Genomic DNA, 461,373 nt, shown 5'->3' with positions numbered 1-461,373 from the left:
ACTGGCGCAGTACATCGCCGATACCCTCGCCGAACAATCCCCGGGGGACACACTGACGGTACGCGCCTACGAGGGTATCGGTAAGGGCGCTGTGGCCCAGTCACGGCGCTGAACCCGTGAACCTTATATTGCTCGAGCCCGGCGACTTTCTATCATCGGACAGCGCACCGGACATCGCACCGGATACAGTACGCATCAGCGGCCGCCGCTATCAGCATATTATTGAAGTGCACCGCGCCGAGGTCGGCGACACCCTCAGGGTGGGACTGCTCAACGGCCTCATCGGCGACGGGGAAGTGATCGAACACCGCGAGGGGCATATCGCTCTGCAGGTATCCCTGAAGCGGGAATCCCCCGCACCGCTGCCTCTGACCCTGATTCTCGCCCTGCCCCGGCCAAAGATGCTGAAACGCACACTGCAGAACGCAACTGCGCTGGGGGCGAAGAAGATCTACCTGATCAACGCCTACCGGGTGGAGAAATCCTACTGGCAAAGTCCGTGGCTCGCCGCCAGCAAATTGCGCGAGCAATGCGTACTCGGGCTGGAGCAGGCAGTCGATACCCAGATGCCAGAGATCCAGTTGCGCAAACGCTTCAAACCCTTCGTGGAAGACGAGTTGCCAACCATTGCCGCGGACTCGCGCAAACTGGTGGCGCATCCCGTTACCGAACAGCCCTGCCCGGTGGATATCCGCCAGCAGACCACCCTCGCCATTGGCCCAGAGGGCGGCTTTATTCCCTATGAAGTGGAAAAGCTACAGGAGGCCGGTTTCGAATCGGTACACCTGGGGCCGCGTATATTGCGCGTGGAGACTGCGCTGCCCGTGCTTCTGAGCCGGCTTTTTCCAAGCAACTAACCGCCCAAGCATCCCCTACCAAAGCCCTAAGCGGCACACCTGTTCAACAAATTTTTCCCATAAAAAAGCCGCGCTAAAAAGCGCGGCCAAAGTGACAGTTTAAGACACTGCCGGGTCTCACAGAGCGGGGCGTGGGGGCGCCCCGAGAAGAAAACTCTTCCAACTCTCAACGGCCGCTTATGTGCGGCCTGGCGGAAATCAGGCGGCTACGCCGGAATCCACCGCGGATTTCTGCAGGGCCAGTTTCGGGTCGACGTATTCGTAACCCAGTACATCGGCCACCGCCTTGTAAGTCACCATACCGGCGTGCACGTTCAGGCCTTCCATCAGGTTGGCGTCGTCCAGCAGCGCCTGTTTGGCACCCTTGTTGGCGAGCGCCACCGCAAACGGCAGGGTCGCATTGTTCAGCGCCATGGTAGAGGTACGCGCAACACCGCCGGGCATATTGGCGACACAGTAGTGCACCACGCCGTCTACCACATAAGTGGGTTCCTGGTGGGTAGTGGCTTTGGAGGTCTCGAAACAACCGCCCTGGTCAATGGCCACGTCTGCAACCACCGCGCCTTTCTTCATGCGGCTGATAATGTCGCGGGTCAGGAGCTTCGGTGCCGCAGCACCCGGAATCAGTACCGCACCGACAACCAGGTCCGCTTCCAGCGCGTGAGATTCAATCGCATCGTTGGTGGAGTACTCGGTGCGCACAGCGCCGCCGAAGATATCGTCCAGCTGACGCAGGCGCGGCAGAGAGCGATCCAGGATGGTCACATCAGCACCCATACCCAGCGCCATCTTGGCTGCGTTGGTACCAACCACACCGCCACCGATAATCAATACTTTGGCCGGAGCGACACCGGGCACACCGCCGAGCAATACGCCGAGGCCACCCTGGGCTTTTTCCAGGTGGTGCGCACCGCACTGTACGGACATACGGCCGGCAACTTCAGACATGGGCGCCAGCAGCGGCAGGCCACCGAGGCGGTCGGTGACGGTTTCATAAGCAATACAGGTCGCACCGGATTTCACCAGCAGTTCAGTCTGCTTGGGATCGGGCGCCAGGTGCAGGTAGGTGTACAGCAGCTGACCCGGGCGCAGCATTTCGCACTCGTGCGGCTGCGGCTCTTTCACCTTCACGATCATATCGGCAGTAGCGAAGATTTCTTCCGCACTGTCGATAATCTTGGCGCCAGCCTGTTCGTACATTTCGTCAGTAAAGCCAATCGCAGAACCGCCATCTTTTTGCACGATTACTTCGTGACCGTGGCCGATCAGCTCGCGGACACTGGCCGGAGTCAGGCCAATGCGGTACTCGTGGTTCTTAATCTCTTTTGGGACACCGATCAACATAACGTCTTCTCCTCAATACTCTGTCGGTACTCTGTTTGTCAGTACTTGTTTGTCAGTACTCGGTAAGCACAGTGTGAGCGCACGTGTGTGCGCCCCTTCTTTTGTTGGATTCCCGCAGTATAGGCATGCTCTTTGAGTGGATTTCTGTAAACTTTTCAATATCATTAGTGGAATCCACTGCTTAAGAGGCGGGAAGGACGCTTTTTAGCCAAACGAGACCATTACTTGCGCCACAGACAAGTCAAGTCCCCGTATTTCACGCTGCTCTCCGAGACCACCTCCCACCCGGTCACAAGTGCAGAACAAACGGGAATCAAATCAGGAGATCAGAGTGAAAAGACGCGCCAGCGAACTCAGCACCATCGACCGCAACATCCTGCGGGTACTACAGAAGAACGGCCGCACCAGTTATGCGGAGCTGGCGCGCCAGGTAGGCCTGACCGCCACACCGTGTGTGGAGAGGGTGAAAAAGATGGAGTCCGACGGTGTGATTCAGGGCTACACCACCCTGATCAACCCGGAGTATCTGGATGCGGCACTGGTGGTGTTTGTGCAGATCCGCCTGAACCGCTCGGCCCAGGATGCATTTGAGGACTTCCGCACGGCGGTATCCGCACTACCGGAAGTACAGGAATGCTATCTCGTCTCTGGTAATTTCGATTACCTGATCAAGGCGCGGGTCGCCGATATGAGCGCCTACCGGAAATTCTACGGCGAGACCCTGCTCACCCTGCCGGAAGTGCAGGAGTGCACCAGCTACGTGGTCATGGAACAGGTAAAAGAAACGCTGGAAGTACCGGTGCACTACAACCGGTAGGCAGAGATGAAAACCCCGGGAGGATCCCGGGGTCTTTCCGGAGCGATCAGTATTTGATGCCCAGCTTGCGGTACAGGAAGCCAATCACCCACGCAGGGCCGATCAGCAGGAATTGCAGGTCTTTGAAGAAAGATGGCTTCTTGCCTTCGATATGGTGCCCCACAAACTGGAAAATCCACATCACCACAAACAGGCCAACGGACCACCAGAGCACACTCTGCCCGGCCGCCTCCAGCGCACTACAGGCCCAAAGACACAGCGCCGCCAACCCGACCATGCCGAGAGCAAGGGGCAGAGACATCAACAGGTAGAACAGCATCGTGGGAATCAGAGCCACTACCGCCCAGTTCAACCATGTAATCTGTGCCATCCAGTCGGGTTGGGGAATAGACCAGAAAAGTCCCACGACCGTCGCGTAGATCAGGGGAACAGCCACCCAGTGAATAGCCTTGTTGGTGGGGTTCTGGTGACTCTCGCCGTATTCGCTGAACCATTGCTCTGCAGTGCGCATATTTCATCCTCGCCTTCGATTGTTATTGGGTTTTTGGCAAAGATTCATGGTACAGCAGAACCAGACGAGACCAAACGGTCACAACCTGAAGGGCTACCAGGGCCCGCAGGGCTTCCGGCGGGTAAATAAAAACCCCGGCATCTGGCACATTACAGCCAGTTGCCGGGGCTCAAACTGGACAAGCAATCCTCAGCGGCGCACAACTGCATCCAGCTGCAACCGGTACAGCTCCGCCATGTCGTCATCAAAGCAACAGAAAACCACATGGCGCGGGCTGCCCTCCCGGTCGAGGTGCTGTTGCACTTCTTCAACAGCAATTTCCACGGCCTGGTCCCGAGGGTAATCGTAAATGCCACAACTGATCGCCGGGAACGCGATTGAGTGGACATTATCGCGACGGGCCATTGCCAGACACTGACGGTAGCAGGCGGCGAGCAACTCGGGTTCGCCGAGGTTGCCACCCCGCCAGACTGGGCCCACGGTGTGGTAGATTCGTTTTACCGGCAGGCGGAATCCCGGGGTAGTTCGCACATCGCCAACGGGGCATCCGCCGATCTGGCGGCAGGCTTCCAGTAATTCAGGGCCCGCCGCGCGGTGAATGGCTCCATCGACGCCGCCGCCGCCGAGAAGCCTCTGGTTGGCTGCATTCACGATTACATCCACGTGCAACCGAGTGATATCACCGAGGTGTACTTCGATCACTCCCTATACTCCAACCACAGGCACCATCGGCTACTGGCGCGAATAAACGCGTGGTACTGTGATCAGGTTACCGCTTTTGCCCTAGTAACTGACGATGGCGCGTTGATATTTCTTCGGGGCAATGCGTCACAGCACTAACTAAAACAATAGCAGCTGATGACAGTACAAAGCCTGGTAACAGCTCGTATAGGTCGAACACGCCACCGGAAAGCTGCTTCCAGATCACTACGGTGATACCGCCCACCACCACGCCGGCAATGGCTCCGGCACCACTCATCCGTGACCAGTAGAGGCTGATCAGAATCGTCGGCCCAAAGGCCGCGCCGAGGCCCGCCCAGGCGTAGGCCACCACATCCAACACCTTCGAGTCGGGATCCATGGCGACACCGACAGCGATCAACGACAGCGCGACCACCGCCCAACGGCCTACTTTCACAACACTTTCAGACGTCGCTTGCTTGCCAAACCACACGTGATAAAGATCTTCCGCAAGCGCCGCAGATGACACCAGCAGTTGCGAGTCTGCCGTACTCATGATCGCCGACAGAATCGCGGCCAGTAAAATTCCCGCGACCAGTGGATGGAACAGCGCCTCCACCAGTGCCATGAAAATCCTCTCGCCATCCGGCAGGGTCTGACTTAACTCCAGGTGGCCGAACAGCCCCACACACATGGCCCCCAGGAAGCCCGCCAGTGACCACACCGCCGCTACCGTAGCCGCCGCCGGCATATCATCCGGATGCCGCAATGCTTTGAAACGCGCCAGAATATGCGGTTGCCCGAAATACCCGAGTCCCCAGGCCAGGGAACTCAAAATTGCAGCCATGCCCAATGAGGCACCGGTGTTATCCGTCATCCAGTGCATCAGCTCGGGATGCTGTTGTTGCATGGCCCCCCAGGCACTGCCCCATCCTCCCTCATCGGAAATAATGATCACCGGAACAATGACCAGTGCCAGACTCATCAACAAGCCCTGAAACACATCCGTCCAGGACACCGCCAGAAAACCGCCGAACAGCGTGTAGGAAATGACCGCAATCGCGCCAATCACCACCGCCCACTGGTAGTCCCACCCGAATACGGTCTCAAAAAGTTTCCCCCCGGCAATCAGCCCCGAGGCCACATAAAACAGGAAGAACAGCAGAATAAAAATCGCGCAGATGGTGCGCAGGTAGGGGTGCCCCATATTGAATCGGCGATGTAGATACGCCGGCAAGGTCAACGAATCCTCAAGATCGTAGCTGTAGATGCGCAGCCGGCGAGCCATGGTGGTCCAGCTCAGCACAATACCGCTGAATAAACCAATCGCAATCCAGGCCGATGATAGGCCTGTGGCATAGGCTGCACCAGGTAGGCCGAGCAGCAGCCAGCCACTCATATCCGAAGCACCCGCACTCAGCGCCGCCACCGCCGGCGGCAGAGAGCGGCCACCGAGAAAATAATCACTGGCGTTTTTTGTACGCTGGTACGCGTAGACACCGATTACCAGAATCAATGCCAGGTAGGCAATAAATGTGAGGGCTACAAGCCACTGTCCGGACATAAGGGACTCCCCGTCAGAATTGGCAGATAAAGCCCTTTCTGGCGAAAGAATAGGCTGAATCCGTCGTTATCGGTCTTTATTGCGCGTAAATCTACCCATTTGCTGGCGTTTGCTCAATCCGCAAACTAAACCAAGGGAAGAGTACTGCGTTTACCAACACTACTGAAAATGACCACGGAATGGCACTTCAAACGGAGCGGTGAGGGATCACCTAACACACTATGGGTATTTGTTTAGACGAACTGCGGTTACTGGTAGTTCGTCCCACCTTGAAGCAACTGCGTGCCTGGTCGCCGGGGATGGAAGCCCTGTTGCTCGGCACAGCTGCGCAGGAATCCGAGCTCGGCTTCCACCTCAAACTGGGCCGTCGCCACGGCATGGGGATTTTTCAAATCCTCCCCAGCACTCACCGACAGATCTGGGATAAATACCTGATCAACTTCCCCGCCCTGGCCTCCAAAGTGCGCGGGCTCGCCAGCCAGCGCGACTTCCTGCAGCACCCCCACGCCGAACTCACCACCAACCTGCGTTACGCCACAGCGATTGCCTGGCTGATCTATCGCGCCGCAGGTGTGGAGAAAGTGGAAAGCGAAGATCTGCCGAGAATGGCCAAGCTGTGGAAAAAACACTTCCACCACGGGCCCAGCGCCAAACTGCGCGACTTTGTCGACAGCTATTGCCGCCTGATCAAACCACCGTCCCCCCAAAACAGAACAGCCGCGGCGGACGCCGAGGTTGTGAAAAAAACGGATACCCTACTGATCGAGAGCGACGAAATCGATCAGGCTGAAGTTGATCGGACTAAAGGTTGCGCGCCTCAATATACATCGGCTGCGTCGACTCAACCGACTCCTCGCGGGCATCTTCGGGAACCCAGGAATCCACAGACTGCTCGATCGAACGCGCGTCCACCTCAGGCGCGGGTTTAGAGCGATCCAGCTCCAGGCTCTCAAAATCATACAGATCCCGATCCGCCAGCTGTGACGGGGACACCCGCGTCAGCGCCGCGAAAATATTATCGCTGCGCCCCGGGGTCTTCTTGTCCCAATCCACCAGCATCTGCTTGATCGCCTGCCGCTGCAGGTTTTCCTGACTGCCGCACAGATTGCACGGAATGATCGGAAAATTCTTGTGCTCGGCAAACGCCACCAGATCCGACTCGCGGCAATATGCCAGCGGGCGAATCACAATATTGCGCCCGTCATCTGCCCGCAACTTGGGCGGCATCGCCTTCAGGCGACCACCGTAAAACATATTCAGGAACAGCGTCTCGACGATATCGTCCTTGTGATGCCCCAGCGCCACCTTGGTCGCCCCGATCTCCTCCGCAAACCCGTACAGAGTCCCACGACGCAGGCGCGAGCAGAGGCCACAAGTCGTCTTCCCCTCCGGCACCACCTCCTTCACCACACTGTACGTGTCTTTATTCACAATGTGATAAGGCACCCCCACCGACTGCAGATACTCCGGCAGAATGTGCTCCGGGAAGCCCGGCTGCTTCTGATCCATATTCACCGCCACCAGCTCAAAGTGCACCGGTGCCGTCTTCTGCAGGTTCATCAGGATTTCCAGCATCGCATAGGAATCCTTACCGCCAGACAGGCACACCATCACCTTGTCGCCCTCTTCAATCATATTGAAGTCAGCGATCGCCTTGCCCACATTGCGGCGCAGGCGCTTTTGCAGCTTGTTGAATTCCAGCCGCCCGCGGCGGTTTTCCAGATCAGACATGGGTAAATCTCAAATACAAAACAGCAATTTGTTGGGCCCGAAGTTGGGCGCATCTTAGGCCTTCCCCACCTTACGTTGAATGAACGCCAATCGCAGATGCGAAGGCGCTGACACCGGGGAAGCCATCGCGGGACCGTCTGTGGCCATGGATGGCCACAGCCGAGCGTTCATGGATGAACTCGTAGCGTGTCCCGCGATGGCTTCACCGGTGGCAGGGCCGCCACAGGCCCGAGCTACGACGTCACACAGAGGGCCAGAAAAATCAGGGCGCGATTGTACGCTTTCCGATCAGGAAGTGCACAGGCTATCGGACCGGGTGTTCTCATTGCCTTTCAGTATGGTTTCGAGGCAGGGCCACACGTGCTCCAGCAGCGCCGGCTGCGCCTTCGCCGTCGGATGAATCCCATCGGTCTGCATCGCCCCCTCCTCCAGCGCCACCGGCTCCAGGAAAAACGGAATCAACGGCACCTGCTCCGCCGCCGCCACCTTCGGATACACCGCCGCAAACGCCTTCGTATACGCCTTGCCGTAATTCGGCGGCATCTGCATCCCCAGCAACAACACCTCAGCGCCACCGGCCCGGGCCAACTTCACCATCCGCTGCAGATTCTGCTGCAACGCCCGCGGCGGATACCCCCGCAGGCCGTCGTTGCCGCCAAGTTCCAGCACCAGCCAACTCGGCGAATGCTCCGACAACAGCCGCGGCAACCGCGCCACACCGCCGGAAGACGTCTCCCCACTCACACTCGCATTGACCACCTGCACTCGAAGGCCGTTCTCCGCCAAACGCTTACGCAGCAACTGCACCCAACCCTCGCGCTCATCCAGGCCGTAGGCCGCACTGATACTATCCCCCAGCACCAGCAACGTCTTCTGCTTCTCTGACGCTGTATCTCCCTCGGCCTGAGTATCCACTTGCCCATCCGCCCGCAGAGAACCGGCGTACAAAGACGTGACCAGCGCGACGAAAAGCAGCCAGCGCGGGACAGAATCGCCACCGAAAGACCGGAAAAAAACTGCCGCCATGTCATACTCTCCACTTCAAACTTGTTACGCATTTTGCAGGAAAACCAGGGACTTGCCATGTCGATAATGCTAAAAGCCGAACACCTTCACCACGGCGTCAGCACCAGTGAAGGTCCACTTACCCTGCTCAACGACATCTCCCTGCAACTCCCCCACGGCCAGAGCCTGGCCATTACCGGCGCCTCCGGCTCCGGCAAATCCACCCTGCTGGGCCTCCTCGCCGGTCTCGACCGTCCTACCGAAGGCAAGATCTGGCTCGCCGGTGAAGATATCACCGCCATGGACGAAGAACAGCGCGCCGCACTGCGCGCCCGCTGTGTGGGCTTTGTATTCCAGACCTTCCAGTTGCTCCCCGGCCTCACCGCACAGGAAAACGTGATGCTGCCAAGCGAACTCCGCGGCGAACGCAGTGCCGGCAAACGGGCTGAAGAGTTTCTCGAGCGGGTCGGCCTCGGCCACCGACTGCACCACTACCCGCGCCAGTTGTCCGGTGGCGAGCAACAGCGTGTCGCCATCGCACGGGCGTTCTGCAGCATAGCCAACAACGGTTCGACCACCGACAGCGGCATTCTGTTCGCCGACGAACCCACCGGCAGCCTCGATGCCAACAACGGCGACAAAGTCATCGACCTGCTGTTCAGCCTCAACGCGGAAACCGGCACCACCCTGGTGTTGGTCACCCACGAACAACGCCTTGCCGAGCGCTGCGGCGCCCACCTGCGCATGGCTGCCGGAGAAATCTCCAGCGCCGAAAACCCCGGATCCTCTTTCGATGGTGAAGCGGAGGTATCTGCCTGATGCTGCCGCTGCGATTATTGAGCCGTGACTGGCGCGGCGGCGAGCTGGCCCTGATCGCCACCGCCCTGGTACTAGCGGTGAGCTGCGTCACCGCCATCGCCCACTTCTCCGACCGCCTCACCCGCGCCATGCATATCCAATCCCAGAGCTTTCTGGCCGCAGAGCGCGTGCTGAAAAGCAGCAAGGAAGTCCCCCAGGAATGGCTGGACAAAGCCGACGCCCTGGGCTTGCAACGGGCCAAAACCGTCACCTTTGCCTCGATGCTCTCCGCCGGTGATGAATTCCAGTTTGCCTCCGTCAAGGCCGTCAGCGACGGCTACCCCCTGGTGGGCCACCTGGAAATGCGCGCTCAGGCTGACGCCCCGTCAAAAACCGTCCAGCAGGGCCCTGAACCGGGCAATGTGTGGCTGGAAGCGCGCCTGCTGCCATTGATGCAACTGGATATTGGCGAACAGCTGCAACTGGGTGATCGCAGCTTCAACATAAGCGGTATCATCGACCACGAACCGGACCGCGGCGCCAACCTGTTCTCGATGGGGGCGCGGGTGATGATGCACACCGACGACCTCGCCGCCACCAACATCCTGCAGCCCGGCAGCCGCGTGAACTACCGCTACCTGCTGGCCGGCGACGACGCTGCGCTGGATAACTACCTCAAATGGCTGCGGCCAAAATTGACCCTGCACGAACACATTACCGATCTGAAAGAAGGCCAGCCCCGTGTCGCCAAGGCACTGGATCGCGCCGAAAGCTTTCTCTATCTGGCCGCCAGCCTCGCGGTGCTGCTCGCCAGCGTCGCCGTCGGTCTCGCCGCCCGTCGCTACGGCCTGCGCCACGCCAACTATGTGGCGGTCATGAAAAGCCTCGGCGCGGGCAAAAACAAAATCCTCGGCATCTACATCGGCCAGATGGCCGCGCTCGCGATCATCGCCACCGTTGCCGGCCTCGCCATTGGCTCCTTCGTGCAATCCCAGGCCGTGAACCTGCTCTCCGGCTTCTTCCCGGTCACGCCCCCGCCCAGCGGCTGGCAGCCATTGCTGGTGGGCATCGCCACCGGCCTCGCCTGTGTGATCGGCTTCGCCCTGCCACCGCTGTTCCGCCTCGCCCAGACAGACCCGATGCAGACCCTACGTCAGGACTGGAGCAACCCGGATAAACGGGAGTGGTTCGGCCTGATCCCCGGCCCGCTGTCCATGCTGCTGCTGATCTGGTGGCTCTCCGGCAGCCTCGCCACCACCGTCGCGCTGCTTGCCGGCCTCGGCCTATTGGTGGCCGGCGCCGCACTGATCAACCGCGTACTGGTGCGCGGCAAGCTCGCCGCACTCGGTGGCAGCTGGCGCATCGCGCTGGGCAGCCTGCAGCGCCGCGCCGGCTTCAACACCCTGCTGATCGCCGCCTTCGGCACCGGCCTTCTGGCCATGCTCGCCATGTTCTACGCGCGTACCGCGTTGATCGACGAGTGGAAAATGCAGCTACCGGAAAACGCCCCCAACCACTTCCTCGTCAACATCGCCCCCTATGAACTGGACGGCGTAAAACAGAAAATTGAAGGCAAAAACCTCGAAGGCACCGAGTTCTATCCCATGGTGCGCGGCCGCCTCATCGCAGTAAACGGCACCCCGGTTACCGAGCGTGAAAACAAAGATGGCGCCATCCGCCGCGAACTCAACTTAAGCTGGACCGACACCCTCCCCGCCGACAACAAAATCGTCGCCGGTGAATGGTGGAGCAACGACCTTCAGGAAGGCGACTCTTCCCAAGGCGTTTCTGTAGAAGTCGAAGTCGCCGCCCGCCTGGGCCTCAAACTGGGCGACGTATTGCGCTTCTCCATCGGCGGTTTAGAGACCGAATCCACCGTCACCAGCCTGCGCACCCTCGACTGGAACAGCATGCGCCCCAACTTCTTCATGCTGTTCGCCCCCGGCAGCCTCGACGACTTCCCGGCCACCTACATCCAGAGCTTCTACCTGCCACCGGAAGACAAACTCTTCGTCAACGAACTGGTAAAAAACTTCCCCAGTGTCAGCATCATCGAACTGGATAAAATCCTGGAAAACATCCGCGAAACCATCGGTCAGGTCGCCATCGCCATCGAATCCGTCCTCGCCCTCATGCTCATCGCCGGGGTCCTGGTCCTGATCGCCGGCGTGCGCGCCAGCATCGCCGAACGCTTGCAGGAAGCCGCTGTCATCCGCACACTGGGCGGCCGCCGGCAACTGCTCATCCGCAGCCTGATGATCGAGTTTGGATTGCTGGGCATCGCCGCCGGATTGCTCGCTGCTTTTGGTACCGAAGCGACACTGGCGGTGCTCTCACAGCGGGTGTTTGAATTGCCATTCAACTTCCACCCCGGGCTGTGGATACTCGGCCCGCTGGTGGGCGCGTTGCTGGTCGGCACTGCCGGCACCCTGGCTTGCCGCAGTGCGGTCAGTCAGCCGCCATTGAAAGTTTTGCGAGAGCTGGCTTAGTTTATGGCTTAGTTCCCGACTTCGTAGCGCTGGATTACGGCCTTCGCCGGAATGACGGTATAAAACCTTCTTACGAAGTAGCAAAGCCCAACGCGAAGGTGAAGTACCGGGGATCTGTTTTCAAAAGCGTCGGCGACAGGGACGTCGCCGCCGCAGCGTACAGGGATGTATATACAGCGGTTTTGAAAACAGATACCCGGTGCTTCGCCGCCACCTAACCTGCTAAAAAACACACCCACAGAACCACGAAGCATGATGGATTTAGAGTTCGACAAAAACCATATCTGGCACCCCTACTCCTCCCTGATCAATCCGCCCCCGGTTTATCCCATCGAAAGAGCAGAGGGCGTACGCATTTATCTGGAAGACGGCCGCGGACTGATCGACGGTATGAGCTCCTGGTGGAGTACCCTGCACGGCTACAACGTTCCCGAACTGAACGCCGCCATGCAAGCGCAGATGGAAAAAATGAGCCACGTCATGTTCGGCGGCCTCACCCACGAACCCGCCATCGAACTCAGCAAAAAACTCGTCGCATTAACCCCCGAGCCACTACAGAAAGTCTTCCTCGCCGACTCCGGCTCCGTCTCCGTTGAAGTCGCCATCAAAATGGCCCTGCAATACTGGCAATCCCAGAGCAAACCGGAAAAAAACCGCCTGCTGGCCCTGCGCAACGGCTACCACGGCGACACCTTCGGCGCCATGGCCACCTGCGACCCCGTGAATGGCATGCACCACCTGTTCGCCAGCCAGCTCACCCAGCACCTGTTCGCGCCCGCACCACAGCCCTCATTCGATGAACCGTGCACCGACCACGACATCGCCGAACTGCAACAAATCATCGAACAGAACCATCAACAGCTCGCCGCCGTTATCCTGGAACCCATCGTCCAGGGCGCCGGCGGCATGCGTTTTTATTCCCCGGAATATTTACGCAAAGTGCGCACACTATGCGACCAATACGACCTGCTGCTGATCGCCGACGAGATCGCCACCGGCTTCGGCCGCAGCGGCAAAATGTTTGCCTGTGAACACGCGGGCATTTCTCCGGATATTCTCTCTGTGGGGAAAGCCCTGACCGGCGGCACCATGACTATGGCGGCCACCCTGTGTACGGACAAGGTCGCCAACGGAATCTGTAACGGCGAAGCCGGTGTATTCATGCACGGCCCCACATTTATGGGCAACCCGATGGCATGCGCGGTAGCAAATGCGAGTATCGAATTATTACTGCAGCGGGACTGGCAGCGGCAGGTACAGAGCATTGAAGCGCAGATGAAAGAAGAACTGGCACTACTAAAAAATGCCGCTGGCGTGGCGGATGTTCGCGTACTTGGCGCCATCGGCGTCGTCGAAATGCAACAACCCGTGGACAACCGCACACTGCAGGAAAGCCTGATCGAACGCGGTGTATGGCTGCGTCCATTTGGCAAGCTGGTTTACACCATGCCCCCCTATATAATCGCCCCATCAGATCTGACAAATCTGACAAGTGCCATGAACGAAACGCTTTCCACGCTTTGAATGTCGTAATACATCACAAAATGTAAACACTGGCGGAAAAACCTTTCCATAACTAAATCGCAATACGTCCTTCTTGTGCGGGTTCACAGGCTCGCCGGGCAATCCATCTGCCCGAGAACAATAATTCACAAGAAGGAATTCCCACAATGCGATTGATCAGAGCCAAAAAGACGCTCAGTGCCGCCATCGCGGCGGTGCTGACTGGTTCCGCCCTATTCTCTACCGCCACCCTCGCTGCCAACTATGGCGAAGCGCTGCAGAAGTCCATTTATTTCTACGAGGCCCAGCAATCAGGCCCAATCCCCGGCTGGAACCGCAATGAGTGGCGCGGTGACTCCGGCATGACGGATGGTGCGGATCAGAATGTGGATCTCACCGGGGGCTGGTACGACGCCGGTGACCATGTGAAATTCGGCTTCCCGATGGCCGCCAGTGCCACCATGCTGGCCTGGGGTGTGGTGGAAAACCGCGAGGCCTACGCGCAGACCGGGCAGCTGGAACATATCCAGAACAATCTGCGCTTTGTAGCGGATTACTTTGTCAAAGCGCACACCGCGCCCAACGAGCTCTGGGGTCAGGTAGGCAATGGCGGTGCCGACCATGCCTGGTGGGGCTCAGCGGAAGTGATGCCAATGGCGCGGCCCTCCTACAAGGTGGATGCCAGCTGCCCGGGATCGGACCTGGCCGGTGAAACCGCGGCGGCACTGGCGTCGATTGCGATGGTGTTTGAATCCACCGACGCGGCCTATGCGAACAATCTGTTGAGCCACGCAGAGCAACTGTACAGCTTTGCCGACAATTACCGCGGCGCCTACAGCGACTGCATTACCGATGCCACCAGTTATTACAACTCCTGGAGCGGCTACAACGATGAGCTGGTATGGGGGGCCGCGTGGCTGTATCGCGCCACCGGCGACCAGTCTTATCTCGACAAGGCCAACAGCTATTACGCCAATCTGTCTACCGAGCCCCAGTCCACCATCAAATCCTACAAGTGGACCCACGCCTGGGATGACAAAAGCTACGGCAGTTATGTGCTGATGTCACAGCTCACCGACAATCCCCAGTACCGCTCGGATGCGGAGCGCTGGCTGGATTTCTGGACCAGCGGCCACAACGGCGACCGGGTTTCCTACACCCCCGGCGGTCTCGCACATCTGGACCAGTGGGGCGCGGCCCGCTACACCTCCAACACCTCGTTTATCGCGCTGGTGTACGCGGACTATCTGAACAGTGCCGATCCGGGCAACCCGCGCGCGCAGACCTATTACGACTTCGCCGTGAGCCAGATGGAATATCTGCTGGGGGACAACCCCATGAACATGAGTTACCAGATCGGCTACGGTCCGGTTTATCCCACCTCCCCCCACCACCGCACCGCGCACGGCTCCTGGAACGACAGTCTTTCCGACCCGGTGGACAACCGTCACACTCTGGTTGGCGCACTGGTCGGCGGCCCGGATACCAGTGACAACTTTGAGAATGACCGCGGCGATTACGTGCTGAATGAAGTGGCCACCGACTATAACGCCGGCTTTACCGGCGCACTGGCGCGCCTGTGGCTAGACTTCGGTGGCAATCCGATTCCGGAAGCGAATTTCCCCGCGCCTGAACAGCGCGATACAGAGTTCTTTATCGACGCCAAACTGAATTCCAGTGGCCCCCGCCACACGGAAATCAGCGCACGCCCCCACAACCGCAGCGCCTGGCCGGCGCGACTGACCGACAACCTGAGCCTGCGTTACTGGATCGACATCTCCGAGCTGGTGGACGCGGGTTATTCCGCCAGTGACCTGCAACTCTCCAGCGCCTACAGTCAGGCCAGTGGCTTCAGCGGCCCGCACCCGTGGGGGGATCCCGCGGACAATCTCTACTACGTAGAAGTCTCATTTGCCGGTGTCGACATCTATCCCGGCGGCCAGTCCGAGAGCAAAAAGGAAACCCAGTTCCGCGTGGCGGTACCTGAAGGGTTACCCTGGGATCCAAACAACGACCCGTCCTGGGACAACTACGGCAGCAGCCGCGAACAGGCGCCACTGATCGCACTGTATGACGACGGTGCACTGATCTGGGGCCAGGAACCCGGTGAAGGCTGCGGTGGCGATTCCGGTATCAATTGCGCGCCCACCGCAAACGATGTGAGTGTACAGACCGGTTTTGAATCCCAGGTAATGGTCACCCTCAGCGGCACCGACGCCGACGGCAGCATCACCGCCTATACCGTGGAAAGTGATCCCGCCAATGGCAGTCTGAGCGGCACGGGTGCGGAACTGCTGTACACACCGGATGCAGGCTTCTTCGGCAGCGACAGCTTCACCTACAGCGTCACCGACAACGGCGGTGCCATATCCTCACCGGCCACGGTCACCATCGACGTGGAGTCTCCACCGGTACCCGCAGTGAGCATCACCTCGCCGTCCAATGGCAGCACCTTCACCGAAGGCGACGACATTACCGTGCAGTACACCCTGCAGTATGCGGACGGGGTCAACCTGTACTTCGACGGCCTGCTCACCGACAGCGCCAGCGGCACAACGGATCTGGTGATCCCGGCACCGGCAGTGGGTGACCACCAGATCGAGGTGCGCGCGGTAGATGACGGCGCGGAGCTTGCTGCCACAGACAGTGTATCGGTTACTGTGGAAGCCGAATCCACCGGTGGCGATGGCATCACCTGCGAGGCCCTGAGTGCGGACACCTGGAACAACGGCTTTGTCTTCAACAATGTCACCGTGACCAACGACGGCAGTGACGCGGTACAGAGCTGGGAAATCACCCTCACCTTTGCCGAACCGATTACGCTGGTCAACGGCTGGAGCGGCGAGTTCAGCCTGTCGAGCGATGGCCGCGCACTCACCGTATCCAACGTCGAATGGAATGGCGGACTGCAGCCCGGTGGTTCTACGGTGTTCGGGTTCCAGGGCGGCTATAGCGGCAACTTCAGCCTGCCCACTTGCAGTGCCAATTAATCTTTTTCACTTCTGATAAATCCCCGGCTTAGGCCGGGGATCTCGCTTCAATTCGCAAAATATATTGATAAGAATAATGAGGAATCCATGAAGAAATTGACAGTACTCGCGCTCACCAGCGCGTTGGCACTCGCCATTAGCACCAATGCACCGGCACAATCCCCGTCATCATCACAGTCACCATCCCTGCCACCTTCAGATGACGACTGGCTGCACGTGGAAGGCAACCAGATTGTCGACCAACAGGGCAATCCGGTATGGCTCACTGGCGCCAACTGGTTTGGCTTCAATACCAGTGAACGGGTATTCCACGGCCTGTGGGCAGTGAATCTCGAAGAGGCCATGGCAGACCTTTCCGGCCGTGGCATCAATATTCTGCGGATCCCCATCTCCACCGAGCTGATTTATGAATGGCAAAGCGGGCTCGCCGCCGTGCCGAGCATCAATGATTATGTAAATCCGGAACTGGAAGGCAAAACGTCCCTGGAGATATTCGATGCAGTGGTCGCCCAGGCGAAAAAGTACGGGGTCAAAATTCTGATCGATGTGCACAGTGCCAAAGCAGACAACTCAGGCCACTTCGAGCCAATGTGGTACAACGAGGAACTGACATCCGAAATTTTCTACCAGACCTGGGAGTGGATGGCGGAACGCTACAAGTACGACGACACTATCCTCGCTTTCGATATCGAAAACGAACCCCACGGCAAACCCTGGGCAGACTCCCCCTTTGCCAAATGGGACAGCTCCACCGACGAGAGCAACTGGAAGCACGCCTGTGAGACCGCATCAAAACGGGTCCTCGCCATCAACCCCAACCTGCTGGTGCTGTGTGAAGGTATCGAGTCTTACCCCAAAGACGGGGTGACCTGGAACAGTGATTCCAGCAAAGACTTCCACAACTACTGGTGGGGCGGCAACCTGCGCGGTGTCTCCGATCACCCGATTGATCTCGGTCCAGACCAGGACCAGCTGGTGTACTCCCCCCATATTTACGGTCCCTCGGTATACCAGCAACCCTGGTTCGAGCCGGATTTTACTTATGAATCCCTGATTGAAGATGCTTGGCGGGACAACTGGTTCTATTTATACGAAGAGGGAACCTCACCGCTGCTGTTTGGTGAATGGGGTGGTCATATGGACGGCGGCCAGAACGAAAAATGGATGGGCTATGCGCGGGATCTGATCGTCGAGCACAAGCTGCATCACACTTTCTGGTGCCTGAACCCCAACTCCGGCGACACCGGCGGCCTGTGGGGATACGACTGGAAAACCTGGGACGAAGACAAGTACGCACTGCTGAAAAGCGCGTTATGGCGGGATACCGATGGCAAATTCGTAGGTCTTGATCACCAGGTACCCCTCGGCAACAGCCGCACCGGTATCACCGTGAGTGAGTTCTATGGTACAGACAGCCCGGTACTGGATATCGTCACGCCATCACAAGGCAGCGAGTACCTGCCGGAAGAAACCATCACCATCACATTCAATCAACGTAAAAGCAGTGGCGCCAATATCTATATCGATGGCGGCCTGGTTACCAGTGCAAGCAGTAGCCCCACAACCATCACCGCACCGGCAGAAATCGGTAGCTATCAACTGCAACTGATCGCCCTGGACAGCGACAGCATCGAACTCCCGGCCACAGATACCGTCGGCATTCAGGTGGTTGAAGAAGTGATTCCGGACCCCGAACCCGAGTCAACAATCAGCTGTGAACCGGGGGAGGCAGACACCTGGTCGGATGGGTTTGTGCTCAACACCATCACTGTCACCAACACTGGTGACAGCGCAGTAAATGACTGGGAAGTAGAACTGAACTTCAGCGCCGACAACACTTTCGACAGCGGCTGGGGAGGCGTATTTTCCGCGTCTGATGACGGTCAACAGGTAACCGTGCGTAACCTGGAGTGGAACGACAGTCTGCAGCCCGGGGCAAGTGCCAGCTTCGGATTGCAGGGGTCACACGGTGGCCAGTTTGTGACTCCCGATTGTGTCGCAGATTAAAGGGTTTTAAGGAGGAAGTATTGTGTCGAAGAATCAACGAAGAGGCATTCAACTCCTGACAATACTGTGCTTGCCGGCATTGTCAGGCTGTCTTGATTTCCCTTTCATAGACCCCGTTGAAGCTGCGAACTCCGAAAGCAGCCTGAAAACCCTGAAAAATATGAGTGCAGGCGCGACGGGATGTCTCCCTACGGACATTGAAGTGCAAGTAGTCTAGCTCGCGCAACATGGGAGTCTGGAAGGCCGACTGTCAGGGAAAAACCTACATCTGCTCGTTCACCGCCCTCAATGTCGACAAAGGAATCACTTCCAACTGCAGTCCCGAAGCCAGGTAAGTGAAAGCAGCTGTAGGGTGGATAAGCGCTGCGCTTATCCTCCCTACAGAAGCTGGCGACGAAGTCGACGCCAGGTTTTGTTGAACGATGGATATCTACCCTCAACCCTTCGGCGGGATAAACCTGAAATCTTTTACATCGATATAGTTTTCCGCATTCACCAGTTCGGAATTATCGGTGCGAACAAACAAGCCAACCTTGGCACCGACCCAGCGTCCGCGACGGGACTGGAACAGTTCGCCCAAAGCGCGGAAGCGGCCATTTTCTTTCTGGTAACTGAGTACCGTCTGCCCGCCTTGACTGACTGTCATACGCAAAGTCAGTTCACCGGCTTTGACTCGGGTGTGCGGCTCGAAGTTTTCGGTGCAGTCCTTGCGTACATCGCGACAACTGACCTCGCCGACTTCCACCTCACCGGTGCCCGGCAGGTTGCGGAAACCGATCCAGGCGTAGTCTTCACCAAACATCAGCAGCCCGCCTTCCGCTTCACCGAGCGTTTCGGGAATCTCCAGCGTGGTCTGCACGATAAATTCCGGCGCCGGCAGTTTCTGCAACAACAGTGAAGGCTGCAACCACAGGTTATCGCTTTGCGGGTCTACGTTCTGTTGCGCGAACAGACGCAGGTAGCCTTCACGCGCGTCCAGGCTATACCAGTCTTCATCAAAATTGGCATTCCACTGCCACTGTAGCGCCAGCTCGTTGCCAGAGAAATCGTCGGCGAACGGTAGGGTTTTCACCGGGCTCGGTTTGCTGACTTCCGGCTTACGGTAACTGGTCACCGGATTGCCCACCCCATCGCCGTCTTCGTCCACCCCGATTACCGGCCAACCATCTTTCCACTGCATGGGCTGCATATGCACGATACGGCCGTAGGGACCGCGCGCCTGGAAATGGATAAACCAGTCTTCACCGGCCGCGGTGTGCACCCAGGAGCCCTGATGCGGGCCGTTGGTGATGCTGTCGCCCTGCTCCATCACGATACGGTCTTCATAAGGGCCGTAGATGTTTTTGGAGCGGAATACCGACTGCCAGCCCACGGGCACGCCACCGGCGGGGGCGAACACGTAATAATATTCACCGCGCTTGTAAAACTTCGGCCCTTCCAAAGTGCGGTAGCCTTCCAGCTCGTGGCCGTTGATGATCACCTCGCCTTCCGCTTCCACTTCGGTACCATCCGCAGACATTTTGCGTAAAGTCAGGATATTGTTTTTACCTGCGCGGCTTTTTGCCCAGCCGTGCAACAGGTAGGCCTGGCCGTCGTCATCCCACATCGGTGTGGGATCGATAATCCCTTCACCCGGCAGAATCAATTTCGGTTCGCTCCAACCCTGTTTGGGGTCGGCGGTGTTGGTCATGTAGATGCCGTGGTCGGGATCGGGAAAGAAGATCCACAGTTTGTCGTCGTGATAGCGGATATTCGGCGCCCAGATGCCATTGCCGTGCTGGGGCTTGGCAAACCGCTCCTCGGGTACATTTTTATCCACCACGTAATCGATCAGTTCCCAGTTCACCAGGTCAGTGGAGTGCAGCAGCGGCAGGCCCGGGGAGGCGTTGAAGCTGGATGCGGTCATGTAAAAATCATCGCCCACCGCAACCACGTCCGGATCGGAATAATCTGCGTACAGGATCGGGTTCTGGTAGTGGCCATTGCCCAGGTCCGCCCGCCACAGGGCAGTATTTTTTGCCGGATCTTTCGCTACCTTTTCCAGCTGATGACTTTCGGCCACCGGCTGTTCGCACCCGGTCATACTGGCACTGACGCCCAATGCCATGAGGCTTGCACACCACTTGAATGGGGTATTCCTTAGATTTTTCATCCGTCTCTCTCCGTTTCTTTTGGTTTTATTTTTCCAGCTCCAGGCTGGCGAGGATAAAAGGCCCCACACCTTTCGGGTCGTTATCCCGCACCGGTTCACTGATGTAGTACTCGAAGGAGCCATCCCGGTATGGGTTACCTCCAAGACCGGCAACGGCGCAGTTCTTCATCAGGTGTACTTCATGATCGTCCGCATCTATCCGTACCAGCTGATCCACCAGGCCGGTAAAGCTTTGTTCTGCCAGTTCCCGATAGCGCGGCGGCAGGTATCCACGGTTGGCCCCCTTGGCCATGGCATACACGAACATCACGCTGCCGGTAGCCTCCAGATAATTGCCCTCACGACCGCCCTGATCGGTGACCTGGTACCAGAGGTTGGACTCTGCATCCCGGTACCTGAGCGTCGCATCCAGCACCTGTTGCAGGTACCCGGAGAGTACCTCTCGGCCTGCGTGGTCTTCGGGGAAATACTCGATCGCATCGACCAGGGCCATCACATACCAGCCGATGGAGCGGGACCAGAAGTTCGGCGAAACGCCACTCTCCGGGTCGGCCCATTTCTGCTCGCGACTCTCGTCCCAGGCGTGGTAAGGGAGACCGGTTTGCGGGTCGATCTGGTGCTGCATCACCAGATCAAACTGATGCTGCACGTCGTCAAACGCGGACGCTTCTGCGCCGGTGCGGTTCAGGTACTGGGCATAGAAAGGCGCCCCCATATACAGGCCGTCCAGCCACATCTGGTGCGGATAGCGCTTCTTGTGCCAGAAGCCGCCGTCGCTGGTACGGGGTTGGCCTTCCAACTGGGTGGTCAGGGTCTGCAGCGCTTTTTGGTAGCGGGGTTTTGGGCTGTACTGCTCGAGAAACAGCAGCATCCGCCCTGGGGTCAGGTGATCGATGTTGTAGTTACTGAGCTTGTAGGTGTCGATGCTGCCGTCGGCATCGATCATGGTATCCGCGTAGTCCTGAATATGATCGGCGTAGCGCTTGTCGCCGGTCTCTTCATACAGCCGCTGGTAGGCGGTCATCATCAAGCCGTGGGTGTAATTCCACTTTGGCGTCGTACGGAAATCGATTTGCCACGGCTCCGGATTGCGCTGCATATCCGACAGCGCCATACGCTCTGCCCAGCTGGTGTCGGAGGGAACGATTGCGGAAGCACTGAACGCAGCCAGGGCGAGCACCGCACCTGACATTGTGCTTACGACTCCTCTTCCCGCTCTGCTTCCCACTCCTCTTGCCACAGCACTCACCGGTGCTGCCGCCATGGCCCTTATGGTCAAAATGAAAACGTTTACATTTTTAATCATACTTCTGCGCCTTACCTTTATTTTTTTGATCCAACGGGATTTCTCTGAGGACTGCCTGTTGCCGGTTCCACTGCAGTAAATCGGTCGACGTGTACCGGGCCATATTGTCAAATTGACAATATTGTCAGGCTATTCAGCTCATTCATCGGTCGATCAATATATTTGGCCTGACCACAAATGTAAACCGGTTGACCACCAACTTTCAGCGGAGAGGATAAAGGTAAGCGTAGGAAGGTAGTCTGTAGAAAACACGACCATTGGAGACAGAAACGGCGGCGCCGGACAAAGAAGCATCCAGCGCAGCGGCAACGTAATTGCTAGAGGCATCGGGCTTTACCGTGAACAGGTAGGCAACATCCCGAGGTTGGTCAGGTGTTCGATGGGAAGGCGCAGGGCGGTAAATGATCGGCCCCCGCGCCTTCGTCTTCAGCTGCCTTTCACACCCTTTTCGATACGGTCGCCAATATCCTTGTCTACATTGCGCCAGTACTCAAAGGCGCGCTTCAGAACTTCATCCGATACGCCCGCCTTGAGGTGCCCAACCACATTGGATACCAATCGCTCCCGCTCTGCATCGTCCATCACCTCGCGTACCAGTATGCCCGGTTGCACGAAGTCGCCATCTTCCTTGTGCGATGTATAGGCTGCGTGCACAAACTCACCGCTGGCTTCCCACTTTTCGGTGAACGAGTGATCTGCTTTGGGACCACCTTTGGAATTCGGGGCATACACCGGGTCAGACACATTCTCTACCCGCATGGCGCCGTCTTTGCTGTAACTGTGCACCGGACACTTGGGACGATTTACCGGAATCTGTTTGTAGTTCACGCCCATACGTGCGCGGTGGGCGTCGGCGTAAGAGAATACTCGCGCCTGTAACATCTTGTCCGGGCTGAAACCGATGCCCGGTACCAGATTGTTCGGCTCGAACGCCGCCTGCTCGATTTCGCTGTGGAAATCGGTGGGGTTGCGATCCAGCACCAGCTTGCCCACTTCCTGCAATGGGTAGTCACCGTGCGGCCAGACCTTGGTCAGGTCGAAGGGATTGAAGCGATAATTCTTCGCCTCCTCATAGGGCATGATCTGTACGTTCAGAGTCCAGCTGGGATAATCCCCATTGGCGATCGCGTTAAACAGATCCCGGCGGTGCGCGTCGGAATCCTCCCCTGCAATACGGTCCGCTTCTTCCTGGGTCAGGCTTTCCACGCCCTGATCAGACTTGAAATGGTACTTCACCCAGAAACGCTCTCCCTTGGCGTTCACCCACATATAGGTGTGGCTCGAATAGCCATTCATATGGCGATAGGTCTTGGGTATACCCCGGTCTCCCATCAGCCAGGTCACCTGGTGCGCAGACTCCGGTGACAGGGTCCAGAAATCCCACTGCATATCGTGATCGCGCAGCCCCGAATCCGCACGGCGCTTCTGCGAGCGGATAAAATGCTGAAATTTCATCGGGTCGCGAATGAAGAATACCGGGGTATTATTTCCCACCAGATCGTAATTCCCTTCACTGGTATAGAACTTGAGCGCAAAGCCGCGCGGGTCACGCCAGGTATCCGGGCTGCCCTTTTCCCCCGCCACCGTGGAAAAGCGAATCAGAGTGTCGGTTTTGGTGCCGGGCTGGAACACTGCTGCCTTGGTGTAGGCACTCATGTCGTTGGTCACTTCAAAATAACCGAAGGCGCCCGAGCCCTTGGCATGGGGCTGCCGCTCGGGGATATGTTCGCGGTTGAAGTTCGCCATCTGCTCAATCAGGTAGTGATCCTGCAGGATGATGGGGCCATCCGGGCCTACTGTCAGAGAGTATTCGTCGCTGGCAACCGGAATACCGCCATCTGTCGTAGTGCGGTGGGTTTTATCCTTACTCACGTTCGGGATTCCTCTTCATGTGGTCTGAAACGCCTCCCGGATCAACCGGGTATAAACAGTAGAAAACATAGTGCAGAGTTCCCCCCCGTGGATTAAATTCCCCGCCAACCACTGATAATATTCAGGTCTCAAATCCCGCCACTCTCGCTCAAATCCATAAGGCCGCCATGTCCACTAATGCCCCCACAGCCTCCGCCCAGCCCGTTCGCCTCACCCAGTACAGCCATGGCGCCGGTTGTGGCTGTAAGATTGCGCCGGCGGTGCTCGACAGAATCCTTGCGGACAGTGGTGCCCCACTCCCCGATCCGGACCTGTGGGTGGGGAACGCCTCCCGCGACGATGCCGCAGTGTATGCACTGGACGAAAAGCGCGGCGTGGTGTCGACCACCGATTTCTTTATGCCGATCGTGGATGATCCGTACGACTTCGGCCGTATCGCCGCTACCAATGCCATCAGCGACATCTACGCCATGGGCGCGGACCCGCTGATGGCAATTGCCATTCTTGGCTGGCCGGTGAATGTGCTGCCCCCGGAAGTGGCGCGGGAAGTCATTCGCGGCGGCCGCGCGGTGTGTGCAGCGGCGGGAATCCCGCTGGCGGGCGGCCACTCCATCGATGCCCCGGAACCCATCTTCGGTCTGGCAGTGACCGGCGTCGTGGAAAAAAGCCTGCTGAAACGCAATGACACCGCCACCGCCGGCAGCAAACTCTACCTGACCAAACCCCTCGGTATTGGGGTGCTCACCACGGCAGAAAAACAGAACAGACTGCGCGAGGAAGATATCGGCGTGGCACGGGATCTAATGTGTACTCTCAACCGACCCGGCAGCCAGTTTGCCCGGCTTGCCGGTGTCACCGCGATGACCGATGTCACCGGTTTCGGACTGCTCGGGCATCTGGTGGAAATGGCGGATGGCAGCGGCCTCTGCGCCGAACTGGACTATGGCGCCGTACCCCGTATTGCCAGCGTGCCCCACTACCTCGAACAGGGGTGTATCCCCGGCGGCACTGGACGTAACTTTGAGAGCTATGGCCACCGTGTTCGCCTGAGCGCGGATAGCCAACACCAGCTACTTTGCGACCCCCAGACCAGCGGCGGACTGCTGGTCGCGGTAACCCCGGAAGGCGAAGCAGATTTCCTTGCGGTGACGAAAGAGCAGGGGCTGCAACTCGCGCCCATCGGTGAACTGATCGCCAGAGACGACACCGATCACCGGGTTGCGGTGATCGTTCGATGAGCTCGGATACACCCGCATGCACCGACAGCGCGGACTATCGGGAAATTTTTCTGCACGATGTACCGATGATCGATACGCGCGCACCGGTGGAGTTCAACAGAGGCTCTTTCCCCACCGCCGTCAATCTGCCGCTGATGACGGATGACGAACGTCAGAAAGTGGGTACCTGCTACAAACAACACGGACAGCAGGCAGCCATCGCCCTGGGCCACGACTTGGTCAGCGGTGCTACCAAAGAAGCCCGAGTAACCGCCTGGGCGGAATTCGCTCACACGCACCCGGAAGGCTACCTGTTCTGTTTTCGTGGCGGCCTACGTTCACAGATCAGCCAACAGTGGCTGGCAGAAGCCGGAGTTCGCTACCCGCGGATTACCGGCGGTTACAAGGCAATGCGCACTTTCCTGATCGAAGAAACTGAAAGCGCAGTGCGCGACTGCGGCTTTACCCTGGTCGGCGGCATGACCGGTACCGGCAAAACGGAAGTGCTGATTCAACTGGACAACGCCGTGGATCTCGAGGGCCACGCCAACCATCGAGGCTCCAGCTTCGGCAAGCGGGCAACGGCACAACCAACACAAATCACATTTGAAAATGCCCTGGCCATCGACTTCCTCAAACGCCGCGCCGCCGGTCAATCCCGATTCGTGCTGGAAGATGAGAGCCGCCTGATCGGCCGCTGTTCCGTTCCGCTATCGCTCCATCAGGGAATGCGCGACTACCCGTTGGTATGGCTGGAGGATACTCTGGACAGTCGTGTCGAGCGGATTTTGAGAGATTATGTAGTCGACCTGTGTGCAGAGTTTGTCGCGCTGCACGGTGCTGAAAAAGGCCCGATGGCATTTGCGCAGGCACTACGACAAAACCTGGCCAACATCCGAAAGCGTCTCGGTGGTCAACGCCACACAGAGCTGGATATCATCATGCAGGACGCTTTGCAGCAACAAATTGCAGACGGTACGGTAGAACGGCACCGAGATTGGATTGCCGCGCTGATACGGGATTACTATGACCCCATGTATGCCCACCAAGCTGAAAAGAAAGCAGTGCGTATTGTATTTCGCGGCAACCAACAGGAAGTCATCGAGTACCTTCGGGCACAGGCAAAGTAATTTAATCAGACTCTTCCGACAATCCGTCAATCGCCGTTTGTTTTACGTGGATTTCCAGCAGGTTTAACGCAATAGAGTGGGACTGGTGTTTTCGAAGCCCCGAACATGAGGCTTCTGATTGAGATTGGGAAACGGCGCTTCTACTGCAGTGCGTAGATATAGCCATCGATCGTGCCGACATACAGGCGGTCGGCGTACACGGTAATACTGGTGACCGTATCGCTCAGTGTCTCGGACCGCCAGAGTAGCTCGCCGCTGTCCGGTTGCAGTGCACAGATCTGTTTGCCGCAGGCGGCGTAGATCCGCTCGGCGGTGGCGGCGACGGAGCGGAAGATCCGCTCGCCAAAGGTCCAGCGAAGTTCGCCACTTTTCTCGTCCACCACATGCAGCGGCCCAAGGCCGCTGATATAGACCTGGCTGTGGGCCACGGCGGGCGGGTGATCAACCCGCATACCGGCATCGAAGGACCAGTTGATCTCGCCGCTCGTGGTGTCGATGGCCGACAGTTTCTGCCCCCAGCCGCCCACGAAGACCTGGCCGTCGTGTACCGCCGGGGCGGTGGTCAGCCACTGGCCCCCGCCTGCGGGAACCTGCCACAGTACTTTTCCGGTTTCCCGGTGCAGGGCGTAAAGGCGGCCATCGAAGGCGGCGACATAAACGGTGTCGTCCACGAGGGTGACACCAGCCCCTACCGACTGCTTGGCCGCGAACTCCCATACCGGTGTGCCGGTAGCCGCGTCCAGGGCGCGTACCTTTTTATCGAAACCACCGAAGTACACTCGCCCGTTTCTGACAGCGGCCGCTCCCTGCGGAGTCTTATCGAAACGCGAGCTCCAGAGCTTTTCGCCGGTGGCGCGATCCAGGGTATAAAAGTTATTGTCTTCGCTGGCCACATAGACCCGGTCTCGATCCACGGCGACGCTGTCACGGATATTGCCAAAGGCCTTGAAGCGCCAGCGCCGCTTTCCCGTGTGCAGGTCCAGTGCGTAGACGGACTCATCGGTGGTGCCGACAAACAGGGTATCGCCAGCGATCACCGGTGTTTCGGTGAGGACGCCGAGGGTGAGAAAGCGCCACAACTCTTGCGGCTTTTCAGCCGGCCCTTCGCCCGCAAACAGCCCGGTGCGCTCGGCATTGCCGCGGTATACCACTGCCGGGCTGTCGTTCGCCGCCGGCCCGCAGCCCGCGATTGCGAACACCATTGCCGCCAGGCGGGCGCCGTACCTGAAGTGCGCCATCATCGTTTTTTTATCTCTTCGCTGTCATCGATCGAGCGCACGTAGGTGCCGTTATCATATTCTTCGGCCATATAGCGCTCTCCGTAGGAAAGGAAGTACTCTGAGAGTCCGTGGCGCTTGCCATTGCGGAAGCGTTCGACCTCCACCAGCGCACCGTTGCTGTACGCTTCACGCTTTCCGTGTTTCTTACCGTCCTTGTAGGGAATGACTTCCCGCAGTGAGCCATTGCGGGCGAAGACGTAGCTTTTGCCGACGGGGTCGCCGTGCTCGAAGCGAAATCGGGCCATTTCATAGCCCTCGTCGGAATAGGCGAGCCAGGGGCCGTGTCTTTTTCCGTCGACGTATTCACCCTCGAAGAGACCTTTAACGAATTCGTCGTATTCGCGCCAGCGGCCGGTTTTCTCGCCGTGGCGATATTCGCCACGACTGACCAGGCTGCCGTCCTTTTTCCTCTTGACCTGCTCTCCGTGCAGCTCGCCGGCGACGTAGTGCTCTCGTAGCGATCCGCCGTCAGTGGCCTCTTCGCGCCGTTCCCCCTGCAGGCGTCCTTCGTTGTCGTAGGATTCATAGACAGTGCGGCCGTACTCACTGATTACCCAGTCGCCGACTTTTTCACCATTCCGGTACTGACCGTTGGACAGCACATTGCCATCCTTGTCGATCTCTCGGTAATCACCGACTGGTACGCCGTGCTCGTAGCGGGTAATCTCGGTGGCATCAGCCCGCACGTAGGAGGGGCGGATCTGGAGGCCGTGTGGCTCGTGATCAACGGTTTCGCGACGATAGATAACCTCTTCGCCGTCGTCTGCGTATCTCTCTTCCATAATCCAGCGACGGTCATCGCTGTAGATAGTGCGCCGGGACAGACTGCCGTCGTCGTTATACTGCTCTTTGCGCTCCGCCGGGCCGTAGGCACTATCCTCGACGACAAGGAGCCTGGTCAGAGCGCCCTTCCGGTCGTAGCTGCGCCGCTCGGTCAACTTGCCGTTATCGTCGCGGTGCTCGTAACTTTCGCGCGAGCCATCCCGATAGAAGTAGCGGGCATCCCCGCGCTTACGGCCGTCGACATAGTGGACTTCCTCCTCCAGTACCCCATTTCTCCAGCGCTTGGCCACGCCGTGCCGCTTCCCTGCCCGGTAGTGTGTTTCCTCGCTGAGCTTTCCTTTTCGCCACGCCTTGACCAGACCGTGTCTCTCGCCATCGACGTAGGGGGCCTCGAGCACTTTTTCGCCATCGCTGGTGAAGCGCTGAAACAGACCGTCCATCTGGCCGTGCTTGTAGTGCGTGCGCTTGAACACAACACCATCGCGGGAGTGCTCGTGCACACCGTGCTTCTCGCCGTCCACGATCGTGTAGCGCTCTTTCACCGCCCCGTTTTTGTCGTAGCGGATGCGCTCGCCGTCGGCTTTCTCCCCGTCGACATAGTGCTGCTCGCTTTCCAGCTGGCCATTGGCGTAGAAGTGTCGTTCGCTGCCGTGACGCACGCCGTTGCGCAGTTGGGTGACGGTGTAGTGGCCGTTCTTCCGGTAGCGGGTGAACTCGCCGTGCCACTTGCCATTTTCGTTGCGGGTACCGCGAAGTTTTACACTGCCGTCTTCGTAGTAGTGGATCTCCTCGCCGACCATATGTGCGCTGGCGAGGTCCGGGCCATCCAGCTGTGTTTTGAGCGCCGGTACGGCCTCGCCGTCGCTGCTGTCCTTGTAATAGAGCGTGAGCTTCCAGCGATCGCCGTCGCGCACTGCCGGTGCATGGTAGTAGACGGCCTTATCGCTGCCGGCCTCCACCGGCTGCAGGTTGTAGTCCAGCCATTGCCGCGGTTGCTCCGCCGCCCACAAGGCCGAAGGCAGGAGCGCCAGTAAAATCCAGAGTGCTTTCATTTTTTCATCTCCTTATGGCAGCGGTTGGAAGCTTGCGGACCAGCTTCGTTCTTCGGGCTCGCCGGTAAATACCAGCTGTTCGATCCGCTGTACTTTGCCGGCCAGTCTCAGCCGGCCGCCCTGTGTTAAATAGTCGCCGACCGTGGCGGTATTGAGGGAGACCCCGCTGTTCGGAGGAACGGGGGCCAGCGCCCGCCCCTGCTCGCCGATAAAGCGATAGCGCCGCAGGAAACCGGCAATGGATTGCTCCGGGTCGATCTCTCCCGGCAGCTGCGCCAGATCGACCAGCCAGGGCCGGTCTCCCAGGGAGCCAGGAACCGCCTGCCATTTTGCCTGCCCCTCACAACGCACGGCGTTTTCAACCTGGATGTCGTAGAAGTAACTGCGCACTCCATCCTCGGTGCCGATTTGCCAGTACTGGGTAGTGCTGAGTCGGGTATTGTCCGTAGCCTCCGCGGTTTGCCGGAGCCAGACAAGCTGATGGCCGTTGATCTGCGGCGCTTCGAGCACGACGGGTTTACAGGCTTCCGCCAGGGAGCCGGGCAGCTCCAGGGACAGTTGGTTGCGCTGCGGCTGTGGTAGTTCCAGTTCGTCCAACGCCACCTCGCCGGCGGTATTGCCGGATCCATCGCCGTAGAGCAGGACCTCGCCGGTCGGTGGGAGGTTCAGATCGTTACGCAGGGCCTCCTCGGTAACAAAGCGCAGTTGATAGTCGAAGGGTTCGCTGTCGGTATCGCTGAGGAGATAGAGCGTCAGGGCCTCCGGTATCTCGCGTTCGAAAACCAGGCGGGTATCCCCGGCGGCGTAGCGGCCCAACGCCACCAGCCGCAGTATCTCCCGCTCTTCTGCACTGAGCCATTCGCCGTCGGACACGTACCCGCGGGCGCCGGTCAGGTCGTGAATCCGGGGACTGAAGCGGTGTGTTTCGGTGTTGTGAAAACGAAGCCGGAACTCACGTGGATTGCCCGTCGGTATAACCTCGGCGCGAGCACCGCGCGATGCTACCGCCGTCGCCTTTTCCGGATTCAGCGGCAGGGTCAGGGCTTCGGCCTTCAGTGGCCGGTAGTGCCCGGTCGCGGTGATCTGCTGGACCTTGTGTAATTGTTCACGCGTGTCGTCCCACCCCAGCGGAATGAACTGCGCTATGGTGTGGTGCTGTTCGGTCTCGGGGTTGATGTAGGTGTAGCGCGACGAGCGGAAGAAATTGAGGGGCAGAGGGTTGCCGGCGGCGTCCCGCAGCGTCAAGTCTTTCAGTTCGAAGTCGCCAGACAGAGCGTTGTTGTCGAGACCGAGGGCGATGCTCAGGTGCAACTGGTCGCCAAAGGCAGTGAAGCTGCCCACGGGGGAAGAGACTACCTGCTCTTCTGCGGTGGTATCGACCAGTTCGCCCGGTGCCGGAGCTGGCGGGAAGGGACGGCCTTCGTCCCCGCCGAGGTTTATATCCAACAGCCAGTCGCCCAGTGAAGAGGGCGCCCCCTCCGGCAGCATTACCAGCTTCTGGTGGCTGGTCCCTTTGATGCCATGCCGTTCAATTTCGGTTTCACTGACCAGTGCCAAGCGCTTCAACCAGCCGTTGCCCCGCTCCAGCACCATGGTACCCTGCAGGCGAACCTTATCCCCCTGCGCCTCCAGTGTGGTGACCACTTCCTCGTCCGTCACCCGCTCGGTAGTCAACTGCAGTTTGCCGATACCGCGGAAGTCCGGCAGTGTGACCGTTTCCCCCTCGTTCAGAGGAATGGCCGGCTGTGGGAACCCCGGCGGAGTCATCTGCTTTTTCAGGTTATCTACCACTGGATCGGGGCCGTCTTCCAGTACTGTCTGCCAGAGATCTTCGTTGCGGTTGACGAAGCGCTCAATGCTGCCGGTGTCAGAATCGATATCGACCTCGAAGCCGGCGGACATCAGTTCACGCAGCACCGTGGTGCCGCGTTGACCGTCGGAGTTGGTACTGGAAAAGCTCTTGCGGCCGTCGAGGGAAAACCGGGTGTAGGGGACCTCTATCCCCAGCTTCAGTGTGTGGCCGGTATCGAGCACTTCATAGCGCAGCACGGCATCGTTCTCCATCCGCATGGAGCGTTCGCGAGAGGAATCGCCCACGCGAATATGAGTATGACTGTTAACCTGATAACTGCGCACCTCGCCCGCCGATGGAGAGAATACAATCGCGCCCGGAGGAGCGTCGGGTTCCCGAGAGCAGGCAGTGAGGAGAACAATGGCGGCCAGTATGCCGGAAAATAAGTAGCTACAGCTTTTCATGGAAGTCCCTGTCTTTTGCTCAAACGCCGGAAGCCACGGCCTCACTCTGTTCGCGAAGTGCTGTGGTGACACGATACAGGGCGTTGCGGAGAGTTGACTGATTTGTTACAGGCTATGGCGTTACCGCGGCCACACTGAAATATGGTGAAGAGGGCTACAACAATTAAGAGGGTAACAGCTAGTCGGGATAGATATTCCGGCAACTGACATAACCGGCGGCGAAGTGTACCACTGCCGAAGAGTGGTGAGTAGGCAGGGGCAAAATCCGTGCCCCCCTAATCAACAACGCTGTACTTCAAACTTGATACTAAGTCTTTGCTATGAGATACGAACCTGCGCCAACCATAAACCCACCAGCAGTGACTTTAACAGCGCCTTGTGCCTTGAACCCTCTAGCCAAAGATATGATTCTGCTCGCGGAATATGCATAACCCAATTTAACGCCGCCGACGGAAACCACGGTCAAAAGCATAATCGTTGCAACGTCCGAAGTCTTGATGGTGGCCAGATCGACAAAAGCAGGAAACAAGCTTGCATAGAATAAAATGGCTTTCACATCACCAAGGGTAACAACCAAGCCAGAAAGGAGACTTGTAGATAAGGTTGATACTGAGCGGCCAGCCGGAACTCGCACAGCGGCCTTCGACCTCAAAAGGCTTATCCCGAACCAGATCAGATACACTCCCGCCACATACCTGAAAATCAGAAAAAAGCCGCTCATCGCTTCGGCCAACGCGGCCATTCCCAGAACGGCTAGAAACACAAAAACGAGGTCACCAATTACGACACCGGCTGCAACAGCCGCACCGTTCAGGAACCCACCTGCCGAAGATCGAGCGACAACCAAGGCTACGCTAGCACTCGGCACGAGCGCCAAAACCGCCATTACGACAAAGAGAACAACTATTTCAAGTAGGCTCATCGTGCCCCCTAGCCGGATCCTAACGCCGCCGAGGCGGCCTTGTTAAATTTTTACAGGGCCATATGCAACAACGGATAAGCCTTACCCTGCCCATCGACTGGTGAGCGACCTGTCACCTGAAAACCAATATGCTGGTAAAAACCAAGCGCTTGCACATTCTGCTCATTGACATCAACCTTTAACGCACCCTGCTCATCAATAGCATGAGCAGCTAACATGGCACCAACCCCTTTTCCTCGCGCATCAGGTGCAATGAACAGCATTTCAATATTACCGTCATGAACGCCACAGAAACCCAGTATTTCACCATGGCCATTCTTAGCACACCTTAGATCAACGGCGTCAAAATACTGCTCCAGAATTAACGGTTTCAATTCTTGCAGATCATCCTCCGCCAGAAAATCATGGGTTGCCCTGACCGAGGCTTCCCAAATTTCTATCAGCTTAAGGTGGTCTGCTTTTTCTACGACCTCAATAATCATCACTAAATCCAATTAAAAACTTAAGCCAACCGATCGACCTTTCACAAAACTGATCTGACCGCGCTTGTCACGTGTATTACTTGGTTATGCATCTTCCTCTCAACGGGAGTTCTTTACCTTCAAAAACTCCCAGCTTATTCGTCAGCATAACCATTTAGAATATTTTCCAGTATTCCCTTGGCTTCAAACGCCGCATTAAGATTTCCCTGAACATGAGCCATTGAGATAGCCCCTTCCTTAAGCAGCACCGTCAGGTTTGTGATCTCTTCTGTTCTGCCCTCTGACAGCGACAATTCGTCAACATGCCTTCGAATCAATGCCATCATACCCGCCTTGTGCTCGGCACAGGCCCGATGGATAGCATTGTCTCGGTCACCAAACTCAGCGCTGGCATTGATAAAAAAGCAGCCATTGAAATGGCCAATATCCGGTACCCGACTGTGAAACCAGTCACTTAAGGCATTAAACAGTTCCAGCAATGCGGGCCTGCCAGCAGGAACATGCTCCAGTCTCGAAATAAGCCACGCCCGGTAACTACAGTCACGATAACGGATCGCCGCCTCTACAAGATGCTCCTTGCTGGGGAAATGGTGATAAAGCGTTTTTTTAGCTATGCCGGACTCTGCTAACACCAGATTCACACCCACGGCGTGGATGCCGCGTGTGTAGAACAATTTAAAGGCGGTACGAACCAGCAACTCTTGCTTATCCATCGCTATACCCACATCAGATCAGATACTCGAATCTTGACATTAGTAGACAAGCCTGTCTACCCTACGTAGACCGATCTGTCTACTTTTGAGGTTTTACCTATGCGCCATCGTCTGACCACTTCACGCTATTTTGTCTGTTTGCTAGCGGGCCTGGGAGCCATGCTGTGTATCACCACGCTGAGCAGCCTGGGTAGCGCAGTTCAGTCCTCCATCTGGTTGATGGCTCCCTTTGGCGCGACCATGGTAATCCTTTTCGGATTGCCGGAAAGCCCGCTTGCACAGCCCAGGAACATCATCGTGGGACACATGTTAACGACCGCCATCGGCCTTTCTGTGGCAGCTTTCGCAGGTGTTACCCCCTGGTCTATGGGGTTGGCAGTCGGATTAGCGGTAAGCTTGATGCTGTTGACCAACACCACTCACCCACCAGCAGGAGCCAATCCTCTAGTGGTTATGCTCGCTGGTGAACACTGGGATTTCCTGTTGATGCCGGTGGCGGCAGGAGCCGCTCTGATTGTCGCGTTCGGGGTGCTATACCACCGGCTTATTTCCGGGCAGCAGTATCCGAAGCGGTGGTTGTGAATGGTACCCTTAGGCAAAACTGAACAGCTGGAGCGACGGTAATGCCGGGGGCTTGCTCATTTGTACAACACAAAGCACAGAGGCGCGAGTTTACAAGCGCCCTGCCGCTGCTCGCGACAGCGAATGGTTGAGTCTGGTTATGCACACAGGATACACCCTATTAAACCAGAAATTCCTATTACCGACCCGCACACGAGGGACGCCATACTGCTTTCAGTAGTAGGCGTAAATTGTTGATAGTCTTTGAGATATACGAAATAAACAACATAGCTACCAATAATTATTGCAAACAAAAGATAGCTAATGCCAAGTGCGGCTACGGCAGAATAACCCAGGACAAGTGCCAGACCAGTGGAAGATAGCCAAGTGCCATGAGAGAGGTTATCGGTGCTCCAGTAGTAGAGCGCAGTCAAACCGCCGGCCATCAGCGTGCCAAGGATTAGAATGGCTAAGTGGATCTCATGCATTCTGTATTCTCCATGCATAACAAGCGGAAGTTTGATCCATCTGGCGCCGTTTATTCATGGTAGCGGTCCACGATTCGATTTAAATACTGGCACGCCGTAACCCGATATGAACGCTTTTGGCCGTGACAAAGCGATTACCGGAATTGGTTTCAAGTTTGACGGTAGTGTAGCCGCCTTCCCTTTTCACCACCGAAACAGCCAATATAGTTGGGCTGCCCTCAAATGGCATTTCCTCAACCACGTGTGAATGATAACCGCAAAATGTAATTGCCTTGGCAGTGAAAATGTTCTGGCTCCAGTCTTCAGGATACCGGACGTTATAGACCAGCTCATCCGTAGCCGGGGTCTCTATGACTGACTCAATCTCTGAGTCATGCCAATGGATCTCGTTTATATTTTCCATGCTGGCCTCGCCATTGATCTTACCCACGAGCAGTGCCCAAAGTAAGCAGTCCGGTGGAGCCCCGCAGGGCCGGAAAGAACTGCCTCGAATTGTTATAGCTTTCAGAACCGCTTGAAACTCCGTGACCTTAGCATAGTGATTGTATACATTAATCATTGCCGATATCCGGATTCCATTTTTTAGGAAAGAAAACTACTGTGCCTTCATAGACTACTGTGGGTTTTCCTTTGCTATTTTCTTCAAAATAGTGTTTCCGACCCTGCACTTCACGCAAAAACAAAAGGGTTTTATAGACCTCAGATGATGGAGTATGACTTTCGCTACCAGGATAAATCTCTTTCCTTAAAATGATATAGGGCGACTCGACTCCTTTAAGGACATCTATGATTTTGTATTTTGTTAATGTTTCTTTGGGATTTTTAGAGGGAAAATTTCCAACAGCCTCAGCGTAAGCCACAAATGAAGAATCAGAAAACATTTCTTTCAATGGCTTATTAGGCGCAGATGGCCAAGAAGCTGATGCAAATGCAGAGTTTAGCAAGAAGCATAGAACAACTATTCGCATGAGTAACCTGGGCTCATAAAGTAAACTGTCCCTCAGCAGCGCCTGGTTATGCTCATAGTTCCGATTTGTCTACGAGACCTGCCATTTCTCCGGGTAAATATACATACCCACCCTCATATAGTTTGGCCACGAACCACTTGAGATATGCTTGAAAATCTGAATGCTTAACATCACGTGACGGACGTTCATGCCACCATTCTACGATTTCGCCACTACTACCGGACTCTACATATAGAATATCGCCGCCAGGAGATAACAGTAGAGGTATGCGGGCAACATTTGAATCAGAATCATCTTGGAGCTTATGAAATTCTACTTTCATTTCGCCGAGTGAAAGCCACCGCCAAAGCCCAAATAGGCCATCAGAATCTGTTTTTTCGCCGTTATGAATTAGGTAGGCTTCTCTGACTTTTTCAGGTATTACTATTTTCAATTCTGATTCGATGCGTGAAATGTCAGCTTCACTTGCAGCGTCGTTGAGATTTTTCTTAATAGAACTAGCGTTCTTCTCAAGCCAGCTCCTTATAGCTTGGAAGTAACCTGAGACAGAATCCTCTATCGACGGCGCCTTATTGAAGAATTTTTCAAAGAAATTTTTCATATTTACTCGATGGCTCAAAAAGAGCATAACGTTGCCAGCTGGGGCGGCCTACGCTGTTTATGCGCGGAGCGCCGGAGCGTATAGCCTGGCCTTGTATGGTTAAATATTCATGTCAACCGCTATTCCATGCGACTGAAAAGAGATAAGTTGGAGCCCGTAATCTGGCTGCAACCAGTTACCGGAAAGGCAGTCCGATGCATGCCAGGTACTCGATACCGTTAACAAGCCTGGACGCCTTTCCGACCCGAATTAAACTCGAACAGTCGAATGGGCTCCGAGCCCGAATTTAGCAAGTAAGGGCTATTATGACAATCAATAATGAGAACACGGGTGTTAACGTCGGTATAGATGTAGGTAAGTTTCAGCTAGATATCCACATCTGGGAAAGAGATAGACACTTTACAGTTGAGAATGATGAGGCTGGTATCCGTGAGGCGCTGAAGATCCTTAAGCGTTATCGTATCGAGCGTATTACCATGGAGGCGACAGGCCGCTATGAAATGGCGTTCGCATATCTGGCATTTGAAATGGGCATACCTGTCGCAATCGTCAGGCCAATCCTTGCCCGCCAGTTTGCCAAAGCTGCCGATCAGCTGGCTAAAACAGACAAGATTGATGCAAAAATAATTGCTCGCTTCTCCGCGGTAATGCAACCGCGGTTGACTGCACAAAGAAGCAAAAATCTTCAGTTAATCAAGGACTTAGTGACACGCCGAAGACAGTTAATTAATATGAGAACGCAGGAAAGTAATCGAGAAAAAGTCTCCGGCAAAGAGGTCGCTCGATCCTGTAACCGCCTGATAAAGGCAATCAACAAAGACATTGAATGGACAGAGAAAAAACTGGCCAAAGCAGTAAATGATGAACCGGCATGGAGCGAGCGAAAGCAACTTCTAGACAGCGTACCAGGTGTTGGTAATGCACTCGTGTGGACGCTACTAAGCGAGATGCCGGAGCTCGGAACGCTCAACAACAAAGAGATAGCAGCGTTAGCCGGCCTAGCTCCCATTAACCGTGATAGCGGTAAAACCAAAGGTAAGCGGCGTATACTGGGAGGGCGCCACAATGTCCGCACAACTCTGTATATGGCCACATTGAGCGCAACCCAGTGCAACCCTGTCATTGGCGGGTTCTATAAACACCTGGTAGGTCAGGGAAAGCACAAGAAAGTGGCGCTGACAGCCGCAATGAGGAAGCTCCTCACCATCCTGAATGCAATGGTTCGAGAAGGGCAAGCCTGGGCGCACTAGGAATTTTTTACACTGAGGTTGAACCACAGTCGCTTGTTATGTGTTTTTCTGACGGACCAGCAAAAAAACCCCTATTGCAGTACTCAAATGACCTATGGCCAAGCTAGCTTGCAAGACGCCAAATAGCAATGCTCTCATTTTCAGAAAACTCTCTTCTGCAAACTCTGCTCCAGCAGGAAAGCTAGGAATACCAAACTTAATCATTGTGTACCCCACGACTGTAATAATTGCGCCCGAGAGTATAAAAATTGATCCAGCATTTCCAAACCTCTTAACGGCAAAAATCCCGGCTACGAACATAATAATTAGACCGAGATACAGAGATATATTGGCTGCGATTACAAGTACATTGCTCATAATTTGCTACTACACATAACGCTTGCAGCACACGCGCCCTTGGAATGGAGCCGAAGGCGCAATGGAAAGGGCGTCGTTGTGCCTGCACTGGTTATGTTCACGGCTGTTCAGCCTTTGCAACACGGATTAATTCTGGAAGGCATTCCTCCAGCACTGCCCTTATTTCATTTGCCAGCACAAAACGCCATTCAGCCATTTCTCGTTCAGAGTCTAAGTCCGGCTTACTATCATCGTCGATCTGGAACATGACCCTGTGGACCTTAGAATTGGCGTTCTTCAAAACTTCATGGAATTTCTCTGAGAAAATAAGAGAACCAGTCGCGCTATATTTTGCGAGACTTCTCAGCGAACCATCTAGGTCACCTTCATTGCCAATGGTAGGCTCGCAGCAGTGAGATGCGCGCACCTGTTCTGACCAGTGAATAATTTCTTCGATTGACTCGATGACTTCTTTGTAGGCGGCCCTCCGCTCATCCCAAACCTTCTCTTTCTTGAACTTTTTAAGGGCAAGCGATGAAGCAAAATAAGCCGATATCAGGCCTACAACTATTGGTGTAAACCACTTAAAAAACTCTGCCGTGCTCAAGAGCGGCTCCCAAAAACATAACGCCCAGCGCAGGCGCAGCCAGCGCGGAGCGCCTTTTGTGTTAATGTTTGAGCGCCAGCGAGTAACACAAAAGGTGCGTAGCGTTGGCTGTCGCTCTGCCGCTGATTGTTATGCATTACTTGGCACTCTCTATTTTTTCGCCTTCCAGGGGAAACACAGCGGAGAAATCTTTATTCTCCGACAAGTATATTTCGTGATCATTTTCAGTTGCGTAAAGGATCACAGAAACGTAAGCAACTTCATCGCCATTCTCGAAATACAGATACATGCGGCTTGATGGAACTTCCAATTTTCTTTCAATTGACTCTAATGTAGTCTCCACCCCGTTTAAGAAAATGCTGTCTCGAATGATAGCTATCTTGAAATTTTCTTCAGCAAAACAGAACTGTGATAAAAAAAATATTCCAGATGCTAGTAAAAAGCGTCTCATTTTTGAGCTATGCATAACGCCCAGCGCAGGCGCAGCCAGCTCGGAGCACTTTTTGTGTTAATGTTTGAGCGCCAGCGAGTAACACAAAAAGTGCGTAGCGTTGGCTGTCGCTCTGCCGCTGTTTGTTACATATTTCGTAGTTTGGTGTAGGCACTGCCCACTACTCTACTGCCGAGTATCAGGCAAACCCCGAGAAAGAGGGTAGAAATTAAGGTTACATTATTTTCCAACCATAGTTCTGGCTTGTCGTAACCGAGCCTACTCATAAATTTTGTTTTTGAATACAAATTACTAAGCTCCGGTAGAGATTTAACCAAAAGCCATAACCCGAGTAAAAAAGTACCCGCTCTAACGATACCTATTTCACTTGCGGACAAGTCATTCTCAACTCCGCCAGTAATCAGATGGGCTAGCAAGCGAGACTTTGCAAAGAATACCACGGCCAAAAATAGCGGAAATACAACTTGTAGTAGAAGAGTCAAAATGGCTACTTCTGGATCATAGTTTCCTGTAATAGCCATATGTAGGACATAAGCAATGTTCGGGATCGCTATGACAACCAGCACTACTGCGATGGCCCTACAAAATAAAACTCCGAGATCTTTGGTCATTGCCTACCTATATGTAACGCCGCGCTCAGCCGCAGCTTACTTTGGGCGCTTTATTGCGCGAAAATAGGAGCGTAGCGACTGCGCAATAAAGTGCCCAAAGTAAGATGTCGGTTGCAGCGCCTGGTTATGGCTGACGCGCCCCGTAATGCCTACTGGCACCGATGGCTCCCGGCTTATTAAAGACACGGAAAGAATGCAAAATTTCCGCATCTACTCATTATCTTACTGGCACTCCACATTACTGCAGAGGACTTTCCGCGATTCCTATGAACTTAAACGAAAGCACTAGGAACGAAACTGCTTGATCTTATCATGGCAAATAGCCACATGCTGCGGGCCAAAACAGTGTTCAAAATTACACGCTGGCACAAGCAACAAATTTTACGGCCCGGCACCATAACGCCCACGGCAGGGGCGGCTTACCTTATGCGCGATTTGCGCAAAAATGGGAGCGTAGCGACCGCGCAAAACGTGCATAAGGTAAGCCGTCCCGCGGAGGCCCGAAGGGCCGGAGCTTCACTGCCCGTGATTGTTAAGTCTTTGACTTGGTGTAGAGCCCAGTGTAACCCTGATAGAAAGAAAGGCCACTTAAAAACACCAAGACTAAAAACATGAACATAAATAACGTTGGGTTCTCGGACTCGTGAATAAATCCCTCTCTACCCGGTAAGTAAATTGTGCGATCAAATATAGCCACCACAATCAGTCCAAATAAGAAAATAGAGCCACCAAGCTTTCCCTTTAGAAGGCGCCGCTGTTTTTCCTCACATTCAGATTTTCCTATATCGCTCAAATTCACCTCATTAATCGTGCTTGTGTGACTGATCTTACCCACGAGAAGTAGACAGTTTTTCAGGCGCAATTTTCAAAATATGCTCCCTCAAATTCGTTCGGACTGACCTGATCATTAGCCGAATGTCTACGCACCGTGTTATAAAACATTTCTATATATTCAAACACACAGGAAAGAGCTTCTTGCTTATTGGCCAGCTCTTCCGCGAAGATAGACTCGACCTTCATCCTGCCGAAGAATGACTCCATTGCTGCATTGTCCCAGCAGTTACCTTTTCGGCTCATGCTTGGTTGAATACCCTCATTGAGGAGCAAGCTTTGGTACTCTCCTGACCGGTATTGAACGCCCCGATCCGAATGATCTTGCCCCGATAAAACGGACACACCATTTTTCATGCTGCTATTCGTTCATATTCCATCGGAGATTGATAATCTAGCGCAGAATGCAGCCGCTTACGGTTATAGAAATCATTAATATACCGAGCCAAAGCATACTTTAAATCGCTCGCTTTGTGGAAGATTGTACCTCGAATTAGCTCGGCTTTGAGGCTATGGAAGAACGACTCCATATGAGCATTGTCAGTACACTTACCTGGCCGACTCAAGCTATGCTGAATACCGTATCGTTTCAGGTCCTTTTGGTATTCAGACCCTCGGTACTCAACGCCCCTATCTGTATGCAGCATCAATCCTGGTGGCGCACCTCTTTTCCTTACAGCATTTGCCAGCGTTCTTCTAGTAAGCTCGGTTGTTCTCTTCGTATCTAAGCTCCACCCGACAACTCGACGAGAGTGTAAATCCATGATGGCTGATAAGTAATGCCATTGGCCCTTAACTTTTAGATACGTTACGTCAGCAACCCAAACCTGGTTCATGCTACTTGGCACTGCTCCGTCCGATCGAAGATTGTCGCCAGAAGCCAGGAAACGCTTCACACCCGGCGCTCTTCGTGTTACGCGAGTTACCCTACCTATTAGCCCCATCTCCTGCATCAAACGGGCTACACGCTTACGACTAACCTCATAACCTTGGTTCTGCAGTGCTTTCCAGATTCGCGGACTACCATAGCGCCCTGCAGATTCATCAAATATTTGCTGAATCTGTGTTTTCAGGTCTTCATCTTCGCACTTTCTACCTGATAGCGGCCTTTTCACCCAGTCATAGTAGCCACTGCGTGACACGCCCAGCCACTCACATGTTTTTCGTATACCTAGCTCTTGTCCAAATCTCTGGATGAATCGATACCTTGCTGATGTTCCTCCGCAAGAAACCGTTGCCACTTTTTTAGCAGATCGACCTCCTGTTTGAGCTTCCGATTCTCCGCTTCTAAGCGCTTTACTTTCGACAGCTCTTTCTCATGCTTGGACACTACCCCGGTCAACTTCTTTCTTTTATCAGCCACTATCTTTCCATCCCTATACTCTTTTCGCCATCGTGACAGCATGAACGGATGAATGTCGAGTGTAGCGGCCACCTCTTTTACTCGAACACCGTCAATTAAGCTGAGCAATACTGCTTTTACTTTGAATTCGTTTGAATACTTCCAGGTTTTTTTGGGGTTGTTGCATTTCGGCATCAGACACCTCGTCAGTTTGACTTTGGTGTCCGCTAAAGCGGGGGAAGATCACCGTCGGCCTGCAGCGCCTTGTTAGTGTTTTGGGTTTCTACCGAGCGTTTTCCTGGAAAATTATCTGATGCCACCACCCAAGAGAACGAACGGGAAACTCCTTTTATAAAACTTTATACCTTCCACAGTGCCTTTCCGCACACACAATACTTCTGAAAGTTTCTACCTGACAACTAAAGCCAAATGGTGGGACCACGTTTTCAGCAATGAATTTGAGAAATCCACACTTCGAGCCACCACCGGAATTTTTACATTACTATCTACGAAGCCGATTTTTCTCAAATACTCTTAAAACACTAACGCCCAGCGCAGGCGCAGCCAGCGCGGAGCGCCTTTTGTGTTAATGTTTGAGCGCCAGCGAGTAACACAAAAGGTGCATAGCGTTGGCTGTCGCTCTGCCGCTGTTTGTTAGCTGTTTCGTAGCACGACCTTTTTGAATGCATTGATGAACCCGCCAAGACAAGTTTGATCTGTTTTGAACTCAAATGACATATTTTGCGAGTGGTCGCTATACTCGATAAAAGTACCGCTAACGATCACATGCCCCATACTATTTACTTCAAGTTTTATAAAGTGATCATTGTAATCTTCTTTCAGCTCAGCCGATCCGATAAAATCTGTAGCGGCCATTTCAAGATCATTAATAAATGAAACGCCATTATCAAAATAGGCGTCCCCTGTATAAGCGAAGCCGCGAGAACTTAATGTGACTCGGCACTTGAAAGCTCCATTGCCGAATAGCTCAAAACTAGAAAGTTGAAGCAATTTATTTTCATCATTTGTTTGAAGATCCACCACTTCTTCAACTTTCTCTTTATGCTTCATACTTCCTCTTACAGCTAACGCCCAGCGCAGGCGCAGCCAGCGCGGAGCGCTTTTTGTGTTAATGTTTGAGCGCCAGCGAGTAACACAAAAGGCGCGTAGTGTTGGCTGTCGCTCTGCCGCTACTTGTTATACGCTGAACTTTGCAATAGCGTGCTCATATATGGGCCTGTATTTACTAAAAATTGGTAGCGCATGATTTACAGCCTCTTTTTCTGCTTGCTTATGCCAGCCAAAGTAATCTTCAGCGATGTATAGCTCTTGGCGCTCTTCTTCGGACAAATCCAAATCAAGATCGAAAAGTATGCGTGCTACAGCATCATACAATGACAATTTTTCTTTTGAATATTCACTGGCAACTTCACCAGCAAGAAATTCTTGGCTTGGCTCTCCGTGCACTCGGAACCCGTTGCTTATCAATTCTAGAACCTCAGAAATATCAGATGCCAAAGATGTTTTCTCAACAAATGGATCAACTCCCTCATCCGTGTATTGGGAGTATGCCCATTCGACAACTTTCTCGTAAGAAATAGCATTCTTCTTCAAGAGATAGCTCAGAACATTGTATTCGTCGGCACTATGTTTCATGTTGGTTGCGTATAACGCCCAGCGCAGGCGCAGCCAGCGCGGAGCACTTTTTGTGTTAATGTTTGAGCGCCAGCGAGTAACACAAAAGGTGCGTAGCGTTGGCTGTCGCTCTGCCGCTGTTTGTTATGTGGAGTTACTGGCACTTTACCTTCCCTTCGTGTTTCCGCAATGAAAAAACCACGGAGACCACTAAGAATATAACCGCGATACTAGTTTGAACTACTCCCTTAGCTATAAAACCCGTCGAACATTCTCCAGATGGATCAGATGGAATGCCAATACGATAGAACGGAAAAAGACCAAACTCTTCCTTGTGGCCACAGAGACCATCCCACTCCTCATAAGCAACACCGAATAGAACTGACAGCGCAACTAGAACTACAATTGAAACTGTGATCGGTACGGCTCTATTTTTCATTTTTCCGTAGGACACATAACGCCCAGCGCAGGCGCAGCCAGCGCGGAGCGCATTTTGTGTTAATGTTTGAGCGCCAGCGAGTAACACAAAAGGTGCGTAGCGTTGGCTGTCGCTCTGCCGCTGTTTGTTATGCATTTTCTTGGTTTGCAGCATGTATATGCTTGAGACCTTCCTTCCTAAAAATATGACCTATAAGGAAAGATAACCCAATAAAACCAACGAGCAGTAAGTACGTACCATTATCCATTGTGAAGAAAGCTTGAACCATAGTATCTGTAGATTCTGGGCCATCAAAGATACTTTTAAGAATTGCTGTAATCGGGATGATGGTGAACAGTAGGATAATCCCCTTAAAAACGGCCATGCCGATATCAACGAGAGTTTTGCCAAAAGCTTCTCTAGCTTCTTTGTTGTATTCACTCGGTTTCATGAGATCTCCTTATCTAGATGCATAACGCCGCGCTCAGCCGCAGCTTACTTTGGGCGCTTTTTTGCGCGAAAATAGGAGCGTAGCGACCGCGCAACAAAGTGCCCAAATTAAGATGTCGGTTGCAGCGCCTGGTTATGGCTGACGCACTCCGAAGTACCTACGGGCACCGAATGCGCCGAAGCTCCTTAAAAACGAGGAAATAACTTCCAGCTTTCCCCAACCAATTATTCTCTTATTGGCACTCCACGTTACTGCAGCGGAGTTGCCGCTATCCCAATGAACTTAAACGAAAGCACTAGGAAAGAAACTGCTTAATTTTACCATGGCAAAAAGCCAAATGCTGCGCGCCAAATTAGTGCTCTAAATTACACGCTGGCACAGACAACCATTTTTACGGCCCGGCACCATAACGTTGCCAGCAGAGGCGGCCTACGCTGTTTATGCGCGCAGCGCATAGCGTAGGCCGTCCTGCGGAGGCGCGCAGCGCCGGAGCGTACTGCCTGGCCTGGTTATAAATCATCCACCCCAATAGCAGGCATGTAGCCCACCCTTACCACCAACTGAAACAATCTTATCAGTTCTATTTTCTACTTCTAGAATGAGTGTGCATGTAGCACCATCTCTTGTTCCCCAGTCAATTTCATGCTGCCTATTGCCGTTTGGTAGCTTGTATCCAGTATCAGGAGTAGTTTCATACCTACCACCCTGAGCCAGATATTCTTTTACCTCGGTAAAATCTTTACCTTTATAGTTGTGTTCAACGTTGGTCATGAACTGCTCCCAAGGGTTTCCTGTTATACAGCCTGAGAGCAATACGAGTAACAGCAGAGGAAAAAGTGCTTTCATGGGTAACTTGGATTTATAACGCCGCCAACAGGGGCAGCTTACTTTGGGCGCTTTATTGCGCAATAATGGGAGCGCAGCGACCGCGCAATAAAGTGCCCAAAGTGAGCTGTCCCGCGGAGGGCCGAAGGCCCGGAGCGAACTGCTTGGCCTTGTTAGTTGCCACTTGCTTGCAGCCCCCTTTTTAATGTGAACCAAGCGCTAAGAGAGCTAGCAGCCCCAATAGAACAAATTATAGCCATGCGGCTAATTGTGCCCCATTTCTCTTCGGGTGAGTATGGATCGATGCCATGAGCATGTATTTGATTTAAGCCATGCTGCAATAACAGCGGAACTACTATACCGGCGACTAGAAAACTAATACAGGAAATAGATAGTGAACATTTCTTGAAGATTGGTTTTAGTGGAAATAGAAGGATGCTCGCGAATAACAGCCCCAACAAGCCATATAGAAAAATACCCAGCAACCCCGCAAACATGAATGAAAACCCATCGCTGAAGAATATGAGTTCATTCAATGCAAGATACAACCCGCCGACCACTCCGGCGGTGAGGGATGCTATGTATGGTGCACTCGTATTCTCATTCATGGATAGCAACTAACGCCGCGCTCAGGGGCGGCTTACCTTATGCGCATTTTTGCGCAAAATAGAGCGAAGCGACTGCGCAAAAAGGTGCATAAGGTAAGCCGTCCCTCTGCAGCACTTTGTTAAGCGTTGCCCTCGCTCTGTGCGTGTTCAAAACCCCTAAATCGGCCGCCTAATTTTAACCGAAGGTTGAACTCCGCTACTATAAAACAACCGAAATTCTTCTCCAAATTTAGCTTCCTTCCACTTTATTTTTGTTTTATTTATTGGCATTTCCAGTTTAAGAGAATGTATTAATTTACCGCCCTTGCGATAGGAAAGATCAACACTACAGACCGAGCCCTGGTATGAATGGGCTACTGCGAACTCACCTCCATCCGTAGAGGGAAATACATTAAGCTTTTCCACCTCAAGAACCTGAAACCCACATTGGCATACTATGTATTCGCCTTGGTAGATAACGAAATTTGTGACGATTACTGGTTCTTCATTCATGACGCTTAACGCCGCGCTCAGGGGCGGCTTACGCTGTGCGCATTTTGCGCGAAAATGGGAGCGTAGCGACCGCGCAAAAGGTGCACAGCGTAAGACGTCCCCTGCAGCGCTTTGTTAGCGCGATGACGCAATGACAAACTTCGCTACATGTGCGAACTGGCCGCAACCACTTAACCCAACCGAATTACGCAGCGGGCCCAGCTTGGAATGCAAGCTTTCCGCAACCGCCGCACCGAACCTGGCAATGACTCTCAGAGCCGCTTCCAGAAAATGCTTTTAGAATCTATACCACCGAATTCTAAACGAACACATTTTGTACCAGCGTTTCAGCGATTTTACTTTGAAGCGCTGAACTTTCTGATCATTGCCGACCGCTCATTTTCTTTTTTAAAAGCGGCGACACTCATAAAAAACGCTAACGCCGCGCTCAGCCGCAGCTTACTTTGGGCGCTTTGTTGCGCGAAAATAGGAGCGCAGCGACCGCGCAACAAAGTGCCCAAAGTAAGATGTCGGCTGCAGCGCTTGGTTATGGCTGACGCTCTCCGAGGTACCTACTGGCAGCTACGGTGCCGCAGCCCATTAAAATCGAGGAAAGAACTCTGAACTTTCCCCAACCAATTATTCTCTTACTGGCACTCCACGTTACTACAGCGGAGTTGCCGAGATTCCTTTGGACTTAAACGAAAGCACTAGGAACGAATCTGTTGAATTTTATCATGGCAAAAAGCCAAATACTGCGTGCCAAAATAGTGCTCAAAATTACACGCTGGCACAGACAACTAATTTTACGGCCCGGCACCATAACGTTGCCAGCTGGGGCGGCCTGCGCTGTTTATGCGCGTAGCGCATAGCGTAAGCCGTCCCGCGGAGGCGCGCAGCGCCGGAGCGTACAGCCTGGCCTTGTTAAAAATAATTATCTTCTGAGCTATTTCAAAGGCCATATTTTGACTCCAACACATACCAATGCTGCCACAAGCACCCCTTGGAGCGCGGCTATTAGGGGGACCAGGGCCAAGAGCAAGATGAGAGGTTTCCCTAGCTCTGGACCAAAAAAGTATCCAAGTAAAACAGCTATGAAAGCCAGAATACTTACGCTAGTAAACCAACCGCGCCAAATAATTTTGAAGAGATATCCTGTGTTCATAGACCGATTTTTAACGCCGCGCTCAGCCGCAGCTTACTTTGGGCGCTTTGTTGCGCGAAAATAGGAGCGTAGCGACTGCGCAACAAAGTGCCCAAAGTAAGATGTCGGTTGCAGCGACTGGTTATGGCTGACGCGCTCCGAAATACCTACGGGCACCGAATGCGCCGAAGCTCCTTAAAAACGAGGAAAGAACTTCCAGCTTTCCCCAACCAATTATTCTCTTATTGGCACTCCACGTCACTGTAGCGGATTTACCGCGATTCCTACGAACTTGAACGAAAGCACCAGGAACGAAACTGCTTGATTTTATCACGGCAGAAAACCGGATGCTGCGTGCCAAAACAGAGCTGTAAATTACACGTTGGCACAGACAACCATTTTTACGGCCCGGCACCATAACGCCCGCAGCAGGGGCGACCAATGCTATGCACATTTTGTGCGAAATTGGGAGCGCAGCGACCCGCACAAAATGTGCATAGCGTTGGGCGTCCCGCGGAGGCCCGAAGGGCCGGAGCATACTGCCTGCGATTGTTATGGATTACTTGCCTCGCACTAACTGAGACCAACGGAATTTTTTACCTCAAGTATGAGTTTGGCAACGGCTAAATCATGCTCTTTAGCTTCCGACAACCCCATATACTCAGTTGAAATTTTGGTCAAATAATTAGCTATTTCCTTTGCTGAGCCATTTTCAATTGCCATTTTAAATACTCTAGGCAAGTATGATTGATACTCATCTCTGGCCCAATCACCATTAGAAATACCAATCGGATCCCATTTATAGAAAAGAATTTCATCAATTCTCTTGTATAGCTCCAGCTGATCTTGAGGTAACTTACTACCCATGGTGTTTACGATCCATAACGCCCGCAACAGGGGCGACCAATGCTATGCACGTCTTGTGCGAAACTGGGAGCGCAGCGACCCGCACAAAATGTGCATAGCGTTGGGCGTCCCGCGGAGGCCCGAAGGGCCGTAGCATACTGCTTGCGTTTGTTATGTGTTTTTCTGACGGACCAGCAAAAAAACCCCTATTGCAATACTCAAATGACCTAGGGCCAAGCTAGCTTGCAAGACACCAAATAGCAATGCTCTCATTTTAAGAAAACTATCTTCTGCAAACTCTACTCCACCAGGAAAGCTAGGGATGCCAAGCTTTATCATTGTGTATCCCACGACTGTAATAATTGCGCCCAAGAGTATAAAAATTGACCCGGAATTCCGGAGCCTCTTAACGGCAAAAATCCCGGCTACGAACATGATAATTAGACCGAGATAAAGAAATATATTGGCTGCGATTACAAGTACATTGCTCATAATTTTCTACTACACATAACGCCGCCAGCAGGGGCGGCCTACTTTGCGCGCTTTGTTGCGCGATAATGGGAGCGCAGCGACTCGCGCAACAAAGTGCGCAAAGTAGGACGTCCCGCGGAGGGCCGAAGGCCCGGAGCATCCTGCCTGGCTTTGTTAAAGCTCATGGGCCCGATACACCACGATTTTCTGTACGGAGTTTCGTACTTCCACAACATAATGTTGCCAACAGCCTCTGCAAACTGAAGCATTCTCAATAGACGAGCCACGCTGCCCTTTTTCAGTCACCGCTACAACGGGATACCCACAATCACCACAAGCGAAAGCCAGACTCTCTCCGAATGGATCGGCTTTTAACTCTGATCCGTTTCCGGAAATGACTATATAATCAGTTATTTCTGCCATAAATATGAATCACAGTGCTTGTGAGCTTTAACGCCCAGCGCAGGCGCAGCCAGCGCGGAGCACTTTTTGTGTTAATGTTTGAGCGCCAGCGAGTAACACAAAAGGTGCGTAGCGTTGGCTGTCGCTCTGCCGCTGTTTGTTATGTGGAGTTACTGGCACTTTACCTTCCCTTCGTGTTTCCGCAATGAAAAAACCACGGAGACCACTAAGAATATAACCGCGATACTAGTTTGAACTACTCCCTTAGCTATAAAACCCGTCGAACATTCTCCAGATGGATCAGATGGAATGCCAATACGATAGAACGGAAAAAGACCAAACTCTTCCTTGTGGCCACAGTGTAGTGGCACACTGAATTTGGCCACCTGACTTTGAGTGATATTATCATGCTCAACGAGATCAGGTGAATTAATGACCAAGTCAAAAAAGAAGCGATTTGACCCCGAGTTCAGGCTCGAGGCAGCCCAGCTGGTAGTCGACCAGAACTACACCGTGAAAGAGGCTTGCGAAGCCATGGGAGTCAGTAAATCCACGATGGAGTCGTGGATACGGAAGCTCCGGGCAGAGCGAGGCGGCAAGGCGCCGGAGGGCGTGGCTATTACTCCAGATCAGATCCGCATCCAAGAGCTAGAACGGAAGCTTAAGCGAGTCGAAGAGGAGAAAGAAATCCTAAAAAAGGCTACAGCTCTCTTGATGTCGGACTCGCTGAACAGTTCAAAATAATCGAGCGATTGCAGGGGAGCTATGCCGTTCAGCGGTTGTGCGACGTATTTGATGTACACCGGAGCAGCTATCGGAGCTGGCGTGACAGGTCGTCCGAGCCAAAGCCAGAAGAGGTGCGACTACAGGCGTTAGTGAAGGCAGCTCATAAAGTTAGCAACGGTTCTGCAGGGGCAAGAACCATCTCGAAGATCGTAACACAGGGCGGTACACCGCTCAGCCGGTACCGCGCTGCAAAGCGAATGAAGCTACTCGGTTTGGAGAGCACCCAGCTTCCAAATCATCGGTACAAGAAGGCTGAGCAACCACACGTTGATGTTCCGAATCATCTGGATCGGGAGTTTAACGTTGCTGCACCAAACAAGGCTTGGGCCGGCGATATCACGTATATCTGGACAGGTGCCCGGTGGGCGTATCTGGCGGTAGTTATAGATTTCTTTGCGCGTAAGCCGGTTGGTTGGGCGCTATCGTTATCGCCTGACACCGCCCTGGTTAAAAAGGCGCTTACGATGGCCTACGAATCACGAGGGCAACCGGAAGGCATCATGTTCCACTCGGACCAGGGATGTCAGTACACAAGCCTCGCGTTCCGACAACAACTGTGGCGCTACAGAATGACGCAGAGCCTGAGCCGTCGCGGCAACTGCTGGGACAACGCACCGACAGAGCGCTTTTTCCGGAGTCTCAAAACAGAGTGGGTTCCGGAAACCGGCTACAAGTCCTTCCCTGCGGCTAAACAGGGAATCACGAGTTACATCATTGGCTACTACAGCCAAATACGCCCCCATCAGAAAAATGATGGAATGCCGCCGAATGTGGCGGAAGAGAAATATTGGAATGCTCAGAGTTCGGTGGCCAAAAAGAGTTGACCACTACACAGAGACCATCCCACTCCTCATAAGCAACACCGAATAGAACTGACAGCGCAACTAGAACTACAATTGAAACTGTGATCGGTACCGCTCTATTTTTCATTTTTCCGTAGGACACATAACGCCGCCAGCAGGGGCAGCCTACCTTGTGCGCGTTTTGCGCAATAATGGGAGCGCAGCGACCGCGCAAAACGTGCATAAGGTAGGCTGTCCCGCGTAGGGCCGAAGGCCCGGAGCGAACTGCCTGGCTTGTTATGCATTTTCAGGCGCGGTGCTGAGTAGTATTTGAACTGGCCGATAAGTTTCTGAGCCACCTTGAGCTTTGTAGCTTTTGCAAAGTTTTGCAGGAACGATGTTTACGAAGCCCCTTTTAAGAATTGAGTCCACTTCTTCCTTTGAGGAAGACTCAGGAAACCTTAAAGTGCTACAGAACACTTCACTACCCGACTTACTCAAAATTGGAAATGGCGATGTAATCGTTAATTCAGGCCCCTCAGGCGGATAGCTGACCACTACCTGCTGTTGTGACCAAGTAAGAGTTATTTTTTTATCCTTTACCTGTTCCCACTTACTTTTATTTCTGTACAAATATTGCCCTAGATCTGTATTCATTAACTACACCTTTATTGCATAACAGTTTTATTCATACGCCTAGGGCTTCTGTTGCTCTGGCTTTTGTTTATCGGCGCAAAAAACATCCGACATAAAGAAAACCATTTGAAATCAATGTGTTACAGCCAGCAACGCTATTGAAGTCCTAGGCAAAAGAAGCCTGGGGCTTTTGTTTACTAAATCTGAATGGCTCGATTGATCCAATCAATTTATTTTAAAATCAATAAGTTAGCCTATCTCACACCTTGCACACAAGCCATAGGCTTCTGATCTCGGTAACCTTGTGGAAAGATTGAACCTAAAGTCACTATAGTCATGCGCACTATTTGAGTATTCTCCTGCCCCCTGTGCTGGTCCCCTGAAGCCGATTGGAAAATACCTTCCATATCTGGCAGCCATAAAAAAAGCTGCCCGAGGGCAGCTTTTTTTATGCGTGAAAGTACTCGCTGATTACCAGCCAGTTACTTCCTTCAGTGCATCACCGATCTGCGCCAGGGAGCGGACGGTTTTAACACCGGCATCTTCCAGTGCTGCGAACTTCTCGTCTGCAGTGCCTTTACCACCGGAGATGATCGCACCGGCGTGGCCCATGCGCTTTCCGGGAGGTGCGGTTACACCAGCGATGTAGGAAACCACCGGCTTGGTGACGTTTTCCTTGATGTAAGCCGCCGCTTCTTCTTCAGCGGTACCGCCGATTTCGCCGATCATTACGATGGCTTCGGTCTGCGGGTCGTTCTGGAACATTTCCAGAATGTCGATGAAGTTGGAGCCCGGGATGGGGTCACCACCAATGCCCACACAGGTGGACTGGCCGAAGCCGTGGTCGGTAGTCTGCTTTACGGCTTCGTAAGTCAGAGTACCGGAGCGGGAAACGATGCCCACTTTGCCCGGCTTGTGGATGTGGCCCGGCATGATGCCGATTTTGCATTCACCCGGAGTGATCACGCCCGGGCAGTTCGGGCCGATCAGACGTACACCCAGCTCGTCGCACTTAACCTTGGCGTCCAGCATGTCCATGGTAGGAATGCCTTCGGTGATGCACACGATCAGCTTGATGCCGCCGTTGGCCGCTTCCAGGATGGAATCCTTACAGAAAGGCGCCGGCACGTAGATAACGGATGCTTCTGCACCGGTGGCTTCGACCGCTTCTTTAACGGTGTCGAATACCGGCAGGCCGAGATGAGTCTGGCCGCCTTTGCCCGGGGTTACACCGCCGACCATTTTTGTACCGTACTCGATCGCCTGCTCGGAGTGGAAAGTACCCTGAGAGCCGGTGAAGCCCTGACAGATTACTTTAGTGTCTTTGTTAATCAGTACTGACATGATTATTTACCCTCCGCAGCTTTAACCACTTGCTGAGCCGCATCGGTCAGGCTGGTGGCAGCGATAATGTTCAGGCCGCTTTCGCTCAGGACCTTGGCGCCCAGCTCTGCGTTGTTACCTTCCAGACGAACAACAACCGGTACTTTTACGCCGACTTCTTTCACTGCGCCAATGACGCCTTCTGCGATCATGTCGCAACGAACGATGCCGCCAAAGATGTTGATCAGAACTGCCTTCACGTTGTCGTCAGACAGGATGATCTTGAATGCTTCAACCACGCGCTCTTTGGTCGCGCCGCCGCCAACGTCCAGGAAGTTGGCCGGGCTGCCGCCGTGCAGGTTGACGATGTCCATGGTACCCATGGCCAGGCCGGCACCGTTTACCATGCAGCCGATGTTGCCATCGAGCGCTACGTAGTTGAGGTCCCACTTGGCTGCGTGTGCTTCGCGCTCGTCTTCCTGAGACGGGTCGTGCATTTCACGCAGGTCCGGGTGACGGTACAGGGCGTTGCCATCGATCACTACTTTGGCGTCCAGGCAGTGCAGGTTGCCTTCCGGAGTGATGACCAGCGGGTTGATTTCCAGCAGGGCCAGATCCTTCTCTTCGAACATCTTGGCCAGACCCAGGAAAATCTGGGTGAACTGCTTGATCTGAACGCCTTTCAGGCCCAGCTTGAACGCCAGCTCACGCGCCTGGTAAGGCTGCGCGCCTACCAGCGGATCAACAGTGGCTTTCAGGATTTTTTCCGGAGTTTCTTCCGCAACTTTTTCGATCTCAACACCGCCTTCGGTGGAGGCCATGAATACGATGCGACGGGTGGAACGGTCAACTACCGCGCCCAGGTACAGTTCCTGGTCGATGTCGGTGCAGCTTTCCACGAGGATGCGGGAAACCGGCTGGCCGTTTTCATCTGTCTGGTAAGTTACCAGGTTGTTACCCAGCCATTTCTTGGCAAATTCTTCAATTTCCGCTTTGGAGTCCACCAGCTTTACGCCGCCCGCTTTACCGCGGCCACCAGCGTGTACCTGGGCCTTAACAACCCACTTGTCTCCGCCGATTTCGTCTGCTGCCGCTGCTGCCGCTGCCGGGGTTTCCGCTGCAATGCCTTTGGAAACCGGCAATCCGTATTCTGCAAACAGTTGTTTGCCCTGATACTCATGCAAGTTCATAGTAAATACCAATTCACATTAAAAATGTGTTTATCAATTTGCAGATTGCTCTGCACCGAAAGACAAAATCCTGCATCTGCTTCGTTACAAACTCAGGATTTTGAAATGAATAGGCGGGCTTAGAGCCCGCCCTGCGTGGAGGCTGAAGCCTCCCGATTACTTACGCTTTTTACGGTTGGCGATATGGATCGCGTGCCCGTTGGCTGCAAGCGCCGCTTCCTTCACCGCTTCAGACAGGGTCGGGTGACCGAATACGGTCATGCCGATGTCTTCTGCACTGGAGCCGAATTCCATGGCAATCGCTACCTGCTGCACCAGATCCGCGGCGGACGGGCCAACAATGTGGGCGCCCAGTACACGATCGGTTTCCGCGTGCGCGATCAGCTTCACCATACCGGAGGTCTCGTTGGCAGCAACGGCGCGACCGGAAGCAACGAACGGGAATACACCCACGTTGTACGGCTCACCATCGGCTTTCACCTGCTCTTCGGTACGGCCGACTGCGGCGATTTCCGGGTGGGTATAGATCACGTTCGGGATCACGTCATAGTTCATCATCGGCTTCTGGCCTGCGATGCGCTCTGCAACCACAACCCCTTCTTCAGACGCCTTGTGTGCCAGCATCGGGCCGCGTACTACGTCACCCACTGCCCATACGCCCGGAGCGGAAGTCATACACAGGTCGTTGACGTAGACAAAGCCACGCTCATCCAGCTTCACGCCAGCGTCTTCAGACAGCAGACCTTCGGTGTACGGACGACGGCCCACACAAACGATCAGCTTGTCGTAAGTTTCCTGATGCTCTTTTCCGTCTTTGTCTTCATAAGTGACGACAACTTCCTTGCCTTTCACTTCGGTGCCGGTTACGCGGCAGGACAGGCGGATATCCAGACCCTGCTTTTTGAGGATTTTCTGGGATTCTTTGGCGATCTGCTGATCCATGATGGACAGGAAGTTATCCAGCGCTTCCAGTACCACAACATCGGACCCCAGGCGATTCCAGACGGAGCCCAGTTCCAGGCCGATAACGCCGGCACCAATCACACCCAGACGTTTGGGTACGGAGGTAAATTCCAGAGCGCCGGTGGAGTCGACGATCACCTTGTTGTCCACCGGTGCCGGCGGAATGTTTACCGGTACGGAGCCAGAAGCCAGGATGACGTTTTCCGCTTCGTAGGTAGTGGTTTTGCCATCGTGATCGGTGACTTCGACCTTTTTACCAGCCAGCAGTTTGCCGGTGCCTCCGATGGAGGTGACCTTGTTGGCCATAAACAGGCCGGCAATACCGCCGGACATCTGCTTCACAACACCGTCTTTACGCTCGATCATTTTCTTGACGTCGATCTTTACCTTGCCGGTATCGATGCCGTGTACGTCGAGAGAATCCTGCGCTTCGTGGAATTTCCAGGAGCTGTCCAGCAGTGCCTTGGAGGGGATACAACCCACGTTCAGGCAGGTACCACCGTTGACAACTTTGCCTTCTTTGCTGGTCCATTTTTCGACACAGGCAGTTTTCAGACCCAGCTGTGCTGCGCGGATTGCGGCTACATAACCACCGGGGCCGGAGCCGATTACGATTACGTCAAATTTTTCTGACATGGTCTGTTCCAAAATTGTGTGGATTCAACGCATGCGGATTATCTACCGCATGGCCGGGCGATCCCGGCTTTCCCTGAAACGGTCTTACCGCCGTTGACGCCAGCTCGAACGGCTGGCTCATTTGTCCGGCGGCTGGAAAGTACTGCAAAGCACTTAAAGGCCCAGCCGCCGTATCTCCAAATACAATCTGCTTATACTTCCAGCAGGATACGCGCAGGATCTTCGATCATTTCCTTAATCGCAACCAGGAAGCCAACCGCTTCCTTACCGTCGATCAGGCGGTGATCGTAAGACAGCGCCAGGTACATCATCGGCAGGATTTCAACCTTGCCGTCTACCGCCATCGGGCGCTCCTGAATCTTGTGCATACCCAGGATCGCAGTCTGCGGCGGGTTCAGGATCGGGGTGGACAGCAGCGAACCGAATACACCACCGTTGGTGATGGTGAAGGTACCGCCGGTCATTTCCTCGATGGACAGTTTGCCGTCACGAGCGCGCAGGCCCAGATCACGGATATTGTTTTCCATGTCCGCCAGGCCCATGTTTTCTGCGTTGCGCAGAATCGGAACTACCAGGCCTTTCGGGGAAGAAACAGCAACACCAATGTCCTGGTAACCGTGGTAGACGATGTCGTTGCCGTCGATGGATGCGTTGACTGCGGTGTAACGCTTCAGCGCTTCTACCGCAGCTTTTACGAAGAAGCCCATGAAGCCCAGACGAGTGCCGTTGTGCGTCTTCTCGAACAGATCTTTGTAGTTTTTACGCAGATCCATGATCGGCTTCATGTTCACTTCGTTGAAAGTAGTGAGCATGGCGGTGGACTGGGAGGCGTCCAGCAGACGCTCGGCGATGCGCTTGCGCATACGGGTCATCGGTACACGCTTTTCAACGCGCTCGCCCGGTGCCGTCGCAACTTCTGCCGCCGCACCCGGCGCAGCCGCTGCTGCCGGCGCGGAGCCCGCTTTCATCACGTCTTCTTTCAGTACGCGACCGCCTTTACCGGAACCTTCGACGCCGCCGAGGTCCACGTTCTTTTCCGCCGCCATTTTCTTGGCGGACGGCATGGCGATTTTCTCGTCACCACCTGCAGCCGGGGCCGGCGCTTCGGATTTCTCTTCCGCCTTGGCTTCGTCGCCGCCAGAGGCGTCAGCGCTGCCGCCGGCACCTTCTTCAAATTTGGCGATAACTTCATTGGAGAGAACGGTATCGCCCTCGCCCTTGATGATTTCAGTGAGGGCGCCGTCAGCCGGAGCTACAACTTCCAGTACGACTTTGTCGGTTTCGATATCCACGATCAGTTCATCGCGGGACACGGCTTCACCCGGTTGTTTGTGCCAGGTGGCGATGGAGCCATCCTGAACGGATTCCGGGAAAGTTGGCGCTTTAATCTCGATGGTCATTGTTCCTGTTTCCTGAGATTGCTCTTGGGTGCCGGATTTCACAGCACCCTGCTCTTCGTTGTACTGCTGCCTTATTTGACAGTCAGCGCCTCATTGATGAACTTGTTCTGTTCTTCCAGGTGCGTGGACATATAACCCGCCGCCGGTGCAGCAGAGGCTGCGCGGCCGACATATTCCAGCTCCAGTTTTGGATGTGCTTCTTTCAACAGACGACGCAGGTGGTGCTGGCTGGAGTACCAGGCCCCCTGGTTCATCGGTTCTTCCTGACACCAGGCCACACTCTTGATGTTCTTGAATGCAGAAACCGCTGCCAGGAATTCGTCGTCCGGGAACGGATACAGCTGTTCGATACGTACCAGTGCCACATCTTCCTGTTCGCGCTCCATACGCGCTTCCAGCAGATGGTAGTAGACCTTACCGGAACACAGGATCAGTCGCTTCACCTTGGCGGGATCTACAGCCTCGTCCTGAATTACATTGTGGAACTTGCCATTGGCCAGCTCGTCCAGGCTGGAGGTAGCCAGCTTGTGACGCAGGATCCACTTCGGGCTCATGATCACCAGCGGACGGCGCATCGGGCGAATCGCCTGACGGCGCAACAGATGGAAAATCTGTGCCGGGGTGGTGGCGTTACACACCTGGATATTGTGCTCGGCACACAGCTGCATGAAACGCTCGAGACGCGCGGAGGAGTGCTCCGGTCCCTGTCCTTCATAACCGTGCGGCAGCAGCATCACCAGGCCACACATGCGGCCCCACTTGTGCTCACCGGAAGTGATGAACTGGTCGATCACCACCTGGGCGCCGTTGGCGAAGTCACCGAACTGTGCTTCCCACACCACCAGGGATTTCGGGGTGGTGGTGGCGTAACCGTATTCGAATGCCAGCACTGCTTCTTCCGACAGCAGCGAGTCGTAGATATCGAAACGCGGCTGGCCCTCATACATATGCTGTAGCGGTACGTAACTCTGGCCGTCTTTCTGGCTGTGAACAACCGCGTGGCGGTGCGAGAAAGTACCGCGCCCAACATCCTCACCGGTGAAGCGGACCATAAAGCCCTGTTCCAGCAAAGTACCGTAGGCCAGGGTCTCCGCCATGCCCCAGTTCAGCGGCAGCGCGCCACCGGCCATTTTACGGCGGTCATCATAGATTTTGGACACCTGGCGCTGCATGACGATGCCGTCGGGCACGGTCGTCATACGGTTGGCCACATCTTTCAGCTTGGTCAGCGGGAAGCTGGTATCGCCTTCGGCGGTCCACTCGTGATTGAGATACGGGCGCCAGTCGACAAACATGGACTCGTCGGGCTCGTGTACCAAGCCGGTGGCCACATCTTCGCCGCGATCCAGTTTGTCGCGATAGTCGTTCGCCAGCTTGTCTGCCGCGGCCTTGTCCAGCACCCCTTCTGCAACCAGCTTTTCCGCGTACAGGGTACGGGTAGTCTTGTGCTTGCGGATGGTTTTGTACATCAACGGCTGGGTGCCGGAAGGATCATCGGTCTCGTTGTGACCGCGACGACGGTAGCACACCAGATCGATGACGATGTCCTTCTTGAATTCGTAGCGGTAATCCACCGCCAGCAGGCCCGCAAGAACCACCGCTTCGGGATCGTCCCCATTTACGTGCAATACCGGAGCGTCGATCATCTTCGCCACATCGGTACAGTACTCGGTGGAGCGTGCATCTTCCTGCTTGCTGGTGGTAAAGCCCACCTGGTTGTTCAGTACCAGGTGGATGCTGCCACCGGTATAGTAACCGCGGGTCTGGGACATCTGCAGGGTTTCCTGCACCACGCCCTGGCCGGCAAAGGCGGCGTCACCGTGGATATTGATCGGCATCACCTTTTCACCGGCGCTGTCGCCGCGACGGTCCTGACGGGCGCGCACGGAACCCACAACCACCGGCGCACAGATTTCCAGGTGTGAAGGGTTAAAGGCCAGCGCCAGGTGCACTTCACCACCCGGGGTCATCACGTTGGATGAGAAGCCCTGGTGGTACTTCACGTCACCGGAGGTATCCAGGGTTTTCTTACCTTCGAACTCTTCGAACAGATCCGACGGATTCTTGCCCAGAATATTGACCAGGGTGTTCAGACGGCCACGGTGGGCCATGCCGATCACGATTTCTTTGACGTTATAGGTACCGGAACGACGGATCAGAGAGTCCATCAGCGGGATCAGGCTCTCGCCACCTTCCACACCGAAACGTTTGGTACCCGGATACTTGGAATCCAGATGACGCTCAAGACCTTCTGCCGCGGACAAGCGCTGCAGGATCTCGGTACGGACATCGTTACCAAAACTGGGCTTGGACTGGCTGCGCTCCAGGCGCTGCTGGAACCACTGCTGCTCATCCAGGTTGGACAAGTGCATGATTTCCGCACCGAGATTGCCGCAATAGGTGTTTTCCAACCCTTGTACGATTTCACGCAGGGTGGCTTCGCCATTACCGAAGAACAGGTCGCCGGTCTGGAACGTGGTGTCGAAGTCGCCTTCAGTCAGGCCGTGATAATTCAATTGCAGATCTGGCACCTGTTCACGGGCCATGATGCCCAACGGGTCCAACGTGGCCTTTTTGTGGCCGCGGTGGCGATAGGAGCTGATCAGTTGCAGAACTTTGATTTGTTTGCGCTCGTGCTCAATATTGACTGAGCCGGCGCCGGGGGCGGATAGGGGGCGGGTGCGGTTTTTGGCCAGCAACTCAAAGTGCTGGCGAATGGCCGCGTGAGAAACATCACCTCCGTTTACACGGGGCAAGCTGTCAAAGTAATTGCGCCACTCTTCCGGTACACCACTGGGGTCGTGAAGATAAGTCTCGTACAGCTCCTCAACATACCCGGCGTTACCGCCAGAGATATGCGAAGTACGCCAGAGCTCCTCCATTGTGCTTTCGTGCATTTAATGCCTACCTCAATTACCGGCGCTCACCCGATACGCCGCTCTTTCCTGTCTTTCACTCACAAAAGGGGAGGCGCTGAAAAGACACCTCCCCTTTTTCGTATAAGCCTGACACCTGCGCTGCTGTCGGCTTAATTGTGATTATTTTTTGGTAGCAAACCCGCGAGCCCCATTGGGCCTTTTGCTATACGCCGCGAGTTATCAGCATATTGCGGATATGCCCGATGGCCCGAGTGGGGTTCAACCCTTTGGGACATACGTTTACGCAGTTCTGAATACCGTGGCAGCGGAAGACGCTGAACGGGTCATCCAGATTGCTGAGTCGCTCATCAGTCGCTTCATCACGGCTGTCTGCCAGGAAGCGGTAGGCCTGCAGCAGGCCTGCCGGACCGATGAACTTGTCCGGATTCCACCAGAAGGACGGACAAGCGGTAGAGCAACAGGCACAGAGAATACACTCGTACAGGCCGTCCAGCTTCTCGCGGTCTTCCGGTGACTGCAGTCGCTCGATAGCCGGCGCGGGCGTATCGTTCTGCAGGTACGGTTCAATCTTTTTGTACTGGGTATAGAACTGCTCCATATCCACTACCAGGTCGCGGATCACCGGCAGGCCCGGCAGCGGGCGCAGCACCAGCTTCTTGCCCTTCGGCGCCGCTTCAGAGATCGGCATGATACAGGCAAGACCGTTCTTGCCGGAAATGTTCATGCCGTCGGAGCCGCACACACCTTCACGACAGGAGCGACGGTACGCCAGAGTCGGATCCTGAGCCTTGAGCAGTTCCAGTACGTCCAGCACCATCAGGTCCTTACCTTCGGTGTCCAGCTCGTAATCCTGCATGTAAGGTGCGGAATCGGTTTCCGGGTTGTAACGGTAAATGCTTACTTTCAACATGTTGCTTCCGCTCCCGAATTAATAAGTACGCGTTTTCGGCTCGAAGGTATCGACAGTCGTGGGGGCGAAGTTGACCGCACGCTTGCCGACACGTTTCTCGCTCGGATAGAACATGGAGTGACACAGCCAGTTCTCGTCGTCACGCTCCTGGAAATCCTCACGGGCATGAGCGCCGCGGCTCTCGGTGCGCACTTCTGCCGCGATTGCAGTGGCTTCCGCCACTTCCAGCAAGTTCTGCAGTTCCAGGGCCTCGATACGCGCAGTATTGAAGGCGCGGGACTTGTCGTCCAGGCGCACATTACCAATGCGCTCGCGCAGCTCTTCCAGCTTCTTCACGCCCTCGGCCATGTAGTCACCGCGACGGAATACACCGAAGTGATTCTGCATCACATTCTGCAGCTCGGTACGCAGTTTTGCCGCACCTTCACCATTGTTGGTGGTCTCCAGGCTGTTCAGACGCGACATCGCCGACTCGATATCGGACTCGGACGCTTCGCGATTCTCGACACCTTCACGCAGGGACTGCTCGATAAACAGACCGGAAGCGCGACCGAATACCACCAGGTCCAGCAGGGAATTGCCGCCCAGGCGGTTGGCACCGTGTACCGATACACAGGCGACTTCACCGCAGGCGTACAGACCATCGATGACCTGGTCATTGCCGGACGCATCCTGGGTCAGGGCCTGGCCGTGCACATTGGTGGGAATCCCGCCCATCATGTAGTGACAGGTCGGCACCACCGGAATCGGGGTGTGAACCGGGTCTACGTGGGCGAAGGTCTTCGCCAGCTCACAGATACCGGGCAGGCGGCTGTGCAGCAACTCTTCGCCCAGATGATCCAGCTTCAGGAACACGTGGTCGCCATTGGGACCGGCACCGCGACCATCGAGAATCTCGAGTACCATGGAGCGGGCGACCACATCGCGCCCGGCCAGGTCTTTGGCGTTGGGGGCATAGCGCTCCATGAAGCGCTCACCGTCTTTATTGATCAGGTAGCCGCCTTCACCGCGACACCCTTCTGTGACCAGAGTCCCGGCACCGTAAATCCCGGTGGGGTGGAACTGCCACATTTCCATATCCTGCACCGGCACACCGGCGCGCAGGGCCATACCGACACCGTCACCGGTATTGATATGGGCGTTGGTCGTGGAAGCAAAAATCCGGCCGGCACCGCCGGTGGCCAGTACCGTGGCCTTGGATTTGATGAACACCACTTCGCCGTCTTCAATGCAGATAGCGATGACACCGACGACAGCGCCGTCCTGGTTCTTCACCAGGTCCACCGCGAACCACTCGTTCAGGAATACGGTGTTGTTTTTGACGTTGTTCTGGTACAGCGTGTGCAGCAGAGCGTGACCGGTACGGTCTGCTGCCGCACAGGTGCGTGCCGCCTGGCCGCCGCGGCCGAAGTCCTTGGACTGGCCACCGAACGGGCGCTGATAGATACGCCCCTCTTCTGTACGGGAGAAAGGCAAGCCCATGTGCTCCAGCTCGAATACCGCTTCCGGGCCCACAGAGCACATATACTCGATGGCGTCCTGGTCACCGATATAGTCGGAACCTTTCACAGTGTCGTACATGTGCCAACGCCAATCGTCATTGGGATCATCACTGGCAATGGCACAGGTGATACCGCCCTGGGCGGAAACCGTGTGCGAGCGGGTCGGGAATACTTTGGTGATTACCGCAGTTTTGAAGCCGGACTGCGCCATCTGCAGTGCCGCGCGCATACCCGCGCCGCCACCGCCAATTACGATACCGTCAAAGGTTATTGTTCGCATATTCGACATGACTTACACACCCCACAGAATTTCAATGCCCCAAACCGCGTAGAACACGGCAACAGCGCCCAACAACACCTCGACGACAATACGCAGAATCGTAGCTTTGCCACCCATCATGCGATTGGTGAGGTAATCGGTAATGACGGACCAGAGACCGATCCAGGCGTGAACGATCGTGGAGATCAGGGCCACCAGGCTGAATACGCGCACCCAGCGCTGCTCGAACAGCGCCGACCAGCTCGCATAGCCGAAATCTTTAGAGAGAAAGATAAAGCCCACTATAAAGAGGGTGTAAGCCACCAGCACAACTGCGCTGACACGCTGAATAAACCAGTCGTACAGACCGCTACGACCGAAACCCGTTACTGCCTTTACCATATCAGTACCCCCGCAAGCAGAATGAGAACGACTGAAAGCACGAGTACTATCACCGCGCCGCGGCGACCACCTTCAAGGCTCTCACCGAGGCCCGCATCCATCAGCAGGTGACGTACACCGGCGATGAGGTGGTAGATCAGCGCAGCCAGTGATGCCCACAGGATGAGCTTGGCCGGCACACTATTGAGTACGTCTGCTACCTTTTGGAAACCCTGTTCGGATTCCAGACTGGAATCCAGCATGCACAATAGAAGTGCAACCACAGCGAAGAGCACTACACCGGAAATACGGTGAAGAATAGAGACCAACGCTGGCACGGGGAGCTTGATAGTAGAAATGTCTAGATTGACAGGTCTGTTTTTGTTCACAGGAAAAACACCTTTTTGCCCTGAAAGACGGGGCGCCCGTTAGTTTTCTTGGTACCGGGCGGGCTCGCTGATCACTTAGCGCGCAACCTGTAGAGGTCTTGTACAAAGTGGCCTTACCACGGCGCAAGCCGCGCGGATTATAGGCATTCAGATTTCAAAACACAACGAACCTCAGGCCCATGGCGGTCGCTTTCTAGTAGTTGCAATCCACGCCACGCCCTATTAAGCAGGTCCCGGCGAAGTCCAGACCAGGGTACGAAGCACGCATTTCGTTCCACCCGGATTTCCGCGCCGGTTTGCCTTCCGACACAGGCAAAATTCCTGCCACCCGCCGCAAACACGGAAGATCCTGCGGGCATAGAACCCCCCAGCCAGTCCGATTTGGTTTGACAATTTGAGGCGCGGCACTTAAGTTTGGCCGCGCTTAAAAGCCCGCTAGCCCCATGTCCGCGTCCGGATGCAGCCAACGAAGGCACTCCGAGCCCGCAGAATCCGGCACTTTCCGGGTTGTGCGTGAGCAAATTCGCAGCTTTACCCAGTAGAAGGTGATCACAAAAAGAGCGCGGAACGAGTCGCACCCGGCCCAAAACCCCCAGCAGTAATTCAGGGGTTTGTGTGGAAGAAAAAGCTGGCAAAAGAATAGTTTTTAGGAGTCCACAATGTCCGACAAGAAAGCTCAACTCACGGTCGACGGTATCGACGCTCCCTACGACCTGCCGGTCTATTCCGGAACTGCTGGACCCGACGTTGTCGACGTCAGCAGCCTGGCCGGCAAAGGCCTGTTCACCTACGACCCGGGCTTCATGTCCACCGCCTCCTGCGAATCCAAGATCACCTATATCGATGGTGCCAATGGCGTGCTACTGCACCGTGGCTATCCCATTGAACAGCTGGCGGAGAAGTCAGACTATCTGGAAACCTGCTACCTGCTGATGAACGGCGAACTGCCGTCTGCCCAGCAGAAGAAGGAATATGTCAACAGCATCATGAACCACACCATGGTGCACGAGTCACTGGTCAACTTCTTCAAGGGCTTCCGCTACGACGCCCACCCGATGGCCATGATGTGTGGCGTTGTCGGCGCCCTCGCCTCCTTCTACCACGACTCCCTGGACATCACCGATCCGGAACACCGCAAGATCTCTGCGGACCGCCTGATCGCCAAGATGCCGACCCTGGCCGCCATGTGCTACAAGCACAGCAAGGGCCAGCCGTTCATGTATCCGGACAACAGCCTCAGCTACTCCGAGAACTTCCTGCACATGATGTTCGGCAACCCCTGTGAGCCGAGCAAGATCGATCCGGTTGTGGCCAAGGCCATGGACGTGATCTTCCTGCTGCACGCCGATCACGAGCAGAACGCCTCCACTTCTACTGTGCGTCTCGCCGGCTCTTCCGGTGCCAACCCCTTCGCCTGTATCTCCTCCGGTATTGCCACCCTGTGGGGCCCGGCACACGGCGGCGCCAACGAAGCGGTACTGAACATGCTGCAGGAGATCGGCGACGAGAGCCGTATCGACGAGTACGTTGCCAAGGCCAAAGACAAGAACGATCCGTTCCGCCTGATGGGCTTCGGCCACCGTGTGTACAAGAACTTCGACCCGCGCTCCCGCGTCATGCAGGGCATCTGCGACGAAGTACTGGGCGCCATGGGTGCCGAGAACGATCCGCTGCTGCGCATCGCCAAGAAACTGGAAAAGATCGCACTGGAAGACGAGTACTTCGTCGAGAAGAAACTCTACCCGAACGTGGACTTCTACTCCGGCATCATCATGAAGGCCATCGGTATTCCTACCGACATGTTCACCGTGATCTTCGCCACCGGCCGTACCGCAGGCTGGATTGCACACTGGAACGAGATGATCTCCAACCCATACAAGATCGGCCGTCCGCGTCAGCTATACACTGGCTACACGCCGCGCGACTACGTATCCCTGAACGACCGCTAAGCGATTTTTCAGGATCGGAAAAACCCGGCTTTTGTCGGGTTTTTTTATGTCCGGACATTACCGGAACCGCACCGTCAGGCACACCAAGCCCCCGTACCACGAATGGTGCGGAGGGCTGAAGCGGATCTATTGGAACGGAAAGTACTTACGGCAGGTTATGCACGTGACTACCCACCGGCCCGGAGAAGATGCCACCGTCGTGCATATCCCAGTTGATCGACCAGGTCATGACACCGTTGAAGGTCGGATACGCCTGGGACGGCGTCAGGGTGTCGCAGTTCAATTGCTGGGTCAGGCAGTCCAGCGCGCGGTTGATGTCCGCGGTGGTCGCGAAGCCGCTACCGGCGGCACTGGGGCCCGATGGCAGCGCCAGGCCCACCTGATCCGGGCGCAGGCCCTCAAAGAACCCGGCATCGCCATACCCCAGCGGGAAGCCTTCGATCAGCATCAGTGCGGAAGACACCATCATATCCACAGAACCTGCCGGATAGGCCGGTCCGCGATACGGGGTGGCGAGGCCGCCATTGTTGTACAGCTGCACGTGCAGCAGATCCAGCTCGTCGCGCAACTGGTCGATCATCGGCAGGTAGGCGCCCCAGATACCGGTATAAGACACGTAACCGCCTTGCACATAGGGATGCTCCGGCGCCATGGACAGGTACATGTTCGGGTACTGCTGCTTCAGTTGCTTGACCGCATCCACCATGTTCTCGATCACCGGTGCCCCGTGCATCACGCCCGCGCCGGATTCCAGATCGATATCGATCCCGTCAAAGCCGTACTCATCGATGATGGCCGCGGTGCTGTTGACAAAGTTGCTGACGTTTTCTTCGGAGTTCAAGGTAACGGTACCCTTCTCACCCCCAAACGAGAGAATCACGATCTTGCCGTCGGCACGCTTGGCCGCCACATCGTCGATAAACTGCTGCTTGTCCAGACCGGGATCCAGGTTGAACGCGACACTGCCGTTGCCGGCATCATCGGCAAAGGCCACCACGATCACGTCCCACACATCGGACACTTCGCTGATACGGTACAGACCGGAGCCGTTGTCGAAGTTGTGCCAGTAACCCACCAGCGCATGCTTCGGCAGCAGGCCGCTGTTGCCGCCCGACGAGCTGCCGCCGGAAGAACTGGAGGAGCCAGAACCAGAGGAGCTGGATCCACCACTGGATGAACTGCTGGAAGAACCACTGCCGCAATCCCCCACCTGACTCCAGGCATCTTCCCAATGCGCGCCCACGCCGGGCTCATAGGCCCAGGCCGCATCGGATGAACACCAGCCGGCGATATTGCACTGAAATTCAAACCCCGCGTTCTGAACAACATCACCCGCGGCATAGGCATTGCCCGCAACGTACTGTGCAGATGTGCAACTGCCACCACCTGAACTGCCACCAGAGCTCGATGAGGAGCTGGAAGAAGAGCTCGATGAGGAAGATGAACTCGAGGAGGAGGAGCTGGAAGAACTGGAGCCTCCGGAAGATGAGCTGCCATCACAGGCGCCATCGTACTCCCACACGTCCCAGGTACCCGAGTGGGTGGTAGGGTCCTCGTTCTGGGTCCACCAGTTTGCGGTGTAGGCATTGCCGAGATGCGCCACCGCATCCCCTTCCACATAAATTGCACTGCTTTCCCAGTCCGCGCGCGCACTGCAATCCACCGCAGCGACATTGACCGAGAAAAGCGCGAGGGCAAGTGCGCCCATTAAACGACTTTTCATGCTGTGTTCCTTTTATTGATTATCCGAATACAACGCAAAGAACAGAGGGCGCAAAAGCGCCCTCTGAATACTGCAAACTGCTTATCGACAGCAAACTGAACGGGTGACTGAAAAGAGACAGGACGCCCCTTTTCAGTGCCCGTGGCTCAGCTTTAGTTGCAGGTGGCGGGACCGATTTCTTCCCAGTCGGAAGAAGTGTCCGGCTCCTGCCCCTGAGTCCACCACTTGGCGCGGTAGCGCAGGCCTTCAAAGTTCACTTCATCGCCACCGTTGTAAGCAGTAGCAGCATTCCACGGCACTTCGATATCGCTGATGAGCTTCCAGTCGGCTGCGTCCAGTGCCGGCTCCTGTTGCGTCCAGTACTTCGCTTCCCAGACCAGATCTTCATGGCTGACCTGATCACCGCCGAGGTAAGTGCCGGACTGCCACGCGGGGTAATCAGCGGCATTCGGATCGGTGGCATCGCAGCTACCGTCATCGTCTTCGTTGGTCACAAAAACGGCGACAGTTGCGCTGGCGGTTGCCAGGCCGTCGTTAACGGTGACGGTGAGTTCAAACTCGGTATCCGCCTCTACCTGCGGTGCGGAGATGGTGATGGTGTCGCCGGTACCGGAGGCCATCCCTTCCCAGATGTAGCTCAGGGTATCGCCATCGGCATCGGTACCGGTTGCAGTGATGGTGGTACTTTCACCCTCGACCAGGGTCACGCTTTCCGGCGCGGAAACTACCGGCGCGGTGTTGCTGTCTTCCGGCAGCAGGAAGATGCTGACCTGATCGCTATCGGAAAGCTCGCCATCGTTGACCGTAAGCTCAAACACCAGTTCTTCTTCCGTACTGACTGTGTCGGCAGAGAACGTCGGGCTGACAGCGCTGCTGTCGCTCAGGGATACAGAGGTTCCGGATGCCTGGCTCCAGCTATAGGTCAACGTATCGTTTTCCGGGTCAGTTGAGGCTGCACCGCTCAGGGTGACAACCGCTGGAGTTTCCACCATCTGGTCGGCACCGGCGTCGGCACTGGGGGCCTGATTTGCCTGTTCCGCTTCAACGGTGATACGCACTTCGTCACTATCACTGACGGTGCCATCATTGACGGTCAGCGTGAAAGTGAGCACTTCATCACTGGTAACACTAGGTGCAGTGAATGAGGCGACGGCACTGTCAGCATTTTGCAGCGATACATCGGTGCCCGCGGTCTGAACCCAGCTGTAGGTCAGCGGATCATTGTCCAGGTCACTGGAGTTGCCGCCGTCAAGAGAGACAGAAGCACCGCTCGCGACAGTCTGATCACCACCGGCACGGGCAGTGGGCGCACGGTTACCGGGACCATCGCCGTGGCCGAGGCTCTCGTGCATGGCGTTGAGGATGTCGCCATTGTCCGCGTCGATTTCCCAGGAGAACAGGCCCGCCATACCTTTGGACTGTGCGTACGCACCCTTGGCCAGCACTGAACGATGGTTGTCGTAGGTGATCAGATCACCGGTGCCCGGCTTGAAGATGTACGCCGCCTCTGCAGTTTCGTCGTAGTATTCTTCCCACTCACCGGTAGCAATGCGGCTGACGATATCGCGGTAATCCACCACACCGTCTTCCCAGGTGCCGTCTACCATGCCAGTCGCGGTGCCGGTCATATGGTCGTTACCGGTCCAGCCGTTGACGCCGGTCCAGCCGCGACCGTACATGGCAGCACCAATCACCATTTTTCCCGGTTCCATACCCTGCTCGAGCAGCGCTTGAATACCGTTGTCGGTGGTGTAATCAGTGTCGGGGCGCCAGGTCGGCGCATAGAGCGCAGTCTGGTGCCCCAGTACCTCATTGCTCCAACCGCCGTAATAGTCGTAAGTCATCACGAAGAAGTAATCCATGTACTGCTGTACAGCCTGGTAGTCCACGTCTTCGATTTTGTCACGGCCGGCACCGATGGCAGACGTCAGCTCGTATTCGCGACCGGTTTCCTGCTCGAGACCGTCCAGCATTGCGCGCAGGTCACGCATCAACAGACGGTAGGTTTCACCGTCGATGGCGGGGTCGCCCAGATCCGGGTTGGCGCCGGAACCGCCCGGATATTCCCAGTCGATGTCGACACCGTCAAAGAATTTCCAGGTACGCATAAACTCCTCTACGGAGTCGACAAAAGTCTGGCGCTTGGCCGCATCGTCAAAGAAATAGAACGGGTCGGACAAAGTCCAACCGCCGATGGAAGGCAGGATTTTCAGATCCGGATAGGCCTGTTTCAGAGCCATCAGCTGGCCGAAGTTACCTTTATAGGGATCAGAGAAAGTCTGGTCTGCCTGGGCCTTCTGCAAGGCGGCAAACGGATCGTGCAGGGATACCTTGAAGTCTTCACGCCCGGAACAGGAACGCTGCAGGGCGGCAAAGCTACCTTCAATTTCTTTCAGGCTGTCGTTGATGCCATCGCCACCACAGATGGGAATAAACCCGTAAATGATATGGGTGAGATTGTAAGCCGGTATCATGTCGACAGAGAATTTACGCCCGTATACGCCCCACTCCACAAAGTAGGTACCGACCACGGAATCCGTGGTGTTGGTGTAGGGTTGATTGTTTTCGCCGGCAGTCAGGGTAATCGGATCAAGGTGGCTGCCATCGGTATCCGCTACCACAATTTCCATTGCTTCAGAGGTTGCACAACCGTCATCGTTACACAGTGCCACCTGCAACGCATACTGGCCGCCTTTGTCGACCTGTAGCGTGGCTGAACCGGTCTGGGTGGCACCGCCACTGACAGACTGCTCCAGCACCACTTCGCCATTCAGCAGATACTGGGCTGTGGTTGCGCCATCGCCAGACCACTTGGACCAGGCAACGGGTACTTCCGCGTAGTCATTGATGGTTACCAGCTGCTCGTAGGCCGTGGCCGCTTCATCCACCTCTATGATGGCAAAGCTGGTTTCCATCCAGTCAATGGTGGGCGCGCCGGGCGCCGCGAGTGCTGAAGAGCTGGCGAGGCCGAGTGCAAGGAGTGCACGGCGCCAGTGATTGGGAGTGAGCCCTTTCATGAATTGTCACCTTGTTCATTATCTTTTATTAGGTAACGAGGGCGTGGAGCGACTTTGCCATACCTCAGCGGGCACCACTGCCCCCGATCATCGGAACCGGCATTCAACTGCTGATGCCGGTACTGCTTCAGGTACCTCTGGGGTCCGGGGAAAGCGACTTCAGGATGCACTTAACCGGACTGAATGACATCGCTGTCATTTTCATCAAAAACATGACAGCGATGTCATTACATTTTCACAATACCCCGGTACGGTTTAACTTGACCAGCCCCCTAAGACAGCCATGAGAGGTTAGTCACAAACAATTTCCCATTCTGGCGCGTTAAATTTCGAATACCCCGGCGGAATTTCCCGGCCACAAATGAAAAGCGGCCGAACTCTGTCGACCGCTCTGCCCCTTTACCCAATCAAGCTGGCTGCTACTTCCCGCTCTTTCACTCGCTGAAATCAATCAATTTCAGATCAGTGGTCACCCGCTGTGGGCATATTTACGGTCATGTTCAGCCTCGTTACGGTCCGCTTGTTGTTGGCACTCCACACCGATTTGCGTCAGTGAGAGTCTTCCCGGGATGCTTCCAGTATAGGGTCCTGCAGCGTGGCTCCAAATACGATCGCTCTCAACCAGACGTCGCGGTTCCAGACGGTCTGCAGCTGGTGCTGAAGCACCTTACAACACCCTACACTGCGATCAAAATGACCCACGCCGAGGAAGAACTCATGCCCTATGACAATCGCAGTGATCTACCGGACGCCGTTAAAAATTCGCTGCCCCCACACGCCCAGTCGATCTACAAAGAAGCCTTCAACAGTGCCTGGGATCAATACAAAGACCCAGAGGACCGCCGCGAAGATCGCAGCCGGGAAGAGACTGCCCATGCGGTGGCCTGGTCGGCAGTGAAGGAGGAGTACGAGAAGAGCGACGACGGTAACTGGAAAAGAAAGCACTGATCCCGAACTTCAGCAATATCAGGGGTAGTCAGCACCCCCTCAACGCTTAAGGGGTTTGATCAACCCTTCCAGTCCCTCGATCTTGATTTCCAGCGTCATCGCCATCAGCTGCCCCAGCCGCCCGCTCGGAAACCCTTGCTTCGCAAACCAGAGCAGATATTCCTCTGGCAAATCGATCAGCATCCGGCCGGCATACTTGCCAAAAGGCATCCGGGTACGGGCAATATCCACCAGGTCCTGCTTTTCCATCATCGTGGTACAACTTTTTTCATTGACAAAAAATGGGAGGTCGTCATTCGCCACCATACACTGCATCGGCAACTTCCGAGCAGATGAACAATCCGGAGTATTGTATGCAATTTCAGACACTCAAACGCGCGGGACTGGCTTCCGCACTGACATTCACTCTGGCAACAACCGGTTGCGCCAACATGAGCGATACCGATCGGCGCGTAGGCACGGGTATCGGTATCGGTGCAGTGACCGGGGCACTGGTAACTGGCGGTGATATCGGTGGTGCGGCAGTCGGCTCTGTACTGGGTGGTGTCGGTGGCTGGCTGTACGACCGTGAAAAGAAAAAGCGCTACTACTACGACAGCCGCGGCCGCCGCGTGTATGAACGTTAACGATCTCGGGTAGCCCTTAAACAGGGTTCCCCCCTTTAATAGCGACTTCTATATTGCTGCTACCTCAGCACTTGGCGCAGCGCCTTCCTACTGGGCCACTAACGGGCCACTAGCGGGGGCGCTGCGCATTCTTGCGTATGCCGACCACTCCCGCCCAGCCAGATGAAGTATTGTTTTCGCTTCTTGCGAACTATGAGAGTATTTCGGCACAGGATCGCCGCCGTGCGGCCGACCACTATTTCAACGCTCCAGTAATTTCCACAAATATAACCCTCAAATAAGAAGGATTTATCGTGACCTACACCAACTTTCCCCGAGTTCTGGGATTGTCTATGGCTGTTGCCATGCTGGCCGCCTGCGGCAAGCCGGCTGAGAACACTCAAAACACCGACACTGAAGACACCACCGCAAAGCCTGCGCAATCTGCCGCCAACACCAATGTCTCCAACAACGTATCCACCGAGGGCATGTGGATGCCCCGCCAGCTGCCGGAACTGGGCGACAAGTTGAAAAGCCTGGGGCTGGAGCTGGACCCGGAAACCATGACAGACCTGACCAAGTTCCCCATGAATGCGGTCGTCAGTCTCGGCGGCTGCTCCGCGTCTTTCGTCTCCCCCAAGGGACTGGTGGCCACCAACCACCACTGCGCCTACGGCTCCATTTCCTACAACTCCACGGAAGACAACGACCTGCTGGCCAATGGCTTTCTCGCCAAAACCTTGGAGGAAGAACTGCCCGCGGTGCCCGGCTCCCGCGTTTACGTCACCGTGGACATGCAGGAAGTCACCGACAAGGTGAAAGGCAAGCTCAGCGACGACATGGACGGTGCCACCCGCTTCAAGGCCATTGAAGATGCGGAAAAGGCGCTGGTCGCCGAGTGTGAATCCGACCCCGGCCACCGCTGCGAGGTCTACAGCTACTACGGCGGTGCCAGCTACTACCTGATCAAACAGCTGGCGATCCGCGACGTGCGCCTGGTGCACGCCCCCGCCTCTTCCATCGGCAAGTTCGGTGGCGATATCGACAACTGGATGTGGCCGCGCCACACCGGCGACTACTCTTTCCTGCGCGCCTATGTGGGCCCGGATGGCAAACCCGCCGACTTCTCTGAAGACAATGTGCCCTACGAGCCCAAGCACCACCTGAAAGTGGCAACTCAAGGACCGGAAGAGGGTGATTACGTGATGGTCGCCGGCTACCCCGGCAGCACCAACCGCTACCGCACCGCGGAAGAAGTGAGCAACAACTTCACCTGGTACTACCCCACCATGCAGAAAGTGCTGGCGGAATGGTCTGAGGTCATCGGTAACGCCACCGAAGACAACAAGGATGCCGCACTCAAATATGCAAGCCTGGTGGCCGGCCTCAACAACTATGCCAAAAACTTTACCGGCATGATGGAGGGCTATAACCGCAGCGACCTGCTTCAGCGTAAGCAACAGCTGGAACAAGATCTGCAGGCGTGGATTGAAGCCAACCCGGAAGCCAGCAAAAAGTACGCTTCCGTCATCAGTGATCTGCAGAAACTGATAACCGAAAAGCAGTCCACCCAGGAGCGCGACCTGCTGCTGGGCTATATGAACCGCTCGTCCATGCTGAGCGCCGCCCAGCGCCTGTACCGCCTCAGCCTGGAAAAGCAGAAGCCGAACATGGAGCGCGAGCCCGGCTATCAGGAGCGCGACATGACCCGTTTCACCGAAAGCATGAAGCGTATCGAGCGCAACTTCGAGCCGTCGGTAGACCAGGCCATCTGGACCTACTTTATCGAGCGCTACAATGCACTGCCGGAAGACCAGCACCTGGAGAGCTTCGACAGCTTCTTCGAGGGCGAGCTGAGTGGCGACGCCCTGCAGCAAAAACTCGCCACCATGTACAAAGGCACCGGCCTCACCGAGACTGAAACCCGCCTCGATTGGATGGAGAAATCGCCGGAAGATTTCCGCAACAGTAACGATCCATTCATCCAGCTGGCGGTGGCCACCTATGACGATCGCTATGCCATCGAGCAGCGCCAGAAAGCCATGGGCGGCGAATTCGCCGAACTGCGTCCGCAGTATATGGACCTGCTGATTGCCTACTACAACGAACAGGGTAAGCCCGTGTACCCGGATGCCAACAGCTCCCTGCGCCTGACCTACGGACTGGTAAAAGGCTACACCCCGCCCGCCGGCACCATCAAAGGTCCCGCCGATGGTAATGACGGCAAAGACAGCTTTGTGCCCTTCACCACCCTGCGTGGTATTGAAGCCAAGTACACCGGTGAAGATCCGTTCGATGCGCCCCAGGCCCTACTGGATGCCATTGAGAACGAGGACTACGGTCGCTTCCATGATGAAGAGCTGGACTCAGTGCCAGTCAACTTCCTCACTACCGTCGATATCACCGGTGGCAACTCCGGCTCCGCCACCATGAACGGCAAAGGTGAGTTGGTTGGTCTGGTGTTCGACGGCACTTACGACAGCATCAACGCGGACTGGGATTTCAACGACAATACCCGGGCCATTCACGTGGATGTGGAATATATGCTGTGGGTGATGGAAAACGTGGACCACGCGGATAACCTACTGGAAGAAATGGGCGTTGCGGCTCCGACAGAGGAAAGCACCCAGTAACTTTTCCTTCCCCCCACCCTTAACCTCCCCTTAATCTCCCGGGTGGAGGCGCACAGCGCCGAAACCCGGGATCTTCCCTGGCCGCATAGAGAGCATCTGGTGTCCAAAGTTTGTCTGGCCAATTTCCCCAGCTGCTGGTAGAATCCGCGACCTTCTTACACCAATCCCAGAAAACAACCCCAGACTGTATTGTGATTACCGTGAGCCTGACTCCGCCCTAAGTTCCCCCCCCTCTCTGGATGCAGCCCTGCCTGCATATACCGATCGTGCCAGATGCGCGACCGTTTTATCTGCCTGCGTGTTCAATGTCCTGCGCCCTCTGCTGCGCAATGGGTATGTATTGCCGGGCGCTCCTATTTTGTCGTTATTCAGGATCCCCATAGATGTTGCGATCTCTTAAACTGAATTGGTTCAGTAATATCAAGAACGATTCTCTGGCTGGTGCGGTCGTCGCGCTGGCACTGATTCCCGAAGCCATTGCCTTCTCCATCATTGCCGGTGTCGACCCCAAGGTCGGCCTTTACGCCTCCTTCTGTATCTGCGTCATCAGCGCCTTTACCGGCGGCCGCCCAGCGATGATCTCGGCGGCCACCGGCGCCATGGCGCTGCTGATGGTAGGACTGGTGAAAGAACACGGGCTGCAATACCTGCTGGCCGCGACCATCCTGACCGGCTTCCTGCAAATTCTTGCCGGCTTCCTCAAACTGGGGAACCTGATGCGGTTTGTTTCCCGGTCCGTGGTCACCGGATTCGTCAACGCCCTGGCCATCCTGATCTTCCTGGCGCAGCTACCGGAGCTCAGCGGTGTCACCTGGCATGTTTACGCCATGGTCGCCGTCGGTCTCGGCATCATTTACCTGTTGCCACTGGTCACCAAGGCCGTTCCGTCGCCGCTGGTCTGTATCGTGGTGATCACCGCATTTACCATGTACATGGGCATCGAGGTACCGACTGTTGGCGACAAGGGGGCACTGCCCGACAGCCTGCCGGTGTTCCTGCTGCCCGATATCCCGCTGAACCTGGAAACCCTGAAAATCATCTTCCCGGTGGCCTTTACCATGATGGTCGTTGGCCTGCTGGAATCCATGATGACCGCCACTATCGTCGATGACCTCACCGACACCACCAGCGACCGCAATCGCGAATGCAAGGGCCAGGGCCTGTCCAATATCGTTTCCGGCTTCTTTGGCGGTATGGCGGGATGCGCCATGATCGGTCAGTCGGTAATCAACGTGAAATCCGGTGGCCGTACCCGCCTTTCCACACTGGTCGCGGGTACTCTCCTGCTGATCATGGTGGTATTTCTCGGCAAGTGGGTTTCACAAATCCCGATGGCTGCTCTGGTTGCCGTCATGATCATGGTATCGATCGGTACCTTCAGTTGGGATTCCATCACCAACATGGCCAAACACCCGCCGAGCAGCAGTATCGTCATGCTGGCCACTGTCGTGGTTACTGTTTACACCCACAACCTTGCGTTGGGCGTCGGCATCGGCGTCATTCTCAGCGCCCTGTTCTATGCCGATAAAGTGGGCCGCGTATTCTATGTGCGCTCGGAGCTGGCCGAAGACAATGCCAGCCACCGCCAGTATGAAGTGGTCGGCCAGGTGTTCTTTACCTCGGCGGAGCAGTTCATCGCATCATTTGACTTCAAGGAAGCATTGGACAAAGTGACGATCGACGTCCACCGCTCCCACTTCTGGGATATTACCGCCATCGGTGCGCTGGACAAGGTCGTTGTCAAATTCCGTCGCGAGGGCACCGAGGTGGAACTGATCGGGCTGAACGAAGCCAGCGAAACACTGGTGGATAAATTTGCCGTGCACAACAAACCCGATGCGGTAGAAAAACTCATGGGCGGCCATTGATAGGAGAAAGACAATGAGTGATGTAATAGCCTGTATTGATGGTTCACCTGCTGCCACCCGCGTGTGCGATTACGCATCCTGGGCCGCCAAACAACTGGATGCCCCGCTGACCTTCCTGCATGTACTGGATCACTCGCGCTATCCGGTGGAATCCAACCTCAGTGGCAACCTGCTTCTGGGCGGGCGGGAAACCCTGTTGACGGAGCTGTCCGAGCTCGACGCCAAGCGCAATAAGCTGGCGCTTGAACAAGGGCGCCTGTTGCTGGAATCTGTGGTACAGCGCGCCACAGATGCCGGCGTTGAAACCCCGAAGCAGTCCCAACGCCATGGCAACCTGGTGGAAACTCTGGGTGAATTGCAGACGCAGACCCGCCTTCTCGTCATCGGAAAAATGGGGGAAGAGCATGCGGGGGAGGCTGCACAGATCGGCGACCACGTTGAGCTGGTGCTGCGCGCCATGCACAAACCGGTACTCGTCGTACCGTCGGATTTCACCCCGCCGAAAAGTTTCATGATTGCCTTTGATGGCAGCCCCACCTGTCGGGATGGTGTGGCAATGCTGGCCTCCAGTCCTCTGGTAGCTGGCCTGCCTTGCCACCTGGTGGCAGTCGGTGGCGATGAACAGGTACAGGAGGAAATGGCCCGGGCGGAAAGTGTGCTGACTGAAGCCGGTCACCAGGTACAGTCAGTACAACTGGAAGGCGAGGTGGAACCCACGCTGCATCACTACCGGCAGGAAAATGGTATTGATCTCGTGGTAATGGGAGCCTATGGCCATTCGCGAATTCGGGAATTCCTTGTCGGCAGCACCACCCGCAAAATGATTACCAACGCCAAGGTACCGCATTTCGTTCTGCGGTAAGCAGTTACCTTTCGAGGAGAAACGGACCAGAACGAGTTTCAGCCTCCGTCAGATATATTCAGGGTCTTTGAAACTATCTGACGGAGTACCGCTTTCCTTTCCCTTGCGGCCTACACCAGTTTAGTTTTGGTTTTCCCGCAACGCTGACAGCGATACTCGGTAACCAGCTTTCCCTGCTTTACGTCGAACTTTCGCTCAGTGACCACCACCCATTTATGGAATCCGTCTCGGCACAGACTCTTGCCCTTGTGCTTTTCCCAGGCGGTCTTTTTCTTGAATGGCAGCACGTCGCCCATAACGTTTCCCTTTGAATTTCAGCGCTTACACTTCAGCGCCAGCTGCATGGGCGGATGCCCAGGCCCACTGAAAATTGAAACCGCCCAACCAACCGGTGACATCCAGTACTTCGCCAATAAAATACAGCCCGGGCTGCTTCTGGCTTTCCATGCTGCGCGACGATATCTCATTCGTGTCCACGCCCCCCAGGGTCACCTCCGCGGTACGGTAACCCTCCGTGCCCTCGGGGGTTAACGTCCAGGTTTGCAGTTTCTCCGCCACCTCCCGCAGGGCACTTTCGTGATACTGCTTCAGTGGTTTGCTTTCCAGACCGTTCAACTGCAGGAAGAACTGTACCAGCTTCCTGCTCCAGAGCTCGGCCAGTGCCGTGTGCAGATGACTCTCCGGCTTCTGCGCCTTCTGTTCGCTCAGCCAGTTGCAGAGATCCATCCCCGGGGCCAGGTCGAACACCACTGATTCACCCTCCCGCCAGTGACTGGAGATCTGTAACACGGCCGGCCCGCTCAACCCCTTGTGGGTAAACAGCATCTGCTCGTGGAAGCTCCCCTCCCCACAACTGGCAGTGACAGCCAGTGAGGTGCCGGGCAAATCCGCCTGACGTTTCAGTGCGCGTTTGTTCAGGGTAAACGGTACCAGCGCTGCGCGGGTGGGAATGATGTGATGGCCAAACTGACGGGCAACGTCATAGCCGAAACCGGTGGCGCCCATGGTGGGAATGGAGAGGCCGCCACAGGCAATTACCAGGGATTCGCAGACCACTTTGCCGAGGGAAGTGTGCACCTCAAATCCCTTGCGCTCACCTTCACCTTCGCCTTCACCTTCGCCCTCCAGTGGCTCGATGCGCTGTATCTCACAGCGGGTGCGGATCTGGGCCTTGGCCTCGCGGCATTCCGCCAGCAGCAGATCGACAATATCCCGGGACTTGTTGTCGCAGAACAGCTGGCCGAGGGTCTTCTCGTGGTAAGGGATACCGTGCTTTTCCACCAAGGCAATAAAGTCCCACTGGGTATAGCGGGCCAGGGCGGATTTACAGAAGTGGGGGTTTTCGCTGTAGAAATTGTCCGGCGCCGTGTACAGGTTGGTGAAATTGCAGCGGCCGCCGCCGGACATCAGGATTTTCTTGCCGACCTTGTTGGCGTGGTCCAGCACCAGCACACTGCGGCCGCGCTTGCCCGCCACCGCCGCACACATCAGGCCGGCGGCGCCGGCGCCGATGATCAGTACATCGGCCTGGGCGGGAAAGTCGCTCATAAGTGACTCGACAAAGTTCGATCAGGAAGGTTCGATCAGGTCTGCGGCAGGGTCACACCGCGCTGGCCCTGATATTTACCGCCACGGTCTTTGTAGGACACTTCGCAGATCTCGTCGGATTCGAAGAACAGCATCTGCGCCACCCCTTCATTGGCGTAAATCTTTGCCGGCAGGTTGGTGGTGTTGGAGAATTCCAGGGTCACATGCCCTTCCCACTCCGGCTCCAGCGGAGTCACATTGACGATGATGCCACAACGGGCATAGGTGGACTTGCCCAGACAGATGGTCAGTACCGAACGCGGGATACGGAAGTACTCAACGGTGCGCGCCAGGGCGAAGGAGTTGGGCGGAATCACACAGTAGTCGCCCTGCACATCCACAAAGCTGTCCTGGTCGAATGCCTTCGGATCCACAGTAGCGGAGTGCACGTTGGTGAAGATCTTGAACTCATTGGCGCAGCGCACGTCGTAACCGTAGCTGGAAGTGCCATAAGAGATCAGCCGCTCACCGCCCTCGCCGTGGCGCACCTGGCCCGGCTCAAAGGGCTCGATCATGCCCTCATTCTCAGCCATACGGCGAATCCACTTATCGGATTTGATGCTCACCCTGCCCCCTCGCTTTATACAAATATCTGGTCACAAAAAAGAGGCGGAATAATAGCCGGTTTGCCCTGTTCAAAAAAGTGCCAATCACGCGGAGCCCCCCTTGTCGCCCCTGGGCAACTACTGTATAAATTGCCAGCAGATACTGTATACACATACAGTCAAACCACTTTGAACAGCCCGTGCGGAGTAAGCCAACCGTGAACAGCGCCGAAAACTTCATGCAGAACAAGCAGTTAAGTGAACAGGCCGAGCATCAGCCGTCGGCCCGGTCTCCCGGCCAGCCACCACACCAACCACTGCAACAGTTGCTGACCCGGCCGGATATCTGGCAGCTGGCCAACCGCCAGCGTCAATCCCGCACCGGCATCACTACCGGCTATCGTGGTCTGGACGCACTGCTCGCCAACCGCGGCTGGCCCCGCGGAGCCACCAGTGAGTTACTGGTAGATAAAGCCGGCATCGGCGAGATCAGCCTGATCCTGCCTGCCCTGGCAGAAATGACCCGTCAGAACCGCATAGTGATACTCATCAATCCCCCGCATATTCCCTACGCCCCGGCTCTGGTACAGGCCGGCGTGCAGCTGGAAAAGCTGTTGATCCTGCATCCCCATGGGCAGCGGGACCAGTTGTGGGCCGCAGAGCAGAGCCTGCAGTCCGGCGCCTGCGGTGCGCTGGTCAGCTGGCAGGGGCGGGAAATACCGGCAGACAAAGACCTGCGCCGCCTGCAAATCGCCGCCCGCGAGGGCGACAGTCTGCACTTCCATTTCCGCCCCGGTTCCAGTGCCAACAGCCCCTCCCCCGCAGCACTGCGCCTGCAACTGAAAAGTGATGGAGAACAGCTGGCCCTGCAACTGGTGAAACAACTGAACGGCAAATCCGGCCAGCGTATCCACCTGGCCCGCAGCCCCAAACTGACCCGGCGCGACCAGCCTTTGCACTGACCAAAACAACCCGACAGCAGTACCAACCGAGGTTACCAACACAGTATCAACGGAACTCCAATCATGCTCTGGCTATGCATCCAACTCCCCAAACTCCCCCTGGAAGCCCTCGCCCGTGCCCACCGCGCCGGCGACAGCACGCCATTGGCCATCAGCCAGAACAACCTCATTATCGAGGCCAACGGCGCCGCTCGCGGCCATAGCATCGAGCCCGGTCTGAGTATCGCCACCGCCTGTGCTTACTGCGCCGAATTACAAATGCTGGAGCGGGACCGGGAGCGGGAAGAACAACTACTGCAACAACTGGCCCAGTGGGCCTACGGCTTTACCCCGGTGGTATCCCCCCGCAGCGCCGAACAGAGCAAGGGGCAACACGACAGCAACCCCGCCTGCCTGTACCTGGAACTGAGCGGCAGCCTCAAGGCCCTCGGTGGCCTCGCGCCCCTGCTGCAACAGCTGAACAAAGAGCTGCACAAGATGCGCATCACCCATGTAATGGGGCTCGGCCACAGCCCCAGCGCCGCGCACCTGCTCAGCCAGCTGCCGGAACACCGCCAGTGGCTTGCACAAACCAAGTCCGCCCCCACTCCACAGCAGTGGCGGCAGTGGATCAGCTTCGCCCCCAGCAAACTGCTCGACTGCAGCAACAAAGCCATCGCCAAGCTCTATGCCAGCGGTATCAAACGGGTCAGCCAGTTGCTGGCCATTCCCCTGTCGGAAGTGGGCAACCGTTTCGGGCGCAACTTTATCGATTACCTGGCACGCCTGAACGGCACCCGCCCGGATCCGGTTCCCAGTTACGAACCACCACCGGAATTTCACAGCGAACTGTTTTTCCCCAGCCCGCTGGATAACAGCGAGCAACTGCTATTCCCCGCCGGCCGGCTGGTGCGTGAACTCTGCCGCCAGTTACAACGGCGCCAGCTGTACAGCACACAGCTGTGCTGGGTACTGGATTTTGGCAGCCGCGGTTCCCGGGAGGTGAAGGTCGAGCTCTCGCGCCCACTGTTTGATCCACAGCGCCTGATCGCACTCACCAAGCTGCAGCTGGAACGGGTCGAGCTGCAAGAACCGGTTCAGGCTCTCACCCTCAACTGTCACCAACTGCGCCCACTGGAAGCACAGACCCTGCGGGAAGATTTCTTCGATGAAGGCAGCAAACTGCACGAGGGCTATCAGCTGATCGACAAGTTAAAAGCCCGCCTGGGGCACGAGGCCCTCTCCGGTGTCACCCTCAAAGAAAGCTATCTGCCAGAGCAAGCCTGGGCCAGTGCCGACAGTCTCACCCTGCAGAGCAAAGCCCAGGGACACCAGCTGAACCCGGTCAACGCCCCCCGCCCCAGCTGGCTACTCCCGCGCCCCCACCCTATCCAGCAACGGAACCACAAACTGTTTTATGACGGCGAAATGCAACTGCTACAGGGCCCGGAACGCATCGACGGCTACTGGTGGCAACACCATCGCCACGCCCGCGATTACTACATCGCCCGGGGTGGCCAGGGGAGTTTGTACTGGGTGTTTCAGGATCTGACTTCGGAGAGTTGGTATCTGCATGGGGTGTATGGATGACTGCCTCAAGTACAGGAAGTAAACGATCACACGATAAACAGGAAATTAAAGAGCAAGAGAATGCTCTGACAATGGCACGCTGGAAGGAATACCAGCGTACGGGAAAGAGTATTCCCAATGAAGCAGTCATGAAGTGGTTGGATACCTGGGGAATCGATCAGAAAACAACGATAGGCACATGCAGTACGCCGAACTCTTCTGTCAAAGTAACTTCTCCTTTCTCCAGGGTGCCTCACACCCACAGGAGCTGATTGCTACCGCCCATGCCCTCGGCTATCGCGCCCTCGCGATTACCGACGAGTGCTCCATGGCCGGTGTAGTGCGCGCATTTAGCGAGCTGAAAAAGCACAAACACCAAGGCAACCCACTCAAACTGATCTGCGGCAGCTTTTTCCGCTTACAGGAAGACAACCAACAGCTGGTGCTGCTCGCCCCCAATAAAACCGCCTACAGCGAAATCTGCCAGCTGATCTCCACCTCACGCCTGCGTGCAGAAAAAGGCGAATATAAAACCTACCTGCAGGACGTGATCGACACCTGTCACCAGGCCACTTGTCTGTGGCTGCCCAATAGCGCGACACTGGAAATTCCGGCAACCCTAAAAACCCACTTCAAAGAACGGCTCTACATCGCCCTCAACAACCGCCTGCAGCCAGAACAGAATCTGCAACACCAGCAGATCACCGAGTTCGCCCACGCACAACAGCTCCCCCTGGTCGCCACCAATGCGGTACTGATGCACAACCGCAGCCGCAAACCCTTACAGGATGTCCTCAACGCAAACTTCCACAACTGCACTCTGGACCAGCTGGGTTACCGCCTGGAACAGAACGCCGAGCGCTACCTACGCCCATTACCAGAGATAAAAGACCTGTATCCACAACAGGCAATCGCCAACACCCTCCACATCGCCGAGCAGTGCACCTTCTGCCTGTCGGAACTGCGCTACCAGTATCCCTCTGAAGTTCTGCCGCGCGGCAGAAATGCCAGTGACTATCTGCGGGAACTGGTAGAGGAAGGCATCAGAATCCGTTGGCCCAATGGCCCCAAAGCGCACATACAACAACAGATCGAATTCGAACTGGAGCTGATTGCGGAGCTGGCATACGAGCACTACTTCCTCACCATTCACGATATCGTCCGCTACGCCCGCAGCCAGCATATTCTCTACCAGGGCCGCGGCTCCGCCGCCAACTCGGTGGTGTGCTACTGCCTGCTGATTACCGAAATCGATCCCCACAGAATCGGCCTGCTGTTCGAGCGTTTTATTTCCCGTGAGCGCAACGAACCGCCGGATATCGATGTGGATTTCGAACACGAGCGGCGCGAGGAAATCATTCAGTACATCTATAGAAAGTACGGCCGCGACCGCGCCGGTCTCGCCGCCACCAAAATCACCTACCGCTTCAAAAGCGCCCTGCGGGATATCGGCAAGGCACTGGGCCTGGGCGCTGCCACCATCGAGCGGCTACAGGCCGAACGTACCTGGTGGGATTCCATGGAAGATTTCCCGGCGCAGATGCAGAAAGCCGGCATCGCCCCGGACAGTACCACCGGCAAAATGTTGCCCTTGCTGCTGCAACAGATTCACGGTTTCCCCAGACACCTGTCCCAGCATGTGGGCGGCTTCGTGATTACCCAGCAACCCCTCAGCCAACTGGTGCCACTGGAAAACGCCGCCATGGAAGACCGCACCATCATCCAGTGGGACAAGGAAGATATCGAAGACCTGAAACTGATGAAGGTGGACGTCCTAGCCCTCGGCATGCTCACCGCCCTGCGCAAGTCCCTTTCTTATATGGCGCTGTACGGCAAAAGAATGCGCCTGCAGGACATACCAGCGGACTGCGGGAAAACCTATGAAATGATGTGCCGCGCCGACACCATCGGCGTGTTCCAGATCGAATCCCGCGCCCAGATGAGCATGCTGCCGCGCCTGCAACCGCGGAATTTTTACGAACTGGTGATCGAGATCGCCATCGTCCGCCCCGGCCCCATCCAGGGCGGCATGGTGCATCCCTACCTGCGGCGCAAACAGAAACTGGAACCGATACGCTACCCCCACACAGACCTGGAACCGGTGCTGGAACGCACGCTCGGCGTACCAATTTTTCAGGAACAGGTGATCAAGCTCTCCATGATCGCCGCCGGCTTCAGCGGTGGTGAAGCCGACGAACTGCGCCGCGCCATGGCCAGCTGGGGCAAAAACGGCAACCTGCTAAAATTCCGTGAAAAACTGGTCAACGGCATGCTCGCCAATGGCTATGAACGCGGGCTGGCGGAGCAACTGTTCGAACAGATGAAAGGCTTCGGCGCCTACGGCTTCCCCGAGTCTCACTCCGCCAGCTTCGCCCTCCTCGCCTACTTCTCCGCCTGGATCAAATGCCACCACCCGGCAGCCTTCTACTGCGGCCTGCTCAACAGCTACCCCATGGGCTTCTACGCCCCCGCACAACTGGTCTACGACGCCCAGCGTCACAACGTCAAAGTGCTACCTATCAACGTCCAACACAGCCACTGGCACCACACCCTGGAACTACCAAAGCCGGGACCGTGGAGCTCCAGCTCTGCAACACCAACCCTGCGCCTGGGCATGCGCCTGATCAAATCCCTGAAGGAACCAATCGCAGAAAAAATCATCAACGCCCGTGAACAATCCCCCTTCACCACCATGGAAGACTTCCACCAACGCGTCACCATCAACACCGAACAACGCGCCGCCCTCGCCAGCGCCAACAGTTTCCAGAGCCTGGCAAAAAACCGCTTCCACACCACCTGGGACGCCCTCAGCAGCCAACTGGAACAACTGGAAACCCACACCCACCAGCCCGAAAACAACCTGGAAGACCACACCTACAGTGACTACGCCAGCACCGGCCTCACCCTGCGCGAGCACCCCATCGCCCTGCTGCGCCGCCAACACCAGTACCGCCACCTGCCCAAAGCCTGTGATCTGATCAACTACAAAGACGGCCAACCCGTAAAAATCCTCGGCCTCACCACCTGCCGCCAACGCCCCGGCAGCGCCTCCGGCGTCATGTTCCTGACCCTGGAAGACGACACCGGCACCGTCAACGTAGTGCTATGGGAACAGGTACAGCGCCGCTATCGGTCGGAGATCAAGGGCGGGAATATATTGTTGGTGGAGGGACGCTTGCAGGTTAGTGATGAGGCGGGAGGGAGTGTTTATTCCGTGATTCATCTGGTGGGACAAAAACTACAGTGCCTGAGCTGGGATGATATACAAAACGTTCGAAGCTTCCACTGACAAGTGATCAACGCGGATCACCCGGGATATCAAATCTGCGCTCATGTACAGTTTTAGGCAGCGAAACTCCCAGAATCTGGATATAGGACAGCAGAGCTGCTCCTCCCTAGATTGGGCCCGAAACGATCGAAAATCAGTGTATCCACGCCATCACTGCCCATATCCCCCCCAAACCAGCCTTCACTATTGGTAGAGAACTCCGCACTCCCCAGTCTCACTCTTTAACCCCTAGGTAAGTAATACTACTCACGAGAAACCGGATCTCCATCTAGTTCTGTCTTACCGTGCTCAAGAAACCAGAAACGCTCTCATCACACCCCGCAATTGGTACAAACGTGCAAACCATGCGTTTTTTTGCGAAACAAACCAAGTTTCTTGACCTCCGATTTTGCGTTTCTGGTGAAGTATTTGTATAAAGGCGAAAAATGTAAAAGTAGTATAGGCACACCGCCCCTGAAGCCACATAAACCTTCAAGTAGTAATAAGGAATACCTGTAACATGGAATTGTTATAATTCTCTTTCTGCCACCTATAACCTAGCCAGACAAAGCCTCTCAACACACAAGTTACAAGCTAACCCAAAGCTCCAGACTTGCCGAAAATCTCGGACAGTTCACCATTGTAACCCTTTCGCCGATGCCCCTCAGGATCCACCAAATGGGTATAAGGAGTAGGCATATAAAGTTTCGATTTAACACACCCCTCATGCATTAAAATGACATAACGATTTCTCTGAGCATTTTAACTGAATACCGTAAGCCAAGGAAAAGGAAGATTATGGCATCGCTAAACACCATACTTAAACATACCGCCATACTAATTTTAGTTACCGCAATATCCGCTTGTAGCGGCGGAGGTAGCAATTCCACTCCGAAAACGGAGCCTCCAACAAAAGAACAGCCTGACGATAATCCAGGAGACGATCCCGGCGAGAACCCCGGAGAGAATCCCGGGGACGAGCCAGACGATCCCCCCGAAGAAGAGCCAGGAGAAGAACCCGGTGGTGAGCCGGGTGAAAAAGCGGACACAACACCAGATGCTTTCTCATTCGAGCGATCAGGGAACACTGGTACCGACGTACTTGTCTACTCCAATATAGTGGAAATCTCCGGAATCAACCAACCGGCCGAAGTCAAAATCAAGAATGGACAATACAGTATTGAAGGAAGCGAATTCACTACAGATCCTGGCACAATTGAAAGCGGCCAAACCATTCAAGTACGACATCAATCCGCTAAAACCAATAGCGCCACCACGAAAACCAGCCTAACCATAGGTGGTGTAAGCTCAGACTTCATTTCCAGCACCTCCGCTTTTACCGGGCAGCTAGCTGTCGCCTCGGATGGGCTTGACCTGATACTACTGGGCTTCGACGCCGACGGACAAGTGTACGAGCGGAGTCGTGCGAGTATCCCGGCATTGGAGGATTACAATAAAAATCACCAGATCTTCAGTATTACAAAGCACCCGTCGAAAGCGCTTCTATTTGTCACATCAATGAACGAATGTGAAACAGTCCCTGTAGGGTTTGAATATAACTGCGCAGGCAACGCCAGGATCGACCGCTTTACGTATGACCAGAATGCAATAGTCTACGACGGCCTGGCATATCTAGCACAACCGCCACTGCGCCTGAGTAAACCTACCGTTGAATCTGCAGAAACTTACAAATCAGTCAGCTTTTCAGTAACAAATCAATCTACATCTGCAATCGAAATTTCAGCAGTCGTTCCAGAGTATAATCGTACAACAGAACTCAGCACAGACTGCGCCGGCAACACCCTGGAAATTCGCCAAAGCTGCAATGTAACGCTGAAACGCGAAGGGCAGCACAACAACCCTAGTGCAGTAATCCACTTAAATACTTCTCAGGGAAATTTTAATACCTTTCTTATCGACATTCCCTATGTGCTAGCCGAGCATAGAGTAGGTTATTTCACCCCAAGCTTGATGAGTGATCACGACGTGGGCCTGCCGCTCTGCGCACTGACTGGCTACTACGATGAATATGCAGAATGGTCAGATAACGGCACACTCATCAACCCACCCAGCTGGAATGATATCGGCGGTAAGAACAACAAGGCCGGCGCCTGCATGCTTTCCGGCATAACGTTCAACAGCGATGGCAGCCGTGCTTATGTTACTGAAGCCATGGGCCGTTCGGTTTTGACCTTTGATGTTAATGACTCCGGCGAAATGACATTTATTACTGATAGCGGCCCTATTGAAATCGACCCTGAGTCTAAAATCGCCCTAAACGCGGAAGACACAACCCTATACAGCGGCGCCAATGCTTACACGATAGTAAATGAAGCTTTGCAGCCTTCCGCGAATAACGATCGAACATTGCGAGGCCGAGTAACCAAACTGACTACCGGGCCAAATTATGAGAGCCTGCTGACTTCCATCATCGGCTCATCTGAATTAGAGATTTACCAACTGGATACTGATCCGCTGGCGCCGACTCAGGTCACATCAGTACAGCATGAAAATAGACTGGCCGATTACGACTATTCTGAAGATCTCAGTATATTTACGACTATTGAAATTTTGGGAAGCGAAGAAAACAACACTCCTCCCCAGATCACGTCATACAGTTTTGATGGCGAAACGCTTTCAATGTCAACCAGCCAAGAAATCGATCTATCATTCGATATATGTGAAGCATGTGAACAGCCCTATGATTATACGGCCCACCCCAGTACCGTTCAGATGAACACTAGTGGCTCCCGCGCATATAGTGCCACATATATCAATGCCTACGATGATTACACACGGGAGGGAGCACCATGGCTGGGAGCCATCCTCTCTTACGAAGTCGACACGGAGGCCGGTGAGATAAGCGAGCTGTCACGCATGCGACTGGACGGCAATAGTCGCGCGATGATCCTGGTAGATACACCGGAAACAAATTAACTGGCAATCAACGGGGGTTTGTTGCAGCTACTGCTTACGGTAGCTGCTCCCACCTCCCCCTCTTCCCGTGGCTCACCTGACGAGGCAGCGGTAGGAGGGGAGGGCGGTTCAGAGAATCAACGAGTAACCCCAAAAACAGACGACGTTCCGTAACTGATAGCCGGGGTAGCACCGTCACCCAGCAAGATGTAATTCAGACTATTGGGAGAAAGCACACCCGGCACAGTCGGTGACTCCATCACCGTCTCCAAGGAAAAGGGATCCATCAACACAAGTTTGCTTAACCCCTCATCCAAACCGGGCAATTCCAGACCGACCAGAATATTTTTCCTGCCCTGCCCGTAATTCTCAACACTCACTGAAGTAAAGCGTTGGTTTTTCACTTCGAGCGATGAAAGTGCCTGAAGCCTATGATCCAACACCTGGATCGTTGAGTACTCCCGGCTGTGCGAGACAACGACGACTTCCGACAAGCCATCGCCATCCATATCAGCCGCTTCCACATCCACGATGTCCTCATCCTTGGTTTCCAACCAACCGGTATTTGAATACTGTTGAACATACTGACCGGATTCCAGGGAAAAGGCATATAGCCCCTTCTTGCTCGCCGCCAGGATATCCAGACTGCTGTCACCATCGAGGTCGGCGACTGCAATGTCTTTCCCTTCATCACTGAAGCTCCCGATGTCTCCCCCATCGGACACCTGGAAAACGGTGGATTGGGCAACATCGTATGCTCGTACCGCGCCATCCCGGAAGGTAGCAACCAGCTCCGGCATCAAATCCCCGGTCAGATCCGCGGCAGTAATCGCATTCGCCTCATAAGATAGGTTGGAATCAATCACTTCCAACGCACTGGATGCGGGGTCATATATCCCAACATGACGCGCCCAGTCCTTGTCACTGCGATGAGAAGGATAGCCACCAATGTAGAACTCATCGCTTCCATCCGCATTCACGTCCGCCGGCACATAAACAAACGAATGCGAGTTCAACAGCAGGTCCGGACTGTTACTAACAACCTCTGTGTCCATATCCAGGGCCAGAAATACAGGCCCGGACACTTTGGAATCTGTCGAATTACTGGCAAAAAGAACCCGCTCATCCCCACCGCCCCGCACCACAGTGCCGCCAACAAACTCACCATCCAGCTGGCTCGGAGCGCGTTTCTGCCAGACTATTTCAGCAGGCCCCTCGCTGGCTTTTCTAGCAATACCAAGGCTGGCGTAATCTCTGGATCCCTGTCCGCCCCACACGAGATCTCGCGCACTATTACCGGAGAGATCCAGGAACTTCACCACATGATTGGTGTAGACACCCCCGTCCATACTCCAGAGTTCCACCATTTTTCCATCCTTCAATCCGAGTGCCCGTATATCTTCGGTGGAACTGGCATAATGGCTAACAATCACAATCTCTTCACCGGGATCGCTGTCAATATCCCCCACTGCCAGGCTGTAGTACCGGCCACCGATATCATAGGTCGCTACCCGGGATTGCGACGTAGCGTCAAAGATGGCCACACCTGCGTCGGCAGAATTTCCGGTGGAAATAATTTCATCAATGCCATCGTCATCCACGTCTCCAGCGTGTACCTTCCCACCGAAGCCACCATCCAGAAACCACTTGTTTACATAGCCGGCACCATTAAAGCCGAACACATAACCACTGGAAACAATCAGATCCGGGAAGCCGTCATTGGTCACGTCCCCTAATGCAACAGACGCGGTGCGCCCCAGATCTGCACTGCGCCATACAAGGTTCAGGTTGAGATCTCTGACCTCCAGAGTGCTCTGTGCCTGATTGGATTCACTGACCAGCAGTACCAGCTCATCACTGCCATCATTATTCACATCCCCCACACGTATTGCCGAAACCCCGCCGGCATCAACCTCCAGCACTTGTTGCACATCGCGGTTTTCGCCACCTATGACCACCAGCTTCGACATTTCACCACGGAAACTCTGATTCGCCATGCCCACGAGAACTTCATCAATACCATCGCCATCCAGATCTGCAGCCGCAACCGCCGAGATATACTCCCGGCTACCTGAAAGCGCAAACGGGTAGCTCCAATTCTGTACATAGCCGCCGGCCTCCTGCTCCAGGGTATAAACTGATTGCTCCCCGTCTGTCAGCAACAATGCAAACTTTCCGTCGCCATCAAAATCACCCGCAGACACCCCCTCACCATGTTCCGCAACCAGAGCGCCAGCCCTGCTGAATGGATACTGTCTTTCCGAATCCATAACTGTGATAAGTGTTCCGGCCTCGCTGACAGCCTCATCCGTTACCGCTGCCAGCGTCCAGTTAAACCCGGTTTCACGTGAAAACAGGGGACCGGTGGGCGTCCAGGTAACATTGCCCTCGTCATCCACCGTCATACCATTCGGGCGCGCCATAAAATGAAGCAGGAATGCATCCCCATCCGCATCGACCACCGGAACATGAAAACGCAAAAGCTGACCATAAACAGCAGTTTTGGGAACGCTGCTGGTATCAATGACCGGCGGGCTGTCTAGTACCACAACGTTCACAGTTTCACTAACGTCCTCATCACCGTCAGAGAGAGAAACCGTTACCGCGACCACATCGCCTTTGACAAAATGGACACCGTCCAGACTGCTTTCGGTTTCATCCGCCACCTCTTCACCGTTTACAAACCACTGGTAGCTGGTGGTAAACGGATCGTCTTCCAAGTCTCTCGCTTCGAGCTGAACCTGAATCACGCTATCGGTATATACCTCCTCGGGCAGCAACGACAGTGATTCAATTCTGGGAGGGTAGCCCTCCCCTCCACCGGATGAACCAGAAGAAGACCCGCCACCGGAAGAGCCCGATCCCCCAGCGTCACCGCCGCCGGAAGAACCGCCGCCACAGGCAGAGAGCACTAGCGTAAAAGCAGCAATGATCAGAGAGCAGAACGTTATTATTTTTTGCTTATGCATCCTGCATTCCTTGTGGTCAGACGTGATAGCCACCAGCGAAGAGACAAATCGTTGGCGCCGAAAATATCAATAGCATACGGTATGCTCAGATGTCATTAATACAAGCAAGAGAGGGATTGGCGTCAAATTCTACCTTTGCGCCAGTATTCAGAATAATGAATCCGAATGGACAGCCGGAGTATTCCGTTTTGGTTGGACTGCGGAGAACGCGCCGTTTCTGGATGACACCAGGCGCCCCTTGATCCTGCTTTCTCATGGTACCGGCGGCAGCGTCTCACAACTTTCCTGGCACCCTGTAGCCTTCGCGGAAAGGTTCTTGTGCGCCATCTACGCAAAGACAAACCAGATACAGATCGGGCCAGGATTCATCTCGAGATCGCATCCGATGCAGCAAGCTTTTTCACCGAAAATCTTGATCTCAGGTAGAGAATGTTTCAGAAGGAATGCCAGAGATCATTTGTTGATCAGCGGACGCCATTGCGACGCCGGTTACTCCGTAAGCGGTAATTCTCTCACACCTTAAAACCTCGCCCAGTCAGCGTCTGCAGGTCCTCCCTCTCAGAAACGCGCCTCTTGACCCGCCGCACCGCCTGAGATACCGCACTGTGATGCACACCACCAAACAACTGACCAATCTCCGGGAACGTCATCCCGGCATGGTCCTGACACAACCCGAGACGGTAGAGGCCATTGAGACGTTGCTACCGTGACACGTTGGGGCTGTTGCGCTATCGGACAGCAATGCTTGTGTCGAGGATGGGGAAGACTGATCGCTTACATTACTCATTCTCTTGTCGACCTTAATCGGGATACCCGATGACAAGTCAAGTGACCGGTCCGCAATATGTCTGCTGACACGAGGGGATTCTAGCGAACTGGACGAAATCGGACGAATCGAAATTGTTACTTCGACCATGCTCTCATTGAAGCTCGCTCAAAAAAACGGGAGCCCCGCCAGAACAATAAAGTGTTGATTCCGAGTGTTTTTTTCACCTGAAAAACTGCTATCAGGTTCTGCAGAATAATAGCCAGAGAGGTCGCCACTGCACCACCTACCGCCCCCCATAACGGAACCAATGTAAAAGCCGCCAACATAGCAACAGGTGCCGAAATCAATACAGACCGGCCAAGCTCTCGCTCGTGTCCAGACATGGTAAGAAGATAGCCAACTGACCCGGTAGCCACATTCACAAACTGCCCTATTGCCAAAATTTGCAAGAGATACCTCCCCTCCTCAAACCCTGCCCCGAATAGCTCCATCAGAGCTGTAGGGAAAACCAACATGACAGCCAAGGCCGGAAGCGAGCAAAACAGCATTAACCGCACAGAAGCAAGAGCAAGGCTTTCCATGTCCTGCAGAGCCCCCTGCTTATACATGGCGGCAAAGCGTGGAGCAACCACAAGATTCACGACAGTCAAGATAAAGCTTATCAACATCGCCGTGCGCTGTGCCGCCGCGAGCTGCGCCACAGCCTCCGCATTTAGCAAGCCGCCAGCAACAAACTGCCCCGAAAACTGAATGAGTTGCGACATTAACGTCACCAACCAAAGTGGTAAACAACTATGGAAAATATCACTCCAGCTAGGAGCCCTCCCCTCTTTCCCCAGAGCGCCAATCAAAACCCAGAATCCAGCAAACAACGATATACAAGCAGATACGGTATACACCCAAGCAGATTGCTCTGCTGATGAAACACCCAAAAACAACAGCCCAGCCAAAAGAAGAAAATTTATGACAATATTGGAGAAAAAAACGGACGCTATCAAACGACGCAAACCCTGAAATGCGACCCCAATAATAGCGAGCAAAGATACCGATACAATGCCCGGCGCCATGATTCCGAGCATGGGCGCCAACTCCGGCTTAAAGAAAACCGATCCAGCCAAAAATTCACGAAAAAAATACAGCGCAGACGAGATAACACTACTCGTAATACACACGATTAATACCGCTCTGACCAAAACTCCGCGGACCACCGCCCAATCTTTCTCGGCGAATGCGGAACCCGTAAAACGCAGAACAGTATTATCCAACCCCAAACGAGAAAAGACCGCCAAAAACGTCAATACATTAAACGCGAGGAAAAAATAGCCGGACTCCGTAACGCCAAGAACACGACCAATCACTACACTCATCAGAAAAGATAGTCCTACAGCCAAGGCCCGAGCAAAAAATCCTAAAATAGAGCTAAAAATAAGATCATTATTCTTGAAGATATTCATGTAATATCGTTTCCAGGATGGCGAGTTACAAAATCACTTTCCATAAGAAACTCATCACGCGAAAGTGCACCCTCATGGTTGATCGCAAGTAAGGCTGATAAAGTAGCCCAATTAACTGCAGATAAAATCATCAATTGCCAATAACAACTCTTCAGGTGCGTGAACGGAGAGGGTGCTGGAAACGATTCCCCATGGATTATCCAGATAGCGAAACAGGTCAATCTCATCCCAGGCAATACGACATCCATCAAACTCTGACAGCTTATTACACGTCGCAACTTGATGATCGTTTCTATGCTCATTGAGATCTGCCCGCCTAGGGAAAACTAGGCATGGCTTTGCCATTACCAAACTGTCAATGATAGTCCCCATCCCGGCGTGACTCACGATGAGCTCGGCTGAGGTCATATTCTTCTCGAAATCAACGGGGTGCAAATACCGACACCAACCGAAATTCTTAGGAATGTAGGTCCCGCTACCTACTTGCGCAAAAACTTCAACACCCAGGTTATTAGATGCCCACTTATCAACAGCCGCAACAAGCCGATTGAAACCAAATTGAGTACCTACTGTCAGAAAAATCATATCACTCGCCCCTTGTACATAGGCCCTTCAGAACGCACCAATTCTGGCCATTGTGTCAGCCAGAGGTCAGCCCACCTCTTGGCGATCTTGCCCGAAAAAGATAGTTGTTCAGGGTTTGCAACACTATCAATCCATATAGTTCTACAACCAAATACCCGCCCCCAGAAAATGGTAACCAGGCCCGGCCCTGCACCGGTTGAAATAACCACGTCCGGCCTGACGACAAAAACAACTCGCAGAGTAGTAAAGAAAAGGCAGAACATTCGGATAACACTTTTCCTGCTAGCATCGGGAACGCGAAAATATGTATATCCAGAACCCTCTCTGAATGGGTAATCCACAGTGCTGACGTAGGTCGTATCATACTTTCCGAAAACTGGAGCAAGGCGAAGCAGCTGTTTCCAGTGCCCGCCAAAAGAAGCAACAGCCAATACTTTTCTCATAGCCACCGACCCCAACTAAAAATAATTTAGAGACACCCTTCAACAACATTCATATACATACGCCTATCTGAGGAGCTAAACCTAAACTGGCGTTCGAATTCCACAGGTGACATAAAATCGTAAACTCTACCCTGCCCAACTTCTTCAAAGTTTTTCCCCTTCCAATCTTCATTCTCCGATATGATATTTTTAAGATTCCTCGTAGGAATAGTTATAGAACATTCCAGATCCAACTTTTTACAAATTTTTTCTAGGTAACTTCGATAATTGGACACAAATTCTTCGTAACTTACGAAAGTATGGACACCGCGCCTAGGCAAAAAGTTATAGTGAAGTCTCAAATCATGAGACCACCTCCTAACGCAGCAGGCTAGTGATCGTTTGCCACCCCAATGCCCCGGATATTCATTTGCAGCAAAATACAATGATCTAACATTTTCATATCGTGAACGAATCACATGCAAAAAAACCAAATCAAAATCAACGGGGCAAGCCTTTTCAATAGAGCGAATATGCGCTAGGTGTGCCGGCGTCTTTTCTACAAAAATAAACTTTCCAAGGCTGTCAAGCCGGTCCCTAACGACATCAAAGAAAGCTCCAGGTAGGTCACGCATATTGACTTTAAAATCGTCTCTCGGAGAAAGTCTACAAAGAACATCTCTGCATATTACTTCTTTGGAATAGAACCTTGATCTTAAAAAATTCCTATAGTTCAAATTTGAAAAAAAATGTGTTTCAAAGTGTGAATCTACCTCAGCCAGCGAGAACAGCGCTTGCTGCGCAAGAGTTGTTCCCGATCTCGGGGTCCCAACCACAAATATAGCCCTATATTTCAAAGCAAGCTCCCGGAGCCGAAAAAATCATAGAAAACCCCACCACTCCACGCCGCACGCAAACACCATAAGCGAAAAACCACTCCATAGAAAAATATTAATCACATAAAATTTACATAAGAAGTTAAACAATTGAACGACATAAATTTCTAGCACGTCAAAAATCAACGCATACTATGCAGAACATTTACCTAGAGCGTTCACCATCAGAAAATACAGATTCAAACTGGCGATGCCAGCGACTTTGATAAAACTCTCGAACATCACCTAGATACATCTGCCAGTACTCCTTTCTCGCATCCAGCCTCTCAATTGCAGAGACTATAGAGCACACGGAATGGTCAACTGCAAGCTCTTTACCAGAATACAAACCATTTAGAACTGGCGTATTCGAGTGCAAGAGCAACTTTGAAAATCCGAGCGCCTCATTTGATGCACACATTTGTACTGAATCATCATTTGTTAAGCAGAGAACAACATCAGAGGATGCCAGCAAGTGCCGATATTTCTCCTTAGGTAAGAAACCTGTAAAATTTGCAAGTCCGAAAGCATGTTTAAAACCCTCCCTCTTGCGAATCTTGTTATAATCCCCTGTCACAATTAGATTAAATTTCTTAGCTGCAAAAACGCAAAGATCTAAAATTAGCTCAACAGGCTCATCAATGGAAAAAGAACAAGGAACTAAAACGTTCAATTTAATTTTAGAAACGTGTGAACTGGAAACCTCTCCTTCAGTATCATGGGCAGCAGGTAGCGGGTCTGTCAAAACTCTAGAATTAACACCAAAAAAAACGTCAATTTCATCTTTAACTTTTCCGTTATGGGACAAGACGAGATCGGCCTCTCTAATACATCTCTTCAACCCCGGAAGGGCAGCCCATGGGTATCGCAAAACACCGTTGTGGAAATCACAGGTTACTCTCGTTTCGGAAAGAAAGCACTTTATTATTGGAATCGCGTAAAAAATAAAAGTTGGAGGACCAACCAACACTAACTCCCTAGGGCGACTGACCAAGATTTTCCAAAGAGACCTGAGAAAAGCCACAATATAATTAATTAATTTCAAATACTTTAATTTAAAAGTTGGCCTAACATGGAAATCGTCAAAACCAAGAACTTTCGCTAGGGAAGTTGATCTCGTAATATTGTTGCCCCACGAGACCACCATCCCGCTACACTTATTTCTTTTAAAATACTTTCCACACATCACGAAAAAATCTTATAAAAACTTTGAGTGAACAGCTTCAAAGCAAAAGCGCACCTTAAAAGCTCAACACCTCCGAAACTCTTAAGCCATTCATACTAGTTGCCCTACAATAGGAACCGCATAAGCGGAACCCTACAAATCCACGTCAAAATACTACTCGTGTACTATTCCGCCCTCGTGAAAGGTTAAAAACTAATCAGACTATACCGATCTCAGGTATTATCCACAATATAGAAAAAGCATTATCATGGGCTGATCTAGCTTCCGGCCAAAGAGTTGATTTCGCACTCCAAGGTCACCACCAGCGACAAGTTGAATCGACCCCTATATGATTGAGCAAGTAAAAGCAAGCTGGGGCCACCGCCGCCAAAGTGGCCTCGCCGCCCTCTATCGCCTCATCGACGGAGGCGCCATTTTCATATCTCTTTTGTTCTGGTGTCGTTTTTTTGACCATGAACCGGCTGCGCATTGGTTAACTATCGGTCTCCTTGCCACGGCACTCTTTATATTCTTCGCTGAGTCGGTGGAACTGTACAGGTCTTGGCGTATTGACACCTACTCCCACATGCTAGGCCTGACCCTGTTTGCCTGGATTTCCGTCTGCACCACCTTACTCTTGATTGGCTATTTCAGTAAAACAGGTCAGATTTATTCTCGACTAATCGTAGGTAGTTGGTTCCTTTCTACAGCAGCCGTATTGGCATTTTGGCGCTACGGGTTCCGATTGACGTTATTTTATGTTCGCTCAAATGATCATAATACCCGCACTGCAGCGATCGTAGGGATAACTCCAAACGGGTTACAGTTGGCGAGGAACTTTGCTGCGGAGCCGCATTTGGGTATTCGTATACGTGGCTTCTATAGCGTTCCAGAGTCAGAGAACTGCCAACAGCAGCTTCTAAGCACAATCCCCTACAAGCTACTAGGGGATGTATCCGATGCACTAGCAGCTGCAAAATCCGGCTCTGTGGAGCAGATCTATATAGCACTACCCATGCGGGAAGAACAGAAAATCGAACAGATATTGCGTGCGCTTGCCGATACCACAGCCAACGTACACATACTGCCTGACCTGTTCTTTCATAAACTCCTGCACTCCCGATGGTATCAGGTAGGAGAGAGTCATGTTCTAAGCGTATACGATACTCCAATCGTAGGCATAAACAGTTGGGTGAAGCGCTTGGAAGACCTAGTGATCAGCGTTGTACTACTTATAGCCACCCTCCCGCTCTTACTATTAATAGCCATTTGTATAAAACTCACATCCAAAGGACCTATAATATTCAAACAGCTTCGCTATGGACTGGACGGGCGTCCTATCGAAGTCTGGAAATTTCGTACCATGAACACACTAGAAAATGGCGATACTGTAGTGCAAGCACGTCGCAACGACCCGCGAGTGACACCTATCGGCCGCTTGCTACGACGCGCATCACTAGACGAGCTGCCTCAACTGATCAATGTGTTGCAGGGACAGATGTCAATTGTTGGCCCGAGACCCCATGCTGTCGCACACAATGAAGAGTACCGAAAGCTAGTCAGCGGTTACATGCTTAGGCATAAAGTTAAACCTGGTATTACCGGCTGGGCTCAAGTCAACGGCTGGCGGGGCGAAACAGATACACTGGAAAAAATTTCAAAGCGCGTAGAGCACGACCTGCACTATATTCGGCACTGGTCAATTTGGCTTGACTTACAAATTGTGATCATGACCCCATTTAAAGGGATAGCGGGGGAAAACGCATACTAGAAACAGCGCCCTCTCGCAAAAGATCTTGTTGGCTGCGCAATCAGCTTACTGCCAGTTGAGCCACAAATGTCTTGTGCATTGCTAATATATCGTCCCTCGAAACTGCTCACCCTCCGCCCAAAATCGTGGCGCTCGGAATTCATTGGGATCAAAACTCTGCTGCACAAAATAGGCACTACAAAGTGTCACATACAGTAGCAGTATAACTGTAACACCAACCCAGCATGTCAAGATGGACGCAACATCAATAACTGTAGTACGAGAAATAGTACGCCCATCAAGATTCAAACCTTGATTGCCACTTTGAAGAGCTTTTCCCCACAGCATGCCCAAAAAGAAAAACAGCAAAGTTTGCGGTATTGGCATCACTACAATACCACTAAAAAGCGAATAGATAATGGCGGAAACAACGGCAGTTAAAATCGCCGCAGAGATATCTCGTTCTTGCCCAATAATATTGGGGCCACATATCGCCCTCCACGATAAAAGCAATATCAAAAGCAAGAGAGAAAACATGGCGATAGTGGCAACCCCCCCCCATTCGAAGATTAATTGCAGTAAGCTATTGTGAGGGTGACCTTCTTTTCGACCGAGAGAGTGGTAAGAGTAAGCGCCGGAGCCCTCGCCAATGAAAAAATGGGCCGGACTTAGCGCATCTATTAGCCCCCGCCAAATAATGGAGCGGCCCGAAGTATGTGCCCGAAATACATCTGAACCGTGTCCCGCATCAACAATCAAAGCCAAAATCAAATAAACAAAAAAAGCTAACACCCCGATCACCGCCGCTGTTAATATCTGCGGACGCCAAGGCTTCATCAGTAGGTAGGCCAAAAAGGTAGCCGCGATCAAGCCAACCAACAGCCCCCTCGCTCCACCACAAAAGGCCAATAAAATATTTATAAAGAGGAAAAAATAGGCAAATTTCCTGAAATCTGTTCGCGCTGCCCAAAGAAAAAGCAGTGGCACAACAAATACTTGCACTTGGTTAAAGAAACGGTGGTGCTCGACACTTGGGTACAGCATCTCCGCGCGTAATGAGCCGCCTACAGCCACTTCATACCCAAGAAAAAGTAACGCTTTAAGGACAACCAGGCCATGTAATACCAATAGCCCTAGGAGCAGCAACCTGGAGAGTCCCATACATGCCACATATATGCCACAACAGAATATACTTGCCAGTAATAGCCAATGAAGACTCTCAATGAGAGAGTGATATATATTTGCAGAAAAAACCGTACTAAGAAACACCAGCAGCAATGACAGCACCCAAGCCGTCAGTAACAATTTATTCTGAGGCACTCTAGGAAGAGCCACACGGTATGCCCGAATACAGACTAACAGGGTAAATATGCATATTAAAATCAGCTGCATAATACGCTTATTGTTGTATTGACCAACTGGAAGGCCAATATCAAGCGGATTAAGGCTTAGAAAAAACCAACACCAAAAAGTCACAAGAATAAATATTGCCAGCGGACTCCTTTTACTTACTACTCCAATTTCCACTTGCTTACCTAAATGAAAATCAACAACGGGGGCTATCTGAGCAAGCGCGCTTTTCACTAGGACGACTTAACAAGCTCAACACCCACAAAAAAGGCGGGCAGAGCCCGCCTTTCCCTATCAAGATGCCATCAGGTACCACGACACTCTGATGGGAAGAACTTGGAAATATTGGCATTACTCACAGCACAATTCCAACGAACCGGTCCATTGTACGCGGCAGTAATAGTAGATGACCCATCTGACTGAACGGGAGTCATTATAACGCTACCATTATCGAGATCGTTATCGTCAGTACCTTGGATCGCTACGGTAATTACGCCGCCGCTGCCAACAGTTACAGACTCAACGTATGTGGATTTAATATTGGCCGCAGCATCCATACCTGCTGCAGTATTATCACCAGGCAGAGAGCCGGTAGCCTGATAGGTTTCGGCAACTGCTGACTTGGCCTGAGCAGCAAAGCCCAGCGCCTCACTCATCTTGGCACGTTTGGTGTAATCGGAGTAAGCCGGCAGCGCTACTGCAGCTAGAATGCCGATGATCGCCACTACGATCATCAATTCAATAAGAGTAAAACCCTGTTGTTTCTTCATTGTAACCGTCTCCATACAGACTGTTGTTTTAAGGTGAGATCCCGTGAGGAAGTCGGCAGTTACAATACCGGTAATGTGGCAAAACGCGCAAGTGTGGAAATTGCCCTAAACTGCCAGTTTGGGAGGAAAGTCATGTGGAGAGCGATCACTTATTGGGCGCAAGTTACATTTTTTGATCAGCGATTAGAACCTGGTGACACAATTTGTCAGATCACCTAGCTAGAGCTCTGCGATTTTTTCTACTTCTCCCGCGAGCCTGAGGGTGCAGTACTGGATCCCGGATCGAGTCCGGGATGACAGGGCGGTGTGAGCGCAATGGAGTGTGAAGCTATCCAGTTCACAGCTTTAGTCCATCGCTCGCCGGGATCATTGGCGGGGTCTCGGTTATTCGTTATATTGGGGTGCCTACTGGAAGGTAAATCCTTTACATTACCGGTACTTAAAACCAATGTTTAAACAAAGATAACATCTCGACACACCGAGAATTTACTATAAGCGGTTCCCCATGAGCAGCACTCCACTGAGCGGCCTGGCCAAGCGGCTGGTTTCTGACAATGCCATTGACGAGGCAACGGCCCAATCTGCCATCAAAGCGGCCAAGCGTGAGGGGCAGAGCTTTGCCCAGCATGCGGTTGAAACCAAGCTAATCAAAAGCCGAGAGCTCGCCAACATAGCTGCCAATGCGTTTGGTACTCCGCTGTTTGACCTATCCAGCTATAACTTCGACCTGCTCCCTAAGGACATTGTTGCTGAGAAACTGATCAGCAAGCATTTTGCCCTCCCCTTGTATAAGCGCGGGAATCGGCTGTTTGTTGCGGTCGCAGACCCGACCAATCTCGCGGGCCTTGATGAATTCAACTTCAATACCGGGCTGAACACTGACCCGATTCTCGTTGAAGCGGACAAGTTAGCCAAGGCAATCGAGAGTTATCTGGCCAATAGTGGAGACATTGGCGGCGGTCTGGAAGGACTGGACGACGAAGATCTGGACAGCCTCGATGTAGAAGGCGGTGATAGTCGGCCTGAGGAAGACGGTGAGCCCGGTGGCGATGAAGCACCGGTAGTGCGTTTTGTAAACAAGGTATTACTGGATGCGATCCGTACCGGCGCTTCAGATGTCCATTTCGAACCCTACGAAAAGATCTATCGGGTACGGATGCGCACCGATGGCGTGCTGCATGAAGTAGCGCGCCCTCCCATTCAGCTGGCCACCCGAATTTCCGCCCGCCTCAAGGTAATGTCCAAAATGGATATTTCCGAAAGGCGTGTGCCCCAAGACGGCCGTATCAAAATGAAGCTGTCCAAGACCAAGGCCATTGATTTTCGGGTTAACAGTCTACCTACTCTATGGGGAGAAAAGATTGTACTTCGTATTCTTGACCCTTCTTCAGCCAAAATGGGGATCGATGCCCTGGGCTATGAAGAAGAGCAAAAGAAGGTTTATATGGATGCTCTGGCTCAACCCCAGGGTATGATCTTGGTTACCGGACCTACCGGGTCTGGTAAAACTGTATCTCTATATACAGGCCTGAATATTCTCAATACTCCAGAACGCAATATCTCAACCGCGGAAGATCCAGTAGAGATCAACTTGGAGGGGATCAATCAGGTAAACGTCTCCAACAAGGTGGGGTTGAACTTTGCCGAAGCATTGCGCTCCTTTCTCCGTCAGGATCCAGATATCGTAATGGTGGGGGAGATCCGGGACCTGGAGACCGCAGAGATTGCGATCAAAGCTGCACAAACCGGCCACTTGGTACTGTCTACACTGCACACCAACTCAGCACCGGAAACCCTAACCCGATTAATGAATATGGGGGTTCCCACGTTCAATATTGCCACCTCGGTTAGTGTAATTATTGCACAGCGCTTGGCACGACGTCTATGTGGTGAATGTAAACAACCTGCTCAGCTTCCGGATGAAGTGTTGGCAGAAGAAGGCTTTGATACCGTCACCATTCCCAAAAGTGAATGGAAAATCTACCAACCTGTAGGCTGTGAGCACTGCTCTAAAGGTTACAAGGGGCGCGTGGGTGTGTATGAAGTGGTTCGCATCACTGATGGGATTTCGCGCATTATAATGGAGGGAGGCAACTCTATTCAGATTGCAGACCAAGCGAAAAAGGAAGGATTCAATAACCTGCGGGTGTCGGCGCTTCGCAAGGTAGTGATGGGGGTTACCAGCCTGGAGGAGGCAAACCGGGTGACCAATGACTAATCGTTAACTAAGCCCCCAAGTGCTGGATTCCGGGTCAAGCTCGGAAAGACGATGAATGAACAGTAGAGCGTGAATGTGTATTGGAGGTAACTAAACCTCCGAGTTACTGACCAACAGGAATAACAAGATGGCCAACGCCGCAATTGCAACCACATACGTATATAAGGGTGTGGATACCAAGGGCAATAAAGTTGAAGGGGAGCTAAGCGGCACAAGCCCTGCATTGATTAAAGCCCAGCTGCGCCGCCAGGGTATTATCGCCAACAAAGTCCAGAAAAAACCCAAGCCCCTTCTCGGTGGTAAGAAAAGGATCAAGCCAGGCGATATTGCAATTTTCACCCGCCAAATGGCGACTATGATGAAAGCGGGCGTGCCTCTGGTTCAAAGCTTTGAGATTGTTGCTGACGGTCTGGATAATCCTGCCCTGAAAGAACTAATCTTCAAGATTCGAGACGATGTTGCTTCGGGTACCGCTTTTGCCGATGCGTTGCGTCGACAGCCACTCTATTTTGATGATCTCTTTTGTAATCTGGTTGCGTCAGGTGAGCAATCTGGTGCACTGGAGACAATGCTTGACCGGATTGCCACCTACAAGGAGAAGACCGAGTCGCTGAAAGCGAAAATCAAAAAGGCAATGACCTACCCTATTGCGGTAGTTGTGGTCGCAGTTGTTGTTACCGCGATTTTGCTGGTGAAGGTGGTCCCCCAGTTCGCGGAAACTTTCTCCAGTTTTGGGGCTGAACTGCCGGCATTTACTCTGTTTGTTCTTAGTATCTCAGAGTGGATGCAGGACAACTGGTTTTTTGCTTTCATCGCTCTCGTCATTGGTATCGGTGGTACATTGGAAGTTAAGAAACGCAACAAGAATGTGGCGAACTTCTTCGATAAGCTCATGTTGAAGCTGCCCATTATCGGTCAAATCACATACAACTCAATTGCCGCCCGTTTTGCCCGTACGCTATCCACCACCTTTGCCGCCGGTGTTCCTCTTATTGATGCACTCAAGTCTGTGGCCGGCGCTACCGGCAATGTCGTGTATGAGGAAGCAACACTCAAGATTCGCGACTCCGTGGCAACCGGTATCCCACTCAATGGCGCCATGCGCACCTCAGGCCTTTATCCAACCATGCTGGTACAGATGGCCGCGATCGGCGAGGAGTCAGGCGCACTGGATGAAATGCTGGCTAAAGCTGCAGACTTCTATGAAGAGGCCGTCGATAACATGGTCGACAATCTGACCACCCTGATGGAACCCATGATCATGGCGGTACTCGGCATTTTGGTGGGAGGCCTGATGATCGCCATGTACCTCCCAATTTTCCAGCTCGGTCAGGTTATGTGAGTCACAATTGCAAATGACAGATCAAATTCTATCTCACCAAGCGCTGCTAATAAGCAGCGCTTTTATTTTAGGCCTGCTAATCGGCAGCTTCCTCAACGTGGTTATCCACCGCCTCCCCATCATGATGGAGCGGGAGTACCAGCGGGATTTCTACAGCTATTTTGAAAAGGCACCGCCTACAGAAGAACAGAAGCAGCTGGGCGAGACCTTCAACCTGGTTCTCCCCCACTCCCACTGCCCCAAGTGCAATAGGGTGATCAAGCCCTGGCAGAATATTCCCATCATCAGCTACCTGCTGCTACGGGGTAAGTGCGGGCACTGTAAAACGCCAATCTCCAAGCGCTACCCGCTGGTTGAGCTGGTTACCGGTATCCTCACTGCGGTGGTGGTGTGGCAGCTGGGCTTTACCTGGCAGGCGCTGGCGGGGGTATTTTTTACCTGGGCGCTGGTGGCGTTGACGGGGATTGATTTTGACAAGCAGTTGCTGCCAGACAATATCACCCTGCCGCTGTTGTGGGGCGGGTTGCTGATCAATATCTGGGGGGTGTTTGTGCCCCTGCAGGATGCGGTGGTCGGGGCGATTGTTGGCTACCTGTCCCTGTGGGCTGTGTTCCACCTGTTCAAGCTGGTGACCGGTAAGGAAGGCATGGGCGCGGGGGATTTCAAGATTCTTGCGGCGATTGGCGCCTGGTTTGGGTGGCAGTCGGTGTTGTTGGTGATTCCGTTATCTGCGGCGGTTGGTGCGCTGGTGGGGATCATCTGGACGCTGATCTCCGGGCGAGATAAGAATCTGCCGATTGCGTTCGGGCCCTACCTGGCCGGGGCGGCGTGGATTGCGATGTTATGGGGTGAGCAGATTATTGGGTGGTATTTTCGGGTTTCTGGGTTGAGCGGTTGATTTGTTGCCGAGACCCAGCTCAGCATGTTGAGGCGAGCGTATCTAGAGAATGTTCATATGTTTACGGTGGGTTTGACGGGCGGTATTGGCAGCGGTAAGTCTGCAGCAGCGGCGCGGTTTCGACACCATGGGGTGAATGTGGTGGATGCGGATCGGGCGGCGCGTACGGTGGTTGAGCCGGGGCGGCCGGCGTTGGTGGCGATTGCGGAGCATTTTGGCGCTGAGGTATTGCTGGCGGACGGGAACCTGGACCGGGCGGCGTTGCGCAAGCGGGTGTTTGATGACCCGGCAGAACGGCGCTGGCTGGAGGAGTTGACCCATCCGTTGATCCGCGAAGAGATTGTTACTGCGTTGGCGGCAAGCCCACAGACCCACTCGGCTCCGTATGCCATTCTGGAGTCACCGCTGTTGATTGAGTCTGGCCAGTCAGCGCTGGTGCAGCGGATCTGTGTGGTGGATCTGCCGGAGCTGACGCAGCTTGAGCGCGCCAGTATGCGCGATGGCAATGATCCGGAGCAGATCCGCAAGATCATGGCTGCGCAAATGCCGCGAGCGGAGCGGTGTGCAAAGGCAGACGATATTCTGGATAATGACGCTTCGCTGGCTGAGCTGGAAGCGCAGGTAGACAAGTTGCATGCGCGCTACGTGGTGCTGGCCTCCCAATATCAATCGTTGTAAAGATAGCTGTTATGTCTGATCGCCCTACCCTCAATTGCCCTACCTGCCAGAAGATTATCGAGTGGAGCCCGGAGAACCGTTTCCGGCCGTTCTGCAGTGAGCGGTGCAAGCTGATTGACCTGGGAGAGTGGGCCAGTGAGGGGCACAAGATTCCCGGGCAGGCGGTGTTTGATGATGTGATGAGTGAGGAGTTGGAGGCTTCTAAGACTCGGCACTGAGTGCTCTTACCGTTTGCCGAGCTTGGGCTCGGCGTTCCCGGGGCGTCGTCATCCCGGCACCGGATCGTTTTGTCATGCCGGACTTGATCCGGTGCCGGCATGACAAAACGATCCGGGAGCCAGTGTTGGATGCGCTGCGCTTATCCTCCCTACAGCTGCAATGTTTCGCCCGCACTCTTCCCCTACTCCGAATCCGCCCGATCCAACTCCGGGGTATCTTGATCTGTTTGTCGCGCACCGAATTTGCTTCTGTACCTTTTGGTCAAATATTTTATCTGATTCCAGGTTCCTGTGTAGTAGATGTCTCGAGCGCCCGGCAAGGATGACACCACAACCCGGAATAGATACCATGCTGGCAAAACGGCAGCATAAAGCAGGGCAATATTGGCGTCCCAAAGTAATACATCAACTGCGCCATAATATGCGGCAATAATCAGGTGAATTCTCAATTTGTAAGCTACTACGGCAAGAATTCCCCAAAAGGTTCCGAAATGATGGTCGATACCTGCCACACCAATCAATAAGACACTTACCCCAAAAACTTCCCAAGTAAACAACCAGAACTTTAGTGAATATTCTTTCATAATTTTTGCAGTGTCTTTAATCTTGAAAGTCAATAGATCAATGATTACCCGTTCTGGGAAAGTTTTGGGGCGTCCGCCTGGGGGGATGGCGTAGGGCCTGATTCGTTGTCGGATAAAAATGCCTGCCCGATGGCCAGACAGCCGGGCAGCGGCCGGGGTTGAACGCGCTGGTAGATAAATGCGGCCACGTCTTCCTTGGGGGCGCGGTGGTCTCCACCTTGCTTGGGTTGGGTTCTATCGGTATAACCAGCCCCACTCCACATGTAGAGGGTGTGCTTGGCCTCCTTTACCAGCTGCTCGGTGCAGTGGGGCAAGGGATAGTCACCATCCGCGTTGTGGATATTGGACTTCTCGATACTGGCGGCTTCGGAAAGTTCCACTGTCATGGAATCCATGATGTTTTCCATCAGCTGGCGATAGTTGTCCAGTGGTGACCGTTGTTCGCGGTAGGGGTTGCCAGCGTTTGGGATGGAGCGTTCGACCAAAAAGCGCACGCGCAGGCAGCGCTGGTGGCCAATGGAGTGTAGCCAATAAAAACTATCTCCGTGCTGGTGCAAGGGTTGAGCCTCGAAATAAAGCCATTCGCCACCATTACGATCCAGCCACTGGCTATTGATGGGGCCGAGGTAATCGGGCCACCGGTATTGAGTAAGGTCAAAGGGATTGCGGTCTTCGGCGTGCCCTTTGTGGTAGGAGCCCAGATAGTCATCGGTACAATAATCTTGGGCGAGCCGGGCAAGTTCGCGGCGCTGGAGTAGGCTACTATTTACTGGCTGATCTCGTGCTTCCACCAAATCGATTTGCATCAATAGTCGACCAAGGCTTTCTCCGTCGAGCAAAGGGCGACCGGTAAAATTCCATCCGCTGGTCCAGATTTCCACCTCGTGGCTGATACGCTTGGCACCGTCCCGACTTTCCTGTTCGTGGGGAAGCCATATTTCCGAGCTGTCCAGATCAAAGCTGTCCGCTTGATTTTCCATCGGCCCCTGACCATAGATTGGCGGGCGGTAAGGTGGCGCGACAAAACTGACCCTGGTACTGGAAAGGTCCTTTTCAATCCTACGCGACTTGCGCCAACTGGGCCCCTTGGGGTTCTTTTCATTGCCAAATAACATAGTGAAGTCCCGTATCGCGGCTGGATCAGCGCTTGGCGCGGTTATTGATCATTTGCCGCAGCTGGTCGCCGGTACTTTTGAAATAGTGATCCCTGGCGCCGGGCAGCGAGGATATAAGCATTGGGGTCGCCTTGTGCAGCGCCTTCACTACCGCCAATGCCAGTGCGGCGTTTCCTCCGGTTGCAACGGCGAGCCCCGCTGCCGTCCCGGCTGTTCCCCATTTTTTTACCAGATAATCACCGAGTTCCCAGCAGATTTTGACGGTTTGACCCAACCGCTCCCCTCGCGGTGTATGGTGAATCAGCTCATTGCCTTCACTCAATAGTGGAGCAAGGCCGAAGTTGCGACCTCCGATTTCCTGCGGTAGGCCTTCAGCGGCACTGAGCCATTTTTCATCGCTGATATCCATATTGAGAGCACGGCGGTAGCGGTCCGCTTCAAACTGGCTGCGGGTATGGTCACTCAAAAAAATCTTCTGCCGCTGGTCCAGGTCGATATTTTGCTGTTTCAGGTGCTGCATGGCTTCTATCAACACCCAGGCGCCCTCGCCCTGGCTCGTCCATTCTACATGCAGGCCCTGCTGGTGAGCCTCAAACATATGTGCCGCTACCATATGCGCCGCCAGTCGCTGCTGCTCACTGCCGCTGTTGCCGAGGGACTTCAAGGTACGCCAGCCCGCGGCCCAGGCGCTATTTTCCGGCGGTACGTACACCAGTTGAAAACCACTTTTCTTCAGGTCCGCATGCTTTTTACTATCACCGCGGCTGATGTGCTCGCCTACAACTTGTAGAGAGTCGCGAAGGCTTTCACTTTGGCCATTGATTCCCAGCTTGAGTGGAGCCTTGGCGCTACCGATCAGGGTCTCGGTTCTTGTGAGTTTGGGTGTTGGCTCACTACCTCTTACCCATCCCTGCCGTTTGTGTTTAACCTTCCATAGCGCTGGCCGTCGCCCAGCATTTGCGTCATCTCCCAGCAACCGGATATCCACAATCTGCACATCCGTCTGGCAATCCCCATAGTAACTGTTCAGTTCATACTCAATCTCAAAACCCCCTGCCACCAATAAACGCCGGGTGGGGTGATTCGGTTTGAGCATGCTGTTGACGGGGCTGGCGGGACCGCGAAGGCTGTCTACGGCTTTGACGAGGGCTTGTGCGTGAAAGCCTTCGCTGCTCTGCTGGGCACTTAATTGGCGGAAGTTATCCAGCAGTTGTCGGTGACTGCCGTTTGCGAAGATGGCGCGGCCGGATTCGCGGCTGCCCCAACTTTGGAGTGCATTGGATGGCTGGGTATTAGGCTGAATGGACGGCGGCTGTCCCATGGCAATTTCCTTCTGCGAACGAGGTTGTTCCTTGAGCCGGATCGGTCAATCCGGTAAGCGCGAAAGACTACCAAATACGCAAAAACACAGGCAAAAATAGTTGGGGTACGGTAGTGCCAAGTTGGTGGCGACAGCCCTGCTCCAGATTCCTGGATACCGGATCTAGTGTGGTGTAACGATGTCATGCAGGATAGATAAGCCCCACAGTCACAGGACGAGCCCCGAGCAAAAATTGACCAATAGCGTTATAACGCTATAATGCCAAAAGTATCTCTATAGTCCCGGGAGAGCCCTTGTGAGCAACCTTTCCAAACGTTCCACGGTCTATTTTGACCCCGCCATTCACCAGGCTTTGAAACTGCGCGCGGCCACTTCCCACACTTCGCTCTCTGAGTTGGTGGATGAGGCGGTGCGGTTGTTGATGCGTGAAGATCAGGAAGATCTGGAAGCGATCCGCTCACGGGTGGAAGAGCCCGAGATGACCTATGAGGCCCTGCTGGATGATCTGAAGCAGCATGGCAAAATATAAGATTGCGTTTAAGAAATCCGTTGCGAAGGATTTACGTGCTATCCCCAAAAGGGATGTTGCGCGGATTCTCAAGCGTATTGAGCAGCTGGCTGAAGATCCCCGCGGGGAGGGTTGTATCAAGCTGACCGGATCGGAGCATTACCGGGTGCGGCAGGGTTCTTATCGTATTGTTTACGAGATTATTGATGATCGGTTGGTGGTGACGGTGATTCGGGTTGGACACCGGTCGGGGGTTTATCGGTAGCGCTATTTGGGGCGGGCGTTGCCCGCCTGCGGAGCTGGAGCTCCGCGGTCCCGGGGAGGAAGCCTTGTCGGGTGCGCGAAGCTCCAGCTCCGCATTTTACGGGCGGGTCACACTATTTTACCGCAAAGCAACAAGGTTCTGGAAAAACTGCTAAAAGCCGGTGAATTGGTAGAGGTAGAACTCGATGAGTGACATTCTTAAGGCCCTACATGAGACTGCGGAAGGTCTGCACAAAGCTGGTGGCTTGAAACAGGCCACTATGCGCGAAATTGATGCACTCTGCCTGCCTGAGATCAAGGATTACAGTGCGGTACAAATCAAACGCATACGTACCCGTAACAAAGCCAGCCAGGCCGTATTCGTCGCGTATCTGAATACCAGTCTTTCAACCATCCAGAAGTGGGAAACCGGGCAAAAGCATCCGAATGGCCCGTCGCTGAAGCTTTTGAACATCGTAAACCGGAAAGGGATTGAGGCTCTAGCCTAAGACGCGATGTGCCGAATCGTTTGTCATGCCGGTACCGGATCGGGTCCGGCATATTAAATAAAAATTGACCCGACATTACCCGTCGATAGCTTTCACTTCGTGCTTGTGACTTTCCGCTTCTGTATCTGCCGCAAATGCCGGCCCGATGGCCAGGCAGCCGGGTAGCGGCTGGGGTTGGATGCGCTGATCGATAAATGCGGCCACGTCTTCCTTGGGGGCGCGGTGGTCTCCGCCTTGTTTGGGTTGGGATTGATCGGTGTAGCCAGCCCCGCTCCACATGTAGAGGGTGTGCTTGGCTTCCTTTACCAGCTGCTCGGTGCAGTGGGGCAAGGGATAGTCACCGTCGGCGTTGTGGATATTGGACTTCTCGATACTGGCGGCTTCGGCAAGTTCCACTGTCATGGAATCCATGATGTTTTCCATCAGGTGACGGTAGTTGTCCAGCGGAGATCGCTGCTCGCGGTAGGGGTTGCCGGCGTTTGGGATACAGCGCTCAGCCATAAAACGTACACGCAGGCAGCGTTGATGACCAATGGGCAGTAGCCAATAGAACCTGTCTACATCATGGTGCAGCGGCTGCATTTCAAAATAAAGCCATTCACTCCCGTTGCGATCCAACCACTGACTATTGATGGGGAGAAGGTTATCTGGCCACCGATATTGAGTGAGATCAAAGGGATTGCGGTCTTCGGCGCGCCCCTTGTGGTAGCTACCTAGGTGCCCGTCGGTACAGTAGCTCTGGGCGAATCGGGCGAGTTCGCCGCGCTGGAACAGGCTGCTGTTTACCGGCAAATCTCGCACTTCCACCAGTTCAAATTGCATCACCAAGTTGCCAACACTTTCACCATCGAGCAGGGGCCGGCCGGTAAAATTCCAGCCGCAGGTCCAGATCTCCACCTCGTGACTGATACGCTTGGTACCGTCCCGACTTTCCTGTTCGTGGGGAAGCCATATTTCCGGGCTGTTCAGATCAAAGCTGTCCGCTTGATTTTCCATCGGCCCCTGACCATAGATTGGCGGGCGGTAAGGTGGCGCGACAAAACTGACCCTGGTACTGGAAAGGTCCTTTTCAATCCTACGCGACTTGCGCCAACTGGGCCCCTTGGGGTTCTTTTCATTGCCAAATAACATAGTGAAGTCCCGTATCGCGGCTGGATAAGCGCTTGGCGCGGTTATTGATCATTTGCCGCAGCTGGTCACCGGTACTTTTGAAATAATGGTCCCCGGCGCCGGGCAGTGAGGGGCGCAAAATCCCCGGGTAGCCAGTTTTTGATGATGTGATGAGTTGGATCCTACCAAAACCCTACATTGAAGAGTGGGGCAACCCCCACCCTACCGGTTGCTAGCAATCGCTGCAGACTCAGGTTGATTATTCGAGGCTTCCTTCTCGACAAAAGCAGGGCCAATTGCCATGCAACCCGGTAAGGGACGGGGCTGGATGCGCTGGTCGATAAATGCGGCCACATCTTCCTTGGGGGCGCGGTGGTCTCCGCCTTGTTTGGGCTGAGACTTATCGGTGTACCCTTTTCCACTCCACATGTACGAGGTGTGTTTCGCCTGGGCTACCATTTGCTCGGTAATATTCGGCAGAGGATATTCATCTTCTGGGTTACAGATACTTTTCTGTTCTGTACCGGCATTACCCGACAACTCAATACTAATGGTATCCATTATACGCTCCATCAGCTGGCGGTAATTGGCAGTCGAGCTCCGATCTGCCTGCCGGTATGGATTGCCGGCATTTCTCAACCAGTGCGTGATCATAAAGTGACCTACTACACAGTGCTGATGTCCAATAGGAGTTAACCAGAAAAAATCCAGCGCGCCAGTCCATAATGGTTGGGTTTCAAAATACAGCCACTCGCTTCCATTGCGGCTCAACCACTGGCTGTTTATCGGTGTTAGGTAATTCGGCCAGCGGTATTGGGTGAGGTCAAATGGGTTCCTGTCCTCTGTGTGCCCCTTGTGGGAGCCCCCAATATCCGTACTTTCGTGCAGGCGATTGACCAAATCTCTCATTGCTGAGCGCTGAAACAGGCTTTGGTTAACCGGCAGGTCTTTTACATTCAGTACACTCAGCCGCAGTACCAGGTCGCCAACAGTTTCTGCGTCCAGAATGGGCGACCGGTAAAGTTTCACCCGCTAAGCCAGATTCGCACGTCCTGTATGTCATTTTCACTGCCGGAGCTTTCATAAGGCTTGTAGATTGAGGAGTCACCAAGGTCGAACGTATCGGGCTGCTCCTCCAGATCACTGCGCCCGCGTAAAGGCAACCGCAACATTGGTGCAGAAAATCGAATCCACGTGCCGGAAACATTCTTCTCCATACTCTGAAGGCGACGCCAAGCCGGCCCTTTTGGGTTTTTCTCATTGCCAAAAAACATGTAAATGCCTGCTTAGTTACGTTTGCGGTGCCGGAAATAGACAGGACTTTAGTACCTGCCGAATCAAACAAAGATCATTGCTACCTCTGACCGCCCTACGTCCCATCGCCTAATACTCAATTGCCCTATCTGCCAAAAAATTACCGAGTGGAGCCCGGAGAACCGGTTCCGCCCGTTCTGTAGTGAGCGCTGCAAACTGATTGACCTGGGGGGAGTGGGCCAGTGAGGGACACAAGATCCCCGGGCAGCCGGTATTTGATGACGTGATGAGTGAGGAGTTGGAGGCTTCCAAGACTCGGCACTGAGTGTTTTTACCGTTTGCCGAGCTGGGGCTCGGCGTTCCCGGGGCACTACGGTTCTGGCGCAGATGGTGGATGCGCTGCGCTTATCCTCCCTACAGCTGCAATGTTTCGCCCGCACTCTTCCCCTACTCCGAATCCGCCCGATCCAACTCCGGGGTATCTCGATCTATTTGTCGCGCACCGAATTTGCTTCTGTACCTTTTGGTCAAATATTTTATCTGATTCCAGGTTCCTGTGTAGTAGATGTCTCGAGCGCCCGGCAAGGATGACACCACAACCCGGAATAGATACCATGCTGGCAAAACGGCAGCATAAAGCAGGGCAATATTGGCGTCCCAAAGTAATACATCAACTGCGCCATAATATGCGGCAATAATCAGGTGAATTCTCAATTTGTAAGCTACTACAGCAAGAATTCCCCAAAAGGTTCCAAAATGGTGGTCAATACCTGCAACACCAATCAATAAGACACTTACCCCAAAAACTTCCCAAGTAAACAGCCAGAACTTTAGTAAATATTCTTTCATAATTTTTGCTGCGTCTTTAATGATCTAGAAATTCAATGAATCGGGTGTTACCCATTCGGTAAAACTTTTGAGGCGTCCATCTGGGGTGATGGCATAGGATCTGATTCGTTACTGGATAAAAATGCCGGCCCGATGGCCAGGCAGCCGGGCAACGGCCGGGGTTTGATGCGCCGGTCGATAAATGCGGCCACGTCTTCTTTGGGGGCACGGTGGTCTCCGCCTTGTTTGGGTTGAGACTTATCGGTGTAGCCAGCCCCACTCCACATATAGAGGGTATGCTTGGCTTCTTTTACCAGCTGCTCGGTGCAGTGGGGCAAGGGATAGTCACCATCGGCATTGTGGATATTGGACTTCTCGATATTGGCGGCTTCGGTAAGTTCCACTGCCATGGAATCCATGATGTTTTCCATCAGCTGGCGGTAGTTATCCAGTCGCGATCGTTGTTCGCGGTAAGGGTTTCCGGCATTGCGTAACTTTCTTGTTGCCATAAAGCGCACACGCAGGCAGCGCTGGTGGCCGACTGGAAACAGCCAATAAAACCTGTCCGCAATATGCTGCAGTGGTTGCATTTCGAAGTAGAGCCATTCACTACCGTTACGATCCAGCCACTGACAGTTGATCGGAAGAAGATTGTCTGGCCATTGGTACTGGGTGAGGTCGAAAGGATTACGGTCTTCGGCGCGCCCCTTGTGGTAGCGCCCCAGGTGCCCATCAGTACAGTAACTCTGGGCGAATCGGGCGAGTTCGCCACGCTGGAACAGGCTGCTGTTTACCGGCAGATCTCGTACTTCCACCAGCTCAATTTGCATCACCAGGTTGCCGACACTTTTACCATCAAGCAGAGGGCGGCCAGTAAAGTTCCAACCACAGGTCCAGACTTCCACCACGTGACTGATATGAGTGGTGCCATCCCGGCCCTCCCGCTCGCGAATTGTCCAGACTTCCGAGTCATCTAGGTCAAAGGCGTTGGCCTGATCTTCCATCGATTCCTGACCATAGATAGGCGGGCGGAAAGATGGCGCAGCAAAACTGACCCTGATACCGGAAAGATCCTTTTCAATCCTGCGCGCTTTGCGCCAGCTGGGCCCCTTGGGGTTCTTTTCATTGCCAAATAACATAGTGAAATCCCGTATAGCGCCTGGGTCAGCGCTTCGCGCGGTTATTGATCATTTGCCGTAGCTGGTCGCCTGTACTCTTGAAATAGTGGTCCTTGGCGCCGGGCAGCGAGGATATAAGCATTGGGGTGGCCTTGTGCAGCGCCTTCACTACCGTCAGTGCCAGTGCGGCGTTTCCTCCAGTTGCAGCAGCTAGCCCCGCTGCTGTCCCGGCTGTTCCCCATTTTTTTACCAAGTAGTCACCGAGTTCCCAGCAGATTTTGACGGTATGGCCCAACCGCTCCCCTCGCGGTGTATGGTGAATCAGCTCGTTGCCTTCACTCAGCAGTGGGGCAAGGCCGAAGTTGCGACCTCCGACTTCCTGAGTCAGGCCTCCAACGGCGCTGAGCCATTTTTCATCGCTGATATCCATATTGAGAGCACGGCGGTAGCGGTCCGCTTCAAACTGGCTGCGGGTATGGTCACTCAAAAAAATCTTCTGCCGCTGCTTCAGGTCGATATTTTTCTGTTTCAGGTGCCGCATGGCTTCTATCAACACCCAGGCGCCCTCGCCCTGGCTGGTCCAATCCACATGCAGCCCCTGCTGGTGGGCCTCGTACATATGCGACGCCACCAAGCGCGCCGCCAGCCTCTGTTGCCCGCTACCGCTGTTACCCAGGGACTTCAAGGTGCGCCAGCCCGCGGCCCAGGCGCTGCTCTCCGGCGGCACATACACCATCTGGTAGCCGCTTTTTTCCAGATCCGCACGCTTTTTACTATCACCGCGGTTAATGTGCTCGGCTACAACTTCTAAAGAATCACGAAGATCTTCACACTGGCCATTGATTCCCAACTTGAGTGGGGCCTGGGCACTGCCGGCCTGGGTCGCAGTTGCCGTCAGCTTGGGCTTGGACGCGCCATCAGTACGCCACTCCTCCTCGTGCTTTGCTCGCCATAGTGCTGGCCGTCGCCCAGCATTTGCGTCATCTCCCAGCAACCGGATATCCACAATCTGCACATCCGTCTGGCAATCCCCATAGTAACTGTTCAGTTCATACTCAACCTCAAAACCCCCTGCCACCAATAAACGCCGGGTGGGGTGATTCGGTTTGAGCATGCTGTTGACGGGGCTGGCGGGACCGCGAAGGCTGTCTACGGCTTTGACGAGGGCTTGTGCGTGAAAGCCTTCGCTGCTCTGCTGGGCACTTAATTGGCGGAAGTTATCCAGCAGTTGTCGGTGACTGCCGTTTGCGAAGATGGCGCGGCCAGATTCGCGGCTGCCCCAACTTTGGAGTGCATTGGATGGCTAGGTATTAGGCTGAATGGACGGCGGCTGTCCCATGGCAATTTCCTTCTGCGAACGAGGTTGTTCCTTGAGCCGGATCGGTCAATCAGGTAAGCGCGAAAGACTACCAAATACGCAAAAACACAGGCAAAAATAGTTGGGGTACGGTAGTGCCAAGTTGGAGCGCAGCGCTCCGTTTCAAAGTTCTGGAACCGGATCAAGTCCGATATGACGAGAGCGGCGGCATGACGGGGTCAGTCCGCCATCCAAAGCCTTACCAGCATCCCCCATTTGGACGTCAGGCCTGAGGTTACCCAACTTACTTTTCCTTCCCTATCCACAATCAATACCGTCGGTGTGACCTGCAGGCCCCAGCTGTTGCTGAGTTGGCCGGAGGGGTCGTTGAGGGTGGTGAAGTTGAGGTTATGCTGTTGCTGGTAAGCGGCCACTTCGTCTGCGTTGCCGGATTGCAGGGCGACGGTGATGACCTGGTGATCGCGGGCGATGTCTGACACTGCGGGGGAGACGACGCGGCAGTAGCCGCACCAGGTGGCCCAGAAGTAGATCAGCACGGGGCCGTTTTCGGCCATGGTGTGCAGGTCGATTGGATCGCCGGCGATGCTTTTTGTCAGCAGCTGCGGGACCTCACCGCGGGGAATATTGCGGCTCTGGTACCAGGATACGGCGGAAACAATGATCACCGCGAAAAAGACGAACTTGAGTGCGGAATACGCGCGCCGTTTCACAAGGTGCTCTCCCGCTCGAGTGCTTCCAGTCCGATCACCTCTATGTGCTCCCCACTTTTCCCTTCACCGCCCTCTCCTTCCGTATACCGCCACTGCAGGTTAAAGCCACACAGGGCCATGCCGTAGATACGTTCCGGGTCCGGCTTCTGGTACGCCGGTTTGGGGTCCTGGGCGAGTACTTGCTGAATCAGTCTGGGCAGGTCGGTGCCCCACTCATCCCGATACGCCTGGGCTTTGCTGAGGATATCCTCCGGGATATGCACTCTGGCCGCAGGTGGTGCCTGTTCGGCAAGCTCACTGGTTGCGGTGGTAAGGGCGTCGGCGTAGGGAATGTAGGGTTTGATATCCAGTACCGGGGTGCCGTCCACCAGGTCGGCGCCGCCGATGATGAGTTCGACTTTGGGGCTGGTGCGCACTTCAATCAGGCGCACGGCGGAGAGACCGATGTTGTTAGGCCTGAACGGCGAGCGGGTGGCGAAGACGCCGAGCTTTTTATTGCCGCCGAGACGCGGCGGGCGCACTTTGGCGGACCACTGGCCGGCGACCTGGTGGAACTGGAAGGTGATCCACAGGTGGGAGTGTTGCTCGAGGCCGGCAACGGCGTCCGGGGTGTTGTACGGGGGCAGCAGTTCGATGCTGGCACGGCTGGCATCCGCCAGCTGAGGCTGGCGGGGGATGCCGAATTTTTCGCCGTAGCAGGAGTGGGTGGTGGCGATCGGGGTGATGTTCAACGGTGCGTTCAAATGCCACCCATACAGAGGTATTTGATCTCCAGGTAATCATCGATGCCATACTTGGAGCCTTCGCGGCCGCTGCCGGATTCTTTGATGCCGCCGAAGGGGGCCATTTCGTTGGAGATGATGCCTTCGTTGATGCCGACCATGCCGTACTCCAACCCCTCGGCGACGCGCCAGACGCGGCCGATATCGCGGGAGTAGAAATAGGAGGCGAGACCGAATTCGGTGTCGTTGGCCATGCGGATGGCTTCTTCATCCGTACTGAATTTATACAGCGGCGCGACCGGGCCGAAGATCTCTTCCTTGAACAGTTTCATGGTGTCATCCACGCCGGTCAATACCGTCGGGGTATAGAAGCACTCACCCATGTCGCTGGGGCCACCGTCATTAAGGTTTTTGGCACCTTTGCTGGTGGCGTCTTCCACCAGGGCCTTCACATCCTCGACTGCGGCCGCGTTGATCATGGGGCCGACTTCCACGCCCTCTTCCGTGCCGTTGCCCATTTTCAGTTCACTGACGGCGGCGGCGAATTTTTTCGCGAACTCGTCGTAGATGCCTTCCTGCACAAGGATACGGTTGGCGCACACACAGGTCTGACCGGCATTGCGGTATTTGCACACGATGGCGCCTTTGACGGCTTCGTCGATATCCGCATCGTCGAACACGATAAACGGCGCGTTGCCGCCGAGCTCCATGGAGGTTTTCTTGATGGTCTCTGCACACTGGGCCTGCAGCTGTTTGCCCACGGCGGTGGAGCCGGTAAAGGTGAACTTGCGCACCAGCGGGTTGCCGGTCATTTCTTTGCCGATTTCCCGCGAGCTTTTACCCACCACGACGTTGAACACGCCTTTGGGTACGCCGGCCTCTTCCGCCAGGACCGCCATGGCAAGTGCCGAGAGCGGGGTTTCCGAGGCGGGCTTGGCAATGAAGGGACAGCCTGCCGCCAGTGCCGGGGCGACCTTGCGCGCGATCATGGCGCTGGGGAAATTCCACGGGGTAATGGAGGCGGTAACGCCGACGGGCTGCTTGATGACGACGATGCGCTTGTCGTTGGATGGCGGTGCGATGACGTCGCCGTAGGCCCGTTTGGCTTCTTCGGCAAACCACTCGAGATAGTTGGCACCGTAGACGATTTCGGTTCTGGCTTCCTTGAGCGGTTTGCCCTGTTCGGCGGTGAGGATGGCGGCGAGGTCATCGGCGTTGTCGATGATGAGGTTGTACCAATCGCGCAGGATTTTCGAGCGCTCTTTGACGGTGAGGTCGCGCCAGGCGGGCCAGGCTTCGTTGGCGGCTTCAATGGCGCGACGGGTTTCATCGGCCCCACAGCTTGCGATGGTGGCGACGGTTTCGCCGGTAGCGGGGTTGGTGACATCGAGGGTGTTGCCGCTGTCGGCATCGACCCACTGGCCGTTGATGTAGGACTGTTTGCGCAGCAGATCGGGATTTTTGAGGTTTAGCATGGTTTTCTGTCCTTGTAGTAGCCAGCGGGTGCAGTGGCGGCGCAGCTAGCTGGTGAAACTTTGCCAGACACGCCGTGAACCCATCCATGGGGGCTCTTCTAAAACATCCCTGTTTTAGAAGGTCTGGCAAAGTTTCACCAGCCATCTGCGCCTTAGCGTCAAACTTTCGTTGTCCGCAATTCTAGCCTTACGCAGATTTTTCTGCCCTTACCTAAAGGGTATTGCGACGCCCCGTGCCAATTTCAACCAGGCTCAAGCGCGCGGTTATTTTTTCTTCTTCACAAACTTCATCAGGCGGCGTTTTTTTGCTTTCTGACGATCAGAGAGTTTGTTTTTCTTGCCGGCGTAAGGATTGTCACCGCTGCGGAACTCGATCTTGACCGGGGTGCCGTGCAGTTCCAGAGCCTTGCGGAAGGTTTTTTCCAGGTAACGCACGTAATGGCTCGGTACCTGGTCGGTCTGGTTGCCGTGAATCACGATTACCGGCGGGTTCTGACCGCCGGCGTGGGCGTAGCGCAGTTTGATGCGGTGGCCGTTGACCAGCGGCGGTTGGTGCTCGCTCACCGCCCACTGCAGAATCCGCGTGAGGTGATTGGTGGAGAGTTTGTCGGTGGCCGACTGATACGCATCTTCGATGGACTTGTACAGGTTGCCGACGCCGGTGCCGTGCAGGGCGGAGATAAAGTGGATATCGGCGAAGTCGACAAAGCGCAGGCGGCGTTCGAGTTCGGTTTTTACGAAGTCGCGGTGATCCGGGTCGAGGCCGTCCCATTTGTTCAGGGCCACCACCAATGCGCGGCCGGCCTGGATAACGCTGCCCATAAGGTGCAAGTCCTGGTCCACCAGGCCTTCGCTGGCGTCGATCACCAGTACCACCACATTGGCATCTTCCACCGCCTGCAGGGTTTTGACGATGGAGAACTTCTCCACGGATTCGCGGACGTTTTTGCGACGGCGGACGCCGGCGGTGTCGATAATGGTGTAGGGCTTTTCGTCGCGGGTATAGTTGATATACACACTGTCGCGGGTAGTGCCGGGCTGATCGTAGACCACCACGCGCTCTTCCCCCAGCAGGCGGTTCACCAGGGTGGATTTGCCCACGTTGGGACGGCCGACGATGCCGATTTTGATGCCGGTGGCTTCGTCCTGCTCTTCCTCTTCAACCGGCGGCAGGCCTTCTACCAGGCGCTCCATCAGGGAACGCACGCCGCGACCATGGGTGGCGGTGGTGGGAAATAACTCGCCAATACCCAACTCATAGAACGGAGCCAAGGCGATATCCGGGTTTACCCCGTCCACTTTATTCGCCACCAGCAGGGTCGGCTTGGAACGGGTGCGCAGGTTTGTCGCGATCATTTCATCCGCCGGGGTAAGCCCCGCGCGGCAATCCACCAGGAACAGGACAAAATCTGCTTCTTCAATGGCCTGCATGGATTGCTGTGCCATGGCTGCGTCGATGCCGGCTTCGTCACCGCTGATCCCGCCGGTGTCCACCAGGATCATTTTGCGGCCATCGAACTCCGCTTCACCGTATTTGCGGTCACGGGTCAGGCCGGCGTAGTTGGCCACAAGGGCGTCGCGGCTCTTGGTGAGTCGATTGAAGAGGGTGGATTTACCCACATTAGGGCGCCCTACCAGGGCAATTACAGGCAACATAATCTGACAATACTCTAAAACTGGCGGTTCGCCAGAAAAACAAACGCCCGCGTAGTTGCGGGCGATGGTTTAAAACCGGTCGGGTTTTGTTTCTGTCATCCCGGTACCGGATCGAGTCCGGCATGACGTGTTCGCTTCAGCGCTCCAGGCGCAGGGCCACCAGCTCGCCGTCGTCCGACAGGGCAAACAGCAGGTCGCCATCGGCGAGCAGCGGGATGCGGATCGGGTCGCGGTCGACACGGGTGCGGCCGACGAACTGGCCTGTGGTCGGATCCATCGCGTGCAGATAACCCTCCAGGTCACCCACAACCACTACATCACCAAAATAGGCCGGGGCGCTCAATTCGCGTCGCAGCAGCTGATTGTTGTTCCACTGAATCTGCCCATTACCCACATTGTAGGCGTGTACCGCGCCGTCGGCGCCGCTCAGGAAGACCGCACCGGCACCCACCGCCACATTGTGGTAGGTGGAGGCGTCACGGGCCCAGAGGCCGCGACCATCTTCCCGGGATAGCGCAACCACGCGCCCCTGATAACTGGCGGCAAATACCAGTTCACCGCGCACCACTGGTGCACCGTCGATATCCACTACCCGCTCCAGTTCCGCAGAACCCTGGGGCATGGCTACACGCTGCTCCCAACGGGACAGGCCATCGCTGGCGCTCAAGGCAATCAGCTTGCCGTTGTCCAGACCGGCATACACGACGCCGGCGGTAATGACCGGGCTGGAAGTACCCCGCAGGGTCAGCACCGGCAGTACCGTTTTATGGCGCCACTGTTGTTCACCGGAATTTGCATCCAGCCCCAGCAGTTTGCCGTCTACCGTCTGGATCACCACCATGCCGGAACCCACTGCCGGGGTGGCGACTACTTCGCCGCCCAGTTGGGTCTGCCAACGCTGGCTGCCGTCCACCAGATTCAGGGCAACCACGCGCCCGCGATAGTCTGCAACCACGGCGAGACCGTTGCCGACACCGACACCGCCACTGATGGACTGATCGAGTTCGGTTTCCCACAGGCGTTTACCGGTTGCGCGGTCAAAGGCGAATACCTCACCTTCACTGTTAGCGGCAATTACCTTGCCGTCGATAATGGCCGGCTTGAGCATGGCGTAACGCAGGGCGTCGATATCGCCGATATTGCGCGACCAGACTTCCCGCAATTTTACGCTCTCGGTGATTTCCACCAGCTCAACCGGGTCGGTATCTTCCTTCTCGTCATTGGAGGCACAGGCACCCAGGCCGAGGGCAAATGCCGATACCATGGCCAGGTGTGCAATCCGGTTTAACGCCTGTTGGCTAAAAATCATTGCGCGTCCTTCTGATTAGATGATGCTTCTTCCGCTGAGGGCTGTTCTACCTCCGCTGAGGATTCTTCTACCTCCGCTGAGGGCTCTGCTTCACCGAGGCTTTCCAGCTTCAGCTCCAGCAGGCGGCCATTGGATGCCTGCTCCGGCAGCAGCTGTGCGCGGGCTTCCTGGTAGGCGGCGCGGGCGGCGTCTTTGTCGCCCTGCTGTACCAGAATGTCACCGCGGGTTTCTGCATAGAGCGCGGCGAAGGCCTGGGGAACGTCCCCCTCCAGCAGCGCCAGCGCCGCTTTGCTTTCTCCGCGGGCGGCTTTTACGGCCGCTAGACGGCGCTTGGCGACGTATTTGATCGCGTCTTCGCCGGTATTATCCACAGCCCACTGCAATTCTTTCGCGGCGGTCTCCAGATCGTTCTTTTCTGCTGCCAGTGCTGCCAGTTGCAGCGCTGCCTGGCTGGCATAAATACGCTTGGCGTAGTCTTCTTTCAGATCCCGCGCCAGGGAATTGGCGGTGGTGAGCTGTTTGTTGTCCGGCTTGCCTTCATTGGCAGAAACCGCTTCTACAAAGCCCTGATACAGGTTAGAGGCCGCTTCTGCATCGCTGCGCTCCTTGCCCTGCCACCACTGCCAGCCAAAATAGCCGGCCAGCGCCAGTACGATACCGGTGACGATGCCGGTACCATTTTCTTTCCACCAACGCTTGATCGATTCGATCTGTTCTTCTTCGGTCAAATGGTCAGCCATTTTTTATTCGCCTTATTCTCTTAAATCAGAAACTCGAAAATCTTTTCAGCCGCAGGCCACTCAAGCCTGCAGCACTTTTGCCAGTTCAGACAGGGCGACCGTCTGCTGCTCGGCATCGGCGCGCAGGGATTTGACCGTCACCTGCCCCGCCGCTGCTTCATCTTCCCCGATGATCAATGCGTAATCGGCATTGCTCTTGTCGGCTTTTTTCATCTGGCTCTTGAAGCTGCCACCCCCGCAGTGGGTCTGCAGCCGCAACCAAGGCAACTCACTGCGCAGCTGCTCTGCCGCTGCCAGGGCGGCCGATTGTACATCACCCACGGCCACCAGATAGGCGTCTACCTGTTGATTGAGGGTTTCCGGCAGCACCTCAAGGGTTTCCAGCAGCAACACCAGGCGCTCTACACCGAGACCGAAGCCCACCGCCGGGGTGGATTTGCCGCCCATCTGTTCCACGAGGCCATCGTAACGGCCGCCGGCACACACGGTGCCCTGGGCGCCGAGGCTGTCGGTCACCCACTCGAAGACGGTTTTGCCGTAGTAGTCGAGACCGCGTACCAGGCGCGGATTGATCTCGTAAGCCACGCCCGCCGCATCCAGGAATGCCTTCAGCTGCTCGAAGTGTGTTTTGGATTCCTCATCGAGGAAGTCCAGTAGACAGGGCGCACCGGTCAGCAGTTCCTGAGTCTGGGCATTTTTACTGTCGAGAATACGCAGCGGGTTGCGCTCCAGGCGGCGCTGGCTGTCTTCATCCAGCTGGTCTTTACGCGCAGTCAGGTATTCCACCAGCGCGTCGCGATAGGCGGCGCGGCTCTCACTGTTGCCCAGGGAGTTCAGCTGCAGGGTGACGTGCTCGGCCACGCCCAGCTCTCGCCACAGGCGCGCGGTCATCATCAGGATCTCGGCGTCGATGTCGGGGCCTTCAATGCCGAAGACCTCCACCCCAAACTGGTGGAACTGGCGCAGGCGTCCCTTCTGCGGGCGCTCGTAGCGGAACATGGGGCCGAAGTACCACAAGCGCTGGGGCTGGATCAGCAGATTGTTCTGGATCGCCGCACGCACGGTGCCAGCGGTGCCTTCGGGGCGCAGGGTGACGCTGTCGCCGCTCTTGTCGTCGAAGGTGTACATTTCCTTCTCGACGATGTCGGTCGCCTCACCCACCGCGCGGGCAAACAGCTGGGTGGCCTCCAGCAAAGGGGTGCGGACTTCACTGTAGCCGTAGCGGGCGAAGAGTTCGGAGAGAGTGCTTTCCACATACTGCCACACCGGAGACTGGGTGGGCTGCAGGTCGTTCATGCCGCGGATGGCGCGAAGTTGTTTCAACGGTAATCCTTAACGTCTGTTCTATCGTCATGCTGGATCCCGGATCAAGTCCGGGATGACGGAATATCTAAAATTTTACGGTGTCGTCATGCCGGGCTCGATCTGGTACCGGGATGACGAGGCTTATTGGATTGGCATACCGACGCACGCACGTCGACATCCCTAAATTAATCAATGGTTTCTTTGGCGATGATCTGCGCTTCCTGGGCCTCTTTGGCTGCGGCTTTTTCGCGAATCAGCTGTTCCAGATCATTCACCAGATTGTCGTTATTGAATTTGCGGTCCGGCTGGCCATCTACATAGATTGCGTGGCTCGGCGTACCGCCGGCGAGGCCGACGTCCGCTTCTTTTGCCTCACCCGGGCCGTTGACGATACAGCCAATCACGGCCACATCCAGCGGGGTGGTGACGTCTTCCAGGCGGGTTTCCAGCTCGTTCATGGTTTTCACCACGTCGAAGTTCTGGCGCGAGCAACTGGGGCAGGCAATAAAGTTGATGCCCTTGGTGCGCAGGCGCAGGCTCTTTAGCAGATCCCAGCCCACCTTCACTTCTTCCACCGGGTCGGCGGCGAGGGACACCCGCAGGGTATCGCCGATACCGTCCAGCAGCAGCGCGCCGAGACCGATGGCGGATTTTACCGTGCCCGAGCGCAGACCACCGGCTTCGGTGATGCCCAGGTGCAGGGGCTGCTCGATCTGAGTGGCCAGCTTGCGATAGGCGGCGGTGGCCATAAAAATATCAGAGGCTTTTACACTCACCTTGAAGTCCTGGAAGTTGAGGCTGTCCAGGATATCCACATGACGCAGGGCGGATTCCACCAGTGCATCCGGGGTGGGCTCGCCGTATTTCTTTTGCAGATCTTTTTCCAGGGAGCCGGCGTTGACGCCGATCCGGATGGGGATATTCAGATCGCGGGCCTTGTCGACCACCGCGCGGATACGCTTCTCGCGGCCGATATTGCCGGGGTTGATGCGCAGGCAGTCCACACCCAGGTCCGCCACCCGCAGAGCGATGCGGTAATCGAAGTGGATATCCGCTACCAGCGGCACATTCACCTGCTTCTTGATCTCGCCGAAAGCCTCGGCGGCGTCCATGGAGGGCACGGAAACCCGCACGATATCGGCACCGGCCTGCTCCAGGCGGAGAATCTGGGCGACGGTGGCATCCACATCACAGGTTTCGGTATTGGTCATACTCTGCACCGAGATCGGCGCACCGCCGCCAACCGGCACATTGCCCACCATGATCTGGCGCGATACGCGGCGAACTATGGGTGACTCAAATTGCATAGCGTAAACCTTGCGACTGTCTGGCCTGACGGGTCGATGGGCGCCGTCACGGACCGGATAAAAGGTGATGAAAAACGGGTGGGATTATAGAGAGATTGGGCGCAAACCTACAGAGGCTGCGCCCTTTGGAGACGATCTAAGGTAAAAAACCGGGCAGAGCCGCCGATCAACCACCCACGGTGAGCTTGCGGGTGCGGCGATTGCCACGCGGGGCGCTATCGACCACTTCACCCTGATAGCTGACCGTAGTACCGGCGGCGTTACCCAGCATCAGGCTGAATGGCGCCTCGCCGGACAACTCGACACGGGAGCCCGCTGGCTGCAGCTTCGCCAGCAGCTTGTCGCCTCGGGCATCGCTCACCTCGACCCAGGATTCCTCGGAAAATACCAGCGTCAGCTCCGCGCCACCCATAACTGGTGCTGATTCTTCTGGCGCTGGCGCCTCTGACTCTTCAGGTGCGGCCACTTGCGAATCCACAACCGGTACGACCGGCGCGCTAGCGACCGCATCGGCGACCGCCTCACTGCCCCCCTCTTCCGGCGCCGAGGCGGGATCAACGGCCAATTCGGGTTCGGGCGACAGCGCCTCGCTATCCGGATTTGTGTCCTCGACAGCGACAGAGGCTTCCGCTGCGGTACTGAATGGTTCGACTGACGCGACGGGCTCTTGTGCCATCGCCACCTCTTCTGCCATCACTGGCTCTGCAGACGACGTCGATGCAAACTGCTGCGTGCCCGACTGCCCCTGGGCGAACCACCAGTAGCCGCCACCGACGGTAATCAGTGCCACCAGCGCCACCGGGGCAAACCGGATTCCGCCGGTGCCACCGCCAGCGCCGACGACCGGGCCTTTGGCGGGCGCGACCAGCGGCTCGCTTTCCGCAGGCAGGCGCTGCTCAAATGCGGCCAGTACCGGCGCAGGATCGAGTTTCAGCTCTTTGCACACATTGCGGATATACCCCTTCGCATAGGTCGCACCGGAGAGTCGCTCGTAGTCGTCCTGTTCGAGGTGATCGAGCTTGGTAGCCGTCATGCACAGGCGCGCTGCCAACTCTTCCTGGTTCAGGCCTGCCGCTTCACGGGCCCGAATCAGCTGTTGGCCGGGACTCAGGTCCGCGCCGCTTTCGGTGGCTTCAGAGAGGTTTGCGGGAGAAGTGTTGGATTCATTACTGCGCATTTTCGGCCACCATCTTCTGATACTTCAGCGTTTCCGCCGAATAGGGAAAGAGGTTCTTCAGCGCCAGCGCGTAACTCCGCTCCTTGTCGCGATTGCCGAATATCTTTTCGATACGGATTCCCAGCCATAGCGACTTCGGATTCTGGCGACTCTCTGCGTTGTAGCGGTCCAGATAGTGCTTGGCCTGGGGATAGTCCCGCCCGTCGAACTTCAGCTCGGCCAGCTCCAACAACGCCACAGGCAGATCAGGATTCAGCGACAGCGCACGTTTGAACGCATCCTCGGCTGCCTGGGTGTTACCCATCCGCAACTCTGCACGGCCCAGGTTGGCCAGCGCATAGGAACGGCGGTTATAGCGCAGGTCTTCCGAGGCTTCCTCAAACTGTTCGCGGGCATCCTCATAGCGCTCCTGCTGATACAGGAACACGCCGTAGTTCACCCGCGCCATGGAAAAATCGTCGTCGTAGCGCAGGGCCTTGCGAAAATGGTCTTCTGCGACAGAGGTTTCGCCATCGGCCTGATACAACAGCGCGAGGCCGTGGTGGGCTTCGGGATCTCTCTTGCCGAGCTTGAGGGCTTCGAGGAAGTGATGGCGGGCCATCTCGCGGTTTTCATCACCGCTTTGCAGATAGCGCAACCCCAGCTGGATGTGGGTCTTGCGGGCCTTATCGATATTGACTTCGGTACCGCCGGGGCCGGTTGTTACACAACCTGCCAGCAGCAGAGACAGTAGTAGTCCGGCGATGAGGGCCGGACCGGGAATTCTTGCTAACACGAGCATCACCTTGTTGTTATCGGGTGCGTACAGCGATCGCACGCCGCATCCATTCGGCGAAGCCCGGAGCGCCTGCTCTCGTGACCCGATTCAGGTCAGGCCTGGCCGACGATGCGCACAGGGCGCTCGGCATTGGCATTGCGGTAGCGCTCGGAACGTCGGGTGCGGTCGTTTACCTGACCGGCCAGCTGACCACAGGCCGCGGCGATATCATCACCCCGGGTGGTACGCACGGTTACGGTATAGCCTTTGTCCAACAAAATCTGTTGAAAACGTCGCAAAGCGTTGTTGCTGACCCGCTGATAATCGGACAGCTCGAACGGATTGAAGGGTATCAGATTTATCTTCACCGGCACATCGCGCAGCAGTTCAGCCAACTGTTCCGCATGCTCCGGGCGATCGTTCATCTCCCGGATCATGGTGTACTCGATGGTCATCTTGCGATGAGTATCCGGCATGCTCTCGATATAGCGTTTGGCGCTGTCGAGCAGCATGGCGATGGGGTATTTCTTGTTGATCGGTACCAGCACATTGCGCAGCTCATCGTTGGGCGCATGCAGGGAGATGGCCAGGCTCACATCGGTCACCTCAGCGAGGCGATCCAGCGCCGGCACCACACCGGAAGTGCTCAAGGTAACCCTGCGCTTGGAGATGCCGTAGGCATTGTCTTCCATCATCAGGTTCATGGCATCGACCACATTGTCGAAGTTGAGCAGGGGCTCACCCATACCCATCATTACCACGTTGGTCACCTTGCGCGGGCCGTTCGGCTGCAATTGGCCGAAAGATTTACACGCAATCCACACCTGGCCGATGATCTCCGCCGCGTTCAGGTCGCGGTTGAAGCCCTGCTTACCAGTGGCGCAGAAGCTGCAATCCAGCGAGCAGCCCACTTGGGAAGACACACACAGGGTGCCGCGCTCGCCATCGGGGATATAGACAGTCTCGATCACATTGCCGCCGGCGACCTCGATCAGCCACTTGCGGGTACCGTCGGTAGAGTCCATCTGCTTCAGGACTTTGGGGGCACGGACCTCGGCAATCTCCGCCAGCTTGGCACGCATGGCCTTACTGACATTGGTCATCTGCTCGAAATCGTCCACGCCATTCTGGTGAATCCACTTCAGCACCTGCACTGCACGGAAGCGCTTCTCACCCAGACCGGCAAAGAAATCCGTCAGCTTGTCGACGGACAGGCCCAGCAGATTCACTTTTTCCGTTTGTGCGGTTTGTACTTCAGTCATGGATTCACCTTGCACCTAGCTCGATGCGGATATTCGGAATTTCGTCATCCCGGACTTGATCCGGCATCCAGCAAACTGGATCCCGGCCTTCGCCGGGATGACGATATCAGGGGCCGGAAGCCCCGGAAATTAACGTGCGCAGATTTCTTCCGCAGAGAAGAAGTAGCTCACTTCACGCTCGGCAGATTCCGGAGAGTCGGAACCGTGTACCGCGTTGGCGTCGATGCTCTCGGCAAAGTCTGCACGGATAGTGCCAGCTTCGGCTTCTTTCGGGTTGGTCGCGCCCATCAGGTCACGGTTGGCCTTGATGGCGTTCTCGCCTTCCAGCACCTGAACCACAACCGGACCGGAAGTCATGAAGCCAACCAGATCTTTGAAGAAAGGACGCTCTTTGTGCTCGGCGTAGAAACCTTCAGCTTTCTCCTGAGACAGCTGAACCATCTTCATCGCAACGATGCGCAGGCCCGCTTTCTCGAAACGGCTCTCGATTTCACCGATGACGTTCTTGGCGACGGCGTCAGGCTTGATGATGGACAGGGTACGTTCCACGGCCATGGTTTTCTCCATTTTCTAGGTTTTGTGAAAAATTTATCTTGAATCAGATACGAAAAGAGCAACTTTCGTTGCTCTTCCCTGAATTCTCTTAATGCACAGACTGGCGATTAATTAACCAGCCAAGCCTGCGGAGCGCGGATTATACGCGCTGTGGGGCCAAGTTTGTACTCTATTCGATAACACCCTGCAGAACGGTTGATGTGAAGGCAGCCCCCTGCAGCGGTGCCGCCACCAAATCAACTTAAAACCTACCTGCTCTCTTCGATCCATGCCGCCTGAATGGCTTCCAGGATCTTCTCGCCACAGCGGTCGGGATCGTCATCAAATTCCGGCAGCTCTACCACCCACTTGCGCAGGTCCACAAAATTGACCGACAGCGGGTCCACATCCGGATGGGTATCGCACAGTTCGATGGCAATATCGTGAATATCCGTCCACTTCATACTCGCAATCCTCAGTGTTTTTCCGAAACCTGGTTAATGGTGTACTTGGGGATCTCCACCACCAGATCTTCCTCATCCACCAATGCCTGACAGGACAGCCGCGATTCCGGCTCCAGGCCCCACGCCTTGTCCAGCAGATCCTCTTCCAGCTCGTCCGGCTCCCCCAGGGAGTCAAACCCCTCGCGCACAATCACGTGACAGGTAGTGCAGGCGCAGGCCTTTTCACAGGCGTGCTCGATCTCCACACCATTCTTCAGCGCCGCATCACACACGCTGATCCCCGGCTCCACTTCGATCACTTTCCCCTCCGGGCAAAGTTCTTCATGGGGTAAAAATACGATCTTCGGCATGGTTAAAAACCCTGTTCAACTAATTCTCACATTGACCACTGCTTACCGGTCAAACGGCTTACTGATCAAACTCATCCAGCTTGTGCCCCTGCATGGCGCGCTTGATGGACTTATCCATGCGGCGCGCGGCATAGGGCTCAGAGAGCGTATTCAGTTCCTCGATACGGCGGTGAACCTCATCCGCGGTACCGCCATTGTGCGCCAGGCGCAACGCCTCCATGGCCCGCTCCAGTTCGTTCAGCTCATCTTCGCTCAGCAGTTCCGCGCCGTCTTCCTGCAGCGCCACGAGCATGGCCTCCAGGGTGCGCTCCGCTTCCACCTGTGCCTCGCGCAGGGCACGGGCAGTCACATCCTGCTCGGCATTGGCGTAGGAGTCCTGCAACATGCGGGTGATATCGGTATCGTCAAGGCCGTAGGACGGCTTCACGGTAATCTCCGCCTGTACCCCACTGCTCTTTTCCATCGCAGTGACAGACAGCAGGCCGTCCGCATCCACCTGGAAGGTCACGCGGATGTGCGCTGCGCCGGCCACCATCGGCGGAATGCCGCGCAGCTCGAAACGGGCCAGGGAGCGGCAGTCGCTCACCAGTTCGCGCTCGCCCTGCACCACGTGAATCGCCATCGCGGTCTGGCCGTCTTTGAAGGTGGTGAACTCCTGGGCCTTGGCCACCGGGATGGTGGTGTTGCGGTGAATCAGTTTTTCCGTCAACCCACCCATGGTTTCAATGCCCAGGGACAGGGGAATCACATCCAGCAGCAACAGATCTTCGCGGGACTTGTTGCCCACCAGCACGTCCGCCTGCAGCGCCGCACCGATGGCCACTACCTGGTCCGGGTCAATATCCGCGTGGGGTTTGCGACCGAAAAAGTCTTCTACCTGCTCACGTACCCGCAGGGTTCTGGTAGAACCACCCACCAGTACCACTTCGGCGATTTCTGCTGCATCCAGGTCTGCGTCGCGCAGCGCGCGCTTGCAGGCGCGCAGGGTTTTGTTGATCAGCGGGTCCAGCAGCTCGGCAAGTTTTTCGCGGCTCAGTTCACCAGACCAGTCGCCGTAATGGACGGCGACCGATGCCTGTGCCGCCAGCGCTTCTTTCGCCGCACAGGCCACATCCAGCAGTTTGCGCTGGGCCGACACATCGTGATCGGTGCCGAGGCCGGCCTCCACGGCAATCCACTCCGCCACCACGCGGTCGAAGTCGTCACCGCCAAGGGCGCTGTCGCCACCGGTGGAGAGCACTTCGAACACACCTTTGGACAGGCGCAGGATAGAAATATCAAAGGTCCCGCCACCGAGGTCGTACACGGCGATGGTCTTGTCCGCCACATCGCTACCGTCGTCGGCTTTGTCCAGGCCATAGGCCACGGCCGCAGCGGTAGGCTCGTTCAACAGGCGCAGTACATTCAGACCCGCAAGTTTGGCGGCGTCTTTAGTGGCCTGGCGCTGGGCCTCATCAAAGTAGGCCGGCACTGTGATTACCGCACCGTCGAGATCGCCACCAAGGGAGTCCGCACCGCGCTTGGCCAGCCGCTTGAGAATTTCCGCAGACACCTGCACCGGGTTGACCGCGCCGGCGACGGTTTCAATGGACGGCATGCCGCCAGTATCTTCGGCGAAGGTATAAGGCAGTTGGTCACCGAAGCTTTTGATATCTGCAAGACCACGCCCCATAAAACGCTTGATCGAAATCAGCGTGTTGTACGGGTCCTCACCGGCGGCATCGCGGGCCACTTTGCCCACCTCGATGCCCCCCTCGGTGTAGCGCACCGCGGATGGCAGGATCACGCTGCCGTCTTCCGCCGACAGTGCCTCGGCACTGCCGCTGCGCACCGTGGCCACCAGGGAGTTGGTGGTACCCAGGTCGATACCCACCGCGCGCTTGCGCTGATGTGGTTCCGGGGTCTGGCCGGGTTCGGAGATCTGTAGTAATGCCATAGGTCTCTATCAGTCCAGTAAATCTTCTTCGAGCTGTTCGATTTGACGCTGCAGTTTGGCGAGAAACTGCAGCTTGAGGAGGGCGCTTTTGGCCTCGTCCAGCGCGTTGGCGGTGAGCGCGTCGGCGAAAATACGCTGCTGGGTATTGAACAGGTCCGCGCTTTCGCTGTTCAGTGCATCGAGCTCCGACTCCGGGTCGGCGGCATCGCGCACCTCTTCGAGACGTTCGCGCAGTATCATCTGCTGCATCAGGAATTCGCCATCGGCAGTGGTCTGCTCAGGGTTGATTTCCACTCCGGCCAACTTCAACAGGTAAGCCGCGCGCGCCACCGGGTCCTTGAGGGTATTGTTGGCCTCATTGATCTGCGCCGCATACTGCATGGAGAGGCGCTGCTCGCGCTCGGACTTGGCGGCAAAGCGGTCCGGGTGAAATTCCTGCTGCAACTCGCGGTAACGGGCCGCCAGTGCTTTGCGGTCCACCTCGTAGGAAACGGGCAGGCCGAAGATTTCAAAGTGATTCTGTTGCAGTTCCATATCAGAGTCCCAGATAACAAAAAGGCCGGTATGCACCTGCGCACCCGGCCTTCTGCTGCCAGAAAGAATCCCGTTTATACGTGGAAGCTTTCGCCACAGCCGCACTCATTCTTGACGTTGGGGTTTTTGAAGGCAAAACCTTCGTTCAACCCCTCTTTGACAAAGTCCAGCTCGGTGCCGTCGAGGTAGGCCAGGCTTTTCGGATCCACCACCAGCTTTACCGGGCCGGCGTCAAACACCGTATCTTCCGCTTCCGCGTGATCCACGAACTCCAGTACATAGGCCATACCGGAACAGCCCGCGGTTCTCACACCGACGCGAATACCGATGCCACTGCCACGGCTGACCAGTTGCTTCTCAACGTGGGCCCGTGCCGCTTCTGTCATGGTGATTGCCATAACCGTTGACTACTCCTTACCGCTCAATTGCCGTTTTGATCAGCCCGCGGCTTCTTCAACCTTGTCACCGCGCTTTTCGCGGATATTGCTCACCGCCGCCTTGATGGCGTCTTCCGCCAGCACGGAGCAGTGAATTTTTACCGGCGGCAACGCCAGCTCTTCGGCGATCTCGGTGTTTTTGATTTGCGCCGCCTCATCCAGGCTCTTGCCTTTTACCCATTCGGTCAGCAGGGAGCTGGAAGCAATCGCGGAACCACAGCCATAGGTTTTGAACTTGGCGTCTTCGATGATGCCCTGATCATTCACCTGGATCTGCAGGCGCATTACGTCACCACAGGCCGGTGCGCCGACCATGCCGGTACCCACATTCTCCGCTTTGTCGTCCATACGGCCAACGTTGCGGGGATGCTCATAGTGGTCAATTACTTTATCGCTATAGGCCATGACTATACCCTCTCAAAATTCGTTTCCGTTGCTGCAAAACTGCAGCTTAGTGTGCCGCCCACTCGATGGTGCTGAGATCAACACCATCCTTATACATGTCCCAGAGTGGCGACAGCTCGCGCAGCTTTTCAACTGCCTTCCTTACTTCTTTGGCCGCAGTATCCACATCCTGTTCCGTGGTAAAGCGCCCAAAACTGAAGCGCAGGGAACTGTGAGCCAGCTCGTCATTCACGCCCAGCGCGCGCAGCACATAGCTGGGCTCGAGACTGGCGGAAGTGCACGCAGAACCGGAGGAGATCGCCAGGTCCCGCAAGGACATGATCAGGCTTTCCCCTTCTACAAACGCGAAACTCACGTTCAGATTGCCCGGCACTCGCTGCTCGATGGAGCCATTGATGTGCACCTCTTCCATATCCTTGATCTGATTCCAGAAGCGGTCACGCAGGGAAACCATGCGCTTGGACTCTTCCGCCATTTCCTCTTTGGCAATGCGAAAGGCTTCGCCCATACCCACGATCTGATGGGTAGGCAGGGTACCGGAACGCATACCGCGCTCATGACCACCGCCGTGCATCTGGGCCTCAATACGTACACGCGGCTTGCGGCGTACATACAAGGCACCAATACCTTTGGGACCGTAGACTTTGTGCGCAGAGAAGGACATCAGGTCCACCTTCAGCTCGCCCAGGTCGATATCGATTTTGCCCGCACTCTGGGCCGCATCCACATGGAAAATGATCTTACGCTCGCGGCACAGCTCGCCAATTGCAGCGATATCGTTGACCACGCCAATCTCGTTATTGACGTGCATCAGACTGACCAGGATGGTGTCTTCACGCAGGGCTTCCGCTACCTGCTCCGGGTAGACGATGCCGTCTTCCTTCGGATTCAGGTAGGTGACCTCAAAGCCTTCACGCTCCAGTTGGCGACAGGTATCCAGTACCGCCTTGTGTTCAATTTTGGAGGTAATGATGTGCTTGCCGCGGCCCTGATAGAAGTGCGCAGCGCCCTTGATCGCCAGATTGTCGGACTCGGTCGCACCGCTGGTCCAGACGATTTCACGGGGATCGGCATTGACCAGCTCTGCCACCTGACGGCGGGCTTCTTCCACCGCCTCTTCCGCCTTCCAGCCAAACAGGTGGGAACGGGAGGCCGGATTACCGAAGTTACCTTCCATGGTCAGCTGCTCCGCCATAATCTTGGCGACGCGCGGATCCACTGGGCAGGTAGCCGAATAATCCAGGTAAATGGGAAGCTTCATAGTCATCTATCTCCAATCGCTGACAGCCTGCCAGCGCCTACTTCAAATTTCCGTTCGTCAACTTACTGGACATCAACAGCCAGTTTCAGCAGCGCCCGCCTTCAACAGGGCGGCAGCACCTTACTGCAAGCTACCGAGCACCGCCACTCTCTCCTCAACACTCTCTTTACCGCGCTGAGCCTGGCGTCGGGCAACTTCCTTGACCTCGGCGCGCTGCACCAGATCCGCGAGACTGATTCCATCGAGAAAGCTGTGAATCTGCTGACTGAGGTCTGTCCACAGATAATGGGTCAAACACTGTTCGCCGCCGGAGCAATCACTATTGCCGCCACAACTGGTGGCATCTACGGACTCGTTGACTGCGTCGATGATTTCCGCCACACAGATATCTTCACCTCTGCGAGCCAGGCGGTAGCCGCCACCAGGACCGCGTACACTGGAAACCAGACCGGACTGCCGCAGACGGGAGAACAGCTGCTCCAGATAGGAGAGCGAGATATCCTGGCGCTTGGAAATGTCCGCCAGACTAATCGGGCCGCCTTCTGCGTGCAACGCCAGGTCCAGCATGGCTGTGACCGCATACCGCCCCTTGGTTGTCAAACGCATAACTGCCCTCCTCTGTACCCCTCACCCTGCAGGCTTCATTGCACTACTTGCATTGTTGTGCGGGGTGATTCGGGGCGCGAGTATGGAATAACCCACCACTTCAGTCAAGTATATAGCCGAGTAGAACGGTCGGGTATTTGACAGTTTTTTAGACTGCCTGATTATCCAGAGAGCGCAGAAAATTATGAAAACAATCGATAATGAGAAACTTTCTCATAAAGTGTGCCGCCGACCGCTTCACTTTACTCTGGCCGCCCCTGGTCCGGGCGACCCTGACCACCGGTCCGGTGGATATGATTCTGAATTGCGGTGAGCATGCCCCGCAGGATACCGAGCTCCATATCATCCGGCCGCACCCGGCTGAACAGTCTCCGCAGCCGGGTCATGGTCTGGCGGGGGTTGTCGGGATCCAGGAACCCCAGCTCCCCCAATGCCAATTGCAGATGCTCGTAGTACATCTCCATATCGGAGGCTTTCGCCGGCGGGCGATCCCAGTCGGCATAACTGAGGGCCCGGCCCCGCTCGGCCTCCAGCGCCGCCATGCGGGCCTCATAGGCCAGCACCTGTACTGCCGTGGCCAGATTCAGGGAGCTGTACTCCGGGTTTGCGGGGATATGCACATGGAAATTGCAGGCCTGCAGTTCCTCATTGGTCAACCCGCGGTCCTCGCGGCCGAACACCAGCGCCACCGGATGGCTTTTGGCTTCGGCCACCGCGCGCTCGCCGCACTCCCGCGGCGTCAGCAGGGGCCAGGGGATACGGCGCTCGCGCGCGCTGGTAGCGACCACCAGGCCACAATCCGCCACCGCCTCTTCCAGCGTCTCTACCACTACCGCACTATCCAGCAGCTCTGCGGCACCGGCGGCGCGCCACACCGCATTGGCAGCGGGAAACTCTCGCGGTTGCACCAGATACAGCTGACTCAGCCCCATATTCTTCAGTGCCCGTGCGGCACCACCAATATTGCCGGGGTGCGCACTGTTCACCAGCACCACGCGGATATTGTCCAGCGCAGCGAGCGCGGAGGGGGAAGCAGACTGGGATACGGATTCGGAGGGGGAGGTTGCCATGAGGATTACCGGGTTAACGTGGCTACACTTGCCTGTTATAAAACGGGCGCGGAGTGTAGCAAAATTGCACTGGAATCCCTACAATCGCGACCGACCGGCTTGCCCGGCGCTGCTTTTTTAGAATCAACTGACCGCGGAATCGATATGGAACCCATGCTGAATATTGCCCTGCGCGCTGCGCGCAAGGCCGGTGAACTGATTGAACGCGCCTGGGAGCGCGGCGACCTGATGACCTTTGAAGAAAAAGGTCGCAATGATTTTGTCACCGAAGTAGACCGCGCCAGTGAGCAGGAGATCATCTATCACCTGCGCAAAGCCTACCCCAAACACAGTATCCGCGCCGAAGAAAGCGGCGTTCAGGAAGGTGCCGAGCCGGATTACGAGTGGATCATCGACCCGCTGGACGGCACCACCAACTTCATTCACGGCTGCCCCCACTTCGCCGTCTCCATTGCCTGTAAATACCGCGGCCAGATCGAGCACGCCGTGGTACTGGACCCGATCAAGCGCGAAGAATTCACCGCCAGTCGCGGCCGCGGTGCGGCCCTGAACGGCCGCCGTATCCGGGTTTCCAACCGCCAGGGCATGAAAGGCGCACTTATCGGCACCGGTATTCCGTTCAACGGTGAACCCCTGGACAATATCGACGGCTACCTGGCGATCATGAAAGACGTAGCGGGCCAGACCGCGGGTATCCGCCGCCCAGGAGCCGCAGCGCTGGACCTGGCCTATGTGGCCGCGGGACGTTTCGATGGGTTCTGGGAAATGTACCTGAACAGTTGGGATATCGCCGCGGGCACCCTGCTGGTCAAAGAGGCCGGCGGCCTGATCAGTGATTTCCGCGGCGGTCACGACTACCTGGACTCCGGCAACGTGGTCTGCGCCACCCCCAAGACTTTCAAGCCACTGTTGCAGATCGTGGGCAAGCACCTGGGGCATATTCGCCAGTAATACTTGTTCGCAATTAATACCTGGCAGACTTGGCGGCAAGGCTGCCAGGTCTACCTACTCCAGCTCCAGCCGCACCTCCGCTGCGTCGTTACCAGCCTCGCGCACTCGGCCCTCTTCCTGCTTCTGTCGATGAATTTCCTTCACGCTCTCAAGCACACTGGCAGCACGGCCGAGATTGCGCTGCAGCAACTCATCCAGGGCAATCGGACGACCGATATAGTACCCCTGCACCAGATCCACACCGATTGTCCGCAGCCGTTCCGCGGTCGCCGCGTCTTCCACAAACTCGGCAATGGTCTGGGCTCTCAGGCGATGGGCCACCTGGTTGATGGACTCGACAATCATCAGGTCCACAAAGTTTGACTCCACCTCACGCACAAAGCTGCCGTCAATCTTTACGTAATCAATGGCGAACTGCTTGAGATAGCCAAACGAGCTGAGACCATTGCCAAAATCATCCAAAGCAACCTTGCAGCCCATTGAGCGCAGATCAGAGACAAACTGACTCGCGCTTTCCATCTGGTTGATCATCGCTGTTTCGGTAATCTCTATTCCGAGATGCTCTGCGGGCAGGGTGGATTCTTTCAGTGAATCCACCAGCTCTTGCTGAAACGCTTTATCTCCCAGCGCATCCGCAGAGATATTCAGGGCAAAACTGAGACCGCTCGCCGCAATGCGCTCAGAGCGCCGCTCTAGAAGCTCTTTGGCCACCCAGCGATCCAACAACAACATCAAGCCATAGCGCTCCGCGGCAGGAATAAAAGCGCCGGGCATGATCATATTGCCCCGCTCATCCACCATGCGCACCAGTATCTCGTAATGGCTCACCTGCGCCAGGTTACCGGCTACGGCAATTGGCTGCGCATAAAGCCGCAGGCGGTTTTGCTCCAGTGCTTCGCGGATGGTGGAGGCCATATAGATTTCACGGTGCTGCGCCGCTGCCTCACTGCTGTCCACCTCATACAGCATTACCGCCCCGCGACCGGCGTGCTTGGCAGAGTAGCAGGCCACGTCCGCCTGACTCATGAGCTCTACCACACGATTATTGCGTCGGTGAATTTCGGTAAGGCCGACGCTGGCGCCCACATCAAACAGTCGGTTGTGCCAGGGGAATCGCAGGGCGCCGATCTTGCGCACAAGCTGCTCACACCGCAGTCGCGCCTGCTCTTTATCGCACTCCTTGAGCAGCAAACCGAATTCATCTCCGCCCAGCCGGGCAACACAGTCGGAAGGGCGCAGATGATCGCGTAATAATTTGGCAACGTTCTTCAGCAGTGCATCACCGGCCTGGTGACCGGCGCTGTCATTGATCACCTTGAAGCGGTCGAGATCGATGTACGCCAGCGCATGGACACCATCACTCCCTTTGACACTGTCCACCGCATTGTACAGTTCCCGCTTGAACGCATCCCGGTTGGGCAGATGTGTGAGGTCGTCATGATTGGCTTTATAGGTCAGCTGCTTGATCAGCTGGCGGGTCTCGGTAATATCCTGGAAAACCAGCACCGCACCCAACAGCTGTCCACCGGCGCTCTTGAGCGGCGAAGCAGAACATTTGACGTTGTAAGCCTCGCCAGTGCGACTGTGTAGCACCGTGTTATCTGCTGACTGCACTGCATTGCCGGACTCTATACACCCACTGACCGGACAGGTTAACGTGTCACCTTCCGCTCCGGGGGAAATATCTAAGATCTCACGGATGCCCTCTCCGCGCACATCCTGCAACCGGTATCCGGTCATATGCTCTGCAACCGGATTCATGAAAGTGATGCGCTGGCGGATATCCACAGAGATCACAGCATCGGTAATGGCGCTCAGCGTTACCTGAAGGTGTTCCTTTTCCTCCGCCAGCGAATTCGCCATCTGCTTGCTCTCGGTAATATCCTTCAGGATGCCGATAATGCGCTGCGGCGCCTCACCGTCATACTCCATCACCCGGGCAACCTCATGAATCCAACGGTAATCACCACTGTCGGTTCGCACTCGGTACTGACAGTCAATGGCCTCGCTTTCCCCCCGGAGATGGGCCCGCTGCGCCTTTTCTAAAGCGACACGGTCCTGCTCAAATATTTTCTGCAACCAGTCCGCTCGACTTGTCAGTGAATTCCGATCAATTTCTACGCCTTTACTCAACCATTCAGAAAAAAAGGTCTTGCCTGTACCAACATCCCAGTCAAAAACACCCTGCCCGGTGACGGCAAGGGAGAATTTCCAACGCTCTTCAGCCTGCGCCAACTGACGTGCACTGCGCTTACGCCAATCAATATCCTCCACCTGCACCACGGCATAGAGCGGCTCATTGCGTGAGCCACGCGCCAGATTACTGGACAGGTGCCCCCATACCAGAACACCGCCTTTACATCGAAACTGCCATTCGCCATCCAGCGTCTGCGTACCTTCAAAATCAATGAGACCGCGCTCGCCCACCAGCCGCGCCGCATCCCCGGGGCTCAGGACATCGCGTAAAGACTGCCCCCGCAACGCTGCGGACGGATAGCCGATAAAATGACAGAAACTTTCATTGGCCTGGACGATGCGGTTATCCAGCGACACCAGCAGCATACCGATGCGGGATGACTCCATGGCTGCACGGAAACTGCTTTCCACTTCTACAATGCGCTGATTGCGCCGACGTTCGATCGCAGCGCTCACTGCAACCACATAGCCAGGAATAATGGCGGCGTACAAAGGGAGCAACTTCAGCGGGCCATCAGGCTGTCTGACCGGAGGCCACACATCGACAGGAAGCAGGCCGTGTCCACTCACTGCCACCCACAGCAACCATACCGCGGCCAAAAAAATAACCAGTAGGGCCTGAGACAATTCCAGCCTGGATGCTGCCCAGATAAGCGGTAATGACACGAATACATATGGCTGTGGCAGAAAGGCCAGAATCAGAGAAATGGTGGACAGGGTAATCACGACGGCTACCGCCAGAGACCGGTATTGCCGCCAAGCCAATAGCGCCGACAGAGACTCTCTCTTCACCAGCTGCATCAACGGTAGAAATATACAAATACCGGCGACATCCGCCACATACCAGTTAATGAAAACCTGAGTAAACGGGGCGCGATCAAAAAATTCGGCGATACCGGCCCCTAGCGCAGCCCCGGCCACGGCCGGTACCAGGGCGCCCAAGAAGATAAATCGCACCCAGCGAGACATACTGCTGAAAAACTGCGTATCGGGGCAGAACACCAGCAGCAGGCACGCTGCCAACAAGGACTCAACCGCGCCGACAGCGGCATAAAGAAATGAGAAGACCAGCTCCAGGCCACTGATTGCCGCGGCCAGCGTATTACCGCCAATGGCGCCCACCAGTAGTACAGGCCAGCTACTGAGCGGGGAGCGATACAGGAAAGCAATGGTCACAGCCTCTGCAAACCAGATCGCGGCAACGTCATTGCTGTCTACGAGGGTACTTTTACAGAAACAGGCGAGCACAAAAGTACAGACCATCAGCAACAGTGCGGACTGTGCACCAGTATGCGAGCCCTGTGACGAAGACTGGAACCGGGCCAGTGCAGACATCAGACTAACTTCCTCTGTTTTCATTCCTGTTTTTTGCCGGTGCGGTCTTGTAACCACCGCATCCACTGCCGTCACTCCCTGCGGCACTCGCCCGACGCAATCCGGCGTGCAGGCACTCAGCCAAATCCCCCAGGTCATAATCTGTCAGCAACTGGACGGCCTGAGTCTCAATGTCCCGATCTCCGATAACCACCTGCGGAATTGCAGCGGTCGAAGCATCTCCCGCGAGGACCGCGGCAAAATCCGATGCGGAAATTCCGGCGATATCGCTGTCGTATATCACCATATCCGGTGTGCTTATGCGAGCGGCGAAGATTCCCTTCATGGCATCGGTAACAGACTGCACTTCAATTTGCGGGTACCGCGACAGCAGGGACTTGAGCCGCTCTGCGGCAGACTTTCGCGCACTGACATACAGCAATTTACAGGCCGGGAGGTTGCTTGCGTAATCCGGGCGCGCTGCCAGTTGCATGACCTCCTGTGGCGCGTCGATCATCAGGAATTCGATCCAGAATATAGACCCCTGCCCTTCTTCACTGTCGAATCCGATTCTGCCCCCCATGGCCTCCGTCAGCTGCCGGGCAATCGCCAAACCGACACCGGTTCCTTCAATCTGCCCTTTCTCGGCCCCCAGGCGATTGAACGGTTCAAATGCCTCCGCCTGTTTCTCTGCGGGAATGCCGCGCCCGGTGTCAAGAATCGACAACCGCAGCCACCCTTCCGCCTGGGGTGCAAAATTCACTACAACGCGCCCACCTTCGCGATTGTATTTGATCGCATTGCCCACCAGATTCAGCACCACCTGCTTGAAGCGCACCTGGTCGGCGAGGATATACGCCTGCTCCCACCCCAGGGGTTCAAAGATAAGATTGACCTTGCGGGTGCTGGCCAGGGGTTCCAGCAGCTGGTTGCAGTCGGCCACCAGTTCGGCAGGCCTTAGCGCCGAGATCGATGGCGCGAGATGATGGCTGTCAATCCGCGCCAGATCCATGACGTCTCCAATCAACTGCAACAGGTGCTGGCCGGCTTTGCGGATTTCGGTAAGGCGGTGACGCTGGTCCGGGTTGAGGCTGTGGTCCAACTCCACCAGCTGGGTGTAGCCCAGTATTGCGTTGAGGGGGGTTCGCAGCTCGTGGCTCAGGCTGGATAGCAGGCCTGCGCGATCTCCACTCTCCCGGCGCAACTGCTGTAGCTCCTCCTCCAGGCGCTGGGTGCGATTGCGTGTTTCGGTGATATCCTGCAGCGTACCCACCACCCGCAGGGGCTGGCCGGCGCTGTTGGTCTGCATGCTGCCGCGACAGCGCACCCAGACCAGGCTGCCCTCCACATGACGCACGCGAAATTCCACATCCAGGGGCAGGCGATCCCGTACATGATCGTCCATGGCCTGATCCAGCCGGGGAAAATCTTCTGGATGAATATGTCGCCTCCAGCGCCCCAGGGCAGCGCGAGCATCAACTTCCCGATTGGTCGAGGTATAGCCGAGTATTTTCCAGCAACTGCGATCAAGAACGATCTCGTCTACCCGCAGATCCCATTCCCACAGTCCATCACCAACGGCCTCCAGCGCCGCGTGAAAACGATCACCACCGAAAAAAGACTGGGATCTGGGTAACTGGGATTCACTGTAATCGACACAGCCACCAACAAAGAAACGCCGCCCCCGCGCATCCCGGTGGGCGCGCGCCCACAGTCGCAACCAAATAGGCTGGCGGTCACGGGTGTAGGCGCGAATGGAGAGATCGAGAAAACTGCCCTGTAGACGCAGGCGGTCGCGCAAGGTCAACAGGCCGTCTCGCTCGTCGGGGTGCACCAGGTTGAGATCTCCGGTCCAGATACCGGACAACGCCTGTTCAGGTTCACCGTGAATACGCTGCCAGATATCCCCCGCGGCCCGCTGAGCACCGGTGTCAGGGTGCCACTCCCACAAACCGCGGTGCGGCCCCGACAACAGGCCGTGAAGATACCCAACCTGATGCTGTAAGAGCTCGGGCGAGAGTGCGTCCAGCTCATCGGGCATGGCCAGATGGAGGTCGGCTACAGAATGAGGGGGATCGGAATGGGACACCGCGTCGACGACCTGCTACGGAATTCTTGAATTGTTTTCCCGTAGTGAATCACTTATCAGCAGATAAAAAAAGGCCCCGCAATGCGGGGCCCAAAATAGCGATGATGAGAGAAAACGGGAAGTCACGCATTATTAACATTTGCCATAACCCGTGATGGTTTCCCGGAGCGCGGGCCAATTGGCCCACGCTAAATATGTAGCAACCGCCGTGCCAACTTTGAAAATCTCAATGAAATAATGCATTCTGATCAATATTCACACAGATCCATGCTGCCCACAGTGAGAGCGACCTACTAAGGAATAATACATGTCAGCAAAATGACAACGCTTGCCCCAGAGATGAACGCAAAAATTCACTCCCGCACCAAAATAATGCACCAAGCATGCTTAACGGACGAAACTGACTAAACATGATCAACTTGAGATCCGTGTCCTTAATTGCGGATGCCTGCCAGTCCCTTCTGAGGTAGGATTCCGGGTTTGGTCCGCAATGGAAACTTGCGGAAAACAGACTGTTAAGTCATCTCCCGGGCGCGCCGGATAATGACTGATACTATTATCCAGGTAGATGACAGGCAGGCGAGTGCCACAGCGCCCGAATCAGATTCCAACAAGGTTGTAACGTATGAAAGCTGTCCCCGAACACACGCCGCAGGAGGCGCCCCGCATCTGGCTGACGACGATCCTCTTCGCCAGTACTGCGCTCGCGGCCATCGTCCTGGTCCCCCTCTACGGCATCATGGTGGGCTTCCACTGGTATCAGTGGTTGGCCTTCGCTGTACTCGGCGCATTTTGCGGCGTCTCTATTACCGCGGGCTACCACCGCCTGTGGTCTCACCGCACCTATGAAGCCCACTGGTCCCTGCGCCTGTTCTATGCCCTGTTTGGTGCCGCCGCGCTTCAGAACAGTGCACTGATCTGGTGTTCCGGCCATCGCCGCCACCACCGTCACTGCGATGACAATGATCACGACCCCTATTCCGCCAAGCGTGGCTTCTGGTTCTCCCATATCGGTTGGATGCTGCGGGAATACCCCAGCGGCGAAGTCGATTTCGACAACGCCAAAGACCTGCAGCGCGACAAAATCGTGATGTGGCAGCACAACCACTATGTGCCCATTACCGTGGCCATGAACATCGGCGTTCCGCTGGTGCTCGGTCTGCTGACCGGTGACGTGATCGGTATGATGCTCCTGGCTGGCGTGTTGCGTATCGTGGTGAACCACCACACCACTTTCTTTATCAATTCCCTCGCCCACATCTGGGGCCGCCGCCCGTACACCGATGAAAATACCGCGCGGGACAACGGCCTGCTGGCGTTTTTCACCTTCGGCGAGGGCTACCACAACTATCACCATATCTTTCAGACCGACTACCGCAACGGCATCCGCTGGTACCAGTGGGATCCCACCAAGTGGCTGATCAAGACTTCCAGCTGGCTGGGCCTGGCACGCAACCTCAAAACCGTGCCGGATATGCGCATCCAGCGCGCAATGCTGGCGATGCAGTTCAAGCGCGCGGAGCAAAAGCTGGCCAACTCCCAGCACAAGGAAAGCTGGCGCGAACTGTTGGAGCGCGAAGCACACGATTTCTCTGCCTCGCTGGCGGAATGGAAAGAGCTGCAGCAAAAGCGCTATCTGAACGCCCGCGAGCAACTGGTCAGCAAATGGGAAAACGCCGCCATCCGCACCCGCGTCAAAGAGCTGGAATACAGCCTCAAAATGCAGCGCAAGCGCCTGCAGATCATGATGGAGCAATTCCACATGGCGCCTGCTGCCGCCGTCTGACTTCCTTCCCCTATCGCCACAGTGGTTTTTAATACCCACTGTGGCGAGCCTTCTGAACACCCCCTCCCACCAAGCGTTTTGCCCCACACTCCCCCAGCGGTATAATTCCGCCCCTTTTCTTATTCATTGCCCCCGGACACACAGTGACCGGGCGGCCAGGCCAGACCAACAAGGCATTCCCCCGCGCATGGACAAGACATACCAGCCCAACGCCATCGAACAACAGTGGTACAAAACCTGGGAAGAGAGCGGCTACTTCAAGCCCTCCGGCGACACCCAGGCCGATCCCTACAGCATCATGATCCCGCCGCCCAACGTCACCGGCAGCCTGCACATGGGCCACGGCTTCCAGGAATCCATCATGGACGCCCTGATCCGCTACCACCGCATGAAAGGCGACAACACCCTGTGGCAGGTCGGTACCGACCACGCCGGTATCGCCACCCAGATGGTCGTCGAGCGCCTGCTGAGTGCCGAAGGTAAATCCCGCCACGAACTGGGCCGCGACAAGTTCATCGAGAAAGTGTGGGAATGGAAGGAAGAATCCGGCGGTAACATCACCCGCCAGCTGCGCCGTCTCGGCGCCAGCCCGGACTGGTCCCGCGAGCGCTTCACCATGGACGACGGTTTCTACAAAGCCGTGCAGGAAGTCTTTATCCGCCTGTATGAAGACGACCTGATCTACCGCGGTAAGCGCCTGGTGAACTGGGACCCGAAACTACACACCGCGATTTCCGACCTGGAAGTACTGAACGAGGAAGAACAGGGACACCTGTGGCACTTCCGCTATCCGCTGTCCGACGGCTCCGGCCACCTCGTGGTCGCCACCACCCGCCCGGAAACCATGCTCGGGGATACCGCCGTGGCGGTGCACCCGGAAGACGAGCGCTACAAAGATCTGATCGGCAAAACCATCAAGCTGCCGCTGGCGGACCGCGAAATCCCGATCATCGCCGACGACTATGTCGATCTCGAGTTCGGTACCGGCTGCGTGAAGATCACCCCGGCCCACGATTTCAACGACTACGAAATGGGTCAGCGCCACGATCTGGAGATGATCAACATTCTGGATCAGGACGCCAACCTGAACGACAACGTGCCGGAGAAATACCGCGGTATGGAGCGCTTCGCCGCGCGCCAGCAGGTTGTGGACGATCTCGAAGCGCTGGGTCTGCTGGAAAAAATCGAACCGCACACCCTGAAAGTCCCCCGCGGCGACCGCTCCGGTGTCGTTATCGAGCCGTGGCTTACCGACCAGTGGTACGTGAAAACCCAGCCACTGGCCGAAGAAGCCATCAAGGTGGTAGAAGATGGCCAGGTCAATTTCGTGCCGAAAAACTACGAGAACATGTACTTCTCCTGGATGCGCGATATCCAAGACTGGTGTATTTCCCGTCAGCTGTGGTGGGGCCACCGCATTCCGGCGTGGTACGACAACGACGGCAACGTCTACGTCGGCCGCAGTGAAGAAGAGGTCCGCGACAAGCACAACCTCGGCAATATCGAGCTGAAACAGGACGACGATGTACTCGACACCTGGTTCTCCTCCGGCCTGTGGACCTTCGGCACCCTGGGCTGGCCAGAAGAAACCCCGGAACTGGCGACATTCCACCCCACCAGCGTGCTGGTCACCGGTTTCGACATTATCTTCTTCTGGGTCGCACGCATGATGATGCTGACCCTGTACTTCAAGAAGGAAGTGCCGTTCGAGACGGTCTACGTGCACGGCCTGGTGCGCGACAGCCACGGGCAGAAAATGTCCAAATCCAAGGGCAATGTGCTCGACCCCATCGACCTGATCGACGGGATCGACCTCGAGAGCCTGGTCGAAAAACGTACCTCCGGCATGATGGTGCCGCACCTGCGCGAAAAAATTGAGAAGCAGACCCGCAAGGAATTCCCGGAGGGTCTCGCGTCTTACGGCACCGATGCGCTGCGTTACACCTACTATTCGCTGGCCTCCACCGGCCGTGATATCAAGTTCGACGTGGGTCGTATCGAAGGCTTCCGTAATTTCTGCAACAAGATCTGGAACGCCTCCCGTTATGTGCTGCAGAACTGTGAAGGCCACGACTGCGGTCAGGACGGCAGTGACGACTTCGAACTCTCCATTGCCGATCGCTGGATCATTTCCCTGCTGCAACGCACCGAACTGACCGTGAAGCAAGCCATCGACAGCTACCGCTTCGACCTCGCCTCCCAGGCCCTGTACGATTTTATCTGGGGCGAGTACTGCAGCTGGTACCTGGAACTGTCCAAGCCGGTACTGTGGGACGACAACGCTTCTGCCGCAGTGAAAAAAGGTACCCGCCGCACCCTGATCCGTGTGCTGGAAACCATCCTGCGCCTGCTGCACCCGCTGATGCCTTATATCACCGAAGAGATCTGGCAGCGCGTGCACGATCTTGCGGGCAAGGCCGGCGATACCATCATGCTGCAGCCGTACCCGGAAGCCGACCAAAACCGCATCGACGAAAATGCCGAGGCGGCCATTGCCTGGCTGAAGGGGGTGATTGAGGGCGCGCGTAATATTCGTGGTGAGATGAATATCTCCCCGGCGAAGAAGATTCCGCTGATCCTGCGCAATGGTTCCGAGCAGGACGAAAACCTGCTGAACCAGACCCGCAGCTTATTGACCAAGCTGGCGAGCCTGGAGTCCATCGACTGGCTGGAAAAAGGCGCCGAGGCGCCGGCTTCATCCACTGCACTGGTTGGGGATCTGGAACTGCTGGTGCCGATGGCTGGCCTGATTGACGTTGCCGCGGAGAGCACACGCCTGCAAAAAGAAATCGACAAATTGGGTAAAGAGCTGCAACGCGTCGAGGGCAAGCTCAACAACCCGAAGTTTGTCGACAAGGCGCCCGAAGCCGTGGTCAACAAGGAGAAGGACAAGCTGGCCGATATGCAAAGTGCCCGCGGCCGACTTCAGCAGCAACTGGACGAAATCAGTCAGCTGAAGTAATCGGTTAGCTTGTCAGGGTCGGATAGCGGGATCTTCCCGCTATCCGTTTTGGCCAGCTGACTTCTGTTCCACAGCTCTTTCTCACTTCCACTTTTTACGCCCTCCTTTTACTCCATCGCCCACATCTGATTACGCCAGGCTTTCCCGGGTTACCTTTCCCCGGCTAGTTCCCCCCATTTCAAAGCGTCCGGGCGCGCCCTTCCTCTCAATACGTATTCGCCTTGATTCCATAGACTATCCTGAGGACAGCCCTCTTTCCGCAGCCACTCAGAACAACGGGCAAAGTCTATGCACAACGCGAAATCATCAGAAGATACGTCAAAGGCCACTGCCGAAGAAGCCAAGCTTAAACCGCTGGTGTTTTACAGCTCTGTCATCGGGATAACCCTGTTTTCTCTGTGGGCCATGTTCTTCACCGAACAAGCCGGCACTGTCATTTACGGCGTGCTCGGGTGGATATCCGGGAGCTTCGGCTGGTTCTACTTTCTGGCGGTCGTAGCCTTCCTGGTGTTTGTAATCGTCATTGCCGTTTCCAAATACGGTGATATCAAGCTCGGACCTGATCATGCAGAACCGGAATTCAATATAGTGACCTGGGCCGCGATGCTGTTTGCTGCAGGCATCGGCATCGATTTAATTTTTTACTGTATCGTCGAGCCGCTGACCCAGTTCATGACACCGCCAACTGGTGAAGGCGGTACCGTGGAGGCCGCCCGTCGGGCAATGGCCCTGACCTTCCTGCACTGGGGGCTGTCGGGATGGGGCATTTATACCCTGGTGGGGATGGCGCTCGCTTTCTTCAGCTACCGCCACGGCCTGCCGCTGACCATCCGCTCCGCACTGTACCCATTGTTTGGTAAGCGGATCTATGGCCCCATCGGCAATACCGTGGATATTGCCGCGGTGCTGGGCACTGTGTTTGGTGTTGCTACCAGCCTGGGCATCGGCATCATTCAGCTCAACTTCGGGCTGAATTATATGTTCGGTATACCGGAAGGAACGGCAACCCAGGCGGTACTGGCAGTATTAATTGTGGTCTTCGCGGCGGTGTCCGCGGCTACCGGCGTCGAGCGGGGAATTCGACGGCTTTCCGAGTTCAATATGCTGCTCGCCATCGCCCTGATGCTGTTTGTCCTTTTCAGCGGTAAAACCCGCTTTCTGCTGGACGCCTTTGTCACCAACCTCGGGGATTATATCCAGCACTTTGTCGAGCTATCGTTTAACACCTTTGCCTTTGACCCGCCACAGGACTGGCTCAACGCCTGGACCATCTTCTTCTGGGCGTGGTGGATCGCCTGGGGTCCATTTGTGGGGCTATTTCTGGCGCGTATCTCCCGCGGTCGAACCATCCGCGCCTTTGTCGCCGGCACACTGATACTGCCATTTGTATTCATGGCAGCGTGGATGGCCATTATGGGTAATGCCGCCATCGACATGGTGCTTGGTGGAGCGGTGGAGTTCGGCGAAAAAGCAACAGGAAACCCTGGTTCAGCCATATACCTGTTCCTGGAGGAGATGCCATGGACCACCCTGAGCACTATCGCGGTGACCATCCTCTCTATCGTATTTTTCGTCACCTCGGGGGACTCAGGTTCACTGGTGTTATCCAACCTCACTTGCAGGCTGGAGAACCCCAACCATGATGCGCCCCCATGGATGCGCATTCTGTGGGCTGCCATTATCGGCATTGTCACCCTCGCGCTGCTGATGACAGACGGCCTGGCAGCGTTGCAAAGCGCAGTAGTGATCATGGGCCTCCCTTTCGCGTTCGTGCTGATACTGATGATGCTCGGCCTGTCGAAGGCCTTGCGTATGGAAGGTCTCAAAACCGCAAGCATGCAGGACTCACTGTCCGGCCATCTGTCGGGACGCACTACGTCACGGGAAGGACACAGCAACTGGAGCCAACGGCTTTCCCGCGCAATCAGTTTTCCCACTTTGAAACAGGTGGAACAATTCATCGAACGCACCGCACACCCCGCCCTTGAAGCCGTAAAAGAGGAGCTGTCGGAAAAATCGTATCCAGTCACCCTGTCTGAAGGCAAGGGGGACGACCTGCACCTGAAACTCTACGTGGAGCTCGGTGAAGAAGTCGATTTCACTTATGAGATCTGGCCGCGTCAATGTTCCATGCCGGCCTTTACACTCAGGGCGGAGAAGCCGCGGTCCAGCTATTATCGTCTGGAGCCGCACCTGCGCGAGGGTGGGCTGACCTACGATCTGATGGGATATACCCGTGAACAGTTGATCGGGGATGTCGTCGATCACTTCGAAGCGCACCTCCAATATCTGCACATGCGACGTGAACTCAGCAGCCGTACACCCGGGGAGGAAGGCGAGCCAGGTCCCGCCTGATTATTTATGAATCAAGATAACTTCGACCAGACCTTTGACTACATCGTGGTAGGCGCCGGCTCCGCCGGTGCCATTGTCGCCAGTCGCCTCTCCGAAGATCGCGACACCAGGGTGCTGCTGCTGGAGTACGGCGGCAAGGACAACTCCATATTCATACGCATGCCCACCGCGTTGTCGATTCCGCTCAATATGCCCAAGTACGATTGGGAGTTTTACACCGAGCCAGAGCCGGGACTGAAGGGACGCCGTATCCACCAAGCGCGCGGTAAGGTGATCGGCGGATCATCCTCTATCAATGGCATGGCGTTCGTGCGCGGTTGTAAAGGGGACTATGAAGAGTGGGCAAAAATGGGCGCGACTGGTTGGGCCTACGCCGACGTATTGCCATACTTCAAACGTTCGGAAACCTGTGTTTACGGCGAGGATGCCTACCGCGGTGGCGACGGTCCGATAACCGCATGCAACGGTAACAATATGCAGAACCCGCTTTACCGCGCTTTTATTGAAGCGGGTAAGCAGGCAGGGTACGGCTTCACCGAAGACTACAATGGTTATCGCCAGGAGGGGTTTGGACGCATGGATATGTCCGTGCGTGACGGCGTCCGCTGCTCAACCGCCCTGGCCTATCTCAAGCCCGCGTTAGGTCGCAGTAATCTCGAGCTTAAAATGCACGCTCTCACCACCCGCGTGGTCATGGAAGGCAAAAGGGCGGTGGGTGTCGAGTACGAGCAGCACGGGAAAAAATTCCGTGCACGGGCAACACGCGAGGTCATTCTCTCCGCCAGCGCTTTCAACTCACCGAAGCTGCTGATGCTGTCCGGTATTGGCCCCTCAGCACATCTCAAAGAACACGGTATCGACGTGGTGCATGATCTGCCGGGCGTTGGCCAGAATCTGCACGACCACCTGGAAGTGTGGGTACAGCAGGAGTGTACTCAGGATATCACCTTGAACGGCGTGCTCGGTCCCCTTTCCAAGGCCTGGATCGGCCTCCAGTGGTTGCTGTTCAAACGCGGCCTTGGCGCTTCCAATCATTTCGAATCCAACGGCTATATCCGCAGTCGCGCGGGTCTCGAGTGGCCCGATATCCAGTATCACTTTCTCGCCGGTGCGATTGCTTACGACGGTTCCAGTGCCGTCAAAGGCCACGGGTTTCAGGCGCATCTGGGATGTAACAAACCACTCAGTCGCGGCTGGGTAAAGCTGAAGTCCACCGATCCGCGACAGCAGCCCGAGATGTTTTTCAATTATCTGGACCGGGAAGAGGACAAACAGGCCTTCCGCGCCGGCTTGCAGTTCACCCGGGAAATATTCGCCCAAGCGGCCATGGACCCATACCGGGGCCGTGAAATTGAACCCGGCAAGGATGTCCAGAGCAACGACGAGATAGACAACTGGGTAGCGGAGACCGCAGAGACCGCCTATCACCCTGCCGGTAGCTGTCGTATGGGAACGGATGGGATGGCCGTGGTGGATCCAGAGTGTCGGGTACACGGCGTGGAGAACCTGCGCGTAGTCGATTCTTCCATCATGCCGACCGTCACCAATGGCAACCTGAATGCACCGACAATCATGATCGGGGAAAAGGGGGCCGACCATATTCGCGGCAAAGGCATGCTGAAGCCTTCCGATGCCGACAGCGCTACTGCCGATAACTGGCAACACAGCCAGCGTGAGCACCCCCCGGAAAGATCCCGGTAAAATAATCCGGGGAAAACCAGCAGAACAATCAATATAACTGATCAGTAAGGTGCGTCGACATCGCCCTCTGCGACATACACGGTTTTAAGCCGGGTGTAGTGCTCAAACGCCCGGCGGCTGTTTTCTTTGCCGATGCCCGATTGTTTGAAGCCGCCAAACGGCATTTCTACCGGGGTCAGGTTGTATTGATTAATCCAGACAATACCCGCATCCATTTTTTCTGCAACACGGTGGGCGCGCTGGATATCTTTGGTAAACACCCCTCCGGCGAGACCGAACTCACTGGCATTGGCCCGCTCCAGAACTTCCTGCTCACTGGAGAATGCAAGTAGGGACAGCACCGGACCAAAAATCTCCTCGCGTACGATGGTCATTGTGTCATCAAGGTTATCGAAAATCGTCGGCTCGACAAAATTTCCATTCTCCAATCCGGGATTGGTGGCACGTCCACCGCCGGTCAGTACCTTACCGCCTTCCTGCTTGCCTTTATCGATGTAGCCAAGTACACCGGCCATATGATCGGCACTCACCATAGGGCCTACATCGGTATCGGGGCTCAGAGGATCGCCCAATTTCAGCTTTTGTGTGCGGGCTACGAGCTTTTGCACAAAAGCCTCGCGAATCGACTCGTGCACAAATACACGCGTGCTGTTGGTACAAATCTGTCCCTGGGTGTAGAAGTTGCCCAGCATCGCGGCACTCACCGCGTTATCCAGATCTGCATCGTCAAAGATAATCAGCGGTGACTTGCCTCCCAGCTCCAGGGTGACGCTCTTCAGGGAATCCGCCGCGGCGCGCATCACCGCCTTGCCGGTACCCACTTCTCCGGTGAGCGATATCTTCGCAATCCCCGGATGGGCCGTGAGCATCTTCCCGGTATCCGCCATACCCTGGATTACATTGAATACACCGTCTGGCAATCCCGCCTGTTGGTACAGCTCCGCGAGTTTCAGGGCCGTCAACGGGGTCAACTCCGCAGGTTTGAACAACATCGCATTCCCCGCCGCCAGCGCCGGCGCCGATTTCCAGGCCGCAATCTGAATGGGATAGTTCCACGCACCGATGCCAGCGCAGATCCCTACCGGTTCCGGCCGGGTATAGAAAAAGCCGCCGGGAACAGATTGATATTCGCCGTGAAGGGAAGCTGCCTGGCCACCAAAAAACTCCAGGCAGTCGGCTGCGGAGCCCACATCGGCCTCAGGGGTTTCCGCAATGGGCTTGCCGCCGTCCAGGGACTCCAGGCGCGCAAGCGCATCGCAGTGCTCCCGCAACAACTGGGCGGTTTTGACCAGGACCCGCCCGCGTTCCGCACCGCTCATTGCGGCCCACTCTGCCTGTCCCTTGCTGGCGGACGCCACCGCCTTATCGACATCCGACTGTCCCGCTTCCGCGACACGGCAGATCTTCTCCCCGGTTGCCGGGTTGAAGGTATCAAAATACTGACCTTGATCAGGCGCAACATAGGTGCCGTGGATCCAAAGCAGTTGATCATCCATATCAGCCATCACTTTCTCCAAGCTACTTAAAGCGTTGATGTTCTCTGGAAAACGTATGGATCACTAGAAACTGCGCGTCACACCAAATACCACTTCACCATCCGCCAGGTTCGGGTTCGCCAGAAAAGGATCTATGCCATCGGTATCATACCAACGCAACCCGAGGTTCCAATCGTCTATCGTGTAATCCACACCAATGTCCCAATAGGTGAATTCCAGGTTGTCGTAGCCGGAACCAAAGGTCTGCTCGCCCACGCGCAATGAGGGAGTCAATCCCGGACATACCTCATAGCCAAAGGTGACTTCATACGCGAGCGCTGAAACGCCATCCAGAAAGTCTTTACCAAAGTAATTGTGGGTCCACCAGACACTCGGGCTGGCCGAGAATTTTCCTTTGGAATAATTCAGGTAGGTGTATACCTCTCCGTAATCCAGGCTGGATTTCGATCCGGGGTAGTTATAGCTCCAATAGCCGATATCAAAATTGAAGTCGCTCTCACCAATATCCCGAGTGAACCCCACATAGGGATCAATCTCCATGCTGTTGCCGACGCCACCAAAATCGGTATTAGATGCCCACAGCCCCGCGTAAAGGCCACTTTCGTGAGACCAGTTGAAATCCCCTTGTACCGCAGGCCGAAGATTGGAGTTTGAAATACTGCGGAACATGTAATCACTGGCAATCAGAAGACTGCCTCCGAAAGTCCCGAATCCGTCACTTTTCTCTTCTTCCTGTGCGGTAACCTGGCAGGCCACCCCCAATACTGAAAGGAAGAAAAACAGCGTTTGCAGCGAAATAATTCTGTGACGCCTGTAAGCTTCCATGCTTATTCACCTTGTAATCAGACTTTTATGCACCTCAACTGTAGGAGATGTTGGCCACAGTTCAAGCGCCCCTGACGAAGTGACAGGCAAGCACGCATCACCGCAGGGTTCACCAGGCACTACACTGTCCGAAACATCTGTGTGATCTGAAGCTCAATGCCACTACTGAGTACTGCGGACTTTTGGCCCCTTCTTGTCTACGCCCTGGCGGTGATCGGACTGATCACCCTGATGCTGGGTCTTTCCCACGCACTCGGCGCAAAACGCAACGATCACGCCACTCACGAACCTTACGAGTCCGGCATTGTTCCCACTGGCAATGCCCATATCCGGATTTCAGTGGGCTACTACCTCGTCGCCATTCTTTTCATCATTTTCGACCTGGAAGCGGTGTATTTATTCGCTTGGGCTATCTCCGTGCGCGAAGCCGGTTTGCCGGGGCTCATTGAGGCGTCTATTTTTATTGGCGTACTCCTCGTAGGGCTCGTTTACGTGGGGCGCCTCGGTGCACTCGACTGGGGACCGCGACCACAGAAAAACCTGCGAGAACGACAGTGATAAAACCAGCGATCAAACTCACTCTCTGCTGTACCTGAAGACAGGTACAGCCAACGCGAATACTCACCATGCGATGGCAGCTCACCCGCGCCGGCTATAAGCCGGATGGCGACAACCTGATTTCAAGCGATGCCCCCAGTGACACTCTTAGTAGCGCCAGCACCTTCGAAGAAGAGCTACAAAAGAATGTACTGCTCACCAAACTCGAAGATCTCATGGCGTGGGGGCGGGCAAACTCCCTGTGGCCATTCAACTTCGGCCTTTCCTGCTGCTATGTAGAAATGGCCACCGCGTTTACCAGCCGTCACGATCTGGCGCGTTTCGGCTCGGAAGTGATCCGCGCGACACCGCGCCAGGCGGATCTGATTGTGATTTCGGGCACGGTATTTATCAAAATGGCGCCGGTAATTCAGCGGCTCTACGAACAGATGGTGGAACCCCGCTGGGTCATTTCCATGGGCTCCTGCGCCAATTCCGGTGGCATGTACGATATCTACAGTGTGGTGCAGGGCGTGGACCGCTTTCTGCCGGTGGATGTGTATGTACCCGGCTGCCCACCACGGCCAGAGGCGCTGATGCAGGGACTGACACTGTTACAGGATTCCATCGCCAGCGAACGACGCTCACTAAGCTGGCTGGTGAGTGAGAATGGGGTGGAGAGAATTCCACGCAATACCCTGGGCAAACCCAGTCAGCGCGATCTGCACCGCGAGCAGCGTATGCGCGCAGACAAACTCCGCTCACCGGACGACGTGTGAGGTCACTGTGATCGGGGTAAAAGCGGAAAACCGAATTCAGCCGAACGCCTATCGCGCCGCGGCGGAAAGCTTTGTCAGAGATCTGGCGCAACAGGCGGGTGTGCGGCCGGATCTACACTACTGGCTGCAACCGGATACCCCGGATCTGCCAACCCTGTGGATAGGCAAACACCAGCTGCTGCCGTTCCTGCGCTGGCTGAAGTGTGACATCTCCCAGCCCTTCCCCACGCTCTACGATCTCACCGCCATCGACGAGCGTATGCGGCTATATCGCGGTGAGCGGGAAGCGGCACAGCCGGAGAGCGATTTCACCGTCGTTTACCATCTGCTGTCTTTTGAGCGGGACCTGTTTATCCGGGTCAAGGTGCCACTTTCTCAGGACAACCTGAACCTGCCATCGATTACCCCGGTATGGCGCGCGGCGAATTGGTATGAACGCGAAGCCTGGGACCTGTTTGGTATCGACTTTATCGGCCACCCCCATCTCACCCGCATCATGATGCCCCAGAGCTGGGAGGGGCATCCGCTGCGCAAAGATCACCACGCCCGCGCCACAGAAGTGGACCCTTTCACCCTCTCCCCGCATAAACAACAGGTGGAGCAGGAGGCGCTGCGCTTCAAGCCGGAAGACTGGGGCATGGCCCGCGCCGGCGAGACCTCTGAGTATCTGTTCCTGAACCTGGGCCCCAACCACCCCAGTGTGCACGGCGTATTCCGCGTGGCATTGCAGTTGGACGGCGAGCGCATCGTGGATGCGGTGCCGGATATCGGCTACCACCATCGCGGCGCGGAAAAAATGGCCGAGCGCCAGGCCTGGCACAGTTACCTTCCTTACACGGACCGGGTGGATTATCTCGGCGGGGTGATGAACAACCTGCCCTATGTGTTGACACTGGAACAGCTGGCGGGCATTGCGGTGCCGGAACGGGCGCAGACCATCCGCGTCATGCTGTGCGAATTTTTCCGTATCGCCAGCCATCTGGTTTTCTATGGCACTTTTGCCCAGGACCTGGGGCAGATGTCGCCGGTGTTTTACATGTTCGAAGACCGGGAAAAGCTGTTCGGCGTGATCGAGGCGATTACCGGCGGACGTATGCATCCCTCCTGGTTTCGTATCGGCGGCGTGGCCCAGGATCTACCCAACGGCTGGGATCGGCTGGTGCGGGATTTTATCGACTACTTGCCCGCACGCCTGAAGGAATACGACGGCATGGTGGTGCGCAATGCCATTGTCAAAAATCGCTGTCGCGGCATCGGTGTATACAGTACCGAGCAGGCCATGGAGTGGGGAGCTACCGGCCCCGGTCTCCGGGCCACGGGGTTCGAATGGGATCTGCGCAAACAGCGTCCCTACAGTGGCTATGACAACTTCGAGTTCGACATTCCCACCTTCGATGGCGGCGACAGTTACGACCGCTGCCGGGTGCGGGTGGAGGAGATGCATCAGAGCCTGCGCATCATTCGCCAGTGCCTGGACAATATGCCCACCGGTGAATACAAGTCCGATCACCCGTTGACCACTCCGCCGCGCAAGCCGCGCACCATGGAAGATATCGAGACTCTGATCCAGCACTTTCTCAACAACAGCTGGGGGCCGGTCATGCCTGCGGGGGAAGCCTGCGTACCGGTGGAGGCCACCAAAGGCCTGAACAGCTACCAGATCATCAGTGACGGCAATACCAACGCTTACCGTAACCGCATCCGCACCCCGTCTTTTCCACATCTGCAGATGATCCCGCAACTGTGTCGCAACCTGAGCGTTTCCGATCTGATCGCCATCATTGCCAGTATCGATTTCGTGATGGCCGATGTGGATCGCTGAAAGAGGCAGACGAAGACCATGGAGACCATTACCCCAAGCCTGAGCCCCGAAGAAATCCTCGAAATAGAGCAGGAGGCAGCCCACTACGCGCACAAAAGTGCCGTGGCACTGGAGGCCCTCAGGATCGTACAACACCACCGCGGCTGGGTTTCCGATGGCAGCCTGCAGGCGCTGGCCGACTACCTCGATTATCCGATCGTCGAGCTGGAGGCGTTGGCCACCTACTACCAGCTGATATTTCGCCAGCCCGTCGGGCGCCATGTGATTTATTGCTGCAACAGCGCCAGTTGCTGGATGCTGGGTGGCGGCGCGCTACAACAGCACCTGCAGGAAACCCTGAATATCCGCCCCGGTGAAACTACCGCCGACGAAGTATTTACCCTGCTGGAAACCCCCTGCCTGGGTGACTGTGACAAGGCGCCGGTAATGATGGTCGGCACACAAATGCAGCGCAACCTGACCCGGGACAAGCTGGATACATTGCTCGCTTCGCTCAGATTATCTCCGGGAGGCGAAGATGCCCGGTGAATCCACCCCGCTGGACCGCAATCTGCGCACGCCCCTGACACGGAATATTCACGGTGACGCCGCGGTATCCCTGGAAGCCTATCGCAACAACGGCGGCTACCTCGGATTGCAGCGAGCACTGGATATGGTGCCAGAAAATATCACCGCGCTGGTCCAGGAAGCGGGGCTGCGCGGGCGTGGCGGGGCGGGCTTCAATACCGGGCTCAAGTGGAGTTTTGTCCCGGGCAACGACCAGTACAGCGGTCCCCGTTACCTGATCTGCAATGCGGATGAGATGGAACCAGGCGCCTTCAAGGATCGCTATCTGCTGGAGCGTGATCCGCACCTGTTAATCGAAGGGATGCTCATCGCCGCGTCAGCGATCAATGCCTCTACGGCCTATATCTTTATTCGCGGCGAGTACCATCTCGCCGCACAGCGACTTTCCCATGCACTGGAAGAGGCACACCGCGCCGGTCTACTTGGCAAACGAATACTGGGGCGCGATTTTTCCCTGCAAATCCATGTTCATCGAAGTTCCGGCAACTATATCTGTGGTGAGGAAACCGCGCTGTTAAATGCCCTGGAGGGACGTCGCGCGATCCCGAGAACCAAACCGCCCTTCCCCCAGGTCAGCGGGCTGTGGGGAAAGCCGACCGTCGTCAACAATGTGGAAACTCTGTGTAACCTGCCCTGCCTGTTGGCCCTGGGTGCAGACTGGTACCGGCAGTTGGGACGGGAGGACGATGCTGGCAGCAAACTGTTTGGTGTGAGCGGGCGGGTTAACAACCCCGGGGTGTGGGAACTGCCCATGGGGACCCCGGTACGGGAGATTATTGAAAATCACGCCAGAGGAATGCAGCCCGGGTTCCGCTTGCGGGGCTTTCTGCCCGGTGGAGGTTCTACCGATTTTCTCGCGCCCCGTCACCTGGACCTCCCGATGGACTACGATGTGATAGGCAAAGCCGGCAGTCGCATGGGTACTGGCACGCTAATGATTCTGGACGACCACACCTGCCCGGTGGGACTGGTGCTGAATTTGCAGCGCTTTTTCGCGCGCGAATCCTGTGGCTGGTGCACGCCCTGTCGGGATGGGCTGCCCTGGGTGGTGGAGATACTGGAACGTATCGAGGCCGGTCGCGGAGAAAAACAGGACCTGATCCTGCTGCGGCAGTTGGCACGGCGGATGGCACCGGGTACGACGTTCTGTGCCCTGGCACCGGGTGCTGCGGAGCCACTGCAAAGCAGCCTGAAGCTGTTTCTGAGCGATTACCTGGCGCACATTGTGCAAAGAGGTTGTCCCTACGGACATAGTGCCCGACCGCAATCTGAGCCTGCGTGTGCACACTGACTGCCTGCGCCAAAAATTGCGAAGCGCTCTGAACTAGATAGCGAAAAATCATAACGGGTAAATCAATTCAACGAGCGGCCGCGTATTGATGGCCACATGATTCTGGCAGGGATTGCCAACACCATGGCGACAATAACAATAGATGACCAACATTATGACGTAGACGATGGGCAGAATCTGCTCAGCGCCTGCCTGAGCCTGAAAAAAAACCTGCCCTACTTCTGCTGGCACCCGGCCATGGGCTCTGTGGGCGCCTGCCGTCAGTGTGCCGTTATTCAGTACAAGGATGCAGAGGACCGCAGCGGCAAGCTGGTCATGAGCTGTATGACGCCGGTAAACGATGGCGACATCTTCGCGCTGGAGGACCCGCGCGCGCAGGAATTTCGCGCCGGTATCATCGAGAACCTGATGATCAATCACCCCCATGATTGCCCGGTCTGTGAAGAGGGTGGGGAATGTCACCTGCAGGATATGACCATCATGAGTGGACATACCCTACGTCGCTTTCAGGGGCTGAAGCGCACCCACCACAATCAGTTTCTCGGGCCATTTATCAAGCATGAAATGAACCGCTGTATCGCCTGCTATCGATGTGTACGCTTTTACCGGGACTATGCCGGCGGCACCGACCTGCAGGCACTGGGAAGAAATCATCAGGTGTATTTCGGCCGTCAGGAGGACGGAGTATTGGACAATGGATTCAGCGGCAACCTGGTAGAAGTCTGCCCTACCGGCGTTTTTACCGATAAAACCTTCAGCCGTCACTACGTCAGGAAATGGGACCTGCAGACTGCGCCGTCCGTCTGCGAGCACTGTGCCGTCGGCTGCAATACCGCGCCGGGCGCGCGGCGCGACGGCAAGGGAGCCCCGGCACAGTTGCGCCGGGTAACCAATCTCTTTCACCGCCAGATCAACGGCTACTTTCTATGCGACCGGGGCCGCTTCGGCTATGAATACGTCAATAGCCGCCAGCGTATTTACCGTCCACTGGTCGCGGATACGCAAACCCTGATCCACAGCACCGCAGGAAATAAAAAAGTCCAGCACCCGATGGCGCCCGGCGACGCGGTGGCGAAACTGGCTGATACCCTGGACGCAGCGCGCGCCGGCAAACAGCGCCTGCTCGGCATCGGCTCCAGTCGCAGCGCGCTGGAAAACAACTTCGCCCTGCAATCCACAGTAGGTAAAGAAAACTTCTATGCCGGTATGGACGCCCGCAACCTCGCACTGCTACAGCGCGTAGACCGAATCCAGCGCGACCCGCGTATTCACACGCCGGGCACACCGGATATGGAACAGGCGGATATGCTGCTCGTTCTTGGGGAGGACATCGCCAACACCGCCCCCCGCATTGCCCTGGCATTGCGTCAGGCGGCCCGCAGCCGCCAACGACAGGCCGCGGAAGCGTTGGGTATTCCCCAGTGGCAGGACGATTCCATCCGCCAGCTCACCGGAGAAAAAACCCCGGTGTTGATCACCGCGGTCGAACGCAGTGACCTGGATGACATTGCCACCTGCCGCTTGCACACAACGCCGGAAAAAATTGCAGACCTGGCGCGCGCCCTCACGCAAGCAATAGGGGGGGAATACTCCCTCCCCGAGATCCCCGGGCTTACTGATGACGCATTCTCTGAACTGGTTGCGCAGCTGAAAAAAGCCCGGCGGCCATTGATCGTATCCGGGTGCGGGCTGCAATCCGAAGCGTTACTCCAGGCCGTATCGGAACTGGCTATTGCCATTGCAGAACGAGAACCTTCTGAGCGAGCGCAGTGTCAGCTGTATCTCGCCTGCCCGGACGCCAACAGTCTCGGGCTGGCACAGCTGTGTGATGCGGATAAGCATCTCGACCAACTGAACCAGGAACTTCAGCACCGTCTAAGCGAGAACCGGAAGGACGGGATAAAAACCAGTCTGCTGGTAATGGAAACCGACCTGTACCGCCAGCTGCCACCCTCCACGGCAGAGCAGATACTGGACAGCGTGGATGAAGTGATCCAGCTGGAAGTCATCCACAACCGCACCAGTGCCCGTGCGGATCTCGTCATGCCCGCAGCAGCAATACCGGAATACGAAGGCACGCTGGTCAATAGCAGTGGACTGGCGCAGCGGCATTACGCGGTTTACGAAGGTTCAGGCTGGATTCAGGCCAGCTGGCGCTGGCTGGCAAATGCCGCGGCGGCATGTGCGGCACGGGCTGGCAGTCCGGAGAAAACCGGCCGCCTGCAGGAGTTGGCCCAGTGGCAACACGTCACGCAACTGAGCTGCGCACTGGCCGACAGCTATCCCACACTGGCACCACTGGCGGAGCTGGGGCCGGACTGGGACCAGACCATTGAAGGGCAAAAGACCGCGCGTCAGCCCCACCGCTACAGTGGGCGTACCGCACTGGAGGCGGAGATTCAGGTGGCCGAAGAAAAACCACTACCGGACGCAGACGCACCGCTGTCGTTTTCCATGGAGGGGATTCACTTTGCCAGTCAGTCACCGCTTCAGGTGAACAACTGGGCCCCCGGATGGAACTCCAATCAAGCGATCCACCGCTACCAACCCCGGCCCGGTATGGAGCGCCTTGGCAAGAGCAGTGGCCAGCCCCTCGCTCGCTCCCCGGAAGCCATCGAGACCGGTTTAGCCGAGCGCACAGCGCCCCTGTCGGAAAAAAATGCGATCAAGGAAAACGGGCGACTCCGCGTACTCCCAATCTACCGCATGTTCGGGTCCGGAGAACTGAGCAATCGCGCCGCCGCCATTGCCAGCGTGATCGGTGAGCCTTTCGCGATCATTTCTCCCGAAACACTCAATGCGCTCGGGATTCAGCCAGGCAGCACCATCGAAATACAGCACGGCTCAGATCAATGGCAACTACAGGTGCAGGTTTCCCGGCAATTGGCGCAGGGATACATTGGCATCTGCGCCGGTTTTGAGCATGTTGCGCCGATGTCGGCAAGGTATCTCTCCCCCGCCCAGATTTCCGTGGTGGAAACCGGGAGTGCGTAGTGTCTGAGGCCATCACCCATCATTCACATACCGCCATGACATTGCTGAATATTTTCGGTGTGTTGATCACTGTGGTGCTGCTGGCGGCACTGCTGACCTGGGGAGAACGCCGGCTGTTGGGCTTCTGGCAGGACAGGCCCGGCCCCAACCGGGTCGGCCCTTTTGGCGTACTGCAGGTAGTCGCGGACATGATCAAACTCTTTTTCAAGGAAGACTTCATTCCCCGCTTTGCCGATAAACCGGTGTTTGTACTCGCTCCCACCATTGTCATGGCGACAGCACTGCTCGCGTTTGCAGTGATTCCCTTCAGTCCGGCCGCCGGCGTCATGGACCTGCATATCGGGCTGCTGTTCTTTTTTGCCATGAGCGCCATGGCGGTCTACAGCGTGGTGCTGGGCGCTTATGCGTCCGGCAACAAGTATGCATTGCTGGGGGGACTGAGGGCGGCCGCACAGACCGTCAGCTATGAAGTGTTTATGGGGCTGTCTCTGATGGGGGTGGTGATGCTGGCGGGCAGTTTCGATCTGCGGGAAATCGTCGCCGCGCAGCAGCAAGGCTGGTTCCTGCTGCCACAGATGCTCGGGTTTGCGATTTTCCTGATTGCCGGCGTTGCCGAAAGTCACAGACTACCATTTGATTTACCCGAAGCAGAGCACGAGCTCACCGCGGGTTATCACACCGAGTATTCCGGCATGAAGTTTGGCTTATTCTTTGTCGGCGAGTACCTGTCTGTCATCCTGATATCAGCGCTGATTACCACGCTGTTTCTCGGCGGCTGGCTGGGTCCCTGGCTGCCACCGCTCGTGTGGTTTCTATTAAAAACCATGCTGCTGGTGGCGCTGTTCATTCTTTTGCGCGCTGCCCTGCCACGCCCGCGCTACGATCAACTGATGGCGTTCGGCTGGAAAGTCATGCTGCCTCTGGCGCTACTGAACTTACTGGTAACCGGCGGGGTGCTTGTATGGCGGGTCTGATGAGCATCCTACGCAGCCTGTGGCTGGTGTTTCGCCATCTGTTCCGGCGCCGGGTCACGGTGGAATATCCAGACGAACAACCCTACCTCGCCCCGCGTTACCGCGGCCGTATCGTTCTCACCCGAGACCCCGATGGCGATGAACGCTGTGTGGCCTGTAATCTGTGCGCCGTGGCCTGTCCGCCGGATTGTATCTCGCTGCAAAAAACCGAGGATGAAGATGGCCGCTGGCGCCCGGCCTTTTTCCGGATCAATTTTTCCCGCTGCATTATGTGCGGTCTGTGTGAAGATGCCTGCCCCACCTATGCCATTCAACTGACACCGGATTTCGAGATGAGCGAATACGATCGTCAGAACATGGTGTACGAGAAAGAAGATTTGCTGATCAACGGACCGGGCAAGTATCACGACTACAGTTTCTATCGGCACGCAGGCAAAAGCATTGCCGGCAAGCCCAAAGGCGATTCCGAGCACGAACAGCAACCCGTGAATATCAAAAGCCTGAACCTGTGAACAATCAAACACACTTTCAAATTTCCGAGAACTCTGAATCAAAATGAGCGAAGTTTTCTTTTATATCACAGCGGGTATCGCACTGATCGCTACAGGTATGGTAATTGTCAGTCGCAACGCGGTGCACGCACTGTTGGAACTCATCGTGTCGTTACTGGCAGTCGCCATTATTTTTTATCTGCTGGGGGCCGCCTTTGCTGCCGCACTACAGGTAATCGTGTATGCCGGTGCGATCATGGTTCTGATGGTATTTGTCATCATGATGCTCAATCAGGGGGCGCGCACCACGGCGCAGGAACAACAGTGGTTACAGGGCCAGAACTGGTGGCTCCCCGCTGTGCTCGCGAGCGTACTCCTGATTCAGTTACTGTACCTGATGTGGGGAACTGACTCCGGTCAGGGGAGCAAGGCGCCGGTTACCCCGAAAAGCGTGGGAATCGCACTATTCAGCGAATATTTGCTCGCGGTCGAGCTGGCTTCGCTGGTTCTGCTCGCCGGACTGGTGGGCGCCTTTCATCTGGCCGCGGGTACAGGAGGCACTTTTTCAGATGCCCCCTGAAACCGCCAGTACCCTTCAACAGATTCCACTGGTTCACGGCCTGATATTTGCCGCAATACTGTTCTGTGTCGGTATTGTCGGTCTGTTGGTTCGACGCAACATTCTGTTTACGTTGATGAGCCTGGAGATCTGTACGAACGCGGCCGCGCTCGCTTTCGTTTTGGCTGGCGCACACTGGGGCAGTGCCGATGGTCAGGCGATGTACGTCCTGATCATCACGATTGCCGCGGCGGAAATTGCTATTGCGCTGGCGCTGGTGCTGCAATTGTATCGGCACCACTACACACTCGACATCGATCAAATCAAGGCTATGCGGGGGTGAAATGGAACTTCCAATCCCGCTGCTGGCCATACTCATTCCGCTGTGTCCATTGCTGGGCTTCATACTTTTTGTCACTGCGCCGATTCTGTTCCGTCGACCTCTTAAGGAGGCCACAGTAGCCGTCATTGGCATAGGATCGGTGGGCATCGCCGCACTTACCTGTGGAGGTATAAGCGCGCAGTTTATTGCGCAAGAGCTCTCCTACGTCCAGGTGCCATTGTGGCAATGGACTGCGACGGCGCCACTTACGCTGGATTTTGCCTTTTATCTGGATGCCCTCACCCTGACGATGCTGGCGGTCATTACCGGTGTTGGCCTGTTAATCCATATTTACGCTGCCGGCTACATGCATGGTGATGATGGTTACCAGCGTTTCTTTGCTTATCTCAACCTGTTTGTCTTCGCGATGACGGTACTGGTGCTGGCAGATAGTCTCCTACTGCTGTACCTGGGTTGGGAAGCCGTCGGGCTGTGCAGTTTTCTGTTGATCGGTTTCTGGTACCGCAACGCCGACAACGGTCGCGCTGCCAGTAAGGCCTTTCTGGTCACCCGAGTCGGCGATACTGCTTTACTCGTGGGTCTTATCGTTTTGTACTGGCAGTTCGGCACGCTGCGTATTCAGCCGCTGATGGAAGCGGTTCGGACACCGGGTGTTTCCGAGCCGATTTTCACACTCTGCGCACTGCTGTTGCTTGCAGGCGCAGCGGGAAAATCGGCTCAGGTACCCTTGCAAACCTGGCTGCCGGATGCGATGGCCGGGCCCACCCCCGTGAGCGCACTGATTCACGCGGCGACGATGGTCACCGCCGGCGTCTACCTGATCGCACGCTGTCACGAACTGTTTCTGCGCTCCGAGTTCGCGCTGCTGGCGGTGGCCACCATTGGCGCCGTTACCCTGCTGATTGCCGGTTGCAGTGCACTGGTGCAATCCGATATCAAGCGGGTGCTCGCCTATTCCACCATCAGCCAACTCGGGTATATGTTTGTCGCCCTGGGTACCGGCGCATTTTCCGCGGCGATATTCCACCTGGTCACCCACGCGTTCTTCAAGGCATTGCTGTTCCTTGCCGCAGGCATGGTGATACTCCATGTCCACCACCGCCAGTCACTCGCTGCCATGGGTGGCCTGCGCAGATCCCTGCCATTACTGTGTATCAGTTTCGCCATTGGCTGTGCGAGTCTTGCCGCGCTGCCACTCACTGCGGGCTATTTCAGCAAAGAGGAGATCCTCGCCAATGTCTGGCACGCCGGTCCGCATTGGCTGTGGTGGATGTCCATCAGCGGTGCCATCATCACCGGGATGTATAGTTTTCGGCTGTTTTTCCGGGTGTTCTGCGGACCAGCACCGTCCGAGCACAGTACCGACGCTGGGGTTACCCCCCACACTTTGGCAACGGCACTACAGAACCGGCTGATGGGCACTGCTATTGTGGTGCTTTCGCTGTTGGCGTTATTTGGTGGGTTTATATCGCTTCCGCTGGAATCTGTATTCGGTGACGCCCAACACCCGCAGGTGTCCCATTGGATAAGCGCAGCAGGAAGCCTGGCGCCGCTGCTCGGTGTTGTGATCGGTTGGTTCCTGGTTCGGCAGCACCCCGATCACTCCGGTGCAACCGCACAGTCCCGTTTCGGACAATTTCTGTTGGATGGCTGGGGCTTTGATCGGCTGTATCAATGGCTGTTGGTAAACCCCTTTCTCTGGCTCAGTCGTATCAATCGCAGTGACTTTATCAACTGCCTGTATCAATGGGTCGCCAACACGAGCCTGAAAATAAATGCCCAGCTGTCCCGCAGCCAGAATGGCGTCCTGCGCTGGTACCTGACCACGCTGGTCACCGCCATCATACTGATGCTGCTGGTCGCCATTATTTTCTCGGCGAGGGCACCATGACGCTGGTAGCGATCGTGAGCCTGTTGTTTGTGGGTGGCCTGTTGGCCTGTTTCGCAGAGTACCTGCGTGCCGGGGCCGCACGCTGGCTGGCAGTGATCAGCGTGTTGTCAGCACTGCTGTTACTGGGGCGCTACCTGCCTAATGCGATGCAAGTACTTCACGGTGAAACGCCCCGTGCAGATCAGGTATGGGACCACCTCCAGGTGTTGTGGATTCCCCGGTTTGGCATCCACTTTGCTGTCGCCATCGACGGCCTCAGCTTTCTCATGTTATCGCTGACATTGATTGCCGGGCTATTTGGTCTCTGGATGTGCTGGCGCGAGCGGCGGTTCGGTGAGGGGTTCTACTACGCCAATTATCTGTGGGTACTGGCGGGCGTGGTCGGGGTTTTCTGTGCGCGCGACCTGTTCCTCTTTTTCTGTTTCTGGGAAGTCATGCTGGTTCCGATGTCACTGCTGATTGCGCTGTGGGGACATGGACAAAAAAACCGTGCGGCTATACAGTTTTTTATCTTTACACAGGCCAGCAGTCTCTTTTTATTGATCGCGATCATTGGCGTGGTACTGACACATTTCCGACAAACGGGAGAAGTCAGTTTCTTACCCGCTGAATTGTCACAAACCCTGCTGTCGAGTTTTTCCAGCAGCAACACTGCATTCTGGCTGATGCTGGGTTTCTTTGTTGCGTTCGCGGTAAAGCTCCCGATCATTCCCTTTCACCCATGGCTGCCAGACGCGCACACTCAGGCACCCACCGCAGGTAGTGTGTTGCTTGCCGCCATCCTGTTGAAGACCGGTGCCTATGGATTGATCCGTTTTACCCTGCCGCTGTTTCCGGAAGCCAGTTTGACCTTCGCGCCAATGGCTGCGGGCCTTGGGGTTGCGGGGATCTTGTACGGCGCGTTGATGGCCTTTGCCCAGACCGATGTAAAGCGGCTAGTGGCCTATTCCAGTATCAGCCATATGGGTTTTGTGTTGCTGGGCATCTACAGCTTTACTGCTATTGGACTGCAGGGCGCAGTGGCACAGATGGTGGCCCACGGTCTCAGTACGGCGGCGCTGTTCGGGCTCGCTGGAGTACTGCAGGCCCGGTTTCACACGCGGGACATGCTGGTACTCGGTGGCCTCTCGGTGCAGATGCCGCGGTGGGCGGCAATGCTGCTGTTCTTTACGGTGGCGGCCATGGGATTGCCCGGGCTGGCAAACTTCGTGGGTGAATTACTCGCGCTGATGGGCAGTTTCAAACTTCACCCCTGGATGACGGTGCTGGCCACCGGTGGGTTGATTGGGTCCGCCCTCTACGGCCTGAAACTGATTCGGCAGTTACTTTTTGGAACACCGCGAGCACAGCATCCGACACCCCCGCAGTCCCTGATCAATAATGATCTACTGCGACATGAAATGCTCGCCCTGGCGTTACCGCTACTGCTGTTGATCGGACTCGGTCTGTCCCCGCAACTGATGCTCCGACAGTCCGCCGCGTGGACGGAAATAATCGTGGAACGCGTCAACTTGAGCAGCGAACAGGATACAGATCGGAAGCCCCATACCGATCAGGGCCGGAGACAACTTGAACAGGCTGACTCTCGGGGAGGCAGGCAATGACCCTTGCACAATTCTCTGCGCTGCTTTTACCTCTGTCGCCCATTCTGATTCTCGCCGCGGGAACACTCGTACTATTGTTGCAGATTGCATTTATCCGACACCACGGTGCCGCGTTGACCACCGCGTTAATGACAATGATGATCGCCGCCATCGATTGCCTGTTCCGCCTGAACGCGGAAAGCACGCTTCCCACGCCCGTCACTTCCCTGGTCCGCATAGACCACTATGCGTTGTTCTTTTTTCTGCTATTCCTATTTATCGCCACGATAGTTGCACTGTTGGGTTACCACCATCTCAAGGCGAGATGTTCGGCTCCCGCCTACTCCGCCCCCCCCCGAAACGGCACACGCCGAGGCCCGGCGGAGTTCTATGTATTACTGCTGCTGGCAACACTGGGGGCGTGTATCCTAGTGTGTGCACATCACTTTGCCAGCTTTATCCTCGCGCTTGAACTGCTGGGAATGGCATTGTATCCACTACTTGGGTTCACGATTCCTTTTGTCATTTCATATGCACCACCGCAAGTGAAGTCACAACCCGATCGGGTTCCACAAGATGGTTCCTCCTCCACCAGCCACCGCTCTCACTGTCCTGCCATCCCCCTGCGCGAGCAATCCTATGCCCTGGAATCCGCGCTCAAGTACCTGGTGCAATCGGCGCTGGCGACCGCACTGGCATTGTTCGGTATAGCGATGATTTACGCTGCTACGGGCAGCCTGACATTCACGCCCGGTCCGCTAGAAATACTACAGAATAACAATCAGGACTTTCTGATATTTACCGGGGGATATGCCCTTTTATTGTGTGGCGTCGGCTTCAAGCTTTCTCTGGTGCCTTTTCATATCTGGACCGCCGATGTGTATGAGGGAGCCCCCACACCGGTTACCGCGCTGTTGGCAACACTTGCAAAAGTTTCACTGCTGGCCCTGCTGTTTCGGCTGTTTCACAGCGCATCTCCAGAGTATCTGTCTCTTTATCAGTCACCCGCGCTGATCGCCATGCTGTCGCTATTCGCAATAGCCAGCATGCTGGTGGGCAATCTGCTGGCCTTGCGACAGAACAACATCAAACGTCTGCTCGCCTACAGCTCCATCGCGCATATGGGATATCTTTTGGTGGCTTTTCTCGTGGCCGGGGCAACCATTGCCAAAGAGGCAATGGTGTACTACCTCATTGCCTATACCATCACCACTCTGACTGCTTTTGCCGTGGTAAGTCTGGTCTGTGATACAGCGCTGCCTCACACACCCGGCGGAAGCCAACCGCTCCCCGCGACATTGGATCCGATGCAACGGGCCTTTTACCGTGGCCTGATGTGGCGAGCGCCGGTCACCGCGACCTGCTTCGCCATTGCGCTGCTATCACTCGCTGGCATTCCGCTGACTATCGGGTTTGTGGGGAAGTTTTACCTGATCGCCGCCGGCGTCGAGGGGGAGCGGTGGTGGCTGCTGTATATCCTGGTCGCGGGCAGTGCTTTGGGCCTTTTCTACTACCTCAAGCTACTGCTCACCCTCGTACAGCCAGAGAAAGAAGGCTCAGACCTCCGAGAAACATTGCGGGCGCCACTGCTTTTAACCGGGCAACCACTCATTTCCCGCTCCGGTGTGGCAATTTTGTTGCTGCTCACCGGGCTACTATTGATTTTCGGTATTTACCCGCAACCCTTGATCAATGGAATAAATGCACTATAAACAGTAGTAGACGTAAAAATACATGACACACATTCCTCGGCCACTCCAATCGGGAAAACTATAATCAAAGTGATTAACAAGTAGGCGCAACGATGAAGACATTCAAACAGGCTCACGAAGTGCTCAAAGATGCCCAACAGTTTCATCTGGATATGGCTGGAATCTATCAACAGCTACTGGACAACGCGGAAGATAAACGCACTCAACTGCTACTGAAGCATCTGCACGAGCACGAACTCCGCATGGCCAACAACCTGAAGAATTACGGCGCCATTGCAGAGCAGGAAGTCATGAAAACCTGGTTGCAATATACCCATGAGGAGTCGGCCAAGGATCTGGTTAAAAACCTCTATCTCAGCGATAAACCCAGTATCGAGGAAATCAACAAGCTCGGCCAGGAAGTGGACAGCTACTTCTCGGACCTGTACCACGGTGTTTACGAATGCATCGAGTCTGAGGAAGTCAAAAAAGTATTTGAAAACCTCAAACAGATTCAGGATCAGGAGCGCGTCACCCTATCCAAGGCCACCAATTCACTCTGGGACATGTAGCAGTCTATAACCTGGCTGGCGGGAGGCTTTGCAGGTAGCTGCACTCGTCTGCGCCAGCGGAAATGATCAGGAAAAGTAACTTAAACCTTACAGATACGATAATTCAGTGCGGTCACCCGCCCCCTCCGCGCCTTCGGTACCCCGCTATCACCCCCGTTCGCGAACAGCTATCTCACAGTCAGGACGTGAAGTAAGCCGCAGCTCAGGGAAAAACCGCGCGAAAGTGGCGTCAATATCACCAATTATTGCGATTTGATGAATCCTCCTGTTGCCTTGCTCATTCCTCATTGATATTTTTGACAGCGATGTCATTTGAGTGGCGCCGCAGTATCGCGTCGTAAATCTATAAGAATAATCTGCCGCAAGGTGATCAAAATATGTTCAACAACAAGCTGACGCTGGGTGTTATCGCCGCAGCCATGCTATCTGCGGGGCACGCCTATGCCGCCGTGGACTGCACCAACCTCCCCGAGTGGAATACCTCCAGCGCCTATAGTGGCGGCGCACAGGTTAAACACGCCGGCGATGCCTATGAAGCCAACTGGTGGACTCAGGGCCAGGCCCCATCCCAGCACTCCGGCCAGTATCAGGAATGGCGCTTCATCGACAACTGCGGTTCCACCGTTGACCCGGTACCACCGACGGGTTCAATCACAGCCCCCAGTGACGGTTCTTCTGTGACCGAAAATGACAACGTTGTCATATCCGTTTCTGCGAACGACTCGGATGGCCAGGTCACATCCGTGGCGTTCTATGTGGACGGCACCCTGATCGACACCGACACCAGCGCGCCCTGGGAAGCCAACTGGAGCGCGGAGCCCGGAAGCCCAAGCTTCACCGCCGTAGTCACCGACAGCGACGATCTCCAGACCACCACTGCCGCAGTCTCCATCACCGTTGAACCGGAGCAACAGGGTCCACAGCCACCAAGCGTCGACATTACCGCGCCCGCAGACGGCTCCAGTCATACCACCGGCAGCACCCTGACCATCAGCGCCAGCGCATCCGACAGCGACGGCAGTGTGGAACAGGTGGCGTTCTATGTGGACGGCTCCCTGATCGCCACAGACACCAGTGCGCCCTACAGCGTCGACTGGACCGCGATCCTCGGCGATCACGTGCTCTCCGCGGTCGCCACAGACAACGACGGCCTGAATGCCAGTGCGGAAAGCGGCATCACCGTCGAAGATGAACCGGTGGTGATTACTGAACATCCCTGCCGTCCCGACGGTCTCTACACCTCCCCCGGCACTGCGCCCAACTACTGCGATATTTATGATCAGGATGGCCGCGAAGTGATGGGCGCCGATCACCCGCGCCGCATCATCGGCTACTTCACCAGTTGGCGGAACGGTGCCAACGGTCAGCCCAGCTATCTGGTAAAAGACATTCCCTGGGACAAGATCACCCATATCAACTACGCCTTTGCCCACGTGGGCAGTGACTATTCTGTCTCCGTCGGCAACACCGACAACCCGGACAACCCTGCCACCGGTATGGAATGGCCCGGCGTTGCCGGCGCGGAAACCGATCCGGACTACCCCTACAAAGGCCACTTCAACCAGCTTTCCAAATACAAGGAACAGCACCCCGAAGTGAAAACCCTGGTCTCTGTCGGCGGTTGGGCGGAAACCGGCGGCCACTTCAATGACAACGGTGATCGCGTGGCCGATGGTGGCTTCTACACCATGACCACCAATGCCGATGGCAGTATCAACCATCAGGGTATTGAAGCCTTCGCCAACTCCTCCGTGGACTTTATCCGCGAGTACGGTTTTGACGGGGTAGATATCGATTACGAATACCCCACCACCATGAACGACGCCGGCAACCCGCTGGATTTCGGTATTGCCAATCCCCTGCGCGGCTCACTGATGGAATCCTACGTGGAACTGATGCGGGTACTGCGCGAGAAGCTGGACCAGGCCGGTGAAGAAGACGGCACGCACTACATGCTGACCATCGCCTCGCCCTCTTCCGGATACCTGCTGCGCGGTATGGAAACCATGCCGATCACTCAGTATCTGGATTACGTCAACATCATGACCTACGACCTGCACGGGGCGTGGAATGAATACGTCGGGCACAACTCCGCCCTGTTCGACAACGGCGAAGACCCGGAACTGGCGGCGGCCAGCGTGTACAGCACGTCACAGTACGGCGGCATCGGTTACCTGAACATTGATTGGGCAGTGAAGTATTTCCGCGGCTCCATGCCCGCGGGCCGGATCAATATCGGCATTCCCTACTACACCCGCGGCTGGCAGGGCGTCTCCGGTGGCAACAACGGTCTCGGCGGCACTGCCGCATTACCGTCACAGTCCGAGTGTCCGGAAGGCACCGGCGGTGCGGCGGACTGCGGTAACGGTGCCATCGGCATCGACAATATGTGGCACGACAAGAACAGCATGGGCGAAGAAATGGGCGCAGGCTCCAATCCCATGTGGCATGCCAAAAACCTGGAAGAAGGGATCCTCGGCAGCTATGTCACCGATTACGGGCTCGACCCGGTCAATGATCCTGACGATGCACTGACAGGTACCTACATACGCCACTACGACAGTGTTTCCGAAGCACCGTGGCTGTGGAACGCGGACAAAAATGTGTTCATTTCCACCGAGGACGAAGAGTCCATGGATGCCAAGGTGCAGTATGTGATCGACCAAGGCGTTGGCGGCATCATGTTCTGGGAGTTGGCTGGCGACTACGACTGGGACGCAGCCAATGGCGAGTATTTCATGGGCGACACCCTGACCACGCTCGCCTACGACAAGTTCGCCAATGCCAGCGATTACCGTCACCTGCGCACCGACCGCGATGTGCCGCAGGAAGCACTGGATATCGACATCGAGATCACCGGATTCAAACTGGGTGACCAGAACTATCCGCTGAACCCGAAACTGTATATCACCAACAATACCGGCGCCCCGCTACCCGGCGGCACCGTATTCGAGTTCGATATGCCCACTTCTACGTCCAACATCATCACCGACCAGAGCGGTGCCGGTCTGGAAGTGATCGAAGATGGCGCCAACAGCGGTGGCGGCAACGTCGGCGGCCTGGAAAATGAATTCCACCGCGTGCGTTTCAGCCTGCCGGAGTGGCAGGAACTGGCGGACGGCGAATCCTGGGACATGACGCTGAACTACTACCTGCCAGTGTCGGGGCCGCAGGCCTATACCGTGACCGTCGACGGCACCGACTATGCACTGGCGTTTGAGTACCCCGACCTGCCACTGGCGGAACTGAGCAGCGGTGGCGGCAGTTCCAGCGGCGGTAGCAGTGGCGGCGGCAGCGGCCAGAGCTGCGGCGATGCCGGTGTCAGCACCGCAGGCCTGGTGACCTATCCAGAGTGGCCCAACGGCAACCACGCTGCCGGCGGCGACCGCATTATCCACAACGGCAGCGTCTTTGAAGCCAACTGGTGGACGCAATCGGAACCGAGCGCCGCCGATGGTAGCTGGGATCTGCTGTGCGATATCTGACTGTTAACTCTGATGGTTAACAATGAACCCAAAGGCCGGTTTAAAAGACTGGCCGCCTCTCACAGGATGAATAAATAAAGTTCTCTCTGCGTTGTGACCGATAGGAAATGCTCCTATTTTTCGCCCCGGTTCCGGCCGGGGCTTTTTTTGTTTTTAATCGGCAAGGAAATCTCCATGAACTATTTTTTCCCACATCTGAAACAGCCAGTTGCCAGTATCCTCAGTGGGCTCGCAATCGGAGCATTTGCGCTCGGAGGCTGCAGTAAGGAGGAAGTCACAGTAGCCGAGACTGGCGCAATCAGTGAAAAGATATTTTTTGACGATTTCTCTTACCAGTCTCTGCAAGAGATGCGTGAAAATCAGTGGAAAGTACGTACCGAGAGCGGTCACCCCGGCGTCGCCAACGCCCGCTGGTCTGCAGACGGTATCAGTTTCCTCAAGGAGAGGGATTCCGAAAACACACTGCTGCGCATGACTTCATCTACCGATGGCAGTGGCGAGAACACACAGCACACCCAGTTCTGCCATCAGCGTAAATACCTGTCCGGCACCTACGCCGCGCGGGTCTTCTTCCGCGATGAGCCTGTCTCCGGTCCCGACGGCGATCAGATTATTGAAACCTTCTACACCATCAGCCCGCTCAAGGCGCCGATGGACCCGGACTACAGTGAAATGGACTTCGAGTATCTCGCCAATGGTGGCTGGGGAGAGCCCGACAACGCCCTGTTCGCGACCAGCTGGGAAACCTTCAAGTTAGACCCGTTTGTAAAGGACAACGAATACACAACCAAACCCGGCAGTTTCGCAGGCTGGCACACACTGGTGCTACAGGTGGCGGACGACAAGCTTCGTTACTACGTCGATGGCGAGCAATTTGCCGAGCACAGTGAACATGTTTACCCGGAAGAACCCATGTCGATCAACTTCAACCTGTGGTTTACCCAGGAGGGACTGATCGACTCTGACGAAGTCCGGACTTATCAGCAGGAGGTGGACTGGGTGTATCACATTGCCGACGAAGTCCTGAGTCCCGCTGAGGTCGAGCACAAGGTCAGCGCACTGCGCGCAGATCAGGTAGCATTTACCGATAGTGTGCCCGACTGGGAGCCCAAATTGCCGTCACCTTGTGGCCTGTAAACAACATTAACCCGATGTGCGGAGCCCCGCTCCGCAGTCCCATGACTGAATATTGAAGTAGTTATTATGGTCAGCAAAAAACAACGCCTCGCATCGGTAGACGCCCTGCGCGGTTTCGACATGTTCTGGATCATCGGCGGCGAGGCACTATTTCTGCCCTTGTTCGCGTTAACCGGCTGGTCTGTTTTCCACTTTGGCCATGGCCAGATGCAGCACACTCAATGGCACGGGTTCAGTTTCTACGATCTGATATTCCCGCTGTTCATCTTCCTCTCCGGCGTCACCCTGGGACTCGCCAACAAATCGCTCCGCGGCCTCCCGGTGAGCGATCGGGCACCGGTGTACCGCAAAGCAGTAAAGCGTCTGTTCCTGTTGATTCTGTTGGGGGTTGTCTACAACCATGGTTGGGGAAGCGGTATTCCCGCTGATCTCGGCGAAGTCCGCTACGCGAGCGTATTGGCCCGCATCGGTTTTGCGTGGTTTTTCGCCGCGATGATTGTATGGCACTGTACCCTGCGCACGCAGTCTGTGATTGCCGTGACGATTTTGCTTGGTTACTGGCTGTTACAAACACTCTTCGGCAACCTCACGCCAGAAGGCTCTGTGAATGCGTGGGTGGATCAGCATGTTCTGCCCGGTATCACATACCAGAATCGCGCCTATGATCCAGAGGGCGTTCTCTCTACGATACCCGCGATCGCCAATGCCCTGGGTGGTGTATTCGCCGGCCGCTGGCTTGCGCATCACAGTGGCGATCACAAGGCAATCCTCAAGGGGCTGTTCATGGCTGCGACGGTCAGCCTGCTGGCTGGATTCCTGTGGCACTGGGTGTACCCGGTCAACAAGGAGCTGTGGACCAGCTCGTTTGTACTGATCACCTGTGGTTGCTGCCTGTTGTTACTGGGGATTTTCTATCTGGTGGTGGATGTGTGGCACTGGAAGCGGTTCACCTACATCTTCTCAGTGATTGGTTGCAATGCCATTCTTGTTTACTTGGGAACCAGCCTGGTGAACTGGCAGTACAGCAGTAAAAGCCTGTTTGGTGGGATTGCGGCGGCGCTACCACAACAGGCTGCGGGTACCTTCTTGATTGCCTGTGGTGTGATTCTTTTGCAATGGCTGGTACTGCGCTTTCTGTACAAGCGAGGCATCTTTATCAGCCCCTGAATGGCTCCGGGACAACCGTTGGGTGGAAGTCGATTGCGGATATAGGCGCAGCGCATCCACCCAACGGATTACGAACCCAGTTTTGCCTGCACCGCCTCGACAATTGGCTGATTGGCATCGGGAAAATGGTAATCCGCAAGCGCTGAGGCACTGACCCAGGCCAACTGTTGCCCTTCCACACCGGCCGGTTCACCGGAAAATTCCGTCACACACCAGGTATCCAGAAACACCTGCTTGTCCCCGTAATCGTGGCGCACCTCAATCAGCTTTTCCATCGACACCACATCAATCGCCAGCTCCTCGCGCAGCTCCCGCGACATCGCCTGCTGGATGGTCTCCTCGGGTTCGACCTTGCCCCCGGGAAACTCCCAGCGCCCGCCCATATGCAAATGGTCTGGACGCTTGGCGAGCAGAATCCGGCTGTCGGCGCCGAGAATCACACCAACGGCGACATGTACGTGCTTTTTCTGTCCTTCCGCCATCAGGTCCGATACTCCGCATTGATGGTCACATACTCGTGGGAGAAATCGCAGGTCCAGATATGCTCGCAGGCATCGCCGCGCTGCAGATCCACCGTGATGGTGAACTCGCCCTGATCAAATACTTTCTGCCCAGCGTCTTCGGTATAAGCCTCCGCACGGCCGCCGGCGTCAACGATCTGAACGTCATCAAGGAAAATGCCCACCTTGCTGACATCCAGGTTGTCGATACCCGCATTGCCCACCGCCATCACCAGCCGCCCCCAGTTGGGATCAGAGGCGTACAAAGCAGTTTTCACCAGCGGGGACTCACCGATTTCAAACGCCACCCGCAAAGCTTCCGCCGGGCTCTTGGCGTTGTTGACTTGAATGGTGACAAACTTGGTCGCACCTTCACCGTCGCGCACAATGGCCTGGGCCAGTTCGATATGCACGTCTGTTATTGCCGCTTTCAGCTGCGCATAGGCTTCGCTGTTGGTATCGGCGATGGGCGCGCCGGTGGCGCCACTTGCGATCAGGACACAAGCGTCATTGGTCGAGGTATCGCCGTCGACACTGATGCGGTTGAACGACGCCGCCACCGCCTCTTTCACCAGCTGATCCAGCATCGGTTGCGGTACCGCCGCATCCGTCGCCACATAGGCCAGCATGGTGGCCATATTGGGCTGGATCATGCCGGCGCCCTTGGCCATGCCGGTCACCACAATCTGTTCACCGGCGATCTCCACGCTGCGGGACGCGGTTTTAGGGCGCGTGTCCGTAGTCATGATCGCGCGGGATGCTGCATCCCAGGCATCGATACCAAGTGCCGCTGCCGCCTTGGGAATCCCATCAAGCAGCTTTTGCAACGGCAGGTGCTCTCCAATCACACCGGTACTGAACGGCAACACCTGGCGTGCTTCAATGTTCATTGCCTCGGCCACAGCCTCACAACAGCGACGCGCATCTGCGAGACCGCGCTCGCCGGTGGCGGCATTGGCGTTGCCGGCATTGATCAGCAACGCACGGATATCGCCCTGGGCAATGTGCTCTCTGGCAACAATCACCGGTGCTGCACAGAAGGCGTTCTGGGTAAACGTGGCTGAGACACTGCCGCCTTTGGCAATCTCGATCAGCAGTAAATCGTCCCGCTGCCAGTTCTTGATCTGTGCCGGCACCGCACCGAGACGGACACCGGGAACCTGTGACAATGACTGCACCATGGTTTTTGCCTTGTGATAAACAGTTGAATCAATAATTGAATGGCCCGGATTATATAAACGGCCCTCAGATTTTACTAACGAGGCCAAACAAAAAGGCCCGCAGCAATGGCTGCGGGCCTTTTTTTTCACATGAGGTTTACCGGGTCAGGGTGACGCCGGTCGCCCTTCTATCAGGAAGGGGTGGACGAAGTCAGCTTGCCGTGACACTGCTTGTACTTCTTGCCGGATCCACACGGGCAGGGATCGTTGCGTCCAACGCGTGGCCCTCGACGCGCGGGCGCCTGGGTGGCCGACTCGGGAGCTGGCTCCGCTTCCGGAATGGCAGAGGCTTCTGCGTGTTGCAGCTCCAGCTGTTGGCGACGCTGCATTTCCAGGCGGCGGCGCTCTTCCTCTTCCATCTGCTCGCGGGTGATCGGCTCCACATGGGCCAGTACGCGCACCACTTCGTGCTTGAGGCTCTCGAGCATGCTCTGGAACAGGTGGAAGGATTCGCGCTTGAATTCCTGCTTCGGGTTCTTGTTGGCATATGCCCGCAAGCCAATACCTGCCCGCAGGTGATCCATGCTGGACAGATGCTCTTTCCACAGCTGATCCAGCACCTGCAGCATCACCTGACGCTCGATGGTAGGCATCAGGTTCTCATCACCGGTGCTCTCGGCGATACGCGCCAGTTTGTCCTGATAGGCCTGCTGCGCTTCGGTGACGATTTTCTCCCGCAGGCTTTCTTCGTGCAGGGTACGATCTTCATCCAACCATTGACGTACCGGCAGCTGCAGCCCAAGCTCGCCCGCCAGCTGCTGCTCGAGCCCGGGAATATCCCACTGCTCTTCCACGCTCTGGGGCGGTACGTAGCTGGAAATCAGCTCATTGACCACGTCATCGCGGATTGCGGTGATGGTATCGCTGATGTTCTCCGCTTCCAGCAGTTCATTGCGCTGGGAGTAAATGACCTGGCGCTGGTCATTGGCAACATCATCGTATTCCAGCAGCTGCTTACGGATATCGAAGTTGCGCCCTTCCACGCGACGCTGGGCCTTTTCAATGGCATTGGAAACCATGCGATGCTCGATGGCTTCGCCGCGCTCCATCCCCAACATCTGCATAAAGTTCTTCACCCGATCCGAGGCAAAGATCCGCATCAGGCTGTCTTCCAGTGACAGGTAAAAACGGGTCACCCCCGGGTCGCCCTGACGGCCCGCACGGCCGCGCAGCTGGTTGTCGATACGGCGGGATTCGTGACGCTCGGTACCGATGATGTGCAGGCCGCCGGCCTCGATCACGGTATCGTGACGCTGTTTCCAATCGGCCTTGATTGCAGCAATCTCTTCTGCCGTCGCTTCGCGGCCTTCTTTTTCCTGCAGCTCCTCAACTTCCGCTTCCCAGTTACCACCGAGCACGATATCGGTACCGCGGCCCGCCATATTGGTGGCAATGGTGACCGTACCCGGACGCCCGGCCTGGGCGATGATCTGGGCTTCTTTCTCGTGGAACTTGGCGTTCAGAACCTGGTGTTCGATCTTCGCCTTCTGCAGCAGGCGGGACATCTCCTCCGAGGTCTCGATAGAAGCGGTACCCACCAGAACCGGTGCTTTCTTCTCGCGACAGTAGTTGATGTCTTCGATGATCGCTTCGAGCTTCTCATCCTTGGTGAGGTACACCAGGTCGTTGAGATCGTCCCGCTGTTTGGGCTTATTGGTGGGGATCACCACCACATCGAGGCCGTAAATCTGGCGGAATTCAAACGCCTCGGTATCCGCCGTACCGGTCATACCGGACAGCTTGGGGTAGAAACGGAACAGGTTCTGGAAGGTGGTAGAGGCCAGGGTCTGGCTCTCGCTCTGGATCTGCACATTCTCTTTGGCTTCCAGGGCCTGGTGCAGGCCCTCGGACAGGCGGCGGCCGGGCATGGTACGGCCGGTGTGCTCATCGATCAGGACCACCTGACCATTCTGTACGATATAGTCCACATCTTTGTGGAACAGCACCAGCGCGCGCAGTGCGGCATTGACGTGATGCAACAGTCCCAGGTTACCCGGGGCGTAGAGGGATTCGTTTTCGTTCAGCAGGCCGTTACGGGAAAGCAGATCCTCGATCAGCTGGTGACCTTCTTCGGTCATTTCCACCTGACGGGTCTTCTCGTCCACCGTGTAGTGGCCCTCGCCATCTTCTTCCGCACGCTGCAGCTGGGGCACCAGCTTGTTCATCGCCATATACAGGTGAGAAGAGTCTTCCGCCGCACCGGAGATAATCAGCGGGGTACGGGCCTCGTCGATCAGGATCGAATCCACCTCGTCCACAATGGCGAAGTTCTGCGGGCGCTGAACCCGGTCTTCCTTGCGCAGCACCATGTTGTCACGCAGGTAGTCGAAACCGAATTCATTGTTGGTGCCGTAAGTAATATCCGCCGCGTAGGCTGCCTTTTTTTCTTCTGGTGGCTGCTGGGAGACCACCACACCCACGGTCAGGCCGAGGAACTCATACACCGGGCGCATCCAGTTGGCGTCCCGGGAGGCGAGGTAGTCGTTAACGGTAACAATATGCACGCCCTTGCCTTCCAGCGCATTCAGGTAAGCCGGGAGCGTCGCCACCAGGGTTTTACCCTCACCGGTACGCATCTCGGCGATATGCCCTTCGTGCAGGGTCATGCCACCGATCATCTGTACGTCAAAGTGACGCATCCCCAGCGCGCGGCCACTGGCCTCGCGCACGGCGGAAAAAGCCTCGGGCAGTATCTGATTCAGGGTCTCGCCTTTTTCCAGGCGCTGCCGGAATTCATCCGTTTTGGCTTTCAGTGCGGCGTCGTCCAGCGCCTTGTATTCCTCTTCCAGCGCGGCAATCTTTGCCACTGCCTTGCGCATACGCTTGAGTTCGCGGTCATTTTTTGAACCGAAGACCGTCTTTATCAGTTTGCCAATCATTATTCAGAAACCACATTGAAGCATTAGAGCTGAGAATGTCTCACAGGACCGGGCATTACTCATGGTTGCGACACGGCGCTGCGAAAGGATGCAAGTAAACAGGAAGGCGCCAACCACCGCAACCATCTCCACTTTAAGGGCAGGGTTGCGGGCGCCTGTTACAGCTACTGCAAGGATAGAGGATAGTTGCTATCTGCCGGTTCGGCGGATGTAGGTAGCGGGATCAACCGGGCGGTTGTTTTTATAGACTTCGAAGTGCACATGGGGCCCCGTGGAGCGGCCGCTGGAGCCCATCAGTGCGATGACCTGGCCCTTCTTGACGATATCCCCGGGCTTGACCTTCAGCTCACTGTTGTGGCCGTAGCGGGTGGTGTAGCCATTGCCGTGGTTGATTTCCACCAGCTGGCCGTAACCGTAGCGGTCTTCTGCCCAGGTAACGACACCGGCGGCCACGGAAACCACATCTGATCCATTCTTACCGGCAAAGTCCACCCCCTTGTGCCAGGAGCGGCGCCCGGAAAAAGGATCGGTCCGATAGCCGTAGCGTGAAGACATCCAGCCCTTGGTGATCGGGCGGCCGGCGATGAACTGCTCATCCTGCAGTTTGCGACGGGCCATCAGCGATTCGAGGGTGGAGAGCTGCATCTGGCGGTCTTCGATCTGGTCCGCCAGATCTCCGATCACATCGAGGAATTCGGGGGGCTGGTACGGCAGGTCAGAAACACCACTGATACCGGGGTCTTCAGGGCCGCCCACTGCGGGATTGACTCCGAACTGGAACTCGCCTTCGTCGAGTTTGGCGATACTGGTAAGGCGCTCTCCGAGCGCATCCAGGCGGGTCAGGCGCGCCTGCATTTCCGCCAGTTTCACGGTAAGCGCTGTCAGCTGCTCACGGGCGTCGCGCTCGGCGTCGCCAATCTGCTCCTGCTGTTTGCGCAGGGCCTTGTTCCACGCCTTTACCGCGCGGCCATCCAGCACATCGGACTCCGCAACCGGCAGAGCCGTCGCCAGCCAAAAGGCGCCCACGGGCAGCCCCAACAGGCAGAGACCAAGCAGGGCTTTGCTCAGTCCACCAAAGTTGAAACTGCGGGAGGTTCCCCCGCGCTCATTGACAAGGATTACTTTCATATCAGGCGTACGAATATGCGACAAAATTTGTTGTATTTATCTGCACCGATCAAACGGTGCGGGACTGCCGCATCCTGCTATGCCCCCGCCAACCCTGCTCCCTGGCTGGCACTGCCACTGTAACACCCAGTGGCGACAAAGAATCTTTACTACTACTCAGTTTCCGGTCAGCTTCTGTTCGCTCAGCTTCTATTGGCTCTCAACGCCGCTCAGGCAGCGGGAATCCTGTTTGCGATACCTTGAATGTAAAAAGCCGGCTACTCAGGTGCCGGCTTTCTGTACTGACGCGCTTCGCTTACACCGCCAAAATCGGTTTGACGTAAGAGATCGGTGCTTCCTGTTCGTCCTCGAAGGTCACCATTTCCCAGGCGTCTTCCTGCGCCATCAGAGTACGCAGTGACTTGTTATTCAGGGCGTGGCCAGATTTATAGGCCTTGAACTCACCGATCACGCTGGTACCCAGCAGGTACAGGTCACCAATGGCATCGAGTATCTTGTGCTTTACAAACTCATCTTCGTAACGCAGCCCGCCTTCATTCAGAATGCGGTACTGGTCGATCACAATCGCGTTGTCTACGCTCCCCCCCTGCACCAGGCCCTTGGAGCGCAGGTATTCGATTTCATGCATGAAACCGAAGGTGCGCGCACGGCTCACTTCCTTGACGAAAGAGGTGCTGGAGAAATCCACCGCGGAACTCAGGTTGCGCCCCTGGAAGACCGGGTGGTCAAAATCGATGGTGAAAGACACCTTGAATCCATTGAACGGCAGGAAGCTGGCTACTTTATCACCCTCTTCCACTGTCACCGGCTTCTTGATCCGCAGGAATTTCTTGGGCGCGGACTGCTCCTGAATACCGGCGGACTGGATCAGGAACACAAAGGGACCGGCACTGCCGTCCATGATCGGCACTTCCTGGGCAGAAAGCTCGATAATCGCATTATCGATACCCAGCCCCGCCATCGCGGAAAGCAGGTGCTCGACGGTCGCCACACGTACATCGCCCTTCACCAGCGTGGTGGACAACAGCGTATCGCCAACATTCTCAGCACGCGCTTCAATCTCAACAACCGGATCCAGATCGATCCGTCGGAAAACGATACCGCTGTTTACCGGCGCCGGCTTGAGGGTCAGAACGACCTTCTTGCCGGTGTGCAGACCGACACCCGTAGCACGGATAGCATTTTTGAGAGTGCGCTGTTTGATCATCTATGTTCAGGTTCCCATTCAATCGTTGGGTCGCAGTACCACGTACCACGGAATTACGCCCGCAGGGTTGTACCGCGTACAATCCGCGGCGAGCCGGCAATAGTAACAAAATTTAAATGCCAATACCATATGAATCCCATCGGTCATATGGGCATTCTGGCCCGTCATCTTGTTCAGCATAGCCCAGCATAACGACTAATGCGCCAAACCAGCGCACAAGTCAGAGTAAATTGTACTCTGGCTGTGGTGGGTCTGCGGTTAATAAGTGTTAACCAACGACCGGAGAACTCTGTGGTCACCAGCTTCTCAGTCACCGATGGCGGTCAACCACATTTGCGCACAGGGGCACTTTCGTCCCCCGCCCACGAAGAACCGGAATACCCGTTTCTTCGCCTGTCTTTCCTGAATTGCTTCCCTGCATCGTTACCTCACTCCCTGACCTTCCGCCTGTTCCCAGAGCGGGCAGAGGCCCGACCAACCGGCCGGGCGGGGACATGAGCAGATTCTCTGCCCCACTCCGGGGCGAGATCAGTCCGCCTGCCGGCGGAGGAACGCGGGAATATCCAGGTATTCCATATCCTGATCCGCCGGATTGACGGACGGCATGGCACGCTTCGGACGCTCGCTATCCACCCGGTTACGCACCTCCTGGGCTTCGCGATGGGACTCACGATGCGCATCGCGGGTCACTTCCGGAGCCGCCGGACGGCTGGCGGTTTCGCGGGCTTCCTGACGGCGGGTATTGTCGACCACCTTGGTCGGGCGTGCGACCTGGGAGTTGGCATCGCCGAGACCGGCAGCTACCACGGTTACCCGCATCTCATCGCCGAGTTTGTCGTCTACCGCGGTACCGATCACCACGGTGGCATCGTCGGAAGCAATCTCCTGTACGATGGCACCCACTTCAGAGTACTCGCCCAGAGTCAGCTCCTGACAGCCGCCCTCTTCACTGCCGGTGATGATATTCACCAGAATACCGCGGGCACCCTGCAGGTTGACGTTGTCCAGCAGCGGGCTGCGCACCGCCTTTTCCGCCGCTTCACGGGCGCGATTTTCACCCACGGCAGCACCGGAGCCCATCATCGCCATCCCCATCTCTGACATGACGGTGCGTACGTCGGCAAAGTCCACGTTCATGATGCCCGGGCGGATCATCAGGTCGGCAATACCCTGCACCGCACCCAACAGCACGTTGTCCGCTTCTTTGTATGCGGACTTCATGGTGATCTTGTTGCCGAGTACTTCCAGCAGACGGTCGTTGGGAATGGTGATCAGGGAATCCACTTTGTCGCGCAGTTCGAGGATGCCATCCTCTGCAACGACGGCGCGCTTGCGTCCCTCGATCATGAACGGACGGGTCACTACCGCGACCGTAAGGATGCCCAGATCCTTGGCGATTTCCGCCACAATCGGTGCACCACCGGTGCCTGTACCGCCGCCCATACCCGCGGTGATGAAGACCATGTCCGCACCGTCGAGTACTTCGGCGATACGATCGCGATCTTCCAGTGCAGACTGACGTCCCACATCCGGGTTGGCGCCGGCACCCAGACCGCGGGTAATGGTATTACCCAGCTGGATGATGGTGTGCGCTTCTACATCTTTGAGCGCCTGCGCATCCGTGTTGGCACAGATGAAATCCACACCGTTAATTTCGCTGGCAATCATGTGCTTGACGGCGTTACCACCACCGCCGCCGACACCGACTACTTTAATGACAGGTTTATCCTGTACGCTATCTACGAGTTCGAACATTGCTGTTCCCCTTTTTTGCTCATGTCCAACTTTTAAATTCTCAATACTGCTCGTATCTCACGGTTCACAGGTTGCCCCGGAACCAATGCTTCACCTTGTCCCACCAGGCGTTTTCCGATTGCACTGCGGCATTCTGGCTACCGCGGTTTTCCTCTGAGCGCAGGGCATACATCAACAGCCCTACACCCGTGGAATAAATGGGGTTGCTGACGATATCGGTCAACCCGTGCACCCCTTGTGGAATGGCGAGTCGCACCGGCATATGGAAAATTTCTTCCGCCAGCTCTACCGCGCCTTCCATTTTTGAGGAGCCGCCGGTAAGCACGATGCCCGCCGCACACAGATCCTCGAAACCACTGCGACGCAATTCTGCCTGCACCAGGGTAAACAGCTCGTCGTAGCGCGGCTCAACCACTTCCGCCAATGCCTGACGGGAAAGGTCCCGCGGCGCGCGATCACCGACACTCGGCACCTTGATGGTCTCGCCTTCGCGGGCGAGTTTTGCCAGTGCGCAGGCGTATTTGATTTTCAGGTCTTCTGCATGTGGCGTCGGCGTGCGCAGTGCCATAGCAATATCATTGGTCACCTGATCGCCGGCGATCGGGATTACCCCGGTGTGGCGAATGGAACCACCGGTGAACACCGCAATGTCCGTGGTTCCGCCACCGATATCCACCATGCAGACGCCCAGCTCTTTCTCATCATCGGTGAGCACTGCATAGCTCGAGGCCAGCTGCTCCAGAATGATATCTTCCACTTCAAGTCCGCAGCGACGAATGCACTTTTCAATATTCTGTGCCGCATTCACCGCACCACTGACCAGGTGAACCTTCGCTTCCAGGCGCACCCCGGACATCCCCAACGGCTCTTTGACACCTTCCTGGCTGTCAATCAGATATTCCTGCGGCAACGTGTGCAGAATCTTCTGATCCGCTGGAATTGCCACGGCGCGGGCAGCGTCGATGACCCGGTCCAGATCCTGCTGGGTCACTTCACGATCCTTGATCGCGACAATGCCATGAGAATTCAGGCTGCGGATATGGCTGCCGGCGATGCCCGCATACACTGAATGGATTTCACAACCGGCCATCAGCTCGGCCTCTTCCACCGCGCGCTGAATCGACTGCACCGTGGATTCAATATTCACCACCACACCACGCTTCATCCCCGTGGAACGGTGAGAGCCGATACCGACAATATTCAGGTCGCCATCCCCGGACATTTCACCAACGATGGCAACCACCTTGGAGGTACCGATATCGAGGCCCACAACCATGCGGGGATCTGTTGACTGACTCATCTGTTTTCAACCTCGTTGAGCGTTCACTCCGACCCTCATCTGGCATGTAGGATCAGGGGAGCCGCCCAGCTTTTTTTAATACTGCTTTTGTTTACTTTTTAGTGGCCTTGCTATCTTTCCATTGCACCGCAACTGCATTGTTATAGCGGGTATCCACCCCCGCCACTTTTTGCAGATGCGGCGCCAGTACACCGCGAGTCAGACTGAGGAAGCGATCCACCCGTTCAAGTAGTTCGTCGTGCCCCAGCTGCAATCGGATTCCGCTGACCAGCTCCAACTGCCAACCTGCCAGGTCATCAAATGACAGGCGCCTCACTTCCATATCCTTCGTGGTCAGCAGGCCGGCAAGCGCCTGATACTGCGCCATAATCCGTTCTACCAGCTGCGCATCGCCCGCCAGCTCCGGCAGACGTACTGACTGCATTTGCGGTGGTCGCGGCAACAACTCACCGGTGGCAATCAGCAACTGATCCTCTCCCCAGATCGCGAGCGGCTGCTCCTCCTCGACCTCAACCAGAATACCGTTGGGCCAACGCCTGCTGACGGAAGCCTGCTCAATCCATGGATGACGCAGCAATGCCGCGCGCACCGCATCAATATCGAGGGAGAAAAACCCGCGGCTCAAAAATGGCAGCAGGATGTCTTCCACTTCTTTTTGTGTGACCGCGCGGAAAGCTCCCTTAACCCGGACATTTTCCAGTGCATCCACCCGGCTCAACGCTTCAACTGTCGGCGCCTGTTGCCACAACCAGCGGGCGCCGTAACCGAGCCCCACGGCTACCAGCCCCAACAGGCTGCAAAGTAACACCAGGCGGAATACGCCGGCAGATTGCCGCTCCGGGGAAGGCAGTGCCCGCGCGCCACGTACCGTTTTCTTACGGCTGCGCTTTATATCTGCCTTTTTATCCCGAGCCACCGCGACTTAATCCTTTGTCGTCCGCTAGTTATTTGTTCCGGGCAGATCGATCGCCCAATCGCCATTCAGCCAGCTGCTGCGCGAGACCGCCGACATTACCGGCACCCTGCGTCAACACGATATCGCCGGGTTCTAACAGGTCCGCCAATAGCGGAGGAACCTGCTCGACCTTTTCTACGAATACCGGATCCACCTGACCGCGATTGCGCAGACTGCGCGCGAGTGTGCGGCCATCGGCGCCGGGAATCGGCGCCTCACCGGCGCTATATACATCCAACAGGATCAGTTTGTCGACCTGTGAAAGCACCTGAACGAAATCTTCAAACAAATCCCGCGTGCGCGTATAGCGATGCGGCTGATATACCATCACCAGCCGTCGATCCGGCCAGCCGGCGCGCACGGTTTTGATGGTCGCGTCCACTTCGCGTGGATGATGGCCGTAATCGTCCACCAGCATTACCGGCTCTGCACTCTTGTCGTCGCTTACCGGGTAATCCCCATAAATCTGGAAGCGACGCCCCACGCCCTGGAACCCCTTCAACCCTTCGCGAATAGCTTCATCGCTGACAGCCTCTTCCGTGGCCACAGCAATCGCCGCGGTGGCATTCAGCACGTTGTGGATACCCGGCACGTTGACGCAGACATCCAGCGCGCTGCCGTCGGGACGATGCACGGTAAAGAAACTCCGCAATGGCTCCTGCTTTACGTTATCGATGCGGAAGTCATTGCCCGCGTCAAAACCGTAAGTGGTGACCGGACGCGCGAATTTCGGAATCACTTCCTGCACATTGGCATCATCACCGCACACCACGGCCAGCCCGTAAAACGGCAGGTTGTGAACAAAGTCGATAAAGATCTGTTTGACCTTCTCGAAATCACCGCCATAAGTCTCCATATGATCGGCATCGATATTGGTCACTACCGTGACCATCGGCTGCAGGTGCAGGAAAGATGCATCGCTCTCGTCCGCTTCCGCAATCAGGTAACGGCTCTCTCCGAGCGCAGCGTTGGCTCCGGCACTGTTGACAAGGCCGCCGATCACAAAGGTCGGGTCTTTCTTGTCCGCAGCAAAAATCGACGCAATCAAGCTGGTTGTCGTGGTTTTGCCGTGGGTACCAGCGACGGCAATGCCATAGCGATAACGCATCAACTCACCGAGCATTTCCGCACGACGCACAATGGGAATACGGTTATCGCGGGCGGCAATCAGCTCCGGGTTATCACCGTATATGGCCGAAGAGTTCACGACCACATCCACATCGCTGACATTTTCAGCCCTGTGTCCGATCTGAACTTTCACCCCCAATCCACGCAGGCGCCCGGTGACTTTACTCTCGCGCAGGTCGGAACCGGATACCTCGTATCCCTGGTTTTGCAGCACCTCTGCAATACCGCTCATCCCGGCACCGCCCACACCAATGAAATGGATGCGTCGGATACGTCGCATGGCCGGCACGTGGTAGCGGTTTTCCGTAGTCACCGCTGTACTCTTTGAATCCTGCAGAGACATATCAACACCCCATCTCTTCCCGACACACCGCCAGTACCTGGTCGGTGGCATCGGGTTTGGCTACCTGGCGGGCCGCTTCGGCCATCGCCAACAATTTTTTCGGATCGGCAAACAGTTCGCGAAGGATCTGCGCCAGCAATTCTGGCTTGAGATCATCCTGCTGAATCACCTGCGCCGCCCCGGCTTCAGCCAACCACTCGCCATTTTTGGTCTGGTGATCATCGATGGCGAAGGGAAAGGGCACCATGATTGCACCCAGCCCCGCCGCCGCGATCTCCGATACGGTCAGCGCCCCGGAACGGCAGATAACCAGGTCTGCATTTTCATAGGCAGTAGCCATATCGGCGATGAACGGCACAACTTCAGCTTTTACACCCGCGCGCTCGTAGGCTTTCTGTGCCAGCTCCAGGTGGCGCTGTCCCGCCTGATGCACGATTTGCGGGCGAACCGCTTGTTCCAATCTGGCGATTGCCTGTGGCACCAGCTCGTTAATCGCCACCGCGCCCAGGCTGCCGCCCAGCACCAACAACCGCATCGGTTGCTGCTTGCCCACACGCGCCGATGGTGACGGCAACTGTGCGATTTCAGGGCGCACTGGATTACCCACCTGACGGGCGCCAGGCAAGCCACTGGGAAATGCTTCCAGTACCCGGCTCGCGATCCGCGCCAGCAGCCGGTTTGTCGTCCCCGCTACGGCATTTTGCTCGTGAATGATGAGCGGAATACCGCTCATCCGTGCGGCAACACCACCGGGACCGGTAGCAAAACCACCAAAACCCAGTACCGCATCTGGACCTACCGCCTTCACCACTTTGCGCGCTTGCAGGATAGCCCTGCTGATCTGCAGCGGCGCCTTTAACAGCGCTCCACGGCCGCGCCCACGTACGCCCTCGACGGTAATACAGTGCAGGGGAATATCCGCCGCGGGAATCAGCTGTGATTCAATACCGCGCGCAGTCCCCAGCCACTCAACCTCTGCGCCCTGTTCTCGAAGCGCATTGGCCACCGCCAGCGCCGGGAATACGTGACCGCCGGTACCGCCGGCCATCACCAGAAATTTCTTGCCAACAAATGGCTGCCTGGAAGCTGCACTACCACTCATTACGCCGCCTCCTCTGTGTTTCTGTCGCCGAGTTGCAACGGATTGAAAATCGGCAGTTGGCTGATCCGATCGGTAATCGCCAACGCTCCCTGATGTCGGCCACACAATTCACTCTGCACCCGCCAGGCCACTGCAAACAGGGCACAGCAGATAATCAGGCTGCTGCCACCGGAGCTGACAAAAGGCAACGTCAGGCCCTTGGTCGGCAGCAGGCCGGAGGCGACCCCCATGTTTACAAACGCCTGTCCGGCGATCAGTACCGCGATGCCGAAAGTCAGCAACGCGGCAAAAAAAGCCTTTTGCGCGAGCGCCATACTCACCAGCCGCAGCAACGACCAGGTCAATACCGCATAGAGGCCAATCACCAGCAAACCGCCGAACAACCCCCACTCTTCTGCGAGGATCGCGAAAACAAAATCCGTATGGGCTTCCGGCAGGTAAAACAGTTTCTGCACACTGTTACCAAGCCCCACTCCAAACCACTCGCCGCGCCCAAACGCAATAAGGGATTGCGTCAACTGATAGCCACCGCCGAACTGTTCTCCCCAAGGGTCGAGAAACGTGGTCAATCGCTGTAAGCGATAGGGACTGATCAGTGCCATCAAGACCAATCCACAAGCGGCAAGCCCAACCAGCAAAAACGTGTGCGGCAGGCGGGCACCGGCGAGGAATACCATCGCCAGCGCGGTACCGGAAATCACAACGACGGAACCGAAATCCGGCTCCAGCAACAGTAACGCTGCGACGAAACCCAGCACCGTGATCGGCACCATAAAACTGCTCCAGTGACGGAGCTTCTCGTGGCGCCGGGTCAAAAAGCTGGCGAAGAAAATCAGGCAACAGAATTTGGCAACTTCCGCCGGCTGTACCGTAATCGGCCCGAGGGCTATCCAGCGCATACTGCCGTTCACACTGCGGCCGACTCCGGGCACCAGTACCAACACCAACAAGCCACAGGCAAATGCCAACAACGGCCACGACAATCGGGACCAGATACCCAGCGGTATCCGGCTGACAATCAGTGCCACCACGCCGCCCACGAGCAGAAACATCACGTGCCGCTTGAGGAAATACCACGGATCACCGTAGGTATCTGCCGCAAATGCGATGGAGGCCGACGCGACCATGACCACGCCGATACTGGCCAGCGCCAGAACGCAGAAAGGCAGCACCCAGTTGAAGCGCTCGCGCTGCTCTGTATTGGCCGCCTGATTCAGGTCTACCGGGCTCATGATTGCCCTCCCGAATCTGCAATCGCCGCCTGCACTGCGCGGCGGAAGTCTTCGCCGCGCGCCTCAAAATTCCGGTACATGTCAAAACTCGCACAAGCCGGAGACAGGAGCACAAAATCTCCCGGCTGCGCCATACTCCGCGCTTTCGCAACCGCAGCATCCATATCTTCTGCGGTGTGCTGCTCGGTTTTTCCCTGCAGGACCGCGGCGATCCTGTCGCCATCCACGCCGATGGTCACCAGGCCCCGCAAGGTATGCGCGGCGTCTGCCAGAGGGGAGAAATCCGCGCCTTTGCCATCGCCACCGGCTATCAGCACGATTTTGCGATCCCCTTCCGCGAGGCCGTCCAGTGCAGCGCGGGTAGCGCCGACATTGGTACCCTTGGAATCGTTCACAAACGTCACACCGCCGGCATCGGCAACGCGCTCGCAGCGATGCGTGAGGCCGGTAAAGCTTCGCAACGTATCCAGCATTGCCGACATCGGCAGGCCAACCGCACTTCCCAGTGCAAGCGCGGCAAGTGCATTGGCCACGTTGTGGCTACCCACCATGGCCATGTCCGCCGCTGGTATCAGTTTTTCTGTTCCTCGCGCCAGCCAGGCAACACCATCGACCAGCGTCACCCCGAACTGATTCAGGTCCGGCCGGTCGAGACCGAAACTCCACTCCTGGCAATCCTGTGCCAGCGGGCCACGGGTCAAGGGATCCGCACGGTTGATCACCAGCTGCTGCGCATTGCGATAAATACGCTGTTTGGCCTGGTGGTAGGCACCGAGGGTCGGGTAGCGATCCATATGATCGGCACTGATATTCAGAATCGTGGCCACGTCAGGCGCCAGCGAATATGTGGTTTCCAACTGGAAGCTGGAAAGTTCCAGTACGAACAATTCCGGCAACTCGCGCTCAGCCAGCAGATCCAGCACCGGCACACCGATATTACCGCCGACCTTGACGGCAACTCCGGCGTGCTCGGCCATCTGTCCCAACAGGGTAGTGACCGTGCTCTTGCCGTTGGACCCGGTAATCGCAATCACTTTCGGCGGCCGCGCGCACTTGGCCAGCTCGCGGGCGAACAGTTCGATATCCCCCACCACCGGAATATCAGCGGCCACGGCTTCGGCGATCGCGGGCTCGGCCAGGGCAATGCCCGGACTGACGATAATTTCACTCGCCGCCAGCAAGGTGCCGCGGTTCAGGGCGCCACACTCCACCGGTACATCCGGATATGCCGCACGAAACTGGTCCAGTGCCGGCGGTTGCGCCCGGCTGTCGACCACCACCGGCGCAGAACCCTGGCGCAGCAGAAAGCGCACTACCGATTGCCCGGTAGCGCCCAGTCCGATAACCACTTTTCTGTCCGATGTCGCGATGAGTGTCATAGTCGCTGTGATCGACCTTTGTTTATCTTCGTTACGGTTGTTGCCGTCAGTTCTTGCTGTTTATGGGTTTTCAGCCCCGCTAACGGAGCTTGAGGGTCGCCAGACCCGCCAGTACCAGGATCACGGTAATAATCCAGAAGCGCACGATTACCCGGGGCTCCGGCCAGCCCTTCAATTCAAAATGATGGTGCAGTGGCGCCATGCGGAAAATCCGCTTGCCGGTCAGCTTGAAAGAAGCCACCTGCAGGATCACCGAGACGGTTTCCATCACGAAAACCCCACCCATGATGAACAATACGATTTCATGCCGGGTAATCACCGCAATGATGCCCAGTGCCGCACCCAGGGCCAGTGCACCCACATCGCCCATGAACACTTGCGCGGGATAGGTGTTGAACCATAAAAAGCCCAGCCCGGCACCACCCAGTGCAGCGCAGAAAACTGCGAGCTCGCCCGCACCGGAGATAGAGGGAATATGCAGATAAGTGGCAAATTCCACGTGGCCGACCAGGTAAGCAATAACACCCAGGGCCCCGCCCACCATGACCGAGGGCATGATTGCGAGACCGTCGAGACCATCGGTCAGGTTCACCGCATTACTGGACCCGACCACCACGAAATAGGTCAGCAGGATGAACGCCACCGGGCCAAGATCCAGGGCAATATCCTTGAAAAACGGCACAAACAACTGGGTTTCTGCCGGCGATGTCGCACTCATATAGAGATAAATCGCAGCGCCGAGACCGCCGACGGATTGCCAGAAATATTTCCAGCGTGCGATCAATCCGCGGGAGTTTTTCTCCACTACCTTTTTGTAATCATCGACAAAGCCCACGGTACCGAATACGAAAGTTACCAGCAGGGTCACCCAGACATAGCGGTTACTGAGATCCGACCACAACAGCGCGGCGGAAAAAATTGCCGCCAGAATCAGCGTTCCGCCCATGGTAGGCGTACCGGATTTACTCAGGTGCGTCTGCGGCCCATCGTCGCGAACGGCCTGCCCTACCTGCAGCCGATTGAGCCAGGTAATCATGCGCGGCCCCACCAGCAGGGAAATGCCGAGTGCCGTCAACGCACTGAGAATCGCGCGCATCGTCAGGTAGTCAAAGACCGCAAAGCCTTTCACGTACTGTTGTAAAAAATCCGCCAGCCAAAGCAGCATTCTTGAGCCCTTTTATTGATTCCCGGGCATCTCTAAAAATCGTAGCGAGCGGGTGGCTGGTGATGGCCGCCGGAGCACAGGAAGCGGAGTGTATTTGGCATACATGAGCATTCCGACCGGGCTGGCGCACCAGCACCGCCGCGCACGCAGTAGATTTATAGAGGTGCCCTCCCGTTGGTCAGTGCTTGCACAACCAGTTCCATTCGCGCACTGCGGGAACCTTTCACCAGCACAGTGGTGTTTCCATCCAGCTCCGGCGCCAGCGCTTTGATCAGCGATTCGCGCTCGGAAAAATTCCTTAAAATATGTGGCCGGCCTGCGGCAAAAGCCGTACCGGCAGCAGCACTCAAGGTGCCGAGTGTAAACAGCTGATCGAGACCGCGTTCGCGCGCCAGTGCACCCATCTCGCGATGCGCCTTGTCGGCCTCCGGCCCCAGTTCTGCCATATCTCCCAGTACCAGGATTTTTTTACCCGCGCGCTGAGCCAGCAATTCGATGGCCGCGCTGACAGAACCCGGGTTAGCGTTGTAACTGTCGTCGATCACGGTAGCGCCGCTACTGGCAGTAAAAGACTGCATACGCCCGCCCACACCGCTCAGCACGGACAACCCTTCGGCAATCTCCTTGACCGGAATATCCGCCGCATAGGCGCAACCCGCGGCAACCAGCGCGTTGTGCACATTGTGCTCGCCCAGAACCTGCAGCTGTACCCGATGGCTGACGCCTTCGATCACCAGATCGAAGGCCGCACGTCCCTGGCCGTCCAGCTCGATATTGTCGGGATGCACCGCACATTGATGACCAAAGCCAACCTCCAGATTGCGTACACCTTCCGGCATTCCACCGCGCCAGTAATCCGCATAGTTGTCGTCGGCATTGATCACGGCAACGCCTCCGGGGGCGAGGCTGGTATAAATCTGGCCTTTGGCAGTGGCGATGCCATCCACCGAACCAAAGCCTTCCACATGCGCCGGCATCACATTGTTTACCGCAGTAATCTCCGGCTTCGCGATGCTGCACAAGTAACCGATTTCATTCGGGCCACTGGCCCCCATCTCCACAACCAGAACCTCATGCTCCGGCTGCAGTGAAAGTAATGTCGTAGGCACACCGAAATGATTGTTCAGGTTGCCCTGAGTGACGCACACCTGATGGCGCTGCCCAAAAATGGCGGCGAGCATTTCTTTGACCGTGGTTTTGCCGCAAGAGCCGGTGATACCAATCACCGGCCCATTAAATTGCTCACGACACAGGCGACCGATATGGCCAAACGCCACATTGGTATCGGCCACCACCCACTGCGGCATCCGCGACCCTGACAGCGCGCGCTCCGTCACTACGCCAAGTACTTTGCCGTCGACATCGCCAAGAAACTCATGCGCGTCGAAGTTTTCCCCTTTCAACGCCACAAACAGCGCTCCGGCATCAAGCTTGCGTGTATCTGTACACACCGCATCAAATGTCACGGAGCCATTAACCAGCTCACCGCCAAAACGCTGCTGTAGTTCTTGCAGGGAAAGTGCGCCAATCATTTACTGGCACCCTCCACATCAGCCTGGCGTGCACGCGTCTGCAGCGCTGCTGCGGCCTGCTCGCGGTCGCAGAAGTGCGACTTCTGCTCTCCAATGATCTGATAGTCTTCGTGCCCTTTACCGGCAATCAAAACCGTATCGCCCGCGGCGGCGTTTTCGATCGCAAAGCGAATGGCTTCGGCGCGATCAATCTTCACTTCACACTTGCCGCCATCAATTCCGTCAACGATGTCGTCAACAATTTGCTGAGGGTCTTCCGTGCGCGGGTTATCGCTGGTCACCACCGCGCAGTCAGACAGTTCTGCGGCTATACGCCCCATCGGTGCACGCTTTCCGCTATCCCTATCGCCGCCACAGCCAAAAACGCACCAGAGTTTGCCGCGGCAATACGGCCGTGCGGCTTCCAGTGCTGCGCGCAGTGCATCCGGTGTATGGGCATAATCCACCAGTACGGACACATCATCGGCAACGGCTTCAGTCGCTGAAACCCGCTCCATGCGACCCGGCACCGGCTGTATATTCGGGAATGCGGCGAGAATATCCTCCAACGGCATACCGGCAGCAGCCACTGCAGCGACTACGGCCAGCGCATTGTGGATATTGAAATCGCCGATCAGAGGCGCGCGCAGCTCGCCTTCCCCCCACGGTGTAAGGAGGTGTGCGGTGAAGCCGGTGTCGAGACGCTTCAGGTTTCGCACCTGCAGATCGCCATTCTGCAGTCCATAGGTGATCAGTTTCAGGCCGCGCAATTTGCAGCGTTCCACCATCTGTGCACCAAATGGGTCATCGATATTGATCACGCCGCGCTTCAGCTTTGGCAGCCCGAACAGCTTTTCTTTGGCGGCGCCGTAGGCCGCCATATTGCCGTGATAATCGAGATGATCCCGGGTCAGGTTGGTGAAGACCGCGGTATCAAAAACCAGGCCGTGTACCCGCCCCTGAGACAGCGAATGGGAAGATACTTCCATGGCGGCAGCCCGCGCGCCGCGCGCGGAAAATTCCGCGTAATCGGCCTGCAGGCGTACCGGGTCCGGCGTGGTCAGCCCGGTGTCCACCAGTCCGATCTCGCCGTCCTGCCACACACCGTTACCGATGGTGCCCATCACTGCGGCACTGCCAAAATGCTGCGCGAGCAGCTGGGAGGCCAGATACGCACAGGTGGACTTGCCATTGGTGCCGGTGACTCCGACCAGATACATGGACTCGGTCGGATGCCCGTAAAAGCGCGCAGCGATCTCACCCACACGGGCGGCCAGCCCGGGAACGGTAATGACTTCCACCCCGTCTCGGGCTGCAGTGCTGAGGGTTTCGCCATCCGCGAGTACAACCGCAGCCCCGGCACTGATCGCCGCGTCAATATATTCGCGACCATCCACCTGAGTGCCGCGCAGGGCCATGAAAACATCGCCCGACTTTACCTGGCGACTATCCAGGGCCACACCGCTCACCGGTGTCTGTGGAATACCGGCATAACCCGGAACCAGTTCTGCCAGTGCCATGGTGCGCGGCGCCACTTGGGAACCTGTATCTCGATGTTGATTTGTATCTTTGCGCAGAGTCACGATGTGGTACCTCTCTCGTCCAACTGCGTTGCCAGCTGCTGATCAGCGGGCGTTACTTCTTCCGGCGGCACCTGCAACAGGCGCATGGCGCCCGCCATTACCTTGCCGAACACGGGCGCGGCCACTTCACCGCCGTAATATTTGGCGTGGGTAGGGTCGTCAATCACCACGACGGCCGCAAGACGCGGATTCTCTGCGGGAATAAAACCGGCAAAAACCGAGCGGTAGCGATTGTCTGCATAGCCTTCGCTTCCGACTTTGTGCACGGTGCCGGTCTTTCCGGCGACCCGGTAGCCATCCACCGCGGCCCGCTTACCGGTACCCTGGGGACCGATGACGGTTTCCAGCATCGCCACCACATTCTGCGCCAAGGGCGCTTGAACCACCCGCTCGGCGTGGGCACTTGTTTTTCCTTCCGTCTTAATCAGCGAAACCGGGCGTTTGAGCCCGGCATTTGCCACCACACTGTAGGCCTGAGCCAGTTGCACTGCGTTCACTGTTAAACCGTAGCCAAAGGCAAAGTTAGCCAGTTCAATGGGGTGCCATCGGGCCCTGGTGGGCAGAACCCCCGGCGCTTCGCCGGGAAATCCACTGCCAACCGCCTCTCCGAGCCCAAGGCGATAGAAAAGTTCACGCAGTGACTCGGGCTCCAGGTCCAGGGCAACCTTGGTAATGCCGACCTGACTGGACTTGGTAATGACACCGGTCAGATCAATCACACCTCTATTGACCGGATCCAACAGTGTTTTACCCGGCAGGCGGATATACCCCGGATTGGTGTCAATCGGGGTATCCGGCTGGTAGCGCCCGGTTTCCAGCGCCGCCAGCGCTGTCAGGGGCTTGATGGTGGAACCGGGCTCAAACTGATCAATCAGCGCGCGGTTGCGCATTGCGGCCGCGGTCACACCCTGGCGATTGTTAGGGTTGAACGACGGCTGATTGGCCATCGCCAGCACATCGCCACTGCGGGTATCGAGAATGACCATAAATCCGGACGCCGCACCATTGTCGGTTACGGCTTTTTTCAGCTCCCGGTAGGCCAGATACTGCAGGCGCATATCGATCGTCAGGCGCAGGTCCCGCCCGGGACGCGCTTCCTGCTTGACAGCGAGGTCCTGCACCCGGCGCCCTTTCAGGTCTTTCATGACCTGGCGCTTGCCCGGCTCACCACTCAACGACTGGTCATAGGCCAGCTCGAGTCCCTCCTGACCGCGATCGTCGATATTAGTAAAGCCCAGCAATTGCGCCACGACTTCGCCCGCGGGATAAAAACGGCGGTATTCCTTTTTACTGAACACCCCTGGCAAATCCAACGTCAGCACCTGATGCGCCTCTTCCGGCGACATATGCCGATGCAGGTACATAAATTCTTTGTTGCGATATTTTTCCAGGCGGCGGGCCAGTTCGGCGGGCCTGGTATCCAGTGCCCCGGCCAGCCGGCGCAGCTCTTGCTCGCTCGCTTCCCGCAGCAGCCTGGGGTTCGCCCACAGGGTTTGCACTGGTGTACTGACCGCCAGCAGCTCGCCATTGCGATCCAGAATGGCGCCGCGGTAGGCGGCGATTTCTTCGGTGCGAATGGTGCGGGCGCGCCCCTGATCCTGCAGGAAACGGTAGCCGTGATCCTGCGCTGGCAACACCTGCAACCCGGCGATATGGACGATCAGTGATACAGCGAGCGCGCACAGCAGCCCCGCCACCAGCGCGAAGCGCCAGCGGGCGATACCCGGCTGAGTCTGTTGCTTTTTCACTGCACCCATTTGTCACACCATCCCAAACGTTTTATCTCTGCTTTCTCACTGTCTTTCGTTTTTTGATGCTGCTTGGCGCTACCTGCGCGCCGGCACCAGAACTCGCTCATCCTGAGTCGGTGCATGCATTTTCAGTTCTTTCTGTGCCACCTCTTCAATGCGGGAGTAGGCCGACCAGGCACCGCGCTCCAACAACAACCGCTCCTGCTCATAGCGCAGTTCGTCCCGGTGGCGCTGCGCCTGCTCCAATTTGGCTGTCAGTTCGCGGCTCTCCTGGGTGGTATACACGACACCCAGCGCTGAAATCATCAGCAACAGCCACACCGAGCCCAACAGCCATTTACTACCTGGTGTGTCACGTTGTTTTCCACCTTGCGCGCCAGCCAAGCCTGTTCTCCTGCCTTCTGGCTTACTCGCCCAGCTTTTCCGCAATCCGCATCACCGCACTGCGGGAGCGGGTGTTATCGTCCACTTCACTGGCCTCGGCCCTTACGGGTTTGCCTACGGAGCGCAACGTCTTTTGAATCTGGCTCTCCATCACCGGCAACCCACGGGGCAACTGAGGGCCGCGCTCCTGTTCGCGGATAAACCGTTTCACGATCCGGTCTTCCAGTGAGTGGAAGCTGATAATCACCAGCCGGCCACCGGGCTTCAGCAATGCGAGTGATTTCTTCAACGCCAGCTGCAGGTCTTCCAGCTCGCCGTTGACATGAATCCGGATAGCCTGAAATACCCGGGTAGCCGGGTGCTTGCCTTTCTCCCAGGCCGGATTGGCGGCCTTGACGACTTCGGCCAGGTCCAGCGTGCGCGAGAAGGGCTTGTCCTGGCGTCGCCGCGCGATGGCCCCTGCCATTCGGCGCGCAAAACGCTCCTCACCATATTCCTTGAACACCCGTGCCATCTCGGCTTCGGATTCGCTATTCACCCAGTCCGCGGCGCTGATGCCGCGACTGGTGTCCATACGCATATCCAGGGGGCCATCCTGCCTGAAACTGAAACCGCGCTCCGCCTGATCCAGCTGCGGGGACGAAACGCCGAGATCCAGCAGAATGCCTGTAGCCACTGCTTCCGACTGCCCAGCCACTTCCTCCGCCGCGCGATCCATATCGGCGAACGAGCCGTGCCATATTGCAAAGCGCGACTCGTTAGCGAAGCGCTCCCGGGCGTAATCGATCGCCTGTGGATCCTTATCCACAGCCACCAGTTTCCCCCGGTCACTCAGGCGCTCGACAATCAGACGACTATGCCCACCGCGCCCGAAGGTGCCATCGATATAAAAACCGTCGGGATCCACCACCAGGGCATCGACGGCTTCGCTTAACAACACACTGCGATGCAGATCCTGAGACACCCGGTTTCTCCTGGGGTAAATTCAATGGGTCAATGGCAACACACCATTGGTCGAAACATCGGTGCGAAACACTGGTAAGAAACATCGACGCGAAATACCGATACGAAACATCAAAGGGACAGGGAAGCCATCTCTTCCGGCATCTCGCCATCGCCTTCGCTGTCATCCAGCCATTCCATCCAGCGGTCTTCACTCCAGAGCTCAAGCTTCTTGCCCTGCCCTACCAGCATCAGTTTCTTTTCCAGGCCCGCGTATTCACGCAGGGTGGGCGGAATCAGCACACGACCGTTGCCATCCACCTGCAGCTCACAGGCGTAACCGATCAACAGGCGCTGGGCGCGTCGGGCGACCTTGTTGAAACTCGACAGCGCCTCGATCTTGGGCAGGATTTCCTGCCACTGGGCCTCCGGGTATACCAGCAAACAGCGCTCTTCGGTGTGCGCGGTCACTACCAGCCGGCCACCACAATCTTCCAACAGCGAGTCCCTGACCCGTGCCGGAATGGCCAGACGCCCCTTGGCGTCCATATTGATTGCGTGACTTCCCAGATACACGGTGCTTTCTCAGTGCTCCCCGACTCAGGGTATCCCTGAAGCCTGTTGCCAAACCGCCTGCATTTATCCCGTCGAGGGCTGAAAAGTATTCAGTGACACCTCAGCGCTCGAAAACGGTGAAAATTTGCGCGTTTTTCAGCGAAGGGACGTGATCAACCACTCACAACCACAATAAATCCACTTCAACCCACAAATCTCCACTTTTCACCACTCTGAACACTATAAATCTGAGCCGCATAAAGTCAAGAAATTCCCGGCCGGGAAGAGGCACAGATCCCAGTAATTTCGCGGCCTGCAGGCGAAGTGTTCACATTTCAACCAGAAAAAATGGAAAATAATTGCACAACAGGGCAAGTACTTACTCACATCAACTGAGAAGTTACTTTAACTTTCACTGAGAGCGCACTGATAACCAAGGAGTCACGGAAAAGTAAGCGGGCACTAACGGGCAGGCTTCACCGAAGAACAAAAATAACGTCAGACAGCGCAGAATAGCAGGCGCTGGACCAGCCGCCCGCAGACTTATCCAAGAAGATAAAGGAGTGAGTCGAGCGCCAGACGTACACGCTGCCGAGCAGCTTAGAACATCGCGACATATAAAAATCAGCTTTTATTATTTTTCACCCGATCAAACTCACTGTAGCTTTACCGTATTCAATTATTGAGCGGGATCTACCCATGGGCTTATCGGCAGGACTGGGCAAACAGGCATTTTCAGCGACCGGGGAGCGGACTTTTTATCAGGGCGCCGATCTGGCCCCTCTCAACCAGCGCTTCAAGGATGCCCGTCCCAGTGAAATCATGCAGTTCACTGTGAGCGAAGCGGTCAACCCGGTGGTATTCACCAACTTCCGCCCTCTGGCGGTGGCTTTTCTGCACCTGATCACCAATGCCAAGCCGGATATCCCGGTAATCTGGGTCGACCACGGGTACAACACCCCGGAGACTTACCGCCATATTGAGCGCGTGATCAAGCTGCTCGACCTGAATCTTTACACCTTCTCTCCCAAGATGTCGGCAGCGCACTACAACGCCGTCTACGGCGGCATTCCAGAGCTGGACACGCCGGAGCACGACTTTTTCTCGCGCACGGTAAAACTGGAGCCGTTCAATCGCGCAATGCAGGAGTTGAAGCCGGATGTGTGGCTGAATGGTATTCGTCACGACCAGAATGCACACCGCAAGGGCCTAGACATTTTTACCCCGGGTAACCACGGCACCATCCGCGTCGCACCCATGTTCCACCTCAAAGAGATCGACGTGGAAGAGTATGTGTACGAGCACGACCTGCCAGACAACGACGTCTACTTTGACCCCACCAAAGGGGAAGAACACCGCGAGTGCGGCCTGCTGCTGCAAAAATAAACCGCAGCAAGGCTCCAGACAGCAAAGAATTGGATAACCGGAAGATACACGGACGTACTGCCAGGGAAGGCAATTAAAACCCGGCTGGCGGCCCATGCGGAAAGTTGAACCACAGTTCCCATGGACCACTAACCAGTGGCGCAAGCGTCGCACTGGCCAGACGTTGGAATTAGGCGAGTCAGCCGATAAGCCGGGTTCTGTCGCGGACAATCATTCATCTGGGATGCGTGTCGCCACACACCTCAAGCGACCTACCCGCCCCCAGTGCGGGTCACACCTGCTAGCTTTCGCTAAAGGGGGCCTATTTGGTCTTGCTCCGAACGGGGTTTACCGTGCCGCGAACTGTTGCCAGTCGCGCGGTGCGCTCTTACCGCACCCTTTCACCCTTACCTGTGCCCCGAAAGGCCATCGGCGGTCTACTCTCTGCTGCACTTTCCGTAGGCTCGCGCCCCCCAGGCGTTACCTGGCGTTCCACCCTATGGAGCCCGGACTTTCCTCCACACCACCACCCGAAAGCAGTGACACAGCGATTGCCTGGCTGACTCGGCGCGAAGATTAATCAGCCCCCTCTGTGAATGCAAGAAGAAAAAGGGAGCAGCCTCTTCGCTACCCTTCCTTCTCTGTCAGTGACCAGTTATACAACACCTTCTTGTTAACCCCGGTAATCTCCGCCGCCAGCGCCGCCGCGCGTTTCGGTGGCAGCTCCGCCATCAGGATCTGCATCACGCGACGGGATTCCTCATCCAGCTCTGAGTCCTTGCCGGTTTCTGCGCCCCGCACCAGGAGTACGATCTCTCCCCGCTGCTGATTACGGTCGGCGCGCACCCAGTCAACCAGCGCCGCCAGCGGCATCAGGCGGATGGTCTCAAAGGCCTTGCTCAGCTCTCGCGCAATAACGGCCTCCCGCTCGCTACCGAAAACACCGCGCATGGCCTCCAGCGTATCCACCACCCGGTGCGGGGCCTCATAGAAGATCATGGTGCGCTCTTCCGCTGCGAGCTTGGCCAACGCCTTCTCTCTTGCCTGCGACTTGGCGGGCAGGAACCCCTCAAAACTGAACCGATCACTGGGCAGACCCGCCGCGCTCAGTGCGGCCACGAAGGCACAGGCACCCGGTATCGGCACCACCTGGAATCCCCGCTCGCGCGCCTCCCGCACCAGTCGGTATCCGGGGTCAGAGATCAGCGGCGTACCGGCATCGGAGATCAGAGCCACCGTCTGCCCGGCTTCCAGCTTCTCCAGAAGCCTTGCGGTACGCTGGTCATCCGAGTGGTCATGGTAGGCCACCAGCGGCGTGTCGATATCGAAATGGGAGAAAAGTCGCTGACTGTGACGGGTGTCTTCCGCGGCCACCAGATCAGCGCACTGTAGAATTTCCACCGCTCGCGGTACCATATCCGCCAGATTCCCGATGGGCGTCGCGACGACATAAAGCACCGCTTTATCCAGCCCCATAGTTCACTCCAGAATAAGTTTTGTGGGAGAAGAATATGCCCGCCCTCATCCGGCGCACACCCCTGATTCACGGCGTCGCCGCCAGCCTGCTGACTTTGGCGCTGGCCGGCTGCCAGACCCAGAGCACCCAGCCCGGCGTGCAGAGTACGACCCAGGCCGGCACAGCGGTCGCCAGCCGCCAGAACGCCGTCGCCCTGCTGAGCAGCGCGCGCGAGGCGCAGTCTCCGCAAAAAGACCAGCTGCAACTGCAGGCGGCGGACATTCTATACACATTGGGAGATAAAACGACGGCCAAACAGGCCGCCACCGCGATCGACCCGGAGCAGTTGACCGATACCGAGTATGCCCGTTACGCCCATGTCTATGGCGAACTGTTGAGCGAAGAGGACGAATTCTTTCAGGCGCTGGACCTTGTCAGTGCCCCACGCCTTGAGCAAACCTGGTACCAGCTGCCGGTTGAAACCGCGCTTCCCCTGCGCAACCTGCGCGCCGACCTCTGGAGCCTGCTGGGCGATATCGACAGTGGTATCGCCGAGCGCCGGCGCATTGCCGCCATCGCCGAAGACGAAGCGACCATCACCGCCAACAATAACGGTTTCTGGCAGTTGCTCACTCAGTTACCGTCGAAGGAACTGCGCCAGCGCGCGGAGGAGTCGCAAGATCCCCAACTGCAGGCCTGGTACCAGCTGGCCCTGCTGGGCCGCAATACCCAGACCGACATCAGCACCCAGCTCACCGCGCTGAGCCGCTGGCGCCAGCAGTGGCCGGGCCATTCCGCAGTCAGCCATCCGCCACAGGCACTGCAGCTGTTGGAGCAGCTGGCAAACCAGAGAGCGCAAAATGTCGCCCTGTTGCTGCCGCTGTCCGGCTCCCTGGGCGCCGCTGGTCGCGCTATTCGCGACGGTTTTATGGCCGCCTATTACAGCAGCCTGGATGCCGGCGCGCCCACCCCTCAGGTACAGGTGTACGATACCGGCACTGATCAATCGTTTGAGCAGGTGTACCAGACTGCAGTAAACAACGGTGCCCAGGCCATCGTGGGGCCACTGGACAAAAATAAAGTGGCCAACCTGCTCGCCACCGAACAACTGCCGATCCCGACGCTGGCCTTGAACTATGCCGGCGAATGGGGAGATGACTCCGGTCGCCTCACCCATGACCTGGTGCAGTTTGGCCTCGCGATTGAGGATGAGGCGCGTCAAGTGGCCCAGCAGGCATATCATCTGGGCCATCGCCAGGCGATGATCCTGTCCCCGGAATCCAGCTGGGGGCAGCGCGGCGTCAAGGCATTTACCGAGGAGTGGAATCGCCTCGGTGGCCACATCAGCGTCAGTCGGAATTACCGCGACAACAGCAATTTTTCCCAGCTGATCAGCGATGTACTGCTGGTCAATGAAAGCAAAAATCGCGAACGCGCACTGCGCAGCAAGCTGCTATCACCACTGAAGTTCACCCCGCGCCGGCGCGGCGACGTGGATATGCTGTTTGTGCTCGCCCAGCCTCAGGAAGCACGCCAGATTACGCCCATGCTGTCATACTTCTATGCCAGCGACTTGCCAGTATTCTCAACCTCACAGGTCTTCTCCGGCACCGTCAACCCGCGACGGGACCGGGACCTCAACGGGGTGCGCTTTACTGCATTGCCATGGCTGTTCGAAGAGGACAACCAGACACGACAGAACATCGTGCAACAGGCGGCTCCGGCTCCGGCGTTTGCCCGCCTGTACGCGCTGGGTGCAGACGCTTTCCGTCTATACCCGCGCTTGCCTATGCTGCGCCAGTTCCCCGATCAGAAGGTTTACGGCCTTACCGGCGCGCTGAGCCTGACAGTAGACGGGCGTATCGTGCGGGAACAGATCTGGGCCAAGATGGAGAAGGGCACCCCGGTACCCATCACATCCACCACAACACCGGCACAAGGAGAGGCGAACCTGGACGCAGCCAACCACTGATTTTTCCCGTATTACCCGAGACAGTCATCGGGCAGTGCACAACGTAAACCATGGAAAAGGATTTCTTATGGATACCACCGAAATTGGCAATCAAATGGAAGATACCGCTGCACAGCACCTGTGTGCAGCGGGCCTGACCATTGTCGAACGCAACTTCAGCAGTCGTTTCGGCGAAATCGATCTTATCGCCCGGGATGGCAACACGCTGGTTTTTGTGGAAGTACGCTTTCGCCGCAGCAACCGGTTTGGTGGGGCCGGCATCAGCGTGGACCAGCGCAAACAACGCAAACTACTGGCTACGGCCAACAGTTACCTGCAATATCGCAAGCTCGACTGCCCCTGCCGCTTTGATGTCATTGCCATTGAGCAACTGGGGCAAGCGCAAGAAAATCTTCACATACAGTGGATTGCCAACGCATTCGGGCAATGAACACGGCCAAGAGGAAACTGCATTACCGATGGAACAGAGAGTCGTAACCCTCTTCCACCACAGCATCGAAGCCACCATGAACGCCGGTGAACTTTTGGCACCATTGATTGCCGAAGCCAGCGAAATGATCGTGCATACTCTGCTCGCGGAAAACAAACTATTGATCTGTGGCAACGGCTTGAGTGGCGGCCTCGCGCAAAGTTTTTGTGCGCAACTGCTGGGCGGTTACGAACGCGAACGCCCCGGCTTGCCGGCAATGGCGCTGAACGGCGACGGAATCTCCACCGGCACGGTGGCCCGCAATCACGGCCGCGCCGAATCGTTTGCCCGTCAGATCCGCGCCCTGGGGCAGCCTGGCGATCTACTGGTCATCATCAGCACAGATGGCAGTGATTCCAATCTGGTGCAGGCCATCCGCGCTGCCCACGATCGCGATATGGGGGTCCTAGCCCTGACGGGAGGCGAAGGCGACAGCGACTGCACCGCACTGCTCGACGTACACGATATTGAATTGCTGGTGCCTTCGACGGTTGCGCCAGAAGTCCACCAGGTGCACCTGCTGACCATTTTCTGTCTGTGCGACCTGATCGACAGCAGCCTGTTTGGCGGATACGAGGAATAAATTCACTATGCAAAACCGCAACAAAATGACACAGAACCAGAACAATCATCGCGCACCTCTTCGCCGGGCACTTCGCATCGGCCTGGCCGGCAGCCTGATTGCGCTTTTCACTGGCTGCGCAACAGTTCTCGATGCCACCCACGATGGCCCGATTCAACCTGATCCGGGTGAGCGCTCCTTTGGCACCTACATTGATGACCAGAAGCTGGAAACCATCACCACCGTCAATATAGGCAAAGCCCATCCGGGATTGAAAGCCGCCAACATCGACGTTGTCGCATTCAATGGCGTCATCCTGCTAACGGGCCAGGTGCCAGACAGCGAACTGCGCAACCTCGCCGGTCGCACCGCGCAACAAGTACACTCCGTACGTCAGGTCTACAACGAGATTCAGGTGCGAGGCAACACATCGGTACTTGCCCGTACCAGCGATACCTGGCTCACCACCAAGGTAAAAAGTGTGTTGCTGGCGGATAAAGAGGTCGACAGCAGCCGCATCAAGGTGGTGACCGAGAACGGTGTTGTTTACCTGATGGGACTGCTGACCCGGCAGGAAGCGGAGAACGCGGCAGAAGTTGCCCGCGGTGTGGGGGGAGTACAGAAGGTAGTGAAGGCCGTCGAATACATTGACTGACCGATCACCGCGCTCCTTTGATCGGCGCTAACCTGTGCCGAAAAAGAGGATAGGCCAATAGCGAACACACCAATAGAGAGTACACCAATAAAAAACGGAAGCTCAGGCTTCCGTTTTTTATTGCGGGAATAAAGCCCTAAACGCGTTCGATGGCGATCGCCGTCGCTTCACCACCGCCAATACACAGGCTCGCTACGCCTTTCTTGAGATCGCGGTTTTCCAAAGCGGCCAGCAATGTCACGATCACCCGCGCACCGCTCGCTCCCAACGGGTGTCCAAGGGCACAGGCACCACCGTTAACATTCACTTTGTCGTGCGGCAGGTTCAGCTCGCGCATACCCGCCATGGTTACCACGGCGAAGGCTTCGTTGATCTCGAACAGATCCACCTCCTCGGCACTCCAGCCGGCTTTTTCCAGCACACTCTTCATCGCTGAAACCGGTGCAGTAGTAAACCACTCCGGCTGTTGCGCATACTGGGTCTGGCCACGCAGCACAGCCAGCACCTTGAGGCCACGCTGCCTGGCTTCACTCTCGCGCATCAGGACCAGTGCGGCGGCGCCGTCGGAAATGGAGCTGGCGTTGGCCGCTGTAACGGTACCGTCTTTGCGGAAAGCCGGCTTCAGTTGCGGAATCTTGTCCGGGCGCGCGCTGCCGGGGCCCTCGTCCACAGTCACTTCCACTTCGCCCTTGCGACTACAGATAGTCACTGGGGAGATCTCGCGCTCAAATTTGCCCTGCTCAATCGCCGCACTGGCACGCGCCAGGGACTCCAGCGCAAAGGCGTCCTGCTCTTCGCGAGTAAATCCGTATTTGTCCGCTGTACTTTCGGCAAAATTACCCATCAACTGGCCATCATAGGCATTCTCAAGGCCATCGGTGAACATATGATCCTGCACCTCGCCGTGGCCCAGGCGCATGCCAGAGCGGGCTTTGGGGAGCAGATAAGGTGCATTACTCATGCTTTCCATACCGCCAGCCACCACAACTTTGGCATCCCCCGCCAACAGGGCATCGCGCGCCATCATCACGGTCTTCATTCCAGAGCCGCACACTTTATTGACGGTGGTAGTCGGTACGCCCTCGGGAATACCGGCCCCCAACGCGGCCTGACGTGCCGGCGCCTGACCGAGCCCTGCCGGCAACACGCAACCCATCAGCACCTCACTGACATCTGCGGGCACAACCCCGGCATCGTTCAAGGCACCGCGAATCGCTGCAGCGCCCAGCTCCGGGGCGCTCAGTGCAGACAATGCGCCCTGCATGGCGCCCATCGGGGTGCGCGAAATACCAACAATGACCACTGGGTCCCGGTTTTGATCGCTCATAGTGTGATTGCTCCGAATTCTGTGGGTGGGCGACGTCGCCTACAGCCTACTGGGTCTCGCCCGATCGATTTGTCGCCGCGGATTATACCTGATGCCCACACCCGGGCGGCTACCCGTCTTTGGTCGCAACAAGGTATTGCGTTTTCGCGCAAATCCCCCATGTGAATAACGAGGGGCAATCTCCCATTTTTTGCTTACAGGACGCCAGGCCTTCAGCGATGCCGTGATGACCTGCAACATTTACCCACAGCGCTTGCCTCCAGTGCTGTTCACCGGTCTCTTCGGTCACCGCAACAAAGGCAAAATAGAAATCAGGGAGTCAGCGCTGTACCGGGTGTTGATACATGCAATTGAGGGAGGCAGAACGTGACAGTGGCCCAGTCAGCACAGACAGGCTGAAAAGATGCTCGGCGCTTGTTGTTGGCCGCCGTGGTACGCGCTGAGATTACCCAGCCCCTAGAGGTCGAGCAGCCACGCGCCATCGCAGACAGGCTCGACGGCCCAAGGTCGGTAATTTCAACGTCCAGTGGGATCACTGCCCGTGGAATCGGCTGAACCGGGCCAGTGGTGGTCAATAGTTGTGCTGATATACCGGACCAACGCCCATACTCCACAAGATCACAGAGCAGATCATCATGGTAACCATCCCCACCAGCCCGATGGTAAGAACCGCGCTCGCGTAAAGAAATGCACGCTCCTTACTCATATTCATCAGGATCGGAATGCCTTCATATAGGAGATAAACCGAATAGATGGCAGCCAATCCCATAACCGTCACTACCAGCCAGAGGTGGGGGTACAGAAGAACGATTCCAGCGAGTAATACCGGAGTGGTAACAAAAACCGCCAATGCAGTACCCTCATAGTGACGGGTAGACTCATCCCCTTCGACACCGTAGGCTTTGGCCATCCAGTTGATAAACTCACCCACCAGATAGATGCCCACCAGCAGGGAGATATAGGTGATCAGCGCCAACGTCCCCGCGCTGGCAGGCGTCAACTTCGAATGATGCCCCCCCAGCTCAAACCCGAACTGGGTTACGCCGATATACCCCGCAATACAGGGGACCAGCGCCAGAATCGGCACATGACTCAAGAATACCTGCAGGAAAGAGTGCCTGTCCGAGCGGATCGCCTGCCACTCTTTGTCCGGGTTGGTAAAGATACCGATGGTATGGCTGAGTAAACGCACTGAGATCCCTCCTGAATACAGTCTGTTTGCAGTATCGGAAGATTCGCAGGAATTAACCAACCCAGAACAGGATTCAGGCGACATTTTTACGCCAGCGAGGATAGCGTCAGGCCGGTGGACTGGCGGCAAGACACTATCGGGCGGGAAAGGAGAGAGCGAGACAAGAATCAATCAGAAGCCCGATGGAGCCAGGCCTCTGATCGCGCTTTTCCCTTTTACTTGACCACGCGCAATGCGGGTTTTTTGGCCGGTTTTTTCAGCGTGGTAGGCGGCGTGGGCTCCGGGGGTTCCGGCGTTTCTTCCGGCTCAAACACCATGCCCTGTCCGTTTTCCCGCGCGTAGATTCCAACCACAGCACCTACCGGCACCTGAATATCCGTCGGCACCCCGCCAAAACGCGCATTGAAACGTATGGCGTAGTTGTCCATGGTCAAACCAAGTACCGCGGTCTCCGACACATTGAGAACGATCTGACCGTCCTCATTCACGTGTTGCTGCGGCACCAGTACACCCGGGAGGTGGGTATCCACCAACAAGTAAGGCGTGCACTTGTTATCGGTTATCCACTCGTAAAACGCCCGCAACAGATACGGGCGATTGGAGGTCATAGACGGCTTGTTCAATCAGCACCTCACGAGCGCATTTCGCGCTCAAATTCGGTCAGACTCTGCTGGAATGCCTCGCGGGCAAACAGGCGATCCATGTAATCCAGCAGCGGTTTGGCCTGCTTGGTTTTTGGCAGCGCGATTTCGAACTGTTCCAGGCGCCACAACAGTGGTGCCATGCAGCAATCGACCAGCGAGAACTCTTCATTGAAGAAGTACGGCAGATCGGTAAACATCGGCGCGATACCTACCAGACTGTCACGCAACTCCTTGCGGGCTGCAGCCACGTCTTTGCCACCGGAGAGAATCTTCTCTACCAGCGGACACCAGTCACGCTCAATACGATACATGATCTGGCGACTCTGGGCACGGGCAACCGGATACACCGGCAGCAGCGGTGGGTGCGGGAAACGCTCGTCCAGGTACTCCATCATGACTTTGGTTTCAAACAGCACCAGGTCGCGGTCTACCAGGGTTGGCAGGGAGTTATAGGGGTTGAGGTCTGCGAGTTCCGCAGGCTTGTCTTCGGGATCGACATCAATAATGTCGACAGATACGCCCTTTTCCGCGAGCACGATACGTACCCGGTGGCTTAAGTGGCAACGACCATCAGAAAAGAAGGTCATGGAGGAGCGCTTGTTGGTGGGCACACCCATTGTGGAACTACCTCGATCTAGTTGCCGGCATCATTACCGGCCATCACTCAAAATACAAAACGGGCGGCAGGACAGGAACCGGTAGCACCGGCAGTCCTCCACCCGATTATTTAACCCCAGGCCGCTCAGTGGTGTACGTCTTTCCAGTACTCGCGGTTCAACAGCCAGGCAAAAACAAAGAATACCAGGATGAACGCCAGCACATAGAAACCGACCCGCTTACGGGTTTCAGCCATGGGCTCGGCGATATACTCCATGAAGTTAACCAGATCATAAACTGCCTGATCATACTCCACATCCGTCATGGAGCCCTTTACCTTGTCGACCTTCAGGCTGCCGCAATTGGCATCCATGATCGGATTGCCCATTTCATCACGCACGATGTGGCCGTGGTCACGCTTGGGCCCCGGCGCACACTCCGGCAACCCCTGCAGCTCCATCAGTACGTGAGGCATACCGACGTTGGGGAAGACCTTGTTGTTCACACCGGTAGGACGGCTGTCGTCCTTGTAGAAGCTGCGCAGATAAGTGTACAGCCACTCGGGAGAACGGGCCCGGGCTACCAGTGTCAGATCCGGCGGTGTGGTACCAAACCAGACCTTGGAATCGTCCGGACGCATGGAGATCTGCATCAAATTGCCGATCTTGTCGTCCCCCAGTACCAGATTGTCCAGCATCAGCTCGGAAGGAATATCCAGATCCGTCGCCACGCGCCCCCAGCGGGAGAAGTTGGCACTGTGACAGCCCATACAGTAGTTGACGAAGTACTTGGCGCCACGCTGCAGAGAAGGCTTATCCTGCAGGTCGGTATTGATATAGTCCAGCTGGACGCTGCTTTCAGCACCTACCGCCTTGATCGGCACAAACGCCATCAGGAACACCGCAATGAAGCCACCCACCAACAGGATGAAGCTCTTGCTACCAGACGGGCTGGTCACACGGCTCGGCTCCGGGTGAACGGTATCGCGATCCGTCAGCCACGGCAGCGCCGCAAACAGGGCGGTGAATACCAGTCCCAACACGGTAACGAACAGGCTTGCCTTCCAGTTCACCACCGCCATCCACAGGAACAGCACCGCGAATACGCCACTGACAATCCAGGACACCAGCCCCTTGCGCGACTGCGGGTTGGACCAGATGGGCATGGTCACGAAGAACGCGAAGTAGAACAGCGTCGCGACCTGCGCGAGGAAGTTACGTCCCGGTGTCGGCGATTTCACACCCAGATAGCCCAGGATGATAAAGATCGCCGCAAACGCCAGCAGCAGTACCTTCGGCAGCACACCCTTGTAACGGATCGACCGTACCGGGCTTTTGTCGAGCCAGGGCAGGACAAACAGTACTGCAATCGCCGCACCCATGGCCACGAGACCCAGGAACTTGGCCGTCAGCGGACCGATATCTATAGTCACCGCACGCAGTACCGCATAGAAGGGGGTGAAGTACCAGACCGGCGCGATGTGCTCTGGCGTCTTCAGCGGGTTCGCCTCTTCGAAGTTGGCGTACTCCAGGAAGAAGCCGCCCATCTCGGGGAAGAAGAACACGACCACACAGAATGCGAACAGGAAGACCGCTACACCCACCAGATCGTGCACAGTGTAGTACGGGTGGAAAGGTACACCATCTTTCGGAATACCATTCTCATCTTTGTTCTTCTTGATCTCAATGCCATCCGGGTTATTGGAGCCCACTTCGTGCAACGCCAGGATATGCAGCACGACCAGCAGAACGAGTACCAGCGGCAGCGCAATCACGTGCAGAGAGAAAAAGCGGGTCAGGGTGATCCCGGAGATCAGGTAGTCACCGCGAATCCACTGCACCAGGTCTTCACCAATCGCCGGTATCGCCCCGAACAGGGATACGATCACCTGTGCTCCCCAGTAGGACATCTGCCCCCAGGGCAGTACATACCCCATGAACGCCTCGGCCATCAGCACCAGGTAGATGCACATACCGAAGATCCACACCAGCTCGCGCGGCGGCTTGTAGGAGCCATACATCAGACCGCGGAACATATGCAGATACACCACCACAAAGAAGGCCGACGCGCCGGTGGAGTGTAGATATCGAATGATCCACCCCATTTCCACATCACGCATGATGTATTCAACAGAGGCAAAAGCACCTTCTGCGGATGGGTTGTAGCTCATTACCAGCCAGATGCCGGTCAGCAGCTGGTTGACAAGTACCAGCATCGACAGCACGCCGAAGAAGTACCAGAAATTGAAGTTCTTGGGCGCGTAGTACTTGCCCATGTGGGTGTCCCAGGCGCGGTAAATCGGCAATCGCTGATCAACCCAGTCCCCCAATGCGGTTAGCCAGTTCATGCGCTGCCCTCCTGATCTACGCCGATTAGAATGACGTCATCGCCCTCATAGGAGTAAGGCGGAACATCCAGATTGGTCGGCGCGGGTACGCCTTTATAAACGCGGCCCGCCATATCGTATTTGGAGCCGTGACAGGGACAGAAGAACCCGCCCATCCAGTCATCACCGCCCAGGTCCGCAGCGCCGACTTCAGGGCGATACATGGGCGCGCAGCCCAAGTGGGTGCAGAGGCCGACCAGCACCAGGGTCTGCGGTTTGATCGCGCGATTTTCCGGATTGACGTACGCCGGCTGCTTGGACTCTTCTGATTTGGGATCGCGCAATAGCGGATCCACTTTGGAGAGATTATCCAGCGACTCTTGCGTACGGCGTACAACGTACACAGGCTTGCCCCGCCATTCGACGGTAACCATCTGGCCCGGTTCAAGCTTGCTGATATTATATTTGACCGGAGCGCCGGCAGCCTTGGCCTTGGCACTCGGATTCCAGGAGGCGACAAAAGGTACTGCGACACCAACCGCACCTGCACCACCTACTACAGAGGTGGCAGCGGTCAGGAACCGGCGACGCCCCACATTTACACCGTCATCACTCATGACGTATTTCTCCCATCACAGCGTCCCAAAGCCCAAACCCCGGAACTTGCTGGCCCAAACCCAAAAATTGGAAATCTTGTTCAAATCTACACAACGCCGCAACGGTGGCACTTCAGGGCTTCCACGCCAGGCAACGCTGCCACGGCCACCCCGGTAAGCCTGAGCCGAAAGCCAGACAAAACAGAGGAACCGCACGACAGAAAGCAGACTTCTGCCGCAAAATCAGAGACTTAAAACAGAAACTCCCCTACAACTGGCCCGCTCGCCTGACCATAGAACAAAGTGGCCAAACCCCAAGTACGAGCGGATAGAAATTCGCGCAATGTTAAAGAAAATGCCAAATTGATACAAGGCGGAGCCGAAGCGAACGTCGGCAACCCCATCGCCAATGGGCAACAGGCACCTCAACAGCAACCATTTTCGATACAGGCGCGAACAGCTGACAAAAAAAAGCCCGGCTGTTGCCGGGCCAGAAATATAAGCAAAAATTAACGCTTGGAGAATTGCGGCTTCTTACGCGCTTTGCGCAGACCGACTTTCTTCCGTTCAACGGCACGCGCGTCGCGAGTCACGTAACCAGCAGCGCGCAGCGGCTGACGCAGAGACTCGTCGTACTGCATCAGGGCGCGGGTCAGGCCGTGACGGATCGCACCCGCCTGACCGAAAGAACCACCACCTTTCACAGTGACGTTAATGTCAAATTTATCCACCATGTCGGTCAGCTCCAGCGGCTGACGCACGATCATGCGAGCCACTTCACGACCAAAGAATTCGTCCAGAGTACGACCGTTGACGCTGATTTTGCCCTCACCCTGCTGGATAAATACGCGAGCAGTGGAGGTCTTGCGACGGCCGGTACCGTAATATTGAGTAGTTGCCATGAGAATGCTTTCCGTTTAGATCGACAGTTCAATCGGCTGCTGAGCCGTGTGAGGATGCTCGCTACCCTTGTACACCTTCAATTTCTTGAACATGGCGCGGCCCAGCGGACCTTTAGGGAGCATGCCTTTAACCGCACTTTGGATAGTGCGCTCAGGCGCCTTGTCGATCAGCTTCTCAAAGCTGATGGATTTAAGACCACCGGGGTAGCCGGAGTGGCTGTGGTAGATCTTGTCTTTGGCCTTATTGCCGGTCACGCGAACCTTCTCGGCGTTGATCACTACGATGTAGTCACCGGTGTCCACGTGGGGCGTATATTCAGGCTTGTGCTTGCCACGCAGGCGGTGAGCAATCTCGGCGGAAATACGGCCGAGAGTCTTGTCCGCAGCGTCAACAATATACCAGTCGCGAGTGACCGCTTCCGGCTTGGCACTGTAAGTCTTCATGTTATAAAACACCTGTATATGGCCCCGGGAATGGAGCCGTCCCACGAAAAGAGCGCGAATACTACATAAGCACCCGGGCCTTTTCAAGAGAAAAGTTGCTCAACAACTGACCAGAGCTTCCCATACTCCGGGCACCCACAGCCCTCACTCGGGCCGGTGCTCGCGGGCAAGATACTCCCGGGACTGCATCTCCTGCAGGCGACTGACCGTGCGCTCGAACTCAAATGTCAAATGGCGACCGGCATACAACTCCCCCACCGGGGCCGCTGCTGAAATCACCATCTTCACGCAGCGGTCGTAGAACTCATCCACCAGATTGATAAAACGGCGCGCCTGACTCTCCGAGCGCTCGTTAAACTGCGGCACATTGGCGACCAATACCGTCTGGAATTCCCGCGCCAACTCAATGTAATCATTTTGTGACCGAGGGCCATCACACAGTTCTGAAAACTCGAACCAGGCCAGATCGTCGGCAACCTTCTCGGCGACAATAGGTCGCCCCTCGATATCCAGCGTCACCAGCTCGCGCACCTCACAGCCCTCTACCATCAGGCTGTGAAAACTGCTTTCGAGGCTCTGCTGTGCGGCCTCATCCAGCGGGCTGTGGTAGAGCTCCGCCATTTCCAGTGCGCGCAGACGATAATCCACCCCGTTGTCCACGTTGATGACTTTCGTGTGACGCAACAGGAGATCAATGGCCGGCAGAAAGCGTGCCCGCTGCAAACCATCCTTATACAGACCCTGCGGTTGGATATTGGAAGTCGCTACCAGGGTAACGCCACGCGCGAACAGGGCCTCCAGCAGATTGGCAAGAATCATGGCGTCGGTGATATCGGAGACGAAGAACTCGTCAAAACACAACACCTGAGCCCGATCGGCGACGCGATCTGCCACTTTTTCCAGAGGGTTTTTCTCGCCCGCCAGCGCCTTCAATTGACGATGCACATCGCGCATGAAACGGTGGAAGTGCGTGCGCTGTTTGCGCGCAAACGGCAATGCCTCGAAAAATGCATCCATCAGGTAGGTCTTGCCACGGCCGACGCCACCCCAGAAATAAAGCCCCGTTTCAGGGGGCTCGACACCGCGCAATCTCGCCCGCAGCCCCGACAGAAACCCTTTGCGCCCCCTGCTCTCACTGCGCTCAACGAGGCGTAGATACAGGTCCTGAAGCTCCTCTACCGCCGCGCGCTGCGCGGGGTCAGCAACAAAGTCCGGGCGCTGCAGATCCCGCTCGTAGCGCTGCATCGGCGTGAGTGGACCGTCCGTATTCGCGACCATAAAAGCAACCACCTTATAAAGGACAGGGCGTACCCCAGGAGCGTAAAGGCGCGCACTTTAGCAAATCCGCCGCAACTTGGCACAAAACTCCGTGGTCGAATATCACCGCGAAGCGCGAGGATTCGCGTATAATAAGGCAACGTCATGGATGGTCGGTGCCACCACTTATTTGAGGAGGAAGTAGCTGTGCACTCAACGTCGGTTTTGATTCTGGTAGGTGTTCTCGGGCTGGTCCTGGGCGCCCTGCTGGCATTTCTCGCCACTCGCAATCGCCAAAATGCGGTTGATCGCACCCAGGAACTGGAGCTCCGCCTCAAAGAGGCCAACACCAAGCTGGAGGACTTCCAGCAACAGGTCAACGAGCACTTCGACCAGACATCGCAACTGGTCAACAACCTGACTCACAGTTATCGCGAAGTGCACGAGTACCTGGCCAACAGCGCCATGCGCCTGTCCAGTCAGGACATCGGCCGCCAGATGCTGGAAGCCGGAAGCGGGCAGCTGAGTGAAAACGATGACAACCTGAGCGTCCTCCCCCCGCGGGACTGGGCCCCGAAGGAGCCTGGCACCACTGGCACACTCTCGGAAGAGTTTGGCCTCGACAAAGAGCCCGCTTCTATTGGCGACACCGAGCAGGTGGTCAATCGCTAAACGCTGCACGTTCACACAGCCTGCAGGCAGCTCACAAACTGCAGGCACAAAAAAAGGCGGGTCACCCCGCCTTTTTTTGTGCCTGAGATTCATATCTCAGGCTTATCACCGATTCTGGCATCACAGGCTCTGATAGTAATCCATCAGAATCTGCGCCACTTCCGGACGAGAGAACTCCGGGGGCGGTGCCACACCGTTACCCAGCATCTCGCGCACTTTGGTGCCAGACAGCAGGATGAAGTCCTCTTTGGTGTGATCCGGCACATCGCGCATCATCACTACCTTGTTCAGCTTCTTGGAGTAGGCGGTGTGGTCGGCGCGGAAGATTTCAATCTCCAGTGCCCCTTCCGGTACCTTCTCATCGAAAATGGTCTGGGCGTCGAAGGCGCCGTAGTAATCACCCACGCCGGCGTGGTCGCGACCGACGATCAGGTGGCTACAGCCACAATTCTGGCGGAATACCGCGTGCAGCACCGCTTCGCGAGGGCCCGCATACAGCATATCGAAACCGTAACCGGTCACCATGACGGAATTTTTCGGGAAGTAAACCTCCACCATCTTGCGGATGGATGCATCGCGCACCGGAGCGGGAATATCACCGGCTTTCAGCTTACCCAGCAGCATGTGGATCAGCACGCCATCGGCACCTACTCCTTCCAGCGCCATTTTGCACAGTTCTTCGTGCGCACGGTGCATTGGGTTGCGGGTCTGGAAGGCAACTACCTTGCTCCAACCGTGTTCGGCAAACTCGTTGCGAATCTCGACGGCAGTGCGAAAAGTGTCCGGAAAGTCAGTCTGGAAGTAGCTGAAATTCAGCACTTCGATCGGACCCGAAATAACCTGGCGGCCAGCGCTCTTGAACGCCGCAACACCGGGGTGCTTGTCGTCCTGGGTGCCGTATACCTGCTCGACGATGGTACTCATTTGCGCGTCGTCGATGGTCTCGATGGCTTCCACATCCATCACCGCAATGACCGGATTGCCTTCGACGTTCGGGTCGCGCAGGGCGATGCGCTTGGCACCAGCGATGGCGGAAGCATCTTCAACCACATTCACTACTGGTACCGGCCAGAACAGACCGTCCGCGGTGTGCAGGGACTCCGCCACACTCAGGGCATCCGCCAGGTTCATGTAGCCCTGCAGCGGGTTGAAGTAGCCGGCACCCAGCATTACGGCATTGGCCGCCGCCGCAGAACTGACCACGATGGACGGCAGGGACTCCGCCTCGTGCATCAACTGTTGGTGGCGCTCGCTGTCGTAGACAAACCGGGGTTGCAGCTCTTCACTGCCGTGTGGACGAACCAGGGACATTCGGGACTCCTGCTGAAAAGTATACCTAAATCACATTTCTTTGAGCGCCACATTATACGGATTACCGGCGCACCACCAAGCGCTATACGCCAACCGCCTGAGAACAACTGGTGCTATGGATATACCGGGAATTGCCTCCAGGGTGTCCTTTCACGGCAACAGAATGCGTATAATGAGGGCAAATGAAGGAGCTGCCGGTGCAAATACAACGATTTCTGCAAGACTGGGCCATTCCGGCTGTTATAGGATTGGCCGTCGCAGGAGCCTTGCTGATACTTTTCCCCCACTTGCGCGGCCAGACCGCGGCCCCCACCCCGAGTGAAGCACGGGCCCCGCTATCCTATGCCAGCGCGGTCAACCTGGCCGGGCCGGCAGTGGTCAATATCTATACCAATCAACGCCTGCCCCAGCGCCGTCACCCGATGGCCAACCATCCCATGTACCGGCGCCTGCTGGACCAACTGAACATCCCTCAGCAGGAACGCCTGCAGTCCAATCTCGGCTCGGGTGTTATCGTCAATGATGAGGGCTACATTCTCACCAACCACCACCTGATTTACGGTGCCGAGGCAATCAAGGTACTGCTGGCAGACGGACGGGAAGCACCGGTCAAATTCGTCGGTTCAGATGCAGACTTTGACCTGGCGGTGTTGAAGATCGACATGTCGGCACTCACCACCATCGAGGTGGGTGATCCGGAAAACGCTCAGGTAGGGGATGTGGTGCTGGCGATCGGCAACCCCTTCGGCCTCGGGCAAACCGTCACACAAGGTATTATCAGCGCCACCGGGCGGGACCTGAACGGGGTTCAGAGCTTTATTCAGACAGACGCGGCGGTGAACCCCGGCAACTCCGGTGGCGCACTGGTCGATGCCCGGGGCAAGCTGCTGGGCATCAACACTTCGATTCTGAACCAGTCCGACTCCGCCGGCGGGATCAGCTTCGCCATTCCCGCCAATATCGCCCTGAAAATCATGCAGGACATTATCGAGTTCGGGCGCGTGGTGCCGGGCTGGCTGGGGATCGAGGCACAAACACTGAACCCGCTGCTGGCGCGCTCCTTCAACCTGGCCTCCACCAATGGCGTGATTGTGACATCAATTTACAACGACGGGCCGGCGCACCTGGCCGGACTGCAACCCGGAGATGTGATCACCCATATCAATGACACCCCGATCAACGACGGCAAACACGGTGTCGCGGCGATGGCCACCTTGCGCCCGGGGGAGACCGTGACCATCACCTTTATCCGCGATCAGGAAGTCCACACCACCAAAGCCACCGTATCGGAGCGACCTGAACCTCAGAAGAGAAGCTGAGCGGGTGCCCGGACGCAGCGCGTTTTTCAGTAAGCCAGTAGTCTGTCGACAGCAATCAATCCTCGGCGACCCGGTATTCCGCCGAACGCGCATGCGCATCCAGCCCCTCTCCTCTGGCGAGGGTACTGGCGATCCGCCCCAGTTTGTCCGCACCTTCCGGGGAGCAGAAGATAATGGAGCTACGTTTCTGGAAGTCGTAGACCCCGAGTGGTGAGGAGAACCGCGCAGTACCGCTGGTTGGCAGAACGTGGTTGGGCCCCGCACAGTAATCCCCCAGAGCTTCTGCGGTGTGGCGGCCGAGGAAGATAGCGCCCGCGTGGCGAATCTGGGGGAGATACTGCTCCGGCGCATCGACCGAAACTTCCAGGTGCTCCGGCGCAATGCGGTTAGAGACTTCGATCGCCTGCGCAATATCCGACACCTGGATCAGGGCACCGCGCTCGCGAATGGACTGCGCCGCAATTTCCCGACGCGGCAGTTCTGCCAACAGCTTTTCCAGCGACACCGCAACCGCATCGAGAAATGCGGCATTGGGGCTCAACAGAATCGATTGCGCCTGCTCGTCGTGCTCCGCCTGGGACAACAGATCCATGGCAATCCAATCCGGATCGGTTTTTCCATCGCAAATCACCAGAATCTCTGACGGGCCCGCAATCATATCGATAGCGACCTGCCCGAAAACCGCCCGCTTGGCTGCGGCAACAAAAATGTTGCCGGGGCCCACGATCTTGTCGACACGGCCAATCGACTCACTGCCGTAAGCCAGTGCCGCCACCGCCTGGGCGCCGCCAATGGTAAACACTTCGTCTACACCGGCAATCGCGGCCGCCGCCAACACCAGGTCATTGAGCTGGTCGTCCGGCGCTGGCACCACCATGGACACGCAGTCCACCCCCGCCACTTTGGCGGGAATCGCGTTCATCAACACGGAAGATGGGTAACTCGCCTTGCCGCCGGGCACGTAGATCCCCACTCGCTCCATGGGCGAAATCTGCTGCCCGAGCACGGTGCCGTCCTCCTCCTGATACTGCCAGGAAGCCTGCAGCTGATGCTCGTGATAGCTGCGCACCCGGTCTGCGGCAGACTGCAGGGCCTGCCGCGACTCAGCGGGAATCCGCTCCAGTGCCGCGGTTAGTGCCGACTTATCAAGGCAGAACTCCCGCGCCGTTGTCAGTTGGCGGCGATCGAACCGATTGGTGTACTCGATGACCGCGGCATCGCCGCGAGCGCGCACCTGTTGAAGAATCTCCGCTACCGTGGCCTCAACGGCAGAATCCGCCACAGACTCCCAGGCCAGAAGTGCGTCGAGTTGTGTGGAAAAATCCCGACTGGAGGCGTCCAGTCGACGAATGGTTTTGCTCATCATATCCGTATCTGTCCGGGGCGGCCTCGCCAATCGAGGCGCCGCACATGCGAAAGCAGAATCACCAAGGCCTGGTGAAGCTGCCATTTTATCCTTACTGGAATCCGCTGATCAGAGGTCCTGCGCGCTTCTCGCGGCCACTGCCGCAGACAGTCGCTCGATCAACTCGCTGATAGGCGCATATTTCATCTTCATGGACGCTTTATTGACGATCAGTCGACTGCTGATCTCGGCAATACTGTCGCGCGCTTCCAATCCATTGGCCTTGAGGGTATTGCCGGTATCCACGATATCGACAATTTCGTCGGCCAGATCCATCAGCGGCGCCAACTCCATGGCGCCATAGAGTTTGATGATATCCGCCTGACGCCCCTGCGCCGCGTAAAACTGTTTCGCGGACTGCACGAACTTGGTCGCCACCTTGATACGTCCCTGAGGCAGGGATGCGCCTTTGATACCCGCTGTCATCAATCGGCAACGGGCAATATTGAGATCCAGGGGCTCGTAAATATTGCTGTCGTCGTGCTCCAGCAGATTATCCTTGCCGGCAACCCCGATATCCGCCGCGCCATGCTGAACGTAAGTGGGTACGTCGGACCCGCGCAGGATCAGCAACCGCACGTGCGGCTGGTTGGTAGGAAAAATCAGCTTGCGGCTGGTAGAGATATCCTCGGCGGGCTCCAGCCCGGCCTCCGCCAACAACGGCAAGGTTTCCTTGAGGATCCGGCCCTTGGTCAGAGCGATTGTGATCTGCATAGCGTTATATTTGGTCAGTTGGCGACTACTTGGTCAGGTGCGGCACTTTTAATCGGATGGCAACGCCCTGCCGCTTATTCCCTCCACTGCCAGCAGCCCCCCGCCGACAGTGGTGTCTCATCTTGTCGTCGGGTCACCCGGGGACACGACGAATATTCGCGCCCAGCTGGCGCAACTTTTCTTCAATACACTCATAGCCACGGTCGATATGGTAAATCCGGTCCACCGTAGTGGTCCCTTCCGCAATCATCCCCGCAATCACCAGGCTGGCAGATGCTCGCAGGTCCGACGCCATCACCGGCGCTCCCTTGAGCTTCTCCACCCCGGAGACAATCGCCGTGTTCCCCTCGAGAACGATATTCGCCCCCATGCGGTTCAGCTCATGTACCTGAATCAGGCGATTTTCAAAGATAGTCTCAACTACCGTGCCTTTGCCCTCGGCCACGGCATTCATTGCCATAAACTGCGACTGCATGTCGGTGGGAAAGGCGGGATAGGGCGCGGTGCGGAAACTGACGGCCTTGGGCCGATTGCCCTTCATGTCCAGTTCAATCCAGTTGTCACCGATACTGAGGTTGGCGCCAGCCTCCTCAAACTTGGCCAGCACGGCATCCAGTGTGTCTGCGCGGGCGTGCGTCAGGCGCACCTTACCACGGGCCGCCGCGGCGGCGGCAAGAAAGGTACCCGTCTCAATCCGATCCGGCATGACCGCGTAAGTGCAGGGGTGCAGGCGATCCACGCCATTGACACGAATGGTGTCGGTGCCGGCGCCTTCAATGTCCGCACCCATGGCGATCAGGAACTCCGCCAGGTCAACAATCTCCGGCTCACGCGCGGCATTGTGTAAAAGCGTGGTCCCCTCAGCGAGCACAGCTGCCATCAGCAGGTTCTCGGTGCCGCCAACGGTGACTTTCTCCATCACGATATTGGCGCCCTTGAGGCGGCCATTACTGCGCGCGCGGATAAACCCTTCATCGATGGTGATTTCCGCCCCCATGGCCTCCAGCCCCTTGAGGTGAATATCTACCGGACGACTGCCGATAGCACAGCCACCGGGAAACGACACATTGGCCACCCCGTGGCGGGCCAGCAACGGCCCTAGCACCAGAATCGAGGCGCGCATGGTTTTCACCAGCTCGTAGGGTGCTGTGAGCTCATTGACGGAACGGGGATCGATCTCTACCCCCAGGTTTTCGTCGACAGTAACCTCGGTTCCCATGCACCGCAGCAGGGTGATCATGGTGGTGATGTCATTGAGATGGGGCAGGTTCTGGATCCGTACCGGCCCATCCGGCAACAGCGCCGCTGCCAGAATGGGCAGCGCGGAATTCTTGGCTCCGGAAATTTTCAGCGTTCCGGAGATGGGGCTGCCCCCTTCGATAATCAGTTTATCCATGCGGTCCGAGGTCCAATTGCTAGGTCCAATTGATAGACCCAATTCTGAGCGCGGCTTACTGTCCGGCTTCTTCGGGGGTCAGGGTTTTCATCTGTACGGCGTGCAGTGTGCCGTCAGCAATTTTCTCGGAAAGCGCGCCGTAGACCATCTGTTGCTTTTTCAGGCGGCTGAGGCCGGAGAATGCGGCGCTTACAACGGTCAATTGCAGGTGGCTGCCTTCAAAGGCAACATCGACCTGGCTTCCGGGAATCTGCCCTTCGATCAGGGCTTTAATCTGTTCTGGTTGCATAGGCGGGAATAAAGGCTCGGTTGGAAATCAGCGCGCAAGTGTACTGGAATAAGACCGGCTTCGCAGCCGGCCCTCGTTATCAACCAGCAATCAGCCCACTTCGCCAGCAACTTTGTCAGCCGCCGACCAACTGGCAATTACCTTGTCTATATCGCCGCCGTTAGCCTGCATTGACTGGGCAAACTGGCCGCGGAAGGTTTTACCCAGATTGACACCATTGAGGATCACATTGATCAGCTTCCACTGGCCACTGCGATTGCGCACCAGGGTATAGGAGACCTTGGTCAACCCCTCATTGCTACGCACTTCCTGCAATACATTGACGCGATTGCCGCTGGGCGCCGAGCCCGGGTTAACCACCTTCACGTCCAGGTCACCAAACGTCGCCACACCACGGGCAAAAGTAGCTACCAGATCGCGACGGAAAGCCTTGGCAAAGCGCGCGCGCTGATCCGGGGTCGCCTGCTTGGCGTAGCGCCCCATCACACCGCGGGCGATAAAATTGAAGTCCACCACCGGTTCCAGCACCCGATCCACTGCACTGTAATAGCGCTGCGGGTTGGATTTCAGATGCTGCCCATTCGAACGGATAACGCCCAGCAGATCGCTGGAAACCCCTTCAATCATCGAATAAGGGTTCTGTGCCGCACTGGCCACTGGCCCCCAACTACAGAACAGGAAAACGGCAATCACTGCCTGAAACAGGCGAGCAGAAACGGATGAAACTGGCAAAATACGTGCGCTCACAAAATATCTCCCATGTGGCAAGTCGTCCCTTGGATGCGCGAGGCGCGAAAAAGTGTCATGGAGGCGCTGATTTTTTCGCGAACACGCCGTTCGCGCTCAATCAGACGCCGCGGCTGACAATAGCGGCGGCAAACTATACCATGGCGGCGCTCCGGACAAGCAGGACTCGGTCACTGATTGGATCCGAATGGCGGGGCGCGACTCATTTTCATTGCCAAACCACTGGAGCCTGCTAAAAGGTTAGCATGTCAACCAGAGTGCGGCGCCTGAGTGCGCGACCACAGCCTCGGCCTCCGACACCGGGCCACAGCGTATATCGCGAGCAATACTACCCCGCGGAAGTCTCTTAACTGAAGAACAGTCCGCCCCTACCAAAGAAGCCAGAAGCAGACAGAGTTACCCATGGCTACAGAACTGACCATAGAGGCCGGCCGCCGCACCATACGTATGGAAACCGCCGCGGTCGCAGCACTGGAACAGCGTATCGATAGTGATTTTCACCGAGCGTGCGAACTGATCCTGCAATGCAAGGGACGCGTGATTGTTTCCGGCATGGGTAAATCGGGGCATATTGGCCGCAAGATTGCCGCTACCCTCGCCAGCACCGGCACACCCAGCTTTTTTGTCCACCCTGGTGAAGCCAGCCACGGGGACCTGGGCATGATCACCCGCCAGGACCTGGTGATTGCGATCTCCAACTCCGGCAGCTCCGGCGAGGTACTGACCCTACTGCCGCTACTCAAACGTCTGGGTATCCCCTTGGTGAGCATGACAGGAAAAGCGGATTCACCGCTGGCCCAATCTGCAGATGTCAACCTGAACATTGCGGTGGATACCGAGGCCTGCCCACTCAATCTGGCCCCCACCTCCTCGACCACCGTCACCCTGGTAATGGGCGACGCTCTGGCAGTAGCACTGCTCGAAGCCCGCGGCTTTACCGCTGAAGACTTCGCCTTTTCTCATCCAGGCGGTGCACTGGGACGACAGCTGCTGCTCAAGGTGGATGATGTGATGCACAAGGGAGACGAGCTCCCCCAGGTCAGCCCCGACACCCTCCTGTCCACAGCGCTGCTGGAAATGACCAGCAAGGGGTTCGGCATGACCACCATCGTAGATACCGCCGGCCAGCTGCTGGGAGTCTTCACCGACGGCGACCTGCGTCGGGTCATCGACCAGCAGATTGAGCTGGGTACCGCCACTATGGATCAGGTGATGAGCCGGCATCCGAAAACTGTGTCAGCGCAAACCCTGGCAGCACAGGCCCTGCGGATAATGGAAGACAACAAGATCACCGCGCTGGTTGTCGAAGATCCCGAGAATCACCCTGTAGGCCTGCTGCATATGCACGACATTTTGCGCGCGGGCGTTATCTGAACCCAACCAATAGCTGAACAAACTTCCCGTAGCTTGCACCACACTGTACCTGCAGCGGGCAGGCGACGGATAACGCGAAAACTGAAAGTGCGGCAGATAAGTGCGGCAAACACCTGAAACCACTAAGGAACACACGTGATCCCGGAAGAGATCCTGCAACAGAAGCTCGCCAAAGTACGCCACCTTGTCCTCGACGTCGATGGTGTCCTTACCGACGGCAAACTGTATTTCGACAACAGCGGCAACGAACTGAAAACTTTTCACACCCTGGACGGTCACGGTATTAAGATGCTGCAACAATCCGGTGTGGCGGTTGCCATTATCACCGGCCGCCGCAGTGGCCTGGTGGAGAAACGCGCGCACGATCTGGGGATCACCCGCTTGATCCAGGGCCGCGAAGACAAATATACCGCCTTCAAAGAGCTCTTCGCCGGAGAAAGCTACGACCTGGACAACATCGCCTATATTGGCGATGACTATCCGGATCTTCAGGTCATGACCCGGATCGGTTGCCCGATTGCAGTCCCCAATGCCGCGCCGCCAGTGCTGGAGCGCGCAATCTGGGTAACCACCCGGCAGGGCGGCGAAGGCGCCGTACGCGAGGTATGCGACCGCATCATGCAGGCCCAGGGCACATTTGATGCCGCCCTCGCCCCCTATATTGCGGAATAAGCAGTCACTGAACAGACAGTCACTGCACAAACAACCCCACGGCAATCCGCCCGTTTAACGGAAACAAGACTCAGGAAACAAGCCTACATGCGCACCTGGCTGCCACTGGTCATTGTGGTCTCACTGATTACCCTCGGACTCTGGTTTGTCGAGAGCCCGAGCCAGCCCCTGCTCGGCAAACGCCCGACTCAGCAGCAGCACAACAAGGCCCCGGACCTGGTTATCCGCGATGCCCGCACCCGCCATTACGGTGTAGAAGGCACCCTCGCCTATCAGGTGGACGCGGACCGCATCACTTTTTTCCAGTTTGCCCGCCGCGACCGCGCCGAACTGACGGAGCCCCGCATGATGTTCTATCAGGGAGAGGACTCCCGCTGGCGCACGGAATCCCGCACCGGTACCGCCATCAACAACGGACAGCGCGTAATCCTGAAAGGCAAGGTTGTGGTCAGCGAAATGCCACAGCCAGGCATCACCCTGCGCACGGATGAAATTGTACTCAAGCCCCGGGATGAATTCGCCGAAACGGACAAAGTTGTTACCATTAGTGACGGCGTCAACCGCACCACCGGCAAGGGCATGCGGGCTGACCTCAAACAAGACAAGGTAGAAATTCTGGCCAATGTGGAAAGCCGCTATGAAACCCATTGAATCCGCCCTCCCTCTGAAGCTGGCGCTGGGCACTGCCCTGCTGGTCTCTGCTCTACTCGGCAACCCCGCGCTGGCGCTACCTGGCGACCGCCAACAGCCGGTCAAGGTGTCGGCGGATAAACTCGAAGCCAATCGCAGTCAAAACCTGTCGGTCTATATCGGCAATGTGGTCATCACCCAGGGCTCCATGCAGATTCGCGCGGACCGGGTGGAAGTGCACGGCAACCCGGAAGGAGAGATCAACAAGGTAATCGCCACCGGCAAGCCAGCCCACTTCCAGCAGCAAGTGAAAGAGAGCACCAGCCCGGTAAAAGCCCGCGCACAGAAAATTGAATTCATGGTGGGCAAGGATTCCCTACTACTGACCGGCCAGGCCCATGTGGATCGCGATGGCAACACCCTGACCGCTGAACGGATCGATTATGACCTCAACAGTGAACAGATGCAGGCCCAGGGACGCTCGGAAAAAGAGCGGGTAGAAATGATCTGGAAACCGGAGTCCAAGCCGCAACCAGACAACAATCAATAAGTCCCTGATCAGTACCCCCTGACAGCAGCCCTCACCCCGCCGGACAGACTGCCCGGCGGATGCCACTGCAGCTCGCGGCGCCACTGGTACAGAGCCACTCCATCAGTCATGATTTAACCGCGGCGATAGCAGCCCCGGGAATTGCGGAAAATATTATGCCAACGCTGAGAGCGTTACATCTCGCCAAACAGTACAAGAAGCGCAAAGTCGTACAGGACGTGTCCGTCAGCGTCACCAGCGGTCAGGTCGTTGGTCTTCTGGGACCGAATGGCGCCGGCAAAACCACCTGCTTCTACATGATTGCCGGGCTGGTCCAGGCCGACGCCGGACAGGTTCTGATTGACGGCGAAGACATTACCAGCCTGTCCATGCACGGACGCGCACGCAAGGGTATCGGCTACCTGCCCCAGGAAGCCTCGGTTTTCCGCCGCCTGTCCGTACAGGACAATATTCTGGCCATCCTGGAAACCCGCAAGGACCTGAACCGCAGCCAGCGGCAGGAACAGCTGGAAGCCCTACTGAAGGAGTTCACCATTACCCATATCCGGGCAAGCCTGGGTATGGCCCTCTCCGGTGGTGAGCGCCGCCGGGTGGAAATCGCACGCGCACTGGCCACCAACCCCGCGTTTGTACTGCTGGACGAACCCTTCGCCGGGGTCGACCCCATCTCGGTGGGAGATATCAAGCAGATCATCCGACACTTGCGAGACCGGGGTATCGGCGTTCTGATCACCGATCACAACGTGCGCGAAACCCTGGATATCTGCGAAACCGCCTATATCGTCAGCGAGGGTCACATCATCGCCTCCGGCGCCCCCGCCGATGTACTGGCCAACAAGCAGGTACGCGATGTCTACCTGGGACACGAGTTCACAATTTGAGCGACTTTCGCATCAGTCATCCTCAACTTTGCCAGTCAGGTTGACGCTCATCACACTAATCACTTTTTCCTACCAGCACTGCTGATATTTTCGGCACACTTTTTGCTTGTGTTCCGTTTTTCTCCGGGGTAGTCTGCAGAAATCGAGTAATACGCCGCCCACTGTTCGGCGAAATCGCCTTTTGCCAGCATTTTCTGCGAATACAACCCTATGAAGCAGTCACTCCAGTTAAAACTCGGCACCCAGCTGACCATGACGCCCCAGCTGCAACAGGCCATTCGCCTGCTGCAGCTGTCGACGCTGGATCTACAACAGGAGATCCAGTCCGCGCTCGACAGCAATCCGCTCCTGGAATCCGAACAGGATGATCACGGCAGTGAAGCCGAACCCCAGCAACAGAACCAGCAGCAGGCCGAACCCCAGAACAACGGACAGGACAGCGCCGGCGAACGCAGCGAATCCACTGCCGATAGCGCCAATGGTACCGATGGTGCCGACGGCGACTGGAGCAGCGAAATTCCCGATGACCTGCCGGTGGACACCCACTGGGACGACATCTACACCAGCAGTTCCAGCTACACCGGTGAAGGCGACGAACTGTCACTGGACCAGCGCAATGCGGTCTCGGAGAGCCTGCGGGACCACCTCCAATGGCAACTGAACCTCACCGCACTGTCCGATGCCGACAAACAGATCGGTGAGTTGCTGATCGACGCCATCTCAACCAGCGGCTTTCTGGAGATCCCGACCGAAGAACTGGCCGCCGCCCAACAGGTGGACGAGGATGAAGTTCTCGCGGTCCTGAAAACCATTCAGCAATTCGAACCGGTCGGCTGTGGCGCCCGCGACCTGCGCGAAAGCCTGTTATTACAGCTGCAACAACTGCCGGATCACACCCCCTGGTTGCCCCAGGCGTTGATCGTAGTGGAGCAATACCTGGATCTGCTGGGCAAGCGCGACTTCCGCCAGCTGAGCCGGCGTACCCGCCTGAGCGAAGCGCAACTGGGCGAGGTCATGCGCCTGATCCAGACCCTGACCCCTTATCCCGGTGAGGCCTTTGGTGGCGAGGAGCCACATTACGTGGTGCCGGACGTAATCGTCAGCCGTAAACAGCAGCGCTGGGTAGTGGAACTGAACCCTGAAACCACCCCCAAGCTGCGTATCAATGACACCTATGCTGCGCTGATCAAACGCGCTGACAACTCCAGCGAGAACAATTACCTGCGTGACAATCTGCAGGAGGCGCGCTGGTTTCTGAAAAGCCTGCAGAGCCGCCACGAGACCCTGCTCAAAGTGGCCAGCTGCATTGTAGAAAAACAACAGGGCTTTTTTGAACAGGGACCGGAAGCAATGAAACCCATGGTGCTGGCCAATGTGGCAGAAACCATCGGCATGCACGAATCCACCATTTCCCGGGTCACCACCCAGAAGTACATGCTCACTCCCCGGGGGGTGTTTGAGCTCAAGTACTTCTTTTCCAGCCACGTAAGTACCGACTCCGGCGAGGACGCCTCCTCCACCGCCATTCGCGCACTGATCCGCAAGCTCATCGATGCCGAACCGCCGCGCAAACCCCTGTCGGACAACAAGATCACCCAGGAGCTGGACACCCAGGGCATCAAGGTCGCTCGCCGCACCGTGGCCAAGTATCGGGAGTCCATGGGCATTCCTTCCTCCAGCGACAGAAAACGGCTGGTTTAGCGACTACCCTGAGAGTGACTCTCTCCCCCAAATCGGTTCTTAGCGCGCCAATCTGCACGACCAATGACCACTGGGCGAGTGTATCCTTCCATTCTGGCGAACTTCCTAGTAGGGTTGCCGCCCTGACAGGGGGTGCCGCCGTTTGTGTTGTACCCGAAGAGGAGAAATCCATGCAGATCAATATCAGTGGCCACCATGTGGAAGTCACACCGGCCATTCGCGATTACTGCCTGAACAAACTGGACAAACTCTCCCGCCACCACGATCTGATCACCAATACCGAGGTGATTCTGTCTGTTGAGAAACTTATCCAGAAAGCCGAGGCCCGTGTACACGTGAACGGCAAGGATGTGTTTGCAGACTCGGAGTCAGAAGACATGTACGCTGCGATCGATGGCCTCACCGATAAACTGGACCGACAGCTTCTCAGACACAAAGAAAAGTTACGCAGTCACCGTTAGATACCAGTAACCGCTAAGTTATGACATTGGAAGCATTACTCTCTCCCCGCCTGAGCCTGTGCCATTTGGCGGGGAGCAGCAAAAAAAAGCTGCTCCTCAATATCGCCCAGGCGATTTCAGAGCAATACCCGGAACTGGACTCCGATACCGTATTCAACCAGCTCGTGGCCCGAGAGCGCCTGGGCTCCACGGGCATCGGTGACGGCGTGGCCATTCCCCACTGCCGTCTGCCGGGCTGCGAAAAGCCGATCGGGGTGCTGTGCACCACATCCCCGGCGGTTGATTTTGATGCCATCGACCGCCAGCCGGTAGACCTGCTGTTTGCCTTGCTGGTACCAGAAGATTCCGAACAGGAACACCTGGATACCCTGGCAGAGATCGCCGCCCTGTTCAGTGACAGTCGCGTGCGCGAAAAGCTGCGTGAGGCGGATTCCAGCGATGCACTCTATGCACTGGCCATCAACAGCGCCGCCGCGGCATAATTAGCAGAATCTTCATTGACAACGCCCGGGCAACCGGGCACTGGGTGGGCAAAACACCAGTAATCCCCACAACCAGCAAGGAGTGCTCGATTCATGCGTCTGGTCATAATCAGTGGTCGCTCGGGCTCCGGTAAAAGCTCAGCCCTGCAACTGCTGGAAGATGTCGGCTTCAATTGTATCGACAACCTTCCCGCCAGCCTGCTGCCGGAACTGGTCAGGCGTGTCTCCGAGGAGCCGCAGCAGGAAAACCGGGAAATCCAGCTCGCGCTCGGTATCGATGCCCGCAACCTGTGGCACGATGTCAACAAGGCCCCCAAGGTCATCCGCGAACTTCGTGAAAGTGGCGTCGACTGCGACGTAGTGTATCTGGACGCCCGCTCCCCGGTGCTGGTACAGCGTTTCAGCGAAACCCGCCGCAAACACCCACTGTCAGACAGCCGCACCCATTTGCTGGAAGCCCTCAACCGCGAGAAAGAGATGCTGGCACCGCTGGCGTCCATGGCCGACCTGGTAGTAGATACCAGCAGCCTCAGCCTGCACCAGCTGCGCGACCAGATAAAATCCCGGGTGGTGGGTAAAGACTCCCCCGGCATGGCCATTCTGTTCCAGTCGTTTGGCTTCAAACACGGCGTGCCGGTAGACGCAGACCTGGTGTTCGATCTGCGCTGCCTGCCCAACCCCTACTGGGTAGAGGAGCTGCGCAACAAAACCGGTATGGACCCGGAGGTAGCGGAGTTTCTGCGCTCCCACGAAGAGACCGAAGCCATGCAACGGGATATCACCCATTTTCTGGAGCGCTGGCTGCCGTCATACCAGCAGAGCAATCGCAGTTACACCTGCGTCGCCATCGGCTGCACCGGCGGCCGGCATCGCTCGGTCTATATGGTGGAGCAGCTCGCGAAGACCTTTGCCAGCCAGTTCAAAAACATACAGATTCGCCACCGCGAGCAACAGAAATAGCCCGGCCCCGGCCAGTAACAGTCACTACAGATCCGTCCATGCAAAAAAGCCGCATCACCATCATCAATAAACTCGGTCTGCACGCCCGCGCCGCAAGCAAACTGGCACAGACCAGCGCACGCTTCTCCTCTGAAGTGAAAGTGTTATGCCAGGGGAAGTCCGTGGACGGCAAAAGCGTGATGGCACTGATGCTGCTGGCGGCCGGAAAAGGCGTCGAGCTGGAACTGGAGATCGATGGCCGCGATGAAGAAGCCGCGCACGAGGCAATCTGCACGCTGATCAACGACCGCTTTGGCGAGGGTGAGTAACCGCCTTCCCGGCGATTTCGCCCCTGAGCCTGTCCCCCGCCTGCGGCAATATCTCCCCGCGCCGCTGGCGGCTATAATCACCCCATTTCGAATCAACGGTTCCGCAGGTATTCCGTGCCCAACAACGCTCCCACCGACATCGAGTTCCGCACCCAGAGCCAACTGGGGGAACTCTATGCGGCCCTGGACAGCGGCACCGGACGTGAAGTGCAGCGCATGCTGCACACCCTGTCCCCGCAGAATATCGCCGAGTTGCTGGAAAGTTCACCGCCACGTATTCGCCAGCTACTGTGGAAGCTGATCGATAGCGACGTTGAGGGGGAAGTACTCCAGGAGCTGCCGGACGAAGTACAGGCACAGATCCTCGCCACCATGGACACCGATGAAATGGTGGCGGTGATGGAAGGGCTCGACGCCGACGACGTGGCAGACCTGCTGCAGCAGCTGCCCGAGCGGGTGATGGGCGAAGTGCTCTCCGCCATGAGCGAAAACGACCGCCAGCGAGTAGAGCGCGTCCTGCCTTACGATGAAGAGACCGCTGGCGGCCTGATGGACACGGATACCGTATCCGTGCGACCCAATCTGCCGCTGGAAGTGGTACTGCGCTATCTGCGCCGCCACGAGCGGCTTCCGGAATCCACCGACAGCCTGTTTGTGGTCAACCGGCGCGATCAGTTTATCGGCCTGCTGCCCCTGACCAAACTGCTCACCTCCTCACCCAATGCCACGGTGCGCGAAGTGATGACCACGGATGTAAAGCCGATCCCCGCAGATATGCCGGATGCGGAAGTGGCACAGCTGTTTGCCAAGTACGACTGGATCACCGCGCCGGTGGTAGACGGTGAAGACCGGCTGCTGGGACGGATCACCATTGATGACGTGGTGGACGTCATCCGCGAAGATGCGGATCACTCGCTGATGAGTCTAGCTGGCCTCGACGAGGAAGAAGACACCTTTGCGCCGATCATCCGCACAGCGCCACGGCGCGCTGTCTGGCTCGGCATCAACCTGCTTACGGCACTGCTCGCGTCCTGGGTCATCAACCTGTTCCAGGGCACCATCGACAAGGTGGTGGCGCTGGCGGTGCTGATGCCGATTGTAGCCAGTATGGGGGGCGTAGCAGGCAGCCAGACCCTGACGGTGGTGATCCGCGGTATGGCTCTGGGGCAGATCGGGCGCAGCAATCTGCGCTGGCTGCTGTCCCGGGAGCTGGGGACCGGTGCCCTGAACGGTATCCTGTGGTCTGCGGTTATGGGGGGCATTGCCGCGCTGTGGTTTGGGGATTGGCGCATTGCGGTGATTATCATTGCCGCGATGCTGATCAATCTGATTACCGCGGCGGTGGCCGGCGCGATACTACCGGTAGTATTGCGCGCGCTGCGCATTGATCCGGCCCTGGCCGGCGGGGTCGCGCTAACCACGGTGACCGATGTAGTGGGCTTTCTGTCCTTTCTCGGCCTGGCGACCTGGTTTTTTGCCTGACCCGAGATTGATCGCCGCAGAGAACAGAGTTAGTGGCGGCGGTGCTGCCGGGGATAGCTTTGTGAGACACGCCGTGAACCCATCCCTGGGGGCTCGGCTGCGGCCGTCCTGGCCGCAGACGGTCTCACAAAGCTATCCCCGGCAGCACCACCTTCCCGGCAAGCTTCTGTGCATTTCAGTAGCCAAAGCAGCCACCAGAATTTAAATTGTTTTAGAGAACTTTCATGCGCCATTCTGACAACGTTGACGACTACGATGAATTTGACGGGGACGAGCCCAAGAGCAAAACCCAGGTCAAACAGGAAATGCACGAGCTGCAGGATCTGGGCAAACAACTGACCGAGCTGAACCCCGTCCAACTGGCGGAAATACCGCTGGATGACGATCTGCGCGAGGCCATCGAGACCATGCGCCGGATCAAATCCAATGAGGCACGCCGCCGGCAGTTGCAGTACATCGGCAAGCTGATGCGCAAGGTGGATACGGATCCGATTGAGGCGGTGCTGCAAAAGCGCAAGGAGATGGATCAACAACACCTGCGTTTTGATCGCATGGCGGAAGACTGGCGCGGGCGGTTACTGGAACAGGGCAATGAGGCCCAGAGTGCATTTTTTGATGCCTACCCCAACGCAGATCACCAGCAGTTGCGCTCTTTGATTCGCGAAGCGAAAAAGGAAATTTCCCACAACAAACCGCCTTCCAGCCAGCGCAAGCTGTTCCGTTATCTGCGGGACTTTTTTATGCAGGAGGCGTAACGCCTTTCATGCTTTGGCGCTTCGAAATTCGCATCGTGGCGGCGATGCTGCCGGAGATAGGTTTGTGAGACACGCCGTGAACCCATCCCTGGGGGCTCTGCAAAAACATCCCTGTTTTTGAAGGTCTCACAAACCTATCTCCGGCATCACCGCCTTCGCATTTGCCACCTGCGTCATAAACGCCTTTAAACACTAACGGCGTTTTCCCAGAAAATTGAATGTGAAGGTGACAGTACCCAGTAGCGCCACCACCCAAACTATCTACGAAACACGCCAAGAAAGATTACTCAGCGCTGGTCTCAGCCTGCCATTCAAACAGGTTCATCTCGATAAAGAAGAAGGCCACCAGCCACAGGAAGGCGTCCCAGAAATCCAGGAAACTGCCGTTGATGCCCCAGTAAATCGCACACAGCAGCAGGGTGAAGTACAGCAACCCTTTGATCACAGAGGAATAGCGCATCACCGCGTCGGAGAGCTGGTGGCGCAGCTGCAGCCAGACGTCAAAGGCGAGGATGGCCACCACCAACAACCAGGCGCCAGCATTGATCACATCCACCCAGGCCAGCCACTGGATCTCCCGCCAGATCGCCGCATCCCCCACAATCTGGGTATCCGCAAGGCGCAGCAGCTGACTGTCCGCCAGGCCGCCACAGTTGGCCGCGGTCAGCGCGGTATATTCATCCTGCTCCAGCACCATGGACCAGCCGCCCTGCCCCGCCAGGTCACAGGCAGAAGCACTGGCCGGCAACAGGTGGGTCAGAGAAACCATCTCGGAGAAGTAACCGTAGAAGGAGTAGGCAATAATCACGTAACAGGTGGCGGAGGTGATATTGAGTAGCCATTTGATCCCCCCCTTGATCCGCTCGTCCGACAGGGTCCAGGTTTCGAGCTCGAAAACCAGCAACAATACCACCCACGCCAGGGTATCGATGGTGTCGTTATAGGCTTCGATTATCTTGCCCAGACTGAGCCCGTCGGCAAACACGGTGCTGGCGGCAGCGTGATTTTCGAGAAAGAAGGCATACACGTTGTATGCCAGTAGACAATAAACCGCGTATTTGAACAGGCGGAACAGCCCATAGCGGGTCACGGAAATTCCGGCCAAAGAGACCACCTCGGACATCGGCGCACACCTCAGACTTCTATTATTGTTGATTTTGATCTTGTAAACGCCAATATCGAACAATTATTCAGTTTTTTCAACCAGCGGCAGGATTTATTGCGGCTGTTTGCAGTGTAAATGTGCTGCTTATCAAGTAATGGCGGGAAAGTCTCACCCAGTCAATCCCGCAAATACTCAATCAGCCCGCGCCCACCGGCGAAGTGTATTCCATCACCGGGGGGGGATCTGCCGGCTGTACGCTCGGTCCTGAAGCGGCGTCTGCGCGCTGCTCAGGCACCGGCGCGTCATCTGGGGATGGGTTTGGGGATAGGTTTTGCGCCTCTTCACGCCGACGGGCACTTTCGGCCACCGCACTGGCGCCTTCCCGCCCCGCAGCGCCGTCGTCAAACATCCGGTCGAAGCGCACTTTCGGATCCACCCACTCTCCACTGATGCGATAACTCACACTGGCGACCCGATCCACCTGTTTTTTGAATACCTTACTGATCAGGTAGACACCTGCCGCTGCCGGCAGGCCGCCGGCAAGGGCCGCGACAAAGGCGAGGTTGTTGCCAACCGGGAGGGTTGCCACCAGTGTCAGGTTGAGATCTTCACGCTGAAGGTTCACCCGCCCCGCCATCTGCAGTTCACTGGTCGGCCCCTCCACCTGAATCGGCACCGCAATCAGCAACTCGCCATCGCCTTCGAAATATACCTCGCCGTGTACACGGTCAAAGGTCAGCCCGCTCTGAACCAGATCGGAGAAATCCAGCCGCAGACGCCGCGCCCAGGTATCGAAGTTGAACAGAGACAGCAAACGCAGCAGTGACGTGCCTGCGTTGTCGCTGGCACGCAGGAAGCGTCCGCTGCGGATATCGATGCCTATCTCACCGGTGAGGTCGTTGATGCTGGCCATGGCGGGAGAGCCATCCCAGCGCAGTGCGGTGTCAAATTTCGCACTCCGGCTCTCGATGGCTGCCTCCTGCCCCCAGGACTGGAGTACATTCCCCAGGTCGCCACCGCTCAGGCGGCCAATAAACTGTGAGAATTCGCGCCCCTCTTCACCACGCACCCACATCAGCTGTGCACCGAGGCCACCGCCTCTCTCACCGCGCCCTTCGATCTGCACTCCGCGGAAACTGCCCTGGATTTCACTGACGACCAGGCGATCGGCAGAGGGCCGCAGTCGGAACGACCAGGGACCATGCTGCTCATCCCCCACCTGCAGTTGCCTGGTGGAGAAGTCCACCATCGGCAATGCGGAAAAATCGAATGCGGCCAGAGGATCTACTTTATCCACAACCTCACCGACCGAGGCGGCTTGTGGCGACTCAGCAGCGGGATCTCCCACCTCTTCAGACGCTTTTTCCAACCCGGGCAAGCGCAGATGCTTCAGTGTCAACTGCAATGGCGTAGCCGCGTTCAGCACGCCACTGACTGCACCGGTCGCCATTTCGCTGTCGAACTGCAGCTGCCAGTCCTGGCCCAGTCCGCGGCCCCCTACATGAATATTGTCAATCTGGACCTTGTCCGACAGGCGCAATTGATCCGTGCTCAGGTCCAACCGTACCGGAATGGGCGCTTCACTGGCGAGCACTGCCGGGGGATAGCCCTCTGGATCCTGTGCGCGCTCTACGGCTGCCTGGCTGGAGGAAGCGGGCGGAGGGGAGGATTCCGCGGTGCCCGCCGACATTGCTTCTTTATCACGCGCTTCGTTGCCGTATATGGCCAACGCCTCGCGCCAGGGTTGCAAATCCACCACAGACAGGTCACCGACAATGGATATTTCCTGCGTCGACGGCAGTCTCGCCTCGGCATTGAGTGCTATGGCGGCGCGGTCCAGGGCGCCGTCCACCTGCCAGATCTGCCCTTCAAGATGCTCACCGTAACTCAGGTGATAGAGATTTCCCTGCTCACCAATAGGGACCCGGAGTACAAAACGGCTCTTCTCTCCAGCAGGCTTGCCCAGCGGAGCGGGCAGGTTCACCGCCACCTGCTCCAGATCGGAATTGAGTTCCAGAACGGCAGAGTAGGGTTTCTCCCGCGCTCGGGCGGGGATAGTAACCCGGGCGTTGTATTCGAGGTCCCCCGTAAGCCATTCCAGCTCCGGACGTCGGCTCCAGCGCGCGATCGCGTCGGTGCCGGCTTCGCCCTCAATCACCACCTGGGTATCGCGCATCCCCTGGTCGTCCACATGCTGAATATGCGCGCGCAATGGCCGTTGCCACAATTGCCCGTTGAGGTCGGTACCCTCGAGGCCGGTTTCCGTGTCGTAATGTACGGCGCCGCTCAATGCCTCGAATTCCAGGTTGAGATTCTGCATCGCCAGCTGGCCATCACTCAGAGAAAGCGACACCGACTGGTGGGGACTGCCACCGGCACCACCCAGCGGTTGCGAGAGTTTCAGCTGGCCTTGCAGCCCGCCCTGTAACGTCCACGCATCAAACGCCGTCCCCAGTTGTTCACGCAGCGGCGACTCCTGCAGCAACCGCAGCCCATCGGCAGCCGGGCCGGATGCATCCGCGCTCACCTGCAGCAGCGAACCATGCTCCGCGGGGGTCACCATCACCTGTACATTTTTTGCCGACAACCGCCACAATCGGGCGCTCGGTGCTTCCACTGTCACTGTGCGGTCATTGATTTCCAGGTGCCCATTGATATCTTCGGCTGTTGGCCAGCCATCGGCAAACTCGAGCGCGCTATCCCGAATATCCGCCTGAAGCTGTACCGTCTGGCGCGCTTCGTGCTCCCCCAGGGCGAGTAATGCGGCATCTTCACCACTGCGGTAGTTGTATCCGCGATAGATAATTCCGGCGCGGGGAATAACGCCGCTGTTTTGCTTACCGACACCGCGATTCAACCAACTGCGCAGATCATCACTGACGGTAAAGGGCACCAGATCGCGCTGGCGGCTGACGGGAACATCTTTCAGCCCCAGCGCCAGTGTAAAATCTGCCGCGCGGCTGAACGGCACTTTGGGCAGCTGCAATAGAAACTGACCGCTGTATACGCCGTCGTCGTTTTGCAGCGACAGAGGGCCGGAGTACACCGCAACCGCGTTGTCGGTACTGTCTATCTCCCAGGCAACGGTACCGCTGGCGCGGGTGAACACGAACGGCTGGTCGTACAGTTTCGGAAAGTGCGCACTGAAGCCCTGGTCACTGGCGAGCTCAACGCGGCCCCCATGGCTGTCCAGGGTCAGGTAGCCGTTGACCCCGGTAACCGCGGGGGCCCCCCGGTGAGCGCCGGCAGAGACGTTCAACAGGTTGGCAGCGAGCTGCAGCTCACCATCCTCGGCACGGGAAAAGCGCAGATTCTTCAGTTGCCCGCCGGGTGCCAGCGCGGTGAGCCACTCGTCGGCTTTTTCCGGCAACAGCTCCATCTGACGCAACAGATGATGCCAGGCCTGCAACTCGATCTGATCCAACGCCAGCTGCAGCCCCTCGCCGTCGTTACCGCTGGCCTGCAGGTTGATTTTCGGAACCTCCAGCTGTGCCCAGTTGAGAGTCAGCTGCTGGAGTACCAGCTCCCAGGAGTGTCCCGGCTGCCAGTGGCCGGAGATATTACTGGACAGCGCCTCCAGGGGGTTAAGCCCGCCGCCCGGCTCCGTATCAGATTGCGCTTCAGTGGCCGCGGCATCGCCGGCATCCTCACCGCTGGCGCCGTCTCCCATCTGTGACAGATTCAGGCTTCCACTGACGCTATAACCGTCTTCCGGGTTGGAAGCCAGCCACAACCGTCCGCCGGCGAGCTTGCGGCCGGACCAGCGCAGCTTGTCAGGTAGCGGAGACAGACGGAACAGCAGATCCACCAGATCGCGATCTACCAGCAATTCGTTGAGCTGCACATATCCCTTGAGCGAGAAATCGTCTTCACGGCGCGGATCGCCATAGCCTTCCAGTACCAGACGCAGACTTTCCTCGCCGTAATGCAGGCTCTCCATGGCACCAGAGACAAATGCCCGCGCCACCAGGCGGTGAAATCCACCCGCATTTTCCAGCTGAACCTCAGGCAGCTCCAGCTCCGCCGTCTGGCCATCCGCCAACGTGAGGTCGAAGTGCGCATCGCGAATCAGTACCTTGGGGCTCAGCTGAAAGATCCGCGCCGGATCTCCCAATACGCGTCGGGATTTTCCATTGGCGTCGCCAGCGCTCGCTGCGCGGGGAAACCCGTATACCTGCCAGCCAGTGCCTCCCTGCTCGAGGCGTGCGCTAAAGCCATCCACCTCCAGGTTTTTCCAGATCAGTTCGCGGTTCCACAGGCTGGCCAACAGATCCAGATGAAACAGGCCACGCTCCAGCGCCACCTGACCTTCGCCACCGATCTTGAGACCGTCGATTTGAAGTGCCACCTCCAGAGCCTGCCAGCGCAACGCGATGTGCTCCACGGTGACCGGCGCACCAAGGCGCTGGGAAAACCAGTCACCGATCTCGCCGCTGTATTCTCCTACCCGGGGCGACAGCAGGCGTCCGGTCTGCACCAGAATCGCCAGCGCTACCACCAGCGCCACCACCAGTAACCAGAACTTTCGCGCAAACCAGCGCAACCAGGTCATCGAAGCGCTCCTCCGATGACCTGCGGCCACCGCGCACACAAGAAGCTGTGCGCAGGCGCGTGTAAAGGTTTACACCAGTACAATGTCGTACTGCTCCTGGTTATAAATGGGTTCCACCTGAAACTGGATCGGTCGGGCAATAAACTCTTCCAGGTCCGCTACATTGGCGGACTCTTCATCCAACAGCAGATCGATCACCACTTGCCCTGCCAGCACCATGATCTTGTCGCTGTCGTAGGCCCGCGCTTCGCGGATAATTTCGCGGAAAATCTCGTAGCACACAGTTTCCGGGGTCTTGAGCGTACCGCGCCCCTCACACACGGGGCACGCCTCACACAATACCTGCCCCAGGGATTCCCGGGTGCGCTTGCGTGTCATTTCTACCAGCCCCAACTCGGACACACCGGTAATACTGCTTTTGGCGTGATCCCGTTCGAGTGATTTTTCCAGTGTGCGCAACACCTGACGCTGATGCTCGGCATCCTGCATATCGATAAAATCGATAATGATGATGCCACCCAGATTGCGCAGCCGCAGCTGCCGGGCAATGGCGGTCGCAGCCTCCAGGTTGGTCTTGAAAATGGTTTCTTCAAGATTGCGGTGGCCGACAAACGCACCGGTGTTCACATCGATGGTGCTCATGGCCTCGGTCTGCTCCACAATCAGGTAACCGCCGGATTTGAGCGTGACCTTGTTCTCCAGCGCCTTGCGGATCTCCTCTTCGACCCCATACAGGTCGAACAGTGGCCGCTCCCCCGGATAGTGTTCGATGCGCCCGGCGATTTCCGGAGCGTATTTACCGGAGAATTTTGCCGCGCGGGCGTGGGCCTCGCGGGAGTCAATACGGATTTTCTCGGTATGCGGGCGCGCCAGATCCCGCAGTGCGCGCATAAACAGCGGCAGATCTTCGTAGATGATCGCGGGTTCTTTCTCAGATTTGATGCGCTGCTCGAGTTCGTTCCAGAGCTTGTACAGAAAGGGAATATCCCGCAACAGCTCCTCTTCACTCACGCCTTCGGCCACGGTGCGCAGGATAAAACCGCCGTTGCCGGTGTGGCCCTCTTCCTTGAGGCGCGCCGATGCCACATCCACCAGCTCGCGCAATCGCTCGCGCTCTGACTCATCTTCGATTCGGTTGGATATACCCACGTGACGGGTCTGGGGCATATACACCAGATAGCGTGCAGAAACAGAGAGATGGGTGGTCAGTCGCGCGCCCTTGCTACTGATGGGGTCTTTGACCACCTGTACCACCAACGATTGGCCTTCGCGCACCAGAGCGCGGATATCCGCGACCTCACCGTCACGGGATTCCATGCCCTCGTCGTCCAGGGGGGCGATATCGGAGGCGTGAATGAATCCGGCGCGTTCGAGACCGATATCCACAAACGCCGCCTGCATGCCCGGCAACACCCGCACTACCTTGCCCTTGTAGATGTTGCCGACAATGCCCCGACGCGCGCTGCGCTCCAGGTACACTTCCTGCAGCACGCCGTTTTCAACCAGCGCGACGCGGGTTTCCATGGGCGCCACATTGATCAGTAATTCTTCACTCACGGCCGGACCTCCTGTCTAAAGCGCACGGGATGGGGTGTGGGGTGGTGTACGTGGTGGCATGGAGGATGACGCGCGTTTATCAAACTGCCAGTAGGCAATACCCACCTGTTCCAGCAGCGGTGCCAGGGTTTCCACAGGCAACCCCACCACATTGCTATAGCTACCACTGATGGATTCAACCAACAGCGCGCCCATCCCCTGAATGCCATAGCCACCGGCCTTGTCCAGAGGCTCACCGGTTTCCCAGTAGGATTCGATCAGGCGCCGGTCGAGACGACGAAAACGCACCCGGGTCTCCACCAGGCGACGGTGTACCTCACCGGCACTACACAGGCAGATCGCGGTCAGCACAGAGTGCTCTCTGCCTGACAACAGACGCATCATGCGGGAAAAATCGGTGAAATCCCGCGGTTTCTCCAGGATCTCCCCATCGACCACCCCCAGTGTGTCGGCACCCAGCGCCCACAATCCGGGCTCTCCATCGGCAATCGCGAGCCCCGCACGCGCCTTCTCCTCCGCCAAACGCTGACCATAATCTGTGGGGGATTCACCAATACCGCGCACCTCTTCCACATTGGTGGCAGCCGATGAAAAGGGAACGCCGATCTGGATCAATAGCTGGGCGCGCCGGGGCGAGGCGGACGCAAGGAGCAGACGATTGCGAGAGACAGTTTCAGGCACAGGCACTACTTATATTGTTGTGTTATCAGAGGTTTCAGAGGGCTGATTATAGCGGCATCGGCTGAAATTTGATCGCCCTTTGCAGGGGATTTACACGGCTTTACACCCGGCACTTCAAAAATAACCGGCGATATGACCGGATGGATCACTTGCTGAGTCTCAGCGCACCTGTAACCGGTAGGTCATCCGCTGCAGCCACGGCGTCACCAGAGGCCACAACAGCGCAGTGGTCAGAGCCGGCCACAGGAAAACCAGCCCCGGCACCGGCCTGCCGGCCAGACTGTGCACCCAGTTACCGAGTAACTGGTTGATACCGACCAAAACAAACACCCACATCAGCTGCTGACCGGGATTGAATGCCCGGGTCCGCTGGTAAGTCAGCAGGCTGAAATAGGCCAGAACACTCAGGGCCAGTGCGTGGGCGCCCAGCGTGGCGCCGGTGACGACATCTTCCGTCAGCCCAACCAACCAGGCAAACCCGACCCCAAGTTCCTGAGGCATGCGTGTGGTCCAGAAAATGACCAGCAACGCACAGAAGGAGGGCCTGAACCACAGCCACTCTTGCGGCAGCGGCATCACCGCCAGCAGAAGGGCGATGACGAAAGTAAGCAGAATGAACCAGCGGTTGTGAGCGCCCATCACGATTATTCCTGACCGATGACGGCCAGCACGAAGCGGCTGCGGTTCATCCGTCCCCGTGGCTGGACATCCACTTCGGCAAACGCGCGCCCGGGATCCCGCTGAACCGCAATAACCTCGCCCACGGGGTAACCCGCCGGGAAGCGCCCGCCGAGACCGGAGCTCAACAACAGATCACCCTCGCGGATATCACTGGTATTGGCCAGGTGGCGCAGTTTCAGGCGATACAGGTCGCCAGTACCCTCCGCCACCGCGCGCACACTGTTGCGCAGCACCTGAACCGGCAGCGCGTGATTGGCGTCGGTGATCAACAATACCCGACTGGAGGAACCGCCGGCCTCGATCACCTGCCCCAGCAGCCCGCTGGCATCCATGATCGCGGTGCCCTGACGGACCCCGTCATTGCGACCTTTATCAATAATCAGGACATGCTCCAGGGGATCCGGGGAAACGCCGATGACCTGGGCCACCAACACCCGCTCATCGACACTCTCGGCGGAATTCATCAACTCCTTGAGCTGGGTGTTCTCGGCCTTCGCCGATGCCAGCTGCTGCGCCTGTTGCTCCAGAAGCAACACCTGGCGCTTGAGTCGACCGTTCTCTTCCAGCAGCTCTTCGCGCGTGCGCAACTGCTCGCCGGCCCAGTCCCCCACGCGGGATGGGGTATCGGTAATCCAGTAGAAAGGGGCCGCCAGGCTGGCTACCCGCTCGCGAACCGGGTCCAGCCAATCGGTATAGATACTGATGACAATCAGCGCAGCCGCGGCCAACCCCAGCACGATGATGCGGGATTCCGGCGACGGGCCTCGGGTGAATAGCGGTTTAATGGGCAGCTCCCATTAACAGGTCAGATTTCGTTTTAATTATGCGAAACGGGCCGCCGCAGCGACCCGTCCACTTTATCCACAGGTGTGCGATCAGTTGGACACCAGATACAGACGGCTCTTGTCCATCATATCCAGCGCCTTGCCACCACCGCGGGCAACACAGGTCAGAGGATCGTCGGCAACGATCACCGGCAGGCCGGACTCCTCCATCAGCAGGCGATCCAGATCCCGCAGCAGTGCACCACCACCGGTCAGCACCATGCCCCGTTCGGCAATATCGGAAGCCAGTTCGGGGGGAGATTGCTCGAGGGCGCTTTTAACCGCCTGCACGATGCCGGACAGCGGCTCCTGCAGCGCCTCGAGGATTTCGTCACTATTCAGGGTAAAGCTGCGCGGCACCCCTTCCGCCAGATTGCGGCCGCGCACGTCGATCTCGCGCACCTCACTACCGGCATAGGCACAGCCGATCTCTTCCTTGATGCGCTCGGCAGTAGCATCACCGATCACGCTACCGTAATTGCGGCGCACATAATTGACGATGGCCTCGTCAAAGCGGTCGCCGCCTATACGGACAGAATCGGAGTACACCACCCCGTTCAGGGAGATAATGGCGATCTCGGTCGTACCACCGCCGATATCCACCACCATGGAACCACTGGCTTCTTCCACCTTGATGCCGGCACCAATAGCCGCCGCCATGGGTTCCTCAATCAGCCACACCTCGCGTGCACCGGCGCCGAGGGCGGACTCGCGAATCGCACGGCGCTCCACCTCGGTAGACTGGCAGGGCACACACACCAGCACCCGCGGGCTCGGCCGCATCCAACTGTTCTCATGCACCTTCTTGATAAAGTGCTGGAGCATTTTTTCCGTCACCTGGAAATCGGCAATAACGCCGTCCTTCATCGGTCGGATGGCAGTGATGTTGCCCGGTGTACGGCCCAGCATACGCTTGGCCTCCACACCGACGGCTTCCACAATCTTGGTGCCGTTGTAGTGACGAATGGCGACCACAGAGGGCTCATCGAGAACTACGCCGCGATCGCGCACGTAGATCAGCGTATTGGCAGTACCCAGGTCAATGGAAAGATCACTGGAGAACATGCCCCGCAAACGTTTAAACATGGAATTCGGTTACCTTAATCTGAAATACAACACCCGTGCCTGAAATCAGGTGCCGCTGAGCGCTGACTGATTGTTTCGCAACGCTCCCGGCTGGAAAGCGCTACAGGGTAGTTAGTCCGCGCAAATAATTCTGTGTTCCGGGCAGCGTTTTCGCCCGCTCATCAGCGCCCGTGGCGAACGCCGATTGCTGAGGGTATGGCCAGACTCGGTAAGACTGTGGCCAGAATCGGCAAACTCTAACAACGGCGGGGGTTCAGGGCAAGGTGGAATGTTGAGCATATTGCTGCCCGTCCACCTGATAAAGCCCCAGAATACTAACCAAAGCCGACGCGAAGGTGCCGATACCGGGTGTAACCTTGTGAGACCTTCTAAAACAGGGACGTTTTAGAAGAGCCCCCATGGATGGGTTCACGGCGTGTCTCGCAAGGTTACACCCGGTAGCGGCACCGCCACCAAAGCCGCTACCAGGACATCGGGGTATTCTCCTCGCCCTTCAACCCAACTCGGGAGATTCTCCCGCAGATATGCTAAATTTGCGCCCTTCAATTTCCACCCGCGCCGCGCCCGTCAAGGCGCGGCCGTTAAATAGCCAATGAGAAGCTGGAGTCTCTATCCCCATGGCCGTGGACGCGCAAACCGTAGAAAAGCTGGCCGAACTGGCCCGCATCGCCATTTCCGAAGAAACCATAGACGAAGTCAGCAGCCGTCTGGGTGACGTACTGCAACTGGTAGACCAGCTGCAATCCGTCAACACCGAAGGCGTCGAGCCCATGGCCCACCCCATGGACGAGATCCAGGTACTGCGCGCCGACCGGGTGACCGAACCCAACCGTCGCGAGGAATTCCTCGCCCTGGCACCGCAGACCGAAGCGGGACTCTACCTGGTACCCAAGGTCATCGATTAAAAGGTCATCGATTAACCAGACAACCATTTACTGGACTTCGACTGACTCGCCGCCCCATGCAGCGCCAGAGCACTAAGCTGCGCCAGAGCGCTAAACAGGTGCGATAACAGAATAGACAAGAAACCGGATATCCCAATGCATCAACTGACCATCGCCGAGATCATCCGCGGCCTGCGCGACAGGCAGTTCTCCAGCGTCGAGATCACCAGCCATCTGCTGGAGCGTATCCAGCAGCTGGACGGCCACTACAACAGCTTCATCACCGTCACCGGCGAACAGGCCCTCGAGCAGGCCGCCGCCGCCGACGCGCGCCTGGCAGAGGGCAACGCCCCCGCCCTGTGTGGCGTGCCCATCGCCCACAAAGACATCTTCTGTACCCATGGCGTGCGCACTAGCTGCGGCTCCAAGATGCTCGACAACTTCGTACCGCCCTACGACGCCACCGTGGTGGACAACTTCCTGCAGGCAGGCGCTGTCAGTCTGGGCAAAACCAATATGGACGAGTTCGCCATGGGCTCCTCCAATGAATCCAGCTTCTACGGCGCGGTGAAAAACCCCTGGGATATCGAGCGCATTCCCGGCGGCTCCTCCGGCGGCTCCGCAGCAGCCGTTGCCGCACAACTCGTGCCCGGCACCACGGCTACCGATACCGGTGGTTCCATCCGCCAGCCCGCGGCCATGACCGGCACCACCGGCCTGAAACCCACCTACGGTCGCGTGTCCCGCTGGGGCATGATCGCGTTCGCCTCCAGCCTGGACCAGGGCGGCCCCATCACCCGTACCGCGGAAGACGCCGCGCTGATGCTGTCTGTGATGGCGAGCCCGGACAACAAGGATTCCACCTGCCTGGACCGCCCATCGCAGGACTACACCGCCAACCTCAACGACAGTATTCAGGGCCTGAAAATCGGTGTGCCCTCCGAATACCTGGGTGAAGGCCTCGACACCCAAGTGCGCGAGCGGGTTCAGGAAGCGCTGAAAGAGTACGAAAAGCTCGGTGCCGAACTGGTGGAAATCAACCTGCCCCACAGCAAGCTCGCCGTGCCCTCCTATTACGTGATCGCTCCGGCGGAGGCCTCCGCCAACCTGTCCCGCTTTGACGGCGTGCGCTACGGCTACCGCTGTGAAAACCCGGCGGATCTGCGCGACCTGTACATGCGCTCCCGCGGCGAAGGCTTCGGCGAGGAAGTGAAGCGCCGCATTCTCGTCGGCAGCTACGCGCTGTCCGCCGGCTACTACGACGCTTACTACAACAAGGCCCAGCAGGTACGTCGCCTGATCAAACAGGATTTTGTCGACGCCTTCGACAAGGTGGACGTGATCATGGGCCCCACCGCGCCCAACCCCGCGTTCAAGCTTGGCGAGAAAAATGCGGATCCGGTGGCCATGTATCTGGAAGACATTTACACCATCGCCACCAACCTGGCCGGCCTGCCCGGCATGTCCATTCCCTGTGGTTTCGCCCGCGGCATGCCCGTGGGCCTGCAGATCATTGGCAACTACCTGGACGAAGCGCGCATGCTCAATGTGGCGCACCAGTTCCAACAGGCCACTGACTGGCACCAGCAAACCGCCCCGGCAGCAGAATAAGGAGACACAACGTGGAATGGGAAGTCGTTATCGGGTTGGAAGTACACGTACAGCTCTCCACCCAATCTAAAATTTTCTCCGGCGCCAGCACAGCATTCGGTGCCGAGCCGAACACCCAGGCCTGCGCCATTGATCTGGCCATGCCGGGCACTTTACCGGTACCCAACGAAGAGGCCTTCCGGTTTGCCGTCATGTTCGGCCTCGCGATGAATGCGGAAATCGGCCAGCGCTCAGTGTTCGAACGCAAGAACTATTTTTATCCGGACCTGCCCAAGGGCTACCAGACCACTCAGTTGGAAAAGCCCATCGTCGGTGCCGGCCAGATCGAAATTCACCTGGAAGACGGCAGTAGCAAAACCGTGCGCTTACACCACGCGCACCTGGAAGAGGATGCGGGCAAGTCCCTGCATGAAGCTGTGTTTGATTCCGGTCACGGCATGTCCGGCATCGACCTCAACCGTGCCGGCACCCCGCTGATCGAAATCGTATCCGAACCGGATATGCGCAGTGCGGCGGAAGCCGTGGCGTATCTGAAAAAGATCCACAGCATCGTCACCTATCTGGGCATCTCCGACGGCGATATGTCCCAGGGTTCCCTGCGCTGCGATGCCAACGTCTCAGTGCGCCTGAAAGGCGAGGAAGAGCTGGGTACGCGCGCGGAGATCAAGAATCTGAACTCGTTCCGCTTTATCGAGAAAGCAATCAAGGTGGAAGCCCAGCGTCAGATCGACCTGATCGAGGACGGCGGCAAGGTCGTGCAGGAAACCCGTCTGTACGATGCCGACAAAAACGAAACCCGCTCCATGCGCAGCAAGGAAGTGGCCAACGATTACCGTTACTTCCCCTGCCCGGACTTGCTGCCGGTGGTACTCTCCGACGAGTATGTGGAGCAGGTACGCGGCGAGTTGCCGGAACTGCCTGACGCCAAGTGCGCGCGCTTTGAGAAAGAGTACGGCCTGTCTGCCTACGATGCGGATCAGCTGACCCAGGAACGCGCCAGCGCGGACTATTTTGAGCAGGTAGCGGCGAAGTCCGGCGAGCCGAAACTGGCGGCGAACTGGATGATGGGTGAGTTGGCGGCGCTGTTAAATCGCGAGGAAAAACCCATTGAGGATTCGCCGGTTTCTGCTGCACACCTGGCGGGTTTGATTGCACGGATCAAGGACAACACGATCTCCAGTAAAATCGCCAAGCAGGTGTTTGAGGCGATGGCGAATGGGGAAGGTGATGCGGATGCGGTGATCGAGGCCAAGGGGCTGAAGCAGGTAACCGACACCGGCGCTATTGAGAAGATGGTGGACGATGTGATCGCGGCGTCTGACAAGCAGGTAGAAAACTACCGCAATGCGGATCCGGACAAACGGCCGAAAATGATGGGCTTCTTTGTCGGCCAGATCATGAAGGCCTCCAAGGGGCAGGCTAATCCGCAGATGATCAACAAGATTCTCAAAGAGAAACTGGACGCATTGTTGTAGGCCTCTGGCGTAGTAGGTTCGCCGTTACTTCGGGGCCCCTACTAGCCACCCCCAGTGGCGGCCGAGCACCGGGTGAAGCTTTTCGAAACCGCTGTGAATACATCCCTGTACGCTGCGGCGGCGACGTGGCCCGGCCGCTCCAGGTATTCACGGCGCCTTCGGCCCCTGTCGCCGACGCTTTCGAAAAGCTTCCCCCGGCACTCGGCCTTCAATTCAAACAACTGTACTTCGCATCAGCTCATTGAAAGCGTAGAACACACAGAACCCCGATGCGAAGGTGGTGCGGCCGGGACCTGTTTGCGAAACCTTCAAAAACAGGATGTTTTTGCAGAGCCCCCATGGATGGGTTCACGACGTGTTTCGCAAACAAATACCGGCGGCAGCGCCGCCACCGAACCACCCAAGTAGGGTCAGAAGTGGCACTTGTACAAAAGTTAAAACAGACTACGAAAGGAATTAGCAAGTGAGCCTGAAAAAAGACAAACAAAAAGTCCTCGGTGAAGTCTTCGATGACGAGCGTATCGCTGGATTTCTGGTGGGTGACGCGCCGGAAGGATTCAATCGGGATTTCTATCTGCTGGAGCGCGCCTACCGCGGTATGAAAGCAGAGAATTTTGAAACCTTCGTACGCATGTTCAAACAACAGGGGCTGGACCTGAACAGCCAGAGCCCCGAAGGCCAGACACTGCTGGCCCGCATTGAAGAACATACGCAAAGTAAAGAATACGCAGACATACTGCGACAAGCCGGAGCCCAGTAAGCCATGACCTCCAACCCGGCACACGGCGTCAACGCACTGATCCGGGGGGCGCAACTGCTTACCCGTAAAGAGTTGCGCCCGTTTATCATCATCCCCCTGCTCATCAACCTGGTGCTGTTTATCGCCCTCGGTGCACTGATGATCAGCCAGCTGGACGACCTCGGCCGCTATATCGGCAGCCTGCTGTCCAACACCCCCGTCGACACTTCCGACATGTCCTGGTGGCGCGCCATCCTCGCCAAAGGTGCCGACTGGGCCGCCAGTGTATTTCACTGGCTCGCCTGGCTGATCGCCATCGCCGTGATACTCTTATTCTTCCTCGCCTACGGCTACCTGTTCGGCATCATCACCAACATCATCGCCGCGCCGTTTAACGGCTTCCTGGCAGAAAAAGTCGAAGAACTCCTCACCGGCCACCCGCCGCCCCCGGAATCCATCGGCAGCATGGTATTCCGCACACTGGGCAGGGAACTGCGCAAGCTGATGTACTTTCTCGGCTGGGGCATCGTGATCTTCATCATCGCCCTGCTCACCAGCTGGACCGTTTTTATCCCCGCCATCCTCGGCGCACTCTGGGGCGCCTGGTGCATGGCGATCCAGTACGTGGACTACCCGCTGGACAACCACCAGCGCAGCTTCGATGAACTGAAAAGTGTGCTGATGCGCAAGAAGTTCACTACGCTCGGCTTTGGCGGTGCGGTAATGCTGGCGAAAATGGTACCGATCCTGAACATCTTTGTGATGCCGGCAGCGGTGGCCGGCGGAACCGCACTGTGGGTAGAAAGAATCTGGACCGAAGGCGACCCCGGCAAGGGGCCCAATGGCATGAATCCGCTCGGCGCATCAAAAAGAATTGAAAACTCGAATCAATAGATATCCGTATCAAGAAACAAAAAACGCGGGATAAAACCCGCGTTTTTTATTGCTTACGAAGCACATCTGTCGATGCGAAGGCAAAGTACCGGGTATCGGTTTTCAGAAGCGTCGCAAACAGGGACGTTTGCGACGCAGCTTACCTGGACGTATTTATAGCGGTTCTGAAAACCGATACCCGGTGCTTTGCCGCCACCAATCCTAAACAAAAACAGGACTCAGCGGCGTGAACGCCCACCGCCTCCACGACGACCACCGCCGCGGTTGCCACCCCGGTTATCGCGATCACCGCCACTGCTGCGCTTTACATGCACCTTCGGCGGCTGTTCCAGCAGCTCTTCCGGTGGCACCTGGCAGGTCAATTTGCTGCCCAGTAGTTTCTCGATCGGCTCCAGGCGCATCGCATCATCTTCACAGGCGAAACTGATCGAGGTACCACTCTTGCCCGCGCGCCCGGTACGACCGATACGGTGTACGTAATCTTCCGGCTCCTCCGGCAGGGTGTAGTTCACCACATGACTGATACCGTCGATATGAATACCGCGGCCGGCAACGTCAGTGGCTACCAGCACCCTGGATTTACCGCTCTTGAAATCGTCCAGTGTACGCACCCGTTTGTTCTGTGCCACTTCACCGGACAACAGGCCCGCATTGATACCGTGCGCCTGCAGATTTTCGTGCAGACGGCGACACTGATCGCGACGGTTGGCGAACACGATCAGGCTTTCCACATCCTCCTGTTTGAGGATGTTGAACAGCAGCGGATATTTTTCATCCCCGGAAACCAGGTACACATGCTGGGTCACCGAGTCCGTCGCCACACGCTCCGGCTGGATTTCCACAATCGTCGGGTCCAGTGTCCACTGTTCCACCAGATCGTCGACTTCCGGTGTGAAAGTGGCCGAGAAGAACATGGTCTGGCGGTGCGTCTTGCGCGGCGTCTGACGCACGATGCGACGCACCTGGGGGATAAAGCCCATATCCAGCATGCGGTCCGCTTCATCGATCACCAGGATTTCCGTCTGGTCCAGGAAGCAATCGCGATTGCTGACAAAGTCCAGCAGGCGGCCCGGTGTCGCTACCAGGATATCCACAAAGCGTTCGTTCAACGCCTTCTGCTGTTTCTGGTAATCCATACCGCCGACCAGGGTGTGGATTTCCAGGTCGGTGTATTTGCACAGGCCCTTGGCATCATCGGCGATCTGCATTACCAGCTCGCGAGTGGGCGCGATGATCAGCGAGCGGGCCTCACCGGCATAACGCTCGCCCTCAAAGGGGTGCTTCAGCAGGTCATCAATGACGGTGATCAGAAACGCAGCGGTTTTACCGGTACCGGTCTGCGCCTTGCCCACCAGATCGTGACCATTGAGAGTATGGGGAAGGGACTGCCCCTGAATGGGCGAGGCGTACTGGAAGCCCAGATCCGCGATGGCATGCATCAGTTCCAGTGGCAGATTCAGGTCGTGGAACCGAACTTTGCCCTCTGCCTCCGGCACCTGGAACTGATCCAGGCTCCAGGGCTGCTGGGGCTTTTTCGGCGCAGGCGCAGTACCGCTACCGCCATTATTGCCACCGCGACGGCGCTGATTGCTGCGACGGCGATTACCGGTCTTGCCGCCGTCTCCAGACCTGGTATCAGCAGACTTGTTGGCGCCCTCGGCGGAGGGGTTCTTCTCACGCTTTTCGGACCCCGGGGACTTCTGGGATGAATGGCTCTCGGGTTTGTCTGAGGAACGTCGGAAAAACTTGCCTATCAAAAGATTACTCGCTTCATTGGTTACAGCCCTTCCGGCTGAGGGCCGCCAGGCCACGCGTGACGCGCGCTCCGGGCGATAGAGGTTAAATTATCGGCGAGTATATCATCTATACGCGCCGGGTATCCCCCCGGCGGATCAGCAGCCCTACCACTAGATCAACCTGCGCCAGCGTGCAATCCAGTAGTCCAGGCTCACGTAGCGCCCCGCGCCGCCAAACAGCAGCGCCATTAGCATTACGAAATAAGTCGCGGCGAACTCGATACCATTCTTGAGCACAGTGAAATTGCCCGCTTCGGTAAGCCAGTCGTAATTGCCGTGGGCCTTCAGCAGCTCGACCGCTTTTTCCTTGCGGACCGCCGCCTCCTCGATCAGATCCACCCGCCACTCCCAGGGCATGGTGAGGGTCTGCTCCGGCAGGGCGTGCCAGCCGTACTGCCAGTGCGCGGCGACCGCGGCCACTGCCATAGTGAACATCAGCGGAATCGCCATCAGCCGCACCCCCAGGCCTAGCAGCAGAGCGAGACCACCAAAAAATTCCGTCAGCGCCGCGAGCCAGGCCATCCAGAGCGGCGCCGGCAATCCCAGGCCCCAGTCCGGATTGCCGAACCAGGCCGCCACATCACTGATACTGCCAATTTTGTTCAGCCCCGCGAGGATAAATATCGGCCCCAGAAACAATCGCAGCGCCAACGGCCCGAGACCGTCCAGCGGCCGCAGCAGCCCCAGAAAACAGCGATAAACATGATTGAACCCGCGACTGTCCCCATCCATAATCCACATCCTGTTTATCTGTCCAGGTGTTCAGGTTCCCCCTCTTCCGGGACGAAGCCTGGACGTTTACCCTATCTTTTCCCCGCCAACGCTACTTATAGTCTAGGCATTTGCGTTTACAGCTACCGAAGTACTCATGTTCAAGATTTATCCCCGCGCCACCGCGACCGAACTGCGGCACCTGACCAGCCTCGGCGGGCCGCTGGTGGTGAGCAACCTCGCCGTGGTCAGCATGGGCGTGACGGACACCATCGTCGCCGGCCGCTCCGGTGAAACCGACCTGGCGGGGCTGGCGCTGGGCTCCAGTATCTGGGCGGTATGCGCGGTAGTCATGATCGGCATGCTGGCGGCGGTATCCCCGGTAGTGGCCCATCTACGCGGTGCGCGGCGGGAGGAAGACTGCGCGCTGCAGCTGCACCAGTCATTCTGGATCGCTCTGGTCGGCGGGCTGCTGGTGATGGCGATCCTGCTGGCCTCCATCTGGTGGAGCCACTGGATCCAGGCAGAGGTGCCGGTGCGCCAGGTTATGGTCCACTACCTGGTGGCACTGGCGGTCGGCACCCTACCGTTTGCCGTCGGCAGCGCCCTGCGGGGCTACTGCGAAGGCATGGCCCAGGTGCGCCCGGTGATGCGTATTTATCTCGCCGCCGCGGTACTGAATATCCCCCTCGACATCCTGTTCGTATTCGGCTGGGGACCCATCCCCGCCATGGGCGGTGCCGGCTGTGGCTGGGCCACCAGCATCTCCTGCTGGTGTATCGCCATCGCCCTTTACTGGCATGCGGGGCGCGATCCCGCTTACCGCGCGCTGGATCTGAAGCTGCTGCCCCCACGCCCCCACTGGCCCACCCTGCGCCACCTGCTGGCGGTGGGGATGCCGATCTGTATCGGCGCCGGCAGTGAAGTGACCTTTTTTGCCAGCATGGCCCTGTTGCTGGCCTCCTACGGTGCCACCATCGTGGCCGCACACCAGATCGGTATGTCGATTGGTTCTGTGTGCTATCTGGTGGCACTGGCCCTGGCCCAGGCGGTGAGCATCCGCACCGCCCAGGTACTGGGACAGGGTCGCCCCAAACGCGCGCGTTTTGTCAGCACTGTGGGGATCGGCAGCGGGCTGGTGTACGCGCTGTTTACCGGCGTGATCCTGATTGCGGGCCGCAACCTGCTGGTGCTGGCTTACACCAGCAATCCGGACATCATTGCCGTGGCCAGCAATCTGTTGATCCTCGCCGCCGCCTACCAGCTGGTGGATGTCACCCAGGCCATGGCCTGGGGGGCACTGCGGGGCTACAAAGACACCCGGGTGCCCATGTACCTGCAGCTGTTTTCCTACTGGCTGGTGGGGCTCACCAGTGCCTGGTGGCTGGGGGAAAACTTATGGGGCGTATACGGCTACTGGACGGGCATCTGTATCGGTCTCGGTACCGCCGCGGCTTTGTTGCTGGTGCGCCTGTATCACACCAGTAACAAAGCCTTGACCCGACGCTGAATTTCCACCCCATTCAAATCGCCGCGGTTTCACCAAACCACCAACTATCGCGCAATTCCATCATCGGCAATTGGCTATACTCGCGCACGCGCGGAACTCCTGATGAACACCGCCGTCACCTGATACCAATAAAACCGCCTTCATTAAACCGGAGCAATGCATGTTCTCCCGCTCACTGAGCTTGTCCTTCCTGTTGTTTATCGCCAGCCACAGCCCACTGCTGCTGGCAGAGGAATCGCCGACCGAACCCGATGTGGAAACAGAGGCCACACAGGCTGCTGCCGATGAGGCACAGCCCGAAAAACCGCCTGAAGCCGAAAAACCGGACAGCGAACAAGACGATGCCCCCATGCCCCAGGCGAAAAGCATCGAGCTGGATAAGCCCGTCAGTGAAAAAGAACTGGCCACACCGTCCAAGGAAGATTCGGAAGCCCCCGCGCCGGTAGCAAAGGCACCAGCACCGGAAGCTGCCAAAGAACCCGAGCAGCCCCCGGAAGGTCGCACCCTGCGTTTGTTGGGCTCGGAAGTCCCTCCGGCCACCTCGACCCGACTGGCCTGGTCCCCGCGCCAGCATTTCGAAGGCATCTACAGCGCCACCCCGGTACTGGTGGTCAACGGCGCCGAATCCGGCCCGACCCTGTGCCTGACCGCGGCGATTCACGGCGACGAATTAAACGGCATCGAAACCGTGCGCCGGGTGATGTACAACCTCGACCCGGAAACCTTGAAAGGCGCAGTGATCGGAGTACCCATCGTCAACCTGCAGGGCTTCCATCGCAGTTCCCGCTACCTGACCGATCGCCGTGACCTCAACCGTCACTTCCCGGGTACTCAGGGTGGCTCCTCCGCCTCGCGGATTGCGCGCTCGTTTTTCGACAAGGTGGTAGTGCACTGCAACGCGATCGTCGACCTGCACACCGGCTCTTTCTACCGCACCAACCTGCCACAGCTGCGCGGCGACCTGCGGGACCCGAAAGTGGTGAAAATGACCAAGGGCTTCGGCTCCACCGTGGTCCTGCACAGCGACGGCGCCAAGGGCACCCTGCGCCGCGCGGCGGTAGAAGCGGGCATTCCCACCGTCACCCTGGAAGCCGGCGCGCCCATGGTGCTGGACGAGACTTCCGTCAGCCACAGCGTCAAGGGCATCCGTACCTTGTTGAACCAGCTGGGCATGGTGAGCAAGTTCCGCCTGTGGGGCGACCCCGAACCGGTGTATTACAACTCCACCTGGCAGCGGGCCACCAACGGCGGGATCATTTTCAGTGAGGTAAAACTGGGGCAGTTTGTGCGCAAGGGCGATGTGCTGGGCACGGTCACCAACCCGATCACCAATGTGCGCAAGGAAATCCGCTCCGAGCACAACGGACGGGTACTGGGCATGGCGATGAACCAGGTGGTACAGCCGGGCTTTGCCGCGTATCACATTGGCATTCAGGCCCCGGAAGAACAGATCAGTCCGCCGGAGGAAGTCACTGCGGAACAGGAAACACCCGCGACTAAAGAGCAGAAGTCGACAATGGAAGAACCTGCCGGTAACAGTGGCAGCGAGGGAAGCTCGAAAGAAGACACGGAAGAAAATTCACAAGAAAGTTTAGAAGAAAGCGCGGACGAATCCCTGGATGAAACCCAGCCGGCGCTGGTGCCTCACGATGAGGAGAGTGAGGAGGACTAAACCATCGAATCACTCAACCCCTGCCACCACTAAACACCTACGGTGGCGGTGCCGCTACCGGGTAAAGCCTTGCGAGACACGCCGTGAACCCATCCATGGGGGCTCTTCTAAAACGTCCCTGTTTTAGAAGGTCTCGCAAGGCTTTACCCGGCATCGACACCTTCGCAGAAACTTATTTACTTCGGGATTCAGTCCGGGGCATCAGGCTTACTCACCCGATCAATAATCGGCGTAGGATCCACATGTAACGGCTCCGGTTGCAGGGTGATATGGTCGATATCAAACCGCTTGATCAGTGTTTCTCGCAACCGCCCGAGCACTCCGGGCCACGCTTCTAAATCGTCCACCACAATATGCGCCGACAGAGAAATCATCCGCGAGTCCAGGCGCCAGATATGCAGGTCGTGCACCGAGCGCACGCCCTCCACTGCCGCCAGCGCCTCCCCCACCACCGGCAGGCTCAGCTCCCGCGGCACACGCTCCATCAGTACATCCACCGCATCGCGCAACAGTTTCAGGCTGGAAAACAGGATCAGCACACAGATCAACAGCGACAGAATCGGGTCGATGGGCGTCCAACCGGTAAAGTAAATCACCCCACCCGCCAGCAGTGCCGCCACCGATCCCAACAGGTCCCCCATCACATGCAGCAGCGCACCGCGGATATTCAGCGTCTGCTCGCCGCGATGCAGCACCCATGCCACGCCAATATTCACCAACAGGCCAATGGCCGCGATCAGCATTACCATACCGCCCTGCACCGGTTGCGGCTCCCGCAGACGACCGACGGCGGCGATGGCGATACCGATGATGATCAACAGCATGAACACGGCATTGACGATGGCGGCCAGGACTTCGGCGCGCCCCCAGCCAAAAGACATTTCCCGGCTGGCGGGCTTTTGCGCCAGGAGTGCCGCAACGGCGCCGAGCGCGAGGGAGATGGAATCGGTGGCCATATGGCCGGCATCCCCCAACAGCGCCAGGGAACCGGAAACCCAGCCGCCGATGGCTTCCACCACCGCAAACGCGAGCGTGATCACCAACCCCCACACCAGAGGCTTGAGAGAATTACTACCGTGATGATGGTGGCTGTGATCGTGCATGCGTTACTTTTTCCCCAGCTGGCGGCGGCGGTACCGGGTACGGCATCGACGCCTTCGCCCATGACTGCGCCAAGTAGTCCAGATTAGTGCTATCCAGGCGTTTAATCTGCCTGAAACCGCCCCATGGTCAAACGTTCCCGCCCGGCATAGTCAAGCCGGGTTTCCACCGCGGTGTAACCGCAACCGGAAAACAATTCGCGTACCCCTTTACCCTGATCCCAGCCGTGCTCCACCAGCAGCCAGCCGCCATCATTCAGATGTGCACGGGCACCGTCGGCGATCATGCGGATATCCGCCAGGCCGCGCTCTTCCGCCACCAGGGCAGACAGCGGCTCGAAGCGCACGTCGCCCTCGCGCAAGTGGGGATCCTTGGGATCAATATAGGGAGGATTGCTCACGATCAGGTTGAAACGCTCGCCACGCAGGGCTTCGAACCAGTCGCTTTGCAGTATATGGACACCGTCGAAGCCCAGGGCGGCACGGTTCTCCTCCGCCAGGGCGACGGCAGCGGGCATTCTGTCCACAGCGGTGATCTGCCAGTGAGGCTGCTCACTGGCGAGCGCCAGGGCGATGGCTCCGGTGCCAGTGCCGAGATCGAGGACAGAAAAGCCCTGTTTCTGCGGCCCCGCGGACGACTCGCCCAGTGCGAGCGCCACTTCCACCAACACCTCGGTGTCGGGGCGCGGGATCAGGGTGGTGCGATTGACTTTGAGCGGCAGCGACCAGAATTCCCGGCTGCCGGTGAGATGGGCCACGGGCTCGCCCTGCAGACGGCGTTTGAACAGGGCGTCAAACCGGGCCTGCTGGTCGGGATTCACTTCGTGTTCGGGCCAGGTATAGAGCCAGGCGCGGGACTTGCCGAGTATGTGGCACAACAGCACTTCCAGATCCAGGCGGGGACTGTCGCTGTGTTGGAGTTCCACCGCCCGCAGCAGGTTGTCCTTTACTGTGGCCATCTGGGTTACTGCTGCCCCAGTGCCGCCAGCTGATCCGCCTGGTATTCGGTGCGCAGCGGCCCGATCACTTCTTCCAGCGCCCCCTGCATCACTTCATCCAGTTTGTAGAGGGTGAGGCCGATGCGGTGGTCGGTAACCCGGCCCTGGGGGAAGTTGTAGGTGCGGATGCGCTCGGAACGGTCGCCACTGCCCACCAGATTTCTGCGCGCATCAGAGATTTCCTGGGCGGCGGCGGATTCCTGGGCGCTGTTGAGACGGGCCTGCAGCAGCGCCATGGCCTTGGCGCGGTTCTTGTGCTGGGAGCGCTCGTCCTGACACTCCACCACGATGCCGGTGGGCACATGGGTCAGGCGCACGGCGGAGTCTGTTTTGTTTACGTGCTGGCCACCGGCGCCGGAGGCGCGATAGGTGTCGATGCGCAGATCCGCCTTGCTGATCTCGATGGCATCGCGCTCATCCGGTTCCGGCATCACCGCCACGGTACAGGCGGAGGTGTGGATACGCCCCTGGGACTCGGTTTCCGGGACCCGCTGTACGCGGTGGGCGCCGGATTCGAACTTGAGCCGTGCGTAGACTTCATCCCCGGCCACGCGGGTGATGATTTCTTTGTAACCGCCGTGCTCGCCGGGGTTTTCACTGATGACTTCAATGCGCCACCCCTGCTTTTCCGCGTAGCGGGAATACATGCGGAACAGGTCGCCGGAGAAGATCGCCGCCTCGTCACCACCGGTGCCGGCACGGATTTCCAGATAGACGTTCTTGCGGTCGTTGGGATCGCGGGGCAGCAGCAGGGTCTGGAGTTCTTTTTCCAGCGGCGCCACCTGCTGCTCCGCTTCATTCAGCTCTTCCTGCGCCATCTCGCGCATTTCCGCATCGCTCTCATCGAGCATTTCACGTGCGGCGGCCATATCCTCCTGCAGGGTTCTGTAACGCTGGTAGCACTTGACCACCTCTTCCAGCTCGGCATATTCCCGCGACAGATCGCGGAATTTATCCTGATCGTTAATGGTTTCTGCATCGCCCAGTAGTGCGGACACTTCCTCGTGACGCTCTACCAGGTTTTCGAGTTTCTGCTGTACCGATTCTTTCATTTAGTCCTGCTTGTTTCCTGCCGGCCCTTTTCCCGAACCAGTGCCCTTTGTATTGCCGCTGTTGCGGTCTTCCAGCGCTTGCGGGGCCAGGCCGACAACTTCCCGAGCGATCCGCAACCGCTCCAGGTCGCCTTCGGCGGTGGCGCGACGCAGGCTGACTGTGGGCGCGTGAATCAATTTATTGGTGAGAGAACGCGCCATCTGTTCCATCAGCTGCTCCGGGTCGCCCCCGGCACGCAATTGCACCAGCGCCTTTTCCAACTCTTCTCTACTGATGCCCTGGGCCTGCTGCCGATAGCTGCGGATGGAATCCACCGCCTGCAGAGAGCGCCGCTCGCGCATAAAACTGTGAGCGGCTTTCTCGACAATCAGGTGCGCCGCCTCTGCGGCCTTTTCCCGCAGCCTCTTGCCCTCGTCGATCACCCCGCGCAGATCGTCCACGGTATAGAGGTAGACATCATCCAGTTTGCCTACCTGCGGCTCGATATCCCGCGGCACAGCAATATCCACCATAAACATGGGGCTGTGCCGGCGCTGCTTGAGTGCCGTTTCCACAGCGCCCTTGCCGAGAATCGGCAACTGGCTGGCGGTGGAACTGATCACAATATCTGCCCGCGGCAGATACTCGGGGATATCCGCCAGCAGGATCGCCTCGGCACCAAAGTCTTCTGCCAGGGACTGGGCCCGGTTAAGGGTCCGATTGGCAACGATCAGCTTTTTGACCCCCTTGTCCAGCAAATGGCGGGCCACCAGTTCAATAGTTTCACCGGCGCCGATCAACATCGCCGTCTGCTGGCCGAGGTCGGTAAAGATCCGCGACGCCAGAGAGACCGCGGCGAAAGCAACGGAAACCGGATTCTCGCCAATGGCGGTCTCGGTGCGCACTTTTTTCGCCACCGCGAAAACCTGCTGGAACACATTGTGCAGGGTGCTGCCAACACTGCCGGACTCTCTGGCCACCGCATAGGCGGATTTCATCTGCCCGAGGATCTGCGGCTCCCCGAGTACCAGCGAATCCAGCCCACAGGCCACGCTCATGATATGGCGTACCGCGGATTCATCCAGATAGTGATAGTGACAGGCAGCGAGCTGATCCAGGGGCACCTGATGATAATCGGCAATCCACTGCAACACCGCCTCCGGCGCCACATCGCCGTAGATCTCGGTGCGGTTGCAGGTGGAAAGGATGGCAAGCTCCGGGCACGATAGCGCCCTCCGTGCCTCTTCCAGCGCACTGGGCATCACTTCCGGGGCAAACGCGACCCGCTCACGCACCTCTAGCGGCGCGCTGTCGTGATTGATTCCCAGGGCAAGGATTGACATAAGTACCCGTCAGTCAAAAATCTGTTTGGCGACACAAATCGACACACTGCCCGAGGCCGCCGGCAAAAAGGTCGCATATTGTCCGGGGCGGGCGCCCCCTGTGCAAGCAGGGAAATTCTATCTACCCCATTGCCCCAGTGCTGAAACCGGCGCAAAGACAACGGTGTAAATAGATGCTGACTTTTCCTTTGCAGCCCCTTTCACCCGAACGGCCGCACAAATCACAACTAGAATTATACGGCGATAACCCGGAAAAATACGCCATCACGCGCCGCAGACCACCATTGCCCTCGGGCATGCGCCCTGACAGTGGCCTGGATCGACCTGGCCACGGGCGCGAACGTACGGACACGTTTCTATGCACGCAAAACCCTTCCGCAAGCAGCCGCTTGCCGCCACGATGTCTCGCCTCTCTGCCGCACTGCCTCTGGCGCTGCTGTGCCTGCTTGGCGCCTGTACCCAGCAATCGGCACAGCAGCCACCTGAGGAGGAGAACCGACAGACCTCCGCGATACCCCCGGCGCAAATGACAGCGCAAACCGGCCGCGAAACCAGCGCTTCCCCCCGGGCAAATGTCGCCAACCCGGCAGAACAACCGCCAGCCCCCGCTAAGGAAAAGGCCAAACCGTTCCCGATTGAAACCTTCTACACCCTGCTGGTGGCCGAAGTGGCGGGCAACCGCGAGCACTACGATCTCGCTCTGGCCAACTATTACTTCCAGGCCGAACGCACCCAGGATGCCGGTGTGGCGGCGCGCGCTACTCGCATCGCGCGCTTCCTGAACGCCCGTCGCGCCGCCCTGCGCTCAGCGAAACTGTGGGTAGAGCTGGAGCCGGAAAGCCGCGAGGCACAGCTCGCCGCCACCGCGGAGCTGACCCTGGCAGGGGAACTGGACGATGCGCTCAAGCACGCGGAACTGGCCCTCGCCCTGGGCGGCGACGCGCCCCTGCAGTCCGTAGCCGCCACCGCAGTGTCCAACGAGGAACTCGCAGTGCGGGTACTGCCGGAATTTCGTCGCCTGTCGAACAAGTACCCCCACAATCACGAGGCCTCTCTCGCCCTGGCAATGGTATTACGCGCCAATGACAAAGATGCGGAGGCACTGAAGATTACCCGGCTGGTTCAGGAGCAGGATCCATCACTACTGGATGCACCGCTGCTGGAATCTCATATCCTGATCGATATGGGGCGCCAGAAAGAAGCCCGCTCACTGCTGGAAAACCTGGTAGACCTCTACCCCAAAGAAAGCCGACTGCGCCTGCAATACGCACGCATGTTGATTCGCGAAGACCTCGAGCTCGCACAGCAGCAGTTTGAAGAGCTGGTAGCGCAACGCCCCGATGATGCCAACCTGATTCTCTCCCTGGCGTTGATCCAGTATGAAACGCAACAGTACGAAGCCTCCGAACCGCTTCTGAGACGATTGCTCGCACTGAAAGAACATGAATCTGCCGCGCACTTTTACCTGGCCGGGATTGCTGAACAGCAGGGAGATCTGGACGGTGCAGTAACCCACTACCGCATGGTCCGCCCCGGTGGCGATTACGTGCAGGCCATCAGCCGCGGTACCAGCCTGCTCACCGCCGCCGGCCGCACCGAGGAAGCACAAGCCTGGTTTGCGGAATTGCGCCAGCGACACCCGGATCAACAGAAACAGTTTTACCTGTTGCAAGCAGAGTTATTGAGCAAACACGATCGCTTACGGGAGGCGCAAACGGTTTTGAGTGAGGGCGTCGATAAACACAGCGACAGCAGCCGGCTGATATTTGCCCACGCCATGGCCAGCGAACAGCTGGGAGATGTAGAGAAATTTGAACTGGGTATTCGCAAACTGTTGTCCCGCGACCCGGATAATGCGAACCTTCTGAACACACTCGGCTACAAGCTGTTGTCCTTCGATGACCGGCTGAATGAAGCCTTGGTGCTGATATCCCGGGCACTGGAATTGAGCCCTGAAGACCCTGCAATTATCGACAGTATGGGCTGGGCCCATTTCCGTTTGGGCAACCACAGCGAGGCAGTGAAGTATCTGCAGAAAGCCATGACCCTGATGGACGACCATGAAATTGCCGCGCATCTGGGCGAGGCTCTGTGGGCATTGGGTGAGCGCCAACAGGCGATGCAGGTATGGGAACGCGGCCTGAAGATAAACCCCGAGAGCGAAATTATTCCAGAAGCCATGCAACGGCTACAGGATCAACAACGACTGGAACAGCATGTTACGGAAAACTGAATTTCTTAACCCTGGTAATTACGGCGACGACAATCAAACCCTGAACACCGCCAGTGCGGCCCGTCGGGCACGGTACTTTCTGGCTGCGCTGGCACTGACCCTCGTCGCCACAGGCTGTAGCAGCCAGAAACCGCAGCCGCCGCAGACCACCACCCCGCAATCCGCACAGCCTCAATCTGCGGCCCAACTGCAACGCTGGGAAGCCAGCGGGAAAATGGGCGTGCGCTCACCGCGGGAAAATGGCAGCGCCAACCTGACGTGGCTGCAGGCCGGCGATAACTATCGCATTCACCTGAGTGGCCCACTGGGTGCGGGAGCGACCGTCATCAGCGGCTCTTCCGCCGGTGTCAGCCTGCAGCGCGGCAGCGATCCGGCAGTATTTGCCGCAAACCCGGCACAGCTCACCGAGCAAGTGATGGGCTGGCCACTGCCGGTGGCGGAAATGTTTTACTGGGTACGCGGCCTGCCTGCCCCCGGTGCCGTTTCCGACCAGCAGAAAAACGCACAAGGCAACCTGCAAAGCCTGCAGCAGGCGGGCTGGCAACTGAGCTTTGGCGAATATACCAAGGCCGGCCCCTATACCCTACCTACCCGTATCAAGGCCTCCAGCAACAATGTCGCGGGCCCGGTCAGCGTCACTGTCGTGATCAAAGACTGGCAGCCGAAATAATCCCGCCAAGCTGATAAACTGCGCGGACTTTTCATTGCAATGCGAAGTCCGCCGATGTCCAGCCTGCCCTCTACGCAACCTACACAATCCCTGCGACTGTCCGCCCCTGCCAAACTGAACCTCACCCTGCGCATTCTCGGTCGCAGAGCAGATGGCTATCACGAGCTGGAAACCGTTTTTCAGTTGCTGGACTTTGGCGACCAGCTGACGTTCCACACCCGTGCCGATAACACCATTGCCGTGCACTGCCCGGGCCTGGATATCCCCCCGGAACAGAATCTTGTCTATCGCGCCGCAGATCTCCTGCGGCACAGTGTCGGTAAAAATGCCGGCAAGGAAGCCGTGGGGGCAGATATCAACCTGCAGAAAAACCTGCCCGCCGGCGGTGGCATAGGCGGCGGTAGCAGTGATGCAGCGACGACATTGCTTGCACTCAATCACCTGTGGCGATGCAATCTCGACCTGGAGCAACTGGCAGGACTTGGCCGACAGCTGGGCGCAGATATCCCGGTGTTTGTGCACGGCCACTCCGCCTGGGCAGAGGGTGTCGGGGAAAGACTGACCCCGATCGCCGTCGAGCCAATGTGGTATCTGGTGCTGACGCCTGATTGCCACGTAAGCACCGGGGAATTATTTTCCCATCCGCGTTTGACAAGAGATTCTGCCGCAATTACATTAGCGGCCCTTCGCGACAGGCGGCTGACAAAACAGTGGCTGGCACAATATGCCGGCAACGATTTTCAGCCTCTTGTTGAAGCACTCTACCCCGAAGTGCGCAATGCCAGAGCGTGGCTTGCCCAGTTCGGAGCGGCACAACTGACGGGAAGCGGCGCCTGCGTTTTTGCAGCGTTCGACTCGGAAGAAGCAGCACAGAATGTGCTGAAAAAACGGCCAGAAGGTTTAGAGGGCTTTGTTGCCGCAGGTATTGATCAATCACCTGCACACGAGCAACTCGCGAAATTTGCAGCGATCGTCTAAATTGACTAGCTGCAACATTGCTGGGGTGTAGCCAAGCGGTAAGGCAGCGGGTTTTGATCCCGTCATGCGAAGGTTCGAATCCTTCCACCCCAGCCATTTCCTTATTTGATACGACTCCCATCATCCCGAGTCGTTGACGGAGCCTCCGGCCAGTCCGGAACAACCTGGCAGACAGCCACACCGTAAAACTTGCACCTATGGTCGCCCAATGACACGGCATCACACTACCCTGCAAGCAGTTCAAGCTCCGAAAATCACCTGAATTTCACTACTATCTTCTACTCCCAACGAAAAAGGTACTCGCAGTGGCTGACTTGATGGTCTTCACCGGCAACGCAAACCCGGAACTGGCGCAAAAGATTGTTAAGCATATGGCGATACCGCTGGGTGAGGCGGTGGTCAAACGCTTCTCCGATGGTGAGATTGCGGTAGAAATCACGGACAACGTCCGCGGCCGCGATGTGTTCGTGGTCCAATCCACCTGCCAGCCCACCAATCGCAACCTGATGGAACTGATCCTGCTGGTAGACGGCCTGCGCCGTGCCTCTGCAGGCCGTATCACTGCGGTTGTGCCCTACTTCGGTTACGCCCGCCAGGATCGCCGGGTGCGCTCCCAGCGGGTACCAATTTCCGCCAAGGTTGTGGCAGACATGATGGTGAGCGTGGGTATCGACCGCGTTCTGACCGTCGACCTGCACGCAGAACAGATCCAGGGCTTCTTCGACGTGCCAGTGGACAATGTTTACGGCTCTTCCGTGCTGCTGGACGATATTGAACGCCAGAATTACGAGGACCTGGTGGTGGTATCCCCGGATATCGGTGGCGTAGTGCGCGCGCGCGCGGTGGCGAAGAGCCTGGAGTGCGACCTGGCCATCATCGACAAACGTCGTCCGGCAGCCAATGTGGCAGAGGTGATGAACATCATCGGCGAGGTTAACGGCCGCACCTGCCTGCTGGTGGATGACATGGTGGATACCGCAGGCACCCTGTGCAATGCCGCCAATGCATTGAAGGAACACGGCGCCAAGAAGGTGATCGCCTACTGTACCCACCCGGTACTGTCCGGCAAGGCGATCGACAACCTGAACAATTCGGTTCTGGATGAACTGGTAGTCACCGACTCCATTCCACTGGGTGACAAGCCCGCCCATGCGCCGAAGATCCGCCAGCTGACGCTTTCCGCGATGCTCGCAGAGTCCATGCGCCGCATCAGCAACGAAGAATCCCTGTCCGCGATGTTCCGCTAAAAGAGCACCCTCTTAACAGAGCCGGTGGCGGCGGAGCACCGGGTATTCGGTTTCAGAACCGCTGTGAATACATCCCTGTACACTGCGTCGGCGACGTCCCTGTCGCCGACGCTTCTGAAACCGAATCCCCGGCACTCCACCTTCAACCCACCCATTGAACCACTTCGCAGCGAAACGCGGAGTGGATAAGCACTGCGCATCCACCAACGGCAAAGCCGCAATTCCACTGGCAATCCCCCCGACTTCCCCGTAGAATACGCGCCCGCCCGGCCCTGCCGGGTGTTTACTATTGGGCGCGCCAATCTGATCCGCCCGATTTATTACAACACCAGAGGGTTCCGGTCGCAGGGCCTTCTGGACAGACAACCTGAGGTTTCACCCATGTCTGATTTTACTCTGAATGCCAACGTCCGCAGCGACGAAGGGAAAGGTGCGAGCCGCCGCCTGCGTCGTGAGGAAGGCAAGCTTCCGGCCATCATTTACGGTGGCGAAGCCGAGCCGCAAGCGATTTCTCTGCTGGCAAAAGACGTATTCAAGGCGCTGGAAAGCGAAGCTTTCTTCTCTTCCGTTCTGACCCTGGACGTTGAAGGCAAGAAAGAGACCGTGATCCTGCGTGACCTGCAGCGTCACCCGGCCAAGCAGATCCTGCTGCACGCTGACTTCCAGCGCGTTTCCGCAAACACCAAAGTACACATCAAGGTACCGCTGCACTTCCTGAACGAAGAGAGCTGCAAAGGTGTTAAGGCTGGCGGTATCGTGTCTCACACCCTGACCGAGCTGGACATTACTGCACCGGCTTCCAAGCTGCCTGAGTACATCGAAGTTGACCTGGCAGATCTGGAGCTGGACGCGACTGTCCACATCTCCGACATCAAACTGCCGGCCGGTGTAGAGTCTGTAGACCTGGCCCACGGCGAAGACCACGACCTGGTTGTTGCCTCCGTGCACAAGCCCCGTGGCGCCGTAGAAGCTGACGCAGAAGCCGAAGAAGGCGAAGAGTCCGGCGAGTAATTCTCCGGCTAGTTCAGGTACCCCTGATAAAAGGTAAGTGACCTTGAGCAAGGCTCCCGAAACGCCCATCCAGTTGATCGTCGGCCTGGGCAACCCAGGCCCCGAGTATGACCGGACACGTCATAACGCGGGAGCCGATTTTGTCTCCGAGCTGGCCCGTATCCACGGTGCCCAGCTCGCGCCAGACAGCAAATATCACGGCCTCTCCGGCCGTGTCCGGATCGGCGGGCAGGATATCCGCCTGCTGATTCCCACCACCTATATGAATCGCAGCGGCCAGGCAGTCGGCCCGCTGGCGAACTTCTTCAAGATTCCCGTTCAGGCCATTCTGGTCGCTCACGACGAGCTGGACCTCCCCCCCGGTACTGCGCGCCTGAAAGGCGGCGGCGGCCACGGTGGACACAACGGCCTGCGCGATATCATTGCCGCACTGGGCAACAACCGCGACTTTATGCGCCTGCGCCTCGGCGTCGGCCATCCGGGCAATGCCCGCGATGTGGTGAATTATGTCCTGCAGCGGGCGCCCCGCGTGGAGCAGGACCAATTGGCCGAAGCCATCGACCGCGCCGTCGATGTGCTGCCCACCGCCGCCAGCGGCGACTGGGGCGCAGCCATGAAAACGCTTCACACCAACTCCAAAGCCAAATAGAACGCCTGATAGATAGCCGCGGACGCGCTCCGCGCCTATCAATAACCTCAGCAACAGATCAGCAATCTCAGCAACAGGATTCAGACCATGGGTTTTACTTGCGGCATCGTCGGCCTGCCCAACGTGGGCAAATCCACTCTGTTCAATGCCCTGACCAAAGCGGGTATCGATGCAGAAAACTTTCCCTTCTGCACCATTGAGCCGAACGCCGGCATCGTGCCGGTACCCGACCCGCGCCTCGACAAGCTGGCGGAAATCGTCAAACCGCAAAAGGTGATTCCCACCACCATGGAGTTCACCGATATCGCGGGCCTGGTAGCGGGCGCCTCCAAAGGCGAGGGCCTGGGCAACAAGTTTCTTGCCAATATCCGCGAAACCGACGCCATCGCCCACGTAGTGCGCTGTTTCGAAAACGACAACGTCATTCATGTGGCCAACCAGGTTGACCCGGTGGCGGATATCGAGGTGATCAACACCGAACTGGCCCTCGCTGACCTGGACACTGTGGAAAAAGCGCTGCAGCGCTATACCCGCGCCGCCAAGGGGCAGGACAAGCACGCGATCAAGATGAAAGCGCTGCTGGAGAAGATCCAGCCACACCTGGACGAAGCCAAGCCACTGCGCTCCTTCGGCCTCAGCGAGGACGAACTGGCAGACCTGCGCGAGCTGAGCCTGCTCACCGTCAAACCCACCATGTATATCGCCAACGTGGATGAAGACGGCTTCGAAAACAATCCGCACCTGGACGCCGTATCCGCCATCGCCGCGGAAGAAAACGCGGTGCTGGTGCCCATCTGTAACAAGCTGGAATCGGAAATTGCCGAACTGGATGACGATGAAAAGCAGGAGTTCCTGGAAGAACTGGGCATGGAAGAACCAGGCCTGAACCGGGTAATTCGCGCCGGTTACAATCTGCTGAGCCTGCACACCTACTTCACCGCTGGCGTCAAAGAAGTGCGCGCCTGGACCATTCCCCTGGAAGCCACCGCACCCCAGGCCGCGGGTAAAATCCACACCGATTTCGAAAAGGGCTTCATCCGCGCAGAAGTGGTGAGCTATACGGATTTTGTGGACCACAACGGCGAAGCTGGCGCAAAAGAAGCCGGCAAGTGGCGCCTGGAGGGCAAGGATTACGTGGTCGCCGACGGCGACGTTGTCCACTTCCGCTTCAACGTCTGATTGGGCGCTTACGAAGCATCTCAGGTATCTGCCACCAGCTATCCATCAGCGTCTGCTGATACTGCCCCCGAAGTGCCACAAGCACACCGGGGGCAGCTTCCTTCCCGGGCCACGATCATTGGTCCTCACAACACCGAAGGTTGTCATGTACCCATCCAACTGGAGAGTCGGCCTGCCGCTGGCACTGATCACCGCGTTCCTCTGGGCCCTGCTGCCCATCGCCATGAAGGGCCTGCTGGCGGAAATGGATTCCACCACCGTCACCTGGTATCGCTTCTTCGGGGCGGCACTGTTTGCCGGCAGCTACTATGGCTGGGGACGCAAACTGGACTTGCCGCAACTCTTTCGCGGCAGACTGCTGCCTTTCACCCTGCTCGCGGTGGCCGGCCTGCTGGGGAACTACATATCCTACGCCTGGGGGCTCAATTACGTCACTGCAGGCGCCCTGCAGGTGCTGATTCAGCTGGCGCCGCTATTACTGCTGATATTCAGTGTCATCTGGCTGGGAGAGCATTTCTCACCCCGCCAGTGGCTGGGTGTGGCAATGGTGACTGTGGGCCTGCCGCTGTTTTTCAATCAACGGCTGCAGGAGTTACTCAGCGGCAGTAATCCGGAGTACTTGCTGGGCGTCGGGCTGGTGTTTATCGCCGCCACTTCGTGGGCGATCTACGGCCTGTTCCAGAAAAAGATCGTGGCGGAGTCCAACCCCCAGAACCTGCTGGTTTTAATCTATATTGCCGGCTCACTGTGTTTCCTACCGGTGGCCAAACCCGCGCTGGCCTTATCACTTTCCCCACTGGGCTGGGGGCTGCTACTGTTCCTTACCGCCAATACGCTGATCGCCTACGGCGCCTTTGCCAAGGCGATGGCCGCCTGGGAAGCCTCCCGGGTAAGCGCGGTACTGGCGCTGGTGCCGCTGATGACCCTGGCACTCAGCACACTGATCGGTGCCCTGTGGCCAGACTATATCGAGGTGGAACCCATGAACTGGATCAGCTGGCTCGGCGCCTTTGCGGTTGTTTTTGGTTCGCTGACCGCTGCGATCGGGCGCGGCCGCTGAATCCGGGCCAGATCCCGAGCGCTCGGAGGGAGACCGACGCTAACCCACTGATTAATTTACTAAAAAGTGTTGACACCTCCGGCACATCCCCCGATAATTCGCGCCCTCGGTTAGCCGAGAACGTCTGTGGCAAGGTAGCTCAGCTGGTTAGAGCGCAGCACTCATAATGCTGAGGTCGGGAGTTCAAGTCTCCCCCTTGCTACCATTTTCTTATGTGAGTACCAGCCTCACAGCACCTTTACTGGGGTGTAGCCAAGCGGTAAGGCAGCGGGTTTTGATCCCGTCATGCGAAGGTTCGAATCCTTCCACCCCAGCCATATACATAAAAAGGCGACTTCATCAGAAGTCGCCTTTTTTGTTGCCGCTGTCCCGCCCGGAAAAAGCCCAGGATCAACTGGCAGCGGCCACCGTGCCTTCGCCTGCCGCCAACTCAGCGCCCTGCGCGCGGTTGCGCACCCGACGGATACCGAGCATTCTGAGCACCTCAAAGCCGCCCAGGCACGCCAGAACCGCAAGCAATGCCATTGCCATACCGGACATACCAAGCGTGGCCCACTCGGTGTAACAAGCCCACACAAACTGCACGACGCATAGCAGCGCCACCACAAGAAGCGTGGGGCGACGCCCGATAAGGCCAACCACAAACACGCCCAGCGGCGCTCCCAACGCCACCACAGGCGCTGCCGCCAGCCAATTGCCGAGAACACCCGGCTGCCAGTCCCCGGAAATACTTTTCACTGCAACACCCACCAGTGATGAAAACGCCATGATCACCACAGAAGTGGGAATCGCCACCTTCAGGTCCACCCGGCTCAGCAGTACAAGCGCTGCGTAGATCACCATATCAATACCAACCCCGGTCACAGAAACGGCCGAAAAACCCGCCACTGCACCAAAGACCAGACCGACACGGAAATCCGCCGGACAACGGGGATCCCCAAGGTGATCGTGGCCCGTTATCTCGCTCAGGCGGTATAGATGCAGGATACCGAAACCGCCCCAGATCACCGCAAATGACAACTTGACCCACAGCTCAGACACCAGCGGGGCGAAGAACAGGATCCCCAGCGGGGTCGCCAGCAGGCTGCCGATCAGGGCTCCGCGCAGCATGGCCCACGCCAGCGGCTGTCGGCGGCAGAAAATAAAGATACTGGCACTGACCATGCCAATGGACTGCACCGCAAAGCTGAAATCACGCCCGAGACTGGCGGGCATATCAAAGAGCAGGACGAGCACGGGGAAGCCGACAGTGCCGCCCCCCATCGGAGTGGAGCCCGCGGCGTAACTGCCAATGGCCATGGAGAGCGCCATCGGCCAGTGCTCTGTGACCAGCGGCCACAGCCCCTGACCAAATACCAGTAAAGCCCAGAGCCCATAAAAAGCACCGAGGAAAATCAACCAGCCAGCATAGCGTTGAAAAAACATAGTCGAGGGAGCAGTAGCAGCCTCACGATGGAACCCGCGAGGCTTTGCGTAACCAGGGGCGCTACCGGGAGTGGAGTACCCCCGGGCAAGATCAGGCTTCAGATTGCATCTTGGCCAAACGGGAGAACTGGTGCATGGAACCCAGCTGCGCGTACAGCGGGGGCAGGAAACCACGCTTGCGGAAATCCGCGAAGTCTTCCTCACTCATCTCGCCCAGCTTCTTCTCATCCACCATGTAGATACCGGTGAGGTTGATCTTTTCACCACCCGCATTCACGGAAACATTCTGGGTGGTCAGCAGGTCTTTCTCAGCCAGGACGGAGATAAAGGCTTTGGTCATCTGGTCGCTTTCGAGGTAGCCCACCAGCGCCTCTTTCTTGGCTTTCAGGTACTCGGACTCTTCGCCGGACTCGTTGAACAGCGCGTTACCCTCTTCTTCACCGACAATCGGGCTGTTCTCAATCAGGCCAACTACCAGCTGCTCTTTGTTGTCACCGGCAGGCGCCAGAACGAAAGGATGATTGCGCACAGCGCCCGGAACGAAAACGCCCTTCCAGTTATCGCCGTCAGCGAACAGGTTTTCGCCTACTTTCAGGCTTAAGAGTGCAACAGACTGAAACTGGTCCGTATCGGAATTCTTGACAAAAACGATCGGGTATTCAGCACCCAAACGGGAAAACTCGTGGGCAGTTACCGGAACCATGTGCGCCTTTGCAACGTGCTCGAAGGTCCCCAGCTCACGGACTTTCAGCTTACCGTGCGCGTCACTGCGCAGGGGAACAATCTTGGGGGCTTCTACAGTGGCCATACAACACCTTAAAAATTCTAATTTGAAGTTATTCTGACATTCAGTGGAGTATATTTTTTACACTCCCAAAGGGAAGCAAAAAGTTACACCAGACGGGCAGAAGATACCAGCGGGAAGTTACCGAGTGTTGACCATTGATCAACCACTGCACAATTCACCCGGGAATAGAAGATCATTCGTGACTGACGAAGATATTGGCCGTCAATCGCCCGCGGGTAGCACTGGCACTGATACTGTGATCCCCCAGGATATTCGCACTGTGTAGTACGCACCCGCGATAAATCACCAGACGATTGTATTTGGCCGGCACAAACCCGACCTTGGTAAACAGATCGTCCGATTCATTACAGTACTTCATCGGCCTGCGATACTTGTTGAACTCAATAAAACAACGGTCCAGGTAGTGTTCAACACGATCCGGCGTAATCGACTCGTAGCCGGTGCTCCGGTGACGATAGAATCCGGTACCGCCGTGCGAGTCATCACACAGGTAAAGCAGGATTGCAAACAGGTTTGGGGCGCTGGTATCGAAGTGCGGCGCCCGCTGCAGCGGGCCGAGCTCCGGCTCCGGTACTGTCATCAGGTTTAGCGTTTCCTGCTGCAGTTTCAACGTTTCGACGCTGCCGATACCAAATTCCGAACGCAATACTGGAGCCAGCCGATCCAGAACCTCCAACCCCAGGGCTTCCGGGGCGGACGTCCTGACGCCTGGATACCCTTTGCGCTCTGCCAGCATTGGCCAAGGCGCAAACTCCGACTGCGCCGCAAACTGCACCAGAGTTTCCGGGTGCGCATGAAAATCATCAAGAACAATCGCCTTGTTCTTCTCGTCTCCAAAACTCAGTACTTGCATAATGAATACAACCACCTGCCTCATCGCGAAACACTTGTTCAGTACGGGACAGCCACGCAAAAAAAAAGCCCAGCTGAAAGCTGGGCTTTTCGCGGCTCAGGTTCTGATTAGAACTTGTAGCTAGCACCCAACTGGTACACAGCCTCACCCTGGAAGGACCATGCCGGGAAACCTTCCTGCAGTGGGCCCTTCATGCCGGTGGATGTGGTCGATGCATCCGCAGCACCGTACTGGATATCATCCTCTTCGAGAACGTTGATCGCCTCAAAGGTAACATCCAGATTATCGGTAGCATACCAGTAGAAGCTCAGGTCCAGAGAACCGAAGTCGTCGTGCATACGGTTACCGTACCAGTAACCACCATCACGGATCAGGTACTCAGAGCGGAAGTTGTACGCCGCACGAGCAGAGAACGTATCGTTTTCCCAGTAGCCCACCAGGTTATAGGCGTGCTCGGACGACTCAGTGAAGATTGGCAACTGGTCCATAAACGCATCTTTCGGCGCTTCCGCGTCGGTGTAGGTGTAGTTGGCCGCTACACCAAAGCCGTTATCGAACGCGTGCTGAATCTGCAACTCAATACCCTGGATATCAGCACCGCCGGCATTCTCGAGAGTTTCCACTGCCCAGCTATCGCCGCCAGCCGGATCCTCCAGACCAATCTGCTGATCAACCAGAATCTGGGAAGTCACGAAGTCGTCGATGGACTTAACAAAGTAAGTCGCGGACATCAGATTACCATCGCCGTAGTAGTACTCCAGAGCAATATCCGCACTGGTGGCCTTCATCGGCTTCAGACCTTCGCTACCGAAACGCTGGGTCTGGTTGTCCGCACGGTCGTCGGCAAAACCACTGTATGTCACCAGCATGTCGTCGTAGGTGGGACGGCTGATAGTCTGGGAAGCAGACGCACGCACTACCCAGTCTTCAGAAAGCTCGTAGCGTACAGTAGCACTCGGGAGCACATCGCTGTAATCGGAGCTGTAGGTGGACAGGGAATAGGCGTAACCAATGTTCGCGGCAATCTCACCTTCCTGAGGCTCGGTGCCGTCCAGATCATACTGAGTACGGGAAGCATCCGTAGAGATGTAACGCAAACCGAAGTTACCGCTCAGGGCACCAGTCTCAAAGTTGAACATACCGTAGAGCGCGGTATTTTCTTCGTTCAGGTCGGAATAACCTGCACGCTCCTCAACCCACTGGCCAAGACTTGCCCGAGTCAGAGCAACCATGGCATCCAGATCCGGTTTCGGCGCGGTAAAACCGTCCTGCCCAATTTCATAGGTGCCATCGTACAGGGAAGACGTGTCGGCAATTTCCGGGTCTGCTACCAACTCGCCATCTTCATTTTCAACTGTTTTGAACACGCCACGATATTTACGACGATTTACGTCGTGATCGGTCCAACGTACACCAGTCTTGAACGAAGTCAGAATGCCAACGTTCAGATCAAACTCCACATCGAGTTGCGCGTAGCTCTCTTCGTCTTCTACCGGACCACTGGCTACCGCCCAGCCCTGCGGAGACATGGAGGACGGGAAGTTAGCCAGGCTCTGGCTGGGATCCTTGGTGGTCGTGATATCAATTTCTTTGCCCGAGGCATCGATGGACCCCTCCCAAGCCGGCTGGCCCGCACCAATATCCTGGAAGTTGGTGGTGAAATCGGTGCCCCCATCGGCCATTGTGGACCCAATGCTACCGCTCACGCGGAAACCGTCACCTTCATATTCGGAGCTCAAATCGAAAGTATCAGAGCTCATGGAGGACTTGCGGCCCCAGGTCTGGTTGAAGGTGTTGGTGGCGATCTCGCTGCCGGGTTCACCGCGGGAGTCCGGTGCACCTGAGGTGGTGCTGGAAGTACACAGACCGGCTGCGTTAGTGTTGTGGCACTCGGTATAGCCACCGTCCAGGCCTTCACCAGTCAGGGTGAACAGGTACAGACTGTTGTTGGTGTTGTCCGCCTGCAGGTCCAGAGACATGGCGTGCAGGGTGAAAGACAGAGCATCGGTCGGCGCGTACTGCAGGGTTACGTCCAGCGCTTTACGCTCCTGATCCTGCAGGAAGGTAGTAGGCGCAACATCTCCGGACCAGCGATAATCAGATTCGGTACCCCGTCGCACGTATTCGCGGTCTTCAGCCGCTGCGGAAAGCAGCACACCAAAGGTTTCTGCGTCGTTCTTCCAGCTGTACAAACCGGAGACTTCCGGAGCCAGCTCATCACTGATGGTACCGACACGACCAGTGGTGCCGACCCACGCAGTATTCGCTTCCAGATCCAGAGGCTTGCGAGTGTTGACAATAACCGTGCCGCCAATACCCCCTTCGTTCAGGTCCGCACGGGAAGACTTGTATACCTCGATGCCACCAATCAGTTCCGCCGGCAGCAGGGAGTAGTTGAAACTACGATCCACTGGAATGTTGTCAAACCAGCCAGTGGAGGCAACGTTCTGACCGTTCAACTGGGTCAGGGTCATAGTCGGGGCTGCACCGCGAATGGAGACGGACGCCCCCTGGCCAAATGAGCGGCCCACGGTGATACCGGGGATACGCCCGAGTGCTTCACCTACGTCTGAATCCGGAAATTTACCAACATCTTCCGCGGACACGGCATCGACCAGATCGGTCGCATCGCGCTTGATGTTTACGGCATCTTGCAGGGCTCCACGAATACCAGTAACGGTAATTTCTTCCAGAGCTGCATCCTGAGCAACCGCCAATGGAGCCACCAGGCTGCCACCAAGAACGGCTGTACTGATCGAGAGAGCGAGTTTGTTGCGCTTAAGCATCGATTTCCCCTTCCTTTTTTATAGATATAAAGGTTTGGTTAGAAATTTTTATTCACCTTGTACCGCCAAATGATAGCGCTGTCATTCGTTTTTATGATAGCGCTGTCATTCTCAAGATCGACAATACACAGAAACTTTTAAAAAAGCTACAACCCCCGGGGGAAATTCTCCGGCTTATTCGTCGCTTTTCGTATCAACAAGCTGTCTTAACTGACACTCTTGAGACTTATCTCACTGCCGCAGCGCAGGATTGAACAATTTTCAAACAACACGAATAAAATCCGCAGGAAATATCAACGAGAAAGAAAGAATCAGCAGCAGGATAGGAAGATGTCGCAACCATCCAGCACAAAACACTGGACAGAGAGACATGGGAAGTCCCCGACCAATGACGGATCGGGGACGACACCGAGGTTACTCGATTTCTTTGATCCGCATGGAGCTGGTACCACCACCCATATTCAGGCGTTCGCCTTGGGTGATCAGCACGCGCTGGCCTTTCTTCAGGTCAATGCGAGCGCCCAGCACTTCGATAATCGCATCGGTCAGATGCCCCAGCGGTACCGAGGCCGGATCAAACTCTACCGGCTCAACACCGCGCAGCAGCACCAACTGACGCGCCACCTGGGGATGACGGGTCAGAGCAAAGATCGGCAACTGGGTAGTGGCCCGAGACATGATACGCGGGGTGCGGCCGGATTCGGTCAGTGCCGCCACAGCGCACAAGTTCTCTACCCGCGCGGCAGACTCAATGGCGGCCTGGGCAATCACGGTATCGATACTTTCAGAGCCGGATCGTGCAATGTTTGCGCGCTTGGTGCTGCCGAGATACTGCTCTGCACCAACCACGATCTCTGCCATGGATTCCACCGCCGCAACCGGGAAGTCGCCCGCGGCGGTTTCGGCTGACAGCATTACCGCATCGGTACCGTCCAGTACCGCGTTTGCCACGTCCATCACTTCCGCGCGGGTCGGCGTCGGATTGGTAATCATGGACTCCATCATCTGGGTGGCCGTGATCACGCCACGGTTCAGGGCGTTGGCGCGGTCGATCAGTTTCTTCTGCACACCTACCAGCGCCGCATCACCAATCTCCACACCCAGGTCGCCGCGGGCAACCATGATCACGTCAGATGCGAGAATGATCCCATCCATCTGCGCTTCGTCACTGACCGCCTCGGCGCGCTCGACTTTTGCCACGATCGCGGCATTGCTGCCCTCTTCGCGCATGGCTTTACGGGCGATCTCCAGATCTTCGCCGCTGCGCGGGAAGCTTACTGCCAGGAAATCCACATCCAGCTCGGCAGCGAGTTTGATGTCCTGATAATCTTTTTCTGTCAGCGCCGGCGCCGACAGACCGCCGCCCAACAGATTGATGCCTTTATTGTTGGACAGCTTGCCGCCCTGCAATACGCGACAGAACAGCTTGCTTTTGGTACCGCCGGTTACTTCCAGACGAATCTTGCCATCATCCAGTAACAGAATATTGCCGGGCTCGCAGTCGGTAATCAGGGACGGGTAATCAACACCCACGCGCTCCTGGTTGCCGCCCTCCTTCGGGCAATCTGCATCGAGCGTAAACTCGGCATTGTTTTCAAGAAAGATGCCGCCGTCCGCAAAACGGGCGATACGGATTTTCGGCCCTTGCAGGTCACCGAGAACCGCAACCATTTTACTTTGTGCGGCGGCTGCACGGCGTACTTCCTCCACGCGCTTGCGGTGGTCGTCTGCACTACCGTGGGAAAAATTCAGGCGAACGACGTTGACGCCGGCGCGGATTATCTCGTCAATAACGCGCGGCTTGTCAGTCCCCGGGCCGAGCGTGGCAACAATTTTGGTATGGCGATTCATAGTAGGCGGTATTCGTTGTATCGATTGGATGAGAGGCGAATATTGTTCTGGTTTTACGCAGTCGACGATGACGCTAAAAACAGAGCCGGAGCGCGCATTGCGCCCGCTCCGGCTGGGTCACACACGGGGCGATCAGGCAGTTTCAGCAACTGCTTTTTGCAGTTCCAGCGCTTCTGCCATCGCCAGGCTGGTGTCGAGCATACGGTGGGAGAAACCCCACTCGTTGTCGTACCAGGCCATAACTTTCACCAGATTACCGTTGACACGGGTGTGGTTGGAGTCGAAGTGGCTGGACGCACTGGTGTGGTTGAAATCCACAGAAACCAGCGGCTGCGCGCAGAACGACAGTACACCGCCTTTCATGGAGTCGGATGCTTCCTGCATGATCTGATTGATTTCTTCCACGGTAGTTTCGCGGCTGGCGATAAACTGACAATCCACCAGGGAAACATTGTTCACCGGTACACGTACCGCCATGCCGTCCAGTTTGCCCTGCAGTTCCGGGAGTACCAGACCAACTGCCGCAGCCGCACCGGTTTTGGTCGGAATCATGTTGTCGGCCGCAGCGCGCGCGCGGTAGATATCTTTGTGTACAGCGTCCTGGGTATTCTGATCATTGGTATAGGCATGCACGGTGGTCATGAAGCCACGTTCGATACCGATAGAACGATGCAGCGCCTGGGCTACCGGTGCCAGACAGTTGGTGGTACAGGACGCGTTGGAAACCACTTTGTGATCCGCGGTAAGCTTGTCGTCGTTCACGCCGTAAACCACGGTCAGGTCGGCATCTTTGGACGGTGCGGAAATCAGTACGGCTTTGGCACCGGCCTGCATGTGCGCAGACGCCGCTTCTTTACCGGTAAAGAGGCCGGTGCACTCCAGTACCAGATCCACTTCCAGCTCGCCCCAGGGCAGTTCCGCAGGATTGCGTACCTGGCACACTTTCACGGTGTCGCCACCGATCACCAGGTTTTCACCGTCAACAGCAACTTCCGTATTGAATCGGCCGTGTACGGTATCGAAGCGGGTCAGATGCGCGTTGGCGTCTACCGGTGCCAAGTCATTGATCGCAACCAGTTGGATACGATCGTTGTAACCGGATTCATAGATTGCACGCGTTACATTGCGGCCGATACGTCCATAACCATTGATAGCAATTCTGAGTTTCATATCGCTACACCCTCTGTGAGTTTTAATTTATCGGAATTCTTGGCTGTCGCCATCAGTGGAGCGTTAAGCGCCACTTTGTTATTCAGTCGGTCTGTCCATCAACCTTTCAGCGCGGAGGCTTCCTTTGCCAGGCGGGTAATTTCCGCCCAGTTCTTTTCCGCAACCAGCTTCGGTGATGCCATCCAGGAACCACCGACACACACAACATTTTTCAGTGCCAGGTAATCCTGTGCATTGCCGGGGCTGACACCGCCGGTGGGGCAGAACTTGACCTGTCCCAACGGGCCGCCAATGGACTTCAGCATCGGCACACCCCCGGCCGCTTCCGCCGGGAAGAATTTCTGGTAGGAATAACCGCGTTCCAGCAGGCGCATCACTTCAGACGGGTTGGCGGCACCCGGCAACATGGGTACAGAGCCAGCTTCTACCGCGTCCAGCAGCGCATCGGTGGTACCGGGGCTGACCATAAATGTCGCGCCAGCATCGGTACTGCGGCGAACGTCATCAGCAGTGAGTACGGTTCCGGTGCCCACATGTGCATCCGGCAGGTGTTTGGCGATTTCCTCCACCGCACCCAGTGCCGCTTCGGTACGCAGAGTCACTTCGAGAACATTCAGGCCGCCCTCTACCAGTGCTTGCGCCAGCGGCAAAGCATCGGCGACCTGATCAATGACCAGTACCGGCACTACGCCAGCCTGCTCCAAGACCTGTGCAAGGTTTTTTTGCATCACTACTTCCACTCTCTCTCGTTCAATATTTTTCGGTTTTTAATCAGGGCGCCCAGTAAACCGTGACCGGTTTCAACCCCTGCTTCAGGATGCTCCGCACCGGCATTTCCTGCTCGTCATCTCCCAACAGCGCCTGGCGATAGACTTTGAGCTTGTCTTCGCCGGTAATCAGCAGTTTGATTTCTTTTGCCTGCAGAATGGCAGACAGGGTCAGGGTCATGCGCTCGGTATGTGCGCCGGTCACCGCGCTCTGCTTGGCGGTAATCGCTTTGCACAACTGCTCAGACTCGCTATCCAGCGCCTCGTCGAGGCCCTCGGCATAGGGGAAAAACGATGCGGTGTGGCCATCGTTCCCCATGCCCAGAATGCAGATATCGTAGGGCGCAGGCAGCTCGCGATAATCGCGCTCACAGGCTTCCTCGCCAGCTGCCGGGTTTTCAGCCGCGTTTTTCATGCCCAGGAACGGCGCCTGCGCGGCATCGTTCTGCAGCAGGCTGTTGCTGATGAAAGTCTGGTTGCTGCCACTTTCTCCCGGCTCGACCCAGCGCTCATCCACCAGCGCTACATTGATCTGTTGCCAGGGCAGTGGACGCTTGGACAGTGCACGATAAACCGGTTCCGGCGTGCTGCCGCCGGATACCAGGAAAGTCGCCTGACCGTTGGCTTTGATGCCTGACTGCAAAAGCTGCGCGCACTCGCTTGTCAGTGCCTGGGTCAGCCTCTCTCTGTCTGCAAAAAATTTTTCTTCGACCATTTTTGAAACCGTTCTGTTTTAGGACCGGCGGTAAGCGATTGCTCGCCGATCAGGGGTTAAACCAGTGATGCCCGCTTTCTGCCAGTAACTCATTGGAAGCTTGCGGCCCCCAGGTACCGGCGCGGTACAGCTGCGGCTGGTTGCTGGTCTCACGCCAGCGATCGATGATTGGATCCACCCACGCCCACGCAGCAGCCACTTCATCACGGTGAATGAACAGTGCGGAGTTATTGGCGGCGGCATCCAGCATAAGACGCTTGTAGGCGTCGCTTTTGAAACTGTCATAGGTCTCGGACAGTGAAAGGTTCAGCTCTACCGGTTGCAGCTCCATGGTGAGGCTGTCCATCTTCTTCGCCATCAACACCATTTTGATACTTTCTTCCGGCTGCAGACGGATCACCAGGCGGTTCGGCAATACCTCACCCGCTTCGGGCTGGTAAACACTGTGGGATACTTTCTTGTACTGGATAACGATTTCCGCACAGCGCTTTTCCATGCGCTTGCCGGTGCGCAGGTAAAACGGCACACCGGTCCAACGCCAGTTGTCAATGTGCGCGCGAATCGCAACAAAGGTTTCGGTGGTACTGTTGGCGGCTTTGAGCTCTTCCAGATAACCCGGCACCAGCTCTTTGCCCAGGCCGCCCGCCACGTATTGGCCACGCACGATATTTTCGTCCACTTTCTCGTCGGTAAGCGGACGCAGGGCTTCCAATACTTTGATTTTTTCCGAGCGGATATTGCGCGCAGACATGCTGTTGGGCGACTCCATCGCGATCAGGCACAGCAGCTGCAGAAGGTGGTTCTGAACCATATCCCGCAGTGCGCCAGTGTCATCGTAGAAGCCCGCACGCCCTTCCAGGCCCACGGTTTCTGAAATACTGATCTGGATATGATCGATGGTCTTGGCATCCCACAGGTGTTCGAACAGCACATTGCTGAAACGTAATGCCAGCAGATTCTGGACGGTTTCCTTACCCAGGTAGTGGTCGATGCGGAAAATATTCTCTTCGGGAAAAAACTCCGCAATCTTGCTGTTGATTTCGTCCGCCGTCTTGGCGTTGTAGCCCAGCGGCTTTTCGACAACTACGCGGGAGTTTTCGTGAATCAGACCTTTGACGGATAGGTTTTCACAGCAAGGGCCGAATACCGCGGGCGGAATGGCCAGGTAAAACAGGCGTACACGCTTGGGGTCATTACCCAGCAGGTCTGCCAGCACATCCCACTTCTCGTCGGGCTTGGAGATATCCAGCGCCACTCCGCGCAGCAGGGGGCTGAATGCTTTCCAGCTTTTCTCGTCGTACTCGCCATCGCGCAGGTGTGTCTTGAGCGCCTGCTGGGCCGTTTTCAGGTAAGCGTCGGCATCTTCCTGTTTGCGGCAAACCGGCAAAATCCGGGTGTCCTTGTTCAGGCCACCCTCTTTGTATGCGCGGTAGAGCGCCGGAATCAGTTTGCGCAGCGACAGGTCGCCGCCGCCACCAAACAACACCATATCGAATGCTTTAGCCATTTTGTCTGCTCTTCATTCTGTGTGCAGGCCATTTTCGCCCTGCACAAAATTCCTTGAACCTTCGGGTAAATACGTCTTCCCGATTAAAAAAGAATGCTGCCACCGGTTTCTGCACCGCTCGCGAGAGCCCGCATATTGGTGAACAGGTCGCGGCCCATGCCGATGGCATTGCCGGACAAATCACATTCTGCCAGTGGGCGCGCTGCCAGCTCTTCATCACTGACATGCACCTGGAGTACACCGGCATCCGCATCCAGCTCGATGATGTCGCCGTCCTGTACTTTGGCAATGGCTCCGCCTTCCAGTGCTTCCGGAGACAGGTGAATGGCCGCGGGGACTTTGCCGGAGGCGCCGGACATACGTCCGTCGGTGATCAGCGCCACCTTGAATCCGCGGTCCTGCAATACCCCCAGAGACGGGGTCAGCTTATGCAGTTCGGGCATGCCGTTGGCCTGCGGGCCCTGGAAGCGCACAACCGCGACAAAGTCCTTATCCAGCTCACCGGCTTTAAACTTCGCCAGCAGGTCATCCTGGCTGTTGAAAACTACTGCCGGAGCTTTGATTTTCAGCTGCGGCGCTTTCAGTGCCGAGACCTTGATTACGCTGTTGCCCAGGTTGCCCTTGAGCAATTGCAGGCCACCGTGGCCGGAGAAAGGATCGCTGACCGGGCGGATGATATCGGGGTTGCCGGACTCTTCAGCCGTCGGGCGCCACACCACGCCATCCTTGTCTTCGTTCAGGAACGGGTCATAGGTGTAGGGCTCCATGCCGGAATCCCCCAGTACCGTGCTCACATCCCCGTGCAACATGCCAGCGCTCAGCAGTTCGCGAATCAGGAACTGCATACCGCCAGCCGCGGCAAAGTGGTTGATGTCTGCGGTGCCGTTCGGGTAAACGTGACACATCAGCGGCACGACTTCAGAAAGCTCCGCCATGTCCTGCCAGGTAATCTGGATACCGGCGGCGCGGGCCATGGCAATCAGGTGCATGGTGTGGTTGGTAGAACCACCGGTCGCATGCAGGCCGACGATGCCATTGACGAATGCTTTCTCACTCAGGATCTTGGCAATCGGTGTGTAATTGCTGGGCTCGGAGTTCTGTACCAGCTGCTTGACTGCTTCCGCCGTCATGGCGTCGCGCAGTTCAGTACCGGGATTGATGAAAGAACTGCCCGGCAGTTGCAGCCCCATGATTTCCACCAGCATCTGGTTGCTGTTGGCGGTACCGTAGAAGGTGCAGGTACCGGCGCTGTGATAGGAAGCGCTCTCCGCTTCCAGCAATTCTTTGCGGCCGACTTTACCCTCGGCGTACAGCTGGCGAATACGCACTTTTTCCGCGTTTGCCAGACCGGTGGGCATGGGGCCAGCCGGGACGAAAACCGCAGGCAGATGGCCAAAAGACAGGGCGCCGATGACCAGTCCGGGAACAATCTTGTCGCAGATGCCCAGGTACATACCGCCGTCAAACATATCGTGCGAGAGGGAGATGGCGGTCGCCATCGCGATCACATCGCGCGAGAACAGAGACAACTCCATACCCGGCTGCCCCTGGGTCACGCCGTCACACATGGCGGGCACACCGCCGGCGACCTGTGCGGTAGCGCCGTTGCGCAGCGCTTCGGCCTTGAGCATTTCCGGGTAGGTGCCATAGGGCTGGTGCGCGGAGAGCATATCGTTATATGCGGTGACAATGGCTAGGTTGGGACCCTGACCGGAGGCGATCAGGTTTTTATCCTGATCACTGGAGGCTGCCATGGCATGGGCCAGGTTACCGCAAGAGAGCTTGTGTCGTGCGCGCCCCTTACCCTGAGCCTGCTCCACCTGTGCCAGATAGCGCGCGCGGGTTTCCTCGCTGCGCTCGATGATGCGATCGGTAACGGCCTGTACTCGACTGTTTACCACGTTTCTGTTTGCCATTTGTCGACTCTTCTCATTTTTTATCAGCTCACTGATCGCCGGCACTGGAACATCTCACAGATCATCCTCTGCAGTGCCGACCCCGATGTCGCTGCGCCGGTCTACTGCCGGCGGAAAACTGATGCCTTTCAAGTGCAACTGAAGCGCTCCGACACTAACGGAGAGCCGTTGCTTTAAGAGTATGGTGCTACCGGACTTTCCACCCGTGCGTACATGGAACGGGCGAGTCTTCTTATTTCTTCTTGTCTTGTTTTACCTATCCACCTGTCCCGACAGCCTCGAAATCTTGAGGATTCACCGGACCCAGGGCCTGACGCGCCTGCCACTCATGTTCTTCTACAGGCTGTCGAGACGACATTATGTAGTAAAACTACAAGACCTTTCAAGCGCTGCCGCTCTCCCTGTCGCCGGGGAATACTCCAACAACACATTCGCCGCCACACCTGTAGTTACGCGACGCAAGCCGATATTTAGGAGTGACGCAACCACCCTTATTCCCGGGCGATTGATAGCGCTATCATATAGATCTGTTCAGATATCCCTCAGATGCACCTCTCCCCTACCCCACGCAAAAACGGTCCCCGAAACTGTAGTTTTATTTCATATCCGCAGTGAGGCCGGTCAAGGGGACCACTAAACTGGCGAAAATAACGTCAAGATCGGCGAACCTGCTCGCCCGAGAACATGAATGACCACAAAGCCATCGTCCCTCTGCGTGTAACCGGGTAAACTGTCCGGCTAGCAAGGACAAGGAATCAGCGCCTAGCAATGAAAAGCACAATCAATGATGTGGCCGCACAAGCCGGAGTCTCGATAAAGACTGTCTCGCGGGTCATCAACAACGAACCCTCGGTAAGACCCGCCACACGCAAAAAAGTGATGGATGCGGTCGCCGCGCTCAATTACCAGCCCAACCTGGCTGCCCGCAATCTTGCGGGCACCCGCAGCTACACCATTGCGCTGATCTACGACAACCCCAACGCCTATTACGTGATCGACATGCAGAACGGCATCCTCGAAACTTGTAAGGCGCGGGGCTATGAACTGCTGATCCACCCGAGCAACGCCAAGTCCGACTCAGTCAATGATGAGCTGCGCGGCCTGGTAGAAAACTCCAAAGTGGCCGGGGTTGTGCTGACTCCCCCCTTCTCCGAAACACAATCCGTGATTGACGAAGTCAAACGGCTTGGTCTGGACTATGTGCGCATTGTTTCCAGCGACGCCGCCCACGGGGATGAGGACAACTGCATCCAGATTGATGATGGTGCTGCTGCCTACGACATCACCAAACATCTGATTGAACACGGTCATCGCCGAATCGGGTTTCTCTGTGGTGGCGAGGAGCACGTTTCCACACACGGACGTCTCGACGGCTACACCCGCGCCCTGCAGCAGGCAGGTATTGAAGTAGACCCCACCCTGATCATTCCCGGCGAGTACTCCTTCGACTCCGGCGTTTCCGGGGCCAAAGCGCTACTGGCAGCAGAGCAGCCCCCCACCGCCATCTTTGCCAGTAACGATGAAATGGCAGCCGGCGCACTGTTCGCCTCGCGACTGATGCATGTAGCCATTCCCGAGCAGCTGTCAATTGTCGGGTTTGAAGACAGCCCCTTCTCTCGCCAGACTTGGCCCAAGCTGACCACCGCCCACCAGCCCAATATCGAAATCGCCCGCTGTGCTGCCGCCCTGGTGCTGAACAAGGCACGCAGCAAAAGCGCCTCTGAGAGCGCATCGGCCAACAAGGACGCGGGGATCATGAAGAACTTTGTACCGGAACTCGTGGTACGCGACTCCACCGGCCAGGCGCCCGGCACCTGACAGGCACTCAACGATTTATTTGCGCGATGACACGGTCGCAATTTCCAGGCAAAAAAATGCCCTCACAAAGAGGGCAAAGATGACGAGAACCAAAGAGAGAAACATAAAAACCGGCAACCAAAAAACAATTCCTTCCACTTCTCGGTTACTACCCCGGCGAACCGAGGTCTGTGCCGGCGCCTGGCCGGCACGGCGACTTTTCCTTAAGCCGCCAATCCACTAAATCCTAACTGACAATAAGTATTTTCTGACGGAGTGAATGCGCTTACTTCCAGCTGCGCATTTTGTGCCCTTTGAGCGCGTAAAACAGAATGAACAGGTAAGCCGGGAAAGAGATCATGTACGCCATCTGGCCATCACCGGTGTCGGCAAAGTGTCCGTACACGGGCGGCAATACCGCACCGCCGGAGATACCCATGATCAACAGGGCTGCACCCTTGGAGGTGAACTTACCCAGGCCTTCCAGCGCCAGCGGCCAGATTGCCGGCCAGCACATGGCATTGGCCAGGCCCAACAGGGCAACAAAGAATACGGCGTTGGGGACTTCCGGCAGGCCGAACAGGGACAGGCTCGCCGCAGAGAGCGCCGTGCTTTCCAGAGAACCGGTCATGACCAGACCAGTGAAAATCATGCCCATCACCGCGGACATCAACAGCGCGGTCTGCTGGCTGATAAAGCGGGGAATGGCGATAATCCCGGCGATATATCCAATCACCATAAAAGTCATGGTATAGGCAGTCAGCTGGGAGGCGGTTGACGCGTCCACACCCGCCTGCTTGCCCAGCAGACCGATCGCATCACCGGCAATCACCTCAACCCCGACATAACAGAACAGGGCGATGGAACCGAGAATCAGCTGCGGGAACTTCAGCAGTACTGGCAGGGTTACCGCGACCTCCTCCTGACCTTCGATCACTTCGTCTTCAATATCCGGCAGCGGCACAAACAGCATCGCTACTGCGAGGATAAAGCCGAGGATAGCCATGCCGATGTAGGGGGAAACCAGCTGTCCAGCCAATTCCGCCAACTTGGCTTCTTTTGCGGCGGCACTCATTGCAGCCAGTTCCGCTTCGGAAATACCGGTAATACCGGAGAGTACCAGCGCAGTGAACACCAGCGGCGCCACGATACCGGCAGCCTTGTTCAACAGCCCCATGATACTGATGCGCACCGCAGCAGTTTCCGGGTTACCCAGCTTGACCACATAGGGGTTGGAAGCGGTCTGCAGAATCGTGAGGCCGGAGCCAACCACGAACTGTGCCAGCAGGAAGATGCCGAACATGCGGGTATAGGCCGCCGGGATAAAAATCAGCGCGCCGACGCCTACTAACGCCAGGCCGAGCGCCATGCCGTTTTTGTAGCCCGTGCGCTCGATGATGGCCGCCATCGGCAACGCCATCACGGTATAGGCAATATAAAAAGCGGAGGCCACCAGCATCGCCTGAAACGCTGTCAGATCACAGATCGTCTGCAGGAACGGGATCAATGCGCCGTTCAGCCAGGTGACAAAACCGAAAATAAAGAACAGTAGGCCAATAATGACCATGGGCAAAACGCTGTTGCGCGTTTCACTCTGAGCAACGGCTGCGGTATTCATAGACTCACCTTTTATTATCGTTCTGCCAGTTGTTGGCTCACTGTGACTCAATGCATTTGAGTCATCGTTATCGAACAAAAACCTTCACATGGCTACTGCATATACCAGCGCAAATTCAGGCCGTGAACACTTCCTGTCCGTTAATCCAGGTTTTTTGAACCTGAAGTTCGTCATCCAATAAAATCAAATCCGCCTGAGCGCCTTCGCCGATTCGACCGGCCTCGGTACCGAGGAATTGCGCCGGATACAACCCGGCCATGCGCAGCGCTTCGGTCAGCTCAACCCCACACCAGTTGTGGGTATTGCGCACCGCCCCGATCATATCCAGATGCGAGCCGGCGAGCTCGCCGGTGGTGGAGGTCAACTTGTCCCCCTGCCGTGTCACGATGCGATCGAACAGCGGAAAACTTTTCTCTTCACTACCCACCAGTGACATGGCATCGGTCACCAGCATGATCTTGCCGCGCGGCTTGGCTTTGATCGCCAGTGTCATCGCTTCCGGGCTCACATGGTGGCCATCGGCAATCAACCCGCACCAACAGCCGTCACTGATGAGCGCCGTGCCCACCATGCCCGGATCCCGGGAATGCAGCGGCGACATGGCGTTGTACAGATGGGTAAAGCCCGTCGCGCCAGCGGCGACCGCTGCGGCCGCGGTTTTGCCGTCGGCATTGGAGTGCCCAAGGCAGACCTTGACGTCCAGCGACACCAGTTTTTCAATATCCTCCGGCGCTACATTTTCAGGCGCCAGGGTGACCATCTTCAGCCCCAGATCTTCGCGGGCAAAAATGGCCAGTTCTTCTTCGCTCAGCGGGCGAATAAACTTTTCTTCGTGGGTGCCTTTCTTCGGCACACTCAAATGCGGCCCTTCAAAGTGCACGCCGATCACACCGGGCACACCCTCTTTCAACGCGGCCGCCACGGCATCCGCTGCTTTCTGCATTACCGCCACTTCGTCAGTAATCAGTGTCGGCATAAAACCAGTGGTGCCAAAGCGCGCGTGGGCGGAAGACATCTTGCCCAGGGCGTTTACGCTGGGGTCATTGTTAAACAGTGCCCCACCGCCACCATTGACCTGCACATCGATCAGCCCCGGCGCAAGCAGTCCGCAAAGGCGCACAGCATTAGCCGCAGGCTCACCACCAAGAGCGACAACCTTGCCCCCATCGATGGTCAGCGCCACATTGCGGTGGAGTTGTTCGCCGTCGAATAACTGTTCTGCGATAAACGCCTGCGCCACTGGACTACTCCAATCTCAATCAAAAAGCCTCAATCAAACACTCAGACAGTCTGGGTGACTTTCTTAAGTCCTGCCGGCTCGTCCGGATTGATCCCCCGGCTTACTGCCACATGGGCCACGTCGATATAAAAACGCTGCAGCAACGCCAGCGGTGCCACGCGTGGATGCACGCCCTTGCTCGGCACATGCAGGTTGATCAGGGTACCGCCGCGACGGATGATGTCGGCGATCTGTTCACTGTGCGCCTGATAGGATTCATCTTCGATCGGCACATTGACCACGGTAAGCTTCTGCTCCACCAGCGTGACCGGGCCGTGCAGGAATTCCGCGCTGGAGAAAGACTCCGCATGAATGTTGCAGACCTCTTTCATCTTCAACGCCAACTCGCGGGTGATGCCGTAACCGGGACCGCGCCCCAGCACCACCAGATTCTTCACTGCGGCCACATCTTCCGGCCGTAGTTGCACGTCGGAATTAACCGCTTCACTGAGGGTTTCGGGCAGTGCTTCTACCGCGCTTTTCAGTTCCGCGTTTTCGGTCCAGTTGGCCACCAGCTGCAGCACGGCGGAGAGCGTCGCGAGATAACTTTTGGTCGCGGCGACGGCCATCTCCGGCCCCGCTTTCAGCGGCACCATCTGGTCGACGATATCTTTGATCGGTGCAGACTCATCATTCACCAGCGCTACGGTGTAGGCACCGGCGTCCTTGGCCATCTGTGCCTGGGCCAGGATGTCCGGGCTGCGACCAGACTGGGAAATAACGATGACCAGCGCGTCTTCCAGCTTCAGTTTTTTGCCGTACACACTGGAAACCGACGGCGCCGCGGCAAAAGTCGGAGTACCGGTCTCGATTTCAATCAGGTACTTGGCGAAAACACCAGCGTGATCGGAAGAGCCTCGCCCTACGATCATCACGAAGCGCGGCGGCTTTGCGCGCAGGCGCTCACCCAGCGCAGCCATGATGCCGGCATTGCTCTCGAGCTGCTCGGCAATACGATTCGGGGCCTCACGGGCCTCGGTTTCCATCACTGTCATCGCCATAGATGCATCCACCTTGTTCGGGTCTATTGCCCCCGTGGGCGTCACTGCGCTCATAAAACTCTGTCCGTATCGTCAATCTGAATGTTGTATCGGTATTGCGCGCTTATCCAAAGAGCGCTTTTGCATCGACTTCTTCCGCCGACTGGGCACCGCTCTTGGCCTGTGCCGCCAGGGAATGCTGGGCGAAGTACACACAGCCGAGCTCCGGCGGATCCAGCGGGTCGGAAACCCTCTCCGCCACATGGGGCTTCAACCACGGCTTGAGACGCGGCGCCAGCCCGCCAATCATGGCCAGTCTCGGCGGCTTCCCTTCCATCAACTTGTCAGCAAGATCACTGATGTATGCTGCACCATCACGCATGATAGCGACGGCGACCGGATCGTCCGCCTCAGCGCACTCCACCACCGGCACGGCCAACTTGGCGTACTGACTGGATGGCTTGCCGGCCATCAACTCGATGACGTCGTAGGGATCCTCTGTATCCAGCACCTTCTGCAGCTCGGCTTTGAGCTGCGAGTCTTGCGCCAGCCCTTCCATCGCCATCAGCAGGTATTTGACCGCTTCCATCCCCAGCCAGGCACCACTGCCTTTATCGCCGTGAGGGAAGCCGTGGCCACCAACGATTTCACTGCGACCGTTGACATAGGAGTAACCCACAGAGCCAGTGCCGGCGATAATCACCGCGCCATCGCCGCCGCGATGGGCGCCAAGGCAGGCAGAGTGCTGATCTGTAGTCAGAAACATCTGTTTGAAGGGGTGCACCCAGGCACTCATTTCATTGTAGAGCCGGGGCATGTTGACGCCCGCAAGACCGACGCCAGCCACCAGCTGACCCATGGTTTCTGCCGGCAAGCCGGCATCCGCCACAGCCAGGGCTGCAGAGCGCACGATAGAATCGATGGTTTGAGCGTAACCATGAAGGGGGTTTGCTGGTCCGGATACACCGGTACCCAACAGGCGGCGGTCTGCGTCGAAGATCGAGGCCCGGCATTTGCTGCCACCTCCGTCGACGCCAACGTAAAGAATTTCCCTGCTGTCTCTCAAAGCAACCATCAGTACCGGCCCCTAAGATTTTCTATTGTTATGTGTCCTCACCGGATTCCCCACAGCAGACGCTGTTCCCCAGGGCGATCCGACCCGGCGCGCACGGCGCCAATGTCAATATGGGAGTGATACTACAAGACAAATGACAGCGTTGTCATGCCATTTTTGAAATTTTTTTTGGCCTCGATGTATCGGGGCGTCATTTTTTTCTTGTACGCCCGCACATCACTTCACCTTCTCCGTACTTCCGCGTCACCTTCTCCACGTTTCCACCTGCGGGCCGCGAATGCAGCACTCCCCAGCCGTAACTTGAGCCAGTACCACCTGTTTGCAATAACCCCGTCACACTTTTCTGCGATAAAGCGCGCGCCTGAAACGGTCGGTTACGACCCGCGGGCCGACCGGAAACTGCAACGAGGATGTACAGGGGGTAAGCAAGAATGGAAAACAAGCATGCGCTACTGGGTGGCCTGCTGCTGGCGGTGATCACGGCCTTGCCGTGGCTGGAGACCAATGCCGCTCCAGCGAGAATGGAAACCAGCAACACCCCTGTCACCCTGTTCCGGATGACCGGCTCCAATACCATCGGCGCCGACCTCGCCCCCGCCCTGGTCAAATCCTGGCTGGAGACTCGCGGCGCTACCCGTATTCGACAGCGCACCCGTGATGAACGCCACTGGATCACGGCAGACTTGAATGGCACTGCCGTCGAAATCCCGATTATCGCTCTCGGATCCAGCACCGGGTTCAAAGCGCTGGACCAGGACACCGCCGACATCGCCATGGCGTCCCGTCGCATAAAAGACAGCGAAGTGAACATGCTGTCCCGCTTTGGCAACCTCACCAGTGCCGATGCAGAGCATGTGATCGGCCTCGACGCGCTGGTGATTGCGGTGCACAAAGACAACCCCGTCCAACAGCTCACCCTTGAGCAACTCGGTGGTATCTACCGCGGCGAGATCCGTAACTGGCAACAACTGGGCGGTAGAAACCTGCCGATACAGCCGCTGCACCGGGACCGCGAATCCGGTACCCGCGCCACGTTCGACAAAGAAGTGTTCGGCAGCAATGCCCCCGCTCGCTCGCCCGCCGATGAGGTCGCCGGCAACCACGAAACCCGCGAGCGAGTCCTGAACACCCCCGGTGCAATCGGCTACGTCCCTTTCGCAGACGCAGAAGGTTTGCATAAAGTCGCGATCAAGGCGGGACAGCTCGCCGCAGTGGTGCCGGATGCCGGCATCATTGCCACCGAAGACTTTCCCCTGACCCGGCGCCTGTACCTCTACCGCAACCCCGCCACTCACCACACAGACGCGGCGGACTTTCTGCACTTTGCAGAATCCCAACGCGGCCAATCGCTGGTTGCCGATACCGGCTTTATCAACCTGACCCCGGTCCCCCTGAAAATGACCCCGTTTGCCAATGCGCCGGAGGGCTATCGCGCCCTGATGGAGAACGGCGCCCGCCTGAGCATTTCCTTTCGCTTTGCCGATGGCAGCACCGAGCTGGACAATCGCGCTCTGCGGGATCTCCAGCGCCTGCAGGACTATATGGCAAAAGCAGAGAACCGCGACCTTTCGCTGACCTTGGTGGGCTTTTCAGACAACAGAGCCAACAGCAATATCGCCGACCTGATTTCCCGCTTTCGCGCCCTCAAGGTTCAGGGATCCCTGCTGCGGGATCACCGACTGGGCGACAGCAACATCCTCGCCCTCGGCGCATTCGCCCCCCTCACAGCAGACAGTGAACAGGCGCCGGTGAAAAACAGCCGCGTAGAGGTGTGGATAAACTGATACCCACAAAAATTCGCAAAACGTTTTTCACAACACGCTTTTCACAACACGGTGGCGGCAAACAGCAACTATATTTATCGCCATGACTGCCACCACCTTTCCACAGCCTGCCACCTTCCGTTTCTCGCGTATGCTGCCGCTCGCGCTGGCGCTGCTGTTGATGCTATCGGGCTGCTCCAGTGTGCGCCTGGTCTACGGGCACCTGGATTGGTGGATGGAACGCAACATCAACAAGTACCTGGACCTCGGTGGCACGCAGGAAGACCTGTTGGAACTGCGCATCGACGAGTTTCATCGCTGGCATCGCCAGACACAACTGCCCCGCTACGCCGATTTTTTCGAACAGCTTGCCGGACAGGTAGATATCAACGCCGCCCCCACCCCAACGGAACTGGATACCCTACTGACACAGGCCGAAACCCGGGTGGACGGGCTGTGGCACAATGCCGTGGTGATGCTCAGTGACCTTATCCTGCCTCTGGTGATTCAGCTGGATCCTGCGCAGATCGATCAACTGGAGGAGAATATCCGTAAGGAGCAGGAGGAATCCCGCAAAAAATGGGAGAAAACCGAGCGCAAGCGTATCAAGGAATTCCGCAAACAGGCGGACCGCTGGCTAGGTGATGTCACCGATGAACAGCAGGCGATCATCGATCGCCACGTAGCCACTACCCAGTTCGATCCGAAACTGCGCGACGCCCAGCGCCAGCGCTGGGCGCAGACTTTTCTCCAGGTGTTGCGGGAGAAACCGGAAGGGTACCGGCAGCAGTTGCGCACGATGCTGATTGATCCACAAAGCCTGTGGCCTGCGGACTACCAGAAGATGCGCCAGCAACTCAGGACACAGGCGCGCCAGCTGGCCAGTGAGCTTCTTCTCTCCGCCACCCCGGAGCAACGCCAGCACCTGAAACACACCCTGAGGGAATACGCAGAAGACTTCCGCCATCTGGCGGCCCAGAAGCACTGAGCCGTACTCTCTCCTACCGCAAGGACCATTCGGCAACCCCGGATCATTCAATAACCTTGGGCCATCCCACGGTTGAGGAGTATCCCGCACATCCGGCAACCGGTTTCATGTGCAACAAAAAACTCTGCTAAATGGCCATTCTCAAGGCCTTTTCTGCGAAAAACCGTCAGAAAACATGACGCAATCCGCCCGCTTGCGATAAGCTCCCTGCCTCGCAGGCTTGCGCCTGTAACCCGCCAAAACGTCAACCCGCCAAGAGAGGAATATCCGTGCGTATCGACAACGCCCAACGCGACCAGCTGCAACAGTGGCAACAGGAACTGGAGCAGCAATACCAGCGCATCTGCCAGCACAACCTGAGCCTGGACCTGACCCGCGGCAAACCGTCTGCGGACCAGCTCGGCCTGTCGGACGGACTCGATGGCATCCTGAATGGCGACTATCGCGCTCCCGACGGTGCCGATACCCGTAACTACGGCGGCCTCGACGGCATCGCCGCGGCCCGTGAACTGGGTGCAGATGTGCTACAAGTGCCGTTCGACGAAGTACTCGCCGGCGGCAACAGCTCCCTGACCCTGATGTACCACGCGGTCCTCACCGGCTACCTGTTCGGCTTTGCCGGCAATCAGCCTTGGAAAGACATGAGTGCGCCCAAATTCCTGTGCCCGGTACCCGGCTACGACCGCCACTTTGCCATCTGTGAGCAGCTGGGTATCGCCATGGAAACCGTACCGATGACCGCCACCGGTCCGGATATGGATGTGCTGGAACAGAAGATCCGGGAAGACGACCAGGTCATCGGCCTGTGGTGCGTGCCCAAGTTCTCCAACCCCACCGGCGTCACCTACGATGCGGACACCGTGGATCGGCTGGCGCAACTGGCCAAGATCGCCAACCCCGGCTTCCGTATCTTCTGGGACAACGCCTACGCGATCCACGACCTGGACCACCAGGTCAAACTGCCCAATATCCGCGAAGCGGCACTGGGCAATGAGACCGCGGATTCCGTGATCCAGTTTGCCTCCACCTCCAAGGTAACCCACGCCGGCGCCGGTGTGGCATTCGTCAGTGCCAGCCCGGCAAACCTGGCCTCCCTGAAGCAGCAGATGTCGGCGATGACCATCGGTCCAGACAAGGTAAACCAGCTGCGCCACGCGCGCCTGTTCCCTGAGCTGACCCAGCTGAAAGAACACATGCAGAAGCACGCGGAAATCCTGCGCCCCAAGTTTGCCTGTGTACTGGAACATCTGGAAAAGAACTTCGCCGATTCTGACCTGGGCGAATGGGAAAGCCCGAAAGGCGGTTACTTCGTATCTTTCAATACCCGCCCGGACGTGGCATCAGAAGTGATCCGCCTCTCTGCGGAGGCCGGAGTAAAACTCACTCCCGCCGGCGCCACCTTCCCCTACGGCAAGGACCCGGAAAACACCAATATCCGCATTGCCCCCAGCTTCCCGCCGCTGGAAGAGCTGGATACCGCCATGTCGGTATTTGTGCTGTGTGTGAAGTTGGCCAGTGTGCGCAAGGCGCTGGAAGCGGCCTGATTTTTACCGCTCCCAAACGAAAAAACCGGCAGTTTTGCCGGTTTTTTTAATTCAGACCTGATTGCGTCGCGTCTGCCAGGTAACCGGCCGCGCGTATTCGTCGACCTTGTCTTCCACCCCCAGCAGCATCGCAAACAACGCCATCCGCACCAGCAAGCCATTGTCCGTCTGACGGAAAATCGCCAGGCTCGGGTGCTCGTTCAGATCCGGGTCCAGCTCATTGGCCTCTGCACGGGAATCCCGCGGCAGCGGATGCATGATCACCGTATTCGGCTCCGCATGGCGTGTGAAGATGTCGCGGTTCAGGCGGAAACGCCCGCGGTAGCGGTCCGCCTCCTCCTGAGATTCAAAACGCTCTTCCTGAATCCGTGTGGAGTACACGATATCCACATGTTTGATCGACTGCTCCAGTTGATCGGAAATCGTCACCTCGTGACCCGCCTCGCGCAAGCGCTCAATCACCGCCTCCGGCATCGCCAGCTCGGACGGCGAAACAAATACCAGCTGTACCTTCTCAAACAGACACAACAGCTTGCACAGCGAATGCACGGTACGGCCATATTTCAGGTCGCCGATCATCGCGATACGGAAATTGTCCAGAGAGCGGCCCTTGCCTTCCAGTTCCTTGCGGATGGTGTACAAGTCCAACAATGCCTGGGTCGGGTGCTCATTGGCACCATCGCCGCCATTGACCACCGGTACCCGGCTGGCCTGGGCAAACTCGGCCACCGAGCCCGACTGCGGGTGACGCATGCAGATGATGTCGGAATAGCCCGACAACACGCGCGCGGTGTCGTACAGGGATTCCCCCTTGGCCAGGGCGCTGGCGGAGATACCCACAGTCTCACGCACAGTGCCGCCGAGCAGGTTGAACGCGCAGCCGAAGCTCACCCGGGTGCGGGTGCTGGGCTCGAGAAACATGTTGCCGAGGATGGCGCCCTCAAGAACCCGGGTGATTTTTTCCCGACGGGCGTAGGGGACCATGGTGTCGGCCACAGAGAAAATACGATCGATGTCGCCGCGATCAAACTGGCTGACAGAAAGGATATTGGAACCGATAAAGTCCATTGCTGCTCCACTAAATGCACACTGCGGCCGGGATCACCGGCTGCTTTACCGGGCGGGTATTCTACGCGGGCGGCGGTCTCTGGAACAGAGAGACATGAAAACCTCCGCCTGGTGGGTGCACATCCACCAGAAAATCAACCCAGCAACGCGTCGCCCCAGGCTTCCAGCTGATCCAGCAGGTCACTCCGGTCCGGGAACTCTTCCCGCAACCGCGCAATCTCCTCGAAATAGGCCTCCAGGGTAATACTGCCGCCAAACCCCGGGTCCGTCAGACGCTGGAAACGCCACTCCTCCCAGCGCCCCTGTTCTTCATCATTCAGGGTCTCCGGGTAATTGCGCGCCCGTAGGCGAAAGAGTAGTTCCGGCAGGCGTGAATCGGAAAATGGGACCTCTCCGGCCAGCGCCTCAGGCCCACGGCTGGCGAGCCCATTGTGCAGCTGGCGGCACAGGTCGCGGTCCGCGTCGTTCAGGAAGCCGTCGTAGAGGCGCCCTTCCACGTCCTTCGGCGGGAACTCGCTGTCGAGGAAAACCCGGTGCAGCTTGTCCGTCAGGTCGAGCCCCTGCAGGGTCCGCCAGTTGGCTTCACAGGCAGCCTTGTCGATGTTCAGTTCCGCGGCACGTTGGTCACTCAACATGTTCGCCGGTGCCAGTACCGGGCAGCGATTCATATGAATCAGCTTGAGCCCCGCGGGCAGCTCTCCCTCGCCCAACTTGTCGCGAGCCGTGTAGAGCCGTTCGCGCAGGGTATCCGCGTCCAGGTCCAGAATCGGTTGCGGATCCATGGCCAGATTCGCGCAGATCACCGCATTGCGGTTTACCGGATGCATCGCCAGGGGCTGCACATAGGTCAGGTGCCCGTGCTGGGCGGGAACCTTGCCGGAGATGTGTAACAGGGGTTTGCGATCCCGCGGATTCAACAGCTTCGCTACTTCCTGTTTACGCCGCAGGTTGTAGACGTATTCGTAGAGTTTGGGCTGCCTGTCGCGGATCAGACGCGCCATATCGATGGTGGCATGCACGTCCGACAGCGCATCGTGGGCGCCCTCGTGGCTGATGCCGTTGGCCGCAGTAAGCTCTTCGAGGCGGAAAGACGGCACCGTCTGTCCATCCGCGGCTTCTCGCTGTGGCCACTGGATACCCTCGGGGCGCAACGCATAGGTGAGGCGCACCATATCGATGATGTCCCAGCGGCTGTTGCCGGAGCGCCATTCGCGCTCGTAGGGATCCAGCAGGTTGCGATACAGGGTGTGGCGGGTGACCTCATCGTCGAAGCGCAGGCTGTTGTAACCCACCCCGCAAGTACCAGGTGCACCCAGCTCTTCGAGAATACAGCGGATAAAGTCGATTTCCGGCATCCCCTCCGCCAATGCCTTCTGCGGAGCGAGCCCGGTCACCAGCGCCGCCATCGGCTGGGGCAGGCAGTCGCTCGCCGGCTTCGCGTAGATCATCAGGGGCTCGCCGACGATATTGAGGTCTTCATCGGTGCGGATACCGGCGAACTGGGAGGGCTTGTCGGCTCCCGGATCAGTCCCCCAGGTTTCGTAATCGTGCCAGTAAAGTGTGGTGCCCATAGATCAACGCCCATCTGTCCAATTCGAGAAAACCGCCATGTTAACGCAAATGGTGCAGTTTCTGTCTGGACAGTCCCACGCAGCAGCAGGCTTCCATCGGTGGTCGGAAGAAAAACTGACACAACGCACTTCAGAATTTTCCTGACGCGCTACAACGGAAGTAGCGCGCACACAACCAGCCGCTCCCGTCTCACCGCGCATGAGAGCCCATCACGCGGTACCGATCACCAACTCCATCTGTCCGAACGGCGTTTCCAGGCTGAACGATTGCACATTGAGAAATCCGGCCTCTGCCGCCGCGGCGCGAACACAACCCCGTTCGACAGACAGGGGGCCGGATTTCAACTCGGCGTGCAACCGCCCCAATACGTGAAACTCGGGTGCAGTGCGGTCATCGTTGAGCTCTTCGTGAAAACTGATCAGCACCCCACCCGGTCGCAGCGCCCGGCGTATCCGCCCCATGACAGACGTCAGGTCGCGGGCGTAGTAAAAAACCATGGAAGCCCAGATCAGGTCATAGCCGGTCCCCAGATCATCGCAGTTCATGTCCCCCCCACGCAGCTTTATCCGAGCGTCGTCGGCAATCCGCCGCTTGAGATTGTCCACTACCCCGGGCAGGTCGAATATTACAGTGTCGATATCCGGCCTCGCGGCGCAGATATCCTGCGCCAGGCTCTCCGATCCGGCACCCAGATCGAGTAATTTTTTGACATCCGGCCAACAGGGCAACCCACTCAAGATATCCATCACAATCGGGTTTCTTATCGAGTGGTGAAAGGAACGCAGTCCACGCACTGCCCGGGACCAATATTCCGGACGGACCATTTCCGGCCCCGTCTGCACCTGCTGTTTGTCGCGAAGGAGCGCGATGATGTTGTCGGCACTCACGTGCCGGACTTCCCCCAGATAGGTCAGCAGACTGGACATGGAAACATCGGAAGTGGATGTCAGCAGTGGAGCAAAACCGCCGTCGACACAATAGCCCCCCTCTTGTTTACCGACTACGCCGAGCGACACCAGCGCATTGAGCAGCAGTTCGGTTCCCTCGCCGTCGAGTACATACTGCTGCGCGAGTTCACCCGCGGTGCGCGGGGTTGCCAGGTCATCGAAAATACCCAACTCCAGCGCAACAGCCAGCACTTCCCAGCGCAGCGGAGCGGTCAATAGATCGAAGAGGCGATACTGGGCATCGCTGCCGTAACGGGCAGCCGGGGCAACGGCGATAGCCATAGGGCGCTAGATCCTGTATCCAATTGAGAAAGCGAGCGTGCGCGGTCGGCTGTCTTCCACCAGCACGCCGGCCGTCGTCCGCAACGCGCGGCTATAAACAACTTCGTCGAAAATATTGCCAATGGAGACGGCACCGTGAATATCCCCGAGAGCATAGCGCAAACGGAGATTTACCACGGTGTATTCCGGCTGCTCCAGGGTATTCTGTCGATCGAAATAAAAACCACTGGAATGGTGCGCAGATATTTCCGCCGTCCACGCAGCGGAATAGCGGTAATCCAGCAGCAGGGACGAGGTGTACTCGGGCGTGTAGGTCATACGATCGCCCTCGATTTCCGAGTGCTGGTAACCGAGGTTTGCCTGCAGTGTCAGGCGATCACTCAGCGGCGCATTCAGGTTGTACTCAACGCCGTGTATATCCGCCACACCGGCATTGGAAATCGTCTGTAAACCGCCGGGCAGAAAATCCACCAGCTGTTTGTTCCGGAAGCGGGTGTAAAACAGCGCGATAGTATGGTCCATCTCCCCGCCCCAAAGCGCACCGCGGTACCCCGCCTCCGCGCTGCGACTTTTTTCCGGGCCGTAGGAAAATGTTTCCGGACCGCTGGCGGCAGCATAATTGTAGCCCCCGGGTAAATAGCCATGGTAATAACTCGCGTAGACAGATTCATTCTCCCGCCAGTGGTACACCGCAGAGAGGCTGGGTAAGGTCGCGGTGTACCCCTCGTCCATGGTGTAACCGCCATCGACTGGTCCCGCAAGTATCTGCCTGCCCGACTGGCGGCTGTGCTCGATGCGCCCCCCTACCCCCAGCTCCAGCGAGTCGAGCGGAAAAAAATTCACTCGCCCCAGCACCGCTGCATTTTCGTTTTCCAGAGAAGTTTGTCGCTGTAACCGCTGCGGACCTATCGTCATATCCACGTCGGTATCCTCGCGGGATAGGTAAGTACCCAGTGACCACGCCCAGGCGGCGTCTGCCCCGTCGGACATCAGTTGCAACTCCTGCGACACCATGCGGTCCTCCAGGGAAGACAGCGTCGGTGGCGTGTTCATCGGTCCGGCATCCAGGTCCATGACAAAATCCTGCCGATAACCGGTGACACCGGTGGTCGACGCCAGCTGCAGCCCGTCGAGGTCGCGCTCCAATCGCAGGGAATGAACCGTCTTTTTCTGCGCATCGCGGGTTTTTGTGTCGTAATTGACCGAAAAGCGCTCCGTGGCCAAAGGCCCTTCCAGATAGCGCATGGTGGCACGGCCGCGCTCCTCTTGTTCCCAGTGGCTGTCTAAGCGGATGTCGGTCTGATTGTTAATGCGATAGGACCAGGCCACATGAGCGGTGTCCGTTTCCGCGCGCCACTGGGGTTTGCGCGCAGCCATCAGATTGTCAAACGGTGGATTACCGTCCAGGTGCCTGAGTGCAACGGCCAGTGCCATGGGTTCCGACACGGGGCCTCCGGCAGATACCTGCAGAGCCCGCGATGGTTCCCGACCCGCCGCGCCTTCGCGCCATAGGTGGGAGTAACCGGTACCGGCGGCAAGTGCGTCGCTGGGAAGACGCGATTCAACCCGGATGCTTCCCGCCGGCGCATTGCCACTACGCTGGTTTTTCTCACCGCCCTTTTCCACCTGTATCGCCTCCACATTCAGGCGATAGGGCGCCTGTGTGGCGCCCAGTGGCAGGGAAACCCCATCGAGCACATAGCCCACCGGGTCCCGCAACCCCGCCTCGATCGACGACATACCTCGTATCACCACACGGGTTTTCACCGAGGATTCCTCGACCGCCACATTGGCAATGCGCGCCTCCAGTGCGCTGAGATCAGCCCCTGCGACGTGCGCCGGGTGCAGCGCCACAACGCCGCGTGCCGGTTGCGCCTGTGCGGCCTCTGTTTCCGCATCAGCCGAAACTTCCACTTGTTCCAAAGCGCCGCGACCATCGTCCTGCGCGAACGCCACGCCAGCGCCAGTAAACTGAATAATGGCCGCAAACCACACGCAGAGTCGCCGTACTTTCATTGTGCCTTCCTGAAGTTATACGCGGCGGACGATGATAGGAAGTTGGCACCAAGGAACCTACAAACTGCAGAGCGCTGCACTTTCACGGCAAGAACGCTATTGGCAACGCTTCGCTATGGGTGTTCGCAAAATGACAATTGAGCGCGCAACACTTGATAGCGCCAAGGAAACAAAGCCGGTTTGATGGCGCAAAATCTGACGAAGAAAGGCGACATCATGAAAATCCCCCCTCTTGTCGAGGCCGATGCGGCGTTGAGCAACCGGGAACTCGAACGCTACAGCCGACACCTGCTACTCCCCGATATCGGTTTACCGGGGCAGAAACGCCTCAAAAACAGCCGTGTGCTGGTAGTCGGCGCCGGTGGACTCGGCTCCCCGGCGCTGCTCTATCTGGCCGCCGCCGGTGTCGGCACACTTGGCATTGTGGAATTTGATCGAGTGGATGTTTCTAACCTGCAACGCCAGGTGATCCACGGCGAGTCCGACGTCGGCCGTAAGAAATCGGAAAGTGCGCGGGATACGCTGTGTGAAATCAATCCGTTTGTTACCGTCGAGATCCACGATCAGCGCCTCGAAGTGGACAATGCCGAAGATATCATCTCCCGTTATGACCTGGTGGTTGACGGCACTGACAATTTCGCCACGCGCTATCTGGTCAACGACGCCTGTGTGCTGGCAGGAAAACCCTACGTGTGGGGTTCCATATTCCGCTTTGAGGGCCAGGCATCTGTGTTCTGGGAAAACGCCCCGGACGGCCTCGGCCTCAACTATCGCGACCTCTACCCGGAACCGCCACCACCGGAACATGCCCCATCATGCTCCGAGGGCGGTGTGCTGGGTATCCTGTGCGCCTCAATCGGGTCCATCATGGCGACCGAAGCCATCAAACTCCTCACCGGTATCGGCACCCCGTTGCTGGGTCGCCTGATGGTGTATGACGCGCTGGATATGAGCTACCGCACACTCCCCATCCGCCGCAATCCGGAGCGCCGCGCCATCACCCGGCTGGAAGATTACGAGTTTTTCTGTGGACTCCATCGCGAGCCGGAAGCGACGCCAGAAGTGCCCGGCATCAGCGTGCAAGCGTTTAAGCAACTGCGCCACGAAGGACATCCGCACCTTCTGGTAGACGTGCGCGAACAGCGCGAGCGGGAAATCTGTCAAATTGAAGGTTCAATATCGATTCCCCTGGCGGAGCTGCTTGCCGGACGCGGTCTTGAACGGATCGACAAGGAAACTCCGCTAATACTGCACTGCAAGGCGGGAGGGCGCTCGCGCCAGGCACTGCTCGCTCTGCAGGAAAAGGGGTTTACCAAACTGCATAACCTGGAGGGTGGCATCCTGTCCTGGATACGGGAAGTCGATTCCGAGTTAGCCGCGTACTGACCTAGCTCACACTTAGGACACCGTTATGTTGAAGATTCAGGAATCCCATGTTCAGGCCATCCTCGAACACGCATACCGCGAGCACCCGCTGGAAGCCTGCGGCATTATCGCCGCTGGGCGCGACGGCAGCCAACACCGCCTGATCCAAATGGACAATGCCGCGCGCTCGGAAACCTTCTTCCAGTTCGACCCCCGACAACAGCTTCGCGTCTGGCAGGAAATGGAAGACCGCGAGGAAACCCCGCTGGCGTTCTACCACTCCCACACGCACAGTAGGGCATTTCCGAGCCGCGAAGACATCCAGCATGCGTGGGATCCCCAGGTCCACTACCTGCTGGTATCCACGGCCACACAGAGCCGCGGCGAAGTGCGCAGTTACCGCATCATCAACGGGCGCGTCAGTGAGGAAGCCACTCGCGTACTTAGCGACAGGTGAACAAGGCAGTCGTCACAAACGCGTATTTACTCGCAGCGTTTTATCGCAACGCACACTGAAAAAAGGAAACAAGCATGACCATTAAAGTCAAAATCCCAACACTTCTGCGCGCGCTTACCGGAGAACAGAAAGAAGTGGAAACGACGGGCGGAACCATCGGGGAGGTCATTGAAAACCTCGAGCAACAATACCCCGGAATCAGGGAGCGCCTGATGAGCGGCGAAGAGGTCCACAAATTCATGAATATTTATGTCAATGAAGATGATATTCGTTTTCAGGAAAAACTCTCCACCGCCGTCTCCCCCAGTGATACCATCACCATTCTACCGGCGGTTGCCGGCGGTTGAGTGTCCCGCGGGGCAGGTCTGCCCCGCAGCCTTTCTCATCTCTCTTCCCTTTCGCCCCTCACACACCTCCCTCCCCTATCTCCCACTCTCCAGAAGTGCAATCCATAAAACGAATATTCAATTCGGCAACCACCCGTGTTCGCGACTTGCCATAGTGGAAAGCTCACCAAATGACATTTTTCCGTTGAGGAAATGAAAGCAAAGGAACGCCTTTCCAGCGTACTTTCTTTCACAACGATTCAAACGGCTTCAGTCATTGTGGACATCAATAATTTTTTCTCCAATTGCGCGATCGTCGGCAACTTTCAGCACGCCTCACCGGCACTGCAGCCGGTGGTCAACGCACTGCTCTTCCAATGCCGGGCGCTGGGCATCCAGGTGGAGAACCACTCCCTGATGGATGCCAGCACCAACCTGCCCCTTACTTTTATCACACCGGATTTTGAATCGGTCGAATGCCGGTTCAGCTTCTGGTCCGATTCGGAACAGCGCGCCGGTTGTGAAACTACCCTGCAGGCGGCTACCGGACTGATGTCGGTGCACGGCCGGGCAACAGGTAAGGCTCAGCCGATTCCACTGCCCTACCTGTCTACCGTCTCCGCAACGCTGGCACTCCAGGCCTGCCTCGCAACGGCTCTGGCACGCCGCCGCGGCCTGGGCATTTCCCGCAGCCGGGTATCCATGGCGTCCGCCGGGTTGCTCTGCGCCGGTCAGTACCTCGCCGGTGCGACCACCGGGGAAGATGCGGAGGAAATCCTGCCCGGGCACCACGACGCGGGGCTGCGGCCGCCGTTCCGATCCGCGGACGGCGTGCGCTTCGAGCTGGAAACGCTTTCCGCCGATCCCTGGCGCCGGCTGTGCGACGCGCTGGGACTGGAACCGGTGGAAGCAGGCAGAGGCTGGCAGTCCTTCCTGCAGCGCTATGCCAAAGGTATCTGTCCGCTGCCCGAACGCCTGCACAAGCGTCTGGCGAAACTGAGCTTCGCCCAGGTCACTCGCATCTGCAGTGAGGCCGGTGTCGCCCTGTGCCGACAGCGCACCATTGAGGAGCGCGCGCGCGACAGCGACGTCGAGGAACTGCTGCAATCAGGCCCCTGGCAGTTGCATCCGGCAACGCCGACCGATACACCACTGCCGCCGCCCCGCGGGCAGGATCTGCCCCTGAGCGGACTGACGGTGGTGGAATCCTGCCGCCGTATTCAGGGCCCGATGGCAGGACACCTGCTGAGCCTGCTCGGCGCGCGGGTCATCCGCATAGAGCCACCCGGCGGGGATCCATTGCGGGGTATGCCGCCACTGGTGGCGGATTGCTCCGCGCGCTTCGACGCCCTCAATCACCACAAAGAAGTGATTGAGATCGACATCAAGAGCGCAGCCGGGCGCGCGCAACTGGTGGAGCTGGTTTCTGATGCGCAGGTGTTCCTGCACAACTGGGCCCCGGGCAAAGCAGAAGAATTGGGGCTGGATTACCGGCAGCTGGCCGCGGCCAGTCCCGGCCTTGTGTACACCCACGCCGGGGCCTGGGGACAGCTGGACGGTGCGCTGGATATCCCCGGCACAGATTTCACGGTGCAGGCCTACTCTGGCCTGGCCGACCTGATCGGTCGCACCGGAGGCCACGGCGGCGGCACCCTGTTCACCGCGTTGGATCTGCTCGGCGGCATCCTCGCAGCCCAGGGCGTGCTGCTGGGCTTGTTGAGCAGGAGTTTCTGTCACCGCGGCGGTGAGGCAAACACCTCGCTGTTGGGCGCAGCCACACTGCTTGGCCAGCCCCACCTGCACGCCTGCCGTATGGACACGCCACTGCTGGAACCGCCACTAGCAGAGGCATACGGGAACCTTGTCATCGAAAATCTGCGCGATCTGCCGCAGCAATCGCACTTTAACGGCGACTTGCATACGGATTCTTACACTCGTGTCACCCCACCCTGGAGATTCTCATGAACCACACCGGCCTTTTGGATCTCGTTCCCGCTACCCTTCGGGAAGAATGGAAAAAAGCGGGCTACTACCCTAACCGCAGTGTGTATCAAATGTTCTGCAGCAAAGCGGGAGACCTACCGGATACCCCGGCGGTGCTGGAGCCCGACGGCATTACCAGCTACGCGCAGTTGCGGGAGGCAGCAGAAAGGATTGCCGGCAGTTTCAAGGAGCTCGGTATCGTCAACGGCGATGTCGTTGTCTACCAGATGGCCAACAGCTGGCGGTCGTGCGCGATCGATCTGGCGTGCGCGGCCCTCGGTGCCATTGCCTGCCCTATGCCCGCGGGTCGCGGTCGGCTGGATATGGAATCGGTACTGAAACGCACCGACGCCCGTGCCGTGATCGTGGACCGGCGTCACCGGGACATCGACTACTGTGAGATTGTCGACGACGTGCGCCGCGTGGCGCTCTCCCTGCGGGTACTGGTGGTACACGGCGAAAATCCGGATTCAGGCCCCTGGCGCAGCTTCGATGATCTGCTGCAGGCTGCCCCCCTCACCGAACCTGAAGCGGTCAATGCGGACGCCCCGGCGCGCTTCCTCATTTCATCCGGCACCGAATCCGAGCCCAAATTGGTGGCGTATTCCCACAACGCCCTGCTGGGAGGACGCGGCCGCTTCCTGGAGCGGATGAAAATGCCGGAACAGGAATTTCGCGCCCTATACCTGATGCCCCTGGGCACCGCGTTTGGCTCCAGCGCCACCTGTGGAGTGCTCGCATGGCTGGGCGGCTCCATTGTGGTGCTGCCGGAATTCAGCGCGGAAGCGGCCATCGACGCCATTGCACAGCACAAACCTACCCATATCCTCGGCGTACCCACCATGTTTCAGCGCATGGCCGTCGCGCCGGAACTTCAGCAGCTGGACCTGTCGTGCCTCACCGCGCTGGTAAGCGGAGGCGCGGCCATGGATACCGCCACCCGCGACCGCTGCGTGCGCGCTTTCGGCTGCCCACTGATCGGCCTTTATGGCTCCGCCGACGGAATCAACTGTCATCACACCCTGGACGACTCGCCGGAAACACTGAGTGCGTCTATCGGCAAACCCAACCCCAGTGTCTGTGACATCCGCATCGTTGATGACGAGCGCCAGCCCCTGCCCCGGGGCGAAATCGGCGAGATCGCCGGCCGTGGCCCACTCTCTCCAATGCAATACGTGAACGCACCGGAACTGGACCGCAGTCACCGCGACGAACAGGGCTGGGTGTATACCGGCGATCTCGGTCGCATCGACGATGCGGGCAATCTGGTCCTGTTGGGACGCAAAAAGGACGTCATCATCCGCGGAGGCTCCAATATCAGCCCGCTGCAGATCGAGCAGACTGCCACCGCGCATCCCGACGTCGTCAGCGTCGCCTGCGTACCGGTGCCGGACGCGGAAATGGGGCAGCGCGTGTGTATCTGCCTGACCCTGCGCGAGGGGGCAGAGCGCATGTCACTGCGCGAGCTGGGCGAGTTCCTCAAATCCCGCGGACTGGAAGTCAACAAGCTTCCTGAGTACCTGCAGTTCCATCGCCAATTACCGATGACGCCGGCAGGCAAGGTGGACAAACGCGCGCTGGCGGCGGGCGCCGCCTCCCTCGGCGACACTGCCGGCGAACCCCTGCCGCTGGCCATCTGATACCACGCGGAGAAGTGAGGAATACACTATGCCCCCATCGCCATCGCCGTCGGCCCGGGCGGAGTCACCGGCACCAAGGCCCGTAAAGGGGCTTGCGATGTCCGCCACTGGTACAGTACTACTGCTGGCCATGGCCCTGCCGATGCTGATTCTCTACGCTACCGGCAGTCTCGGCGCCTACGTGTCCGCGGATCTCGGTGTTGCAGTCGAATCTCTCGGTTATCTGGTGCTGGCCTCGTTTGGGCTCGCCGCACTGCTATCGCTGTTTGCGGGAAGCATTGTCGACCGGCTCGGACTCAGGGTCAGCTTCGCACTGCATTTCTTTGCCGTGGCACTGTCTTTTCTGTTGATAAGCAGGGCCGACTCACTGCCATTGCTCGTCGCCAGCGTAGCGATCTGCGGCCTCTCCCAGGCCACCGCCAATCCAGTCACCAACCAGTTGATCGCCCTGCGGATCCCCCCGGCAAAGCGGGCGGGCATGGTGGGACTGAAGCAGTCCGGCGTGCAACTGGCAGCCCTGTTCGCGGGGCTGGTGCTGCCGGTCATTGCCGCCGGCTGGAGTTGGCGGGCGGCCTTTCTGTCCCTGGTGCCCGCAGCACTGCTGGGTGCACTGGCGGCGGCCGCACTCGCCCCACCGCGCGTCGCGCACCGCGCACAACTGAGTCTGGCGCCGCCCAATCGGCCGCTGGTGCTGTTGATGCTCGCCCAGGGTTGTATCGGTGCGGTGCTATCAGCCTATGTGACCGCCGTGCCGGCGTTCGGCATCAGTCTGGGGTTGGGCCCGCGGGAGGCGGCGCAGCTCGTTACTTTGTTCGGGGTGACAGGCATGTTGTCCCGCATTGCTCTGACTCCCATCGCCGCCCGCTTCGATAACCAGGCGCTGTGCCTGCTCACTCTGGTCGCCGTCGCAGTCGCAGCGGTCTGCGTCACCGCCTCCGTCGCAGCGGATCATCTGTGGTTGCTCTACACCGGCGTGGCGGGCATCGGTCTCAGCATCGTTGCCAGCAACGCCATCGCCATGGGCATGCTGGTGAAGGGCCCGGAATTCGGCTCCGTCACCCAGGCCTCCGGGATGGTGTCCGCGGCCTTTTTCTCCGGCCTCGCGTGCGGTTCTCTGCTGTTCGGACAACTGGCTGCCAACTCCGGCTATCTCAGCGGCTGGCTCGGGCTGGTGGTCCTCCTCGTGCTCAGCGGCCTGCTTTGTGGCTTGCTGGCTGAGTATCTGCGCCGAAACCTGCCCGGGGAGGCGCAGCCGCAATGACCACTTCCGCGCAAGCCACCGTCGCCAAACCCGCCACCGCGCCCCGCTCATGCGCCCGCGCCATCGGGCGCTACCTGTCGCGCCTGGCGGAGGACTGTGGCGACGCGGTGCCGCTGTTCCGCGAGCAGCACAATCCGCAGTGGCAACTGTCTGCCGGCGGCTCCTGGATGGGCGGTTTCTGGAGCGGATGCTGGTGGCTGCAGGCACACCTGAGCGGGCGCGCCGCTGACCGCGCACGGGCGCTGTCCATCTGCAGACAACTAGCCGCCAAACTGCACCAGGACACCCAGTTTCGCAGCATGATCTTCTGGTATGCGACGGCGCCCGGTATCGCCCTGTTCAACCATCCATCGTGTCGGGAACTGGCCGCCGCCGCGGCCCGCGCCCTGGCCCAGAGTTTCAATGAACGGCTGTCCTTTTACCCTCTCGGAAGCGCGCTTGGCGGCGGGCCGAACGGCCCCCGAACACTCAACGTCGACGCCTTCGCCGCTCTTCTGCGCCTGCTCCAGTACGGCGACGAGAACACGCGCGACAGCGCGCGCCGCCATGCCCGCAGTGTCACCCAGCACCTGTTGGCGGATGACGGCAATTTTTACACCAATGCCAGCATCGACACGGCCGGCGCACGCCCCCTGGGGCGCGCCGGCCAGTGGGCGCGGGGGAACAGTTGGGGACTGCTGGGCCTGGCCTCCGCGGCGCGGCTGTGGGATTCGCAGTACCGCGACCTGGCCGAGCGCCACTGCGATCTCTGGTGGCAGCGCCACGGGCAGGACTTTCCTCCCAGCCAGCAAGACGGCGATCCGGTAATACCGGACCCATCCGCCACACTGATTACCGCCATCGCGATGTACAAACTCGATGGGGGCGACAACCACTGGCGCGATCGCGCCACCCGACTTTTGCAACAGTTGCTCGATTCCCCTTTCTTCTCCTGGAATACATCCAGCGGCGAAGCCCGCTTTTTCGGTTGCAGCTTTCGCGGAACCGCCGGCGGGGAAACGCTGGGTGAGACCGCGTGGGGATATTTTTTTCTGTTGCAGGCGCTGTTAATTGCCGCTGGCGCCATTGATCCAGACACTATCTAACGAACGGTCACAAGGGAAATTATGAACAGGACCGAAAACCACGAAATCGGAATTTGTGTAGTCTCGGACAAATTGCTATTGCGCGAAGACCTGGATCAGGTGATGACGTTTCTGCACGCCATCCAGGATTCGGGTGAAACGGTTGGTGTTTCATCGACGGGCGAGGTCGCAGAAGTGCGCGCGCAATACACCGTGAACGCGAATGCCGGTTACAGCAACTGCAGCCAGGCAGAATTATTCTCCGCGACCAGCCACCAGGCCCGGCAGTTTTTCTCGCACACTGGCAGAAAAAACCGCTTCACGTTTTCCCTGCGGCAGTACACCAGCCTGGACGATGCCGTGTGCACGCTTACCGCCAACCCGGCGACATTCGATATTTTCTTTGTAGATACCGAATGCGTGCCCTTCCCCCATACCCATCGCGACGACGCGCCGGATCCCTTCACCGTCCTCAGTCGTCACTGCCGCGTCAGCCGCCTGTCACCCCACTCGAAAAACCTGCTGATTCCCATGCGCGAACTGGATGATGCGCTGGGCTATGTGGACGGCAGTATCAAGCTGCGGGTTCATCGGAATATGCCGGAAACGGACCGCGCCGGCCTGCTCAAACTGCTGTTGGATCATCTGGATTTCTGCTATCTGAATAAGATACTGGCGCGCGCGTTGAAAGCCGCTGATGATCCCGTAGCGCTCGCCACCGGTATCTATGGCTTTATGCAGACAAACTGGCCGGCGCACTGGGATTTCCACTATTACACCGGCTCCATGGTGGCCAACTTCATCCGCTCTATGCACCGCCTCAGCAGTGACGACACCACTACACAGGCACCCCGCTGTCTGACCGGCAACAATGAACACAGCCTCGCCGCAGGCGCACTGGCGGGATGGCAGCTATACCAAAGGGCCTACGTCATCACGGTGACCTCAGGCATGATCGATGAGTTTCGCGGCACTCTCTCCAATCTCCACAGAGCCCGCGCACCGGGACTGATCATCTGCGCCGACAGCCCCGAACAGTCCTGGTACGCCTTCCAGGGTACGCTCGATCCCGAGACGGACGGACGCCAGGTAATCGCAGCGCGCGGTATTCCCCATTTCTATATCCACGAGCGCAAAGACATCCCCGCGCAACTGGGGCGCGCCCTGGCCCGGCTGCGGGACGAGCCGGGGCCGGTATTCATTTTTGCCACACCCGGCGTACTCGAAAGCAAGGAGCATGTGGCGCTGGAAATACCCGCTCCGCGCATCGCCGCTGTAGCAGATGCGGCCGGCAACTCACAACGGGAAGCACAGATCGATGCGGCGGTAGAAATCATCAACCACTCGCGCACCCGCCTGCTGTGGTACTGCGGCCCACTCTCCGCCGCACAGCGAAAACAGGTTTACCAGATCGCGGAGCGCGCGGGGATCGGTCTGGCAGATGCACTGACGCACCCGGGCTCGGTCTCTCCCTACGAAGACGGCACCCCCAATCCAAACTATCTGGGCGCCTGTGGCGTCTACGCCTTCAGCCGCAGGCTCTATCACTTTCTGCACCAGAACGGAAAGCTGCACGACGTCGAATCCCAGTGTCTCTTTTTCCTGAAAAGCAAAATAGATCAGGCAGCCACGCCATTTTCCGACAGCAAACTAGCGCGCAACCTGCGGATTGTGCAGGTCAATAAAAACACCGCGCATATATCGCCTTTCACCGATATTGCGCTGTCACTTTCCCTCAACGAATTTCTCGATACCGTGCTGCAGCGGCTGGACGTGGACCCACAAGTGTTGGCGCTCCGTCGAGAGGCACTGCACAAGGTCCAGCAAATGGAAGAGGGGGTGCCGGTGGACTACCTCGACACCCTGCCCATGTCTGCCAGCTATTTCACCATGCACATGGGAAAACTGGTTCACCGCCTGATACAAGAGGAAAACTATCGCTACACCGGCGTATATGACGTGGGGCGCGGCGGCCTTTCCGCACTGCGAAATATTCCGCGCACGGATCCCGGGTTTTCCGGCTGGTACGGGCGCGCGCTGATGGGCGATGCACTGTCCGCGCTGCCCTACATCGCCCGCACCAGCCGACACAATGTACTTGCGTTCATCGGCGACGGCGCCCGCGCCCTGGTCCCTGACATCCACCACCGGCTGGCAGAGGCGCTGGCTAACAATCCGCGACGCGACCACATCAGCGTGAACCTCTTTTATCTGTGTAATGGCGTTCTGTCGATGATTCGAACCTATCTGGACGCGCGCAGTTCGAGCAAAGACGGCAGCCAGGTGGTGGTGCCCGCGCGACTGGACACCGGTGATTTCGTGCAATCCAGTGGCGATGTACCGGTATACCACCATCGCTTCAATACCTGCGACACACAGCATCTACACACCATGATCACACGGCGCGGCGCGGTGAATATCGCCGAAGTGCTGATCGCGCACGATTCAGATGGAGACGGTCTCAGCCTGCTATCGGAATCCGCCTGGCACCGAGCCGAGTGCGGATAAAACGGCCCACAACAGTTCCACAACCGGGAAGCAACATGAAATTCGGATTTATCGCCCACCCCACGTCGGTGGGTCTCAAACGCCACGCCAAATTGATCGACCTGACCGAGCGCAGTTTTCGCGAACAGGACCGGGGTTTTTCTCCGGAGCTGTGGCAGTGGCGCAACCTTGTTCCCTTCTTCGCACTGGATGAAGTGGTGAGCAGCACCGGCGCCCGCTGCAGTGGCATCGTCGACTACATGCCGCTGACTGCCGAGGAAATGCTGGCCGACCCCCGCGCCGTGGCGCGGCGCGTGGAGGCGGGAATCGAAGACCTGAAAGCGCGCGGGGCGGAGATCGTCGGTCTGGGTGGTTTTACCGGCATTGTCGGCAACCGCGGGGTAAATACTGCGGAAAAAGTAAAGATCCCGGTAACCACCGGTAATTCCCTCACCGCCTACGCCGCCTACCGGAACCTGTTGCAGGCCATGGAAAAGCTCGGCGTTTCTCCGGCGGACGCGGAAGTGGCAGTAGTCGGGTTTCCGGGCTCTATCGCGCTGGCAATTGCCCTGCTCCTTCTCGAACAGGGTTGTCGCCTGACGCTGGTACACCGGGGGGGAGCTGAAAAACGCGAACAACTTCTCGGCTATATCCCGCAGGCGTTTCACTCCATCATCCGGCTGAGCAATCGCATGGAAGATTGCTACGACACCCACCGTTTCTACGTCGCCGCCACCTCCACCGGGGGAGTGATCGACCCGGCCAAATTGCAATCGGGCAGTGTGGTGGTGGATGCGGCCCTGCCGCGGGATGTGCTACCGGTGCAGAGCGTCCGCAGCGATATCCTGCTGATCGACGGTGGCCTGATATCCGCGGGGCCGGAAGTCAGTTTCGGTGAGGCTGCCGGCAACTTCGCCCCGAAAATGTTTATGAACGGTTGCCTGGCGGAAACCCTGATCCTGTCCCTGGAAGGTCGCCGCGACAACTATTCCCTCGGCCGGGTTCTGCCACCGGAAAAGGTGCTGGAAATCGGCGCACTCGCGCAGAAACACGGATTTACCACCGGTCCCATGGCCAGTGGCGGCGAACGCATCGGCGACGAACACTACCGCGAGCTGCAGCCACACCACCGCAGCGGTAACCAAAGTGCCATGGCGTTGAACCATGGGGAGCAACGCGAAGCAAGCCTGGCGCGCTTCCGCCGCCACATCAATCCGCTACTTGCCGAGTTCTACCAGTTCAACCACTGCGAGCGCGTCTTCCAGTCCGGCAGTGGCTGCACGTTGACGGATCTGGACGGCACCCGCTACCTGGATTTCGTTGCCGGCTACGGCTGCCTGAATACCGGCCACAATCACCCCCAGGTCACCGCGGCCATCCAGGCATACCTGACAGCGGGACACCCGACGTTCGTGCAGTATGTCTCCGTGCCCTACCACACCACCCTGCTGGCGGAGCGTCTGAGCCAGCTGGCTCCCGGCGACCTGTCGCGGGTATTTTTCAGCAACTCGGGCACCGAGGCCGTGGAGGCCGCCATCAAACTCGCACTGGCGGCCACCGACGGCGGGCGCCTGCTGTACTGCGAGAACGGCTACCACGGCAAGACCCTCGGCGCGCTCTCGGTAACCGGACGCCAGCGGCACCGCAATGCCTTCGAGCCACTGCTGCCCCAGTGCAGCGAAATTCCGTTCGGTTGTCTCGAATCTCTCGAAACCGAACTGCGCAGAGGCGATGTGCGGGCGCTGGTGATCGAACCCATTCAGGGGGAAGGCGGGGCTATTGTTCCGGCCGACGGTTACCTGAGTGAGGTGCGCAGGCTGTGCACACACTACGGCGCCCTGCTGATTCTCGACGAAGTGCAAACGGGCCTGGGGCGCACCGGCAAACTGTTCTGCTGCGAATGGGAAAACGTTGTACCGGATATTCTGGTGCTGTCGAAATCCCTGTCCGGCGGCGCCATTCCCATCGGCGCAACGCTGTGTTCGCCAACGCTCTGGGACACGGCCTACGGCAGTATCGACCGCTGTATTCTGCACACCTCCACCTTTGGTGGCGGCAATCTGGCAGCGGCAACGGCACTGGCGACACTGGATGTTATCGAGGAGGAAAACCTCGCGGAAAATGCGCGGCTTGTCGGCGCCCGGTTGCTCGACGCGCTGCGTGAAATTGCCGCCCAGTACCCCTTCATACACGCGGTGCGCGGACGCGGGCTGATGCTGGCCATCGAATTCTGCCAGTCTTTCGAGGGCAGTATCGAATCCACGGTACAGGAACTCGCCCACCGTCTTCCCTGGACCCCCCGCAGCAGCTACCGCATGCTACCGGACAGTGCCAAGCGTCACCTGGACAAGGCCATTGCGGAACTGGAATCCAGTATGCAGGACATGTTCGTACTGCGCTTCGTCAGCAAGCTGTCCCAAGAGCATGGCATCCTCACCTTCCTGACGGCCAACAGCAACCGCATCATGCGTATCCAGCCACCGTTGGTGCTGACCGAAGCGGAGGCCTCCCAGTTCATTCTCGCTTTCGACAATGTCTGTAGAGACATGTCGACGTTTCTGGATTAATTGAACGGAGCAAATCTCAGTGAATCCCATCAGCCAATCGCAGCGGGAACTGGTCGAACGGGCACGCCTGTTTGTCAAAAAAGAACTCCTGCCACTGGAAGCAGGCCTTGAAACGGAGCGCGGGTTATCGCTTGGCGTCTCAAACACCATTGTGGAAAAAGCCCGTGTCGCGGGCTTGTTTGCCGGCAATATCGGCAAACAGTTTGGCGGCCAGGGGTTTTCCACGGTGGAAAACATATTGCTGCAAGAGCAACTGGGAGCCACCAAGGAAATTCTCGCCCGCCGCGCAGGAGGAAATGTTTACGAGTGCCTGGCGTCGGGAAGCGGGGAACAGATCGAACGCTACCTGCTTCCCAGTGTCCGCGGCGAACGTTTCTGCGGCCTCGCGGTATCGGAACCGGAAGCGGGCTCCGATGCCGCTGCCATCCGCACCCGCGTCGAGAAAACCACCAATGGCTGGCGCCTCTCCGGCACAAAGCATTTCACCAGTGATGCGGAATTCTGCGATTTCTTTATCGTCGCGGCGGTCACCGAGCCCGGCCTGGGGGCCCGCGGCATTTCCCTGTTTCTGGTCGACAGGGATCTACCCGGGTTCGAGCTGGGAAAAACGTTCCACATGATGGGTTTCCGCGGGACCAGCCACCGGGAGTTGCTGTTTCACGATATCGAACTGCCCCCTGGAGCCCTGCTCGGAGAACTGAACAACGGTTTCAGGATGCTCGGCGATACACTGGGAAAAGCGCGTCTGGCCAAGGTCGGCGCACGTGCGGTGGGCAAGTGCCAGCGGCTGTTGCACCTGATGAAACAACATGCGACAAACCGCCGGCAGTTCGGCAAAACCATCGGAGAGTTTGGCCCGGTGCGACAGATGATCGCCGACAGCGCCATCGAAATCGCCGCGGCGCGCGCGCTGTTGATGCAAACAGCCGTAAACATAGATGCCGCTGCGGGCGCAACAGACCGGGCAATCCGCGCGGATATCTCCGCGGTGAAGGTATTTACTACAGAAACCCTGGGACGGGTCGCCGATCGCGCATTGCAGATATTCGGCGGCAGCGGCTGCCACGAGGACAGCCTGGTGGAGAGTTTCTACCGGGATGCGCGTCTGTATCGCATCATTGACGGCACCTCCGAAATCCACCGCGATATTGTGGCGCAGAACGTTTACAAATCAGATCTGCCCTGCCCCGTCGCATTCCAGTAGAGTGCCCGCCTTCTCGGGGTAGGAGCCCCAGAAGGCAAGCAGCACCATGACCAGTGCCAGCACTATTCCCAACACAAACGGCGCCGACACAGAAAACTGGTGCAGCGCTGCGCCGCTCACCGGCCCCAGCGCCAGGCCCAACCCCTTGCTCACGCCGTTGACACCGGCAATGCGCCCCTGGGCATTCGCGCCCACCGCCAGGCTCAGGAGAGCGAGATTACCCGGGAACACCAACCCCATCGCGCCCCCCACCAAAACCATGCTTATCAGCAACTGACCGTAACCGTTGCTGAATGTGGCCAACATCAGCGCCAGTACCAACAAGCTGCAACCCCATCGCAGCACGCGCACCGCCGGCCAGTCAAAGAAGCGCAGGAACCCAAGTTGCACAATCACCATCACCGCCATGGTCAACATCATCGCGATTCCGGTTGCGCGCAGCGCCTCGGCGCTGCTGTAGCCGAACTGATCCTGCAGGCGCAACCCGATCACCTGTTGCAACATGCCGTATATCAACAGCGCGCAAAATGTCAGCAACAGCATGGGCCACAGCGTTGCGTAGGGCAGCGCACCCCGCTCCGCCATGCGACCCGGCACGGGTTGCCGGATTTCCGGCAGACGGCGACACAGCCCCCACCATACCAGCAGCAACAGTACTCCCAGCCCCAGTAGCCCCGGTACGGCCACCCACTGACCGAGTATCGCCGCCGCAGCCCCTCCGAGAATGGTTCCGGCCCCGAAAGCCGCCCCCATCAAGCCCATTCCACGTGTCCGCGCTGCGCGCCCGGTGGCATCCGCCACGTAGGCCTGGGAAGCCGGCATCACACCGCCAACACCAACCGCTTGTAGCAGACGCAAACCGAACAGCAGGCAAAAGGTGAGCGGCAGCGTGAGCAGCAGGCTCTGGCGCAGAAATACCACCCCGGCAACCGCCAACAGGAAAATCCCGCTCGCGAGAATACCGGCCGCCACCACCGCGCGCCGCCCGGCCCGTTCGCTGTAGCGCCCCCAGGAGGGCGCGGCAAGCATCATGACGACGGCGGAAACGGTGAGGATCACGCCGGTCTGCACGTCGGCCAGACCCAGTTGACGGCCGATAATCGGCATCGCAATGACAAATACACTGTGGGCGACACCATTGGCCACCAGGATGGCGAGCAACAGGCCCAGCCCGACTTTCTGCGCCGGGCGCTCAGCGGGTTCCATATTCACAATAGACTTCCTGCAATTTGCGGCTGCTGCGGAATTCCACCGGTGTGCAGCCATAACACTGTTTGAACGATTGGGAAAAATGACTGGCACTACTGAAACCGCATTGAAAGGCGATATCCGTAATACTGCGGTGACCGTCTTTCAATGCTGCGCGCGCGCGCGCGAGGCGATAGTCCCGCAGCCAGCTGAACACGGTTTTGCCAAACGCGCGCTTGAAGGCGCGATTCAGTCGGGTGTGGCTCATCCCCAGAACCCGGGACAGTTCTTCCAGAGAAGGGGTTGCCGCGAGATCCCTTGTGAGCAGGCGGATGGCCTGCTCCAGGTGCGGGTCCCCTTCGATACCCGGGGCTACACGGGCCTCATCCACCGTATCGGTCAGCGGCCGCAGCCAGCGCGCCAGCACATCCAGGGCCCGGGCTTCCGCCCGCAGACAGTCCAGTGAGGAGGTAAAGCCGTTGTTCAGCAGATCGGATATCCAGGAGTCGTTGGACTCCTGATAGCCCAGCCGCACAATCCACGGGCGGTCACCGCGAAGCACGGCCCGCGTCTGTTGCGGGAACACGAAGCCGATTCGGCGGGTGGCATACTTGATCACCACCATTTCACTCAGGTCGTGCGCCGGTGTGTAACGGTACAGAGCCTCGCCTCCGGTATTGACCATCCAGACGTCGCCGGGCCTGACCACGTGGGAGAGATCGTCCTCGGAAAAGCCAATGGCGCTACGCCCCCGGAAGCCGAAAACCAGCAGGGTGGTGTCCATCGGGTAACACACGCGAGACAGGAAGGGACTGACAAAGGTGCAGAGACTGCGTGTAAGCGAGATATCCTCACAGATACGGCAGGTGATAAATTCCGTCGCCCCCTTTTCCGGCGGCAATGACACCCGGTGCCACTTTCCCTGTTCACTTCCCCTTTCCATCAGATAGTGATCTGCAACACTGAACGGTGCGCAGTCAACGGGCTCGAGACCTGACAAATCCATTTTTTGATCCTTAGCCTTAATGATAACCATTATCATTAATAATTATTGTACAGCACGAACCTCTATTATCAAGACAAATCTGACCCCAGCATGACCGTGGCAGTATTTTCATCCCATTTTTGCCGACGCATCACCATCTCCACCCCCGCGCGCGAACCGCTATCCGGACACCGCCGGTTGCAAAGCCGCCCCCGCACATTAAAATCCCGCCTTCCCCTTATTCATTGCCTCTGAATTTCCACCTGGACCCACCGTTTCCTATGAATATTCGCCAGCAGCTCAACGACATCTTCCAGACCGCCATGACCGCCGCGGGTATCCCAGCCGAATGCAGCCCGTCAGTGGCACCAGCAAAGAAAGCGGGCTTCGGGGACTACCAGGCCAATGGCGCCATGGCCGCCGCCAAGAAAGTGGGCACCAACCCCCGCGAGCTGGCGGCGAAGATTGTGGAAAACCTGGATAAAGGAGACATGATCGAGAAGGTGGAAATTGCCGGTCCCGGTTTCATCAATATCCACCTGAGTGACACCTGGCTGGGCAAGGCCCTGGCCGCAGCCCACGCTGATGAACACCTGAATATCGCCAGCGTCGAAGAACCCCAGACCATCGTACTGGACTATTCCGCCCCCAACCTCGCCAAAGAAATGCACGTGGGCCACCTGCGCTCCACCATTATCGGTGACGCCCTGGCCCGCCTGCTGGAATTCCAGGGGCACAGGGTCATCCGCCAGAACCATATGGGCGACTGGGGTACCCAGTTCGGCATGCTACTGGCGCACCTGTCGGACCAGATTCAGAAAGAAGACGCGGCCGTCGCGTTGGCGGACCTCGAAGTGTTCTACCGCGAAGCCAAAGTCCGCTTCGACGAAGAGGAAGGCTTTGCCGACCGCGCTCGGGAGTATGTGGTCAAGCTCCAGGGCGGCGACCCCGAGTGCTTGAAACTGTGGCAGCAGTTTATCGATATCTCCATCAGCCACAGCGAAGAGATCTACGACAAGCTGAACGTTACCCTGAAGCGGGAAGACGTTTACGGCGAGAGCCGTTACAACGACGACCTCCCGGTACTGGTGCAGGAACTGCTGGATCGCGGTATCGCCGTAGAAGACCAGGGCGCGATCGTGGTCTTTCTGGAGGAGATGGCGGACAAGGAAGGCAACCCCAGCCCGATGATCATCCGCAAGAAAGGCGGTGGCTATCTCTACGCCACCACCGACCTGGCCGGTATCCGCTACCGCGCCAATCAATTGAAAGCGGACCGCATCGTGATTGTGGTGGATGCGCGTCAGTCCCTGCACCTGCAGCAGGCCTTTACCACCGCGCGCAAAGCCGGCTTCCTGCCGGAATCGGTCACTCTGGAACACTGCGCGTTCGGCACCATGATGGGTGAAGACGGCAAGCCTTTCAAAACCCGCACCGGAGGCACTGTGAAGCTGGCGGCCCTGCTGGATGAAGCGGTAGAGCGCGCCACTGCACTGGTCGCGGAAAAGAACCCCGACCTGAGCCAGGAAGAGCGCGAGCTGATCGGCCGCGTGGTGGGCATCGGTGCCGTGAAGTATGCCGATCTCAGCAAAACCCGCACCAACGATTACGTGTTCAACTGGGACTCAATGCTGGCGTTCGAGGGCAACACTGCTCCCTATCTGCAGTACGCTTACACCCGGGTACGCAGTATTTTCCGTCGCGCCGGTGTGGATCCTTCAGACCTGAAAAGCGAGATTATTCTCGGTACCGATGCCGAGCGCACGTTGGCGATCAAGCTGAACCAGTTCAGCGAAGTGCTGGAGCAGGTGGCCAGAGATACCTTCCCGCACGTGCTGTGTACTTACCTGTACGATCTGGCGAGTGCCTACATGGCCTTTTACGAGGCCTGTCCGGTATTAAAAGAAGGGGTAAGCGAAGAAGAGAAACTGAGCCGTCTGCAATTGTGTGATCTGGTGGCACGTACGCTGGCCACTGGCCTCGACTTGCTGGGTATTGAAGTACTGGAACAGATGTAACGCGGCTGCTGTTTATACCAATGCTTAAACCGAAGGACGTTCGAACATAAGAGCGATCGAGGTTACCGGGGGCGCGTCAGGCACTGTCTGCCAGCGCTTCCTGTAATAACTCCCGCGCATTGGCCAATTCCGAATCCCGTATCAGCCAGAGTTCGGAGCACCAGTCCAGGCTGTTCAGCCCGGACTCTGTAGAGGATTCCGTACGGGTGTGCTGAGTCAGCACCGAATACCCGGCAGACTCCAGAAGGTTGCGCAGATAACTGCCCAGCAGCTCATCTCGGGTGGTGTAGATTTTACTCGCCATGTTGCAGTTGGACTTCCTATCCTGTTACCGGCTTGTGGCCGGTGTTTTCCTTTTCTGTCGAGCCCTTTCTGTCGCATTTTTTGCTGTTCAGCCCATTCCTGCGCGACGTTTCCGGGTGGGGTATTCCGGAACCAATATCCATCTATCGATTTGATACAGGGCTATAAAAAGAATAGACCAGCCAACCGCTCCCCGAAGCCAGCGGCATTGAAAGAGGAAGGGGATGACGCCAATTAGCGCGGCTGAGCGCTGATAAGTTCCAGTGTAGTGGCGGACGCGGCGCCTTTTTTCGAGGGCACGTCAGAGAGCGTTGGCAGGCCCGGGGAATACAGCTGATATTTATTTTTGCCGTTGCGCTTGGCGTGATACATCGCCATATCCGCCTTCTGCAGCAGGGATTCCAGTGTCTCGCTCTGGTTTTCTATCGCCACCACGCCCACGCTCATGGTGACTTCCACCATATTGCCCACCAGTTTTACCGGTTTGGCAACCGCCTCCAACATCTTCTCCGCCAGCGCGCGGTGGGTGTCCGCATCGGAAAGATGCCGCACGAAGACACAAAACTCATCGCCACCAAGACGCGCCACCACATCGCCACAGCGCATCACACTCAACAATCGCTTGGCGATGATGCACAACAGCTCATCCCCACTGTGGTGCCCCAGGCAATCATTCACCTGTTTAAAGTCATCGAGATCGATAAAGAACAGGTACCCTTGCTCCGCGGGACCCGTTAAATTCTCATTGCCGGATTCGTCCCGCTGGAATTGAGACAGATAGTTCTCCAATTGTTCCAGCAGACTGTAGCGGTTATCCAGCCCGGTAAGACTGTCGTGCATGGCGATCTGTTCCAGCTGCGCAGTTTTGCGACCGACCATTTCATTCATGTCTTCCAGCTGATCGCACATCGTCAGACCGGTGTTATCCAGCACATCGAGTTCATCGAACCGGTCCAGATTTTTCTGCACAGGTTGAATCAAACGCCGGGCTTCATCAAAGCGCCCGTTGGTCAATAGTGGCAGTGCCTGGGCCAGGCGGCGCAGGCGCACGATGGGATTCCACAGGGTGCCGGCTACCGCAGCGCTGAAGATCAGGGCGCCCAGTACCGAGAACAGCAGTAGTAATTGCAGGGATTCGCGAATGTGCAGCACCTGACCAGACACATCGTCCACAAATACAAATTGCGCGCCGCCCATACTGGCGTTGATCCCCATGGTTTTGACGTCGTAATCACGGTTGTTCAGCTGGTAAATACGCGAGTCTTCCAGCCGGGGCAGATCCGCGCTTTCGCGCGAAACCTGGTACAGCAGCGGCAGCAGTCGGTCCCGGGACGTCAGCGCCAGCACTTCTCTGCCCCAGGACTTGAGATAACTGCCCTCCCCCGCAACCCTCCCTTCCCGGCGCACATCGGAGAGAATGCCGATATCGGACCCGGTCATATCACGGAATTTCTGCAGCTGGTGGGACATGGCGCGATCCAGCTGCAATACATAATCACCACCGCGTGCGCGCACCGGCACCGCCAGGCTCTGAACACAGATATGCGTGCAGTGGATCTGTTCCAGGGAATTGCCGTGCAGCAGCACCTGTTCCACCTGCTTGCTGGAGAGGTGTTCTCCCGGGGCCCCCCAGGTCAGCGGTGCCGTTGCGGCGCGACTGTATACTTTGATGGATTGCAACTTCCAACTGTACTCCAGCAGGCTCCACTGTCTGTCCATGGCGCTGCGGATTTCCTCACGGCTGGCTACCCTGCCCTGATCGTTGAGGGCAATCAGCTCCGCCAGCTGCACAACCTCCTGACGGGACTGCTCCATCAGTCCGGCCACCTGAAACTGAAAGTTGTAGTAGCGGTTTTCGCGATTTTTCTCCAGCAACAGCTGCAGGCTCCCGTTACCCAGGAGAATAAAGAACAGGCACATGGCCACTACGAGCAAGAGGGAAATAAGGCAGGCTTTTAAGCGCAGGCTAGTGTGGTGTCTCATACTAGTCAGGTTGGCCGGTGGTAGCACAGCTGAGCCCCCGAAATCCGCATCCAGTAATCCGGTAACGTCCGCGGCCAATGTGCGGTGCACATATGAATGCCGGGCACAGTGACGGACAACCATCATTATTGTATTCAACTATTATGGTTAATCCTCCGGGCTGCGCCTCCCCAGGCGTGCCCATAGCAGTATAAAATAACGCCAACCGTGCCAAAACAGGATATTCGTCACAATTCACTCCCAGTCCCAGCATATTTCCAACCACAAGCGTACTCAATTGCCCGTCTTGCGGCCCATTGCTAAGATGCGCGCCCTACCGGGTGCTCCGAGACCGGACGTCCAGCACTTTGCTATTTTTTACCGGTACTGATTTTTACCGTTACAGACTTCAGCAATTAAAAACGCCAGAAACTGCACTCCAGTAACAATACCCCGGCAATCAATACCGGCAATCCACTGAGTGTTAACAGGAATTCATCCACTATGACCCAGCCCTCGCTCAAGCAGTTGGAACAACACGACGCCTTTATTCGCCGCCATATCGGCCCCGACGACGCCCAGACCCAGTCCATGCTGGATACCCTCGGTGTGGCGTCTCTCGACGAGCTGATCGAAAAGACCGTGCCCGCCGCCATTCGCAAACAGGGTGATCTGGATCTGGCAGAGGCGGTGGATGAGCAAGAGGCTCTGGCTGAGCTGAAGGCCCTGGCCGGCCGCAACAAGATCTACCGCACCTTTATCGGTATGGGCTACCACGACACCATCACCCCCAACGTGATCCTGCGCAATGTGCTGGAAAACCCGGGCTGGTACACCGCCTACACCCCCTACCAGCCGGAAATTGCCCAAGGCCGCCTGGAAGGCCTGCTGAACTTCCAGCAGATGATCATGGATCTCACCGGCATGGAACTGGCCAACGCCTCCATGCTGGACGAAGGCACCGCCGCGGCGGAAGCCATGGCCATGTGCAAACGCCAGGTGAAGCGCAACAAATCCAACGTCTTCTTTGTGGACGAAGACTGCCACCCGCAGACCATTGCGGTGGTGAAAACCCGCGCCGAGCACTTCGGCTTCGAGGTGCTGGTAGGCAACCCTGAAAGTGACCTGCCGGCAGAACTGTTCGGCGCCCTGTTCCAGTACCCCGGTTCCACCGGTGTGGTGCGCGACCTCACTGACCTGATCACCAAGGTGCACGATGCCGGCGCCCTGGTCACCGTGGCCGCAGACCTGATGAGCCTGGTGGCGCTGAAAGCCCCGGGGGAAATGGGCGCAGACGTGGTGGTAGGCTGTAACCAGCGCTTTGGTATCCCCATGGGCTACGGCGGTCCACACGCCGGCTTCTTCGCCTTCCGGGAAGCCTACAAACGCTCCGCCCCCGGCCGCATCATCGGTGTGTCCGTAGACAGCAAGGGCAAACGTGCCCTGCGCATGGCGATGCAGACCCGCGAGCAGCATATCCGCCGCGAGAAGGCCAACTCCAACATCTGCACCTCCCAGGTACTGCTGGCGGTAATGAGCGCCTTCTACGCGGTCTATCACGGCCCTGAAGGTCTCAAAACCATCGCCGCACGCATCCAGCGCCTCACTGATATCCTCGCCGCAGGCCTGAAAGAAAAAGGCCTGAGCCTGACCCACGACAGCTGGTTCGACACCCTCACCGTCTTCGTGGGTGGCAAGCAGTCCGATATTTTTGATCGCGCCATCGCTGCAGAGATCAACCTGCGCAAGGTCGGCGATGACGCTCTGGGTATCAGCCTGAACGAAACCACCAAACTGGCGGACGTGTCTGAGCTGCTCGACATTTTCACGGGCAGCGCCAGCGATCATGAGCATGGCCTGGACCTGGAAAAGATCGACAGCGAGCTGGCAGCCAAGGGCCCCGCCGGCGTTCCGGCAAACCTGAAGCGCGAAAGTGAATTCCTGACCCATCCGGTATTCAACACGCATCACTCGGAAACCGAGATGCTGCGCTACCTGAAGACCCTGGAGTCCAAGGATATCGCGCTGAACCACTCCATGATTCCCCTCGGCTCCTGCACCATGAAGCTGAATGCCACCGCGGAAATGATCCCGGTGACCTGGCCGGAATTCGGCAAGCTGCACCCATTCGCCCCCGCAGACCAGACCGAGGGCTACCGCGAAATGTTCAGGCAGCTGGAACAGATGCTCGCCGCCTGTACCGGTTACGACGCCGTGAGCCTGCAGCCCAACGCCGGCTCCCAGGGCGAATACGCCGGCCTGGTCGCGATCAAGAAATACCTGGAAGCCAAGGGCGAAAGCCAGCGCGATATCTGCCTGATCCCCGCCTCCGCCCACGGCACCAACCCCGCTTCCGCGATGATGGTGAGCATGAAGGTGGTCGTGGTTGCCTGCGACAAAAAAGGCAACGTGGATGTTGAAGACCTGAAGGCGAAGGTAGCGGAGCACGGCGACCGCATCGCCGCGCTGATGGTCACCTACCCATCCACCCACGGGGTATTCGAGGAAGGCATCCGCGAGATCTGCGAACTGATCCACGATGCCGGTGGCCAGGTCTATATCGACGGCGCCAACATGAATGCCCTGATCGGCGTGGCAGCCCCGGGCAAGTTCGGTGGCGACGTATCCCACCTGAACCTGCACAAGACCTTCTGTATCCCCCACGGTGGCGGCGGCCCCGGCATGGGCCCGATCGCCGTGGGCGAACACCTGAAGCCCTACCTGGCCGGTCACCCGGTCACCGAAGTACCCGGCAACGACCCGGTCAACGGCACTATTTCCGCCGCTCCCTGGGGGTCCGCCAGCATCCTGCCGATCAGCTGGATGTATATCCGTATGATGGGCAAGCAGGGCATGAAACTCGCCACCGAGACCGCGATCCTGAATGCCAACTACATGGCGAAAAAACTGAGCGAGCACTACCCGCTATTGTACAAAGGCAGCAACGGCTTTATTGCCCACGAATGCCTGATCGACCTGCGCCCTCTGAAGGAAGCCAGTGGCATTACCGAGGAAGACATAGCCAAGCGCCTGATGGACTTCGGTTTCCACGCGCCCACCATGTCCTTCCCGGTAGCCGGCACCCTGATGATCGAGCCCACCGAAAGTGAGGCCCAGGAAGAGCTGGACCGCTTTGTACAGGCCATGACCACCATCCGCCAGGAAGCGGACGACGTTGCCAACGGCAAGTACACCGCGGAAGACAACCCCCTGCACAACGCCCCGCATACCCAGGATGACGTGATGACCGACGAGTGGGACCACGCCTACAGCCGTGAAGTGGCCGCCCGTCCGGCAGCGTGGTTGAAACACCACAAGGTGTGGCCGGCGTCCAACCGTATCGACAATGTGTACGGGGACCGCAACCTGATCTGTTCCTGCCCGCCGATCGAGAGCTATATGGACTGACTCATGTCAGCCTGAAACAAAAAAGCCGGAGCACTGCTCCGGCTTTTTATTTTCGCCCCACCCTCAAGTATTGGGGGGAAGAGAGCGAAGAGAAATCAGGCCGAGCTGGCCACCGCAAGCGGCCAGCCGGAATTGTCAGATTGCGAGCTCTTCCCGCTGACGGCGACGGTGACTACCGATCGCCAGGGTCAGCAACAGCAGGCTGACGGTAACCGCAAAAATACTGATACCCAGATATTCGCCACCCAGTGCACCGGCGAACCAACTTTCCGGCACCACATTGGTATGCTCGTAGCGGGCTGCTGCCATACCGGTATAGTGCATACCGCACACCGCAGCACCCATTAAAATGGAGCTTCCCAGCACCTGCAGCTTGCCGCGCATATGAAAAGCCATCCACAGCGCCGCACAGGACGCGAGCACACCAATGATTACGGAAAGAATCAGGATGTTCAGGTTATAACTGACCTCCATCGGCATCAGCATGGCCGCCATGCCCATATAGTGCATACCCGCTACACCACAGCCCATGAAAATACCTGCGGGCAATAACTTATCAAAAGTAAAAAGGCCAATACCCGCAACTGCCAGCCCCACCGAGCAGGCGGCCATGGCGACCACCGCAGACAGTACGGTCAGAAACACATCGTAGGTAACAGACATGCCCATGTCGTATGCCAGCATCGCAATAAAGTGCATGGTCCAGATAGCACCACCACCCATAGCAACACCGGCCTTGATAATGGCATTTCTCTTTTCAACACCATCACTGGCCTGCGGAATCGCAACAGCCAATTGCAGAGCCGTATAAGAACCGAGTACCGAGACGATAAACGAAAGTGCAACCAGCACAGGATTATATTCAGCTTCCATAATTCATCCCCACTATAGTTATTCCGTATTACCCTTTTATAAACAGACTCACCGAGTATTCCCGGTGACCCTCATCTGAAATCAATCCGCCACTTCAAAAACACATTCCTGTGCACCCTCGCTGCGGCACTGAACCTCTCGCACTACCACCCGGCTACTTGCACCAGCTTCGTGTAAGAGTCCCTGTAGAAAACCACAAAAGAAGTCTCCATTGCGGCATTGGGTTCCGGGGAGACAGAAAGGATTGTTCTTGATGTATATCGCAAAATCTCTGGTTTCGGTCGGAAGCAGTGAGCGCATTGCAGGCAAGGCGATCTGACGCATTGCGCTTTTTAGATCCAATTGTCCACCCAAAGCGTAATCTCTTTTGTACACCCAAGCCCCGACACGCACACCGATAAACTTGAGACTTGGGCCCCACTGATCTTCATGGACCTGATCCTGCAAATCCAGCAATTGCGGGAATATTTTTGGGTAACTTTTTGCCAGCCTCGGCAACACGGGTTCAATAATGTCGATCGCGGGAGCCGCAGAGGAAGGTCTGCGCCTGGGGCGCGCTGTGGGTGCGGCAGGCCGGCGACCGGCTGCGGTGGTACTGGGCACAGGTCTTGCCGGCCTGGGGGGCTGAGTACTATCGGTCAATAAATGGTTCGCCTCGAATCCATTCACTAACGGATGGGAGCTCAGTCGGTCTTCCAACTCCAGTAACCGCCCCTGTTCTCCGCTCAGCTTCAACCAGAGCTCTACGCCGTTAGGGGAAGACATCATCCGCTGGCGGTGCAATGTAAAACCACATTCGATCACCACAACGCCCATTTCCCGCAGCAGGCCGTCTTTCTTATCGGAAAATACGGTAACTTCAACGTCCATAAGTGACCCTTGTTTTCTTTATCACGTAGAACTAAATCACGTAGAGCTAACTGTCTGTTGTTATATTTTTCTAATACCCGATCAGGTGTATTTCCACCTATCCGTTATTCATGAACAAGCATCCTGCCGCCCAGATTGCGAAAGCGATCACAGATCTCTCCCCAACTCCAGGAAAAGGTTTTCTTATTTTTAGCTGCCAGCGGCTGAATCGTCAAATTGGAGGAGATGCGCGCCATTGATCAATATGAACCCACAGTCAAACGCATGCGACCAAGTTGAATTGCGTGACTTTAGTGCAAACAAAACTTGTTAATTACGTTCAAACACACAACAAAGCGAGCAAAAATGATCCAGATCAAGACAGGAGGCGGGAAGCTACGATTAGCAAAAATTTAACACTAAAGTCTCTTAAATGGACAAAAACATCCCAACTATAAATATATACACGCAAAATAAAACTGGATAAGGTATTCAAAAAGGCTTAGGCAATCAGGCTGATAGGGTGACGCTATGGCAGAAAACGATCATTCTGCGCAAAAGGTGAAGTTGGTACGAATGTCCAGGGCACCCCTGAAAGCCCTTGCCGGCGGGACGTGAACGCACTGCAGGCTCACTCAAAGTTTCCCTGGAATACAAATTGATACAAAAATCAGATTAACGCTCGACGCCCTCCCGACACTCGCCACGCACCTCCCCCCCGAGCCGGGAGACCACCCGATCAATCACAAAGAAACCATCGCGACAGAAACCGGATTCTCGCAACTTGAGATTCAACGCGTGATCAATATCCACCCCAGATCTGCCGTTACCTCGGCGACGGTTTGCCCCCATCGTCATATCGCCGCGCCTGGTCGGTTGCTGCGTATAGGGGCCACGCAATTGCGGTGCGGCCATTTCCAGAGAATACGTAAAACGCTTGGAGCCGTTTGCCGAAATCTCGGTATGAAAAGACTCTTTCAGCCCCGGGTTGGGTGCTTTGGGACCACTGGCGCACCCCCCCAGTGAAAGCAGCAGAACAGCTGCGAGCGAAGTCTGCAAAGGTAGATAGTTAGACATGCATTTCCCCGATGCTTTCTATGATTCCTGAATTTTTGAGCACTAATTATTTAAATACTACGGTGCGGTTCCCGTGAATGAATACCCGTTCTTCCAGTACCAGCTGCAAGGCACGGCTCAGCACCTGCTTTTCCACATCGCGCCCGGCGCTGGACATGGCTTCCGCCGAGTATCCGTGATCCACATGGATTACGTCCTGCTCGATGATCGGACCTTCATCGAGATCATCGGTCACAAAGTGTGCCGTCGCGCCGATGATCTTTACTCCTCGCTCAAATGCCTGTTGATAGGGCTTGGCACCGATAAAAGCGGGCAGGAAGGAATGATGGATATTGATGATGCGCTTTTGATAATGCGCGACAAACTCCGGATTCAACACCCGCATATATTTCGCCAGAATCAGGTAGTCCGGCGCATAGCGGTCCACCAGTTCAATCACCTGCTCCTCGTGCTGCGCTCGCTCAAGGTTATCCGCCGGTACCCAATGGAAAGGGATATCAAACTTTTCCACCAGAGGCTGCAGATTATTGTGGTTGCCAATGACCGCGGCGATCTCCACATCCAGTGCGCCGGAATAACACTTCATCAGAATATCGCCGAGGCAATGCGCTTCTTTGGTGACCATCAAAACGACCCGCTTGCGGCCGCTGGGCACCAGCTTGCGTTCGGCGCCTTCTGGCAGCGCCAGGTCGAGGTCTTCGAGCAGCGTGGTATCGTTGAAGTTCCCCTCCAGCGCAGTGCGCATGAAGAAGCGCCCCTGAGCGCGATCCACAAACTCATCGTTCTTGGTAACGTTCAGCTGGTGCTTGTAACAGATGTTGGTGATCTTGGCGATCAGGCCTTTTGCGTCCGGGCAATCGGTCAGCAGTATCTTCTTTTCCATGGCTAAAAAACAGACTAATTATTCAGAGTGCTGACTATACACTATGCGCAAGCGTGTACCTGTCACGCAGGCGATTTATTGATCAAATAACACGCACTCGAACACCCTTTTCCAACGCAAACTAGGGGCTTTATGGACAAGCAACTTTTCAGCGAACACCTGGCCACCCTGCGCGAACGCTACGATGAGATCCTCGAGCAGTGCGGCTTTGAAACCCTGAATGTCTTCAGCGGTGCACCCTCGGTACAGTTTCTGGACGACAACTACTATCCGTTCAGGGTCAACCCACAGTTCAAGGCGCTGGTGCCGGTCACAGACAACCCCCACAGTTGGGTGATCTACCGTCGCGGGCAGAAGCCCAAGCTGCTGTTCTATCGCCCGGTGGATTTCTGGCACTACGTGCCGCCGGCACCCCAGACCTTCTGGAGCGATGCATTCGATATCGAACTGCTGGCCAAACCGGATGAGGCGAAAGCCTTCCTGTCCGGTGAAGACGCAGCCTTTATCGGTGAGACCGCGAAGCTGGACGGCTGGGAAATTGGCGAGCGCAACCCGCAGCACCTGATCGACCGCCTGCATTGGGCGCGGGCCTACAAAACCCCTTACGAGTTTGAATGTCTGCGGGAAGCCAACCGTATCGCCGTACGTGCCCATAAAGCCGCAGAAGAAGCCTTCCGCGCGGGAGCCAGTGAATTCGAAATCAACCTAGCCTATCTGAAAGCGGCCGGCCAGGGTGAAAACCAGATGCCCTATGGCAACATCGTCGGCCTTAATGAGCACGGCGCAATCCTGCACTACACCCACCTCTCGACCGAGCAACTGCCGGAGAGTGAACGCCGCAGCTTCCTGATCGATGCCGGTGCCGATTGCCACGGTTACTGTGCAGACATCACCCGCAGCTACGCCTACCGCGATGGTGAATTCGCCGAGCTGGTGGCAGCGATGCACCAGAAAGAAAAGGAACTGGTTGCGGGTCTGAAGCCGGGCACCGCTTACCCGGACCTGCACCGGGACTGTCACCACAAAATTGGCGAGCTGTTACAACAGTTCGGTGTCATCAAAACCTCGCCGGAAAGCGCGGTGGAATCCGGCCTCACCGGCACCTTCATGCCCCACGGTCTGGGGCACTTCCTCGGCCTGCAGGTACACGATGTCGGTGGCCACCAGAGTGGCCCGGAAGGCGGCACCACAAAACCGCCGGCACAGTTCCCGTTCCTGCGCACTACACGCACGGTGGAGGAGAATCAGGTATTCACTATCGAGCCCGGCCTGTACTTTATTGAAAGCCTGCTGGCGGAGCGCAAGGAGTCCACCCTCGCGGATGAAGTGAACTGGGACAAGGTGGAAAAACTGCGTCCATTCGGTGGCGTGCGGATTGAAGACAATGTCATCGTGCACGCGGATCGCGTCGAGAATATGACGCGGGATTGTTACGCATAGTCGCAAAGGATTCCGAAAGTAGGCCCAGGAGGAAACTCCAATCCTCCCGGGACCTCACTTTAGCAAGTGGGCGCAAGGCCCGCCATAGAAGGTCACTCAGGCAAGGTTACCGGAGTGAAAAAGTAGGGATTACTCTGAGGCACATTCACAAGCGGACCGATCGGTTCATGGACTGATCGCAATGATCATCGTCCGACGCCCTTGTCTCCATCAGGTGGACGGGTGCTGCATGGCCACGTTTTGAGTTTGTGCCCTTTGAGTGCGTAAAAAAGAATAAACAGATAGCAGGGGAGTGCGATCCAGTAACCAGCAATCACCGTCCCTGAAAGTGCCGCGAGCTTGCCAAATATCAGAGGAATCACCGCACCGCCCGCAATCCCCATTATCAGTAGCGCCGATGCCTGAGCGGTAAACTTTCCCACCCCGCTCAACGCCAATGGCCAGATCGTAGGCCACACCAATGCGTGGGCCAGCCCCATCAAGGCAACAAAAAAGACGCTGTTGGGTACTACCGGGAAGCCGGTCCAGCCCCACAGTCCGGTTGCCAGGGCACTGGTTTCCTGCGAGCCGAATATGACACCGAGGACACATAAGCCACCGGCAACCGCGGACCCCACAAGCGCCTGCTGCTGGCTGATCCAGCGAGGAATACAGACAATACCGAGCACATATCCAAATACCATAAACACCATGGTGTAGGAGGTAAGAGAAGAAAAATTGGAAAGCCCCAGCTCTTCACCGTAAAGACCAATAGTATCACCGGCAATCACCTCGACACCGATGTAGGCAAACAGAGCCAGCGCACCGAGAACTACCTGGGGGAACTGCCAAACTCCGGTGTACTGCCCAGCAGTTTCCATTACCTCCTCCTCCTCGATTTCCGGAAGGCGGGAATATTTAACCAGACCTACGAGCAGGAACAACAGGCCTGCCATGTAGATGTAGGGCATCACCAGACGGTTGGCAACCTCATCCAGCCTGGCACTACGCGTCGATTCATCCAGACTGGCAATCGCTTGAGAGTTAAAGTCGGCCAGCCCGGAGAACACCAACGCCGTAAACACCAGCGGCGCCAGGACTCCGGCACTCTTGTTGATAATCCCCATCACGGCAATTCGGGTAGCTGCACTTTCAGCGGGACCGACTCTCACCACGTAGGGGTTAGATGCAGTCTGCAGAATCGTCAAACCGGCACCGAGGCCGAATAGCGCCAACAGGAATACAGGATAACTACCCAGTTGTGCTGCGGGAATAAACACCAGCGACGCCATCGCCATTATCCCGAGGCCAATGGCCATGCCGTCTCTGTAGCCGGTTCGGCGCAGAATCATCGACATCGGTAGCGCCATAACGGTATAGGCGATGTAAAACGCAAAAGTTACAAACAACGCCTGGAACTCGTTTAGTTCGCAAAGGATTCGAAGAAACGGAATCAACGACCCATTCAGCCAGGTCACAAACCCGAAAATAAAAAACAACATTCCAATAATCGCCATTGGAAAGAAGCTGCTGCGCGCACCTGGCGCGTCTTGTTGAACAGTTGCTGTACTCACATGAATATCCGGGAATAGAGAGAAAAGCCCGGTTATTGACAAAACCGGGCGCAAAGGAGGAAGTTAGAAGTTGGCATTGACACCCAGGTTGAACAGGCGACCGAAGCGCTCCAGACCAGCAACCTGATCGGGCCTTGCAATATAGCTCCAGCTGCGTTCATTGGTCAGGTTGTTGATGCTGAACTGAAAGTTCACGTTGTCATTCCAATCGTAAGCGGCGCTCAAGTCATACTGGCCGTAGTCGGCATCCCAGCTGGGACCACCCCAGGCTTCCGCGTTGGTCATCACCTTGCCGCGCCAGTTGTAAGCCAGGCGCGCCTGAATTCCCGAGCGCTCATAGTACACTACGGCGTTATAGGAATTCTTCGGCATACCCGCAAATGGCAAGCCCAACTGGCGGCGCTCCGCACTCTCATACTCGCTGTCCACATAGGTGTAGTTCAGCTGTACGCCCAGGCCATCCCAAATACCTGGCAACAGGTCCGTGAATGCCTGCTGGTAAGCCAGCTCAGCACCACGTACTTTCGCACCATCGTCACCGTTGATGGAGCTGTATACATCAAACTCGTAACCATCGATGGTGCGAGTGCCATTGCGCCCGTATTCGGTAAAGGACTCGATATCCTTGAAGAACAGCGCGCCGGTAAGGGCACCGTAATCAGAGAAATACCATTCCAATGCGGTGTCCAACTGATTCGCGCGCATTGGCTCAAGCCCCGGATTGGAAGCGTAGAGTTCGTACTCTCGCAGGTTTACATAGCTGTAAGCCTTGAGTGAATCAATGCTCGGGCGAGTGATGACCTTAGCCGCACTCAAGCGGTATACCAGATCTTCGCGCAGATCCCATTTAAAGTTCATGCTCGGCAGTACATCGGTATAACGGTCATCGAAGTCCATTTCGTATTGATAGTCCGCCAGCTCGCCAACATACTGAAGTTCTTGCGCGGAATCTGGGTCCGTATTGGGTTCAAACCGAACCGCGTCCGGATCCAGGGAGAAACCGCTACTGGTAGCGGTAGTCTCGATGGCCCGCACACCGAGATTCAGGGTATAAGGCAGTCCCAGCAAGTTGCTTTCAAAATCGGTCTGCAAGTAAACCGCCAGAGTTTCCTCTCCCACTTCGTATGAGTCGTTAGGGCGGAACTGCGCAGCGATCAAATCATTCGCCGCCCCGGGGCTGATACTCTCGTAGAAGGCAAACAGCTTGTCGTAGTCGAAACTGGCCCAAGGCGCAGGATGATTACCGGGTTCTCCATCCAGGAAATCATCGAAGCGCGGTGCCACCAGAATATCCGCCGGCAGGCGGAACAGATCAAAGCCGCCGATGTTTTCCGCCGCAGACATATCGGGGTCATATTCCGGGTAGAATTCGAATTGCGCCCCCGCGTTACTGAAAATAGATGCATTTGGAGAGCTGTATGCTTTCCGGTCTTTCGCCTGTTCACCGAAGTTAAGGCCGAAATTCACCGAGGAAACGAGTTCCACTTCCGGGTTCCAGGTACCGTCAAAGCGGAACTCGGAAACCTTGTCCGCAATCTCATCGCCCGAGTTATAGCTATAGTGCGCCCCGAATGGAGAGGTGTGGGAGAGCGCCGGCGTCATGGTGATATCCGGCAGTAGATTTCCGCCAGACTGATCGATATTGATTTCGTCGACAAACCCGCGGGCAACGATATAGCGATTGTCACCATCGTTCGCGTTGGTGGACTGGGAGTGTGAAAGGTCAAAAGCCAGTGTGAGAGTATCATTCACATCCCAGGCAACATTAGTACCAACCTGATAGGTTTCTGTCTCGCGAGGCAGCGAGGTGTTCAGCAGTTCAGCCATCGCGCCATTGGTCAGAGTCAGAGAGTTCACCAGTCCTTCATCGTTAAACCCCAGGTCTGTCACATCCGGGATGCCCGGCGTCCAGTCTTCATCGTAAGTAACGAATGAAATCTGGTACTCCTCACCATTGGTGTTGTATGAAGAGTAAATACTGTCGAGATTTACTTCGATGTCATCACGAGGGCGCCACTGCAAGGCCAGGCTGGCACCAATCCGCTCACGGGTATCCTGCCAGTTGGTATAGCGCACGTAGCCGGGAATAATCGTTCCGTACTCGCCATCAACCGTCGGATCAAATTCGCCATCCCCGTTCATATCCTGACGTACGGTGATCCAGTCTTCATCGGTTTCGTTGTAGAAGCCTTCCCCTTCATAGCCGTCGGTACGCAGTGTCCGCTCGGAGTAAACCGCGGTCAGCAGCGCGCCGAACCTGCCATCGAAAAACGTGTTACTGACCAGGAACGACGCCTGCGGATTGATATCCTGGGTACGGTCCTCGTAAATGCCTTTCGCGGAAGCCTGGAAAACGGCGCCGGGGAAATCCATCGGGCGACGGGTGCGAATATTGATGACGGAGCCGATACCACCTTCCTGGGTTTTAGCGACCGGCGACTTGTACACCTCAACGCCCTTCAGCAGCTCTGCTGCAATCAGATCGTAGTTAAAGTCGCGGCTGCTGTGCTCGGAAGCCATGCGACGACCGTTGATCGTGGTTACGTTATAGTCTCCGCCAAGACCGCGTACAGTCACCTTCTGCCCTTCACCAGCATTACGGGTAATCGTAATACCACTCATGCGTTGAAGCGCCTCAGCAATGTTTTGATCGGGGAACTTGCCAATATCTTCAGCAACAATGGAGTCCATCACATTGATGGAGTCCCGTTTCATCTCCAGTGAGGTTTTGATACTACTGCGAATGCCGGTGACTTGAATCTCTTCCACTTCGGTGTAGGTCGAGGATTCTTTTTCATCTTTACGTTCTTCGGTGTCAGTTTCCTGAGCGAACGCCTGCGATACCATGACCAGCGCACCGATGACCAGGCTAAGAGTGTTTCTTTTCTTGTTGATCATATCCATATACCCAAAATTATTGTTATGTGTAGTTTTAATCAGCCGCAGCGCACAAACTGCAGGCGTACAACGGCCCCTTCACCTTTAATCAGGCAAATAACGGTTTTCTAAAAAGAGCACCGGCCGGTTCAGCCGGTTAAATCAGGTCGAGCGGGGAGCTGGCCGGGTATCAGCTCACAACACCAAGCGGTATGCCGGTTTCCCACCCACCTCGGGTGAAGTCTGGGAAGTCCTTGCTGTTTCCCCGGTCCTTGACGGACACTTCGGACAGCGGCGTTACCGCGGACCAGGCGGCTGCATCGTATACATCCTGATCCAGCGGCTGACCATTGCGCAGGCAATACACCATGCGCCAGAACATCAGGAAATCCATACCGCCGTGACCACCATTACGTTCGGCTTCTTTACCCATCCGACTCCACAGCGGGTGGTCGTACTTTTCGTACCAGTAGTCCATATCGTAATCCCACTCGTGGTAGCTCTTGCGGCCACCCTCTTCCAGGGCAATACGATTCGGGAAACCGGCGAGCACGCCATTGGTACCCTGAATATGGTTATGACGGGTATAGGGACGAGGTGTGGTGGTATCGTGCTGGACCATAATGGTCCGCCCTTTCACGGTTTTGATCAGGCTGGTATTGATATCACCCGCGATATATTCCACCCGGTTGCGCAGGTGCTCTGCCGGGAACTCTTTTTTCGCGTAGGCGGCGCGGCCTAGTGCGGGGCTGCTCATGGATGAGAGGTAGTCGAAACGGTCACCGCGGTTGATATTCATATACTGAGCGATGGGACCCAGGCCATGGGTCGGGTAGAGGTTGGCATCGCGCAGCGAATGCCATTTGGTCCGCCAGGAGCCGGTCTTGCGATGCACCTCCTTCATCTGCCAGCGCAACTCATGAATGTAAGAAGCTTCACCGTGCAGCAGGTCACCGAACAGCCCCATGCGCACCATATTCAGAGCCATCAACTCGTCACGCCCGTAACAGACGTTCTCAAGCATCATGCAGTTTTTCTGCGTTTTCTCTGCGGTATTTACCAGCTGCCAACACTCTTCCAGCGTCGTGGCCGCCGGCACTTCCACCATGGCGTGCTTGCCGCTCAACATGGTGTCCACTGCCATTGGCGTATGCCAGCGCCAGGGCGTTGAGATGATGACGATATCGATGTCGTTCTGTGCCAGCATGTCACGGTAGGCATGTTCGTGCTTGCCGTAGGCGGCGGGCTTGGGCAGCCCCTTTTCCACCACCAGATTGAGTGAGCGATCCAGCACTTGCTGATCGGTGTCACAGATTGCCTTGATCTCCACACCGTCGATATTGCAGAAATGCTTTACCGCGCCCACACCACGCTCGCCAACACCGATAAAACCAACTCTTACCGTCTCCATCGGCGGGACTACGAGGCCCATCACAGATTTCTGCCCCTTTGCCCGGAGCATGGCGCCAGAGCCTTGGGAGGTGGCACATCCGGCAGCCGCAGTGGCTGCAACGGCGGTCACGCCGGCTTTCAGAAACTTTCGACGATCTATTTCATTCATTATTTTTTACCTCAGCTCCAGTAAGCGGTGTTCACTGGGTTTGACAATAACCAACCGAAACCAGCGGTTCAACAAAAAAAAGCTTCAAAAACTTTCACTATCATTCAGAAAGACCGGCATTCAGATCTATTTTCCAAACATAAGTTACTGTTTTAAATGGAATTAAATGAAATGAAAGGATCTGAAAATAAACTTTCGATTGAAAGCAAATGAAAGTTGCGTAGAATGACAGGAAACCTAGTGAAAGCAGCACCATGACAACGAACACCATTGAACGCAGACACGACATCGTCCAGAAAACCATTGATGCAGGACGCGTCATGGTACCGGAACTCGCGAAAACCTACGGCGTATCGACGGTGACCATTCGTGGCGACCTCAACTACCTCCATCAAAAGGGCTTGCTGGTACGCACCCGCGGTGGCGCAGTGGCGAGCAATCGTGTCAGTCCGGAACTCTCGGTGCGGGAGAAAGTGACCGAACACCTCGACATCAAACGCCATCTGGCAGCCACGGCAGCAAAGGAAATTCAGGAGCAGGACACCATCATCCTCGACTCCGGCACTACCACCGCAGAAATCGCCAGCCAGCTGCACGACTTCCGTCGTCTGGTAGTGATGACCAACGGCCTTAATGTGGCACAACAGCTGGTAGACGCCGACGGCGTGGAAGTGCTGATGACAGGGGGGACACTGCGCAAAAAATCTTTATCGTTCTACGGCAGGGCCGCAGAAGACACCTTGCAGTGCTATCACTTCGACAAAGTATTTCTCGGTGTGGATGGTATCGACTTCCAGGGCGGTATCACCACCCACTTCGAACACGAAGCCAATCTGAACCGCCTGATGTGCAAAGTAGCCCGCCGGGTAATTGCGGTGACGGACTCTTCGAAATTCAAACGCTCCGGCGTACACAAGATCTGTGAATTCAGTGATATCGACACCCTGATTACTGACAGCGGCATTCCGGAAGCCTTTCACGAAGTGCTCTCCGAAGCCGGCGTCAGGGTCATTATCGTCGACTGACTCCCATGCCAAAGAGTGACCAACAAAAGGATTCAACATGTTGCAACAATTGATCAGGACCAACCTCCAGGGCGCGCCGCGGGGCATTTATGCCATCTGCTCCGCGCACGGTCTGGTTCTGGAGGCCGCAATGGAACAGGCAAAGGCAGACGGCACCCCGCTCCTGATCGAGGCCACCGCCAACCAGGTCAATCAGTTTGGCGGTTACACCGGTATGCGGCCGGCAGATTTTTACGACTACGTCATGACACTGGCGGCACAGATCGGACTGGATAACGCTGGGATCATACTCGGCGGCGACCACCTTGGCCCGGTGTGCTGGCAGACCGAGCCCGCCGCCGATGCCATGACCAAGGCGATTGAACTGGTGGACGCCTACGTGTCCGCCGGCTTCAGCAAAATTCACCTGGATTGCAGCATGCCCTGCGCCGACGACACCCTGCCGTTGGCCGACGAAATTATTGCCGAGCGCGCAGCAGACCTGTGTCGCGCCGCCGAAGAGGCCGCCGCGCGCCACGGCAAAACGGGTAAAGTGTTTTACGTCATCGGCACAGAGGTCCCGCCACCCGGTGGCGCGAAGGAGGAAATTACCGAGCTCGAAGTCACCGAGCCCGCCCATGCGCGCCATACCATCGAGCTGCATCGCAGTGCCTTCGCGCAACGCAACCTGGAAGATGCCTGGGCCCGTGTCATCGCCCTTGTAGTACAGCCCGGAGTGGAGTTCGACCACACCTCCGTGATCGACTACCAGCCGCGCAAGGCCACAAAATTAAAAGCGCTTGTCCAGGAAACCGACGGCATTGCCTTCGAGGCTCACTCCACCGACTACCAGACCCAGCGCAATTATAACCAGTTGGTGCGCGATCACTTTGCGATACTCAAAGTTGGGCCACAACTGACCTTTGCCCTGCGCGAAGCCCTGTTCGCCCTCAGCTATATCGAAGACGAGCTGCCGACTATCCCGAAAAAATCCGCATTGCGGACAGTATGCGACCAACGCATGCAAGCGGAGCCCCGCTACTGGCAGAGCTTTTACGAAGTCGCGCCGGATCGCCAGCCACTGTACCGACGCTACAGTTACAGTGATCGCATTCGCTATTACTGGCCCGATAAGGACGTCAACGGCGCGGTGGACCAACTGCTGGACAACCTCTCGTCCGCCTCCATTCCGCTGCCGCTACTCAGTCAGTTTTTCCCCGAGGAGTATCGACAGGTCCGTGAGGGACAGCTTGCAAACGATCCCCGCTCGCTCATCAAGGCGCGCATTCGCCAGGTGACCTCGACCTACGCCAACGCCTGCTGGAAGCAGTAATACAGGACAACAATGATGTATAAAATTCTGAATAGCGATGCTGCCGAACTGCGTGAGTACAACGGTCTACATACCGCGCAGGAGATCACGCAGCAACCGGAAACCTGGGAGCAAACCTCGGCAATTATTGACGCGCAACGTCAGCAAATCGCGGCCTGGCTTCAGCCCGTGCTGCAGCGCAGCGACCTGCGTATTATTCTTACCGGCGCCGGCACGTCGGCTTATATCGGTGAGACCCTGGCCCCCTACCTAACCCGCTGCCTGGAGCGCCGGGTTGAAGCCATCAGTACCACCGATCTGGTGAGCCACCCTCAGGACTACCTACTGCGCCAGGTCCCCACCCTGCTGATTTCCTACGCCCGCTCCGGGAACAGCCCGGAAAGCGTTGGCGCTTATGATCTCGCCAACCAGTGCGTGGATGAGTGTTTTCACCTGGTGATTACCTGCAATCGCGACGGGAAACTGGCTGCCCGGGCCCAGAACAGCAACAACAGCTACTCGCTGCTGATGCCGGAGGCAACACTCGATCAGAGTTTTGCCATGACCAGCAGTTTCACTGCCATGTTGCTGACGACCCTGGGTATTTTTGTCCCGCAATCAGCACAACTGCCGAAACTATTGGCCGCTACCCGCACGTTACTATCGTCACAACTCGAGGCGATTCATACATTGGCACAGCATGACTTCAAGCGTGTGGTCTTCCTCGGTGCCGGCGGACTAAAAGGTATCGCCACCGAGGCCGCGCTGAAAATGCTCGAACTCACCGCCGGCCAGGTGGACTGCCACGCGGAGAGCCCCCTCGGTTTCCGTCACGGCCCCAAGTCAATGCTGGACGACAAAACCCTGGTGGTACTTTTCCAGAGTAACGATCCATACTGTCGCCGCTATGATGACGACCTACTCTCGGAACTGCAGCGCGACGGTACCGCCGCGTGGATAGAATCCCCGGCGGCACTCGCCGATAGCAGCGCCCTTGAGGATGCCTGGCTATCGCTCTACTACATTGTGTTTGCCCAGACCCTAGCCTTCTACAAGTCGTTGCAGTTGGGTATTACCCCGGACAACCCCTGCCCCACCGGCGAGGTCAATCGCGTGGTGCAAGGTGTAGCCCTTTACCCTTTTGATGGGGATAGCAAACGTTGATTTACGGTCTGGACATCGGCGGCACCAAGATCGAGTTCACCTGCTTCGATACTGCACTGCACCTTCAGTACAGTGAGCGTATTGCCACGCCCACTGAGGATTACCCGGCATTCATTGATGCGCTGGTATCGCTGGTGGAGGCCGCCGATGTGCGCCATGGCGAGCCGGGCGCCCTCGGGGTGGGCATGCCCGGCCTGATCGACGCAGAGGGAAAATCCCTTTCCGCCAATATCCCCTGCGCCACCGGTAAACAGGTAGCGGCATCTCTCGGCGAGCGCCTGCAGCGCCCGGTGGCAATAGAAAACGACTGCCGCCTGTTTGCACTCTCTGAAGCCCACGACGGTGCCGGTAAAGGCCACGCCCATGTCTATGGTGCAGTGCTGGGGACCGGTGCAGCCGGCGGGCTGGTCATAAATGGACGACTTTATCGAAGTCGACAGGGTATCGCTGGGGAGTACGGTCATCATCCACTCCCGGCCCACCTGCGCAAAAAGTACCAACTCCCCGTTCTCCGTTGCGGCTGCGGCTTGACGGGTTGTCTCGAGCCCTATATTGCCGGTCCGGGCCTCACCAACCTGCACCATTATCTGTGCGGGGAATCCCTGACGGTCCCCCAAATCGTACAACACTGGCGAAACGGCGATGCAAATGCCATCGTCACCCGGGAAACTCATAAGGATCTGCTGGGCGCGGCTTTCGCCAATCTGGTCATGGCCCACGATCCGGACATTATTGTCATCGGCGGAGGCCTTTCCCGCATCGAGGAAATGTATCGCGATTTACCCGAGGCAATCGAGGCGCATCTATTTGCCGGGTTTCAGTCACCACCAATCACCCCGCCCAAATTTGGCGACGCCAGTGGCGCACGCGGTGCCGCGTTACTCGCGCGGCAAATGATGGAAAGACAATCATGAAGACATCAGATTATTACCTGCGTCCGAAAATAACCCTCACCGAATCAGCCGAATTGGAAGACCACTTTCTGCATATTGCAAACGGAAGAGTGGCTGCCATTACCGATGTAATGAATAATGATTTGCCGCTGATCGAACTGCCGGACACCACGCTGGTTCCCGGATTGATCGACCTGCATATTCACGGCCGCGACGGCTGTGACGTAATGGACGCGACCCCCGATGCCATCGAAACCATCTCCCGCTCCCTCGCCCGGCACGGTGTCACAGGATTTCTTGCCACCACAGTGACCAGCAGTTGGGAGGAAACCCTCGCCGCAATGGATAATCTGGGACGCGCCGCACAAACCGTGCAGCCCGGCGCGCAAGTATTGGGCGGCTATAGCGAAGGCCTGTTTTTCGCCAGTGAACACAAAGGTGCACACAACGATCACTACTTTCTCGCCCCCACCCGAGAGCGCATGGATGCTCTGATTGAAGCCTCACACGGACAACTGAAGGTGGTCGCGCTGGCACCCGAAGTGGACGGCGCCATGGAAATTATTCCCTACCTGCATGAACACGGCATCAAGGTGATGCTCGGCCATACCGATGCAACCTACGACAAGACACGCGCAGCGCTGGACGCAGGCGCATGTGGCGGTGTACACGTATTCAACGGCATGCGCGGTATTCACCACCGGGAGCCGGGCTGTACCGGTGCGGTGCTGGTGCATGAGGCCAACGTGGAAGTGATTGCCGATGGGGTACACTTGCACCCGGCCATTCTGCAGATGATCTGTAAACTGAAAGACCCTTCCCGAATTACACTGATCAGCGACTGCATCAACGCTGGAGGTCTGTCTGACGGACGCTACAAGCTGGGAAAAATGGAGATCAACCTGGAAGCCGGGGTCGCGAGAACGGATAGCGGCTCGCTGGCCGGCAGCACCCTGACGCTGGAACGCGCAGCAGCCAACCTGCATCAGTTGGCGGGTATCGAGTTTCGCGATGCGATTCATATGGCCAGTCTGTCGCCGGCAAAATTCCTCGGTATTGACCACTACACCGGCTCCATTGCGGAGGGCAAGAGTGCGGACTTTGCCGCACTCAATGAACAGGGAGCAGTCGAGGCGACATTCGTGGCAGGGCGGCCGATATTCTGGTCAGAAAAACTGGAGCCCAGCCTGGTGGATTTTGCTTGAGTTACCCGCGAGTTCTACTGCTTTTCCCGTTCCAGATTTGTTCTCCCATCACTGGGCTCCTGCCTGCGCAGGAGCCCGGATTACTTTGATCAAGCCACTTCCGCACGCACGGTGCGTGTCGCTTCTACCATATTCAGCAACGCCGCCCCCACCTCAGACCAGTTGCGGGTTTTCAGGCCGCAGTCCGGGTTTACCCAGAGTTTTTCCAACGGAATCACTTCAAGCAATTGCTGCAAACGCGTCACCAGCTCGGCACGATCCGGCACATTGGGGGAGTGGATGTCGTAAATACCCGGGCCGATTTCATTGGGGTAACCGCCTTCGTCGCCGGCAAATGCCTGCAGCAGGCGCAGGTCGGAGCGCGCGGACTCAATGGTGATGACATCCGCGTCCAACGCCACAATCGCATCCATAATGGTGTTGAAGTTGGAATAACACATGTGGGTATGGATCTGGGTTTCCGCTTGCACTTCACTGCAGGTGTAGCGGAAGCAGCCCACTGCCCAGGCAAAGTAATCATCGTGGCCGGAAGCCCGCAGGGGCACCCCTTCACGCAGTGCCGGCTCGTCGATCTGGATGATGCCAATACCGGCAGATTCCAGATCCAGCACCTCTTCCCGCAGTGCCTTGGCAATCTGCAGGCAACTGACAGCACGGGGGACATCTTCACGCGGAAAGGACCAGTTCAGAATCGTCACCGGGCCGGTCAACATCCCTTTTACCGGTTTTTTGCTCAGACTCTGGGCGTACTTGCTCCACTCCACGGTCATCGCATTCGGGCGGGAGATATCCCCGGCGATAATCGGCGGCTTCACACAGCGAGAGCCGTAGCTCTGCACCCAGCCGTTGCCGGTGTGGACAAATCCGTCCAGCTGCTCACCAAAATACTCCACCATGTCGTTGCGCTCGGCTTCGCCATGGACCAGCACATCCAGACCGAGAATTTCCTGACGGCGAACGGCCTCGGCAATTTCCGCGCGCAGGTGCTGGTTATAGTCCTGCTCGGAGATCTCGCCATTGCGGAACTGGCGACGTACCTGACGCAACACATCGGTCTGCGGGAAAGAACCAATGGTGGTAGTCGGCAGCAATGGCAGCTGCCAGCGCTCGCGCTGCACCTCGGCGCGCTGTGGATATTTCTGCGCCCGCCAGGTGCTATCAAGCTCTGCACGCACTTCCGCTTCACTGCGGCTTTCGGTTTTGGTAAATGCCGGTAATGCGTCAGCGCCGGGTTTCAGAGCCTGCTGCAGAGTGTTCAGTTCATCCAGTTTCTGGCGGCTGTAGGCCAGTTTCTGCTTGTGCGCATCAGCGAGCCCGGTCTCGGTTTCCAGGTCTACAGGACAGTGCAACAGCGAACAGCTCGCTGAAACCCACAGGCGGTCGCCGAACTTTTCCGCGAGCGGCTGCAGTTCTTTTTGCCAGCGGGCCAGATCGGTACGCCAGACGTTGCGGCCGTTGATCACACCGACTGACAGCACCTGCTCGTCATTCAACAGCTTTGCAGCAGGCGCCACGTCTTGCGGCGCGCGCACAGCGTCAATGTGTACCCCATCCACCGGCAGCCCGAATGCCAGTGGCAGATTTTCCTCCAGCGCGGAAAAGTAAGTGGCCAGCAACAGCTTGCTACCGCTGGCTTTGCCCAGGGTCGCGTAAGTCGCGGCAAATGCATCGCGCCATTCGGCAGGCAAATCCAGGCCGAGGATGGGCTCGTCAATCTGTACCCATTGGGCGGCGACATCTGCCAATTCGACCAGCAACTGCTGGTAGCAGGGCAACAGCTTTGGCAGCAGGTCCAGAGCGTTATCCACACCTCGGCCCAGCCACAGATAGGTTAGCGGACCGATGACGACGGGTTTGACGTTGTGGCCCAGTTGCTGTGCTTCCTCCACTTCCGCCAGCAGCCATTCAGCATCCAGTTCAAAATTCTGGTCGGCGCTGAACTCCGGCACCAGGTAGTGGTAGTTGGTGTCGAACCACTTTGTCATCGCATTGGCCGCCACCGGCTCGCCGGAGGGCGCGCGGCCGCGGGCGAGGCGGAAGTACTGGTCGAGTTTGTTGTCGGCGGCCCCGTCGGCAAAGCGTTCCGGCACCACACCGAACATCAGCGAGTGGTTCAGCACCTGGTCGTACCACGCGAAGTCCCCCACTGTAGTGAGCGCCAACCCCGCGCTCTGCTGCGCCTGCCAGTTTTTGCTGCGCACTTGAGAACCTGCCGCCAATAGGGCTTTCTGATCGATGTCGCCTTTCCAGTAGGCTTCCTGCGCACGCTTCAGTTCACGCTGTGCGCCGATGCGTGGGTAGCCGAGGATATGTGTCTGTGCCATGTCTGTTCCCTGTCTCTTCTGGATACCGGCTTCCGCCGGTATGACGAGTGATGGTTAATTCAGGGTTGATTCTGAGGGCGCAGTGATATTCAATCAATTTCATATTTTTTGCCCACAACTTGAATTTACCTAAAGTAGATTGATCGATGATCGAATTCAGACACCTGAAGGCCCTCGCGACACTGCGGGAAACCGGCAGCATGGTGCGCGCTGCCGAGCGGCTGCACCTCACCCAATCTGCCCTCTCCCACCTGTTCCGGGAGCTTGAAGACCGCCACGAGCAGACCCTGTTTGTGCGCAAGTCCCGCCCGTTGCGCTTTACCAGCGCCGGACTACGGCTGCTGCAACTGGCGGATGAGGTATTGCCGAGAGTCGCCGTGGCTCAGCGGGATCTGGCACGGCTGGCATCCGGGAATGCGGGGCGGTTGAATATCGCCATCGAATGTCACAGCTGCTATCAATGGCTGATGCCAACGCTGGACGCCTACCGCGACGACTGGCCGGAAGTGGAGCTGGATCTCTCCAGTGGCTTCAATTTTGCACCGCTGCCAGCACTGGTGCGGGGAGACCTGGACCTGGTGGTAACCAGCAACCCGGACGAGTCCCTGAAGGGCATTCACTACGAGCCCCTGTTCAGCTTTGAGATGTGTCTTGCCATCAGCCGCAAACATCCGCTGGCTGAGAAGAAGTGGGTAGCGCCGGAAGACCTGGCCGAGGAGGTACAGATCACCTATCCCGTAGAGCGGGAACGGCTGGATATTTTTCAGCACTTCCTCGACCCCGCGGATGTGGAGCCCGCGTCCGTGCGCACCGCGGAACTGACGGTGATGATGGTGCAACTGGTCGTCAGCGGGCGCGGTGTGTGTGCACTTCCTAACTGGGCGCTTTACGAATACTTACAGAAAGGATTGGTTGCTTCGCTTAGACTGGGGAAAAATGGACTTTGGAGTACACTCTACGCAGCGGTGCGGGAGGAGATGCTGGAGCAGGCATTTTTACAGGACTTCTTCACCACCGCGCGGAATACCTGTTTTGCCAATCTCAACGGCGTACGCAGTGCATAAACTGCAGTTAATAAAAACGTAATAATCACAAGGAGAACCCTATGGCATCCACACCCAACAGCTGGAGCAAGTCCATCAAAACCCTGCACTGGCTGATTGCCTTCTTTATTCTGTTTGCGTGGGGCTCGGTCGAGCTGCATGAGTTTTACGAGAAGGACGACCCCATGCGCGGCTGGTGGATGGTGCTGCACTTCTCCCTGGGCTTCTCTGTGCTGCTTCTCGGCCTGTTCCGCCTCTACTGGCGTGCCACCCACGGCCGCCCCACTCTTCACGGCAGCGCCTTCCAGAAGCCAGTCTCGCTACTGGTACAGAGCCTGATGTACATCATCATGCTGGGCATGCCCCTGACAGGCCTGTTGATGCGCCAGTTTGCGGGGCGGGATACCACTCTATTCTGGCTGTTCGACCTGCCGAGCTTTGTCACCAAGAATATCGACCTGGCCAAGCAGCTGGCATTTTTACATAAAGAGTTTTTGTGGAATGCGTTGCTGGTATTACTGGTGCTGCATATCGGTGGTGCGCTCTGGCATCACCTGATCATCAAAGACAATACGTTGCGGCAGATGTTGCCGTTTGGGAAAACCAAATAAGTTAAGTACACAGAAACAAGAAAGGGCACCAAATAGGTGCCCTTTCTGTTTTACGCGCCGGTATGCGAAAAACCGTTAGTCGCGCGGTTTCTTCGGCTTGCGCTTTTTCGCGGCGAACGGCGGCTTGCCGCCTTTGCCGCCACCGCCTTGCTCGGTGAACTTGGCAATATTCATCGGTCGGCCGTTTACCCGTACCTTTTTCAGGTGATTGAAAATTTCCTTGGGCATGCCTTCCGGCAGGTCCACGGTGGTGTAATCGGGGTAGATTTCGATACGGCCAATGTGCGAGCTGTCGAGATCCACTTCGTTGGCGATGGCACCCACGACGCTACCCGGACGCACGCCGTGTTCGCGGCCTACTTCAATACGGAAGCGCTCTTTGCCTTCGTCCGGCGGGCCAACGTGCTTCTGCTTATCGAAGCCTTTCTTGTCGCGCTTGTTGCGTTTGCGATCATCAAAGTCGCGGTCGCCGCGGTCATTGAAGTCGCGCTGTTTCGGCTCACGCTCGTCCAGCAGTAGCGGCTGGTCGCCCTGGGCCATGGAGGCCAGTGCGGCGGCTACGTCCAACGGATCCACTTCGTTTTCTGACAGATACTGGTCTACCAGATCGCGGAACGGGGCCAGGTCTTCGCGACCATCCAGCGTCTCGGTAATACGCTGACGAAATTTTTCCATGCGCGAGGCATTCACGGCCTTGGCGGTGGGCAACTCCAGACGCTCGATCGGCTTCTTGGTGGCACGCTCGATCACGCGCAGCATACGGCGCTCACGGGGCGCTACGAACAGGATGGCATCGCCTTCGCGACCGGCGCGGCCGGTTCGACCGATACGGTGGATGTACGCTTCGGTATCGTAGGGAATGTCGTAGTTGATCACGTGGCTGATGCGCTTCACATCCAGACCGCGGGCGGCCACGTCGGTGGCGACCACGATATCCAGTTTGCCTTTTTTCAGCTTGTCGATCACCTGCTCGCGCAGGTTCTGTGCCATATCACCGTTCAGGGCAGCACTGGCAAAACCGCGGGCGGCAAGCTTATCGGCCAGCTCTACGGTGGTGTTCTTGGTGCGCACGAAGATGATGGTGCCGTCCACCGGCTCTGCTTCCAGAATCCGGGTCAGCGCGTCCAGCTTGTGCAGGCCGCCCACCGGCCAGTAGCGCTGGCGGATGGTATCGGCGGTCTCAGTTTTGACCTTGATTTTCACGTCCACCGGGTCGTTCAGGTGTTCGCGCGCGATGCGGGCGATTTCCTTCGGCATGGTGGCGGAGAACAGCGCGATCTGGCGCTCATCGGGAATCTGTTCCAGTACCCACTCCACGTCGTCGATAAAGCCCATGCGCAGCATTTCGTCGGCTTCGTCGAGTACCAGGGTTTTCAGGCCGGACAGGTCCAGGGTGCCCTTGCGCATGTGGTCCATCACCCGGCCCGGGGTGCCCACAACCAGTTGCACACCGCGCTTCAACTGCTGGATCTGGCCGCGGTAGTCGGCACCACCATAGATGGGCGCAACATGGAAACCTTTGAGGTTGGCCGCGTAAGACTGGCAAGCCTCGGCCACCTGGATGGCCAGCTCGCGGGTGGGTGCCAGTACCAGGGCCTGGGGACGCTTGCTTTTCAGATCCAGGTTCGCCAGCAAAGGCAATGCGAAAGCGGCGGTTTTACCGGTACCGGTCTGGGCCTGGCCCAGTACATCGCGCCCGTTCAACAGTGACGGGATGGTCTTTTCCTGGATGGGAGACGGGGTTTCGTAACCCAGTTTGGTAACGGCTTCGAGAAGTTGCGTAGGCAGGCCCAGCTGGTCAAAACCAGCAGGTGCGGAGTTGTCGGTCATATTGAGTTCACTTGAATATACATAGGAGCCGAGTCGGCGCTTACCCCATGGGGATAACCATAGCGCACGACTGAAGATTGCTGGGCAAGGCGAAGAAGCCCATTAATAGCACCGGCTATTGCAAGCTCATTCAACTCAGAGACAGGGGCCTGTGGCGAGGAGGTCTGTTACCCATTTGACTAATGTCCCGCTCGGGGGCCCGTTGCAGGCGCGTGGCCGTTTTTGGGCGTGTGGGGACAAGAGGCTGCGCAGTCTACCAGTTTGACGGAAGAGTGCCAGTTTAATTTTTGATCGATCCGGGAATTGTGTCATGCCCGCCCCGGATCGAGTCCGGGGTGACGTTTGATCCGGGGCCGGGATGACGGTGTCTTGAGCGGGATGACCGGGGTGAACTACCGTCAGGCCGCGACGTATTCTTTCTCTTCTTCCGCCTGTGGCACAGGCTCGAGATCGGAAGCCAGTACCGGCGCCATACGCAACCAGGCCTGCTCTACCGCATAGTCCATATCTTTGACAAAGCTGCCATCCAGCTGGGTGCGCTCGTATAGATAGGTGCGGAAGCGCTGGAAGAACTGAGGATCTACCGGATCAGCGGCCTGCCAGAAAGTGCTCAGCGCGCCCTGATGGGTGAGCCCCGGCAAATCGTACAATGCACGGCCGAGCGCGATGGTCGGCGTCTTATGCAACAGCCCGGAAATACCGACCGTGCTGTTGATCGAAATCAACCCTTTGGCGTGCGCGAGCAAGGTAGGCAGGTGCAGATCGTGGCAGTAGACCACACGGCCATCCAACTGATGCTCCCGTACCAGCCGTTGGATCACCCCCCCATAATGGCAAAAACCCCGGTCCATCGGGTGGTGCTTGATGACCAGCAGTTCATGCTCCGCAGCACCTTCAGAAAAGGAGCGAATCACCTCGACAATAGAATCGTCGATGCTGTCGTAATCCGAGTGTTCGCGGATCTGGAAATCGTCCTGGGTCTGCAGGGCAAACAGGTAAAACTCACCGCTGTGACGTTCCACCAGAGACGCGAGGTATTTGCGCTGGCTGATTTTGTACCAACACTTACGTACCAGGCTCTTCAGCCAACAGCCCCCCTCCTGCAGCCAGGTGCGTGGGCGATGATGGCGGTAACCGGGAAACTCACGGCAGAAAAAGCGCGCCACCAGATAATACGCAATCGCAAACCTGGCCCGCTGCCAGAAGGTCTGGCCAACACGCACGCTGTGAGTGCGGCCGTGCGGGCGATACGAGTCGACCGCTTCCGCCGACCAGTCGACACCGGAAAAGCCGTTCACGCCCCCCTGCTCCAGGGTGACAAAGTCCGGTCTCAGGTAGCCTTCTTCAAAGGCCCAGAAGGAAATGCCCTGCGCTTCGCACACGGCGCGCGCTTCGCGGTGGTAATAGCGACAGTCGCCATACACGATGACGGCATGGATATCGTGCTGACGCAGATAGCCGGCGAGATACTCTGGCCAGCCCGCGGGCCCACCGGTGTAGTCCACCTGATGGTCGGCCCAGCCGTACAGGCGGTCCCCACCGTTAAAGTTGATCTTATGTGTTTGCAGCCCGCGCTCGGAGTAATACCGGGCGCAACGCGCAAAGAAAGGACCATGCGGTCCTTGCAAGAATACGACCCCTGACATTATTCCCCACTAGGCTCCACAGCAAATTTTTGCTGCCCCATGGAGCATCCCTCATTATTATGTGTGGATAAAGCCCACACCTTGTTCAAATCCTAAACGTGCCAGACTATACAGAAACGGCACTGGAGTGTCTTGGGCTAAACGGGCCAAAGCCAGCGCAAAAGCGGTTCAGCGGGAAAATCTTCCTGCGAAATTGCGCTGCTCGCCACTCGCCAGCTTCGCGCGGTCCAGCTTTGTCAGCACTTTCGACCACCCCCACTCAAATGCGCTTGCGGTCGCTTTCGGCCACGGGGTAAACAGCGGGTTGAACGGGTTGTCCCGCGCCTGCATCCAGACCGTCATACGGTGCGACGGTTCCGAAGCCTCCCCACGACTGTGGAAACCATACACATTCGCCACCACCAGGGTATTGGCGGGCACCCGGAAAGCCCTGGGCTCAAAGCCCATCACCTCAAGGTCCGCCGCACTTACCCGAAAAGAACCATCCCAATATCGGCCCGGGTCGCGCCGCGCCCCTTGCTTACAGGCCTCCAGGCTCTGGCGATACTCCCACTTCAGCCGCCGCCAGCTCAGGCGGTGGGAACCCGGCACATAAATAAACGGCCCGTTGCTCTCGCTCGTGGCGTCAATATATAACCAGCCTTTTACACATGGATGAAAAGTATCCGCGTGTAAATCCCGCTGCGGGTCTGGCCGCGGTGCCACATTGGCGTGGTTACACAGGTTTTCCACGTAGTACAGTGGCCGCCGATTCTTGGACGAGCAATACCGCATCAGCCGGTCTAAACCGGGGTTCTCCACCAGCGCCCCCATGGCAGGCATCTGCGCGCGCTCCCGGGCAGTAATGAACACCCGCTGGGTCAGTGTGGTGCCCTCCACAAACTCCCGGACCTGGCCCGTATAGCTCTGCAATTCGCGCGCCAACTGGTTGAAATCGCCCTCCGGCAGAAAGTTGTGCTTGAGGATAAAACCGTGCTGGCGAAAATGACGCCGATCTTCAGCCGACACCAGAGGAGACAGCAGTAATAGCCGGAAGCGGAAAAGTCCATGAGCGATCACTATTCGCACGACGTGTAAGCCGCAGCGGTTCAGCCAATAGCTGCCGATTATCGGGTTATTTTTGAAGCTTTTGCCCCACGACAGCAGCTCCAGTAGCCATTTCGGCAATAAATAGAATTTCTTGAAGAATCGGACGTTCACGTGATACCCAGTCGTGATTATCGTTTCTATGGGATGGCGTTCGGTGCGGCCCGTTTAGCGTCTAAAAAACCGATTGCGCACCTTGCGGTAAATAGACTGCCGCCACCCACCATCATTCGCGGCCGACCTTTGCGCCTGCAGTATCTGCACCGCCGTCTCTACATCCACAATATCTCCACTGTGCGGATCCACATACGAGGGATACAGAATCAAGGTTGCCGCCACCAGCTCATCCAGGGTCAGCGTGCGGCCGCGGGCTCTCTGGCAACGGCGCACAGCGGCCAGCTCCTCCAGCCCGCCCTGTTGCGGGCTCAGTAACCGGTCCTCGGTCAACCCCCAGCCGGCATAGAACGGCAGCCCATAGGTGACAACCCTGACTCCTCGCAGTAGCGCCTCAAAGCCACTCAGCGAGCTCAGCGTGTGCACCGCATCCACTTGTGCCAGCAGCGCCGGCATGGGCGCATCGGTTACCAGTTGATCATAAAGATCACCATCAGGCACCCCCAACTCTCCCACGCGGCCACCAGCCGTTACATCCGGGTGCGGTTTGTAGACAATGTACGCATCGGGATTTGCACGGCGCACCTGCGCCAGCAACTGACGGTTGGATTTCAACCATGGGGAGCCATGGGCAATCGAGGCATCCGTCTCAACCTGACCGGGTACCAAAATGGTGACACGGTCAGAGGGAAACCCGAAGTCGGTCGCCGTATTTTCGGCCCCCACGTTGTATTTACTCAACTGCCGGGTGACCAGGAGCTCGCGCAGGTTTGCCGCCCGGGTGCGTAGTTCCCCGGTGAACACCGTCTCCCTCAGCAGGGTCTCCAGCGCCGATGGCTGCGAGGCATCGTAGTAAATACCCTGCTGATCCAGCACCAGGGATAAAGGCCGCACCAGGTCAGAGCCGAGCCCCACCGAGCGCAAGAAACCGTCTTCCAGGCGCCACAGGCCCAGACCGCGCTTACCGCATTTGGAGACAAGACCTTCAGGCAAACTGCTGGCCCAGGCCGCAATCCGGGTACCTGGCGACAGCGCACCCAGCGCATCAAACTCACGGCGCACAAAGCGTAGGCGCGTTGGCCGCGCAAGAAAATCCGGCACAAAGCCGCGCTTCCAGGGCGAAAACCCCAGTGCCAACCACGGCCCGCGCAGGCGCTCGGCCTGACGCTTCTGTTCAGCAATCAGGCGGATGGTCTCCTCCAGGGTACAGCGCCGGCCGGTATACGGGTTGATATAGCGACAGTAGCGCAAATAAGCAGCGGTAAAAACCTGCTCCAGCGAGCGCGGCGCGCCCCGGCGCGAGCAGGATTGAGTATCTTCCGTCAGCCCCCATCCGGCATAAAACGGCACACCGAAACAGCGTACCGGCACCCCGGCAAGTAGCGCATCAAACCCATACTGACTGGTGACCACATACACCTTTTCCACCGCATTCAGCAGTGCCCAGGGGTTGATGTCTTCCGACCACAGCCGACAACCGCGCCGTTCTGCCGCCTGCACCAGGTAACCGCGCTTTTTCCCGACAATGACATCCGGGTGCACTTTGACGACAATCTCAGCATCCGGATTTTCCGCAATCGCGGCATCCAGCATGGCGATGAAGCTATCGGCATCGGCGCCACCATAAGTCACCGCCGCATCATCAAAAGTCTGATCCACCACCAGAACCCGCGGTCGCTCGTCCGGCCAGGTGACGGGGTAATCCGGTGCAGTGTTGTACTTGGACAGACGATTCTGGCGCAGCAAATCCATGCACCGGCGCGCGCGGGTCAGTTCGTCATGCGCAAATGCCGCATCCAGAATCAACGATTCCAGATCGCTCGGCTGCGTGGCGTCGTAATAAATCCCGGAGTGATCCACCACCAGACTGTGCAGCGGCGCGCCATCCACCCCGAGACCGAACGAGCGCAGAAATCCATCTTCAAGACTTACATAGGGCAACCCCGACTGCGCAGCAATTTTGCGCGCGCGCGCCGCCGTGGGCTTGCGCCCCCAGCCCGCAATATGGGTGAGCTCCCGCGGCGGGCGCGACACAAAATAGCGGCTGCGGGCTTCCAACAACGCATCGAGGTAGGGAATCCGCTTCGGGCCACGCACGCAATAACCAATTACAGACATCCGCGGGCCTCGCTCAACATCCGCGCCCGCATCGGCGCGTTCTCGGCCAGCTGCAGAATGCCATCTACCCAGGCATCCTGTTCCATCGGCAACAACAATCCATTCTCCTTATGGCGGACCACACCGCCGTACACCGTCCCCGCCGCATAAATACCCACGGCACCGGCCAGGGTGATATCCAGGAATTTGGTATGGGAACGGGCGCGGTTAAACGGACTGTCCAATAACGGGGCCAGCCCGATAGTCCGCCCCGGTTGCTGCAGCAGCGACTGATACGCATCCCACTTCATCGGGTGCACGACATGCACCCGGGGCAGCCCACGGAACAGGCGATTGACGCGGGCGTTGCCGATCACCTCAAACACAATCCGCGCATCCGCCGCCAGCACCCGTGCAATCACCGGACGCAACCACTTGAGATCTGCGCCGTGAGAGGCGGAGCCGTGATAAAAAAGCGTGACCGACCCGGAGCCCTCGCCCTGAAAGTCCGTTCGCTGCGCCAGAGGCGCGAGCGCCGCCGGTACCTGCGGCGCCAGCAACTGCGGCTGCCACTGCGCATACCGCGCCTGCAGATACGGCGTAGATACCAGCAGCTTCGCGTCCATATCACGCAACCAGCCCTGGTGCCGCCAGCTCAGGCGCAGCAGCTTCCACTGGTAACGCAGGGGCATACGGGAGAAGGAGGACCAGCTGAACAGGTCGTCATCCATAAAGAAGTGCACACCTGCGAGCTTGTCGCGGTTAGACGCAATCAGACGGCGCCAGGCCGGGGGGATATAGCGGACGAAGAGTATATGGGCCCCGCGCAGTGTACCGGGCTCCGGCACGTCAGCAAAACGGTGGCGCTCTACGGTGTGGCCCTGTGCATGCAGATAGGGCAGCACGAAGTAGTCGGAGGATGGATTGGCGTTTTCCTCAACCACCATCCAGTGCCCTTCAGATTTGGCACACGTGGCAGATGTGGGAGAGGCGGCAACTATCAACGCATTATCACTTTCTATCAAATTGATAATTCTTCTGGTCAGGCGCAAATGGGTGCCGATTATGCCAAAACTGGCCCCGATGTGCCCGCCAACACGTACTACATCTCTCTCTGCGGTGAATACCCACTTATGCCACAAGCGCTCACCGCGGAACAATCACACTCCCCGCCAGCTCCTCCCGCTCAATTTCGGCCTTCAGTGCCGCCTTGGCCCGATCATCCCCGTGCACCACCCGCACGCACTGTGGGCGTTTTTTCATTTTGCGGATAAAACCCAGCAGGTCATTTTTATCCGCGTGGGCGGAGTAGCCGCTGATGGTCTCCACGCCCGCCGCTATCCGGTAACGCTGCCCGTCCAGATCCACATAGCCATTGCGCGGCCCGTAGACTTGAATATCCCGCCCCGGCGTGCCCCGCGCCTGGTAGCCCACAAACAGAATGTTGTGGCGTTTGTCTTCCAGCATCGCCTTCAGGTAGTTCACCACCCTGCCACCACTGCACATACCGCTGGCCGCAATCACAATGGCCGGGCGCCGGCTGCTGGCAAGCTCCGCCACCACCTTGCGGTGCGCCTCGTGGTCGTCCACCGTAATCAGTTGCTCAAAACTCAGCGGGTGGCGGCCGCGGCGGAGTAACTGCCGGGCCTCCGCATCCCAGAATGGGCGCAAGCGCCGGTAAACATCGGTAAAACGGCTGGCCAATGGTGAATCCACAATCACCGGCAGATCCCGCCAGGGATTGTCCGCGCGATTGTCATGACCCTGGCTGTGGATAACCCCTTCCAGCTCATACAACAGCTCCTGCGTGCGACCGATACTGAACGCCGGGATCAGCACACTGCCGCCATCTGCCAACGCCTCCTCAATCGCACGCTGCAAAATACGCACCCGCTCCTTGCGGTTCTGGTGCAGCCTGTCACCGTAGGTGCTCTCGATCACCAGCTCATCGCAGCCCCAGGGCGCCTTCGGCGCGTACAACAGCGGAGTATTCGGCGCCCCCAGATCACCGGAGAATATGATGCGGCGTTTCCCGCCCCGGGACCGCGGAGCTGTTTTGAAGCTGAAGGCTCCAGCTCCGCAATCCAACTCGCACTCTACATAGGCAGAACCCAGAATATGCCCCGCGCGCTGGAGCCTTACACTAAGACTAAGACTACAATCCGAATCCTCTATCACCGGCTGCCAACAGTTATAGGGCAAAGGCCGCAACTGCTTCTGGACATAGCCGATGAATTTCTCGATCAGCGCCCTGTCCCGGGTAAAGCCAATTTTGAGCGCATCTTCCAGCACCAACGGCAACAGCTCGGCAGAGGGCTCGGAACAGTAAATGGGCCCGCGGAACCCCGCTGCAATCAGGTAGGGAATCCGACCCACGTGATCAATATGCACATGGGTCACCACCAGCGCACGCACTGTGGTGATATCGAATTCAATTTCCAGGCTATTCTGCCCACGGCCACCGGGCGACGTCTCTGCGCCCTGGAACAGGCCGCAGTCGATCAGGATGGAATTATTGTCGTCTGCGAACAGCTGGTGGCAGGAGCCTGTGACACCGTTTACCGCACCGTGGTGGGTGATGTGGCCCGGGTGGAGTGTGGGAGCCCGACCCCTCTCCTCGTGGCTTGAGGTTTGCGGGCGAGATGAGATTGTGGTTTCTGACATGGCCAAATCCTTTTGGTCCCTTTTGTTTGCGTAATTTGACCGCTACCGGAACAGCGGAATATCCCGCTTCTCATTCAGCCCCAGCGAGAAATCCTCTGCTACGTGAGTAAGAAAGGGGCTGTAATAGGGGTCCCGCCCGGGATTATCGAGGTATTCCGCCCAGGCCTTGCGCAAATATCTGGATTCGCGATCAAACCTGGCCCGCTTTTCCCGCGTGTTGTCGATACCACGGCTGATGGACTCGTGGTGATACAACCTCGCGTGGGGCGTCCAGATATTGCGGTAGCCGGCTTTCCGCACTTTCAGGCAGAAGTCTACATCGTTGAATGCTACCTGCAGATGGCGCTCGTTCAGCCCGCCTACCGCCTCGAACGTCGCTTTGCGCACTAACAAACAGGCTGCAGTGACAGCAGAGAAGGCCTGGGTAGACTGCAGGCGGTTCATGTACCCGGCCGCATCCGCTGGCAGAAACTTGTGCACATGGCCCGCGAGGCCGCCGAGGCCCACAACCACGCCGGCGTGCTGGATACGGCCATCCCCGTAAAACAGCTTTGCCCCCACACAGCCAACCTGCGGGCGGCGCGCATGGCCGACCATTTCACTCAACCACTCCGGGTTGATCACCTCAATATCATTGTTTACCAGCCCGACTATTTCGCCGCGCGCATGTTCCACGCCGAAATTATTGATCGCCGAGTAATTGAAGGGCGCGTCGTATTGCAGGATACGGACGTTGGGCAACGCCGACAGCGCCTCGAAATACGCCAGCGTCTCAGGCTCCACACTCTGATTATCGAGCACCAGAATCTCGTAATTGCGATAGGTGGTTTTCGCCAGGATGCTATCCACGCACAGCTTCAATACCGGCAACATATCCCGGGTGGGAATCAGCAGGCTGACCAGCGGCTCCTCAGCCCCCACCGGCCAGTGCACTGAGGGAAGACCGCTCTCCGACTCGCTCTCCACAGTCACGCCCTCACAGCCCGACGCCTCAAAATGCGCGGCAAGCAGTGCCAGGTACCGCTCAGCGCACAGCGTTTTCTGAGATTGCTCCACAAATCGATGGAAGATCATCCGCGGAATATGCACCACAGGCGCCTCGCCCGGCTCCGCCAGCCGCTCGATCTGCAACAGCAGATCCAGGCTCCAGGCCGGGTCGGTAAAATCGATCGCGCGCAACGCGGGCAGCGTACTGGCAGTCAGCAACAGGCAGTCGCCAATATAATTCCGGGTATAGAGCAGATCCGGATTCCAGCCGGGTTTGAACTTCGGCGCAGCACGGCGCCCCGCCTCGCTGATGGAATCCTCGTCGGTATAGATCAAACGCGCCGAAGGCACGTGCGGCAATACCTCGGCAAAACAGTGCAGCGCCTGCTCGGATAACACCCCGATTGGGGGGCAGAGAAGCACCGCATCTGTTTCGGGGAACTGTTCCGAGAGCACCACACTCTCTGACGCTTCCACCACAGAAACCCGGGAGCGACGTTCGGCCAGATCGTTCACTGCCGCGCGGCTGGCGCCATCCAAATCAGCAGATATCAACAAGTAAACCGAAACACGACCTTTGCCGATATGCCGCTGGGCCGCAACGGACTCCAACGTTCGGGGAAGCCTGTGGACATCGCTCTTGGTAACGACTGGCATAACCACAGCAAAGCGAACAGAATGAGCGGCCGACGTGCGCCGCGGCCATAACGCCGGCTCGATACGGCGAACCCACTCGCCATAGGAGACGCGGGCACCATTGGGGTGGAAGGTATGATCGTAGGCCACCCAGCGTTTTACCAGTTGAGACGGAACCGGCAGGTAGCGACGGGACAACCGGGAACCCATGCGGTTGAGGGCGAAAGGGAGTGAGACGCGCACCAGGGAGAGTTTGCGGATGGTGATGGCACCACTACAGCACATGGGGGAAAATCGCAGCTCTTCGTCACCGTGGCGGAGCCAGATCAATCGTTTGGCCAAGCGGCCGCTACGCAGTGGTAACCGCATAGTACGCGACCGCCCCGTACTAACACGGGTCAACTTAAAACCACCATCCATAAAACTCTGGTCAGATTCGACCTCGACTTCGGCCATATACCAGCCGCGGGTCAGTTTTTGACCGGGAACTTCGAATTCTGGATGACCAGGCTTTTCAGGGAGAACCCCCACGCTACCATCGGATTCATAAACCAGCGTATCTGAAGCAGAACAGCTTCTAACAACCGGACGCAGGTCAACCCGGGAAAAATGAGGAATGCCTCTACCCAACCGCTTTACCTGCCCCAAAAGTTGTACCTCGTCGCTGCCGTAAAAAATCTTGATGCGCTCGAAAAATAGCCGCCGATTGTACCAAATTTACAAGGCTTTACCTGCCTAATAATGCGAATGGCACCCTAATTCTGCTCAACATGTAAACAAGCCACCGTTAGGAAAACAGGCTACATATCGGAGAAAATTAGAACAAATCAGACTTTCGTCGTTAGTAGGCACGAAAATACCGACGGTATATCGAAATTCAGACAACCATCGGGCAAAGAACAAGCAGCTTGATGCTTTTTTCGGAGGTCTTTCAACTGCGTATCCGAGAGTAAATCCAACTTGGCATCCATCTCGGCTTCCAGGTCATAAGTCACAACCGGCGCCCGGACAACAAACCGGCCATTTGTCTGCGCCAGGACATATTCGGGCTTCTCTATCTCCAACAGACCGGCATCAATGCTACCTGCAGAGTGCACAAAAATCAGAGTGGAAAAAATACGAGCCGCATAGTTGAAAAACGAATAACTGGAAGAAGAACCAAAGATCACACATTTGGTATTCAGTAGTGCACCTTCATTGAGGAACACAATCACCCGGCCCAAATTTGGCAGATGATTGTCGTACACCACCCACTTCTGGTAACGCACTTTCGTTAAAAGCCATTCAGGCGCTCGGCGAGGAGGGTATAGTTTATTTCCCAGATCCCCACCGCGCACAGACTCTTGATACACATCCGACTCGAAAACTCGATCAACGGCTTCCATATCCAGTCCGAGGGCTTCGAGAGCAGCCTTGAACCCGACCAAAGCACCCTTGGGAGACCAGTGTGTATCGCATTTTCTGAACGGCTGCTCCTGCATTGCACGCATTTGTGAGACCGGATATACCAATTTATGTTCCGGCTTCGACAGTCCCGCCACTTGTTCAACCGGCGAAGTCCTGCCTTTTTCGTGTGGATAGAACTCCGGCAGCACCATCTCTTTTGATGGCGCGATCAACAGCGTGTGCCTGATATTCTGCTCAAGCGCCAGCGAAGTAAATGCGCTCAAATAGCTTTTCCATTCCTTCAGCGCGTTTTTATCCAGCAACAAGTTACCCTGGTATTGTTCAACACTTTCATTCGTGTCGTTGTCCAGATAAAGCCACCCTTCGTCACCTTCCAGAATTCTCAGGCTGCCTTCAATACGATAGGAAGCTGCATCAAAGTCTGTGCCGCCCACCTCAAAGCCGAAGACTCCGGAATCCTGCTTTAACGCAAAGGTATGCCGAAACCCACAGGTTAACTGAGCGTGCCCATCCGCAGATTCTCCGAGCACCTTTGTTATCACATCTGCCCGCTGGCAGTTTAACGGAAGGTAGTGTTTTTCTCCGTTCAGCTTCAGATACGGAACCGCCTCGGCTCCGTCTTTCACCAAAACCCATCCCTGAAAAACCAGGCCATCAGAAAGGGAATCGACCGTACACGCCTGCCCCTGGCGGGGAAAATCCAGGCACCAGCGAGACACCTCGGAAGTATTCATTGAATGCTGAACAATGGAAATCTGATACATACAACGCTTCAGCCGAAAAAACGGCACCGTTTTGTTTAATTCTCTATACAGAAGGCGCTAGAGATTTAGCGCGCTCCAATACCGCAGCAAGTTGACGCTGCATTATCTCTTCGCTGAAATGTTCGCGCACCCGCCGCTGGCCGGCTCTGCCTAGCACTTCCCGTAGCTTTTGGCTTGCCGCCAATTCAGCGATCCGGTCGACAACGGCGTTAACATCCCCAAATGGCACAAGGTAACCGGTTTCCCCGTCGAGAATGACTTCCGGCAGCGCTCCCCATTGGTAGCCGATTACCGGACGGGCAGCAGCCATAGCTTCGAGCGCGGTCCGTCCGAACGACTCCTGAAACTGCGACAGGTTTACAACGATATCTACCTCAGCCAGTACCGCTTCCGGATCTTCGGCATACCCGTAAAATACGAGATTCTTGAGTAGTGGCGAAACACGCTGTCGTTCTCGCAAATTTGCAATGTGCATATTTTCTGGGCCAACCAGAAAACACCTTACTTCAGGTATTCGCGTTGCGAGCAGCTCAACCAAGGCGACAAAGTCGTTCAGGCCCTTTTTCGGCAAATTGCTGCTCAACATGGCAACCCGAACCGGCTGCTCCACCCGACGCGGGCCGGCTTCAGCCTGAATCCGCGTGATTTTACCGCGTCGAATGATATTGGGAACCAACACTGCCTCAGGTACCGAAATCGACCGTTTTACGATGTCAGAATTGACCATCACAATATCCGCCAGACTCCGGACTTTTGCCGCAACGGCGTCAGCATCCGCTCCCAGAATCTGACACAAGGAGGTGTCTGCCTGAGGTATCTCCCGCACATGCACCAGAGAGGGGATGCCCATTTCCCTCGCTGCCAGCAACGGCTCCTCCAGAACCGATGTATTCGCCAAAACCGCTTGAATATTGTACTGCGTTAGCAGGTCAGCAAAGTGGCGTTTAGTCTCAGTGCAAGGGGCTCGAGTTCCAAACCACCACCCATACGGCAATACCACTACGGTATGTGCACTTGACCTGACTGCCTCAAGGTACTCGCTATTCACCGCGCTGGGCAACGTCACTACCACCTCGACACCCAACTGGCTCAACGCATCCAGCACGTCCAGCAAACTGCGCTCGGCCCCGTATAACTGGGTACCCGCCTGGTGTGCACAAACCAGCAGGCGAAAACCACCAAAGGGCTTAACGCAGTCACCGGAGAATATCGGGTGAGCCTGATACCCAAGGTCTTTTCCGACGCTGAGATAATGATAAAGGGGGTTCAGGCCTGAACTGTACACCTCCGGGTACTTGCGCAAATAACCAGACACACTGAAACCCGGCCCGGGGTCGCGCCCTTCTGCCAACCCCGTTTCCCAGAAATGTTCAAAAAGATCCACAGGGCAGTCACATACATCCGGGTACTGGCGCAAGTACCAGGCGCTATTGAACAGGCCGGATTGCTGTACCTGGTCCCGCGGGTCCAGGTCAACGACCGGTTTGTCTTCCCGGCACATTTTCGCCGGCGCCAAAAATGGGCGGCTATCGGGATTCTCGGCCAGGTACAAATCGGACGCCTGAATCGCACGCGCATGCCACCGCCGCGCTGCATCCTCGTAGTCCTTGCGCAGCCCCCCGTAGCGCGTGACCAGATGCGTATCGCTACGCCGGCTCAATGAACCGCTGTCAATCCGGCCGAATGCCAGAGGAATTCCCTCGCACACTTCCGTAATCGCGCCTTCACCAAATACAGAGAGGATACGATAGTAGTACTCAGTATCCGCATTGACCGACACCCGGTCCCAGTATCCCAGCGTATCCACAACTGAGCGCCGCACCATCAGCGAAGAAACGTTTCGGTAAACCCAGCTGTCGTCAATGTGCCAGGCACCAAACTCGAGTGACTCGGTGGCCCGCACCCAGTGGCTGACGGAAGCGACTTTATCGGGGGCCTCCAGTAGCGCCCGTACCTGCAATTCAATTTTTTGCGGGTGAGACCAGTCGTCGCTGTCGTGTGTGGTGATGAAATCGCCTGTAGCGGCTACCAACGCCGTGTTACGCGCCGCATATGCGCCGTGATTTACCGAGTGAGAAAGCAGGCGGATGTTTAGCCCCGCGCGAACCCCAGTTTCGCTCACGAACGCATCCAGCACCTGTTGTGAGCCATCCGTACTGGCATCGTTAACCACCAGTATTTCCAGATTACGCCAGGTCTGCTGGCAAAGTGCGCGCAATGCCGTCTCGATCGTGCGCTCGGCATTGAACACCGGCACCACCACAGATACCCGCGGGGCGTCCACACTCCCTGCCGCGGTTAAATCACTACCCGCACGCAGGTTATCCAGTACCAGAGGCTCCGCAAGGGTGCACCCGATCGACACAAGATTCCGGGACTCAAACAGTTGATTGATTGCCGCCAGCTTTTGCTGGTCTGCCGCCTGCCGCTCCCCACTGTCTGCAGAAGCGCTGAACATATTTGCTCTTGCGAGAAACAGTGCCGGGTGCCCGGGAAAGCGCGCCTCCAGCGCACCGAACGCCCGTCGAGCAATCTCCACGCGGCCGCATTGCAAGGCCGCATACAACATCAAGTAATACGGGCCAGCATGAACGGGATAAGGTGCAGTGGAATCGAGGAATACGAGAAGGTAATTGACGGCACCACGCCAGTCATCTCTGGCAGCGCACCAGCGCGCCAGGCTCCAGGCGGCGTAGTAACGCTCCTGATCAGATGCCTCTCGGGAACGAGTCAGTGCCTCCAGTCGAGGTAGCATCAGCGACTCGCCCCCGCGCATCAGATGATATTCCCAGGCTATTGCCCGGTTGCGAGCCGGGAGGCGCCCCTCGTGGCGGCCGTGATTGACATAGTGCGACCATGGGTCAATACCCGCCTGCGCAACATCCGGATAGGCCTCCAAATACCAATCAGCGTCAAAGGGCTCGCCACCTGCGCGGTTGCTATGCCCGAAGATAACCGGAAGACGTTGACTGGCCCAACGCCAGAGGCGTTTCAGGCCCATTTAACTTGCAATCTATTCATGCCTTAATACCTACACGCTTTACCGCTCAATACGGCATCGGCATGCGGCCTTCCTGTTTTCCTTTCATCAAATAATGTAGCAAGGGATTCATCCCACTGGCCTTCACTTCCACGTTGCTATCGAGATACCACTGGCTATCAAACCCGAAGCTGGGATTACGCCCTTCAAAACCGCCAAATTTAAGATAATGTAGCGATGGATGTCTCGCCGCCTTCACATCGTCAGCAACATCCAGATAGGTACGGAGATACCAGTCCGCATCAAACAGCCCAGAGGCTTCAATCACTTTCAAAGCATGCCGATGTTTGCGCAAATCTTTGGCATACTTTCCAAGAAAAAATTTGCTCGACAACCCAGCTCCCTTAATGGGAATAAAACGTCCAATTCCGCCGAGTGCGCCCCAATACTTTTTCTTTCGCTGCGAACGTTCGTTCTCTGTCCTCTGATCCTCCAGCAACTTCTCCTTCTTCAGCAATTCGCGGGAGCATTCCGCGAGAGAACGTCTGGTACTTACAAGGCTGGACTGCAAAGTTTGCACCTTCCGGCACATCAAAAATCGATCTGCTTTCAGCCTTTCGTTCTCTTGCCCCAGGCTGTCCCTCTCCTTCTCCACAAGAGTCAGACGTTTTTCCAACGACTGGTAATCTGGCGTCTGCTTAAACTCCTGACCGGTATCGAGTGCTTGTTGCAACTGAATTTTTACGGCTCCCAGTACCCCCTCAAGCTGCTCGATTCGGGTAAATGCATCCTGCAACGAAAACTCACCCTCTGCTATATTCTGGCCATTCCCTTCAAATGAAGCAGCCAGTGTTTCCCGCCCAAAATTGGGGCCGCCGAGGAGGCTGTGCTGTACATTTTGCGCTTGCTCGGAGCTCCGACCGGGAGACTCGCTCCCGTCGCACTCTCGCTCGCCATACTCTGAATGACTCTTCATTTCTCCCAAGCCTTTATCCAATTCCCCAGCACAAATTTACACCGGGCGCAGCCAATAAAACTATCTAGACCGCCATTTCAACACCCAACTCTTCGAGCTTACTCAAAAGAACCACGTGACTTAAATTACGATGGCGCTTGCCCGATTTTCTCCAGTCCGAAGAACGTCCGAGAACGCCAAGGCTTCGAGAAGAAAAATAATCTCCCACAAGCTCAGAACTTTTCGCATACTCCAGTTCTGCGTGCAAAAGCTCATCAACCGAACCTTTTTCATCCCCACCCCATGGATATGCCACCAATTCTGGCGATTCGCCAAAGAAAACTTTCACTTCTTCATTCTCTGGCCACTCGGGCTTCCATTGTGAGATATGGGATCGCATTCGCTCGACATCTTCAACGGGAAATGACTTCCAATCCTCATCAAAAGGTACACTAAGGATTTCCGGATCAAGCAACATATAGTAAGCAAGATGCAGGTATCGCCTGGAACGGGCAACAGGTGACAACTCTGCGTACTCACGTAGTAAATCTGAAGAGATCAAAGGGGTGATCAGACACGCCTCGTTGGACTTATACCAATTACGCCCAACGTGGAAACGGCATCGAAAATCCAGGTAGTGATCGCCGGCAGAAAGATAACCGGCACTTTCCAGGCAAGATCTATAGTTATCCTTGATGGAAGAGAATAAACATTGATCTCGGAAAAATTTATTGTACTTGTCGATATATGGAAGAAATTCACCACCATAATAATCTCGTAACAGCCCACCACCGCCCCCATGCAGCCGAAAAGTCTTTGGGCGATAGCGAAACCTAGAAAAATAGGTTTTATGATAAGCGCCAAGGCTGCCGTACAAGTACAGCTCAACCTGCTCAAAAGCTGAAAGGCGCTCAACATTGGCCTGCCTGTTCATAGCTGGCGCCAATGAAAAACCATACTTTTTTGCCAGCTGGCCAGCGATCCGATAATCATTTCCAAGAGAGGGGTTTGATAGGAAATTGATACCGGAAATATCGACGCCCGAACTCAGAAGCAGCGCCAACAGCAGCCTTGAATCAGCCCCCCCTGAAATCTCAACACTAAAATCGTAAGAGTGGTTATCAGCCAGGCCACGCAACCGCGCCTGCCACTTGACTATATTTCTCTGCAGTACATTTAAATTGGGCATCTCCCTGTTTGAGCGATATTTCTTATCGAAAGAAGGATACCGAGATTCAACAGAGAAAACACCGTCAACAATACGCAACTGCGCATTACGTGGCAGCACCTTGATCTGCTGCACTACGCTGTTATGAGAGATCAAAGTCTCGCCGAAACCTCCAGGAAGGAAGAACGACGCGGCCGAACCTGGATTCAAATGCAATTTAACGTCGTGAGCAGTCAAGTGCTCGACTAAAGCCAAGAAACTATTACTAAAAGCCCAAATATTATCGACATGATAGTAAAAGATCACCTCCTGGCCACAGTCATCCGCACAAACTTTATATGTATTGTTTTTCCTATATAGCAGCCAAAACCGCCCCTCGCTCAAATCATCCAGACTATACAAGGAATTTTTTGAAAGAAAATCAGCCAGGCCAGCTTGCCCTACCCCGATCGAATCATGAGTATAGAAAATTCCATCGAAATACAGATCAGGAATACTATCTGAAAAGGTCGAATAGACCCTGATACCTGGATATCTTGCGTAACTCATGTGTAACCTTCGAGGAGATTCAGCCTACCAATATTAAAGGTGCCAGAACCGATTAACGGCCACCATCCACGGGTAAACCATACGAGCCTCCCAACGGTTATCAAGAAAATCGCCAAGTAGATAGTGACTTCGATAGTACCCAACTAGCCGGTCAGTATGGGGTGGGTGTACGCCCTTCCTGCCGCCCCATACTAACGTAATGCACCAAAGGGTTTATACCGCTGTCTTTAACGTCGGGGTTGCTATCCAGATACCACTGACTATCAAAACCAGGTGAAGGATTGCGTCCCTCATAACCACCAAACTTCAGATAGTGTAACGAAGGATTGCTAGCTGACTGCGCGTCCTCCGCTACATCAGGATAGGTACGGAGATACCAATCCGCATCAAATAAACCGGATTGTTCAATTTGCGCCAAGGCCTTCCTTGTTTTACGCAGCTTCCGAGTTCTTTTACCCACTGGCAGGCCAATGGATCTGAACGACCTGTCTTTGATTGCAAGTTTACTGTGCGTGGCGCGCTCCAGCTCGGCTCTGACCGAAAGCAACTCCGCATCCCGCTCTTCGAGCAACTGAGTAAGCAGGGCCAGCTCCTGGAAGCGCACCTCTACCTCAGACTTTGCCGCGGCCAGTTCAGATTCCAGAGACCTGGCCCGAGCCTCCGAACGCAACTGTTCCTGCGTGATGGTGTGATGGGCCTGCTTTTCTTTTTTCAGCTGATGTTCCAGGGCCTGTGCCCGGGACGATAACTGTGCAAGATAGTGTTTGGTTTCCTGCTCACGGTCACTGTACTCGGCAATACTTTTTTCCGCCGCACGGAGTGCTTCGGTAAGGCCTTCCGCTTGTTTTTGCACTCCTTTGTGGATCGCGGCTTGCGCTGACAATTCGTCGGTAAGCCGGTCAATTATTGCCTGCTGGGCACTCGTCGCCTGCTGCTTATCCCGGTCGCTCGCGTCAAGTTGTGCCTTAAGATCCGTGACCTGCCTTTCGAGATCCCGGATACGCTGGTTTGCCTGCGCTTCCTTTATGGAAAAAGCCTGTGCTTGCGCTTCGCCCTGCGGCCCACCTTTTTCAAGTAGCTCCGTCATTACCGCAATTTCACCGTAGCGCTCATCTAGAACAGACTGGCTCTCAGCAAGATTACCTTCCAGTTGTTGAACACGCTCCTCCAGCAAGCGGACATGTTGCGCTTCTTCCTGTGCTTGAGCGCGCTGCACCTCCTCAAGCCGGGTCGCCGCTTCGCTTACTGCCGCTTCCTGCTTCTCCAGCTCACTTTTGAGCCGCTGGACCTCAGCCTCGGCACTCGCCAACTCTTGACTGCGAGCATCCTGATGGTGATGGGCACCAGCAGAATCATGCAACTGACCCGCAGAGGACACTTGCAATTGAATCAGCTGCTGATTTCGCTCATTAACCTGCAGGTATTGCTCATCCAGGCGCTGGCGAAGCTGTGCCACTTCGCCCTTGAGTTCATCACGAAACTCCTGCAGCAAACTAACCCGCTCAGCCAGCCGATCACGCTCAAGCGCGTGGCGCTCAGTGGCCAGCTCCATACGCTGCTCAAACCCGGCTACCTCCAGCTGTTTAGCCTCTAGCTCAGAGCGACTGGACTCGTAGCGGGTATTGAGCTGATCCAGTTCGCGCTTGTGCTCGACAAGGCTTGCCTCAAGCGCTTCAGCCTTGTGCAAGTACTCCTGCGCCTGTACTGCATCCTTACAAGTGCGCCCCAAGCGGGCAAATACATCGCGCACAACCTGATGCGCGGAAGCGGATTCGCCCTGGTTGACTAAGCCGGCAAGCAACGGCGCCTGTTCGGAACCGACAAAAATGGCACCCAGCCCCTCTCCATGATGGAAAACAAACGTAGGGAATCGTTTAGACAGCGCCTCGAAAGCCCTAAACGTCTCGCAGCTTGGGTCCCGCCTGGAAATGCCGCGCACCAGTACAACGCTCCGAGAAGACAGTTTGAAGTGCCACCGCGCAAACAGACTTTCAAGGTCTTCTTCCGCGGTAGGATTCAGTAACAACAAATCCACACTGGCATCTTCAAACCGGCTCGCTGCCTGTACCGTTGGACTCCTCATCAGTGATGAAAAGCTATCGAAGTGCGCATCGTGATAGGAAGAAACAGAATCATCATCTACGGCTTCGTCACCACCCTGCCCATTAAAAGTCGCATAGCAGCGTGTGTTCAGCCCAAGCCGCTGAACCGCCTGACACAGTGCAAAATGGGAAACACCAGACTCTAACCCCAATGTTACCGCCGCCTTCGGCTGAAGCGCCTCTACCAGCCAGAACAGAAATGGCACCTGCTCCAGCCAGGATGAGGGGCGCAAGTAATCTGGCTTCCAGAACATGGAGCTCTGGGCAAGAGAGTTAATTGCTGGTTTTATCGCCAGGTCGGCTTGGATTTTTGTGAGTTCTTTTGTCGACATGTATTACTGCTCGAAATCTTTCAGGATAACAATATGGTCTTATGTTGCGCTATAGCCACTATACGGATCTGCGGGTCAGGCGATCCAAGCTCTTCTCATAATTCAGATATTCCAGGTCGAAGCCGTACTGTTTGAACCAGGCTTCGCCGACATCCCGCTCTTCCCGGCAAATGGTATCATCCATCCACACCTGAGCAGAGCTACTGGCGGAGGCCACTGTCTTACGGCAGCACCACCTCTGCTCCGATAAACGAGACCCGACGCTTGTGCTCATCCTGCACAAAGCAGCGCACTTCATAGCGCCCCGGCCCGGGCAGTGAGATCTCGCGCTGCGGCTCCGGCCGATACATGAACTTCTCGACGACTTCACCATCGCGGAAAAGGTACCAGGCGAAGCTCAGGGTTTCAGGCCGCTCACAGCGGTGCCCAAGAACCAGCAGGTCTGGCCGTTGGCGGGCGACATCCAGCCCCCGCAGACGCAACTCCAGAAACTCACTTCGTGGAACCGGGGCCCGAGGATCAGCCTTGTGGGCCTCGACTACCAAACGGTAAAAACCCAAGAGGTGCAGGTGTGCTTTATTCGGATTGAAGAGCTGTTGGGTGATACGCCGCCCGAACAGCCCCAGCCGCCGGCGGTTCCGAGCCGAAGTCATCAGCGTATCCAGATCCCGCTCCACGGCACCAGCTGAGTAGCCGTCCGCCTTGTCACCGACGCCGCCGAAGTTGGTGTACACTGCTTGCTGCCAGGTATCGGGGGCCACGAGGCCGCTATAGCCCTTGCTGCCCAGAGCGATGGCCGGCACACCACAACTCATGGCCTCCAACGCACAGCGTCCGGGGACAATCACCGCGTCGCTCTGTTGATAGGCATCCCGTAGCGCCTCCCCCTCCAGCCAGCCGGTAAAGCTAACGCTGTTGTCGCCGCGCAGCTGTTCCACACATTGCGTCAATTCCTCCTGCAGCGTGCCCTGCCCCACTACCTGCCAGTGAATACGACCAGAGTAGCGTTCAGCAGCATGTGCCACGGCTTTGTAGAATATCTCCAGCATAAAGGCCTTATCATGATCAAGCCGGGTGACGAGAGAAATAGTGACTTTGCGCCCTGCCTTAGCGGAGCGCCGAGCTGGCTTGAAGAGCTGAACATCCGGCGTATTAGGTATCACATGCAACTTTTCCGGTGCTGCAACGCCGCCTTCCTGAATCAGGTACTGGCGAATACCTTCGGAAACCGTGAACACCCCATCGAGTTGGCCTATGGTGTCCGGCAACGCATCAACATACTTACCGTGCATGGTGACCACACAGGGCAAACCGAGGACTTGCGCAGCCATCATGCCCAGCTGACGAGAAGCAAAGGGATGGGCGTGCACCAGATCGATGGGGTGCTCGGCGTGCAGGGCTTTAATAGCGAAAAACACACTGGAGAACGAAGGCAGAGAAAAATCAGCTTCAATCACCCCAATGCCTTCAGCCAGCAACCGATCCCCAAAGGGCCCAGACTTGCACACTACGGTAACTCGATGCTTTTTCGAGACCATGAAACGAGAGCTAGAGATCACATTCTCATGCAGACCGCCGAGTGGCGCATTAAAATAGACAGGAATGAGTATGTGCATTTTTCCACTTGCTATTCATAGTCGACATTTCGCTAAGGCAAACTTATCAGACATTAAACTTCAAATTGTAAGGACTCTGCCACGACAAGACTTTATATTTACACAGCCACAGCTAAAGAATCTAACTCGACTCAAAAACCCCACTTTAGACACCTGACAGGCGGCGCAAGAGGCATTTTATATAGTAATTGATTCTATAGATTCGTTTCTCCACCAAGCGCAACTGAAAAAAACTATAAAGTTCCGAATAAACAAATACACCTACTGGTACTCACTTACCACTCCCAGCACCTCACTTAAACCTCAAGAAAGAACGCGTTGCCTACTTTAATTTACTAAACTCAACACTACACATCGAAGCAAAACATTCAGCCAATAAAAAAATTCTTCGCATTCTACTTTTTAGATGAAAAACAGCTCTCACCAATCTATAAAATAACTAACCTCGACTCAAAGCCCAGAGATTTTCTCGATTGCTTTAAGATTTAACTTTACTAAATAGCGATTTCAAAACAAGACCTCGAAGCGCCCACGACATTTACCGAAATAATAAACCAGCCCGAAAAAACTCTTCCCAACGAACATCTCATCTCAAATTAGCCGCCGTAATTAATATTTCCCATAAGAGATTTTCTAACTAAACGGATCTCGAGCGAACAACCTGCTCAAGCGTCCCCAACAAAAACCCCTGAAAATAATTTGCCAAAGCTCCGTGATCATCATACTCCGCCAAATCTAATTCATATGAAGCACCCTGTGCGTCAAGCGCGTGCATTAATGGCTTGACATGACCTTCATAATGATGATCCCCACGTCCGACGTGAATATATATTTCCGGGAAAGAAATTTTATTTTCAATCTGATCAAAAATAAGGCGATTCAAGTACTCCACACTTTCCTCACCAGAATCACCCGCAATAAACTCAATAAGGGCACGCGTAAAACTAGAAACACTACTTAAATAATTTCCCATAAAGGTTTGAGGGCCACCGCTGATAACAGCACCAAAACTATACTTTATTCCGTAATATAACGCCGCATACCCCCCCTTACTTGAACCACATAAAATCACATTCTCCATTGGAATACCACGCTCATTCGCAATTGAAACAATCAACGCAACCACTGAGGATTCAAGTGAAAAATCACGATTCTTTCCGGTGTAATAACAGACACTTCCTTCACAATCATCAAGTATGAAAATCTTATTATGCTTACAACCACCGAGCGTATTTATATAGTTGTAAGTTGGCGGCTTCCCCTCAGACTCTTTACCATGAAAGGCTGAGAAAACTACGACAAGAAAACTACTATTCTCATTAGATTCTTGAAAAACATACTTAACAGGCCTCGTTAACTGAAAAACTTTTTCTCCAGGAAAAGACATACAACCCCTTAATTTGGCCACAAAATTTTAGACCAGGAAATCAATATTAATTTAAAAAGTTCTGCTGGGAGTCTCTCTAAAAATTTTGCCTTGAACTGCTCCCAGCAACACTCACAAGCCTCTCTCCTCAGAAGTCAACATACGCTTGAGCAAAACCATCAGAAATAACTTGAGTTTGCTTCCCATTCAAAAAGAAATCATCATCCACCTTCCACGTATGAGCCCCACCACTCCCGCGATACTGAATAAAATTGAAGGGATCTGCAGCATATATTTTATAACCAGCACTTTTTAAATTCTTGATAAATGTACTATCCTCACCAGTATTTCTGGACTCAAATTTAATCTTATCAAACACAGACTTCTTGATAACAAACGTCGGCCCGGCTACAAAGTCTACTTCACGATGCTTCATACTTGGGAAACGTTTAATAAGCTTATTAGAACCGGACAAATACATGTAGAGCTCTTGCTTACCGACCATACCATAATTTCCAAATTTAAAAGGAATCAACATGTCAGAGAGGTAATTCTCGAAGTAGAAATCATCATCATCCATCTTCGCGATATACTCACCCTTGGCATAAGTAGCGGCATGATTGAATCGCTCCCCAAGAGTAATGTCCTGACTATCATTCACAATGACTTCAATTCGCTTCAGGTTAGATGACTTAGCCTTTAACTTTCCAAGAAGATCATCCTTTTGCGCACTGCTGAAGTCCTGAAGCACCAGTATCAGCTCGCAGTTTGAGTGATTCTGCCTCGTCATGTTCTCGACAATACGATCGATCATATTCGGGCGACGGGTACAGGTAATGATACTCACCAAGGGCTCTTCATCTTCAGCTTCATAACCTAGTGCCTGTTTGATGGACTGTAGACGATGGACATAGGTGTGCCTAGTCATTACTTCACGGTAGCCAAGGTGAGATGTACGTTCCCAATAATGCTCATCTGTTAGAAGCCTCTCAATAATCTTGTTTGCTTCCTGAGCATCATTCGCCATATGTACAATGCCAGAAAACTGCTCTTCAATAGCTTTTGAGGGAGTCGATACTACGGGGGTACCACAGGCGAGGAGCTCGTACACCCTGCGCGACATCATCGTAGGTGAGTCCACAATAGTATTGACGTTGAGAAAGACCTTAAAGCGCTTGTAAAGCTTCACCACCTCATGGAATGGCACTGCATCCCTGATAAACGGCTGGAATTTTTCTGGGAACTTGTATCTATCGCTATCAATTTTTGAGAAACGGTCATAAATCGCTCCATTGAAGTCAAGAATAGACGGTAGCAGCGCATCCATCTGCCGCTTCCGCTCATCGTGGCCTACTCCATAGTAGGAACCGGCGAAACAAACGGTCTCAGGCTCAGTGCGGAATCGATCTGATGGGTTACAGATTTGTTGCTGCGCAGCGAACGGCACCGCATACACATCAGCGCTGGGCACGTCCTGTTCGTACGAACTGACTTTATTACTATCTGTTGTGAAGATAATATCGGCTTGCTTGGCAATAGGTAGATAGCGCTCATAGTGCATTGGATCTTCCTTGTTCCAGAAGACCACAGGCATTTTCTCTTTGACCCGAGGTATTAAGTCAAGCAGCGCCTGCGCATTGGCATGTTTCAACCCTGGAGAGGTAAAGGCATATTCCCAAGCACCGCCATTACCTTTCCAGCAGCTTTCCAAGAAGGCAAATGTAGCGGTAGAAGACTTTACTTGACTCTTATAGTTTTTTCTATCAACACGGAAGCTATTGAATTCGTACTTCCAACATTCTTCGGATATTTCATCCATGATAGAAATAGCTTTGAAGTCTTTCGGCGCTTTTTTAAGTTTTTTTTGAGGAGCCGCGATCGGTAGTTCTTTGGTAGTTGGAACTTTAGCCTCCGGTAGTGCTACGTTGCACTCAGTGACTACCGAGCTTTCACCAGGCAACGCCCATGCCAGACTGTTGATACTGTCCTGCATCAGCAACGCCGTGGAGGCACTTGGGGCTGCTGTACTCAGCACCTTTTGGATGCTAAAGGCTAGGCTATCGGCTCTACCCGCATCAAACGTAACCACACCTTCATGCTTGGCGGCAATTCCCCCTAACGCTGCGACATCCGACACCACCAGTCGTTTGCCATAGGCCAGCGCTTCAGCTGCCTTCATCGGGGGCACCAGCTCACACACGGGCAGCTTCTTGCGCGGTATCACGACTATATCTATCAGCGCATAGTAGTCCGCTACCTGCTCGTGGGGCACGCGGCCGACCTGAATCAGCCAAGGTTTGTCGACAAGAGTCTTACTGGAGCCAGACACTTTGGTCACTGGCTGGCCATCTCCCACCCACAGAAGCTTGATTTTTTCTCCCTGGTTGACCAGTTCAGCGCAGGCATCGAGCAGCACATCCAGTCCTTCGTATGGGGTGAAGCTACCCACATAGCCCACCACCTTGTCATCCGCCTCAATCTCCAACCGCTGCCTTAATGCCGGAAAGGTATGCTTGATCTCAGGGAGCTTACTGACGCCGTTGGGCACGATCTCGATCTTGTCGGCGTCCACCCCACGCCTGGCCAGCTCCTCCTTCATCGGCTGGTTGAGGGTAAATACCTTCAGGGCCTGCCTGCCCACGAAAGCATCACGCGCAGCTTCTACATTGAAGGCGGGGGTATTTTCGTAACCAGGTTCCCGGGCCGCACGGGATAGCTCCCAAAACCCGCGGACTTCATTATAAAACGGCAAGCCAAGGCGTCTGGCGGCGATCCACGCCGGCAGTCCGACAATATAGTTGGACGCGGCAAGTACGGCTTCAGGACGGTAAATACGAAACAGCTCGACAAAGCGCTCTACGCTCGCCTTCAGCGTATTCAACTCACCTCGTGGATGCTGATCATCCGGCCAGCGGCTGTGGATATAGCGCACCCCATCAACAATTTCCTGAGTATCAACGGCGCCTTTATCTGTACCCAGTTCCCACGGTCGGCCGGGCCGTACAAAGCATAGAGCCTCAAAGCCATGACCACTCAAGGCCTTAGCAATTGCTTGAGTTCGTATCGCGTAACCGTTACTGGCATAGCTTTGCCCGTGGCTAACCACGTAAGCAATGCGTCCTTGTACCGGGCTATGCAGTGAATCATGAGGCTGTTTAGCGAGCGCCTCAGCGTGCTGTAGAAGTACATCCATAGTGTATTTTTCGGCAGTTGACTGGGTGACGAATGAAAGGATGGAGCGGCCGAAGCCACTCTCAGAACAGGTGCTTATCTCAGCAGCCCCACGGCGTCGATCACAGTGGGTTTGGCAGCTACGGCCTCGACCTGCTCAACAAAGGGCTTATGATTTACGAGTACAGAGGTAACGTCAGCCTCTTCGAGAGCCTGCTCCAGTGAAACCAACTCCACGTTCGGGTACTGGAAACCTTCCGGCAGGGCTTCGATATTCGGCTCAACGATCAGCAGGCGGCAGCCCAGTTTTGCCACTTCATTGGCAATACTCAGCGCCGGGCTCTCACGCAGGTCGTCGATATCTGGCTTGAAGGCGATACCCAGGCAGGCCACGGTGATGTCGCTGCGGGTATAGCCCGGATTCTTTTGATGCGCTTCCTCCAATGCTGCCTTGATCTGGTTAAGTACCCAACGGGGTTTGCCATCGTTCACCAGGCGTGCAGTGCGGATCAGCTCCGCCTCTTCGGGGCAGGAGTCAACGATGAACCAGGGGTCTACAGCAATACAGTGGCCCCCAACACCCGCACCCGGCTGGAGGATATTTACCCGTGGGTGTCGGTTGGATAGAGAGATCAGCTCCCAGACATTAATGTCCAGCTTGTTACAGATCACAGATAACTCGTTGGCGAACGCGATATTGACATCGCGGAAACTGTTCTCAGTCAGCTTTGCCATTTCTGCGGTACGTGCGGTGGTTACCAGGCATTCGCCCTCAACAAAGACTTCATACAGAGCTTTTGCTGCCTCAGAACACTTGGCTGTCATACCACCGATGACACGGTCGTTTTCTACCAGCTCACGCACAACGTGGCCCGGCAGTACACGCTCGGGGCAGTGCGCAATGCGGATATCGGATTCTTCACCGTGAGTCTGCGGGAAAGTCAGGTCCGGGCGAGCTTCCGCCAGCCAGGAAGCCATTTTTTCGGTGGCCCCCACAGGTGATGTGGATTCCAAAATGACCAGGTTGCCAGGCTGAAGCACCGGAGCCAGTGCTTTGGCTGCAGACTCGATATAACTCAGGTTGGCTTTATGATTGAGCCCTTCAGGGTCTGGGAAGAACGGAGTGGGTACCGCCACCAGGAACGCGTCGGCAGCCTCGGGGGAGGTGGTTGCCTTCAGGTAGCCCTCGGTCACTGCAGCGTGCACAACAATATCGAGCTCTGGCTCGACAATATGGATATCACCCTTATTGATGGTGTCAACCGCATGCTGGTTGATATCAACACCAATGACATTCTTCCTGCGGGAGGCAATTACTGCGGCAGTCGGCAGGCCAATGTAGCCCAGGCCGATAACGGAAATGGTTTCAAATTTCATGATACTGATAGCGCCTTATATAAATATCGAAATTCTTATTTACTTTGATAGCAAATGGATTACTTTTTGTTAGCTAAATACTCAACAATACGGTTACAGGCTTCACCGTCACCATAAGGGTTGTGGGCAAAGCTCATTTTTTCGTAAGCAGACTTGTCGGTAAGCAGCGCTGATATTTCACGGGTGATAACCTCTACATCGGTTCCGACCAGCTTTACGGTACCAGCAGCCACTGCTTCCGGGCGCTCAGTGGTATCGCGCATTACCAGCACTGGTTTACCCAATGACGGCGCCTCTTCCTGGATGCCGCCAGAGTCCGTCAGAATAATTTCTGACTTGCTCATCAGGTATACAAACGGCAGGTAATCCAATGGCTCAATCAAGTGGATATTATCTACGTCAGCCAGGAGACGATTTACCGGCTCACGTACGTTGGGGTTGAGGTGTACCGGATAGACCACCTGCGCATCTGGATGCTCACGGGCAATATTCGCAAGTGCCTGACAGATCCGCTCGAAGCCGCCACCGAAGCTTTCACGGCGGTGGCCGGTAACCAGTACCAATTTGCGATCTTCATCCAGGAACGGGAATTCGCTGGCAAGCTTGCTTGAAAGCTCCTGATTCGTGTCCAGTTTTTTCACCACTTCCAACAGCGCATCGATCACCGTATTACCCGTGACTACGATCGCGTCATCACTCACGCCCTCTTTCAGCAGGTTCTGGCGGGAGTTGTCTGTTGGTGCAAAGTGCACGGCTGCGATAGCGCCGGTGAGTTTGCGGTTTGCCTCTTCTGGCCAGGGGGAATACAAGTTGCCAGTGCGGAGGCCTGCTTCTACGTGTCCAACAGGTATCTGCTGATAGTAGGCAGCCAGGGTGGTCGCCAGCGTGGTTGCCGTGTCCCCGTGAACCAGCACAATATCCGGGTTCTCTTCTTTCAGGACATCGCGCAGGCCGGTGAGAATACCGGTGGTAACATCGGTCAAATCCTGCCCTGGTTTCATGAGGTTGAGGTCGTGATCCGGCTTGATCTCGAACAGATCCAGCACCTGATCCAGCATCTCACGATGCTGTGCGGTAACACATACTTTCGCGTCGATCCGGGAGTCATCACGCAGTTGAATGGCCAGCGGAGCCATTTTAATGGCCTCCGGGCGAGTACCAAATACTGTTAAGACTTTCAAAGTTCCCCCTACGCCTGTTTTTTACGATCAGTCAATTGATATTCGAGCTGTTCACAGCGGACGAAGTATTTCTCCAGCAACTGCTGGGTCTCTTTTAGCTGTGCAGCCAGTGCTTCTTTGTCGGATTTAGTGGTACCCACCACAGTACTTGCGGAGATCGTACTCGCTGTTGCCGCCACTGACTGCAAAACCGGCAGCTGCGGCGGGCAGTAGCTACGCCCTTCCTGTTTGCCAAACCGCAGGTAGTGCACCAGTGGGTTTTCTCCTTGTTCGCGAACATCTGCATTTTCTTGCAGGTAGGTCTTACCGCAAAAAACGGGCGATGGACTGCGCCCAATACGCCAGCCGTAGCGCAGATAGTGCTGAGCGGCAGAGAGCCTCACCTGTTTTACATCCGGATACTGTTCTTCATACCACGCTGCATCAAAGAGCGCAGAAGCTTCAATCAGTTCAATTTTGTGCCTTTCTTCCATTAGATCCCCCAAACACTTCCCATATTTTTCCTGGCTTAGCTACCATGTAACTTGTGATGAAATTCCTTTTTACATACACGAAGTAGATTAGTATTTAAATGAAATGAAAATTCAGGTAATGCGGAATTCAAGCAATAGGGAATGGGCGGAGCTCCCGCTCCGCTTGCAAGAATAATTCTTACTTCCCTGTTGCTGTTTCCTTCCTTACTTCAAACTAACTCTTCAAAATGACAGTACTGCTGCGGTACCGACGGCTATGCGGTAGAGAATTTCTGTTACATCTTTTGTAACCTGAAGTTCGCCTGCCTGAATTTTCGGCATCACCATAATTTCATCACCCGCGCGCAGTGTGCCCGTCAAGCGGTTATTGAACTTCCTCTCCTTGATACGGCTGATGGTGCCATCCAGGTGGAGGATTATCAGCTCGTCGGTATCAGCGCTGTTAGAGAATCCACCGGCCATTTCGATGTAATCATCAAGGGTATGCTCCTCATCAAAAACTAGAGAAGTCGGGAAGACCACTTCACCCACTACAGAGACTGTCGACGCTCTCAGCGGCACCACCAGCTCATCCCCATCCTCAAGCAACATCTCGCCAGCGCGGTCATTGTTGGCCAGCACAACCTGGCCACGGGGCTGCGCCTTGCGCGCTTTACTGATAAATTTTTGAATCATTGCCGCGCTATCTTTCAGCGAGGCTTTGTCAGATGAGGTGACTGGCTGCCGGGTCAGCGCTTCCATTTCCAGGGCATCCAGCGATCTTTCCAGGGCGATTTTTTGCTGTTCCGCCACACTTTTCCGGTACAGCTGTATCGCAAAAGGGTTTGCATTGTCGCGGTAGTGAATGCGGTCAATCAGGTCCGCAAGGGTTGCGCCATAAGGCAGTACATAAGCTGCAGGCCCTTCCACTTCACCTTTCACACGGATGGAAATGGTGTTGATGTCGCTGTCGCTGACCAGTTCGACGTGAGCGCCCGCATGGAGTTCGGTCTGCATTGCCTGCTCGATCGGTAGGTAGCTGGCCTCCTGGCGGTCATCAATAATCTGGGTAATCCGCGCGTAATTGGCCTGCGGCTTGGGTTTGGCGACCAACAGCATTTCACTCAAGCTGGTGGTCTCGCCGAGGAACTCAATCTTCGCAGATTGCTGTACATCGCCTTCCAGGGTTACGTAACCATGACGCGCGCCCACCACAACAGAATCCCCATTGCGGAGCTGCAGCGCCGGCATCTGCCCGGTTACCAGGAACTGGTACAGGTTTACACGCTGCAGCAACTTGCCCTGACGCAACACCTGAATATCGATATAGCTACCGCTTTCCGGGTCGATACCGCCAGCACTGTCCAGGTAATAGAGTACCGAGTCCGACGAATATCCATTGTAAAGGCCGGGACGCTGAACATTACCGGTCACAAACACTTTTACTGGTTGGCTCGCTTCCAGGTTTGCATAGGCGTTTACGTTGCTCTTGAACACCTGCTTTACTCGGCGCAGCACGAAATCATTGAGCTCGCCATTTTCCACCCCGGCCACATGCACCGGACCTACCTCTGGGATAAAAATGTTTCCCTGAGGATCTACCGGTAAACTGGCACTAAAGCTGTAAGCCCCCCACAGCTGAAGGTTGATTTTGTCGCCAACAGTAATCTGGTAATTGGGGTTGAAGCCGGTAAATGGTTGATCGCGAAAAGCGCCCTGAAACAGCGACTGACCGAACACCTCAACACCATTCACTCCCGGACTGGCAACGGAGGCGGGTACCGACACCGGCTGCTCTGCTGCCGAGAGCAACCGTTGCTCGGTCAGCTTGTCGATCTGCTGTGTTTCAAGCGCGTAGCTGGTGCTGCTCATCAACAGGAGGCCCGTTATACCAATATCGCGAAACCAGTAGAGAAGCGCTGTCGTTGTATTTCTAATCATGTGATGTTGGAAAACTCTGAAAATTGCTGTTCGACGTTGCGACGCAAGGTCTTTAAATCCTGTGGTCCCGGATGCTCGCTATCATCATGCGAATGACCCCATAAATAAGCAGAAGTACCACTAACAAACTGACCAGGTTGTAAATTTTTTCCGGGAAGCGTGCCTCTTCCGCCAGCGATGGGCGGGACACCACAATCAGGTGCTTCAATCTGCTAGAGGCCTCCATACGCGCGGTTTCAAGTGCTTTCAAAGCGGTTTGATAGGCATCCATGGCAAACTGCAGATCCAGTTCCAGGTTCTGGAAGTTGGCACTCAGGCTGTTCAGGCGCACGCCACTCTGATCCCCGGAAATACCGACTATACGGGCCTTTTCCTGCTCGATCTGGTGCTCCAGCGCGGCTATTTCTGTTTGGATGGATACGACCTGGGAGGAATTCGCATTGAGGTAGGTCTTCGACGCTGAGAGCTTGGCTTTCTGTTCGGACAAGCGCGACTCCAGGCCTTGAATAATACTGCTGATACCCCGGGTCAATTCTTCCGGGCTGACCACCTTGTTCTGGTTCTGAAAGTCGAGAATTTGCTGCTTTGCAGTGCGCAGCTTGACTTGCGCACGCTCCATTTCCTTCCGAACGAAACTGACCTGCTTTTCAGCCAGCTCCCTGCTTACCGCATTGACGAAATCCTCTGACTTCCGGGTGATGGTCTCCACCAGCTCCTGGGCAAAATCCGGCTCAAATGCCTGCGCCTCGATACTGACAATACCGGTCACTTCATCAAAGGAAACGCCGATATGCGTCCGGTAGAACTCAAGGTAATCTTCCTGCGAGGCATCCGCTGGCAAACGGGAGAAGTAATCGTGGCTGTCGCTTTTGTAGTATTCGACAAGGTCGAGCTGTTCATTCAGGTACAGAGCCATATCCAGTGACTGGATATAGTTGACCACCAGGTACGCATCCTGACTATTACCAGAAATACCCGGCATCAGCAGCCCGAGCGTTCCATCCACATTCTGTTCTGCGCCATTCTCTTTCACGATCAGCTGGGTGGTACTCACATACCGTTCAGATACCCAGAACACGTAATATGCGGCAACCATCAAAAATGGAAGCACCACAGCGAGCAGAAGACCGGTCAGCGTGTTCATCCGGCCCGCACGCTTCACAAGGCCGTTACCCGCCTTGAAAACCCGCTTCTTTATATTGCCTGCCGTAGCCGCTAGCTCGGGTTTCCCCTTACTTTCTGGCAACGCCGGAACTGTCTGATTATTGCTCATTCGACTTCTTAATTAACGGCCAGTGCCGTTTTTTGGGTTGTTGTTTTCTTGGGAATATTGCTCTGGTAGAGATCAATGGCGCCCTCAATGGAGTCAAAAAGCTCCAGTCCCTGGGGACCCAGGTAAATTCCCACATCGCAGTTTTTCTGTAAGGTGGACATACTGTGTGCGACGATAATAAAATTCGCCGTTTTGCGTTTTTCTGCGATCACTTCCTGGCACTTGTGCTTGAAGTGTGCATCCCCTACAGACATCACCTCGTCCACCAGATACCAGTCAAAATCCACGGCGATGCTGAGGCCAAATGCCAGACGCGACCGCATGCCGGAAGAATAGGATTTCACTGGCGCATCAAAATAGTTACCGATTTCAGCAAAGTCCTGCACTCGATCGAGAACCTGCCTCCGCGCACTGCCCCACATTCCGTGCAGACCACAGATGAAGGCGGCGTTTTCGCGACCGGTCATACTTCCCTGGAAACCGCCGGACAGGCCCATCGGCCACGAGATGCGCTGATCGGTAATCACGCGCCCCCGATCCGGGTAGTCAATCCCGCCCATAATCCGCAGCAGTGTGGACTTACCGGCACCATTGCGACCGAGAATGCCGATGTTTTTCCCCTCAGGGAACACGGCATTTACATCCCGGAACAGCGTTTTTCGCCCATGTGGGGTACGGAAGGACTTGGTGAGGTCGCGCAATTCAATCATCGGCTGCGCACCAAATCTCGCCACTGCGCGCGATACACCAGTAAACCGAAGGCCAAAGTTACCAAGGCGCTCATTGCCAGATAATTCAAGTTGGCAAACTTGCCGTGATAGCCGGCAAAGAGTCCACTGCGCGTTAGCTCAATCATATGCAAAACCGGGTTCCAGCTCAGATACGGGTGAAACTCTTCCGGCAGTTGCTCGAGAGAGAAGAACACGCCGGAGAGGAAGTACATAGGACGCTGAATAACCGGGGCAAACTTGGCTACCTCAGGGTAGCGCTCACCAATTACGCACAATGTCAGGGCCAACCCCAAGCCAAAGCCGAGAAATGCCAGATTTGCAGCTACCAGCAGCAAGAAGTTGTTGAACGGCGCGGAAATATCAAACCAGCGAAAGCCAAACCAGAATATGGCAAGACTGCCGATATAAATAACGAACTCCAGCAGCACCCGGGAAATAACAGCATCAAACGGGCGTAACTGGCGGTAATTGAACAGTCCGCGATTGGCGGAGACCGCCGCAAGCCCTTTGGAAAAGCAGTGATTGAAAAACAGAAAAGGAGCGATCCCGCCCAGCATAAACAGGGCCGTAGGGATACCGGGATAAAATTCACGGCCAAGAAAACTAAATATCGCAACCAGCAACAGAATATGCATCGCAGGCTCCAGCAGCACCCACGCATAACCAAGACGCCACTTGCCAAAGCGGGTCTTCATCTCGCGGATCATTAGCGCACGGATGACATCGCGCTGGATCTGCCAGGGACTGCGTTGAATGGTTGGATGCATTTTGACCGTTCAGATTCTTATCACTGTGGAATTGCCGCAGTCATCCCTCAGGATGCTCTGGGCTTCGGGAAAGCTTCTGTCAAGAGGTATTTCGCGCCCTCACACCACACCCCAGAAACTGTGACAGGGTTCCGCGCGATAGGCGCAAAATTGTACAAGAACAGAGGACTAAACGCACCTGCCATTTCATTACAATCCATTACAGCCTGTAGAGATTTGCGTCGTTTTGTCACGCACAACCACCCGAATTTTCTAGCGACTATTTTTTAACCGGAATCAAACGCGAGAAATTAACGAAGACCACCAGGATTCTCCTTCCAGGTACCACCGGATAGTTTTTTCGATTCCGGTGGAGAAAGATTCCGAGGGCTCATACCCGAGCTCATTGCGGGATTTCGCGGGGTCGATAGCATAACGACGGTCGTGCCCAGATCGATCCGTAACGAAGGTGATCAACTCCGCTGAGCGTCCCTCTCTGGCCTTGCGGGCTCTTGGAAATCGCGCTGCCAATGACAAATTATCGGCGAAAGCGTTATCCATCTGCTCACAGATTAGCTTCACGATATCGATATTTGCCCACTCATTGATGCCGCCAATGTTGTAGCACTCGCCCAGGCGCCCCTTTTTGATCACCAGGTCAATGCCACGCGCGTGGTCTTCTACGTAGAGCCAGTCACGGATCTGCTGGCCATCGCCATAAATGGGCAACGGCTTGTCTTGCAGGATGTTGGTAATTACCAGCGGGATCAACTTTTCCGGGAAGTGATAGGGCCCGTAATTGTTGGAACAATTGCTGGTGGTGATCCTCAATCCATAGGTGTGATGGTAAGCGCGAACCAGATGGTCGGACGCGGCCTTACTGGCAGAGTACGGGCTGTTGGGCGCATACGGGGTGCTCTCGCTGAAGGCGGGATCGTTGGGCTCGAGCGTGCCGTACACCTCGTCAGTAGAGACGTGGTGGAAACGGTGATTTTCTTTATTCAGCCCTTCATCCAGCCAGACCTTTTTTGCCGCTTTAAGCAGGCTGTGGGTGCCGATGATATTGGTTTCAATAAAGGCATCGGGACCGGTGATGGAGCGGTCTACGTGACTCTCTGCGGCAAAGTGTACCAAGGTATCGATGTGGTGCTCTTTGAGCAGGGTTTCCACTAGCTGGGTGTCACAGATATTGCCGTGACTGAATACAAAGTTGGGGTTATTCGCTACCGGTTCCAGGCTGGCTTTGTTGCCGGCGTAAGTCAGTGCATCCAGCACGACTACCTTGTCCTGTGGATAAGTTTTCATCCAGTAGTGGACGAAGTTGGCACCGATGAAGCCGGCGCCGCCGGTTACTAGCAGGTTACTCATTTTTGTACTTCCGTTGATCTGGATTCCGGCCTGCGCCGGAATGACGGTGCTCCGTTTTTCTGAATCCCGGGTCAAGCCCGGGATGACGAGGAGAGAACGCTCCTCAGGACTTGGCGCCAGTGTTTTGGGGTTGCACCTATTGCTTTTGCCAGTCGGTTTTTGTCCAGCACGCTGTAGGACGGGCGCTTCGCGGGGGTTGGGAAGTCAGCGGTCGCGATGGGGTTGATCTGTACCGATTTTTCTTCGGGGATCAGGCCTGCAGCTTTACCTTCCTCGTAAATGGCAACAGCGAAGTCGTACCAACTGGCGGCACCGGCGTCGGTGCAGTGGTAGATGCCTTTTGCTTCCGGATTTTGTGCCAGTGCATAAATACTCTGTGCAAGCGTGCCTGCCCAGGTGGGGGTTCCGATCTGGTCTGCAACTACGCCGAGTTGGTCGCGCTCGTTCATCAGGCGCAGCATGGTGTTTGCAAAGTTACTGCCTTCGCGGCCGTAAACCCAGGCCGTGCGGACGATCATCGCCTCCGGCAGGATTGCCTCCACGGCTTCCTCACCACGCGTCTTGCTCTGGCCGTATACGCCCAGTGGCTGTCGGGCATCACCCGGCCGGTACGGGTGGGACTGCTCTCCGCCGAAGACGAAATCGGTAGAGACGTGGATCAGGCGGCCCCCCAGTTCGCGACAGGCGAGGGCCAGGTTTTCCGGGCCGCGGGCGTTGATCAGGTGGGCCTGCTCTGTATCGGATTCTGCTTTATCTACGGCGGTGTAGGCTGCGGCGTTGATGACGACGTCCGGCTGCGCCTGTTTGAGTACGGTAAAAACCTGGTCCTTGTCTGTGATATTCAAGGTTTCCCGGCCATGGGCGATAACCGTTATGCCAGAGGAGGCTTGCTTTTGTAGCTGCTGGCCTAGTTGACCGTTTTTACCGGTGATTAGTACTTTCATGTCTCGCTTGTCGCTATTGGTGGATGCGCTGCGCTTATCCACCCTACGTCCTTGTTGAGGAGCTGGAGCTCCGCGGTCCCGGGTTAGCCGAAGGTGACGGCGTCTTTGAGGAGTTTGCCTTCGGCGTCTTTGGTGGAGAGCTTTGGTTGCTCACCGTTGACCAGAGGCCATTGGATGCCGAGATCCGGATCGTCCCAGCGTAGGGAATGCTCATGCTCCGGGGCATAGTAGTCGGTGCATTTGTAGACAAACTCGGCAGAGTCGCTGGTGACATAGAAGCCGTGGGCAAAACCTTCCGGGATCCAGAGTTGACGCATGTTGTCGTCGTTCAATAACACCCCCACCCACTGACCGAATGTGGGGGAGCTTTTTCGCAAATCTACGGCGACGTCGAACACTTCACCGGCGGTGACGCGCACTAGTTTGCCTTGGGTACTCTGTGTCTGATAATGCAGACCGCGAAGAATCCCCTGGCCGGATTTGCTGTGGTTATCCTGCACGAAGGTGCGCTCGGCGCACTCGCGATTGAAGAAATCCTGACGAAAGGTTTCCAGGAAAAAGCCGCGCTCGTCACCGAAGATTTTGGGTTCGATGATTTTTACATCGGGAATTCTGGTTTCTATTACTTTCATATCAACGTGCGAACCGGTGATCGCGCTGGGACTCGGCGATCAATAGCATGAGGTATTCGCCATAACCACTTTTCATCAGAGGCTGGGCCTGCTGTTCCAACATTTCGGCATCGATAAAGCCCTTGCGGAAGGCGACTTCCTCCGGGCACGCCACTTTCAGGCCCTGGCGGCGCTCGATAGTCTGTACAAACTGGGCGGCCTCCAACAAGTTATCGTGGGTGCCCGTATCCAGCCACGCGGAGCCACGGCCCATTAGCTCGACATTCAGTTTGTCCCGCTCTAAATACATGCGGTTGAGGTCGGTGATTTCCAGTTCACCACGGTGGCTGGGCTTCAGTTCTTTTGCCAGGTCACATACCTGATCATCGTAAAAATACAGGCCCGTTACGGCGTAGTTGGATTTGGGCTCGGTGGGCTTCTCTTCGATGCTGATTACCTTGCCTGTTCGATCAAACTCCGCCACGCCATAAGCGCGCGGATCGGCGACATGATAACCAAACACGGTGGCACCCTCTGCTCGTTGATCCGCACTCTTCAGCACTTCATTGAAACGTTCCGCGTAATAGATGTTGTCTCCCAATACCAACGCACTGGGGTTATTGCCAACATGTTCACGACCAATCAGAAATGCCTGGGCCACCCCACCCGGGGCGGGCTGCACCGCGTAGGAAATATTGATGCCCCATTGGCTGCCATCTTCCAGCAGTTTCTGGAACAGCGGCTGCTCATCCGGGTTGGTGATAACCAGAATGTCCCGAATACCGGCCATCATCAGCGTGGTAAGCGGGTAGTAAATCATGGGTTTGTCGTACACCGCCATCAGCTGCTTGCTGACGCCTTTTGTCAGCGGGTATAACCGCGTACCAGAGCCGCCAGCCAGAATAATTCCTTTGCGCGACGTTTGTCCCGACTTCATTCGCCCTCCCAACTGGAGCCTCACTTACTGGATTGGTCGAACCACAAAAAAGGCCGCATCCTCTCGGATGCGGCCTTTTGATTTGGTGGAGCCTAGCGGGATCGAACCGCTGACCTCAACACTGCCAGTGTTGCGCTCTCCCAGCTGAGCTAAGGCCCCAAATTGGGTTGCTTTCCCTTGAAAGCGGGGCGCATTTTAACAGTGCCCCGGTTCCTGTCAACAAGAAAAAACAACTTTTTAATCAAATAGTTAGCATCCTGTTTTGGACAGCCGGTCAATTGGCCGAGCTGCCCACTGGCGGAGGAGTGGTTGCGCATGGTTCCGGGCCAGCTGGGCCCCGGGTCGAGGCCGGGGCGACGGTCGCAATCAGGCGACTTCTTCGACCCGCTGCTTCTGGCCGGCAAGAAACTTCTGCAGACCTTCGCCCACATCCTCGTGATGCAAGCCGTATTCGAACTGAGCTTTCATATAGCCAAGTTTGTTGCCACAGTCGTGGCTGTGACCGACGATGCGGTAGGCGTCCACGGTCCGGATTTTGAGCAGCTCGTCGATGGCGTCGGTGAGCTGGATTTCGCCACCGGCACCGGGGGCGGTTCTTTCCAGCAGGCTCCAGATTTCTGCAGGCAGTACGTAGCGGCCGACGACGGCCATGTTGGAGGGCGCGGAATCTACGTCCGGCTTTTCTACCATGCCGTCGATTTTGGCTACACCACCCACTTTCAGGTCTGCCCCAAGGCAGTCCACCACGCCATACTTGCTGACTTCCGCCCAGTCCACGGATTCCACCATGATCTGGCTGGCTTTGGTCTGCTCAAAGTTGCGCACCATGGCAGCGAGGTTGGTGGTGGTGAGATCAGACGCGTATTGGTCGACCAGTACATCCGGCAGCAGCACGGCAAAAGGATTGTCTCCCACTACCGGGCGGGCACAGGCGATGGCGTGACCAAGACCTTTCGCCTCTGCCTGGCGTACCGAGATTACAGTCACGTCTTTGGGGACGATGGAGCGCACTTCGTCCAGCAATTGGCGCTTGAGGCGATTTTCCAGCTGCGCTTCCAGTTCGAAGGAGGTGTCGAAGTGGTTTTCGATGGCGTTTTTACTGGCGTGGGTCACCAGTACGATTTCCTTGATGCCCGCGGCAACCGCTTCACTGACTACGTATTGAATCAGGGGTTTGTCGACGATAGGCAGCATCTCTTTGGGGATAGCCTTGGTGGCCGGCAACATGCGCGTGCCCAGACCCGCCACGGGGATGACCGCTTTTTTTACTGTGTTCATTCTTTTTCCGTCTTATCTGAAATACTTCTCGGTTAGTCCGTTAAACCTCAGTTTGGCGGGATTCTAACCATTAAAAGAGATGCCTGTCACACCAGCAGGCCTAAAAATACCGATCTCGCAGCTTTTCCGTTGCACTCTAACCGAAGCGGCTCAACAAATGTACAGGCAAAAAAAATGCCACTCCGAACGGGGAGTGGCGTTGATTTGTTGCTCGCGGACGTTCGGCTCTTTCTATTCCGGACCATTTTCTTTGTCGCCCCCATGTCGTCATGCGGGCTTGACCCGGTGCAGGAATCCGGCTTAGAGGAACCTGGATCCCGGCCTTCGCCGGGATGATGCGGGAATTGCGCCGCCCCGGAACAACAAGTGTGACTTCAGCCCAGAGAGGCGTATTCCTTATCCCAGCGCTTCAATACCTTCTTGCCGGCACCGCCCAGTGTGTCGATGGCCTGACGCAGGCGGGCACGGCTGAGATCCGGGCCCAGGAGTTCCATGGCATCCATGACCGAGAAGGATGCGGTGGTGCCGCTGATGGCGACGAACAGCGGCGCATTGAAGTCTTTGAGTTTGATCTCCATCTGCGTGGACAGCTCTTTCATGGCAGCAAAGATGTTGTCTTTGCTCCAGCTGCGCAGGGCTTCCAGGCGCCACAGGGCAAATTGCAGCAGCTTTTTCTGGTCGTCCAGTTCCAGCTTGTTGCTGGCAAAGCTGTCTTCGGTCAGCGGCAGTTTACCGGCGGCGAGGAAGCTGACCAGCGGTGCGAAGTCGCCAAAGGTTTCCATACGGCCCTTGGCATGGGGCAGGACTTTGAGCAGGTTCTCGCGGTTCAACAGCCACTGTTGCAGGCGGTCGGCCAGTTGCTCGTCGTCCTGCTCACGGATCCACAGGCCGTTGAGCCAGCTCAGTTTTTCCACATCGAACACCGGGCCGCCGAGGGAGACGCGCTGGATGTCGAAGTGCTTGAGCATTTCCTCCAGCGTGAACTTCTCGCTCTCGTCCGGCATGGACCAGCCCATACGGCCGAGGTAGTTCAGCAGCGCTTCGGGCATAAAGCCGGCGCGCTTGTAATAAAGGATGGAGGTGGGGTTTTTGCGCTTGGACAGTTTGGTCTTGTCCGGGTTGCGCAACAGCGGCAGGTGGCACAGCACCGGCATGTCCCAGCCGAAGTATTCGTACAGCAGCTTGTGTTTGGGCGCGGAGTTGATCCACTCCTCGCCGCGCAGTACGTGGGTGATCTCCATCAGGTGGTCGTCCACCACGTTGGCGAGGTGGTAGGTGGGCATGCCGTCGGACTTGAGCAGAATCTGGGCGTCTACCTGGGCCCAGTCAATCTCGATGGCGCCGCGCAGCAGGTCTTCCACCACACAGGTACCGCTTTCCGGCACATTCATGCGGACCACGTAGGGCTCACCGGCCGCCTTGCGTTTGGCTACCTCTTCTTCCGGCAGTGCCAGATCGCTGGGCTTGAGGGTCGCTTTGCCGGATTCCTGCAGCTGTGCGCGCAGCTGGTCCAGCTCTTCCGCGGTGCGGTAGCAGTGGAACGCGTGGCCTTTGGCAACCAGCTCGTCACAATACTTCTTATAGATGTCGCCGCGCTCGCTCTGGCGGTACGGGCCGTGGGGGCCGCCCACATCCGGGCCTTCCTGCCAGTCCAACCCCAGCCAACGCAGGCTGTCGAGAATGGCCTGCTCGGATTCCGGGGTGCTGCGCTGCTGGTCGGTATCTTCAATACGCAGCACAAACTGGCCACCCTGGGCCTGGGCAAAGCACTGGTTGAACAGGGCGATGTAGGCGGTACCTACGTGGGGGTCCCCGGTGGGGGAAGGAGCGATACGGGTTCTTACGGTCATGATTCGCCTGGATTGGTTAATTTTGGATCAAGGGGCTGATCGTCAAGGCGCGGCATTATATCGCCCTGCTACCGGGCCGCACAGTGAAGTCTATAAAGTGACCTCAAAACCTGTCCTAACTGACAGGAAAGACTAACCATTCTCTAATATAAAGTTATTTGTAAATTTCCGTGACTCAATTCACATAATATGTATCATCGCCTCCAAGTCGACAGAACTGGAGGGAAATCCACCAATTCGTGGTAGCCGACGCCATAGGCTCGCTCAAAGTACGAGCATCCCCATAAAACAACACTTCGGGATTCAGGGATATCACTATGAAAAAATATGCACTTCGCTCTCTACTGGCCATTGCCACTGCGGCCGCGACTTTTGGCGCAACTGCAGCTCAAAACCCCGATGCTGCAACAGCGAATGATTCTTCAGGTAACTTTATTATCACGATGAATCTGGCGCCTTACATCATCGTCAACCAGTTTGACGATCTCGAGCTGACCGTCGATCCAGCCAACGGCGCCAGCGGTAAGGAAGACATCTGCGTCGGCGGCTATGGCTTCCCTGATTACAGCATTGCTTTCAGCAGCGGCAATGGCACCCCCGAAATGCCATTTGCCCTGAAAGGCGCCACCGACTCCGTACCCTACGCGGTCCAGTTCGCCAACAACATCACCGATGAGACCGGTGCCGATGTACTCGATGACGGCACCCTGGGCGCCGACATCCGCCACAATCGCAATGCAACCGTCAGCGACTGCCTGACCGACGGCGAAGAAAATGCGAGCATATTCATCGCTGTTGACGCCGATGACTGGCAGAACACCAGCGAGCAATCCTTTTCAGACACGCTGACCGTTACTGTTAGCGCCATCTGACCCTTCAGCCCGCGACTGTGCTCAGGTCGCGGGCAACGGTATCTCTCCTCACAATAATGAAGCGCGCAATAGCAATAGGATTGCTGACACCGACCTTGCTCGCACCAGGAGTTGCCCGTGCAGCCGCGACGGCTTTCACTCTAGAGACCGGTACTCCCGCCGGTTTTGAAGACCTCTCGGAAGCCCGCCACCTCGTGGTGGACGTGTACTACGGTGGCCGTATGGCAGGCACGGCAACGGCCATGGTAGATCCCGCCTATGTCGAGTTCGAGATGCCGCGGGCATTGCTTCCGCTGCTGCCGCACACGCTCGCACCAGAGAGGGTTCACACCGCACTTTCCCGGCCACTCCCCCGTAACACGCGCAAAGTCTGCCGCTCGGCCAGCCAGTCCGGCTGCGGATACCTGTCTCCAGGGGAATACGAAGACGTAGGCGTGATCTTTGATGAATCCCGCTTCCGCGTTGACCTGTTTCTGGCGCCCGACTTGCTACCGAAGCAGTCCTCAATCTCCGATCCCTTTCTTCCAGAATCCAGCACCGGGTTTTCATTCATCCAGAACCTTTCCGGCACCTGGTCGGGCGTGCGCAGCGAAACGGGAGATGACGCACACAGTGCAGCATTACTTGGCAATACCCTTGTAAGCAATGGGGAACATGGCCTACACAGCCAATGGGCGGTTACTGATGACCGCTCACAAGTTTATCAGCTGTACTGGAATCACGATTACCGTGGCCAAGCCTGGTCCGCGGGGCTGATCTATCCGGAAAATAATATCGGCGGTTTTGCGCTTTCCCCTCAGCTTTATGGGCTCGAATATCGCAGCTCCACCAACAGCCGCACCGATCAGCGCTACACCCAGGGCGCTCCGCTGGAGGTAAATATGCCGGTGCGTGGGCGCGTGGAAGTGCGGCGGGACGAGCGTTTGGTTCACTCGCAATTGCTAGAAGCGGGCAATCAGCTCCTCGATACATCAACCATGCCCAGTGGCGGATATGAGGTAGAGATTCTTACCTTTGATGAGAACGGGCGGCCACTCGGAAAATATCGCCAGTTCTTCGCCAAAGACGCCCGCCTGCCAGCGCCGGGAGAGTGGCGCTGGGCAATTCAGGCGGGAAAACCGGTTGGCACTCGCGATGGAGAGACATTGCCGGAGGCGCTGGATGACTATATGGCGCAGATAGGCGTCGCGCGACGTCTGTATGACAACGCAAGTCTGTTCAGCAATTTCGCCACAGCGGGCGATGAGCAACTGCTGGAGCTGGGCAGCCGTTGGGTGGGCACACACCTGGAGTTTGCACCGAGCCTGGTCCATACCCGCGACGGGCGCAACGGTTACCGCATAACGGCACTGGCCCGAATTTCAGATATTACGTTAAGCGCCTCTGAAGCCCGACTCGACGCACCAACGGAAAATACTGTTGAAGATTTCTCCCTGCTCGGTTCGGGTTACCGCCAGAGAAACATCGCCCTTAGCGGGAATGCGCTGGGTTGGCGCTATGCTTTGCGACATACCGAGAGAGACAACCAGTTTTACGTGTTGCCAGGGGAGTACTTGCCAAACTTGCAAACCAGTGCCGCTCAGAAGTTATCAACACTGGAGGTTCGCCGCAGTATTTTTCGCAACGCTCACTGGCTTGGAGATTTTACCCTGACGCACAATATCGCGGACGGTGAACACCTTACTCTTGCCAGCTTCGAGTTCCGCTTTAATGGGCATCAGCGCAGCCACAGCGCCAGAATACAGAGTGGACATGGAACCGGCGCTGCCGGTACGCGCGCAGCATTCACCACCAATTGGCACAACGACCCGTCGAGTACGCTGCGCGTAGACCAGCAGCTCTCCGGAGAAGTCAATGATTTCGGGACCTACCTGGGCGGCCAGCTCAGGCTTTCCGGAAGACGAGGGCGCGCGAGCACAACCGTAGCCTATCGCGACGGCGATGACTTCAGGTCCGTCAACTATCTGGGTAATTTCAACACCAGCATCCTGAGCGCTGAAAACACTTTCGCCTGGGGAGGTGATACCGCGCTGGACAGTGCCGTGGTTGTGGGTATCGATGGCGGCAAAGCACAACCCTTTGAAATTCTGGTAGATGGTGTACGGCGCGGTACCGCTGTTGCCGGTGAGCGTTCGGTAGTACACCTGCCAGCGTTTGGCAGCTACGATCTCACGCTGAAACCTTTGGCTGATGGCTTCTTCGACTACCGCGAGTCACAACAGACCGTCACGCTTTACCCTGGAAATGTGGCCACTACCACCTATGCCGTTGAAAGCATTGTGCTGGTGCTCGGGCGTCTGGTGAAAGACGGTGTTCCACTGGCTGAAACCCGTATCTCTATTGGGGAGCACAGTACAGTGACCGATGAATTCGGGGTGTTTCAGATGGAGATGCCGGTAAAACCCGGCAGGCTGCAATCTCCACCCGTAATCTGGGGCAATTGCAGAATACCTTTGCCCACGCAGAGCGCCGGCGAACACTGGCTTAATCTGGGCGTAGTCGAACTTGACTCCCAAAAGTGTGCCGCGGAGTCAGACAACTACGCTGCCAGACCAGGAGGGTGATCTGATATGTCACTGTTTCGCCTCATCTTATCTGTGACGTTACTGGTTCTGCTGCCTATTTCCGAGGCCTCAGCACAACGCAGTTACTCCGGCAACACCCTCGGATGTGTACCTGGCGTGCCGGATGTAAACAGCCAGGATCTGAATGCAGACCGCGGGCTGGGCGTGTGTGACGAAAAGAATGTTCACTCGCTCCAGTTTGAACCCGGCAGCCAGGATCTCGGCAGCATCGATTTTTTTATCCGTAGTTGCTGGTCCTGGTATTACACTAACCCCTGCCAAATCGATCGATACGGCCGATACAGTGTCGAAGTCGATGGGCCGACTGAGAATGGCTACCTCTATCTGACTGGTAGCAGCGGCGACACCTTGAAGGTCACCCTTGAATTTGTGCACCCAGCCCGACCTGCGGAGACACTCACCCCCGGCCAGGAAACCGACACACTTTATCCCGGTGTCAGGGATTACCTCGCCGGCCCCGTATCGCTTCGCGTGTCTCTCGCTCCGGGAGAAAGCCTGGTCTCCGATAGCTACAGTGGCAACTTCGATCTTTATGTGTATCAGTGCGAATGGTGGGACTACCAACCGCTGTGCAAGAATGCACCCGGCGACGATGGTGCGCCGGCGCTGCTCGCGCAACCGGTCCGTTTTCAGGTGGGCTTGAACCCGGACACCCTGATCAAGATCAGCGGCCTGGAAGACATGGAGCTCGACGGCAGCGGTACTGGCGACATTTCCGCGGAGCAAACATTCTGTGTGTTCACTACGGATAGTGCTGAGTTCAATATCCGCGGTGACAGCCAGAATGGCGACAACGCGTTCTGGCTGCGCGGGGAAACCATCACGGACGACATCATCCCCTATTCCGTCCAGGTCGAGCATCTCGGGAGCGCCCGCAGACCAAGGAACCTCAGGGAAGGGGAAGTTGCGCGTAAGTGGCCAGGTGCCAATCAGGAGAATTGCGGAGGTCAGGAAAATATGAAGATTCAGATAGAAGTTCAGCGCAGCGAAATGGGCGATCCGCGGGATGCCCGCTACCAGGATATTCTCACTCTGACGGTAGCGACGGAGTAACCGGGCAGATTAACTGTTTGTTAGAGAGGGATCTCGATGGTTTCCATTTCCCGACCTCGTGCCCGCAACCGAAGAACACCGCCGGAAAGGTCATCTGCCCACTCATCTTCTATCAGCAAACGTGCTTCCGCGTATATGCGGCCTCGCGTAGTCATGGGCCTACATTCCTGCGCCCGGCAATATTCCATCTCAACCACTTCAACATTGATATTACCCCGATTGGCCAATGACAGTTGTGCTCCCTGCCGCTCCAGAGACAGTTGGTAATCGCCATCCTGAGGCTGAACGAAGATCAAAACCTGGTAAGCCACCAGAATTTTCAGCGCATTTTTCTCCGACTTCAGCTCACCGACGACAGGCTTGAAGGTAACGCGATACACCTGCTCTTTTTCAAGGTCTCGATCCAGTGACATCAACCTGAAACGTTTTTCAGCGCCCGCGGGAATCACTGCCCGGGAAGGGCTGATCAACAGCTTGAACTCATCGGGATTGACTACTCGGATGCGTTCCTCATTCGGTAACCCGGCATTTTCAACCCGATAGATCTCTGTTTGCAGATACAGGGTTTCCTGATCCGGATTGGACACAACAATATCTTCCCGGGAATTCGGCAGGTCATGGAGATAGACAATGATTTTGTCCAGAGACATGGCGGCCAGCGCGGGCTGAGCGAGAAGGCACAATAATACAGTCGCTATTCTTTTCATGGGTATGCAATAGATGAAGCGGCAAAGGCTACATTCTATCGCCCCATTTCCTCCGGGGCCACTCTGGGCATCACTCCGCCACAATGAAGACCAGCTTACCCACCCCGGTAGATGAAACAGGAACACAATACTTCCCGGGCTTACCCACTGAATGCGAATCAGCACTGGGAAGCTGGGTAATATCTCGAACGTAAAGGTGGTAGGGATGGGAGGGCATACGATGGAGACAGAGGTGGTCACTTTCACCAGCATCTCCAGACTGAAGCGAAACTCTGACAGGAAGGTTGAGCGTGATTCTGGCAGACGCTGAAGCTCTGGCGGTTGTTTCCGCTTCTCCAGACGTCTGTGGAAACACCAATACCAGCATTGTCCCGATCAGACTGAACCTAGCATACCTCATAGAGCGGCTTCCCCAGTTTTTACTGGCAGCCGGTTCTTCACCGGACAATATTACTGACTACTTCAGTATAGTCAGTGATGTATTGTCCGGTTAGCAAACCCGAACTGCTTCACGCCGATTTTCGGATTATTTACTCCTTTATCGACCGGGGAAGCGAGAACTTGAGGTTTGACGGGGAGCTCGTCAGGGCGCAGGACCTGCTGCGAAAAAGTGCGACACCTCAGTATTGCGGCAGGAGGCCAGACAGTAAACTGTCTACCCCAAGTGCTCTTTGACAGCCTCAGCTGACGTATTCTCTGCAGTGCGACGCTTGCGGGTTTTACCCGCGCGGGACGGCGGCTGGCAGATACCACATACGTAATTCTGGCTGGGCGTATGGGCGTGATTTACAAACTTTCCGTTGCAGCTCGTACAGGCAGAAAGCTCAAACAGACCGCTCTCAAAAAAGCGGACCAGCGTCCAGGCTCGGGTCAACCCCAGAACGGGCTCCTCTCCATCGGTGTCGGCCAACTCCATATACAGCCGATAAGCCTTGATAAACCCCTCCATGCGCTCGCAGCCCTGAGCTTCGGTAAGGCGTAAATAGATACCGTAAAAAAGGGATGCGTGGATATTGGGCAGCCAGGTGGTGAACCAGTCTGTGGAAAAAGGCAGCATGCCTTTGGGCGGCGACATTCCCCGGACTTCTTTGTACAGGCGAATCAATCTACCTCGACTCAGATCCGTTTCAGACTCTAGGACCTGCAGCCGCGCGTTCAATTCGATGAGTTCTATGGCAAGTTGGACCTGCTGCATTTCGTTCAGCAGACTTTTCTCAGACATAATCCGGTCTCAACTCGCCATCGACGTCATTAACAAAGCGGTGTGAATATGACCCAGATCTCCAGCCCGTTTATTGTTCATGAGCTGTTCCAACTGGCCAGCATCATCCAGGTTCAACCGAAACAGGAATTGATTGGAGCGCGCAAGCTTGGTTAACTGCTTGGCGGTGAGAGAAACCAGCACTTTGGCCAGGGGCTCGTCGAGTTTCAGCCGGAAAAGTGCGGTGGGGTAATCATCTTTCAGCAAACGCTGAGCCAGTAAAAGATAGCTGAGATTTATATCCTGAATCTCATTGACTGCATTGTCCATCATGGGACGCTGTACTCCTTCCTTCAGTTTTTCATGAGCTGCCGGAAATTATCCTGCTGCACACTTTATGTTCAGAAGCGAAGGGATTCCCCCGATTGCGTCCATTCACTTTGCGCCCGTTGATACCTCAACAGAAACAAAATTGCATCTCAACCACCATGCAATTTCTTCCTTCCCTGGAAAGCCTGTGCACGATCGCTCACCGACATTAGTCGTCAATCAACGGTCGTTGTCACATTCAGGAAGTTTCCACTTCAACCAAACGCTCTCGTCACAGGATGCTCGATAAAATGCTCTAAATACCCCAAGAGCATTTGCTGGTTACTTGAACAGTTATATATTCTGATGTTCAAGAACTGCCCTGAAAAATGAGCAAACCAACAAAAGTGAGACGCAGTTAACGCTGACTGCGTGACTCAGATCACCCTAAAGGTAAAAATTACCATAATTCGTGTGTTGTCGTATATTTATTTTTAAGTAAATACGAAAAAACAAGGAAAACGTGACTTTCATTCCAATTACGTCCACAAATAATAGGGCATTTTTCAGTTTTTACTCACCCATCGGGTTAGTGAGTGCTTGCGCCCATATTAAAATTTCTGCAATTACTGCATATAAATCTTCGGAAATACTTTCATCCAAATCCAACTGCATCAGTAACGTCATCAGTTCTGGAGCAGCGTGAACCGGCACCCCCTCTGACTGCGCCAGTGCGATGATCTGCTCGGCCTGCTTTCCGTAACCGCTGGCGACGCTAGATGAGGTGCTCCCAGCTTGATGACTCAGGTCTGCTGTCTGACGGAAGTCTTTTGTCATTCCACTTCCTCGATGGTCAGTAATATTTCTCCATCGACTTTTGTAGCCAGCCTCTGATGGAGATCCGCCGATGCGCTGGATACCAGCGCACTAACAGGCCCGACCGGAACACGCATGTGAACGCGCAGATTGTTACCGAGCACTTCGACAGTGACATCAATCCGCCCCTGTGGCCCGAGCTGTATACTGATATCTGTTTGTGAGCTTTCGGCTTCCTCTTCCTCCGTCCACCGCGTCTGTCGGTGCGTATCTTCGCCCTGCGCGGTGACCTTTGGCTGTATACACAATTCCGCGAAGAAACCAGGCCACACCTGCCCAGCCCAACACACTCGCTGGTGCGCCAGCATATTCAACTGCTGACCAGTGATATTCTGCAGAGACTCTCTGGCCTCTTCACTCTCCGCGAGCGCTTGTGGCCACAGACGTATCTGGGGCTCCCTTTCCAGTAACTGTTTTTCCCGCGTACCTGCAAACCAGCGCGCAACATGCGCCTCGTAAAACAATCCGCTGAACTCAACACTTTGACGCAAGCTGAGAGCAACAGACGACACATCTGCCGGACCAGCATGCAGGATCGGCGCAGAGGGGCGGATAGCCTCCGCATTGTTCTGCTGCCGCCCAAGCAGGTCAGACAATTGCCGCGCGACATCACTGAGCTGGATGCGCACTTGGGAAGCCGTACTCGACGAGAGTGGTACTCCAGCCTTCCCTTCCAGAAACGGTTTTTCATGCCCCCCACCAGGCACTGTGGCCTGGGCGTTCAGCCGCGAGTCGCTACGGACACGCGATATCGCCTGCGCGGGGACCAGCGGTTTGACTGCCGCGGGTTGCCGCTCTGGTGTGGCAGTATCCACACGCTTACCCAACACTTGGTGCAGGAGCGTATCCAGAAGCGGAGTAATTCCACTCACCGGTTGCCCGGATCCAACGAGACCAGCGTGCCGTATGCGCGCGACAGGTCACGCTTGCGCTGGCTGGTTCCGATCAACTCCTGCAACTCTCCCTGGCGCTCACGCAGGCGCTGGCGGATATCCAGGTCTAACTCCAGGATCTGTTCAAGCAAATCCGCTTTGCGGCGTATCTCGTTCTCATTCAGGTCCAACTGCGCCTCGGCCCGCGCGATGGCGTCCACTTCAATGGCGTAACAGGTCTGTTCCTCCACCAGGTTGAACCAGTCGTGTTCACGCACCCAGGCTTGCATGCGCGTGGAGCGCGCCAGCAGGTTGGCATAAGCCGCCAGCAGCCGTTCCGGTGTATTCAGTGGACTGTCATCGACGATGTGAAACTTCTTCATACTTGCGACTGCCCCGGGTCCACTTCCCGCCACGCGGAAGCCAGGTCCCCCAGCAGCCTGCGCGCCTCCTCCAGCGCGTCCTCGTCGTTGCGAAGATTGGCCTTCAGCAGCAGCCGCGCGATGTAGTCGTAAAGGGACCCCATCCGCTCCGCCAGGTCACCTCCACGCTCTCTGTCGAGTGCCGCCAGCAAACCATTGTTGACGATGTCCAGCGCCTTGGAAATCGCGCGGCCTTTCTCAGTGACATTACCGTCGCGCAGGTGAACCAGCGCGGTACCAATGGCCGTGTCCGCGCCCTGAAACAACAGCACGATCAAGCGGTGGGGGCTGGCGGAGAGTACGTCGCTCTCCAAGCCAACGCGAGCATAGCTGGCGGCGCCCCGCGGGCGACCGGCGACTCCTTTTGAGTACAAAACAGACCTCATTGTTGTTATTGCTCAAGCTGCGCAGACAGAGCATCAAATTGTTGCGTGAGATAAGTGCTGGTGGAATTCATCTGTGCAATCAGGCTGTCCAGCTGACTGAACTGGGTACGGTAGCGCTCGATGGTACTGGCGATCTGGGCCTCTACCCGCTCGTACCGCTGCTCCGTGGACTCGATGCTGGTCTCCAGGCCGCTGGTGGCATTCTCCAGTAGCCCCCCCTCCTCGGTCATCTGCCCGATCGCACTTTCAAAGCGGTCGGCAAATCCATCGGACTCGTCGACACCGGCAAAGAAATCGGTGAGCTCCCCGAGGCGATTGGCTACCAGGTCTTCGACTTTTTCTTCATCCAGTGTCAGGGTGCCATCAATTTCCAGCTTGAACCCGAGATCATCCAGAGAAGAGAATGCCTCGCTTTCCAGGGAACCTCCGACCAGGTTGCGCAGACTTGACTCAATACCGCGTACCGTCGAGTTCCCCTGCAAGACGCCGCCGACACCGGAATCGCTGTTAAATGCCGTCAGGTCGGAAAGCGATCCCTGGAAATCGTTATAGGCGTCGACAAATGCCTCGATTTTTTTCTCGATCCCGGCAGTATCCCGCGTGACTTCCAGGGTCGTTTCGCCGGTCTCGTCCAGGTCAAGGGTGACCCCCTGAATGGCACCTTCCACCCGGTTGCTCTGGGATTCGATAGTAATGCCGTTCACAGTCAGCTTCGCATTCTCCGCTGAGACGGCCGTGTCTCCATCCAGTACCAGTGCATCGCCAAAACTGCCGGCACCAAAGGTCACGGAGTCAATTTCGGCATCGGTGCCGGTCTGGGTCGAGGAGAGTACCAGGCGATGGGGTGTACCGCTGCCGTCATTCACAATCGAGGCAACAACCCCGCCATCTGCATCGTTGATCGCATCGCGAATATCTTCCAGGGAACTGTCCGCTTCGTCCACAGAGACGCTGATCGAATCACCGTTGCCCAGTGTGATGTCCACGCTTCCGGCGCCCAGCGATGCTTCTCTGTCGGGAACACCTAAGGTCGCTATACTGGAGCTTTTCGCCCGCTGCGTGACTGCGATGTCGTAGTTACCGACAGGGGTTTCCTCACTGGCGGTGAGACTCACGGCGTCGCCGCTCAGGCTGGTTTTTACACCAGCGAATGCGCCTGCATCACTGAGGGCCGCCGCAGCATCGCGCACCTTGTCCAGCGCATTCTCCAGCAACCCGAATGCCGAGATCTTGGTCTCGTAACTTTTCCGCTGCTGCGATATTGGTGTCAGCTTCGCATTTTCCGCCGACTCCAACTGATCCAGTAGACCGGTGAGATCCAGGCCGGATCCTATGCCAAGAGATGAAATGGTGGCCATCGTGCCCCCTTTAATTAGATACAAAGTTTTGTTCTGCCCCTGGGCGAACAAATTACCAGGAATACCCCCAAGATCGGCCATCACGGCCGCGACTTTAGGGGTTCCATAGACAAACTTTCCCAAGTTTTTTTTGCTGGATACCTAAAGTGCCGGGCCACACCGCCGAAAAATGGGGTAACGGCCAGCGCCGTTGTTATCTTCAACCAAACGGTGAGACACCAAAGGACAACTTCATGTCAGTAATCAACACCAACATTACGGCCATGATCGGCCAGCACAACCTGAGCAAATCCCAGAGCGCACTGCAGACCTCCATGGAGCGCCTGTCTTCCGGCCTGCGCATCAACAGCGCCGCCGACGACGCCGCCGGCCAGGCTATCGCCAACCGCATGAGCAGCCAGATCACCGGCCTTTCCCAGGCGCAGCGCAATGCCAACGATGGCATCTCTGTAGCCCAGACCGCGGAAGGCGCCCTGAACCAGGTGAACGACAACCTGCAGCGCATCCGTGAGCTGACCGTTCAGGCCCAGAACGACACCAACTCCCAGAGCGACCTGAACTCCATCCAGGACGAAATCAACCAACGTCTGGGCGAGATTGACCGCATCTCCGGCGAAACCAACTTCAACGGCGTTAAAGTGCTGGCAGAAGATCAGCCTTTCACCATCCAGGTCGGCGCCAACGATGGTGAGCAAATCACCATGGACCTGAAAGAGATCACCTCTGAAACCCTGGGTCTGGACACCTTTAACGTGAACAAGTCCCTGGCCGCCGCCGCTACCACTGGCGACAGCCTCACTGTCGGTGACACCACTTACACCATCGCCGCAGCTGGTGTTACCGGTGCCGACTCCACCACTCTGGATACTGCCGACATTTCCGAAGCATCTGATGTCAGCGGTACTCCGATTGCCGCCGGCACCAACAGCCTGGTAATGGGTGAAGATGGCTCCGCCTACGTGAAAAACGAAAACGCCGGTGTTGTGAGCTACTTTGAAGCAGAGCTGAGCGCAACTGCCGGTACCGCTGGTACTGCCCCCACCATCGAATTCACTGTTGCCGCAGACGCTGAAGCTGTCAGCCACATCACCGAAGACGCTACCCAAGTCGCCACCGACAGCCCGCTGGCCGCACTCGACTCCGCACTCGGCGACGTGGATTCCCTGCGCTCCGACCTCGGTGCAATCCAGAACCGATTCGAATCTGCGATCAACAACCTGAGCACCACCGAGACCAACCTGTCCGCGGCGCGCTCCCGTATCGAGGACGCGGACTACGCCGACGAAGTCTCCAACATGACCCGCGCACAGATCCTGCAGCAGGCCGGCACTTCCGTACTGGCCCAGGCCAACCAGCTGCCGCAGAACGTACTGTCACTGCTGGGTTAATCCCTACCGATTTTACCCCCGGGCACCATGCCCGACGTTTGGGCCTCTTTTAGAGGCCCTTTTTTATCGCTTTTACTTTTTTCTCTTCCCGCGAAAAGCCCGCAAATACCCCGCCTACTCTTCCCTTTACCTCAGACGTCCACTGTTAGCCTCACGATATCTTGCCAGCAGAACGCACGAGGCCAGCATGTCTGTCAAAGCTCGCAGCAACACACAATTTGCCCGCACCAGGCAGGCGTATCAGCGCGCCTGGGATAACCGGGATTTCTACAGCGCAGAGAAGCACGCCCGCAAACTGGTGAAAGGATTTCCGGAACAGGTATTTTCCTGGCGCGCTTTGGGCGCCAGTTTGATTGAGCTGAAGCAGCCGGAAAATGCGCTGGAAACACTGGCAGAGGCTGTTCGCATAGCCCCAGAAGACGCCCACATCGCTTACCTGCGTGCGACCGCCTACCGAGCGCTGAAACAGTGGGATGCCGCAGCAGAGGCAGCGACAACCGCCCTGCAGCTGGATCCGAAACACACTATGGCCTATGTTGAGTGCGCCCGTATTCAACAGGCCCAAGGCAATCTCGACAGCGCTCTGGACAGTATTGTCGCCGCGCGCAATCTGCAACCGGATCACGTTGCTGTTCTCACCCAGTCAATACATATTCACTCCTCGATGCGCAAGATGGCGGATGTGATCGATGACTGTGAACGCCTGCTGAGTGTGGAAAAACGGAGCCCGGAGCTTTACAACCTTGCCGCAGTAAAACACTGCGAAATGGGGATGCTCGACAAGGCCGCCGAATACTATCAACGGGCGCTGGCTTTGCGGCCGGATTACCTGGAGGCGTTTTCCAATCACATTTTTAACGCACATTACGATCCCAACCTGAGCGGCGAAGACATTGCCGCACTGATCGCACGCTGGCACAAAACGTTTTCCCCGAAGGCGCGACCACAGCGCCCGGATACCGGCCGCGATCCACAGCGTCCCCTGAACCTGGGCCTGTTATCTGCGGGCCTGCGCAACCATCCCGTGGGCCAGATGATCACCTCCGCATTGGAGCAATTGCCCGCGGAGCAGTTTCGCCTAATTGCCTACAGCACCAGCGATACCGAAGATCACATTACCCGCCGTCTGCAGCGCCTGTGTGCCGACTGGCACCGGATGTACGGGTGCACGGACGACGCTCTGAACGCGCGCCTGCGCGAAGACAGCATTGATATCCTGATCGACCTCAGCGGCCACACCGATGGCAACCGCCTGCGTCTGGTCGCGCGCGAGCCGGCACCACTGATTGTCAAGTGGGTGGGTGGACTGGTGAACACTACGGGCCTGGACGCTATCGATTACCTGATCAGCGACTCGGTGGAAACACCGCCAGGCTGCGATGACCAGTACTATGAAAAACTGATCCGCCTGCCGGACGACTATATTTGCTATCTGCCACCGGACTACGCCCCCGAGGTGGGGGACCTGCCGGCATTGCGCGAGGGCAACATCACTTTTGGCTGCCTGAACAACCCGGCCAAAATCAATGCACCTCTGATTGAAGAGTGGGCCAGGCTCCTCCAGGAAACAACCGGCAGCCAGCTGTTGCTGCGCAGTGGCCAATACAGTGACCCGGCGTTCTGTGAACGCATCTGGCAGCACTTTGAGGGAGCCGGTGTCGAACGTACACGGATATTGATCGAAGGCCCGGCAAAACACGACGAGTTCCTCGATACCTACAATCGTATCGATATCGCCCTGGATCCCTGGCCCTATTCCGGTGGCCTCACTACCTGTGAAGCACTGTTGATGGGTGTACCGGTCATCACTCTGCCCGGCCCCACCTTCGCCGGGCGCCACGCCGCCACCCACTTGGTAAATGCGGGGCTTCCGGAACTGGTAGTGGACAGCTGGGACGCGTACCGGGCGCGCGCGCGCGAACTGGTATCGGACCTCAACAGTCTCGCCACCATCCGCCAACACCTGCGGGAAATCCTCACAATCTCTCCAGTCTGTGACGCGCCCCGTTTCGCCGGCCATCTGGCTACCGCACTGCGCGCCATCTGGCAGCGCCACTGCACCAACGAAGCACCCGCAGCACTTGCTTTTGAAGAAGATGGCCGCGCAGTATTTGACGGACAGACAACACCGATTCCGGCTCTTGAATCTACCGGCCCAACCTTGCTGTCTGTCGCCCAGCAAGAAGCACGCAGCGGCTTTACATTTGATTTCAACGGAAAAGTTGTGATTCTGGATAACGGCGGGCGACTACTCGATGAACACATGGGTGAACGCCTGGCACAGCTGAGTGCATTTGAGTTACTGGTATTCGATCCGGCCAGCCGGCATCGCGAACTCGTGCAGACGGATGGCCTGCAGGTTTTTCCGAACACCAGTCTGGGTAACGGGAACCCGACCACTCTACACGCCTGCCTGGATCCAGCAATCAGCGCCCCCCTGCGCCCTCGGCAGGATACCCGAGGCCCCGGCCGAGTCCTCACCAAACTGCCCTTGCCCACTGTTGCCCTGGATAAAATAGAAGGCCTTCCCAGTCTCGACTGGTTAACCCTGGACCATCGCAGCGACACTACAGCCATTCTTATGGCGGGCAATAAAGCCCTGGCGTCCACCCTGTTACTGCAGATACGTGTACTCATTGCGCCGGTTTATGAAGGGCAACCAGAGTTCAGCGATATCATCGCCAAGGTGCAACAGCAGGGTTTCCAGCTCTACCGCATGGATCACCCCGAGCACGTGAGCCGTTTGCCCGCACCTCTCGCTGCGCAACACCCTGCAACCCAGCTGCATGCTATAGACCTATTATTTATTCCCACTGCAGAACGCCTAGTGACCCTTACCCCCAATCAGCGAGAAAAACTTGCATTTATCTTGCACACAATTTTTGGCTACCGGGATCTGGTGCACGAAATACTGCACCACGACAATAGTGAACGTGCAGAACTGTACCTACAGGAAACACAACATGACGGCGGACTTTGGCCGACCAACAGCCAAGCGCTCCACACCGAAATATCACCCATGGATCGACAACATTCCATCAGCGACGATATCGATCGCCTACTCGGAAACTCCGCACCAGCCAATACCTTACATTGACAGATAAATAACATGGCAAACTTTTGACGATGGAAACGCGATGAACCCAACCACCTCCACTTCACCCAATAAAGAAAGTACCTTTCTGCAGATTCTGCGCACCGCTTCGCGCGAGGACCTGGCATTGCTGACCAAGTTACTGATGCCACATATTGCGCAGCACGATCTGAGGCAACCCCGCGTATGGGGGGACAAGAGCCGACTACATCTGAATCAGGCAAATTTCGCCATCAACGACCTCCTGGTCAACACCCGTTCCGGTCATGTCACCATAGAGAGAGACTGCTTTTTCGGACATCGCTGCATGTTGCTGACAGGAACCCATGACTACCGCGAAACGGGCGCGAAGAGACTCAAAGCTGTACCGGACGCCGGACGGGATATTGTAGTCAAACGCGGTGTTTGGATGGGCTCTGGGGTTACCGTACTGGGCCCAGCAGTCATCGGGGAAAATGCAGTGATCGCGGCGGGAAGTGTGGTACGTGGTGACGTAGCAGCCAACACCATTGTAGCCGGAAACCCGGCGGCAGTCGTGAAAACTATAGATGGACAAACTCCCTGAGCGTCGCTATCTGTAGGGCGTTGCCCTGGCTCTGCTACAGAGATTCATTGTCATTCCCGGGCGTTCGCAAACGCCCGGAACAGCGCGATATCAAACCTGCATATTCATCACATCTTTATACGCATTGAGTAAACGGTTGCGCACCTGCACACCCATCTCAAACGCGACACTCGCTTTCTGCCCCGCAATCATTACCTCGTGCAGCGCCACGTCCGGATCACCGGACTGGAAGGCACGCGCCTTTGCTGCGCTCTCCCCCTGCAGGGCATTGATCCGCTCCAGGCTTTCACGCAGCGCCCCGCCGAAGCTCACGCCTACGGACAGGTCGGCAATGGCCGGTTTTCCCGATGCCTCACTGGCCATGCCCTGCATGCTGTTCAACAGATTCTGCATCGGTAGCGCGGTGGTCGGAGTGCTCATGCTTTGGTCTCTCGTTTTATCTGGTTTTCGCGTCATGTTATTCCGCAACGCAAAGGTAACAGCGCCGACTCCGCAACCAAGCGGGCAATTAGCGGGAAAAAAATGGGCTTTTCTTTCCTTTGTTATCGCGCCGACTGTCGATAATCAGCTCAAACTTACGACCGCCATCAATGCAGGATGAACGCGCAGTAATGCTATTCAGTACGCACCCGAAGCCGCTCGCCACCCGCGGGGTCACCCCACAATGAGCGGCAATAGACAGAGCACGACAACCACCTCGCAGTCGCGCAACCAACTGCCGGCACGCCTGCTGTCCAATCCGATGGTGCCACTGCTTATCGGCGGCGCTGCCGCGATCGCGTTGATCGCGGCAGTACTGCTGTGGTCGCAGGCTCCGCAGTACCGGGTACTCTTCAGCAATCTCAGCGAGGCAGATGGGGGGCGTATCATCAGCGAGCTGGAAAGCCGCGCGGTGCCCTATGAATTCAGCCAGGGCGGACGCACCCTGCTGGTTCCCCAGGACCAGGTATACCGCCTGCGCCTGCAACTTGCGGAGCAGGGGCTGCCCAGTGGCGGCAACACCGGCTTCGAAATCATGGACCGCCAGGCCTTTGGCGTCAGTCAGTTTGCCGAGCGGGTCAACTTCCAGCGCAGCCTGCAGGGCGAACTCGCCAGCTCAATCGAAGCGCTGGGCCCCGTGACTCGCGCGCGGGTGCATCTCTCCATGGCCAAGCCTTCGGTATTTATCCGCGAACGCGAACCGGCCAAGGCATCGGTCATCCTCACCCTGGCGGCGGGTCGCGTGCTCGGTGAGGGGCAGGCGAACGCCATCGTGCACCTGGTGTCGAGCAGCGTGCCGGATTTGAGCGCGGAGAATGTCACCCTGGTGGACCAGAACGGGCGCCTGCTATCGCAACCGGGCACTGCGGAGGATCGGCTCGATGGCACCCAGCTCGAGTATGTACAAACGCTGGAAAACAGTTACCGCGAGCGGATCGAACGCATTCTGGAACCGCTGGTGGGCCGCGACAATGTAAGAGTCCAGGTGACCGCACAGGTGGACTTCGACCGCCGCGAAGAAACCAGCGAGCGCTACGCCCCCAATCAGAACGGACAACCCGCTGCCATCCGTAGCCAGCAGCACAATACCGACTACAACGGCAATGTCGCGGAGATGGGCGGCATTCCCGGCGCCCTGACCAATACACCGCCGGGCAGCGCGCCCTCTCCCATCGAAATCACCGAAGCCACAGCTGGCGAAGAAGAAGACGGGGAAGACTCCACCGGCCGCGTGCGCCAGGAGCAACTGGTCAACTACGAAGTGGATCGCGAAATCACCCATATCCAACGCCAGCGCGGACGCGTTCAGCGCTTGTTTGCCGCGGTCGTGGTGAACCACCGCGAAGTGGCGGATGAAGAGGGCAACCTCAGTTACCAACCCCTGGGTGACGAGGAGCTGCAATATATCGAACAGCTGGTTCGCCAGACGATGGGATACACGGAAGCGCGTGGCGATGGCCTGGAAGTGGTCAACAGCCGATTTACGCCGGAAATGGAGCCACCGGTAGAAGAAGTTCAGTGGCACCAGGATCCATTCTGGCGCCAGTTGATGATGGCCGCGCTGCGCTATCTCGCCGCGGGAATCGTGCTGTTACTGATCTTCCGCTGGCTGGTGCGCCCGCTGCTGAATCGCTTTACCGAAGTGCGCGCGCAACTTCCGGCGCCGACGCCGGCAGCCGCGACACCGTCAACACAGCCGGCCGTTCCGGCGACAGTACCCGCACAGGGACAGGTACCCGTCGGGGAACCGCAGGAAGAAGAATACGCAGAAGAAGTGGAAGAGCCACCAAGACGTCGCCGCCGGCGCGCCTCGGTTTACGAACAGAACCTGCTGGACCTGCAGGAAATGGCAAAAGAAGACCCTGCCATGGTGGCGATGATCGTACGCAGCTGGATATCCCGCGATGACTAAACCCAACCATTTACAGAATGCCACGCAGAAACAGAAAGCCCTTTCCAGTATGCGCCGCAGTGCCATTTTGCTACTGGCTCTGGATGAAGACAGTGCGGCGGAAGTATTCAAGCACCTGAGTGCGCGGGAAGTGCAGGATATCAGCCAGGAAATGGCGTCCCTGCGCAGCGTTTCCCACGAGGAAATGCGCCAGGTACTGCACGATTTCCACGAAGAGTCCGAGGAGTATGGTGCACTCAACCTGTATTCCAGTGATCGTATTCGTGCGGTGCTGACCAAAGCCCTCGGTAATGAACGTGCATCCAGTCTGCTGGAAGATATTTTTGAAATCTCCAATACCGACTCGGGTATCGATGCCCTCAATATCATGGATGCCAATACCGTGGCGGAAATGATCCGCGACGAACACCCACAGATTATCGCCACCATTCTTGTACATCTGGAGCGTCGCCAGGCCGCCGCAGTGCTGGAATATTTCGATGACAAGCTGCGCGAAGATGTGGTGTTGCGTATCGCTACTTTCAGTGGCGTTCAGCCGGCAGCGCTGCAGGAACTCACTGAAGTGTTGACCAGTATGCTCGACGGCCAGAACCTCAAGCGCGCAAAAATGGGCGGCGCGCGCACCGCAGCAGAAATTCTCAACCTGATGAACTCTTCTGCCGAGGAAACAGTGATCGACCGCGTGCGAGAGCACAACGAAGACCTGGCGCAGAAGATCATTGATGAAATGTTCCTGTTCGAAAACCTTCTCGATCTCGACAATCGCGCCATTCAATTGTTGCTGAAAGAAGTGGAAAACAAACAGCTGGTCACTGCGCTCAAGGGCTGTGATCCCGCTCTGCTGGATAAATTCCTGCACAACATGTCCAGCCGCGCCGGCACTCTGCTGCAGGAAGAACTGGAAGCCAGCGGACCACTGCGGATGTCGCAGGTGGAGCGCGAACGCAAGGCCATCCTGCAGGTGGTGCGCCGCCTGGCGGACAGCGGGGAAATCGTGCTGAGTGGCGGAGATGAAGTGTATGTCTGAAGCCGTTTCCTGGCGTCGCTGGCAGCCCGAAGACCTGAGCGGAGAGCGCCAGCGGCGCGCAGCCAGCGAGTGCGCCAGCAAGTTCGAGAAACTGCGCGACCAGGCCCGCAGCGAAGGTTTACAACAAGGCTACGATGCGGGTTTTGCAGAGGGTTACGAGCGCGGCCTGGCCGAAGGGCGTGCAGCCGGCACCGCGGAAACCGATCGCCAGCGGCACGAACTGCTGTCCCCCCTGGCAACCCTGGCGAAGGATTTCAGCCACGCACTGAACACCGTGGACGACAGCATTGCTGAAGAAGTTACCGCACTGGCCCTCGCCGTCGGCCGCCGACTGGCCGACGAAGCACTGCAGGCACAACCGCAACAAGTGGCCACCCTGGTGCGCCGCCTGCTGCGCGAGGCGCCCACCTTCAACGGCAGCGAGCGCGCCCGCCTGTGGCTGAATCCCGAGGACCTGCCGCTGGTAAAACAGGAACTGGAGACCGAACTGGCAAGCGCCGGCTGGGACCTGGACCAGGACCCGCAGCTCGCCCGCGGCGGCTGCCGTATTACCACCGCCACTGGTGAAATCGATGCGAGTCGCGATACCCGTTGGCAAGCGTTGATGGCCCGCATACACCCGACCTGCGGGCGTGTGCTGGCAGGAGAAAATGCCGGTGACTGACGCGCTTGCGCAACAGCAAAAAGATCACCATACAAAGCACTGGCGCGCGGCGCTCGGTGACGCCGGCGCACGTATTCTGGAAACCCCGCATTTCCGCACCAGTGGCAAGATCGTGCGCGCAACCGGCCTAGTACTGGAAGCGGTCGGACTGAAAATCCCCCTTGGCAGTGGTTGCCGCATTGAACTCTCCCCGCCGGGGGCGGATGCCCCGGTATTTGCCGAAGCCGAAGTGGTGGGATTTACCGGTGAGCGTCTGTACCTGATGCCGTTGGAGGAACTCAGCGGACTGACTCCCGGTGCCCGGGTATTCCCACTTGGCGGCAGCGGCGCACGCCGCTTTCCCCTCGGAGAACAATTGCTCGGACGCGTGGTAGACGGCAGTGGCCGACCGCTTGATGACGGGCCGGCACTCGACCCGGTAGATAGCGGCAGTCTCTCCGCCACCCCATTCAACCCGCTCAACCGCACCCCGATCCGCGAACAGATCGACGTGGGTATCCGCGCGATCAACAGTCTGCTGAGCGTCGGCCGCGGCCAGCGCCTGGGGCTGTTTGCCGGCTCCGGCGTGGGTAAATCCGTGTTGCTGGGCATGATGGCGCGCTACACCAGCGCCGATGTGATCGTAGTGGGGCTGATTGGCGAACGCGGCCGCGAGGTAAAAGATTTTATCGACAATATTCTCGGCGAAGAGGGGCGACGCCGCGCCGCCGTAGTTGCCGCGCCAGCAGATACTTCCGCACTGCAGCGATTGCAGGGCGCCGCTTATGCAACCCGTATTGCGGAGAATTTTCGCGATGCGGGAAAAAGCGTGCTGTTGATTATGGACTCACTCACCCGCTACGCCATGGCGCAGCGGGAAATTGCCCTGGCAATTGGCGAGCCGCCCGCTACCAAGGGCTACCCACCCTCGGTATTTGCCCGATTGCCGGTGCTGGTAGAACGCGCCGGTAACGGTGAGAACGGCGGTTCGATTACCGCGTTTTATACCGTGCTCACCGAAGGCGACGACCAGCAGGACCCCATCGCTGACGCAGCGCGGGCAATTCTCGATGGACACATTGTGCTGTCGCGCTCACTGGCGGAATCCGGTCACTACCCGGCCATTGATATCGAAGCGTCTATCAGCCGGGCGATGAATGCCATTGTGGATAACCCGCAGCAGCAGCGTGCGCGCCGCCTCAAACAACTGTTCTCACGTTACCAGCGCAACCGCGACCTGATCAGTGTCGGCGCCTACAGCCCCGGGCACGATCCGCAGCTGGACCTGGCGGTACAGCAGTACCCGATGATCGAGCGTTTTCTACAGCAGGGCATCGAAGAGCGCGCCGACATCGCCGCCACCGCGGCACAGCTGCATGCGCTGATGCCGGATCACCTGATTGCGGGAGGCGGCTGATGAACCACACTAACCCGCTGGATACGCTGATCGAACAAAGCCGCAAAGCGCGTGACAACGCCGGGCGCGCGCTCGCCAGCGAGCGCCAGTCCCGCGAACAGACCGCGGGACAACTGGAAACCCTGCAGCGCTACCGCAGCGAGTATTGCGAGCGCCTGCAGCAGGCAATGCGCCAGGGCATTGATGCGGCCACCCTGGACGATTACAACCGTTTTATCCGCTCATTGGAAACCGCCATCCAGCGCGCCCGCGATGTGCTCTCACAACAGCAGGAACGGGTGGAAAGCAGTAGTGCCCACTGGCGGCAGCGGCAGCGCGAACTTTCCTCTTTCAGCGCGCTGGAAAGCCGGCGCACACAACAGGAACAGCAGCGCGAGCAACGCCGTGAACGCCTGCTCGCCGATGAGATGACCCAGAATCTGCTCGCCCGCCGCCCGGCCGCGGACGAGTACAACCCAAGTTAAGTATTTCAGGAATCCGGTGAATGGACATATCCACCCTGCTCAAAATGACCCCGGTACAGTCTGGAACTGGCAAGACCCCATCGGCCGAGGGTAGCAGCGAATCCGCGCAGCGATTCGACGACGCCCTGCGCGCAAAACTGACGGCCGCCACAGATGCCAGCCAGGGTACAGCAGCCGCTTCCCAATCTGCACTGCCGCCGCTGGCGATGCTGGCGGGCCTCCATATTCCGGGCGGGGTATCCGCCGCTCCTGACAGCACCGGTACACTGGCCGATGGGCTGGCTAACACCGAGCTGGAAGCAACGCCAGGGGAACAGGCAGACCTGACGCCGGTACTGCCGCAGCGCACAGATATGACGACCGCGGCAACCTCAGTAACAAATACCACAGCCTCTGAGGCCGCGCTCATATCCGGCACACCGGCCGCAGCCGCCGTGCCACTGACGCAAAGCCATACTCAGGGCAACCGCCAGACAGCCGGTAGCGAGCTCGTTGCCAGCGATAAGCTATCCACAGAAATCAGCGCACTGATAACTGACACCAATGCGCAGCGCAAAAATGCAGCCACGCAGGCCACGGCGATGACCGGCACAGTGTCGGTGGAAACAGCGGTGTCCACTAGCACCGCCACCGCAGCCGTCAATACACTGGACAGTGCAGCCGCAGCAACCGCCAGCGCCAGTAATCCCATATCATCGACGACGGCGCCGGTAACCCCCGCCGCTACCCAGTCCCCGGCCACTGCATCACTGGCATCAGTCACCGGCAGTGCCGCCTGGGGTGAAGAGTTCAGCCAGCACCTGATTGGCATGGCGCACCGCGGAGACAAGCAGGTGGACCTGCACCTGCATCCGCGCGAACTCGGCTCTCTTTCGGTGAGCCTGAGCCTGGACGATCAGGGTGCGCGCGCGCAGTTTATCTCTGCCAATGCCACAGTACGCAGTGCCGTCGAACAGGCGCTGCCACAATTGCGGGAAGCACTGGCGCAACAGGGCCTCACGCTGGGCGAAACGTCCGTGGGTGACCAGCACCAGCCGTCGTCCGATCAACACTCCAGGCACGCACCCGGCGCCGGTATCGCGGGCCGCACCAGTGATACCGATACTGTCGAGACCGCAGCAGAGCCCACCGCGGCCGATGGAACGGACCGTCTACTGCGCCCGCGCGGAGTCGATCTTTACGCGTAATCCAAACCACTCGGTAACTTGTGTCAGACAGACAACCTCACGCACAGCAGACTGGTGAAGTTTTTTTTCAACAGTCTGCTAAACACCGAGATAGACACAAATCCTCGCCCTTTTCTCGCCTTCATCCTCGTGTTGTAGCGGCATACTCCCCGCAAGCAATGGCAACTCCAGTTCCCGTGTCGTATTGCGACAGTGGAGTTCCGTAAAGCAATAGGCCACAACACTCACAGACACAACACTCTCAGGCACAACTCTATGGCTGATGACGCTTCAGGAAAATCCCGCGGTCTCTTTGCACTCGCCGTTGTTGCAGTGCTGTTGGTCGCCGCGCTGGTGGCAACAAACCTGTATCTGTTACTGCGGGAAGATCGCAGTGCTGCGACAGAAAACGCAGAACAGGCAAAAAACCCCGAACGCGCCAAGGACCCGATCTTCGTGCGAGTTGACCCCTTCACAGTGAACCTGCAGGGCGACCGCTTTGCCAACCGCCTGTTATATGTGGGCCTTTCCCTGCAGGTAGGAAATCGCGAGACACAGGATTTTCTGCGCGAGCACATGCCGCAAGTGCGCAGCCGGCTGTTGATCCTGCATTCCTCGCAGACGCCGGAATCCCTGGCCACTCTCGAGGGCAAACAGTCACTGGTGCGCGGCATTCTCGCCGCACTGGCCGAACCGATGGCCAATCAACAACCGGAGCTGCTGATCGACGACGTTCTGTTTACCGAGTTCATCGTGCAATAGGGGAATCCCACATGTCCCAGGATGACCAGCTTTCCCAGGAAGAGATCGATGCGTTGCTGCACGGCGATGGCGATAGCGCCGACAGCGGCAGTGAAGGCGCTAGCGATACGCCTAAGATGCGCCCCTATGATCCCGCGTCGCAACAACGAGTAATCCGCGAACGCCTGCACAGTATCGACATTATCAATGAACGCTTTGCGCGGCATTTTCGCGTAAACCTGTTCAACCTGATCCGTCGCTCCGCCGATATTACGGTGGATTCGGTGCGCTACCAGAGTTTCAAGGATTTCGCGCGCAACCTGCCGGTCCCCACCAATCTCAACCTGATCGGCATGAAACCGCTGCGCGGCACCGGGCTGATGGTGTTTCCACCGAGCATGGTGTTTATGGTGGTGGACAGTCTGTTCGGCGGTGATGGACGTTTTGTCACCCGCTCGGAGGGTCGCGAATTTACCAATACCGAACAGCGTGTTATCCGCCGCATTCTGGAACTGGCGATCAATGCCTACCAGGAGTCCTGGCATTCCGTTTATCCACTGGAAATCCGCTATCTGCGCTCTGAGCTGCAGGCGCGTTTTGCCAACATCACCAATTCGCCCAACGAGATCATCGTCAATACCACCTTCCACCTGGAAGTGGGCAACCTGTCGGAACATTTCCAGGTATGTATGCCCTATTCGATGATCGAACCGCTGCGCGACCGCCTCGCCAACCCAGTAGTGGACGGCCGCGACCCCAACGACCAGACCTGGAACCGGCGCATGGCCGGGGAAATCCGCCAGTCCGAAATTGAACTGGTCGCGGAATTTGCCAGTGTACCGAGCCACATCGGCCGGGTGCTGTCACTGAAGCTCGGCGACATCCTGCCCATCGACCTGCCCTCGGCTGTGGTCGCCAGTGTGGACGGTGTGCCGGTGCTGGAATGCGAATACGGCAGCCGCAACGGCCAGAGTGCACTGCGCGTGGCCAAAGTCATTGAACGCAGCGCCCCCAAACCCGCCCCGATGGCCAGCAGTTTCAACGCCGGGCTCGCCCCGCAACCCGAGGAATCCGAAGCATGAGCGATAGCGACAGCAAGCAGAACCCGATGGACACCGCCGAAGGCGACAGCTGGGCGGCAGCCATGACCGAACAACTGACCGAATCAACTGGCACCGACTGGTCAGAAGCGCTCGCCGAACAGGACGCGGCAGACAGTCAGCCTGGCGGCGACCCCCGCAAAGCCACAGACCAGGTTTTCAAACCGTTGGAAAACAACAACACCAGCGGCGCCATGCGCGATCTGGAAATGGTGATGGATATACCGGTGAAACTGAGCGTAGAGCTTGGGCGTACCCGCATCACCATCAAACAGTTGCTGGAACTTGCACAGGGCTCGGTGATTGAACTCGATGGTCTCGCCGGCGAGCCGATGGATATCCTGATCAACGGCTACCTGGTGGCCCAGGGCGAAGTGGTAGTGATCGAAGACAAGTATGGCATCCGCATCACCGAAATCGTGACGCCCCAGGAACGGATTCACAAACTCAACCGATGAACAACACGAGCGCTGCAAGCGGCGAATCTGTCGTCGGCCTGGCAATGCTGGGCAAGGTTGCCGGTGTACTGATCGCGCTGATCGCACTGATTCTTCTGTGCGCCTGGCTGACCCGCCGCCTGGCACCGGGACTGGGCGCAAATGCCAGCGGCCCACCGATGAGAGTCGTCGCCAGCAAGGCGGTTGGTACACGGGAAAAAGTCGTGGTGCTGGAAGTCCAGGACCAGTGGCTGGTGCTCGGCGTGGGCGGCGGCCAGGTCAACCACCTACACACTTTGCCGGCGGAGCCCGATAGCGGAGATAGCGCTGACAGAAATACATCGGCTCCGCTCACTGGAAGTTTCGCCAACCGACTGACGCAGGCGCTGCGCCACAATATGGGCCGACGCGGAGACCGCTCGTGAACCCTGCCCGTGCTACCGCCGCAATAGTACCCGCCCTGCTGTTACTGATATTGCCAGCGGACGGTTGGGCCCAGGCTACCATTAACGGCCTCGTCAGCCAGCCCACAGCCGACGGCGGCCAGCAGTGGTCGATTAAACTACAGACGCTGCTGTTACTCACCAGCCTCGCGTTCCTGCCGGCCGTTTTGTTGATGATGACCTGCTTCACCCGCATCATCATCGTCCTCAGCCTGCTGCGCACTGCCATGGGTACCCAGGCCGCACCGCCAAACCAGGTGCTGCTGGGGCTGACTCTGTTCCTTACTTTCTTTGTGATGTCCCCGGTGCTGGAAAAAATTCACGACGAGGCCTGGGAACCGCTGACTCAGGATGAAATTTCGTTTGATGAATTTCTCGCGCGCGGCAGCGAACCGCTGAAAAGTTTCATGCTCTCCCAGACCCGTGAACCGGATATTGCCCTGTTTGCGCGCCTCGCCAATACCGGGCCACTACAGGGGCCGGAGGCGGTGCCTTTGCGGGTATTGTTGCCGGCTTTCGTCACCAGTGAATTGAAAACGGCGTTCCAGATCGGATTCACCATTTTTATTCCTTTCCTGATCATTGATCTGGTGGTGGCCAGTGTATTGATGGCTTTGGGGATGATGATGGTCCCCCCCGCGACTATTTCACTGCCGTTCAAACTGATGTTGTTTGTATTGGTGGATGGCTGGCAGTTGTTGATTGGATCTTTGGCGCAGAGTTTTTATCCCTGAGCTTTTGCCTTGAACAAGTTTAGTGGCGGTACTGCTACCGGGTGCAGCTTTGTGAGACACGCCGTAAACCCATCCCTGGGGGCTCGGCTGCGGCCGTCCTGGCCGCAGACGGTCTCACAAAGCTGCACCCGGTATCAGTACCTTCGCGGAGCCTTCACACTGATTTACGAAGAACCACGAAAATAAACAGACCGGTACAACCCCATGACCGCAGAAACCGTAATGAACCTGGCTTATCAGGCCATGCTGATCGCACTTTCCCTGGGTGCGCCGATGTTGCTGACCGCACTGTTGGTGGGGTTGCTGGTGAGTCTGTTTCAGGCGGCGACCCAGATCAACGAAATGACCCTGTCGTTTATTCCCAAGATTCTGGCCGTGTTTGCGGTACTGGTGATTGCCGGGCCCTGGCTGCTGGCGCTCATCACCGATTACACCCGTACCCTGTTCCAGAATATTCCGTTACTGGTTTCCTGAACCGGAAAAGCCAACCCCGTGATTGATATAACCTACGCGCAACTGCACGCCTGGCTGATTGCCTTTCTGTGGCCGTTTGTGCGTCTCAGCGGATTCCTGATGGCGTCACCCGTACTCGGCCACCGTGCGGCACCAACACGGGTAAAAATCGGCCTTGCCGCGGTGCTGACGATTGTCATTGCACCGGGGCTGCCGCCACTGCCCACCGTACCGGTGTGGTCCTGGGCCGGGCTCGGGATCTTGGTAGAACAGACACTGATCGGCGCCGCCATCGGGCTGACCTTGCGGGTGATCTTTGCCGTAGTACAGGCGGCGGGGGATTTTATCGGCCTACAGATGGGGCTGGCGTTCGCGACGTTTGTGACCCCGGACGGGGTCAACACCATGGTGCTGTCGCGGTTTCTGCACCTGGTAACGATTATGGTATTTCTCGCCGTAGACGGGCACCTGATCGTGATTGAAACCCTGGCGGGCAGTTTTCAGACGCTGCCCGTTGGATACACCGGTCTTAACCCCGCAGGTTTTGAAATGCTGGCTCGCTTCGGCAGCACGGTATTTTCATCGGGACTGTTGCTCGCACTGCCGGTAGTAGCGGCGCTGCTGATCGTGAATGTCTCTCTCGGTATCCTCAACCGCTCGGCACCACAGCTGACGGTATTCTCCATCGGCTTTCCGGTTTCCCTGACCCTGGGTCTGATCCTGCTGGTGGTGCTGATGACCGATCTCGGCCGCTTTCTGCAGATGCTGTTCGAGCAGGGACTGTTGATGATTCAGCAGCTGCTGACAACCCTCGCACAACCCTGACCCGCTAGACGCTTATCCGCCCTACGGTTGAAAACACCATCCGCTTTTTGTCGCGGTGGTTACATCCGGTCAAACAGTGTCATGCCCTTGATATCGATAAACGCCTGCTGTGCTGCCTGCAGTCCGATCTGGCGCAGACTGTATTCGGAAATCGCGGAGACGTAGTCCAGGTCCACCAGTCCCGAGAGCGTTTGCTCGTAATTCAGGTTGCGGTTGCCGGCTACAGAGTCCACCACGTCCAGCTCGTTCATCCGCGCCCCCACGGACGCGCGGTTGGTGAGGACATTGTCCAGGCTGTTGTCGAATTCCCGCAGTACGTTACTGAGGGTATTTTTGCGCGCGGCGGTTTCTGCGTCGGTACTGGCGGGCTGCTCGAGAACCGCCAGGGCTTTCTCAAAGGTGGCGAACAGGTCGGTGTTGAGGTTTTCCGCTTTATCCATGCGGATGCTGTCGCCGTCCGCCGGAGTACCCTCGAGAGTGACGGAGAGCCCGCCGATGCGGATCGGTTGTCCGGCTTCGTATACCTCGGCGGCGCCGCCATTGATGGAGTAACTCACGTCGTCTCCAGATACCGAAAAGGTAATATCAAACGCATTGCCGTAATCGGGGTCATTTGCGTTCACTACCTGCGGACCATTGAACGTAATGCTGCCCTGATTACTATCCGCGGCGACCGCCATATAGCCGGCCCCCGCACTCACGCTCTGGAAAATGACTTCGCCATTGTCGGCCACGGGCATCAGGCGGGAGGCGTCTACGCGCACCGCGCGGCTGTTGCTGTCACCAACGTAGCTGACGCTGCCATCGGTATCCCGTACAAAAGGTTCGCTGCCATCCTGGTAGCCGCCGAACAGATAGCGTCCATTGCCGTCGGTGGCGTTTGCCTGGCCGATGACGGTTTCATAAATACCGCGCAATTCACTGGCCACCGACGCGCGGTTGGCGTCACTCAGGGTATCGCTGGAGGCCTGCACAATCAGGGTGCGCGCACTGGCGATGGCATCATTGACGCTGTCTAGTACGCTTTCTTCCTGTGCCAGTGCGTTGCGGGCGCTGATGCGGGCATCCGCGTACTGTTCATTGATCGCCAGCGATTGGGAAACCTGCACCGCCTGGGAGGCGGCCTGGGGATCGTCCGACGGGTTCACCACCCGGCGCCCGGAGGCAATCTGCTGGCTCACCTGCATCAGGCTGCTCTGCTGCCGGTTGAGGGAACTCATGCTCTGATCGAAGATGGTGAGCGTGCTGATTCGCATGACAGGAATCTCTTTCAGGTATCTGTTTTGGTTCTTTAACTCACGCGTGACAAATCAACGCAGACTGAGAATTTCATCCAGCACCGTGGACGCGGTCTGGATCACTTTGGCATTGGCCTGGTAGTACTGCTGGAAGCGGATCAGGTTGGCCGCCTCTTCGTCCAGATTGACTCCGGATTCCGACTGCTGCAGCGCGGTCAGCTGCTCACTCAGTCCTTCGCGGGCTTCCAGGTTGACCTGGGCAATACTGGTGTAACTGCCTACATCACTGACCATGATCGCGTAGGCACCGCTGAAGGTAGCGCTGCCGCCAACCAGTACCTTCTCCTGCAGTTGTTGCAGTGCCAGGGCATTCTCGTTGTCGCCGCTGCTGCCACTCGCACTGGCGGCAATGGCGGCAGTATCACTGATAAGGTTTTCCATGGATCCCGCGGCCCCGCGCACCGGCTGCAGCTCGAAACTGTCGCCATCGGCAAGCGCCGCTGTATCGTCTACAGAAACCACCACGCCGCCAAATGACAGCTCGCCATTGGCATCGAGGGTGGCAGTAAAACGCTCGCCGTTATCCAGACGGGTGATCTCGAATTCCCCATTGGCGGCATCGGTCACTTTCAGTGTGTAGTCGGTGGCCGCCAATGCGCTGGGATCGCCGAAGGCGGCGTCAAGTACTGCACTGCCGCTATTGTTGGCGTTACTTACCAGGCGTGGCTCAGCCACCGCAAACATGTCACCACCGGTCTCGCCATTCAGGTCGATACCCGCGCGGTGCTGCTCGTTGATGGCGCTCGATAGGGAAACCGCCAGCTGTCCCAGTTGATTCTGGGTTTTATCCAATGCCTCACTGCGAAAACTGATCAGGCCACCCAGGGTACCGCCGGTGATTTTGTCCTGATCGAGTTCGACCAGGTTGTTGGCGGAGTCGCGATAGCCGACTACGGTGCGCGCCGGGTCGCTGGCGGAGCTGATGGCTTCCAGCCCGAAGCTGCGACTGCCGGCGACGATCGGCTGGCCGTTGCCAATAGAGAGGTTGTAGGTGCCGCTCTGCTGTACCGACAGTTCCACATCGATGCGCTCATTCAAATCCGCTACCAGTTGATCGCGCTGGTTCAGCAGGGTGTTCGGCGCCTCGCCGTGTTTTGCTTTGGCCAGGGAAATTTCGCGGTTGAGGTTGGCGATCTGCTCCGCGGTATTGTTGATCAGGCTGATTTCTTCCCGGACCTGCTGGTTCACCCCGGACTGCATATCGTTGAGGTATTCATCGAAGGCGCGGAACTGGGCACTCAGGGTATCGGCAGTACCGATTACCCCCTGACGCGCAGCGGGATCGGAAGGCGCACTGACGAGATCCTCAAACGCGGAGAACATATCCTGCATCAGCGGTGCAAGTCCCGCCTGCTGGTCCGCCAGCAGATCATCGATCTGGGAAACCTGGGTGACATAACTGCTGAGTGCACTGGTCTCACTGTTGGCGCGGTTCAACTGACTGGCGACAAAGGAATCGAACTGGCGTTGGATATCGTTCACCGTGACACCGCCACCACCAGCGCGTTCACCCAGCAGGGTCAACTCGCGGTTGTATCCGGGCGTGTACACGTTGCTGATGTTGTTGCCAGTGGTATTGAGGGCGTTCTGCGCCGCATTAAGGCCGCTGAGGCCGATTGAAAAAATACTCATTTTGGTGATTCCGTGTCGCCGTTACTGCAGTTATCGGCGGCAGTGTCAGTGATCTTGAGTGTGCGAAAGCGTTTTTTACCCGTACTGCTGATTTCAGGGTTTTCCGTTCAGGTTCTCTGGTCGTGCTGGACTTTGCGCAGAAGGCGAAGCATCTGCAGACAGGTGCTGTACCAGTTGCTCAGCCAACCCCAACCCACGCCCGGCGAGATGGGAGGAAAGCTGTTGGTCGAATAGCGATTCATAAAATCGCGTACTGGAACTGTCGATCAGGTCCGAGCGGGGCACCGCATCGCGCATGCTTTTCATGACCTGGTTCAGAAACAGTGCCTCAAACTGTTCCGCCACCGCCTGTAACTGTTCGTCTTTGTCACGCCCGCGGGAAATTCCGCTGAGCGCATTGACATCCAGGGCAAAGCCGGCACGGGTATCGATCGGGTTCATCAGATTATCTCCAGCTCGGCGCGCAGCGCGCCGGAGGCCTTGAGTGCTTCGAGAATGGTCATCAGATCTGCGGGCGTTGCCCCCAGGGCATTGAGTGCGTCGACGACTTCCAACAGGTCCGCGCCCTGCACAAACTTGAGGGTGCCCGCCTGCTGGCTGAGGGTGATATTGCTGTCCGGTACTACCGTGGTGGTGCCCTCGCCAAACGGCGCCGGCTGGCTGACGCCAAAGGCGGTATCAATCACCACAGACAGGTTGCCGTGGGCCACGGCAGCCGGCCCCAGGGTAACCCGCCCGTTCAATACAACAGCGCCGCTACGCGCATTGATCACCACCCGCGCCGGCGGCGCCAGCGGTGTGACATCAATCGCCTGTACTCGCGCCATAAAACGTACCCGTGCATTGGCATCTTCCGGGCTCTGAAGGCGGATCATACCCGCGTCCACCGCACCGGCGATGGCGCTGCCAAATTCGCGATTGATGGCGTTGACTACCCGCTCCGCGGTACCGAAATCCGCCTCGCGCAGTTGCAGGTCGAGAAATCCACCCGCACCCAGCGCCACCGGAACCTCGCGCTCCACCAGTGCACCGCCGCTGATACGTCCACCGGCCTGCTGGTTGATCTGCACACTGGAACCACCGGACTCGGCGCCGGCACCACCCACCAGCAGATTGCCCTGGGCGACGGCGTAGGTGCGCCCGTCCAGGCCTTTCAACGGCGTCATCAACAGGGTGCCGCCGCGCAGGCTGCGCGCGTTGCCGATGGAAGATACCACCACATCCATTCGCTGCCCGGGGCGTGCGAACGCAGGCATTTTTGCCGTCACCATCACACCGGCCACATTGCGCAATTGCATGTTAGTGCCGGCAGGAATGGTGATACCGAGCTGGGAAAACATATTGCTCAGGCTCTGGGTGGTGAATGGCGTCTGCATGGTCTGGTCACCACTGCCGTCCAGCCCTACTACCAGCCCGTAGCCCACCAGCTGGTTATCGCGCACACCGGCGAAATCTGCCAGCTCGCGCAGCGGTTCTGCGTACACACTGGTGCCGCTGAGCACCAGCAACAAAAATATTTTCACCAGCAGTGGCAGAAAAAATTTACGCGTGAAAAAAATAGGTCGCATCGGCAATCCGGAAAGTCAAAAAGGCGATAGATTCAGCAGCAATCGCTGCAACCAGCCCATGTTCTGGGCCTCATTGATGTAACCATCGCCGACATATTCAATGCGCGCTTCCGCTACCTGGGTGGAGAGCACGGAGTTTGCGCCATCAATTTCCCGCGGATCGACAATGCCGGAGAAGCGGATGAACTCAGTGCCCTGATTGATACGGATCTGCTTTTCACCGCGCACCCGCAGATTGCGGTTGGGCAATACTTCCATCACGGTCACCGTGAGTGTACCGGTAAAGGTGTTGCGCGCCTCGGCACCGCCACCGCCTTCAAAATTATTGCTCCCGGACAACTCCAGACCGTATTCCGCCAGTTCTTCCAGGCCAATGGGCACCGTGTCTGCGGTAAACGTGGCGCCGCCCTCGCGGTCTGAATTGACCTCGGCACTTTTGGACGCACTGACCTGTTCATTGAAGACCACCGTCAACAGGTCACCACTCATGCGCGGCCGATAATCTTCAAACAGCGGGCGGTAACCCGCCTCCGGCTGGAAGATGGCACCGTTGGTACGCTGGGGCGGCGGCTCGGGAATTTCCACCCACTCCGGGTCGCCGGCCAGGGACGACTGCGGCAGCTGCGCACAGCCACCGGCCAGCAGAAAAATACTCACCAGCGGTAAAAAAGAGAAACGCATCGCGGCGATCACAACTGCGCCAGACGCGACAGCATCTCGTCGGAGGTCTGTACCGCTTTGCTGTTGATCTCGTAGGCACGCTGGGTCTGGATCATGCTTACCATTTCTTCCACCACATTGACGTTGGAGGTTTCCACATAAGACTGATACAGGCTGCCGGCGCCGTTCATACCCGGCATACTTTCACTGCGCATGCCCGAAGCGCTGGTTTCCAGATAGAGGTTTTCACCGATGGCTTGCAGACCGGCGGGATTGACGAAGGTCGACAGTGTCAGCTGCCCCACTTCGACGCTCTGGGTGGAGCCCGGCTCGGTGATCGATACAAGGCCGTCTTTGCCGACGGTCACGGATAGTGCGTTGTCGGGGATGATGACGGCCGGCTCCAGCGGGTAACCGCTCGCTGTTACCATCTGGCCATTTTCATCCAGCTGGAAACTGCCATCGCGGGTATAGGCGGTACTGCCATCGGCCATACGCACCTGGAAAAAGCCTTTGCCGTTAATCGCCAGGTCACGGGAATTTCCGGTATTTTCCAGTCCACCCTGAGCGTGCAGCCGTTCGGTCGCTACCGGACGCACACCGCTGCCCACCTGCATACCGGACGGCAGGGTGTTCTGGATATCGTTGCGCGCACCGGGCTGACGCAGGTTCTGGTACAGCAGGTCTTCAAACACCGCGCGGGATTTTTTGAAGCCGTTGGTACTCACGTTCGCCAGGTTGTTGGAAATTACATCCATTTTTACCTGTTGGGATTCGAGACCGGTTTTGGCCGTCCACAGTGATTTGATCATTTCGATTTCCCCTTAGTCGAGCGACAGCAGGCTGTCCGCCTGGCGCCCGTTTTCATCAGTGCTTTCGATCACCTTGAGCTGCATGTCGTAGCGGCGCGCGCTGTCGATCATCGCGACCATGGATTCCACCGGATTGACGTTGCTGCCTTCCAGCGAGCCGCTGATCAATCGCGCCTGTTCGTCCCGGGGCAGCGGGTCGGCGGCGGTGCCTGGGGCGGCATAGGCCCGGAAAAGGCCGTCACTGCCGCGTTCCAGCCCCGCCTCACCCGGTGACACCAGCTTCAGCCGACCCACCTGAACCAGTGACTCCGGATCCTCGCCGGCGCCGATGGCACTGACGGTGCCGTCGGCACCCATGGACAGGCTCGCACCCAGCGGTACCACAATGGGACCGTTATCCCCCACTACCGGGCGGCCACCACTGGTGAGCATGCCGGTGGCATCCACCTGCAGGTCGCCGCGACGGGTATAGGCTTCGGCACCGTCACCGGCCTGTACCGCGAGCCAGGCGTTGCCCTGCAGGGCCACATCCAGGTCGCGACCGGTGGCGTTAATCGGCCCGGGATTAAAATCTGCCCCCGGTGTGGAAGCGACCACCGAGGTGCGCGTGGCCAGCTGGCCATCGCCCTGCACCGGCACGGCACGCATGGCACTGAGCTGCGCGCGGAATCCAGACGTCGTGGCGTTGGCCAGGTTGTGGCTCACCACCGACTGTTGTTCCATGCTCTGGCGCGCGCCGCTCATGGCGGTGTAGAGAATGCGGTCCATGGTTTGACTCCCCTATCAGCGCAGGTTGACCGCGGCCTGCAGTACTTCGTCCTGCACCTTGATGGTCTGGGTATTCGCCTGGTAGTTGCGCTGGGCAACAATCAGGTCCACGAGTTCGCGGGTCAGATCCACATTGGAGGTTTCCACTGCGCCGGATTCGAGGGTGCCGAACTGCCCCGCACCGGCGAGGCCCAACAGTGGCTGGCCGGACGCACCGGTTTCCACCCACACGTTATCGCCCTTGGATGTCAGACCTTCCGGGTTGCGGAAGTTTGCCAGTGCAATCACACCCAGGTTCTGGCTTTTTTCATTGGCATAGTTGCCAATCAGGGTGCCATCGTCATCAATGGTGATCCCCACCAGCGCACCGGCGGCATAGCCGTTCTGGGTCAGGGAATCCAGCGCGAAGTCGTTGCCGAACTGGGTAGAACCGTCAAAGCTGATGGAAAAATTCAGTGGCTCGGCGCCACCACCCGGGGTGAAACCGTAGGTCGGGAAAGTGCTCCCGGCTTCGTTGAGGGTACCGTTGTTATCGAATACCAGTTCCCCGGTATTGGCAGCATCCTCATTGCCGTCTACCGCCACCCGCACTTCCCAGGTGTTGTCGGCGGTCTTGGTGAAATAGGTGGTCATGGTGTGCTGGACACCGAGCGAATCGTAGACCGTACCGGTATTGGCATAGGAGTAGCTGTCGCTGTCGGTGGTGCTGAATGGCACGGTCGCGCGATCGATGCTGTCCACGGTGGCGTCAAGATTGAATGACGCCTCCACGCCGGTGGTGGCGGTGGCGTTCATTGCACCTGCGGGCACCTGCAGGTCTACCGGCTGGCCACCGGTACCGACACCGGCGGGGAAACCGGTCAGGCGCGCGCCCTGCGCGTTCTGCAGGTAGCCGTCGGCCGTCAGGGTCAGCTGTCCGTTGCGGGAATAAACCACTTCACCGGCCTGGGTGAAACGGAAGAAACCATTGCCATTGATGCCGAGATCCAGGTTGCGCCCGGTGGCCTCCAGAGTGCCATTGGAAAAATCCTGCAACACGGCAGCTACACGGGTACCCTGCCCGGCCATTGCGCCGGTGTAGACATCCGCAAACTGTACGCTGGAACCTTTGAACCCTACGGTCTGGGAGTTGGCGATATTGTTACCCACCACATCGAGGTTGGTGGCTGCGCTATTGAGGCCGCTGAGCGCCTGTGAAAAACCCATAGTCTTTTCCTTGAATCAGAGAATTAAAGAATCTGCCGAATATCGTCGAGATCGACCGGCTCCGTGATGCCGCCCAGGTCAAGCAGGGGTACACCCTGCCCGCTCAGGCTGACACCACTGACCAGCGCATAATTGAGCGCACTGGCGGTAACGGAATCACCGTTGGCCGTGGCGGTAACCTCAATGGTGTATGACCCTTCAGCGGCCACACCGCCGTCGTTGGTGGTGCCATCCCAGGTGAACGACTCCACTCCGGCATCCATGGCAAAGGGTTCAAAAGTGCGAATCACTTCACCACTGGCATTGCGGATGGTGATCTGGACTTCATCTGCCGCCTGTGCCAGTTCCACGCCGAAGGGGGTGGTCGCACCTTCCTCACCCACCAGCACGCGGTCGCCGGCCACCAGCACGCCTTTACCGATCATGTCCGCTGCCTGCAGCATCTGGCTGGTATCCAATTGGCCGTTAATGCCGGCGAGGGTTTCATTAAGAGACTCGATGCCACTAACGGTGTTGATCTGCGCGAGTTGCGAGGTCATTTCCGCATTTTCCATCGGGTTCATCGGGTCCTGGTTCTGCAGTTGTGCCACCAGCAGGGTCATGAAGCTGTCCTGCAGGTCGGCACTGCCGCTGGTGGTACTCGCACCTGAAGTGACGTTCAGTGCAGAGCGCACGCTGCTGTCGATGGTGTTGCTCACGGCCATCAGTTTTCTCCCAGGGTCAGGGTTTTCAGCATCAGCTGTTTGCTGGTGTTCAGCACTTCCACATTCGCCTGGTAGGAGCGCGATGCGGCGATCATGTCGACCATTTCATTGACCGGCTCCACGTTCGGCAGGCTCACGTAACCGGCTTCGTCCGCCAGCGGGTGCTCGGGACGGTATTCCTGGCGCAGGGGTGCGTTGTCTTCCACCAATCCCGTCACCTGCACACCACCGATCCCACTGCCCTCTTGGGCGCGCGCCTGAAAAACCAGATGCTTTGCCCGGTAAGCCTCTCCGTTGGGGCCGGCCACGCTATCGGCATTGGCGAGATTGCTCGCGGTGACGTTCATGCGCTGACCCTGGGCCGCCATGGCAGAGCCGGAAATCTCAAAAATCGAAAACATAGACATAGTGAAATCCCGTTGAATTATTCAGGCTGCATCGCCGATTTGAGTCCGCGTATACGGCTGTTGAGCAGGGTCAGAGCGGTCTGGTAGCGCACCGAGTTGTCGGTAAACTGGCTGCGTTCCACATCCATATTGACCGTGTTGCCATCCAGGCTGGGCTGGTCCGGCACCCGGTAAAGCAGTTCTTCCTGTGCAGTACTGCTACCTTTCCCTTTCAGGTGGCGCGATGAGGTAGTCGCAGTTGCCAGCGATCCGGCATTGCCGCTGCGCGAAGCCTGGGCGAGCGCATCGGAAAAATTGAAATCCCGCGCCTTGTAATTTGGCGTATCGCCGTTGGCGATATTACTGGCCAACACCTTCTGGCGCTGGTGACGCAAGCCCAATGCCTGCTGGTCAAAATTGAGCGCTGCGCTGAGTCGATCAATCATCCCGGATCTCCCGATGTTTTTTCTGCAGGCTGAAGACTACAGACCGGGCTGGCCAGCCAAACGCACAAAAAGGGACAGGTTTTGCAGCCATTTCTCCTCTTCAATGCATACGCCGACTTTTACAATGCTGGCTAAATGTCGCAATCTGCCCGGAACAGAATGAAGAAAAACCGCAGGTTAATTCTGCTACTGACATCGGCGCTCACCCTATTTGCAAGTGCAGCTGACGCCGCGGAAAGTCCAGTGGATATTGCCCACGCGTTTCTCGAGCAGCGCAGCCGACACCTGGGCAACAAGGTTCAGATAAAGGTCGCAGAACCTTCCGCACACTGGCCACACTGCGCTGCACCGGAAGCCTTTCTGCCGAGCAAAAATCAGCCCGATTGGGGGCGAATTACCGTGGGCATACGTTGCGCTTCCGGTAGCACCCGCTACCTGCAGGCCCAGGTCGCGGTACTCGGGAACTACTGGGTGCCGCGAGAAAACATTCCCGCTGGCACTACGATCACCGAGGAGTTATTACGGCGGGAAAAGGGAGAAATCAGCGCGCTCCCAACAGGCACCCTGCTGAAAAGGAAAGAAATGCTCGGCCTGGAGAGCCGCCGTCCACTGCGCGCCGGCACCCCCGTGCAGCAATACCAGTTACAGCAACGCGCACTGGTAAAAAGGCGACAGACGGTTACCCTGGTTGCCGCCGGGAGGGGCTTCAACATACAGCGGGAGGGACGCGCACTGGATGAGGGAGCGATGGGAGACAAGGTTCGGGTGCGACTCCCGGACCGACAAATCATTTCCGGCCGAGTCAGCGGGCGCGGACAGATACATGTGACGACAGGCAGAAATTGATTACCAAATCGTGACACAGATCACAGGACTCCAGCTAAAGCGGGCGCCCTTCCCGCCGATAAACAGCTGGAAACACTACGGAGAATACGGGTTGAAAATCCACAACATTACCCGGCTGACGCCATCTACCAGCGCGCAGGAGGCCACAGGCAACGACCACGCGAGCAAGACCGCGCAGCGGGCCACGACAACCACATCCGCACCCGCGGCTCCCGGCGCAAGCCAGCTCCATCCGTCCAGCCTGCCCGAAAGCCAGGATATCGACGCTCTGCGCGTGGAAGAATTGCGCGAGGCCATTTCCTCCGGCGCTTTCACCGTACATGCCGAGCGCATTGCTGACCGGCTGATTGCCAGCCTCAGCGAACAATCGCCTGCGGACGATTCATGAGCCCGGAAGCGCTTCTCCAGCAACACCTCCATCTACTGGAAACGCTTCACGGGCAACTGCTCGAAGAGCGACAGCAGGTCAGTCGCGGAAAACTCGATGGCGCCGAGCTTGCAAATATCGCCCACAGAAAACAGCAGTGCGTTGCAGACATCAACCGTCTCGAACAGCAGCGCCGTCAGCTTCTCACCCGCATGGGTTATGCAAACAATCGCAGTGGCGATGAGCAGGCGGCCCGCGATGGCGGCTACGCGGGGCAATGGCGCGCCCTGCTGACCCTGGCCGCCGAAACAGCCGCAATGAACACCAGCAATGGCGAGATGATCCGCCTCCGTACCGAACACAACCAGCGCCTGCTCAACGCGCTACAGGAAGCCGCGGGCAAAAACCTTTACGGCCCCGATGGCCGTGCCAGCGGTCGCGCGACGAAAGTCGACGCCCGCGCCTGAATTACCACACGATATTCTCAATTCCGAATCCCCTACAACACCATCAAGGAGTCCTCCGCGTGATACCACTAGGTCAAGTGATCAGTGACGACACTCTGGATGTCCTGCTGGCCTGCAGGCCGGTATATACCCGCAACCAGGACGTTGCCGCATTCGAATTATTGGTACAGGGCGAGCGCGCTGCCAGCGGCGCCACTCTGGAACAGATCGAGGCCAGCAGCCCGATCATTCTCGGAAACTATAACCGCCTGTACCAGCAGGGCAGTACCCGCAGTGTACCGAGCTTCCTCAAGGTGACCGACGATGTAATCCTCGCACCCGGACTCCCCGACCTGCCGCAGCAGCACTATATTCTGGAGGTTGCCGAGGATGTACTCCTGACTTCCGAACGGGTGGAACGACTGCGGGAGCTGGCCAAGCGTGGCTACCGGATTGCACTGGCGGGGTACGATCCCGATGACGTCGAGCTGGATGCAATGCTGGAAGTTGTGCATATCGTCAAGCTGGATACGGCACGCATGAGCGACGACCAACTGCAAAGAGCGATGGCGAAACTGCGCAGACATGGCGTGGAAGCGCTGGCGGACAACCTGGCCGATAAAAACCGCTTCAACATCTGCCAGGCCCTCGGCTTTACCTATTACCAGGGCGACTTCCTCAGCACACCGGCAACGGTCAAGGGCAAGAAAATCAGCGGCAACAAGGTATTGTTACTGGAGCTGTTGAGCGAACTACAGAACCCGGATGCCTCGCCCGTACGCCTGGAAGAGATCGCACTGCGCGACGCCAAGCTCACCTACCGGATCCTGAAGCTGGTGAATTCCGCAGCGGTCAGCCTGCATCGGGAAGTCAACTCTATCTCCCACGCCATCGGCCTGCTGGGAATGAAGGAGATCCAACGCTGGGCCAGCCTGTTTCTGGTGGAAGGTGAACGGGGCAAACCGGAAGAATTGACCCGCAAAATGCTGGTACGCGGACGTATGTGCGAAGTACTGGCGGAAGTGGCCGGCTACAACAATGCGAACGATCACTTTATTGTGGGGTTATTGTCACTGCTGGATGCGATGATGGATATCGCCATGCCGGAACTGATGGAACAGGTTCCCCTGAACCGGAATGTGAAAAATGCCCTGCTACACCGCAGCGGCGATCTCGGCCGCACTCTTGGCGAGGTGGAATTGTACGAGCGGGGGGCGTTTTCTGAATTGACCCTGATCGATAGCAAACCGGTGTATGAAACCGCCTATCGCCACAGTGTCTCCTGGGCGCGCCAGGCGCTGCAGGCGCTAACCTACGACGACTGACCCCACTCCTCCCCGGTCCATGCGAATAGTTGTGCGAGACCGGGGATTTTCTCCCCGGAATTAAAGCCGATGCTCACCCTGCCGATAGTTATTCAGGCAGGCACTGATCTGCCTGCCACGCCGAATTACTGGCAGAAAGGCTATTCACACAACCGGGAACCCGAAATGAAATTACGTTACTTTGCCCTTGCTTTGCCTCTGTTAGCAGCAGGCATGTCCGTCGATGCTGCGCCGCGACTGAGTGGCGTCAAGCAACAGGGTACTGTCGAGCAGTATGCAAGTATCCTCAACAATCACACCATGAAAAATATCCGCTATCCGGCGCGTGCGGAAAGAAAACGGCGAGAGGGAAATGTCATCCTGAGAATCACCATTGATAAGAGTGGGCAGGTGAAAGACATCGAAGTCGTTGAGGAGTCCAATTATTCCTCCCTGAACCGCGAAGCACTGCGCAGCGTGGAACGCTCCAATCCGTATCCGGCCATCCCCGCCAATCTGGGTATAGACAGCTACAGTTTTACCATTCCGATTCGATTCAAGCTCAATGGCTGAGGCAGGTAACGGCGGCACCGCCGCCGTTACTGGCATGCTTTGATCAAACCAATCTGGTGCGCAAACGCTTGATTGCCTGACTGTGCAACTGGCACACCCTGGACTCGGTCACACCGAGAACCACGCCGATTTCCTTCAGATTGAGTTCTTCCTGATAGTAGAGCGCCATGAGCAGCTTCTCCCGCTCGGGCAATTGCTCGATGGCGGTAACAAGCTGCTCTCGCTGCTCGTGATCCACCAGGGCACTGAAAGGCGTAGCCGGAGCGCCGGCTCCAGCCTCGGGCTCACCACTTTCCGCCACAATTTCCTCAAACGGCAGCAGGTGCCCGGAGTTGGTATCCAGTAGCAGGCGGTGATACTCGTCTAGGGAAACCCCCATCTCCGCGGCGATTTCCCGCTCTTCGGCGGCGCGTCCGAGTCGCTGCTCGAGTTGTCGCAGGCTCTGTTCCAGTAAGCGGGCATTGCGGCGGACACTGCGCGGCAACCAGTCACGGGTACGCAGTTCATCAATCATGGCACCGCGAATACGCTGGTTGGCAAAGGTGGAAAAACTCGCACCGGCGTTGGGATCAAACCGTTGCATCGCATCCAGAAGGCCAATGGTGCCAGCCTGGATCAGGTCATCAAGATCAATGCCGGAAGGTAGTTTGACCTGCAATGACAACGCCTGGCGACGCACCGCTGGCAGATGTTCTTCCAGCAGTGCATCCCGATTGATGGTTCCCTGAGCTGTATACATTGTACTCCCCCGGCTACCCCTTGAGCGGGCTTTTCTTTTTTCACGCTCCGCTATCGGTGCCAAAGCAGGCACTTGCTGGAGCCAAGTGCATTATTGATGCTCGGGAAAATTTGTATGCGGTGAATAAACGGGCATGGACGGGCTTATTCCGGCGTTAGGCCGCCGTGCGCTCACCGATCACATTGCTGATTTTCACCATGCGGTCGTCGGGAATTTCTGCCTGTGATAGCACCACCAACTGGCGCAGACGGCGACGTAAAAAGTGCGACAATAACGGCCGCAGACCATGGCGAACCACCAGTACTGGCGGATCGCCTGCGGTCTCCTGCCGATCCAGTGCGGCAGCGGCCTGCGCCATCAACGTATCCGCTAACCCGGGTTCCAATGCACCACCGCCCTCCAGGGCCTGTGACAGGACCTGCTCCAACTGGCTGTCGATCCCCATGACACGCATTTCGGCATTGCCCGGGAACCACTGATGGGTAAGCACCCGCCCCAGTGCCAGCCGCACCCGCGCGGTCAGCTCATGCACATCGCCAGCCTGCTCCCCTTGATCGGCAAGTGTATCGAGGATGGTACGCAGATCGCGTATCGGAACATCCTCATCCAATAGGTTTTGCAGAATGCGCTGCAGCGTAGTGAGAGAAACGGTTTTCGGAACCACTTCTTCCACCAGGCTGTTACTGTCTCCGGACAGTTTGTCCAGCAATTGCTGTACTTCCTGGCGGCCGAGCATTTCGGCGCAGTGGCGATGAAGCAGATGGTTGAAGTGTGTAGCGACGACGGTACCGGCATCCACCACGGTGTAGCCATAGACCTGGGCCTGCTCGCGCTGGGTTGAATCAATCCACACGGCAGGCAGCCCGAACGCGGGTTCTTCCGTAATTTCTCCCTGCAGCTCACCGGTGACCTGTCCGGGATTGATCGCGAGCCATTTTCCGGGATAGGCCTCACCGCGTCCGACTTCAGCGCCCTTGAGGGTGATGACGTACGTGTTCGGCGACAGTTCGAGGTCATCGCGTATGTGTACCACCGGCGGCAGAAAACCGACTTCCTTTGCGAACTTTTTGCGCACGCTTTTGATTCGCCCCAGCAGCTCCGCCTCTTGACGCTGATCCACCAGCGGGATCAGGCGGTGCCCGACTTCCAGCCCGAGCGTATCGATCAGCTCTACGTCATCCCAACTCGCCTCCGGTACCTGTGGTTGTGCTGCCGGCTCTGACACCATCTGCTCGCGCACCAACTCGTCATCCCGGCGCTTGCCCATCATCCAGGCGATACCGGCAAGGGCAGCGGTAAACAGCAGGAACACCAGGTTTGGCATGCCCGGCACCAACCCCAGCAACCCCATCACACCGGCGGCCAGATACAGAACCCGCGGGTTGGTGAGCAGCTGTTCGATCATCTGCTGGCCCACATCCTGGTCCGTGTTGACCCGCGATACGGTCACACCGGCAGCAGTGGAAATGACCAGCGCCGGAATCTGTGCAACCAGGCCATCACCAATGGTCAGCAGGGTATAAGTGCGGGCCGCTTCGCCAAATGAGAGGTCGTGTTGCATGGTGCCGATCAACAGACCACCGATCACGTTCACTGCCATGATCACCAGCCCGGCCACGGCATCGCCGCGCACAAACTTGCTGGCACCATCCATGGAACCGTAAAAGTCCGCTTCCTGGGAGACCTCGGTGCGCCGTGCGCGTGCGTCCTCTTCACCGATCAGCCCCGCATTCAGGTCGGCATCGATCGCCATCTGTTTACCCGGCATTGCATCGAGCATGAAGCGGGCACCTACTTCTGCAATACGTCCGGCGCCTTTGGTGATGACCATAAAATTGATGACCACCAGAATCAGGAACACCACCAGCCCGACCGCAAAATTTCCCCCCACCAGAAACTGTCCGAACGCCTCGATGACCTTACCCGCAGCAGCGCCGCCGTTGTGTCCCTCCATCAATACCACTCGGGTGGAAGCCACATTCAATGCCAGGCGCAGCAGGGTGGTAAACAGGAGCACAGCGGGAAATGCCGCAAAATCCAACGCGCGCAGCGTGAACATGCTCACCAGCAAAACCATCAGCGACAGGGCGATGTTGAAGGTGAAAAAGAGATCCAGTGCAAACGGCGGCAACGGCAGGATCAGCATCGACATGATCAGCAGGATCAGTACGGGACCTGCCAGTACCCGACCTGCAGGCAGACTGAATCCACCGGACGCCGGGTTCAGGTTCAGAAATTTCACGGGGTTACCTCCAGCGCTTTGGGGATGGGCAGTTGTTCCGGGGTGGTGGGCAATTCGGAACCGTCGTTGCGTGCGCGCCGCAGCTGCATGGCCCAGGCCAATACTTCGGCTACCGCGGTATACAGGGCGGCGGGAATTTCCTGCTCCAGGTCCACATGGCGATACAACGCGCGCGCCAGTGGTGGAGCCTCCAGGCGCGGGATATTATGTTCATTCCCGAGCGCCCGAATCCGCGCAGCCACCGCTTCCACACCCTTGGCAACAACGCGCGGTGCCGCCATCTGGCTTTCGTCATAACGCAACGCAACGGCGAAGTGGGTCGGGTTAGTGACAATCACGTCCGCCTCGGGAACCTGGCTCATCATGCGATTGCGAGCCATGGACTGTTGCTGCTGGCGAATGCGCGCTTTCAATTGCGGATCGCCCTCACTCTCTTTGAACTCCCGGCGCACTTCCTCCTTGCTCATGCGCAGTTTCTTCCCATGGCTCCAGAGCTGGTAGGGCACGTCCAGAAGGATCACCAGGATCAACGACAACACCATCCAGCCACAGGCCTCGGCGACCAGGTGCAGTGCTGAGGCGGCGGCACGCTCTGCACTGAGATCCATCAGCGCAAAAAAATCCCCCCGACGATTGGCTAAAAACACCACCAGTACACTCCCCACCAGCACTGACTTGGCAATGGCTTTGGCAAGCTCGATCAACGCCTGATGGGAAAACTGTCGCTTGAGCCCCTTGAGCGGGTTGAGTTTGGACAGCTGTGGTTTAAGAGACTTTGCGGAAATCAGAAAACCGCCGAGCAGGTTCGGCGCGAGCAGCGCGACCGCGGTAAGCAGTGCAAATAACGGAATCAGCGCATAGAGACTGCGCTCGAACAGATCCGCAGCCGTTACCAGCATGACCGTGGCATCAAACACCTGCTGGCGATCAAACAGAAAAGACTGCTCCATCATGGAGCCGAGTCCCACGAACAGGCCGGGGCCCAATGCCCACAGGCCACCCAGCCCGGCACACAGCAGCATGACGGTGGCAAGCTCCCGGGAGCGCGCCACCTGTCCCTCTTCCCGCGCTTTTTCGAGGCGGCGGGGCGTGGCGGTTTCTGTCTTTTCCTGATCCTGGCTGTCGTCGGCCATCTGGGCATCCGCGGCTATTTCGGAGCCGGCCATTGTGTGCCAGGGCGGCGGATCGCAAAGGGAGAAAAAGCGGGAGTTAGGGGGGCCAATTCCCGCTATCTGTGCTGGAGGGCGTATTCAAGCCGGTGAAAATCAGAAGCCCAACTCTTCCAGAAGATCATCCACCTGATCCTGGCTGCTGACGACATCATCGGCTCCACTGTCGATCTGCGGGCCGTTGACCAGGGAAGACTCTTCCCGCCGCCGGCTCTCTGCGGCCGTACCGTCTTCCAACCGGCGCCGGAAACTCTCGCGCTCTTCGCCCTCCGGCACACTTTCCAACAACACCTGCAACAGCTGGTGCTCGACTTCCTGGATGACCTCCATCATGCGCTTAATCACCTGGCCGGTCAGGTCCTGGAAGTCCTGCGCCATCATGATTTCAAGCAGTTCCTTGTTGGTTTCCCGGGCCATGGCGGGGACGGCGGAAAGGTAGCTGCGGGTTTCCCGCACCAGTTCCCGCGCTTTATCCAGCTCTACCGGGTTTTCAAACCAGGCCTGCCATTGCTGATCGAGCCCCTCGGCACGGGACTCGATTTCGTTTTGTAGCGGCTGTGCACGATCCACCGAGTTGAGCGCCCGCTCAGCGGCCTGCTCGGTCATTGATGCGACATAGTCAAGGCGGGCGCGCGCATCGGGAATGGCCTTCGCAGCTTTTTCCACCTCTTTGTCGAGCCCCAGCTCCCGCATGCTGTCGCGCAGCATCCGGGTCAGGTGTCCGATGCGTTGCACCAGGTCATCGCTCGGCAGATTGTCCGGGCCCTGCGCCATTACTTCATCATTCATAGTCACCTCTCCTCGCGGGAGGAAGCGGGCTTCGACGATCTCATTTTCCCAGCTTCTCGAAAATCTTGTTCAACTTTTCTTCCAGAGTCGCCGCGGTAAACGGTTTGACGATATACCCATTGGCACCCGCCTGTGCTGCCGCAACAATATTGTCCTTTTTGGCTTCGGCGGTGACCATCAGTACAGGAAGCTCCCGGGTGGCCTCGTTTGCACGAATCTGTTTCAACATATCGAGGCCATTCAGATTGGGCATATTCCAGTCCGACACCACAAATTCGAAACCGCCACCGTTGATTTTGGCCAAGCCTTCCTGGCCATCTTCCGCTTCATCGACATTGTTGAAGCCCAACTCTTTAAGCAGGCTGCGAATGATTCTCCGCATGGTGGGGAAATCATCCACCACCAGAATTTTCATACCTTTATCCATCGCTTTCACTCTCTTGATCCTGGATCAGAACTCTTCCCACTCGTCTTCGCCGGCGGTGGCCAGTTCATGCTCTTCCGGCTCCTGTGGCCTGGTTTTTTTTGCACTGGCGGGTTCTTTCGGTTCAGTGGCAGCAACCGGCGCACGCTCGACAGACTCCACTTTGCCAGCTGCACTGCCCTGCTCCTCGTAACCCGGTTCGTCCTCCGCCGCCCTGGCAAGACGGAAAATGGCTACCGCTTCTTCCAGTCGCTGCGCCTGCGCTTCCAGGGAAGCTGCCGCGGCAGAAGCTTCTTCCACCAACGCCGCATTCTGCTGGGTCGATTCGTCCATCTGGCTGACCGCCTGACTCACTTGCTCGATACCGCTACTCTGCTCCTGAGAAGCTGCGGATATTTCGTCCATGATGTCGGTTACCCGCTTCACCGCGGCCACGACTTCTTTCATGGTTTCACCGGCCTGGGCAACCAGAGACGCACCCTCTTCGACTTCGCCGACAGAATTCTCGATCAACGCCTTGATCTGGCGCGCCGCGTCCGCACTGTTGCCGGCGAGGTTGCGCACTTCACCGGCGACGACGGCAAATCCACGCCCTTGCTCTCCCGCTCGCGCGGCCTCTACCGAAGCGTTGAGCGCGAGAATATTGGTCTGGAAGGCGATGGAGTCGATCATGCCGGTAATATCGGCCACTTTGCGTGAGCTTTCGGTAATACCCTGCATTTTGCTCGATACCTGCTGCATGACCTCGCCGCCACGGGTCGCCGTACCGGAGGCATCATTGGCAAGGCCGCTGGCCTGGCGCGCGTTGTCGGCATTCTGCTTCACTGTGGCGGTGAGCTGCTCCATGCTGGTGGCGGTTTCTTCCAGCGATGCCGCCTGCTGTTCAGTACGCGCCGACAAATCCACGTTGCCCCGCGCGATTTCCGAAGAGCCGCTGTAAATGGAACTGCTGCCGGTGCGGACCTGCACGACGATGCGGCTGAGACTGTTTTGTACTTCCTGCATGGCATTGAACAGTTTGCCGATTTCATTGGCGCCGTGATCCGTAATCGGACGCGACAGGTCAGCCCGGGCAATACTCTGCAGGTTTTCAACCGCCTCTCCCAGCGGGCGCACGACAATATTGCGCAGCATCAGGTAGATCAGTGCGAGGATAATCGCGATACCGGCAATCACCACAATGCCAATATTTCCGTAGTAGGCCGTGGTATCGCGGTAGTCGTCCATGATCCCCGCGCTTTCACTGCTAGCGTGATCCAGCAGTGCGAGCAGCGCGACATTGAGGTCATCGCTGATCACGCTGAGGTCTTCCTTGCGTTCGTTGTACCGTTGAAGGTCGGGCTCTTCCCCGGCCAGTATCGAATATTCGGCCTCCACCTCATCGAGCATTTCAGTGAAGACGATGGACAGCTCCCTGAGCTGCTCCGCTTCGGGCTTGTCCGGGTCTGCGGACTGGTCAGCTTCCGTTACCTCGACGGCAGCGAACTGCACGCGCGCCTGACTGAGCGCCGCCTGCACATCGTCCAGGTAAGTGCCGGCACTCAGGTTGCGCCCGCCATCCAGCTCTCCGGCGGCAAGATTAAGGCCGATCATCCCCTGGTTCAGCAATGAGAACGCGCGGAAGACATCGTGCATCACCTCGACATTGACCTCGTGCAATGTCTGGATCGCGTCATTGCCCACCTGGTTGGTAGCCATTCGCAGCCCTACCAGTCCGCCCATCAACAGGGTGCAGCAGAGCAGCACGCCCGCCACCACCGTATTGATATTGAGGTTTCGCATCAGTTTTAACATGGCCGGAGTTTCTCCTCGTCGGTAACCCTGGAAATCTTCATTGTTTTCTATACGCGCTGTGCGCGACCCGAAGCCGTCGCCAACGCCAGCAGACGTTCGGCAATATCCGGCAACGGCACACGCTCCTGTGCCGCCCCCAGCGCCGCGGCCTCGCGGGGCATGCCGTAGACCAGCGAGGTCATTTCATCCTGTGCCAGCGTGGCGGAGCCGGCGCGAAGCATCGCCAGCAAACCCAGCGCGCCATCCCGTCCCATGCCGGTGAGCAGTGCGCCGATGGCATTGCGCCCGGCCACCTCGGCGGCAGACTGAAACAGTACATCCACCGACGGACGATGGCGGTTTACCGCCGGCCCCGAATCCAGCTGTACCAGATAGTTGGCACCGCTGCGGGCAAGTTTCAGGTGCTGATCCCCCGGTGCAATATACGCGTGCCCGGGGAGCACCCGTTCACCCTGCTCGGCTTCTTTCACTCTGATCCGGCACAGGCGGTCCAGGCGATTGGCAAAGGAGCGGGTAAAACCGCTCGGCATATGCTGGGCAATCAGGATGGCCGGACTGCTCGGCGGTAACGGTTCCAGTACCTGCCGGATCGCCTCGGGGCCACCGGTGGAGGCTCCGACAACCAATAGCTTCTCACTGGATACCATCACCGAATCGAGCTTGCGCGACTCAGCCTGCGGTCGCTGTTCACGGCGCGACAGCCGCACCCGCGCGGCCGCACGAATTTTTTCTGCAATCTGTTCGCTGTACTCGAGCAACCCCGAGCGGATCCCCAGTTGTGGTTTAGCCACAAAATCCACCGCACCCAGTTCCAGTGCACGCAGCGTGATCTCCGAGCCCGAGCGCGTCAGGGAAGAAACCATCAGCACTGGCATGGGACGCAGACGCATCAACCGCTGCAGGAAGTCGATTCCGTCCATGCGCGGCATTTCCACATCCAGGGTGAGTACATCCGGGTTCAATTGCTTGATCAGGTCCCGCGCCACCAGTGGGTCCGGCGCAACCGCCACCACCTCCATGTCCGGCTGGGCATCGATGATTTCCCGCATCAGCCCGCGAATCAGTGCCGAATCATCGACACAGAGCACTCTGATTTTTTCCATGATGAGTTTCAGCTCTCCTGCTTACGCCATTGCGCGCAGCCGGAACGCGCTTACCGGGCATTGATTCCAATGAGGGAGCCGGTAAGTCAGATTGCCGGCCGGCAACAGCCTCTGGATATTCATCGGCCGACGGAGAGCGGGCTTTAGGGAGTCGAGGGATTAAATTTCGCGGCGGCCGATATGGGCTCCGGACTTTGGGGCCAGAGCCGACCACTCAGGTAAGGGTATAAACGGTCTGGCCACGCAGACGGAAACGATGGGTGAGATGGCTGAAATTTTCCGAATGGCCGACAAACAGCAGCCCCCCCTTGTTCAGCAGCGAGGCAAACCGATCGAGCAGCCGGACCTGGGTTTCGCGGTCAAAATAGATCATGACGTTGCGGCAGAAAATGGCATCAAAGCGCTGCTGGATCGGCCATTGCGCGCCGACAAAGTTCAACTGCCGGAAAGTCACCTGCTGTGCAATTTCGGGACGCACCCGGGCGAACCCCGCGCGCGCGCCGCTGCCTTTGAGAAAAAAGCGATGCACACGCTGTTCGTCAACCTGGCGCCGGACCTGCTCCAGTCGGTAGATGCCCGTGCGTGCGCGTTTCAAGGCCTCACTGTCGATATCCGTGGCGAGAATTTTCGGTGCTAGCGGGCAATCCCCCAGCACTTCCCGCAGGGCGATGGCAATCGAGTAGGGCTCCTCACCGGTCGAGGCGCCCGCGCTCCATATTCTGATTGGCTCGCCGCTATTTTGCTGACGCTCCCGAAAATGTGTAGCGAGCAGCTGGAAGTGGTGCGGCTCCCGGAAAAAGGCCGTCAGATTGGTGGTCAATGCATTGACAAATTCCTGCCAGTCTTCCTTCGCATTTTTTTGCGAGAGCGCAGAGAGATAATCACTGAAGCGGGCGAGGCCGCGGCTGCGGACACAGCGCCCCAACCGGCTGTATACCATGTCGCGCTTGTGCTCCGCGAGTACGATACCGGCGCGCTCGGCGATCAGCGTGCGAATCTGCTGGAAATCGCGTTCGGTAAACTCGAGCTCGCGGTCTCGGTACACAATGCCTGGTGCCTGATTCAAGACGCTCAACCTGCAACACTTGACGTCGAATCGTCTTTCACTTGTACGTGCGCCTTGGGCCCCTGAATCTGGAAAACTTCCATGGTCTGTGCCAAATGGGTCATGCGATCGGTCAGTTCACCAGATGAATGCGCGGTAATATGTACCTTATCTGCATTCTGCTTGGTCACTTCATCCATTTGTGATACTGCGACATTGATATGACCGATACCGGTACTCTGCTCCGCAGATGCCGTGGATATTTCGCGCATGATGTCCCTCACACGAGCGACAGATTCGACCACATCATTCATCGAGCGACCCGCCCGACGCACCAGCTCCGCGCCAGCATTGACCTGGCGATTGGAACTGTCGATCAGAGTGCGGATTTCCCGCGCGGCATCGGCAGACCGTCCGGCGAGGCTGCGCACTTCCTGTGCGACCACCGCAAACCCGCGACCGTGATCGCCGGCACGCGCCGCTTCAACTGACGCATTAAGGGCGAGGATATTGGTCTGGAACGCAATCCCGTCAATGGTCTCGATGATGGCCGCCATCTGCTTGGCACTGTGGGTGATATTGCCCATGGTATCCACGATCTGTGCCATGGCATCCCCCCCTTCCTTCACCTCTTGCGCGGCGCTTTCAGACAGACCGCTGGCCTGTTTCGCATTGTCGGCATTCTGCCCCACCGTGATGGTGATTTCTTCCATACTGGACGCGGTCTGCTGCAACGATGCCGCCTGCTGGTCGGTGCGCGAGGCAAGCTCGTCGTTGCCACTGGCGATACTGCGCGCTGAGTTTACCGCAACGCTTACACCGGTATTCACTTCGTTAACCATGTCATAAAGACTTCGCTTCATGACGCCGAGGGCCTGTGTAAGTCGTTGCATTTCGCCACCGGAGCACTCCGGTATCACCGCATCCAGGTTGCCGGCCGCGACCTGCAGAGAGAAGTTGCGCAGGCCTTCCAGCGGACGCAGTATCCGACGGCCCACTGAGTAACTGAGCCCGGCCAATAACGGGACGCCGAGCAGTAACAGCACCAGCGGCCAATTGGTAGCCGCCTCGTGTTCAGCCGAAGCCCCCCAGGAGGCCATCAGGCTGCCGCTCAGCAACAGACCAGCCACCACCGGAATCAATGTGAGCTGCGCGGCCAGAGAGACATTTTGCAGGCGAGCCCACCAACCGCGGACGCCGCGCGGAATGACCTGTCCATATAACAGCGAAAAACGCTTTTCCCGACCGTCGCGCAGAATTCGATACTGGTTCTCCGCCGTTTCGATGTCGTGACGACTCGCCTTGAGCCGTACGGAGACATAGCCGACCACCTTGCCCGACTTGATTATCGGGGTCACATGGGCACGCACCCAGTAGAAGCCGCCATCCTTACGGCGGTTTTTTACCAGGCCGATCCAAACATCGCCGTTCCTGATGGTCTGCCACAGGTTGGCGAACGCGGCCTTGGGCATATCCGGGTGACGCACGATGTTGTGGTCCGCACCGACAAGTTCATCACGGCTGTAGCCGCTCACTTCCACAAACGCCGGGTTGGCGTAAACAATACGTCCGCTCAGGTCGGTTCTTGAAATCAGGAAGTGATTGTCGCGCAGGACCGTTTCCCGGTTGGTTACCGGTTGAGAGTTTTTCATGATGTCTTATTCCCCGGCTTCCGCGACCAACTCCATTTCCCGACTGGTCAGCAGCTTTTCAATATCCACAAGCACCAGCATGCGCTGTTCCAGGTTGCCCAATCCACTGATGTAGTCGAGCGGTAGGCTCACACCAAATTCCGGGGCCGGCTTGATCTGCTCTGCATTCAAGGTCATCACATCGGAAACCCGATCGACCACAATACCCACAACCCGTCCGGCAATATTCACCACGATCACTACGGTCTGTTCGTCATAGACTGCCTGGGACAGCCGGAATTTTATCCGCAGGTCTACAATCGGCACGATGACACCGCGCAGGTTGGCGACGCCCTTGATGAAATCCGGCGCATTGGCGATACGCGTGACATTGTCGTAACCGCGGATTTCCTGCACTTTCAGGATATCGATCGCGTATTCCTCCTCGCCCAGGGAGAACACCAGGAACTCCCGATCGCGAGCCTGGGACGCGGTGTTTTTTTCAGCTGCACTGAGTTGACTCATTGATACGCTACCTCTTCACTGGGGCGGGTGGCCGATGACATGGGTTCACGGGCGGCGGACTCGAAGGCGCCCTGGTTTTTCTTGCTCTGGTGCAAACGGTGCAGGTCACTGATATCGAGGATCAGAGAGACACTGCCGTCACCAAGAATGGTCGCAGCGGAAACGCCGGGCACTTTGCGGTAATTGGTCTCCAAGTTTTTCACCACCACCTGCTGCTGCCCCACAAGCTCATCCACTTGCAGCGCGTACCGCCGCCCCTGGCCCTGCACGATGACGGCAATGGAGGCGGTCGGATCTGCTATCGCCTTTTCCACATCCATTGCCGTGCGTACGGAAATCAGCGGCAGGTAGTCTTCGCGCACCTTGAGCAGCAGGTCTTCCCCCGCCATCGGGTAAAGATCTTCCTCCCGCGGCTGCAGGGATTCGATCACGCCATTCACCGGCAGCACGAAGGTTTCTTCCCCCACGCGTACCGACATGCCATCGAGAATGGCCAGCGTGAGCGGTAAGACAATACGCGTAGTGGTGCCCTGACCGGGACGCGAGTCGATTTCAACATGCCCGCCCATGGCTTCAATGTTGCGCTTGACCACGTCCATACCGACACCTCGCCCGGAGACATCGCTGACCTCCGCCGCGGTAGAAAAGCCCGGCGCGAAAATCAATTGCCACACATCTTCGTCACTGATGTTGTCGGGCACTGCCAGGCCATTGGCCTCGGCTTTGGCGAGAATTTTTTCCCGGTTGAGCCCCCCCCCATCGTCACTCACTTCAATCAGGATACTGCCGCCCTGATGCTGAGCCGATAGCAGCAGATTGCCGGTGCGGGACTTGCCCGCCGCTTCGCGCTCGGCCGGGGTTTCAATACCGTGGTCGAGACTGTTGCGCACCAGGTGGGTAAGCGGGTCGATAATGCGCTCGGTCAGCCCCTTGTCCAGCTCAGTCGATTTGCCTTCGGTAATCAGCTCGACTTCTTTATCGAGCTTGCTGGCCAGGTCCCGCACAAGGCGCGGAAAGCGACTGAACACGTAATCCATCGGCACCATGCGCACCGACATGATCGCCTCCTGCAAATCCCGCGCGGTGCGCGACAACAGGCTCAGACCACTGGACAGTTTGCCGTCGCGATTGCCTTCGGACTCTTCCGCTACCTGGTCGAGCATGGATTGGGTAATCACCAGTTCGCCAACCAGATTGATGATCTGGTCCACCTTGGTAACCGGTACCCGAATGGAAGCGCTGTCGCCACTGTTTTTCGCCTGCGACGGAGCTCTGGCTCGCGGTTTTTCCGGCGCTTTTTCCGGGATTTTTTCCGCAGGCTTGCTGGTATCACTTTCGGTCACCGCCGGTGCGGTGGCGGTCTCCACAGCTGGTGTCTCGGATGCATCGGCTGCCGGGGCTATCTCCAGCTGCTCGGGATCCGCCACAAAGCACAACACCGCTTCAATTTCATCTCCACCCAGGGAAGAGGCGAGTACCACCTCGTAGCGAGCCGTGTCTCCGGACTTGCTCTCGACCTTGCCCAGGTGCGCCATCTCTTCAATCAGCAGATCGCGGTCTTTTTCCGAAACGTCGCTCAAGGTGATCCGGAAACGCCCGGACGCTGGCACCGGCGTCTCTTCGCCTTGGGGTTCTACTGCGGGTTCCACTTCGGAAATCGGTGCGGAAGACTGGGCGGGGGCGACGTCTTCAACCGCTGCGCCTTCACCAATCTCCTCCAGTGCCAATTGCTGCAGGATGCGGCAGATGCGTTCCAGTGCCTCCGGATCCGGTTCGACACTCTGACGATAGGCATCCAGTTGGTCATTCAACATATCTTTGGTTTCCAGAAATATATCGATCAGATCGCGACGCAGGGTCAACTCACCACAGCGCGCGTAGTCGAGCAGGTTTTCCAGCAGGTGCGTGGTGCGCTGCAGCGCCTCGAAGCCGAAAGTACCCGCGCCGCCCTTGATGGAATGGGCCGCGCGGAAAATTGCGTTTAGCTGCTCCGGATCCGGTGCCTCTACATCCAGCTCCAGCAAATGCTGCTCCATCTCCGCCAGAAGCTCTCCGGCTTCCTCGAAAAATGTGTCGTAAAAATCTGTGATATCCATCATCGCTCCTGCAGAGCCTGCAGCGGCTCAGTGCGGCCACCCGCACGGATGCGATCGGCCGCTTCTTCACTCAACACCAGCAGACTGATCCGCCGGTTTACTGGATCCCCGGGGTGGCTGCCCGGAATCGGAACCCGCTCGCCCATCCCCGTTACCCTTAACACTTTGTCGCTTTGCAGACCGCCGGCCATCAGTTCGCGCCGACTGGCATTGGCACGGTCGGCGGACAGCTCCCAGTTGCTGTAACCGCTGTCTCCGGCGGCGTAGCTCAGGCTATCGGTGTGGCCACTGATACTGACTGCGTTCGGCAATTGATTGAGCAGCGGTGCAAGGGCGCGAATCAGCCGCTGCATTTCCGGCACCAGCGTGTCGCTGCCCAGTTGGAACATGGTGCGCTGATCGGTTTCCAGCAGTTGGATACGCAGTCCATCCGGGATCAGTTCGAAACGCACCTGATCGCGCATTTCCCACAATTCAGGATCCCCCTGGATCACGCTCTCGATGCGAAACCTCAGGTCCATGAAGGTGCGCCGGGTGTCGTCCGGGAGCCGCTGGCTACGCAGGTCCACACGCGCCCGCTCACCGTCCACGTGCGCGGGGTCGGCCCCGCCCCCGGGAATCACACTGGTGCTGGCACTTTCCCGGTCACCTTTGCTCAACGCCACCGCGAGCGGCGTACGGAAATACTCGGCGAGCCCATGCAACTGCTGGGGCGATGCGGTAGATACAATCCACATCACCAGAAACAGCGCCATCAGCGCGGTCATCAGATCTGCCAGCGCGATTTTCCAGGCGCCGCCGTGGTGTACCGGATGGGCTTTGCGCGAGCGGCGAATGACGATGCGACGTGCACCTTTGCCAGCACTGCTCATGCCGCGGACAGGGACGGACGCACGTGGTCTTCAAGTTCGCCGAAGGTCGGGCGGTCCGACGTATCCAGCGCCTTGCGCCCGAACTCCACCGCCAGCTGCGGCGCATAGCCGTTCAAGTTCGCGAGCAGGGTCACCCGCACGCACTGCAGTACTTTTACCGCCTCCTGTACCTGGCGCTCGATACGGCTGGCGAGCGGATTGACGAAGCCGTATGCCAGCAAAATGCCGACAAATGTTCCCACCAGCGCATGGGCCACCATCATGCCGACTTCGCCGGCAGCTGCATCCGCAGAAGCCAGTGCCTTCACCACACCGAGAACCGCGGCGACGATACCGAACGCCGGCAGGCCGTCCCCTACTTTCAGCAGTGCGTCCGCCGGCACCCGCGCCTCGTGTTCGAAGGCTTCGATCTCGTGGGTCATCAGCTCATCGAGCTCAATGGGATCCATACTGCCGCTCACCATCAGGCGCAGGTAGTCGGTAGTGAATCCCATGATCATCGGGTCGCTGAGAATGCGCGGGTAATCCGCAAAGATTTCGCTGTCTGCCGGCGACTCGATATCTTTCTCGATACCGATGGCGCCGTCGCGACGCATCTTCCACAGCAGCTTGTACTGCAGCCCCATGAGATCCATGTAGATTGACTTGTCATATTTGGTGGAGCGTTTGAGGCGGGCAAGTGTACGCAGCGTGGCGCGAATTGCCTTGCCGTTATTACTGGCGATGAATGAGCCTACCGCCGCCCCCACGATGATCAGGAATTCCATTGGCTGGTACAGCGGCCCGAGATGCCCACCGGACATCGCAAACCCGCCGAACACCGACAACACGACCACGACGAATCCGATAAATATCAGCACGAGTAACTTCCACTCCCCCAAGGCTTGTGAGGAAGCTATCGGCCCGTCGCCGGCAATCTTGAGTGGTTGATTGGAAAAATGCCGAGAACGGCGCGCGGCGCGAGAGTCGCCCCCCGCGAGTTGCAAGGCGCTTCCCACGAACTATTTTCATTAGTAAGAATGCGCTTTGAGAGCCGCACCTTCAAAGCCAGGAAACTGCAAAATAAGCCCCCACCCGGAAGCTCACATCCATGCTCATTGCGCACCTAGGCGACAAGGTTCACCATCCGGAAAACACCCTGGCAGCGTTTGAAGCGGCCCATGGTTTAGGCGCCTGTGCAATCGCAACCGAGGTCCAGTTCAGCAGAGAAGGAACGCCCTGGTGCTTTGCTGGCGACAACCTGGGCCACCCGGAACGCGGAATAGAACAACCACTGTCACAAACACCTAACCGGGACCTGAAAACGCTGCCACTGTGCAGCTTCGGTCAGCTCACAGACTGGGCAAGCCGCCACCGTCACCTGGAGTGGTTCGTGGAATTACGTGCGACTACGCTGCGGCAAATTGGCACAGAAAGGGCGATAAAATCATTGCAAAAAGAGATTCTCGCCAACCAGGATAACTTTGTCCTGATTGCCAGCGATATCCGCAGCCTGCGCCTGGCCAGGAGTCTTGGCTTCGACCACGTGGCGCTGCGGGTGCCCGACGTAGCCCGCTGCCTATCGGCAGAAGTGGTGACACTGGCGCCAGACTATCTGTTCATTGAGCACAGCACGGTGGACTGCCAGGAGCTCCCCCCAGGGCCGTGGCAATGGGTGGTACATGAAATCAACACCGCTCAGGGCGCGGTCCACTGGCGTCACCGGGGAGCACATCACCTGCTGACCGGCGACCTGCCTTTGCTGATGCGCTCCAGAGAGGCCAGCAATGTCTACGGAATATGATGTGCTCGTGGTGGGCGCCGGTATCCAGGGGGCCGGTGTCGCCGAGTCGTTGAGCGCCGAAGGCTACCGGGTCGCGATTCTGGAGCAGACAGCAGTCGCCGCCGGCACATCCTCGCGCTCATCCAAGCTGATACACGGCGGTCTGCGCTATCTGGAAAGCGGACAACTGGGCCTGGTGCGCGAATGCCTGCTGGAGCGCAAGTGGCTGCTGGAGCACAAGCCGGACCTGGTACATCTGGTGCCCTTCCTGATTCCGGTATACCGGCACAGCAAACGCTCTCCACTGATGATTCGCGCTGGATTGTCCCTGTACGCGTTACTGGCAGGCATCTTCAACCCCTACTCACGCTTCAAATCGCTGGACATCAATGACTGGGATGCGCTGGAAGGATTGAATCGCGACGATCTGCTGGCGGTCTACCGCTATTACGATGCACAGACAGACGATACCGCCCTGACCCAGGAAGCCATTCGCAACGCCATGCGCGACGGAGCCGAGCTGATCTGCCCGGGCAGCCTTGTGGGGGCGGAGGTGACAGACAAGTTCGTCATTGCGGACTATTTCCATCAGGGACAGCTGAATACCCTCCACTGCCAGGTGCTGGTGAACTGCACCGGCCCGTGGATTGAGGAAACCAACAGCAAGTGCAGCCCGCGGCCCAAGCTGCCGCCACTGGACCTGGTGGCCGGCACCCATATTCAGGTACCACTGAAGCTGGCCAATAAAATCTTCTATGTAGAAGCCGAAGACGGCCGCGCCGTATTCGTCATGCCCTGGCAGGGAGAAACTCTGATCGGCACCACCGAGCGCCCCTACCATGGCAATCCTTCCGAGGTGGCCCCCACGCTGGAGGAAAAGACGTACCTGCTGCGCACCCTGAAGCAGTATTTTCCGCAAACGCGGCCCCTGCAACTGCACGAAGTGAGCGACGCGTATTCCGGCCTGCGGGTGCTGCCGCTATCCGAGAAGAGCCCCTTTTCCCGCAGCCGGGAAACCCTGATCTGCTGCGATCGGGAAAAGCACCCGCGTATTCTCGCGGTCGCTGGCGGCAAACTCACCAGTTACCGCGCTACCGCGCGCAGCGTGGTGAAAAAGCTGCGCCCCACCCTGGAAGCCGCCGTCCACGTTTCTCAGCCTGGCGTTCAGGTCACCTCCAGCACCGATGTCCCCCCCCGCGAACGCAATCATTAAACAGATTTGCTCCCCGGGCTGGGAGCGAGCGTTAACCCCGTTATAATGCGGCCAGTTTTAACGCAGTTTTCTTCCGATACCCGCCCTATGCCTGAATCGTCCACACCCATCGCCCCCGCCACCCGAGGCTCCGCGCGTGCCGTCAATCACCGCTTCTGCACCGCCCCTCTGATGGATTGGAGTGATAGACATTGTCGCTACCTCTGGCGCCTGCTGAGCAAGCACGCGTTGCTGTACACGGAGATGGTCACCACCGGTGCGATCATCCACGGCGACCGGGAGAGCCACCTGGATTTCAACCTGGAGGAGCAGCCGGTGGCGCTTCAGCTGGGGGGCAGCGATCCGGATGAACTGGCGCGCTGCGCGGAAATTGCTGAACAGTGGGGCTACAGTGAGTTGAACCTGAACTGCGGCTGCCCCAGCGATCGGGTGCAGCGCGGCCGTTTTGGTGCCTGCCTGATGGAAGAGCCGGACCTGGTAGCGGAATGCCTGGGTGCGATGAAAAGTGCGGTATCCATTCCGGTGACGGTAAAACACCGCATCGGTATCGATGATATGGAGGATTACGCCGGGCTGACCCGCTTTGTGGAGGCTCAGGCGCAGGCCGGTATCGAAACCTTCATCGTGCATGCACGCAAGGCCTGGCTGAATGGTCTGAGTCCGAAGGAGAACCGCGAGGTACCGCCGCTCAAGTACGACATGGTGTACCAGCTGAAGCGGGACTATCCAGAGCTTGAAATCGTACTGAACGGCGGCATCAATACCATAGAGGCATGTCGCGAACATCTCCGGCAACTCGATGGTGTTATGCTCGGGCGCGCGGCGTACCAGAACCCGACGCTGCTGGCCGAGGTCGACAGCGCGCTGTTTGACGGCGAGCCCGGCCCGACACCGGCGGAAGTGATTGCCGGCATGCTGCCCTATATCGAACGCGAGTTGAGCCGCGGGCAGCGACTCAACCATATTACCCGACACATGATGGGGCTGTTTCAGGGCGTACCCGGCGCACGGCGGTTCCGCCGGCATCTGAGCGAAAACGCACATACCGCGGGCGCGGGACCGGAGGTGCTGGAACAGGCGCTGACACTGGTGACCGACGCCGCCTGAGCATCCACCAGCCAGGCACCGCAATAAATTCTCAAGTTACAGCAATAAGGAAGTGATCCCATGAACAAACTGGCGCAACTGAAAAAACGCAGCCTGGTGGTGGCGGATACCGGTGATATTGAAGCCATTCGTCGTTACCAGCCCGAAGATGCCACGACCAACCCGTCCCTGCTGTATAAAGCCGCGCAACTCCCCCAGTATCAGGATCATCTCAAGGCCGCGATCACCTGGGCAGAAAAGCAAAGTGGCGATGTGGCACAGCTGGCAGCGATGAAGCTGGCAGTGGTCATCGGCAATGAGATTCTCAAGATCGTCCCCGGCGTGGTCTCCACCGAGGTGGATGCACGCCTGTCCTTCGACACCCGCGCCAGCATCGAATATGCGCGCCAGCTGATCGCCCTGTATGAAGAGGCCGGAGTTGACCGCAAGCGTGTACTGATCAAGCTCGCCTCCACCTGGGAAGGCATCAACGCCGCCTCGGTGCTGGAAAAAGAAGGCATCGGCTGCAATCTCACCCTGCTGTTCAGCCAGTGTCAGGCAATCGCCTGCGCCGAAGCCGGCGTGACCCTGATCTCGCCGTTTGTGGGCCGCATTCTCGACTGGTACAAGGCCAGCACCGGCCGCGACGACTACACTGCCAAAGACGACCCGGGCGTACTGTCGGTGCAAAGCATCTACGAGTACTACAAGTCTCGCGGCTACCCCACCATTGTCATGGGCGCCAGCTTCCGCAATACCGGTGAAATCGAAGCCCTGGCCGGTTGCGACAAACTCACCATCAGTCCCCAGCTGCTACAGGAACTGCAGGATGACGACGGCGACCTGGCCACCGGCTTGAATGCCGAAGTGGAGAAACAGCCGCTACCGGAGCAGACACTGGATGAAGCAACCTTCCGCTTTCAACTGAACGCCGACGCCATGGCGACCGAGAAGCTCGCCGAGGGCATCCGCAATTTCGTGGCGGATCAGGAAAAGTTGGAAGCGCTACTTCAAGAAGCACGTTGATCGGGAAATCACACCATGCTGCAACAGATTCGCAAACTGTTTGATCAGATCGGCCGCGGAGATGACGTGGAAATACGCGAAGAAAAAGATGTGCGTATGATCAGCGCGGCACTGATGGCAGAAATTGCTACTGCTGACCGCAAGGTAGACGAGAGGGAACACGCGGCGCTGGTCAGCCTGCTGCAGGACCACTATGGGCTGGATGTCGATACTGCCCAGTCCATGGTGGAAACCGCCCTCAAGGACCGCCATGAGGCTACCTCACTGTACGAATTCACCCAGACGGTGAACAGCAACTTCAGCGAGCGCGACAAGTATCAACTGGTAAAACAGATGTGGCAGGTGGCGTTTGCAGATGGGGAAATTGACGCATTTGAAGAGCACCTGATCCGGCGGGTGGCGGAGCTTATCTACCTCCCCCACGGGCTGTTTACCCGCGCCCGCGCCGAGGCGCGGGACAGCAGCAATCCGGACCCGGAGTGAACGGCCGGACTAAATCAGGGCGGCGGAGTCAGGCAGCCGCCCTGTAACGCCGCTGCCCTGCCCTCACTTGCCTATCAACTTACTTTGCGATTGCTGTTGGTGCTTTTCTCACCGGCACTTTCCTGCTCAGACTCCAGCGCGTGTACCAGATCGCGGAAAGTCTCGGCGTTCTGCTCGTTCATACTCATCAGCACACGGTGGGCTTCCAACACCATTTCCCGCGCGGCGTCTTCATCCGGCGTCGAATCACAGCGCAATGGCGCAGGATCAGCGGCATAGGTGCCGTCATTGCCTTCGCTGTCGAAGTCCATCAGCTCATCAAACCCCATGGAATCCAACAAGCGCAACAGCCCCGGATTACTACACAACACCAGGGGGCGGTGGTTATGACGCTCTTCGGCGCGGAATGCGATTTTGGCCATCAGCCCGAGGGTGGTGCTGTCGATGCCGTCGGCCTGATTGAGATCAAATACGACGCCTCGAAAATCACTGCGCGCGAACATCCTGTCGATAAAGCTATCGAAAGACGTACAAAGTGTTAGGCGTACATCTCCCACCAGTTTGACGACATAAATGCCCTGGTGGTCACCAACCATTATCTGCCCGGACTGCATATTGACCTCAGACACACCGGAGCGCGGTATTGATCCCTGCCCGGCGTCAGATTGTTCGAATGCGGCTTGTGACCGCGCACAGTTCCTTGTGCAAGGGTAGCCTGACACTTCCAGATGTCAGCGGGTGAAGTGGCCGGAGCTTACTCCTGCTGTGTGCGACTGACAAGAGCGTTAGCGCCCTGTCATTTTTCACAGCAAAAATCAGTCCTGTCGGAGGGTGAGGATCGTGATATCGTCGGGGAATGACTCGGTAGTATCCACTTTCAGGGCGGAACAAAGGCTGTCCAGGTCACCACGGGTATGGTCGATCTTCTCCAGCAGACGCTTCTCCCGCTCCAACAGGTCACCACTGAGCAATTCCAACACCCCATCAGAGCAGGCAACCAGACGCCAGCTGGCCGGCAGGCTGAGCTGTTGCACCACCCAATTGCCTTTCTCGAACAGGCCGAGGGGGCGCCCCTTGCCGCTTAACCAGTGCGCCCCTTCTTCGGTCACCAGTGCGGGCATGGGGACCTGCCCCGCCACCGCGTAGTGCAGCTGGCGCGCCCGGCTGTCGATCACGCCCACAAACATGCTGGCGTGCTTGTCGAGCTTGGTAGACAGCAGCTCGCGGTTGATCATGGTAAGCACTTCGATCAGGTCATCATCAATACTGTTCAGCTGCGTGAACAGTGTGCGCTCCCGCAGCAGATGCATGATGCTGTGCTTGATCAGTGCGGTTACCAGCGCCGAGGAAACCCCGTGGCCGGATACATCCACCAGGTAAAACGCCACAAAGCGCTCTCCGAACAGGCCGTAGTCGATGAAATCGCCACTGAGGTACAGGGAGGGCAGCAAGCGGTAGGCCGCCTCGATACCCGCGGGGTACTGGTATGGTGAACGCGGCAGCAGGTGTTGCTGCAGCTGGCGCCCCGCCTCGTGATCCCGCTGCAACAGGTCGATATGATCACGCAGTTCGTGGTTGCGCTGCTCCAGCTCTTCGCGGTAGGCCCGGTTTTGCCGGGAGAGCTCGCGAGCCTCGTCAATCCGGTTAATGGCGTGCTCAATGACACAGGCGTCAGTGATTGGCTTGAGTACGTAATCACCGGCCCCCAGGCGCAGGGCCTGCACGACATCGGTTACATCGCTATTGGAGGCGAGCACTACCACCGGTGTTTCCGGCGAGCGCCGTTTGACCTTGCGCAGAACCTCCAGCCCACTGAGGTCCGGCAGGTGGAGGTCGGTGATCACCAGTTCGTATTTATCCGGGGAGAAGTGACCGATGGCCTCCACACCGCTGTCCAACAGGGTGACGATATAGCCGCGAAGGGAGAGAGCATCGTAGATGAGTTTGCTGGCAGGCTCGCTGCTGTCGACCAGGAATAAGGCGTGCTTCTGGCGTAATTCAGTCATAATCTCTGCCGGCGGCCAACTTGTTCATGTTTGTGCGCTGCAGGCCACAATACTAAAAAACCGGCGCTCATTGCCATGAGAACCGGTTTTTTTGGGTTGCGCTTCTAGAAATCGTATTCGTCCAGATCGCCGCCGAAATCATCTTCCAGCTCTCCATCTTCGATCAGGTACTCACGCCGCTGCAGGTAGGCATCGCGCATCAGTACGTAGCGATCCCCCTGCAATAGAGACTCCGCCTGCAACAGGCTTGCACGGGTTTGCACTACATCGAGTACTTTCAACGTGTATTCGACGGAGTTATCGTCAATGTAGGTGAGCGGGTTGGTGTACCACTCCATCACTTCACCGGTACCGTCGCGAATGGAGGATGGACCGAGAAATGGCAACACCAAGTAGGGCCCCGAAGGCACGCCCCAGACGGCCAGGGTCTGACCCAGGTCTTCACCGTCACTGCGCTCCAGCCCCATGTGCTGGGCCACGTCAAACAGTCCACCAATCCCAACGGTGCTGTTGACCAGGAAACGGCCGGTATCGTTGCCCACCTGCCCCCACTTCCACTGCAGAACATTGTTCAGGACATTGTTGATTTCGTGCAGATTGGAGAAGAAGTTGGAAACTCCGGTCTGCATGAAAATCGGCGTCACCTGACGATACGTCACCGCAGTGGGCTTCAGGAACCAGCGGTCTGCAGTGTCATTGAAACGGAAGATGGCGCGATTAAAGCCCTCCCAGGGGTCGCGCTGTTCGGGCGCCTGTCCTTCCTCGCTGGCGAACTCATCAGCGGGGTCAAACCCGTACTCGTCTTCCAGCGCGGAGCCGAAGCCGTCGTCCACCTCTGAACCAAAGTCGTCTGTGGCTTCGCCCGCATCTGTTGTGCTTTTCCCGCCTTCCGTGCCTGCACTGGCGGGATCAGCAGTCACCGGCTCAGTAGTGCCGGATTCGGCGGGGGACTCTGCAAACGGGTCGTCGGCAAATGGATCTGACGCTTCCTGCGCCAGGGCCAGGGGGGATGCCAGCATTGCGGCAAGTACCCAGGCACTTGTGGTGTTGCGCTTAAGCAATTCCCTGCTCCTCGCATTGATCAATCGAATGTCCAAATCTGAATTCATTTCCGTCTTGGGGAATTATAGGATTTTAACGCTGGCCATAGAAAGTTTGCCAGCAGGACAGACCCACATAATACCAAGGCCCTGCAGCAATGGGGTAATTTCCTGCCAACGAAATTTACCCCAGCCAGGCTATGGGACCGGTTGTCGAAAGCCGGCAATGATCTCCAGCCGCATCAACTTCTGCAGCAGGTTAACACCGGATTGCAACAACTGCGTCGGCTCGGGGTGCTGTAACTCCTGCGCCAACTGCAGTAGCAGCTCGCGAGCGGTACTGGGGCGCCCTGGTGCATTGCTTTCGGTACCGATTTCATTACTACGCTGGGCATCGGCCAATTGTAACAGGCGCGCTGTTACACCATTGGCTTCAAGGAATGCCACTTTATCAGCGCGATTGCGATACACAACCAGAAATGTCGGCGCATGCGGTGGATCGACAGGCTGGTAAGTCGGACCAATCCGGTGCACCGGATACTGGTAACTGAGGCTCCAGGCCAGCGGTGAGACTACCGGACACAAGTCCAGAAACTGCTCAGACTTCGCCGGCAACGTCAAGCTTTCCGGAAAGCTTTCTGTGCTGACATCCAATGCCAGCTCCACCCACTCGTAATGGGCCAGCTCCAACAGAAACAACGGGTCATTGACGGCTTCTTCACTATCGCTGCGTTCATTTTGCAGGTACTGCAAAAACTCCTCGCTGATTTCCAGAAAATAAGGGCTGGAAGAGGCATGTCGGCTGACAAAGTCCCGCACCATGGCATGCCAGCGCGGGCCACTGTACAGGCTGCGTATTACCGGAAATCCGCTGGCGATAAACGACTCGATATTGTTGTAAATCAGGTCGCGATAAATTTCCATGCGACGGTTTTCTACCGACCGGGGAGCAGGTACCCGATCCGGCGCCCGCAAATGCGCCGTAAACTCAGATTGTAGCTGCTGCGTCTTGACGCATGCTGTACCGGGAGAAGATCCAGAATCACCGCACCCAGAATCACCGTACATGGTCACGCTCTCCTATCATCGAATGGCAGGCAGCGTCGGCGTCTATCGCATTCTGAAAGCCGCGAATGCGCGAGACCTCTTCGAACAACTCCGGCAACGGTGGAATATTGAAGTCCCGTTCCAGCAGTGTCGGGATGGGGCCAAAGTGATCGTAAGCGTCCTGCAACAATCGCCATACGGGGTCGATTACCGGCGCGCCATGGGTGTCCACCTTGAGGTCATCTGCTTCATCAAAATGCCCGGCCACGTGCGCATAGCGAATCCGCGCAGCCGGCAGGTTACGCAGAAACACATCGGCGTCGTAGCAGTGGTTGATGGCGTTGACGTAAATGTTATTGACGTCCAGCAGCAGATCGCAATCGGCTTCTTCCAACACTGCCGTCAGGAATTCCAGCTCACTCATTTCCTGTCCGGGTGCTGCATAGTAGGAGACATTCTCCATGGCGATTCGCTGTTCGAGAATATCCTGCACACGACGAATTCGGCCGGCCACATATTTGACCGCCTCTTCGGTAAACGGAATCGGCAGCAAGTCATACAGGTGTCCGTGATCGGAACAGTAACTCAGGTGCTCGCTGTAACAGCGGATTCCGTGGGTGTGGATAAAACTTTTGATGTCGCGAACAAGATTTTCGTCCAGTGGGGCGGGACTACCGATGGACAGCGACAGGCCATGGATCACAAACGGAAATCGTTCGGTGTGCGCGCGCAACCAGCGCCCGTAACGGCCACCCACACCAATCCAGTTTTCCGGGGCTACTTCGAGAAAGTCCACCGCACCGGAGGGGATATCCTCTCCCATCATGGAACGGCGCAGGCCCAGGCCGGCGCCCGTTACCGGATAGCCAGTGACTGGGAGTTCGGATTCGTACTCTGTCATGATGCTTGTGGCATTGTCTTTTGACGTTGTCAGTTGAAGATGATTTGGGACATTGTCGCTAACGAAGAATTAACCGGAGCCGGTCTTCGGGACCGGCTCCTCGTATCAGACGAAGAAAAAAGAAAACAAGTCATTCACTGAGCGATCAATTGCGACATCAGCCGCCGCACTTGCCCTCGCCACATTTACCTTCTTTTTTCTTTTTGCCTTCCCCGCACTTACCTTCGCCACATTTGCCTTCTTTCTTTTTACCCTCTTCACCACATTTTCCTTCGCCACATTTTCCCTCTTTCTTTTTATCTTTCTTGTGGTCGTCGGCCATGGCGAGGTTGTAGCCGGAAGAGAGTTCTTCGGCGGCGAAAGGATCAGCAGCGGCAGTGGTGCTCATAGAGGCAGAAGCCAGAAATGCTGCGCCAACGGCTGCGGCCAGAGGCAGGTTCTTCTTGGTCATGGTTGATCTCCCAAATTGACGTTAAATTACGCACTTATGATAGAGGTCCGTTACCAGACCCCCGAAACAGATACAACGGCTCACCAGCTGCCGTTCCGCCAGTATAGCGAGTGAGATTGCTGATAGTCGCTCTCTGGGACCTCCTCCCGCGATAAAGGGTTCATGGAGGACGGCAAAAGTGTGACCCAGCACACCCAGGTGCCGGGCCCTGTGCACCATTTTCAAAAATTCTGCTACGACGTCTGGGAATAATACGGTTTCGGAGGCCAACTGGATGACCCCCGCCCCATCGGATTACCGTGTGTCCTTGATTTCCGCCCACTGCTTGCGCAGGCGCTTGGAGGATACCGGCATCAGGGTTTTCAGGGATTGGGCAAACAGCGAGACGCGAAACTCCTCCAGCATCCATCGGTACTGAACCATGGCTGGGTCACCGGCAAGATAGAGCCCGTCGTGCTTTGAAGCCTCGGCGGCATAGGGTTCTTCCGCTTCCTGATATTCCGCACTGAGCCGGCGATCGCGGTTAGGGTCGAGCGCAGCCTTTTCCAAGCGCAATTCGATCCCTTTCAGATAACGGCTGTACTGGCGCAGCCATTCCAGTGGGGTGAGGAACAGGCAGCCGCGATAGAACAGGCTACCCAGCTGGCGGTTGATATCTCCCACCGCCATCGCCACGGCGAGGTTTTTCTGTTGTTTGATCTGTTTGCGCAGCGGGACCAGCTGGGTGAGCGCCTTCAGGAGCAATTCGCCAATTTCCTGGGCAACACTGACCAATTGATCCCGACGTGCGTCCAGTGCGGAAAGAAACGCCGACTCGCTGCGCGGCCAGTTTTCGCCGCCCCAAAAGCATTCGCGTACGGCCGCCATCAGAATGTCATCGGCCACATCCTCACGGCGCCCGAGATCGGCAGCACTGAGACCGAGCTCTTTCCCCTTAAGCAACTCCTTGCGCAGATACTTCACCGGCTCCGGCAAGTGCAGTATGGCAAGCCGGCAGATACCGGCACGGGACAGTCGTCGCGCCTCTTCCGGGTTATCCAGCAACTTGAGATCGACGCTGTCTTTATGTGCAATCAATGCCGGGTAGGCGCGCACCTTGAGCCCGCCCTGATCCAGCTGGTGGGTTTCCGGCAACTCACCGAAATCCCAGCTCGTGATGCCCTCGCGCTCGAAATCGTCACCGGCGCTCGCCAACTCTTTCTGTACCCGATCGCGGTAACGCGACTGCAGCGCGCCCAGATCGCGCCCTTGGTCCAGCAGCTTGCCGCTTTCGTCCAGTACCTGGATATTAAAACGATAGAAATCCTCCAGGCCCTGCTCCGCAGTCTGCCACGCGTCTTCCGGCAGCGTTTGCGCGGTCTGGCGTTTCAGTTCATGGGACAGTGCCTCCCACAAGGGCTGGTTGTCCGGCTGCATACGCGGCAGTGCTTTATCCACAGCGGCAGGAACCGGTACAAAGTACTTGCGATATTGTTTGGGGAGGTTTTTCACCAGCGCGATGCACTTGTCCCGCAACAAACCCGGCACCAACCACTCCAGTCGTGCCGCCGGCACCTGATGCAATGCGCCCACGGGGACCTGAATACTCACCCCGTCTTCTGCACTGCCGGGGGCGAAGTGATAACCGAGCGGATATTCGATGCCGCCACTGGTGAGACTGTCAGGGAACTGCGCCTGGCCTACATGGCCGGCATCCTGTTGCATCATCAGATCACGCGGCAGAAACAGCAACTGCGGATCTTTCTGCTCCGCCTGCTTGCGCCACTTTTCAAACCCGGCGAGGTTGACGATATCCGCGGGAATCCGCTCGTCGAAAAAGCGGAACACCACCTCGTCATCCACCACGATATCCCGGCGGCGGGATTTCGCTTCCAGGTCTTCCAGTTCTTCCAACAGGTCTTTGTAGTGTCGGAAGAATTTACCCTTGCCGCGATAGCGCTGTTCCACCAAAGCCTCGCGAATAAATACTTCGCGCGCGGTGACAGGGTCCAGCTTGCCGAAATGAATTCGCTGCTTCTCTACCAGCACCAGTCCGTACAGGGTAACCTTTTCAAACGCCATCACCGCGCCGGAGCGCGGATTGTAATGGGGCTCAAAGTAATTGCGTTTGACCAGATGCCCGGAACAATTCAGCACCCAGTCAGGTTCGATTTTGGCAACGGTGTGCGCAAATAGACGGCTGGTTTCCAGCAACTGCGCGGCCACTACCCAGCGGGGCGGCTTCTTGAACTGGCCAGATCCGGGAAAAATATGGAAACGGCGATTGCGGCAGCCGATAAACTCCTTGTTCTCGTCGCGCACGCCGATATTGCCCAGTAGTCCCGACAGAATCGCCTTGTGCACGCAGGTGTAGTCCGCGGGCTCCGCATTCATTTTCAGGTCGAGGTCGCGAATTGCCAAGCGCAGCTGATGGTGGATATCCCGCCATTCCCGCAACCGCATCCAACTGAGGAAGTTCTTCTGACACCACTTGCGCAGCTGGTTCTGGCTCAGCTCCTGGCGCTGCGCTTCAAACCCATCCCACAGGTTGACCAGGGACAGGAAATCCGACTGTTCATGCTGCCACTGCTTGTGCTTTTCATCGGAGGCCTGGCGTTTTTCCGCCGGGCGTTCACGCGGATCCTGTACCGCCAGCGCGCTGACAATAATCAGCAGCTCGCGCAGACTTTGGGCGGATCCGGATTCCATCAGCATGCGACCGAGGCGCGGATCCAACGGCAACCGCGACAGGGCACGGCCGAGTTTGGTCACGGTGCCTTTTCCATCTACCGCCTGGAGTTCCTGCAGCAGTTTGTAGCCGTCGTTGATCAGGCGCTGATCCGGTGGATCCACAAAAGGAAAATCCCGGATATCACCGATACGTAACTGCAGCATCTGCAGAATCACCGCGGCTAAATTGGTACGCAGAATTTCCGCATCGGTAAACTCCGGGCGCTGCAGAAAGTCGTTTTCCTCGTACAGGCGGATACACACACCGGCACTGACACGACCACAACGGCCGGCGCGCTGATTGGCGCTGGCCTGGGAAATGGCCTCCACCGGCAATCGCTGGATCTTGCTGCGGTAGCTGTAGCGACTGATTCGCGCGGTGCCCGGGTCGATCACATAGCGGATGCCGGGCACGGTAATGGAGGTTTCCGCCACGTTGGTGGCAAGCACGATCCGCCGGCCTTTGTGCGGCGCAAACACCCGGTTCTGCTCCGCCAGGCTCAGGCGCGCATACAGTGGCAGTACATCGATATGTGACAAGTGCGCATCCCGCAGGGCCTTCGCACATTCGCGGATCTCCCGCTCGCCGCTCATGAATACCAGAATGTCGCCACCGCGACGGCTGGAGGACTTTTCCTCGTGTAGCAATTCCTCCACCGCACCGACAATCTGCTCGTTCAGGTCCGCATCGCTGTCTGCCGGCGGGCGGTAATGAATATCCACCGGATAGGTGCGCCCGGAGACCTCGATAATCGGCGCATCGTCAAAATGCCGGGAAAATTTTTCCAGGTCGATGGTGGCGGAGGTGATGATCAGTTTCAGGTCCGGGCGCTTGGGCAGCAGGGTTTTCAGGTAGCCCAGCAGAAAGTCGATATTGAGGCTGCGCTCGTGGGCCTCGTCGATGATCAGGGTATCGTAGTGGCTAAGCATCGGGTCCCGCTGGATCTCTGCCAGCAGGATACCGTCGGTCATCAGTTTGACATGGGTGTGCTCGGTGCTCTGGTCGGTAAAGCGCACCTGGAAACCCACAGAATCGCCCAGCGGCTGCCCCAGCTCTTCCGCGATACGGTTGGCCACATTGCGCGCGGCAATCCGCCTGGGCTGGGTATGGCCGATCTGGCCGTAAATCCCACGCCCCAGCTCCAGACACACCTTGGGCAGCTGGGTGGTTTTACCGGAGCCGGTCTCCCCCGCCACAACCACCACCTGATGGGCGGCGATCAGTTCGGCAATCTCTTCCCGCCGCTCCACCACCGGCAGACCCTCGGGCCATTCTACCTTCGGCAGCTTGTTTTTGCGTGCTTCGGCCAGCGCCGCAGACTGCGCGATCTGGGATTCCAGCTGCGCCAGCATCCGGTCCGCCGGCTTGCCTTCCTTCAGCCGCCGCCGGACGTTGCGCAGGGTGCGCTGCAGGCGGAAGCGGTCGCGCCCCATACATTGGGGGATCTGCGACTCGAAGTGCTGCAGGTCGGCGGGCCTGGGTTTTGATACCTCTGGGCGGGCGGGATCTTGACTCATAAACAACTGACTGATGATTCAGGAAATAATAATTCTGGAACAGGGCAAACCGGCGATTATACCTGCTGGGGACGGTCCGGGTCTGCGCCTACACTTGCGGGCGTTACCGCCAGGCGCCAGAGGAGCCTTCATGCAAGACCTGAAACCCAAGCCCCCCGCCAATGCCGGTGAGATGATTGGTCACCCCAAGGGACTATTCCTGCTGTTCGGCACCGAGATGTGGGAGCGCCTCAGCTATTACGGGATGCGCGGGATCTTTGTGTTCTATCTGACATCCGCCGGGGCCGTGGCGGCGTTTGGCTGGGAGAACCTGCCACAGGTAGCGCTGGAGGCCAAGGCCCTGAGCTATCTGGGCTGGTACGCGATGCTGGTGTACCTGACGCCGATCATCGGCGGCTGGATGGCGGACAACAAGTGGGGCCAGCGGCGCTGCATTATATTCGGCGGGGTGTTGATGATGCTGGGGCAGTTTGCCCTTGGCTTCCCCCACAGGTGGCTGCCGGACGGCAGCGAGATTTACATGCTCTGGCTCGGGCTAGCGCTGATGATCATCGGCAATGGCTTCTTCAAGCCCAATATTTCCACCATGGTGGGCGACCTCTACGATGAGGGCGATAAACGCCGGGATACGGCGTTCACCATTTTCTATATGGGCATCAACCTGGGATCGATTCTGGGTTATCTGGTGATTGGCTGGATCGGTGAGAAGGTGGATTACCAGCTGGCGTTTGTGGTGGCCGGACTCGGCATGCTGCTGGGTCTGATCCTGCAGCTGACCCAGTCGGACAAGTTTCTCGGCGATATCGGCAAGCAGCCGTCCGCCAAGCTGGGGCTGAAACCGAACCTGAGCGAGGAAGAGAAAAAACGCCCGCTTACGGTAGAGGAGCGGGACCGGATCAAGGTGATCCTGATTCTCGGGCTGTTTACGGTGATTTTCTGGGCCGGGTTTGAGCAGGCGGCGGGCTCAATGAACCTGTTTGCCAAGCACAATACGGACCTGCATGTTTTCGGCTGGGAGATTCCCGCCAGCTGGTTACAGATGGTGAACCCGCTGTTCATCATCATTCTGGCACCAATTATCGCCAGTATCTGGGTGGGGCTCGGTCCCCGCGAGCCGAATTCGCCGGCAAAATTCAGTATGGGCCTGATTTTTCTCGGCCTGGGTTTTGTGTCCATGTGTGGTGCGGCGCTGCAGATCGGGGATTCGGAGACGATCAAGGCGAGCCCGTGGTGGCTGATTGTGGCTTATATTTTCCACACCATTGGTGAGCTGTGTCTGTCGCCGATCGGGTTGTCGATGGTGACGAAGTTATCGCCGCTGCGTTATCTGTCACTGATGATGGGACTGTGGTTTGCATTTATCGGCATTGCCAACAAAGGCGCGGCGGAGATTGGTAAGCTGGTGGGGGAATCGGGCCCGTTGGCGACTTTCGGAGGTGTTGCCATCGCCGCGATCCTGGCCGGGGTCATCCTGTTCTTTATTCGGGAAAAACTGGTGGACTGGATGCACGGTGTTGAACAGGAACACACGGTGGTGAAGGACGCTACCAAGGAAGAAATTGGCATCACCGCGGATCACGACGTGGCGCCGCAACGGAAGTTTGGGGAGTAATCTGTCGGCAGGTGCTTTGAAATTTCTCTCAGTGGCGGCCGGGCACCGGGTGGATGTTTTCAGGACCGCTGTGTATACATCCCTGTACGCTGCGGCGGCGACGTCCCTGTCGCCGACGCTCCTGAAAACATCCACCCGGTGCCCGGCCTTCAATTTTCACTGCTCTACTTCGACCGAAATCATGCCGGACAAGCAGGTTTTGCAGGGTGAATAAGTGTTAGCGCATCCACCATCTCACCGGCCTTTCACCAGATAGGCAATGGCCTTATCCAACCCTTCAATGGTCATCGGGTACATCTGACCATCCACCAGCTGCTGCACCATGCTCACACTGGTGGTGTATTGCCAGTATTCTTCCCCGGTCGGGTTCAGCCATACCAGCTTGTCGTAGGTATTGGTCACCCGCTGCATCCAGGCAGAACCCGGCTCTTCGTTCATGTGTTCGACACTGCCGAAGCGGCTGCTGATTTCATAGGGCGCCATGGCCGCGTCGCCGACAAAAATCACCTTGTAGTCTTTACCATAGGTGCGCAGCACTTCTACCAACGGTGTGGTTTCGCTGTAGCGGCGGGCGTTATCTTTCCACACATGTTCGTAAACGAAGTTGTGGAAGTAGAAGTATTCCAGATGTTTGAACTCACTGCGGCAGGCAGAGAAGAGCTCCTCACACTGTTTGACGTAAGGATCCATGGAGCCGCCCACATCGAAAAAGATCAACACCTTCACCGCGTTGTGCCGCTCTGGCACCATCTTGATATCCAGCAGGCCGGCATTGCGCGCGGTGGAGCGGATGGTGCTGTCCAGATCCAGTTCTTCCGCCGCGCCACTGCGGGCGAATTTACGCAATTTGCGCAACGCGACCTGAATATTGCGGGTCCCCAGGCTCGCACTATCATCCAAGTTACGGAACTGACGCTTCTCCCACACCTTGGACGCAGACTTGTTGCGGCTCTGACCGCCCACGCGAATGCCCCCCGGGTGATAGCCGCTGTTACCGAACGGGCTCGTGCCACCAGTGCCAATCCACTTGTTGCCGCCGCTGTGGCGCTCTTTCTGCTCTTCGAGACGCTTCTTGAATTCCTCCAGCATCTTTTCCAGACCACCCATGGACTCGATCCTGGCCTTTTCCTCTTCCGTCAGCTGCTTGGCAAATTCTGCCCGCAGCCAGTCATCCGGGATCATCTGATCCAGAACGTCGTCCAGGGTTTCCAGGTCTTTGAAATAGGCGGCGAAGGCACGATCAAATTTATCGAAGTGCTTTTCGTCTTTCACCAGACAGGTACGGGCGAGGAAATAGAAGTCCTCGATGTTGGCGTAAACCAGACGCTGCTTGAGGGCTTCCAGTAAAGACAGCAGTTCCGTTATCGAAACGGGAAGCTGATGGCGTCGGAGGTTGAGGAAAAATCCAATGAGCATAATTGCCCCGAAATCTCGAAAGAATTAGATGGTTCAGGCGAAGGCGTTGATACCGGGTGGGCGTTTGCGGGACCTTCAAAAACAGGGATGTTTTTGCAGAGCCCCCATGGATGGGTTCACGGCGTGTCCCGCAAACGCCCACCCGGTAGCGGCGCCGCCACAGAACCAGCTACGTGAGCACCTAGCGACGCTCGCGACGCGCCATAAACGCCAACCGCTCCAGCATACTGACGTCCTGCTCGTTTTTCAGCAGTGCGCCATACAATGGTGGGACTGCGGAAGTCGCATCGCGATTTTTCAAAACTTCTTCCGGAATATCGTCCGCCATCAACAGCTTCAGCCAGTCAATCAGCTCAGAAGTGGAAGGCTTCTTCTTCAGGCCCGGCACTTCGCGAATCTGGAAGAACACATCCATCGCCTCCGCCACCAGCGTCTGCTTGATATCCGGGTAATGTACATCCACGATCTGCTGCATCGTCGCCCGATCCGGGAAATTGATGTAGTGGAAAAAACAGCGGCGCAAAAACGCATCCGGTAATTCTTTCTCATTGTTGGAAGTAATAATCACAATCGGACGATGCTTCGCCGTAATCGTCTCTCCCGTCTCGTACACATAAAACTGCATACGGTCAATTTCCACCAACAGGTCATTGGGAAACTCGATATCCGCCTTATCGATTTCATCAATCAGCAGCACAACCCGTTCGTCCGCCTCAAAGGCCTCCCACAGTTTGCCCTTTTTGATGTAATTGCCGATATCGTGTACCCGATCCACCCCCAGCTGGGAATCGCGCAGTCGCGATACCGCATCGTATTCGTACAGCCCCTGCTGGGCCTTGGTGGTGGACTTGATGTGCCACTGGATGAGCTTCATCCCCAGACTACTGGCCACCTCTTCCGCCAACAGGGTTTTACCGGTTCCCGGCTCACCCTTGATCAGTAACGGACGCTGTAGGGTGACTGCGGCGTCAACCGCCATCTGCAGGTCGTCTGTGGCAACGTAGTTGTCTGTACCGGTAAATTTCATGGCTACCCCGTGTGTGGTTCAGTCAGTCCTCAGTCTGACGATGGTAAAGGATGGGGTGCGGCGGGCCAAAGGCGGAATCGGTCAGATTGGGTGACAAGTATGCATACAATCGAGGCAGCAAGAGACATGTACTTCGTAGTGCAGTTGAGTGGCGGCGCCGCTACCGGGGGTGATCTTGCGAGACACGAACTAGGCGTCCCCCCTCAACCCATCCATGGGGGCTCTGCAAAAACATCCCTGTTTTTGAAGGTCTCGCAAGACCGCACCCGGTATCGACACCTTCGCCCCAAGATTGTGCTGATTATCGGGCTCAAGCTACCTGCGCACGTCGGCGGCGGACTACCTGGCGGCCTTTGTCGGTGATATACCAGCGGATGCCCAGGTGACTGTGGATTTTGCCAACCATCTCCAGCACCAGAAGGCTGTTAAGTGCCCGGGCTATGGAATTGGTTTCCATATTGCCTTCGTGGGCCATGCCGGCGAGGGAGCGGAACACACAATCACCGTTATTAAGCAGGCCGAGCACCTGCAATGCATTGTCGTCGAGCTTGCGGATCTGATTGAAATCGAGCGTCGGCCCCTGATCCGGGTCGCCCTCAATCTCATGTTCCAGCAGCGGCATCATTTCCAACTGCATGGCCCGGATCTCCTGTTCCAGGTTCTCCACCCGGGCACGGGCAATGCTCGCGTCGCGCAGTTGGCGGCGGGCAGCGTTGAATACAAACATGCGTGAAGCAATGGCCGCGAGCAGGCAATAGCCGGTGAAAATCAACAGGCGGGAGGGATCGCCCTGAATCTCAATCAGCAGGTCGCTCTGGGTAAATTTGAGAAAGATTGGCACCATCAGTGCGCCACACAAGCCCATGATCAGGCAGCGCGCGAGGCCCGCCGGGTCTTCCTCGGTAAACAGCATCTGGTAGTAATTTACCAGACCGCCGAGAATACCGGAGACCAACATGACCGCAGTCAGAATTAGCAGATGGTCGAGCATCCCTGTCCCTTCATCAATGCACAGCCGACGCCGCCGCTGGCATTTCTTGTGTTTATCGCGACTGCCGCTGAGGTCGGCCCCGCATGGATTTGCGCCTTGTGTCACCTGCGGTAACGCGGCAAAACCAGCGATCGCAAGTGTTAATAGATATAGCAGTTGCAGCTTGAGCCGGCAGCACAGAGTTCCAGGAGTGGACGAGGAATGGCGTTATTTGCCGCGGCTATCGCAGGGAACAACGGGTCACAAAACCAAACTCAGGAGAAGAGTCAGCTAAAGGGGAGGGGATTCGCTCGGGATGACAAGGGGAGCCGCAGCCCACCATACGGGCTACAGCGCCGCTATCAATACTGATCGCTCTCCGTCATACGACGATCTTTACGCCGCGACATCAGCATCATCACGATGCCCACAATCAACATAAACGCAAACGCGCCACCGGCAGCAAAAACCAGGCTAGCGGAGACTTCCGGGGTGGCCCCCTCTTCCTCAAACAGCAGCTGGTAAACAAACAGCGGCAAAACCGGGCTTAACGGATCGTCCGGTGCACTGCCCCGAGCTGGTACCAACAACACCGCCGCCGCTTCCAGCAGGATCAGATTGCGTGCCCAGGACCACCTCCAGTTACGCATAAACCACCAACCGGATACCAGCAGTACCAATACACCACCGGCGTAAACCATCCAGGCGATTTTGAATTCTTCAGGCATAGTTTTGTCTTTTTACTGCATTCACTGATTGTTATTGAAAGGCACCCGGATCAAAGAAACCCGGATAAAGGGATCTCACGATAAGCAGGCGTCCCGGCAATCACTCCCCCACCCAGGTGACGATATGATCCTGGACATCCTCCGGGTCAACGTGCTCCTCACTGATCACTTTGCCCTGCACCGAAATACCCGCCGAATGGACGGTCTCCGCAGAACCGGAGACCAGCGGATGCCAGTCTGCCAGTGCCCGCCCCTCGGCGAGGGTGCG

At 57.0% G+C, this 461,373-nt stretch carries 386 protein-coding genes, 4 tRNA genes and 1 other RNA gene (2 of these 391 running past the window's edge); 147 read left to right on the top strand and 244 right to left on the bottom strand.

What is annotated here, in order from left to right; translation table 11 throughout:
• Together LPW13_RS03645 and LPW13_RS03640 are read left to right on the top strand one after the other, a co-directional pair.
• A protein-coding gene (locus LPW13_RS03645) for a 6-carboxytetrahydropterin synthase (protein ID WP_230438090.1) crosses the window boundary here: on the top strand, positions 1-112 show its 3' portion. The gene continues 731 nt to the left of window position 1, outside the view; only the last 112 of its 843 coding nucleotides appear in the window; its start codon lies beyond the left edge, outside the window; its stop codon occupies positions 110-112.
• A gap of 4 nt (positions 113-116) precedes the next feature.
• Entirely contained in the window at positions 117-857 is a 741-nt protein-coding gene (locus LPW13_RS03640) for a 16S rRNA (uracil(1498)-N(3))-methyltransferase (RefSeq protein ID WP_230438089.1), read from the top strand.
• A gap of 198 nt (positions 858-1,055) precedes the next feature.
• On the opposite strand, the gene ald is transcribed toward LPW13_RS03640, so the two are convergent.
• The gene (ald, locus tag LPW13_RS03635) at positions 1,056-2,201 is read right to left on the bottom strand and encodes an alanine dehydrogenase (RefSeq protein WP_230438088.1); all 1,146 of its coding nucleotides are present in this window, start codon (positions 2,199-2,201) and stop codon (positions 1,056-1,058) included.
• A 331-nt stretch (positions 2,202-2,532) separates the two neighbouring features.
• On the opposite strand from ald, the gene LPW13_RS03630 reads away from it, so the two are divergent.
• A complete protein-coding gene (locus tag LPW13_RS03630; protein WP_329957928.1) occupies positions 2,533-3,018 on the top strand; it encodes an Lrp/AsnC ligand binding domain-containing protein in 486 nt (161 codons plus the stop codon).
• Positions 3,019-3,064: 46 nt separating this feature from the next.
• Here the strand turns inward: LPW13_RS03630 and LPW13_RS03625 are convergent, their stop codons facing one another.
• From LPW13_RS03625 to LPW13_RS03605, 5 genes are all read right to left on the bottom strand, one after another.
• Positions 3,065-3,529, bottom strand: a complete 465-nt coding sequence (locus tag LPW13_RS03625) for an Mpo1 family 2-hydroxy fatty acid dioxygenase (RefSeq protein WP_230438087.1) — start codon at positions 3,527-3,529, stop codon at positions 3,065-3,067.
• Between the two features lie 189 nt (positions 3,530-3,718).
• The gene (locus LPW13_RS03620; RefSeq protein ID WP_230438086.1) at positions 3,719-4,231 is read right to left on the bottom strand and encodes an O-acetyl-ADP-ribose deacetylase; all 513 of its coding nucleotides are present in this window, start codon (positions 4,229-4,231) and stop codon (positions 3,719-3,721) included.
• A gap of 67 nt (positions 4,232-4,298) precedes the next feature.
• The gene (putP, locus tag LPW13_RS03615; RefSeq protein ID WP_230438085.1) at positions 4,299-5,774 is read right to left on the bottom strand and encodes a sodium/proline symporter PutP; all 1,476 of its coding nucleotides are present in this window, start codon (positions 5,772-5,774) and stop codon (positions 4,299-4,301) included.
• Between the two features lie 801 nt (positions 5,775-6,575).
• Positions 6,576-7,505 carry a tRNA 2-thiocytidine(32) synthetase TtcA gene (gene ttcA / locus LPW13_RS03610; RefSeq protein WP_230438084.1) on the bottom strand — a complete coding sequence of 310 codons (930 nt, stop codon included), beginning with the start codon at positions 7,503-7,505 and terminating at the stop codon, positions 6,576-6,578.
• A 288-nt stretch (positions 7,506-7,793) separates the two neighbouring features.
• Positions 7,794-8,531, bottom strand: a complete 738-nt coding sequence (locus LPW13_RS03605) for an arylesterase (protein WP_277611291.1) — start codon at positions 8,529-8,531, stop codon at positions 7,794-7,796.
• Between the two features lie 57 nt (positions 8,532-8,588).
• On the opposite strand from LPW13_RS03605, the gene LPW13_RS03600 reads away from it, so the two are divergent.
• The 5 genes from LPW13_RS03600 to LPW13_RS03580 all read left to right on the top strand — a co-directional run bounded on the left by LPW13_RS03600 (position 8,589) and on the right by LPW13_RS03580 (position 18,297).
• The gene (locus LPW13_RS03600; protein ID WP_230438083.1) at positions 8,589-9,329 is read left to right on the top strand and encodes an ABC transporter ATP-binding protein; all 741 of its coding nucleotides are present in this window, start codon (positions 8,589-8,591) and stop codon (positions 9,327-9,329) included.
• Positions 9,329-11,797: an ABC transporter permease gene (locus tag LPW13_RS03595; protein WP_230438082.1), complete on the top strand. Its 2,469-nt coding sequence runs from the start codon at positions 9,329-9,331 to the stop codon at positions 11,795-11,797. Before LPW13_RS03600 ends, LPW13_RS03595 begins: the two co-directional genes overlap by 1 nt.
• Positions 11,798-12,049: 252 nt before the next feature.
• Complete coding sequence (bioA, locus tag LPW13_RS03590) at positions 12,050-13,321, top strand: adenosylmethionine--8-amino-7-oxononanoate transaminase (protein ID WP_230438081.1); 1,272 nt, start codon at positions 12,050-12,052, stop codon at positions 13,319-13,321.
• Between the two features lie 146 nt (positions 13,322-13,467).
• On the top strand, positions 13,468-16,290 hold the full coding sequence (locus LPW13_RS03585) for a glycoside hydrolase family 9 protein (RefSeq protein ID WP_230438080.1): 2,823 nt from the start codon (positions 13,468-13,470) through the stop codon (positions 16,288-16,290).
• Positions 16,291-16,377: 87 nt separating this feature from the next.
• Positions 16,378-18,297 (top strand): cellulase family glycosylhydrolase, encoded by a 1,920-nt coding sequence (locus LPW13_RS03580; protein ID WP_230438079.1) that lies wholly within the window; start codon positions 16,378-16,380, stop codon positions 18,295-18,297.
• A gap of 436 nt (positions 18,298-18,733) precedes the next feature.
• Here LPW13_RS03580 and LPW13_RS03575 read toward each other — a convergent pair whose 3' ends face one another.
• The 3 genes from LPW13_RS03575 to LPW13_RS03565 form a co-directional block, all read right to left on the bottom strand.
• The gene (locus LPW13_RS03575) at positions 18,734-20,449 is read right to left on the bottom strand and encodes a glycoside hydrolase family 43 protein (protein ID WP_230438078.1); all 1,716 of its coding nucleotides are present in this window, start codon (positions 20,447-20,449) and stop codon (positions 18,734-18,736) included.
• Between the two features lie 25 nt (positions 20,450-20,474).
• Positions 20,475-21,641, bottom strand: coding sequence for a glycoside hydrolase family 88/105 protein (locus LPW13_RS03570; RefSeq protein ID WP_230438077.1), 1,167 nt, complete (start codon positions 21,639-21,641; stop codon positions 20,475-20,477).
• A gap of 540 nt (positions 21,642-22,181) precedes the next feature.
• Entirely contained in the window at positions 22,182-23,627 is a 1,446-nt protein-coding gene (locus LPW13_RS03565; RefSeq protein WP_230438076.1) for a catalase, read from the bottom strand.
• Positions 23,628-23,794: 167 nt separating this feature from the next.
• Here LPW13_RS03565 and selD point away from each other — a divergent pair, with 167 nt between their 5' ends.
• Positions 23,795-24,865, top strand: coding sequence for a selenide, water dikinase SelD (gene selD / locus LPW13_RS03560; RefSeq protein WP_230438075.1), 1,071 nt, complete (start codon positions 23,795-23,797; stop codon positions 24,863-24,865).
• A complete protein-coding gene (mnmH, locus tag LPW13_RS03555) occupies positions 24,862-25,974 on the top strand; it encodes a tRNA 2-selenouridine(34) synthase MnmH (RefSeq protein ID WP_230438074.1) in 1,113 nt (370 codons plus the stop codon). Before selD ends, mnmH begins: the two co-directional genes overlap by 4 nt.
• Positions 25,975-26,114: 140 nt before the next feature.
• Here mnmH and LPW13_RS03550 read toward each other — a convergent pair whose 3' ends face one another.
• The 6 genes from LPW13_RS03550 to LPW13_RS03525 all read right to left on the bottom strand — a co-directional run bounded on the left by LPW13_RS03550 (position 26,115) and on the right by LPW13_RS03525 (position 33,462).
• Entirely contained in the window at positions 26,115-27,215 is a 1,101-nt protein-coding gene (locus LPW13_RS03550) for an outer membrane protein assembly factor BamB family protein (RefSeq protein ID WP_230438073.1), read from the bottom strand.
• On the bottom strand, positions 27,212-29,089 hold the full coding sequence (locus tag LPW13_RS03545; protein ID WP_230438072.1) for a toxin-antitoxin system YwqK family antitoxin: 1,878 nt from the start codon (positions 29,087-29,089) through the stop codon (positions 27,212-27,214). Before LPW13_RS03545 ends, LPW13_RS03550 begins: the two co-directional genes overlap by 4 nt.
• A gap of 12 nt (positions 29,090-29,101) precedes the next feature.
• Positions 29,102-31,345 carry a hypothetical protein gene (locus LPW13_RS03540; protein ID WP_230438071.1) on the bottom strand — a complete coding sequence of 748 codons (2,244 nt, stop codon included), beginning with the start codon at positions 31,343-31,345 and terminating at the stop codon, positions 29,102-29,104.
• Between the two features lie 307 nt (positions 31,346-31,652).
• Positions 31,653-32,267, bottom strand: a complete 615-nt coding sequence (locus LPW13_RS03535) for a LysE family translocator (RefSeq protein ID WP_230438070.1) — start codon at positions 32,265-32,267, stop codon at positions 31,653-31,655.
• A 50-nt stretch (positions 32,268-32,317) separates the two neighbouring features.
• On the bottom strand, positions 32,318-32,749 hold the full coding sequence (locus LPW13_RS03530) for an acetyltransferase (RefSeq protein ID WP_230438069.1): 432 nt from the start codon (positions 32,747-32,749) through the stop codon (positions 32,318-32,320).
• Between the two features lie 134 nt (positions 32,750-32,883).
• On the bottom strand, positions 32,884-33,462 hold the full coding sequence (locus LPW13_RS03525; RefSeq protein WP_230438068.1) for a TetR/AcrR family transcriptional regulator: 579 nt from the start codon (positions 33,460-33,462) through the stop codon (positions 32,884-32,886).
• A gap of 99 nt (positions 33,463-33,561) precedes the next feature.
• On the opposite strand from LPW13_RS03525, the gene LPW13_RS03520 reads away from it, so the two are divergent.
• Complete coding sequence (locus tag LPW13_RS03520) at positions 33,562-34,044, top strand: HPP family protein (protein WP_230438067.1); 483 nt, start codon at positions 33,562-33,564, stop codon at positions 34,042-34,044.
• Between the two features lie 137 nt (positions 34,045-34,181).
• Here the strand turns inward: LPW13_RS03520 and LPW13_RS03515 are convergent, their stop codons facing one another.
• From LPW13_RS03515 to LPW13_RS03500, 4 genes are all read right to left on the bottom strand, one after another.
• Positions 34,182-34,511, bottom strand: coding sequence for a hypothetical protein (locus tag LPW13_RS03515; protein ID WP_230438066.1), 330 nt, complete (start codon positions 34,509-34,511; stop codon positions 34,182-34,184).
• A 79-nt stretch (positions 34,512-34,590) separates the two neighbouring features.
• Positions 34,591-35,070: a beta/alpha barrel domain-containing protein gene (locus tag LPW13_RS03510; RefSeq protein ID WP_230438065.1), complete on the bottom strand. Its 480-nt coding sequence runs from the start codon at positions 35,068-35,070 to the stop codon at positions 34,591-34,593.
• Positions 35,063-35,479, bottom strand: a complete 417-nt coding sequence (locus LPW13_RS03505; RefSeq protein ID WP_230438064.1) for a hypothetical protein — start codon at positions 35,477-35,479, stop codon at positions 35,063-35,065. Before LPW13_RS03505 ends, LPW13_RS03510 begins: the two co-directional genes overlap by 8 nt.
• A 52-nt stretch (positions 35,480-35,531) precedes the next feature.
• Positions 35,532-36,080, bottom strand: a complete 549-nt coding sequence (locus tag LPW13_RS03500; RefSeq protein WP_230438063.1) for an SMI1/KNR4 family protein — start codon at positions 36,078-36,080, stop codon at positions 35,532-35,534.
• Between the two features lie 305 nt (positions 36,081-36,385).
• Here LPW13_RS03500 and LPW13_RS03495 point away from each other — a divergent pair, with 305 nt between their 5' ends.
• On the top strand, positions 36,386-37,330 hold the full coding sequence (locus tag LPW13_RS03495; RefSeq protein ID WP_230438062.1) for an IS110 family RNA-guided transposase: 945 nt from the start codon (positions 36,386-36,388) through the stop codon (positions 37,328-37,330).
• A 36-nt stretch (positions 37,331-37,366) separates the two neighbouring features.
• Here the strand turns inward: LPW13_RS03495 and LPW13_RS03490 are convergent, their stop codons facing one another.
• From LPW13_RS03490 to LPW13_RS03430, 13 genes are all read right to left on the bottom strand, one after another.
• Positions 37,367-37,687, bottom strand: coding sequence for a hypothetical protein (locus LPW13_RS03490; RefSeq protein ID WP_230438061.1), 321 nt, complete (start codon positions 37,685-37,687; stop codon positions 37,367-37,369).
• Positions 37,688-37,784: 97 nt separating this feature from the next.
• Entirely contained in the window at positions 37,785-38,273 is a 489-nt protein-coding gene (locus LPW13_RS03485; RefSeq protein WP_230438060.1) for a hypothetical protein, read from the bottom strand.
• Positions 38,274-38,409: 136 nt separating this feature from the next.
• Positions 38,410-38,739: a hypothetical protein gene (locus tag LPW13_RS03480; protein ID WP_230438059.1), complete on the bottom strand. Its 330-nt coding sequence runs from the start codon at positions 38,737-38,739 to the stop codon at positions 38,410-38,412.
• 110 nt (positions 38,740-38,849) lie between these two features.
• Entirely contained in the window at positions 38,850-39,335 is a 486-nt protein-coding gene (locus LPW13_RS03475) for a hypothetical protein (protein ID WP_230438058.1), read from the bottom strand.
• Between the two features lie 852 nt (positions 39,336-40,187).
• On the bottom strand, positions 40,188-40,523 hold the full coding sequence (locus LPW13_RS03470; protein ID WP_230438057.1) for an integrase core domain-containing protein: 336 nt from the start codon (positions 40,521-40,523) through the stop codon (positions 40,188-40,190).
• Positions 40,520-41,703, bottom strand: a protein-coding gene (locus tag LPW13_RS03465) for an IS3 family transposase (RefSeq protein ID WP_230438056.1) whose coding sequence is annotated in 2 segments (ribosomal slippage) — positions 40,520-41,415 and positions 41,415-41,703 — 1,185 coding nt in all. Because the reading frame shifts where the segments join, the coding sequence is not laid out codon by codon here. Before LPW13_RS03465 ends, LPW13_RS03470 begins: the two co-directional genes overlap by 4 nt.
• A gap of 459 nt (positions 41,704-42,162) precedes the next feature.
• Positions 42,163-42,579, bottom strand: a complete 417-nt coding sequence (locus tag LPW13_RS03460) for a hypothetical protein (RefSeq protein ID WP_230438055.1) — start codon at positions 42,577-42,579, stop codon at positions 42,163-42,165.
• Between the two features lie 126 nt (positions 42,580-42,705).
• Positions 42,706-43,164, bottom strand: coding sequence for a hypothetical protein (locus LPW13_RS03455; RefSeq protein ID WP_230438054.1), 459 nt, complete (start codon positions 43,162-43,164; stop codon positions 42,706-42,708).
• Between the two features lie 133 nt (positions 43,165-43,297).
• Positions 43,298-43,735: a hypothetical protein gene (locus tag LPW13_RS03450; protein ID WP_230438053.1), complete on the bottom strand. Its 438-nt coding sequence runs from the start codon at positions 43,733-43,735 to the stop codon at positions 43,298-43,300.
• Entirely contained in the window at positions 43,710-44,012 is a 303-nt protein-coding gene (locus LPW13_RS03445) for a hypothetical protein (protein WP_230438052.1), read from the bottom strand. Before LPW13_RS03445 ends, LPW13_RS03450 begins: the two co-directional genes overlap by 26 nt.
• Before the next feature lie 516 nt (positions 44,013-44,528).
• Positions 44,529-44,783, bottom strand: a complete 255-nt coding sequence (locus LPW13_RS03440; RefSeq protein ID WP_230438051.1) for a hypothetical protein — start codon at positions 44,781-44,783, stop codon at positions 44,529-44,531.
• Between the two features lie 2,850 nt (positions 44,784-47,633).
• On the bottom strand, positions 47,634-47,927 hold the full coding sequence (locus LPW13_RS03435) for a hypothetical protein (RefSeq protein ID WP_230438050.1): 294 nt from the start codon (positions 47,925-47,927) through the stop codon (positions 47,634-47,636).
• Positions 47,928-48,077: 150 nt separating this feature from the next.
• Positions 48,078-48,398, bottom strand: coding sequence for a hypothetical protein (locus LPW13_RS03430; RefSeq protein WP_230434988.1), 321 nt, complete (start codon positions 48,396-48,398; stop codon positions 48,078-48,080).
• Between the two features lie 813 nt (positions 48,399-49,211).
• Between LPW13_RS03430 and LPW13_RS03425 the strand changes: the two genes are divergently transcribed.
• A protein-coding gene (locus LPW13_RS03425; protein ID WP_407941935.1) for an IS3 family transposase occupies positions 49,212-50,389 on the top strand; the annotation gives its coding sequence in 2 pieces (ribosomal slippage) (positions 49,212-49,479 and positions 49,479-50,389; 1,179 coding nt in all).
• Positions 50,390-50,644: 255 nt separating this feature from the next.
• On the opposite strand, the gene LPW13_RS03420 is transcribed toward LPW13_RS03425, so the two are convergent.
• From LPW13_RS03420 to sdhC, 10 genes are all read right to left on the bottom strand, one after another.
• On the bottom strand, positions 50,645-51,004 hold the full coding sequence (locus LPW13_RS03420; RefSeq protein ID WP_230438049.1) for a hypothetical protein: 360 nt from the start codon (positions 51,002-51,004) through the stop codon (positions 50,645-50,647).
• Between the two features lie 450 nt (positions 51,005-51,454).
• A complete protein-coding gene (gene sucD / locus LPW13_RS03415) occupies positions 51,455-52,327 on the bottom strand; it encodes a succinate--CoA ligase subunit alpha (RefSeq protein WP_230438048.1) in 873 nt (290 codons plus the stop codon).
• Positions 52,328-52,329: 2 nt separating this feature from the next.
• Positions 52,330-53,496: an ADP-forming succinate--CoA ligase subunit beta gene (gene sucC / locus LPW13_RS03410; RefSeq protein ID WP_230438047.1), complete on the bottom strand. Its 1,167-nt coding sequence runs from the start codon at positions 53,494-53,496 to the stop codon at positions 52,330-52,332.
• 156 nt (positions 53,497-53,652) lie between these two features.
• Positions 53,653-55,095, bottom strand: coding sequence for a dihydrolipoyl dehydrogenase (gene lpdA, locus LPW13_RS03405; protein WP_230438046.1), 1,443 nt, complete (start codon positions 55,093-55,095; stop codon positions 53,653-53,655).
• Positions 55,096-55,286: 191 nt separating this feature from the next.
• A complete protein-coding gene (gene odhB / locus LPW13_RS03400) occupies positions 55,287-56,495 on the bottom strand; it encodes a 2-oxoglutarate dehydrogenase complex dihydrolipoyllysine-residue succinyltransferase (RefSeq protein ID WP_230438045.1) in 1,209 nt (402 codons plus the stop codon).
• A 71-nt stretch (positions 56,496-56,566) separates the two neighbouring features.
• A complete protein-coding gene (locus tag LPW13_RS03395) occupies positions 56,567-59,392 on the bottom strand; it encodes a 2-oxoglutarate dehydrogenase E1 component (RefSeq protein WP_230438044.1) in 2,826 nt (941 codons plus the stop codon).
• Positions 59,393-59,576: 184 nt separating this feature from the next.
• Positions 59,577-60,284 carry a succinate dehydrogenase iron-sulfur subunit gene (locus tag LPW13_RS03390; RefSeq protein ID WP_230438043.1) on the bottom strand — a complete coding sequence of 236 codons (708 nt, stop codon included), beginning with the start codon at positions 60,282-60,284 and terminating at the stop codon, positions 59,577-59,579.
• Between the two features lie 18 nt (positions 60,285-60,302).
• Positions 60,303-62,075 carry a succinate dehydrogenase flavoprotein subunit gene (sdhA, locus tag LPW13_RS03385; RefSeq protein ID WP_230438042.1) on the bottom strand — a complete coding sequence of 591 codons (1,773 nt, stop codon included), beginning with the start codon at positions 62,073-62,075 and terminating at the stop codon, positions 60,303-60,305.
• A 3-nt stretch (positions 62,076-62,078) separates the two neighbouring features.
• A complete protein-coding gene (sdhD, locus tag LPW13_RS03380) occupies positions 62,079-62,447 on the bottom strand; it encodes a succinate dehydrogenase, hydrophobic membrane anchor protein (RefSeq protein WP_230438041.1) in 369 nt (122 codons plus the stop codon).
• Positions 62,441-62,815, bottom strand: a complete 375-nt coding sequence (gene sdhC / locus LPW13_RS03375) for a succinate dehydrogenase, cytochrome b556 subunit (RefSeq protein WP_230438040.1) — start codon at positions 62,813-62,815, stop codon at positions 62,441-62,443. Before sdhC ends, sdhD begins: the two co-directional genes overlap by 7 nt.
• A 659-nt stretch (positions 62,816-63,474) precedes the next feature.
• On the opposite strand from sdhC, the gene gltA reads away from it, so the two are divergent.
• Positions 63,475-64,764, top strand: coding sequence for a citrate synthase (gltA, locus tag LPW13_RS03370; RefSeq protein ID WP_230438039.1), 1,290 nt, complete (start codon positions 63,475-63,477; stop codon positions 64,762-64,764).
• A gap of 145 nt (positions 64,765-64,909) precedes the next feature.
• Here gltA and LPW13_RS03365 read toward each other — a convergent pair whose 3' ends face one another.
• Together LPW13_RS03365 and LPW13_RS03360 are read right to left on the bottom strand one after the other, a co-directional pair.
• A complete protein-coding gene (locus LPW13_RS03365; protein ID WP_230438038.1) occupies positions 64,910-66,487 on the bottom strand; it encodes a glycosyl hydrolase family 18 protein in 1,578 nt (525 codons plus the stop codon).
• A 152-nt stretch (positions 66,488-66,639) separates the two neighbouring features.
• Positions 66,640-69,504: a glycosyl hydrolase family 18 protein gene (locus tag LPW13_RS03360; protein ID WP_230438037.1), complete on the bottom strand. Its 2,865-nt coding sequence runs from the start codon at positions 69,502-69,504 to the stop codon at positions 66,640-66,642.
• 654 nt (positions 69,505-70,158) lie between these two features.
• Here LPW13_RS03360 and chaB point away from each other — a divergent pair.
• Positions 70,159-70,452 carry a putative cation transport regulator ChaB gene (gene chaB / locus LPW13_RS03355; protein WP_230438036.1) on the top strand — a complete coding sequence of 98 codons (294 nt, stop codon included), beginning with the start codon at positions 70,159-70,161 and terminating at the stop codon, positions 70,450-70,452.
• Between the two features lie 39 nt (positions 70,453-70,491).
• On the opposite strand, the gene LPW13_RS03350 is transcribed toward chaB, so the two are convergent.
• Positions 70,492-70,704 (bottom strand): DUF3820 family protein, encoded by a 213-nt coding sequence (locus LPW13_RS03350; protein WP_230438035.1) that lies wholly within the window; start codon positions 70,702-70,704, stop codon positions 70,492-70,494.
• A 101-nt stretch (positions 70,705-70,805) separates the two neighbouring features.
• Here LPW13_RS03350 and LPW13_RS03345 point away from each other — a divergent pair, with 101 nt between their 5' ends.
• The 4 genes from LPW13_RS03345 to LPW13_RS03330 all read left to right on the top strand — a co-directional run bounded on the left by LPW13_RS03345 (position 70,806) and on the right by LPW13_RS03330 (position 76,420).
• A complete protein-coding gene (locus LPW13_RS03345) occupies positions 70,806-71,078 on the top strand; it encodes a glycine zipper domain-containing protein (protein WP_230438034.1) in 273 nt (90 codons plus the stop codon).
• 332 nt (positions 71,079-71,410) lie between these two features.
• On the top strand, positions 71,411-73,690 hold the full coding sequence (locus LPW13_RS03340) for a S46 family peptidase (protein WP_230438033.1): 2,280 nt from the start codon (positions 71,411-71,413) through the stop codon (positions 73,688-73,690).
• 383 nt (positions 73,691-74,073) lie between these two features.
• On the top strand, positions 74,074-75,558 hold the full coding sequence (locus tag LPW13_RS03335) for a SulP family inorganic anion transporter (RefSeq protein ID WP_230438032.1): 1,485 nt from the start codon (positions 74,074-74,076) through the stop codon (positions 75,556-75,558).
• 13 nt (positions 75,559-75,571) lie between these two features.
• Positions 75,572-76,420, top strand: a complete 849-nt coding sequence (locus tag LPW13_RS03330) for a universal stress protein (RefSeq protein ID WP_230438031.1) — start codon at positions 75,572-75,574, stop codon at positions 76,418-76,420.
• Between the two features lie 110 nt (positions 76,421-76,530).
• Here the strand turns inward: LPW13_RS03330 and LPW13_RS03325 are convergent, their stop codons facing one another.
• The 3 genes from LPW13_RS03325 to dcd are packed head-to-tail and all read right to left on the bottom strand — an operon-like array spanning position 76,531 to position 78,573.
• Positions 76,531-76,716 carry a hypothetical protein gene (locus LPW13_RS03325; RefSeq protein ID WP_230438030.1) on the bottom strand — a complete coding sequence of 62 codons (186 nt, stop codon included), beginning with the start codon at positions 76,714-76,716 and terminating at the stop codon, positions 76,531-76,533.
• Between the two features lie 25 nt (positions 76,717-76,741).
• Complete coding sequence (locus tag LPW13_RS03320) at positions 76,742-77,968, bottom strand: BaiN/RdsA family NAD(P)/FAD-dependent oxidoreductase (RefSeq protein ID WP_230438029.1); 1,227 nt, start codon at positions 77,966-77,968, stop codon at positions 76,742-76,744.
• Between the two features lie 35 nt (positions 77,969-78,003).
• The gene (dcd, locus tag LPW13_RS03315; protein ID WP_230438028.1) at positions 78,004-78,573 is read right to left on the bottom strand and encodes a dCTP deaminase; all 570 of its coding nucleotides are present in this window, start codon (positions 78,571-78,573) and stop codon (positions 78,004-78,006) included.
• A gap of 197 nt (positions 78,574-78,770) precedes the next feature.
• Here dcd and imuA point away from each other — a divergent pair, with 197 nt between their 5' ends.
• The 4 genes from imuA (at position 78,771) to LPW13_RS03295 (ending at position 87,267) form a co-directional block, all read left to right on the top strand.
• Positions 78,771-79,514, top strand: coding sequence for a translesion DNA synthesis-associated protein ImuA (imuA, locus tag LPW13_RS03310; RefSeq protein ID WP_230438027.1), 744 nt, complete (start codon positions 78,771-78,773; stop codon positions 79,512-79,514).
• Positions 79,515-79,577: 63 nt separating this feature from the next.
• Positions 79,578-81,083, top strand: coding sequence for a Y-family DNA polymerase (locus LPW13_RS03305; protein ID WP_230438026.1), 1,506 nt, complete (start codon positions 79,578-79,580; stop codon positions 81,081-81,083).
• Between the two features lie 178 nt (positions 81,084-81,261).
• Positions 81,262-84,351 (top strand): error-prone DNA polymerase, encoded by a 3,090-nt coding sequence (locus tag LPW13_RS03300; protein ID WP_230438025.1) that lies wholly within the window; start codon positions 81,262-81,264, stop codon positions 84,349-84,351.
• A 777-nt stretch (positions 84,352-85,128) separates the two neighbouring features.
• A complete protein-coding gene (locus LPW13_RS03295; RefSeq protein ID WP_230438024.1) occupies positions 85,129-87,267 on the top strand; it encodes a hypothetical protein in 2,139 nt (712 codons plus the stop codon).
• A 116-nt stretch (positions 87,268-87,383) separates the two neighbouring features.
• Here the strand turns inward: LPW13_RS03295 and LPW13_RS03290 are convergent, their stop codons facing one another.
• The 6 genes from LPW13_RS03290 to LPW13_RS03270 form a co-directional block, all read right to left on the bottom strand.
• Positions 87,384-90,215, bottom strand: a complete 2,832-nt coding sequence (locus LPW13_RS03290) for an FG-GAP repeat domain-containing protein (protein WP_230438023.1) — start codon at positions 90,213-90,215, stop codon at positions 87,384-87,386.
• Between the two features lie 903 nt (positions 90,216-91,118).
• A complete protein-coding gene (locus tag LPW13_RS03285; protein ID WP_230438022.1) occupies positions 91,119-92,438 on the bottom strand; it encodes an oligosaccharide flippase family protein in 1,320 nt (439 codons plus the stop codon).
• Between the two features lie 111 nt (positions 92,439-92,549).
• The gene (locus LPW13_RS03280) at positions 92,550-93,023 is read right to left on the bottom strand and encodes a glycosyltransferase (protein ID WP_230438021.1); all 474 of its coding nucleotides are present in this window, start codon (positions 93,021-93,023) and stop codon (positions 92,550-92,552) included.
• On the bottom strand, positions 93,020-93,466 hold the full coding sequence (locus tag LPW13_RS03275) for a glycosyltransferase family protein (RefSeq protein WP_230438020.1): 447 nt from the start codon (positions 93,464-93,466) through the stop codon (positions 93,020-93,022). The genes LPW13_RS03280 and LPW13_RS03275 overlap by 4 nt, the downstream gene beginning before the upstream one ends.
• Before the next feature lie 26 nt (positions 93,467-93,492).
• A complete protein-coding gene (locus tag LPW13_RS18220) occupies positions 93,493-94,281 on the bottom strand; it encodes a sulfotransferase family protein (RefSeq protein WP_407942015.1) in 789 nt (262 codons plus the stop codon).
• A gap of 205 nt (positions 94,282-94,486) precedes the next feature.
• On the bottom strand, positions 94,487-95,509 hold the full coding sequence (locus tag LPW13_RS03270) for a hypothetical protein (protein ID WP_230438019.1): 1,023 nt from the start codon (positions 95,507-95,509) through the stop codon (positions 94,487-94,489).
• Positions 95,510-95,834: 325 nt separating this feature from the next.
• Between LPW13_RS03270 and LPW13_RS03265 the strand changes: the two genes are divergently transcribed.
• A complete protein-coding gene (locus LPW13_RS03265) occupies positions 95,835-97,256 on the top strand; it encodes an undecaprenyl-phosphate glucose phosphotransferase (protein ID WP_230438018.1) in 1,422 nt (473 codons plus the stop codon).
• Positions 97,257-97,337: 81 nt separating this feature from the next.
• Here the strand turns inward: LPW13_RS03265 and LPW13_RS03260 are convergent, their stop codons facing one another.
• Positions 97,338-98,819, bottom strand: a complete 1,482-nt coding sequence (locus LPW13_RS03260) for an O-antigen ligase family protein (RefSeq protein ID WP_230438017.1) — start codon at positions 98,817-98,819, stop codon at positions 97,338-97,340.
• Positions 98,820-98,890: 71 nt separating this feature from the next.
• Positions 98,891-99,355 carry a pilin gene (locus LPW13_RS18135; RefSeq protein WP_268932668.1) on the bottom strand — a complete coding sequence of 155 codons (465 nt, stop codon included), beginning with the start codon at positions 99,353-99,355 and terminating at the stop codon, positions 98,891-98,893.
• Positions 99,356-99,860: 505 nt separating this feature from the next.
• On the opposite strand from LPW13_RS18135, the gene pilB reads away from it, so the two are divergent.
• From pilB to yacG, 5 genes are all read left to right on the top strand, one after another.
• Positions 99,861-101,573 (top strand): type IV-A pilus assembly ATPase PilB, encoded by a 1,713-nt coding sequence (gene pilB, locus LPW13_RS03245; protein ID WP_230438016.1) that lies wholly within the window; start codon positions 99,861-99,863, stop codon positions 101,571-101,573.
• A 127-nt stretch (positions 101,574-101,700) separates the two neighbouring features.
• Positions 101,701-102,915: a type II secretion system F family protein gene (locus tag LPW13_RS03240; RefSeq protein ID WP_230438015.1), complete on the top strand. Its 1,215-nt coding sequence runs from the start codon at positions 101,701-101,703 to the stop codon at positions 102,913-102,915.
• A 13-nt stretch (positions 102,916-102,928) separates the two neighbouring features.
• Positions 102,929-103,813 (top strand): prepilin peptidase, encoded by an 885-nt coding sequence (locus LPW13_RS03235; protein ID WP_230438014.1) that lies wholly within the window; start codon positions 102,929-102,931, stop codon positions 103,811-103,813.
• A gap of 57 nt (positions 103,814-103,870) precedes the next feature.
• The gene (coaE, locus tag LPW13_RS03230) at positions 103,871-104,491 is read left to right on the top strand and encodes a dephospho-CoA kinase (RefSeq protein ID WP_230438013.1); all 621 of its coding nucleotides are present in this window, start codon (positions 103,871-103,873) and stop codon (positions 104,489-104,491) included.
• An 11-nt stretch (positions 104,492-104,502) separates the two neighbouring features.
• Entirely contained in the window at positions 104,503-104,709 is a 207-nt protein-coding gene (gene yacG, locus LPW13_RS03225; protein WP_230438012.1) for a DNA gyrase inhibitor YacG, read from the top strand.
• Between the two features lie 182 nt (positions 104,710-104,891).
• Here yacG and LPW13_RS03220 read toward each other — a convergent pair whose 3' ends face one another.
• The 3 genes from LPW13_RS03220 to LPW13_RS03210 all read right to left on the bottom strand — a co-directional run bounded on the left by LPW13_RS03220 (position 104,892) and on the right by LPW13_RS03210 (position 107,729).
• Positions 104,892-105,293, bottom strand: coding sequence for a hypothetical protein (locus tag LPW13_RS03220; protein ID WP_230438011.1), 402 nt, complete (start codon positions 105,291-105,293; stop codon positions 104,892-104,894).
• 44 nt (positions 105,294-105,337) lie between these two features.
• Entirely contained in the window at positions 105,338-106,273 is a 936-nt protein-coding gene (locus LPW13_RS03215) for a P-loop NTPase family protein (RefSeq protein ID WP_230438010.1), read from the bottom strand.
• Between the two features lie 160 nt (positions 106,274-106,433).
• Positions 106,434-107,729 carry a hypothetical protein gene (locus LPW13_RS03210; protein WP_230438009.1) on the bottom strand — a complete coding sequence of 432 codons (1,296 nt, stop codon included), beginning with the start codon at positions 107,727-107,729 and terminating at the stop codon, positions 106,434-106,436.
• Between the two features lie 295 nt (positions 107,730-108,024).
• Between LPW13_RS03210 and LPW13_RS03205 the strand changes: the two genes are divergently transcribed.
• The 3 genes from LPW13_RS03205 (at position 108,025) to LPW13_RS03195 (ending at position 108,989) form a co-directional block, all read left to right on the top strand.
• Complete coding sequence (locus LPW13_RS03205) at positions 108,025-108,258, top strand: ribbon-helix-helix domain-containing protein (protein ID WP_230438008.1); 234 nt, start codon at positions 108,025-108,027, stop codon at positions 108,256-108,258.
• Complete coding sequence (locus LPW13_RS03200) at positions 108,245-108,502, top strand: type II toxin-antitoxin system RelE family toxin (RefSeq protein ID WP_230438007.1); 258 nt, start codon at positions 108,245-108,247, stop codon at positions 108,500-108,502. Before LPW13_RS03205 ends, LPW13_RS03200 begins: the two co-directional genes overlap by 14 nt.
• Before the next feature lie 184 nt (positions 108,503-108,686).
• Positions 108,687-108,989, top strand: coding sequence for a helix-turn-helix domain-containing protein (locus LPW13_RS03195; RefSeq protein ID WP_230438006.1), 303 nt, complete (start codon positions 108,687-108,689; stop codon positions 108,987-108,989).
• 75 nt (positions 108,990-109,064) lie between these two features.
• On the opposite strand, the gene LPW13_RS03190 is transcribed toward LPW13_RS03195, so the two are convergent.
• The 3 genes from LPW13_RS03190 to LPW13_RS03180 form a co-directional block, all read right to left on the bottom strand.
• Positions 109,065-109,985, bottom strand: a complete 921-nt coding sequence (locus LPW13_RS03190; protein WP_230438005.1) for a hypothetical protein — start codon at positions 109,983-109,985, stop codon at positions 109,065-109,067.
• Between the two features lie 336 nt (positions 109,986-110,321).
• Positions 110,322-111,128, bottom strand: a complete 807-nt coding sequence (locus LPW13_RS03185; RefSeq protein WP_230438004.1) for a hypothetical protein — start codon at positions 111,126-111,128, stop codon at positions 110,322-110,324.
• Positions 111,125-111,373, bottom strand: coding sequence for a hypothetical protein (locus tag LPW13_RS03180; RefSeq protein WP_230438003.1), 249 nt, complete (start codon positions 111,371-111,373; stop codon positions 111,125-111,127). The genes LPW13_RS03185 and LPW13_RS03180 overlap by 4 nt, the downstream gene beginning before the upstream one ends.
• A gap of 55 nt (positions 111,374-111,428) precedes the next feature.
• Between LPW13_RS03180 and LPW13_RS18215 the strand changes: the two genes are divergently transcribed.
• Positions 111,429-111,599 carry a DNA gyrase inhibitor YacG gene (locus LPW13_RS18215; protein WP_407942014.1) on the top strand — a complete coding sequence of 57 codons (171 nt, stop codon included), beginning with the start codon at positions 111,429-111,431 and terminating at the stop codon, positions 111,597-111,599.
• 201 nt (positions 111,600-111,800) lie between these two features.
• Here the strand turns inward: LPW13_RS18215 and LPW13_RS03170 are convergent, their stop codons facing one another.
• The 24 genes from LPW13_RS03170 to trmJ all read right to left on the bottom strand — a co-directional run bounded on the left by LPW13_RS03170 (position 111,801) and on the right by trmJ (position 134,634).
• The gene (locus LPW13_RS03170; protein WP_230438002.1) at positions 111,801-112,202 is read right to left on the bottom strand and encodes a hypothetical protein; all 402 of its coding nucleotides are present in this window, start codon (positions 112,200-112,202) and stop codon (positions 111,801-111,803) included.
• Between the two features lie 47 nt (positions 112,203-112,249).
• Positions 112,250-113,320: a hypothetical protein gene (locus LPW13_RS03165; RefSeq protein ID WP_230438001.1), complete on the bottom strand. Its 1,071-nt coding sequence runs from the start codon at positions 113,318-113,320 to the stop codon at positions 112,250-112,252.
• 25 nt (positions 113,321-113,345) lie between these two features.
• Positions 113,346-114,413, bottom strand: a complete 1,068-nt coding sequence (locus tag LPW13_RS03160; RefSeq protein WP_230438000.1) for a hypothetical protein — start codon at positions 114,411-114,413, stop codon at positions 113,346-113,348.
• 422 nt (positions 114,414-114,835) lie between these two features.
• Positions 114,836-115,327, bottom strand: coding sequence for a protein disulfide oxidoreductase (locus tag LPW13_RS03155; RefSeq protein ID WP_230437999.1), 492 nt, complete (start codon positions 115,325-115,327; stop codon positions 114,836-114,838).
• Positions 115,324-116,070: a tRNA (N6-threonylcarbamoyladenosine(37)-N6)-methyltransferase TrmO gene (tsaA, locus tag LPW13_RS03150; RefSeq protein WP_230437998.1), complete on the bottom strand. Its 747-nt coding sequence runs from the start codon at positions 116,068-116,070 to the stop codon at positions 115,324-115,326. The genes LPW13_RS03155 and tsaA overlap by 4 nt, the downstream gene beginning before the upstream one ends.
• Positions 116,067-117,524, bottom strand: coding sequence for an NAD-dependent succinate-semialdehyde dehydrogenase (locus tag LPW13_RS03145; RefSeq protein WP_230437997.1), 1,458 nt, complete (start codon positions 117,522-117,524; stop codon positions 116,067-116,069). Before LPW13_RS03145 ends, tsaA begins: the two co-directional genes overlap by 4 nt.
• A gap of 264 nt (positions 117,525-117,788) precedes the next feature.
• Positions 117,789-119,180 (bottom strand): ribosome biogenesis GTPase Der, encoded by a 1,392-nt coding sequence (gene der, locus LPW13_RS03140; protein WP_230437996.1) that lies wholly within the window; start codon positions 119,178-119,180, stop codon positions 117,789-117,791.
• A 136-nt stretch (positions 119,181-119,316) separates the two neighbouring features.
• On the bottom strand, positions 119,317-120,489 hold the full coding sequence (bamB, locus tag LPW13_RS03135) for an outer membrane protein assembly factor BamB (protein WP_230437995.1): 1,173 nt from the start codon (positions 120,487-120,489) through the stop codon (positions 119,317-119,319).
• A complete protein-coding gene (locus LPW13_RS03130; RefSeq protein ID WP_230437994.1) occupies positions 120,486-121,229 on the bottom strand; it encodes a YfgM family protein in 744 nt (247 codons plus the stop codon). The genes bamB and LPW13_RS03130 overlap by 4 nt, the downstream gene beginning before the upstream one ends.
• A gap of 60 nt (positions 121,230-121,289) precedes the next feature.
• Complete coding sequence (gene hisS, locus LPW13_RS03125; RefSeq protein ID WP_230437993.1) at positions 121,290-122,552, bottom strand: histidine--tRNA ligase; 1,263 nt, start codon at positions 122,550-122,552, stop codon at positions 121,290-121,292.
• Positions 122,553-122,719: 167 nt separating this feature from the next.
• A complete protein-coding gene (gene ispG, locus LPW13_RS03120; protein ID WP_230437992.1) occupies positions 122,720-123,841 on the bottom strand; it encodes a flavodoxin-dependent (E)-4-hydroxy-3-methylbut-2-enyl-diphosphate synthase in 1,122 nt (373 codons plus the stop codon).
• 166 nt (positions 123,842-124,007) lie between these two features.
• Positions 124,008-125,018 carry a RodZ domain-containing protein gene (locus LPW13_RS03115; protein ID WP_230437991.1) on the bottom strand — a complete coding sequence of 337 codons (1,011 nt, stop codon included), beginning with the start codon at positions 125,016-125,018 and terminating at the stop codon, positions 124,008-124,010.
• Positions 125,008-125,799, bottom strand: a complete 792-nt coding sequence (pilW, locus tag LPW13_RS03110; RefSeq protein WP_230437990.1) for a type IV pilus biogenesis/stability protein PilW — start codon at positions 125,797-125,799, stop codon at positions 125,008-125,010. Before pilW ends, LPW13_RS03115 begins: the two co-directional genes overlap by 11 nt.
• Positions 125,800-125,888: 89 nt before the next feature.
• Positions 125,889-127,037: a 23S rRNA (adenine(2503)-C(2))-methyltransferase RlmN gene (gene rlmN / locus LPW13_RS03105; RefSeq protein WP_230437989.1), complete on the bottom strand. Its 1,149-nt coding sequence runs from the start codon at positions 127,035-127,037 to the stop codon at positions 125,889-125,891.
• 129 nt (positions 127,038-127,166) lie between these two features.
• Positions 127,167-127,592: a nucleoside-diphosphate kinase gene (gene ndk, locus LPW13_RS03100; RefSeq protein WP_230437988.1), complete on the bottom strand. Its 426-nt coding sequence runs from the start codon at positions 127,590-127,592 to the stop codon at positions 127,167-127,169.
• A 248-nt stretch (positions 127,593-127,840) separates the two neighbouring features.
• A complete protein-coding gene (iscX, locus tag LPW13_RS03095; protein ID WP_230437987.1) occupies positions 127,841-128,035 on the bottom strand; it encodes a Fe-S cluster assembly protein IscX in 195 nt (64 codons plus the stop codon).
• An 11-nt stretch (positions 128,036-128,046) separates the two neighbouring features.
• The gene (fdx, locus tag LPW13_RS03090; protein WP_230437986.1) at positions 128,047-128,385 is read right to left on the bottom strand and encodes an ISC system 2Fe-2S type ferredoxin; all 339 of its coding nucleotides are present in this window, start codon (positions 128,383-128,385) and stop codon (positions 128,047-128,049) included.
• Between the two features lie 58 nt (positions 128,386-128,443).
• Entirely contained in the window at positions 128,444-130,321 is a 1,878-nt protein-coding gene (gene hscA, locus LPW13_RS03085; protein ID WP_230437985.1) for a Fe-S protein assembly chaperone HscA, read from the bottom strand.
• 9 nt (positions 130,322-130,330) lie between these two features.
• The gene (hscB, locus tag LPW13_RS03080) at positions 130,331-130,855 is read right to left on the bottom strand and encodes a Fe-S protein assembly co-chaperone HscB (protein WP_230437984.1); all 525 of its coding nucleotides are present in this window, start codon (positions 130,853-130,855) and stop codon (positions 130,331-130,333) included.
• A gap of 74 nt (positions 130,856-130,929) precedes the next feature.
• Positions 130,930-131,253: an iron-sulfur cluster assembly protein IscA gene (iscA, locus tag LPW13_RS03075; RefSeq protein WP_230437983.1), complete on the bottom strand. Its 324-nt coding sequence runs from the start codon at positions 131,251-131,253 to the stop codon at positions 130,930-130,932.
• A gap of 39 nt (positions 131,254-131,292) precedes the next feature.
• Positions 131,293-131,697, bottom strand: coding sequence for a Fe-S cluster assembly scaffold IscU (gene iscU, locus LPW13_RS03070; protein WP_230437982.1), 405 nt, complete (start codon positions 131,695-131,697; stop codon positions 131,293-131,295).
• Between the two features lie 46 nt (positions 131,698-131,743).
• On the bottom strand, positions 131,744-132,958 hold the full coding sequence (locus LPW13_RS03065; protein ID WP_230437981.1) for an IscS subfamily cysteine desulfurase: 1,215 nt from the start codon (positions 132,956-132,958) through the stop codon (positions 131,744-131,746).
• 120 nt (positions 132,959-133,078) lie between these two features.
• Complete coding sequence (gene iscR, locus LPW13_RS03060) at positions 133,079-133,564, bottom strand: Fe-S cluster assembly transcriptional regulator IscR (protein ID WP_230437980.1); 486 nt, start codon at positions 133,562-133,564, stop codon at positions 133,079-133,081.
• 242 nt (positions 133,565-133,806) lie between these two features.
• Positions 133,807-134,634, bottom strand: a complete 828-nt coding sequence (trmJ, locus tag LPW13_RS03055; protein WP_230437979.1) for a tRNA (cytosine(32)/uridine(32)-2'-O)-methyltransferase TrmJ — start codon at positions 134,632-134,634, stop codon at positions 133,807-133,809.
• A 144-nt stretch (positions 134,635-134,778) separates the two neighbouring features.
• Here trmJ and LPW13_RS03050 point away from each other — a divergent pair, with 144 nt between their 5' ends.
• On the top strand, positions 134,779-135,585 hold the full coding sequence (locus LPW13_RS03050) for an inositol monophosphatase family protein (protein ID WP_230437978.1): 807 nt from the start codon (positions 134,779-134,781) through the stop codon (positions 135,583-135,585).
• A 54-nt stretch (positions 135,586-135,639) separates the two neighbouring features.
• Here the strand turns inward: LPW13_RS03050 and LPW13_RS03045 are convergent, their stop codons facing one another.
• Positions 135,640-139,116 (bottom strand): EAL domain-containing protein, encoded by a 3,477-nt coding sequence (locus LPW13_RS03045; RefSeq protein WP_230437977.1) that lies wholly within the window; start codon positions 139,114-139,116, stop codon positions 135,640-135,642.
• A 4-nt stretch (positions 139,117-139,120) separates the two neighbouring features.
• The gene (locus LPW13_RS03040; protein ID WP_230437976.1) at positions 139,121-141,184 is read right to left on the bottom strand and encodes a hybrid sensor histidine kinase/response regulator; all 2,064 of its coding nucleotides are present in this window, start codon (positions 141,182-141,184) and stop codon (positions 139,121-139,123) included.
• Between the two features lie 625 nt (positions 141,185-141,809).
• Between LPW13_RS03040 and LPW13_RS03035 the strand changes: the two genes are divergently transcribed.
• From LPW13_RS03035 to betA, 4 genes are all read left to right on the top strand, one after another.
• The gene (locus LPW13_RS03035; protein ID WP_230437975.1) at positions 141,810-142,970 is read left to right on the top strand and encodes an acyl-CoA desaturase; all 1,161 of its coding nucleotides are present in this window, start codon (positions 141,810-141,812) and stop codon (positions 142,968-142,970) included.
• Positions 142,971-143,157: 187 nt separating this feature from the next.
• Entirely contained in the window at positions 143,158-145,932 is a 2,775-nt protein-coding gene (locus tag LPW13_RS03030) for a valine--tRNA ligase (protein WP_230437974.1), read from the top strand.
• A gap of 288 nt (positions 145,933-146,220) precedes the next feature.
• Positions 146,221-148,287 (top strand): choline BCCT transporter BetT, encoded by a 2,067-nt coding sequence (betT, locus tag LPW13_RS03025; RefSeq protein WP_230437973.1) that lies wholly within the window; start codon positions 146,221-146,223, stop codon positions 148,285-148,287.
• A 6-nt stretch (positions 148,288-148,293) separates the two neighbouring features.
• On the top strand, positions 148,294-149,988 hold the full coding sequence (betA, locus tag LPW13_RS03020; RefSeq protein WP_230437972.1) for a choline dehydrogenase: 1,695 nt from the start codon (positions 148,294-148,296) through the stop codon (positions 149,986-149,988).
• A 41-nt stretch (positions 149,989-150,029) separates the two neighbouring features.
• Here betA and betB read toward each other — a convergent pair whose 3' ends face one another.
• Positions 150,030-151,493 carry a betaine-aldehyde dehydrogenase gene (gene betB, locus LPW13_RS03015; protein WP_230437971.1) on the bottom strand — a complete coding sequence of 488 codons (1,464 nt, stop codon included), beginning with the start codon at positions 151,491-151,493 and terminating at the stop codon, positions 150,030-150,032.
• A 54-nt stretch (positions 151,494-151,547) separates the two neighbouring features.
• The gene (locus LPW13_RS03010; protein WP_230437970.1) at positions 151,548-152,309 is read right to left on the bottom strand and encodes a TorF family putative porin; all 762 of its coding nucleotides are present in this window, start codon (positions 152,307-152,309) and stop codon (positions 151,548-151,550) included.
• 156 nt (positions 152,310-152,465) lie between these two features.
• Here LPW13_RS03010 and ndhC point away from each other — a divergent pair, with 156 nt between their 5' ends.
• The 17 genes from ndhC to nagX all read left to right on the top strand — a co-directional run bounded on the left by ndhC (position 152,466) and on the right by nagX (position 174,192).
• Positions 152,466-152,867 carry an NADH-quinone oxidoreductase subunit A gene (gene ndhC / locus LPW13_RS03005; RefSeq protein ID WP_230437969.1) on the top strand — a complete coding sequence of 134 codons (402 nt, stop codon included), beginning with the start codon at positions 152,466-152,468 and terminating at the stop codon, positions 152,865-152,867.
• Between the two features lie 68 nt (positions 152,868-152,935).
• Positions 152,936-153,625: a NuoB/complex I 20 kDa subunit family protein gene (locus LPW13_RS03000; RefSeq protein WP_329957924.1), complete on the top strand. Its 690-nt coding sequence runs from the start codon at positions 152,936-152,938 to the stop codon at positions 153,623-153,625.
• Between the two features lie 7 nt (positions 153,626-153,632).
• On the top strand, positions 153,633-155,447 hold the full coding sequence (gene nuoC / locus LPW13_RS02995) for an NADH-quinone oxidoreductase subunit C/D (protein ID WP_230437968.1): 1,815 nt from the start codon (positions 153,633-153,635) through the stop codon (positions 155,445-155,447).
• An 18-nt stretch (positions 155,448-155,465) separates the two neighbouring features.
• Positions 155,466-155,975, top strand: a complete 510-nt coding sequence (gene nuoE / locus LPW13_RS02990) for an NADH-quinone oxidoreductase subunit NuoE (RefSeq protein WP_230437967.1) — start codon at positions 155,466-155,468, stop codon at positions 155,973-155,975.
• Positions 155,965-157,305 (top strand): NADH-quinone oxidoreductase subunit NuoF, encoded by a 1,341-nt coding sequence (nuoF, locus tag LPW13_RS02985; protein ID WP_230437966.1) that lies wholly within the window; start codon positions 155,965-155,967, stop codon positions 157,303-157,305. The genes nuoE and nuoF overlap by 11 nt, the downstream gene beginning before the upstream one ends.
• Before the next feature lie 123 nt (positions 157,306-157,428).
• Complete coding sequence (gene nuoG / locus LPW13_RS02980; RefSeq protein ID WP_230437965.1) at positions 157,429-160,299, top strand: NADH-quinone oxidoreductase subunit NuoG; 2,871 nt, start codon at positions 157,429-157,431, stop codon at positions 160,297-160,299.
• Positions 160,299-161,273 (top strand): NADH-quinone oxidoreductase subunit NuoH, encoded by a 975-nt coding sequence (nuoH, locus tag LPW13_RS02975; RefSeq protein ID WP_329957923.1) that lies wholly within the window; start codon positions 160,299-160,301, stop codon positions 161,271-161,273. Before nuoG ends, nuoH begins: the two co-directional genes overlap by 1 nt.
• Positions 161,273-161,785, top strand: a complete 513-nt coding sequence (gene nuoI, locus LPW13_RS02970) for an NADH-quinone oxidoreductase subunit NuoI (protein WP_452308147.1) — start codon at positions 161,273-161,275, stop codon at positions 161,783-161,785. The genes nuoH and nuoI overlap by 1 nt, the downstream gene beginning before the upstream one ends.
• A 43-nt stretch (positions 161,786-161,828) precedes the next feature.
• Positions 161,829-162,344: an NADH-quinone oxidoreductase subunit J gene (gene nuoJ, locus LPW13_RS02965; RefSeq protein ID WP_230437963.1), complete on the top strand. Its 516-nt coding sequence runs from the start codon at positions 161,829-161,831 to the stop codon at positions 162,342-162,344.
• Positions 162,334-162,666 carry an NADH-quinone oxidoreductase subunit NuoK gene (gene nuoK, locus LPW13_RS02960; protein ID WP_230437962.1) on the top strand — a complete coding sequence of 111 codons (333 nt, stop codon included), beginning with the start codon at positions 162,334-162,336 and terminating at the stop codon, positions 162,664-162,666. The genes nuoJ and nuoK overlap by 11 nt, the downstream gene beginning before the upstream one ends.
• A 1-nt stretch (position 162,667) precedes the next feature.
• A complete protein-coding gene (gene nuoL / locus LPW13_RS02955) occupies positions 162,668-164,557 on the top strand; it encodes an NADH-quinone oxidoreductase subunit L (RefSeq protein WP_230437961.1) in 1,890 nt (629 codons plus the stop codon).
• Positions 164,554-166,161, top strand: coding sequence for a complex I subunit 4 family protein (locus LPW13_RS02950; RefSeq protein WP_230437960.1), 1,608 nt, complete (start codon positions 164,554-164,556; stop codon positions 166,159-166,161). Before nuoL ends, LPW13_RS02950 begins: the two co-directional genes overlap by 4 nt.
• Positions 166,158-167,852, top strand: coding sequence for an NADH-quinone oxidoreductase subunit N (locus LPW13_RS02945; RefSeq protein ID WP_230437959.1), 1,695 nt, complete (start codon positions 166,158-166,160; stop codon positions 167,850-167,852). Before LPW13_RS02950 ends, LPW13_RS02945 begins: the two co-directional genes overlap by 4 nt.
• 92 nt (positions 167,853-167,944) lie before the next feature.
• Positions 167,945-168,403: a hypothetical protein gene (locus LPW13_RS02940; RefSeq protein WP_230437958.1), complete on the top strand. Its 459-nt coding sequence runs from the start codon at positions 167,945-167,947 to the stop codon at positions 168,401-168,403.
• A 377-nt stretch (positions 168,404-168,780) separates the two neighbouring features.
• On the top strand, positions 168,781-171,888 hold the full coding sequence (locus tag LPW13_RS02935; protein WP_230437957.1) for a chitinase C-terminal domain-containing protein: 3,108 nt from the start codon (positions 168,781-168,783) through the stop codon (positions 171,886-171,888).
• A gap of 174 nt (positions 171,889-172,062) precedes the next feature.
• Positions 172,063-173,025 carry a glycoside hydrolase family 16 protein gene (locus tag LPW13_RS02930; protein WP_230437956.1) on the top strand — a complete coding sequence of 321 codons (963 nt, stop codon included), beginning with the start codon at positions 172,063-172,065 and terminating at the stop codon, positions 173,023-173,025.
• 66 nt (positions 173,026-173,091) lie between these two features.
• Positions 173,092-174,192 carry a transmembrane glucosamine N-acetyltransferase NagX gene (gene nagX, locus LPW13_RS02925; protein WP_230437955.1) on the top strand — a complete coding sequence of 367 codons (1,101 nt, stop codon included), beginning with the start codon at positions 173,092-173,094 and terminating at the stop codon, positions 174,190-174,192.
• A gap of 68 nt (positions 174,193-174,260) precedes the next feature.
• Here the strand turns inward: nagX and mutT are convergent, their stop codons facing one another.
• The 19 genes from mutT to mraZ form a co-directional block, all read right to left on the bottom strand.
• The gene (gene mutT, locus LPW13_RS02920; RefSeq protein WP_230437954.1) at positions 174,261-174,674 is read right to left on the bottom strand and encodes an 8-oxo-dGTP diphosphatase MutT; all 414 of its coding nucleotides are present in this window, start codon (positions 174,672-174,674) and stop codon (positions 174,261-174,263) included.
• Positions 174,674-175,873 carry a bifunctional glutamate N-acetyltransferase/amino-acid acetyltransferase ArgJ gene (gene argJ / locus LPW13_RS02915; RefSeq protein ID WP_230437953.1) on the bottom strand — a complete coding sequence of 400 codons (1,200 nt, stop codon included), beginning with the start codon at positions 175,871-175,873 and terminating at the stop codon, positions 174,674-174,676. Before argJ ends, mutT begins: the two co-directional genes overlap by 1 nt.
• Positions 175,874-176,043: 170 nt before the next feature.
• Complete coding sequence (gene secA / locus LPW13_RS02910; protein ID WP_230437952.1) at positions 176,044-178,791, bottom strand: preprotein translocase subunit SecA; 2,748 nt, start codon at positions 178,789-178,791, stop codon at positions 176,044-176,046.
• Positions 178,792-178,980: 189 nt separating this feature from the next.
• On the bottom strand, positions 178,981-179,919 hold the full coding sequence (locus LPW13_RS02905) for a M23 family metallopeptidase (protein WP_230437951.1): 939 nt from the start codon (positions 179,917-179,919) through the stop codon (positions 178,981-178,983).
• A 295-nt stretch (positions 179,920-180,214) separates the two neighbouring features.
• Positions 180,215-181,126 carry a UDP-3-O-acyl-N-acetylglucosamine deacetylase gene (lpxC, locus tag LPW13_RS02900; RefSeq protein ID WP_230437950.1) on the bottom strand — a complete coding sequence of 304 codons (912 nt, stop codon included), beginning with the start codon at positions 181,124-181,126 and terminating at the stop codon, positions 180,215-180,217.
• A gap of 528 nt (positions 181,127-181,654) precedes the next feature.
• Complete coding sequence (gene ftsZ, locus LPW13_RS02895) at positions 181,655-182,881, bottom strand: cell division protein FtsZ (protein ID WP_230437949.1); 1,227 nt, start codon at positions 182,879-182,881, stop codon at positions 181,655-181,657.
• 64 nt (positions 182,882-182,945) lie between these two features.
• On the bottom strand, positions 182,946-184,181 hold the full coding sequence (gene ftsA, locus LPW13_RS02890) for a cell division protein FtsA (protein WP_230437948.1): 1,236 nt from the start codon (positions 184,179-184,181) through the stop codon (positions 182,946-182,948).
• A 91-nt stretch (positions 184,182-184,272) separates the two neighbouring features.
• On the bottom strand, positions 184,273-185,097 hold the full coding sequence (locus LPW13_RS02885) for a cell division protein FtsQ/DivIB (protein WP_230437947.1): 825 nt from the start codon (positions 185,095-185,097) through the stop codon (positions 184,273-184,275).
• Positions 185,098-185,125: 28 nt separating this feature from the next.
• Positions 185,126-186,607, bottom strand: a complete 1,482-nt coding sequence (gene murC, locus LPW13_RS02880; RefSeq protein ID WP_377563142.1) for a UDP-N-acetylmuramate--L-alanine ligase — start codon at positions 186,605-186,607, stop codon at positions 185,126-185,128.
• Position 186,608: 1 nt separating this feature from the next.
• Complete coding sequence (gene murG / locus LPW13_RS02875; RefSeq protein WP_230437945.1) at positions 186,609-187,709, bottom strand: undecaprenyldiphospho-muramoylpentapeptide beta-N-acetylglucosaminyltransferase; 1,101 nt, start codon at positions 187,707-187,709, stop codon at positions 186,609-186,611.
• Positions 187,709-188,941 carry a putative lipid II flippase FtsW gene (ftsW, locus tag LPW13_RS02870; RefSeq protein WP_230437944.1) on the bottom strand — a complete coding sequence of 411 codons (1,233 nt, stop codon included), beginning with the start codon at positions 188,939-188,941 and terminating at the stop codon, positions 187,709-187,711. Before ftsW ends, murG begins: the two co-directional genes overlap by 1 nt.
• Positions 188,938-190,290, bottom strand: a complete 1,353-nt coding sequence (murD, locus tag LPW13_RS02865) for a UDP-N-acetylmuramoyl-L-alanine--D-glutamate ligase (protein ID WP_329957922.1) — start codon at positions 190,288-190,290, stop codon at positions 188,938-188,940. Before murD ends, ftsW begins: the two co-directional genes overlap by 4 nt.
• A gap of 109 nt (positions 190,291-190,399) precedes the next feature.
• Complete coding sequence (mraY, locus tag LPW13_RS02860) at positions 190,400-191,485, bottom strand: phospho-N-acetylmuramoyl-pentapeptide-transferase (RefSeq protein WP_230437942.1); 1,086 nt, start codon at positions 191,483-191,485, stop codon at positions 190,400-190,402.
• A 155-nt stretch (positions 191,486-191,640) separates the two neighbouring features.
• Entirely contained in the window at positions 191,641-193,017 is a 1,377-nt protein-coding gene (locus LPW13_RS02855) for a UDP-N-acetylmuramoyl-tripeptide--D-alanyl-D-alanine ligase (RefSeq protein ID WP_230437941.1), read from the bottom strand.
• A complete protein-coding gene (locus LPW13_RS02850) occupies positions 193,014-194,531 on the bottom strand; it encodes a UDP-N-acetylmuramoyl-L-alanyl-D-glutamate--2,6-diaminopimelate ligase (protein WP_230437940.1) in 1,518 nt (505 codons plus the stop codon). Before LPW13_RS02850 ends, LPW13_RS02855 begins: the two co-directional genes overlap by 4 nt.
• A 44-nt stretch (positions 194,532-194,575) precedes the next feature.
• Positions 194,576-196,336, bottom strand: a complete 1,761-nt coding sequence (locus LPW13_RS02845; RefSeq protein WP_230437939.1) for a peptidoglycan D,D-transpeptidase FtsI family protein — start codon at positions 196,334-196,336, stop codon at positions 194,576-194,578.
• Positions 196,337-196,405: 69 nt separating this feature from the next.
• The gene (gene ftsL, locus LPW13_RS02840; protein WP_230437938.1) at positions 196,406-196,714 is read right to left on the bottom strand and encodes a cell division protein FtsL; all 309 of its coding nucleotides are present in this window, start codon (positions 196,712-196,714) and stop codon (positions 196,406-196,408) included.
• Positions 196,715-196,736: 22 nt separating this feature from the next.
• Positions 196,737-197,678 (bottom strand): 16S rRNA (cytosine(1402)-N(4))-methyltransferase RsmH, encoded by a 942-nt coding sequence (gene rsmH, locus LPW13_RS02835; RefSeq protein ID WP_230437937.1) that lies wholly within the window; start codon positions 197,676-197,678, stop codon positions 196,737-196,739.
• A 110-nt stretch (positions 197,679-197,788) separates the two neighbouring features.
• Positions 197,789-198,232, bottom strand: a complete 444-nt coding sequence (mraZ, locus tag LPW13_RS02830; RefSeq protein ID WP_230437936.1) for a division/cell wall cluster transcriptional repressor MraZ — start codon at positions 198,230-198,232, stop codon at positions 197,789-197,791.
• 678 nt (positions 198,233-198,910) lie between these two features.
• Here mraZ and LPW13_RS02825 point away from each other — a divergent pair.
• Positions 198,911-199,597: a phosphoadenosine phosphosulfate reductase domain-containing protein gene (locus LPW13_RS02825; protein WP_230437935.1), complete on the top strand. Its 687-nt coding sequence runs from the start codon at positions 198,911-198,913 to the stop codon at positions 199,595-199,597.
• Positions 199,598-199,767: 170 nt separating this feature from the next.
• On the opposite strand, the gene rnpB is transcribed toward LPW13_RS02825, so the two are convergent.
• Positions 199,768-200,143: RNase P RNA component class A (gene rnpB / locus LPW13_RS02820), an RNA gene on the bottom strand.
• A gap of 60 nt (positions 200,144-200,203) precedes the next feature.
• Positions 200,204-201,052: a 16S rRNA (cytidine(1402)-2'-O)-methyltransferase gene (gene rsmI / locus LPW13_RS02815; protein WP_230437934.1), complete on the bottom strand. Its 849-nt coding sequence runs from the start codon at positions 201,050-201,052 to the stop codon at positions 200,204-200,206.
• A gap of 35 nt (positions 201,053-201,087) precedes the next feature.
• Here rsmI and LPW13_RS02810 point away from each other — a divergent pair, with 35 nt between their 5' ends.
• From LPW13_RS02810 to LPW13_RS02795, 4 genes are all read left to right on the top strand, one after another.
• The gene (locus LPW13_RS02810; RefSeq protein ID WP_230437933.1) at positions 201,088-203,004 is read left to right on the top strand and encodes a penicillin-binding protein activator; all 1,917 of its coding nucleotides are present in this window, start codon (positions 201,088-201,090) and stop codon (positions 203,002-203,004) included.
• Between the two features lie 67 nt (positions 203,005-203,071).
• Positions 203,072-203,434, top strand: coding sequence for a YraN family protein (locus tag LPW13_RS02805; RefSeq protein WP_230437932.1), 363 nt, complete (start codon positions 203,072-203,074; stop codon positions 203,432-203,434).
• A gap of 28 nt (positions 203,435-203,462) precedes the next feature.
• Entirely contained in the window at positions 203,463-204,056 is a 594-nt protein-coding gene (locus LPW13_RS02800; RefSeq protein ID WP_230437931.1) for an SIS domain-containing protein, read from the top strand.
• Positions 204,057-204,063: 7 nt separating this feature from the next.
• Positions 204,064-204,690, top strand: coding sequence for a BON domain-containing protein (locus LPW13_RS02795; RefSeq protein WP_230437930.1), 627 nt, complete (start codon positions 204,064-204,066; stop codon positions 204,688-204,690).
• A gap of 136 nt (positions 204,691-204,826) precedes the next feature.
• Here LPW13_RS02795 and LPW13_RS02790 read toward each other — a convergent pair whose 3' ends face one another.
• The 9 genes from LPW13_RS02790 to zapE all read right to left on the bottom strand — a co-directional run bounded on the left by LPW13_RS02790 (position 204,827) and on the right by zapE (position 213,996).
• The gene (locus LPW13_RS02790; protein WP_230437929.1) at positions 204,827-206,017 is read right to left on the bottom strand and encodes an acetyl-CoA C-acyltransferase; all 1,191 of its coding nucleotides are present in this window, start codon (positions 206,015-206,017) and stop codon (positions 204,827-204,829) included.
• 571 nt (positions 206,018-206,588) lie between these two features.
• Positions 206,589-207,209: a Yip1 family protein gene (locus tag LPW13_RS02785; protein ID WP_230437928.1), complete on the bottom strand. Its 621-nt coding sequence runs from the start codon at positions 207,207-207,209 to the stop codon at positions 206,589-206,591.
• Between the two features lie 215 nt (positions 207,210-207,424).
• The gene (locus LPW13_RS02780) at positions 207,425-207,817 is read right to left on the bottom strand and encodes a ClpXP protease specificity-enhancing factor (RefSeq protein WP_230437927.1); all 393 of its coding nucleotides are present in this window, start codon (positions 207,815-207,817) and stop codon (positions 207,425-207,427) included.
• 23 nt (positions 207,818-207,840) lie between these two features.
• Complete coding sequence (locus LPW13_RS02775; RefSeq protein WP_230437926.1) at positions 207,841-208,470, bottom strand: glutathione S-transferase N-terminal domain-containing protein; 630 nt, start codon at positions 208,468-208,470, stop codon at positions 207,841-207,843.
• A gap of 125 nt (positions 208,471-208,595) precedes the next feature.
• Positions 208,596-210,797: a ubiquinol-cytochrome c reductase gene (locus tag LPW13_RS02770; RefSeq protein WP_230437925.1), complete on the bottom strand. Its 2,202-nt coding sequence runs from the start codon at positions 210,795-210,797 to the stop codon at positions 208,596-208,598.
• Entirely contained in the window at positions 210,794-211,393 is a 600-nt protein-coding gene (gene petA, locus LPW13_RS02765) for a ubiquinol-cytochrome c reductase iron-sulfur subunit (protein WP_230437924.1), read from the bottom strand. Before petA ends, LPW13_RS02770 begins: the two co-directional genes overlap by 4 nt.
• A gap of 488 nt (positions 211,394-211,881) precedes the next feature.
• On the bottom strand, positions 211,882-212,274 hold the full coding sequence (rpsI, locus tag LPW13_RS02760; protein ID WP_230437923.1) for a 30S ribosomal protein S9: 393 nt from the start codon (positions 212,272-212,274) through the stop codon (positions 211,882-211,884).
• Positions 212,275-212,289: 15 nt separating this feature from the next.
• Positions 212,290-212,718, bottom strand: coding sequence for a 50S ribosomal protein L13 (rplM, locus tag LPW13_RS02755; RefSeq protein ID WP_161859166.1), 429 nt, complete (start codon positions 212,716-212,718; stop codon positions 212,290-212,292).
• 144 nt (positions 212,719-212,862) lie between these two features.
• Positions 212,863-213,996: a cell division protein ZapE gene (gene zapE, locus LPW13_RS02750; RefSeq protein ID WP_230437922.1), complete on the bottom strand. Its 1,134-nt coding sequence runs from the start codon at positions 213,994-213,996 to the stop codon at positions 212,863-212,865.
• Positions 213,997-214,182: 186 nt separating this feature from the next.
• Between zapE and LPW13_RS02745 the strand changes: the two genes are divergently transcribed.
• Positions 214,183-214,647 carry a YhcB family protein gene (locus LPW13_RS02745; protein WP_230437921.1) on the top strand — a complete coding sequence of 155 codons (465 nt, stop codon included), beginning with the start codon at positions 214,183-214,185 and terminating at the stop codon, positions 214,645-214,647.
• A gap of 120 nt (positions 214,648-214,767) precedes the next feature.
• Here LPW13_RS02745 and sat read toward each other — a convergent pair whose 3' ends face one another.
• Positions 214,768-215,958 carry a sulfate adenylyltransferase gene (gene sat, locus LPW13_RS02740; RefSeq protein ID WP_230437920.1) on the bottom strand — a complete coding sequence of 397 codons (1,191 nt, stop codon included), beginning with the start codon at positions 215,956-215,958 and terminating at the stop codon, positions 214,768-214,770.
• Positions 215,959-216,155: 197 nt separating this feature from the next.
• On the opposite strand from sat, the gene LPW13_RS02735 reads away from it, so the two are divergent.
• Entirely contained in the window at positions 216,156-217,277 is a 1,122-nt protein-coding gene (locus LPW13_RS02735) for a S1C family serine protease (RefSeq protein ID WP_230437919.1), read from the top strand.
• 55 nt (positions 217,278-217,332) lie between these two features.
• Here LPW13_RS02735 and hisD read toward each other — a convergent pair whose 3' ends face one another.
• The 5 genes from hisD to LPW13_RS02710 all read right to left on the bottom strand — a co-directional run bounded on the left by hisD (position 217,333) and on the right by LPW13_RS02710 (position 221,828).
• Positions 217,333-218,643, bottom strand: coding sequence for a histidinol dehydrogenase (gene hisD, locus LPW13_RS02730; RefSeq protein WP_230437918.1), 1,311 nt, complete (start codon positions 218,641-218,643; stop codon positions 217,333-217,335).
• Positions 218,644-218,751: 108 nt separating this feature from the next.
• Positions 218,752-219,396, bottom strand: coding sequence for an ATP phosphoribosyltransferase (gene hisG / locus LPW13_RS02725; protein ID WP_230437917.1), 645 nt, complete (start codon positions 219,394-219,396; stop codon positions 218,752-218,754).
• Positions 219,397-219,529: 133 nt separating this feature from the next.
• Positions 219,530-220,792 carry a UDP-N-acetylglucosamine 1-carboxyvinyltransferase gene (murA, locus tag LPW13_RS02720; protein ID WP_230437916.1) on the bottom strand — a complete coding sequence of 421 codons (1,263 nt, stop codon included), beginning with the start codon at positions 220,790-220,792 and terminating at the stop codon, positions 219,530-219,532.
• Between the two features lie 55 nt (positions 220,793-220,847).
• On the bottom strand, positions 220,848-221,081 hold the full coding sequence (locus LPW13_RS02715; RefSeq protein ID WP_230437915.1) for a BolA family protein: 234 nt from the start codon (positions 221,079-221,081) through the stop codon (positions 220,848-220,850).
• A gap of 90 nt (positions 221,082-221,171) precedes the next feature.
• Positions 221,172-221,828, bottom strand: coding sequence for an MlaC/ttg2D family ABC transporter substrate-binding protein (locus LPW13_RS02710; protein WP_230437914.1), 657 nt, complete (start codon positions 221,826-221,828; stop codon positions 221,172-221,174).
• A gap of 402 nt (positions 221,829-222,230) precedes the next feature.
• Here LPW13_RS02710 and LPW13_RS02705 point away from each other — a divergent pair, with 402 nt between their 5' ends.
• The 12 genes from LPW13_RS02705 (at position 222,231) to yjgA (ending at position 232,084) form a co-directional block, all read left to right on the top strand.
• Positions 222,231-223,202 carry a KpsF/GutQ family sugar-phosphate isomerase gene (locus tag LPW13_RS02705; protein ID WP_230437913.1) on the top strand — a complete coding sequence of 324 codons (972 nt, stop codon included), beginning with the start codon at positions 222,231-222,233 and terminating at the stop codon, positions 223,200-223,202.
• A gap of 135 nt (positions 223,203-223,337) precedes the next feature.
• Positions 223,338-223,874: a KdsC family phosphatase gene (locus tag LPW13_RS02700; RefSeq protein WP_230437912.1), complete on the top strand. Its 537-nt coding sequence runs from the start codon at positions 223,338-223,340 to the stop codon at positions 223,872-223,874.
• A gap of 87 nt (positions 223,875-223,961) precedes the next feature.
• Positions 223,962-224,525, top strand: a complete 564-nt coding sequence (gene lptC / locus LPW13_RS02695; protein ID WP_230437911.1) for an LPS export ABC transporter periplasmic protein LptC — start codon at positions 223,962-223,964, stop codon at positions 224,523-224,525.
• Positions 224,512-225,054, top strand: coding sequence for a lipopolysaccharide transport periplasmic protein LptA (lptA, locus tag LPW13_RS02690; RefSeq protein ID WP_230437910.1), 543 nt, complete (start codon positions 224,512-224,514; stop codon positions 225,052-225,054). Before lptC ends, lptA begins: the two co-directional genes overlap by 14 nt.
• Before the next feature lie 155 nt (positions 225,055-225,209).
• Positions 225,210-225,935 carry an LPS export ABC transporter ATP-binding protein gene (lptB, locus tag LPW13_RS02685; protein WP_230437909.1) on the top strand — a complete coding sequence of 242 codons (726 nt, stop codon included), beginning with the start codon at positions 225,210-225,212 and terminating at the stop codon, positions 225,933-225,935.
• A 210-nt stretch (positions 225,936-226,145) separates the two neighbouring features.
• Positions 226,146-227,636, top strand: a complete 1,491-nt coding sequence (locus tag LPW13_RS02680) for an RNA polymerase factor sigma-54 (RefSeq protein WP_230437908.1) — start codon at positions 226,146-226,148, stop codon at positions 227,634-227,636.
• 170 nt (positions 227,637-227,806) lie between these two features.
• Positions 227,807-228,097, top strand: a complete 291-nt coding sequence (gene hpf, locus LPW13_RS02675; protein ID WP_230437907.1) for a ribosome hibernation-promoting factor, HPF/YfiA family — start codon at positions 227,807-227,809, stop codon at positions 228,095-228,097.
• 20 nt (positions 228,098-228,117) lie between these two features.
• Positions 228,118-228,579 (top strand): PTS IIA-like nitrogen regulatory protein PtsN, encoded by a 462-nt coding sequence (ptsN, locus tag LPW13_RS02670; protein ID WP_230437906.1) that lies wholly within the window; start codon positions 228,118-228,120, stop codon positions 228,577-228,579.
• A 93-nt stretch (positions 228,580-228,672) separates the two neighbouring features.
• On the top strand, positions 228,673-229,539 hold the full coding sequence (gene rapZ, locus LPW13_RS02665) for an RNase adapter RapZ (RefSeq protein WP_230437905.1): 867 nt from the start codon (positions 228,673-228,675) through the stop codon (positions 229,537-229,539).
• 38 nt (positions 229,540-229,577) lie between these two features.
• A complete protein-coding gene (locus LPW13_RS02660; RefSeq protein ID WP_230437904.1) occupies positions 229,578-229,847 on the top strand; it encodes an HPr family phosphocarrier protein in 270 nt (89 codons plus the stop codon).
• Between the two features lie 114 nt (positions 229,848-229,961).
• Positions 229,962-231,329, top strand: a complete 1,368-nt coding sequence (gene mgtE, locus LPW13_RS02655) for a magnesium transporter (protein ID WP_230437903.1) — start codon at positions 229,962-229,964, stop codon at positions 231,327-231,329.
• Between the two features lie 224 nt (positions 231,330-231,553).
• Positions 231,554-232,084, top strand: coding sequence for a ribosome biogenesis factor YjgA (gene yjgA, locus LPW13_RS02650; protein ID WP_230437902.1), 531 nt, complete (start codon positions 231,554-231,556; stop codon positions 232,082-232,084).
• A 283-nt stretch (positions 232,085-232,367) separates the two neighbouring features.
• Here the strand turns inward: yjgA and LPW13_RS02645 are convergent, their stop codons facing one another.
• The 7 genes from LPW13_RS02645 to LPW13_RS02615 all read right to left on the bottom strand — a co-directional run bounded on the left by LPW13_RS02645 (position 232,368) and on the right by LPW13_RS02615 (position 242,570).
• On the bottom strand, positions 232,368-233,198 hold the full coding sequence (locus LPW13_RS02645; protein ID WP_230439138.1) for a hypothetical protein: 831 nt from the start codon (positions 233,196-233,198) through the stop codon (positions 232,368-232,370).
• Positions 233,199-233,385: 187 nt separating this feature from the next.
• Positions 233,386-237,741, bottom strand: coding sequence for a YhdP family phospholipid transporter (locus tag LPW13_RS02640; protein ID WP_230437901.1), 4,356 nt, complete (start codon positions 237,739-237,741; stop codon positions 233,386-233,388).
• 69 nt (positions 237,742-237,810) lie between these two features.
• On the bottom strand, positions 237,811-239,298 hold the full coding sequence (rng, locus tag LPW13_RS02635) for a ribonuclease G (RefSeq protein WP_230437900.1): 1,488 nt from the start codon (positions 239,296-239,298) through the stop codon (positions 237,811-237,813).
• 15 nt (positions 239,299-239,313) lie between these two features.
• Positions 239,314-239,979 (bottom strand): Maf family protein, encoded by a 666-nt coding sequence (locus LPW13_RS02630; RefSeq protein ID WP_230437899.1) that lies wholly within the window; start codon positions 239,977-239,979, stop codon positions 239,314-239,316.
• Between the two features lie 159 nt (positions 239,980-240,138).
• A complete protein-coding gene (gene mreD, locus LPW13_RS02625) occupies positions 240,139-240,618 on the bottom strand; it encodes a rod shape-determining protein MreD (RefSeq protein WP_230437898.1) in 480 nt (159 codons plus the stop codon).
• Positions 240,619-240,623: 5 nt separating this feature from the next.
• On the bottom strand, positions 240,624-241,445 hold the full coding sequence (gene mreC, locus LPW13_RS02620; protein WP_407942013.1) for a rod shape-determining protein MreC: 822 nt from the start codon (positions 241,443-241,445) through the stop codon (positions 240,624-240,626).
• Positions 241,446-241,535: 90 nt separating this feature from the next.
• Positions 241,536-242,570 carry a rod shape-determining protein gene (locus tag LPW13_RS02615; protein ID WP_230437896.1) on the bottom strand — a complete coding sequence of 345 codons (1,035 nt, stop codon included), beginning with the start codon at positions 242,568-242,570 and terminating at the stop codon, positions 241,536-241,538.
• A gap of 617 nt (positions 242,571-243,187) precedes the next feature.
• Here LPW13_RS02615 and gatC point away from each other — a divergent pair.
• The 5 genes from gatC (at position 243,188) to cysZ (ending at position 248,173) form a co-directional block, all read left to right on the top strand.
• Complete coding sequence (gatC, locus tag LPW13_RS02610) at positions 243,188-243,475, top strand: Asp-tRNA(Asn)/Glu-tRNA(Gln) amidotransferase subunit GatC (protein ID WP_230437895.1); 288 nt, start codon at positions 243,188-243,190, stop codon at positions 243,473-243,475.
• Between the two features lie 135 nt (positions 243,476-243,610).
• Positions 243,611-245,065, top strand: a complete 1,455-nt coding sequence (gene gatA, locus LPW13_RS02605) for an Asp-tRNA(Asn)/Glu-tRNA(Gln) amidotransferase subunit GatA (RefSeq protein WP_230437894.1) — start codon at positions 243,611-243,613, stop codon at positions 245,063-245,065.
• Between the two features lie 11 nt (positions 245,066-245,076).
• Positions 245,077-246,540, top strand: a complete 1,464-nt coding sequence (gatB, locus tag LPW13_RS02600) for an Asp-tRNA(Asn)/Glu-tRNA(Gln) amidotransferase subunit GatB (RefSeq protein WP_230437893.1) — start codon at positions 245,077-245,079, stop codon at positions 246,538-246,540.
• A gap of 463 nt (positions 246,541-247,003) precedes the next feature.
• Positions 247,004-247,300, top strand: a complete 297-nt coding sequence (locus tag LPW13_RS02595) for a PA4642 family protein (RefSeq protein ID WP_230437892.1) — start codon at positions 247,004-247,006, stop codon at positions 247,298-247,300.
• Between the two features lie 3 nt (positions 247,301-247,303).
• Positions 247,304-248,173, top strand: a complete 870-nt coding sequence (cysZ, locus tag LPW13_RS02590; RefSeq protein WP_230437891.1) for a sulfate transporter CysZ — start codon at positions 247,304-247,306, stop codon at positions 248,171-248,173.
• 218 nt (positions 248,174-248,391) lie between these two features.
• On the opposite strand, the gene rhlB is transcribed toward cysZ, so the two are convergent.
• On the bottom strand, positions 248,392-249,930 hold the full coding sequence (gene rhlB, locus LPW13_RS02585; protein WP_230437890.1) for an ATP-dependent RNA helicase RhlB: 1,539 nt from the start codon (positions 249,928-249,930) through the stop codon (positions 248,392-248,394).
• Between the two features lie 150 nt (positions 249,931-250,080).
• Positions 250,081-250,701 (bottom strand): HvfX family Cu-binding RiPP maturation protein, encoded by a 621-nt coding sequence (locus tag LPW13_RS02580; RefSeq protein ID WP_230437889.1) that lies wholly within the window; start codon positions 250,699-250,701, stop codon positions 250,081-250,083.
• 136 nt (positions 250,702-250,837) lie between these two features.
• Between LPW13_RS02580 and LPW13_RS02575 the strand changes: the two genes are divergently transcribed.
• Together LPW13_RS02575 and LPW13_RS02570 are read left to right on the top strand one after the other, a co-directional pair.
• Positions 250,838-252,190 (top strand): MATE family efflux transporter, encoded by a 1,353-nt coding sequence (locus LPW13_RS02575; protein WP_230437888.1) that lies wholly within the window; start codon positions 250,838-250,840, stop codon positions 252,188-252,190.
• A gap of 160 nt (positions 252,191-252,350) precedes the next feature.
• A complete protein-coding gene (locus tag LPW13_RS02570) occupies positions 252,351-253,862 on the top strand; it encodes a succinylglutamate desuccinylase/aspartoacylase family protein (protein ID WP_230437887.1) in 1,512 nt (503 codons plus the stop codon).
• A gap of 188 nt (positions 253,863-254,050) precedes the next feature.
• On the opposite strand, the gene LPW13_RS02565 is transcribed toward LPW13_RS02570, so the two are convergent.
• The 4 genes from LPW13_RS02565 to hemA form a co-directional block, all read right to left on the bottom strand.
• On the bottom strand, positions 254,051-254,965 hold the full coding sequence (locus tag LPW13_RS02565; protein ID WP_230437886.1) for a cation diffusion facilitator family transporter: 915 nt from the start codon (positions 254,963-254,965) through the stop codon (positions 254,051-254,053).
• 101 nt (positions 254,966-255,066) lie between these two features.
• Positions 255,067-255,921, bottom strand: coding sequence for a peptide chain release factor N(5)-glutamine methyltransferase (gene prmC, locus LPW13_RS02560; protein WP_230437885.1), 855 nt, complete (start codon positions 255,919-255,921; stop codon positions 255,067-255,069).
• A gap of 5 nt (positions 255,922-255,926) precedes the next feature.
• The gene (gene prfA / locus LPW13_RS02555; protein WP_230437884.1) at positions 255,927-257,012 is read right to left on the bottom strand and encodes a peptide chain release factor 1; all 1,086 of its coding nucleotides are present in this window, start codon (positions 257,010-257,012) and stop codon (positions 255,927-255,929) included.
• Complete coding sequence (gene hemA, locus LPW13_RS02550) at positions 257,013-258,335, bottom strand: glutamyl-tRNA reductase (protein ID WP_230437883.1); 1,323 nt, start codon at positions 258,333-258,335, stop codon at positions 257,013-257,015. It lies immediately after the preceding gene.
• Positions 258,336-258,693: 358 nt separating this feature from the next.
• Here hemA and LPW13_RS02545 point away from each other — a divergent pair, with 358 nt between their 5' ends.
• From LPW13_RS02545 to LPW13_RS02495, 11 genes are all read left to right on the top strand, one after another.
• On the top strand, positions 258,694-260,568 hold the full coding sequence (locus LPW13_RS02545) for a tetratricopeptide repeat protein (RefSeq protein WP_230437882.1): 1,875 nt from the start codon (positions 258,694-258,696) through the stop codon (positions 260,566-260,568).
• Positions 260,552-261,238 (top strand): lipoprotein insertase outer membrane protein LolB, encoded by a 687-nt coding sequence (gene lolB / locus LPW13_RS02540; RefSeq protein ID WP_230437881.1) that lies wholly within the window; start codon positions 260,552-260,554, stop codon positions 261,236-261,238. Before LPW13_RS02545 ends, lolB begins: the two co-directional genes overlap by 17 nt.
• Positions 261,239-261,292: 54 nt before the next feature.
• The gene (ispE, locus tag LPW13_RS02535; protein ID WP_230437880.1) at positions 261,293-262,216 is read left to right on the top strand and encodes a 4-(cytidine 5'-diphospho)-2-C-methyl-D-erythritol kinase; all 924 of its coding nucleotides are present in this window, start codon (positions 261,293-261,295) and stop codon (positions 262,214-262,216) included.
• Positions 262,217-262,237: 21 nt separating this feature from the next.
• A tRNA-Gln gene (locus LPW13_RS02530) sits at positions 262,238-262,312 on the top strand.
• A gap of 221 nt (positions 262,313-262,533) precedes the next feature.
• Entirely contained in the window at positions 262,534-263,463 is a 930-nt protein-coding gene (locus LPW13_RS02525) for a ribose-phosphate pyrophosphokinase (protein WP_277610940.1), read from the top strand.
• 381 nt (positions 263,464-263,844) lie between these two features.
• Positions 263,845-264,474 carry a 50S ribosomal protein L25/general stress protein Ctc gene (locus LPW13_RS02520; protein ID WP_230437878.1) on the top strand — a complete coding sequence of 210 codons (630 nt, stop codon included), beginning with the start codon at positions 263,845-263,847 and terminating at the stop codon, positions 264,472-264,474.
• A 43-nt stretch (positions 264,475-264,517) separates the two neighbouring features.
• Complete coding sequence (gene pth / locus LPW13_RS02515) at positions 264,518-265,123, top strand: aminoacyl-tRNA hydrolase (RefSeq protein ID WP_230437877.1); 606 nt, start codon at positions 264,518-264,520, stop codon at positions 265,121-265,123.
• Positions 265,124-265,210: 87 nt separating this feature from the next.
• Positions 265,211-266,302, top strand: a complete 1,092-nt coding sequence (gene ychF, locus LPW13_RS02510; RefSeq protein ID WP_230437876.1) for a redox-regulated ATPase YchF — start codon at positions 265,211-265,213, stop codon at positions 266,300-266,302.
• Positions 266,303-266,447: 145 nt separating this feature from the next.
• Positions 266,448-267,362 (top strand): DMT family transporter, encoded by a 915-nt coding sequence (locus tag LPW13_RS02505; RefSeq protein ID WP_230437875.1) that lies wholly within the window; start codon positions 266,448-266,450, stop codon positions 267,360-267,362.
• A 128-nt stretch (positions 267,363-267,490) separates the two neighbouring features.
• Positions 267,491-267,567 (top strand) — tRNA-Met (locus tag LPW13_RS02500).
• A gap of 37 nt (positions 267,568-267,604) precedes the next feature.
• Positions 267,605-267,679, top strand: a tRNA-Gln gene (locus tag LPW13_RS02495).
• Positions 267,680-267,752: 73 nt separating this feature from the next.
• Here LPW13_RS02495 and LPW13_RS02490 read toward each other — a convergent pair.
• From LPW13_RS02490 to edd, 10 genes are all read right to left on the bottom strand, one after another.
• Positions 267,753-268,787 (bottom strand): sulfite exporter TauE/SafE family protein, encoded by a 1,035-nt coding sequence (locus LPW13_RS02490; RefSeq protein ID WP_230437874.1) that lies wholly within the window; start codon positions 268,785-268,787, stop codon positions 267,753-267,755.
• Positions 268,788-268,878: 91 nt separating this feature from the next.
• A complete protein-coding gene (locus tag LPW13_RS02485) occupies positions 268,879-269,595 on the bottom strand; it encodes a SapC family protein (RefSeq protein WP_230437873.1) in 717 nt (238 codons plus the stop codon).
• 172 nt (positions 269,596-269,767) lie between these two features.
• Positions 269,768-270,448 (bottom strand): DUF6445 family protein, encoded by a 681-nt coding sequence (locus tag LPW13_RS02480; protein WP_230437872.1) that lies wholly within the window; start codon positions 270,446-270,448, stop codon positions 269,768-269,770.
• A 107-nt stretch (positions 270,449-270,555) separates the two neighbouring features.
• Entirely contained in the window at positions 270,556-273,234 is a 2,679-nt protein-coding gene (locus LPW13_RS02475; protein WP_230437871.1) for a TonB-dependent receptor, read from the bottom strand.
• A 414-nt stretch (positions 273,235-273,648) separates the two neighbouring features.
• Positions 273,649-275,085: a pyruvate kinase gene (gene pyk, locus LPW13_RS02470; protein WP_230437870.1), complete on the bottom strand. Its 1,437-nt coding sequence runs from the start codon at positions 275,083-275,085 to the stop codon at positions 273,649-273,651.
• 132 nt (positions 275,086-275,217) lie between these two features.
• Entirely contained in the window at positions 275,218-276,255 is a 1,038-nt protein-coding gene (gene gap, locus LPW13_RS02465; RefSeq protein WP_230437869.1) for a type I glyceraldehyde-3-phosphate dehydrogenase, read from the bottom strand.
• A 98-nt stretch (positions 276,256-276,353) separates the two neighbouring features.
• Positions 276,354-276,983 (bottom strand): bifunctional 4-hydroxy-2-oxoglutarate aldolase/2-dehydro-3-deoxy-phosphogluconate aldolase, encoded by a 630-nt coding sequence (locus LPW13_RS02460; RefSeq protein WP_230437868.1) that lies wholly within the window; start codon positions 276,981-276,983, stop codon positions 276,354-276,356.
• 43 nt (positions 276,984-277,026) lie between these two features.
• Complete coding sequence (gene pgl, locus LPW13_RS02455) at positions 277,027-277,737, bottom strand: 6-phosphogluconolactonase (RefSeq protein WP_230437867.1); 711 nt, start codon at positions 277,735-277,737, stop codon at positions 277,027-277,029.
• Positions 277,738-277,786: 49 nt separating this feature from the next.
• Positions 277,787-279,244, bottom strand: a complete 1,458-nt coding sequence (gene zwf / locus LPW13_RS02450; RefSeq protein ID WP_230437866.1) for a glucose-6-phosphate dehydrogenase — start codon at positions 279,242-279,244, stop codon at positions 277,787-277,789.
• Between the two features lie 83 nt (positions 279,245-279,327).
• Complete coding sequence (edd, locus tag LPW13_RS02445) at positions 279,328-281,160, bottom strand: phosphogluconate dehydratase (RefSeq protein ID WP_230437865.1); 1,833 nt, start codon at positions 281,158-281,160, stop codon at positions 279,328-279,330.
• A 768-nt stretch (positions 281,161-281,928) separates the two neighbouring features.
• On the opposite strand from edd, the gene LPW13_RS02440 reads away from it, so the two are divergent.
• On the top strand, positions 281,929-282,978 hold the full coding sequence (locus LPW13_RS02440; RefSeq protein ID WP_230437864.1) for a LacI family DNA-binding transcriptional regulator: 1,050 nt from the start codon (positions 281,929-281,931) through the stop codon (positions 282,976-282,978).
• A gap of 265 nt (positions 282,979-283,243) precedes the next feature.
• On the opposite strand, the gene LPW13_RS02435 is transcribed toward LPW13_RS02440, so the two are convergent.
• The 4 genes from LPW13_RS02435 to nagK form a co-directional block, all read right to left on the bottom strand.
• Positions 283,244-284,575 (bottom strand): sugar MFS transporter, encoded by a 1,332-nt coding sequence (locus tag LPW13_RS02435; protein ID WP_230437863.1) that lies wholly within the window; start codon positions 284,573-284,575, stop codon positions 283,244-283,246.
• Between the two features lie 115 nt (positions 284,576-284,690).
• A complete protein-coding gene (gene nagA / locus LPW13_RS02430) occupies positions 284,691-285,815 on the bottom strand; it encodes an N-acetylglucosamine-6-phosphate deacetylase (protein WP_230437862.1) in 1,125 nt (374 codons plus the stop codon).
• A gap of 41 nt (positions 285,816-285,856) precedes the next feature.
• Positions 285,857-286,909 carry a glucosamine-6-phosphate deaminase NagB-II gene (nagB-II, locus tag LPW13_RS02425; RefSeq protein WP_230437861.1) on the bottom strand — a complete coding sequence of 351 codons (1,053 nt, stop codon included), beginning with the start codon at positions 286,907-286,909 and terminating at the stop codon, positions 285,857-285,859.
• Positions 286,910-286,958: 49 nt separating this feature from the next.
• The gene (gene nagK, locus LPW13_RS02420) at positions 286,959-287,909 is read right to left on the bottom strand and encodes an N-acetylglucosamine kinase (RefSeq protein WP_230437860.1); all 951 of its coding nucleotides are present in this window, start codon (positions 287,907-287,909) and stop codon (positions 286,959-286,961) included.
• A 431-nt stretch (positions 287,910-288,340) separates the two neighbouring features.
• On the opposite strand from nagK, the gene LPW13_RS02415 reads away from it, so the two are divergent.
• From LPW13_RS02415 to LPW13_RS02405, 3 genes are all read left to right on the top strand, one after another.
• A complete protein-coding gene (locus tag LPW13_RS02415; protein ID WP_230437859.1) occupies positions 288,341-289,693 on the top strand; it encodes a substrate-binding domain-containing protein in 1,353 nt (450 codons plus the stop codon).
• Between the two features lie 82 nt (positions 289,694-289,775).
• Entirely contained in the window at positions 289,776-290,660 is an 885-nt protein-coding gene (locus LPW13_RS02410; protein ID WP_230437858.1) for a DUF6279 family lipoprotein, read from the top strand.
• Between the two features lie 269 nt (positions 290,661-290,929).
• Complete coding sequence (locus LPW13_RS02405) at positions 290,930-292,204, top strand: aminotransferase class I/II-fold pyridoxal phosphate-dependent enzyme (RefSeq protein ID WP_230437857.1); 1,275 nt, start codon at positions 290,930-290,932, stop codon at positions 292,202-292,204.
• Between the two features lie 51 nt (positions 292,205-292,255).
• Here the strand turns inward: LPW13_RS02405 and LPW13_RS02400 are convergent, their stop codons facing one another.
• The 4 genes from LPW13_RS02400 to LPW13_RS02385 all read right to left on the bottom strand — a co-directional run bounded on the left by LPW13_RS02400 (position 292,256) and on the right by LPW13_RS02385 (position 298,089).
• Positions 292,256-293,272 carry an aspartate carbamoyltransferase gene (locus LPW13_RS02400; RefSeq protein ID WP_230437856.1) on the bottom strand — a complete coding sequence of 339 codons (1,017 nt, stop codon included), beginning with the start codon at positions 293,270-293,272 and terminating at the stop codon, positions 292,256-292,258.
• Positions 293,273-293,406: 134 nt separating this feature from the next.
• Positions 293,407-294,843 (bottom strand): exodeoxyribonuclease I, encoded by a 1,437-nt coding sequence (sbcB, locus tag LPW13_RS02395; RefSeq protein WP_230437855.1) that lies wholly within the window; start codon positions 294,841-294,843, stop codon positions 293,407-293,409.
• 210 nt (positions 294,844-295,053) lie between these two features.
• The gene (locus LPW13_RS02390) at positions 295,054-296,073 is read right to left on the bottom strand and encodes a methyltransferase (RefSeq protein WP_230437854.1); all 1,020 of its coding nucleotides are present in this window, start codon (positions 296,071-296,073) and stop codon (positions 295,054-295,056) included.
• Positions 296,074-296,079: 6 nt separating this feature from the next.
• Positions 296,080-298,089, bottom strand: coding sequence for a TonB-dependent receptor (locus LPW13_RS02385; RefSeq protein WP_230437853.1), 2,010 nt, complete (start codon positions 298,087-298,089; stop codon positions 296,080-296,082).
• 216 nt (positions 298,090-298,305) lie between these two features.
• Here LPW13_RS02385 and moeB point away from each other — a divergent pair, with 216 nt between their 5' ends.
• The 10 genes from moeB to LPW13_RS02335 all read left to right on the top strand — a co-directional run bounded on the left by moeB (position 298,306) and on the right by LPW13_RS02335 (position 312,443).
• A complete protein-coding gene (gene moeB, locus LPW13_RS02380) occupies positions 298,306-299,475 on the top strand; it encodes a molybdopterin-synthase adenylyltransferase MoeB (RefSeq protein WP_230437852.1) in 1,170 nt (389 codons plus the stop codon).
• Between the two features lie 25 nt (positions 299,476-299,500).
• Positions 299,501-299,911, top strand: a complete 411-nt coding sequence (locus tag LPW13_RS02375; RefSeq protein WP_230437851.1) for a Mov34/MPN/PAD-1 family protein — start codon at positions 299,501-299,503, stop codon at positions 299,909-299,911.
• A 74-nt stretch (positions 299,912-299,985) separates the two neighbouring features.
• Positions 299,986-300,258, top strand: a complete 273-nt coding sequence (locus LPW13_RS02370; RefSeq protein WP_230437850.1) for a MoaD family protein — start codon at positions 299,986-299,988, stop codon at positions 300,256-300,258.
• A gap of 192 nt (positions 300,259-300,450) precedes the next feature.
• The gene (locus LPW13_RS02365; protein WP_230437849.1) at positions 300,451-302,202 is read left to right on the top strand and encodes a CoA transferase; all 1,752 of its coding nucleotides are present in this window, start codon (positions 300,451-300,453) and stop codon (positions 302,200-302,202) included.
• On the top strand, positions 302,199-303,860 hold the full coding sequence (locus LPW13_RS02360) for a class I adenylate-forming enzyme family protein (protein ID WP_230437848.1): 1,662 nt from the start codon (positions 302,199-302,201) through the stop codon (positions 303,858-303,860). The genes LPW13_RS02365 and LPW13_RS02360 overlap by 4 nt, the downstream gene beginning before the upstream one ends.
• 97 nt (positions 303,861-303,957) lie before the next feature.
• The gene (locus LPW13_RS02355) at positions 303,958-305,121 is read left to right on the top strand and encodes an MFS transporter (RefSeq protein ID WP_230437847.1); all 1,164 of its coding nucleotides are present in this window, start codon (positions 303,958-303,960) and stop codon (positions 305,119-305,121) included.
• Positions 305,118-306,206 carry a hypothetical protein gene (locus LPW13_RS02350; RefSeq protein ID WP_230437846.1) on the top strand — a complete coding sequence of 363 codons (1,089 nt, stop codon included), beginning with the start codon at positions 305,118-305,120 and terminating at the stop codon, positions 306,204-306,206. Before LPW13_RS02355 ends, LPW13_RS02350 begins: the two co-directional genes overlap by 4 nt.
• 21 nt (positions 306,207-306,227) lie before the next feature.
• The gene (locus LPW13_RS02345) at positions 306,228-308,693 is read left to right on the top strand and encodes a hypothetical protein (protein ID WP_230437845.1); all 2,466 of its coding nucleotides are present in this window, start codon (positions 306,228-306,230) and stop codon (positions 308,691-308,693) included.
• Positions 308,694-308,728: 35 nt separating this feature from the next.
• Positions 308,729-311,239: an aminotransferase class III-fold pyridoxal phosphate-dependent enzyme gene (locus tag LPW13_RS02340; RefSeq protein ID WP_230437844.1), complete on the top strand. Its 2,511-nt coding sequence runs from the start codon at positions 308,729-308,731 to the stop codon at positions 311,237-311,239.
• Between the two features lie 19 nt (positions 311,240-311,258).
• On the top strand, positions 311,259-312,443 hold the full coding sequence (locus LPW13_RS02335) for an acyl-CoA dehydrogenase family protein (protein ID WP_230437843.1): 1,185 nt from the start codon (positions 311,259-311,261) through the stop codon (positions 312,441-312,443).
• On the opposite strand, the gene LPW13_RS02330 is transcribed toward LPW13_RS02335, so the two are convergent.
• On the bottom strand, positions 312,411-313,649 hold the full coding sequence (locus tag LPW13_RS02330; RefSeq protein WP_230439137.1) for an MFS transporter: 1,239 nt from the start codon (positions 313,647-313,649) through the stop codon (positions 312,411-312,413). The genes LPW13_RS02335 and LPW13_RS02330 overlap by 33 nt on opposite strands.
• Positions 313,636-314,637 carry a helix-turn-helix domain-containing protein gene (locus LPW13_RS02325; protein WP_230437842.1) on the bottom strand — a complete coding sequence of 334 codons (1,002 nt, stop codon included), beginning with the start codon at positions 314,635-314,637 and terminating at the stop codon, positions 313,636-313,638. Before LPW13_RS02325 ends, LPW13_RS02330 begins: the two co-directional genes overlap by 14 nt.
• Positions 314,638-314,897: 260 nt before the next feature.
• On the opposite strand from LPW13_RS02325, the gene argS reads away from it, so the two are divergent.
• Positions 314,898-316,634 carry an arginine--tRNA ligase gene (gene argS, locus LPW13_RS02320; RefSeq protein ID WP_230437841.1) on the top strand — a complete coding sequence of 579 codons (1,737 nt, stop codon included), beginning with the start codon at positions 314,898-314,900 and terminating at the stop codon, positions 316,632-316,634.
• 76 nt (positions 316,635-316,710) lie between these two features.
• On the opposite strand, the gene LPW13_RS02315 is transcribed toward argS, so the two are convergent.
• Complete coding sequence (locus tag LPW13_RS02315; RefSeq protein WP_230437840.1) at positions 316,711-316,938, bottom strand: putative signal transducing protein; 228 nt, start codon at positions 316,936-316,938, stop codon at positions 316,711-316,713.
• 233 nt (positions 316,939-317,171) lie between these two features.
• Entirely contained in the window at positions 317,172-318,920 is a 1,749-nt protein-coding gene (locus LPW13_RS02310) for a diguanylate cyclase domain-containing protein (RefSeq protein WP_230437839.1), read from the bottom strand.
• Between the two features lie 483 nt (positions 318,921-319,403).
• On the opposite strand from LPW13_RS02310, the gene gcvP reads away from it, so the two are divergent.
• Positions 319,404-322,307, top strand: coding sequence for an aminomethyl-transferring glycine dehydrogenase (gene gcvP / locus LPW13_RS02305; RefSeq protein WP_230437838.1), 2,904 nt, complete (start codon positions 319,404-319,406; stop codon positions 322,305-322,307).
• A gap of 135 nt (positions 322,308-322,442) precedes the next feature.
• On the opposite strand, the gene LPW13_RS02300 is transcribed toward gcvP, so the two are convergent.
• The 4 genes from LPW13_RS02300 to purU form a co-directional block, all read right to left on the bottom strand.
• Positions 322,443-323,180 (bottom strand): MHYT domain-containing protein, encoded by a 738-nt coding sequence (locus LPW13_RS02300; protein WP_230437837.1) that lies wholly within the window; start codon positions 323,178-323,180, stop codon positions 322,443-322,445.
• 81 nt (positions 323,181-323,261) lie between these two features.
• Entirely contained in the window at positions 323,262-324,050 is a 789-nt protein-coding gene (locus tag LPW13_RS02295) for a 4-vinyl reductase (RefSeq protein ID WP_230437836.1), read from the bottom strand.
• 654 nt (positions 324,051-324,704) lie between these two features.
• The gene (locus LPW13_RS02290; RefSeq protein ID WP_230437835.1) at positions 324,705-325,106 is read right to left on the bottom strand and encodes a hypothetical protein; all 402 of its coding nucleotides are present in this window, start codon (positions 325,104-325,106) and stop codon (positions 324,705-324,707) included.
• 46 nt (positions 325,107-325,152) lie between these two features.
• The gene (purU, locus tag LPW13_RS02285) at positions 325,153-325,989 is read right to left on the bottom strand and encodes a formyltetrahydrofolate deformylase (RefSeq protein WP_230437834.1); all 837 of its coding nucleotides are present in this window, start codon (positions 325,987-325,989) and stop codon (positions 325,153-325,155) included.
• Positions 325,990-326,121: 132 nt separating this feature from the next.
• Between purU and pepQ the strand changes: the two genes are divergently transcribed.
• Entirely contained in the window at positions 326,122-327,429 is a 1,308-nt protein-coding gene (gene pepQ / locus LPW13_RS02280; RefSeq protein WP_230437833.1) for a Xaa-Pro dipeptidase, read from the top strand.
• A gap of 185 nt (positions 327,430-327,614) precedes the next feature.
• Here pepQ and LPW13_RS02275 read toward each other — a convergent pair whose 3' ends face one another.
• From LPW13_RS02275 to LPW13_RS02265, 3 genes are all read right to left on the bottom strand, one after another.
• Positions 327,615-328,910 (bottom strand): sugar MFS transporter, encoded by a 1,296-nt coding sequence (locus LPW13_RS02275; protein WP_230437832.1) that lies wholly within the window; start codon positions 328,908-328,910, stop codon positions 327,615-327,617.
• A 135-nt stretch (positions 328,911-329,045) separates the two neighbouring features.
• The gene (locus LPW13_RS02270) at positions 329,046-331,880 is read right to left on the bottom strand and encodes a TonB-dependent receptor (protein WP_230437831.1); all 2,835 of its coding nucleotides are present in this window, start codon (positions 331,878-331,880) and stop codon (positions 329,046-329,048) included.
• A 169-nt stretch (positions 331,881-332,049) separates the two neighbouring features.
• Positions 332,050-333,420 carry a Gfo/Idh/MocA family protein gene (locus tag LPW13_RS02265; RefSeq protein ID WP_230437830.1) on the bottom strand — a complete coding sequence of 457 codons (1,371 nt, stop codon included), beginning with the start codon at positions 333,418-333,420 and terminating at the stop codon, positions 332,050-332,052.
• A gap of 254 nt (positions 333,421-333,674) precedes the next feature.
• Here LPW13_RS02265 and agaR point away from each other — a divergent pair, with 254 nt between their 5' ends.
• Genes agaR through nagA (LPW13_RS02240) form a run of 5 tightly spaced genes read left to right on the top strand, consistent with a single transcriptional unit; the run spans position 333,675 to position 338,998 of the window.
• Positions 333,675-334,445, top strand: coding sequence for a transcriptional repressor AgaR (gene agaR, locus LPW13_RS02260; protein WP_230437829.1), 771 nt, complete (start codon positions 333,675-333,677; stop codon positions 334,443-334,445).
• Positions 334,446-334,482: 37 nt separating this feature from the next.
• A complete protein-coding gene (locus LPW13_RS02255; protein WP_230437828.1) occupies positions 334,483-335,757 on the top strand; it encodes a D-tagatose-bisphosphate aldolase, class II, non-catalytic subunit in 1,275 nt (424 codons plus the stop codon).
• Positions 335,758-335,769: 12 nt separating this feature from the next.
• On the top strand, positions 335,770-336,900 hold the full coding sequence (locus tag LPW13_RS02250; RefSeq protein ID WP_230437827.1) for an SIS domain-containing protein: 1,131 nt from the start codon (positions 335,770-335,772) through the stop codon (positions 336,898-336,900).
• Positions 336,897-337,814, top strand: coding sequence for an ROK family protein (locus LPW13_RS02245; protein ID WP_230437826.1), 918 nt, complete (start codon positions 336,897-336,899; stop codon positions 337,812-337,814). The genes LPW13_RS02250 and LPW13_RS02245 overlap by 4 nt, the downstream gene beginning before the upstream one ends.
• The gene (gene nagA, locus LPW13_RS02240) at positions 337,811-338,998 is read left to right on the top strand and encodes an N-acetylglucosamine-6-phosphate deacetylase (RefSeq protein ID WP_230437825.1); all 1,188 of its coding nucleotides are present in this window, start codon (positions 337,811-337,813) and stop codon (positions 338,996-338,998) included. Before LPW13_RS02245 ends, nagA (LPW13_RS02240) begins: the two co-directional genes overlap by 4 nt.
• 89 nt (positions 338,999-339,087) lie before the next feature.
• On the opposite strand, the gene metE is transcribed toward nagA (LPW13_RS02240), so the two are convergent.
• Positions 339,088-341,322 (bottom strand): 5-methyltetrahydropteroyltriglutamate--homocysteine S-methyltransferase, encoded by a 2,235-nt coding sequence (gene metE / locus LPW13_RS02235; RefSeq protein ID WP_230437824.1) that lies wholly within the window; start codon positions 341,320-341,322, stop codon positions 339,088-339,090.
• Between the two features lie 146 nt (positions 341,323-341,468).
• Here metE and LPW13_RS02230 point away from each other — a divergent pair, with 146 nt between their 5' ends.
• Together LPW13_RS02230 and LPW13_RS02225 are read left to right on the top strand one after the other, a co-directional pair.
• Complete coding sequence (locus tag LPW13_RS02230) at positions 341,469-342,386, top strand: LysR family transcriptional regulator (RefSeq protein WP_230437823.1); 918 nt, start codon at positions 341,469-341,471, stop codon at positions 342,384-342,386.
• A 41-nt stretch (positions 342,387-342,427) separates the two neighbouring features.
• Positions 342,428-342,976, top strand: coding sequence for a cytochrome b (locus LPW13_RS02225; RefSeq protein ID WP_230437822.1), 549 nt, complete (start codon positions 342,428-342,430; stop codon positions 342,974-342,976).
• Positions 342,977-343,051: 75 nt separating this feature from the next.
• On the opposite strand, the gene LPW13_RS02220 is transcribed toward LPW13_RS02225, so the two are convergent.
• The 30 genes from LPW13_RS02220 to gltX form a co-directional block, all read right to left on the bottom strand.
• A complete protein-coding gene (locus LPW13_RS02220; RefSeq protein WP_230437821.1) occupies positions 343,052-344,806 on the bottom strand; it encodes a DEAD/DEAH box helicase in 1,755 nt (584 codons plus the stop codon).
• Positions 344,807-345,204: 398 nt separating this feature from the next.
• Positions 345,205-346,434: a capsule biosynthesis protein gene (locus tag LPW13_RS02215; RefSeq protein ID WP_230437820.1), complete on the bottom strand. Its 1,230-nt coding sequence runs from the start codon at positions 346,432-346,434 to the stop codon at positions 345,205-345,207.
• 186 nt (positions 346,435-346,620) lie between these two features.
• Positions 346,621-347,652 (bottom strand): phytanoyl-CoA dioxygenase family protein, encoded by a 1,032-nt coding sequence (locus tag LPW13_RS02210; protein WP_230437819.1) that lies wholly within the window; start codon positions 347,650-347,652, stop codon positions 346,621-346,623.
• A 54-nt stretch (positions 347,653-347,706) separates the two neighbouring features.
• Positions 347,707-349,770, bottom strand: a complete 2,064-nt coding sequence (locus LPW13_RS02205) for a capsular polysaccharide biosynthesis protein (RefSeq protein ID WP_230437818.1) — start codon at positions 349,768-349,770, stop codon at positions 347,707-347,709.
• Entirely contained in the window at positions 349,761-350,774 is a 1,014-nt protein-coding gene (locus tag LPW13_RS02200; protein WP_230437817.1) for a glycosyltransferase family protein, read from the bottom strand. The genes LPW13_RS02205 and LPW13_RS02200 overlap by 10 nt, the downstream gene beginning before the upstream one ends.
• A gap of 121 nt (positions 350,775-350,895) precedes the next feature.
• Positions 350,896-352,413 carry an MBL fold metallo-hydrolase RNA specificity domain-containing protein gene (locus LPW13_RS02195; protein ID WP_230437816.1) on the bottom strand — a complete coding sequence of 506 codons (1,518 nt, stop codon included), beginning with the start codon at positions 352,411-352,413 and terminating at the stop codon, positions 350,896-350,898.
• Positions 352,414-352,455: 42 nt separating this feature from the next.
• Positions 352,456-354,378, bottom strand: coding sequence for a glycosyltransferase family 2 protein (locus LPW13_RS02190; protein ID WP_230437815.1), 1,923 nt, complete (start codon positions 354,376-354,378; stop codon positions 352,456-352,458).
• 485 nt (positions 354,379-354,863) lie between these two features.
• Entirely contained in the window at positions 354,864-356,207 is a 1,344-nt protein-coding gene (locus tag LPW13_RS02185; RefSeq protein WP_230437814.1) for an alginate O-acetyltransferase AlgX-related protein, read from the bottom strand.
• A 43-nt stretch (positions 356,208-356,250) separates the two neighbouring features.
• Positions 356,251-359,208, bottom strand: a complete 2,958-nt coding sequence (locus tag LPW13_RS02180; RefSeq protein WP_230437813.1) for a glycosyltransferase — start codon at positions 359,206-359,208, stop codon at positions 356,251-356,253.
• Between the two features lie 46 nt (positions 359,209-359,254).
• On the bottom strand, positions 359,255-360,172 hold the full coding sequence (locus LPW13_RS02175) for a hypothetical protein (RefSeq protein ID WP_230437812.1): 918 nt from the start codon (positions 360,170-360,172) through the stop codon (positions 359,255-359,257).
• A gap of 55 nt (positions 360,173-360,227) precedes the next feature.
• The gene (locus tag LPW13_RS02170) at positions 360,228-361,859 is read right to left on the bottom strand and encodes a hypothetical protein (RefSeq protein WP_230437811.1); all 1,632 of its coding nucleotides are present in this window, start codon (positions 361,857-361,859) and stop codon (positions 360,228-360,230) included.
• Positions 361,860-362,010: 151 nt separating this feature from the next.
• Entirely contained in the window at positions 362,011-364,293 is a 2,283-nt protein-coding gene (locus tag LPW13_RS02165; protein ID WP_230437810.1) for a hypothetical protein, read from the bottom strand.
• A 58-nt stretch (positions 364,294-364,351) separates the two neighbouring features.
• Positions 364,352-364,477 (bottom strand): hypothetical protein, encoded by a 126-nt coding sequence (locus LPW13_RS18130; protein ID WP_268932666.1) that lies wholly within the window; start codon positions 364,475-364,477, stop codon positions 364,352-364,354.
• A 37-nt stretch (positions 364,478-364,514) separates the two neighbouring features.
• The gene (locus LPW13_RS02160) at positions 364,515-365,909 is read right to left on the bottom strand and encodes a glycosyltransferase family 4 protein (RefSeq protein WP_230437809.1); all 1,395 of its coding nucleotides are present in this window, start codon (positions 365,907-365,909) and stop codon (positions 364,515-364,517) included.
• A 637-nt stretch (positions 365,910-366,546) separates the two neighbouring features.
• Complete coding sequence (locus LPW13_RS02155; RefSeq protein ID WP_230437808.1) at positions 366,547-367,296, bottom strand: hypothetical protein; 750 nt, start codon at positions 367,294-367,296, stop codon at positions 366,547-366,549.
• Positions 367,297-367,423: 127 nt separating this feature from the next.
• Positions 367,424-370,468 carry a glycosyltransferase gene (locus LPW13_RS02150; RefSeq protein ID WP_230437807.1) on the bottom strand — a complete coding sequence of 1,015 codons (3,045 nt, stop codon included), beginning with the start codon at positions 370,466-370,468 and terminating at the stop codon, positions 367,424-367,426.
• 74 nt (positions 370,469-370,542) lie between these two features.
• Positions 370,543-371,823, bottom strand: coding sequence for a UDP-N-acetyl-D-mannosamine dehydrogenase (gene wecC / locus LPW13_RS02145; protein WP_230437806.1), 1,281 nt, complete (start codon positions 371,821-371,823; stop codon positions 370,543-370,545).
• 59 nt (positions 371,824-371,882) lie between these two features.
• Positions 371,883-373,004 (bottom strand): non-hydrolyzing UDP-N-acetylglucosamine 2-epimerase, encoded by a 1,122-nt coding sequence (gene wecB / locus LPW13_RS02140; protein ID WP_268932665.1) that lies wholly within the window; start codon positions 373,002-373,004, stop codon positions 371,883-371,885.
• 8 nt (positions 373,005-373,012) lie between these two features.
• Complete coding sequence (locus tag LPW13_RS02135; RefSeq protein WP_230437805.1) at positions 373,013-373,477, bottom strand: hypothetical protein; 465 nt, start codon at positions 373,475-373,477, stop codon at positions 373,013-373,015.
• Between the two features lie 222 nt (positions 373,478-373,699).
• The gene (locus LPW13_RS02130; protein ID WP_230437804.1) at positions 373,700-375,328 is read right to left on the bottom strand and encodes a polysaccharide biosynthesis/export family protein; all 1,629 of its coding nucleotides are present in this window, start codon (positions 375,326-375,328) and stop codon (positions 373,700-373,702) included.
• Positions 375,329-375,449: 121 nt separating this feature from the next.
• Entirely contained in the window at positions 375,450-376,670 is a 1,221-nt protein-coding gene (locus LPW13_RS02125; RefSeq protein ID WP_230437803.1) for a hypothetical protein, read from the bottom strand.
• Between the two features lie 8 nt (positions 376,671-376,678).
• The gene (locus LPW13_RS02120) at positions 376,679-377,380 is read right to left on the bottom strand and encodes an ABC transporter ATP-binding protein (protein WP_230437802.1); all 702 of its coding nucleotides are present in this window, start codon (positions 377,378-377,380) and stop codon (positions 376,679-376,681) included.
• Positions 377,377-378,168 carry an ABC transporter permease gene (locus LPW13_RS02115; protein WP_230437801.1) on the bottom strand — a complete coding sequence of 264 codons (792 nt, stop codon included), beginning with the start codon at positions 378,166-378,168 and terminating at the stop codon, positions 377,377-377,379. Before LPW13_RS02115 ends, LPW13_RS02120 begins: the two co-directional genes overlap by 4 nt.
• 276 nt (positions 378,169-378,444) lie before the next feature.
• Positions 378,445-379,515: a dTDP-glucose 4,6-dehydratase gene (gene rfbB, locus LPW13_RS02110; protein ID WP_230437800.1), complete on the bottom strand. Its 1,071-nt coding sequence runs from the start codon at positions 379,513-379,515 to the stop codon at positions 378,445-378,447.
• A gap of 71 nt (positions 379,516-379,586) precedes the next feature.
• The gene (gene rfbD / locus LPW13_RS02105; RefSeq protein ID WP_230437799.1) at positions 379,587-380,501 is read right to left on the bottom strand and encodes a dTDP-4-dehydrorhamnose reductase; all 915 of its coding nucleotides are present in this window, start codon (positions 380,499-380,501) and stop codon (positions 379,587-379,589) included.
• 41 nt (positions 380,502-380,542) lie between these two features.
• Complete coding sequence (gene rfbC, locus LPW13_RS02100; RefSeq protein WP_230437798.1) at positions 380,543-381,091, bottom strand: dTDP-4-dehydrorhamnose 3,5-epimerase; 549 nt, start codon at positions 381,089-381,091, stop codon at positions 380,543-380,545.
• Position 381,092: 1 nt separating this feature from the next.
• Positions 381,093-382,007 (bottom strand): glucose-1-phosphate thymidylyltransferase RfbA, encoded by a 915-nt coding sequence (rfbA, locus tag LPW13_RS02095; protein ID WP_230437797.1) that lies wholly within the window; start codon positions 382,005-382,007, stop codon positions 381,093-381,095.
• Between the two features lie 83 nt (positions 382,008-382,090).
• Positions 382,091-382,166 (bottom strand) — tRNA-Ala (locus tag LPW13_RS02090).
• 207 nt (positions 382,167-382,373) lie between these two features.
• A complete protein-coding gene (gene galU / locus LPW13_RS02085; RefSeq protein WP_230437796.1) occupies positions 382,374-383,285 on the bottom strand; it encodes a UTP--glucose-1-phosphate uridylyltransferase GalU in 912 nt (303 codons plus the stop codon).
• A 374-nt stretch (positions 383,286-383,659) separates the two neighbouring features.
• Entirely contained in the window at positions 383,660-385,135 is a 1,476-nt protein-coding gene (gene gltX / locus LPW13_RS02080) for a glutamate--tRNA ligase (protein WP_230437795.1), read from the bottom strand.
• Between the two features lie 317 nt (positions 385,136-385,452).
• On the opposite strand from gltX, the gene LPW13_RS02075 reads away from it, so the two are divergent.
• The 3 genes from LPW13_RS02075 (at position 385,453) to LPW13_RS02065 (ending at position 389,645) form a co-directional block, all read left to right on the top strand.
• Complete coding sequence (locus tag LPW13_RS02075) at positions 385,453-386,007, top strand: hypothetical protein (RefSeq protein ID WP_230437794.1); 555 nt, start codon at positions 385,453-385,455, stop codon at positions 386,005-386,007.
• Positions 386,008-386,087: 80 nt separating this feature from the next.
• Positions 386,088-388,571 (top strand): TcfC E-set like domain-containing protein, encoded by a 2,484-nt coding sequence (locus LPW13_RS02070; protein WP_230437793.1) that lies wholly within the window; start codon positions 386,088-386,090, stop codon positions 388,569-388,571.
• Between the two features lie 6 nt (positions 388,572-388,577).
• Positions 388,578-389,645: a hypothetical protein gene (locus tag LPW13_RS02065; RefSeq protein ID WP_230437792.1), complete on the top strand. Its 1,068-nt coding sequence runs from the start codon at positions 388,578-388,580 to the stop codon at positions 389,643-389,645.
• 20 nt (positions 389,646-389,665) lie between these two features.
• Here the strand turns inward: LPW13_RS02065 and LPW13_RS02060 are convergent, their stop codons facing one another.
• From LPW13_RS02060 to fliD, 8 genes are all read right to left on the bottom strand, one after another.
• The gene (locus LPW13_RS02060; protein ID WP_452308205.1) at positions 389,666-390,352 is read right to left on the bottom strand and encodes a fimbrial biogenesis chaperone; all 687 of its coding nucleotides are present in this window, start codon (positions 390,350-390,352) and stop codon (positions 389,666-389,668) included.
• 655 nt (positions 390,353-391,007) lie between these two features.
• Positions 391,008-391,574, bottom strand: a complete 567-nt coding sequence (gene flhC, locus LPW13_RS02055) for a flagellar transcriptional regulator FlhC (protein ID WP_230437790.1) — start codon at positions 391,572-391,574, stop codon at positions 391,008-391,010.
• Positions 391,575-391,583: 9 nt separating this feature from the next.
• The gene (gene flhD, locus LPW13_RS02050; RefSeq protein ID WP_230437789.1) at positions 391,584-391,886 is read right to left on the bottom strand and encodes a flagellar transcriptional regulator FlhD; all 303 of its coding nucleotides are present in this window, start codon (positions 391,884-391,886) and stop codon (positions 391,584-391,586) included.
• A 549-nt stretch (positions 391,887-392,435) separates the two neighbouring features.
• Positions 392,436-392,699 (bottom strand): EscU/YscU/HrcU family type III secretion system export apparatus switch protein, encoded by a 264-nt coding sequence (locus LPW13_RS02045; protein ID WP_230437788.1) that lies wholly within the window; start codon positions 392,697-392,699, stop codon positions 392,436-392,438.
• The gene (locus tag LPW13_RS02040) at positions 392,696-393,553 is read right to left on the bottom strand and encodes a hypothetical protein (protein WP_230437787.1); all 858 of its coding nucleotides are present in this window, start codon (positions 393,551-393,553) and stop codon (positions 392,696-392,698) included. Before LPW13_RS02040 ends, LPW13_RS02045 begins: the two co-directional genes overlap by 4 nt.
• Before the next feature lie 53 nt (positions 393,554-393,606).
• Positions 393,607-393,993: a flagellar protein FliT gene (locus tag LPW13_RS02035; protein WP_230437786.1), complete on the bottom strand. Its 387-nt coding sequence runs from the start codon at positions 393,991-393,993 to the stop codon at positions 393,607-393,609.
• Positions 393,990-394,406 (bottom strand): flagellar export chaperone FliS, encoded by a 417-nt coding sequence (gene fliS / locus LPW13_RS02030; RefSeq protein WP_230437785.1) that lies wholly within the window; start codon positions 394,404-394,406, stop codon positions 393,990-393,992. The genes LPW13_RS02035 and fliS overlap by 4 nt, the downstream gene beginning before the upstream one ends.
• A gap of 17 nt (positions 394,407-394,423) precedes the next feature.
• Entirely contained in the window at positions 394,424-395,776 is a 1,353-nt protein-coding gene (fliD, locus tag LPW13_RS02025) for a flagellar filament capping protein FliD (protein WP_230437784.1), read from the bottom strand.
• Positions 395,777-396,009: 233 nt separating this feature from the next.
• Here fliD and LPW13_RS02020 point away from each other — a divergent pair, with 233 nt between their 5' ends.
• The 3 genes from LPW13_RS02020 (at position 396,010) to LPW13_RS02010 (ending at position 400,823) form a co-directional block, all read left to right on the top strand.
• Positions 396,010-397,164: a FliC/FljB family flagellin gene (locus LPW13_RS02020; protein ID WP_230437783.1), complete on the top strand. Its 1,155-nt coding sequence runs from the start codon at positions 396,010-396,012 to the stop codon at positions 397,162-397,164.
• 187 nt (positions 397,165-397,351) lie between these two features.
• Positions 397,352-400,261, top strand: coding sequence for an O-linked N-acetylglucosamine transferase, SPINDLY family protein (locus LPW13_RS02015; protein ID WP_230437782.1), 2,910 nt, complete (start codon positions 397,352-397,354; stop codon positions 400,259-400,261).
• Between the two features lie 40 nt (positions 400,262-400,301).
• Positions 400,302-400,823, top strand: a complete 522-nt coding sequence (locus tag LPW13_RS02010) for an acyltransferase (RefSeq protein WP_230437781.1) — start codon at positions 400,302-400,304, stop codon at positions 400,821-400,823.
• Positions 400,824-400,913: 90 nt separating this feature from the next.
• Here the strand turns inward: LPW13_RS02010 and fliE are convergent, their stop codons facing one another.
• A complete protein-coding gene (fliE, locus tag LPW13_RS02005) occupies positions 400,914-401,243 on the bottom strand; it encodes a flagellar hook-basal body complex protein FliE (protein ID WP_230437780.1) in 330 nt (109 codons plus the stop codon).
• Here fliE and LPW13_RS02000 point away from each other — a divergent pair.
• From LPW13_RS02000 to fliR, 14 genes are all read left to right on the top strand, one after another.
• Positions 401,242-401,424: a hypothetical protein gene (locus LPW13_RS02000; RefSeq protein ID WP_230437779.1), complete on the top strand. Its 183-nt coding sequence runs from the start codon at positions 401,242-401,244 to the stop codon at positions 401,422-401,424. The two genes, fliE and LPW13_RS02000, sit on opposite strands and share 2 nt — an antisense overlap.
• 63 nt (positions 401,425-401,487) lie before the next feature.
• Entirely contained in the window at positions 401,488-403,215 is a 1,728-nt protein-coding gene (gene fliF, locus LPW13_RS01995; RefSeq protein ID WP_230437778.1) for a flagellar basal-body MS-ring/collar protein FliF, read from the top strand.
• A complete protein-coding gene (fliG, locus tag LPW13_RS01990) occupies positions 403,208-404,242 on the top strand; it encodes a flagellar motor switch protein FliG (RefSeq protein WP_230437777.1) in 1,035 nt (344 codons plus the stop codon). Before fliF ends, fliG begins: the two co-directional genes overlap by 8 nt.
• Entirely contained in the window at positions 404,235-404,906 is a 672-nt protein-coding gene (locus LPW13_RS01985) for a flagellar assembly protein FliH (protein ID WP_230437776.1), read from the top strand. The genes fliG and LPW13_RS01985 overlap by 8 nt, the downstream gene beginning before the upstream one ends.
• 73 nt (positions 404,907-404,979) lie before the next feature.
• Positions 404,980-406,302: a flagellar protein export ATPase FliI gene (gene fliI, locus LPW13_RS01980; RefSeq protein WP_230439135.1), complete on the top strand. Its 1,323-nt coding sequence runs from the start codon at positions 404,980-404,982 to the stop codon at positions 406,300-406,302.
• Positions 406,302-406,766 carry a flagellar export protein FliJ gene (gene fliJ / locus LPW13_RS01975; RefSeq protein WP_230437775.1) on the top strand — a complete coding sequence of 155 codons (465 nt, stop codon included), beginning with the start codon at positions 406,302-406,304 and terminating at the stop codon, positions 406,764-406,766. Before fliI ends, fliJ begins: the two co-directional genes overlap by 1 nt.
• Positions 406,767-406,786: 20 nt before the next feature.
• Positions 406,787-407,953 (top strand): flagellar hook-length control protein FliK, encoded by a 1,167-nt coding sequence (locus tag LPW13_RS01970; RefSeq protein ID WP_230437774.1) that lies wholly within the window; start codon positions 406,787-406,789, stop codon positions 407,951-407,953.
• A gap of 255 nt (positions 407,954-408,208) precedes the next feature.
• Positions 408,209-408,694: a flagellar basal body-associated protein FliL gene (gene fliL, locus LPW13_RS01965; protein ID WP_230437773.1), complete on the top strand. Its 486-nt coding sequence runs from the start codon at positions 408,209-408,211 to the stop codon at positions 408,692-408,694.
• 11 nt (positions 408,695-408,705) lie between these two features.
• Positions 408,706-409,755: a flagellar motor switch protein FliM gene (gene fliM / locus LPW13_RS01960; RefSeq protein WP_230437772.1), complete on the top strand. Its 1,050-nt coding sequence runs from the start codon at positions 408,706-408,708 to the stop codon at positions 409,753-409,755.
• Positions 409,752-410,231, top strand: coding sequence for a flagellar motor switch protein FliN (gene fliN, locus LPW13_RS18180; protein WP_329957920.1), 480 nt, complete (start codon positions 409,752-409,754; stop codon positions 410,229-410,231). Before fliM ends, fliN begins: the two co-directional genes overlap by 4 nt.
• The gene (fliO, locus tag LPW13_RS01950) at positions 410,228-410,635 is read left to right on the top strand and encodes a flagellar biosynthetic protein FliO (protein WP_230437771.1); all 408 of its coding nucleotides are present in this window, start codon (positions 410,228-410,230) and stop codon (positions 410,633-410,635) included. Before fliN ends, fliO begins: the two co-directional genes overlap by 4 nt.
• A gap of 23 nt (positions 410,636-410,658) precedes the next feature.
• Complete coding sequence (gene fliP, locus LPW13_RS01945) at positions 410,659-411,387, top strand: flagellar type III secretion system pore protein FliP (RefSeq protein ID WP_230439133.1); 729 nt, start codon at positions 410,659-410,661, stop codon at positions 411,385-411,387.
• A gap of 204 nt (positions 411,388-411,591) precedes the next feature.
• The gene (gene fliQ / locus LPW13_RS01940) at positions 411,592-411,861 is read left to right on the top strand and encodes a flagellar biosynthesis protein FliQ (protein ID WP_230437770.1); all 270 of its coding nucleotides are present in this window, start codon (positions 411,592-411,594) and stop codon (positions 411,859-411,861) included.
• 18 nt (positions 411,862-411,879) lie between these two features.
• Complete coding sequence (fliR, locus tag LPW13_RS01935) at positions 411,880-412,665, top strand: flagellar biosynthetic protein FliR (RefSeq protein ID WP_230437769.1); 786 nt, start codon at positions 411,880-411,882, stop codon at positions 412,663-412,665.
• Positions 412,666-412,724: 59 nt separating this feature from the next.
• Here fliR and flgL read toward each other — a convergent pair whose 3' ends face one another.
• From flgL to flgB, 11 genes are all read right to left on the bottom strand, one after another.
• The gene (gene flgL, locus LPW13_RS01930; RefSeq protein WP_230437768.1) at positions 412,725-413,921 is read right to left on the bottom strand and encodes a flagellar hook-associated protein FlgL; all 1,197 of its coding nucleotides are present in this window, start codon (positions 413,919-413,921) and stop codon (positions 412,725-412,727) included.
• 54 nt (positions 413,922-413,975) lie between these two features.
• On the bottom strand, positions 413,976-415,595 hold the full coding sequence (gene flgK, locus LPW13_RS01925) for a flagellar hook-associated protein FlgK (protein ID WP_230437767.1): 1,620 nt from the start codon (positions 415,593-415,595) through the stop codon (positions 413,976-413,978).
• Positions 415,596-415,688: 93 nt separating this feature from the next.
• Positions 415,689-416,036: a rod-binding protein gene (locus tag LPW13_RS01920; protein WP_230437766.1), complete on the bottom strand. Its 348-nt coding sequence runs from the start codon at positions 416,034-416,036 to the stop codon at positions 415,689-415,691.
• Positions 416,036-417,163: a flagellar basal body P-ring protein FlgI gene (locus tag LPW13_RS01915; RefSeq protein WP_230437765.1), complete on the bottom strand. Its 1,128-nt coding sequence runs from the start codon at positions 417,161-417,163 to the stop codon at positions 416,036-416,038. The genes LPW13_RS01920 and LPW13_RS01915 overlap by 1 nt, the downstream gene beginning before the upstream one ends.
• Positions 417,164-417,178: 15 nt before the next feature.
• A complete protein-coding gene (locus LPW13_RS01910; protein WP_230437764.1) occupies positions 417,179-417,844 on the bottom strand; it encodes a flagellar basal body L-ring protein FlgH in 666 nt (221 codons plus the stop codon).
• An 8-nt stretch (positions 417,845-417,852) separates the two neighbouring features.
• Positions 417,853-418,635 (bottom strand): flagellar basal-body rod protein FlgG, encoded by a 783-nt coding sequence (gene flgG, locus LPW13_RS01905; RefSeq protein WP_230437763.1) that lies wholly within the window; start codon positions 418,633-418,635, stop codon positions 417,853-417,855.
• A 12-nt stretch (positions 418,636-418,647) separates the two neighbouring features.
• Positions 418,648-419,403 carry a flagellar basal body rod protein FlgF gene (locus tag LPW13_RS01900; RefSeq protein WP_230437762.1) on the bottom strand — a complete coding sequence of 252 codons (756 nt, stop codon included), beginning with the start codon at positions 419,401-419,403 and terminating at the stop codon, positions 418,648-418,650.
• A 15-nt stretch (positions 419,404-419,418) separates the two neighbouring features.
• Positions 419,419-420,609 (bottom strand): flagellar hook protein FlgE, encoded by a 1,191-nt coding sequence (flgE, locus tag LPW13_RS01895; protein ID WP_230437761.1) that lies wholly within the window; start codon positions 420,607-420,609, stop codon positions 419,419-419,421.
• A 23-nt stretch (positions 420,610-420,632) separates the two neighbouring features.
• The gene (gene flgD / locus LPW13_RS01890; protein WP_230437760.1) at positions 420,633-421,313 is read right to left on the bottom strand and encodes a flagellar hook assembly protein FlgD; all 681 of its coding nucleotides are present in this window, start codon (positions 421,311-421,313) and stop codon (positions 420,633-420,635) included.
• Positions 421,313-421,720 carry a flagellar basal body rod protein FlgC gene (gene flgC / locus LPW13_RS01885; RefSeq protein WP_230437759.1) on the bottom strand — a complete coding sequence of 136 codons (408 nt, stop codon included), beginning with the start codon at positions 421,718-421,720 and terminating at the stop codon, positions 421,313-421,315. The genes flgD and flgC overlap by 1 nt, the downstream gene beginning before the upstream one ends.
• Positions 421,721-421,737: 17 nt before the next feature.
• Entirely contained in the window at positions 421,738-422,145 is a 408-nt protein-coding gene (flgB, locus tag LPW13_RS01880) for a flagellar basal body rod protein FlgB (protein ID WP_230437758.1), read from the bottom strand.
• A 243-nt stretch (positions 422,146-422,388) separates the two neighbouring features.
• Here flgB and flgA point away from each other — a divergent pair, with 243 nt between their 5' ends.
• The 5 genes from flgA (at position 422,389) to LPW13_RS01855 (ending at position 425,681) form a co-directional block, all read left to right on the top strand.
• On the top strand, positions 422,389-422,991 hold the full coding sequence (flgA, locus tag LPW13_RS01875; protein WP_268932664.1) for a flagellar basal body P-ring formation chaperone FlgA: 603 nt from the start codon (positions 422,389-422,391) through the stop codon (positions 422,989-422,991).
• A gap of 91 nt (positions 422,992-423,082) precedes the next feature.
• Entirely contained in the window at positions 423,083-423,379 is a 297-nt protein-coding gene (gene flgM / locus LPW13_RS01870) for a flagellar biosynthesis anti-sigma factor FlgM (protein ID WP_230437756.1), read from the top strand.
• Entirely contained in the window at positions 423,376-423,825 is a 450-nt protein-coding gene (locus tag LPW13_RS01865) for a flagella synthesis protein FlgN (RefSeq protein WP_230437755.1), read from the top strand. The genes flgM and LPW13_RS01865 overlap by 4 nt, the downstream gene beginning before the upstream one ends.
• A 59-nt stretch (positions 423,826-423,884) precedes the next feature.
• Positions 423,885-425,129: an EAL and HDOD domain-containing protein gene (locus tag LPW13_RS01860; protein WP_230437754.1), complete on the top strand. Its 1,245-nt coding sequence runs from the start codon at positions 423,885-423,887 to the stop codon at positions 425,127-425,129.
• A gap of 69 nt (positions 425,130-425,198) precedes the next feature.
• A complete protein-coding gene (locus tag LPW13_RS01855) occupies positions 425,199-425,681 on the top strand; it encodes an energy transducer TonB (protein WP_230437753.1) in 483 nt (160 codons plus the stop codon).
• A 43-nt stretch (positions 425,682-425,724) separates the two neighbouring features.
• Here the strand turns inward: LPW13_RS01855 and LPW13_RS01850 are convergent, their stop codons facing one another.
• From LPW13_RS01850 to motA, 13 genes are all read right to left on the bottom strand, one after another.
• Positions 425,725-426,420: an RNA polymerase sigma factor FliA gene (locus LPW13_RS01850; protein ID WP_230437752.1), complete on the bottom strand. Its 696-nt coding sequence runs from the start codon at positions 426,418-426,420 to the stop codon at positions 425,725-425,727.
• Positions 426,421-426,574: 154 nt separating this feature from the next.
• Entirely contained in the window at positions 426,575-428,662 is a 2,088-nt protein-coding gene (gene flhA / locus LPW13_RS01845) for a flagellar biosynthesis protein FlhA (RefSeq protein WP_230437751.1), read from the bottom strand.
• The gene (flhB, locus tag LPW13_RS01840; RefSeq protein ID WP_230437750.1) at positions 428,659-429,795 is read right to left on the bottom strand and encodes a flagellar biosynthesis protein FlhB; all 1,137 of its coding nucleotides are present in this window, start codon (positions 429,793-429,795) and stop codon (positions 428,659-428,661) included. Before flhB ends, flhA begins: the two co-directional genes overlap by 4 nt.
• 132 nt (positions 429,796-429,927) lie before the next feature.
• Complete coding sequence (cheZ, locus tag LPW13_RS01835; RefSeq protein WP_230437749.1) at positions 429,928-430,620, bottom strand: protein phosphatase CheZ; 693 nt, start codon at positions 430,618-430,620, stop codon at positions 429,928-429,930.
• A 40-nt stretch (positions 430,621-430,660) separates the two neighbouring features.
• Positions 430,661-431,047 carry a chemotaxis response regulator CheY gene (gene cheY / locus LPW13_RS01830; protein WP_230437748.1) on the bottom strand — a complete coding sequence of 129 codons (387 nt, stop codon included), beginning with the start codon at positions 431,045-431,047 and terminating at the stop codon, positions 430,661-430,663.
• A gap of 24 nt (positions 431,048-431,071) precedes the next feature.
• Complete coding sequence (locus tag LPW13_RS01825; RefSeq protein WP_277610908.1) at positions 431,072-432,838, bottom strand: methyl-accepting chemotaxis protein; 1,767 nt, start codon at positions 432,836-432,838, stop codon at positions 431,072-431,074.
• A 47-nt stretch (positions 432,839-432,885) separates the two neighbouring features.
• Positions 432,886-433,941, bottom strand: coding sequence for a protein-glutamate methylesterase/protein-glutamine glutaminase (locus tag LPW13_RS01820; protein ID WP_230437747.1), 1,056 nt, complete (start codon positions 433,939-433,941; stop codon positions 432,886-432,888).
• A gap of 214 nt (positions 433,942-434,155) precedes the next feature.
• Entirely contained in the window at positions 434,156-435,007 is an 852-nt protein-coding gene (locus LPW13_RS01815) for a CheR family methyltransferase (RefSeq protein ID WP_230437746.1), read from the bottom strand.
• Positions 435,008-435,012: 5 nt separating this feature from the next.
• A complete protein-coding gene (locus tag LPW13_RS01810) occupies positions 435,013-436,638 on the bottom strand; it encodes a methyl-accepting chemotaxis protein (RefSeq protein ID WP_230437745.1) in 1,626 nt (541 codons plus the stop codon).
• 6 nt (positions 436,639-436,644) lie between these two features.
• On the bottom strand, positions 436,645-437,142 hold the full coding sequence (locus tag LPW13_RS01805; protein WP_230437744.1) for a chemotaxis protein CheW: 498 nt from the start codon (positions 437,140-437,142) through the stop codon (positions 436,645-436,647).
• Complete coding sequence (gene cheA / locus LPW13_RS01800) at positions 437,139-439,241, bottom strand: chemotaxis protein CheA (RefSeq protein WP_230437743.1); 2,103 nt, start codon at positions 439,239-439,241, stop codon at positions 437,139-437,141. The genes LPW13_RS01805 and cheA overlap by 4 nt, the downstream gene beginning before the upstream one ends.
• Positions 439,238-440,110: a flagellar motor protein MotB gene (gene motB, locus LPW13_RS01795; protein WP_230437742.1), complete on the bottom strand. Its 873-nt coding sequence runs from the start codon at positions 440,108-440,110 to the stop codon at positions 439,238-439,240. The genes cheA and motB overlap by 4 nt, the downstream gene beginning before the upstream one ends.
• On the bottom strand, positions 440,107-440,970 hold the full coding sequence (gene motA / locus LPW13_RS01790) for a flagellar motor stator protein MotA (protein ID WP_230437741.1): 864 nt from the start codon (positions 440,968-440,970) through the stop codon (positions 440,107-440,109). Before motA ends, motB begins: the two co-directional genes overlap by 4 nt.
• Before the next feature lie 230 nt (positions 440,971-441,200).
• Between motA and LPW13_RS01785 the strand changes: the two genes are divergently transcribed.
• The 5 genes from LPW13_RS01785 (at position 441,201) to LPW13_RS01765 (ending at position 445,680) form a co-directional block, all read left to right on the top strand.
• On the top strand, positions 441,201-441,893 hold the full coding sequence (locus LPW13_RS01785) for a glycerophosphodiester phosphodiesterase family protein (RefSeq protein ID WP_230437740.1): 693 nt from the start codon (positions 441,201-441,203) through the stop codon (positions 441,891-441,893).
• On the top strand, positions 441,877-443,085 hold the full coding sequence (locus LPW13_RS01780; protein WP_230437739.1) for a glycerol-3-phosphate dehydrogenase/oxidase: 1,209 nt from the start codon (positions 441,877-441,879) through the stop codon (positions 443,083-443,085). The genes LPW13_RS01785 and LPW13_RS01780 overlap by 17 nt, the downstream gene beginning before the upstream one ends.
• 87 nt (positions 443,086-443,172) lie before the next feature.
• Positions 443,173-444,192, top strand: coding sequence for a tRNA dihydrouridine(20/20a) synthase DusA (dusA, locus tag LPW13_RS01775; protein WP_268932663.1), 1,020 nt, complete (start codon positions 443,173-443,175; stop codon positions 444,190-444,192).
• A gap of 60 nt (positions 444,193-444,252) precedes the next feature.
• Positions 444,253-445,197 (top strand): transaldolase, encoded by a 945-nt coding sequence (tal, locus tag LPW13_RS01770; RefSeq protein WP_230437738.1) that lies wholly within the window; start codon positions 444,253-444,255, stop codon positions 445,195-445,197.
• A 15-nt stretch (positions 445,198-445,212) separates the two neighbouring features.
• A complete protein-coding gene (locus LPW13_RS01765; RefSeq protein WP_230437737.1) occupies positions 445,213-445,680 on the top strand; it encodes a tellurite resistance TerB family protein in 468 nt (155 codons plus the stop codon).
• 74 nt (positions 445,681-445,754) lie between these two features.
• On the opposite strand, the gene LPW13_RS01760 is transcribed toward LPW13_RS01765, so the two are convergent.
• The 7 genes from LPW13_RS01760 to hrpA all read right to left on the bottom strand — a co-directional run bounded on the left by LPW13_RS01760 (position 445,755) and on the right by hrpA (position 455,352).
• Entirely contained in the window at positions 445,755-446,309 is a 555-nt protein-coding gene (locus LPW13_RS01760) for an STAS domain-containing protein (protein ID WP_329957919.1), read from the bottom strand.
• 186 nt (positions 446,310-446,495) lie between these two features.
• The gene (locus LPW13_RS01755) at positions 446,496-447,686 is read right to left on the bottom strand and encodes a PP2C family protein-serine/threonine phosphatase (protein ID WP_230437736.1); all 1,191 of its coding nucleotides are present in this window, start codon (positions 447,684-447,686) and stop codon (positions 446,496-446,498) included.
• 104 nt (positions 447,687-447,790) lie between these two features.
• Positions 447,791-448,747, bottom strand: a complete 957-nt coding sequence (locus LPW13_RS01750; RefSeq protein ID WP_230437735.1) for an MlaA family lipoprotein — start codon at positions 448,745-448,747, stop codon at positions 447,791-447,793.
• Between the two features lie 177 nt (positions 448,748-448,924).
• Positions 448,925-449,794 (bottom strand): HvfC family RiPP maturation protein, encoded by an 870-nt coding sequence (locus tag LPW13_RS01745; protein ID WP_230437734.1) that lies wholly within the window; start codon positions 449,792-449,794, stop codon positions 448,925-448,927.
• Positions 449,784-450,674, bottom strand: coding sequence for an HvfB family MNIO-type RiPP peptide maturase (locus LPW13_RS01740; protein ID WP_230437733.1), 891 nt, complete (start codon positions 450,672-450,674; stop codon positions 449,784-449,786). The genes LPW13_RS01745 and LPW13_RS01740 overlap by 11 nt, the downstream gene beginning before the upstream one ends.
• Positions 450,675-450,831: 157 nt before the next feature.
• Positions 450,832-451,125, bottom strand: a complete 294-nt coding sequence (locus LPW13_RS01735) for an HvfA family oxazolone/thioamide-modified RiPP metallophore (RefSeq protein ID WP_230437732.1) — start codon at positions 451,123-451,125, stop codon at positions 450,832-450,834.
• Positions 451,126-451,419: 294 nt separating this feature from the next.
• Positions 451,420-455,352, bottom strand: a complete 3,933-nt coding sequence (gene hrpA / locus LPW13_RS01730) for an ATP-dependent RNA helicase HrpA (protein WP_268932662.1) — start codon at positions 455,350-455,352, stop codon at positions 451,420-451,422.
• A 130-nt stretch (positions 455,353-455,482) separates the two neighbouring features.
• Between hrpA and LPW13_RS01725 the strand changes: the two genes are divergently transcribed.
• Positions 455,483-456,964: a peptide MFS transporter gene (locus LPW13_RS01725; RefSeq protein WP_230437731.1), complete on the top strand. Its 1,482-nt coding sequence runs from the start codon at positions 455,483-455,485 to the stop codon at positions 456,962-456,964.
• Positions 456,965-457,198: 234 nt separating this feature from the next.
• Here the strand turns inward: LPW13_RS01725 and LPW13_RS01720 are convergent, their stop codons facing one another.
• From LPW13_RS01720 to LPW13_RS01700, 5 genes are all read right to left on the bottom strand, one after another.
• Positions 457,199-458,380, bottom strand: a complete 1,182-nt coding sequence (locus LPW13_RS01720; protein ID WP_230437730.1) for a vWA domain-containing protein — start codon at positions 458,378-458,380, stop codon at positions 457,199-457,201.
• A 181-nt stretch (positions 458,381-458,561) separates the two neighbouring features.
• Positions 458,562-459,407, bottom strand: a complete 846-nt coding sequence (locus LPW13_RS01715; protein ID WP_230437729.1) for an AAA family ATPase — start codon at positions 459,405-459,407, stop codon at positions 458,562-458,564.
• A gap of 310 nt (positions 459,408-459,717) precedes the next feature.
• Entirely contained in the window at positions 459,718-460,398 is a 681-nt protein-coding gene (locus LPW13_RS01710; RefSeq protein WP_230437728.1) for a YEATS-associated helix-containing protein, read from the bottom strand.
• A 341-nt stretch (positions 460,399-460,739) separates the two neighbouring features.
• Complete coding sequence (locus LPW13_RS01705; protein ID WP_230437727.1) at positions 460,740-461,105, bottom strand: hypothetical protein; 366 nt, start codon at positions 461,103-461,105, stop codon at positions 460,740-460,742.
• Between the two features lie 100 nt (positions 461,106-461,205).
• Positions 461,206-461,373 carry the 3' portion of a YcgN family cysteine cluster protein gene (locus LPW13_RS01700; protein WP_230437726.1) on the bottom strand. Its footprint extends 279 nt past the window's final position, so 168 of the gene's 447 nt are visible here — the last part of the coding sequence; the start codon falls outside the window, past its right edge; its stop codon occupies positions 461,206-461,208.

Origin of the sequence: Microbulbifer celer, from assembly GCF_020991125.1 — a bacterium.
In the GTDB taxonomy this organism is placed as follows: Bacteria; Pseudomonadota; Gammaproteobacteria; order Pseudomonadales; family Cellvibrionaceae; genus Microbulbifer; species Microbulbifer celer.
The sequence above is the reverse complement of the archived record's forward strand: the minus strand, read 5'-3'. Positions and strand labels throughout refer to the sequence as shown.

Excerpts from the sequence above, each read along its gene's own strand:
- LPW13_RS02615 (WP_230437896.1), bottom strand. The coding sequence starts at position 242,570 with ATGTTTAAACGTTTGCGGGGCATGTTCTCCAGTGATCTTTCCATTGAC.
- LPW13_RS02165 (WP_230437810.1), bottom strand. The coding sequence starts at position 364,293 with ATGTCGACAAAAGAACTCACAAAAATCCAAGCCGACCTGGCGATAAAA.
- LPW13_RS03050 (WP_230437978.1), top strand. The coding sequence starts at position 134,779 with ATGGAACCCATGCTGAATATTGCCCTGCGCGCTGCGCGCAAGGCCGGT.
- ptsN (WP_230437906.1), top strand. The coding sequence starts at position 228,118 with ATGACATTGGAAGCATTACTCTCTCCCCGCCTGAGCCTGTGCCATTTG.
- dusA (WP_268932663.1), top strand. The coding sequence starts at position 443,173 with ATGCCTGAATCGTCCACACCCATCGCCCCCGCCACCCGAGGCTCCGCG.
- LPW13_RS02580 (WP_230437889.1), bottom strand. The coding sequence starts at position 250,701 with ATGGATGGGGACAGTCGCGGGTTCAATCATGTTTATCGCTGTTTTCTG.
- LPW13_RS03570 (WP_230438077.1), bottom strand. The coding sequence starts at position 21,641 with ATGTCAGGTGCGGTGCTCGCCCTGGCTGCGTTCAGTGCTTCCGCAATC.
- cheY (WP_230437748.1), bottom strand. The coding sequence starts at position 431,047 with ATGGATAAAGGTATGAAAATTCTGGTGGTGGATGATTTCCCCACCATG.
- LPW13_RS02945 (WP_230437959.1), top strand. The coding sequence starts at position 166,158 with ATGACCCTTGCACAATTCTCTGCGCTGCTTTTACCTCTGTCGCCCATT.
- mutT (WP_230437954.1), bottom strand. The coding sequence starts at position 174,674 with ATGGCGGAAGGACAGAAAAAGCACGTACATGTCGCCGTTGGTGTGATT.
- LPW13_RS03495 (WP_230438062.1), top strand. The coding sequence starts at position 36,386 with ATGACAATCAATAATGAGAACACGGGTGTTAACGTCGGTATAGATGTA.
- LPW13_RS03475 (WP_230438058.1), bottom strand. The coding sequence starts at position 39,335 with ATGACCAAAGATCTCGGAGTTTTATTTTGTAGGGCCATCGCAGTAGTG.
- LPW13_RS02010 (WP_230437781.1), top strand. The coding sequence starts at position 400,302 with ATGAACCCAACCACCTCCACTTCACCCAATAAAGAAAGTACCTTTCTG.
- LPW13_RS02160 (WP_230437809.1), bottom strand. The coding sequence starts at position 365,909 with ATGCACATACTCATTCCTGTCTATTTTAATGCGCCACTCGGCGGTCTG.
- LPW13_RS01900 (WP_230437762.1), bottom strand. The coding sequence starts at position 419,403 with ATGGACCGCATTCTCTACACCGCCATGAGCGGCGCGCGCCAGAGCATG.
- LPW13_RS03470 (WP_230438057.1), bottom strand. The coding sequence starts at position 40,523 with ATGAAAAATGGTGTGTCCGTTTTATCGGGGCAAGATCATTCGGATCGG.
- prfA (WP_230437884.1), bottom strand. The coding sequence starts at position 257,012 with ATGAAAGAATCGGTACAGCAGAAACTCGAAAACCTGGTAGAGCGTCAC.
- LPW13_RS02780 (WP_230437927.1), bottom strand. The coding sequence starts at position 207,817 with ATGACCTCCAATCGCCCGTATCTGTTGCGGGCGTTTTACGAGTGGATA.
- LPW13_RS03030 (WP_230437974.1), top strand. The coding sequence starts at position 143,158 with ATGGACAAGACATACCAGCCCAACGCCATCGAACAACAGTGGTACAAA.
- pyk (WP_230437870.1), bottom strand. The coding sequence starts at position 275,085 with ATGAATCGCCATACCAAAATTGTTGCCACGCTCGGCCCGGGGACTGAC.
- LPW13_RS01810 (WP_230437745.1), bottom strand. The coding sequence starts at position 436,638 with ATGAAAAACTCTCAACCGGTAACCAACCGGGAAACGGTCCTGCGCGAC.
- LPW13_RS02390 (WP_230437854.1), bottom strand. The coding sequence starts at position 296,073 with ATGGCTATCGCCGTTGCCCCGGCTGCCCGTTACGGCAGCGATGCCCAG.
- iscX (WP_230437987.1), bottom strand. The coding sequence starts at position 128,035 with ATGAAGTGGACGGATATTCACGATATTGCCATCGAACTGTGCGATACC.
- LPW13_RS02435 (WP_230437863.1), bottom strand. The coding sequence starts at position 284,575 with ATGAATACCGCAGCCGTTGCTCAGAGTGAAACGCGCAACAGCGTTTTG.
- betB (WP_230437971.1), bottom strand. The coding sequence starts at position 151,493 with ATGGCTGATATGGATGATCAACTGCTTTGGATCCACGGCACCTATGTT.
- sat (WP_230437920.1), bottom strand. The coding sequence starts at position 215,958 with ATGTCCCTGGTTCGTCCACACGGCAGTGAAGAGCTGCAACCCCGGTTT.
- LPW13_RS03240 (WP_230438015.1), top strand. The coding sequence starts at position 101,701 with ATGGCCAACGCCGCAATTGCAACCACATACGTATATAAGGGTGTGGAT.
- LPW13_RS03525 (WP_230438068.1), bottom strand. The coding sequence starts at position 33,462 with ATGGATAAGCAAGAGTTGCTGGTTCGTACCGCCTTTAAATTGTTCTAC.
- lptC (WP_230437911.1), top strand. The coding sequence starts at position 223,962 with ATGCGCACCTGGCTGCCACTGGTCATTGTGGTCTCACTGATTACCCTC.
- nuoE (WP_230437967.1), top strand. The coding sequence starts at position 155,466 with ATGGAGACCATTACCCCAAGCCTGAGCCCCGAAGAAATCCTCGAAATA.
- gltA (WP_230438039.1), top strand. The coding sequence starts at position 63,475 with ATGTCCGACAAGAAAGCTCAACTCACGGTCGACGGTATCGACGCTCCC.
- LPW13_RS03275 (WP_230438020.1), bottom strand. The coding sequence starts at position 93,466 with ATGAGAAAAGTATTGGCTGTTGCTTCTTTTGGCGGGCACTGGAAACAG.
- LPW13_RS02230 (WP_230437823.1), top strand. The coding sequence starts at position 341,469 with ATGATCGAATTCAGACACCTGAAGGCCCTCGCGACACTGCGGGAAACC.
- LPW13_RS03325 (WP_230438030.1), bottom strand. The coding sequence starts at position 76,716 with ATGGGCGACGTGCTGCCATTCAAGAAAAAGACCGCCTGGGAAAAGCAC.
- LPW13_RS03505 (WP_230438064.1), bottom strand. The coding sequence starts at position 35,479 with ATGCGAATAGTTGTTCTATGCTTCTTGCTAAACTCTGCATTTGCATCA.
- LPW13_RS02940 (WP_230437958.1), top strand. The coding sequence starts at position 167,945 with ATGAAGACATTCAAACAGGCTCACGAAGTGCTCAAAGATGCCCAACAG.
- edd (WP_230437865.1), bottom strand. The coding sequence starts at position 281,160 with ATGGCAAACAGAAACGTGGTAAACAGTCGAGTACAGGCCGTTACCGAT.
- LPW13_RS02350 (WP_230437846.1), top strand. The coding sequence starts at position 305,118 with ATGACCACTTCCGCGCAAGCCACCGTCGCCAAACCCGCCACCGCGCCC.
- lpdA (WP_230438046.1), bottom strand. The coding sequence starts at position 55,095 with ATGTCAGAAAAATTTGACGTAATCGTAATCGGCTCCGGCCCCGGTGGT.
- rplM (WP_161859166.1), bottom strand. The coding sequence starts at position 212,718 with ATGAAGACTTACAGTGCCAAGCCGGAAGCGGTCACTCGCGACTGGTAT.
- sbcB (WP_230437855.1), bottom strand. The coding sequence starts at position 294,843 with ATGGGCACCACACTTTACTGGCACGATTACGAAACCTGGGGGACTGAT.
- LPW13_RS03320 (WP_230438029.1), bottom strand. The coding sequence starts at position 77,968 with ATGAGCGACTTTCCCGCCCAGGCCGATGTACTGATCATCGGCGCCGGC.
- gcvP (WP_230437838.1), top strand. The coding sequence starts at position 319,404 with ATGACCCAGCCCTCGCTCAAGCAGTTGGAACAACACGACGCCTTTATT.
- sdhD (WP_230438041.1), bottom strand. The coding sequence starts at position 62,447 with ATGGTAAAGGCAGTAACGGGTTTCGGTCGTAGCGGTCTGTACGACTGG.
- LPW13_RS02795 (WP_230437930.1), top strand. The coding sequence starts at position 204,064 with ATGCAAAACCGCAACAAAATGACACAGAACCAGAACAATCATCGCGCA.
- zwf (WP_230437866.1), bottom strand. The coding sequence starts at position 279,244 with ATGGCTAAAGCATTCGATATGGTGTTGTTTGGTGGCGGCGGCGACCTG.
- LPW13_RS02485 (WP_230437873.1), bottom strand. The coding sequence starts at position 269,595 with ATGGCCACTGTAGAAGCCCCCAAGATTGTTCCCCTGCGCAGTGACGCG.
- LPW13_RS03145 (WP_230437997.1), bottom strand. The coding sequence starts at position 117,524 with ATGCTAAACCTCAAAAATCCCGATCTGCTGCGCAAACAGTCCTACATC.
- argJ (WP_230437953.1), bottom strand. The coding sequence starts at position 175,873 with ATGGTGCAGTCATTGTCACAGGTTCCCGGTGTCCGTCTCGGTGCGGTG.
- mraY (WP_230437942.1), bottom strand. The coding sequence starts at position 191,485 with ATGCTGCTTTGGCTGGCGGATTTTTTACAACAGTACGTGAAAGGCTTT.
- ald (WP_230438088.1), bottom strand. The coding sequence starts at position 2,201 with ATGTTGATCGGTGTCCCAAAAGAGATTAAGAACCACGAGTACCGCATT.
- rlmN (WP_230437989.1), bottom strand. The coding sequence starts at position 127,037 with ATGACTGAAGTACAAACCGCACAAACGGAAAAAGTGAATCTGCTGGGC.
- secA (WP_230437952.1), bottom strand. The coding sequence starts at position 178,791 with ATGATTGGCAAACTGATAAAGACGGTCTTCGGTTCAAAAAATGACCGC.
- LPW13_RS02475 (WP_230437871.1), bottom strand. The coding sequence starts at position 273,234 with ATGCTTAAGCGCAACAAACTCGCTCTCTCGATCAGTACAGCCGTTCTT.
- lptA (WP_230437910.1), top strand. The coding sequence starts at position 224,512 with ATGAAACCCATTGAATCCGCCCTCCCTCTGAAGCTGGCGCTGGGCACT.
- LPW13_RS03490 (WP_230438061.1), bottom strand. The coding sequence starts at position 37,687 with ATGAGCAATGTACTTGTAATCGCAGCCAATATATCTCTGTATCTCGGT.
- LPW13_RS02060 (WP_452308205.1), bottom strand. The coding sequence starts at position 390,352 with ATGAAAAGAATAGCGACTGTATTATTGTGCCTTCTCGCTCAGCCCGCG.
- LPW13_RS02360 (WP_230437848.1), top strand. The coding sequence starts at position 302,199 with ATGAACCACACCGGCCTTTTGGATCTCGTTCCCGCTACCCTTCGGGAA.
- LPW13_RS02365 (WP_230437849.1), top strand. The coding sequence starts at position 300,451 with ATGAAAGCAAAGGAACGCCTTTCCAGCGTACTTTCTTTCACAACGATT.
- LPW13_RS01915 (WP_230437765.1), bottom strand. The coding sequence starts at position 417,163 with ATGCGACCTATTTTTTTCACGCGTAAATTTTTTCTGCCACTGCTGGTG.
- LPW13_RS03520 (WP_230438067.1), top strand. The coding sequence starts at position 33,562 with ATGCGCCATCGTCTGACCACTTCACGCTATTTTGTCTGTTTGCTAGCG.
- LPW13_RS02715 (WP_230437915.1), bottom strand. The coding sequence starts at position 221,081 with ATGCAACCAGAACAGATTAAAGCCCTGATCGAAGGGCAGATTCCCGGA.
- LPW13_RS01910 (WP_230437764.1), bottom strand. The coding sequence starts at position 417,844 with ATGCGTTTCTCTTTTTTACCGCTGGTGAGTATTTTTCTGCTGGCCGGT.
- fliF (WP_230437778.1), top strand. The coding sequence starts at position 401,488 with ATGAGCGGCAATAGACAGAGCACGACAACCACCTCGCAGTCGCGCAAC.
- LPW13_RS03065 (WP_230437981.1), bottom strand. The coding sequence starts at position 132,958 with ATGAAGCTTCCCATTTACCTGGATTATTCGGCTACCTGCCCAGTGGAT.
- LPW13_RS03530 (WP_230438069.1), bottom strand. The coding sequence starts at position 32,749 with ATGATTATTGAGGTCGTAGAAAAAGCAGACCACCTTAAGCTGATAGAA.
- fliG (WP_230437777.1), top strand. The coding sequence starts at position 403,208 with ATGACTAAACCCAACCATTTACAGAATGCCACGCAGAAACAGAAAGCC.
- LPW13_RS03280 (WP_230438021.1), bottom strand. The coding sequence starts at position 93,023 with ATGATTTTTCTGACAGTAGGTACTCAATTTGGTTTCAATCGGCTTGTT.
- LPW13_RS03290 (WP_230438023.1), bottom strand. The coding sequence starts at position 90,215 with ATGCATAAGCAAAAAATAATAACGTTCTGCTCTCTGATCATTGCTGCT.
- LPW13_RS02640 (WP_230437901.1), bottom strand. The coding sequence starts at position 237,741 with ATGACCTGGTTGCGCTGGTTTGCGCGAAAGTTCTGGTTACTGGTGGTG.
- trmJ (WP_230437979.1), bottom strand. The coding sequence starts at position 134,634 with ATGGCAACCTCCCCCTCCGAATCCGTATCCCAGTCTGCTTCCCCCTCC.
- LPW13_RS02255 (WP_230437828.1), top strand. The coding sequence starts at position 334,483 with ATGTTGCAACAATTGATCAGGACCAACCTCCAGGGCGCGCCGCGGGGC.
- betT (WP_230437973.1), top strand. The coding sequence starts at position 146,221 with ATGCACAACGCGAAATCATCAGAAGATACGTCAAAGGCCACTGCCGAA.
- hscB (WP_230437984.1), bottom strand. The coding sequence starts at position 130,855 with ATGGAACTGCAACAGAATCACTTTGAAATCTTCGGCCTGCCCGTTTCC.
- pgl (WP_230437867.1), bottom strand. The coding sequence starts at position 277,737 with ATGGTCGAAGAAAAATTTTTTGCAGACAGAGAGAGGCTGACCCAGGCA.
- ftsW (WP_230437944.1), bottom strand. The coding sequence starts at position 188,941 with ATGAGCCCGGTAGACCTGAATCAGGCGGCCAATACAGAGCAGCGCGAG.
- purU (WP_230437834.1), bottom strand. The coding sequence starts at position 325,989 with ATGGAAAAGAAGATACTGCTGACCGATTGCCCGGACGCAAAAGGCCTG.
- hpf (WP_230437907.1), top strand. The coding sequence starts at position 227,807 with ATGCAGATCAATATCAGTGGCCACCATGTGGAAGTCACACCGGCCATT.
- gltX (WP_230437795.1), bottom strand. The coding sequence starts at position 385,135 with ATGACCGTAAGAACCCGTATCGCTCCTTCCCCCACCGGGGACCCCCAC.
- flhB (WP_230437750.1), bottom strand. The coding sequence starts at position 429,795 with ATGGCCGACGACAGCCAGGATCAGGAAAAGACAGAAACCGCCACGCCC.
- flgE (WP_230437761.1), bottom strand. The coding sequence starts at position 420,609 with ATGGGTTTTTCACAGGCGCTCAGCGGCCTCAATAGCGCAGCCACCAAC.
- LPW13_RS03330 (WP_230438031.1), top strand. The coding sequence starts at position 75,572 with ATGAGTGATGTAATAGCCTGTATTGATGGTTCACCTGCTGCCACCCGC.
- LPW13_RS01765 (WP_230437737.1), top strand. The coding sequence starts at position 445,213 with ATGCTGCAACAGATTCGCAAACTGTTTGATCAGATCGGCCGCGGAGAT.
- LPW13_RS01740 (WP_230437733.1), bottom strand. The coding sequence starts at position 450,674 with ATGACAGAGTACGAATCCGAACTCCCAGTCACTGGCTATCCGGTAACG.
- LPW13_RS03200 (WP_230438007.1), top strand. The coding sequence starts at position 108,245 with ATGGCAAAATATAAGATTGCGTTTAAGAAATCCGTTGCGAAGGATTTA.
- LPW13_RS03340 (WP_230438033.1), top strand. The coding sequence starts at position 71,411 with ATGGCTGTTGCCATGCTGGCCGCCTGCGGCAAGCCGGCTGAGAACACT.
- LPW13_RS03445 (WP_230438052.1), bottom strand. The coding sequence starts at position 44,012 with ATGAAACCGAGTGAATACAACAAAGAAGCTAGAGAAGCTTTTGGCAAA.
- nagK (WP_230437860.1), bottom strand. The coding sequence starts at position 287,909 with ATGGTTGCTTTGAGAGACAGCAGGGAAATTCTTTACGTTGGCGTCGAC.
- metE (WP_230437824.1), bottom strand. The coding sequence starts at position 341,322 with ATGGCACAGACACATATCCTCGGCTACCCACGCATCGGCGCACAGCGT.
- LPW13_RS03235 (WP_230438014.1), top strand. The coding sequence starts at position 102,929 with ATGACAGATCAAATTCTATCTCACCAAGCGCTGCTAATAAGCAGCGCT.
- LPW13_RS02460 (WP_230437868.1), bottom strand. The coding sequence starts at position 276,983 with ATGCAAAAAAACCTTGCACAGGTCTTGGAGCAGGCTGGCGTAGTGCCG.
- sdhA (WP_230438042.1), bottom strand. The coding sequence starts at position 62,075 with ATGTCGAATATGCGAACAATAACCTTTGACGGTATCGTAATTGGCGGT.
- LPW13_RS02035 (WP_230437786.1), bottom strand. The coding sequence starts at position 393,993 with ATGAAGAAGTTTCACATCGTCGATGACAGTCCACTGAATACACCGGAA.
- LPW13_RS03595 (WP_230438082.1), top strand. The coding sequence starts at position 9,329 with ATGCTGCCGCTGCGATTATTGAGCCGTGACTGGCGCGGCGGCGAGCTG.
- LPW13_RS02545 (WP_230437882.1), top strand. The coding sequence starts at position 258,694 with ATGCACGCAAAACCCTTCCGCAAGCAGCCGCTTGCCGCCACGATGTCT.
- LPW13_RS01720 (WP_230437730.1), bottom strand. The coding sequence starts at position 458,380 with ATGCTCATTGGATTTTTCCTCAACCTCCGACGCCATCAGCTTCCCGTT.
- bamB (WP_230437995.1), bottom strand. The coding sequence starts at position 120,489 with ATGATTTTTAGCCAACAGGCGTTAAACCGGATTGCACACCTGGCCATG.
- fliJ (WP_230437775.1), top strand. The coding sequence starts at position 406,302 with ATGAACCACACTAACCCGCTGGATACGCTGATCGAACAAAGCCGCAAA.
- LPW13_RS01855 (WP_230437753.1), top strand. The coding sequence starts at position 425,199 with ATGCTCACCCTGCCGATAGTTATTCAGGCAGGCACTGATCTGCCTGCC.
- LPW13_RS18135 (WP_268932668.1), bottom strand. The coding sequence starts at position 99,355 with ATGAAGAAACAACAGGGTTTTACTCTTATTGAATTGATGATCGTAGTG.
- LPW13_RS02775 (WP_230437926.1), bottom strand. The coding sequence starts at position 208,470 with ATGGGTGTGCCCACCAACAAGCGCTCCTCCATGACCTTCTTTTCTGAT.
- LPW13_RS03210 (WP_230438009.1), bottom strand. The coding sequence starts at position 107,729 with ATGGGACAGCCGCCGTCCATTCAGCCTAATACCCAGCCATCCAATGCA.
- LPW13_RS03435 (WP_230438050.1), bottom strand. The coding sequence starts at position 47,927 with ATGGGTAGTAAGTTACCTCAAGATCAGCTGGAGCTATACAAGAGAATT.
- fliO (WP_230437771.1), top strand. The coding sequence starts at position 410,228 with ATGAACAACACGAGCGCTGCAAGCGGCGAATCTGTCGTCGGCCTGGCA.
- LPW13_RS02375 (WP_230437851.1), top strand. The coding sequence starts at position 299,501 with ATGTTGAAGATTCAGGAATCCCATGTTCAGGCCATCCTCGAACACGCA.
- flgL (WP_230437768.1), bottom strand. The coding sequence starts at position 413,921 with ATGCGAATCAGCACGCTCACCATCTTCGATCAGAGCATGAGTTCCCTC.
- LPW13_RS02020 (WP_230437783.1), top strand. The coding sequence starts at position 396,010 with ATGTCAGTAATCAACACCAACATTACGGCCATGATCGGCCAGCACAAC.
- LPW13_RS03345 (WP_230438034.1), top strand. The coding sequence starts at position 70,806 with ATGCAATTTCAGACACTCAAACGCGCGGGACTGGCTTCCGCACTGACA.
- lptB (WP_230437909.1), top strand. The coding sequence starts at position 225,210 with ATGCCAACGCTGAGAGCGTTACATCTCGCCAAACAGTACAAGAAGCGC.
- fliL (WP_230437773.1), top strand. The coding sequence starts at position 408,209 with ATGGCTGATGACGCTTCAGGAAAATCCCGCGGTCTCTTTGCACTCGCC.
- LPW13_RS03130 (WP_230437994.1), bottom strand. The coding sequence starts at position 121,229 with ATGGCTGACCATTTGACCGAAGAAGAACAGATCGAATCGATCAAGCGT.
- LPW13_RS02345 (WP_230437845.1), top strand. The coding sequence starts at position 306,228 with ATGAACAGGACCGAAAACCACGAAATCGGAATTTGTGTAGTCTCGGAC.
- LPW13_RS03285 (WP_230438022.1), bottom strand. The coding sequence starts at position 92,438 with ATGAATATCTTCAAGAATAATGATCTTATTTTTAGCTCTATTTTAGGA.
- LPW13_RS02950 (WP_230437960.1), top strand. The coding sequence starts at position 164,554 with ATGACGCTGGTAGCGATCGTGAGCCTGTTGTTTGTGGGTGGCCTGTTG.
- ispE (WP_230437880.1), top strand. The coding sequence starts at position 261,293 with ATGTCCAGCCTGCCCTCTACGCAACCTACACAATCCCTGCGACTGTCC.
- LPW13_RS02220 (WP_230437821.1), bottom strand. The coding sequence starts at position 344,806 with ATGACCGACAACTCCGCACCTGCTGGTTTTGACCAGCTGGGCCTGCCT.
- LPW13_RS02800 (WP_230437931.1), top strand. The coding sequence starts at position 203,463 with ATGGAACAGAGAGTCGTAACCCTCTTCCACCACAGCATCGAAGCCACC.
- fliM (WP_230437772.1), top strand. The coding sequence starts at position 408,706 with ATGTCCCAGGATGACCAGCTTTCCCAGGAAGAGATCGATGCGTTGCTG.
- LPW13_RS01705 (WP_230437727.1), bottom strand. The coding sequence starts at position 461,105 with ATGCCTGAAGAATTCAAAATCGCCTGGATGGTTTACGCCGGTGGTGTA.
- LPW13_RS02310 (WP_230437839.1), bottom strand. The coding sequence starts at position 318,920 with ATGAGACACCACACTAGCCTGCGCTTAAAAGCCTGCCTTATTTCCCTC.
- LPW13_RS02065 (WP_230437792.1), top strand. The coding sequence starts at position 388,578 with ATGTCACTGTTTCGCCTCATCTTATCTGTGACGTTACTGGTTCTGCTG.
- LPW13_RS03165 (WP_230438001.1), bottom strand. The coding sequence starts at position 113,320 with ATGTTATTTGGCAATGAAAAGAACCCCAAGGGGCCCAGCTGGCGCAAA.
- LPW13_RS03510 (WP_230438065.1), bottom strand. The coding sequence starts at position 35,070 with ATGATTAATGTATACAATCACTATGCTAAGGTCACGGAGTTTCAAGCG.
- nuoK (WP_230437962.1), top strand. The coding sequence starts at position 162,334 with ATGCCCCCTGAAACCGCCAGTACCCTTCAACAGATTCCACTGGTTCAC.
- prmC (WP_230437885.1), bottom strand. The coding sequence starts at position 255,921 with ATGGCCACAGTAAAGGACAACCTGCTGCGGGCGGTGGAACTCCAACAC.
- LPW13_RS02400 (WP_230437856.1), bottom strand. The coding sequence starts at position 293,272 with ATGGACTTTATCGGTTCCAATATCCTTTCTGTCAGCCAGTTTGATCGC.
- LPW13_RS02130 (WP_230437804.1), bottom strand. The coding sequence starts at position 375,328 with ATGAGCAGCACCAGCTACGCGCTTGAAACACAGCAGATCGACAAGCTG.
- LPW13_RS02325 (WP_230437842.1), bottom strand. The coding sequence starts at position 314,637 with ATGGATTTGTCAGGTCTCGAGCCCGTTGACTGCGCACCGTTCAGTGTT.
- LPW13_RS01970 (WP_230437774.1), top strand. The coding sequence starts at position 406,787 with ATGGACATATCCACCCTGCTCAAAATGACCCCGGTACAGTCTGGAACT.
- rfbA (WP_230437797.1), bottom strand. The coding sequence starts at position 382,007 with ATGAAGTCGGGACAAACGTCGCGCAAAGGAATTATTCTGGCTGGCGGC.
- petA (WP_230437924.1), bottom strand. The coding sequence starts at position 211,393 with ATGAGTGATGACGGTGTAAATGTGGGGCGTCGCCGGTTCCTGACCGCT.
- rfbB (WP_230437800.1), bottom strand. The coding sequence starts at position 379,515 with ATGAGTAACCTGCTAGTAACCGGCGGCGCCGGCTTCATCGGTGCCAAC.
- LPW13_RS03390 (WP_230438043.1), bottom strand. The coding sequence starts at position 60,284 with ATGTTGAAAGTAAGCATTTACCGTTACAACCCGGAAACCGATTCCGCA.
- LPW13_RS03295 (WP_230438024.1), top strand. The coding sequence starts at position 85,129 with ATGGCATCGCTAAACACCATACTTAAACATACCGCCATACTAATTTTA.
- LPW13_RS03535 (WP_230438070.1), bottom strand. The coding sequence starts at position 32,267 with ATGAGCCTACTTGAAATAGTTGTTCTCTTTGTCGTAATGGCGGTTTTG.
- LPW13_RS03575 (WP_230438078.1), bottom strand. The coding sequence starts at position 20,449 with ATGAAAAATCTAAGGAATACCCCATTCAAGTGGTGTGCAAGCCTCATG.
- LPW13_RS02265 (WP_230437830.1), bottom strand. The coding sequence starts at position 333,420 with ATGAATGAAATAGATCGTCGAAAGTTTCTGAAAGCCGGCGTGACCGCC.
- LPW13_RS03350 (WP_230438035.1), bottom strand. The coding sequence starts at position 70,704 with ATGATGGAAAAGCAGGACCTGGTGGATATTGCCCGTACCCGGATGCCT.
- LPW13_RS02125 (WP_230437803.1), bottom strand. The coding sequence starts at position 376,670 with ATGAGCAATAATCAGACAGTTCCGGCGTTGCCAGAAAGTAAGGGGAAA.
- LPW13_RS03545 (WP_230438072.1), bottom strand. The coding sequence starts at position 29,089 with ATGAAAGCACTCTGGATTTTACTGGCGCTCCTGCCTTCGGCCTTGTGG.
- LPW13_RS01985 (WP_230437776.1), top strand. The coding sequence starts at position 404,235 with ATGTCTGAAGCCGTTTCCTGGCGTCGCTGGCAGCCCGAAGACCTGAGC.
- LPW13_RS01920 (WP_230437766.1), bottom strand. The coding sequence starts at position 416,036 with ATGAACCCGATCGATACCCGTGCCGGCTTTGCCCTGGATGTCAATGCG.
- flhD (WP_230437789.1), bottom strand. The coding sequence starts at position 391,886 with ATGATGGACAATGCAGTCAATGAGATTCAGGATATAAATCTCAGCTAT.
- LPW13_RS02490 (WP_230437874.1), bottom strand. The coding sequence starts at position 268,787 with ATGTTTTTTCAACGCTATGCTGGCTGGTTGATTTTCCTCGGTGCTTTT.
- LPW13_RS03600 (WP_230438083.1), top strand. The coding sequence starts at position 8,589 with ATGTCGATAATGCTAAAAGCCGAACACCTTCACCACGGCGTCAGCACC.
- fliE (WP_230437780.1), bottom strand. The coding sequence starts at position 401,243 with ATGAGCACTCCGACCACCGCGCTACCGATGCAGAATCTGTTGAACAGC.
- LPW13_RS02935 (WP_230437957.1), top strand. The coding sequence starts at position 168,781 with ATGTTCAACAACAAGCTGACGCTGGGTGTTATCGCCGCAGCCATGCTA.
- ispG (WP_230437992.1), bottom strand. The coding sequence starts at position 123,841 with ATGCAATTTGAGTCACCCATAGTTCGCCGCGTATCGCGCCAGATCATG.
- putP (WP_230438085.1), bottom strand. The coding sequence starts at position 5,774 with ATGTCCGGACAGTGGCTTGTAGCCCTCACATTTATTGCCTACCTGGCA.
- flgC (WP_230437759.1), bottom strand. The coding sequence starts at position 421,720 with ATGTCTATGTTTTCGATTTTTGAGATTTCCGGCTCTGCCATGGCGGCC.
- coaE (WP_230438013.1), top strand. The coding sequence starts at position 103,871 with ATGTTTACGGTGGGTTTGACGGGCGGTATTGGCAGCGGTAAGTCTGCA.
- flgB (WP_230437758.1), bottom strand. The coding sequence starts at position 422,145 with ATGATTGATCGACTCAGCGCAGCGCTCAATTTTGACCAGCAGGCATTG.
- cheA (WP_230437743.1), bottom strand. The coding sequence starts at position 439,241 with ATGATGGATATCACAGATTTTTACGACACATTTTTCGAGGAAGCCGGA.
- LPW13_RS02805 (WP_230437932.1), top strand. The coding sequence starts at position 203,072 with ATGGATACCACCGAAATTGGCAATCAAATGGAAGATACCGCTGCACAG.
- LPW13_RS02660 (WP_230437904.1), top strand. The coding sequence starts at position 229,578 with ATGCAAAAAAGCCGCATCACCATCATCAATAAACTCGGTCTGCACGCC.
- murA (WP_230437916.1), bottom strand. The coding sequence starts at position 220,792 with ATGGATAAACTGATTATCGAAGGGGGCAGCCCCATCTCCGGAACGCTG.
- fliD (WP_230437784.1), bottom strand. The coding sequence starts at position 395,776 with ATGGCCACCATTTCATCTCTTGGCATAGGATCCGGCCTGGATCTCACC.
- murC (WP_377563142.1), bottom strand. The coding sequence starts at position 186,607 with ATGTCTCTGCAGGATTCAAAGAGTACAGCGGTGACTACGGAAAACCGC.
- LPW13_RS03450 (WP_230438053.1), bottom strand. The coding sequence starts at position 43,735 with ATGCTGCAAACCAAGAAAATGCATAACAAACAGCGGCAGAGCGACAGC.
- LPW13_RS02150 (WP_230437807.1), bottom strand. The coding sequence starts at position 370,468 with ATGGATGTACTTCTACAGCACGCTGAGGCGCTCGCTAAACAGCCTCAT.
- LPW13_RS02680 (WP_230437908.1), top strand. The coding sequence starts at position 226,146 with ATGAAGCAGTCACTCCAGTTAAAACTCGGCACCCAGCTGACCATGACG.
- betA (WP_230437972.1), top strand. The coding sequence starts at position 148,294 with ATGAATCAAGATAACTTCGACCAGACCTTTGACTACATCGTGGTAGGC.
- LPW13_RS02115 (WP_230437801.1), bottom strand. The coding sequence starts at position 378,168 with ATGCATCCAACCATTCAACGCAGTCCCTGGCAGATCCAGCGCGATGTC.
- fliN (WP_329957920.1), top strand. The coding sequence starts at position 409,752 with ATGAGCGATAGCGACAGCAAGCAGAACCCGATGGACACCGCCGAAGGC.
- LPW13_RS02705 (WP_230437913.1), top strand. The coding sequence starts at position 222,231 with ATGGCTACAGAACTGACCATAGAGGCCGGCCGCCGCACCATACGTATG.
- moeB (WP_230437852.1), top strand. The coding sequence starts at position 298,306 with ATGAAAATCCCCCCTCTTGTCGAGGCCGATGCGGCGTTGAGCAACCGG.
- LPW13_RS01780 (WP_230437739.1), top strand. The coding sequence starts at position 441,877 with ATGTCTACGGAATATGATGTGCTCGTGGTGGGCGCCGGTATCCAGGGG.
- LPW13_RS01785 (WP_230437740.1), top strand. The coding sequence starts at position 441,201 with ATGCTCATTGCGCACCTAGGCGACAAGGTTCACCATCCGGAAAACACC.
- gap (WP_230437869.1), bottom strand. The coding sequence starts at position 276,255 with ATGAAACTCAGAATTGCTATCAATGGTTATGGACGTATCGGCCGCAAT.
- iscA (WP_230437983.1), bottom strand. The coding sequence starts at position 131,253 with ATGGCAATCACCATGACAGAAGCGGCACGGGCCCACGTTGAGAAGCAA.
- LPW13_RS03365 (WP_230438038.1), bottom strand. The coding sequence starts at position 66,487 with ATGAAAAGTCGTTTAATGGGCGCACTTGCCCTCGCGCTTTTCTCGGTC.
- nuoL (WP_230437961.1), top strand. The coding sequence starts at position 162,668 with ATGGAACTTCCAATCCCGCTGCTGGCCATACTCATTCCGCTGTGTCCA.
- zapE (WP_230437922.1), bottom strand. The coding sequence starts at position 213,996 with ATGGTCGCGAATACGGACGGTCCACTCACGCCGATGCAGCGCTACGAG.
- LPW13_RS01735 (WP_230437732.1), bottom strand. The coding sequence starts at position 451,125 with ATGACCAAGAAGAACCTGCCTCTGGCCGCAGCCGTTGGCGCAGCATTT.
- LPW13_RS01710 (WP_230437728.1), bottom strand. The coding sequence starts at position 460,398 with ATGCTCGACCATCTGCTAATTCTGACTGCGGTCATGTTGGTCTCCGGT.
- odhB (WP_230438045.1), bottom strand. The coding sequence starts at position 56,495 with ATGACCATCGAGATTAAAGCGCCAACTTTCCCGGAATCCGTTCAGGAT.
- mnmH (WP_230438074.1), top strand. The coding sequence starts at position 24,862 with ATGAGCTCGGATACACCCGCATGCACCGACAGCGCGGACTATCGGGAA.
- LPW13_RS02170 (WP_230437811.1), bottom strand. The coding sequence starts at position 361,859 with ATGAGTTACGCAAGATATCCAGGTATCAGGGTCTATTCGACCTTTTCA.
- flgK (WP_230437767.1), bottom strand. The coding sequence starts at position 415,595 with ATGAGTATTTTTTCAATCGGCCTCAGCGGCCTTAATGCGGCGCAGAAC.
- LPW13_RS02275 (WP_230437832.1), bottom strand. The coding sequence starts at position 328,910 with ATGTTGTTTTTTATTTTCGGGTTTGTGACCTGGCTGAATGGGTCGTTG.
- ndk (WP_230437988.1), bottom strand. The coding sequence starts at position 127,592 with ATGGCCGTGGAACGTACCCTGTCCATCATCAAGCCTGACGCCGTCGCC.
- nuoF (WP_230437966.1), top strand. The coding sequence starts at position 155,965 with ATGCCCGGTGAATCCACCCCGCTGGACCGCAATCTGCGCACGCCCCTG.
- LPW13_RS02440 (WP_230437864.1), top strand. The coding sequence starts at position 281,929 with ATGAAAAGCACAATCAATGATGTGGCCGCACAAGCCGGAGTCTCGATA.
- LPW13_RS01825 (WP_277610908.1), bottom strand. The coding sequence starts at position 432,838 with ATGTTAAAACTGATGCGAAACCTCAATATCAATACGGTGGTGGCGGGC.
- LPW13_RS03460 (WP_230438055.1), bottom strand. The coding sequence starts at position 42,579 with ATGAAGCATAAAGAGAAAGTTGAAGAAGTGGTGGATCTTCAAACAAAT.
- LPW13_RS01755 (WP_230437736.1), bottom strand. The coding sequence starts at position 447,686 with ATGACTGAATTACGCCAGAAGCACGCCTTATTCCTGGTCGACAGCAGC.
- ftsZ (WP_230437949.1), bottom strand. The coding sequence starts at position 182,881 with ATGTTCGAACTCGTAGATAGCGTACAGGATAAACCTGTCATTAAAGTA.
- LPW13_RS03000 (WP_329957924.1), top strand. The coding sequence starts at position 152,936 with ATGCGATGGCAGCTCACCCGCGCCGGCTATAAGCCGGATGGCGACAAC.
- LPW13_RS03585 (WP_230438080.1), top strand. The coding sequence starts at position 13,468 with ATGCGATTGATCAGAGCCAAAAAGACGCTCAGTGCCGCCATCGCGGCG.
- hemA (WP_230437883.1), bottom strand. The coding sequence starts at position 258,335 with ATGTCAATCCTTGCCCTGGGAATCAATCACGACAGCGCGCCGCTAGAG.
- iscU (WP_230437982.1), bottom strand. The coding sequence starts at position 131,697 with ATGGCCTATAGCGATAAAGTAATTGACCACTATGAGCATCCCCGCAAC.
- LPW13_RS03180 (WP_230438003.1), bottom strand. The coding sequence starts at position 111,373 with ATGTTTTTTGGCAATGAGAAAAACCCAAAAGGGCCGGCTTGGCGTCGC.
- rapZ (WP_230437905.1), top strand. The coding sequence starts at position 228,673 with ATGCGTCTGGTCATAATCAGTGGTCGCTCGGGCTCCGGTAAAAGCTCA.
- LPW13_RS02525 (WP_277610940.1), top strand. The coding sequence starts at position 262,534 with ATGGTCTTCACCGGCAACGCAAACCCGGAACTGGCGCAAAAGATTGTT.
- LPW13_RS02135 (WP_230437805.1), bottom strand. The coding sequence starts at position 373,477 with ATGGAAGAAAGGCACAAAATTGAACTGATTGAAGCTTCTGCGCTCTTT.
- LPW13_RS02270 (WP_230437831.1), bottom strand. The coding sequence starts at position 331,880 with ATGATCAACAAGAAAAGAAACACTCTTAGCCTGGTCATCGGTGCGCTG.
- LPW13_RS03305 (WP_230438026.1), top strand. The coding sequence starts at position 79,578 with ATGCTCTGGCTATGCATCCAACTCCCCAAACTCCCCCTGGAAGCCCTC.
- hrpA (WP_268932662.1), bottom strand. The coding sequence starts at position 455,352 with ATGAGTCAAGATCCCGCCCGCCCAGAGGTATCAAAACCCAGGCCCGCC.
- LPW13_RS02185 (WP_230437814.1), bottom strand. The coding sequence starts at position 356,207 with ATGTATCAGATTTCCATTGTTCAGCATTCAATGAATACTTCCGAGGTG.
- LPW13_RS02195 (WP_230437816.1), bottom strand. The coding sequence starts at position 352,413 with ATGTCAGAAACCACAATCTCATCTCGCCCGCAAACCTCAAGCCACGAG.
- hisG (WP_230437917.1), bottom strand. The coding sequence starts at position 219,396 with ATGCAGATCACAATCGCTCTGACCAAGGGCCGGATCCTCAAGGAAACC.
- LPW13_RS03335 (WP_230438032.1), top strand. The coding sequence starts at position 74,074 with ATGTTGCGATCTCTTAAACTGAATTGGTTCAGTAATATCAAGAACGAT.
- LPW13_RS03220 (WP_230438011.1), bottom strand. The coding sequence starts at position 105,293 with ATGAAAGAATATTCACTAAAGTTCTGGTTGTTTACTTGGGAAGTTTTT.
- LPW13_RS03035 (WP_230437975.1), top strand. The coding sequence starts at position 141,810 with ATGAAAGCTGTCCCCGAACACACGCCGCAGGAGGCGCCCCGCATCTGG.
- LPW13_RS03010 (WP_230437970.1), bottom strand. The coding sequence starts at position 152,309 with ATGGAAGCTTACAGGCGTCACAGAATTATTTCGCTGCAAACGCTGTTT.
- LPW13_RS01805 (WP_230437744.1), bottom strand. The coding sequence starts at position 437,142 with ATGAGTCAACTCAGTGCAGCTGAAAAAAACACCGCGTCCCAGGCTCGC.
- hscA (WP_230437985.1), bottom strand. The coding sequence starts at position 130,321 with ATGGCATTACTACAGATCTCCGAACCCGGCCAGACCCCGGAACCACAT.
- ychF (WP_230437876.1), top strand. The coding sequence starts at position 265,211 with ATGGGTTTTACTTGCGGCATCGTCGGCCTGCCCAACGTGGGCAAATCC.
- tal (WP_230437738.1), top strand. The coding sequence starts at position 444,253 with ATGAACAAACTGGCGCAACTGAAAAAACGCAGCCTGGTGGTGGCGGAT.
- iscR (WP_230437980.1), bottom strand. The coding sequence starts at position 133,564 with ATGCGTTTGACAACCAAGGGGCGGTATGCGGTCACAGCCATGCTGGAC.
- bioA (WP_230438081.1), top strand. The coding sequence starts at position 12,050 with ATGATGGATTTAGAGTTCGACAAAAACCATATCTGGCACCCCTACTCC.
- LPW13_RS03550 (WP_230438073.1), bottom strand. The coding sequence starts at position 27,215 with ATGATGGCGCACTTCAGGTACGGCGCCCGCCTGGCGGCAATGGTGTTC.
- nagX (WP_230437955.1), top strand. The coding sequence starts at position 173,092 with ATGGTCAGCAAAAAACAACGCCTCGCATCGGTAGACGCCCTGCGCGGT.
- LPW13_RS03540 (WP_230438071.1), bottom strand. The coding sequence starts at position 31,345 with ATGAAAAGCTGTAGCTACTTATTTTCCGGCATACTGGCCGCCATTGTT.
- LPW13_RS03360 (WP_230438037.1), bottom strand. The coding sequence starts at position 69,504 with ATGAAAGGGCTCACTCCCAATCACTGGCGCCGTGCACTCCTTGCACTC.
- LPW13_RS03420 (WP_230438049.1), bottom strand. The coding sequence starts at position 51,004 with ATGAATACAGATCTAGGGCAATATTTGTACAGAAATAAAAGTAAGTGG.
- LPW13_RS02225 (WP_230437822.1), top strand. The coding sequence starts at position 342,428 with ATGGCATCCACACCCAACAGCTGGAGCAAGTCCATCAAAACCCTGCAC.
- pepQ (WP_230437833.1), top strand. The coding sequence starts at position 326,122 with ATGGACAAGCAACTTTTCAGCGAACACCTGGCCACCCTGCGCGAACGC.
- LPW13_RS02295 (WP_230437836.1), bottom strand. The coding sequence starts at position 324,050 with ATGGACGTTGAAGTTACCGTATTTTCCGATAAGAAAGACGGCCTGCTG.
- nagA (WP_230437825.1), top strand. The coding sequence starts at position 337,811 with ATGAAGACATCAGATTATTACCTGCGTCCGAAAATAACCCTCACCGAA.
- fdx (WP_230437986.1), bottom strand. The coding sequence starts at position 128,385 with ATGCCGAAGATCGTATTTTTACCCCATGAAGAACTTTGCCCGGAGGGG.
- LPW13_RS02905 (WP_230437951.1), bottom strand. The coding sequence starts at position 179,919 with ATGAAAGTAATCCTTGTCAATGAGCGCGGGGGAACCTCCCGCAGTTTC.
- flhC (WP_230437790.1), bottom strand. The coding sequence starts at position 391,574 with ATGTCTGAGAAAAGTCTGCTGAACGAAATGCAGCAGGTCCAACTTGCC.
- hisD (WP_230437918.1), bottom strand. The coding sequence starts at position 218,643 with ATGATGAGCAAAACCATTCGTCGACTGGACGCCTCCAGTCGGGATTTT.
- LPW13_RS03500 (WP_230438063.1), bottom strand. The coding sequence starts at position 36,080 with ATGAAAAATTTCTTTGAAAAATTCTTCAATAAGGCGCCGTCGATAGAG.
- LPW13_RS02250 (WP_230437827.1), top strand. The coding sequence starts at position 335,770 with ATGATGTATAAAATTCTGAATAGCGATGCTGCCGAACTGCGTGAGTAC.
- LPW13_RS03515 (WP_230438066.1), bottom strand. The coding sequence starts at position 34,511 with ATGCATGAGATCCACTTAGCCATTCTAATCCTTGGCACGCTGATGGCC.
- gatA (WP_230437894.1), top strand. The coding sequence starts at position 243,611 with ATGCATCAACTGACCATCGCCGAGATCATCCGCGGCCTGCGCGACAGG.
- LPW13_RS03430 (WP_230434988.1), bottom strand. The coding sequence starts at position 48,398 with ATGAGCAATGTACTTGTAATCGCAGCCAATATATTTCTTTATCTCGGT.
- nuoG (WP_230437965.1), top strand. The coding sequence starts at position 157,429 with ATGGCGACAATAACAATAGATGACCAACATTATGACGTAGACGATGGG.
- LPW13_RS01745 (WP_230437734.1), bottom strand. The coding sequence starts at position 449,794 with ATGTACGGTGATTCTGGGTGCGGTGATTCTGGATCTTCTCCCGGTACA.
- LPW13_RS03440 (WP_230438051.1), bottom strand. The coding sequence starts at position 44,783 with ATGACCAACGTTGAACACAACTATAAAGGTAAAGATTTTACCGAGGTA.
- LPW13_RS03215 (WP_230438010.1), bottom strand. The coding sequence starts at position 106,273 with ATGGAAAATCAAGCGGACAGCTTTGATCTGGACAGCTCGGAAATATGG.
- LPW13_RS02015 (WP_230437782.1), top strand. The coding sequence starts at position 397,352 with ATGTCTGTCAAAGCTCGCAGCAACACACAATTTGCCCGCACCAGGCAG.
- LPW13_RS03190 (WP_230438005.1), bottom strand. The coding sequence starts at position 109,985 with ATGGAAAATCAAGCGGACAGCTTTGATCTGAACAGCCCGGAAATATGG.
- cheZ (WP_230437749.1), bottom strand. The coding sequence starts at position 430,620 with ATGAATGATGAAGTAATGGCGCAGGGCCCGGACAATCTGCCGAGCGAT.
- LPW13_RS03195 (WP_230438006.1), top strand. The coding sequence starts at position 108,687 with ATGAGTGACATTCTTAAGGCCCTACATGAGACTGCGGAAGGTCTGCAC.
- LPW13_RS02155 (WP_230437808.1), bottom strand. The coding sequence starts at position 367,296 with ATGTCTTTTCCTGGAGAAAAAGTTTTTCAGTTAACGAGGCCTGTTAAG.
- nagB-II (WP_230437861.1), bottom strand. The coding sequence starts at position 286,909 with ATGAGCGCAGTGACGCCCACGGGGGCAATAGACCCGAACAAGGTGGAT.
- LPW13_RS02845 (WP_230437939.1), bottom strand. The coding sequence starts at position 196,336 with ATGGGTGCAGTGAAAAAGCAACAGACTCAGCCGGGTATCGCCCGCTGG.
- nuoJ (WP_230437963.1), top strand. The coding sequence starts at position 161,829 with ATGAGCGAAGTTTTCTTTTATATCACAGCGGGTATCGCACTGATCGCT.
- der (WP_230437996.1), bottom strand. The coding sequence starts at position 119,180 with ATGTTGCCTGTAATTGCCCTGGTAGGGCGCCCTAATGTGGGTAAATCC.
- LPW13_RS03580 (WP_230438079.1), top strand. The coding sequence starts at position 16,378 with ATGAAGAAATTGACAGTACTCGCGCTCACCAGCGCGTTGGCACTCGCC.
- lpxC (WP_230437950.1), bottom strand. The coding sequence starts at position 181,126 with ATGATCAAACAGCGCACTCTCAAAAATGCTATCCGTGCTACGGGTGTC.
- gatC (WP_230437895.1), top strand. The coding sequence starts at position 243,188 with ATGGCCGTGGACGCGCAAACCGTAGAAAAGCTGGCCGAACTGGCCCGC.
- LPW13_RS02570 (WP_230437887.1), top strand. The coding sequence starts at position 252,351 with ATGTTCTCCCGCTCACTGAGCTTGTCCTTCCTGTTGTTTATCGCCAGC.
- rsmI (WP_230437934.1), bottom strand. The coding sequence starts at position 201,052 with ATGGGGCTGGATAAAGCGGTGCTTTATGTCGTCGCGACGCCCATCGGG.
- LPW13_RS02810 (WP_230437933.1), top strand. The coding sequence starts at position 201,088 with ATGCCCGCCCTCATCCGGCGCACACCCCTGATTCACGGCGTCGCCGCC.
- ndhC (WP_230437969.1), top strand. The coding sequence starts at position 152,466 with ATGCCACTACTGAGTACTGCGGACTTTTGGCCCCTTCTTGTCTACGCC.
- LPW13_RS02000 (WP_230437779.1), top strand. The coding sequence starts at position 401,242 with ATGCTTTGGTCTCTCGTTTTATCTGGTTTTCGCGTCATGTTATTCCGC.
- LPW13_RS03480 (WP_230438059.1), bottom strand. The coding sequence starts at position 38,739 with ATGCATAGCTCAAAAATGAGACGCTTTTTACTAGCATCTGGAATATTT.
- LPW13_RS03395 (WP_230438044.1), bottom strand. The coding sequence starts at position 59,392 with ATGCACGAAAGCACAATGGAGGAGCTCTGGCGTACTTCGCATATCTCT.
- LPW13_RS03045 (WP_230437977.1), bottom strand. The coding sequence starts at position 139,116 with ATGTCTGCACTGGCCCGGTTCCAGTCTTCGTCACAGGGCTCGCATACT.
- LPW13_RS02505 (WP_230437875.1), top strand. The coding sequence starts at position 266,448 with ATGTACCCATCCAACTGGAGAGTCGGCCTGCCGCTGGCACTGATCACC.
- LPW13_RS02205 (WP_230437818.1), bottom strand. The coding sequence starts at position 349,770 with ATGTCTGTAATTGGTTATTGCGTGCGTGGCCCGAAGCGGATTCCCTAC.
- LPW13_RS02855 (WP_230437941.1), bottom strand. The coding sequence starts at position 193,017 with ATGATTGGCGCACTTTCCCTGCAAGAACTACAGCAGCGTTTTGGCGGT.
- lolB (WP_230437881.1), top strand. The coding sequence starts at position 260,552 with ATGTTACGGAAAACTGAATTTCTTAACCCTGGTAATTACGGCGACGAC.
- yacG (WP_230438012.1), top strand. The coding sequence starts at position 104,503 with ATGTCTGATCGCCCTACCCTCAATTGCCCTACCTGCCAGAAGATTATC.
- LPW13_RS01820 (WP_230437747.1), bottom strand. The coding sequence starts at position 433,941 with ATGGAAAAAATCAGAGTGCTCTGTGTCGATGATTCGGCACTGATTCGC.
- LPW13_RS02330 (WP_230439137.1), bottom strand. The coding sequence starts at position 313,649 with ATGGAACCCGCTGAGCGCCCGGCGCAGAAAGTCGGGCTGGGCCTGTTG.
- ftsA (WP_230437948.1), bottom strand. The coding sequence starts at position 184,181 with ATGAGTCAGTCAACAGATCCCCGCATGGTTGTGGGCCTCGATATCGGT.
- rfbC (WP_230437798.1), bottom strand. The coding sequence starts at position 381,091 with ATGAAAGTAATAGAAACCAGAATTCCCGATGTAAAAATCATCGAACCC.
- motB (WP_230437742.1), bottom strand. The coding sequence starts at position 440,110 with ATGAGCAGTGCTGGCAAAGGTGCACGTCGCATCGTCATTCGCCGCTCG.
- LPW13_RS03300 (WP_230438025.1), top strand. The coding sequence starts at position 81,262 with ATGCAGTACGCCGAACTCTTCTGTCAAAGTAACTTCTCCTTTCTCCAG.
- LPW13_RS02075 (WP_230437794.1), top strand. The coding sequence starts at position 385,453 with ATGAAAAAATATGCACTTCGCTCTCTACTGGCCATTGCCACTGCGGCC.
- LPW13_RS02045 (WP_230437788.1), bottom strand. The coding sequence starts at position 392,699 with ATGACAAAAGACTTCCGTCAGACAGCAGACCTGAGTCATCAAGCTGGG.
- selD (WP_230438075.1), top strand. The coding sequence starts at position 23,795 with ATGTCCACTAATGCCCCCACAGCCTCCGCCCAGCCCGTTCGCCTCACC.
- LPW13_RS18130 (WP_268932666.1), bottom strand. The coding sequence starts at position 364,477 with ATGGATGATACCATTTGCCGGGAAGAGCGGGATGTCGGCGAAGCCTGG.
- yjgA (WP_230437902.1), top strand. The coding sequence starts at position 231,554 with ATGCGCCATTCTGACAACGTTGACGACTACGATGAATTTGACGGGGAC.
- LPW13_RS02410 (WP_230437858.1), top strand. The coding sequence starts at position 289,776 with ATGACTGCCACCACCTTTCCACAGCCTGCCACCTTCCGTTTCTCGCGT.
- nuoI (WP_452308147.1), top strand. The coding sequence starts at position 161,273 with ATGAGCATCCTACGCAGCCTGTGGCTGGTGTTTCGCCATCTGTTCCGG.
- LPW13_RS02180 (WP_230437813.1), bottom strand. The coding sequence starts at position 359,208 with ATGGGCCTGAAACGCCTCTGGCGTTGGGCCAGTCAACGTCTTCCGGTT.
- LPW13_RS03625 (WP_230438087.1), bottom strand. The coding sequence starts at position 3,529 with ATGCGCACTGCAGAGCAATGGTTCAGCGAATACGGCGAGAGTCACCAG.
- LPW13_RS02355 (WP_230437847.1), top strand. The coding sequence starts at position 303,958 with ATGTCCGCCACTGGTACAGTACTACTGCTGGCCATGGCCCTGCCGATG.
- LPW13_RS02520 (WP_230437878.1), top strand. The coding sequence starts at position 263,845 with ATGTCTGATTTTACTCTGAATGCCAACGTCCGCAGCGACGAAGGGAAA.
- LPW13_RS02480 (WP_230437872.1), bottom strand. The coding sequence starts at position 270,448 with ATGCAAGTACTGAGTTTTGGAGACGAGAAGAACAAGGCGATTGTTCTT.
- LPW13_RS02565 (WP_230437886.1), bottom strand. The coding sequence starts at position 254,965 with ATGCACGATCACAGCCACCATCATCACGGTAGTAATTCTCTCAAGCCT.
- flgD (WP_230437760.1), bottom strand. The coding sequence starts at position 421,313 with ATGGCCGTGAGCAACACCATCGACAGCAGCGTGCGCTCTGCACTGAAC.
- LPW13_RS02340 (WP_230437844.1), top strand. The coding sequence starts at position 308,729 with ATGAAATTCGGATTTATCGCCCACCCCACGTCGGTGGGTCTCAAACGC.
- galU (WP_230437796.1), bottom strand. The coding sequence starts at position 383,285 with ATGAACACAGTAAAAAAAGCGGTCATCCCCGTGGCGGGTCTGGGCACG.
- pilW (WP_230437990.1), bottom strand. The coding sequence starts at position 125,799 with ATGCTCGTGTTAGCAAGAATTCCCGGTCCGGCCCTCATCGCCGGACTA.
- wecC (WP_230437806.1), bottom strand. The coding sequence starts at position 371,823 with ATGAAATTTGAAACCATTTCCGTTATCGGCCTGGGCTACATTGGCCTG.
- sucC (WP_230438047.1), bottom strand. The coding sequence starts at position 53,496 with ATGAACTTGCATGAGTATCAGGGCAAACAACTGTTTGCAGAATACGGA.
- sucD (WP_230438048.1), bottom strand. The coding sequence starts at position 52,327 with ATGTCAGTACTGATTAACAAAGACACTAAAGTAATCTGTCAGGGCTTC.
- LPW13_RS03605 (WP_277611291.1), bottom strand. The coding sequence starts at position 8,531 with ATGGCGGCAGTTTTTTTCCGGTCTTTCGGTGGCGATTCTGTCCCGCGC.
- LPW13_RS02930 (WP_230437956.1), top strand. The coding sequence starts at position 172,063 with ATGAACTATTTTTTCCCACATCTGAAACAGCCAGTTGCCAGTATCCTC.
- LPW13_RS02770 (WP_230437925.1), bottom strand. The coding sequence starts at position 210,797 with ATGAACTGGCTAACCGCATTGGGGGACTGGGTTGATCAGCGATTGCCG.
- argS (WP_230437841.1), top strand. The coding sequence starts at position 314,898 with ATGAATATTCGCCAGCAGCTCAACGACATCTTCCAGACCGCCATGACC.
- LPW13_RS02370 (WP_230437850.1), top strand. The coding sequence starts at position 299,986 with ATGACCATTAAAGTCAAAATCCCAACACTTCTGCGCGCGCTTACCGGA.
- LPW13_RS02415 (WP_230437859.1), top strand. The coding sequence starts at position 288,341 with ATGGAAAACAAGCATGCGCTACTGGGTGGCCTGCTGCTGGCGGTGATC.
- LPW13_RS01850 (WP_230437752.1), bottom strand. The coding sequence starts at position 426,420 with ATGTATACAGCTCAGGGAACCATCAATCGGGATGCACTGCTGGAAGAA.
- LPW13_RS03115 (WP_230437991.1), bottom strand. The coding sequence starts at position 125,018 with ATGCGCAGTAATGAATCCAACACTTCTCCCGCAAACCTCTCTGAAGCC.
- cysZ (WP_230437891.1), top strand. The coding sequence starts at position 247,304 with ATGACCTCCAACCCGGCACACGGCGTCAACGCACTGATCCGGGGGGCG.
- LPW13_RS03170 (WP_230438002.1), bottom strand. The coding sequence starts at position 112,202 with ATGAAAGAATATTTACTAAAGTTCTGGCTGTTTACTTGGGAAGTTTTT.
- LPW13_RS02300 (WP_230437837.1), bottom strand. The coding sequence starts at position 323,180 with ATGGAAGCTGAATATAATCCTGTGCTGGTTGCACTTTCGTTTATCGTC.
- LPW13_RS03160 (WP_230438000.1), bottom strand. The coding sequence starts at position 114,413 with ATGCTCAAACCGAATCACCCCACCCGGCGTTTATTGGTGGCAGGGGGT.
- LPW13_RS01715 (WP_230437729.1), bottom strand. The coding sequence starts at position 459,407 with ATGAAATTTACCGGTACAGACAACTACGTTGCCACAGACGACCTGCAG.
- pilB (WP_230438016.1), top strand. The coding sequence starts at position 99,861 with ATGAGCAGCACTCCACTGAGCGGCCTGGCCAAGCGGCTGGTTTCTGAC.
- LPW13_RS02120 (WP_230437802.1), bottom strand. The coding sequence starts at position 377,380 with ATGATTGAATTGCGCGACCTCACCAAGTCCTTCCGTACCCCACATGGG.
- LPW13_RS01865 (WP_230437755.1), top strand. The coding sequence starts at position 423,376 with ATGAGCCCGGAAGCGCTTCTCCAGCAACACCTCCATCTACTGGAAACG.
- LPW13_RS01725 (WP_230437731.1), top strand. The coding sequence starts at position 455,483 with ATGCAAGACCTGAAACCCAAGCCCCCCGCCAATGCCGGTGAGATGATT.
- murG (WP_230437945.1), bottom strand. The coding sequence starts at position 187,709 with ATGAGTGGTAGTGCAGCTTCCAGGCAGCCATTTGTTGGCAAGAAATTT.
- LPW13_RS02315 (WP_230437840.1), bottom strand. The coding sequence starts at position 316,938 with ATGGCGAGTAAAATCTACACCACCCGAGATGAGCTGCTGGGCAGTTAT.
- LPW13_RS03265 (WP_230438018.1), top strand. The coding sequence starts at position 95,835 with ATGATTGAGCAAGTAAAAGCAAGCTGGGGCCACCGCCGCCAAAGTGGC.
- LPW13_RS02290 (WP_230437835.1), bottom strand. The coding sequence starts at position 325,106 with ATGTCTAACTATCTACCTTTGCAGACTTCGCTCGCAGCTGTTCTGCTG.
- agaR (WP_230437829.1), top strand. The coding sequence starts at position 333,675 with ATGACAACGAACACCATTGAACGCAGACACGACATCGTCCAGAAAACC.
- flgG (WP_230437763.1), bottom strand. The coding sequence starts at position 418,635 with ATGATCAAATCACTGTGGACGGCCAAAACCGGTCTCGAATCCCAACAG.
- LPW13_RS02825 (WP_230437935.1), top strand. The coding sequence starts at position 198,911 with ATGGGCTTATCGGCAGGACTGGGCAAACAGGCATTTTCAGCGACCGGG.
- LPW13_RS02575 (WP_230437888.1), top strand. The coding sequence starts at position 250,838 with ATGTTCAAGATTTATCCCCGCGCCACCGCGACCGAACTGCGGCACCTG.
- ttcA (WP_230438084.1), bottom strand. The coding sequence starts at position 7,505 with ATGTCTGATCTGGAAAACCGCCGCGGGCGGCTGGAATTCAACAAGCTG.
- mreD (WP_230437898.1), bottom strand. The coding sequence starts at position 240,618 with ATGGGCGCTCACAACCGCTGGTTCATTCTGCTTACTTTCGTCATCGCC.
- LPW13_RS02790 (WP_230437929.1), bottom strand. The coding sequence starts at position 206,017 with ATGAGCGATCAAAACCGGGACCCAGTGGTCATTGTTGGTATTTCGCGC.
- fliQ (WP_230437770.1), top strand. The coding sequence starts at position 411,592 with ATGACCGCAGAAACCGTAATGAACCTGGCTTATCAGGCCATGCTGATC.
- LPW13_RS03455 (WP_230438054.1), bottom strand. The coding sequence starts at position 43,164 with ATGAAACATAGTGCCGACGAATACAATGTTCTGAGCTATCTCTTGAAG.
- rpsI (WP_230437923.1), bottom strand. The coding sequence starts at position 212,274 with ATGGCAACTACTCAATATTACGGTACCGGCCGTCGCAAGACCTCCACT.
- LPW13_RS02385 (WP_230437853.1), bottom strand. The coding sequence starts at position 298,089 with ATGAAAGTACGGCGACTCTGCGTGTGGTTTGCGGCCATTATTCAGTTT.